This is a genomic window from Sphingomonas sp., from assembly GCF_965227385.1.
In the GTDB taxonomy this organism is placed as follows: Bacteria; Pseudomonadota; Alphaproteobacteria; order Sphingomonadales; family Sphingomonadaceae; genus Sphingomonas.
On the sequence record NZ_OZ245750.1, the window covers coordinates 2,425,642 to 2,873,032 of the forward strand.

At 66.0% G+C, this 447,391-nt stretch carries 460 protein-coding genes, 8 tRNA genes and 2 pseudogenes (2 of these 470 running past the window's edge); 229 read left to right on the forward strand and 241 right to left on the reverse strand.

What is annotated here, in order from left to right:
- The 3 genes in view from ACO05N_RS11725 to ACO05N_RS11735 are tightly spaced (at most 20 nt apart) and all read right to left on the reverse strand, a layout consistent with a single transcriptional unit that may run on beyond the window.
- Positions 1-360, reverse strand: the 5' portion of a protein-coding gene (locus ACO05N_RS11725; RefSeq protein ID WP_422057265.1) for a nitroreductase family protein. 237 nt of this gene lie to the left of the window's left edge; only the first 360 of its 597 coding nucleotides appear in the window; its start codon is at positions 358-360; its stop codon lies off the left edge, out of view.
- A 20-nt stretch (positions 361-380) separates the two neighbouring features.
- Positions 381-1,193 carry a TauD/TfdA dioxygenase family protein gene (locus ACO05N_RS11730; RefSeq protein WP_422057266.1) on the reverse strand — a complete coding sequence of 271 codons (813 nt, stop codon included), beginning with the start codon at positions 1,191-1,193 and terminating at the stop codon, positions 381-383.
- Positions 1,190-2,032: an oxidoreductase gene (locus tag ACO05N_RS11735; protein WP_422057267.1), complete on the reverse strand. Its 843-nt coding sequence runs from the start codon at positions 2,030-2,032 to the stop codon at positions 1,190-1,192. The genes ACO05N_RS11730 and ACO05N_RS11735 overlap by 4 nt, the downstream gene beginning before the upstream one ends.
- 72 nt (positions 2,033-2,104) lie before the next feature.
- On the opposite strand from ACO05N_RS11735, the gene ACO05N_RS11740 reads away from it, so the two are divergent.
- From ACO05N_RS11740 to ACO05N_RS11770, 7 genes are all read left to right on the forward strand, one after another.
- Positions 2,105-3,076, forward strand: coding sequence for a ribokinase (locus ACO05N_RS11740; protein WP_422057268.1), 972 nt, complete (start codon positions 2,105-2,107; stop codon positions 3,074-3,076).
- Between the two features lie 90 nt (positions 3,077-3,166).
- The gene (locus ACO05N_RS11745; RefSeq protein ID WP_422057269.1) at positions 3,167-4,297 is read left to right on the forward strand and encodes an LLM class flavin-dependent oxidoreductase; all 1,131 of its coding nucleotides are present in this window, start codon (positions 3,167-3,169) and stop codon (positions 4,295-4,297) included.
- Positions 4,290-4,940 carry a cysteine hydrolase family protein gene (locus ACO05N_RS11750; RefSeq protein WP_422057270.1) on the forward strand — a complete coding sequence of 217 codons (651 nt, stop codon included), beginning with the start codon at positions 4,290-4,292 and terminating at the stop codon, positions 4,938-4,940. The genes ACO05N_RS11745 and ACO05N_RS11750 overlap by 8 nt, the downstream gene beginning before the upstream one ends.
- The gene (locus ACO05N_RS11755) at positions 4,937-6,328 is read left to right on the forward strand and encodes an amidohydrolase family protein (RefSeq protein WP_422057271.1); all 1,392 of its coding nucleotides are present in this window, start codon (positions 4,937-4,939) and stop codon (positions 6,326-6,328) included. The genes ACO05N_RS11750 and ACO05N_RS11755 overlap by 4 nt, the downstream gene beginning before the upstream one ends.
- Positions 6,313-7,566, forward strand: a complete 1,254-nt coding sequence (locus ACO05N_RS11760; protein ID WP_422057272.1) for an MFS transporter — start codon at positions 6,313-6,315, stop codon at positions 7,564-7,566. Before ACO05N_RS11755 ends, ACO05N_RS11760 begins: the two co-directional genes overlap by 16 nt.
- Complete coding sequence (locus ACO05N_RS11765; RefSeq protein WP_422057273.1) at positions 7,563-8,957, forward strand: peptidase M20; 1,395 nt, start codon at positions 7,563-7,565, stop codon at positions 8,955-8,957. The genes ACO05N_RS11760 and ACO05N_RS11765 overlap by 4 nt, the downstream gene beginning before the upstream one ends.
- 110 nt (positions 8,958-9,067) lie before the next feature.
- A complete protein-coding gene (locus ACO05N_RS11770) occupies positions 9,068-11,380 on the forward strand; it encodes an acetamidase/formamidase family protein (protein WP_422057274.1) in 2,313 nt (770 codons plus the stop codon).
- A gap of 20 nt (positions 11,381-11,400) precedes the next feature.
- Here ACO05N_RS11770 and ACO05N_RS11775 read toward each other — a convergent pair whose 3' ends face one another.
- The 9 genes from ACO05N_RS11775 to ACO05N_RS11815 form a co-directional block, all read right to left on the reverse strand.
- Positions 11,401-12,213: a TauD/TfdA dioxygenase family protein gene (locus tag ACO05N_RS11775; RefSeq protein ID WP_300501359.1), complete on the reverse strand. Its 813-nt coding sequence runs from the start codon at positions 12,211-12,213 to the stop codon at positions 11,401-11,403.
- Positions 12,194-13,195, reverse strand: a complete 1,002-nt coding sequence (locus ACO05N_RS11780; protein WP_422057275.1) for a bile acid:sodium symporter family protein — start codon at positions 13,193-13,195, stop codon at positions 12,194-12,196. Before ACO05N_RS11780 ends, ACO05N_RS11775 begins: the two co-directional genes overlap by 20 nt.
- A 30-nt stretch (positions 13,196-13,225) precedes the next feature.
- Positions 13,226-14,317 (reverse strand): acetamidase/formamidase family protein, encoded by a 1,092-nt coding sequence (locus tag ACO05N_RS11785; protein WP_422057276.1) that lies wholly within the window; start codon positions 14,315-14,317, stop codon positions 13,226-13,228.
- 35 nt (positions 14,318-14,352) lie between these two features.
- On the reverse strand, positions 14,353-15,138 hold the full coding sequence (gene ygiD / locus ACO05N_RS11790) for a 4,5-DOPA dioxygenase extradiol (protein ID WP_422057277.1): 786 nt from the start codon (positions 15,136-15,138) through the stop codon (positions 14,353-14,355).
- 144 nt (positions 15,139-15,282) lie between these two features.
- Positions 15,283-15,768: a VOC family protein gene (locus ACO05N_RS11795; protein ID WP_422057278.1), complete on the reverse strand. Its 486-nt coding sequence runs from the start codon at positions 15,766-15,768 to the stop codon at positions 15,283-15,285.
- 107 nt (positions 15,769-15,875) lie between these two features.
- Positions 15,876-17,078, reverse strand: a complete 1,203-nt coding sequence (locus ACO05N_RS11800; RefSeq protein ID WP_422057279.1) for an aromatic ring-hydroxylating oxygenase subunit alpha — start codon at positions 17,076-17,078, stop codon at positions 15,876-15,878.
- Between the two features lie 32 nt (positions 17,079-17,110).
- Positions 17,111-18,382, reverse strand: a complete 1,272-nt coding sequence (locus ACO05N_RS11805; RefSeq protein ID WP_422057280.1) for a CynX/NimT family MFS transporter — start codon at positions 18,380-18,382, stop codon at positions 17,111-17,113.
- Positions 18,383-18,599: 217 nt separating this feature from the next.
- Positions 18,600-21,050, reverse strand: a complete 2,451-nt coding sequence (locus ACO05N_RS11810) for a TonB-dependent receptor (protein ID WP_422057281.1) — start codon at positions 21,048-21,050, stop codon at positions 18,600-18,602.
- Between the two features lie 236 nt (positions 21,051-21,286).
- The gene (locus tag ACO05N_RS11815) at positions 21,287-21,865 is read right to left on the reverse strand and encodes an NADPH-dependent FMN reductase (protein ID WP_422057282.1); all 579 of its coding nucleotides are present in this window, start codon (positions 21,863-21,865) and stop codon (positions 21,287-21,289) included.
- Positions 21,866-22,163: 298 nt separating this feature from the next.
- Between ACO05N_RS11815 and ACO05N_RS11820 the strand changes: the two genes are divergently transcribed.
- The 13 genes from ACO05N_RS11820 to ACO05N_RS11880 all read left to right on the forward strand — a co-directional run bounded on the left by ACO05N_RS11820 (position 22,164) and on the right by ACO05N_RS11880 (position 30,090).
- Positions 22,164-23,771: a PRTRC system ParB family protein gene (locus tag ACO05N_RS11820; protein WP_422057283.1), complete on the forward strand. Its 1,608-nt coding sequence runs from the start codon at positions 22,164-22,166 to the stop codon at positions 23,769-23,771.
- Positions 23,772-23,833: 62 nt separating this feature from the next.
- Positions 23,834-24,250: a PRTRC system protein E gene (locus tag ACO05N_RS11825; RefSeq protein ID WP_422057284.1), complete on the forward strand. Its 417-nt coding sequence runs from the start codon at positions 23,834-23,836 to the stop codon at positions 24,248-24,250.
- A 40-nt stretch (positions 24,251-24,290) separates the two neighbouring features.
- The gene (locus ACO05N_RS11830; protein WP_422057285.1) at positions 24,291-24,497 is read left to right on the forward strand and encodes a PRTRC system protein C; all 207 of its coding nucleotides are present in this window, start codon (positions 24,291-24,293) and stop codon (positions 24,495-24,497) included.
- A gap of 72 nt (positions 24,498-24,569) precedes the next feature.
- Positions 24,570-25,673, forward strand: coding sequence for a hypothetical protein (locus ACO05N_RS11835; RefSeq protein ID WP_422057286.1), 1,104 nt, complete (start codon positions 24,570-24,572; stop codon positions 25,671-25,673).
- A complete protein-coding gene (locus tag ACO05N_RS11840) occupies positions 25,670-26,479 on the forward strand; it encodes a PRTRC system protein B (protein WP_422057287.1) in 810 nt (269 codons plus the stop codon). Before ACO05N_RS11835 ends, ACO05N_RS11840 begins: the two co-directional genes overlap by 4 nt.
- The gene (locus tag ACO05N_RS11845) at positions 26,476-27,135 is read left to right on the forward strand and encodes a PRTRC system protein A (protein WP_422057288.1); all 660 of its coding nucleotides are present in this window, start codon (positions 26,476-26,478) and stop codon (positions 27,133-27,135) included. The genes ACO05N_RS11840 and ACO05N_RS11845 overlap by 4 nt, the downstream gene beginning before the upstream one ends.
- The gene (locus ACO05N_RS11850) at positions 27,125-27,892 is read left to right on the forward strand and encodes a PRTRC system ThiF family protein (protein ID WP_422057289.1); all 768 of its coding nucleotides are present in this window, start codon (positions 27,125-27,127) and stop codon (positions 27,890-27,892) included. The genes ACO05N_RS11845 and ACO05N_RS11850 overlap by 11 nt, the downstream gene beginning before the upstream one ends.
- A complete protein-coding gene (locus ACO05N_RS11855) occupies positions 27,889-28,065 on the forward strand; it encodes a hypothetical protein (RefSeq protein WP_422057290.1) in 177 nt (58 codons plus the stop codon). Before ACO05N_RS11850 ends, ACO05N_RS11855 begins: the two co-directional genes overlap by 4 nt.
- Positions 28,062-28,727 carry a hypothetical protein gene (locus tag ACO05N_RS11860; RefSeq protein ID WP_422057291.1) on the forward strand — a complete coding sequence of 222 codons (666 nt, stop codon included), beginning with the start codon at positions 28,062-28,064 and terminating at the stop codon, positions 28,725-28,727. Before ACO05N_RS11855 ends, ACO05N_RS11860 begins: the two co-directional genes overlap by 4 nt.
- Positions 28,720-28,953, forward strand: a complete 234-nt coding sequence (locus ACO05N_RS11865; protein WP_422057292.1) for a hypothetical protein — start codon at positions 28,720-28,722, stop codon at positions 28,951-28,953. Before ACO05N_RS11860 ends, ACO05N_RS11865 begins: the two co-directional genes overlap by 8 nt.
- Positions 28,950-29,594, forward strand: coding sequence for a hypothetical protein (locus ACO05N_RS11870; protein WP_422057293.1), 645 nt, complete (start codon positions 28,950-28,952; stop codon positions 29,592-29,594). The genes ACO05N_RS11865 and ACO05N_RS11870 overlap by 4 nt, the downstream gene beginning before the upstream one ends.
- Positions 29,595-29,632: 38 nt before the next feature.
- Positions 29,633-29,842 carry a hypothetical protein gene (locus tag ACO05N_RS11875; protein ID WP_422057294.1) on the forward strand — a complete coding sequence of 70 codons (210 nt, stop codon included), beginning with the start codon at positions 29,633-29,635 and terminating at the stop codon, positions 29,840-29,842.
- An 89-nt stretch (positions 29,843-29,931) separates the two neighbouring features.
- Entirely contained in the window at positions 29,932-30,090 is a 159-nt protein-coding gene (locus ACO05N_RS11880; protein WP_422057295.1) for a hypothetical protein, read from the forward strand.
- A gap of 112 nt (positions 30,091-30,202) precedes the next feature.
- Here the strand turns inward: ACO05N_RS11880 and ACO05N_RS11885 are convergent, their stop codons facing one another.
- The 10 genes from ACO05N_RS11885 to ACO05N_RS11930 all read right to left on the reverse strand — a co-directional run bounded on the left by ACO05N_RS11885 (position 30,203) and on the right by ACO05N_RS11930 (position 39,531).
- On the reverse strand, positions 30,203-30,622 hold the full coding sequence (locus tag ACO05N_RS11885) for a hypothetical protein (protein WP_422057296.1): 420 nt from the start codon (positions 30,620-30,622) through the stop codon (positions 30,203-30,205).
- The gene (locus tag ACO05N_RS11890) at positions 30,619-31,263 is read right to left on the reverse strand and encodes a glycoside hydrolase family 108 protein (protein ID WP_422057297.1); all 645 of its coding nucleotides are present in this window, start codon (positions 31,261-31,263) and stop codon (positions 30,619-30,621) included. Before ACO05N_RS11890 ends, ACO05N_RS11885 begins: the two co-directional genes overlap by 4 nt.
- A complete protein-coding gene (locus ACO05N_RS11895) occupies positions 31,260-31,523 on the reverse strand; it encodes a hypothetical protein (protein WP_422057298.1) in 264 nt (87 codons plus the stop codon). Before ACO05N_RS11895 ends, ACO05N_RS11890 begins: the two co-directional genes overlap by 4 nt.
- A gap of 41 nt (positions 31,524-31,564) precedes the next feature.
- Positions 31,565-31,921: a hypothetical protein gene (locus ACO05N_RS11900; RefSeq protein ID WP_422057299.1), complete on the reverse strand. Its 357-nt coding sequence runs from the start codon at positions 31,919-31,921 to the stop codon at positions 31,565-31,567.
- Positions 31,922-32,009: 88 nt separating this feature from the next.
- The gene (locus tag ACO05N_RS11905) at positions 32,010-32,303 is read right to left on the reverse strand and encodes a hypothetical protein (RefSeq protein WP_422057300.1); all 294 of its coding nucleotides are present in this window, start codon (positions 32,301-32,303) and stop codon (positions 32,010-32,012) included.
- Between the two features lie 44 nt (positions 32,304-32,347).
- Positions 32,348-35,002, reverse strand: coding sequence for a hypothetical protein (locus tag ACO05N_RS11910; RefSeq protein ID WP_422057301.1), 2,655 nt, complete (start codon positions 35,000-35,002; stop codon positions 32,348-32,350).
- Between the two features lie 29 nt (positions 35,003-35,031).
- Entirely contained in the window at positions 35,032-37,623 is a 2,592-nt protein-coding gene (locus ACO05N_RS11915) for a phage tail protein (RefSeq protein ID WP_422057302.1), read from the reverse strand.
- Between the two features lie 14 nt (positions 37,624-37,637).
- Positions 37,638-38,057, reverse strand: a complete 420-nt coding sequence (locus ACO05N_RS11920) for a hypothetical protein (RefSeq protein ID WP_422057303.1) — start codon at positions 38,055-38,057, stop codon at positions 37,638-37,640.
- Complete coding sequence (locus tag ACO05N_RS11925) at positions 38,054-38,926, reverse strand: DUF2163 domain-containing protein (RefSeq protein WP_422057304.1); 873 nt, start codon at positions 38,924-38,926, stop codon at positions 38,054-38,056. The genes ACO05N_RS11920 and ACO05N_RS11925 overlap by 4 nt, the downstream gene beginning before the upstream one ends.
- A gap of 2 nt (positions 38,927-38,928) precedes the next feature.
- The gene (locus ACO05N_RS11930; protein WP_422057305.1) at positions 38,929-39,531 is read right to left on the reverse strand and encodes a DUF2460 domain-containing protein; all 603 of its coding nucleotides are present in this window, start codon (positions 39,529-39,531) and stop codon (positions 38,929-38,931) included.
- Between the two features lie 136 nt (positions 39,532-39,667).
- On the opposite strand from ACO05N_RS11930, the gene ACO05N_RS11935 reads away from it, so the two are divergent.
- Positions 39,668-40,063, forward strand: coding sequence for a hypothetical protein (locus tag ACO05N_RS11935; protein ID WP_422057306.1), 396 nt, complete (start codon positions 39,668-39,670; stop codon positions 40,061-40,063).
- 261 nt (positions 40,064-40,324) lie between these two features.
- Here ACO05N_RS11935 and ACO05N_RS11940 read toward each other — a convergent pair whose 3' ends face one another.
- From ACO05N_RS11940 to ACO05N_RS11950, 3 genes are read right to left on the reverse strand one after another with little or no spacing between them, the layout of a single operon-like run.
- The gene (locus ACO05N_RS11940) at positions 40,325-40,828 is read right to left on the reverse strand and encodes a hypothetical protein (RefSeq protein WP_422057307.1); all 504 of its coding nucleotides are present in this window, start codon (positions 40,826-40,828) and stop codon (positions 40,325-40,327) included.
- Complete coding sequence (locus tag ACO05N_RS11945; RefSeq protein ID WP_422057308.1) at positions 40,825-41,580, reverse strand: hypothetical protein; 756 nt, start codon at positions 41,578-41,580, stop codon at positions 40,825-40,827. Before ACO05N_RS11945 ends, ACO05N_RS11940 begins: the two co-directional genes overlap by 4 nt.
- Complete coding sequence (locus ACO05N_RS11950) at positions 41,577-41,957, reverse strand: hypothetical protein (protein ID WP_422057309.1); 381 nt, start codon at positions 41,955-41,957, stop codon at positions 41,577-41,579. The genes ACO05N_RS11945 and ACO05N_RS11950 overlap by 4 nt, the downstream gene beginning before the upstream one ends.
- 125 nt (positions 41,958-42,082) lie before the next feature.
- On the opposite strand from ACO05N_RS11950, the gene ACO05N_RS11955 reads away from it, so the two are divergent.
- Positions 42,083-42,292 (forward strand): hypothetical protein, encoded by a 210-nt coding sequence (locus ACO05N_RS11955; RefSeq protein WP_422057310.1) that lies wholly within the window; start codon positions 42,083-42,085, stop codon positions 42,290-42,292.
- Positions 42,293-42,301: 9 nt separating this feature from the next.
- Here ACO05N_RS11955 and ACO05N_RS11960 read toward each other — a convergent pair whose 3' ends face one another.
- The 14 genes from ACO05N_RS11960 to ACO05N_RS12025 form a co-directional block, all read right to left on the reverse strand.
- Positions 42,302-43,093 carry a PDZ domain-containing protein gene (locus tag ACO05N_RS11960; protein ID WP_422057311.1) on the reverse strand — a complete coding sequence of 264 codons (792 nt, stop codon included), beginning with the start codon at positions 43,091-43,093 and terminating at the stop codon, positions 42,302-42,304.
- A gap of 50 nt (positions 43,094-43,143) precedes the next feature.
- Positions 43,144-46,425, reverse strand: coding sequence for a hypothetical protein (locus ACO05N_RS11965; RefSeq protein ID WP_422057312.1), 3,282 nt, complete (start codon positions 46,423-46,425; stop codon positions 43,144-43,146).
- A 339-nt stretch (positions 46,426-46,764) separates the two neighbouring features.
- Positions 46,765-47,229: a hypothetical protein gene (locus ACO05N_RS11970; protein ID WP_422057313.1), complete on the reverse strand. Its 465-nt coding sequence runs from the start codon at positions 47,227-47,229 to the stop codon at positions 46,765-46,767.
- Between the two features lie 4 nt (positions 47,230-47,233).
- Complete coding sequence (locus ACO05N_RS11975) at positions 47,234-47,992, reverse strand: hypothetical protein (protein ID WP_422057314.1); 759 nt, start codon at positions 47,990-47,992, stop codon at positions 47,234-47,236.
- A 38-nt stretch (positions 47,993-48,030) separates the two neighbouring features.
- Positions 48,031-48,468 (reverse strand): hypothetical protein, encoded by a 438-nt coding sequence (locus ACO05N_RS11980; protein WP_422057315.1) that lies wholly within the window; start codon positions 48,466-48,468, stop codon positions 48,031-48,033.
- Entirely contained in the window at positions 48,465-48,947 is a 483-nt protein-coding gene (locus tag ACO05N_RS11985; protein ID WP_422057316.1) for a hypothetical protein, read from the reverse strand. Before ACO05N_RS11985 ends, ACO05N_RS11980 begins: the two co-directional genes overlap by 4 nt.
- Entirely contained in the window at positions 48,944-49,498 is a 555-nt protein-coding gene (locus ACO05N_RS11990) for a phage head-tail connector protein (protein ID WP_422057317.1), read from the reverse strand. Before ACO05N_RS11990 ends, ACO05N_RS11985 begins: the two co-directional genes overlap by 4 nt.
- Before the next feature lie 3 nt (positions 49,499-49,501).
- Positions 49,502-49,684, reverse strand: coding sequence for a hypothetical protein (locus ACO05N_RS11995; RefSeq protein WP_422057318.1), 183 nt, complete (start codon positions 49,682-49,684; stop codon positions 49,502-49,504).
- Between the two features lie 4 nt (positions 49,685-49,688).
- Positions 49,689-50,192: a hypothetical protein gene (locus ACO05N_RS12000; RefSeq protein WP_422057319.1), complete on the reverse strand. Its 504-nt coding sequence runs from the start codon at positions 50,190-50,192 to the stop codon at positions 49,689-49,691.
- Between the two features lie 85 nt (positions 50,193-50,277).
- Positions 50,278-51,903: a hypothetical protein gene (locus tag ACO05N_RS12005; protein ID WP_422057320.1), complete on the reverse strand. Its 1,626-nt coding sequence runs from the start codon at positions 51,901-51,903 to the stop codon at positions 50,278-50,280.
- 113 nt (positions 51,904-52,016) lie between these two features.
- Positions 52,017-53,588 carry a hypothetical protein gene (locus tag ACO05N_RS12010; protein WP_422057321.1) on the reverse strand — a complete coding sequence of 524 codons (1,572 nt, stop codon included), beginning with the start codon at positions 53,586-53,588 and terminating at the stop codon, positions 52,017-52,019.
- Positions 53,589-53,599: 11 nt separating this feature from the next.
- Positions 53,600-55,822, reverse strand: a complete 2,223-nt coding sequence (locus ACO05N_RS12015) for a phage portal protein (RefSeq protein ID WP_422057322.1) — start codon at positions 55,820-55,822, stop codon at positions 53,600-53,602.
- 23 nt (positions 55,823-55,845) lie between these two features.
- Entirely contained in the window at positions 55,846-57,252 is a 1,407-nt protein-coding gene (terL, locus tag ACO05N_RS12020) for a phage terminase large subunit (protein WP_422057323.1), read from the reverse strand.
- Between the two features lie 32 nt (positions 57,253-57,284).
- A complete protein-coding gene (locus ACO05N_RS12025; protein WP_422057324.1) occupies positions 57,285-57,785 on the reverse strand; it encodes a hypothetical protein in 501 nt (166 codons plus the stop codon).
- Between the two features lie 39 nt (positions 57,786-57,824).
- Between ACO05N_RS12025 and ACO05N_RS12030 the strand changes: the two genes are divergently transcribed.
- A complete protein-coding gene (locus ACO05N_RS12030) occupies positions 57,825-58,268 on the forward strand; it encodes a hypothetical protein (RefSeq protein WP_422057325.1) in 444 nt (147 codons plus the stop codon).
- Here ACO05N_RS12030 and ACO05N_RS12035 read toward each other — a convergent pair.
- Together ACO05N_RS12035 and ACO05N_RS12040 are read right to left on the reverse strand one after the other, a co-directional pair.
- On the reverse strand, positions 58,229-59,635 hold the full coding sequence (locus ACO05N_RS12035) for a ParB N-terminal domain-containing protein (RefSeq protein WP_422057326.1): 1,407 nt from the start codon (positions 59,633-59,635) through the stop codon (positions 58,229-58,231). The genes ACO05N_RS12030 and ACO05N_RS12035 overlap by 40 nt on opposite strands.
- A complete protein-coding gene (locus ACO05N_RS12040) occupies positions 59,580-60,206 on the reverse strand; it encodes a ParB/Srx family N-terminal domain-containing protein (protein WP_422057327.1) in 627 nt (208 codons plus the stop codon). Before ACO05N_RS12040 ends, ACO05N_RS12035 begins: the two co-directional genes overlap by 56 nt.
- A 218-nt stretch (positions 60,207-60,424) precedes the next feature.
- Here ACO05N_RS12040 and ACO05N_RS12045 point away from each other — a divergent pair, with 218 nt between their 5' ends.
- From ACO05N_RS12045 to ACO05N_RS12075, 7 genes are all read left to right on the forward strand, one after another.
- Positions 60,425-60,700 (forward strand): type II toxin-antitoxin system RelE/ParE family toxin, encoded by a 276-nt coding sequence (locus ACO05N_RS12045; protein WP_422057328.1) that lies wholly within the window; start codon positions 60,425-60,427, stop codon positions 60,698-60,700.
- A gap of 26 nt (positions 60,701-60,726) precedes the next feature.
- Positions 60,727-61,029, forward strand: a complete 303-nt coding sequence (locus ACO05N_RS12050) for a HigA family addiction module antitoxin (protein ID WP_422057329.1) — start codon at positions 60,727-60,729, stop codon at positions 61,027-61,029.
- Positions 61,030-61,165: 136 nt separating this feature from the next.
- Entirely contained in the window at positions 61,166-62,707 is a 1,542-nt protein-coding gene (locus tag ACO05N_RS12055) for a DUF4942 domain-containing protein (RefSeq protein ID WP_422057330.1), read from the forward strand.
- A gap of 36 nt (positions 62,708-62,743) precedes the next feature.
- Positions 62,744-62,929, forward strand: coding sequence for a hypothetical protein (locus ACO05N_RS12060; protein ID WP_422057331.1), 186 nt, complete (start codon positions 62,744-62,746; stop codon positions 62,927-62,929).
- Between the two features lie 76 nt (positions 62,930-63,005).
- Entirely contained in the window at positions 63,006-63,173 is a 168-nt protein-coding gene (locus ACO05N_RS12065) for a hypothetical protein (protein ID WP_422057332.1), read from the forward strand.
- A complete protein-coding gene (locus ACO05N_RS12070) occupies positions 63,173-64,051 on the forward strand; it encodes a ParB/RepB/Spo0J family partition protein (RefSeq protein WP_422057333.1) in 879 nt (292 codons plus the stop codon). The genes ACO05N_RS12065 and ACO05N_RS12070 overlap by 1 nt, the downstream gene beginning before the upstream one ends.
- Positions 64,048-64,242 carry a hypothetical protein gene (locus tag ACO05N_RS12075; protein ID WP_422058786.1) on the forward strand — a complete coding sequence of 65 codons (195 nt, stop codon included), beginning with the start codon at positions 64,048-64,050 and terminating at the stop codon, positions 64,240-64,242. Before ACO05N_RS12070 ends, ACO05N_RS12075 begins: the two co-directional genes overlap by 4 nt.
- Here ACO05N_RS12075 and ACO05N_RS12080 read toward each other — a convergent pair.
- The 19 genes from ACO05N_RS12080 to ACO05N_RS12170 form a co-directional block, all read right to left on the reverse strand.
- A complete protein-coding gene (locus ACO05N_RS12080) occupies positions 64,168-64,602 on the reverse strand; it encodes a YkgJ family cysteine cluster protein (RefSeq protein ID WP_422057334.1) in 435 nt (144 codons plus the stop codon). The genes ACO05N_RS12075 and ACO05N_RS12080 overlap by 75 nt on opposite strands.
- Positions 64,599-64,829: a hypothetical protein gene (locus ACO05N_RS12085; RefSeq protein ID WP_422057335.1), complete on the reverse strand. Its 231-nt coding sequence runs from the start codon at positions 64,827-64,829 to the stop codon at positions 64,599-64,601. Before ACO05N_RS12085 ends, ACO05N_RS12080 begins: the two co-directional genes overlap by 4 nt.
- Positions 64,826-65,083 (reverse strand): hypothetical protein, encoded by a 258-nt coding sequence (locus tag ACO05N_RS12090; protein ID WP_422057336.1) that lies wholly within the window; start codon positions 65,081-65,083, stop codon positions 64,826-64,828. Before ACO05N_RS12090 ends, ACO05N_RS12085 begins: the two co-directional genes overlap by 4 nt.
- On the reverse strand, positions 65,080-65,853 hold the full coding sequence (locus ACO05N_RS12095) for a hypothetical protein (protein ID WP_422057337.1): 774 nt from the start codon (positions 65,851-65,853) through the stop codon (positions 65,080-65,082). Before ACO05N_RS12095 ends, ACO05N_RS12090 begins: the two co-directional genes overlap by 4 nt.
- A 53-nt stretch (positions 65,854-65,906) precedes the next feature.
- The gene (locus ACO05N_RS12100) at positions 65,907-66,152 is read right to left on the reverse strand and encodes a hypothetical protein (RefSeq protein WP_422057338.1); all 246 of its coding nucleotides are present in this window, start codon (positions 66,150-66,152) and stop codon (positions 65,907-65,909) included.
- 67 nt (positions 66,153-66,219) lie between these two features.
- A complete protein-coding gene (locus tag ACO05N_RS12105) occupies positions 66,220-66,876 on the reverse strand; it encodes a hypothetical protein (RefSeq protein WP_422057339.1) in 657 nt (218 codons plus the stop codon).
- Entirely contained in the window at positions 66,873-67,088 is a 216-nt protein-coding gene (locus ACO05N_RS12110) for a hypothetical protein (protein WP_422057340.1), read from the reverse strand. The genes ACO05N_RS12105 and ACO05N_RS12110 overlap by 4 nt, the downstream gene beginning before the upstream one ends.
- A complete protein-coding gene (locus tag ACO05N_RS12115) occupies positions 67,088-68,125 on the reverse strand; it encodes a hypothetical protein (protein WP_422057341.1) in 1,038 nt (345 codons plus the stop codon). The genes ACO05N_RS12110 and ACO05N_RS12115 overlap by 1 nt, the downstream gene beginning before the upstream one ends.
- Before the next feature lie 55 nt (positions 68,126-68,180).
- Positions 68,181-68,384 carry a hypothetical protein gene (locus ACO05N_RS12120; RefSeq protein WP_422057342.1) on the reverse strand — a complete coding sequence of 68 codons (204 nt, stop codon included), beginning with the start codon at positions 68,382-68,384 and terminating at the stop codon, positions 68,181-68,183.
- Positions 68,381-69,835 carry a replicative DNA helicase gene (locus ACO05N_RS12125; RefSeq protein WP_422057343.1) on the reverse strand — a complete coding sequence of 485 codons (1,455 nt, stop codon included), beginning with the start codon at positions 69,833-69,835 and terminating at the stop codon, positions 68,381-68,383. The genes ACO05N_RS12120 and ACO05N_RS12125 overlap by 4 nt, the downstream gene beginning before the upstream one ends.
- The gene (locus ACO05N_RS12130; protein ID WP_422057344.1) at positions 69,826-70,020 is read right to left on the reverse strand and encodes a hypothetical protein; all 195 of its coding nucleotides are present in this window, start codon (positions 70,018-70,020) and stop codon (positions 69,826-69,828) included. The genes ACO05N_RS12125 and ACO05N_RS12130 overlap by 10 nt, the downstream gene beginning before the upstream one ends.
- Entirely contained in the window at positions 70,017-70,808 is a 792-nt protein-coding gene (locus ACO05N_RS12135) for a hypothetical protein (RefSeq protein WP_422057345.1), read from the reverse strand. Before ACO05N_RS12135 ends, ACO05N_RS12130 begins: the two co-directional genes overlap by 4 nt.
- A complete protein-coding gene (locus tag ACO05N_RS12140) occupies positions 70,805-71,344 on the reverse strand; it encodes a hypothetical protein (RefSeq protein WP_422057346.1) in 540 nt (179 codons plus the stop codon). Before ACO05N_RS12140 ends, ACO05N_RS12135 begins: the two co-directional genes overlap by 4 nt.
- The gene (locus ACO05N_RS12145) at positions 71,344-71,583 is read right to left on the reverse strand and encodes a DUF7681 family protein (RefSeq protein WP_422057347.1); all 240 of its coding nucleotides are present in this window, start codon (positions 71,581-71,583) and stop codon (positions 71,344-71,346) included. Before ACO05N_RS12145 ends, ACO05N_RS12140 begins: the two co-directional genes overlap by 1 nt.
- The gene (locus tag ACO05N_RS12150; RefSeq protein ID WP_422057348.1) at positions 71,583-71,912 is read right to left on the reverse strand and encodes a hypothetical protein; all 330 of its coding nucleotides are present in this window, start codon (positions 71,910-71,912) and stop codon (positions 71,583-71,585) included. Before ACO05N_RS12150 ends, ACO05N_RS12145 begins: the two co-directional genes overlap by 1 nt.
- Before the next feature lie 151 nt (positions 71,913-72,063).
- On the reverse strand, positions 72,064-72,492 hold the full coding sequence (locus ACO05N_RS12155; protein ID WP_422057349.1) for a hypothetical protein: 429 nt from the start codon (positions 72,490-72,492) through the stop codon (positions 72,064-72,066).
- Positions 72,489-73,199, reverse strand: a complete 711-nt coding sequence (locus tag ACO05N_RS12160) for a hypothetical protein (RefSeq protein ID WP_422057350.1) — start codon at positions 73,197-73,199, stop codon at positions 72,489-72,491. The genes ACO05N_RS12155 and ACO05N_RS12160 overlap by 4 nt, the downstream gene beginning before the upstream one ends.
- A 29-nt stretch (positions 73,200-73,228) precedes the next feature.
- On the reverse strand, positions 73,229-73,711 hold the full coding sequence (locus ACO05N_RS12165; protein ID WP_422057351.1) for a hypothetical protein: 483 nt from the start codon (positions 73,709-73,711) through the stop codon (positions 73,229-73,231).
- Between the two features lie 250 nt (positions 73,712-73,961).
- Positions 73,962-74,204, reverse strand: a complete 243-nt coding sequence (locus ACO05N_RS12170) for a hypothetical protein (protein WP_422057352.1) — start codon at positions 74,202-74,204, stop codon at positions 73,962-73,964.
- Positions 74,205-74,297: 93 nt separating this feature from the next.
- Between ACO05N_RS12170 and ACO05N_RS12175 the strand changes: the two genes are divergently transcribed.
- The 20 genes from ACO05N_RS12175 to ACO05N_RS12270 all read left to right on the forward strand — a co-directional run bounded on the left by ACO05N_RS12175 (position 74,298) and on the right by ACO05N_RS12270 (position 86,351).
- Positions 74,298-74,960: a S24 family peptidase gene (locus ACO05N_RS12175; protein ID WP_422057353.1), complete on the forward strand. Its 663-nt coding sequence runs from the start codon at positions 74,298-74,300 to the stop codon at positions 74,958-74,960.
- A 30-nt stretch (positions 74,961-74,990) separates the two neighbouring features.
- Positions 74,991-75,359 (forward strand): HIRAN domain-containing protein, encoded by a 369-nt coding sequence (locus ACO05N_RS12180; protein ID WP_422058743.1) that lies wholly within the window; start codon positions 74,991-74,993, stop codon positions 75,357-75,359.
- A 107-nt stretch (positions 75,360-75,466) separates the two neighbouring features.
- The gene (locus ACO05N_RS12185) at positions 75,467-75,850 is read left to right on the forward strand and encodes a hypothetical protein (RefSeq protein ID WP_422057354.1); all 384 of its coding nucleotides are present in this window, start codon (positions 75,467-75,469) and stop codon (positions 75,848-75,850) included.
- A complete protein-coding gene (locus ACO05N_RS12190; protein WP_422057355.1) occupies positions 75,847-76,101 on the forward strand; it encodes a hypothetical protein in 255 nt (84 codons plus the stop codon). The genes ACO05N_RS12185 and ACO05N_RS12190 overlap by 4 nt, the downstream gene beginning before the upstream one ends.
- Positions 76,098-76,502 (forward strand): hypothetical protein, encoded by a 405-nt coding sequence (locus ACO05N_RS12195; RefSeq protein ID WP_422057356.1) that lies wholly within the window; start codon positions 76,098-76,100, stop codon positions 76,500-76,502. The genes ACO05N_RS12190 and ACO05N_RS12195 overlap by 4 nt, the downstream gene beginning before the upstream one ends.
- 11 nt (positions 76,503-76,513) lie before the next feature.
- Positions 76,514-77,326 carry a hypothetical protein gene (locus ACO05N_RS12200; RefSeq protein WP_422057357.1) on the forward strand — a complete coding sequence of 271 codons (813 nt, stop codon included), beginning with the start codon at positions 76,514-76,516 and terminating at the stop codon, positions 77,324-77,326.
- Complete coding sequence (locus tag ACO05N_RS12205) at positions 77,326-77,670, forward strand: hypothetical protein (RefSeq protein WP_422057358.1); 345 nt, start codon at positions 77,326-77,328, stop codon at positions 77,668-77,670. The genes ACO05N_RS12200 and ACO05N_RS12205 overlap by 1 nt, the downstream gene beginning before the upstream one ends.
- On the forward strand, positions 77,670-78,065 hold the full coding sequence (locus ACO05N_RS12210) for a hypothetical protein (RefSeq protein WP_422057359.1): 396 nt from the start codon (positions 77,670-77,672) through the stop codon (positions 78,063-78,065). The genes ACO05N_RS12205 and ACO05N_RS12210 overlap by 1 nt, the downstream gene beginning before the upstream one ends.
- Positions 78,066-78,075: 10 nt before the next feature.
- The gene (locus ACO05N_RS12215) at positions 78,076-78,336 is read left to right on the forward strand and encodes a hypothetical protein (protein WP_422057360.1); all 261 of its coding nucleotides are present in this window, start codon (positions 78,076-78,078) and stop codon (positions 78,334-78,336) included.
- 3 nt (positions 78,337-78,339) lie between these two features.
- Entirely contained in the window at positions 78,340-79,548 is a 1,209-nt protein-coding gene (locus ACO05N_RS12220) for a recombinase RecT (protein WP_422057361.1), read from the forward strand.
- Between the two features lie 35 nt (positions 79,549-79,583).
- A complete protein-coding gene (locus ACO05N_RS12225; RefSeq protein ID WP_422057362.1) occupies positions 79,584-79,799 on the forward strand; it encodes a hypothetical protein in 216 nt (71 codons plus the stop codon).
- 76 nt (positions 79,800-79,875) lie between these two features.
- Complete coding sequence (locus tag ACO05N_RS12230; protein ID WP_422057363.1) at positions 79,876-80,061, forward strand: hypothetical protein; 186 nt, start codon at positions 79,876-79,878, stop codon at positions 80,059-80,061.
- Positions 80,061-80,228 (forward strand): hypothetical protein, encoded by a 168-nt coding sequence (locus ACO05N_RS12235; RefSeq protein ID WP_422057364.1) that lies wholly within the window; start codon positions 80,061-80,063, stop codon positions 80,226-80,228. The genes ACO05N_RS12230 and ACO05N_RS12235 overlap by 1 nt, the downstream gene beginning before the upstream one ends.
- Positions 80,225-81,943, forward strand: coding sequence for a helicase HerA domain-containing protein (locus tag ACO05N_RS12240; protein WP_422057365.1), 1,719 nt, complete (start codon positions 80,225-80,227; stop codon positions 81,941-81,943). The genes ACO05N_RS12235 and ACO05N_RS12240 overlap by 4 nt, the downstream gene beginning before the upstream one ends.
- Entirely contained in the window at positions 81,940-82,458 is a 519-nt protein-coding gene (locus ACO05N_RS12245; RefSeq protein WP_422057366.1) for a hypothetical protein, read from the forward strand. The genes ACO05N_RS12240 and ACO05N_RS12245 overlap by 4 nt, the downstream gene beginning before the upstream one ends.
- The gene (locus ACO05N_RS12250; protein WP_422057367.1) at positions 82,451-83,596 is read left to right on the forward strand and encodes a phage Gp37/Gp68 family protein; all 1,146 of its coding nucleotides are present in this window, start codon (positions 82,451-82,453) and stop codon (positions 83,594-83,596) included. The genes ACO05N_RS12245 and ACO05N_RS12250 overlap by 8 nt, the downstream gene beginning before the upstream one ends.
- Before the next feature lie 149 nt (positions 83,597-83,745).
- Positions 83,746-84,291, forward strand: coding sequence for a hypothetical protein (locus ACO05N_RS12255; RefSeq protein WP_422057368.1), 546 nt, complete (start codon positions 83,746-83,748; stop codon positions 84,289-84,291).
- Positions 84,288-84,500, forward strand: a complete 213-nt coding sequence (locus ACO05N_RS12260; RefSeq protein WP_422057369.1) for a hypothetical protein — start codon at positions 84,288-84,290, stop codon at positions 84,498-84,500. The genes ACO05N_RS12255 and ACO05N_RS12260 overlap by 4 nt, the downstream gene beginning before the upstream one ends.
- Positions 84,501-84,990: 490 nt before the next feature.
- Positions 84,991-85,179 (forward strand): hypothetical protein, encoded by a 189-nt coding sequence (locus ACO05N_RS12265; RefSeq protein ID WP_422057370.1) that lies wholly within the window; start codon positions 84,991-84,993, stop codon positions 85,177-85,179.
- Positions 85,176-86,351: a tyrosine-type recombinase/integrase gene (locus ACO05N_RS12270; RefSeq protein WP_422057371.1), complete on the forward strand. Its 1,176-nt coding sequence runs from the start codon at positions 85,176-85,178 to the stop codon at positions 86,349-86,351. Before ACO05N_RS12265 ends, ACO05N_RS12270 begins: the two co-directional genes overlap by 4 nt.
- 11 nt (positions 86,352-86,362) lie before the next feature.
- Here the strand turns inward: ACO05N_RS12270 and ACO05N_RS12275 are convergent.
- A tRNA-Cys gene (locus ACO05N_RS12275) sits at positions 86,363-86,436 on the reverse strand.
- A gap of 164 nt (positions 86,437-86,600) precedes the next feature.
- Here ACO05N_RS12275 and ACO05N_RS12280 point away from each other — a divergent pair.
- The 7 genes from ACO05N_RS12280 to ACO05N_RS12310 all read left to right on the forward strand — a co-directional run bounded on the left by ACO05N_RS12280 (position 86,601) and on the right by ACO05N_RS12310 (position 96,013).
- Entirely contained in the window at positions 86,601-87,263 is a 663-nt protein-coding gene (locus tag ACO05N_RS12280) for a protein-L-isoaspartate O-methyltransferase family protein (RefSeq protein WP_422057372.1), read from the forward strand.
- 13 nt (positions 87,264-87,276) lie between these two features.
- Complete coding sequence (locus ACO05N_RS12285) at positions 87,277-88,779, forward strand: TolC family outer membrane protein (RefSeq protein ID WP_422057373.1); 1,503 nt, start codon at positions 87,277-87,279, stop codon at positions 88,777-88,779.
- 81 nt (positions 88,780-88,860) lie between these two features.
- Positions 88,861-89,397: a DUF2497 domain-containing protein gene (locus tag ACO05N_RS12290; protein WP_422057374.1), complete on the forward strand. Its 537-nt coding sequence runs from the start codon at positions 88,861-88,863 to the stop codon at positions 89,395-89,397.
- Between the two features lie 38 nt (positions 89,398-89,435).
- A complete protein-coding gene (locus ACO05N_RS12295; RefSeq protein ID WP_422057375.1) occupies positions 89,436-92,117 on the forward strand; it encodes a valine--tRNA ligase in 2,682 nt (893 codons plus the stop codon).
- A 72-nt stretch (positions 92,118-92,189) separates the two neighbouring features.
- The gene (gene hemB, locus ACO05N_RS12300; RefSeq protein WP_422057376.1) at positions 92,190-93,179 is read left to right on the forward strand and encodes a porphobilinogen synthase; all 990 of its coding nucleotides are present in this window, start codon (positions 92,190-92,192) and stop codon (positions 93,177-93,179) included.
- 12 nt (positions 93,180-93,191) lie between these two features.
- A complete protein-coding gene (locus ACO05N_RS12305) occupies positions 93,192-93,761 on the forward strand; it encodes a GNAT family N-acetyltransferase (protein ID WP_422057377.1) in 570 nt (189 codons plus the stop codon).
- Between the two features lie 53 nt (positions 93,762-93,814).
- A complete protein-coding gene (locus tag ACO05N_RS12310) occupies positions 93,815-96,013 on the forward strand; it encodes a spermidine synthase (RefSeq protein WP_422058744.1) in 2,199 nt (732 codons plus the stop codon).
- A 44-nt stretch (positions 96,014-96,057) separates the two neighbouring features.
- Here the strand turns inward: ACO05N_RS12310 and ACO05N_RS12315 are convergent, their stop codons facing one another.
- Positions 96,058-96,549, reverse strand: a complete 492-nt coding sequence (locus ACO05N_RS12315; RefSeq protein WP_422057378.1) for a hypothetical protein — start codon at positions 96,547-96,549, stop codon at positions 96,058-96,060.
- A gap of 83 nt (positions 96,550-96,632) precedes the next feature.
- Between ACO05N_RS12315 and ACO05N_RS12320 the strand changes: the two genes are divergently transcribed.
- Positions 96,633-96,709, forward strand: a tRNA-Arg gene (locus ACO05N_RS12320).
- A 253-nt stretch (positions 96,710-96,962) separates the two neighbouring features.
- Here the strand turns inward: ACO05N_RS12320 and ACO05N_RS12325 are convergent.
- On the reverse strand, positions 96,963-98,354 hold the full coding sequence (locus ACO05N_RS12325; RefSeq protein ID WP_422057379.1) for a helix-turn-helix domain-containing protein: 1,392 nt from the start codon (positions 98,352-98,354) through the stop codon (positions 96,963-96,965).
- A 98-nt stretch (positions 98,355-98,452) separates the two neighbouring features.
- Between ACO05N_RS12325 and ACO05N_RS12330 the strand changes: the two genes are divergently transcribed.
- The 10 genes from ACO05N_RS12330 to ACO05N_RS12375 all read left to right on the forward strand — a co-directional run bounded on the left by ACO05N_RS12330 (position 98,453) and on the right by ACO05N_RS12375 (position 108,497).
- A complete protein-coding gene (locus ACO05N_RS12330) occupies positions 98,453-99,979 on the forward strand; it encodes an acyl-CoA carboxylase subunit beta (protein WP_422057380.1) in 1,527 nt (508 codons plus the stop codon).
- A gap of 114 nt (positions 99,980-100,093) precedes the next feature.
- Entirely contained in the window at positions 100,094-100,876 is a 783-nt protein-coding gene (locus ACO05N_RS12335) for a hypothetical protein (RefSeq protein WP_422057381.1), read from the forward strand.
- A gap of 16 nt (positions 100,877-100,892) precedes the next feature.
- The gene (mce, locus tag ACO05N_RS12340; RefSeq protein WP_422057382.1) at positions 100,893-101,312 is read left to right on the forward strand and encodes a methylmalonyl-CoA epimerase; all 420 of its coding nucleotides are present in this window, start codon (positions 100,893-100,895) and stop codon (positions 101,310-101,312) included.
- 122 nt (positions 101,313-101,434) lie between these two features.
- Positions 101,435-102,214, forward strand: a complete 780-nt coding sequence (locus ACO05N_RS12345; protein ID WP_422057383.1) for an enoyl-CoA hydratase-related protein — start codon at positions 101,435-101,437, stop codon at positions 102,212-102,214.
- Complete coding sequence (gene scpA / locus ACO05N_RS12350; protein WP_422057384.1) at positions 102,214-104,352, forward strand: methylmalonyl-CoA mutase; 2,139 nt, start codon at positions 102,214-102,216, stop codon at positions 104,350-104,352. Before ACO05N_RS12345 ends, scpA begins: the two co-directional genes overlap by 1 nt.
- Positions 104,349-104,765, forward strand: coding sequence for a hypothetical protein (locus tag ACO05N_RS12355; RefSeq protein ID WP_422057385.1), 417 nt, complete (start codon positions 104,349-104,351; stop codon positions 104,763-104,765). Before scpA ends, ACO05N_RS12355 begins: the two co-directional genes overlap by 4 nt.
- Before the next feature lie 45 nt (positions 104,766-104,810).
- Positions 104,811-105,164, forward strand: a complete 354-nt coding sequence (locus ACO05N_RS12360) for a hypothetical protein (RefSeq protein ID WP_422057386.1) — start codon at positions 104,811-104,813, stop codon at positions 105,162-105,164.
- Complete coding sequence (gene bioB, locus ACO05N_RS12365; RefSeq protein ID WP_422057387.1) at positions 105,161-106,156, forward strand: biotin synthase BioB; 996 nt, start codon at positions 105,161-105,163, stop codon at positions 106,154-106,156. The genes ACO05N_RS12360 and bioB overlap by 4 nt, the downstream gene beginning before the upstream one ends.
- A gap of 29 nt (positions 106,157-106,185) precedes the next feature.
- Positions 106,186-106,467: a hypothetical protein gene (locus tag ACO05N_RS12370; protein WP_422057388.1), complete on the forward strand. Its 282-nt coding sequence runs from the start codon at positions 106,186-106,188 to the stop codon at positions 106,465-106,467.
- The gene (locus ACO05N_RS12375) at positions 106,467-108,497 is read left to right on the forward strand and encodes a biotin carboxylase N-terminal domain-containing protein (protein ID WP_422057389.1); all 2,031 of its coding nucleotides are present in this window, start codon (positions 106,467-106,469) and stop codon (positions 108,495-108,497) included. Before ACO05N_RS12370 ends, ACO05N_RS12375 begins: the two co-directional genes overlap by 1 nt.
- A gap of 234 nt (positions 108,498-108,731) precedes the next feature.
- On the opposite strand, the gene ACO05N_RS12380 is transcribed toward ACO05N_RS12375, so the two are convergent.
- The 10 genes from ACO05N_RS12380 to ACO05N_RS12425 all read right to left on the reverse strand — a co-directional run bounded on the left by ACO05N_RS12380 (position 108,732) and on the right by ACO05N_RS12425 (position 118,712).
- A complete protein-coding gene (locus tag ACO05N_RS12380; protein WP_422057390.1) occupies positions 108,732-110,039 on the reverse strand; it encodes a sensor histidine kinase in 1,308 nt (435 codons plus the stop codon).
- A gap of 51 nt (positions 110,040-110,090) precedes the next feature.
- On the reverse strand, positions 110,091-110,306 hold the full coding sequence (locus ACO05N_RS12385; protein ID WP_422057391.1) for a hypothetical protein: 216 nt from the start codon (positions 110,304-110,306) through the stop codon (positions 110,091-110,093).
- A gap of 75 nt (positions 110,307-110,381) precedes the next feature.
- Positions 110,382-111,641 carry an N-succinylarginine dihydrolase gene (locus tag ACO05N_RS12390; RefSeq protein WP_422057392.1) on the reverse strand — a complete coding sequence of 420 codons (1,260 nt, stop codon included), beginning with the start codon at positions 111,639-111,641 and terminating at the stop codon, positions 110,382-110,384.
- The gene (locus ACO05N_RS12395; RefSeq protein ID WP_422057393.1) at positions 111,628-112,638 is read right to left on the reverse strand and encodes an arginine N-succinyltransferase; all 1,011 of its coding nucleotides are present in this window, start codon (positions 112,636-112,638) and stop codon (positions 111,628-111,630) included. The genes ACO05N_RS12390 and ACO05N_RS12395 overlap by 14 nt, the downstream gene beginning before the upstream one ends.
- Complete coding sequence (locus ACO05N_RS12400) at positions 112,635-113,840, reverse strand: hydrolase (RefSeq protein WP_422057394.1); 1,206 nt, start codon at positions 113,838-113,840, stop codon at positions 112,635-112,637. The genes ACO05N_RS12395 and ACO05N_RS12400 overlap by 4 nt, the downstream gene beginning before the upstream one ends.
- 71 nt (positions 113,841-113,911) lie before the next feature.
- A complete protein-coding gene (locus ACO05N_RS12405; RefSeq protein WP_422057395.1) occupies positions 113,912-114,925 on the reverse strand; it encodes an inorganic phosphate transporter in 1,014 nt (337 codons plus the stop codon).
- Positions 114,926-114,934: 9 nt separating this feature from the next.
- Positions 114,935-116,056 (reverse strand): DUF47 family protein, encoded by a 1,122-nt coding sequence (locus ACO05N_RS12410; RefSeq protein ID WP_422058745.1) that lies wholly within the window; start codon positions 116,054-116,056, stop codon positions 114,935-114,937.
- Between the two features lie 198 nt (positions 116,057-116,254).
- A complete protein-coding gene (locus ACO05N_RS12415) occupies positions 116,255-117,190 on the reverse strand; it encodes a DUF481 domain-containing protein (protein ID WP_422057396.1) in 936 nt (311 codons plus the stop codon).
- Between the two features lie 50 nt (positions 117,191-117,240).
- Positions 117,241-117,741, reverse strand: coding sequence for an RNA pyrophosphohydrolase (locus ACO05N_RS12420; protein ID WP_422057397.1), 501 nt, complete (start codon positions 117,739-117,741; stop codon positions 117,241-117,243).
- On the reverse strand, positions 117,738-118,712 hold the full coding sequence (locus ACO05N_RS12425) for an alpha/beta hydrolase (protein WP_422057398.1): 975 nt from the start codon (positions 118,710-118,712) through the stop codon (positions 117,738-117,740). The genes ACO05N_RS12420 and ACO05N_RS12425 overlap by 4 nt, the downstream gene beginning before the upstream one ends.
- Positions 118,713-119,037: 325 nt before the next feature.
- On the opposite strand from ACO05N_RS12425, the gene ACO05N_RS12430 reads away from it, so the two are divergent.
- Positions 119,038-120,063 (forward strand): aspartate-semialdehyde dehydrogenase, encoded by a 1,026-nt coding sequence (locus tag ACO05N_RS12430; protein ID WP_422057399.1) that lies wholly within the window; start codon positions 119,038-119,040, stop codon positions 120,061-120,063.
- Positions 120,064-120,073: 10 nt separating this feature from the next.
- Entirely contained in the window at positions 120,074-120,697 is a 624-nt protein-coding gene (locus ACO05N_RS12435; RefSeq protein ID WP_422057400.1) for a DUF2238 domain-containing protein, read from the forward strand.
- Between the two features lie 17 nt (positions 120,698-120,714).
- Here the strand turns inward: ACO05N_RS12435 and ACO05N_RS12440 are convergent, their stop codons facing one another.
- The 4 genes from ACO05N_RS12440 to ACO05N_RS12455 all read right to left on the reverse strand — a co-directional run bounded on the left by ACO05N_RS12440 (position 120,715) and on the right by ACO05N_RS12455 (position 125,768).
- Positions 120,715-122,562: a methyl-accepting chemotaxis protein gene (locus ACO05N_RS12440; RefSeq protein WP_422057401.1), complete on the reverse strand. Its 1,848-nt coding sequence runs from the start codon at positions 122,560-122,562 to the stop codon at positions 120,715-120,717.
- A 119-nt stretch (positions 122,563-122,681) separates the two neighbouring features.
- On the reverse strand, positions 122,682-124,265 hold the full coding sequence (locus ACO05N_RS12445; RefSeq protein ID WP_422057402.1) for a DHA2 family efflux MFS transporter permease subunit: 1,584 nt from the start codon (positions 124,263-124,265) through the stop codon (positions 122,682-122,684).
- Positions 124,266-124,273: 8 nt separating this feature from the next.
- Entirely contained in the window at positions 124,274-125,332 is a 1,059-nt protein-coding gene (locus ACO05N_RS12450) for an HlyD family secretion protein (RefSeq protein WP_422057403.1), read from the reverse strand.
- A complete protein-coding gene (locus ACO05N_RS12455) occupies positions 125,325-125,768 on the reverse strand; it encodes a MarR family winged helix-turn-helix transcriptional regulator (RefSeq protein WP_422057404.1) in 444 nt (147 codons plus the stop codon). Before ACO05N_RS12455 ends, ACO05N_RS12450 begins: the two co-directional genes overlap by 8 nt.
- A gap of 128 nt (positions 125,769-125,896) precedes the next feature.
- On the opposite strand from ACO05N_RS12455, the gene ACO05N_RS12460 reads away from it, so the two are divergent.
- Positions 125,897-126,655: an alpha/beta fold hydrolase gene (locus ACO05N_RS12460; protein WP_422057405.1), complete on the forward strand. Its 759-nt coding sequence runs from the start codon at positions 125,897-125,899 to the stop codon at positions 126,653-126,655.
- A 65-nt stretch (positions 126,656-126,720) separates the two neighbouring features.
- Positions 126,721-128,553, forward strand: a complete 1,833-nt coding sequence (locus ACO05N_RS12465) for a M2 family metallopeptidase (RefSeq protein ID WP_422057406.1) — start codon at positions 126,721-126,723, stop codon at positions 128,551-128,553.
- Positions 128,554-128,611: 58 nt separating this feature from the next.
- On the opposite strand, the gene ACO05N_RS12470 is transcribed toward ACO05N_RS12465, so the two are convergent.
- From ACO05N_RS12470 to ACO05N_RS12485, 4 genes are all read right to left on the reverse strand, one after another.
- Positions 128,612-129,340 (reverse strand): hypothetical protein, encoded by a 729-nt coding sequence (locus ACO05N_RS12470; protein ID WP_422057407.1) that lies wholly within the window; start codon positions 129,338-129,340, stop codon positions 128,612-128,614.
- 87 nt (positions 129,341-129,427) lie between these two features.
- Positions 129,428-130,864: an AMP nucleosidase gene (locus ACO05N_RS12475; protein ID WP_422057408.1), complete on the reverse strand. Its 1,437-nt coding sequence runs from the start codon at positions 130,862-130,864 to the stop codon at positions 129,428-129,430.
- A gap of 94 nt (positions 130,865-130,958) precedes the next feature.
- Positions 130,959-131,210 (reverse strand): hypothetical protein, encoded by a 252-nt coding sequence (locus ACO05N_RS12480; protein ID WP_422057409.1) that lies wholly within the window; start codon positions 131,208-131,210, stop codon positions 130,959-130,961.
- A gap of 91 nt (positions 131,211-131,301) precedes the next feature.
- Positions 131,302-131,781, reverse strand: a complete 480-nt coding sequence (locus ACO05N_RS12485) for a peroxiredoxin (RefSeq protein ID WP_422057410.1) — start codon at positions 131,779-131,781, stop codon at positions 131,302-131,304.
- A 108-nt stretch (positions 131,782-131,889) separates the two neighbouring features.
- On the opposite strand from ACO05N_RS12485, the gene ACO05N_RS12490 reads away from it, so the two are divergent.
- From ACO05N_RS12490 to ACO05N_RS12540, 11 genes are all read left to right on the forward strand, one after another.
- Positions 131,890-132,450: a YqgE/AlgH family protein gene (locus ACO05N_RS12490; RefSeq protein WP_422057411.1), complete on the forward strand. Its 561-nt coding sequence runs from the start codon at positions 131,890-131,892 to the stop codon at positions 132,448-132,450.
- 119 nt (positions 132,451-132,569) lie between these two features.
- Positions 132,570-133,982 carry an adenosylhomocysteinase gene (gene ahcY, locus ACO05N_RS12495; RefSeq protein ID WP_422057412.1) on the forward strand — a complete coding sequence of 471 codons (1,413 nt, stop codon included), beginning with the start codon at positions 132,570-132,572 and terminating at the stop codon, positions 133,980-133,982.
- A 184-nt stretch (positions 133,983-134,166) separates the two neighbouring features.
- A complete protein-coding gene (locus tag ACO05N_RS12500) occupies positions 134,167-136,512 on the forward strand; it encodes a PAS-domain containing protein (protein WP_422057413.1) in 2,346 nt (781 codons plus the stop codon).
- On the forward strand, positions 136,509-136,952 hold the full coding sequence (tsaE, locus tag ACO05N_RS12505; RefSeq protein ID WP_422057414.1) for a tRNA (adenosine(37)-N6)-threonylcarbamoyltransferase complex ATPase subunit type 1 TsaE: 444 nt from the start codon (positions 136,509-136,511) through the stop codon (positions 136,950-136,952). Before ACO05N_RS12500 ends, tsaE begins: the two co-directional genes overlap by 4 nt.
- A 26-nt stretch (positions 136,953-136,978) precedes the next feature.
- Positions 136,979-137,950 (forward strand): aminoglycoside phosphotransferase family protein, encoded by a 972-nt coding sequence (locus tag ACO05N_RS12510; protein WP_422058746.1) that lies wholly within the window; start codon positions 136,979-136,981, stop codon positions 137,948-137,950.
- A gap of 59 nt (positions 137,951-138,009) precedes the next feature.
- Positions 138,010-138,708 (forward strand): nucleotidyltransferase family protein, encoded by a 699-nt coding sequence (locus tag ACO05N_RS12515; RefSeq protein ID WP_422058747.1) that lies wholly within the window; start codon positions 138,010-138,012, stop codon positions 138,706-138,708.
- 69 nt (positions 138,709-138,777) lie between these two features.
- Entirely contained in the window at positions 138,778-140,190 is a 1,413-nt protein-coding gene (locus ACO05N_RS12520) for a tetratricopeptide repeat protein (RefSeq protein ID WP_422057415.1), read from the forward strand.
- A 42-nt stretch (positions 140,191-140,232) separates the two neighbouring features.
- Positions 140,233-143,175 (forward strand): double-strand break repair protein AddB, encoded by a 2,943-nt coding sequence (gene addB / locus ACO05N_RS12525; protein ID WP_422057416.1) that lies wholly within the window; start codon positions 140,233-140,235, stop codon positions 143,173-143,175.
- A complete protein-coding gene (addA, locus tag ACO05N_RS12530; protein WP_422057417.1) occupies positions 143,156-146,566 on the forward strand; it encodes a double-strand break repair helicase AddA in 3,411 nt (1,136 codons plus the stop codon). The genes addB and addA overlap by 20 nt, the downstream gene beginning before the upstream one ends.
- A gap of 51 nt (positions 146,567-146,617) precedes the next feature.
- Positions 146,618-146,944 (forward strand): thioredoxin, encoded by a 327-nt coding sequence (gene trxA, locus ACO05N_RS12535; protein WP_408080446.1) that lies wholly within the window; start codon positions 146,618-146,620, stop codon positions 146,942-146,944.
- A gap of 1 nt (position 146,945) precedes the next feature.
- On the forward strand, positions 146,946-147,350 hold the full coding sequence (locus ACO05N_RS12540) for a hypothetical protein (protein WP_422057418.1): 405 nt from the start codon (positions 146,946-146,948) through the stop codon (positions 147,348-147,350).
- Positions 147,351-147,529: 179 nt separating this feature from the next.
- Here the strand turns inward: ACO05N_RS12540 and ACO05N_RS12545 are convergent, their stop codons facing one another.
- The 3 genes from ACO05N_RS12545 to leuA form a co-directional block, all read right to left on the reverse strand.
- The gene (locus ACO05N_RS12545; RefSeq protein ID WP_422057419.1) at positions 147,530-147,697 is read right to left on the reverse strand and encodes an SEC-C metal-binding domain-containing protein; all 168 of its coding nucleotides are present in this window, start codon (positions 147,695-147,697) and stop codon (positions 147,530-147,532) included.
- Between the two features lie 144 nt (positions 147,698-147,841).
- The gene (gene argJ, locus ACO05N_RS12550) at positions 147,842-149,065 is read right to left on the reverse strand and encodes a bifunctional glutamate N-acetyltransferase/amino-acid acetyltransferase ArgJ (protein WP_422057420.1); all 1,224 of its coding nucleotides are present in this window, start codon (positions 149,063-149,065) and stop codon (positions 147,842-147,844) included.
- A gap of 103 nt (positions 149,066-149,168) precedes the next feature.
- Positions 149,169-150,833, reverse strand: a complete 1,665-nt coding sequence (leuA, locus tag ACO05N_RS12555; RefSeq protein ID WP_422057421.1) for a 2-isopropylmalate synthase — start codon at positions 150,831-150,833, stop codon at positions 149,169-149,171.
- A gap of 273 nt (positions 150,834-151,106) precedes the next feature.
- Here leuA and ACO05N_RS12560 point away from each other — a divergent pair, with 273 nt between their 5' ends.
- The gene (locus ACO05N_RS12560) at positions 151,107-151,502 is read left to right on the forward strand and encodes a BLUF domain-containing protein (protein ID WP_422057422.1); all 396 of its coding nucleotides are present in this window, start codon (positions 151,107-151,109) and stop codon (positions 151,500-151,502) included.
- Between the two features lie 4 nt (positions 151,503-151,506).
- Here ACO05N_RS12560 and ACO05N_RS12565 read toward each other — a convergent pair whose 3' ends face one another.
- Positions 151,507-152,139 carry a YceI family protein gene (locus ACO05N_RS12565; protein ID WP_422057423.1) on the reverse strand — a complete coding sequence of 211 codons (633 nt, stop codon included), beginning with the start codon at positions 152,137-152,139 and terminating at the stop codon, positions 151,507-151,509.
- 101 nt (positions 152,140-152,240) lie between these two features.
- Entirely contained in the window at positions 152,241-153,368 is a 1,128-nt protein-coding gene (locus tag ACO05N_RS12570) for a zinc-binding dehydrogenase (protein ID WP_422057424.1), read from the reverse strand.
- A 130-nt stretch (positions 153,369-153,498) separates the two neighbouring features.
- Here ACO05N_RS12570 and ACO05N_RS12575 point away from each other — a divergent pair, with 130 nt between their 5' ends.
- On the forward strand, positions 153,499-153,909 hold the full coding sequence (locus ACO05N_RS12575; RefSeq protein WP_422057425.1) for an acyl-CoA thioesterase: 411 nt from the start codon (positions 153,499-153,501) through the stop codon (positions 153,907-153,909).
- Positions 153,910-153,919: 10 nt separating this feature from the next.
- Here ACO05N_RS12575 and ACO05N_RS12580 read toward each other — a convergent pair whose 3' ends face one another.
- Genes ACO05N_RS12580 through ACO05N_RS12610 form a run of 7 tightly spaced genes read right to left on the reverse strand, consistent with a single transcriptional unit; the run spans position 153,920 to position 160,426 of the window.
- Positions 153,920-154,399: a methyltransferase family protein gene (locus ACO05N_RS12580; protein WP_422057426.1), complete on the reverse strand. Its 480-nt coding sequence runs from the start codon at positions 154,397-154,399 to the stop codon at positions 153,920-153,922.
- Between the two features lie 9 nt (positions 154,400-154,408).
- Positions 154,409-155,278 (reverse strand): RDD family protein, encoded by an 870-nt coding sequence (locus ACO05N_RS12585; protein WP_422057427.1) that lies wholly within the window; start codon positions 155,276-155,278, stop codon positions 154,409-154,411.
- Positions 155,271-156,266 carry a stage II sporulation protein M gene (locus ACO05N_RS12590; RefSeq protein WP_422057428.1) on the reverse strand — a complete coding sequence of 332 codons (996 nt, stop codon included), beginning with the start codon at positions 156,264-156,266 and terminating at the stop codon, positions 155,271-155,273. The genes ACO05N_RS12585 and ACO05N_RS12590 overlap by 8 nt, the downstream gene beginning before the upstream one ends.
- Complete coding sequence (locus ACO05N_RS12595) at positions 156,263-157,603, reverse strand: DUF58 domain-containing protein (RefSeq protein WP_422057429.1); 1,341 nt, start codon at positions 157,601-157,603, stop codon at positions 156,263-156,265. The genes ACO05N_RS12590 and ACO05N_RS12595 overlap by 4 nt, the downstream gene beginning before the upstream one ends.
- Complete coding sequence (locus ACO05N_RS12600; protein WP_422057430.1) at positions 157,600-158,556, reverse strand: AAA family ATPase; 957 nt, start codon at positions 158,554-158,556, stop codon at positions 157,600-157,602. The genes ACO05N_RS12595 and ACO05N_RS12600 overlap by 4 nt, the downstream gene beginning before the upstream one ends.
- Entirely contained in the window at positions 158,553-159,749 is a 1,197-nt protein-coding gene (locus tag ACO05N_RS12605; protein ID WP_422057431.1) for a DUF4350 domain-containing protein, read from the reverse strand. The genes ACO05N_RS12600 and ACO05N_RS12605 overlap by 4 nt, the downstream gene beginning before the upstream one ends.
- A complete protein-coding gene (locus ACO05N_RS12610) occupies positions 159,746-160,426 on the reverse strand; it encodes a hypothetical protein (protein WP_422057432.1) in 681 nt (226 codons plus the stop codon). Before ACO05N_RS12610 ends, ACO05N_RS12605 begins: the two co-directional genes overlap by 4 nt.
- Before the next feature lie 133 nt (positions 160,427-160,559).
- Between ACO05N_RS12610 and ACO05N_RS12615 the strand changes: the two genes are divergently transcribed.
- The 4 genes from ACO05N_RS12615 (at position 160,560) to ACO05N_RS12630 (ending at position 164,305) form a co-directional block, all read left to right on the forward strand.
- Complete coding sequence (locus ACO05N_RS12615; RefSeq protein WP_422057433.1) at positions 160,560-161,984, forward strand: amidohydrolase; 1,425 nt, start codon at positions 160,560-160,562, stop codon at positions 161,982-161,984.
- Positions 161,981-163,282 carry an amidohydrolase family protein gene (locus tag ACO05N_RS12620; protein ID WP_422057434.1) on the forward strand — a complete coding sequence of 434 codons (1,302 nt, stop codon included), beginning with the start codon at positions 161,981-161,983 and terminating at the stop codon, positions 163,280-163,282. Before ACO05N_RS12615 ends, ACO05N_RS12620 begins: the two co-directional genes overlap by 4 nt.
- A gap of 80 nt (positions 163,283-163,362) precedes the next feature.
- Positions 163,363-163,938, forward strand: coding sequence for a TetR/AcrR family transcriptional regulator (locus ACO05N_RS12625; RefSeq protein WP_422058748.1), 576 nt, complete (start codon positions 163,363-163,365; stop codon positions 163,936-163,938).
- A 46-nt stretch (positions 163,939-163,984) separates the two neighbouring features.
- On the forward strand, positions 163,985-164,305 hold the full coding sequence (locus tag ACO05N_RS12630) for a hypothetical protein (RefSeq protein WP_422057435.1): 321 nt from the start codon (positions 163,985-163,987) through the stop codon (positions 164,303-164,305).
- Between the two features lie 72 nt (positions 164,306-164,377).
- Here the strand turns inward: ACO05N_RS12630 and ACO05N_RS12635 are convergent, their stop codons facing one another.
- Positions 164,378-166,864, reverse strand: a complete 2,487-nt coding sequence (locus ACO05N_RS12635) for an alkaline phosphatase PhoX (RefSeq protein ID WP_422057436.1) — start codon at positions 166,862-166,864, stop codon at positions 164,378-164,380.
- Positions 166,865-167,026: 162 nt separating this feature from the next.
- On the opposite strand from ACO05N_RS12635, the gene ACO05N_RS12640 reads away from it, so the two are divergent.
- Genes ACO05N_RS12640 through ACO05N_RS12650 form a run of 3 tightly spaced genes read left to right on the forward strand, consistent with a single transcriptional unit; the run spans position 167,027 to position 168,419 of the window.
- The gene (locus ACO05N_RS12640) at positions 167,027-167,539 is read left to right on the forward strand and encodes a hypothetical protein (RefSeq protein ID WP_422057437.1); all 513 of its coding nucleotides are present in this window, start codon (positions 167,027-167,029) and stop codon (positions 167,537-167,539) included.
- A complete protein-coding gene (locus ACO05N_RS12645) occupies positions 167,536-168,003 on the forward strand; it encodes a hypothetical protein (protein WP_422057438.1) in 468 nt (155 codons plus the stop codon). The genes ACO05N_RS12640 and ACO05N_RS12645 overlap by 4 nt, the downstream gene beginning before the upstream one ends.
- A 17-nt stretch (positions 168,004-168,020) precedes the next feature.
- Positions 168,021-168,419, forward strand: coding sequence for a hypothetical protein (locus tag ACO05N_RS12650; RefSeq protein ID WP_422057439.1), 399 nt, complete (start codon positions 168,021-168,023; stop codon positions 168,417-168,419).
- On the opposite strand, the gene ACO05N_RS12655 is transcribed toward ACO05N_RS12650, so the two are convergent.
- From ACO05N_RS12655 to gspG, 6 genes are all read right to left on the reverse strand, one after another.
- The gene (locus ACO05N_RS12655; protein WP_422057440.1) at positions 168,420-169,583 is read right to left on the reverse strand and encodes a hypothetical protein; all 1,164 of its coding nucleotides are present in this window, start codon (positions 169,581-169,583) and stop codon (positions 168,420-168,422) included.
- Positions 169,584-169,689: 106 nt separating this feature from the next.
- On the reverse strand, positions 169,690-171,744 hold the full coding sequence (gene gspD, locus ACO05N_RS12660; RefSeq protein ID WP_422057441.1) for a type II secretion system secretin GspD: 2,055 nt from the start codon (positions 171,742-171,744) through the stop codon (positions 169,690-169,692).
- Between the two features lie 10 nt (positions 171,745-171,754).
- Entirely contained in the window at positions 171,755-172,525 is a 771-nt protein-coding gene (locus ACO05N_RS12665) for a type II secretion system protein N (RefSeq protein ID WP_422057442.1), read from the reverse strand.
- Entirely contained in the window at positions 172,522-172,878 is a 357-nt protein-coding gene (gspI, locus tag ACO05N_RS12670) for a type II secretion system minor pseudopilin GspI (RefSeq protein WP_422057443.1), read from the reverse strand. Before gspI ends, ACO05N_RS12665 begins: the two co-directional genes overlap by 4 nt.
- The gene (locus ACO05N_RS12675; protein ID WP_422057444.1) at positions 172,875-173,342 is read right to left on the reverse strand and encodes a prepilin-type N-terminal cleavage/methylation domain-containing protein; all 468 of its coding nucleotides are present in this window, start codon (positions 173,340-173,342) and stop codon (positions 172,875-172,877) included. Before ACO05N_RS12675 ends, gspI begins: the two co-directional genes overlap by 4 nt.
- Positions 173,343-173,347: 5 nt before the next feature.
- On the reverse strand, positions 173,348-173,860 hold the full coding sequence (gene gspG / locus ACO05N_RS12680) for a type II secretion system major pseudopilin GspG (protein ID WP_422057445.1): 513 nt from the start codon (positions 173,858-173,860) through the stop codon (positions 173,348-173,350).
- 57 nt (positions 173,861-173,917) lie between these two features.
- Between gspG and gspL the strand changes: the two genes are divergently transcribed.
- The 4 genes from gspL to ACO05N_RS12700 are packed head-to-tail and all read left to right on the forward strand — an operon-like array spanning position 173,918 to position 178,198.
- Positions 173,918-175,009, forward strand: a complete 1,092-nt coding sequence (gspL, locus tag ACO05N_RS12685; RefSeq protein WP_422057446.1) for a type II secretion system protein GspL — start codon at positions 173,918-173,920, stop codon at positions 175,007-175,009.
- A complete protein-coding gene (gspM, locus tag ACO05N_RS12690) occupies positions 175,006-175,503 on the forward strand; it encodes a type II secretion system protein GspM (protein WP_422057447.1) in 498 nt (165 codons plus the stop codon). The genes gspL and gspM overlap by 4 nt, the downstream gene beginning before the upstream one ends.
- Before the next feature lie 11 nt (positions 175,504-175,514).
- Positions 175,515-176,975 carry a type II secretion system ATPase GspE gene (gene gspE, locus ACO05N_RS12695; protein ID WP_422057448.1) on the forward strand — a complete coding sequence of 487 codons (1,461 nt, stop codon included), beginning with the start codon at positions 175,515-175,517 and terminating at the stop codon, positions 176,973-176,975.
- Positions 176,975-178,198, forward strand: coding sequence for a type II secretion system F family protein (locus ACO05N_RS12700; RefSeq protein WP_422057449.1), 1,224 nt, complete (start codon positions 176,975-176,977; stop codon positions 178,196-178,198). The genes gspE and ACO05N_RS12700 overlap by 1 nt, the downstream gene beginning before the upstream one ends.
- Before the next feature lie 136 nt (positions 178,199-178,334).
- Here the strand turns inward: ACO05N_RS12700 and gspN are convergent, their stop codons facing one another.
- A complete protein-coding gene (gene gspN / locus ACO05N_RS12705; protein ID WP_422057450.1) occupies positions 178,335-178,964 on the reverse strand; it encodes a type II secretion system protein N in 630 nt (209 codons plus the stop codon).
- A gap of 77 nt (positions 178,965-179,041) precedes the next feature.
- Between gspN and ACO05N_RS12710 the strand changes: the two genes are divergently transcribed.
- The 4 genes from ACO05N_RS12710 (at position 179,042) to ACO05N_RS12725 (ending at position 181,966) form a co-directional block, all read left to right on the forward strand.
- Positions 179,042-180,094 (forward strand): penicillin-binding protein activator, encoded by a 1,053-nt coding sequence (locus ACO05N_RS12710; RefSeq protein WP_422057451.1) that lies wholly within the window; start codon positions 179,042-179,044, stop codon positions 180,092-180,094.
- Positions 180,091-180,633 carry a type II secretion system protein GspJ gene (locus ACO05N_RS12715; RefSeq protein WP_422057452.1) on the forward strand — a complete coding sequence of 181 codons (543 nt, stop codon included), beginning with the start codon at positions 180,091-180,093 and terminating at the stop codon, positions 180,631-180,633. The genes ACO05N_RS12710 and ACO05N_RS12715 overlap by 4 nt, the downstream gene beginning before the upstream one ends.
- Complete coding sequence (locus ACO05N_RS12720) at positions 180,630-181,505, forward strand: general secretion pathway protein GspK (protein ID WP_422057453.1); 876 nt, start codon at positions 180,630-180,632, stop codon at positions 181,503-181,505. Before ACO05N_RS12715 ends, ACO05N_RS12720 begins: the two co-directional genes overlap by 4 nt.
- An 89-nt stretch (positions 181,506-181,594) precedes the next feature.
- Positions 181,595-181,966, forward strand: a complete 372-nt coding sequence (locus ACO05N_RS12725; RefSeq protein WP_422057454.1) for a MerC domain-containing protein — start codon at positions 181,595-181,597, stop codon at positions 181,964-181,966.
- A gap of 64 nt (positions 181,967-182,030) precedes the next feature.
- Here ACO05N_RS12725 and hutU read toward each other — a convergent pair whose 3' ends face one another.
- From hutU to hutI, 4 genes are read right to left on the reverse strand one after another with little or no spacing between them, the layout of a single operon-like run.
- Complete coding sequence (gene hutU, locus ACO05N_RS12730; protein ID WP_422057455.1) at positions 182,031-183,689, reverse strand: urocanate hydratase; 1,659 nt, start codon at positions 183,687-183,689, stop codon at positions 182,031-182,033.
- Entirely contained in the window at positions 183,686-184,486 is an 801-nt protein-coding gene (gene hutG, locus ACO05N_RS12735) for an N-formylglutamate deformylase (RefSeq protein WP_422057456.1), read from the reverse strand. The genes hutU and hutG overlap by 4 nt, the downstream gene beginning before the upstream one ends.
- Positions 184,483-185,976, reverse strand: coding sequence for a histidine ammonia-lyase (hutH, locus tag ACO05N_RS12740; RefSeq protein ID WP_422057457.1), 1,494 nt, complete (start codon positions 185,974-185,976; stop codon positions 184,483-184,485). The genes hutG and hutH overlap by 4 nt, the downstream gene beginning before the upstream one ends.
- On the reverse strand, positions 185,973-187,154 hold the full coding sequence (gene hutI / locus ACO05N_RS12745; protein WP_422058749.1) for an imidazolonepropionase: 1,182 nt from the start codon (positions 187,152-187,154) through the stop codon (positions 185,973-185,975). Before hutI ends, hutH begins: the two co-directional genes overlap by 4 nt.
- A gap of 52 nt (positions 187,155-187,206) precedes the next feature.
- Between hutI and ACO05N_RS12750 the strand changes: the two genes are divergently transcribed.
- From ACO05N_RS12750 to ACO05N_RS12765, 4 genes are read left to right on the forward strand one after another with little or no spacing between them, the layout of a single operon-like run.
- Positions 187,207-188,550 (forward strand): formimidoylglutamate deiminase, encoded by a 1,344-nt coding sequence (locus ACO05N_RS12750; RefSeq protein ID WP_422057458.1) that lies wholly within the window; start codon positions 187,207-187,209, stop codon positions 188,548-188,550.
- Positions 188,547-189,242 carry a UTRA domain-containing protein gene (locus ACO05N_RS12755; RefSeq protein WP_422057459.1) on the forward strand — a complete coding sequence of 232 codons (696 nt, stop codon included), beginning with the start codon at positions 188,547-188,549 and terminating at the stop codon, positions 189,240-189,242. Before ACO05N_RS12750 ends, ACO05N_RS12755 begins: the two co-directional genes overlap by 4 nt.
- An 8-nt stretch (positions 189,243-189,250) precedes the next feature.
- Positions 189,251-189,529: a DUF6356 family protein gene (locus ACO05N_RS12760; protein ID WP_422057460.1), complete on the forward strand. Its 279-nt coding sequence runs from the start codon at positions 189,251-189,253 to the stop codon at positions 189,527-189,529.
- 1 nt (position 189,530) lies between these two features.
- The gene (locus tag ACO05N_RS12765; protein WP_422057461.1) at positions 189,531-190,886 is read left to right on the forward strand and encodes an FAD/NAD(P)-binding protein; all 1,356 of its coding nucleotides are present in this window, start codon (positions 189,531-189,533) and stop codon (positions 190,884-190,886) included.
- Positions 190,887-190,889: 3 nt separating this feature from the next.
- Here the strand turns inward: ACO05N_RS12765 and ACO05N_RS12770 are convergent, their stop codons facing one another.
- The 18 genes from ACO05N_RS12770 to purM all read right to left on the reverse strand — a co-directional run bounded on the left by ACO05N_RS12770 (position 190,890) and on the right by purM (position 208,251).
- On the reverse strand, positions 190,890-191,471 hold the full coding sequence (locus ACO05N_RS12770) for an alpha/beta hydrolase (RefSeq protein WP_422057462.1): 582 nt from the start codon (positions 191,469-191,471) through the stop codon (positions 190,890-190,892).
- A gap of 126 nt (positions 191,472-191,597) precedes the next feature.
- Positions 191,598-191,674, reverse strand: a tRNA-Pro gene (locus tag ACO05N_RS12775).
- Positions 191,675-191,786: 112 nt separating this feature from the next.
- Positions 191,787-193,085: an FAD-dependent oxidoreductase gene (locus ACO05N_RS12780; protein ID WP_422057463.1), complete on the reverse strand. Its 1,299-nt coding sequence runs from the start codon at positions 193,083-193,085 to the stop codon at positions 191,787-191,789.
- 85 nt (positions 193,086-193,170) lie between these two features.
- Positions 193,171-193,965: a formyltransferase family protein gene (locus tag ACO05N_RS12785; RefSeq protein ID WP_422057464.1), complete on the reverse strand. Its 795-nt coding sequence runs from the start codon at positions 193,963-193,965 to the stop codon at positions 193,171-193,173.
- Positions 193,966-193,973: 8 nt separating this feature from the next.
- The gene (locus ACO05N_RS12790; protein WP_422057465.1) at positions 193,974-194,840 is read right to left on the reverse strand and encodes a polysaccharide deacetylase family protein; all 867 of its coding nucleotides are present in this window, start codon (positions 194,838-194,840) and stop codon (positions 193,974-193,976) included.
- Between the two features lie 11 nt (positions 194,841-194,851).
- Entirely contained in the window at positions 194,852-196,879 is a 2,028-nt protein-coding gene (gene rpoD / locus ACO05N_RS12795; RefSeq protein WP_422057466.1) for an RNA polymerase sigma factor RpoD, read from the reverse strand.
- Between the two features lie 53 nt (positions 196,880-196,932).
- Positions 196,933-198,783, reverse strand: coding sequence for a DNA primase (gene dnaG, locus ACO05N_RS12800; RefSeq protein WP_422057467.1), 1,851 nt, complete (start codon positions 198,781-198,783; stop codon positions 196,933-196,935).
- Between the two features lie 55 nt (positions 198,784-198,838).
- A complete protein-coding gene (locus tag ACO05N_RS12805) occupies positions 198,839-199,477 on the reverse strand; it encodes a phosphoribosylanthranilate isomerase (protein WP_422057468.1) in 639 nt (212 codons plus the stop codon).
- A 107-nt stretch (positions 199,478-199,584) separates the two neighbouring features.
- On the reverse strand, positions 199,585-201,144 hold the full coding sequence (locus ACO05N_RS12810) for a leucyl aminopeptidase family protein (protein WP_422057469.1): 1,560 nt from the start codon (positions 201,142-201,144) through the stop codon (positions 199,585-199,587).
- A 56-nt stretch (positions 201,145-201,200) separates the two neighbouring features.
- Positions 201,201-201,719, reverse strand: a complete 519-nt coding sequence (locus ACO05N_RS12815) for a GNAT family N-acetyltransferase (protein ID WP_422057470.1) — start codon at positions 201,717-201,719, stop codon at positions 201,201-201,203.
- A gap of 41 nt (positions 201,720-201,760) precedes the next feature.
- Positions 201,761-202,432, reverse strand: a complete 672-nt coding sequence (gene pyrF, locus ACO05N_RS12820; protein WP_422057471.1) for an orotidine-5'-phosphate decarboxylase — start codon at positions 202,430-202,432, stop codon at positions 201,761-201,763.
- 10 nt (positions 202,433-202,442) lie between these two features.
- Positions 202,443-202,790, reverse strand: a complete 348-nt coding sequence (locus ACO05N_RS12825) for a hypothetical protein (RefSeq protein WP_422057472.1) — start codon at positions 202,788-202,790, stop codon at positions 202,443-202,445.
- A 63-nt stretch (positions 202,791-202,853) separates the two neighbouring features.
- On the reverse strand, positions 202,854-205,148 hold the full coding sequence (locus ACO05N_RS12830; RefSeq protein ID WP_422057474.1) for a patatin-like protein: 2,295 nt from the start codon (positions 205,146-205,148) through the stop codon (positions 202,854-202,856).
- Positions 205,149-205,150: 2 nt separating this feature from the next.
- Complete coding sequence (locus ACO05N_RS12835) at positions 205,151-205,846, reverse strand: endonuclease/exonuclease/phosphatase family protein (protein WP_422057475.1); 696 nt, start codon at positions 205,844-205,846, stop codon at positions 205,151-205,153.
- Between the two features lie 43 nt (positions 205,847-205,889).
- Positions 205,890-206,090 (reverse strand): hypothetical protein, encoded by a 201-nt coding sequence (locus ACO05N_RS12840; RefSeq protein WP_422057476.1) that lies wholly within the window; start codon positions 206,088-206,090, stop codon positions 205,890-205,892.
- 95 nt (positions 206,091-206,185) lie between these two features.
- Entirely contained in the window at positions 206,186-206,563 is a 378-nt protein-coding gene (locus tag ACO05N_RS12845; RefSeq protein WP_422057477.1) for an MmcQ/YjbR family DNA-binding protein, read from the reverse strand.
- Entirely contained in the window at positions 206,560-207,081 is a 522-nt protein-coding gene (gene purN, locus ACO05N_RS12850; protein ID WP_422058750.1) for a phosphoribosylglycinamide formyltransferase, read from the reverse strand. Before purN ends, ACO05N_RS12845 begins: the two co-directional genes overlap by 4 nt.
- A gap of 75 nt (positions 207,082-207,156) precedes the next feature.
- Positions 207,157-208,251, reverse strand: coding sequence for a phosphoribosylformylglycinamidine cyclo-ligase (purM, locus tag ACO05N_RS12855; RefSeq protein ID WP_422057478.1), 1,095 nt, complete (start codon positions 208,249-208,251; stop codon positions 207,157-207,159).
- A gap of 210 nt (positions 208,252-208,461) precedes the next feature.
- On the opposite strand from purM, the gene ACO05N_RS12860 reads away from it, so the two are divergent.
- Genes ACO05N_RS12860 through ACO05N_RS12875 form a run of 4 tightly spaced genes read left to right on the forward strand, consistent with a single transcriptional unit; the run spans position 208,462 to position 214,068 of the window.
- Positions 208,462-209,739: a heavy-metal-associated domain-containing protein gene (locus ACO05N_RS12860; RefSeq protein WP_422057479.1), complete on the forward strand. Its 1,278-nt coding sequence runs from the start codon at positions 208,462-208,464 to the stop codon at positions 209,737-209,739.
- The gene (locus ACO05N_RS12865; protein ID WP_422057480.1) at positions 209,736-210,359 is read left to right on the forward strand and encodes a chromosomal replication initiator DnaA; all 624 of its coding nucleotides are present in this window, start codon (positions 209,736-209,738) and stop codon (positions 210,357-210,359) included. The genes ACO05N_RS12860 and ACO05N_RS12865 overlap by 4 nt, the downstream gene beginning before the upstream one ends.
- An 11-nt stretch (positions 210,360-210,370) precedes the next feature.
- Positions 210,371-212,560 (forward strand): RNA degradosome polyphosphate kinase, encoded by a 2,190-nt coding sequence (locus tag ACO05N_RS12870; RefSeq protein WP_422057481.1) that lies wholly within the window; start codon positions 210,371-210,373, stop codon positions 212,558-212,560.
- Complete coding sequence (locus ACO05N_RS12875) at positions 212,557-214,068, forward strand: Ppx/GppA family phosphatase (protein ID WP_422057482.1); 1,512 nt, start codon at positions 212,557-212,559, stop codon at positions 214,066-214,068. The genes ACO05N_RS12870 and ACO05N_RS12875 overlap by 4 nt, the downstream gene beginning before the upstream one ends.
- A gap of 47 nt (positions 214,069-214,115) precedes the next feature.
- On the opposite strand, the gene ACO05N_RS12880 is transcribed toward ACO05N_RS12875, so the two are convergent.
- A complete protein-coding gene (locus ACO05N_RS12880) occupies positions 214,116-214,400 on the reverse strand; it encodes an I78 family peptidase inhibitor (RefSeq protein WP_422057483.1) in 285 nt (94 codons plus the stop codon).
- A complete protein-coding gene (gene rnd, locus ACO05N_RS12885; RefSeq protein ID WP_422057484.1) occupies positions 214,397-215,575 on the reverse strand; it encodes a ribonuclease D in 1,179 nt (392 codons plus the stop codon). Before rnd ends, ACO05N_RS12880 begins: the two co-directional genes overlap by 4 nt.
- A 100-nt stretch (positions 215,576-215,675) precedes the next feature.
- On the opposite strand from rnd, the gene aspS reads away from it, so the two are divergent.
- The 4 genes from aspS to ACO05N_RS12905 all read left to right on the forward strand — a co-directional run bounded on the left by aspS (position 215,676) and on the right by ACO05N_RS12905 (position 220,576).
- The gene (gene aspS, locus ACO05N_RS12890; protein WP_422057485.1) at positions 215,676-217,475 is read left to right on the forward strand and encodes an aspartate--tRNA ligase; all 1,800 of its coding nucleotides are present in this window, start codon (positions 215,676-215,678) and stop codon (positions 217,473-217,475) included.
- A 3-nt stretch (positions 217,476-217,478) separates the two neighbouring features.
- On the forward strand, positions 217,479-218,258 hold the full coding sequence (locus ACO05N_RS12895; protein ID WP_422057486.1) for a polyphosphate kinase 2 family protein: 780 nt from the start codon (positions 217,479-217,481) through the stop codon (positions 218,256-218,258).
- Positions 218,259-218,324: 66 nt separating this feature from the next.
- On the forward strand, positions 218,325-219,716 hold the full coding sequence (locus ACO05N_RS12900) for an L-serine ammonia-lyase (protein WP_422057487.1): 1,392 nt from the start codon (positions 218,325-218,327) through the stop codon (positions 219,714-219,716).
- Positions 219,717-219,796: 80 nt separating this feature from the next.
- Positions 219,797-220,576: a DUF1206 domain-containing protein gene (locus ACO05N_RS12905; RefSeq protein ID WP_422057488.1), complete on the forward strand. Its 780-nt coding sequence runs from the start codon at positions 219,797-219,799 to the stop codon at positions 220,574-220,576.
- Here the strand turns inward: ACO05N_RS12905 and greB are convergent.
- Genes greB through ACO05N_RS12920 form a run of 3 tightly spaced genes read right to left on the reverse strand, consistent with a single transcriptional unit; the run spans position 220,573 to position 223,483 of the window.
- Positions 220,573-221,061 (reverse strand): transcription elongation factor GreB, encoded by a 489-nt coding sequence (greB, locus tag ACO05N_RS12910; protein ID WP_422057489.1) that lies wholly within the window; start codon positions 221,059-221,061, stop codon positions 220,573-220,575. The two genes, ACO05N_RS12905 and greB, sit on opposite strands and share 4 nt — an antisense overlap.
- The gene (locus ACO05N_RS12915; RefSeq protein ID WP_422057490.1) at positions 221,058-221,471 is read right to left on the reverse strand and encodes a GNAT family acetyltransferase; all 414 of its coding nucleotides are present in this window, start codon (positions 221,469-221,471) and stop codon (positions 221,058-221,060) included. The genes greB and ACO05N_RS12915 overlap by 4 nt, the downstream gene beginning before the upstream one ends.
- Positions 221,468-223,483 (reverse strand): lytic transglycosylase domain-containing protein, encoded by a 2,016-nt coding sequence (locus tag ACO05N_RS12920; protein WP_422057491.1) that lies wholly within the window; start codon positions 223,481-223,483, stop codon positions 221,468-221,470. Before ACO05N_RS12920 ends, ACO05N_RS12915 begins: the two co-directional genes overlap by 4 nt.
- A 71-nt stretch (positions 223,484-223,554) precedes the next feature.
- On the opposite strand from ACO05N_RS12920, the gene dapA reads away from it, so the two are divergent.
- The 7 genes from dapA to ACO05N_RS12955 all read left to right on the forward strand — a co-directional run bounded on the left by dapA (position 223,555) and on the right by ACO05N_RS12955 (position 231,002).
- On the forward strand, positions 223,555-224,436 hold the full coding sequence (gene dapA, locus ACO05N_RS12925) for a 4-hydroxy-tetrahydrodipicolinate synthase (RefSeq protein WP_422057492.1): 882 nt from the start codon (positions 223,555-223,557) through the stop codon (positions 224,434-224,436).
- A 7-nt stretch (positions 224,437-224,443) separates the two neighbouring features.
- Positions 224,444-224,959: a hypothetical protein gene (locus ACO05N_RS12930; RefSeq protein WP_422058751.1), complete on the forward strand. Its 516-nt coding sequence runs from the start codon at positions 224,444-224,446 to the stop codon at positions 224,957-224,959.
- A 63-nt stretch (positions 224,960-225,022) separates the two neighbouring features.
- The gene (smpB, locus tag ACO05N_RS12935; protein ID WP_422057493.1) at positions 225,023-225,505 is read left to right on the forward strand and encodes an SsrA-binding protein SmpB; all 483 of its coding nucleotides are present in this window, start codon (positions 225,023-225,025) and stop codon (positions 225,503-225,505) included.
- 1 nt (position 225,506) lies between these two features.
- A complete protein-coding gene (locus ACO05N_RS12940; protein ID WP_422057494.1) occupies positions 225,507-226,079 on the forward strand; it encodes a DUF2062 domain-containing protein in 573 nt (190 codons plus the stop codon).
- Positions 226,080-226,136: 57 nt separating this feature from the next.
- On the forward strand, positions 226,137-228,185 hold the full coding sequence (locus ACO05N_RS12945) for a M13 family metallopeptidase (RefSeq protein ID WP_422057495.1): 2,049 nt from the start codon (positions 226,137-226,139) through the stop codon (positions 228,183-228,185).
- 38 nt (positions 228,186-228,223) lie between these two features.
- Positions 228,224-230,611: a response regulator gene (locus tag ACO05N_RS12950; protein WP_422057496.1), complete on the forward strand. Its 2,388-nt coding sequence runs from the start codon at positions 228,224-228,226 to the stop codon at positions 230,609-230,611.
- 40 nt (positions 230,612-230,651) lie between these two features.
- The gene (locus ACO05N_RS12955; RefSeq protein ID WP_422057497.1) at positions 230,652-231,002 is read left to right on the forward strand and encodes a response regulator; all 351 of its coding nucleotides are present in this window, start codon (positions 230,652-230,654) and stop codon (positions 231,000-231,002) included.
- Between the two features lie 36 nt (positions 231,003-231,038).
- Here ACO05N_RS12955 and ACO05N_RS12960 read toward each other — a convergent pair whose 3' ends face one another.
- Together ACO05N_RS12960 and ACO05N_RS12965 are read right to left on the reverse strand one after the other, a co-directional pair.
- Positions 231,039-231,557, reverse strand: coding sequence for a phosphoribosyltransferase (locus ACO05N_RS12960; RefSeq protein WP_422058752.1), 519 nt, complete (start codon positions 231,555-231,557; stop codon positions 231,039-231,041).
- Entirely contained in the window at positions 231,557-232,570 is a 1,014-nt protein-coding gene (locus ACO05N_RS12965; RefSeq protein ID WP_422057498.1) for an adenosine deaminase, read from the reverse strand. Before ACO05N_RS12965 ends, ACO05N_RS12960 begins: the two co-directional genes overlap by 1 nt.
- Before the next feature lie 171 nt (positions 232,571-232,741).
- Between ACO05N_RS12965 and recA the strand changes: the two genes are divergently transcribed.
- From recA to ACO05N_RS13000, 7 genes are all read left to right on the forward strand, one after another.
- Complete coding sequence (gene recA, locus ACO05N_RS12970) at positions 232,742-233,812, forward strand: recombinase RecA (protein WP_422057499.1); 1,071 nt, start codon at positions 232,742-232,744, stop codon at positions 233,810-233,812.
- Positions 233,813-234,105: 293 nt separating this feature from the next.
- Entirely contained in the window at positions 234,106-234,747 is a 642-nt protein-coding gene (locus ACO05N_RS12975; RefSeq protein ID WP_422057500.1) for a glutathione S-transferase family protein, read from the forward strand.
- A 25-nt stretch (positions 234,748-234,772) separates the two neighbouring features.
- Positions 234,773-236,083 (forward strand): dicarboxylate/amino acid:cation symporter, encoded by a 1,311-nt coding sequence (locus ACO05N_RS12980; RefSeq protein WP_422057501.1) that lies wholly within the window; start codon positions 234,773-234,775, stop codon positions 236,081-236,083.
- Positions 236,080-237,330 carry a M24 family metallopeptidase gene (locus ACO05N_RS12985; protein WP_422057502.1) on the forward strand — a complete coding sequence of 417 codons (1,251 nt, stop codon included), beginning with the start codon at positions 236,080-236,082 and terminating at the stop codon, positions 237,328-237,330. Before ACO05N_RS12980 ends, ACO05N_RS12985 begins: the two co-directional genes overlap by 4 nt.
- A gap of 206 nt (positions 237,331-237,536) precedes the next feature.
- Entirely contained in the window at positions 237,537-240,194 is a 2,658-nt protein-coding gene (gene alaS, locus ACO05N_RS12990) for an alanine--tRNA ligase (protein ID WP_422057503.1), read from the forward strand.
- Positions 240,169-240,546 carry a hypothetical protein gene (locus ACO05N_RS12995; RefSeq protein ID WP_422057504.1) on the forward strand — a complete coding sequence of 126 codons (378 nt, stop codon included), beginning with the start codon at positions 240,169-240,171 and terminating at the stop codon, positions 240,544-240,546. The genes alaS and ACO05N_RS12995 overlap by 26 nt, the downstream gene beginning before the upstream one ends.
- Positions 240,547-240,571: 25 nt before the next feature.
- A complete protein-coding gene (locus ACO05N_RS13000) occupies positions 240,572-242,395 on the forward strand; it encodes a DUF885 domain-containing protein (RefSeq protein ID WP_422058753.1) in 1,824 nt (607 codons plus the stop codon).
- A gap of 5 nt (positions 242,396-242,400) precedes the next feature.
- Here ACO05N_RS13000 and ACO05N_RS13005 read toward each other — a convergent pair whose 3' ends face one another.
- Positions 242,401-244,179 (reverse strand): cation:proton antiporter, encoded by a 1,779-nt coding sequence (locus ACO05N_RS13005; RefSeq protein ID WP_422057505.1) that lies wholly within the window; start codon positions 244,177-244,179, stop codon positions 242,401-242,403.
- A 138-nt stretch (positions 244,180-244,317) separates the two neighbouring features.
- A complete protein-coding gene (locus ACO05N_RS13010) occupies positions 244,318-245,541 on the reverse strand; it encodes an NADP-dependent isocitrate dehydrogenase (protein ID WP_066660199.1) in 1,224 nt (407 codons plus the stop codon).
- A gap of 146 nt (positions 245,542-245,687) precedes the next feature.
- Between ACO05N_RS13010 and ACO05N_RS13015 the strand changes: the two genes are divergently transcribed.
- Both ACO05N_RS13015 and pssA read left to right on the forward strand, forming a co-directional pair.
- A complete protein-coding gene (locus ACO05N_RS13015) occupies positions 245,688-246,419 on the forward strand; it encodes a phosphatidylserine decarboxylase (RefSeq protein ID WP_422057506.1) in 732 nt (243 codons plus the stop codon).
- Positions 246,416-247,207 carry a CDP-diacylglycerol--serine O-phosphatidyltransferase gene (pssA, locus tag ACO05N_RS13020; RefSeq protein ID WP_422057507.1) on the forward strand — a complete coding sequence of 264 codons (792 nt, stop codon included), beginning with the start codon at positions 246,416-246,418 and terminating at the stop codon, positions 247,205-247,207. The genes ACO05N_RS13015 and pssA overlap by 4 nt, the downstream gene beginning before the upstream one ends.
- Here pssA and ACO05N_RS13025 read toward each other — a convergent pair.
- Positions 247,152-247,367, reverse strand: coding sequence for a hypothetical protein (locus tag ACO05N_RS13025; RefSeq protein WP_422057508.1), 216 nt, complete (start codon positions 247,365-247,367; stop codon positions 247,152-247,154). The genes pssA and ACO05N_RS13025 overlap by 56 nt on opposite strands.
- Positions 247,368-247,646: 279 nt before the next feature.
- Between ACO05N_RS13025 and rpsB the strand changes: the two genes are divergently transcribed.
- The 21 genes from rpsB to ACO05N_RS13130 all read left to right on the forward strand — a co-directional run bounded on the left by rpsB (position 247,647) and on the right by ACO05N_RS13130 (position 265,156).
- A complete protein-coding gene (rpsB, locus tag ACO05N_RS13030) occupies positions 247,647-248,480 on the forward strand; it encodes a 30S ribosomal protein S2 (protein WP_422057509.1) in 834 nt (277 codons plus the stop codon).
- 103 nt (positions 248,481-248,583) lie between these two features.
- Positions 248,584-249,519 carry a translation elongation factor Ts gene (gene tsf, locus ACO05N_RS13035; protein ID WP_422057510.1) on the forward strand — a complete coding sequence of 312 codons (936 nt, stop codon included), beginning with the start codon at positions 248,584-248,586 and terminating at the stop codon, positions 249,517-249,519.
- A 142-nt stretch (positions 249,520-249,661) separates the two neighbouring features.
- Entirely contained in the window at positions 249,662-250,366 is a 705-nt protein-coding gene (locus ACO05N_RS13040; RefSeq protein WP_422057511.1) for a TonB-dependent receptor, read from the forward strand.
- A 102-nt stretch (positions 250,367-250,468) separates the two neighbouring features.
- A complete protein-coding gene (gene pyrH, locus ACO05N_RS13045) occupies positions 250,469-251,200 on the forward strand; it encodes a UMP kinase (RefSeq protein ID WP_422057512.1) in 732 nt (243 codons plus the stop codon).
- Positions 251,201-251,229: 29 nt separating this feature from the next.
- Positions 251,230-251,787 carry a ribosome recycling factor gene (frr, locus tag ACO05N_RS13050; RefSeq protein WP_422057513.1) on the forward strand — a complete coding sequence of 186 codons (558 nt, stop codon included), beginning with the start codon at positions 251,230-251,232 and terminating at the stop codon, positions 251,785-251,787.
- Positions 251,784-252,524 (forward strand): isoprenyl transferase, encoded by a 741-nt coding sequence (locus ACO05N_RS13055; protein ID WP_422057514.1) that lies wholly within the window; start codon positions 251,784-251,786, stop codon positions 252,522-252,524. Before frr ends, ACO05N_RS13055 begins: the two co-directional genes overlap by 4 nt.
- Positions 252,521-253,303: a phosphatidate cytidylyltransferase gene (locus tag ACO05N_RS13060; RefSeq protein ID WP_422057515.1), complete on the forward strand. Its 783-nt coding sequence runs from the start codon at positions 252,521-252,523 to the stop codon at positions 253,301-253,303. The genes ACO05N_RS13055 and ACO05N_RS13060 overlap by 4 nt, the downstream gene beginning before the upstream one ends.
- Positions 253,303-254,460: a 1-deoxy-D-xylulose-5-phosphate reductoisomerase gene (locus ACO05N_RS13065; RefSeq protein WP_422057516.1), complete on the forward strand. Its 1,158-nt coding sequence runs from the start codon at positions 253,303-253,305 to the stop codon at positions 254,458-254,460. The genes ACO05N_RS13060 and ACO05N_RS13065 overlap by 1 nt, the downstream gene beginning before the upstream one ends.
- On the forward strand, positions 254,457-255,593 hold the full coding sequence (locus tag ACO05N_RS13070; RefSeq protein ID WP_422057517.1) for a M50 family metallopeptidase: 1,137 nt from the start codon (positions 254,457-254,459) through the stop codon (positions 255,591-255,593). Before ACO05N_RS13065 ends, ACO05N_RS13070 begins: the two co-directional genes overlap by 4 nt.
- A 71-nt stretch (positions 255,594-255,664) precedes the next feature.
- On the forward strand, positions 255,665-258,427 hold the full coding sequence (bamA, locus tag ACO05N_RS13075) for an outer membrane protein assembly factor BamA (protein ID WP_422057518.1): 2,763 nt from the start codon (positions 255,665-255,667) through the stop codon (positions 258,425-258,427).
- A complete protein-coding gene (locus ACO05N_RS13080) occupies positions 258,427-259,047 on the forward strand; it encodes an OmpH family outer membrane protein (RefSeq protein ID WP_422057519.1) in 621 nt (206 codons plus the stop codon). The genes bamA and ACO05N_RS13080 overlap by 1 nt, the downstream gene beginning before the upstream one ends.
- Positions 259,044-259,523: a 3-hydroxyacyl-ACP dehydratase FabZ gene (fabZ, locus tag ACO05N_RS13085; protein WP_422057520.1), complete on the forward strand. Its 480-nt coding sequence runs from the start codon at positions 259,044-259,046 to the stop codon at positions 259,521-259,523. The genes ACO05N_RS13080 and fabZ overlap by 4 nt, the downstream gene beginning before the upstream one ends.
- Before the next feature lie 119 nt (positions 259,524-259,642).
- Positions 259,643-259,873 (forward strand): 50S ribosomal protein L31, encoded by a 231-nt coding sequence (gene rpmE / locus ACO05N_RS13090; protein ID WP_066660932.1) that lies wholly within the window; start codon positions 259,643-259,645, stop codon positions 259,871-259,873.
- Positions 259,874-259,997: 124 nt separating this feature from the next.
- On the forward strand, positions 259,998-260,324 hold the full coding sequence (locus ACO05N_RS13095) for a PilZ domain-containing protein (protein ID WP_422057521.1): 327 nt from the start codon (positions 259,998-260,000) through the stop codon (positions 260,322-260,324).
- 68 nt (positions 260,325-260,392) lie between these two features.
- On the forward strand, positions 260,393-261,109 hold the full coding sequence (gene ccmC, locus ACO05N_RS13100; RefSeq protein WP_422057522.1) for a heme ABC transporter permease CcmC: 717 nt from the start codon (positions 260,393-260,395) through the stop codon (positions 261,107-261,109).
- On the forward strand, positions 261,106-261,237 hold the full coding sequence (ccmD, locus tag ACO05N_RS13105) for a heme exporter protein CcmD (protein ID WP_422057523.1): 132 nt from the start codon (positions 261,106-261,108) through the stop codon (positions 261,235-261,237). The genes ccmC and ccmD overlap by 4 nt, the downstream gene beginning before the upstream one ends.
- Positions 261,234-261,668, forward strand: a complete 435-nt coding sequence (gene ccmE, locus ACO05N_RS13110) for a cytochrome c maturation protein CcmE (protein WP_422057524.1) — start codon at positions 261,234-261,236, stop codon at positions 261,666-261,668. Before ccmD ends, ccmE begins: the two co-directional genes overlap by 4 nt.
- A complete protein-coding gene (locus ACO05N_RS13115) occupies positions 261,665-263,602 on the forward strand; it encodes a heme lyase CcmF/NrfE family subunit (protein ID WP_422057525.1) in 1,938 nt (645 codons plus the stop codon). The genes ccmE and ACO05N_RS13115 overlap by 4 nt, the downstream gene beginning before the upstream one ends.
- Complete coding sequence (locus ACO05N_RS13120) at positions 263,599-264,126, forward strand: DsbE family thiol:disulfide interchange protein (protein WP_422057526.1); 528 nt, start codon at positions 263,599-263,601, stop codon at positions 264,124-264,126. The genes ACO05N_RS13115 and ACO05N_RS13120 overlap by 4 nt, the downstream gene beginning before the upstream one ends.
- A complete protein-coding gene (locus ACO05N_RS13125; RefSeq protein ID WP_422057527.1) occupies positions 264,123-264,503 on the forward strand; it encodes a cytochrome c-type biogenesis protein in 381 nt (126 codons plus the stop codon). Before ACO05N_RS13120 ends, ACO05N_RS13125 begins: the two co-directional genes overlap by 4 nt.
- Positions 264,500-265,156, forward strand: a complete 657-nt coding sequence (locus ACO05N_RS13130; protein WP_422057528.1) for a tetratricopeptide repeat protein — start codon at positions 264,500-264,502, stop codon at positions 265,154-265,156. The genes ACO05N_RS13125 and ACO05N_RS13130 overlap by 4 nt, the downstream gene beginning before the upstream one ends.
- A gap of 1 nt (position 265,157) precedes the next feature.
- Here ACO05N_RS13130 and cmk read toward each other — a convergent pair whose 3' ends face one another.
- Both cmk and aroA read right to left on the reverse strand, forming a co-directional pair.
- Positions 265,158-265,796 (reverse strand): (d)CMP kinase, encoded by a 639-nt coding sequence (gene cmk / locus ACO05N_RS13135; protein WP_422057529.1) that lies wholly within the window; start codon positions 265,794-265,796, stop codon positions 265,158-265,160.
- Positions 265,793-267,127: a 3-phosphoshikimate 1-carboxyvinyltransferase gene (aroA, locus tag ACO05N_RS13140; RefSeq protein ID WP_422057530.1), complete on the reverse strand. Its 1,335-nt coding sequence runs from the start codon at positions 267,125-267,127 to the stop codon at positions 265,793-265,795. Before aroA ends, cmk begins: the two co-directional genes overlap by 4 nt.
- A gap of 111 nt (positions 267,128-267,238) precedes the next feature.
- Here aroA and ACO05N_RS13145 point away from each other — a divergent pair, with 111 nt between their 5' ends.
- The 3 genes from ACO05N_RS13145 to ACO05N_RS13155 all read left to right on the forward strand — a co-directional run bounded on the left by ACO05N_RS13145 (position 267,239) and on the right by ACO05N_RS13155 (position 268,025).
- On the forward strand, positions 267,239-267,559 hold the full coding sequence (locus ACO05N_RS13145; RefSeq protein ID WP_422057531.1) for a TIGR02300 family protein: 321 nt from the start codon (positions 267,239-267,241) through the stop codon (positions 267,557-267,559).
- A 67-nt stretch (positions 267,560-267,626) separates the two neighbouring features.
- Positions 267,627-267,702: transfer RNA gene (locus tag ACO05N_RS13150), tRNA-Ala, on the forward strand.
- 155 nt (positions 267,703-267,857) lie between these two features.
- On the forward strand, positions 267,858-268,025 hold the full coding sequence (locus tag ACO05N_RS13155; RefSeq protein WP_197424221.1) for a hypothetical protein: 168 nt from the start codon (positions 267,858-267,860) through the stop codon (positions 268,023-268,025).
- A gap of 15 nt (positions 268,026-268,040) precedes the next feature.
- On the opposite strand, the gene ACO05N_RS13160 is transcribed toward ACO05N_RS13155, so the two are convergent.
- On the reverse strand, positions 268,041-269,330 hold the full coding sequence (locus tag ACO05N_RS13160) for an MFS transporter (RefSeq protein ID WP_422057532.1): 1,290 nt from the start codon (positions 269,328-269,330) through the stop codon (positions 268,041-268,043).
- A 126-nt stretch (positions 269,331-269,456) separates the two neighbouring features.
- On the opposite strand from ACO05N_RS13160, the gene pgsA reads away from it, so the two are divergent.
- The 3 genes from pgsA to ACO05N_RS13175 are packed head-to-tail and all read left to right on the forward strand — an operon-like array spanning position 269,457 to position 270,699.
- Positions 269,457-270,011 carry a CDP-diacylglycerol--glycerol-3-phosphate 3-phosphatidyltransferase gene (gene pgsA / locus ACO05N_RS13165; protein ID WP_422057533.1) on the forward strand — a complete coding sequence of 185 codons (555 nt, stop codon included), beginning with the start codon at positions 269,457-269,459 and terminating at the stop codon, positions 270,009-270,011.
- Positions 270,011-270,262, forward strand: coding sequence for a molybdopterin converting factor subunit 1 (gene moaD / locus ACO05N_RS13170; RefSeq protein ID WP_422057534.1), 252 nt, complete (start codon positions 270,011-270,013; stop codon positions 270,260-270,262). Before pgsA ends, moaD begins: the two co-directional genes overlap by 1 nt.
- Complete coding sequence (locus ACO05N_RS13175) at positions 270,259-270,699, forward strand: molybdenum cofactor biosynthesis protein MoaE (protein WP_422057535.1); 441 nt, start codon at positions 270,259-270,261, stop codon at positions 270,697-270,699. Before moaD ends, ACO05N_RS13175 begins: the two co-directional genes overlap by 4 nt.
- On the opposite strand, the gene ACO05N_RS13180 is transcribed toward ACO05N_RS13175, so the two are convergent.
- The 4 genes from ACO05N_RS13180 to ACO05N_RS13195 all read right to left on the reverse strand — a co-directional run bounded on the left by ACO05N_RS13180 (position 270,696) and on the right by ACO05N_RS13195 (position 274,854).
- On the reverse strand, positions 270,696-271,610 hold the full coding sequence (locus ACO05N_RS13180; protein ID WP_422057536.1) for a hydrogen peroxide-inducible genes activator: 915 nt from the start codon (positions 271,608-271,610) through the stop codon (positions 270,696-270,698). The genes ACO05N_RS13175 and ACO05N_RS13180 overlap by 4 nt on opposite strands.
- Positions 271,611-271,697: 87 nt before the next feature.
- Positions 271,698-273,278: an alkyl hydroperoxide reductase subunit F gene (ahpF, locus tag ACO05N_RS13185; RefSeq protein WP_422057537.1), complete on the reverse strand. Its 1,581-nt coding sequence runs from the start codon at positions 273,276-273,278 to the stop codon at positions 271,698-271,700.
- Between the two features lie 114 nt (positions 273,279-273,392).
- Positions 273,393-273,956 (reverse strand): alkyl hydroperoxide reductase subunit C, encoded by a 564-nt coding sequence (gene ahpC / locus ACO05N_RS13190; protein ID WP_066662779.1) that lies wholly within the window; start codon positions 273,954-273,956, stop codon positions 273,393-273,395.
- 133 nt (positions 273,957-274,089) lie between these two features.
- A complete protein-coding gene (locus ACO05N_RS13195) occupies positions 274,090-274,854 on the reverse strand; it encodes a sulfite exporter TauE/SafE family protein (protein WP_422057538.1) in 765 nt (254 codons plus the stop codon).
- A gap of 156 nt (positions 274,855-275,010) precedes the next feature.
- Between ACO05N_RS13195 and epsC the strand changes: the two are divergent.
- Together epsC and ACO05N_RS13205 are read left to right on the forward strand one after the other, a co-directional pair.
- A pseudogene (gene epsC, locus ACO05N_RS13200) lies at positions 275,011-275,499 on the forward strand (serine O-acetyltransferase EpsC); the annotation flags it as partial.
- Between the two features lie 191 nt (positions 275,500-275,690).
- Positions 275,691-276,035 carry a DUF2794 domain-containing protein gene (locus ACO05N_RS13205; protein ID WP_422057539.1) on the forward strand — a complete coding sequence of 115 codons (345 nt, stop codon included), beginning with the start codon at positions 275,691-275,693 and terminating at the stop codon, positions 276,033-276,035.
- Positions 276,036-276,041: 6 nt separating this feature from the next.
- Here the strand turns inward: ACO05N_RS13205 and ACO05N_RS13210 are convergent, their stop codons facing one another.
- Positions 276,042-276,317: an acylphosphatase gene (locus tag ACO05N_RS13210; protein WP_422057540.1), complete on the reverse strand. Its 276-nt coding sequence runs from the start codon at positions 276,315-276,317 to the stop codon at positions 276,042-276,044.
- 269 nt (positions 276,318-276,586) lie between these two features.
- On the opposite strand from ACO05N_RS13210, the gene ACO05N_RS13215 reads away from it, so the two are divergent.
- Together ACO05N_RS13215 and ACO05N_RS13220 are read left to right on the forward strand one after the other, a co-directional pair.
- A complete protein-coding gene (locus tag ACO05N_RS13215; RefSeq protein ID WP_422057541.1) occupies positions 276,587-276,928 on the forward strand; it encodes a hypothetical protein in 342 nt (113 codons plus the stop codon).
- Positions 276,837-277,865 (forward strand): sensor histidine kinase, encoded by a 1,029-nt coding sequence (locus ACO05N_RS13220; protein ID WP_422057542.1) that lies wholly within the window; start codon positions 276,837-276,839, stop codon positions 277,863-277,865. Before ACO05N_RS13215 ends, ACO05N_RS13220 begins: the two co-directional genes overlap by 92 nt.
- Here ACO05N_RS13220 and ACO05N_RS13225 read toward each other — a convergent pair.
- From ACO05N_RS13225 to ACO05N_RS13235, 3 genes are read right to left on the reverse strand one after another with little or no spacing between them, the layout of a single operon-like run.
- On the reverse strand, positions 277,852-278,487 hold the full coding sequence (locus ACO05N_RS13225; protein ID WP_422057543.1) for a carbonic anhydrase: 636 nt from the start codon (positions 278,485-278,487) through the stop codon (positions 277,852-277,854). The two genes, ACO05N_RS13220 and ACO05N_RS13225, sit on opposite strands and share 14 nt — an antisense overlap.
- A complete protein-coding gene (locus ACO05N_RS13230) occupies positions 278,484-278,798 on the reverse strand; it encodes a P-II family nitrogen regulator (protein ID WP_422057544.1) in 315 nt (104 codons plus the stop codon). The genes ACO05N_RS13225 and ACO05N_RS13230 overlap by 4 nt, the downstream gene beginning before the upstream one ends.
- Positions 278,795-279,760, reverse strand: coding sequence for a sodium-dependent bicarbonate transport family permease (locus tag ACO05N_RS13235; RefSeq protein ID WP_422057545.1), 966 nt, complete (start codon positions 279,758-279,760; stop codon positions 278,795-278,797). The genes ACO05N_RS13230 and ACO05N_RS13235 overlap by 4 nt, the downstream gene beginning before the upstream one ends.
- A gap of 90 nt (positions 279,761-279,850) precedes the next feature.
- Here ACO05N_RS13235 and lipA point away from each other — a divergent pair, with 90 nt between their 5' ends.
- The gene (gene lipA, locus ACO05N_RS13240) at positions 279,851-280,783 is read left to right on the forward strand and encodes a lipoyl synthase (RefSeq protein ID WP_422057546.1); all 933 of its coding nucleotides are present in this window, start codon (positions 279,851-279,853) and stop codon (positions 280,781-280,783) included.
- Positions 280,783-281,256 (forward strand): type II toxin-antitoxin system RatA family toxin, encoded by a 474-nt coding sequence (locus ACO05N_RS13245; RefSeq protein ID WP_422057547.1) that lies wholly within the window; start codon positions 280,783-280,785, stop codon positions 281,254-281,256. Before lipA ends, ACO05N_RS13245 begins: the two co-directional genes overlap by 1 nt.
- Here ACO05N_RS13245 and ACO05N_RS13250 read toward each other — a convergent pair.
- From ACO05N_RS13250 to ACO05N_RS13260, 3 genes are all read right to left on the reverse strand, one after another.
- Positions 281,205-281,720 (reverse strand): CinA family protein, encoded by a 516-nt coding sequence (locus ACO05N_RS13250; protein WP_422057548.1) that lies wholly within the window; start codon positions 281,718-281,720, stop codon positions 281,205-281,207. The two genes, ACO05N_RS13245 and ACO05N_RS13250, sit on opposite strands and share 52 nt — an antisense overlap.
- A complete protein-coding gene (locus ACO05N_RS13255; RefSeq protein ID WP_422057549.1) occupies positions 281,717-282,241 on the reverse strand; it encodes a hypothetical protein in 525 nt (174 codons plus the stop codon). The genes ACO05N_RS13250 and ACO05N_RS13255 overlap by 4 nt, the downstream gene beginning before the upstream one ends.
- Before the next feature lie 86 nt (positions 282,242-282,327).
- Positions 282,328-283,479 carry a bifunctional 2-C-methyl-D-erythritol 4-phosphate cytidylyltransferase/2-C-methyl-D-erythritol 2,4-cyclodiphosphate synthase gene (locus ACO05N_RS13260; RefSeq protein WP_422057550.1) on the reverse strand — a complete coding sequence of 384 codons (1,152 nt, stop codon included), beginning with the start codon at positions 283,477-283,479 and terminating at the stop codon, positions 282,328-282,330.
- 307 nt (positions 283,480-283,786) lie between these two features.
- Here ACO05N_RS13260 and ACO05N_RS13265 point away from each other — a divergent pair, with 307 nt between their 5' ends.
- The 10 genes and pseudogenes from ACO05N_RS13265 to ACO05N_RS13310 all read left to right on the forward strand — a co-directional run bounded on the left by ACO05N_RS13265 (position 283,787) and on the right by ACO05N_RS13310 (position 294,536).
- Entirely contained in the window at positions 283,787-284,104 is a 318-nt protein-coding gene (locus ACO05N_RS13265) for an HPF/RaiA family ribosome-associated protein (RefSeq protein ID WP_422057551.1), read from the forward strand.
- 154 nt (positions 284,105-284,258) lie between these two features.
- Positions 284,259-285,284 (forward strand): tRNA dihydrouridine synthase DusB, encoded by a 1,026-nt coding sequence (gene dusB / locus ACO05N_RS13270; RefSeq protein WP_422057552.1) that lies wholly within the window; start codon positions 284,259-284,261, stop codon positions 285,282-285,284.
- Positions 285,260-286,363 (forward strand): two-component system sensor histidine kinase NtrB, encoded by a 1,104-nt coding sequence (locus ACO05N_RS13275; protein WP_422057553.1) that lies wholly within the window; start codon positions 285,260-285,262, stop codon positions 286,361-286,363. The genes dusB and ACO05N_RS13275 overlap by 25 nt, the downstream gene beginning before the upstream one ends.
- Positions 286,360-287,799, forward strand: a complete 1,440-nt coding sequence (gene ntrC, locus ACO05N_RS13280; protein ID WP_422057554.1) for a nitrogen regulation protein NR(I) — start codon at positions 286,360-286,362, stop codon at positions 287,797-287,799. Before ACO05N_RS13275 ends, ntrC begins: the two co-directional genes overlap by 4 nt.
- 59 nt (positions 287,800-287,858) lie before the next feature.
- Positions 287,859-290,114 (forward strand): sensor histidine kinase, encoded by a 2,256-nt coding sequence (locus tag ACO05N_RS13285; protein ID WP_422057555.1) that lies wholly within the window; start codon positions 287,859-287,861, stop codon positions 290,112-290,114.
- Complete coding sequence (locus ACO05N_RS13290; RefSeq protein ID WP_422057556.1) at positions 290,111-291,481, forward strand: sigma-54-dependent transcriptional regulator; 1,371 nt, start codon at positions 290,111-290,113, stop codon at positions 291,479-291,481. Before ACO05N_RS13285 ends, ACO05N_RS13290 begins: the two co-directional genes overlap by 4 nt.
- A gap of 68 nt (positions 291,482-291,549) precedes the next feature.
- A pseudogene (gene hfq, locus ACO05N_RS13295) lies at positions 291,550-292,146 on the forward strand (RNA chaperone Hfq); the annotation flags it as partial.
- A 19-nt stretch (positions 292,147-292,165) separates the two neighbouring features.
- Positions 292,166-293,458 carry a GTPase HflX gene (gene hflX / locus ACO05N_RS13300; RefSeq protein WP_422057557.1) on the forward strand — a complete coding sequence of 431 codons (1,293 nt, stop codon included), beginning with the start codon at positions 292,166-292,168 and terminating at the stop codon, positions 293,456-293,458.
- 17 nt (positions 293,459-293,475) lie between these two features.
- Complete coding sequence (locus tag ACO05N_RS13305) at positions 293,476-294,111, forward strand: peptidylprolyl isomerase (protein ID WP_422057558.1); 636 nt, start codon at positions 293,476-293,478, stop codon at positions 294,109-294,111.
- Positions 294,112-294,188: 77 nt separating this feature from the next.
- The gene (locus ACO05N_RS13310; protein WP_422057559.1) at positions 294,189-294,536 is read left to right on the forward strand and encodes a hypothetical protein; all 348 of its coding nucleotides are present in this window, start codon (positions 294,189-294,191) and stop codon (positions 294,534-294,536) included.
- A gap of 3 nt (positions 294,537-294,539) precedes the next feature.
- On the opposite strand, the gene mazG is transcribed toward ACO05N_RS13310, so the two are convergent.
- The 10 genes from mazG to ACO05N_RS13360 are packed head-to-tail and all read right to left on the reverse strand — an operon-like array spanning position 294,540 to position 303,750.
- On the reverse strand, positions 294,540-295,334 hold the full coding sequence (mazG, locus tag ACO05N_RS13315; RefSeq protein WP_422057560.1) for a nucleoside triphosphate pyrophosphohydrolase: 795 nt from the start codon (positions 295,332-295,334) through the stop codon (positions 294,540-294,542).
- A gap of 22 nt (positions 295,335-295,356) precedes the next feature.
- On the reverse strand, positions 295,357-295,968 hold the full coding sequence (locus tag ACO05N_RS13320) for a retropepsin-like aspartic protease family protein (RefSeq protein WP_422058754.1): 612 nt from the start codon (positions 295,966-295,968) through the stop codon (positions 295,357-295,359).
- Positions 295,969-295,973: 5 nt separating this feature from the next.
- Positions 295,974-296,738: an MBL fold metallo-hydrolase gene (locus tag ACO05N_RS13325; protein WP_422057561.1), complete on the reverse strand. Its 765-nt coding sequence runs from the start codon at positions 296,736-296,738 to the stop codon at positions 295,974-295,976.
- Entirely contained in the window at positions 296,735-297,520 is a 786-nt protein-coding gene (locus ACO05N_RS13330; protein ID WP_422057562.1) for a TatD family hydrolase, read from the reverse strand. The genes ACO05N_RS13325 and ACO05N_RS13330 overlap by 4 nt, the downstream gene beginning before the upstream one ends.
- Positions 297,517-299,073 carry a methionine--tRNA ligase gene (gene metG / locus ACO05N_RS13335; protein ID WP_422057563.1) on the reverse strand — a complete coding sequence of 519 codons (1,557 nt, stop codon included), beginning with the start codon at positions 299,071-299,073 and terminating at the stop codon, positions 297,517-297,519. Before metG ends, ACO05N_RS13330 begins: the two co-directional genes overlap by 4 nt.
- Before the next feature lie 39 nt (positions 299,074-299,112).
- Positions 299,113-300,096: a DNA polymerase III subunit delta' gene (locus ACO05N_RS13340; protein WP_422057564.1), complete on the reverse strand. Its 984-nt coding sequence runs from the start codon at positions 300,094-300,096 to the stop codon at positions 299,113-299,115.
- On the reverse strand, positions 300,093-300,716 hold the full coding sequence (tmk, locus tag ACO05N_RS13345; protein ID WP_422057565.1) for a dTMP kinase: 624 nt from the start codon (positions 300,714-300,716) through the stop codon (positions 300,093-300,095). Before tmk ends, ACO05N_RS13340 begins: the two co-directional genes overlap by 4 nt.
- Positions 300,713-301,879 (reverse strand): D-alanyl-D-alanine carboxypeptidase family protein, encoded by a 1,167-nt coding sequence (locus ACO05N_RS13350; RefSeq protein WP_422057566.1) that lies wholly within the window; start codon positions 301,877-301,879, stop codon positions 300,713-300,715. Before ACO05N_RS13350 ends, tmk begins: the two co-directional genes overlap by 4 nt.
- 28 nt (positions 301,880-301,907) lie before the next feature.
- The gene (locus ACO05N_RS13355) at positions 301,908-302,750 is read right to left on the reverse strand and encodes an SPOR domain-containing protein (RefSeq protein WP_422057567.1); all 843 of its coding nucleotides are present in this window, start codon (positions 302,748-302,750) and stop codon (positions 301,908-301,910) included.
- Positions 302,734-303,750 carry a lytic murein transglycosylase gene (locus ACO05N_RS13360; RefSeq protein ID WP_422057568.1) on the reverse strand — a complete coding sequence of 339 codons (1,017 nt, stop codon included), beginning with the start codon at positions 303,748-303,750 and terminating at the stop codon, positions 302,734-302,736. The genes ACO05N_RS13355 and ACO05N_RS13360 overlap by 17 nt, the downstream gene beginning before the upstream one ends.
- A gap of 138 nt (positions 303,751-303,888) precedes the next feature.
- Here ACO05N_RS13360 and ACO05N_RS13365 point away from each other — a divergent pair.
- Positions 303,889-303,978 (forward strand) — tRNA-Ser (locus ACO05N_RS13365).
- 51 nt (positions 303,979-304,029) lie between these two features.
- On the opposite strand, the gene ACO05N_RS13370 is transcribed toward ACO05N_RS13365, so the two are convergent.
- Positions 304,030-304,818, reverse strand: a complete 789-nt coding sequence (locus tag ACO05N_RS13370) for an SDR family oxidoreductase (protein WP_422057569.1) — start codon at positions 304,816-304,818, stop codon at positions 304,030-304,032.
- Positions 304,815-305,144 carry a nuclear transport factor 2 family protein gene (locus ACO05N_RS13375; protein WP_422057570.1) on the reverse strand — a complete coding sequence of 110 codons (330 nt, stop codon included), beginning with the start codon at positions 305,142-305,144 and terminating at the stop codon, positions 304,815-304,817. Before ACO05N_RS13375 ends, ACO05N_RS13370 begins: the two co-directional genes overlap by 4 nt.
- 96 nt (positions 305,145-305,240) lie before the next feature.
- On the opposite strand from ACO05N_RS13375, the gene ACO05N_RS13380 reads away from it, so the two are divergent.
- Positions 305,241-306,248, forward strand: coding sequence for a LysR family transcriptional regulator (locus ACO05N_RS13380; protein ID WP_422057571.1), 1,008 nt, complete (start codon positions 305,241-305,243; stop codon positions 306,246-306,248).
- Here the strand turns inward: ACO05N_RS13380 and ACO05N_RS13385 are convergent.
- The 6 genes from ACO05N_RS13385 to ACO05N_RS13410 form a co-directional block, all read right to left on the reverse strand.
- Positions 306,245-306,835, reverse strand: coding sequence for a phage tail protein (locus ACO05N_RS13385; protein WP_422057572.1), 591 nt, complete (start codon positions 306,833-306,835; stop codon positions 306,245-306,247). The two genes, ACO05N_RS13380 and ACO05N_RS13385, sit on opposite strands and share 4 nt — an antisense overlap.
- Before the next feature lie 20 nt (positions 306,836-306,855).
- The gene (locus tag ACO05N_RS13390; protein WP_422057573.1) at positions 306,856-307,395 is read right to left on the reverse strand and encodes a phage tail protein; all 540 of its coding nucleotides are present in this window, start codon (positions 307,393-307,395) and stop codon (positions 306,856-306,858) included.
- A 29-nt stretch (positions 307,396-307,424) separates the two neighbouring features.
- Positions 307,425-307,985, reverse strand: coding sequence for a phage tail protein (locus ACO05N_RS13395; protein ID WP_422057574.1), 561 nt, complete (start codon positions 307,983-307,985; stop codon positions 307,425-307,427).
- Positions 307,986-308,386: 401 nt separating this feature from the next.
- Complete coding sequence (locus tag ACO05N_RS13400; protein WP_422057575.1) at positions 308,387-309,439, reverse strand: Leu/Phe/Val dehydrogenase; 1,053 nt, start codon at positions 309,437-309,439, stop codon at positions 308,387-308,389.
- A gap of 91 nt (positions 309,440-309,530) precedes the next feature.
- A tRNA-His gene (locus ACO05N_RS13405) sits at positions 309,531-309,607 on the reverse strand.
- Positions 309,608-309,658: 51 nt separating this feature from the next.
- Positions 309,659-310,687 carry a hypothetical protein gene (locus tag ACO05N_RS13410; protein ID WP_422057576.1) on the reverse strand — a complete coding sequence of 343 codons (1,029 nt, stop codon included), beginning with the start codon at positions 310,685-310,687 and terminating at the stop codon, positions 309,659-309,661.
- A gap of 107 nt (positions 310,688-310,794) precedes the next feature.
- Between ACO05N_RS13410 and ACO05N_RS13415 the strand changes: the two genes are divergently transcribed.
- Positions 310,795-311,448, forward strand: coding sequence for a prolyl hydroxylase family protein (locus ACO05N_RS13415; RefSeq protein WP_422057577.1), 654 nt, complete (start codon positions 310,795-310,797; stop codon positions 311,446-311,448).
- Positions 311,449-311,502: 54 nt separating this feature from the next.
- Here ACO05N_RS13415 and ACO05N_RS13420 read toward each other — a convergent pair whose 3' ends face one another.
- From ACO05N_RS13420 to lon, 5 genes are all read right to left on the reverse strand, one after another.
- On the reverse strand, positions 311,503-314,178 hold the full coding sequence (locus ACO05N_RS13420) for a TonB-dependent receptor domain-containing protein (RefSeq protein WP_422057578.1): 2,676 nt from the start codon (positions 314,176-314,178) through the stop codon (positions 311,503-311,505).
- Positions 314,179-314,305: 127 nt separating this feature from the next.
- Positions 314,306-315,892, reverse strand: a complete 1,587-nt coding sequence (locus ACO05N_RS13425) for a hypothetical protein (RefSeq protein ID WP_422057579.1) — start codon at positions 315,890-315,892, stop codon at positions 314,306-314,308.
- Positions 315,893-316,256: 364 nt separating this feature from the next.
- Positions 316,257-316,331 (reverse strand) — tRNA-Val (locus ACO05N_RS13430).
- Positions 316,332-316,453: 122 nt separating this feature from the next.
- A complete protein-coding gene (locus ACO05N_RS13435) occupies positions 316,454-316,726 on the reverse strand; it encodes an HU family DNA-binding protein (protein ID WP_066656000.1) in 273 nt (90 codons plus the stop codon).
- A gap of 162 nt (positions 316,727-316,888) precedes the next feature.
- Entirely contained in the window at positions 316,889-319,276 is a 2,388-nt protein-coding gene (lon, locus tag ACO05N_RS13440) for an endopeptidase La (protein ID WP_422057580.1), read from the reverse strand.
- An 82-nt stretch (positions 319,277-319,358) separates the two neighbouring features.
- Here lon and ACO05N_RS13445 point away from each other — a divergent pair, with 82 nt between their 5' ends.
- Positions 319,359-321,023: a M1 family metallopeptidase gene (locus ACO05N_RS13445; RefSeq protein ID WP_422057581.1), complete on the forward strand. Its 1,665-nt coding sequence runs from the start codon at positions 319,359-319,361 to the stop codon at positions 321,021-321,023.
- Between the two features lie 4 nt (positions 321,024-321,027).
- Here ACO05N_RS13445 and ACO05N_RS13450 read toward each other — a convergent pair whose 3' ends face one another.
- The 3 genes from ACO05N_RS13450 to ACO05N_RS13460 all read right to left on the reverse strand — a co-directional run bounded on the left by ACO05N_RS13450 (position 321,028) and on the right by ACO05N_RS13460 (position 324,106).
- Positions 321,028-321,825 (reverse strand): GGDEF domain-containing protein, encoded by a 798-nt coding sequence (locus ACO05N_RS13450; RefSeq protein ID WP_422057582.1) that lies wholly within the window; start codon positions 321,823-321,825, stop codon positions 321,028-321,030.
- Between the two features lie 233 nt (positions 321,826-322,058).
- Complete coding sequence (gene clpX / locus ACO05N_RS13455) at positions 322,059-323,327, reverse strand: ATP-dependent Clp protease ATP-binding subunit ClpX (RefSeq protein ID WP_422057583.1); 1,269 nt, start codon at positions 323,325-323,327, stop codon at positions 322,059-322,061.
- A gap of 107 nt (positions 323,328-323,434) precedes the next feature.
- The gene (locus ACO05N_RS13460) at positions 323,435-324,106 is read right to left on the reverse strand and encodes an ATP-dependent Clp protease proteolytic subunit (RefSeq protein ID WP_422057584.1); all 672 of its coding nucleotides are present in this window, start codon (positions 324,104-324,106) and stop codon (positions 323,435-323,437) included.
- 191 nt (positions 324,107-324,297) lie between these two features.
- On the opposite strand from ACO05N_RS13460, the gene ACO05N_RS13465 reads away from it, so the two are divergent.
- Positions 324,298-324,846, forward strand: coding sequence for a hypothetical protein (locus ACO05N_RS13465; RefSeq protein ID WP_422057585.1), 549 nt, complete (start codon positions 324,298-324,300; stop codon positions 324,844-324,846).
- A gap of 18 nt (positions 324,847-324,864) precedes the next feature.
- Here the strand turns inward: ACO05N_RS13465 and ACO05N_RS13470 are convergent, their stop codons facing one another.
- The 6 genes from ACO05N_RS13470 to ACO05N_RS13495 all read right to left on the reverse strand — a co-directional run bounded on the left by ACO05N_RS13470 (position 324,865) and on the right by ACO05N_RS13495 (position 330,364).
- Positions 324,865-325,794: a glycosyltransferase family 2 protein gene (locus ACO05N_RS13470; protein ID WP_422057586.1), complete on the reverse strand. Its 930-nt coding sequence runs from the start codon at positions 325,792-325,794 to the stop codon at positions 324,865-324,867.
- 137 nt (positions 325,795-325,931) lie between these two features.
- Positions 325,932-327,545, reverse strand: coding sequence for a trigger factor (gene tig, locus ACO05N_RS13475; protein ID WP_422057587.1), 1,614 nt, complete (start codon positions 327,543-327,545; stop codon positions 325,932-325,934).
- 66 nt (positions 327,546-327,611) lie between these two features.
- A tRNA-Leu gene (locus tag ACO05N_RS13480) sits at positions 327,612-327,696 on the reverse strand.
- A gap of 111 nt (positions 327,697-327,807) precedes the next feature.
- Positions 327,808-328,200, reverse strand: a complete 393-nt coding sequence (locus ACO05N_RS13485; protein ID WP_422057588.1) for a hypothetical protein — start codon at positions 328,198-328,200, stop codon at positions 327,808-327,810.
- A gap of 50 nt (positions 328,201-328,250) precedes the next feature.
- Positions 328,251-328,871, reverse strand: coding sequence for a response regulator FixJ (gene fixJ / locus ACO05N_RS13490; RefSeq protein ID WP_422057589.1), 621 nt, complete (start codon positions 328,869-328,871; stop codon positions 328,251-328,253).
- The gene (locus ACO05N_RS13495) at positions 328,868-330,364 is read right to left on the reverse strand and encodes a PAS domain-containing sensor histidine kinase (RefSeq protein ID WP_422057590.1); all 1,497 of its coding nucleotides are present in this window, start codon (positions 330,362-330,364) and stop codon (positions 328,868-328,870) included. The genes fixJ and ACO05N_RS13495 overlap by 4 nt, the downstream gene beginning before the upstream one ends.
- A 130-nt stretch (positions 330,365-330,494) precedes the next feature.
- Here ACO05N_RS13495 and ACO05N_RS13500 point away from each other — a divergent pair, with 130 nt between their 5' ends.
- Positions 330,495-331,148, forward strand: a complete 654-nt coding sequence (locus ACO05N_RS13500; protein WP_422057591.1) for an OmpW/AlkL family protein — start codon at positions 330,495-330,497, stop codon at positions 331,146-331,148.
- Positions 331,149-331,206: 58 nt separating this feature from the next.
- Here ACO05N_RS13500 and ACO05N_RS13505 read toward each other — a convergent pair whose 3' ends face one another.
- From ACO05N_RS13505 to ACO05N_RS13530, 6 genes are all read right to left on the reverse strand, one after another.
- A complete protein-coding gene (locus ACO05N_RS13505; RefSeq protein ID WP_422057592.1) occupies positions 331,207-331,872 on the reverse strand; it encodes an NAD(P)H-dependent oxidoreductase in 666 nt (221 codons plus the stop codon).
- 13 nt (positions 331,873-331,885) lie between these two features.
- Positions 331,886-332,689 (reverse strand): universal stress protein, encoded by an 804-nt coding sequence (locus tag ACO05N_RS13510; RefSeq protein ID WP_422057593.1) that lies wholly within the window; start codon positions 332,687-332,689, stop codon positions 331,886-331,888.
- Between the two features lie 76 nt (positions 332,690-332,765).
- On the reverse strand, positions 332,766-334,112 hold the full coding sequence (gene hemN / locus ACO05N_RS13515) for an oxygen-independent coproporphyrinogen III oxidase (protein ID WP_422057594.1): 1,347 nt from the start codon (positions 334,110-334,112) through the stop codon (positions 332,766-332,768).
- Between the two features lie 6 nt (positions 334,113-334,118).
- Positions 334,119-334,235 carry a cytochrome bd-I oxidase subunit CydX gene (gene cydX, locus ACO05N_RS13520; protein WP_422057595.1) on the reverse strand — a complete coding sequence of 39 codons (117 nt, stop codon included), beginning with the start codon at positions 334,233-334,235 and terminating at the stop codon, positions 334,119-334,121.
- 16 nt (positions 334,236-334,251) lie between these two features.
- The gene (gene cydB / locus ACO05N_RS13525) at positions 334,252-335,400 is read right to left on the reverse strand and encodes a cytochrome d ubiquinol oxidase subunit II (RefSeq protein WP_422057596.1); all 1,149 of its coding nucleotides are present in this window, start codon (positions 335,398-335,400) and stop codon (positions 334,252-334,254) included.
- A gap of 25 nt (positions 335,401-335,425) precedes the next feature.
- The gene (locus ACO05N_RS13530) at positions 335,426-337,006 is read right to left on the reverse strand and encodes a cytochrome ubiquinol oxidase subunit I (protein WP_422058755.1); all 1,581 of its coding nucleotides are present in this window, start codon (positions 337,004-337,006) and stop codon (positions 335,426-335,428) included.
- Between the two features lie 120 nt (positions 337,007-337,126).
- Between ACO05N_RS13530 and ACO05N_RS13535 the strand changes: the two genes are divergently transcribed.
- Both ACO05N_RS13535 and ACO05N_RS13540 read left to right on the forward strand, forming a co-directional pair.
- Positions 337,127-338,656, forward strand: coding sequence for an ATP-binding cassette domain-containing protein (locus ACO05N_RS13535; protein ID WP_422057597.1), 1,530 nt, complete (start codon positions 337,127-337,129; stop codon positions 338,654-338,656).
- The gene (locus ACO05N_RS13540; protein ID WP_422057598.1) at positions 338,653-340,233 is read left to right on the forward strand and encodes an ATP-binding cassette domain-containing protein; all 1,581 of its coding nucleotides are present in this window, start codon (positions 338,653-338,655) and stop codon (positions 340,231-340,233) included. The genes ACO05N_RS13535 and ACO05N_RS13540 overlap by 4 nt, the downstream gene beginning before the upstream one ends.
- A 50-nt stretch (positions 340,234-340,283) precedes the next feature.
- Here ACO05N_RS13540 and ACO05N_RS13545 read toward each other — a convergent pair whose 3' ends face one another.
- The 4 genes from ACO05N_RS13545 to ACO05N_RS13560 all read right to left on the reverse strand — a co-directional run bounded on the left by ACO05N_RS13545 (position 340,284) and on the right by ACO05N_RS13560 (position 342,971).
- On the reverse strand, positions 340,284-340,673 hold the full coding sequence (locus ACO05N_RS13545) for a hypothetical protein (RefSeq protein WP_422057599.1): 390 nt from the start codon (positions 340,671-340,673) through the stop codon (positions 340,284-340,286).
- Positions 340,674-340,779: 106 nt separating this feature from the next.
- A complete protein-coding gene (locus ACO05N_RS13550; RefSeq protein ID WP_422058756.1) occupies positions 340,780-342,132 on the reverse strand; it encodes a DNA recombination protein RmuC in 1,353 nt (450 codons plus the stop codon).
- Between the two features lie 92 nt (positions 342,133-342,224).
- Positions 342,225-342,689 carry a DUF1465 family protein gene (locus ACO05N_RS13555; protein ID WP_422057600.1) on the reverse strand — a complete coding sequence of 155 codons (465 nt, stop codon included), beginning with the start codon at positions 342,687-342,689 and terminating at the stop codon, positions 342,225-342,227.
- A gap of 84 nt (positions 342,690-342,773) precedes the next feature.
- On the reverse strand, positions 342,774-342,971 hold the full coding sequence (locus ACO05N_RS13560) for a YdcH family protein (protein ID WP_422058757.1): 198 nt from the start codon (positions 342,969-342,971) through the stop codon (positions 342,774-342,776).
- Between the two features lie 89 nt (positions 342,972-343,060).
- Here ACO05N_RS13560 and ACO05N_RS13565 point away from each other — a divergent pair, with 89 nt between their 5' ends.
- Positions 343,061-343,261 (forward strand): YdcH family protein, encoded by a 201-nt coding sequence (locus ACO05N_RS13565; protein ID WP_422057601.1) that lies wholly within the window; start codon positions 343,061-343,063, stop codon positions 343,259-343,261.
- An 86-nt stretch (positions 343,262-343,347) separates the two neighbouring features.
- Here the strand turns inward: ACO05N_RS13565 and ACO05N_RS13570 are convergent, their stop codons facing one another.
- From ACO05N_RS13570 to ACO05N_RS13585, 4 genes are all read right to left on the reverse strand, one after another.
- The gene (locus ACO05N_RS13570) at positions 343,348-343,719 is read right to left on the reverse strand and encodes a PilZ domain-containing protein (RefSeq protein ID WP_422057602.1); all 372 of its coding nucleotides are present in this window, start codon (positions 343,717-343,719) and stop codon (positions 343,348-343,350) included.
- Positions 343,720-343,805: 86 nt separating this feature from the next.
- Complete coding sequence (gene dksA / locus ACO05N_RS13575; RefSeq protein WP_294016626.1) at positions 343,806-344,267, reverse strand: RNA polymerase-binding protein DksA; 462 nt, start codon at positions 344,265-344,267, stop codon at positions 343,806-343,808.
- Between the two features lie 684 nt (positions 344,268-344,951).
- Positions 344,952-345,851 (reverse strand): hypothetical protein, encoded by a 900-nt coding sequence (locus tag ACO05N_RS13580; RefSeq protein ID WP_422057603.1) that lies wholly within the window; start codon positions 345,849-345,851, stop codon positions 344,952-344,954.
- 64 nt (positions 345,852-345,915) lie between these two features.
- Positions 345,916-346,359, reverse strand: a complete 444-nt coding sequence (locus ACO05N_RS13585) for a host attachment family protein (RefSeq protein ID WP_422057604.1) — start codon at positions 346,357-346,359, stop codon at positions 345,916-345,918.
- A gap of 89 nt (positions 346,360-346,448) precedes the next feature.
- Here ACO05N_RS13585 and serS point away from each other — a divergent pair, with 89 nt between their 5' ends.
- Genes serS through ACO05N_RS13605 form a run of 4 tightly spaced genes read left to right on the forward strand, consistent with a single transcriptional unit; the run spans position 346,449 to position 350,592 of the window.
- A complete protein-coding gene (gene serS / locus ACO05N_RS13590) occupies positions 346,449-347,726 on the forward strand; it encodes a serine--tRNA ligase (RefSeq protein ID WP_422057605.1) in 1,278 nt (425 codons plus the stop codon).
- Positions 347,723-348,487 (forward strand): 5'/3'-nucleotidase SurE, encoded by a 765-nt coding sequence (gene surE / locus ACO05N_RS13595; RefSeq protein WP_422057606.1) that lies wholly within the window; start codon positions 347,723-347,725, stop codon positions 348,485-348,487. The genes serS and surE overlap by 4 nt, the downstream gene beginning before the upstream one ends.
- Before the next feature lie 54 nt (positions 348,488-348,541).
- Positions 348,542-349,564, forward strand: a complete 1,023-nt coding sequence (locus ACO05N_RS13600; RefSeq protein ID WP_422057607.1) for a peptidoglycan DD-metalloendopeptidase family protein — start codon at positions 348,542-348,544, stop codon at positions 349,562-349,564.
- Complete coding sequence (locus tag ACO05N_RS13605) at positions 349,561-350,592, forward strand: potassium channel family protein (protein WP_422057608.1); 1,032 nt, start codon at positions 349,561-349,563, stop codon at positions 350,590-350,592. The genes ACO05N_RS13600 and ACO05N_RS13605 overlap by 4 nt, the downstream gene beginning before the upstream one ends.
- A 1-nt stretch (position 350,593) precedes the next feature.
- On the opposite strand, the gene ACO05N_RS13610 is transcribed toward ACO05N_RS13605, so the two are convergent.
- Both ACO05N_RS13610 and ACO05N_RS13615 read right to left on the reverse strand, forming a co-directional pair.
- Positions 350,594-352,006, reverse strand: coding sequence for a tetratricopeptide repeat protein (locus ACO05N_RS13610; protein WP_422057609.1), 1,413 nt, complete (start codon positions 352,004-352,006; stop codon positions 350,594-350,596).
- A 271-nt stretch (positions 352,007-352,277) separates the two neighbouring features.
- On the reverse strand, positions 352,278-353,978 hold the full coding sequence (locus ACO05N_RS13615) for an ATP-binding protein (RefSeq protein WP_422057610.1): 1,701 nt from the start codon (positions 353,976-353,978) through the stop codon (positions 352,278-352,280).
- 191 nt (positions 353,979-354,169) lie between these two features.
- On the opposite strand from ACO05N_RS13615, the gene rimO reads away from it, so the two are divergent.
- From rimO to ACO05N_RS13635, 4 genes are read left to right on the forward strand one after another with little or no spacing between them, the layout of a single operon-like run.
- Complete coding sequence (rimO, locus tag ACO05N_RS13620) at positions 354,170-355,498, forward strand: 30S ribosomal protein S12 methylthiotransferase RimO (RefSeq protein ID WP_422057611.1); 1,329 nt, start codon at positions 354,170-354,172, stop codon at positions 355,496-355,498.
- Positions 355,499-356,413, forward strand: a complete 915-nt coding sequence (locus tag ACO05N_RS13625; RefSeq protein WP_422057612.1) for a hypothetical protein — start codon at positions 355,499-355,501, stop codon at positions 356,411-356,413.
- 36 nt (positions 356,414-356,449) lie between these two features.
- Positions 356,450-357,844: a leucyl aminopeptidase family protein gene (locus ACO05N_RS13630; RefSeq protein ID WP_422057613.1), complete on the forward strand. Its 1,395-nt coding sequence runs from the start codon at positions 356,450-356,452 to the stop codon at positions 357,842-357,844.
- A 49-nt stretch (positions 357,845-357,893) separates the two neighbouring features.
- On the forward strand, positions 357,894-359,546 hold the full coding sequence (locus tag ACO05N_RS13635; RefSeq protein ID WP_422057614.1) for a thiamine pyrophosphate-binding protein: 1,653 nt from the start codon (positions 357,894-357,896) through the stop codon (positions 359,544-359,546).
- Here the strand turns inward: ACO05N_RS13635 and ACO05N_RS13640 are convergent.
- Together ACO05N_RS13640 and ACO05N_RS13645 are read right to left on the reverse strand one after the other, a co-directional pair.
- The gene (locus ACO05N_RS13640; RefSeq protein WP_422057615.1) at positions 359,543-359,857 is read right to left on the reverse strand and encodes a helix-turn-helix domain-containing protein; all 315 of its coding nucleotides are present in this window, start codon (positions 359,855-359,857) and stop codon (positions 359,543-359,545) included. The two genes, ACO05N_RS13635 and ACO05N_RS13640, sit on opposite strands and share 4 nt — an antisense overlap.
- A gap of 172 nt (positions 359,858-360,029) precedes the next feature.
- Positions 360,030-360,200, reverse strand: coding sequence for a CsbD family protein (locus ACO05N_RS13645; protein WP_224920012.1), 171 nt, complete (start codon positions 360,198-360,200; stop codon positions 360,030-360,032).
- 98 nt (positions 360,201-360,298) lie between these two features.
- On the opposite strand from ACO05N_RS13645, the gene ACO05N_RS13650 reads away from it, so the two are divergent.
- Both ACO05N_RS13650 and ACO05N_RS13655 read left to right on the forward strand, forming a co-directional pair.
- A complete protein-coding gene (locus ACO05N_RS13650; RefSeq protein ID WP_422057616.1) occupies positions 360,299-360,895 on the forward strand; it encodes a class I SAM-dependent DNA methyltransferase in 597 nt (198 codons plus the stop codon).
- Entirely contained in the window at positions 360,895-361,515 is a 621-nt protein-coding gene (locus ACO05N_RS13655; protein WP_422057617.1) for a hypothetical protein, read from the forward strand. Before ACO05N_RS13650 ends, ACO05N_RS13655 begins: the two co-directional genes overlap by 1 nt.
- Here the strand turns inward: ACO05N_RS13655 and thiS are convergent.
- Positions 361,512-362,516 (reverse strand): sulfur carrier protein ThiS, encoded by a 1,005-nt coding sequence (gene thiS, locus ACO05N_RS13660; protein ID WP_422057618.1) that lies wholly within the window; start codon positions 362,514-362,516, stop codon positions 361,512-361,514. The genes ACO05N_RS13655 and thiS overlap by 4 nt on opposite strands.
- A gap of 81 nt (positions 362,517-362,597) precedes the next feature.
- Here thiS and aroQ point away from each other — a divergent pair, with 81 nt between their 5' ends.
- The 4 genes from aroQ to arsC all read left to right on the forward strand — a co-directional run bounded on the left by aroQ (position 362,598) and on the right by arsC (position 365,275).
- Positions 362,598-363,032, forward strand: coding sequence for a type II 3-dehydroquinate dehydratase (gene aroQ / locus ACO05N_RS13665; protein ID WP_422057619.1), 435 nt, complete (start codon positions 362,598-362,600; stop codon positions 363,030-363,032).
- A 63-nt stretch (positions 363,033-363,095) separates the two neighbouring features.
- Positions 363,096-363,575: an acetyl-CoA carboxylase biotin carboxyl carrier protein gene (gene accB, locus ACO05N_RS13670; protein WP_422057620.1), complete on the forward strand. Its 480-nt coding sequence runs from the start codon at positions 363,096-363,098 to the stop codon at positions 363,573-363,575.
- Between the two features lie 6 nt (positions 363,576-363,581).
- Positions 363,582-364,943, forward strand: coding sequence for an acetyl-CoA carboxylase biotin carboxylase subunit (gene accC, locus ACO05N_RS13675; protein ID WP_422057621.1), 1,362 nt, complete (start codon positions 363,582-363,584; stop codon positions 364,941-364,943).
- Positions 364,940-365,275, forward strand: coding sequence for an arsenate reductase (glutaredoxin) (gene arsC, locus ACO05N_RS13680; protein WP_422057622.1), 336 nt, complete (start codon positions 364,940-364,942; stop codon positions 365,273-365,275). The genes accC and arsC overlap by 4 nt, the downstream gene beginning before the upstream one ends.
- Positions 365,276-365,330: 55 nt before the next feature.
- On the opposite strand, the gene ACO05N_RS13685 is transcribed toward arsC, so the two are convergent.
- Positions 365,331-365,705, reverse strand: coding sequence for a PAS domain-containing protein (locus ACO05N_RS13685; RefSeq protein WP_422057623.1), 375 nt, complete (start codon positions 365,703-365,705; stop codon positions 365,331-365,333).
- Positions 365,706-365,783: 78 nt separating this feature from the next.
- On the opposite strand from ACO05N_RS13685, the gene ACO05N_RS13690 reads away from it, so the two are divergent.
- Positions 365,784-367,232: a phospholipase D-like domain-containing protein gene (locus tag ACO05N_RS13690; RefSeq protein WP_422057624.1), complete on the forward strand. Its 1,449-nt coding sequence runs from the start codon at positions 365,784-365,786 to the stop codon at positions 367,230-367,232.
- Positions 367,233-367,239: 7 nt separating this feature from the next.
- Here ACO05N_RS13690 and ACO05N_RS13695 read toward each other — a convergent pair whose 3' ends face one another.
- The gene (locus ACO05N_RS13695; RefSeq protein WP_422057625.1) at positions 367,240-367,989 is read right to left on the reverse strand and encodes an energy transducer TonB; all 750 of its coding nucleotides are present in this window, start codon (positions 367,987-367,989) and stop codon (positions 367,240-367,242) included.
- Positions 367,990-368,072: 83 nt separating this feature from the next.
- Between ACO05N_RS13695 and purL the strand changes: the two genes are divergently transcribed.
- From purL to bfr, 5 genes are all read left to right on the forward strand, one after another.
- Entirely contained in the window at positions 368,073-370,289 is a 2,217-nt protein-coding gene (gene purL, locus ACO05N_RS13700; RefSeq protein ID WP_422057626.1) for a phosphoribosylformylglycinamidine synthase subunit PurL, read from the forward strand.
- Positions 370,290-370,421: 132 nt separating this feature from the next.
- Entirely contained in the window at positions 370,422-370,838 is a 417-nt protein-coding gene (locus ACO05N_RS13705) for a hypothetical protein (protein ID WP_422057627.1), read from the forward strand.
- A 58-nt stretch (positions 370,839-370,896) separates the two neighbouring features.
- Complete coding sequence (locus tag ACO05N_RS13710; protein WP_422057628.1) at positions 370,897-372,138, forward strand: DUF418 domain-containing protein; 1,242 nt, start codon at positions 370,897-370,899, stop codon at positions 372,136-372,138.
- 76 nt (positions 372,139-372,214) lie between these two features.
- Positions 372,215-372,385, forward strand: a complete 171-nt coding sequence (locus tag ACO05N_RS13715) for a (2Fe-2S)-binding protein (protein ID WP_300495269.1) — start codon at positions 372,215-372,217, stop codon at positions 372,383-372,385.
- Positions 372,386-372,489: 104 nt separating this feature from the next.
- Positions 372,490-372,969 (forward strand): bacterioferritin, encoded by a 480-nt coding sequence (gene bfr, locus ACO05N_RS13720; RefSeq protein ID WP_422057629.1) that lies wholly within the window; start codon positions 372,490-372,492, stop codon positions 372,967-372,969.
- 1 nt (position 372,970) lies between these two features.
- Here bfr and ACO05N_RS13725 read toward each other — a convergent pair whose 3' ends face one another.
- The 5 genes from ACO05N_RS13725 to panB all read right to left on the reverse strand — a co-directional run bounded on the left by ACO05N_RS13725 (position 372,971) and on the right by panB (position 377,854).
- On the reverse strand, positions 372,971-373,384 hold the full coding sequence (locus ACO05N_RS13725) for an Hpt domain-containing protein (protein WP_422057630.1): 414 nt from the start codon (positions 373,382-373,384) through the stop codon (positions 372,971-372,973).
- A 122-nt stretch (positions 373,385-373,506) separates the two neighbouring features.
- Complete coding sequence (der, locus tag ACO05N_RS13730; RefSeq protein ID WP_422057631.1) at positions 373,507-374,871, reverse strand: ribosome biogenesis GTPase Der; 1,365 nt, start codon at positions 374,869-374,871, stop codon at positions 373,507-373,509.
- A 26-nt stretch (positions 374,872-374,897) separates the two neighbouring features.
- Complete coding sequence (locus ACO05N_RS13735; RefSeq protein ID WP_422057632.1) at positions 374,898-376,220, reverse strand: PQQ-binding-like beta-propeller repeat protein; 1,323 nt, start codon at positions 376,218-376,220, stop codon at positions 374,898-374,900.
- Positions 376,217-376,888, reverse strand: coding sequence for a tetratricopeptide repeat protein (locus ACO05N_RS13740; RefSeq protein ID WP_422057633.1), 672 nt, complete (start codon positions 376,886-376,888; stop codon positions 376,217-376,219). Before ACO05N_RS13740 ends, ACO05N_RS13735 begins: the two co-directional genes overlap by 4 nt.
- A gap of 105 nt (positions 376,889-376,993) precedes the next feature.
- Positions 376,994-377,854, reverse strand: coding sequence for a 3-methyl-2-oxobutanoate hydroxymethyltransferase (panB, locus tag ACO05N_RS13745; RefSeq protein ID WP_422057634.1), 861 nt, complete (start codon positions 377,852-377,854; stop codon positions 376,994-376,996).
- Positions 377,855-377,979: 125 nt separating this feature from the next.
- Between panB and ACO05N_RS13750 the strand changes: the two genes are divergently transcribed.
- The 3 genes from ACO05N_RS13750 to ACO05N_RS13760 are packed head-to-tail and all read left to right on the forward strand — an operon-like array spanning position 377,980 to position 379,038.
- Complete coding sequence (locus ACO05N_RS13750; RefSeq protein WP_422057635.1) at positions 377,980-378,396, forward strand: hypothetical protein; 417 nt, start codon at positions 377,980-377,982, stop codon at positions 378,394-378,396.
- Between the two features lie 2 nt (positions 378,397-378,398).
- On the forward strand, positions 378,399-378,830 hold the full coding sequence (locus ACO05N_RS13755; protein WP_422057636.1) for a hypothetical protein: 432 nt from the start codon (positions 378,399-378,401) through the stop codon (positions 378,828-378,830).
- The gene (locus ACO05N_RS13760) at positions 378,823-379,038 is read left to right on the forward strand and encodes a helix-turn-helix transcriptional regulator (protein ID WP_422057637.1); all 216 of its coding nucleotides are present in this window, start codon (positions 378,823-378,825) and stop codon (positions 379,036-379,038) included. The genes ACO05N_RS13755 and ACO05N_RS13760 overlap by 8 nt, the downstream gene beginning before the upstream one ends.
- Before the next feature lie 19 nt (positions 379,039-379,057).
- On the opposite strand, the gene ACO05N_RS13765 is transcribed toward ACO05N_RS13760, so the two are convergent.
- The 4 genes from ACO05N_RS13765 to guaA form a co-directional block, all read right to left on the reverse strand.
- A complete protein-coding gene (locus ACO05N_RS13765) occupies positions 379,058-379,492 on the reverse strand; it encodes a sugar transporter (RefSeq protein ID WP_422057638.1) in 435 nt (144 codons plus the stop codon).
- Between the two features lie 66 nt (positions 379,493-379,558).
- Positions 379,559-379,903 carry an ArsC family reductase gene (locus tag ACO05N_RS13770; protein ID WP_422057639.1) on the reverse strand — a complete coding sequence of 115 codons (345 nt, stop codon included), beginning with the start codon at positions 379,901-379,903 and terminating at the stop codon, positions 379,559-379,561.
- On the reverse strand, positions 379,900-380,520 hold the full coding sequence (locus ACO05N_RS13775; protein WP_422057640.1) for a hypothetical protein: 621 nt from the start codon (positions 380,518-380,520) through the stop codon (positions 379,900-379,902). Before ACO05N_RS13775 ends, ACO05N_RS13770 begins: the two co-directional genes overlap by 4 nt.
- Positions 380,517-382,073 (reverse strand): glutamine-hydrolyzing GMP synthase, encoded by a 1,557-nt coding sequence (gene guaA / locus ACO05N_RS13780; RefSeq protein ID WP_422057641.1) that lies wholly within the window; start codon positions 382,071-382,073, stop codon positions 380,517-380,519. Before guaA ends, ACO05N_RS13775 begins: the two co-directional genes overlap by 4 nt.
- A 157-nt stretch (positions 382,074-382,230) precedes the next feature.
- Here guaA and ACO05N_RS13785 point away from each other — a divergent pair, with 157 nt between their 5' ends.
- From ACO05N_RS13785 to ACO05N_RS13800, 4 genes are all read left to right on the forward strand, one after another.
- Positions 382,231-382,809: a CHAP domain-containing protein gene (locus tag ACO05N_RS13785; protein WP_422057642.1), complete on the forward strand. Its 579-nt coding sequence runs from the start codon at positions 382,231-382,233 to the stop codon at positions 382,807-382,809.
- A gap of 131 nt (positions 382,810-382,940) precedes the next feature.
- Positions 382,941-384,119, forward strand: coding sequence for a vWA domain-containing protein (locus ACO05N_RS13790; protein ID WP_422057643.1), 1,179 nt, complete (start codon positions 382,941-382,943; stop codon positions 384,117-384,119).
- A gap of 92 nt (positions 384,120-384,211) precedes the next feature.
- Positions 384,212-385,087: an SMP-30/gluconolactonase/LRE family protein gene (locus ACO05N_RS13795; RefSeq protein WP_422057644.1), complete on the forward strand. Its 876-nt coding sequence runs from the start codon at positions 384,212-384,214 to the stop codon at positions 385,085-385,087.
- Positions 385,088-385,129: 42 nt separating this feature from the next.
- Positions 385,130-386,194: a glycoside hydrolase family 43 protein gene (locus ACO05N_RS13800; protein ID WP_422057645.1), complete on the forward strand. Its 1,065-nt coding sequence runs from the start codon at positions 385,130-385,132 to the stop codon at positions 386,192-386,194.
- Here ACO05N_RS13800 and ACO05N_RS13805 read toward each other — a convergent pair.
- Complete coding sequence (locus ACO05N_RS13805; protein ID WP_422057646.1) at positions 386,191-387,582, reverse strand: family 43 glycosylhydrolase; 1,392 nt, start codon at positions 387,580-387,582, stop codon at positions 386,191-386,193. The two genes, ACO05N_RS13800 and ACO05N_RS13805, sit on opposite strands and share 4 nt — an antisense overlap.
- 181 nt (positions 387,583-387,763) lie before the next feature.
- Between ACO05N_RS13805 and ACO05N_RS13810 the strand changes: the two genes are divergently transcribed.
- The 4 genes from ACO05N_RS13810 to ACO05N_RS13825 are packed head-to-tail and all read left to right on the forward strand — an operon-like array spanning position 387,764 to position 391,935.
- Complete coding sequence (locus ACO05N_RS13810) at positions 387,764-388,861, forward strand: ABC transporter ATP-binding protein (protein WP_422057647.1); 1,098 nt, start codon at positions 387,764-387,766, stop codon at positions 388,859-388,861.
- Complete coding sequence (locus tag ACO05N_RS13815) at positions 388,858-389,736, forward strand: carbohydrate ABC transporter permease (protein ID WP_422057648.1); 879 nt, start codon at positions 388,858-388,860, stop codon at positions 389,734-389,736. Before ACO05N_RS13810 ends, ACO05N_RS13815 begins: the two co-directional genes overlap by 4 nt.
- Positions 389,726-390,580 (forward strand): carbohydrate ABC transporter permease, encoded by an 855-nt coding sequence (locus ACO05N_RS13820; RefSeq protein WP_422057649.1) that lies wholly within the window; start codon positions 389,726-389,728, stop codon positions 390,578-390,580. Before ACO05N_RS13815 ends, ACO05N_RS13820 begins: the two co-directional genes overlap by 11 nt.
- Positions 390,577-391,935, forward strand: coding sequence for an ABC transporter substrate-binding protein (locus ACO05N_RS13825; RefSeq protein ID WP_422057650.1), 1,359 nt, complete (start codon positions 390,577-390,579; stop codon positions 391,933-391,935). Before ACO05N_RS13820 ends, ACO05N_RS13825 begins: the two co-directional genes overlap by 4 nt.
- Here ACO05N_RS13825 and ACO05N_RS13830 read toward each other — a convergent pair.
- From ACO05N_RS13830 to ACO05N_RS13845, 4 genes are all read right to left on the reverse strand, one after another.
- On the reverse strand, positions 391,889-392,617 hold the full coding sequence (locus tag ACO05N_RS13830) for a FadR/GntR family transcriptional regulator (RefSeq protein ID WP_422057651.1): 729 nt from the start codon (positions 392,615-392,617) through the stop codon (positions 391,889-391,891). The genes ACO05N_RS13825 and ACO05N_RS13830 overlap by 47 nt on opposite strands.
- An 85-nt stretch (positions 392,618-392,702) precedes the next feature.
- The gene (locus ACO05N_RS13835) at positions 392,703-393,620 is read right to left on the reverse strand and encodes a Gfo/Idh/MocA family protein (RefSeq protein WP_422057652.1); all 918 of its coding nucleotides are present in this window, start codon (positions 393,618-393,620) and stop codon (positions 392,703-392,705) included.
- A 1-nt stretch (position 393,621) separates the two neighbouring features.
- Complete coding sequence (locus ACO05N_RS13840) at positions 393,622-394,257, reverse strand: 2-dehydro-3-deoxy-6-phosphogalactonate aldolase (RefSeq protein ID WP_422057653.1); 636 nt, start codon at positions 394,255-394,257, stop codon at positions 393,622-393,624.
- The gene (locus ACO05N_RS13845) at positions 394,254-395,174 is read right to left on the reverse strand and encodes a 2-dehydro-3-deoxygalactonokinase (RefSeq protein WP_422057654.1); all 921 of its coding nucleotides are present in this window, start codon (positions 395,172-395,174) and stop codon (positions 394,254-394,256) included. The genes ACO05N_RS13840 and ACO05N_RS13845 overlap by 4 nt, the downstream gene beginning before the upstream one ends.
- Before the next feature lie 78 nt (positions 395,175-395,252).
- Here ACO05N_RS13845 and dgoD point away from each other — a divergent pair, with 78 nt between their 5' ends.
- The 4 genes from dgoD (at position 395,253) to ACO05N_RS13865 (ending at position 402,250) form a co-directional block, all read left to right on the forward strand.
- Complete coding sequence (gene dgoD / locus ACO05N_RS13850) at positions 395,253-396,389, forward strand: galactonate dehydratase (protein WP_422057655.1); 1,137 nt, start codon at positions 395,253-395,255, stop codon at positions 396,387-396,389.
- 138 nt (positions 396,390-396,527) lie between these two features.
- Complete coding sequence (locus ACO05N_RS13855) at positions 396,528-399,278, forward strand: TonB-dependent receptor (RefSeq protein ID WP_422057656.1); 2,751 nt, start codon at positions 396,528-396,530, stop codon at positions 399,276-399,278.
- A gap of 72 nt (positions 399,279-399,350) precedes the next feature.
- The gene (locus tag ACO05N_RS13860) at positions 399,351-400,868 is read left to right on the forward strand and encodes a tryptophan halogenase family protein (RefSeq protein WP_422057657.1); all 1,518 of its coding nucleotides are present in this window, start codon (positions 399,351-399,353) and stop codon (positions 400,866-400,868) included.
- Positions 400,865-402,250, forward strand: a complete 1,386-nt coding sequence (locus tag ACO05N_RS13865) for a tryptophan 7-halogenase (protein WP_422057658.1) — start codon at positions 400,865-400,867, stop codon at positions 402,248-402,250. The genes ACO05N_RS13860 and ACO05N_RS13865 overlap by 4 nt, the downstream gene beginning before the upstream one ends.
- A gap of 6 nt (positions 402,251-402,256) precedes the next feature.
- Here the strand turns inward: ACO05N_RS13865 and ACO05N_RS13870 are convergent, their stop codons facing one another.
- Positions 402,257-403,288, reverse strand: coding sequence for a glycoside hydrolase family 43 protein (locus tag ACO05N_RS13870; protein WP_422057659.1), 1,032 nt, complete (start codon positions 403,286-403,288; stop codon positions 402,257-402,259).
- 124 nt (positions 403,289-403,412) lie between these two features.
- Here ACO05N_RS13870 and ACO05N_RS13875 point away from each other — a divergent pair, with 124 nt between their 5' ends.
- On the forward strand, positions 403,413-404,486 hold the full coding sequence (locus ACO05N_RS13875) for an aldose epimerase family protein (RefSeq protein WP_422057660.1): 1,074 nt from the start codon (positions 403,413-403,415) through the stop codon (positions 404,484-404,486).
- Between the two features lie 35 nt (positions 404,487-404,521).
- Positions 404,522-407,173: a TIM-barrel domain-containing protein gene (locus ACO05N_RS13880; protein WP_422057661.1), complete on the forward strand. Its 2,652-nt coding sequence runs from the start codon at positions 404,522-404,524 to the stop codon at positions 407,171-407,173.
- 97 nt (positions 407,174-407,270) lie between these two features.
- On the opposite strand, the gene ACO05N_RS13885 is transcribed toward ACO05N_RS13880, so the two are convergent.
- From ACO05N_RS13885 to ACO05N_RS13895, 3 genes are all read right to left on the reverse strand, one after another.
- The gene (locus ACO05N_RS13885) at positions 407,271-408,455 is read right to left on the reverse strand and encodes a carbohydrate porin (RefSeq protein WP_422057662.1); all 1,185 of its coding nucleotides are present in this window, start codon (positions 408,453-408,455) and stop codon (positions 407,271-407,273) included.
- Between the two features lie 38 nt (positions 408,456-408,493).
- The gene (locus ACO05N_RS13890; RefSeq protein ID WP_422057663.1) at positions 408,494-409,570 is read right to left on the reverse strand and encodes a PepSY-associated TM helix domain-containing protein; all 1,077 of its coding nucleotides are present in this window, start codon (positions 409,568-409,570) and stop codon (positions 408,494-408,496) included.
- A gap of 283 nt (positions 409,571-409,853) precedes the next feature.
- Positions 409,854-410,498: an FMN-binding negative transcriptional regulator gene (locus ACO05N_RS13895; protein WP_422057664.1), complete on the reverse strand. Its 645-nt coding sequence runs from the start codon at positions 410,496-410,498 to the stop codon at positions 409,854-409,856.
- Between the two features lie 151 nt (positions 410,499-410,649).
- Here ACO05N_RS13895 and ACO05N_RS13900 point away from each other — a divergent pair, with 151 nt between their 5' ends.
- A complete protein-coding gene (locus tag ACO05N_RS13900; protein ID WP_422057665.1) occupies positions 410,650-412,113 on the forward strand; it encodes a PLP-dependent aminotransferase family protein in 1,464 nt (487 codons plus the stop codon).
- An 84-nt stretch (positions 412,114-412,197) separates the two neighbouring features.
- Positions 412,198-413,865 carry an amidohydrolase gene (locus ACO05N_RS13905; RefSeq protein WP_422057666.1) on the forward strand — a complete coding sequence of 556 codons (1,668 nt, stop codon included), beginning with the start codon at positions 412,198-412,200 and terminating at the stop codon, positions 413,863-413,865.
- 42 nt (positions 413,866-413,907) lie between these two features.
- Here the strand turns inward: ACO05N_RS13905 and ACO05N_RS13910 are convergent, their stop codons facing one another.
- The 8 genes from ACO05N_RS13910 to ACO05N_RS13945 form a co-directional block, all read right to left on the reverse strand.
- Positions 413,908-414,537, reverse strand: a complete 630-nt coding sequence (locus ACO05N_RS13910; protein WP_422057667.1) for a DUF4198 domain-containing protein — start codon at positions 414,535-414,537, stop codon at positions 413,908-413,910.
- Positions 414,534-414,830 carry a DUF3325 domain-containing protein gene (locus tag ACO05N_RS13915; protein ID WP_422057668.1) on the reverse strand — a complete coding sequence of 99 codons (297 nt, stop codon included), beginning with the start codon at positions 414,828-414,830 and terminating at the stop codon, positions 414,534-414,536. Before ACO05N_RS13915 ends, ACO05N_RS13910 begins: the two co-directional genes overlap by 4 nt.
- Entirely contained in the window at positions 414,827-416,416 is a 1,590-nt protein-coding gene (locus tag ACO05N_RS13920) for a PepSY-associated TM helix domain-containing protein (protein ID WP_422057669.1), read from the reverse strand. The genes ACO05N_RS13915 and ACO05N_RS13920 overlap by 4 nt, the downstream gene beginning before the upstream one ends.
- Positions 416,413-416,670, reverse strand: coding sequence for a hypothetical protein (locus tag ACO05N_RS13925; protein WP_422057670.1), 258 nt, complete (start codon positions 416,668-416,670; stop codon positions 416,413-416,415). The genes ACO05N_RS13920 and ACO05N_RS13925 overlap by 4 nt, the downstream gene beginning before the upstream one ends.
- Before the next feature lie 50 nt (positions 416,671-416,720).
- A complete protein-coding gene (locus tag ACO05N_RS13930) occupies positions 416,721-418,922 on the reverse strand; it encodes a TonB-dependent siderophore receptor (RefSeq protein WP_422057671.1) in 2,202 nt (733 codons plus the stop codon).
- Positions 418,923-419,034: 112 nt separating this feature from the next.
- Entirely contained in the window at positions 419,035-420,330 is a 1,296-nt protein-coding gene (locus ACO05N_RS13935; protein WP_422057672.1) for a cytosine permease, read from the reverse strand.
- Positions 420,327-421,457, reverse strand: a complete 1,131-nt coding sequence (locus ACO05N_RS13940) for a DUF917 domain-containing protein (protein ID WP_422057673.1) — start codon at positions 421,455-421,457, stop codon at positions 420,327-420,329. The genes ACO05N_RS13935 and ACO05N_RS13940 overlap by 4 nt, the downstream gene beginning before the upstream one ends.
- Positions 421,420-423,039, reverse strand: coding sequence for a hydantoinase/oxoprolinase N-terminal domain-containing protein (locus ACO05N_RS13945; protein WP_422057674.1), 1,620 nt, complete (start codon positions 423,037-423,039; stop codon positions 421,420-421,422). The genes ACO05N_RS13940 and ACO05N_RS13945 overlap by 38 nt, the downstream gene beginning before the upstream one ends.
- 219 nt (positions 423,040-423,258) lie before the next feature.
- Between ACO05N_RS13945 and ACO05N_RS13950 the strand changes: the two genes are divergently transcribed.
- The 3 genes from ACO05N_RS13950 to ACO05N_RS13960 all read left to right on the forward strand — a co-directional run bounded on the left by ACO05N_RS13950 (position 423,259) and on the right by ACO05N_RS13960 (position 430,055).
- Complete coding sequence (locus ACO05N_RS13950) at positions 423,259-425,949, forward strand: LuxR C-terminal-related transcriptional regulator (RefSeq protein ID WP_422058758.1); 2,691 nt, start codon at positions 423,259-423,261, stop codon at positions 425,947-425,949.
- A 187-nt stretch (positions 425,950-426,136) separates the two neighbouring features.
- Positions 426,137-428,248: a TonB-dependent siderophore receptor gene (locus ACO05N_RS13955; RefSeq protein ID WP_422057675.1), complete on the forward strand. Its 2,112-nt coding sequence runs from the start codon at positions 426,137-426,139 to the stop codon at positions 428,246-428,248.
- A 67-nt stretch (positions 428,249-428,315) separates the two neighbouring features.
- A complete protein-coding gene (locus tag ACO05N_RS13960; protein ID WP_422057676.1) occupies positions 428,316-430,055 on the forward strand; it encodes an amidohydrolase in 1,740 nt (579 codons plus the stop codon).
- Positions 430,056-430,146: 91 nt separating this feature from the next.
- Here ACO05N_RS13960 and ACO05N_RS13965 read toward each other — a convergent pair whose 3' ends face one another.
- The 6 genes from ACO05N_RS13965 to ACO05N_RS13990 all read right to left on the reverse strand — a co-directional run bounded on the left by ACO05N_RS13965 (position 430,147) and on the right by ACO05N_RS13990 (position 437,081).
- Positions 430,147-431,019 carry an alpha/beta hydrolase gene (locus ACO05N_RS13965; protein ID WP_422057677.1) on the reverse strand — a complete coding sequence of 291 codons (873 nt, stop codon included), beginning with the start codon at positions 431,017-431,019 and terminating at the stop codon, positions 430,147-430,149.
- A 102-nt stretch (positions 431,020-431,121) separates the two neighbouring features.
- Positions 431,122-432,510 carry an amidase family protein gene (locus ACO05N_RS13970; RefSeq protein WP_422057678.1) on the reverse strand — a complete coding sequence of 463 codons (1,389 nt, stop codon included), beginning with the start codon at positions 432,508-432,510 and terminating at the stop codon, positions 431,122-431,124.
- 104 nt (positions 432,511-432,614) lie between these two features.
- Positions 432,615-433,928, reverse strand: coding sequence for an MFS transporter (locus ACO05N_RS13975; RefSeq protein WP_422057679.1), 1,314 nt, complete (start codon positions 433,926-433,928; stop codon positions 432,615-432,617).
- A 94-nt stretch (positions 433,929-434,022) separates the two neighbouring features.
- On the reverse strand, positions 434,023-434,751 hold the full coding sequence (locus ACO05N_RS13980; protein WP_422057680.1) for an IclR family transcriptional regulator: 729 nt from the start codon (positions 434,749-434,751) through the stop codon (positions 434,023-434,025).
- 30 nt (positions 434,752-434,781) lie between these two features.
- Positions 434,782-435,546: an SDR family NAD(P)-dependent oxidoreductase gene (locus ACO05N_RS13985; protein ID WP_422057681.1), complete on the reverse strand. Its 765-nt coding sequence runs from the start codon at positions 435,544-435,546 to the stop codon at positions 434,782-434,784.
- A gap of 56 nt (positions 435,547-435,602) precedes the next feature.
- On the reverse strand, positions 435,603-437,081 hold the full coding sequence (locus tag ACO05N_RS13990; RefSeq protein ID WP_422057682.1) for an aldehyde dehydrogenase: 1,479 nt from the start codon (positions 437,079-437,081) through the stop codon (positions 435,603-435,605).
- A 76-nt stretch (positions 437,082-437,157) separates the two neighbouring features.
- Between ACO05N_RS13990 and ACO05N_RS13995 the strand changes: the two genes are divergently transcribed.
- Positions 437,158-438,348 (forward strand): CaiB/BaiF CoA transferase family protein, encoded by a 1,191-nt coding sequence (locus ACO05N_RS13995; RefSeq protein WP_422057683.1) that lies wholly within the window; start codon positions 437,158-437,160, stop codon positions 438,346-438,348.
- Between the two features lie 88 nt (positions 438,349-438,436).
- Here the strand turns inward: ACO05N_RS13995 and ACO05N_RS14000 are convergent, their stop codons facing one another.
- Complete coding sequence (locus ACO05N_RS14000) at positions 438,437-438,844, reverse strand: hypothetical protein (RefSeq protein ID WP_422057684.1); 408 nt, start codon at positions 438,842-438,844, stop codon at positions 438,437-438,439.
- 589 nt (positions 438,845-439,433) lie between these two features.
- Between ACO05N_RS14000 and ACO05N_RS14005 the strand changes: the two genes are divergently transcribed.
- The 6 genes from ACO05N_RS14005 (at position 439,434) to ACO05N_RS14030 (ending at position 443,362) form a co-directional block, all read left to right on the forward strand.
- The gene (locus ACO05N_RS14005; protein WP_422057685.1) at positions 439,434-441,467 is read left to right on the forward strand and encodes a DNA cytosine methyltransferase; all 2,034 of its coding nucleotides are present in this window, start codon (positions 439,434-439,436) and stop codon (positions 441,465-441,467) included.
- Between the two features lie 178 nt (positions 441,468-441,645).
- On the forward strand, positions 441,646-442,005 hold the full coding sequence (locus ACO05N_RS14010; protein WP_422057686.1) for a hypothetical protein: 360 nt from the start codon (positions 441,646-441,648) through the stop codon (positions 442,003-442,005).
- The gene (locus ACO05N_RS14015) at positions 441,998-442,240 is read left to right on the forward strand and encodes a hypothetical protein (protein ID WP_422057687.1); all 243 of its coding nucleotides are present in this window, start codon (positions 441,998-442,000) and stop codon (positions 442,238-442,240) included. Before ACO05N_RS14010 ends, ACO05N_RS14015 begins: the two co-directional genes overlap by 8 nt.
- Positions 442,237-442,803, forward strand: coding sequence for a hypothetical protein (locus ACO05N_RS14020; RefSeq protein ID WP_422057688.1), 567 nt, complete (start codon positions 442,237-442,239; stop codon positions 442,801-442,803). The genes ACO05N_RS14015 and ACO05N_RS14020 overlap by 4 nt, the downstream gene beginning before the upstream one ends.
- A 55-nt stretch (positions 442,804-442,858) precedes the next feature.
- Entirely contained in the window at positions 442,859-443,050 is a 192-nt protein-coding gene (locus ACO05N_RS14025; RefSeq protein ID WP_422057689.1) for a hypothetical protein, read from the forward strand.
- A 3-nt stretch (positions 443,051-443,053) separates the two neighbouring features.
- Complete coding sequence (locus ACO05N_RS14030) at positions 443,054-443,362, forward strand: hypothetical protein (protein ID WP_422057690.1); 309 nt, start codon at positions 443,054-443,056, stop codon at positions 443,360-443,362.
- Here the strand turns inward: ACO05N_RS14030 and ACO05N_RS14035 are convergent.
- From ACO05N_RS14035 to ACO05N_RS14070, 8 genes are all read right to left on the reverse strand, one after another.
- Positions 443,359-443,562, reverse strand: coding sequence for a hypothetical protein (locus tag ACO05N_RS14035; protein WP_422057691.1), 204 nt, complete (start codon positions 443,560-443,562; stop codon positions 443,359-443,361). The two genes, ACO05N_RS14030 and ACO05N_RS14035, sit on opposite strands and share 4 nt — an antisense overlap.
- Complete coding sequence (locus ACO05N_RS14040; protein ID WP_422057692.1) at positions 443,522-443,908, reverse strand: hypothetical protein; 387 nt, start codon at positions 443,906-443,908, stop codon at positions 443,522-443,524. Before ACO05N_RS14040 ends, ACO05N_RS14035 begins: the two co-directional genes overlap by 41 nt.
- Positions 443,905-444,225, reverse strand: a complete 321-nt coding sequence (locus ACO05N_RS14045) for a hypothetical protein (RefSeq protein ID WP_422057693.1) — start codon at positions 444,223-444,225, stop codon at positions 443,905-443,907. Before ACO05N_RS14045 ends, ACO05N_RS14040 begins: the two co-directional genes overlap by 4 nt.
- The gene (locus ACO05N_RS14050) at positions 444,222-444,761 is read right to left on the reverse strand and encodes a glycoside hydrolase family 108 protein (RefSeq protein WP_422057694.1); all 540 of its coding nucleotides are present in this window, start codon (positions 444,759-444,761) and stop codon (positions 444,222-444,224) included. The genes ACO05N_RS14045 and ACO05N_RS14050 overlap by 4 nt, the downstream gene beginning before the upstream one ends.
- Entirely contained in the window at positions 444,758-445,087 is a 330-nt protein-coding gene (locus tag ACO05N_RS14055) for a hypothetical protein (protein WP_422057695.1), read from the reverse strand. The genes ACO05N_RS14050 and ACO05N_RS14055 overlap by 4 nt, the downstream gene beginning before the upstream one ends.
- Positions 445,084-445,515 (reverse strand): hypothetical protein, encoded by a 432-nt coding sequence (locus ACO05N_RS14060; RefSeq protein ID WP_422057696.1) that lies wholly within the window; start codon positions 445,513-445,515, stop codon positions 445,084-445,086. Before ACO05N_RS14060 ends, ACO05N_RS14055 begins: the two co-directional genes overlap by 4 nt.
- Before the next feature lie 133 nt (positions 445,516-445,648).
- Positions 445,649-447,082 carry a hypothetical protein gene (locus tag ACO05N_RS14065; RefSeq protein ID WP_422057697.1) on the reverse strand — a complete coding sequence of 478 codons (1,434 nt, stop codon included), beginning with the start codon at positions 447,080-447,082 and terminating at the stop codon, positions 445,649-445,651.
- Positions 447,079-447,391, reverse strand: the 3' portion of a protein-coding gene (locus ACO05N_RS14070; RefSeq protein WP_422057698.1) for a hypothetical protein. 35 nt of this gene lie beyond the right edge of the window; 313 of the gene's 348 nt are visible here — the last part of the coding sequence; the start codon falls outside the window, past its right edge; the stop codon is at positions 447,079-447,081. Before ACO05N_RS14070 ends, ACO05N_RS14065 begins: the two co-directional genes overlap by 4 nt.

Genomic DNA, 447,391 nt, shown 5'->3' on the forward strand with positions numbered 1-447,391 from the left:
CGCCCAGGCGGCACCCGCGTCGAAGGAATGGCTGTAGGACTCCCCCTTCACCGCGCCGTCGGCGTCGCGCACGACCCGGTCGGACAGGATATAGACGAGCGCCGCCGCACCCGCCGCCCAGCCCCGATTGAACGGGATCAGCGTGGCGAGCAGCGCGTCCCATTGCGCCGTATCGCGCAACGCATAGACGAACCGCCAAGGCTGGATGTTATAGGCGGAGGGTGCCCAGCGCGCGGCTTCCAGCAGCGTCATCAGCGTTTCCGGTGCGATCGCACCGCCGTCGAATGCGCGCGGCGACCAGCGATCGGTGAACAGCGGGTCGATCGGGTAAGCGGGCGTGCGCGGATCGGCTGCGCTCATGCGAAATCTCCGTAACGGGTTCAGAACGGGCGGTCGCCGCTCACCGTGACGCGGTAGCCCGACCGGGTTTGCGGGAAATAGTCCCAGATCGCCGAATGCTGCACCGCGCGATTGTCCCAAAAGGCGATGGAGTGCGGGCGCCAGCGAAAGCGGCACTGGAATTCGGGGCGCTGGACATGGGCAGTGAGGAAGGACAGCAACGCCGCGCTTTCGTCCTTGGGGATGCCGTCGATCCGCGCCGTGAACTGCTTGTTGACGAAGACCGCCTTGCGCCCGCTGACCGGATGGGTGCGGATCACGGGGTGCGAGGACTGGTTGAACACGGTCCCCGGCGGCGCAATCGCGGCAAACACCCGCGCAGCATCATGCGTCGCAGTCAGCCCGTCGAGATAAGCCTTCATCCGTTCCGACAGCGCGTCATAGGCGAGGAACATGTTCGAAAACGCCGTGTCGCCCCCGGTTTCGGGCACGGTCACAAGATGCAGGATCGACCCCAAAGGCGGCTCTGGGTCGCAGGTCATGTCCGAATGCCAATCTTCCCCCGCGACATATTTCGAGTCGGCATCGGCATGGATGCGCGTCACCTCGGGATGCCCTTCCACCGCCCATGCGGCGGAGGCGGGCGCGACATGGATTTCGCCGAACACGCGCGCCAGCGCTTTGTGCGCGGCAAAGTCGATGGGCTGGTCGCGAAAGAACAGCACGAGATGGTCGGTCAGCGCCTGACGCAGCGCGGCGCCCACCTCCGGCTCTATCGGGCGGGTCAAGTCGATGCCGTGCAGCTCCGCGCCCATATGCGGGGTGAGCCGGTCGATGGTGAACGGCGCGCTCATGCCACTGGCTCCGCAACAAAGCCGGTGGTGAGCGACAGCGGCTCCCATCGGCGCATCTCGTTCTCCAGCATTTCGAAATGCTCGCGCGCGTGGCGCAGCGCGTCTTCGCCGAGGAACAGGTGGCGCGGCGGCTCCGGCGCATCGAGCGCGACCAGCATCGCCACCGCCGCCCGCGCCGGATCACCGGCCTCCTGGCCCCGGCCCGCCATCAGGCTGTGTTTCGACTGGCGCGCCGTCTTCTCATAATCGTCGATCACCGCCGCCGCCTCGATCAGCCCGCGCGCGGCAAACCCCGTGCGAAATCCGCCCGGCGCGACATTGGTGACGCGGATGCCGAGCGGCTCGACCTCCTGCGCCAGCGTCTGGCCGATGCACTCCAGCGCATATTTGCTCGCGCCATAGATGCCGGTCCCCCACCATGGGGCAAAGCCGCTGAGCGAGGTGATGGTGACGATGTGGCCAGCGCGGCGTGCACGCATCTCGGGCAGCACCGCCTGGATCATCGCCATCGCCCCGAACAGGTTGACGTCGAACAGCGCTCTCGCCTCGGCAATCGAGCTTTCCTCGATCGCGCCGACCATGCCGAAACCGGCATTGTTGACCAGCCGATCGATCGGTCCCAACCACGCCTCCGCCGTCGCGACCGCTTCGGGGATCGCATCATGATCGGCCAGGTCGAGCAACACGCCCAGCGCGCGGCCGGGGGCCAGCGCCTCGAACGCCTGCTTGTCCGCGACACGCCGGACCGTGCCGACCACCGCGTCACCGCGCGCCAGCGCCGCTTGCGCCAGTGCGTGTCCCAGCCCGCCGCTCACCCCCGTAATCAGCCAGTTGGTCATGCCGTTCCCCTGTTCATCGACCGAGGATAGGCGGGGCGCACCAGCCCGGCTTGGCGTCAGCACCCGGAATAGTTGGCGGCACGCGCATGGCGGTTGCGCGCGCTTGCGGCGACGCTGGCCATCGTCTTCAAGCGCGGGCACTGGTGGGAGAACGACGCTATGGACGTGCATATTCTGGGTTCGATCAACGTCGATACGATCCTGTCGGTCGACGCGCTGCCCACTGCCGGGGAAACGGTGCTGGCGGCACAGGTGACGCGGCTACCCGGCGGCAAGGGCGCGAACCAGGCCGTCGCCGCCGCCCGGATGGGCGCGCGCGTAACGATGACCGGAGCGGTTGGCGCGGACGCCGATGGTGACTGGATGCGCGCGGTGCTGAAAGGCGAAGAGGTCGATGTCCGGGGCATTGCCACGCTGGCTGGTGTGCCGACCGGCGCGGCGATGATCGCGGTCGATGCGGCAGGTGAAAACCAGATCATCGTCGCCCCGGGCGCTAATGCGTTGCTCGCGCCGGAGACCGCGCCAAAACCCGGCTTGATCTTGGCGCAGCTCGAAATCCCGCTCGACACGATCGCGTCGGCCTTTGCCGCATCGGCGGGGCCACGCCTGCTCAACGCCGCACCGTTCATCCCCGCCGCATGCGCGTTGTTCGCGCACACCGACCTCCTGATCGTCAACCAGCATGAGCTGGCCGGCTATGCTGACGTGCCTGCAATCTCCGGCCCGGCGGAGGCAATCGCGGCTGCGCGCGCGCTGCGTGCGCATCCACAGCAGCAGATCGTGGTGACGCTGGGCGGGCAGGGGGCGGTGGCGGTGTTCGGCGACGCCGCGATCCATGCCCCCGCGCTGTCGGTCACTCCGCGCGACACGGTGGGGGCGGGCGACTGTTTCTGTGGCGCGATGGCGGCGCTGATTGCCGAAGAGATGGACCTCGCCGCAGTGCTGCCCCTCGCCAATGCCGCCGCCGCGCTTTGCACCCAGACGGTCGGCGCGATCCCCGCAATGCCCGCGCGCGCGGCGGTGATGGCGGCGTTGGCAGGCTGAATCCGGCGCGGCCAACAGAATATGCGCTGCCGATCAAGAATGCCGCCCGGCCCCGGCTAGACTGGCCCCTCAATCGGAGGAGCCAGCTGAATGTCGGACCTGCCAACGCCCTATGCTTTCGACCTGCCTTCCGACACCGGGGGCAAGGATCTGGGCGTGTTCATGCCGATGGCCAATGGCGGCTGGATCCTGTCGAAAAACGCCCCGCCGCTCGACGGCTCCTACGCCTATAACCGTCAGGTCGCGGTGGCGGCCGGGGCGGCCGGGCTGGACTTCATCATGGCGATGGCGAAGTTCAAGGGTTATGGCGGCGAGATAAAGCACTGGGAAAGCACGCTGGACTCCGTGTTGCTGATGGCGGCGCTGGCCGAAGTCACCAGCAAGGTGAAGGTGTGGGCGACGATCCACACCATCCTGCAAAATCCCGGCGTTGCGGCAAAGATGATCGCGACGCTCGACCACATCAGCGGCGGTCGCGCGGGCCTGAACCTCGTCACCGGGTCCTATCGCGGCGAATTCGCGCAGTTCGGGGCATGGCCGGAAGGGGTCGATCACGACGGGCGTTACGACCTTGCCTATGAATGGATCGGTGCGATCAAGCGGTTGTGGACCGAAGAGTCGGTGACCATGGACGGTCGCTATTTCCGGCTCGAAGAGGCGACATCCTGGCCCAAACCGCTGCGCCGGCCCTTTACCGTCTGCGCCGGCACGTCGGGCAAGGGCATGCAGTTCACGGCGGACGAGATGGACGCGATCTTCCTGTCGGGCGGCGATCCGGTCGGGCTGGGCAACAGCAGCCGCGCGGCCAAGGAAACCGCCGCGAAACAGGGCCGCTACATGCGGACCTATTCGATGATGACCGTGGTGCTGGACGACAGCGATGCGGCGGCGCAGGCGACCGCCGATCATTTCCGCGCGGGCCTCGACGAAGCGGCGCTGCAGGGCATGCTGCGCGCCTATGGCTTTTTCGACACCGAACAGGGCGGCAAGGAAAATGCCTTTGTCGAAAAGGCGCGCTCGACCTTCATGGCACCCTATGTGCTCGGCTCGCCCGAGACGGTGACCGACAAGCTCACCGAACTGTTCGAGGTATCGGGCACCGACGGGTTGATGCTGATCTTCCCCGATTACCTCACCGGCATCCCGCGCTTTGCGCAGGAGGTGCTGCCGGTCTTGCGTGAGCGGTTCCCGACGCGGGTGATGGAAGCCGCGCATGGTTGAGACTGAAGCGCTGCCGCACGTCGCGGCGACCGATCTGTCGCCGATGCTGGAGCCCGATCGCACCGCGCTGGTCGTCGTCGATGTCCAGGTCGATTTCGCCGCTCCGCATGGTCTGCTGGGACGGGTGGGGGCCGACCTGTCGAGCGTTCCGCCCGCGATGGAACGGATCGCGGATCTGATCGCGGCGGCGCGCGCGCGCGGCGTCACCATCGCCTTCATGCGCGTCGTCACGCGGCCCGAAACGGACTCGGTCGCGCTAAAGACGCTGATGGCGCGCAAGGGGATGCCGGGGGGTGAGGCGATCTGTCGCGCCGATGATGGCGGCGCGGACTATTACGGGGTCCAGCCGGAGCCCGGCGATATCGAGATCGAGAAGCTGTTGTTCGACAGTTTCCACGGCACCGACTTTGACGAGCAGCTGCGCGCGCGCGGCATCGAAACACTGGTGATGACCGGGTTCAGCACCGATTGCTGTGTCGACCAGACGGCGCGTGCCGCCTTTCATCGCGGTTACCATGTGTTCGTCGTGTCCGACGCGACCGGTGCCTATGAAGATGGGCTGCACGCAAGCGCGCTCGATATCCTGTACAAGAATTGTGCGCTGCTTGTCCGCGCCGACGCCGTCGCGGCGGCATGGGCATGATCGCCGCCGATCTGCTGGTCACCCATAGCTGGGTTGTCACGATGGATGCCGACCGGCGCATCTTCCGCGACGGCGCGCTGGCGATCGCGGGCGACCGCATCGTCGCGGTAGGACCGTCTGATCTGGTGGAGCAGAGCGTCGTCGCGCGTGAGGTCATCGATGGCCGTGACCGGTTCGTGGTGACGCCCGGCATGGTGAACTGCCATGTCCACATCACCGGTGAGCCGATTACGCGCGGCAACGTCCCTGACGACGCCGACTGGGCGACCAATGTCTTTGAATGGCTGATCCCGACCTATCTGGCGCAGACGCCGGATCAGGAGCGGATCGCCGCGCAGCTTGCCGCGCTGGAGATGCTGCGCTCCGGCACCACCTGTTTCATTGAGGCGGGGACGATCCTCGATCTCGACACGGTGGTCGATGCGCTGCGTGCGACCGGCATTCGCGGTCGGGTCGGTCAATGGGTGCAGGACCGCGCCTTTGCCCCCGATGACGACCAGTCGGCGCTGACCCGACAGGCGGTCGCCACGATCGAGTCCGAGCTGGCGCGATACCCTGGCACCGACGACCCGCTGATCGCGGCATGGCCGTGCCTGGTGGGGCATAACACTGCTACCGACGATCTGTGGCGGGAGGCGACCGCGCTTGCCAAGGCGCATGGCGCGGGGATCAGCGCGCATATGAGCGCCGATCCGGCCGATCCCGATTTCTATCTGGCGACCACCGGCCGCCGCGCCATCGCGCATCTGTCCGACCTCGGCGTGCTCGGTCCGCATCTGTCGCTGACCCATGCGATCCATCTCGACGATGAAGAGGTGGCGCTGCTCGCGGCGAGCGGGACCAACATCACCCATTGCCCGATGACCGCGATGAAGGGTGCCTATGGCGCGACCGCAGTCGGAAAATTCCCCGAAATGGCCGCCGCTGGCGTCAATCTGCAGCTGGGCACCGACGGCAACAACAACGGCAACGCCGCCGACCTGATGCGCGCGATGTTCGTCACTGCGGGTCTGTTCAAGGATTCGCGCCGCGATGCGAGCCTGTTCTCGGCCTATCAGGTGCTGGAAATGGCGACAGTCAACGGGGCGAAAGGGGCGGGGATGGCCGACCGCATCGGATCGCTTGAGGTGGGCAAGAAGGCTGATTTCGTGTTCCACGATCGTAACCGCCCGGAGTGGCGACCTTTGCTCAATGCCGTCAATCAGCTCGTCTATTCCGCCGACGGGCGCGGAGTGCACAGCGTCTGGGTGGATGGGCGGCGGGTGATTGACAATTACCGGTCGACCCTGATCGATGAGGAGCGGCTGTTCGCGGAGGTCGAAATTGCCGCCGTCGATGTCCTTGCCCGCGCGGGCAGGCCGACGCCAAGCCTGTGGCCGGTGCTGTGAGCGGCGCGTCGCGTGAGCGGACCGGCGTGCTGATCGCCTGCACGCTCGGCAATGCGGTCAGCACGACCCCGGCGGTCCATGCCGTGTTCGGGCTGTTCCTGTTGCCCTTGTCCGCCGAGTTTGGCTGGCCCCGCGCGGCGATCTCGGTCGCGCTCGGTATCATGGCGGTGACCGGGGCAATCGCCTATCCGTTAATCGGGCGGATCGCCGACCGCCATGGCGCGCGGCGCGTCATCCTGCCCGGCCTTGCGCTCTACGGGCTTGCCGTGGCCGCGCTGTCGTTGACCAGTGCGTCGCTGGTTCAGTTTTACGCGGTGTTTCTGGCGGTCAGCCTGTTCGGCGCGATGGCGTCGACCCCGATCTACTCCAAGGTGATCGCCGAATGGTACGACGCCGGGCGCGGCACCGCGCTGGGGATCAGTGCGGGAGCGGGCAATGGCATGGGAGCAGTCCTGTTGCCGATCGTTGCCGCGGCGGTTGTTGCGCAGCAGGGCTGGCGATCGGGTTATCTTGCGTTGGGCGCGATCATCCTGCTGATCGGTCTGCCTGCGGTACTGACCCTGCTCCGCGACGCTCCGGCGCGGGAGGCTTCGGCGGGGCAGGACGGCATCGCGGTGGCCGGCATGACGCTGGGCGAAGCGGCGCGCTTGCCACGCTTCTGGATCATCCTGATCGCGATCGCATCGGGCGCTGGTTGCACCACCGCGATCTTCAGCCATGTCATCCCGATCCTCGCCGATCGCGGTTATGGAGTCGATGTCGGAACGGGGGTACTGAGCTGCTTCGCGCTGATGACCTCAGCGTGGCAGATCGCTTGCGGGCGGCTGCTCGACCGCTTCCCGACGCCGCGCATCGTCATCCCGATGGTGGCGATGGCGATCATCGGGCTGGCGCTGCTGCAGTTCGGCGAAGGCGTGTCGGTGCTGATCGCCGCCGGGCTGTTGCTCGGGATCGGCATGGGCGCGCAATATGGCGCGCTGCCCTATTACGTCGCACGCTATTTCGGGACGCCGGCTTTTGGCGCGATCATCGGCGTCATGTATTCGGCGATCATCGCGGCGCAGGGGATTACGCCGGTGCTGCTCGACCATGGGTTCGATGTAACGGGCAGCTATCGGCTGGCGGTGATTGTCTCGATCATTGCGCTCTCGGCAGGGATGGCGCTGTTGCTGCTGCTGCCCCGCTATGGGGCTGGCGCGCACAGCGCGGCCCCAGCGCTGGCGGCGCACGTCGGATGACCGGCACGCCCGCGCCGTTTGCCGACCCGGCCCACGCACCCTATGCCGTGAGCGCGGCGGAGCGCGACGCGATCGCCGCCGCGATCGACACTGACGAGTTGGTCCAGCTCGCGCTGGCGCTCGGCAATATCCCCGCCCCCTCGCGCAGCGAAGCCGCCGCCGCGCAATTCGTGTTCGACTGGATGCAGCGCGAAGGTTTTCGCCCGCGCAAGGTCGGCGCGACACCCGAGAGGCCGAACATCATCGGCGAGATCGGCGGCCATGGCACCGGTGCCAATTTGTTGCTGACCGCGCATCTCGACACCGAAAGCCCGAGCGGCATCACGCATCAGGACCGCTTCCGCTATCGCGAGGCGACGCTCGCCGATCCCGAATGGACGCAATGCTGGCTGGACGAAGACGGGCGACTGCGCGGCTATCCGATCTCCAACGATCGCGGGCCGATGTCCTGTTTCCTGATCGCGGCCAAGGCGCTGAACAAGGCGGGGATAACGCTGGCGGGCACGGCCTGGCTCACCGCATGTCCGGGCGAGATCGGGCCAGAGCCGATCGAGGAATATGAAGGCGTCGCCTATCTCGGCAAGGATATCGGCGCGCATTACCTGTTCCACCATGGCGGGGTTGCGCCCGACTATGCCATCGCGGCGGAGGGGACCGATTTCGGCATGACCTGGACCGGGTGCGGCTATGCGCTGTTCCGGGTGCGGATCTTTGGGCGTGGGGTGTTTACCCCGATCCTCGAAACGCCCGAGCATGCGGTCAACCACCCCAATCCGATCTATCGCCTCGGCCCGGTGATCGAAGCGCTGCACCGCTGGAGCCAGGCATGGGAAGCGGCATCGGTGCATGACGTTCGCGGCGGTCGGTCGGTCCCGCGCGTCCAGATCGCGTCGGTGCGCGGCGGCGCGCCGATGGATTTCGGCGCGGGGACCGAAGTGTGCGCCCTCTATCTCGATGTCGCGCTCGCCCCCCGGCAAAAGGCGGCAGACGCGATGCATGGCATCGTCGAAGCGATGCGCGCTGTCGACGTCGAGGGGTTCGATGTCGAGCCGGTGGTCGTCCGCCACGGGTTCGAGGCGGAGGACGCCGCCGTCGCCCCGCTCGCCGGCGCGGTCGATGCCGCCACCCGGCTCGCGCGGGGTGCCCCTGTCGAGCGGGCGCATCCGGTCTATTCCAGCATGTGGCGCGACCATAATGTGTTTAACATGCACTGCATCCCGGCGATTACGACCGGGATGCCGCGCTGGCGCCCGACGCCCGCCGACATGGCGTCGAGCGCGCTGATCTATGCGCTGACCATGTTGGCAATTTGTGGCCGCACGCTCGACCGTCCCGCCGCAGCATCCGCTATGTCTGTTTATGGAGAGGGCGCGGCGCCATTCGACACCTGATCCGAGAATGCGATTGACCGCGATCGGCGATCCTGACTAGCTTTGCCGCGAGGCCGACATGAGATTGGCCGGGCAAGGAGCAGGGGCCTGCAACCAGGGACCATTGTTCGTTGCGTTTCACTACCAACGCCTATCCCCGCGAACAGCGCCGCGACGCATGGCGCTTCGCATTGCAACGGCTTTCGATCACGCTCGAGCAGGTGCTCGACGATCCCTATGGCGAGCTCGTCCATTTTCGCAGCGGGCAGGGGATCGATTTCATCCGTTTGACCGGCACGGCCCAAGGCTGGGCGCTGGATTTCAGCGAAGAGCCGGGCGGGCTGTGGCTGACGTTGATGATGGACGGCAGCGCGCGGGTGACGACCGGAACCGGTGAGAGCGAGCTGGTCGACGGCGACCTGCTGGCCGCGCGGAGCGAATCCGTCGCACGGTTCGTCTCTTCCGGCGATAATCGCGTGCTGATCGTCCGCTTGCCCCCTGCGATCATAACCGCCCGACTCAAGGCGCCCTTGCCCGATCACCCCCGCAGGATTGCGGCGGAGGCAGGGGCGGGGCGAGTGTTTGCGGGGATGCTCCGTTCACTCGCCGACACCATCATGGACATGACGACCGATCATGCCAGGCCGGTGGAATTGGCGCTGCCGGAGTTTCTGTTGTCCGCGCTGCTGGACAATGCGCCGCCCAAGGCGATGGGCGGTGCCGCGGGCATGCGCGCGGGGCTGTTGGAGCGGATTTTCCAGACCATCGAGATGCGGTTGAGCGACCCCAATCTCAATTATCAGCAGATCGCCACCGAACACGGCATCTCGCCCCGCTATCTGCAAAAGCTGTTCGAATCGATCGACGACAGCTTCGGCCATTATGTGAAGGTCCGGCGGCTCGAGCGCTGCCGGCTCGACTTGCGCAGCCCGCTGCATGTCCAGAAGTCGATCTCCGACATTCTGTTTCAATGGGGCTTCAACGACAGCGCGTCGTTCAGCCGTGCGTTCCGCGAGCAATATGGCGTGTCGCCGCGCGAGTATCGCAAGGGCGTGGGCGATGCGCCGCCCGAGGATATGCCGCGTCGCGGACGCCCCCCGCGCAAGGACCGGACCTTGGTGCTGGCGGCGGATTCCGACGAAGCGGGTGCAGAGGTGGTCGCGCTGGCCGGGGACGATGCGCCGCCAGTGACCGAGCCCGTGCGGCACCATCACCTGCCAGCCAATCCGCAAACGGTGCATTGGGGCTATTTCAGTCGCGCGCTGAAACCCGTGCTGACGATCCGGTCGGGGGATTTCGTGTCGGTCGAAACCCTGACCCATCACGCCAATGACGATCCCGAGCGGATGGTGCAGGGCGACCCCGCCGCCGAAAGCGTGTTTCACTGGGACCATCATCACAAGGCAATCGACCGGCGCGGTGCCGGACCGATGGACGCGAGCGCGGTCGGGCGCGGGCCGGGCGAGGGGTTCGGCGTCCATATCTGCACCGGCCCAATCGCGATCCAGGGCGCGATGCCCGGCGATGTCGTCGAGGTTCGCATCCTCGACCTGAAGGCGCGGCAGAGCGGCAATCCGCGCTTTGCCGGCAAGGCGTTCGGCAGCAACGCCGCGACCTTCTGGGGCTTTCACTATAGCGACCTGCTGACCGAGCCGAAGCAACGCGAGGTCATCACCATTTACGAGGTCGAACATGGCGGCGCACGTCCGCCGAGCGCACATGCAGTATACAGCTTCCGCTGGACGCCGCAGACCGATCCGTCGGGCCGGGTCCATGTCCGCTACGACTATCCCGGCGTCCCGGTGAACCCCGCGACGATCGAGCGGAATTACGAAATCCTGCGCAATGTCGAAATTCCGATCCGCCCGCATTTCGGCGTGATCGCACTGGCGCCGGCGCATTCGGGGCTGGTCGATTCGGTGCCGCCGAACAGCTTTGGCGGCAACCTCGACAATTGGCGCACCGGGCCGGGATCGAGCGTGTTCCTGCCGGTTCAGGTCGCGGGTGGGCTGTTGTCGCTGGGCGATCCGCACGCCTCACAGGGCGATTCCGAACTGTGCGGCACGGCGATCGAATGTTCGATGAATGCGCTGATCCAGGTGGCGCTCCACCCGGCGAGCGAGCTGCGCGATCACCTGCGCGACCTCGACTATCCGTTGATCGAGACCGAGAGCGAATGGGTCATCATGGGCTTCAGCCACCCCGACTACCTCAAGGAACTGGGCGAGGACGCGCAGAGCGAGGTGTACAAGAAGAGCAGCATTGACGGGGCCATGCGCGATGCGTTTCGCAAGGCGCGCCGCTTTCTGATGACGACCAAGGGGCTGAGCGAGGACGAGGCGATCTCGCTCCTGTCGGTCGGCGTCGATTTCGGAGTGTCGCAGGTGGTGAACGGCAATTGGGGCGTGCATGCGATCATCCGCAAGGCCCTGTTTACCGCCTGATGTTCACCGTCTGATTGCCCTCAATAGGGCCGGTCGCCCTTGATCGTCACCCGGGTGCCTGATCGCGTATCGGGGAAATAGTCCCACACCGCAAAATGCTGGGTGCAGCGATTGTCCCAGAAGGCGACCGAATGCGGTTGCCAGCGGAAACGGACCTGGAAATTCGGGTCCTTCACATGATCCGCCAGGAAGCGCAGCACGGCGCTGCTTTCCGCCTTGGACAGGCCGTTGATCCGCGTCGTCTTGGATTCCGACACGAACAGGCATTTGCGCTTGGTCACCGGATGCGTCCGCACCACCGGGTGGGTGTTGCAGGGATAGGTCTTCTGGACGTCGGGAAACAGCTCGCGATAGATATGGTTCGAGTCATGCACGGCGGTCAGCGGGTCGAGAAACGCCCGCATCGCCGGGGACAGCGCGTCATAGGCGGCATACATGCTCGAAAACAGCGTATCGCCGCCGCTGTCGGGCAAAGTGTGCATGTACAGGATGCTGCCCATCGGCGGCTCATCATATTCGCTGAGGTCCGAATGCCAGTTGTCGCCGGCGATATAGGTGCTGTTGGCGTCGGCATGGATCGCCACGATTTCGGGATGGTCGGGCAGGCCCGCGACGCCACTGTGCAGGGCGAGCTCGCCGAAATAGCGGCCCAGCCGCTTGTGCTCCGCATGCGTGAAGTGCTGGTCGCGGAAGAAGATCACCTGATGCACCATCAGCGCATCGTGGATGGCGGCCACCATCGCCTGATCGAGCGGCTGGCTGAGGTCGACGCCGAAAATCTCCGCGCCGATCTGGCGGGTCATCGGCCGAATCTCAAGCAGTGCGTCGGACATGGTCGGGCTCCTCAATGGGGTCGTTCTGGCGGGCGAGGCGCGCCGCGATGATCGAACAGACGATCAGTTGCAGTTGGTGGAACAGCATCAGCGGCAGGATCACGACGCCGACCTGTGCGGCGGGAAACAGCGCTCCGGCCATCGGCACGCCGCTCGCCAGGCTCTTTTTCGACCCGCAGAACAGCAGCACGATGGCGTCCGGGCGCGGTAGTCCGGCAAGGCGTGCGGCAAGCCGGGTCAGCAGCAGCACTGCCGCCAGCAGCACGACGCAGATCGCCGCGATGGTGGCGAGATCGGCGAGCGACAGCCGCGTCCACAGCCCCCCCACCACGGCGGCACTGAACGCGGTGTAGACGACCAGCAAGATGACCCCGCGATCGACCCGCGTCACCAGCTGGCGATGGCGGTCGATCCACCCGCCGATCCACGGCCTGGCGAGATGGCCGAGGACGAAGGGCAGTAGCAATTGGGTGGCGATCGACGTCACCGCCTGGATGAAGAAGTCTCCGCCCGCCGCGTGTCCGCCGATCAGCCAGGCTGCCAGCAACGGGGTCAGCAGGATGCCGAGGATGTTCGACAGCGACGCGCTGCAGATCGCGGCTGGGACATTGCCCCCGGCGATGGCGGTAAAGGCGATCGATGACTGGACGGTCGAGGGCAGGATGGCGAGGTACAGCACCCCCATCGCCACCAGCGGATCGACCGTCCCGCCCAGCGTCGTGACGATGGCGAGGCCAAGCAGCGGAAACAGCGCGTAGGTTGCGCTCAGCACCAGCAGATGCAGTTTCCACGCGCCAATCCCGGCCAGGATCGCTTCCCGCGACAGTTTCGCTCCGTGCAGACAGAACAGCAGCGCGATCGCCACGTCGGTCACATGGTCGGCGGCGATGGCCGCGCCGCCGCGCACCGGCAACAGCGTCGCCACCGCCAGCACCGCCAGCAGGATCATCAGGAACGGATCGAGGCGCAACCGGGCCAGCATCGTCAGTCGCAATCGCTGGCCGTAGCGGACTTATTCGGGGTCACGCACGGTCCCCTTGCCGCCAAAGATGCGCCGGTCGATGCGGCAGTGAATCCCCTGCGTCCCATCCACCACCTGCGTCACGCCGAAATCGCTTGCCACGCTCATCAGCGAATAGGCGTCGGTGCGTGACAGCCCCTGATGTTCGGTCAGCAAATGGAGCATGTCGACCGATGCGCTCTTCATCGCCTGATCCAGATCCGCGCCGAAGCCATGGACGATCCAGCAATCGCTGGTCTCGAGCAGGGGCGAGGGGAAGCTGAAATCCTTGCGCAGCACGATCTGGAACAGCACGTCGAGCGAGGCTTCGATCGCGGTGCCGCTGATCTCGCCATCGCCCTGGCTGATATGGGGATCGCCGATCGAGAACAAGCCGCCGGCGACCTGGACCGGATAATACATGCGCGCGCCTGCACCGATCCGCCAATTGTCGATATTGCCGCCGTGCAGCCCGGGCGGGATGGTGCTGACCGGCTCGTTCACCGCCGGTGCCACGCCCGCCGTGCCAAGGTGCGGCCGCGCCGGAATGGTAATGCCAGGCAGCGCGGGCTGGCGGTCGCAGACCGGGCAGTTGGTGATCCGCCCCGGCACCACATATTTCTCTTCGACATCATAGGCATAGAGCGCGCTGGCGGTGTTGGAGCCCGGGTCGATGCGGTAAATGGTGACCCGCTCGGTCTCGCCGAATTCCTGATAGAGGTGTCCCCAATTGGCCTGTAGGTTCGATCCATAGTTGAACCGCGGCACCATCTCGAAATAGCGCACCTCAAGCATGTCGCCGGGCTCGGCGCCTTCGACGTAGATCGGGCCGGTCATGATATGGCATCCGGGCGCGCGCGTCGCGGGATCGATCTCGGCAAAGATGCGACGGATGTCGTCGTCGAACATCAGTTCCGGGTCGTCGCCGGCATGGTGGGTCACGGCCTGCGCCTGGATCAGGTCGCCGCTGCGCACGGTCAAGGCCGGCGCGATTTCGGGCGAGAAATAGCCCCAGTGAACCGTTTCCGGCGTGGCACGCAGCCGGTGCAGTGCGGTCGGCTGGATCGCATCGCGGATCGCGCCGTGCGGGATGATGAGGCCCATATCTTTCCCCCTGTGGACTGGAAATCTGGTCGCGGTCAGGCGCTGCCGATCACGATGCTCGTCATGCCGAGCGATTTATGATGAATGAAATCGGGGTCGAGCACGGCGGTCTCCCCCGGATGGCGTGCGCCGAGCACATAGAGCAGCGGCCAGAAATGGTCGGGATGCGGTACCGACAGTGCGGCGTCGGTGCCGAGCGACTGATAGTCGATCACCGCAGCCGGGCGGTCCTCGACCACGGCCTCCAGCATCGCTGCGTTGAACCGCGCCGCCCAGGGATAAGGCGCAGCATGGGGGTTGTCCCAGTCCATCGCGCTCAGATTATGGACGATATTGCCGGTGCCGATCACCAGCACGCCTTCGTCGCGCAGCGGGCGTAGCCGCTCGCCCACCTGCCAATGGTCAAGGGGCGACTTGGCGATGTCCATGCCGAGCTGAACCACCGGCACATCGGCATCTGGGAAACAGTGGCGCAGCACCGACCAGGTGCCGTGGTCGAGCCCCCAGTCGCGATCGATCCCGACCGGCATCGGCGCGAGCAACTGGGCGACGCGCTGGGCCAGCGCAGGATCGCCGCGCGCGGGATATTGGACGTCGAACAGCGCCTGGGGAAAGGAGGCGCCGAAATCGTGGATGGTGCGCGGCGCGACCATGCCGGTTACGGCGGTGCCCTGGGTCAGCCAATGGGCCGAGATGCACAGGATCGCGCGGGGGCGCTCTATCCGGTCGGCAATTGCCCGCCATGCGCGGGTGACGTGGTTGTGCTCCAGCGCGATCATCGGGCTGCCATGGCCGAAGAAGACGACGGGTAACCGGCTCATCGCGCCACCGCGTTTCTGTTCTGATCGATCATGGCTTCCCTCTTCGCCCCGCTGGCTGCGACCCGGCAAAATCTGGCGGGCAATTGTCGGACGGTCTTGTATCGCCGCGCACAAGTCCTTGTTTTTGCGCGGTGGCGCGATGCGCTATTCGCGCGTGAAATCCGCGGGAATCTGCGGATTTTCGCCGGCCTTGCCCCACAGCACGATCTCGTTGCCCCATGGGTCGGCAAAGGCGTGGTTATAGCCGTTGAACTCGGCCCAATAATGATTGCGCCACAGGATCGTCGCGCCGCGGCTTTCGGCAGCGCCCAAAATCCGTTCGGCGCTGTCATCGTCGCCGATCAGGATCCAGATCCGCGCCTTGCGTCCCGCCGCGGCCAGTTCGCGCGGGGCAACGCCCGCCGGATCGGGGTGGGGTCGAGCATTGGCCGCGTCGAAGATGCCGAGGTGAAGATTGCCGATCTGGCTGTCGCTGCCGTCCTTGTGCTTGAAGAAGCCGCCTGGGACCATGCGGTGATAGATGCCGTGCGGGCGCGCGTCATTCTCCCACCCGAACACATCAGCGTAGAATGAAGCTGCGGCAGCGGGGTCGTCGCTGGCGAGATCGACGAAGATCAGGGTGTTGGTCATGCGGGTTTCTCCTCGAAACGGGCGCGGAACGGCAACGCGTCACGCGACGCGCCGTCCACGTTCATGGGGTTGGGCGGTAAGAGCGGGCATGCGCCCTTCGGGACGGATCAGGATGCGCGCTGGATCCGGCTGACGGGCGCTGCAGGTCCGCGCCGCCGGTCCCATTCGGCGCGATAGCGTTCGACCAGCCACAGGTTGAACTGGCGCTGGGCATCCTCCTGCCAGCTATAGCGGCCGCGCGGCGCGAAGCGGGAGTTCAGCCCCTGCTGCACCAGCAGGTCGACATGCAGGTCCTGCGCGACGATATGGCTGGTATACTCGTCATTCAGCCGTCGCTTTTCCTCAAAGTCGGGGGCCTCCATCGCCTCGGGCAGGTACAGGCTGCCAAAGGTCAGGCCGTGGGTGTTCGCCGAGCGGGCGTCCATGATGAGGTAGATGACGACATCGTTGAGCACTACCAGCGACAGCGACGGGGGCAGGTTGACGAACAACAGCCGGTTCTGCTCCTCCTCGCTCAGCGCGGGGAATACCGGGAACAGCGCCTTGCCGGTCGGGTTGAAACTGGCATTGGCGTGGGTCGATCCGTTGAGCCGGTAATAGCCGGCCGTCCCCTCCGGCACCGACGGAAAGCTGGCGAGCGAACTGGGGATGTAATCGTGCAGCCCCTTGTGCAGCCGGTTGGCATGATAGCCGTCATTGTTGTTCTCGAACTGAACCTTCCAGTTCCAGGCGAATTCATGCGCCGCCGGTTCGGGTCCGCGCAGTGATGCGAAGTCGTAATTGGCGACCACCGGCTCGATCCCCGCAAGGCGCGGCGCGAGCGAAGCTGCCTCCAGATCGAAATTGACGAAGATGAAGCCGTGCCAGGTTTCGACCTTGAGGCGCGGCAGGCTGTGCTGGCGCTTGTCGAAATTGCACGTGCGACCCATTGCCGGGGCGCCGATCAGCGTGCCGTCCAGGTCATAGGACCAGTGATGATAGGGACAGGTAAAGCCGCGCGCGTTGCCCTTGCCCTCCGCGACCAGCATCGCGCGGTGCTGGCAGACCGAGGACATGGCCTGGATCGCCCCCGCCCGGTCCATAGCGATGACCAGGGGTTCGTTGGCATGGGTGGTGGTGAAATAGTCGCCCGGCTGCGCCAACCACTCGACGCGCCCGACGCACAGCCATTCGCGGTAGAACAGCGCCTCTTTCTCGAACCGGTAGAATTCCTCGTCGGTGTAGCAGCCGGGGGGCAGGGTCTCTGCCTCGACCGTATCAAGGATCGAGGTGCCGAGGCTGTCGAAAAAGGGATCGGTCAGAATTGTCATGATGTGCGTCCGGTGACTGTGTCCCACATGCGCTATTCGGCGGGGACGAGAAGGGGGTCGTCGTCGCGCGACTGCGCGACATCGGGCTGGGGGAGGGGGCGCGGCGCACGCAGGAACAATGTGGTCGATGCGATGACGAGCGCGAGCAGCCCCGCAAACACCAGGAAGATGGGCGCAAAGCCGCCGGTGCGGTCGGCGACCCAGCCGGCGCTGAGCGGGCCGAGCACGGCCAGCGTCGTCGCCATCGTCGCCATCGCCGTCAGGTCGGCGGCCAGTGCCGCACCGAAATAGCGCAGGATTAGGACATGCGCGCTGAGCCAGGCAAGGCCCCAGCCGATCCCGAACAGCAGCGCGGCGAGGATCGCCAGCACCGGCGTCTGTGCCGTCGCCAGCAGGGTTATCGCACCGAACTGAAGCCCGAGGCCAAGGATCAGCAGCCAGCGCGCGTCATATTTCTCCGCCAACGCACCGGTCGCCCCCTTGGCCAGCGTGCCCGTCAGGGCCAGCAGGCTCATCGCCAGCGCACCCGCTGCAGCCGCACCCGCACCGCCGCCAATTCCGGCGACATGGCTGACGAGCACCGAATGGAGCGTAGTCACAACGGTCTGAACCACCAGCATCGCCGCCGCGATCAGCAGAAAGGCAGGGCTGCGCATGGCCTGGCGCACGGTCCAGGCGGATGCCTTGGACGGGGCGACCTGCCCGCTCGCGGCATGCTTGACCTGATCGGCGCTCTCCACCGTCACTGCGTCGCGCACCGCAACCAGAAACAGCAGGCCAAGCGCGATCGCCGCCATGCCCATCAGCGCCCAGTGCAGACGCCAGCTACCCGCCAGGCCGACAATCGCGCCGACGATCAGCGGACCGACCACGCCACCCAGCGATCCCGCCATGAAATAGACGCCGAGCAGCCGCGCCGAGCGTTCGGGCAGCCAGGTAGCGATCAGGAACACGCCGGGCGACGGTGCGATCAGCGAAAAGCCCGCACCCATCAGCGCGGTCGCGACAAAGAACAGACCGATACCCTGGACGACCGAGGCGAGCAGGAACCCGGCGGCGAGCACCATGGCACCGATGAACAGCGTCAGCCGCGATCCGACCAGCTTGATCAGGAACGGCGGCAAGGGACTGGCAAGGCCACAAGCGAGCCCGAGCAACGCGAAGCTGCTCCCGGCCGCCGCTTGCGACCAGCCGAGGTCCGCGACCATCGTGTAAAGGACATAGCCGAGCGAGGTGAAGGTGGTCGCGGTCACGAAGCCAAAGCCCAGCGACGCGGCGATCATGACCCATAGACTGCGTGGCATCGGCGCACTCCTTCGCTCGTGTCCCGCAGTCGGAATGAACCGGGGGTCGATTGAGGAGGAGACTAAGCAAATGGCGGAGCATGACTTGATCGCCCGCGCCCGAACAATTGATCCCGCCCCGGCGCGCCAAATCCGCACCGCTTTACGCCGCGCGCACAAAAAAGCCGGACGACGTGTCGCCACGCCGCCCGGCAGAAATCCCCATGCGTATCGAGGATCAGAACCGATAGCTGATCGTCCCCAGCACCTGGCGCGGGGCGATATAGGTGTCATAGGTCTGCGCGCTGCCATAAGGGTCGGAGAAGCGCGAGTTGACGCCGACCGTGTCGAACAGATTGGTGACGGTCAGGCTGAGCGCCAGATTGGTGCCCGCCGGTTCATATTGGGCAAAGAGATTGACCTGCGCATAATCGGGCGTGGTGTCGTAGATCGAGTTGTTGAACAGCCGATACTGATACTCGCCGCGGTAGATCAGCGTCGCCTTGGCCGTCAGCTCGCCCCCGGCGATCGTGTTGGAATAGCCAAGCGTGGCGCTGCCCTGAACCTTCGGAATCTTTGGCACATTGTTGCCATTGATGTTGGCGCGCGCCGCGTCGCGGGCGAGGGCGGCGGCGAAGAAATTGGCGAAAAACTCCCCGGTGCCGTAATAGCCGGCGGCATTCTGCGCGAGCACCGCAGCCGCAGGGTCCAGCGCCAGGAAGTCGGCGTTGAACTTGCCGCGCGTCAAGGAAACCGTGCCGTCCAGCGACCAGTGATCGTCCAACTGGAACCCGCCTTCGATCTCGAGCCCGTAGATTTCGGCACTCGGCGCATTGGCGACGCCCTCACCGAACAGGATCGCGTCCTCGTCGAGGAACTGAAGGTTTGAATAATCATAGTAGAAGGCGGACAGGTTGAGCCTGCCCTTGCCCCCGGCGAAGCTGTTCTTCGACCCCAGCTCGAACGAATTGACCGTTTCCGGCTGATAGGTCGGGCGGATGCCGTTGGCGAAGCCCAGCACCTGCGGCGCGGCACCCGCCGCCGATCCGTTCAGCCCGCCCGGCTTGAAGCCGCGCGTATAGCTGAAATAGACCATGTTGTTGGGGGTCAGCTTGTAATCGATCGCCGCCTTTCCGGTCCATTCGCTGGTGGTCAGTCCCGGCGTCGGCCGCGGCTGAAGATAGGCACCGGACGTGACCGCAGGACCGCTGCTGTTGGTGTCGGATACGCCCGAATATTCGTCGCGATTGTAGCGGAGCCCCGCGGTCAGCTTCAGCGCGTCGGTCAGCGCGTAGGACGCCTCGAAATAGCCGGCATAGGCCTCACGCGTGATCTCGGACAGCTCGGCATAGGTCACGAGCGGAACGAGCGGGCTGTTGTAAGGCGTCGTCGCCGGCAAGGCGGCGGCATAGGGATCGCCGGTGCTCGCGCGGTACTCGGCGATGTATTGCGCGTTCTTGGACCAGAGATACACGCCGCCGACGATCCAGCTGAACGGCCCGTCGCCGGCCGAGGCGAGGTTGACCTCCTGCGTCCAGCTCTTGGTATCCTGCTGCCACAAGGGCACGTGGTCGTAGCGTGCGCCCAGGCGCTCCGGGTTGCCGTTCAGGGCGGGTTTGTAGCCACCCAGCACATTGCGCTCGAACAGATTGCCGGTCAGGCCGTCACCGTCCCAGCTCTGACGGCTGCTCAGCTTCTGATAGCTGGTGATCGACTTGGCGACGGCGAAGCCCGCATCGAACCGGACGACCCCATAATAGAGTTCGGTGTCGATGATCGACCGCCCCGGATAATCCTGCGTCAGGACGCGCGGGTCGGGATTGGGATCGAGGATGTTCTTTTGCGCCGGGCCATGGGTGTCGGCCTCATACTGGATCGTCGTCAGCAGGATCGACAGATTGTCGGTTGGCTGCCAGATCCCGGCGAGTTTCCAGCCAATCTCATTCTGGTCGTCCAGGTCATATTCGCTGGTGCCCGGAACCCCGGTAGCAACGGCGTAGCCGTCGCGCTTCTGATACTGCACCGCGCCGCGGATCGCGAACGTACCGATCGGTACGTTGATCGCCGCGCTGCCCTGGGTCAGTCCGTAATTGCCGACCCCGACGCTGAGATCGCCGGTAAAGGCGCTGGTCGAGGGCTGGTTGGTGACGACGTTGATGGTGCCGCCAGTCGACCCCTGACCAAAAGTCGTGCCCTGCGGACCGCGCAGCACCTCTACCTGGGCGATGTCGATAAAGGCCGCGTTGGCGGCGATCGAGTTGAAGATATAGACCCCGTCGACATGGAACGACACACCCGGCTGGGTATTGGCGTTTTCAGGCGTTTCCGACCCCACGCCGCGGATCGAGATCAGGCGCTCTCCACCGCCGCTGCGCGCAACGACCAGCCCCGGGACGGTCCCGTTGAGGCCGGTGATTTCGGTGATGTTCGATTCCTTCAGCGTGTCAGCGGTGACAGCGGTGACCGACAGCGTCGCGTCCTGGAGGCTGGTGTCGCGTTTCGACGCGGTAATGACGATTTCGCCGGTCTGTTGATTATCGACCGGGTCCGTCGCGGTAGGATTTCCGGTAACGCCGGGCGCGGCGTCGCGCGCCGCCGCGATGCCAGGCGTCATTGCCAATGTCGATGCGGTCGCCACCAAAGCGAGCCGCCATGCCGTCACACCGAAGTTGCTAGAAGCGGTTTTCATCGCCATCCCCCAATCGTGTTGATCCTCCCGAGATGGGGCTCCCGTTGGTCCAGGATGCTCCCGACAGTGGCGGGATTGAGCCATCGGGCGGGCGCGGGGTCTTGTGCGCAAGCGAATAACTAGTTGACCCGAAACCGACATAAATCGGCGGCGCGCTACGCCTCAGCTGGTCGCGATCGTGCGTAGCATATTGAAATGTAAGTGAAACGAACGGGCGGGCAGGATTCGGCGGTTACTCAGGCGGCCGTCGCTGCACTGCGGCGCAGACTGGCAAAATCGAACAGTTGCTGCCCCACCAGCGCCAGTTGCGCGGCAATCGCCGGATCGCTGCACCCGCCATCCGCAAACTTACACTGGGTGGAATTGACCGTGACGCCCAGCGGTGCAGGCCAGCCGCGCAACGCGTGGACGATCGCGCGCAGCGTCGCGAGCGTGCTGCCGGTTGCCTGCCACCCATAGGCGGTGACGATCAGGCCGACCGGGAGCCCGTCGAGATAGGGCCGCGCGTCCCGCGCAGTTTCCTCCAGATAATCCAGCGCGTTCTTCACGATTCCCGATACGGACCCGTGATAGCCGGGGCTGGCGATCAGCACCGCATCGGCGCCGCGCACCGCTTCGACCAATGCGCGACCGATCGGATGGTCCGCCGCCGTCGGCGTCAGATAATGCGGCAGAGCGGCAAGTTCGGTTCCGCCGAACAATCGTGTCCGTGCTCCGGCTGCCTTCGCGGCGTTCAGCGCGAGTCTAAGGGCGGATTCGGTCGAAGAGGAACGCTGGGCAGTCCCGCCGATTCCCACGATGTTCAGCGGTCGCATCTCGAAACTCCGCTTCCCGCGGCGCTGGTCGCCGGCACGAAGGGAATTGGCAGCCCGTGTCCGATGGTCAAGCGCGCGGCGTGCCGATGCGTCCCAGCACAGAATTTCGGGCGATCAGCGCCAAGTTCCATCGCTTTGCGTCGCGCGATGGGGCGATGGAGGCCCGAGCCGGGCTTCCAAATCTACCGTTTTCTGCGGGTCTGAAATGTCTAACCGACCGAAAAGGCCCCACGGAAACCCGCGGCGTCCGGGCCTCAACGTCTAACCACTTTGGCGCGTCCGCGCGGGCGGTGGCCGCATGATTGCGCCAGAGCCAATCCGCCCGACCACGCTGCCCCTCGCCCAGCTGCGCGAAGCCGACAACCCGCGTCGGTACTTCGATCCGGCAAAGCACGCCGAGCTGGTCGCTTCGCTGAAGCTGAGGGGATTGCTCCAGCCCGTGCTGGTGCGTCCCATCGTTGACTCGGCCGAGTTTAAGATCGTCGCCGGCGGGCGGCGATATCGCGCGGCGCTGGAAGCTTTCGGGGCTGACGGCGAAATCCCGGTCATCGTGCGCGACCTCACCGATCAGGAGGCATTGGAGGCGGCGATCGACGAAAACGATGTCCGCGATGATGCATCGGAGACCGAACAGGCCGATGCCGCAGTGCGCGTTCTCGCGGCGTGTCAGGGCGACAAGGCGGAGGCCGCCGCGCGCCTCGGCTGGTCAGCCGCCAAGCTCGAACGACGGCTTGCTCTCGCCAACCTGTCGGCGACGGTGAAGACCGCTCTCGACGAGCGCCGGATCAAGGTCGGCCATGCCGAACTGCTGGCAGCAGTCCCTGGGGCCAAGCAGGACAAGGCGCTCGATACGATCCTGTCGGCGAACCTCGATGTCGGGAAGACGCGCGAGCTGCTGATGCGCGTGACGCAAGATCTCGCGAACGCGACCTTCGATAAGGCGGAATGCGCGGCCTGCCCGTTCAACTCCGCCGTCCAGGGCGCGCTGTTCGGTACCCATGTCGATGATGGCCATTGCACCAATGGCGGCTGTTTCCAGCTGAAGCTGGAGGCGGCGGATGCTGCCCGACGCGAGGAAGAGGAGCGCGCCGCCGCGGCGAAGGCGGCGGAAGCGCCGGTACCAGCGGAGGAGGCGGCACCAATCGAGCCGAATTCTGCCCCCGAGGCGGAAACGCTGGCTCCCGCCGATGCGATTGTGCCGGGTGGGCAACCGGCCCCGGCACCCACTCCGGCACCCACTCCGGCACCCGCTGCGCCGACCAAGCCCGCTCCGGCCGCAGCAGCCCCGAAGGTGGCCGTCACAGCGAAGTCTATCGCCGCGCGCTTCGCGGACGCTCGGGAAGCGGCATGGCGTAGCGCGGTCGCTCGGGCCCTTGCGGCCAACCCGGAACACGGACTGGTGACGGTTCTCACTGCCGCGATGTCGGGGACTCTATCGCAGATCAAACCCGAGACGCTGACGGCGCGCGCCGCCCTTCTCGTCGGCGAAGGCTTCGAGAAACGCGACTACAATGCAAAGCTGGCCGAGCTTCGCGAATTGCCGAGCAAGCGGGCTAGCGATGTGCTCGCGGCGATCGGTGCCGCCTATGCGAAGGACGTGCCCAGCTTCGAGATAGTCACGGTTCTCGCGGTCGAGTTCGACGTCGATCTCCGGGCCAGCTGGCAGGTCGACCAAGTGTTCCTGGAGCGCTGCACCAACGACGAGCTGAAATTCGTCGCACAGGAATGCGGCCTGGTCGCCCACATGGGCACGAAGCCCTTTGCGAACCTGCTCAAGGCAAAGCGCGACGCGATCATCGCAGGGATGCTGAATGCCACGGGCTTCGCCTGGGCGGGCCGCGTTCCCAGCGCGATGGCGCTCGACGGCAAGTACGGCCCTCCGCCGACCAGCGAGCCCTCTGCCTAAGCCGGACGCCGCGCCGAGCGCCTGATGCGCACCCAACTCCACCAAGACGAAGGACTGCCACCATGCTGATTGCCAGCCTGTTACCGCTGCTCTCCCGCTATTCCCTCGGGTTCGACCTCGCGGCCGGACCTGACGAGACTGTCACGCTGACCATCATTCCGAGGAAGGCCGAAGGGGCCAAGCACGCCCTTGGGACCGACGAAGCCCGTCCCATCTCGATCACCGCGAGCGCCGCCGAGATTGATGCCGAGCTCGCGCGCGGCGAGGAGGGCGCGCTGGGCCAGCTGATCGCGACCCGCAAGGCTCTCGCGGATCAGCTCGCGGAACAGCGCGCCTCCGCCGAAGCGGCAAAGACGAGCGCGGCCGCGAAGGCGAAGCCCGCACCCTCACCGGCCAAGAGCGCCGCGGCTGCGGCCCCGCCGCCCGCAAGCACTCCGCCCGCCGATGCGAAGCCGGGGGAACCGGCCAGCCTTTGGTGATCCCCAGCCCGCCGACCTTAACCCAATTCAGGAGCTTCCCATGCAGATCAATCAACTGGAGCGCGTGTATCGCTATGACGGGATCGACCTCCCGGTCCCGGCGCACATCGCCAACGATCCCCAGGCGCTGCGCGCTTATCACGCGCAGCTCTACCCCGCGATTCTCAACGCCGAGACGGTCGATGCCGGTGTCAGCAATGGCGTGCTGGTCACCGAATACCGTCGCGCGGTCGGCACCAAGGGCTGACCGTGGCGCGATCGACACGCCCGGCGATCGCGCCACCCCCGCGCAAAACGCTCCTCGAATGGATCGAAAACGATGATGGCGACACAGCAACTGCATCTGACCCCGTCTGCAGCGAGGCCGAGCAAGCCCTCCATGCGAGCGTTTGCCTCGCGCCCCCGCGCGGCGAGCCGCTCCAGCCGCCCCCCGGCCTCAGGCTTGCGCCTCTCGGGTGACCTTGCTGGGCGGGCGGCGAAGATCTCGCCGGATGTCCCGCGCGCCTTCGACGCACCGCTGGCACATCACCACCGGATTATCGGCCAGTGGCTTGCCTCGCGCGAGCCGGAGCGCCTGTTCACGCGCGCGGAGGCACGCAGGCACATCGAAGATGGGTTCCGCGCAGCAGTCATGGAGCTGCTCGCCCCATTGAAGCTGACGAACCTGCGGGTCGCGGTGCTGGTCGGTGACGACGAGATGCCGCCGGCGATCGCGGTGATCTGTGACGACATCGGTCAGCTTGAATTGGGCTGGATCGAAAAGAGCAATGTTCTGTCGGACACGCTGTTCGGATCGGTCGCTCCGGTCGGTTGGCGGGCCGCGGCGTATAAGGCGCTGGAGGACACGCTTGGGAGCGTCCTTTCCCTGTTCAACTATGTCGACCTCTTTGAAGAGTTCTCGATGTACCACTGGGAGGGGGCGGCGACCGACGACGAAGCCCGCGCCCATCTGGTCGATTGCTACGGCGTCGACCCGGAGGAAGTCGAGGAGATGTTGCCGTCGGCGATGAACGGCAAACGGCCGGACTTCATGACCGCTAAGCCAGGCGCTCTGAAGAAGATGCCCGCCCAGCTGCGCGCGAGGCTGGCCCGTTTGAAAAAGGCGTATGAAGCCCACCGGGCAACGAGAGATGCGTGGATCATCGAGTTCGATCGCGTGTGCCATTACCTTCCGCACATCGAGGAGGCGTCACACCTACCACCCCTGACCCTCGTCCCATTCGATCAGTTCGCGCGCGAGCTCGACGAGGTCGGCCGCAGTGGGATGGAAATGGGCTTCATGGACGTCGCGGGACTGGTCGAGCTTTCGGACGCGGACCGGATCGACCAGTGGTTCGCATCCTTCCGCCTCGGTCTCGACGTCCTCCACGCTGCGCAGGAGCTGATCGACTTCGACCCCACCAAGCCGGAGGCGCGGGCATGAAGCACTCGTGCGAATTCGAAGCGACACCGGGCGGGCTGGTGCTTAGCGGCGCCATCTTGCTCTACACGAATGGCATCACGCCAGGCGGCGCACCGCGCGCCGGGGCGACGGCGTTCGCGAGCATCCACAGCGTCGCGGAGGTGGATGGCGCGCCCGTGATCGCAGCTGGTGCCCCGCTGACGCGCGCGCACCTGCAAAAATGGGCAGAGGCGCTGGAGCGCAACGCGGTGCCGGAAATTCTCCCGGAGAACGTGCTGGTCGCGCACCCCGACATGCTGGTGTGGTGGATTCCGGCGCAGGTCCGCACGGCCTACTTCGCACTGTCGAATCCCCCGAAGGATTTGAAGCGTCTCACCGAGCGCACGGCGGTTCCCGTCCCATACCCCGCGCATCTCTTCGTCGCCACGCGATCTGGGCTCGGCGTCTATGCGCTGCCCGCGAGTGAACGGCCGAGGGCCGACACCCCGATCCTATGCTCTCCGGTGCTGAACGTCTTTGTCACGGGGCAACTCTGTTGGGGAAACATCGTGCGCCCGAAGACGCTCGACGTCGGATCCATGCAGGAGTTCGAGGATGCGGTGTTCGACTCCTGGTCGACGCATCCGAACCCCGCTCAGGAGCGGACCATCAAGGGGAAGGGCGGGTTGGTCAGGCTGTGGGACGATCTCGCAGCGCGCGGCGCTCGCCGCTTCCCGGTGTCCCGGCTGAGGCCATTCATTCCATCCAACGATCGCCAGCGCCCAGCTGATAAGAAGGCTGAGCCTCTGACGCTGCGCGACCTGATCGCAAGGAGTGCCAGAGCATGAAAATTCTCGCCGATGATCCAACCGCCGCAGCGATCCTGACTGCGGTGCCCTGCTATCCGGTTCCACAAGTCGGCCGGTCGCCGGCCATTGAGGAATTGCGCAGCGCGCCGGCGGGCGAGGGGGTAATTGTCGGGCGCGACGGGGTCATGCTGGTTGTGCGGCGGCCATGGCTCGAGGTCGATGCGCTGATGGCTCCGGCCTTTCCGGGCTATGTTCCGTATGGCAGCGTCGGGCGACCCAGGGCGATGCTTCGGTGCGGCTTGATCCCCGGCGGCCTGCTCGATCGCATCCTCGCCCACTTCATGACCGCGTTGCCCAACGAGGCCGCTGCATTCGTTCTTTGGAATGCAGTGTCTGGGGAATTCGAGGTCCACTTTCCTGACACGGTCGAGGCGACGCCATCACGGTTGGTCTATCGCCCCCCAGCGGTCGGCCCCGGCTGGTACGTCGTCTGCGACATCCATAGCCACGGTCGAGGGCGCGCGTTCTTCAGCTCCACCGACGATGCTGACGACGCGCATTCCACGAAGATCGCGCTGGTCGTCGGGCGGCTCGATGATCCCGAGGGCGCCGAGATCGCCTCCCGCCTCTGTGCCGGGGGGATGTTCCTTCCGATGCCCCGCAGCCCTTTTGCTGGAGAAGATCATGACGCATGACGCGCGAGCGCGCCACTACCTCCCCCCGATCTTCGAGAACCGGCCGATCAAGGTGTTGCTGGTCGGGTGCGGCGGGAACGGCGCGCAGATGCTGATGGGCCTCGCCAGCCTCGATGCGGCGCTGCGCGAAATCTCTTCACGATCGCTCAGGGTTACGGTGGTCGACGACGATATCGTCACGGTCGCCAATCTTGGTCGCCAGCCCTTCTATCGTTGCGATGTCGGAAACTCTAAAGCGCGCACGCTGGTCGAACGCATCAACATCGCGCACGGTCTCGACTGGAAGGCGGTGCACGGGCGGGCGCCGGACGCAGCCGGCGTCGATGGGGCCGACATCGTGATAACCTGCGTCGACACTGCGGCGGCGCGGCGCGCGCTTGGGGCAGCGATCGCCGAGAGCAACCGGTCTCCCTCCTACTGGCTGGACCTCGGCAATCGCGCGACCGATGGACAGTTTATCATCGGGACGCCGAAGCAGATCGCGCGGGACGCAATTCGCCTGCCCACGGTGCTGGAAGCATTTCCCGAGCTCGCAGACGAGACCATCGCTGAGGATGACGCGCCGTCCTGTTCGGTGGCGGAGGCGCTGGAGCGGCAATCCCTCTTCGTGAACCGCGTCGTTTCCAGCCACGCGCTTGCCCTACTCTACGAGCTGCTCGGGCGAGGATCGATCGGGAGTGCAGGCGGCTTCATCAATCTGGCGAGCGGGCAAGTCGTGCCGATCGCACTGCCAAAGGGCGACGCGCCCGCGGCATGAAACAGCGCATCTACGCCTGGGCCTGCCTCTGCGGGTTCCAGACCGACACCGAGGCGCTGGAGCCGGTGCCGAAGTGCCGGGACTGCAAAGCCGCCATGCACGCCTGGCTAAGCCGGCACAGCGCCCGGAGCGGCGTCACCGCCGCCGATATCGAAGGATTCACATTCAGATGAACGCACCGAACAACAACCGCCGGGTCGCCTATGATCGCGCCGAGGACGAATGGTATTGCGAGCCCGACTGGGCGGCGGACCTGCTCTTCCGGAGCGGGATGCTCCAGGACAGCTTGCCGGTCTGGGATCCGGCGGCGGGGCGGGGGGCGATCGTGCGCGCGGCGCAGCGCGCGGGCCATCATGCCTATGGGACCGACCTGGTGCAGAGGGGAGGGGCGGTAGGGACGCTCGACTTCTTCCGCGACGCGCCACGGCGGCCTGGGCCTGGGCGGCTCATCATCGCCAGCAACCCGCCCTTCAACGTCGCCTTGGAATGGGCGATCCGCGCGCTGCAGCTCGATCTTGGCCCTGTCGCGCTGATCGTGCAGCTGCGCTTCTTGGCAGGGCTGACCCGCGCGCACCTCTACGATGAGTTCCCGCCGGCGTTCGAGGCCGTGTTCTCCGATCGGCCGAGCATGCCGCCGGGCAGTAAGATCGAGGACCTGGGCGATGCCGCGTTCTCGGGTGGGACGATCGACTTCGCGTGCGTGGTCTGGAACAGCGATAGGACCGGGCCGACGATCAGCCGCAAGCTGTATCGGGAGGGAAGCTTCACCGCCGTGCGGGGGCGCTACGCCGCCGCGAAGAAGCGTGTCCGCGAATGGGCCGGGGGCGATGTCTGACGATCGCGCGGCGGCCGAGCTTCGGCACATCGTCATCGAGGCGGCGAAGGCCAGCCACAAGGAGGACGGGGACATGCCCTTCGTCCAACACCTGGAAATGCAGGCCCATGCGCTCTGCGGAGCCGGGTGGTGCTGGGAAACGCGCTGCACCCCGAGCGGGGGGTGGGCGATCGAGCTGGAGCGGGTGCGGGAGCACGCGGACGGCGGACAGAGGAGGCTGCTGTGATCTCGACCGGCGAAGGCTTCGTGATGCGCCACCACAGCGGGCGCTTCTTCGTGCAGCATTTCAACTGGCCGTGCATCGCTGGGACAGCGTGTCACGATCCCGACCGCCAGCCAGAGCTGAGCTATGCGCTCACCGCTAACGCGCTTGATGCCACGCTGATCTACAATCGCGAGTGGTGGCTGACCCGATGGCTGGACAACAATCCCGCCTGGCGCGCGACGATCGATCAGTTTGAGGTCGTACCCGGACCGGGCTGCGGTTGCTGCGGTGCGCGGGGCGGTACGATGTGGGCGGAGGGCGACCAGTTCCGGTGCACCAAGCACAAAGACCGGAATCCCTGCGCGATCGAAGGGTGTCGCTGCACGACTGATCGGGCCGGGCGGGAGATGCGCAGCGACCAGTTCCTCTGCCAGAAGCACTGGCGCCCGCTGACCACCGCCGAGGAGCGCCGCGTCTATTCGAGGATCTGGCGACAGGCGAAGGCGCGCGAACGAAAGTTCGGGGCCGGATATGCGTGGTCGATGCGGGAGGTTCGTCGACTCGAACGGATATGGCGTCGCATCGTGCTGAAGGCGCGCGCGCGGGCCGCTGGTGACCTCGACATGGACGAGATCAACAGGATGTTCGGCTGGGAGGAATGAGGGGCTTCGTGCTACCGACGACCGGAAAGGAGCGCGGGATGGGACGAATCGACTGGTTGCCGATCGAAGAATTGACCGACGAGCTCAAGGACGGCCGCAACCTGCTGATCTGGATCTTGGAGGACTTCTACATCGGCTCGGCCAATGTCGACCCCGACGATAGCTCAATCCGCTGGTGGCTTGATGGAGAGTCGGAGCCGATCTCGGATCAGCCGACGCATTTCGCCGAGTTGAACCGTCCGGATTGATCGAAGGGGAGAGGTCGATGAAGCCTTGGCCCACCTCAGACCAGGCACGCGCCAGACTGCGCGAACGCGCAAGGGAACGGGGCGAAAGCTTGGCCGCGCTGTCGCGGCTGATCGGTAAGCCGCCGCGCTACCTCGACACCTGGGTCCGTGATGGCCGGCCGGAATGGTTGGAGTCGACGGACCGGAAGCGCTTGGAGCGCTATCTCGGGCTGGGCGAAGCCGAGATCGGATGGCCCGACGACTCCTGACCGCTACTTCGGCCAGCTGTCGATCAGCAGCCGGCGCCGGGTCTCGCACTGCGCTATCGCGATGGCGCGTTCCCGCGCGGCGAGTTCCATATCGGCGGAGGTGGCAGAGCCGTCACTTTGCCGGGGGATTGGCGGGATCAGGCACGGCACCTTCGCCGCTTCCGGCGCGGGAGGCAGCTTCAAGGGCGCGGTCGTCTCTCTCGAGCAGCTGAACGCGCTCAGCGGAAAGGCAAGTAGTGCGGCCAGCAGGGGTTTGCGCATATTCCCTCACGGTATCTCGGCTGTGGACAATGACGGGCTCCATCGCGGTCACCCGCCTGGCGTGCCCGTCCAGGGCGGTGGCGTAGCGCTCGGCGTTCCGGGCGCGCTGCTCGGCCGCCTCGCGCTTGGTCTTCTCGATGAGGAGCTGGCGGTTGACCGCGAGCTTCTCCCAGTGGGCGCTGTCCCCCCAAGCGATCACGAGCAGGACGCCCATGATCGCGACGGAGACGCCCCAGCCGACCAGCTTCCAGTTCTTCAGCAGGAAGGTCATCGGACCGCCCTCCCGCATTTGGCTCGATCGACATTGCCGATGCGGTGCGCGATCCAGCCCCGGTGGAAGGCGCGGAGCTTGGGGTTGACCCGGACGAGCCGGTCGTATTCGCCGCGCTGAGCACCATCGAGGTGGGCGAGCATCGCAACGCAAAGCTGTGCGGCGCCACGCCGGTCCTGACAGCTCTTGTAGGCGGCGATCGTCGAAGGGCCGACCTTGCCGTCGGCAACAAGGCGGGTGCCGCACAAGGCGTTGGTGCCCTGCTGGAACCAGCGCGACGGTCGCGCCGGGCCCATGTTGACGGTGGTGTCGAACAGCTCCTCGGTCACCGCGGCATCCAAGCCGATCAGCGGCTCATAGCCGGGGTCGACCAGATAGCGCCGATAGTAGATGTTCTCGGCAACCTCGCGCGGAAGCGTCCGCATCGGCCCCCGGTACCCGTTCTGGACCGCCACCTTCTTGGTGATGCCCATGTTGGTCTCGCCGCCCGGGTCGCTGGGGTGGTTCACATACCCGCCCTCGACGGCGATGACCCCGGCGAGCATGGCGGCAACGATCGCGGCCAGCCCGGTTTTCTTGCCCGGCCGGGATGGCGCAGGCGGCGCAGGGTTCGCATTGAACCCGGTCATCTTGCCGCTCATTTCTTCTCTCCCTGCCTGTAGAGCCGGATGCCGACGATCAGGACCGTGATCAGCGGGCCGAGCGCGGGCGGCACCCAGCGGCGCAGCTCAGGCGGAAGGATGTTGATGACCTGGACCAGCGTCTCCGGGGCAGCGAGCAGGTAGGTGGCAATCAGACCGAACAGCGCGGCGAGGCGGATCGACCACCAGCGCCAGGCGGTATGCCAGTCATCGACGAGGCGCGCGCGGACGCGGCCCCAGAAGGTCTGAGGTTTCTCCATCGGTCAGTTCCTTTGAAGGGTGATGCGGGGGCGGTGCCCGCTTAGGTGCCGCTGAGCTTGGTCAGCATGGCGAGCATATCACCGGGGGTGCTGAGGTCGGGCGGGAATGCCGCTTCTAGGATGCGTTCGGCCCGAGCCAGTTCGGGGTTAGCGGGATCGGTGCGGCGCACCACCCCGGCAACGATCTCGAATGCGAGGCGGAGGGCGATCACCTCCCGCTCTCTCTTATCGTCCTTGGCTTCCAGCTCGGCCACACGGTTCTCAAGCCGAGCGTTCAATTCCTTTTCCTTCCGGTCGGCACGATTGATGATGAAGGCGAAGGCACCGCCGATCGCCCCGAGGACAGCAACGGCACCGCCAACGATGCCGCTGACATCCCATGCGGAAGGACCGCTCATTGCCCGACCCGATCGGACGTCCCGAACATCAGCGGTTCCGTTGCAGGCTGGTCGGTGATCAAGGCGTCATCTGCGTGGAGCATGGGCGTCACTCCTGGGCGCGAGTGAACGCGCGCGGCTGGCGGTTGCCGTCATTGTTCAGCACCATGTAGGCCTCAGACAGCATCGCCATGACGGGATCGCCCCCCGTTTTTTCAACCAAGCTCTCCGCGACCTGGACGAACAGTGCCCCGCCTTCGTGTGTGACAATCCCCGTGGCGAACTTCACATCCTCGTAATTCGGGGTGAGCGGGTCGTCGTCATCGCGCGGGATGAAGCCTTCGTACACCGCGCGAAACTGCTCGTCGCCGCTCTGATCGCGCTTGAGATCGGTCACTTCCATCGTCGTTCTCCATTTTAATCCGATCGCGTTATCAGTTGACTGCCTCAGGTCATCAGTTGGGATTGCAAAAGCACGCCGTCGGCGGTGCTGTAGGCGTGCGGAATCACGTCGTCTCGCACATGGGAAAAAGTCCCTCCCACGCTGGTGATTTGCGCGGTGAGGACCGCGGTGAAGTCCGGGCGCGTATTCAGTACGACGTCGCCGAAACCAACTGTGTCCCCGCGGTGCCCCAGCAGATAGTGAACGCGGCCGGGCGTCGACGCTAGAATGTAGAGCGTCATGTAATCGGCCCTGATCTGGCCCCGCCGCTGCTCGAAGTCGCGGTTGAGGAAATACATATCGGGGAGTGATCCGACCGCCTGTGCAGACCTAACGAAACGAACGTCCGCAGCCGCGCAGAGGGTCGACGTCCAGCCGCCACCGCTGATCCCGGTGATACGGAGACTGGCGCTGGGGTAGAGGTTCAGCATCGTATTGGCCGCGATGCTGTTCGGCCCGACCCATTCCATGAAGTTGTCGCGGTCGGTCTCATGCTCGGCCGGATCGCCGCTCGTGTAGTCGTTTCCGCCCGTGAAACCGGGGAGCGGGAAACAGACGACGATCGTCCCGACGTTCATGCACCGCTGAATGACTTGCGAACCAATGCCGTTCGATCCGATCGGCGCGTCGTGCCCTTCCCAGCTAAAGAGGATCTTCCCGTTCCACGTCGCCGTTGGAATGAATACACGCGGTCGGAGATCGTAACCGGGGATCGTCATCTTCGACACGCTGGCGACGCCGGTGAGCGAAGAGAGCGTTGGGATGGACATGATCGTCGAATCGGTTGCCAATGTGCCGAGCGCAGTCGGAAGCCCGGCACCGCCGGTTAGATCGTATAGCAGCTCGGCGCGGGCCGCAGCGACCTGGGCAGCGGTCGTGATTGGCGGATAGTTGGGAAGGGTGCCATATGCTCCGGCCTCAGTCCAAACCCGTCTAGCATTGCGCTGGTCGGTCGTCAGTATGACGTCGCCGCCAACGATGCGCGAGAAACCAACATCGGCAAATGTGCCCAAGTTTTCGGCGTTATTTGCCTGGCGAGCACCCCAGATCAGCTTTCGCCCCATCGGCCCCAGCACAGTCACTGCGGCGTGCGGAGCGACCTGAGAAGGATCAGAGTTATCGCAGAAAAGCGTCGCCGTCGCGGAGTTGCCCGGCTTGTGATACTCGAAAACGTGCGGGAGCTTGGAGATCGAACCGGTGACGCTGGGCACCGTTGGAGGCGTGCCGAATCGGCAAGCGACCGCCCCTTCCGAATTCAGGCAGATATAGCCGCCGTCGTTCTGGTTAACGTCGCTGGTTGCCGTCGCCTGAAAGGTCAAGACACCGCCTTGGTTCAGATGCGTGAACACCTGCAAATCGAAGAAAATGTTCAGGGTCGCGAGGTTGAGATCAAGGTCCGTCGCGGTCAGCAGGCACGACGTTGCACTCGACCGCTTGAGCTTCAAACCCCCATTAGAGATTTCCAGCGTATAGCCTCGGGCGTTGGATGGGGCGACGAAGTCGGCGGCGGCCCCCAAAGTTCCTTTGTTGGCGACGCGACAAACCGTTTGCCCGACCGTCGTGACAGGAATCGTGCCTGCCGTGTCCTGAAACAACGTGTCGAAGTCGTAGATATCGTAGTGTAGCTGATTGGTCCCCGGATCAAGCGGCGTCAGCGGGCTGAGTGTCCCCATAAGCTGCCAGCGGTCGGTTCCGATGTTCAGGATTGAGCCAGGCGCGTGGTCGGTCGCAAAGCCATACCCCTGCGGCTCGATAATTGCGTCTCCCACGTCATCCGGCGTCGGAATGACAGGTGCCCCGCCAATTTTGTTGATACTGAACTGCGTACCGGCGGCGAACGTTTCGACACTGCTCGAAGGCAATTTGAGCTTTGATACAGCTTGGGGTGCGGGCCCTGGTGCAACAACGTTGAGCAGCAGTTGTCTCCGCGTATCACCGGCCGTCAGAGTGCGTGAACCCATGATCCCTACAGGTGCGAGGACCCCGGATGCGATCGCTTCAGCTTCCTCTGCCCAAGCCTTTGCGCTCTTGGAGCCGGGGCCACCGGGTTCTGTGCCCTCTGCCCACGCAGCGGAATTTTCCGCCCATACCTTCGCGGATTTTGACCCAGGCCCTTCAGGTTCGCCGGCGCCCTCTGCCCAGTCTTGCGCCTTCAAAGCCGCATCCCGCACGCCGAGATCAACCGCATAGATGCGCTCCAGCCCGCTCGGAGTGCCGGTTTTGTAGCGGAACACGCCGGTATTCGGCACCGTAAGGCCCGAAATGGGATCGAGGTGGTTTCCGGTGTCGGTAGTTGGCACCTCGACCAGCTCGCCGTTGGCGAACGACATCGCGGCCGCCGCGGCATAGGTCGGCGCGCCGCGGCGCCCGGACGTGATGGTGCCGACAATCCCGGCCAGATCGACCACCTGAAGCTTTTCGATCCGCGGTGCCGAATAGTCGCCGTTGGCGGAGACGATCTCGACATCGTAGAGACCGTCGTTCGCGGCGAAGCCGAGCGCGCCGACGCTATCCGCGGTGAGCGGGTTGTCGATCGCGGCCCCCGCGGCATCAAACAGCGCAGCAGGTGTCGCCGTGCCAGTGAGGAGCACCGTCGCGCGCGCATAGGGAAGGACCGCCCCGGTGTCGGCCCGGGCGGCGTAGAACTGAACGAACTGCATGGAACCTCCGAGGGAGAAGGACGAAAGGGCTATTCGAACTCGCGCAGGCGCTGGGCCTGGTAGCCGCCACCGCTGGACCCACCGCCCGAAGGGGTCGAGCCGCCGCCAGTGGTGATGGTGAAGGTGATTTCAGACGAAAGGTTCAGGTGGGCCGGATTGGAGGTCCAGCCATCATAGGCCGCGATCCGGCCGTAGTAGGTGCCCGCGGGGAGGCCGAAGATCTGGACCGATGGGATGCCCGCTGAGACCACGCCTCCGGAGGTCGAAGGATCGAAGCCGGTGGTGTCGGAATAGAAGACGACATACCCGGCCACATCCGCATCGACAGAGACATCGCAGCTCCCAACCGCCGTGGTGGCACCGCCTGCGATCGCGGGCGCGGTCACCGCAGCGGGCGCGGCGTTGGTGACGTGCAGCCACTCCGACGGTGCCGCATCCCCGGCCGAGTTGGTGGCGACGCATTCGATCGCATAGGCGCGCTGGACACCATCCTGTGCCGCCAGCGATGCCGTGTAGGTGGCTGTCGGCGACGAACTGTTGATCTCGCGCACCAGCGTGGTCTCATCGGGCAGGAAGAAGCGGAATTTGTACGCGGTGGCCCGCTCGGCGGCATCGCAGACCACATTGAGCGTCGTGCCAGTCCAGGGTTGTGCCAGCCGCACATTGCCCGCCTTGTCCGGTCGCGCCGTCGCCGGTTCCAGCTCCACGGTGAACTCCGGTACATCTGCCAGCGATTCGAGCGCGCGTCCGAAGATGTTGAAGCTGGGCAGCTTGACCTGCACCGTCGCCCCGACGCTGAGCGCGCCATAGTCGAGCTTGAAGATCGCATCGTCGAGACGGACAAAGCGCGCACCGCTGCTGTGCGATGCCGGCACCGTTCCGTAGAGGCCGCGGCGGAGCGGGCTCAAGTCGTACTGGTGCGGACCGGTCAGGGTCGCGTCCTGGTATGAGATCAGCTCGTTGCCGACGAGGCTCAGCGTCGCTCCGGCATTCATCTCGGCGGCTGTGCCGCCGGCGATCGTCCCCAGGCTTTCCGCCAAATCGACCGAGAGCGTGTTGGTGTTGTCGGGATCTGCGGACAGCGCGAGGGCCGCGGTCAGCTCGCCATAGCGTGCCGGGGCTTCGATGACGCCCACCCTGCTGAAGGTGGTGCCATCGACGCTGATCCAGACCTCGCAGCCGCCCCAGTTCGGCGACGTCGAGCTGGCCGCGCACCAGATCTCGCGGCGACCGTTGGTCAGGGAGGACGGAGCGTTGAACAGGACCGGGTCCGATACCGACCCAGGCGCGACGTCCGCATTGGGCTGATAGCCAGCGCCGCTCTGCCCGGTGGATGACAGCGCGGAGGCGGCCCCCATCGGGAGGGCGTTCGCGAGCACCACGAGCTGGCCGTCCTCGTCTTCCTCGATCTCAGCGATGCGGACAGGCAAATGATCGAGCAGGAGGCCATCGCTGACGGTCGTCAGGGTGACGATGTTCGTCGGTTCGAGCAGTACGAAGTCCCAGGGCAGGCGAAACTTGAAGCGCTCGCGCGTGTACAGGGTGCGCTGGAGCAGCAGCTGCGTTGCCTTCTGCGCGACCGCAGCATCCGCAATCGACTGCCAGTTCGTCGGATCCTGCTTGCGGCGGCCGAACTCGACGATGTTCGCGAGATCCTGCGCGGTGGCGATCGCCGCGTTGTACTGGTTCGCGCGATCGCGGAACTCGACCTGGACGATGTTGTAGGCGTCGGTCTGGTTGACGATCTCCAGCACGACCGGAGGCTCGCCGTCGTCGGCAAGGAAGTCATCCTCGGAGAGATGATAGCAGGGCGTCAGGTCGGGGGTCCAGGTGACCCCATTGCCGGTCGCCGGGGCGTCACCCAGCGGCGTGGCCTTGAGCAACCCCTCCGACCAGAACAGCTCCGTGTTCGAGGCCTGCGCGATCTCGAGAAGGAACTCGCTTGCCCGGCGCTGGGACTCTTCCACTGGCGACAGCAGCAGTCCCGTCGCGCGAGCATAATCGGACCAATTGTCGAGGTCCCCGATCAGGCCAGCGGACCAGCCCGGCAAGCCATGCGACGGGCTGGTCAGATAGTCGACCGCGATGTCGCGCGGGTCTGCATCGCAGACGCCACCGCCGAGCTGGATCGCGAAATCGACTTCGAAGCTGTGGTTGGACAGGGTGGCCGAGTCCGACAGGTCGTAGTTCGCCGCATAGACATAGGCGATGCCGGAATAGGCGAGCGCCTCGGACGGAAACTGGCTGACCAGATACCCCCACGGAGCCTGATCGACCTCGCCCGTCGCGAGGCTCAGCCCTGCCTGCGCCAGTGCGCTGGTCGCTCCGTTGGTGAAGACCGACTTGTCCTTGTAGACGGTGCGGACGCCGGCGATCGGACCCTCGCCCAGCATCATGATGACCGACGCCTTGTAGGTGTAGGTGGTGTTCTTGGACCCGCCTAAGCCCTTGCCGCCGGTCTTCGTCGTCTGGGGAATCGCTCGAAATCCGCCGTACCAACCGAGATTGCAGGACATGCGCCCGCGACCCCAGCCCAGCGACAGCGCGCGGCCGAGCGTCGAGGACTGGACGTTGATCGCGTTGAGCTTCGTCGCAGTGGTGGAGGTCTTCTTACCCAGCATGCCCGCCGGCTCCCTCAGAAAAGGGTGAAAAACTTGACCGCGCGGGCGCGCAGCTCTTCGTCTCGATCGATGTCGCCGCGGATCACCGCGCCCGCGAACTGCACCGCGTGCAGCACCGTGGGCGGGTCGAGCAGGATGGCACCGTGGCTGTAGGTCCGACCGTACTTCCAGATCGCGAAGTCGCCGGGGCCGACTTGGCCTCGATCGATCTCGCGGGCGTGGTCGCGGACAACGCCGAGATAGCGCTCCTCGTCCCGGTGCAGCATCCAGTCGGTCGTGTACTTCGGGTCGAGATCAGGGATCAGCCCACAGGCATGGTAGACGGCGAGGGGGAGTTGGGCGCAATCGACGCCGACCCTAAGAACGCGGGCGCGGTGATGATACGGCGTCCCCTCCCAGCGCAATGCCTCGGCAACCACCTGGTCGCGCGTCATATCGCGGTCTCCGGGAGGGGGACGTAGGGCGTCGCCTTGAAGCGCCCGAGGTTGGCGAATTTCGTCTCGCAGGTGCCTTTGGCGAGATCGCAGCCCTGATAGACCGCGAAAGCATCGCCGGGGGCGGGAACCGCAGGAAGCGACTGGATCAACGAGAATCCGCCTGAGCCGTCGTTGTCCTTGACCGTGCGCGAGATCCCGGCGTTGGCCCCGGACGTGAAGACGACACGGCCCTGCGCGAACAGCCCGGCCGCGCCGCTCACCGTCGAGGTGAAGGCCAGCCCGGTCGGCGTCCCCGTCACGGTGCCCGTCTCCTTGAAGTCTTCGGGATCGAGGCCGCAGCCGACGTCATAGACGGTGTGGAGGCAGGGAACCTGATAGAGGTTGGCGGGCATGCTGACGTTGAGCAGGATCGTCCATGCCGAGACGGTGATCTCCGCATGGGTGCCCATGATCTCGCCGACCGATGTCACCTTGCCGGCGAAGCGCAACACTGTGCCGGTCGCGCCGCCGTTCTCGGGGCGCATCGCGGACCAATCCGGGGCGAATGCCCGCTCCAGCTTGACGCTAGCACCATCGAGACCGCGCCGGGCGATGAAGGCGATCAGCGGAATCGAATTGATCCTGTCATCCGGCCCAGCATCGAGGTTCACCAGCAGGGTCGCGACCTCCAGCCCAACCTTTTCGACGATGGACCCGCGATCGATGGCGGGACCAAGGGCGAAGGTGTTGCCGTTGGCCATGATCGGGATATCGGCGCCCGACCAGCGGACCACCGCACCCCCGTTCAGTCGCAGCGTCCAGATGTCGGCCGACACGAACTTCCGCGTCGCCAGCAGCGCGCGCAACTCAGGCGTGGATGCCTTCACGACTATTCCTTCAACGAGATCAATTGGACGCCGGCGCTCGACCACAGCGCGCGCATCATCTGCTCGGCTTCGAGCTGGTCGTTCAGAAACCTCACCCGGAAGGCGAAGCGCCCCGTCCACCGCAGGACCGCACCGGATGGCGGGGCCGTCTCGAACTCGACATGGGCGTCGTCGCCGATCGTCACCGCGGCCTCGACCCCATCGACCGTCACCACCGGAGCGCCGATGACGTGGCGGACCGGCTCGGTGAAGCGGATGCCACCGAACGCCATCGTCCTGGTCAGCTGGAACGTATCGGTGGAGCCGTCGCCCAGGCCGAAGACCTGGTTGTCGACGGAGCAATCGGTCGGATCGAGATAGCCAAACTCCCCGGCGGGTCCGGCGTGCGAGTTGAAGAACGACCATAATTTTCCGAGATCGTCGGCGCCGGGCTGGCGGCGCAGCACCTCATACCCGAGCTGGAACGTCCAGCGGGGGTAGGACCAGCGCTGCTGCCTCCGCTCCCGGCCGGAACTCGCGGTCGCGATCGATGTGCGCCACTGCGGTGCCTTCGAAGTCAGAAAGGTCTGCCCGATCAGCAGCGGGAAGATATCGGGGTCGTCCACAGCATCCGCCGTTGAGATCAGCCATCGCGTGGGGAGAAATGGACCTGTCATCAATTACCCCTGTGCAAATCCTGCTTGGCTCGACTCCTTTGAGCCGACCGCTATTTTCGATGCCGCGACTCAGAGGAGGGCGGATATGGCGGACAAACCGCGGTTTCAGATCTTGTCATTCAGCGATGCCTACCCGTCCAAAGCGCTCGACGCCCTGTTCTTCACCGTCGAGACAACCGCAGGATCAATGGAACTCGCCTGTCCCGCTGTCGATTTGGGCAGCATCATGCAGTTCTTCGCCGGCTGTGCGATCGAACTCGGCGGCGGCATCACCGGTGGCCTCCCGCAAAACGATCTGATCCCGATCCCGGCCGATCGCCTCGGCTTCACAACAGGATCGACGCCCGATACGAAAACGCTCGTGCTTCAGTTCGGCCAGTTCGCTCTAGCCTTCGAAATGGACCATGCCACACTAGGTCACAGCGCATCCGAACTGGCGCAGGTACTTCAAGCGCTTTCAGCTCCCGGTCGTCCAAATTAAGTCCCTTGCCCTCAAGCATCTCAATCTCCTCGACACAAAAACGGCGGCCTCGCTAGAGACCGCCGTTCCGTTTGTTCTTGGTAGGGAAGACCTTCCAGCCTTGGTTAGAGGGTCCGTTCCGATCGTTTCCAATCCAATCCGCTCCCATCCAGTCCTTTCCGGGCTTTCCGCTCCACTCCATTCCTATCCATTCCTATCCGTTCCGGCCTCTCCGCTCCCGTCCGATCCCATCCAATCCGATCCTTTCCTTTCCTGCCTTTGCTATGCTGCGACGTCTGCCACAGCACCCGCGCGCTCCAGTTGGTCGCGCAGTTCCGTCAACACGGTCATATCACCGCCGGCACAGATCACGGCGGCCTCGTACCTTGAGATGAACCACCGCATCGACTGTGCGGCCTGGCGGCAATGTTCCCCCATGTGCTGCGGATCGTTTGGGTCGGTGAGGCGATAGCCACCACCGGCACCGCGACGTTCCATCGGTGAGATCACCATGGGGACATCCCTGGTCACAACCTTTATGTCGCCACGCTCGATCGTCTCGACCTCGAAGCGAACGATCAGCCCACGCGCGAAGTCCCGGGCCTGATCGAGCCGGTGTTCGTGCGCTGCCTTCTCGTCGTTCCATTCGAACCATTCATAAGCCGGATGGACCTTGCCGACCTGCCTGACCTCGGACAGGAATGCTCCTGCATCGAACCAGCCGTCGTGCTGCTCCGCGAATTCGCGAACGATCTTCTGGCGCTGTTCCCGCGTGAACCTGCTCATGCCGCCCTCCGGTCCCGCTCCGTGAAGAAGTGGGCCATCAGGTCCGCGGTATCGGCGTCAGCAAGCTCTGGCTCGGCCAGCGCGGCTTCCTGGGCGGCTCGGCCATGGTTGGCGACCAGATCGTCCCATTCGGGATCGTCCATCTCCGGAGTGATGACCCGGAAAGTGCCATAGGTGCCTTTGCCCTTCTCCGGCCGGTAATCCCCGAAGCCGACCAGCACCCCGGCATTGCAGGCCAGCGCGACGACGCTCTGCACCGGAAGCTGGGGCAGGATGTGCTGGACCTCGATCTCGACCGCCCAGCGCGGCAGATAAGCGCGCGTCCTGATATCCGGGGTGCGGTTCATGTCCGCGCTTCGCACCACGCTCATGCGAAGCTGCGGCGTCCCGTACACCGCTGCCCGCTCTCCCGGCATGAACAGCAGCCGCTGCGCCGCCGCCTTCGTGATCCCCGCCGTCTCCAGCGCGGCGTGACACATCGCGACCTTGAGCCAGATCGTTGGCAACCCCAGCGCCGTCGGGCCATGCTCGATCATCTCCGCGCTGTCCCGGAATTCGGCCAGCGGGTTATGCTTCAACGCCAGCCGCTCCACCGAGGTCTTGCGGCGACCTCCGATGAGGAGCTGCTGCTTCGCCTTCGCCGACATGCGATTCATGAACATCGGCGTCTCGCCGATGAGCCTGAGCCTGGTGACCCCGCGCCGAAGCTGAGGGACCACAATCTCCGTGGCTTCCGCCCGCCGCGCGCTCATGCGTCACCTGCGAGGGCAACGATGAGGTCGCGGACCAGCCGGTCGATCGTTGCCGAACCGTCGTTGACGTCGTCGAGATCGCCGCCGCAGATCGACAGGATCGCCTTCGCCCGCAGCCTTGCGTTGGCCGCAGTATTAGGCAGCGCCGCGACAGCGGCATAGGCCGCGTCCATCCGGTCTTCCCAGGCGTTCCACGCCGCCTGCGGGGCGTCAGCAGCCCTGAGCTGAAGCGCTTCGGTATCCACGGCGCGGATTGCCGCTTCAATCGCGGCACCCGGCATCGGTGCCGCGAGGGCCGCTTCGATCCCAGCCAGGGGGATCATTGCAGTTATGCCGAGCAATCCCCGGCGGATCGTGATATTCGCAGCCATAGCCATGACGCACTCCTGTTGCGTTGGTGGTTAGGTCGGAATGGAGGCTCCACCCTCCGTTTCGACCGCACTTGATCTACAGCATACTTTCTGGCATCACGTCAAGCGTCATTTCCAGCATGGGTTTGAGCATGAGTGATAAAGTTCGAGAGAATAAGATTCGGCGGATGGCGGCAAGACAGCGCGCGATCCTGCAGAAGTCGCGCACGAGAGACGAGAGAGCGGCTGATTTCGGCGGCTACATGTTGATCGATGGGGACACCAACACCGTAATTCTCGGTGGCACCCCATATGCGTTCAGTTCCGACCTGGATGAGATCGAAGCCTGGCTGTTGCGGTGAGCAGGCAGGTTAGTCGCGAGTGAGTTTTTTTTCTCCGACACCCACTACGCCCACAAGCACCTCCCGGCTTTTAACGGACTGAATTAGCCGGATCATGTCAGCGGACTGAAGGCCCGCTAGCGAAACGCCATTTATGCTTTCGATCACTGCTCCAGGCTTCAGACCAGCTTTCTCAGCTGGCGACCCCGGGGCCACGGCTAGAACCATCGCCCCGAACTGTGTCGGCTGGAAAGCGATGCCGACACCCCCATTGCTGTGACTTTTCCTCGCGGATTCTTGAGCCGCGGCCTGAAGCATTTCAGGGGGGGGCGTGTAGCTAGGCGGTGCTGTCCAAGGCGACGGTGCGTTCGCCGTTGCATTAGCGGACGTCGGCACCGAGGCTGGAGCCGGTTCGAGCAACCCTTTCTTTATCATGCTCGCGCAGGTGACTGTAGCCGTGTCAATTCCATCGAAAGAGCCGACAGCGACTTCCGTGACGACGCCGTCTCTTATCATGATGAGGAAGGGTACTCGGCCCGTGTATCCTCCCATCCTGTTCTTAGCGTTCACCCATCCGCATGTGTAGTAACCGAAGCGCCTTTTCCCGAGCAGAGCCTTAATTGATCCCCCAGTAAAATTGTAGGGCCACTCGATCTGGGCGGACTGCGGGTCGATTAATTGGTTCCGCAGCGCCTTCTCACCAATGGTCACGGCCTGCTCCCACGTTGGAGCGGCCCCGAGATCCTCGGCTTTCGGTTGGCTCTGTGCCAGTGAAAGCGCGATAGCGAATACGACCATAATCCTCTCCTCGCAGGCCGCCATGGTATTTTGGCCAGTTCGAGGAGTCCAGCTTAGCTAGTCGACGACGATACTCACGACGCCCCTTTGGGACCAAATCCGTTTCGCATGGCTTTGTTTGCCGCAGCGGCGACATGCGAATGGTTTTGCATCAGGAACTTCGCCCCCGATTGGGTGTCGATCGCTCTCAGATCGCCCATGATTACCGGCCCGTAGAAGTGCTGTCCGCCGCTGCTGCGGTCGTTGTCAGCAGGCGGAGCGTTGCTGTTGGCGGTAGCGAACCCAGCCGCCAGCGGTGCTTGGAGCATCGCGGGAAGGTTGAGGCGCGGCATTCCGGCAAACAGTTCCATTACGCGCCGCCACCCACCGGCCTCGGCCGCCGGGATGACCATTTCTCCGCTGTGGACAACCGCTAGCTGGTCCTTGGACAGGTTCTTGGCGCCGACCGCAAAGCCCGGGACGGCCAACATAGCCTGATACCCCATTGCGATCCCGGCCATCGCCGCACCAAAGGCCGGAGCGCCGAGGTTCAGCGGAAACGGCGCTGCGGCCATAGATGCCGTACCGCCCGCGCCCGCCTTCGCAGCCTCGGAGGTAATGGTCGCGACGCCAGATGCCTTCTCGGCTGCACCACCGATGATTAGCGCGGCGAGCTTCTTTGCCAGCCACTGTGCAATGATACTCGCCAAAGCATCGGCAACGATGCCAACCATTCCAACATATAAATTCCTGATCGTTTCTCCAAAGCTTTGTTGTAGTGTCAACAGTCTTGAGATGTTCTGACCCCACAATTGGGCAGTCGAGTTGATCGCGTTACGTTGAATTATTGTGCGTTGTAGAGTCGCAGCGCGCTCAATCTGATTTAGTTTAGACTGATGGGTCCGTGTCAGTTCTTCAATCTGACGATAATACTCACGCGCCCGCTCAAGATCATTGCTCTTGGTTGCCAATGCGGCTTGGTCCCGAAGTGCCCGGACCCGAACGGCGTGGCTTTGCTGCTCCGCCGCGCGTTCGATTTGCAATAGCTCAGCCTGAGTGCTGATGCCCATCTCCACGCGCCAGCGCGCAATTTCCCGTTCCTCGTCGATCTCGGCGAGCCGCATCGCCTCTTTGGCCTGGATCAGCTCTGCCTCAATCCGCTTCCGCTCCTCAGCTGCCTCGCGGGCGGCGCGGACGACATCCTCCTGCGCGCGCTGATACTCCCGCGATTCCTCCCCAAACTTGCTTTTGATGTAGGCAGCGGTCGCCAGGACGATCCGCTCGCGCTCGGCCGCGCTATCGCGGGCCTCATCGAGCTGGCGGCTGAAGCCGGCGATGACCTGGTCGTATTCGTCACGTCGGACATCTCGACGCAGGCCGTAATAGCGCTTCTCGATCTGGAGCCGTTCCTGCTGCGACAGATCGGTTCGTTCCAGGAGGGCACCCCAATACTCCGCTTCCGAGCTTTTGCTCATCTCCCGGAAGGTGCCCTCGGCGTCGGCCAACGCCGCGATCGCGGACTTGGCGCGTTCCAACTCCTGCTCCCACTTCGACAGCCTGGTGTCGTTGGCGCCATCGGAGCCTTTGGAGGAGCCGCCGGGGATGGCACCGGTTCCGCCAAAGCTGACCTGGGGGGTAGCGGCACCGTCGATTGCGGTCTGAATCTTCTTCAGGCTCGCTTCCAATGCGGCAACCGCATCCTGTGCGGCTTTCTCATTGGCCCGCGCCTGCGCGACCTTGGTATCGCCGGTACCCTGAATGAAGGTGGCCGTTCCGGGGACGCCACCTCCGATCGACGCGCGATTCTGCGCGGCCTGAAAGGACCGCGCGCGGGCGAGTTCCGCCTGAGCCAAGACGACGCTCGCCTCTGCTGAGGCCAGCTTTTGCTTGATGTTCTCCTGCTCGGCCTTGGCCAGCGCGAGGGCTTCGACGCGCGCTTTGCCATGGGCCATCGCGAGCTTATCCGCGACCGTGGCAGCCTTCTCGGTGACCTGACGCGCTTCCTCTTGGGTCTTCGCGTAAGCACCGGTTGCGCGGTTGAGGTCGTCGGACCCCTCCGTCAGCGCATAGATTCCAACAGCCAACGCCGCGATTACAATGCCGACAGGGCCACCGAACGCAGCCAGCAATGCTCTTCCGGTTGTCACACCCACCAGCGCCAAAGCCTGCATCGCCGTAGCAGCGCCTAGCGCCTCGGCCCGCACGGCAAAAATCGCGGTTCGAACAATACCCATACTGGCGACGGCGCTCAGAGCCGAACGGGCCATGTTGAGCGACATCGCGATTGCCAATATCTCGACGGCTGCAACGACCGCGCCGAAGTTGTTCGCGAGCGTCTCGAGAACCGGGGCCATAGACGTGACGATGGCGATGACGGTTTCGCCAGCCGCGGTGAGCGCGTCGAAGACCTGCTTCACCGCCCCGCCGGCATTGTACGAGGCGACCATGCGCTCGATCAGAGCATTGGTGCCTTGGACAATGGCTGTGAGTGACGGTGCAAGGGCGGAGGTCAAAGTCTGCTCCAGCCCGCGCATCGCTAAGCCGTTCGCGTCCCACGCATCGGCAAGCAGATTCCCCTTCGCAACAGCATCGTCATTCACGACCCCATAGCGGGCGAGCTGAGCGGTGAACTCGCGCTGCTGTTCCGCCGTCATCGAAAGGATCGGGATCAGCTCGGCACCGCTGCGACCGAACAGGGTCATCGCCAAGGCGACCTTGGCCGGGCCGTCCGCCATCGTCCCGAACGCCGCCATCGTGGCCTTGAGCAATTCGATTTGTGAATAACTGCCCTGGACGTCGATGCCGATCTGCTTGAACGCGGCGGCCTGTGCCGAGCCACCTTCCTTCGCCGAGGCGAAGGTCCGGTCGAGCTTGGCGATCGCCCCAGCGAAGGTGTCAACGTTGCTCTGGCTCGCTTCGGCTAACGCGCCCAGCATCTGCACATCGCCGGTCGTCATACCGAGACGCTGGCTCAGCAGCGCGGTCTTCTCCGCCGCCTCGCCCATGCGCTGCGAGAAGTCGACGACCTGCTGGACGGACAGGACGGCCGCAACACCGGCGATCGCCCCGGAGATACGTCCGTGCCAATTGTCGGTGGCCGCTGCCGCCTGCCCGATTCGGGCATTCATCTCGGCCAGCGCACGGCTTTCCCGATCGGTATGCGCGACGAGCTGACGCATCTCATTTGAGAGCTTTTCGGCGCTCGCTGCCCCCTGCGACATCGACTGGCGCATGAGGGCGGCAAGTTCCGCGAAACCCGCGTTGAGCTTCGCCAGAACCGGGGCTAGTTCCCCGACTTCGTTCTTCGCCTTCTCCGTCCCCGAACGCACACCAGTGGCGTCGGCGATGATCGAGATCTTCGCCACGTTGTCGTTCATGTGGTGCGCCTCCGGCGACGGTTCAGGATTGATGCAGTCTGGCAAGGACCGCTTGCGAAGCGGCGAGGGTGTCGCCGCCTGGGACCACCGAAATGCCCTCCGACAGCTCCGCGATGGTGCGGGAACCTTTGGGCGGCTCCAGGTAGGTAAGTTCCTCCGGCTCGGGGTCGCCGGTCAGCTTGACCCCCCATGCCGAAGCGAAGACAGCGACGGCGATGTGGGTCGGGGGGCCGCATTCACGCCAATGGCGGCGCAAGTCGGTGACATCGAAGAGGCTCCAGTCCTCCTCGATCGACCGTTTGGAGCCGCCCTCGATCCCCGCAGCGACGAGTTCGAAGACTATGCCGCGGAGTGTTTCCCGGAGGCCCCGGGCGCGTCCGCCAACGGCGCCGGGGCCATCGCTTCCCCCGACTGTAGGCCGCTCTGCCCAAGCACCAAGTTCATCGCCTCGATGATGGCAGCCATCGAGGCGGCGTCATTGTCGATGTCGTCGAGCAGCTGATCCACGGTCACCGACGGGTCGATCTTCGCGATACCGATATGGAGAACCGAAACGGCATCCCGAATCGTCTGCATCATTTCGACCAGCGAGGTGCCGGCCGCGATCTGGAGCGCCTTCACGCGCAGATCGTCGGCCGTATCCCCACTCTCGACATGGGCGCCGAGGCGCTCGACGATCGCCTCGTTGCGGGCCTTGACGGCATCAACGAACTCGGCGGCCTTGATCATGCTGCCCAATTTATAGGGCGCGATCTCCCAATCGCGCCCCAGCAGCGTGATGGCTGCGTTTTTCCTCTCCGCCATCGCCTTAATCCGCCGTCGACCACATGCCGACCCGGCCGAGCGGGTCTGCAAATGCCGAGAAGTCCATCTCGGGGATCATGAAGTCGTCGAGCTTCGACCCCAGCTGGAGCTTCGAGGAAACGCAGTTGAAGAACGAGAGCGACATCCCCTTGCCGGCGTGACCGTTGCTGAGGTCGAGCCGGATCGTCGGAACGGCTCCCATCGGGAGGTTCATGATCGTGCTTTTCTGCGCCACGGTCGAGGTCGCCGAATAGTTGAACGAGATGAAGACCGTCTTGCCAGCATCGGCGGTGGCGAAGGTATAGACACCAGCGGAGACGCTGTACTGGCCGGTCGTGGGCGAGCTGGCCACGCGCGTGAACAGGTTGCCGTTGGCGTCCATGACACCGAGATCCTGCTGCCAGGTACCCGATGACGGAACGGTCGGGGTGACCGTGAACGGCGTGATCGCGGGGATCGCGGTTCCGACCACGTCATAGTGGTTGAGCACTGCCCCGGCCGACATCGTTTGGCCGAAGAACAGGTTGTTGAGGGTGGCTCCGTTGAGCTTGCCGAGCTTCGCTTTGAGGTCGACTTTGCCTTTCCCGCGCGCGATCGCGACGGGGAACTGCTGCTGACCGTACAGCTGCTTGGTGTCGAACGAGATATCGACGCTGACGTCCTGAAGGACACCGCACATGACCGGGGTCGGGTTGGCGATCGCCGCGCCGTTGGCATCGGTGAGGGGGGTGCCCCAGACGACGCCGGAACCGAAAGCGTGCATTGTTTCGTACTCCTGTGATCCGGCTTTGCCGGGGTTGGTTAGGCGGTGAGCATTCGGACGGGGATGATGGCGACCTCGTCTTCGCCGAGCGTCCCCTCCGAGGTTTCGATGGTGCCTTCGATGCGGGCCCACTGGACGAGGCCGCCCAGCATCTGCGGGAAGCCGCGGCCATTGGCCTCCAGCTTCGTGCTGATCGCGTCGAGGATCGGGTTGATGACTGCGCCCGGGGTCAGGTGATCGCCCCGCGTGACGTAAACATAGATCGTTGTTTCGAGCATCCAGACCGTTGGAAAGCCGTTGGCTGCGGTCTTCACGACCGTCTCGCGGCCTTGCGCCAGAAACAGCGCCGGGCGCTCTTCCTTCGGCACATCGGCCCAGTGGCGCAGGATTCGCGCGGTCTCCACCGGGTTCTTGTAGAGCGCGCCGTCCCATACGAGATCGAACAGCGCGGCGTAGATCGGCTCGCGCTCAATCATGCGATGGCCCTTTTCAGCGCCGCGTCGATTTCCTCGCGCGGGACGCCGGCGGCTTCCATCTCGCGCAAGGCGGAGCGCAGGAAGGAGCGCTCCGGGAGCTTGACGTCGCGGGTGTGCGCGTTGACCTGGACCGCCCGCGCGGTGATCGGCCGCCCGAAGGCCTGCTTGATCTCCCGCAGGTGGGCCTTGATGTTCACCGTCCCCTGAAATCCGTATTCGTGCGGGGGCGCGTAAACGACCGGCGTCGAAACGATGCCGGCGACGATGTTTGTGTTGACCTCGACGATGTCGCCTATCGAGTTACGGAGGCGGTTGGTCCGGACGTTCAACACCTGGCCGCTCAGCTTGCCCTTCCGAACGTTGGAGTTGAGCTTGGCGGCAAGCCTAGCAATCCCGACGCGCAGTTCCTCGCGCACCCGCACCGGCATCGCGTCAAGCCGGGCGGTGACGGCCGAACCGTCGAACTCGGTCTTAATCACAGGGGCGCGATCCGCTTGAACGGCTGCAATGCGGTCTTCACCGACGAGGGCATGTCGCGGTGGTTGAAGCTGATCGACTCGTTGGCGAGCGATTTGGACGCGATGTCGAGCTTGTCCCGCATCTTGTATTTCAGCGTCACCAGCTCGGCGCAGGCCAACGAGATGGCCTCAGGCACATCCTCGTAGCCAGCGGCAAAGGCGATCCGCACGTTCGACACGCCCTCGGTGAAAGAGTAGCCGCGCAGGACGATCTGCTCCTCGTCGAAGCTGTAACCGGGTGCCGACCAGTCCGGGGCGGCCGGGATCGCTCGACCGTCGACCTCAACCAGCGAAACGCTAATGATGGGATATTCGGGCAGCTGCATGGCGAACGTACCGCGCCCGCTCCGCCGGATGTCAAATGCGGCGGCCGTCAGCGTGCGGTTCACCTGTCCGCGGATGAATGACGACGCCCCGGTGATGAGAAGTTCCAGCACTGCATCCTTCGCCGCCCCGGTCTCGCCCATGAAGGTCTTCACCTGGTCAAGCGTGGCGAGATCGGGGAGCGGCATCGGTCAATCCTTCGGCTGTGCCGGCTTCGCTCGCGCGGCCTTGGGCGGCTTGAAGCCGTTGGCGATCAGACCAGCGCGGTCGCCGTCTGTGAGCGAAGCGGGGAGGGTGACGTGTCCGTTCTCGACCGGGAATGTACCGGTCGAGATGGTGACGGACGCTGTGTGGGCAGGGGCCATCCAGCGCATCGGATCAGCCTTCGGGCTGGCCGACGACCTGGAAGCCGTGGCTCTGGAGCAGAGCGATGTCATCGACAGGGACGAGGTAGTGGCCCGTCTTCTCGTCGATGTCGTAGCTGTCGGTGGTCCCGCCGTCGGGATGCTCCATCAGCAGATGCGTGATGAAGGCGGGGTCAGTCGCGGCCTGGGCGTCGAGCTCGTTGGCGATCGCCAGTGCTTCGGCCCGGATCGGATCCTCGGCTTCCGCCGCAGGCTCGGTGGCCGGCTCGGCGGGCGGGGCGGTCTCCGGCTCGACGACCGGATCAGCACCAGCCTCGGCAACCGGTTCGGCGGCGGCGGCATCGCTTGCTGCCACGTCTGCGGCGACCTCGGCGATCGGTTCAGCGACCGGATCGGTCTGGGTCGGCTCTTCCTCCGGCGCGCCAGCCTCGGTCGATGCCTCGGGGGCGGACGCCACCTCGGCTTCCGCCGCAGGCTCGGTGGCCGGCTCGGCGGGCTTCTGGGTCTTTCGGGTCACGAATTTCACTCCGCTATGGAACGGAAAGACCCCGCCGGCGCGAACCGGCGGGGCAGGGGCACCCCCAGGAGAGGAGGCAGGGGCGTTAGGTGGTGGGCGCGATGTTCTGGATCACACCGAGGCAGAACGGCGCGTACACCGCAGGCGCGGTCTGGCAGTAGGTGCCGTAGAACTGACGGCGCGAGGTGCGCGGCCACTTCTCGACATAATAGTCCTGGCGAACGAGCAGCTCGGTGACGCTCGGGCACTCGTTGGACATATACGTCGCGGGAAGAACCTCGGCGTAGCCGAAGATCATGCCCTTCGGCATGTTGGGGTGGATAACGATTGGGATGAACCGGCCGCCATCGGCGGTGTAGGGGTTGAAGTACCAGCCCACGACCGAACCCGCGGTCACCTTGACCGGGGCGGGTTCGCCGGCGGTCGTGTCGGTGTTGACGCGCAGCAGCGGAGCGTTGCCCGCGGTCAGCACCAGCTTGGTGAGCGAGGTCAGCTCCTGCGCCGAGACGTAGATCTTGGTGACGCCGACGCGCCACGTATCCCACATCGTCCGGAGCATGTCGCGGATTTCGGCGACCTCGCCATTGCCGACCGGGGTCAGCTGGGTGCCGACGCCGGCAGTGCCGGTCGCGAGGGTCTTGATGTACGACACCGAGCTGTTCTTGAAGGCATGGGTCAGCAGGCCGTCATAGCCCTTCGATTCGCTCGAGCAGTCCCCGGTGATCGCCGTGGCAGCCTGGCGACCGCCAGCGAGCGGAGCGGTGAAGCCGACGACGTTGCAGGTGGTGATCGCCTGCAGCGTCTCGTTGCCTGCAGTACCGACGAACCACGCATAGCCAGCGGCACCGTTCACCCACGGGGTCGTCGCATAGAGACCCTGCCCCAAGGTCACCGCCTGGGTGGCCGCCGACGACTTGTTCGACGAACCACAGTTGATGGTGAAGTTGCCGTTGCCGTCGTTCGAGGCGACGCTCACCGAGGTTGCGACGCCATTGGCGAGCGAGGAGTGAAGCAGCCCCAGCGGGGTCAGCGCGACGACGATCACCGAATAGGTGGTCGGCGCCCCGGGCAGCGTCGCACCGGAACCAGACGCGCTCAGCGTCGGGGCGGTCGGCGTGCCGAGCGAAAGGCTCGCGTTGGCCAACAGCAGCGAGACCTCTTCGATCTCCATCAGCTTGTAGAGCGAACGCATCTGGACGAGGGCTTCCTCGTCCTCGAAGCCCTCGGCCGCGAGCTTCGCCTCGTCGGTCAGATCGTCTTCGGTGCCCATCGTGGCATAGCCCTGCGAGGCGTTTGCCATCGTGTAGGTGATCGACGCCGCGCGCCGCCCCTCGGGGACGAACGCGCTGAAGTTCGGCGAATTCGTCAGACCGGTGATGGTCTTCCAGTGTGCGGCATCACCCGGATTCGGACGCTTCGTGCGCTTCAGCGTGTTGCGGATCGGCGTGATGACGGGGTTGAACAGCAGCGACGGCGCGCGCAGGTCATAGGCGGTCGCGCCGGTCGACAGGGTGACGCTCTTGGCGAGCTGATCCGGTTCGATCGCCTTCGACATCGCCTCTTTGGTGAAGTCGAGGATGTCCTGTGCCTTTTCGAGCGACAGGCCCGAACGGACGTAACCGCCGTCCGGCATGGTGTTGAGCACGTATTCGCTGCCGCCGTTCGCCAGCGTGGCGAGCGCGACCGCGGCGCCCGAGATGAGCTTGGTCATTGGGTACCTCGTGAAATGAAAAAGCCGCCCCGGGGGTGGGACGGCTTTCGAGCTTCTGCGTTGCCGTTGCCCAGACGGCGGCGAGGGCGGGGCCGGCTGGCGCCGGTGTGGGGTCAGGCCTTGAAGCGCGCGCGCTGTGCGCGCGTCAGGATATCTTCGTCCTGATGGTCGGTGGTGGTGGTGTCGGACTTGGCGAGATCGCTGTCCTCAACCTTGTCGATCGCGCGGATGTGCCCCTTCGCCGGGGCGGGGAGCGCTTCCAGTTCGGCCACGCGCGCATGGACCTTCTGCAGCTCATCGTCACGCGCGGCGAGTTCGGCCCGCTGAGTTTCGACGGTTGCGGCCAGTTCCTCGATCTTCGGGGCGGCCGTCTCGACAGCCTTGGCGAGCCGGTCGCGATCCTGGCTCAGCGCCGCCAATGCGTCCTTGGCGACATCGTCTCCGCACGCGGCACCGAGGCTGAGGGCATGATCGTGGATCGTCTGGATCATCTTGGCATCGGCCTTGGAGTTGCGCGCGCCCGCCTTCTCCATCAGATCCGTGTCTGCTTTCACCAGGTCGATGATCCGGGTGGCCAGTTCCATCGCCTCCCCGTCGCCCTCGCTCACGATCGCATCGATCTCGATGCCGCTCGCTTCGATACCGGTGAGAAGGTCTGCAACGCCCTCTCGCGTCATGGTGATGAGCAGTTCGCCGATGGCTGCGACGATCTTCGCGGCCTGTGCGGGGATCGACATATCGGCTTCGTTGCCCGGGTCGCCATATTTGGCATCCCAGGTGACCTCCGACTGGAGGCTCGCGAAGTCGCGCAGCAGACGGTTGAGCCATTCAGTCGACCAGAGCGATTTCGCCAGCGTCGGCACGGTCAGGCAGCTCAGCGCCGCGGCCACCTTGTTGAAGTCGGCGAACAGGTCGACGCCCTCGGTGGCGGGAGCGGCGAGGACACCGTCGGCCTTGGCCATTGCGGCGTCGAGCGCAGCGACGGGATCAACCGCCGGGGGGTCGTCGGCCGGGGGCGTCTCCGGCTCGCTATGGCCCGCCATCTTGAGCAGGGCTTCGTCCGCGTTCTCCGCGATCAGTTCGGCGCGGGCCTTGACCACGAAATCCTTGCCCTTGCCGGGCTTGCCCGCCGCCTTTGCGAGTTCGTCGGCGCGCTCCAGAGTCGCCTCGTTGCCCGGCTCATAGGCCTTGTCGATCGCAAAGTCTCGCTGCTCTTCGCTGCCATCGGCCTTGACCATCGTGAAGGTCGCGGTCGGATTGCAGGGGACATCGACGATGGACAGCTCGCGGACGTCGGGGGTGTACCGCTTGTAGCGGCCATCCTGCCATCGCTTGGCGTAGCGGCCGCCGGGCGAGAAGCCCGTGTAGACGCCAGCTTCGACCTTCCGCCACTCGTTGTCGTCGACGATGTGGGCGACGAAGCCGATCTTCTTCAGATCGTCGTCGAACGTAAGCTCGACCAGCTTGCCCGCCGCGATGTTGGAATGCTGGCCGCGGATGTTGCCGAGCGACTTGCCGTCGCTGGCCTTCTGCAGTTCAGCCGACCAAGCCTCAAAGGCTGGCTTCGCGGTCGCGTAATCGCAGATCTCGCCGGCGCGATCCGGGGTCTCGTCGAAGGAGCCGAAGACGAGGCGCTCAGTCGCGTCCGCTTTGGCGAGCGGGATGAAGATGTGCAGGGGGTCCATTGTCGTCTCCGTCAGGCGTCGTCAGCAGATTCGCCGCCCGGCATGTCCTCGGGGAGGACCGGGCCAACGGCGCATTCGCAGTTGGGGTGGAGCGGGACGTCGGCCCCGCCGGTGAAGTCTTCGTCGAGGCCTACAATCTCGCCATCGAGCAGCGCGCAGTCCTCGCAGCAGTCAGCGGAGGCCATCCACTCTTTGCCCGCGACGACCCCGGAAGCCCGCCACCCCGCATAAGCGCCCTGGGTGTCGGCGATCGCCGTTTCGGTGCGCGCGATGTTGGTCGCGCGAGCCTTCGAGAAGGCCCCGCTTTCGCGCACCGCGCGGGCGAGGTCCTGGTTGCTGGCACCCTCCTCGACGGCGTTCGTAACCGCCTTGCGGACCATGTCGCGGGTGGTGGCCGAAATCGACCACGACCCGTTATCGACCAGTTCGCCGTCGACCACCTTGCGGCCGATCAGCTCGGCGGCGCGGCGCTCGGCGAACTCGCCGACATTGCGAACCAGTCGGCTCCGGGTTTCAGGGCTGAACAGACCCAATTCCTGAAGGCTCAGCTTCCCGGCACCCGCTGCGAGCTTCGCGAGGAAAGGCTCGATCAGCTTAGGTAGGTCGGACCACGACCAGTCGATTTCTTCGAACACGCCCTCAAGCGCGCGCTCGAAGCCGTCATCGGCGGCCTTCTCCATCGGGAACCGATCTTCGATCAGGCCTGCGATCTCGCGCGCCTTGCCGGCGAAGTACCGGTTCAGCGCTGCGGCGAGGCGACGTTCGGCTGCGCGAGGCGCGGCCTTCGCCAGGTCACCCTTCGTCGCGTCGTCCGTTTCAGTTTCTTCGCCCTTGGCCTTCGGCGGCACATCACCTTGCTCGCCGGGCTGCGTTGCGCCAGGTGCGACACCGGGGGCCAGCTCGGGCGGGACTTCTTCCGGCTCAGCGACGGCATCTTCCAGACGGGTCGGCGAGCCATCGACGGTCGGCACCGCCCCGATGCCACCAGGCAGGGGATCGTCGCCGTTGCGGTCGCGGACCTCATCGCGGGTCAGCGTGCCGTTCTTGACCCGTATATCCTCGATCCGGGCCTTCGCTTCGGGGTCGAACTCGCGGTCTTCCGTCCAGGCGAATTCGAGATCGGGGCGACCGAAATCCTCAGCGAGGATGCGGTTCATGACGCGGCGGATATAGCCCATCATGTTCCCGAGACCGGCCGCCTCAGCAGCCTCATGCTCGGTGGTTGCCGAGCCCTGACCCAGACCCTGCTGCTTCAGGAACGGCGTCGGGGCCGTCGAGAAACAGAAGCAGATGATGCGCGCCAGCCACTCGTCGAACGCTTCCTGGAGGGGCGGTGCCCCAATCGCGTTCCAGACAAATCCGGCAGGGAGAAACTGGTTCTTGCGACGGTTTTCGATGCTGGCGGTGAGCAGGTTGTTCCACATCTTCTCGACCTGACCGATCTGGTCTGCGGTCGTGCCCTCGGGGGCTGTGAAGAAGCCGTCGCTGAGATTGCCGTGGGTGAAGAACGCCTTTTGGCTCTTCAGCCGCGCAATCGCCGTCTCGACGGTATCGACGATCTGTTCGACGCGGCTGTAGCCATAGACGTGATCGACCCGATAGTTCTGCGGGAAGTAGAGCAGCTCGGCGGTGGTGTAATTCACCGCCGGCAACCCCTTTAGCACCTGCTGATACGAGGCGTCGGGCATGACCGGCTGACGACCGCTCTGGTCGAGCAGCGGCTTAATGGTTGCGCCGTCGATGATTTCGAAAGAGTAGGGACGGCCGCCACGATCACGCCGACGGTAGATCGAAAGCGCGTCGAGCACGAAGTTCTGTTCGAGCAGCGCGCGGACCCACTGGCCCCAGTCATGGACGCGGTCAGGATATTCGAGCTGGCGCTGGATTTCGAGCACCGAAGCGTCGGGCCTTTCGTTTCCACGCGCGCCCTCCTTTTTCCGCGGCTTAACGCTCCAATCCAGCGCCTCGATTTTGTCCTTCTGCCCTTCCATGACGATGCGAACGGTATCGTTGCGGGCGAGCGCCTTCAGCTTGTCGAATCCGATCAGCTCGGCCGAGCGAGGCTTGTTCTGGAGGTTGGCAGCGACGGGGAAGTCGAAAGCGCGGCCCGCGACCTCGGGCGGTGCCTGTGGGGGTAGCGCCCTGTTCGGCCCGAACCACTCCTGCGGCACCGAGCCGTTGTAGAGGTAGCGGACAGCAACGATCGCGCGCTGGATGATCGACTGATCCGACATCCGTGCAACGCCTCCTGATTGAGCTATGCCGACTGATCGGCGGATGTGGTCGACTCAGCCGCCCAGGACAGCCAGCCTTCGAGGCCGCTGCCGGGGGCGAGATAGTTGAAAGCTCCCGAGGCGGCGTCGACCTGATCGTCTTTCGCCGCGTTCGGAAAGGTGCAGAGCTCGGTGATGAAACCCTCGTTCCAGGGCGCTTTCACCAAGCGGACATTGCCGGCCTCGCACTGAGCCGAGAACGGCGCCGCGCGTGTCTCCTTCGATCCGCTCTCGACTTCGGCTTTGACGATCCAGCCCGCGAGCATCCGGGTGAACGCTTTGGCTTGGGCCTTGCCTGCCTGCGCCGGATCCTGATTGAGGTGGATCGCGACGTTCTTCCCGTCCAGCGTGGCGGTGTTCTGCACCGCCTGCTCGACCTCGTGCGGCGAGCCCCGGAATCGGATGATATCGCGGACCCAGAAGAACCCGTCCGGGCACTTCGACATCAAGCACCCCACGGTCCAGTCCGGGTCGCCTGTCGCGCCCTCCTCGGTGCCGGCGAGGTCCCACTTGCGGACCCAGGTGCCACCTGCGGGGGCGGCGTCGACCACCTTGAACCAGTGCTTCTTGAACAGCCCGCCCTCCTTCGGGGCTGGCTCCTGTGCGTACTGGCCCGCGAACTCGTAGGGCTTCTTCTCCTCCATGCGGCGGAGCGTCGCGATGTCGTGTTTCGCGGGCCACAGGGCGGTGCCGTCAGGCTGGATCGCGGGAATCTTGAGCAGTTCCCACTCTTCGCCGTTGCCGCCATTGAGCAGCCAGCCCGGCAAATCCCGCTCGTGCAACCGCTGCCCGATGACGATGATCGGCGTGTCGGGCGAGTTCACGCGCGATTCGAGCGTGTTCTTGAACCACTCGATCACGCCCTCGCGGATCACGTCCGACTTCGCCTCGGCCGCCTTGTGGATGTCGTCGATGATGATGGCACCACCGAAGCCGGGGCGCAGCTTGCCTGCACCGAAGCCAGTAATCGTGCCGCCTTCGCCCTGGGCATAGACGACGCCGCCGGCGGTCGTGCGCCACTCGCCCTTCGCGTTGCTGTCCCGGCGCAGCTGCACCTCCGGGAAGATGCCCCGGTATGCCTCGTGCTCGACGATCCGCTTCGCGTTGGCGGCGTTGTTGACGGAGAGCTTGTCGGAATAGCTGGTGTGGATGAACTCGGCGTCGGGGTTGAGCCCGAGCGCCCAGGCGATGAAGTTGACCACCGCCAGCTCGGTCTTCGAATACCGCGGCGGGATGTTGATGATGAGGCGCTTACATTCGCCCCGATAGACCCGCATCAGCGCATCGCAGATGGTTCGGTGGTGCCAGTTGTGCAGCCACCGATAGCCGCGCATCGACTTGAACATGTAGCGCGAGAAGAAATACAGGTCCGCACGCGCTTCGAGCTTCACCGCCAGCGCATAGGCCTCGGCGCTCTCCGACATCAGAAATCTTCGATGGCTCGCGCCCGCGCCTTGAGATAGTCGGCCGTCGATACCTCGGCTCCATCGCCCACGCCCTGATCGGGCGTCGGGAAACCGGGATGGCCGACGTTCTCGGTCGTAGCACCCAGCGCCAGCCGCCCGATGCGTTGTGCAGCCTCCGCTGCAGACGCGATCAACCGCAGCTCGCTCGCCGGGATGTCCTCGCCGACCACGGCAAGACGCCGGGCGCAGCGTGCGCGGATCGCCTTCGCGACGCGGAGATCATCGCGATTGAACTGGAGCAGCTCGGTGATGCGCTCCTTGCTCGCCGCCTCGGCAGCCTCTGCGATCGCGATCTGCTCGAACTTGAGCCGCTCCATGCCCCAGCGATGGCGCTCCGCCTGCTTCTTGACGGTCTCCGGTTTCAGCCCATGCTTTTCCGCAAGCTCGGCAATCGTGATGCGGGTCTGGACATATTCGAGCTTAAGCTTCGCCCAGTCGGCGATCGGTCCGCGCGCCATGTGCTTTACTTCCCTCGACCCGTTACTAGAGTATCGGGCATGACGAAATTTCCTTTGAAGGTCACAGTGTTAGGCCCGGGCGAAACGCTCAGCGGGTTCCGTTACTGGTGGCTGAAATCGGTGCAGGACTTTGACCTGTCGGTCCATTGTGCCCGCTGCCTGCGCGGGCCGTATGACCGGCGGATCGGCCGCGCGATGCTGCTCAACCAGCCGGTCGAGCTGCGGGGCGATCTGGTCTACCTCTGCGGCGTGTCGCCGCGCTGGTCGACCAACTTCCACGCCGCCGCTGAGCGCGTCCCTGGGGAAACGTTCGATGTCCCGACCTACAACGGCCTGACCGTCCGATTCGAGAACGGTCGCCAGATCCCGATCGAGCCGCTGCCCGACGGCTATCGCGGGATGGACAAGACCTTCACCACCTGTCGGAACTGGCAGTTCGCCGTTCAGATGAGCGAGGCCATCACCGCCAGCACGTCCTCGTGACGGCCGATCCGCTTCTCCCCCGGGAGGGGGAGATTGAACTCGCGCTCGATGGCGCCGCGCTGGTCCGGAGCCTGCTTCGCCTTCACTACTGACGCCTGCCAGGCCGATGTGCCCTCGTGGTACTGGTGCTCGCCGTCGTCGCGGAAGTGCTTGCGCACGATCGCCTGGACATCCTCGGGCGAGTGGAATTTCTGGAAGAACCACTCGCCGCCCCGGAACAGGCCCGAGATGTTGTGCTGGTCGAGGAACTCGACCTCGCGGTGCTGGGTAATGCGTCGGCTCATTCGCGCGCTTCCCAGAACCCGCTTCATCGGTCGACCGCTGAAGAACGCTCGGCCGCCGGGTTTCAGGAAGGCGTTGACGCATGCCAGGACATCGTCCTCCGCCTGCTGGGTGTCGACGCTGTTCAGCACGTAGTCGCAGATCACGACATCCCAGAGGCCGTGCATCCGGATCGACAGCAGCATGGTGTCGATCATGCGATTGATCGCGGTCAGGTCCAGCGCGCCGCCGCGGCGACGGAAGAATTCGAGACCGTGGATGTCGTAACCCTGGGCCTTGAGCGTCCGGACGTAATCGCCCTGGCCGCACCCGAAATCGAAGATCCGCGCGGTCTTCGGCACCTCGCGCAGCAGCCAATCGTAGGTTGGGCTGTAGTTGTCCTTTTGCCCGCCGCGCAACCGGTAGAGCTGAGCGAATGTCTGGTTGAAGGTCCGCCGCTCGATCCGGTCGTAGCTGTACCGTCCGTACTGTTCGGCGAAGATCGCGCGCACCCGGTCGACTTGATCATCGGGGACGTAGAAGCAGCGGACCTTCTGGGAGATGACATGCGCGGCGAGAGCATAGCTCGCGCTCGACAGAACCTCTCCCTGCATGGAGGCGACACAGCCGCCCCAATTCCCATAAGCTGTCAGCATCCGGGCGACCTCGGAGCGGGTCGATGCGCCGATCGAGCGATGGTTGCCCGACACCAGGTCGACCATCGCAAAGCCGGGTTCGGTCGCCGGCGGCACCCAGGCGGCTTCTTCGCCGCTGTCGAGATCGGTGCCGTTGTGCAGCTGGTTGAAGCGAATTTCGTCCTGCGGGTTCGGCTTCTTCGACAGGAAGCAGACCGGCGTGTGGGTGAAGCCCGCCATCTTGGCGGCGCGGGTGCGTTGGTGGCCGGCGACGATCAGGCCGTCGCGCAGCGCGACCACGGGTTTAACGATGCCGAGGGTGCGGAGGCTGTCGGCCAGCGCTGCCAACGAGGCGTCGCTGATTGCGCGCGGGTTGTAATCGGCCGGGCGAAGCTGGTCGATCGGGAAGCTGGGGTCAAACACGGAGCGATCGCTCGACGAAGCCGTTGCTGATCCCGAATTCGTCGACATGGGCCTGAAGCCGGGCTTCGAGCCATGCCGCCTCGTCGTCGGTGAGCGGAACCTTCTTGTTCCCGAAGGTCAGCTGCAGCGTCTTGCTGTCGCCGCCATTCGGCTGCTGGAGCGGTTCCAGCTCGTCGGGCATCTCGCCAGCCTGCTCAAGCCCGACCATCTCGTCGACGCCGAAGCCTGTCAGCGCGACCGCGAAGTCGTCGCCCAGGAGCGATTCGAGCTCGACGCGGAGCAGACCCTCATCCCACGAGGCGTTCTCGGCCAGCTTGTTGTCGGCGATGATGTACGCCCGCTTCTTCGCCTCGTCCCAGCCGCGCGCCACCATGACCGGCACCTGGGCGAGATCGAGCAGACGCGCGGCCATGACGCGGCCATGGCCGGCGAGGAGCATCCCGTCCTCGTCGATCAGGACAGGGACGGTCCATCCCCATTCGCGGATCGCGGCGGCGAGCTGGGCGACCTGCGCCTCGCTGTGGATGCGGGCGTTGCGCGCATAGGGCAGCAGGGCGGCGACGTCGCGCAGTTCCACGGCGGCGGCCGGCCAAAGAGCCGTATCCGATTTACTCGACACAGGGATTTCCTCGCGACGCGCGGCACCGGCCCGCGAAAAGGCGGGTCGAATGGGGCAAATTTGGGGGTGAACCGTTCCGCGTTTGGGAACTTTCCGTGATGGCTATATCCATCGAAGTTCGTGGCACTGTCAATCGCGAAAATTGCGATTTCAAATAGTGTTATGTGTTACCCTACATTTTTATTGACTTGTGTAAGGCGCGCGCTTACATTCTTCCCATGATCAAGTCGTTCCGCAGCAAAGCCCTCAAGGTCTTCTTCGAGAAGGGGGACGCCTCGAAGCTCCCCGTCGAGAACCACGATCGCGTCCGTCGCCAGCTCATCACCCTCGATGAAGCGACGACGCCGGAAGCGATGAACGTCCCGGGCTGGCGGTTCCACGGACTCAAGGGCAAACCCAAGCGGTATGCCGTCGATGCCAGCGCGAACTACCGCGTCACATTCGCCTTCGACGGGCAGGATGCTGCGGCGGTCGATCTGGAGGATTACCACTGAACTGCGACCATGGAGGGTCAGGTTTTATGACGATGACTACGGGCCTGAGGCCCATGCACCCCGGAGAGCTTTTGCGGGAGGATGTCCTCCCCGCGCTGGGCGGGAAGAAGGCGGCGATCGCGCGGGCGCTCGGCGTCTCGCGGCACACGCTGTACGAGCTGCTGGCGGAGCGCCAGGACGTGACGCCGCAGATGGCGCTGCGGCTCGGCAAGCTGTGCGGCAACGGTGCCGAGATCTGGGGGCGGCTCCAGCTCAGGTACGACCTCGCCATTCAGAGCGAAACGATGCGGGAGGAGCTGGAGCGAATTCCGACGATGGAGGCCGCTTAGAGATACGACCGGCCGAGGAGCGGTCACTCCCCGGCCGGAAGGTTCCCTACCAAGGAACCTGCGCCTGATGCCCGCGCGCTAAGCACCGCGCAAGACTGCCAGATCACAAATTTCTTTCCCTACCAAGGAGCTACCGATGAACTACGTCACAGGGGGCATCACGCCTCCCGACCCCGATTCAGCGGTCCCGCCCGATCAGGCGCTGGCGACCCTCGCCAACATCAAGGACTTCACCGACGGGCGCGACCGCGCGATCGCGATGTGGCTCGAAGCCTATGACAGCTTTCACGCTACGACTGCGGCGGCTGGGGCGACCTGTATCGCGGGCAACCTCTCGCTCTCGATCCCGCAGGATGATCGCTACTCCGACAACTCCTTCACGCGGGCATTCTTGACCGCAGGGCAGGGGCAGCGATGGGATCAGGGGCAGCGTCGCCAAGTCACCTATGATGCCCGCGACGAATTCGAGAAGGTCTTGACCGCCTCGATCGATCGCCGGTGCTGGTCACACCTGATGGATCATCTCGGGTTCGACACTTTGCTCGACAGCCAGGCGCGGGCCGAGTTCCACGAGAGCATCCGCGACACGCCGCCGGCGTTCACAGTGGAGAACGCGAACGCGACATTCTCCACCGTCTGGGCGAACCGCCGCGAGATGTACCTGCGCGGCATCGCCAACGTGTTCATGCAGATGGACCGGCGCTTCCGTTCCCACGACGCCTTCGCGATCGGCAACCGCCTGATTTTCTCGAACGCGCTGGCCATCGACTATGCGAGTTGGTCGTATCACGACCGAGGCAAGCGCGATGCCCTCGCCGACGTCGAGCGCATCTTTCGCGAGCTGGACGGGAAGGGGCCGCTACCCCGCGCGCAGCAGATCTCGGAGCGCATCGCGATCTCGCCCGGCGCGCGGCCGCATCGCTTCGAGGAGGACTATTTCAAGATCGACGTCTTCAAGAACGGCAACATCCACCTCTGGTTCACGCGCAAGGACCTGCTCGCCAAGGTCAACGAGCTGCTCCTCGAATACTACCGCCCCGTCGAGGGTGATGTCGATGAGAGCGCCCCGGGCTATGATGCCGGACCGCTCTACCATTCGACCCCGGCGAAGCATTACGGGTTCTTCCCGTCCCCGGAGCCGGTGGTGGCGCAGGTCATGGCGCGAGCGGAGCTACAGGGCCGAGCCGATTGTGCGGCGCGCGCGTGGGACGATTGGCGCCCGAGCCGCGTCCTCGAACCAAGCGCGGGAACCGGCGCGCTCGCGGCGGCCGCGCGGGCCAAGGGCCACGATGTCACCTGTGTCGAGATCCAGCCGCACCTGGCCGCGCTGCTGCGGACCAGCGGTTACCGGACGCGCGAGGGCGACTTCCTCGCGATGCAGCCCAACGAACTCGGAGGGCTGTTCGATTTCGTCATCATGAACCCGCCCTTCGATCGTGGCCGCGACTGCGACCATGTCCGCCACGCGCTCAAATTCCTCAAGCCCGGAGGCCGGCTCATCGCGGTGATGTCCGCCAGGGCGGAACACGCAACCGATGCTCGCCACAAGGCGCTGCATGATGAACTCGCTCGGCTGGGCCGCGGCAATGCCCGTTGGATTGACCTGCCCGAGAAGTCGTTCGCCCTCGCAGGCACGAACGTCAACACCGTGATCCTGGACGTCAGGAACTACCGGTGATGCCCGCGACCATTCCCTACCAACGGAGCAACCCTGATGTCCAAGGAACCCCCGCCCACATCTGATTTCCCGCTGCCCAAAGACAAGGTCGATGAGCAGATCGCCGATGTCGGAAGGCTCGCCGATCGCGATTTCGAGCGGTTCGGCTGGAATGAACCGAAGCCGTCATTACCCCCGAAAAGGAAGCGCGCACCGCGCAAGAAAAAGGTGCAGAAGCAGTAACTTAGAGTGGCGATTGTGCTTTACCCCGGTCGCCGGTGTCATAGAGTTCGGGCTCCCTACCAAGGAGTCCGAACCCATGATGATTGACCACGGCATCCACCAGTTCTTTGACCAGGTGGACGATCTTCCCAGCGAATGCTGCGCGCGCGACCGCGATGATAGCCTGAGCGCATGGATCGTTGAGAACTTCGGCCCCGAGATCGCAGATGCGATCGTTGAGCGCGTCGGCGCGGAGGTGCTGTGATGACGAAGCGCATTGCCCTCGACCGCATCTTCGGTAACCCCGATCAGCCCCGCAAGATCTTCGACGAGGAGGAGCTGCGGCACCTCGCGGCGTCGATCCGCGAGAACGGGCTGCTGCAGCCCATCACGGTCCGCAAGGAGAAGGACGGGCGCTACATGATCGTCGCCGGCGAGCGCCGGTTCCGCGCCTGCCAGCTGCTCGCCGAGCAGGGCGGCGCGGCAGATATCGCATGCAACCTCGCGAAGGTGGATGACGCACAGCTCGCGATCGACGCCATCATCGAGAACGACCAGCGAGTCGACGTCACGCTGATGGAGCAGGCGCGGTCCTATCAGCGCATGATCGCGGAGTTCGAGTACACGCCGGAGGCGCTGGCGGTGAAGCTGGGCAAGCCGCTGGTGCGGATCACGGAGCGGCTCCGGTTGCTCAATCTCACCGAGGAATGCCAGCACCTGCTCGAGCGCGGCCAGCTCTATCAGACGCAGGCCTATTACCTCGCCGGGCTGTCCGAGGCGGGGCAGGGGAAGCTGCTGCGCCAGATCAATGCGGGGCGGTGCCGGACCGTCACGGCCCTTCGCGATATCGCCCAGGCGATCGCCGAGGCCGAGGCGCAGACCTCAATGTTCGGGGATGCCGAGACACCGCCGCCGCCAACGGTCGCAGAGATCAGCGCCGCGCGCGGATTCGAGGCACGGCTCGACAACATCGCGGCGTTCCTCCGCGCCGGCATCGATGACAACGTGGTGACCGCGGTGCGGAAGGTCGATCCCGGCCGGGCCGCGACGATCGCCGAAATCCTTGCGGTGATGCAGAAGGACCTGCATCGGATGGAGGCCGCATTCAGGGTCGCGGCGGTGCAAGCGGAGCTGGCGGCGTGAGGGAACCGAAGGCATGGAAGCAGCGGCCGACCCCGCTCCCGTGGACGCCGGAGGAGGACGCCAAGCTCGAAGACATGACCCGGTTGGGCGTGGTCTCCGAGGCTTGGCCCGTCCAGCTACCGAACCGACGGTTCTACGAGATCGTCGAGCGACGGCTCGAGTTGGGGCTGCGCTGCGCCCCGCTGCTCTGAAGTCGATGCTGCGCTATGCGGCTGCTCACCTGAATCGGCATCGCGCGGGACGTGGTGAACGCAGAGCGGGTCAGTGCCGGGGTCGTAGATCTGGCAGACTTGCGGTCTGGTCTCATAGATCGTGCAACGCCCGGTGCGCTGGTCGAGCGCGGTGCAGGTCCAGCGCCACAACCCTTCCTCGTCCCGATAGATCGGGCGAAAGGGCAGGCCGGCACGCATAGCCATGTGCTCGGCGCGCTCGAATGACATCGGCTGGTCGACTCGCTCGCCATGCGGCCCCGTGGGGCCACCGCGCAGCGGGAGGTCGCGGCAACAGTGGCCGGGATCGATGCAGACGTCGCAGAGGCCGCCGCGGTTCATGCCGGTTCGCTTTCAGGCTCGGGCAGCGGCTCCGCGCTGACGATATCGAGCGCAGCGATCTGCAGCAGTGCCTCTTTGACCCGGCCCTGTGCGCTCAGACCGGGAGCAGTCAGGGCGCTTTCGACCCGTCCCATCGCATAGGGGTAGAGGGTCTGCCACGAGTGCAGGTTGGACCGGTGGCGTCGGTACTGGTCGAGCAGCTGCTCGCTGGGGCGGGGCGCGGTCACGCCGGCACCTCTGGGCCATAGTGGACCTCGGCGACCGCGCGCGCCTGAACCGACGCGACCACGATGCCGGCGGACAGAACGTCGAACCAGTCGAGACCGTGGTCGCCATAATTCTCGTGGCGACGCTCGATCCACTCGACCTTGACCTTGCCGCGCCCGGCGATGTGACTGTCCGAACCGACGGCGTGCGCGATCGGATATTCGCCCTCGCGGCCGGGCTCGACGCCGTAGATGGCGGTGATCTGGCGGGTCATCGGGCATCTCCGTTCAGCGAGCGGCTGTCGAGGCAGCGATACCCGGTGCTCGTCGACGCGTCGGACGGTGCCCCAGCGAGCAGGGACTCGGTCAGTTCGTCGAAGGATGATGCGGCGTCTTCCAGTTCTGCGTGCATCCCACCGGGCACATCGTTCAGGGCGTTGACCACGCGCTGCCAGGCGGCCGCGATCGCAGCGATAGAGTGCGGGGGTACCGCTTGCCGAACTATCGCGAGATAATCGCCGATGGCGTCGGCCGCCCGGTAATCGACTTCCTCGACCGGATAGTCGCCGGGGACGCCAAGCCCTGGGTAGAGCGAGCCGCCATAAGCGCGGGCGACGATCGCTGCGATCTTGTCTCGCCATTCGGCGGGTTGGGGAGCAGCGGGGACTTCGGTGGCGAGGGCGGCGGTATCCGTTCGATCTAGCGCCTCTTGCACAAGACGGATCATCGTATCGGCTCGCTCCTCCGCCTTGTCGGCGTGGATCGCGCTCAACATCGTCCGCAGCACCGGCAACGCAGTGCTGACGTAAATCAGCGTGCTGAGTAGGTCATCACGCTCGCGCTCGACCTGCGCCCATCCTTCATCCATGCGGGGGAGGGTCGCGAGCGCATCGAGTTCGGCGCGCGCCGCGCGGCGCTTTTCAGCGGGCATCAGCCCATAGCGCTCGATATACTCAACCGCTTTCCGCAGCGCATCATGGCTCTGCGGCATGGTTTGCGGCGCGAGCAGTCCCGCGATCTCCTGCACCCCGGCGGCGGTGACCATGATCCCATTCGCGTTGGCGCGCGCGGCGATCGCGGCAAAATCGGGTGGCTGCGTCATGCTTCCTCTCCTCTGGTGGTGGATTTTGGCTTCCCCTTCCGGCCCCAAGGGTTGGTGCCGGCGCGGCCGATCATGTGTGCGCCGCGGCGGGAAAGCTGGACCTGCGGGTGTGTCGGGGCGGTGATCGGTTCGCCGGTGATCTCGGCGAGCAGCTCCTGGCAGAGTCGACCGACGCCGGGGCGATCGGGGTGCATCCCCAAGGCGGCGCGCAGGGCGACGCGCAGTAAGGCATCCCGCGTCATGGCCGTGCAGCCCCGAGACGACATTGAGCCGACGCGCTGGCGACGGATCGGGACATCGCAGCGGGCATCACTCCGAACCCTCCTCAGCGAGAGAGGGCGGGGGTGCCTTCGGGCGCGGGGCCAGCAATGTCCCCTCACCGAGCCGCGCATAGGCGTCCTCGACGTCGTCGCGCTTGACGGTGTGCCGGGCCAACAGCTTGAAGCTGGGCCACATCCGCAGGGCCGAGATCAGACGCTTGCGGGCGGTGCGCCAGTGCAGCCCGTGCTCCTTGGCGAGGCGGACATAGGGGGTGTTGGTCAGCACCATGTCGATGATGAGGCGCTTCGGGTTGGGGATGCTGTTGCGCCAGGCGCGATAGGCAACCTCGAGCCTGATACGGCCCAGCGATTCGACGAGCTGGTCACGCGCTGACCCCGAACAATCGACGCGAGCCTCCAGCGACCCGCTGCGGACCGAAACGGACCGCTCGATCATCTCGACGACGCTGGCGATCTCCTCGGCGGCCGCAAGATCCTCGGCGTCGATCTTCCCCAGCTTCGCCATGCGCGAGAGAGGGGACTGGCGCCGATGCTCCGGAACTCGATCGATCCGTTCCAGCGTTTCTGGGGCACCCTGCTTGTGGCTCCACTTCGCTTCGAGCGCGGCGCGAGCCTCGGCTTCGGCTGCGCGCATGGCGGGGCCATATCGCTTCTTCAGCGCGCGGATGTCGTCGCCCCCGGTCATTTCTCGGTCTTCCTTTTGCCGAAACACTTCTCGGCGATGAGCTTGGCTTCCTGCCCGGCGACCCAGCCTAGCTTGCGCTCGACCTCATCGGGATTGAGCAGGGCGAGGCCGTGGAGCTGCCATGCCGCGCGAGCCGCCTCCCATGCGGCCTCGGGATCGGGGTCACGGGCCTGAGCGGCGATGCGGGTCAGCGAGGTGCGGATCGCGGCCATCAGCCCTCTCCCTCTGCGGCGGTATCAGGGGCTTTGGTCGCGGCGAGGTACGCGCGCATCTGGCGCTGGCGTTCGGCCTCCTGCTCCTCGCTCTCGCGGGCCGCGTCGGCCTCCCGCTGCGCCCGCTCGAGCTCGGCCTGGCGTCCGGGAATTTCGCGGAGGCGCTCGATGTCGCCCCGGACCGTGGCGATGTGCTGGGCCAGATCGGGCTCGAAAACCTTCAGCTTGTACGGCGCCCGGTTGGTGCGCTCGCGGAGACGCGGCCCGGCCTGCTCCAAGACCGGGATGATGTCGGTCTCGAAGTCGGCACCGCGAGCGAGCCAGCTGTCGAGGACCGGACGCCAATCGCTGGGCACGGTGATAAACCCCCCGGCCTTCATCAAACGGGCGAGACGAGGATCGGCATCAGGCTGGGGGGTAGGGGGGTTATTACTATTCCCTTCCCTTCCCTTCTCTTGGGACGATTCTCCCCGGGGAGGCGCTGTCCGGTCGGATCGGCTTTCCTGTCCGGTTGGATCGCGGTCGGATCGCGCATTTGATCCGGTCGGATCGGTGCCGCGTCCCGGTGGGATAGAATTTTCATCCGACTGGGATGATCGGCGACGCGCCTTCACCAGAACCTTCGAGTCCGGATTGAGCGCGGCCAGCAGCTCGCCGGCGCGGAAAAGGTCGGCTTCGAGCGGTGCGGGGTCGAACTCGGCCTTCCAGCGCTTGGCATTGCCCGCACCGCTGGCGAGGCGCTGGATCAGCTTCTCGATCCACGCCTCCAATGCGACCTCGCAGACCGTCTCGTGGTAGAAGCGTCCATCCGAGCACAGCACGAACCCGCGCAGCGCGTTGTCGCGGACCGCCGCCCAGGTACGGAGGTCGCGGCCCAGCCCGGCCGCCTTGGTTAAGGCGGCGTCGTCGGCGTCGAGCGATCCGGCCGGGACCGAATGCCATGCCGACATCCAGAGGTTGAGCCCGGCGCGCCAGGCGCTGTCGTCAATGATCGCATCGAACCCGGACTGTCTAAGACGCGGGATATCGATCATCATGCGAGGGAAGTCGCTGAGGTCGCAGTTCGCCGGGGTCAGCGGGGCGGGTAGGTGGTCAGTCATCGTCTTCCCCGTGAACGGTGTCGAGGTGGTGCCGGAGGTTCTCGGGCAGGACAGTCAGCGTGCAGCCCGGTGCAGGGCAGGGGACGCGGCGCGCATTCTCGCGCGCGACCTGAGCCAGCGCGCGCTCCAGCCGCTCCGCTGCGGGACCGCCGAAGTTGAGCCCGGTCGGGAAGGGATTGCCCGCCCGCCCGCTCACAGCCGGGTGTCCTGGAAGAAGGTGTGGTCGCGGACCGCCTGATGGGCGCCGAAGAAGAAGCAGTTGCGGCGACCCAGAGCACCGCCGCGGCGCTTCGCGGTGTAGAGCTCGACGTGATCGCGTGCCGCCTGGAGCGCGAGTTCCCAATCGGCACGGCGCTTGTCGTCTACCTTCGGCTCGGCAGCCTGCAGATAGTATTCGTCGCGGTAGACGAACATGACGATGTCGGCGTCCTGCTCGATATCGCCGGCGTCGCGGAGATCAGACAGCAGCGGGCGCTTGTCCTCGCGCTCCTCGCATTTGCGGCTCAGCTGGGCGAGCACGACGATGCAGACGCCGCAGGCCTTCGCGACCTCCTTGATCGCGCGGCTGATGGCGCCGACGTCGTTGTACCGGCTCCCGGTCTCGCGATCGGGCTTGATGAGGCCGAGATAGTCGATGAACACGACGTCGAGGGTCTGGCCCTTCGCCGCGAAGCTGCGCTGGTACCGCCGGATCAGGGAGGCAAGACGACCGATCTTGAGCGTCGCCGGATCGGTCAGCTGTAGCGGCCAGCTCTCGATCATCTCGCGCGCGGACTGGATGCGCTGGCGGTCATGGGGGGAGAGACGCGCGGAGCGGATCTGGTCGTAGGTCGGGTTCTGCCCGTATTCGAAGACGAGGTCGGCGATCGCGCGCCGCATCAGCTCGTCCTCGGACATCTCCAGGCTGATGTAGAGGCCGCCCTTGCCGGCGCGCCCGGTGGCCAACCACGCCGAAAGCGCGGTGGCGGTCTTGCCCATGCCGGGCCGGCCGCCGAGGATGATGACCTCGCCGTACCGCATGTTGCCGGTGAGGTAGTTCCAGTCCGCGAAGCCATCGAGCTTCACCCCAGGGACGGCGATCCCGGAAGCTTCGTCGTCGATCCTGCCTAAGGTGGCATCCATCGCGGCCGCAATGGACCTGCCTTGGGTGACGCCGTGCTTCGCCATCGCGGCGGTCAGCGCCGAGTCGACGGTTTCCGCCAACGCCTCGACTGCGACATCGAGGTTGTCCGCTTTCTGCATCGACACGATGGTCTCTTGCAGGGCGTCATAGACCCGCCGCCGCTTCGCCATATCTGCGATCTGGGCCGCGAACTGGCGCACACCGATGAGCGCTGCGCCCGAGCCAGTCAGCTGGGCGAGATATGCCGGGCCGCCCAATTGGATCATGGCCGGATCGTCGACGAACATGGGACGAAGCAGCACCGGGTTGGCGCGCTGCTCCGTCGCGGCGGTGTTGAGGATCGCCGCATAGATCCGTCCATGGAGCGGCTCCATGAAGTCCTCCGGTCGGACCTGATCGGCAATTCGATCGATCCAATCGTTCGAGATCATGAGAGCGCCCAGGAGCGCTGCCTCTGCCTCAACATTGTAGAGGCAATCCGGATATGCGTTGCCCGCGGGCATCTGGATGGCGGTCACCGGCATGACGCCCCCACCCACGCGGCGTACGCGCGCTGCCAATCGCTCGCTGCAGCATCGAGCTCAGCGACGAAGGTTGCGTCGTTCTCGAGCTCCGGGGATTCGGCGAGGCGCAGGCACAGCGCGCGGTGCCGTAACCATGCGGCCTCGACAGTCAGCTCGGTCGGGAGGATGGCGATCGCCGCGCTCATTGGGTCTGGTCCGGCTGCGCGTCTGGGTTCCAGCGATCGAAGTCGGCTTCGATCTCTGCCCAGTTGCGGGGGTGCTGCGCTTTGAGGTCCGGGGTTCGCTCGTATCGGACGTACCCGTCGGGGCTTGGTGCGAGGAAACCGTGATAGGGAGCGGTCCATCGCGACGGGCTCAGTTCAAGAGCCTTCATGTCGCGGCGGGTGACGGCCCCACGCCGCTCCAGCAGGATCAGCAGCTTGATCGCTTTGACCTTCCAGGGTGTCAGCGCGACCGGCGCGCTGTCGCCGCCGCAGACGTCGGGCACATATTCGGGCAAAGTCTCGCGCGTCGTCGGGAGCCACGAGAACCAATTGCGATCGCTATACTCGCGGATCTCGGTGGGCAGCTCGGCGGTGCACCGCCAGAATCGACCACGCCGCCGCTCGTATTCTTCATGCTCGGCATCGATCGTGATGACGGTGACGCCGAGATGCGCGGCGAGGCTCGCCATGTGGTGCTGGCAGCTGTCGCCGGGGACCAGCACCGCGCGATAGTCAGGCCCGACCTCCGCCGCCCACCGATACGGTGGCAGTGCCTGCTCCAGAACCTTAGCGTTGAGGCTCAGCTTCGCCTCGATCCCGATCTGCATGCCATGCGCGTCGTGGGCGAGGAGCAAATCCCAGCCCGCGGTCTCCGGGTATACGGTCCAGCCGTCCCCGTTGGGTATCGTGCTGGTCGACCAGCGCCGCTCCTGCAGCCATCCGCGGAACGCGAGGACCAGATCGGTTTCCTTGGCGAAGGCCTTGCTCATGCGCGGCGCCTCACTCGGTCAGGCTCCGGCATGAACAGGTGATTGGAACGCCAGGGCGGCGTCTCCTTCCCGATCTGCGTGACGAGGTGGTCGAGGATGCCGGCGGCCTCAGCGGCGTTGTGGTCGGGAGCCGGCCAGCCCAAGTCGCGGCACCGGTTTTCGGCCATGATCTTGAAATCTTCGGAGCGGCCGGTCGCGGACCCGTACCAGGTCTTCCGCCAGCTCGCGGAATAGATCAGCGTGCAGGGAATCGCGGCGGCTTTGGCGGCCCACTGGGTGAAGCTGACCAGCGCGACCTGCTTGAAGATCGTGGGGCCGTCGAGGTGCGGCGCAATGAACATCGCCTCGATGCCGATGCGCTGCGGCCGATGCGCGCGGAGGAAGTCGCCGAGCCACTTCCGATACAGCTCGAGCATCGAGCCGGCATCGTAATCCCAGCCGACGATAGGTTTCACGCCCAGCTGAGGCTGGGGGGCGTGGCCATCCCACACCCCCCAGCCAGTCTTCGAGCTGATGTCGAAGGCAGCGTAGCGCATCAGGCGGTCAGCCCCTTGACCGCCCACATCACCGCTTCCTCGACCTTGGTCTTCGCGAGCGAATATTCCCGGCTCGCGCCGAGACCGTCGATCGCGGTGAGGAACTCGGCACCGAGATCCTTGATGCGGACCATCTGCGCCTTCTCCTCATCGCTGAGGACGCGGTACTGGTGCCGCACGGCGTTGTTGAACGTGCGGCTATCGCCTTCTGAGGCGACCTGCTGTTCAGGGGCGCTCATTATGCTGCGTCCGGAATTTCGCCGGGCGCGGCTTCGCTGTCGTTGGCGAACAGGTCCGCCTGGACAGGCACACCGAGCGCCTTGTTGCACAGCGTCTGGCTGCGATCGAACTCGGCGCGAACGTCCGGGTCCATCTCGCGACGGCGTTTCGCCGCGCGCCATGCATCCATGTCGATGTTCGACGCCTTGATGCGCTTGCGCTCGGCCGAGATGTCCGCGTTGATCGACGCCCGCTGCTTTTCGAGCGAAATGATCTTGTCGGTGCATTCCCGGATCAAGCTGATCTGTTCCGGATCGTTATGATCCGGGGGAGGGGTTCCTTGTCCCATCACATTCTCCTGGTCAGGTGGTTCCGCCGTCCCGAGACTTGCCGGCATGCGCGTAGGGGACGCGCCATCCCACCGGCGCCAGCAACACGGCAGCGCCAGTCTCGGGGTTTCGTCCGCGGCGACGGACGGGGATCGGATGCGAGGGCGGCGCTCACTGGCGCGCCCTCCAGGTCTGGAATCGGTCCGGCCCGTAGTTGAGCAGGATACAGGCCTCGACCACGGTCAGGCCGTCGCGGCGAGCGACCGCCTCGTAGAGCTTCAGGATCTTGAATTGGAGCAGCTGGCAACCCTGTTCCGCCGCCGAAAGGGCGACGTTCCGCGCCAAGCGCTCCTCGCGATCCTCGCTCGGCGACACGGCCGCGATAGCGGGGGCAGGTGCGGACGCATCGGCCTCAGCCTCATCCGTGGGCTGATACGAGGCGATGAACTGGCGGAGCCGCAGCGCGCGCCCGGCGGTGACCGGGACGCCGCGGCGCATATTCTCGACCTGCTCGGCGTCGTCGACGGCGCGACGACCGAATTCCCGTTCATCCATGCGGGTCCGGGCGAGGAAGTACCCGACCTCGTCGACCAAGCTCATGCCGCTTCCGCCTCCGGTCGCGAGGCCATGAAGCTCTCGAACCCGCGCTCGATGAGGAGGCGGACGAAAGCGTCGAGCGGGATGCCGGCTTCCTGCGCGGCGGTGACCATTGCCGCGCGGATCACGGGCTTGCGTTCGAGGCGCACCTCTGGCGTCGGATCCTGCCCGGCCAGAACCGACCGCACGATCTGCTGGCAGACCGCCGATACCGACGAATCCTCAGCTTCGGCACGGGCCGACAGCTGGGCGTGCTCGGCGGCAGTGATGCGGAACGCAGCTTGGCGGGTGGGTCCAGAAGGCGCGGGCGAAACCGGCGCGGGGGGCGGGACCGTAGCGGTACGCGCTTCCGTCCGGGGTGTCGGCGTCGGACGTTCGACGGGCGGCTTCGCGACCGGCTCAAGCTTTTTCTGTTTGCCGCGCTTCACGATTTCCAGGATGCGCTGGACGCCATCGTCGGTCGAAGTCGTCGGTCGCCGCACCGCCGGGGCCGGCACCACGGTCGTATGGGCGTAGCTCGTGCGGGTGCGACCGAACTTGATCGTGCGTTCCGCCCCGGTGCCTTTGATTACGATTTCGGCTCGATCGGCGAGGTCGGCCAGCAGCGTCCGCGCCGCCTCGGGGCTATCGAACCCGAAGCGCTCCGCGATTTCGCTGTCGGTCGGGGCTGGCTCGTCCCGCTCTTCGAGATCGCGGAGCCAATCCAACATGCGCGAGCGGTTCAAGCTGGTGTGCTGCTTCATCGAGCGCTCTCCTGGGCGATCATCTCGAGCCAGACGGTGGTGAGTGCGTGGACGCGCCGGATCAGAGCCTCGTGTGGAGCCAGCTCGTCGGCGGAGGTGATGCCGTCCTTCTCGATCTCGATGATCGCGGGCAGCAGCGTTGCGAGGGTCAGCGCGCCGGGGTCGCCGGTGCAGACCGAACCGGCATCCGCCCAGCGGCCGCCGACGAGCGCAAGCAGGGGGTCGGCGAAGCGGCCGCGCCAGGTCTCGCAAGCGGCGAGGAAGGTCAGCATGTCCATCGCGGCGATCGCGCGCTCGCTGTCCTTCGGCGGAGCATAAGCGGCGGCGCGATCTTCGGACTTGCCGCCGAGGTAGCGACCCAGATCCTTATAAGTCAGCCCATCGTCGGTCTTGATCCGGCGGAGCGAGTCCGCCTGGGTCTCAACCGCGGATGACGCGGAAAATGTTCGGCGCGGGCCGTGGATGTGCGGTGCGCTCATCGCGCATGGTCTCCATCATGACGAAGCCTCGAGCCGACAGAGCTGACCGTTTGAAGGCCGTGCCCATGGGCGCGGTCGTCGCGGCGGTCACGCGGCGGGAGGGCGACCGGCGAGCAGGGCGAGCCCAACGGGCGAACCACGCGGTCCCTGCGCGCGGCTGGCGCACGGCGCGGCAGCAACCACGCGCTGAAATCGCAGTCGCACTTCGGGGCGTTGCAGCTCGCACACCGATAAGGGACGGCGCGAGCGATCACTGTTCGGCGACCTCGGCCGTGGCCTTGCGGTCAATTGGAACGACCGCCGCCGCCAGCTGGTCGATATGCGCGACCTCGGGCTTGCGCGCCCGCGCGGCCAGAACGATGTGGTCGAGACGGGATTCGGTGATCCCGTTCGACCTCATGCTCCGGACCGTCGAGTAGGCGGTCTTGGTGATGCGAGACACCTCGCTTGTGCCCCCGAGGGCGTCGAATAGCGTGTCGATTGCGGTCGGCATGCGATGTTAAATGCGATAATCGCGATGGAATCGCAAGCGACAAATAGCGATAATCGCGATTGCGATTATCGTCACGTTCGGTCCTATGGACGGATGGCCAACTCCGGACCCCTCGACGAGATATTCCTGCGCTTGGATCGGTTGAAGATCGACCAGAAGGAATTGGCGGTCGGCATCGATCTCAGCGCCGACAAGCTGTCCAAGATCCGCAGGGGCATCAGGCAGTGGCGTGGTGAAGAACGCGCCCTTGCGCTGGCTTGGGTCGAACAAGCGGAGCGGAACCACCGCCGCAGCGACGTGCGGCCGGCTGAGGTGCTCCCCGCGATAGGCGGGTCTGGCGCGGATGATGTGGTCGAGCTGATCCGGCTCGACCTTTCACTCGCGATGGGTGATGGCACCAACATTGACGACTATATCGAGGAGGAGCCGGTCAAGTTCGACCTCGGCTATCTCCGCGCGATCACCAGGACGCCGCCGCATCGTATCCGGTTGGCGCGCGGTATCGGGGACAGCATGTTTCCGACGCTCCAGAGCAGCGACGAGGTCATGATCGACACGACCTCCACCATGCTCAATCTCAATGACCGGGTGTGGGCGATCTCAATGTATGGGGCAGGGGCTATCAAGCGGTTGCGGGCGATCGGTCCCCAGCGCGTGCTCGTGATCTCCGACAATCCAGCGGTGCCCGATCAGGAAATCGATGCGGAGGATCTGCGCATCTTCGGGCGCGTGTTCAGGCTCGCGCGCGAACTCTGACCGATGGCGCGGGGGCCGCTCTCATTGGCGGTGGTCGGTGCCGACTATCCGAACAAGCGGGGACCGACGCGGCATTTCGCCATCGCGCTTTGCAAGCCCGGTGACCCGATCGAGCTGAGGCGAGAACCGAAGAACCCGAAGGACGAGCGCGCGGTCGCCGTGTTCAATCCCGGTGGCATCCAGATGGGCTATATATCCGCCGAGCGCGCCGCCTGGATCGCGCCGATGCTCGACAGGGGGCGGGTCATCAAGGCGATCTTTCAGGAGCGGATGGAATACGGGGCCGCGATTCGCATCGCGTTCGATGGCGATGATCCGGTGCTTCCAGAGCGAGAAAATCGCGAAAATCACACCGACGACCCGGACTTTTATCCGGACCCGATATACCCCGACGACTGACCCGATCGCGGAAAAATTGCGATAATCGCGATTTGGTATTGCGACTATCGCAATTATCGCTATTGTCATCGCCATAGCCCCTTTGGTCAGGGGCTGTGGAGATCACGATGCACAGCACCGCAGTTATCCAGGCGAGTCCAGCAGACGGCGTGTTTATGACGCCCCTGTTCGAAACCGGTCGCTATCAGATCAGCGCCTGCGTCGGCCTCAAGGAGGTCATCACCTACACCGACGATCTCGACGCGGCGGAAGTGGCGTTCGACGTCTGCTTCGTCCAGCCGTTCAAGGACGATCGCGACGCCCACGGCGGCATCTATGACATGAAGGCGCGACGCTATGTCAGGACGTGGCGCGGCGGTCCGAAGGCGGTGCCGCAGCCGCATCCCATGATTGCCCTGTTCGACAAGGCGGTGCGCAACGGTCACCCGGTCCGCATCATCACCGCCGAGGCGATCGTCGAAATCAACATTGCAGCGGGAAAAGGCGCATGATGCTCGATCCCGTCATGGTCGGCGCATCCCGCGCCTTCCGCGCCGCCAGCGGCCACCGGTCCAGCTATGATCCGCTGGCCCTCCCGGGTCCGACCTTGTCCGACATGACCTTGGCAGAGCGCTGTCACGAGCTGGGCGACACGGTCGAGCGGATGGTCGCCGTGCAGATGCACGCCTACCCCTCGTCTTGGACCGAGGAGGAGCGCCGCGAGATGGCGGAGCGCAACCTGTTCGGCGGCGGGCAGCCATGAGCCGCAGCCGCTCCATTGCTAACGCGCTGATCTACGGCGAGAGGCAGGAACCGCTCGCCCATTACGAGGGCATCGACCCCGATACCCCGGTCGCGGGCTTCTACAAAATGAAGCTGCGCAGCGGTGCGATGCACGTCGGCGTCAAGATCTGGTTCGGCCCTCCGCTCGATCCGATCGACGGCACCGAGCTGGACCGGTCGCACCGCTGGCAAGCCGAGGTCAACGGTCGCCCCTTCGACATCCTCCGTGCGTGGCCGAGCTGCGCCAAGGAACCGAGCAAGGAGAGCGAGTACCGCTACCTGACCTCGCTCCAGGCGTGGGGCGAAGAACACGCCCCCGACAGTCCCCAGGCTGATCCCACCCGGCGCGTCGATCTGCTGACCGCCCCAATCACGATTTGAAGGAGCCCGACATGGACAACGTGTTTTCCGACGTGAAGCCCTGGCCGGAGGCGGAACCCGCTCCGGTGGCCGGGGTCGGTGACAACAGCGGCGAGGTGCCGATGGAGGTCAAGGTCGTCGACGCCTTCGTCGAAGGTCTGTCCGCCGATGGTCTGTTGAAGCGGATCAAAGACCTGACCGATGCCGGGAACGGTGTCACCGGCTGTTCGAACCGCGACGCGGTCGGGCGCATCGCCGACTTTGTGATGATGGCAGGGGCAGCGACCAAGGCCGTCGAGGAACATCGGGAAAAGCATAATCGCCCGCTGCTCACCAGCCAGCGCGCGCTCAAGGGCAAGGCCGACACCATCCTCTCCGGCCTTTCCGATGCGGTTGCCAACGCCCGCAAGCACATGGACGCCTTCCTTGCCGAGGAGGCCCGACGGCAGCGCGAGGAGGAGGCGCGGATCGCGCGCGAAGCTCGCGAGGCGGAGGAAGCGGCGGCGCGTGAGCGCGCCCGGCTCCAGGCCGAAGAGGACGCCCGCGCTGCAGCTGAGGGCCGCGCGGCCGAGACGGTCGAGGTAGAACCGGAACCGGTGTTCGCGGCGCCGAAGCTGGAGCGCGGCCCCGTCGCGCGCGGTGACTATGGCAGTTCGGTCTCGCTGACCGAAACGTGGGACGTCGAGGTGCTGAACGTGCGCCAGGTCCCCGATGCCTATCTCAAGCATCCCAGCGTGATCGAAGCGCTGGAGAAGGTCATCCGCTCGCAGGTGCGGGGCAAGAACGGCATCCGCGAACTCAAGGGGTGCCGCATCTTCTCGCGGACCGGAAGCGCGGTGCGCTGATGGTCGAGTTCACCTTCACGCCAATCGCCCAGGCCCATATGGAGCGGCGCGGATATGGTGCCCGCGAAATGCTGGGCACGATCCCGGACATGCTCTGCCCGTCAATCCCGGTCGGTGCGGTCGAACAGATCGACGCCGCCTATCGGGATATCGGGGGCGGCTGGCGCGACACCAACGGTTTTCGGCTCGATATCGAGGCCGGCACCCTGACCTATCCGGGCGATCCGGCCCGCCAGTTGATTGCGCAGGCGAAGCTCCGCGACGAGCGCATCCTGTTCTTCGACGGCGCGTGGATTGCTGTTGTCCAGCCGGACGAATCCTACCGCGTAGCGAGGATCGACTGATGAGTGCGCTGCCCGAGGGCGATTATGCCATCGTCGAAATCCTGGGCCACCGGACAATCATCGGTCGCGTCGAGGAGGTCGAGCGCTTCGGAACCAAGCTGATGAGCATCGAGCCGCTGTTCAACGGTGGGCTGCTCCAGGCTGTGCTGATCGGCGGAAGCTCGATCTACCAGTTCACGCCATGCTCTGCGGACGTGGCGGCGGAACGGTCGCCCAAAGAGGAGTGGCAGCTTCCGGCTTCGGTTCGCGCGGTGCTGCCGCCGATTGCGCTGGCTGGTCCAGAAACTCCGCTCCCCGATTTCGTCCACAGCAGTGCTGCGGCCGTCAACCCATGCCCACACCGTCACGACCCTGCGCACGACATTTGGGAGTGCGTGGAATGCCGACCTTTTTGAGGAGATTTCCATGACGAAGCGACAGTTTGTCGTCGTCCGGTTCCGGCCGGAGGACACCCGCACCTACACCTATCACAACGACGGCGAACCGGTCGCCGCCGGCGACATGCTCAAGGTCGACGACGCCCGCCGCGGCGACGGCTGGAAGCGCGTCGAATGTGTCAGCGTGACCGACGAGGTGCCGCCCTTCCAGACCAAGCCCATCCTCGGCCGGGTCGATGATGAGGCCGTCGCCGATGGCGCGGCCGAGCCCTTCCAACTGGAGAACTGAGAAATGGCGACCCAGATTGCCCATGTCGACGAAGCGCGCCGCGCCGTCGAATCCTTCAACAACCAGCTCGCGACCCGCGCCGACCAGTTCAAGATGGTGCTGCCCCAGCACATCACCCCGGCGCAGTTCCAGCGGACGATCATCACCGCAGTTCAGGGCGACGTCGAGTTGCTCAAGGCCGATCGCCAGAGCCTGCTGCTCGCCTGCATGAAGGCGGCGCAGGACGGTCTTCTGCCCGACAAGCGCGAGGCTGCGCTGGTGATCTTCTCCACCCGCGTAAAGGACGGCGATCGCTGGGTCAGCGTGAAGCAGGTCCAGTACATGCCGATGGTGTACGGGCTGCGGAAGAAGATTCTCCAGTCCGGCGAGATCAGCTCGATCGAGACGAACGTCGTCTATCGGGCTGAAATGGAAGCGGGCCGCTTTATTTACGAAGCGGGAACCGAAGCGGTGCTGCGCCACCGCCCGATGCTCGACCTGACTGACGAGCAGACCGCCGACAGCGAGATCGTCGCCGCCTATTCGGTCGCGGTGATGAAGGACGGCACCCGGTCGTTCGAGGTCATGCGCCGCTCCGAAATCAACAAGGTGCGCCAGCGGAGCCAGACCGGTGCCGAGGGTCGCGTCTATGAATTCGGCGCCAACAAGGGGAAGCCGATCGAGCCGAAGGGGCCGTGGGTCGACTGGTTTAGCGAGATGGCGCGCAAGACCGTCATGCGTCGCCACAGCAAGACGCTCCCGATGTCGGGCGACCTGATTGACGTCGAAGCCCGCGACGAGGAAATCGCTGCCCGGTCGGTCAGCGCGGCGCTCGCCGAGGAACCCGACGCCCCGCGCCTGGTCCCGCCGTCCCGGGAGGAAGTCGGTGCCGGTGATCCGCCGCATGATCCGGCGACCGGCGAGATTTCGGAAGAGGTCCAGCGCACCCTCGATCAGGAGGCGTTCCGCCAGGCAGACGGGAACGGGGCGCTTGCCGAGGAATCGCCCGCTGCCCCGAAGGCATCGAGCGAGGGCGACGGCGGCGGTTCGCTTGCCGAGAGCGTCGCCGCACAGATGATCGAACGGTGCCGCAACGCGCAGATCGTCGGCGACGTCCTTGCGGTCGAGAGCGACCTCAAGACCCATCGCGAAGGGCTGGGCGATGACCTCGCCAAGACCGTCGAAGACGCGATCGCCGAGCACAAGGCCCGGCTCAAGGGAGGAAACAAGTAATGCACCTTTCCCGTAACAGCACCCATGCAGAGCGCATGGCCGCCCATCGCGCGAAGATGAAAAGCAAGGCGGACCGCCGATTGCGAGACCACCGGGAGCTCGGTCCGACCGCTCAGGATCGCCTTGGGACAGCGCCTGCGAAGGTGGAGCGCAAGGGCAAATATCTGGTCGTCACCAACGGTTCGATTGCCACCGGCAATCGCTGGGGCGGCGAGCATCAGGACCGCCGCGAAATCAAGCGCCGGAGCTGAGTCCCCCAGAGGGCGGGTGCCGCGCGCGCCCGCCCCGAGGATGGGCGCAGTTGCCCGGATCAGAGGAGTAATCTCGATGCACCTGACCAGCTGGAAGGCCCGCCGCGCCGGCGGACGGATCACGATCAATGGCAAGGACGAGCAGGGCAAGGATGCGAAGATCGTCGGCGTCGATGTGATCGAGCCGCGCATCTTCAACGGCGTCCCAGGCATCTACGCCACCGACAAGAACGGTGACGTCCATCGGCTGATGGCCGCGTGATGTCCGACCCGACGCTCCTCAACGCCCCGCCGTGCGTCTCCAGCCAGTCCCTCGCGGATCGCAAGACCGTGATGCTGGCCCGGGACGAGGCGCGTCGGGAGCAGTGGCTGCGCACGCGCGGGCAGCGCAGCCATATCCGCCGCCTTCTCGATTGGATCACCCGATGACGACTTCGCTCGGCCAGACCGCAGACGGTGCGTCCGTCGACCTCAACCTCGACGAGCTGATCGGCTCGCACCTCGGCGTTGTCGCCAACAGCGGCGGCGGCAAGAGCGGGCTGCTGCGGCGGCTGCTCGAAACGACGGCTGGTCGGGTCCAGCAGATCATCCTCGACGGTGAGGACGAGTTCTACACCCTGCGCGAGCGCCACGAATTCGTGATCGCGGGCGGGGAGGGCGGCGATATCCCGGCTCCGCTCGCCAGCGCGGAATCTCTCGCGCTCGGCGCGCTGACCCACGGCTTCTCGCTGATCGCCCAACTCAACGACCTCGGCCCGGATGGTGCGCCGGAGTTCGTCGGCCGATTCCTGACGGCGCTGGTCAATGCGCCGCGCGACCTCTGGCATCCCGTGCTGGTGGTGGTGGACGAGGTGCAGCGGTTCGCCCCGCGTGTCGGTACCACCGAAGCCACCGAGGGCATCCGCGCACTGCTGTTCCAGGGGCGCAAGCGGGGCTTCACTGCCGTCATCGCAGGGACCAAGTTCACGGAGATCGACCCCGGCGTCCGGGGCATGGTTAACAACTGGATGCTGGGCCGCGTCGGTCAAGCCGTCGATCGCAACACGATGGCGGAGCAGCTCGGGTTCACCGCGAAGGAGGGCCGCGATCGGCTGCGCGGAATCGAGAAGCGCCACTTCTATGCGATGGGCGAGGCGCTGACACGGGAGCCGACGCTATTCCGGGTCGCCGACGTCGAGACCACCCCGGTCCATGCCGGGCAGGCGAAGGTTCCGACGCCACCCGCCCCGGAGGCGCTGCGCGAGATCCTCGCCGGGCTGGCGGTGCCCGCTCCGCCGCAGCCTTTAATTTCCGACGCCTCACTTGAGGGCGCAAAAGTTAAACCGGACCCCGAGGACAGCCTCAGCGATGCCGAGCGCGCCGAGCTGGTCGACCTCCGGCGCGAGCGCGACGACTGGACGATCGAGCGCGCCGAAGGGCAGCGCCAGATCGACGCTTTGATCGCGGAAGGCCGCGCCCTGCGCGACTGCGCCGCGCGGATCGCCGAAGCCGCCGCAGACATGGCGCGCATCCGCCCCGCGCTCGACGAGACCCTTCCGCAGGTCATCACTCCATCCGAACCGGCCGAGCAATCCCCCCCTGTTGCTGCTCGGCCGCAGCCCGCCGCGCGCGCCCCCTCCCAAGCCACGCGCGGCGGGCACATCTTAGTGGGGCCGGTTTCCGCCCCGATCATGAAGCTGCTGAATGCGGTGGCGTGGTGGAACGCTTTCGGGCTGGAAGCCCCGACCTCCAATCAGGTCGGGTTCATCGCGGGCTATGCGCCGACAGGCGGGACGTTCAAGCGGTACCGGGGCGATGCGCGCACGCGCGGCCTGATCTCGTATCCGGGTGACGGACGCCTGGCGCTCACGGACGAGGGCCGCAAGATAGCCCAGGCGCCAGATGCGCCGCCGACGATCGCCGCGCTCCATGCTGCGGTGCGCGAGAACCTGGACGCGCCGCTGGTGAAGCTGCTTGACCCGATCCTGACCGCCTATCCGCGCGCGATCGCTGCGGACGAGGTCGGACGCTGGGCAGGGTACGAGGCGAGCGGCGGCACCTTCAAGCGCTACCGCGGCACCCTGAAAAACCTCGAAATCATAGAATATCCGAGCGCGGGGATGCTTCGCGCGGCGGAATGGCTGTTCCCGGGAGAGACCGCATGACAGACGAAGCATTGGTCAGCACGCGCGAGCGCGCCGGCATCTATGACGGGCTGGAGTCCGCGAAGCCGGGCGAGCCGCTGTTCACGATCCAGGGCGGTGACCGCTTCGGTCCCGCGACGGTGCTGCATTGGGCTGATCTGGCGCGGACCGCCGGGCGGGACGAGGCGAACCCCGAAGTCGCCGCGAAGCTGCTCAAGAAGGCGAGCGCGGCGGAGGAGGTCGCCTGGGCGATGCGCTCCTATCAGCGCAACGAGCAGCCCGAAGAAGCGCAGCGCGCGACCTATAGCGACCCGGAGCCGGGCACGACGCCGGAGCAGAGCGTCGCCGCGGCGCGCGCGGCGGACAGGCTCTACAACAGCTCAGCCGAGATCTCGGGCGTCATCGAGACGCTCGCCACCCAGCGGATGCACCCCGATGCCGAGGTGATGCTTCGCGGGGCCGCCGAGCTGATCCGCCAGGCAACGTGGCAGATCGAACCGCGGCGGCACCTCCAGCGGGAGCGGGCGCATGGCTGACGGCACCAAGATCGAATGGACCGACGCCACAGTCAACGCGGTGAACGGCTGCTCGGTGATCTCACCGGGCTGCAAGCACTGCTACGCCATGAAGCAGGCGCATCGCTTCCCGGTGCGGCAAGGCCTGACGCAGAAGACCGCCGGCGGCATGGTCTGGACCGGCGAGGTACGCCTCAATGAAAGCGCGCTGCTCCAGCCGCTCGCATGGAAGCGCCCGCGCAAGATCTTCTGGAACGCGCATGGCGACCTGTTCCACGAGAACGTGCCGGACGAGTGGGTCGATATGGTTTTCGCGGTGTGCGCGCTGACCCCGCACCACCAGCACCAAATTCTGACCAAGCGCGCCGATCGGATGCGGCGCTATATGGAGTCGATCGACAACGGAGATGGCGAACGCCTGGAAGGGTTTCGTTCCGCTCTGGTCGAGGGGATGGCGCAGAAGATCTGGCACGATCGCACCGGCGATGGCTCGGTTGACGAATGGCTCGCAGTCCAGCTGCCCCTCCCGAACGTCTGGCTGGGCGTATCAGTCGAGGATCAGCAGCGCGCCGACGAGCGCATCCCCGACCTGCTGGGGACTCCAGCGGCGGTGCGGTTCCTGTCGTGCGAGCCTCTGCTTGGGCCGGTCGATCTGGGAGAATGGCTGATCTGCCCGAACGCGCGGGATGCGCTGTCGATGGATATGTCCACTGGCCAATATGAGTGCTGCAGTTCGTGCGACTGGACCGGCCTCATCGGCGATATCAGCTGGGTCATCGCGGGCGGCGAGAGCGGCCCCGGAGCGCGTCCGATGCACCCGGATTGGGCGCGCGGGCTGCGCGACCAGTGCGCGGCGGCGGGCGTGCCGTTCTTTTTCAAGCAATGGGGGACATGGGCGCCGGCGACTGACGATGAGATTCCGGACAGGTTCGGTCCCGCGTGCGACCCCTTCCTCACGATTTGCTCCAACGGCTTCGTCGGCGAGCTGTCGATCGGCTCCGCGTTCATTCACAAGCCGACGCGATATCCTGCATGTTTTCCAAACGGCCCCGATGGCGATGCGATTTGCAACTCGGCTGTAGTGCGCCGCGTCGGCAAGAAGGCCGCTGGTCGCCTGCTCGATGGCGTGTTGCATGACGGGATGCCGGCCGATGTGTAACGCCTGCGGCTTCTTCTGCTGCGCGCTCGACACGTTCGACAAGTGCGGCTGCGATCACTGCCCTGAGGAGTCTTGCCACGACGACGCCTGCTTCAACTGCGGGCTCGATGGGTGCGACGGCGAGTGCGCTGCTGACGGGGACCTAGACTATGACTGATCGTCCCATCATCTTTTCTGCCCCGATGGTGCGCGCGCTGCTCGCCGGGCGCAAGACCCAGACGCGCCGCCTCGCGACCTCGCCGCTGGCACGCTGCGCGGTTGGCGATCGGCTGTGGGTGAAGGAGACCTTCGCCAAAGCACCGCCACATGGAGTGCGCTATGCAGCGACCGATGCCATAAGCGATCTCCGCAGGCAGCATCCGTCCATTCATATGCCGCGCTGGGCGTCGCGGGTCACGCTCATCGTCGAAGCCGTCCGCACCGAACCCCTGCAGGCGATCAGCGAGGATGATGCTTGGGCCGAGGGCGTCTGCCAGGCCGTCGAGGATGCTGGGCGCACGGCGTTCGGGGAGAGCTGCTCCGACGAAATGCGTCGGATGATCGTCACGTCGATCATCGGGTCGGGCGCGACGGCCTACCGCTGGCTGTGGGAATCGCTGCACGACAAGGAGGGCCAGCGCTGGGAGGACAACCCCGAGGTGCTGGTCCTGACCTTCAGCGTCCGCCACGGCAACATCGATCGGATCGTAGCATGAGCGCGGCGCTGATTGAGCGCGATCGCGCGACCCGTGCGGCCGTCCTCGACCAGATCCGCGCTGGACTTGATGGTGACGAGGCCGACCGCTGGTTCTGGCGCGGCAAGGCAAAGGCGCGGATCGAAGCGCTCGAGGACGACAAGATCGACTTCGGTCTCGTGGCCCACGAAGAAGAGGAGCTGGCAACGCTCCGGGCGTGGCTGTCATGACCCGGCCGCTTGATCGCGCCGACGGCCGCCCGCGCGTCCACCTCTGGCCCCATAGGGACGGGGCGTTCTCGTGGTCGCTCAGCCCGACTGGTCCACGCTTGCATCGGCCAGAGCCGACAGCTGGCGCCGCGCTCGACGCAGCACTTGAGCAACTGCGTTGCACCTCTGGCATCGTCGCTATCGTGGAGCCGGTGCTGTGACGCAAAAAACCGCAGAAAACTGCGCTTTCTGCTTTGACCCGGTCGGCGATGAACTAGAGTTCACGGGTCAAGGAAACGCGACGATCCCTACCAAGGAGCCAAGCCCAATGGTCAATGCCAGCACCCCGATGAGGTTGTCCTTTTCGGTTCCCGCTGGCGCGGGCTGAACAGGGTCGGCCCGGCTTCGTGATCGCCGGGCAGATGTCCAACCTCAGAAGGACGCGGCCTGACCAGCTGCAACGGGGGTGACAGCTCGGAGAGTACGGCAACCCAATTCGAAGGACGCAATGATGACTGCCCCGGCCCGGTTCAAGCAAGAGGATGTCAAGCGCGCTGTCGCCGGCGCCCTGGGTGCTGGGCTGCGTGTAGGGCGGGTTGAAATCACGCCAGATGGGCGGATCGTGGTGCACACCGATTCGGAGGCCGCGCCGTCGGCCGCTGAGCCGGGCAACCCCTGGGACCGCGAGCTGAACCGATGACGAACAAGCGCCAGTTGAAATCGAACCGTTTCCTGCCCGAGTACGTCACGCGCTATCGCGACCGGCACGGAAAGTGGCGGTATCGCTTCCGCCGCGCCGGATTCCCCGGTGGGCATTTCACAGCACCGCTTGGCACCGAGGCCTTCCGCGAGGAGTATGCCCGGTTCAATGATCCCGCCGCACCGTCGAAAGCTGCGCGCGAGGCCGTCCAGGCGCGGATCATCCCCGGAAGCGCCGGCGACCTCCAGCACCGCTATTACTCGGTGCCGGAGCGCCTGGGGCCGACAGAGCAGACGCAGATCAAGGTCAAGTCGGTCTTAGATCGAGGCTTCTTTGACGGTCGCACGACATGGCCCGTCGCTGGCATCACGTTCGAGCACATCGATGCGATGGTCGCCGCACGGAAGGTCAAGTTCAAGAACGAGGAAACGAACCGCTGGGAGGGCGGCATCGAGGCGGCGAAGAAGCTTCGGAAGGAGCTGGTCAGGCTGTTCGACTTCGCGATCAAGATCAAGCTGATGGCCACCAACCCGGCCGCGCAATCCGAGCAGGTCAAGGTGCCGGCGGGCGAGCGTTCAACCGGGTTCTATGCGTGGACCGAGGAAGATATCCAGGCGTACCGCGCGCGCTGGCCGCTGGGCACCAAGCAGCGTCTCGCCATGGAGCTGATGCTCTGGACCGATCAGCGGAAGATCGACGCAATCCACCTCGGCCGCCAGCATGTCCGTGGCGGAAAATTCGTCATCCGACAGACAAAGACCGGCAAGACCCTGACCCTGCCGATCGCCGCGCCATTGGCAAACGCGATCGCCGCGATGCCGCCTTCGGATCACCTGTGCTTCATCATGACCGAGTGGGGGAAGCCCTTCTCGGTGAAGGGGTTCGGGGGCTGGTTCCGGGAGCAATGCGATGCGGCCGGTCTCCCTCAATGCACCGCGCACGGCCTGCGGAAGGCGACGATGCGCCGCATGGCAGAGCTCGAAATGCCCAACAAGAGCATGAAGTCGGTCAGCGGCCACAGCAAGGACGACGAGGTCGCCCGCTACACCGCGACGGCCAACCAGGCGAAGCTCGCGGACGCGGCGATCAAGCGGTTGGTGGAATGGGAAATGTCTAACCCTGTTCCGGGGTTAGACACACAGAAGGAGCAAAGCCTTGGAAATGCGAGCTAAACTCGAACGGTTGGAGGCCCGAGCCGGAATCGAACCGGCGTGCAAGGATTTGCAGTCCTCTGCGTAACCACTCCGCCATCGGGCCTCGACAGCGAGCGGGCGATGTGCGCGGGGCTCGGCCCCATGTCAACTGCCGATGCGAATTTTGCGCCGGACCTTGCTTGGCGTAGGCGGCGGCACGCGATACAAGCGCGCGAGCGAACAAGTGTATTGCATGACTATAACAGTTGTGCGAACAGGGCTGGAGTGATGATGACCGCGACCACCGAACCCATGGGCCATGAGGCCGCTCGCGCCGCGATGGTGGCGAGCCAGCTGCGTACCAGCGGCGTCAACGATGCGCGCGTGGTCGCCGCCATGGCGCAGATCGCGCGCGAGGATTTCCTGCCCGATTCGCAGCGTGCTTTCGCCTATCGCGACCGCGCGCTCCCGCTGGGCAATGGCCGGATGCAGAATCCGCCGCTCGCCACTGGGCTGCTGCTGACCGAGGCGCGGATCGTGGCCGGTGAGAAGGTCCTGGTGATCGGCGCTGCGGGTGGATATGCCGCCGCGATCGCCGCCCGGATCGGGGGCGATGTGACGGCGGTCGAGGAAGATGCGGATCTGGTCGCACTGGCCCGGGCCGCGCTCGACGACGGTGTCGCGCTGGTCGAAGGGCCGCTGACGGGTGGCGCACCCGCCGGCGCACCCTATGACCTGCTGCTGATCGACGGCGCGGTGGAACAGATTCCTGATGCGCTGGCGGATCAGGTGCGTGAAGGCGGGCGGGTCGTCACCGGCCTGCTCGACCGCGGCGTCACACGCATCGCTTCGGGCGTGCGTACCGCATCCGGCGCCGGTCTTGCCAGTATTGTCGACAGTGAATGTGCGGTTTTGCCCGGCTTTGCCAAGCCGCGCGGGTTCCAGTTCTGAGAAAGAGAACGTGATGCGATTGAGCCTGATCCTTGCCGGTGTGAGTGCTGCCGGTCTGACGCTTCCCGCGCTGGCGCAGACCGTGCCACCCGCGGCGCAGGCGCCTGCCGCCCAGCCGACGGAGACGCTGCGCGAGGCGCTGGTCAGGGCTTATCGCACGAACCCCGACATCACCGCCGAGCGCGCCAATCTGCGCGCAACGGACGAGAATGTGCCGATCGCGCGCTCGCGCGGGTTGCCGGGCGTGTCGTCGACGGGCGCGTATAACGAGAGCCTGTCGAACACCGATTCCTCGCCTGCGTCGGTGCCGCGCCAGGGCAGCCTGGGCGTCGACCTGAGCGTCCCCGTGTTCTCCGGCGGCGCGGTGCGCAATTCGGTCCGCGCGGCGGAAACGCGTGTCGAGGCGGGGCGTGCCGGGCTGCGCAGCGTCGAAGCCGCGCTCTTCACCGATGTGGTCGCGGCCTATATGGATGTGATCCGCGACGAAGCGACGGTTCGGCTGAACCAGCAGAATGTCCGCGCTTTGGACGTCAATCTTCAGGCGACGCGCGACCGGTTCGAAGTGGGCGATCTCACCCGCACGGACGTCGCCCAGTCTGAAGCTCGACTCGCGCTGGCGCAGAGCCAGCTGCAGGGTGCCGAGGCGCGGCTGATCTCCAGCCGCGAAAATTACATCCGCGTCGTCGGCACTGCGCCCGGCGTGCTTGCCCCGCCGCCGCCGCTCCCTGGCCTGCCCGCCAATCCCGATCAGGCGGTCGCGACCGCGCTGACCGACAATCCGGCGCTGGAAGGCGCGCGCAAGGCACGTGAGGCGAGCGGCTATGACGTGCGTGTCGCGCGTGCCGGTCGCCTGCCCACGGTCAGCGTCGGCGTCGGCGGCGACTATTATAACCGGTTCGGATCGGTCACCGGGGCGGGGCAACTTGTCGGCGTTCAGAATGACGGGTTTGCCACCTCGGCCGGCGTGAGCCTGAGCATCCCGCTGTTCCAGGGCGGACGCCCGGCGGCGCAGGTGCGTCAGGCGCAGGCCCGTGAATCGGCGGCGATCGAGCAGGTCACGGCCGCCGAGCGCGGCGTGATTGCGCAGGCGCGTTCGGCCTATGCGGTCTATCAATCGGCGTTGCGCGTGATCGAAAGCAGCCGCGTCGCGGTGCAGGCGAACCAGCTGAGTCTTGAAGGCGTCCGTGCCGAAAACAGCGTCGGCACGCGCACCATCCTCGACATCCTCAACGCCGAGCAGGAGCTGCTCAACAGCCAGGTCCAGCTGGTGACAGCGGAGCGCGACGCCTATGTCGCCGGCTTTGCGGTGCTGGCGGCGATGGGCCGGGCGGAGGCTGACGATCTGGGGCTGGACGGCGGGCCGCTCTATGATCCCGTCGCGAATTACGACCGCGTCCGGGGCAGCCTGTCCGACTGGCGCGACGATCCCGCACCGGAGGCGGAGGCGACGCGCACCGTCGATACGCCTGCACAAAATCCGAACGTTTCCGGTCCTGTCGACCCGCAACCGCGTTGAACGAGGATTGCTGAACAGTTGACATTCCTACCGTAAATCTAACAGGTGGCCGCAACTGCGATTCCTGGTTAAGGAATGATGATGGGGGACGTCAGCAACGAGCCATCGATGGAGGATATTCTCTCCTCCATCAAACGCATCATCGCCGAAGAAGGCGATGCAGCGACCGCGAATCGTCCGCGTCGTCCGGCGCGTCCGGCCGCGCCGTCGCCTGTTTCGGCAGAAGAAGACGAGATTCTCGAACTAAACGAACCCGCGCCGAGTGAGCCGATGCAGCCCGCGCCGCGCCGCGCCGCCGCGCCCGTCCCGCGCGATACGCCGCGCGTTGATCTGCGCGACGTGGCGCCCGAGCCTGCGTCGCAGGCGGCGCCCGAACCGATCCTGTCGCCAACCACCGCCGAAGCCACGCGCGGTCCGCTCGAGGCTTTGTCGCGGATGGTGGTGAAGCCCGAAGTCGCGCCGGCCCCCGCAATTCCGGCGGGCGAAACCTCGCTGGAGGGGATGGTGCGGGAGATGATCCGTCCGATGCTGCGCGACTGGCTCGACGCCAACCTGCCGCGGATGGTCGAGGAAATGGTTCAGCGCGAGATTTCGCGGATCGCTGCAGGGCGCGACTGAGTCTTGCCTAACGTGGCCTGCCCGTTAGAGGGCGGGGCATGAGCGAACTTCCAAAAACCTTCGACCCCGCCGAGATCGAGCAGCGCTGGTACGCGCATTGGGAAAGCAACGGGCTGTTCCGGCCCGAGCGTCCGGGCGCGCAGCCCTGGACGATCGTCAACCCGCCGCCCAACGTGACGGGTTCGCTCCACATCGGCCATGCGCTCGACAATACGCTGCAGGACATCCTTGTCCGCCATGCGCGGCTGAAGGGCATGGACGCGCGCTGGGTGGTCGGGATGGACCATGCCGGCATCGCGACGCAGATGGTGGTGGAGCGCCAGCTTAACGCGCGCCAGCAGAAGCGCACCGACTTCACCCGCGAGGAATTCATCGCGAAGGTTTGGGAGTGGAAGGCCGAGAGCGGCGGCGCGATCACCGGCCAGCTGCGGCGCCTCGGCTGTTCGATGGACTGGTCCGACGAACGCTTCACGATGGACGAGGGCTTTTCGAAGGCCGTGCTCAAGGTCTTCGTCGATTTGCACAAGCAGGGGCTGATCTATCGCGACAAGCGGCTCGTGAACTGGGACCCGGGCTTGGGCACCGCGATCAGCGACCTTGAGGTCGAGACGCGCGAGGTGGCCGGCAAGTTCTGGCACCTGCGCTACCCGCTCGCCGATGGCAGCGGTTTCATCCATGTCGCGACGACGCGGCCGGAAACGATGCTGGCCGATATGGCGGTCGCGGTGCATCCGACGGACGAGCGCTATGCCGCGTTGGTGGGCAAGCAGGTGCGGCTGCCGATCACCGGTCGCCTGATCCCGATCGTCGCCGACGAACATGCCGATCCGGAGCTGGGTTCGGGCGCGGTCAAGATCACGCCGGGGCATGATTTCAATGACTTCGAGGTCGGCCGCCGCGCCGGAATCGAGGCACGCGACATGCTCAACATGCTCGATGCAAAGGCGATGATCTGCCAGACCTCGGACGGGTTGATCCCGGCCGAGCTGATCGGCCTCGATCGCTTCGACGCGCGCGACAAGGTGGTGGCGCGGCTGAAGGACGAGGGCTTCCTCATCCCCTGGACCGACAAGGACGGCAACGAGCACGACGCCGAGCCGCGCAAGATCCAGACGCCGTTTGGCGACCGTTCGGGCGTGGTGATCGAACCCTGGCTGACCGACCAATGGTATGTCGACGCCGCGACTTTGGCCAAGCCGGCGATCGAGGCGGTGCGGTCGGGCGCGACCAAGATCGTCCCGAAGAGCTGGGAAAAGACCTATTTCAACTGGATGGAAAACATCCAGCCGTGGTGTGTGAGCCGCCAGCTCTGGTGGGGGCATCGCATTCCGGCGTGGTTTGCCGAGGATGGCAGCGTCTATGTCGCTGAATCCGAAGCGGAAGCGCAGGCGCAGGCGGGTGAGGGCGTGGCCCTGACGCAGGACGAGGATGTTCTCGACACCTGGTTCTCCTCCGCGCTGTGGCCGTTTGCGACGCTGGGGTGGCCGGAGAATGACGATCCTACGCTCGGCGGTCGTTATCCCAATGATGTGCTGATTTCCGGGTTCGACATCCTGTTTTTCTGGGATGCGCGGATGATGATGCAGGGTTTGCACTTCATGAAAGAAGTGCCGTTCAAGACCTTGTATCTCCACGGACTTGTCCGCGCCGCCGATGGCGCGAAGATGTCCAAGTCCAAGGGCAATGTCGTCGATCCGCTGGGTCTGATCGACCAATATGGCGCCGACGCATTGCGCTTCTTCATGGCGGCGATGGAGAGCCAGGGCCGCGACGTGAAGATGGATGAGAAGCGGGTCGAGGGGTATCGCAACTTTGCGACCAAGCTGTGGAACGCGGCGCGGTTCGCACAGTCGAACGGGATCCGCGCAAGCGAACATGTCGAGGCTCCACGCGCCACGCTCGCGGTCAACAAGTGGATTATCGCGGAGACGGTGTCCACGGTGCAGGCAATGGACATCGCCTTTGCCGACCATCGCTTCGACGGCGCGGCCAATACCATCTATCAGTTCACCTGGAGCCGCTTCTGCGACTGGTATCTGGAACTGATCAAGCCGGTGCTGCAGACCGAAGGCGCCGAGGGTGCCGAGGAGACGCGGCAGGTTGCTGGCTGGGTGCTCGACCAGATCCTGGTCATGCTCCACCCGTTCATGCCCTTCATCACCGAAGAGCTGTGGTCGAAGATGGGCGATCGGCCCGACACCCCGATCATCACCGCGCAATGGCCGATGGCGGACGCGCGCGCGCTGGATCCTGAGGCCGCGCAGGAGATCGACTGGCTGATCCGGCTGGTGAGCGAGCTGCGCGCGGCGCGGACCGAGCTGAACGTCCCGCCCGGCGCGCGGCTGGCGCTGCATGTCCGCGATGCGCATGCCGATACGCTGGAGCGGCTGACGCGCCAGAATGCGGCGCTCGCCCGTCTCGCCCGCGTCGACCGCGCCGAAGGTGAGGCCCCGGCGGGCGGTGCGCTGCAGATCGTGGTGGATGAGGCGACCTATGTCCTCCCGCTCGAAGGCGTCATTGACCTCGACGCCGAACGCGCGCGCCTGACCAAGGCCATTGCATCGGCGGAGAAGGAGCGGGATAGCCTGAACGCGCGCCTGTCCAACCCGGCCTTTGCCGAAAAGGCCAAGCCGGAGGCGGTGGAGAAGGCGCGGGCGGACCATGCCGAGAAGTCGGCCGAAGCGGCGCGGCTGAGCGCGGCGCTGGGGCGGCTGGGGTGACAAAATCCTCTCCGTCCCGGGGAGGATTTGATTGCCTTGCGAGCGTGCCGGACTTGGCCCAAAAGCCAAGCCATGTCCCATTATCCCGCGCTTCGCCTTCGTCGCACCCGTAGTTCGGCCTGGAGCCGTCGGCTTCATGCCGAGACATTGCTAACCCCGGCGGACCTGACCTGGCCGCTGTTCGTGACCGAGGGGGAGGAAGTCGAGGAGGCGATCGCCAGCCTGCCCGGCGTGTCGCGCTGGTCGGTCGATGGCATCGTCGCTCGGGCGAAGGACGCTGCAGCGGCGGGCATTCCCTGCCTGGCGCTGTTCCCCAATACTCCGCCCGCGCTGCGCACCGAGGATGGCGGAGAGGCGCTCAACCCCGATAACCTGATGTGCCGGGCGATCCGGGCGATCAAGGATGCGGTGCCGGATATCGGCGTGCTGACCGATGTCGCGCTCGACCCCTATACCGCGCATGGCCATGACGGGCTGGTCGATGCGGCGGGCTATGTGCTCAACGACGAGACGGCGGAAATCCTGGTCGGGCAGGCACTCAATCAGGCGCGCGCGGGCGCGGACGTGATCGCGCCGAGCGACATGATGGACGGTCGCGTCGGCCTGATCCGCGCGGCGCTGGAGGATGAGGGCTTCGTCAACGTCCAGATCATGGCCTATGCCGCCAAATATGCCTCCGCATTCTATGGCCCGTTCCGTGACGCGGTGGGATCGCGCGGGCTGCTGAAGGGCGACAAGAAGACCTATCAGATGGACCCGGCCAATGCCGAGGAGGCGCTACGCGAGGTCGCGCTCGACCTCGACGAGGGGGCGGACAGCGTAATGGTCAAGCCGGGGCTGCCCTATCTCGACATCGTGCGCCGGGTGAAGGAGCGGTTCGAGGTGCCGGTGTTCGCGTACCAGGTGAGCGGCGAATATGCGATGATCGAGGCGGCGGCAGCGGCGGGGGCGGGCGACCGCGACGCGCTGGTGCTGGAAACATTGATGGCGTTCAAGCGGGCCGGGTGCAGCGGCGTGCTGTCCTACCATGCGCTGCATGCCGCGCGGCTGATGGGGGCATGATCGAGCGCGCCGATGATTGAGACCGACCGGCTGGTGCTGCGTCCATGGCGCGAGGCGGACAAGCCGGCGTTCCATGCGCTGGTGAACACGCCGGCGATGATGGCGCATTTCGGGGGACCGGTGGCGCAGGCGAAACACGACGCGCTCCTCGATCGGCAGATGGAGCAGCAGGCGCGCCATGGGCATTGCATGTGGGCCGTGGAGTTGCGCGACAGCGGCATGCTGGCCGGCGTTTGCGGACTGCGCATTGGTGGGCATCCCGGCACCCCGGTTCCGGAGGAACTGGAGATCGGCTGGCGGATCGGCGAGGCATTCTGGGGACAGGGCATCGCGAGGGAGGCGGCAGAGGCGAGCATCGCCTGGGGCTGGACGAACACCAATCGGCCGCGCATCGCCGCGTGGACCGTGATCGGCAATGCCCGGTCATGGGGACTGATGGAGCGGCTTGGCATGCGCCGCCGTGCCGATCTGGACTTTCGGCATCCCGACATCGATCTTTCCGATCCGCTGGGCGCGATGATCGTCTATGCCATCGATCGGCCGATCGAATCACGAGCCATAGCGAACAAGGAGAGGCGATGAGCGCCGAAGCAGTCGCCGAACCACAGCCGGGCGCGCCCGGTTGGCTGAGGGGCATGAGCGGCCCTCTGTTCGTTGCCACGATCCTGCTCGGTAGTTTCCTGCTGTTCCTGGTCCAGCCCATGATCGCGCGCATGGCGCTGCCCCGGCTGGGCGGTGCGCCAGCCGTGTGGAACAGTGCGATGCTGATCTATCAGGCGCTGTTGCTGGGCGGTTACGCCTATGCGCACTGGCTGGGCCGGGTGCCGGTACGGCGGCAGGCGATGATCCATCTCGGCGTGCTCGCGGTCGCCGCCTTGTGGCTGCCGATCGGCCTGATGGCGATGCAGTTGCCGCCGGATGCCGAACCCGCGGTGTGGGTGCCATGGCTGCTCGCGGCGTCGATCGGGCCGTTGTTCTTTGCGATTTCGGCGCAGGCGCCGCTGCTGCAGCGCTGGTTCGCGTCGGCGTCGGGCGGGCGTGATCCCTATGCGCTCTATGCCGCATCCAATGTCGGTAGTTTCGGCGGGCTGATCGCTTATCCGTTGCTGGTCGAGCCGGGCATGGCGCTGCATGCGCAAAGCTGGCTGTGGACCGGCGGCTATGTGCTGGTGGTCGTGGCGGTCGCGGCGTGCGCGCTGTTGCTGCCACGCAGGGTGGCGGATGCGCCGCATGTTCATGCGACGAGCACGCCGCCATCGAAGCGCCGGGTGGCGCACTGGATCGCTCTCGCCTTCGTCCCGTCGGGCCTGATGCTTGCCACGTCGAGCTTCCTCACCACCGATATCGTCGCGGTGCCGATGCTGTGGGTGCTGCCGCTGGGCCTTTACCTGCTGAGTTTCACGATCGCATTCGCGACGCGGCGCACGGTGGCGACCGTGCTGACCCGTTTTGCGCCGATCACCATCCTGTTGTTCGGCGGGCTGATGATCGCGGGGAATCATGCCAACCCGGAACTGAATGCGCTCATGGCGCTCGCGCTGCTGTTCATGGCCGCAGTGGCGCTGCACACGCATATGTACGACCTGCGGCCCGAGCCGGATCGGCTCACCGGCTTTTACCTCGCGATGTCGGTCGGCGGGGCGCTGGGCGGAGTGTTTGCGGCCCTGGTCGCGCCGTTGGTGTTCGACTGGACCTACGAATACCCGATCCTGATCCTGGCCGCCGGCCTGCTGGTGCCGCAGCAATGGCTGTTGCCGGTCGTCCAGCGGCTATGGGGCGAACCGGGGCGGGGGCGGCAGCTGCGTGTCCTCGCCGTCGCACTCGTGGTGGGGGCGGTCGTATGGTTCGGTGTGTCGCGGGGGTCGGACGTATTTGGCGAGAAGCAGGCGGGCATCCTGTACCTGACACTCGCGGTGGTCGGGCTGTTCACCGTCGGCATGCGGGTGCCGTTCATGATCGTGCTGGCAGGCGCGCTGTTCCTGTTCGGCGGGTTCCGGTCGATCGCGATGAGCTGGCAGGGCGACCTGCGCACGCGCAGCTATTTCGGGGTCTATACGATCACCGATCTGGCCGACCAGAAAAGGCTGGCGCACGGCACCACGCTGCATGGCGTGCAGCTGGTGGGAAATCCCGAGCGGCTGAAGCTGCCCACGACCTATTATGTCCCCGGATCCGGGGTGGGGCAGGCGATGCAGGCCCTGCCGGCGCTATATGGTCCGGATGCCCGGGTCGGCGTGGTCGGCCTCGGCACCGGCACGCTGGCCTGTTACGCCCAGCCGGGCCAGTCATGGCGCTTCTACGAAATCGATCCGGCGGTGGTGAGCCTTGCCCGCGGGCCGTTCCGGTTTCTGGAACAGTGTCGACCGGATGCCAGCATCGTGCTGGGCGATGCGCGTGTGCGGCTGAACGACGAACCGGCGCAAAGCCTGGACCTGCTGGTGCTCGACGCCTTTTCGTCCGACGCGGTGCCGATGCATCTGATGACGCTGGAGGCGTTCGCGACCTATGATCGCGTGCTGGCCAAGGACGGGTTGCTGCTGGTCCATATTTCCAACCGCTTCCTGTCGCTGGAGCCGGTGGTCGAGCGCGCGGCGAAGCTGGGCGGCTGGTCGGCGGCCCAGCTGACTTATTTTCCGACGGTGCTCGAGGAAATGAACGAAGCGGCGACGTCGGACTGGATCGCCCTGTCGCGTTCGCCGGAGAGGCTGGCACAGCTGACCGCCCGGGCACAGGGATGGCGCCAGCTGGACGGGCGGCCGGGATTTACGCCGTGGACCGACGATTATGCGACGATCCTGCCGGTGCTGCGCAGCCTGAACAAGGATTTGCCGTAGCGCTATCCGTCATCCTCCCCCTGGCGGGGGCGGATCGTTCCGTGTCAGCTAGTCAGCGCGTCTTCGAGCGCCTGGACCTTCTGCGCCTGTTCGGCGGCGGCGGTGGACAGGGTGGCGATGGCGGCGTCGAGCGCAGGATAGGGCGGCGTGCCGGCCTTGATCCGCTCGGCCGCGGTTTCTTCGAGCGCGGTCACGATTTCCACCGTCTCACCGCGCGCGCGGTTGAGATCGGCGAGCGCGACCTGTGCCGCAAGCCAGCTGTCGGTGCCGGGCGCGACGCCGCGCGCCACCGCCACCCGGGATTCGGTTTCAAGCGCCAGCGCGCGAAACCGGGTGGCGATTTTTTCCGCGGCAGCCACGCGTTCGGAAATGCGCGAATCGAGTGCGGCATCGGGCGTCGCGATCACGTCGGGACGGATCACCTCACCCGCGTCACGCGATTCGATCGGTCGCGGCAGCAGCGAAGGATAGCCATCGCCGGTGGTGCTGCAGGCGCTGAGCGCTAGAGGAAGCGCGAGGAGGGCTGGGTGTCGCATCGCGGCGGTGTATGCCGCGAAGAAACTCTGCGCAACGGGCTTGCGTTTCCCGAAAACCGCTTCTATCAGCGCCCCTCCACTGCGCACCCGTAGCTCAGCTGGATAGAGCATCAGACTACGAATCTGAGGGTCGGACGTTCGAATCGTTCCGGGTGCGCCATTCAAAGCCCTGCCAGGCAACAGCCCGGCGGGGCTTTGTTGCATCTGGGCAGTCCCCACTCCCGAACCGCGTTCGTAATTGAGCCGATTTTCGTGCTACCGGGGGGCATGCAGACATTGCCCGTCCTCACGTGCCTGATTCGTGGCCATCGCTGGACGCATAGCCGAACGCGTGAGGGGTTCCGCACCTGCAAGCGATGCAAGAAGCGCGAACCCGACCCCGCTTACGGGCCGCTTCCGGCGCACGACGACGACTAAAAGCTATACGGAACCGCGGCGCGGGTATCGGGGTCGATCCGGATTTCGCTGGCAGCAGGCGGGAAGGCGCGCTGGTCGCACTGGGCACGCGGACAGATGCGACAGCTGGTGCCGATCGGGGTGGCAATGCCGCCCGGGCGCAGGCTGTCGGCATAGACGAAGTCGGCGGCATGCGATTCCTCGCAGCCCAGCGCGACCGCGTAGCGGCGCGGCGGGCGGTCATAGCTGGCAGATGGTTTGACCAGCCCCTTGGCCATGATGACGTAGCGGGCGCCGTCCGGCGTCTGCGCAAGCTGGGTCAGGATGCGGTCGGGGATCGCCACCGCCTCATGCACCACCCAGAGCGGGCAGGCGCCGCCGAAGCGCGCAAACTCCAGCGGCGTGGCGGAATGGCGCTTGGTGATGTTCCCGGCCATGTCGACGCGGCAGAAGAAGAAGGGGATGCCCTGCGCGCCGGGACGCTGGAGCGTGGAGAGCCGGTGGCAGGCCTGCTCGAAGCTGGTGCCGAAGCGCTGGCGTAGCCGGTCGATATCGTGGCGCAGATCGCGCGCGGCATCGCGGAAGCGGGTATAGGGCATCAGCAGCGCCCCGGCGGCGTAGTTGGCAAGGCCGAGCGCGAGCAGTTCGCGCGCCGCCGGGGAGGCGAGGCCGCTCGCCTCGGCGACCACGCGCATCTCGTTCGCGAACTCCAGGCTGGCGAGCCGTTGGGCGAGCAGGAAGGCGCGGCTTTCGGGGGGGAGCACGCCGCTGATCGTCAGCCGTCGGGAGCCGGCGTCGAAACGGGACAAGCGCGGATCATCGTCGCGCGCTTCGTCGATCGCGATGCCGTGCCAGCCGCGCAGCCGGTCCTCGATCGCGCGGGGATGGTCGAAGCTTTCGGCCAGCGCCTCGGCGGCGCGGTCGAGCGGGTCGATGTAATTGCCCTCGGCCTGATACCAGTCGCGCACTGCCTCCCACGGCAGCGAACCGGCGCGTCCAGCCCCGCTGTCGACTTTGTCGTCGAGCACGTGCAATTGTGCCTGTGCGCGGCGCCAGGCGTCGTGCAGTGCGATCATGCGGCGGGTGAGGGCGGGGTGCTTTTCGACGCCGCGCTGGATGGCGGCTTCGTCCAGCGCCGCTGCAGCGATGCTGGTATCCGTCGCCGCTGCGATTGCGCGGACCAGTTCCGCGGTGTCGTCGTCGCTGCCGACCGCACCCCATTGATCGGGAAATTCGCGGCTGAGCGCGACCAGCACCGGCGGGGTCAGCGGGCGCTCCTCATTCTCGATCTGCGAGAGATAGCTCACCGAAACGCCGAGCCGGGCCGCGAGCGCCGCTTGTGGCATCCCCTGCCGCTTGCGCAGGTCGCGGACCCGGTGACCGGCAAAGAGGCGGCGGCGCTGTTCCATGGCGCGAGCATATCCGCAGAGTCGCGAGATGCAACTTCGCAACATTGCATTTGCGTGTGGGCGCGTGTCCTGTGCAGGGACCGCTGAGGGAGTAAGCCATGTCTTCGACGATCGAGGAACTCGAACGCCGCCGCGCTGCGGCCCGGCTCGGCGGGGGCCAGAAGCGGATCGACGCGCAGCACGCCAAGGGCAAGCTGACAGCGCGCGAGCGGCTGGAAGTACTGCTCGACGAAGGGTCGTTCGAAGAGCTCGACATGTATGTCGAGCATAATTGCGTCGATTTCGGCATGCCGGACCAGATCGTTCCGGGCGACGGCGTCGTTACCGGTAGCGGCACGATCAATGGTCGTCTGGTGTTCGTCTTCTCGCAAGACTTCACCGTGTTCGGCGGCTCGCTGTCGGAGCGGCACGCGCAGAAGATCTGCAAGATCATGGACATGGCGATGAAGGTCGGCGCGCCGGTGATCGGCCTGAACGACAGCGGCGGCGCGCGCATTCAGGAGGGCGTCGCCTCGCTCGCCGGCTATGCCGAGGTGTTCCAGCGCAACGTGCTGGCATCAGGCGTCGTACCGCAAATCTCTCTGATTATGGGGCCGTGCGCTGGTGGCGCGGTCTATTCTCCCGCGATGACCGACTTCATCTTCATGGTGAAGGATTCATCGTACATGTTCGTCACCGGCCCGGATGTAGTGAAGACCGTTACCAACGAGATCGTCACGCAGGAGGAACTGGGCGGAGCTGTGACGCATACCACGAAGTCGGGCGTTGCCGATGTGGCGTTCGAGAATGATATCGAGGCGCTGCTGGCGGCGCGCGACTTCGTGGACTTCCTTCCCGCGAGCAATCGCGAAGCTGTGCCCGAGCGGCCGTGCAGCGACCCGTGGGACCGGATCGAGGACAGCCTCGATACGCTGATCCCGCCGAGCGCGAACCAGCCCTATGACATGCACGAGCTGATCACGAAGACGGTCGACGAGGGCGATTTCTTCGAGGTGCAGCCGACTCATGCCGGCAACATCATCATCGGCTTCGGCCGGATTGAGGGGCGCACCGTCGGCATCGTTGCGAACCAGCCGATGGTGCTGGCGGGCGTGCTCGACATCAATTCGAGCAAGAAGGCGGCGCGGTTCGTGCGCTTCTGCGACGCGTTCGAGATTCCGATCGTGACCTTTGTCGACGTGCCGGGCTTCCTGCCGGGCGTCGGGCAGGAGCATTCGGGAATCATCAAGCATGGCGCGAAACTGCTGTTCGCCTATGCCGAGGCGACGGTGCCGAAGATCACCGTGATTACGCGCAAGGCCTATGGCGGCGCATATGACGTGATGGCGTCGAAGCATTTGCGCGGTGATTTGAACTATGCCTGGCCGACCGCCGAGATCGCGGTGATGGGGGCGAAGGGCGCGGTCGAGATCATCTTTCGCGGGCGCACGCCGGAAGAGATTGCCGAGAAGACCGCGGAATATGAGGCGCGCTTCGCCAACCCGTTCGTCGCGGCGAGCAAGGGGTTCGTGGATGAGGTCATCATGCCGCATTCGACCCGGCGGCGGATCGCGCTGGGGCTGCGGAAGTTGAGGAACAAGAGCCTCGAAAATCCGTGGAAGAAGCATGACAATATTCCGCTCTAAGTCCCCCTCCCGCTTGCGGGAGGGGCTAGGGGAGGGCGTGTGCCTTCAAATCGGATGCACCGTGTGCGGACAGGCCCTCCCCCGGCCCCTCCCGCAAGCGGGAGGGGAGAAGACGTGAAACTCTGCCGCTTCAATCATATCGGGATCCCGTTTCTCGGCGCACTGGCCCTGTTGGCAGGCTGTCAGCAGGCACCCGATAACGGCAACGCGACCGCGGCGACGCCGGTCGCCAGCCCGACCGCGACCGGCGTGCGCGCCCTGCCCGAGGCGGAGCAGCTCAAGCTCGCCTTTCGCACCGCCTATGGCGCGGACGGTGCGGCGCAGGTGCAGGAGGACGACGCCGGTGTCATCAATGTGAAGCCGGGGCAGTTGCTGTGGATCGGCGAGACGGCGGTGCTGCTGAGCCCAGGCGCGAACGAGTCCGACTGCCATGCCTGTTCGGGTGCGTTGGCGATCGCCTATCTCAAGCCGCAGGGCGACGGGTTCGCTGTGACCGGGAAATGGCCGACTTTGGTGCGCGGATCGGGCTGGGGCGCGGAGCCAGAGTGGCGGGTGACGAATGAGTTCACCGACAACCCGGCGGTCTATGTCGAGAGCGGCGACACCGCGCAGGGCTATTCGTGCGGTGGCGCGTCGATCACCGAGTTGAAGCCCGATGGGCCGGTTCAGTCGGAACGGGTTTGGCTGTCGTCGTCCAACGAGGGGGCGGTCGATGAGACGACTGGCAAGACCTTTGGTGGCGAGCCGCTGAGCAATCTCGAGGGCAAGATCGTCGATATCGTGAAGGGCAAGTCGTTCGCGGTGCAGGCGAGCGGCACGGCGAAGTTCGTCGAACGCTATGAATATCGCGGGGGCAAGTTCGTGCCGGTGCAGAAGGAGTCGCGGCTGTCGTGCTGAACCCGGGAGTGAAGCCATGAAACTCGGTCGCCTCAACCATATCGGCGTGGCGACGCCGTCGATCGCGGACTCGATCGCTTTCTATCGCGACGTGATGGGTGCGGAGACGGTGCATACGCCGTTCGATCTGCCTGCGCAGGGGGTGAAGGTGTGTTTCGTCGATACCCCGAACACCCAGATCGAGCTGATCGAGCCGCTGGGCGCGGACTCGCCGATCCACGGGTTTCTGGCGAAGAACCCGGCGGGTGGGCAGCATCATGTGTGTTATGAGGTGCCGGATATCCACGAAGCCAAGGCATGGTTCGAGGGCAAGGGCGCGCGGGTGTTGGGCGAGCCGCGCATCGGCGCGCATGGGACGCTGATCTTCTTCGTCCATCCGCGCGACATGGGTGGGGTGCTGACCGAGATCATGGAGAGCCCGCGTGATCATCACTAATCGTCACCCGGGCCTTGTGCCGGGGTCCACCCGGCGGCAAGCGCGGGTGTCGATGGTGAGCGATGCGCGCGTGGATGCGTGGACCCCGGAACAAGTCCGGGGTGACGAAGGGGGTTTTGCGAATGTCTGATGACAGCGTTCTTTACAGCCTTGAACACGGCGTCGCGACGATCCGGCTGAACCGGTCCGAGCGGCTGAATGCGGTGACGTTCGAGATGCTCGATCTGATCCGCGCATCGTTGCTGCGCGCGGTGAACGAGGGGGCGCGGGCGGTGCTGCTGACCGGCGAAGGGCGGGCCTTCTGCTCCGGCGCGGACCTGGCGGGGCGGATGGATCGCGGGCCGGTCGATCCGGCGGAGAGCCTGGAGTTTCACTACAACCCGCTCGCCGAAACGCTGTCGAAGCTGCCGATCCCGATCGTCACTGCGATCAACGGGCCGGCGGCGGGTGCGGGCGTGGGCATCGCGCTGGGCGGCGATATCGTTGTGATGGCGAAGAGCGCATATCTGCTGCTCGCGTTCAGCAATATCGGGCTGGTGCCGGATTGCGGCGCGACGTGGCTGGTCGCCAAGTCGGCGGGACGGGCCAAGGCGCTGGAAATGGCGCTGCTGGGCGAGAAGATGTTCGCCGAGGATGCGAAGGACGCTGGGTTGGTCGCGCGCGTGGTCGACGACGACGCGCTGATGCCCGAGGCGGGGAAGCTCGCCGCGACGCTGGCCGCCAAGCCGACCATCGCGCTGGGACTGATCCGCGCACAGATCAAGGCCGCGCTCAACAACACGCTGCCGGAGACGCTGAGCGTCGAGGCGGCGCATCAGCGGATTGCGGGCAAGACCGAGGATTTCCGCGAAGGCGTGATGGCGTTCCTCGGCAAGCGGGCGCCGGAGTTCAAGGGTAAGTAATGACCGACAAGCCGACCCCCGATGCGTGGAAAGCGCTGGCCGAGAAGGAAGTGAAGGGCCGCGACCTGACGTGGCGCACGCCGGAGGGGATTGACGTCAAGCCGCTCTATACGGCGGAGGATGTGACCGCCGATCCGGGGCTGCCCGGATTTGCGCCGTTCACTCGCGGGGTGCGCGCGTCGATGTATGCCGGGCGGCCGTGGACGATCCGGCAATATGCGGGCTTTTCGACGGCGGAGGAATCCAACGCATTCTATCGCCGCAACCTGGCGGCGGGGCAGAAGGGGCTGTCGGTCGCGTTCGATCTGGCAACGCATCGCGGATACGACAGCGACCATCCGCGCGTGACGGGTGACGTCGGCAAGGCGGGCGTGGCGATCGACAGCGTCGAGGACATGAAGATCCTGTTCGACGGTATTCCGCTCGACCAGATGTCGGTCAGCATGACGATGAACGGTGCGGTGATCCCGATCCTCGCCTTCTTCATCGTCGCGGGCGAGGAGCAGGGGGTCGACAAGAGCCTGCTCGACGGGACCATTCAGAACGACATCCTGAAGGAGTTCATGGTCCGCAACACGTACATCTATCCGCCCGAACCGTCGATGCGGATCATTTCAGATATTTTTGCATATACGTCGGCCAACATGCCGAAATTCAACAGCATTTCGATCTCGGGCTATCATATGCAGGAGGCCGGGGCGACACAGGTGCAGGAGCTGGCCTTCACCATCGCCGACGGCATGGAATATGTGAAATACGGGGTCGCCAGCGGCCTCGACATCGACAAGTTCGCCGGGCGCCTCTCCTTCTTCTTCGCAATCGGTATGAACTTCTTCATGGAAGTCGCTAAATTGCGGGCGGCGCGGGTGTTGTGGCATCGCGTGATGACCCAGCTGGGCGCGAAGGACGAGCGCAGCAAGATGCTGCGGACGCACTGCCAGACCAGCGGCGTGTCGCTGACCGAGCAGGATCCGTACAACAACGTCATTCGCACCACGATCGAGGCGATGGCGGCGATGCTGGGCGGGACGCAGAGCCTGCATACCAATGCGCTCGACGAAGCGATCGCGCTGCCGACCGATTTCTCCGCGCGCATCGCCCGCAACACGCAGCTGGTGATCCAGGAAGAGACGGGCATGACCAATGTCGTCGATCCGCTGGGCGGCAGTTACTATGTCGAGGCGCTGACGCAGGAGCTGGTCGACAAGGCGTGGGCGATCATCGAGCGGGTCGAGGGTGAGGGCGGGATGGCCAAGGCGGTCGCCGCCGGCTGGCCCAAGGCGATGATCGAGGAAGCCGCCGCCGCCACCGCGGCGCGCATCGACCGGGGCGAGCAGGTGATCGTCGGGGTCAACAAATACCGCAAGGCCGAGGAAGACCCGATCGACATCCTCGACGTCGACAACCATGCGGTGCGCGAGGCGCAGGTGGCGCGCATCGCGCGGGTCAAGGCGACGCGCGACGATGCGGCGTGTCAGGCTGCGCTGGATGCGCTGCGCGGGGGCGCGCGGGGCAATGGCAATCTGCTGGAGCTCGCGGTGGTGGCGGCGCGGCATCGTGCGACGCTGGGCGAGATCAGCCTGGCGATCGAGGATGTGTTCGGGCGGCACGGGACGGTGCCGACGCCGGTCAAGGGCGTCTATGGCGGCGCCTATGATGCGGACCAGAGCTGGGAGCGGCTGAAGGACGGCGTGGCGGCGACCGAGCGGCGGCTGGGCCGCGCGCCGCGCATGCTGGTGGCCAAGATGGGGCAGGACGGGCATGACCGCGGGGCGAACCTGGTGTCGTCGGCGTTCGGTGACCTGGGGTTCAAGGTCGTGCCCGGCCCGTTGTTCCAGACGCCGCAGGAAGCCGCCGAACTGGCGCTGGCCGAGGATGTCGATGTGGTCGGCGTCTCCAGCCTAGCGGCGGGGCACAAGACGCTGATCCCGCAGCTGATCGGCCATCTGCGCGACGCTGGGCGTTCGGACATCAAGGTGATCGCGGGCGGGGTAATCCCGGCGCAGGATTATCAGATCCTGCGCGACGCGGGGGTGCAGGCGATCTTTGGTCCGGGCACGAATCTGGTCAATGCGGCGGAAGAGGTGCTGACCCTGCTCGGGCACAATATGCCGCCGCGTGAGGAGGCTGCGGAGTGATCCGGCTTGCCACGATCGCTGCCTCGGTAGCGCTGATTGGAGCGCCGGATGCGTTGGCGTGCCGCTTCCCAGCGAACGGTAAGCCGACAGCCGAATCGAAGCAGATTCGTGAGTGGGATGCGAAGCTGTCAGCTGCGCGGAAGGTTGCGGGTACGTATACGGTCGAGCGCGAGGTGCAGAATCCGGACCAACGCGATGCGGTTGATCAGTTGGGCACCGTTGTCGGACCAGATGGAAAGGTCCGGGCGAAAACATTTGTCGAAATGGCGAACTTAATTGTCGTTCGGTGTGCTGGACCAATTATCATCAAGCCGAACGCGGGTCAGACCGGGACCTTCTACTTGCAGAGGCGTGAGATCGACAAGCGTTGGCTGATCCTTCATTTCGAGCGGGATGCGCCGAAAGATGATTAGCGGCGGGATCTTGCTCCGGCATGTACGAATGCGGGGGCAAGGCAAATGAGCGACCAAACCGTCAAGCCGGACCCGGAGCCCGGGTTCGACAAGGAGATGCTGCTCTACGATTATTCGAAGCATCTCCTGTCGCTGGCGTTGCTGGGTCTGGGCGGGGTGCTGTCGATTGCGCAGTCGGGGCAGGGGCAGAAAATCCCCGGCGTGGTCATCGCATCGCTGACGGTGTTTCTGGCCCTCTCGGGGCTGTGCGCGCTCAGCTGTACCGCGTCGATTTTGCGTTCGCGCCAGCGTAATGTTCCGGTACCGCGCTCCGCGTGGCTGACCAATCAGGGGGCGATGATGTTCCTTGGTCTGGGCGTCGGCGGCTTTCTTTACTCTTGGATCAGGGCTTTGATGTGACGACCCGTACCGACTGGACCCGCGACGAGATCGCCGCGCTGTTCGACCTGCCGTTCATGGAGCTGGTCTATCAGGCCGCGACCGTCCACCGCGCACACTTTGCGGCTGACGAGGTGCAGCTGTCGACGCTGCTGAGCATCAAGACCGGCGGTTGCCCGGAGGATTGCGGGTACTGCAACCAGTCGACCCATGCCGAGACGGGGCTGAAGGCGACCAAGCTGATGGATGTCCGCGCGGTGCTGCAGGCGGCGGCGCATGCGAAGGATAATGGCTCGTCGCGCTTCTGCATGGGCGCGGCGTGGCGCAACCCCAAGGACCGCGACATGCCCGCCATCGTCGAGATGGTGAAGGGCGTGCGCCAGATGGGCATGGAAACCTGCATGACACTCGGCATGCTGACCGAGGGGCAGGCGGCGCAGCTCGCCGATGCGGGGCTCGATTATTACAACCACAATATCGACACCTCGCCGGAGCGCTATGGCGAGGTGATCACGACACGGACGTTCGAGGATCGGCTGGAAACGCTCGACCATGTGCGTGAGGCGGGGATCAACGTGTGCTGCGGCGGGATCGTCGGGATGGGCGAGACGCGCGCGGATCGCGTCGGCTTCATCCATGCGCTGGCGACTTTGCCCAAGCATCCCGAGAGCGTGCCGGTGAACGCGCTGGTGCCGGTCAAGGGCACGGTGCTGGGCGACATGCTCCACGACACTCCGCTGGCGAAGATCGACCAGATCGAGTTCGTCCGCACGGTCGCGGTGGCGCGGATCACGATGCCGGAATCGATGGTGCGGCTGTCTGCGGGGCGTGAGAGCATGAGCGATGAGACGCAGGCGTTGTGCTTCATGGCGGGGGCGAATTCGATCTTCACCGGCGACAAGCTGCTGACCACCGGCAATGCCGGTGACGACAAGGACGCGGCGCTGTTCGCGCGGTTGGGGATGCGGGCGATGCAGGGTGAGGTGAAGGCGGAATTGGAGGCAGCGGAGTGACCGGAACAGAGTCCACGAATGCGCGATGGGTGATCGTGATCGGCGAGCTGAACCGCGCCGATGCGGCCGCGATCCGCCTGCATCCCATCACGGTCGACGGGGAGCAGCTGTTTCCCGTCTTCGGCAATCCGGAGGCGGCGCGAAAGGCACTGGCGAACAGTCCGGCGCGCGACAAGACGTTGCAGATCAACCTCGATCTGTTGCGGGAATCGCTGCCTGACGACGCGCTTTTGTTGTTCGATCCCGGCGTCGGCAGTCCCAGGCGGATGACGGTAGCGGAGCTGGACCTGCTGCAATCGGGCAAGGACTGATGTTCAAGAAGATCCTGGTCGCCAATCGTGGCGAGATTGCGTGTCGCGTGTTCCGTACCGCCAAGCGGATGGGGATTGCGACGGTCGCGGTCTATTCCGACGCCGATGCGCGCGCGCCGCATGTGTTGATGGCCGACGAGGCGGTGCGGCTGGGACCGGCGCCGGCGGCGGAGAGCTATCTCAATGCCGAGCTGATCCTGGCCGCAGCCAAGGCTACCGGCGCGGATGCGATCCATCCGGGGTACGGGTTCCTGTCGGAGCGCGAGAGCTTTGCCAAGGCGTGTGCCGAGGCGGGGGTCGCCTTTGTCGGGCCGCCAGCGAATGCGATCGCGGCGATGGGCGACAAGATCGAGTCCAAGAAGCTCGCCAAGGCGGCGGGGGTCAATGTCGTCCCCGGCTATCTGGGCGAGATTGCCGACACCGACGAGGCGGTGCGGATCGCATCGGACATCGGCTATCCGGTGATGATGAAGGCGTCGGCCGGCGGCGGCGGCAAGGGGATGCGGCTGGCGTGGAGCGAGCAGGACGTCCGCGAAGGCTTCGAGGCGACCAAGCGCGAGGGGCTGGCGAGCTTCGGCGACGATCGTGTGTTCATCGAGAAGTTCATCGAACAGCCGCGCCATATCGAGATCCAGCTGATCGGCGACCAGCATGGCAACATCGTCTATCTGGGCGAGCGCGAATGCTCGATCCAGCGGCGGCACCAGAAGGTGGTCGAGGAAGCACCGTCGCCTTTCGTCACGCCCGAGATGCGCCGCAAGATGGGCGAGCAGGCGGTCGCGCTGGCGCGGGCGGTGGGCTATTACAGCGCGGGGACGGTCGAGCTGATCGTTTCCGGTGCCGACAAGACCCGTGATGGTTTCTACTTCCTCGAAATGAATACCCGGCTGCAGGTCGAGCATCCGGTGACCGAGGCGATCACCGGCCTCGATCTGGTCGAGCAGATGATCCGGGTCGCGGCGGGCGAACGCCTTGCGTTCACGCAGGATGAGGTCACGCTAACCGGTTGGGCAATCGAGAACCGGGTTTATGCCGAGGATCCGTATCGCGGGTTCCTGCCGAGCACCGGGCGGCTGGTGCGCTATGCGCCACCGGCGGCGCAGGAGACGCCCTATGGCGCTGTCGGTGGTGACGGCTATGTCCGCGTCGACGATGGCGTCGCCGAGGGGGGCGAGGTCAGCATGTTCTATGACCCGATGATCGCCAAGCTGATCACCTGGGCGCCAACGCGCGAGGAGGCTGCGGATCTGCAGGTCGCGGCGCTCGACCGGTTCGAGCTGGAGGGTCTGGGCAACAATATCGATTTCCTGTCGGCGCTGATGCAGCATCCGCGCTTTCGGGCGGGGGCGTTGACCACCGGTTTTATCGCGGAGGAATATCCCGAGGGGTTCGAGGGCGCGCCGGCCGACGCGATGCTGCTGCACACGCTGGCGGCAATGGCGACGGTGCTGGACCTGATCCAGGCTGCGCGGGCGGTCGAGATTTCCGGGCAGCTCGCGACGCCGACCCTGTCGAGCGGGCGCGTCGTGCTGATTGGCACCGAGCGGTTCGACATCAGCGTCGATGGCCATGCCGGAGGGATGCTGGTCAATTTCGCTGATGACGCGGCGCCGCTCGACATTGCCACTGGCTGGCAGCCGGGGCAGCGGCTCGCGCAATTCCGTATCGATGGCGAGGAATTGTTGAGCGTCGGGGTGAAACGCACCCGTGCGGGATGGACGCTGCGGACGCGTGGGGCGGCGCATGACGCCAAGGTCTATGCCCCGCGTGTCGCCGAACTGGCCCGCCACATGATCGAGAAGATCCCGCCGGACATGAGCCGCTTCCTGCTCGCGCCGATGCCGGGGCTGCTGACGCGGATCGAGGTGGGCGAGGGCGAGAAGGTCGAGGCCGGCCAGCCGCTGGCGGTGGTCGAGGCGATGAAGATGGAGAATATCCTGCGCGCCGAGAAGGCGGGTGTCGTCAAGGCGATCAACTTTGCCGCTGGCGACAGCCTGGCGGTGGATGCGGCGATTCTGGAGTTCGAATGAGGCACGGGGCGGCCGTACCGTCTCCGCCAAGGAAGATGAGTAGAAGACCCTCCCAAAACTTTCCCGCAAGCGGGAGGGGCTGAGAAGCCGACATGCAGATACTCCCCCGCCAGGGCGAGGTGGCGCCGAAGGCGACGGACGGGGAGCGCGGCTGTGTCCTTTCGGATCGTCGGACTTCCTTCCCTCCGCCAGCTGCGCTGACACCTCCCCTTGGCGGGGGAGGATTCGCGGGCCTCAGGCCATTGGCGGGGTTGCGGGCAGGACCACGGTGATGCGCAGGCCGCCGATCGGGGAGTTGCTTGCCTCGATCCGCCCGTGATGCCCCTCGACGATCGCGCGTGCGGTGGCGAGGCTGAGGCCCGATCCGCCGGGGGTTTCCTTGGCATTGGCGCGGTAGAAGGGCTCGAACAGCTGCTGGGCGAGGCCGACATCAATGCCCGGTGCATTGTCGTCGACGATCAGGCGCCAGGCATCGCGCTGGCTTTCCAGGCCAAGCACGATGCGCCCGCCGCGCGGGACATAGCGCATCGAATTCTCGATCAGCGCGCCGAACAATTGCTCGATCCGCTCGGCGTCCCACTTCACCAGGACGGTGTAGGGGGGGAGGTTGCTAGTTTCGAGCCGCACGCCCGCCGCCTCGGCGCGCTTGGCATGGACATAAATGGTGTTGTGGATCAGCGCGCGCGGATCGACATCGGCAAAGCGCAGGGGCAGTCGGCCGAGATCGGCGAGCGCCACCGCGTGGAGATCCTCGGCCATGCGGGCGAGGCGGTTCTGATCAGCCTCGATCGCCGCCTTGAACTCCGGTTCGGCCGTCAGCGCCTCCTGCAACTCCGACAGACGGCCGCCCAGCGACGCGATCGGTTCGCGCAGCTCTTCGGCGATCATCACCAGCCAGGTGCGGCGCGCGGTTTCGATCCGCTCGAACCGGTTGGCGATGCGGCGCAAATTGCGCATCGTGCCGACGATCTCGCGAGGGCCGCGCTCGTCGAAATAGATGTCGCCATCGCCATCGGCCACCTCATGGCTGAGCCGAAGCAGTTCGCGCTGGGGCTTCGACCAGCGCCCCGACAGCCAATACGCGACTCCGAGCAGCAGGGCGAGAATGCCCGCCAGAGTCGCGCCGATGCCGATAAAATGGTCGCGCAGCAACGCGCGGTCGCGATCGGTCAGCTGCGGAGGGCGCACCACGCGCGCGCGCGCCACGGTCGTCCCGTTGACGACGATCGGGTGCTCGACCAGCGCCGGACCGGCAGTCGCACCGCCGAGCAGCCGGTCGCCCTCGCCGACAATTGCGACGCGATTGCCCAGGATGATCGGATCGCGCTTGTCCAGTTCGGCCACGATGCGCTCGAACGGCTTGCCGGATGTTGCCGCCTCGCCGGCAAGCGCGGCAAAGGTTTCGAGATGTTCGGCATCGCGATTGCGGAGCAGACGCTCGCTGCTGGTATGAACATTCCACAGCAGCAGGCCGCCAGCGACCGCAACGATCAGCAGCGCCTGCGCCGCCAGTGCCGTGAACATGCCCCGAAACAACCGCACCCTCGTCTCCCCATCCGGCCCGTCCCCCGACAGACCGTCCGCTAAAATGACCTATTCGATCCCGGCATCGAGCGAATCGAGGATCCGCGCGCCCGCCATGAATACCGCGATGGGGCAGACCGCAAACAGCAGCCATCCGCCAACGCCTGGATATTGCTCCAGATAGTGAATGCCACGCTCGACCGCTCCGACACCAAGGCCGTAGATCACGGCAAACGCCTCGAATCTGGTCTTGATGGTGAAGAGGCGCCTGATGCGTGACAGCATGGCAAACGTTACGCAAGAGACAGGCCAAGTGCGGAAATGCGCGGCTTCGCCTTAACGACTATGGTTACCTGTCAATTAACCCGACAGCTGCGCCGGATCGATGCCGAGCAGGTCGAGCAGCGCGGTTCGGGCGGCAGCGATGCGGGCGATCAGCGCCGGATCGCCGATTTCATCCTGCGCGATGGTTTCGGGCCAATGCGCCTCGATCACGCCCGCGATGCGGTCGAGCTTGGCGGGGTCGACGAGGAAGCGGGGGTCGACGGTTGCGGGGTCGGCGACGACGCGCAGGCGCAGGCAGGCGGGGCCGCCGCCATTGGCCATCGACTGGCGGACGTCGACCACCTCCAGGTGCCGGATCGGTCCGTTGCCGGCGACATGGGCCTGGAGCCAATTCCAGACCGACGGCGTCTCGCGCGCCTCGGTCGGGAGGATAAGGCCGGTCTCGCCGCCGGGCAGCGTCACCAGCTGGGCGTTGAACAGATAGGAGCCGATCGCATCGGCGAGGCTGACTTCGGCAGCGGGAACTTCGACGATTTCCACCGACGGCATCGATCGGCGCAGATCGGCGTAGAAGGTATCCTTGTCGGCGAATGCCAGTTCGTGCGCGAACAGGACGTTGGCGTTTGCCACCGCGACGACGTCATTATGGAATGCCCCGGCGGCGATCGCCTCTTCGGACTGCTGCACGAACAACGTGCGAGCAGGGTCAAGGGTGTGGCGGCGGGCGACCGCTGCGCTCGCCTCGCGATGCTGGCGCGCCGGGAAGGGGCCGCCGCTGACGCCATAAACGAAGACCTCGACGCCGGGCGCGTCATGCTCCGGGGCGAGGCGCATATGGTTGGCCGCGCCCTCGTCGCCGAACGGGGCGGGGACGGGGCCGTGGACGCGGAAGGCGTCGTAGGCAAAGGCGAGGCGCAGCTGCGCCAGCGTCTCGGGCCATTCGTGGCTGCGATGCGGCATCGTCACGAGGTTGGCGACGCTGAGGTGGCAGCGGCCATCGGCAGTGTCGGGCGCGGGGGAAACGGTGGCGGCGTTGGCAGCCCACATCGCCGACGCGGACAGCGCCTGTGCCTGAAGATGCGGCGCGGCGTCGGCATAGGTCGTGGCGAGGCCGTCGAGCCAGCGGTGGTCGGGGCGGGCATGGGGCAGCAGGATCCCCTGCGTCAGCCCGAGCGCGAGGTTGGCGCGCATCTTGGCGATCCCCTGCAGTGCCGCCGCGCGGGGCTGGGACACCGCGCCCCGGTTGCGGGTCGCGGCGAGGTTGCCGTGGCTGAGGCCGGCGTAATTATGGCTGGGGCCGATGATCCCGTCGAAATTGATCTCAACGCGGGGCATGGCACACGTCCTGGCCGGGCGCGACGTCGAGCAGCGCAGCGGCGGCGGGGTCGAGCGTTACGCCATCCGGACCGCGCGCGACCCGGCCGTGGCAGGCGCGGAACGCGCCGAGCATGCCGCGCGCGATGATGCTGGCTTCACCCCCGGGGGCGATTTCCGCCACGGGCTGGGCGCGGCAATCGCGGATAGTCATGACATGGTCGGTGCGCGCGGTCATGGTCGGGCCGCCGTCGAAGATGTCGATGTAATTCTCGAATGCGAAGCCTTCATGCTCGAGCATCCGCATCGCGGCGCGGCCCGACGGGTGTGGCACGCCGATCACGCTGCGCGCATGGTCGGTCAGCATCGCGGTATAGACCGGGTGGCGCGGCATCAGGTCGGCGATGAACTGGTTGCCGTGGATCGCGTTGAACTCGTCGGCTTGCTGGAAGCTCATCCCGAAGAACCGGCCCGCGACGCCATCCCAGAAGGGGGATCCGCCGGCTTCGTCGATGACTCCGCGCAGTTCGGCGAGGATGCGATCGGCAAAGCGCGCGCGGTGCATGGCGATGAAAAGATAACGGCTGCGCGCGAGCAGCATGCCCAGGCCCCCGGCACGTTCGCCCGGGTGGAGGAACAGGCCGCCGACCTCGCTCGCCCCCTCAAGATCATTGACGAGGTTGAGGATTTCGGCGCGGAAGGTGCGGTTCAGCGCTTCGCTATGCTTGGTCACCGTGCCGATGCGATAGGAATAGAAAGGCCAGCGCTGACCGACCTGAGTGAAGATCTGGCAGGTGCCGCGCACTTCCTGCGTCACCGTGTTTTCGAGGACGAGGACGAACAGCTCGTCCTTTTTCGCATCGTCGGTGCGCGCAAAGGCCTCGGCACTGCGTTCGAGCTTGGCCTTCAGCGCGGGCTTTTCGGGGGGCAGGTTGGTGAAGCCGCCGCCGGTGAGCTTGGCCATCTCATAAAGATGCTGGAGGTCGTCGGCACGGGCAGGGCGGATGATGAAGGTCATACGCGGCCCTTTTCGATGATGCGCAGGATGGTGAGCGCCGACAGGGCGGCACGTTCGGGCAGGCTGTCGGGGATCAGAAATTCCTCCTGCGAATGAATGGCTCCGCCGCGCGCGCCCATCGTGTCGACGACGGGGACGCCACAGGCGGCGATGTTGTTGCCGTCGCACACCCCGCCGGTGGCTTTCCAGGCAACGGGGATGTCGAGATCGGCGCCGGCCTGCTTGACCAGGCCGAACAGGCGCTCGGCGCCCGGGTCGAGCGGTTTGGGCGGGCGGTTGAAGCCGCCATGGACATGGACCGAGACGTCGTGGGCAGCAGCGATCGCCTCGGCGAGCGCGTGGACGGCGGCTCCGGCGCGCTGGATGGCGTCGGGCGAGGCGGGGCGGAAATTGACGCGCAGGATCGCGAGATCGGGGATCACATTGTTCGGCCCCCCACCCTCGATCCGCGCGGGATTGACCGACAGGTCGTCGCTCATCAGCTGTGACAGGCGCAGCGCGAGATCGGCTGCGGCGACGAGCGCGTTGCGGCCGTCGCGCGGGTTTCGACCGGCATGCGCGCTGCGCCCGCGCACGACGATGGAGAAGTTCCCGGTGCCGCCACGCGCGCCCGCCAGCGTGCCATCGGGCAGCGCGGGTTCGTAGGTGAGCGCGGCAACCTTGTTCTTCGCCGCCTGTGCGATCAGTGCGGCGGAGGCGAAGGAGCCGGTCTCCTCGTCGGAGTTGACCACGACTTCATAGCCGAACCGCGCCGCCGCCGGGGTCGCCTCGACCGCCTGCAGTGCGGCGAGCATCAGCGACAGCCCTCCCTTCATGTCCGCCGCTCCCGGCGCGTTGAGAATGCCATCAGGCAGCCAGGTCGCGGTCTGGAACGGGTGATCGGCGGGGAAGACGGTGTCCATATGGCCGGTGAACAGCATCTGCACCGGGGCGTCGGGACGGACACGCAGGTGGAGGTGGCGGCCATGGGCGAGCGATTGCACAGTGCCGCTGGCATCGACCATCTCGACCGGCGCCGGTTCGACCAGCGCGAGGTCGCCGGGCAGCGTGGAAAATGCGTCGCCCAGCAGGCCCGCCATCGTTGCCAGCCCGTCCAGATTGCGCGTGCCGCTATTGACCGCGACCCAGCGCTCAACCTGCGCCAGCATCGGCGCGGCGCGGGCCGCCTCCACAGCGGCGGCTTCGATTGCATTCAGCCCCATGGGAGGGGTGTATCGGTTCGCATGCGGCGGGTGAACCCCCCGCCGCGCGAAAAAGTAACCGCTGTTACGAGTTAAAAGAGCCTGGTCAGCATGTAGAACAGCGCGCCGACAGCGGCCGATGCGGGGATTGTGATGACCCAGGCCGAAATGACGTTTTGCGCCACGCCCCAGCGGACGGCGCTGGCGCGCCGGGCGGTTCCCGCCCCGATGATGCTGCCGGTGATGGTGTGGGTGGTCGACACGGGAATGCCCAGCAAGGACGCGGTGAACACCATGATCGAGCCGCCGGTCGAGGCGCTGAACCCCTGATGTTGCGAAAGCTTGGTGATGCGCGTGCCCATAGTCTCGATGATCTTCCACCCGCCCGACAGCGTGCCCAGCGCGATCGCGATGTAGCAGGAGATGGCGACCCAGTGCGGGACGTGGAACTCGCCCGACAGATATCCTGTCGAATAGAGCAGCACGGTGATGATCCCCATCGTCTTTTGCGCATCGTTGAGGCCGTGCGCGGTCGAATAGGCGGCGGAGGAAGCGAGGTGGAGCCAGCGAAAGCTCTTCTCGGCCGTTCGGTTGCTGACGCGATGCAGCGCCCAGCTCGAGAGCAGCATCACCAGCATCGCCAGCAACATGCCGAGCAAGGGCGACAGGACGATCGCGATGAGGGTCTTGTTGAGGCCGCTCCACTGGATGCCGGTGAAGCCGGCATGCGCCACGCCCGCGCCGACGATCCCGCCGACCAGCGCGTGGCTGGAGGAAGAGGGAATGCCCTTCCACCAGGTGACGACGTTCCAGAACATCGCCCCGACCAGCGCGCCGAACACGACCGAAGGGGTGACGAGATCCTTGTCGATCAGCCCCTTGCCGATCGTCTCGGCCACCTTGTGCAATTCGGGCCAGGCGAGGGTGAGAAAATAGGCCGCGAAGTTGAAGAAGGCCGCGAAGCCGACCGCCTGCACCGGGCCGAGCAGGCGCGTGGCAACGACCGTGGCGATCGAGTTTGCAGCGTCATGCAGGCCGTTGAGGAAGTCGAACCCCAGCGCGAGGATGATCAGGCCGACGAGCAGCGGAAAGGCGAGTTCGTGCATCGGATGGGATCAGGCGTGGTCGATGACGATGCCGTCAATCTCGTTCGCGACATCCTCGAGCGCGTCGGTGATCCGTTCGAGATGCTTGTAGAGTTCGCGTGCGACCATGAACTTCATGGCGTCATCGCCATAGGCCTTGAACGCGCGGCGGACGCCGACGTCGTGGATGTCATCGGCATGGCCCTCCATCCGCACCAGACGTTCGGTCAGCTCGTGCAGGCGGACACCGTTCTTCGCTACATCGCGCAGCAGCGGCATCGCCTCGGCGGTCAGCCGCGCGGCATCGACGATGATGGCGACAATGTCGCGCATCTCGGGCTCGAACGTGTCCACTTCATACAGGTCGACGGCGGCGGCGGCGGCCTGCATCTCGTCGATCGCATCGTCCATCGCGCCGATCAGGCTGGTGATCGCGCTGCGGTCGAATGGCGTCAGGAAAGTCTTGCGGACGGTCTGGAGCACTTCGCGGATGATCCCGTCGGCATCATGCTCACGCTCCATGATCTCCCGGATATGGTCGCTGGTCGGGCCATTGCCCTGAAACAGGCGCGACAGTGCGTCGGCGGCGGCGGTGATGGTCACCGCATGCGCTTCGAACAGTTCGAAGAAATTTCCGGTCTTGGGAAGAAGGCGCTGAAACCACGCGAACATTCGGTTTGCTTTCGATTTTTGCGCGACGACGGCGAGCATGCTCGTCCGCCGCGCGGCGGCATTGAATTCGGTCGGGCCGAAGCTGCGGATCAGTTCCCGGAGATCGGGTTCGTCCACCGCCTCCGCGGCCTCGGCCAGCGTGAACCAGCGGCGTTCGCGCTGGCCCTGTTCCTTCCAGCGCGCCAGTTCGGCGGTGACGGCCAAGGGAAATACTTCGACATCCGCCATCAGGTGCGCGCCGTTGCCGCGCCGCTTGCGATAGCGATAGGCGCCGATCGGGGTGGGGCAGGCCGCGCCAACGACGCCAGCCTCTTCCTCCGCCTCTTCGGCCGCAGCGAGATGCGGGGGCATGCCGGCTGCGACATTGCCCTTGGGGATCACCCAGCGCCCCGTTCCGCGCGACGTGACGAGCAGCACGCGCACGGGTGCATCGATGGCGGTACCTTCGGTGCGATAGGGCAGGGCGGCGATCTGGCGAATGACTGTGGCTCCGGGTTGCGGCCCGATGCCCGATTTCGCCGAATGTTACAATCGTGTGAAGTTACTGTGACAGCTGCTTGCTGTATTCTGCTTCGCTGAAGCGGCTCCCGCCCGCTCCCCCACCCGGCCACCCATGTCATGCTCGCGCTGGGTGGCCGGGTGGGGGAGCGGGCCGGTGCCGCGAAACAAGAGGTAACCCTAGAAATCCACCAGCAGTGACGCACGCGTCGTCGTGTCGGTCGACTTGCGGCCGTTGGGCGGCGCGCTTTCGTAGTTCACCGCGTAGGACATCTGGGTGGAGAAGGGGCCGAACAGCTTGACGCGCAGCGCGGATTTGCCGGTGATCGTGCTGTTCTGCTGCTCGACAAAGGCCGAGGCGTCCTGGCTGAAGGTCACGCCCTTGCTCAGCTTCCAGTCGAGGTCGACCTTGCCGCGCGCGGCGATCTGGCGTTCATTGGGGGCAGTGACGAACTCGGTATAGCGAAACGCCGGGCCGAGTTCGAGGTCGAGGGTCAGAGCGGGCGACTTGACGGCGGAATAGCCGGCCCCGGCGGAGATCGCATAACGCTCGTCGAAGCCGAGAAAGCGGTCGCTTTCGAACTGCGCCGCGCCATAGACATAGGCGCGGTCGTCGATCTTCCAGTTCGGCTCATAGGCCGCGAGGTAGCGTTCGCGCACCGTCTGGCCGAGGCTTTCCTGGTAATCCGCCTGGATGCGCAGCTTGTGCCGCCAGCGCAGTGCTTCGCGCTTGAGGTCGAGGATGCCGGTCAGGCCGAGCGTCTCGGTGTTGCCGGTGGTAAAATAGCCGCCCAGTTCGGCGCGGCCCTTCACCAGATCGAGGAACTTGGCTTCGCGCAGGCGGCGTTCGGCGGCTTCGCGGCGCTCCCGCTTCCACGCACTCGCGGTAGACTCGAACTGCGCGGCGCGTTCCTTGTCGGCCGCCTTGGCATATTTGACGATCGCGTTGACCGCAGCCTCGTCGCCCGCCTTCATCGCCGCATCCAGCATCGCCTTTACCTCGGACGAGCGCTCGACCGACTGATTGGGCGGCGGGGAGTCCTGCGGCACTCCGGTCGCGTCGGTGTTGGCCAGCAGCAGCGGTGCCGCGAGCAAAAGGAACAGGGAGCTACGCATGTAACCGGTTACTACGCTATTCCCCGCCAGAGATCGAGTAGGGTTGGACATTACCGTACGCCCCCTGGTTCGAGACCGAGCGGTTCGGCGAAAATACGCAGAAGATCGATATAGAGGTCGCGCTTGAACGGCACGATCACATCCGGCAGCTCGCGCGGGTCGAGCCAGCGCCATGCGCGAAATTCGGGTTCGGCGGTGGCGATGTCGATCGCATCGTCCCCGGCGGTCAGGCGGAACAGGAACCAGCGCTGGCGCTGGCCGCGCCATTTGCCCTTCCACACCTTGCCCAGCAGATCGTCGGGGAGATCATATTCCAGCTCGATCTCCGGCGCGGCGAGCAGTTCGACATGCGCGCGCAGGACGCCGGTTTCCTCCCATAGCTCGCGATAGGCGGCGTCGAGCGGGTCTTCGCCCGGATCGATTCCGCCTTGCGGCATCTGCCACGCCTCAAGCGTCGAATCGAGCCGCTGGCCGACGAACACCTGGCCGTCACGGTTGAGCAGGATCACCCCGGCACAGGGGCGGTAGGGGAGAGCGTCGCGGTCGATCATGCGGCGGCCTGCGTCATCACGCGGTTCGCCTCGGCCTCGGTCAGCAATGCGCGGAACGCGACCAGCATGCCCGCGACATCGCCCTGGGCCGAGGGGATCGCGCGGCGCAGGGTGATGAAGCCGTGGATATTGCCCACTGCCTCACGGAACACGACCGGTACGCCCGCCGCTGCCAGCGCCCCGGCATAAGCGCGGCCCTGATCGCGGATCGGGTCGAGGCTGGCGGTGAGGACCAGCGCGGGGGGCAGCCCCTCCAGCGTCGCGTTGCGCATTGGCGACGCGCGCGGGTGATCAACGTCCGGGCCATAGCATTCGTTGAACCATTCCATGCCCTTGGCGGTCAGCAGATAGCCTTCCCCGAAATGGTCGGCGGAGGGGTAGTTGCCGCTGAAATCGGCAGCGGGATAGATGAGCAGCTGGCCGATCACCGGGACCGCAGCGGGGGCGCCGCGCAGGTCGATCGCGGCGACCGCGGCGATCTGTCCCCCTGCACTGTCGCCAGCAAGCGCGATGCTGGTGACCGCGCGGCCAAGTTCGGCAGGGCTGGACGCGACCCAGCGCGCGGCTGCTTCGCAATCGTCCGACGCGGCGGGCCAGGGGTTTTCGGGCGCGAGGCGATAGTCGACCGATACCACGGGAAGGTCGAGCGCGCGGCTGAGCTCGGCGGTGAAGCTGGCATGGCTGTCGATATTGCCGATGACGAAGCCGCCGCCGTGGAAGAACAGCACGACCGGGCCGGGCTCACGCTTGTCGCGCACGTCGAACAGGCGCGCGGGAATGGCGCCGGCCGGGCCGGGAATGGTCAGATCCTTGACCGTCGCGAGATCGCCCTGGGGCAGATCGACCAGATCCTTCATCGCCAGATATTGCGCGCGATACGCGTCGGGCTGGGGTGGCCAGGGCATTTCCGGCATCGCGGCGAGCATGTCGAGAAAGGCGCGGGTGTCGGGACGGACGAAATGGTCGGCCAAATGCGGTCTCCTGTCGTGCGAGGCGGTACATAGGCGAGGCGGCGTCGCCGCGTCCACCGCGCAACCCGCGCTTTGCCGCAATGAAAGAAGAAATTCCCTGTTCCCCGCGCAATAGTGCTGCTAGGGGCGCGGCCATGTTTCGAAAACGGCCCATTATCACCACCCGGACCGCGACCCGCCGCTGACAGGCCGGTTGCGCGGGTCCGGGTATCCGCTGCGAAACATTTCCGAAGGCGCGCCACGCATGGCCGCTGACTTCCCACCGAAGAATGACTATGTGGCTGCCCGTATTCCGGGCGGCTCGACCGCATGAAAGGGTCTATTGATGGGTTACCGTGTCGTAGTCGCAGGCGCCACCGGCAATGTCGGGCGCGAGATGCTCGCCATTCTGGCGGAGCGCGAGTTCCCGATCGACGAACTGGCCGTGCTCGCCAGCGCGCGCTCGACCGGCGACATGGTCGATTTCGGCGAGACCGGGAAACAGTACAAGATCCAGAATATCGAGCATTTCGATCCGACCGGCTGGGACATGGCGCTGTTCGCGATCGGGAGCGAGGCGACCAAGGTCCACGCACCGCGCTTCGCTGCCGCCGGCTGCACGGTGATCGACAATTCGTCGCTCTATCGCATGGACCCGGACGTGCCGCTGATCGTGCCGGAAGTGAACCCGGAGGCCATCGACGGCTACAAGGCCAAGAACATCATCGCCAATCCGAACTGCTCGACCGCGCAGATGGTGGTGGCGCTGAAGCCGCTGCACGATGCCGCGACCGTCAAGCGCGTCGTCGTCGCGACCTATCAGTCGGTGTCGGGCGCGGGCAAGGCGGGGATGGACGAGCTGTTCGAACAGTCGCGCAACATCTTTGTCGGCGACAGCGCGGAAGCCAAGAAGTTCACCAAGCAGATCGCGTTCAACGTGATCCCGCATATCGACAGCTTCCTGGACGACGGATCGACCAAGGAAGAGTGGAAGATGGTGGTCGAGACCAAGAAGATCCTCGACCCCAAGGTCAAGGTCATCGCCACCTGCGTCCGAGTGCCGGTGTTCGTCGGGCACAGCGAGGCGGTCAATGTCGAGCTGGAGAACGAGCTTTCGGCGGAGGATGCACAGAACATCCTGCGCGAGGCGCCGGGCATCATGCTGGTCGATAAGCGCGAGGATGGCGGGTACGTCACCCCGGTCGAGTGCGTCGGCGACTATGCGACCTTTGTCAGCCGCGTGCGCGAGGATTCGACCGTCGAGAACGGCCTCGCCTTCTGGTGCGTCAGCGACAATCTGCGCAAGGGCGCGGCACTGAACGCGGTGCAGATCGCCGAACTGCTGGGTCGTCGTCACCTGAAAAAGGGCTGAGCGCCCGCATATGGGCCTCCCCGCCGCGCAACGCTGGTGGCTGCTCGCATGTCTTGCGGGCGCCCCGCTGAGCGCGGTGGGGGCGGCCTATCCGCCCAACACCTGGCTGCAGGTCGGCCCGGTGGTCGTCAGCGTACCGGTGACATGGTGGGCGCTGCGCCGCTGGCCGTTCAGCACCGCCAGCGTGGCATGGGCGTGCAGCTTCGTGCTGCTGCACCTGTTCGCTGCCCGCTGGACCTATAGCAGCGTGCCGTACGATGCCTGGGGGCAGGCGGCATTTGGCGTGAGCATCGATGCGGTGCTGGGCTTTCAGCGCAACATGTTCGACCGACTGGTGCATTTCGCATCGGGCCTTTGCCTTGCGCTGCCGCTGGTCGAGGCCGGGATGCGCCATGCCGGGCTGACGCGGCGGATGGCGGTGACGTTCATGCTGCTCGCCGTGCTGGCGATCGGCGCGGTCTACGAGATTTTCGAATGGCTGCTGACGCTGGGCCTGAGCGTCGAGGCGGCAGAACAGTATAATGGGCAGCAGGGCGACATGTTCGACGCGCCCAAGGACATGGCGCTGGCGCTGGCGGGTGCGGTGCTCGCGCTGGCGACCGGTGTGACACGGCCGGGTGGCCCGTCCGCCTGAACGGACGGGCCGGAAGGTCAGAACTCATCCCAGTTGTCGAGCGCCACGGCCGCGCTGCCGCCACTCGCCGCGATTGGCAGCGTTGGGCGGACCAGCGGCGCAGGCTTGGAGTATGCCGCAGGCGTGGGCGCCGGTTTCGCTGCAGTCGGTGCGGGGACCGGGCGGGGCTTGGGCGCGCTGACCGATGCGGGCCGTGCCGCCTGGCCGGCGTCGAATTGCGACGCCTGATCCGCGAGCGTGTTGACCTGAGCCAGCAGACCGCGCGCGGCAGCCGAGGTTTGCTCAACCATCGCCGCATTCTGCTGCGTCGACTGATCCATTGTGGCGATCGCGGATGCGATCTGCATCATCGCGGCGGATTGCGAGCTGTTGTCGGTTGACATGGTGCCGACCAGCCCGTTGACCGTGCTGACCGTCTCCACGATGCGGGCGAGCGCCCCGTCGACGCTGCGCACCGCATCGACCGCGACGGCGACTTCCTCCTGCGTCAGGGTGAGCTGCTCGCGCGCGCGCTTCGCCTCTTCTTCGGCGCGCATGGCGAGCGCGGAGACGAGGTCGGCGACCACCGCGAAGCCGCGACCGGCTTCCCCGGCGCGCCCTGCTTCAACCGCGGCGTTCATGGCGAGAACGCGGGTCTGGAACGCGATCTTGTCGAGCCCCTCGATCACGTCGTCGATGCCGCGCGCGCTTTCGCTGACGCGGCTCATGGTCGCGACGGCGTGTTCGGCGGTGGTGCGGCCGGATTCGACCACGCTCCTGGCCTCTTCGGCGCGCGTGACGGCGTCCTGGGCAGCGCGCGACATGATCTCAAGGCGGCTGTTGATCTGCGCGATCGCTGCGGTGGTTTCCTCGATGCTGGCGGCATTGCTTTCCGACCGGCGGGCGAGGTCATCGGCGGCGGTAGAAATCTCGCCGGTCCCCGCTTTGATCGCGATGGTCGAGTCGACCACGGTTCCCACCAGCCCGCGCAGGGCCACGACGGCATCGTTGAAGTCGGTGCGCAGCGCGGCATATTGCGGGTCGAATTCCGTTTCGATGCCCTGCGTCAGCTTGCCCTGTGCGACGCGCTTGAGGCCGTCGCCGAGCGCGCGGACGACCTTGTCCAGCGCGTCCTTGTTGCGCGCAATCTCGGCCTCGGCTGCGGCACGGGCGGCCGATGCCTCCTGCAGGACGGCAAGCGCGCGGGCCATTTCGCCAATTTCGTCGCCGCGCTCTGCCCCGCGAATCTCGCTGCGCGTGTCGCCATCGGCGAGGCGGCGCATGCTGGCGATCATCGTGGTGATCGGTGCGAACAGGCGGCGACAGATCCAGAACTGGACGGCGCACCCGATCAGCAGCGCGGCCAGTCCGATCTCCTCGAGTATCTGGACCAGTCCCGAAGCGCTGCCGCGCACATCCTCGACCGGAATGCCGACATAAAGGATGCCGATGGTCTTGCCCGACGCATCGCGGATCGGGTCGTACGCGGTGTAATAATCCTTGCCGAGAATTTCGGCCTCCCCACGATAGGGCTTGCCGTCGCGCAGCACGGCGTCGAACACGGGCCCTGGGGCAAGCTTGGTCCCGACCGCGCGGTTGCCATCTTCCTTGATCACGTTGGTCGCGATGCGCGTATCGCCGAGGAAGATCGTGGCAGTACCGCCGACCAGCTTCTTCACCCTGTCGACCGGATCGTTGAAGCCATTGAGCGCGCGGCCGTCGAGCAGCAGGCGATCGCCTTCGACGCTGAACTTCGCGCCATATTGGCTCAGCACGTCGCGTGCGACCGCGATGTTGGTTTCCTGTCGCTCGGTAGCGCGGTGCTGGAGATCCTGGTCGAGCGCCCATTGCGTGGTGATGACCAGCGATGCCGCAAGCGCGAGCATCGCGAGACAGGAGAGTACCGTGATTTTAGTGGCGAGCGTGAAGCGGTTGAGCATGTGTGACCCGGCCCGGCTGATTTTGGTTGGATCACATTATAGAAGGCCGCGGGGCAGTCCGGTCGTCAGTGCCCCGCTGCCGCCGGATCATTTGCGATTTGCGCTTTCGGCCGCTTGAGGAACAGCACAAGCGGGATCGAGGCCGCCGTGACGATCATCATCGCGTGGAAATCGTTGAGATAGGCGATCATCGCCGCCTGGCGCGTCACTTCGGCATTGGCCATGGCGAGTAGCGCGTCCGCCTGGCTGCCGAAATTGGCGAGCAGTCCCGGGTCGAGGGTCTGAAGGCGTTCGGCCGTGATGTTGGGCGCAAGGTCGGCGTGGCTGACCTGTGTGCTGCGGGCAAGGATCGTTGTGACCAGCGAGATGCCGATCGACGCGCCGATATTGCGCGACAGGTTGGTCAGGCTCGCCGCCTCGGTCCGCTGATGCGCGGGGAGGGTGGCAAAGGCCATGCCGTTGAGCGGCATGAAGATCAGACCCATGCCAAGCCCCTGGATCAGCCCCGCCACGATGAACGGCGTCGCGCCCATCTCCAGCGACCAGGTGGTCATGTCGTAGAGCGACCATGCCGCGAGCGCAAAGCCGGTGCCGACGAGGAGGCGCGGATCGACTCCGCGCGCGACCAGCCGAGCCGAAAGCCCCATGGTGACCAGCACGCCGACCCCGCGCGGCATCATCAGTAGCCCCGTTTCGATGACCGGATAGCCGTAAAGCGACTGCAGCATCGGCGGAAGCAGCGCCATCGTCGCCATCATCACGACGCCGACCACCTGCATGAAGGCGAGCGCCGTGACGAGGTTGCGGTTCTTCCACAGGCTGCGTTCGAACATCGGGTTCTTGCCGGTCGCCATATGAACGACGAACATCCAGATCGCAGTTCCCGCGACGATCGTCTCGATCCAGATCTCGGGTGACGAGAACCAGTCGGCATGCTGTCCCCGATCGAGCATCAACTGCAGCGCACCGATGCCGACCGCCAGCAGCGAAAAGCCGAAGACGTCGAACGCGCGTTTGCGTACCGGGCGGCTGGGCAGCAGCCACCACAGGATCACGAGGCAGATCACGCCGAGCGGAAGGTTGACGTAGAAGACCCAGCGCCAGTTGAAATTCTCGGTCAGCCAGCCGCCGAGGACAGGGCCGAGGATCGGGCCGATCATGATGCCCATGCCCCATACCGCCATCGCCTTTTGCTGATCCTTGGGCGCGTTGATGTCGAGCATCACCGTCTGGCTGAGCGGGTTCATGAACGCGGCCGCGATCCCCTGAAGAACGCGGAACAGCACCATCTGCTCCAGGCTCTGCGCGGCGCCGCACAGCGCCGAGGCGATGATGAAGCCGACGATCGAGATCAGGAACAGGTTGCGCGATCCGATGCGGTCCGAAACCCAGCCGGTGATCGGGATCGCGATGGCCGAGGCGACGATATAGCTGGTCAGCACCCAGGTGATCGTGTCGCCCGTCGCGCCCAGCGATGTCTGCATGTGCGGCAGCGCGACATTGGCGATGGTGGTGTCGAGGATCTGCATGATCGTCGCCAGCATCACACCGAACGTCAGCAGCCCCTTATTGCGTACGGGCAGCGCCGCCTGACCCGCCGGGGGCGGGGCAGGGGGCGTGTCGGCAGCGGGGGCGGCGGCGCTGGCCATTGCTGGACTTACTTGCTCGTGTCGACGGTGACTTCGGCGGAGAGGCCCGCGATCAGCTGACGCTGGCTCTTCTCGTCGATGGCGATGCGGACCGGCACGCGCTGCGTCACCTTGACCCAATTGCCATTGGCGTTCTGCGCCGGGAGTACCGAGGTTTCAGAGCCGGTCTGCGATCCGATCGAGGCGACATGGCCCTTGAGCTTCAGGCCGGGATAGGCGTCGAAGCGGACTTCGGCGGGCTGCCCGACGCGCATCTCGGCAAGGTCGGTCTCCTTGAAATTCGCCTCGATCCACGACCCGCCCGAGCGCACGAGCGTGACGGCGGGCAGGCCCGACATCATCATCTGCCCGACCTGAAGCCGGTCGGCCTGGCTGACCACCCCGTCCACCGGCGCGCGGCGTGCGGTCCGTTCGAGATCGAGCAGCGCCTTGGCGCGCTGGGCGCGGGCGGCGGCGATGGCGGGGTTGACGCCGGGCACCGCGCTGCCGCTCGACAGCTTGGCGCGGGCTTCATCGGCTTCGGCGAGCGCGCTCTGATAGCTGGCGCGCGCCTGTTCGACCGAGTGCTGCGCCTGTTCGAAGCGGGCGCGGGTCGTGAAGCCGCGGTCCATCAGCGCCTTTTGCCGATCATAATCCTGCTGTGCCGACGCGATGCGGTCGCGCGCGGCCTGAATATCGGCGCCGGTTCCCTGGTAGTTCGCCTGCAACGTCGTCACCTGGACCTGGGCATTGGCGATGGCGGCATCCGCCTGGGCGACCGCGATGCGATAGGGTTCCGGGTCGATGCGGAACAACAGATCGCCAGCCTTGACGCTCTGGTTCTCCTTGACCGCAACCTCGACGATCCGCCCGGCAACGTCGCTGGCGACCGATACCTTGTCCTGCTGGACATAGGCATTGTCGGTCGAGACGGTGCCGCCCGACAACGACCACCACAGCGCGATCGCGCCAATTACGACCAACGGCACGCCGAACATCAGGAAGGGGCGCAGGAGATTGCGCTTCGGCTTCCCCGCCACCGGTTCGGGTGTGGTGGTGGATTCGATACGGGGATCGGCTTCAGCCATTGGCGGCCTCGTTGGACTGGTCGGGGTTGAGATTGTCGCGCAGCTGTTCGAGCAGCGCATGGAGCCTCACCTGATCCTCGGCGCTGATGCCCTCGGCGGCGTCGACGAACAGCGAGTCGGCGATGCCCTTCAGCTGGAGCAGGATCGGCTGGGCCGCATCGGTGAGGTGAATGCGCCATACGCGCCGGTCGCCCGGATCGCGGCGGCGTTCGACCCACCCCGCTTCCTCGAGCCGGTCGATCATGCGGCCCAGCGTGATCGGTTCGACTTCGAGCAGTTCGGCGAGCATGCCCTGATTGCTGCCCTCATGCCGCTTGAGCACGCTGAGCGTTCGCCATTGCTGGCGGGTGACGCCGATCAGGCGCGCGCGCTCGTCGAAGCGCTTGCGAAGCAGGCGGGAGACGTCGCTGATCAGGAATCCGAGAGAGTCGGTCATGAGCGGCGATATAATAAGCATGCTTATAGAATGCCACTGCCATAAATGGCATTTCACGATGCATGCAATTGCGCGCATCGCAAGCGCGCAGGCTTTCGCGGCGCGGCGATCCGGTGCATCAGGCCGGCATGACCGACACATTGAACATGTTCGAGAGCTTCGACGGCCAGCAGCTGGCGTGGCGCGAGATGGGCGAGGGGCGGCCGGTGGTGCTGATCCACGGCTTCTTTTCCGACGCGCAGACCAACTGGATCAAATATGGCACTGCGGAGAAGCTGGCGGCGGCGGGGTTCCGGGTGATCATGCCCGACCTGCGCGCACATGGGCAGAGCGCGCGGCCGCACGATGCAGCCGCCTATCCGCCCGATGCGCTGGCGCGGGACGCGGAGGCGCTGATCGCGCATCTCGGCCTGACCGACTATGACCTTGGCGGCTATTCGCTCGGTGCGCGGACGACGGTGCGGGTGCTGGCGCGCGGGGTTGCGCCCCGACCGCGTCGGGCCGTGCTGTCGGGGCTGGGGGATGAGGGAGTGACCGATACGGGCCGCCGCACCGGGTTCTTCCGCAGCGTGCTCACCGGCTTTGGCAGTTTCGTGCGCGGAGACAGGGAGTTCATGTCGCAGGCATTTCTCAAGACCACGGGGGGCGACCCAATAGCGCTGCTCGGCATCCTCGATACATTCGTCGACACGCCGCGGCAGGCACTGGCGGGGTTCGACCTGCCGGTGCTTGTGGTCGCGGGGGTGGAGGACGACGAGGTGGGGTCGTTCACCGGCCTGGTCGCGATGCTGCCCGATGCGCGCTTCGTCGAGGTGCCCGGCAATCATATGAGCGCGGTGACGCGGCCCGAACTGGGCGATGCGATCGTAACATTTCTGACGGCTTGACCCTGGCGGGGGGCGGGCGCAGGTTGTCGGTCATCCAACACAAATTTGGTTCGAAAGAGGAATTCATGATCCGCACCGGTATTTCGACGATCGCGCTCGCCCTGTTGCTGGCGGCTCCGGCGGGGGCGCAGGCGCAGAAGGCGGCTCCTGCCGCCACCGCCCCGACAGCGGCGGATGCGGACGCCTTCATTGCCCGGGCGACCAAGGAGTTCAACGAGTTCGCGATCGACGATGCGCGGATCCAGTGGGTCTATGCGACCTACATCACCGACGACACGGCCGAACTGGTTGCCAAGAGCGGCGCCAAGGGTACCGAACTCGCCGTGCGCTATGCGCTCGAGGCTGCGAAATATGACAAGGTGAAAGGCCTGTCCCCCGATACGCGGCGGCAGCTCGACATCCTGCGCAGTGCGATCACCTCTCCCGCGCCGACCCGCGATGGCGCGGCATCGGCGCTCGCCAAGCTGCAGACCGACATGCAGACGGTCTATGGCACCGGCAAGGGGACGCTCGACGGCAAGCCGATGAGCGGCAGCGACATCGAGGCGGCGATGGGCACCACCCGCGACCCTGCCAAGCTCAAGGAAATGTGGAGCAGCTGGCACGACAATGTCGGTGCGCCGCAGCGGCAGGATTATCAGCGCTCGGTGGGCCTGCTCAACGAAGGCGCGCGTGAGCTGGGGTTCAAGGATGTCGGGGCGATGTGGCGGTCGAATTACGACATGTCGCCGGAGGAATTCGGCAAGCTGACCGACAAGCTGTGGAACGAGGTCAAGCCGCTGTATGAATCGCTCCACACCTATGTCCGGTGGAAGCTGAACGAGAAATATGGCGATGCTGTGCAGCCCAAGACCGGCCCGATCCGCGCCGACCTGCTCGGCAATATGTGGGCGCAGGAATGGGGCAATATCTACGACATCGTGGCGCCGGCGGGGTCGGGTGACCTGGGCTTTGACGTCGGCGAACTGCTGATCGCCAAGGATTATGACGCGATCAAGATGGTCAAGGCAGGGGAGGGCTTCTACTCCTCGCTCGGGCTCGATCCGATGCCGGAGACCTTCTGGAAGCGCTCGCAATTCGTGAAGCCTGCGGACCGCGAGGTGCAGTGCCATGCGTCGGCGTGGAATCTCGACAATGTCGACGATCTGCGCATCAAGATGTGCATCAAGGTGAATGGCGACGATTTCGTCACGATCCATCATGAACTCGGCCACAATTATTACCAGCGCGCGTATAACCAGAAGCCCTTGCTGTACCGCAACGGCGCGAATGACGGGTTCCACGAGGCGATCGGCGACTTCGTCGCGCTGTCGATCACGCCGGATTACCTCGTCTCGATCGGGTTGCTCGACGAGAGCAAGGTGCCGAGCGCGGACAAGGACACCGGGCTGCTGCTGCGCCAGGCGATGGACAAGGTCGCGTTCCTGCCGTTCGGCCTGCTGATCGACAAATGGCGCTGGGGCGTGTTCTCGGGCGGGATCCCGGCGACCGGCTATCAGGGCGCGTGGGATGCGCTGCGCCTGCAATATCAGGGGATTACGCCCCCGGTGAAGCGCGACGAGACCAAGTTCGATCCGGGTGCAAAGTATCACATCCCGGCGAACGTGCCCTATACCCGCTACTTCCTCGCGCGGCTGCTGCAGTTCCAGTTCTACAAGGCCGCGTGCGACCAGGCCGGGTGGACGGGACCGCTCCACCGCTGCTCCTTCTACGGCAACAAGGAGGTTGGCGCGAAGCTGAACGCGATGCTGGAAATGGGCGCGTCCAAGCCGTGGCCCGATGCGCTCGAAGCCTTTACCGGCAGCCGCGAAATGTCGGGCGCGGCGATGGTCGAGTATTTCGCGCCGCTGAAGGCGTGGCTTGACGAGCAGAACAAGGGCAAGCCCACCGGTTGGTAATGAAAAAGGCCGCCGCGAGAGGATCGCGGCGGCCTTTTCCTGAAACGGTGCTGATGGATCAGCTTGGCAGCTTTTCCGGGATGGTGCCTTCGTCCGCGATTCCCGCCTGGAACGAGGCAGAGCTGTCGGTTCCGTCGGCCTGATGCGCCTTGGCTCCGGTTGCGCTGTCCTGAGGACCGCCTTGGCCCTTTTTGAGGGCGTAGAGCAGACCTGCCGCCGCCGCACCGATCGCGGCGACGCCGCCGATCAGCGTCGCGAAGAAATTGCGGTCGCCCATCTTCTCCCGCGTCTCGGCGACAAACTGTGCGGGGGCGGATTCGCTGACAGTCTGAGCCGCGCTGTGTGCAGCCGAGGACACTTTCGCCGCTGCAGTTTCGACCGCAGCGCGCGGACGGCTGGCAGGCGGCTTACGCGTGGATGCGCGCGGCTTGGCCGTCGCGGCCGCTTTGCGCGTCGCGGCGGTACGTCGGGGGGGCGGTGCCTTGTCGGCGACCGCCGGAGCCTTGGCTGCGGCAGGCTTGCGCGCCGGTGCCTTCGCCGGCGGTGCCGGTGGCTCGGCGGCCACAGGCGCTTCGACGGCAGGCGTGGGTGCGGCCTTTGGCTTTGCCGACGCCTTCGCCCTCGCGGGCGCCTTGGCCTTCGCCGGAGCCTTGGCCTTGGCCGAGGTGGGTCCCTTGGCTTCTTCGGCCTTGGCCGCCGACTTTGCTGCTGCCCGGCGCGGCTTGGCTGGTGCCTTGGCCTCGGTCGGGGTGTCGCCGTCATTCGATGTGGTCGGGGCTTTCGCCATCACGCAACTCCAAAGGTTTCGTGGCTGTAACCAACCTGAGGCAAAACGGTTTCCCGCGTCAATGAAAAGCGCGCGGTCGTTGCGAACTTAGCGGAACGGCGGCTCGTTAAATGCGCGCAGCTTGCGGCTATGCAGCTTTGCGCCCTCACGCCGCAGCTCTTCGCAGGTTTCGATGCCGATCTTGAGGTGCTCGGCGATCGCGCGCTCGTAGAAGCGGTTGGCCTGGCCGGGCAGTTTGAGCTCGCCATGCAGCGGCTTGTCCGACACGCACAGCAGCGTGCCGTAGGGAACGCGGAAGCGATAGCCCTGGGCGGCAAGAGTGGCACTTTCCATGTCGACGCCGACCGCGCGGCTCAACGAGAAGCGCAGCGCCGAGCGGGAGAAGCGCAGTTCCCAGTTGCGGTCGTCGGTGGTGACGATCGTCCCGGTGCGCAGGCGGCGCTTGAGCTCGTCCCCCGACTGGCCCGACACCGTTTCGGCGGCGCGCGCCAGCGCCTGCTGCACTTCGGCGATCGCCGGGATCGGGATTTCCGGCGGCAGCACGTCGTCCAGCACATGATCGTCGCGCAGATAGGCGTGGGCGAGGACATAGTCGCCGATCCGCTGGCTCGGGCGCAGGCCGCCGCAATGGCCGATCATCAGCCACGCCTCGGGACGCAGGACGGCGAGGTGGTCGGTGATCGTCTTGGCGTTGGACGGGCCGACGCCGATGTTCACCAATGTGATCCCGCTGCCATCCTCCGCCATCAGATGCCATGCCGGCATCTGGTGACGCCGCCATGCGCTGTCGGTCAGCAGCATTTCGGGATCGTCGCCAGCCTTGAACACCATGCCGCCCGGCCCGGACACGCCGGTAAAGCGGCTGCCTTCGCCGACCTGCTCCGCCGCCCAGCGGACGAATTCGTCGACATAGCGGTGATAGTTGGTGAACAGGATGTACTGCTGCACATGCTCGGTCGGCGTGCCGGTATAGTGGCGGAGGCGCGCGAGGCTGAAATCGGTGCGCAGACCATCGAACAGAGCGAGCGGGCGGGTGCCGTCCTGGCTGATCCAGCTGCCGTCGGCGATCTCGTCCCCGATATGCGCCAGCTCGGTCGCCGGGAAATGCCGGGCGAGTTCGAGCACCGAAACCTGGTCCATCTTCAGGACGTGGCTAGGGTCGATGACGTAGGGGAAGGGGATTTCCTGACGCCCCACCGCTGCCGTGACCTCGACGTCATAATCCTCGATCAGCAGGGTCAGCTGCTCGACGAGATAATCGGCGAACATGGCGGGGCGCGTCACGCTGATCGCGTAATCGCCGGGCTCGACAAGGCGACCGAAGCTGCGCGCGGGCGTCGGTCGGTCGACTTCGTTGCGATAGCGAACGCGGATTTCAGGATAGGCAAAGCTGCCGTCGGTACGGTGCGCCGGATCCGGGGCGATCCCCTCGGTCAGATAACGGTCGAGGGCCTCACGCAGGCGGGTAACGGAGGCGGTGTGCAGCCGATCCAGTTCGGCGACGATTTGTTCTGCTTGTGTCATCTTCAACGGCTAATTTGCCGCGATGACATTGGCAAGACCGGACGATGTCGCGTCGATGGCACGCCGGTCGCGAGGACCGGCGTGCCAGCACGGGTTACTTATCGTCGTCCTTGTCGAGCAGCTTGCTGACGCCGAACGCGGCGCCCGCCACTGCCGCGGCTGCACCGGCAGCAATGGCAGCCGCCGCGACCGGGTTTTTCTTGGCAGCGTCGACGACGTCTTCGAACGCGTCGCTGATCGCATCGCCCGCGCCGGTCAGCGCTTCCTTGGCCTGGTCAAGCAGTGAGTCTTCGGTCTTGGTATCGGTGGTCGCCGGAGTGGCGGCATTGTTCGTTTCGGTAGTCATATCCGATCTCCCTTCCACGATGAAAACCGCTTCGGCGCGCGCCAGTTCCTCGATCGAGGCAGTTCGGCGCGGCACCGAACCGGTCAGCCGATTACAGATTCTCGAGCAGATGCTCGGCCGAGCTCACCTTGAACTCGCCGGGGGCTTCGACGTGCAGCTGCTCGACCACGCCGTCATTGACCAGCATCGCATAACGCTGGCCGCGCGTGCCCATGCCGAACTTGCTGCCGTCAAACTCAAGGCCGACCGCTTTGGCGAACGCAGCATTGCCATCGGAGAGCATGGTCACGTCGCCGGCATCGGCGCTCTTGGCCCATGCGCCCATGACGAACGCGTCGTTGACGGCGGTGCAGGCGATCTCGTCCACGCCCTTGGCCTTCAGCGCGTCCGCCTTCTCGACATAGCCGGGGAGATGACGCGCCGAGCAGGTCGGGGTGAACGCGCCGGGGACGGAGAAAAGCGCGACCTTGCGGCCCGCGAAATATTCGTCCGAGTTGACCTGCTCGGGGCCATTCTCGGTCGCCTTGACGAAGGTCGTGGTGGGAATGCGGTCGCCGATCTGGATGGTCATCAGTGTCTCCTCTCGCTGCGCGGAACTGCGGCTGGGCGTGGAAGTGGCATGGCGGCCGCAATTTTCAAGCGTGGCGGAGCGGACGCGGTGGCACTATGTTGACGCCCGATGGAAGAGAGTAGCTTTCTCACCGGGCAAATCCTGCTCGCCCTGCCCGGAATCGGTGATCCCCGCTTCGAGCGGGCCGTGATCGCGATGTGCGCCCATGACGAACAGGGCGCGCTGGGCGTCGGGATCGGGCATGAGCTCGAGTCGCTAAGCCTGCACGGGCTGCTCGCCCAGTTCGAGATCGATCCTGGCGTGGCGCCGGATGCGCCGGTGCATTACGGCGGCCCGGTCGAGCCGCGACGCGGGTTCGTGATCCACTCGACCGATTGGGGCGGGCAGGACACGGTCGACGTCGCGGGGCGCTGGGCGCTGACGGGGACGGTCGACGTGCTGCGCGCCATTGCCGACGGGACCGGCCCGTCGCGGTGGATCGTCGCACTTGGCTATGCGGGCTGGAGCGAGGGCATGCTCGACGCGGAAATGACGCGCCATGGCTGGTTCAACGTGCCGGGGGATACGACGCTGCTGTTCGAAACCATGGCCGCGCAGCGCTGGCAGCGCAGTTTTGCCAAGTCAGGCATCGACCCGCGTCTGCTGGCGAATGACGGCGGAACCGCCTGACCCGTCGGAAGGTCATATAAAGATATCTTTATGTTTCATTTGCGCATCGAGGACTGATCGGCTAGGGGCGCGGGCAGAGCCGTGGGCGTGCTGCGGCGTAGCATTTCATTAGCCGGAGAATGATCGTGGCCACCGTGCTCGACCCCAAGGATTACGTCATCAAGGATCTCAGCCTCGCTGCATTTGGCCGCAAGGAAATCGAGATCGCCGAAACCGAAATGCCGGGCCTGATGGCGCTGCGCGAGGAATTCGGTGCGAGCAAGCCGCTCAAGGGCGCGCGCATTACCGGTTCGCTGCACATGACGATCCAGACTGCCGTGCTGATCGAAACGCTGAAGGAACTGGGCGCTGAGCTGCGCTGGGCCACCTGCAACATCTATTCGACCCAGGACCATGCCGCCGCCGCGATCGCCGCCGCCGGCATCCCCGTCTTCGCCGTCAAGGGCGAGACGCTGGAGGAATATTGGGATTACGTGATCCGCATCTTCGACTGGGGTCAGGACCAGACCTGCAACATGATCCTGGACGATGGCGGCGACGCCACCATGTTCGCGCTGTGGGGCGCGCGCGTCGAGGCGGGTGAAGAGCTGTTCACCCCGTCGAACGAGGAAGAGGAAATCTTCGTCGCGACGCTGAAGCGCTTCATGGCCGAGCGTCCGGGCTACCTGACCAAGACCGTCGCCGCGATCAAGGGCGTGTCGGAAGAGACCACCACCGGCGTGCATCGCCTGTATGAGCTGTCGAAGAAGGGGAAGCTCCCGTTCCCGGCGATCAACGTCAACGACAGCGTCACCAAGTCGAAGTTCGACAACCTCTATGGCTGCAAGGAATCGCTGGTCGACGCGATCCGTCGCGCCACCGACGTGATGCTGGCCGGCAAGGTCGCCTGCGTCGCCGGCTTCGGCGATGTCGGCAAGGGTTCGGCGCAGTCGCTCCGCAACGGCGGCGCGCGCGTGCTGGTGACCGAAGTCGATCCGATCTGCGCGCTGCAGGCGGCGATGGAAGGCTTTGAAGTCGTGACGATGGAAGAGGCCGCCCCGCGCGCCGATATCTTCGTTACCGCGACTGGCAACGAAGGCGTGCTGACCGTCGATCACATGCGCGCCATGAAGAACATGGCGATCGTGTCGAACATCGGCCATTTCGACAGCGAGATCGAGATCGCTGGCCTCAACAACATGAAGTGGACCGAGATCAAGCCGCAGGTCGATGAGGTCGAGTTCCCGGACGGCAAGAAGATCATCGTGCTGTCGAAGGGCCGCCTGGTGAACCTCGGCAATGCGACTGGTCACCCGTCGTTCGTCATGTCGACGTCGTTCACCAACCAGGTGCTGGCGCAGATCGAGCTGTGGACCGCGTCGGAGAAGTACAAGAACGAAGTGTACGTCCTGCCGAAGCACCTCGACGAAAAGGTCGCGGCGCTGCACCTCGAGAAGCTGGGCGTGAAGCTGACCAAGCTGAGCCAGAAGCAGGCCGATTACATCGGCGTGCCGGTCGAAGGTCCGTTCAAGCCGGATCACTACCGCTACTAAGCGGCAGGACGGAACGGAAAAGAAGGGGGCGCTTCGGGGATCCGGAGCGCCCTTTTCCGTATCAGGCCCGCAATGCGGAACCACACTGCGGGGCGGGAGGGGCCTTCGCCGCCCGGCAAGACTTGTTGCCGTTGCCGGGGACAGCGCGACTTCGTAAGAGCGGAGGCATGAAGGTTCCGGCGCGTTGATCGAGATTTCCCAAACCGCAGCGACACTCGCCGGTGCGGCGCTTGCGCTGTTGCTGGCGGCGGGCGGCCTCATGCTGTTCGTGGGGTTGCGCGCGCGGTCGCGGGCGGCGCGGTTGAGCGATGCAAATGCGCGCTTGCTCGCGCTGGCGGCGGGATCACCGGCGCTGGCGATGATCGTGCGTGCCGATGGCCGGATCGAACTGTCGATCGCGCTCGCCAATCTGTTCGGCTTCGACACCGTCCCGGCGCATTTTTCCGACCTGATCGACAATGACTCCGTCCTCGCGCCCGAGGATGCGCAGATTCTGGAGCAGGAGGTGAGCGCCGCGCAGCGCGCGGGCAAGCCGTTCCGCATGATCCTGCCGGTGCGCGGGGCGAGCCGGACGCTGCTGGCCAGCGGCATGCGGGCACCGGACGCAGTACGCGCACCGGGCGGTGCGGTGCTGTGGTTCCTCGATGCGACCGAATCGAGCGAGGAAGTCGCGCGGTTCGCGGCGGAGGCCGATCGCTATCGCGTTGCGTTCGACGCGCTCACCGGCCTGATCCAGTCGGCGCCGATGCCGATGTGGTATCGCGATCCCGAACTGCGCATCGCCATGGTCAACAACGCCTATGTCGATGCGGTCGAGGGCACGGATGCCGAGCAGGTCGTGGCGTCCGGGATCGAGCTGGTCGACGCGTCGGCGCCGGGCGGCCCCCTGGCAAGCGCGGCGCATGCGCGGGATGTGGGCGCGCCGCAGATGGTGAAGCTGCCCGCGACAATCGGGGGCAAGCGGCGGACGCTGCACATCCATGACGTGCCATTGCCGACTGGCGGGGTTGCGGGCTTTGCCGTGGATGTCGAGGAGCTGGAGCAGGCGCGCGGCGGGATCAAGCGCGCGGCGGAGGCGCAACGCGCGATGTTCGACCGGCTGTCGGCGGGCGTCGCGCAGTTTGGGCCGGATCGCGCTCTGGTGTTCTGCAACCAGCCCTTCAGGCGCATTTTCGAGCTGAAGAACGAATGGCTGGCCGATCGGCCCGAGTTCGACCGCATCCTGGAGCGCATGCGCGAGGCCAATCGCCTGCCCGTCGTGCGCGATTTTCCGGGGTGGAAGAACGAGCGGCGCGAATGGTTCCTGGCGGCGGAGAGCGCGCGCGAAGAAAACTGGACGTTGCCCGGTGGAACCCATTTGCGCGTCGTCGCTCAGCCGCTGCCCGAAGGTGGGCTGCTGACAATTTTCGAGGATCTGACCGAGCAGGTCCAGCTCGCCAGCGCGCGCGACACGTTGCTGCGGGTACGCACGGCGACGTTCGACAATCTGTTCGAGGGGCTGGGTGTATTCGCCGCCGATGGGCGGCTGCAACTGTGGAACAACCGGTTCAAGAGCGCATGGGGGTTCGAGGACGCGTTCATCACCGCGCATCCGCGGGTCGATGCACTGGCCAAGGAGGCGGCGGGCAAGCTCGCCAAGCCGGGTCGCGCGTCGCTGATCGGCGATCTGGTGCGGGCGGCCACGGTCGAGCGCCAGCAGCGGGGCGGGTCGATCGAGTTTGCCGACGGTCGGCATTTCGAGGTGGCGGCGGTACCGCTGCCCGATGGCAACGCGCTGTTCACGATGCTCGACATTTCCGACCGGAGGCGGATCGAGAATGCGCTGCGCGAGCGCAACGACGCGCTGGAAGCGGCGGACCGGATCAAGACCGCCTTTGTGGCCAATATGAGTTACGAGCTGCGCACCCCGCTGACATCGATCAAGGGGTTCGCGGAGATGCTCTACAATGGCTATGCGGGCGCGTTGCCGCAGACCGCCGTGGACTATTCGGGAGCGATCCTGGAGTCGGTCGGGCGGCTTGGCGATCTGGTCGACGACGTCCTCGACCTGACCCGCGATGGCGGGGCGCTGGCGCGAGAGGCGGTCGATCTGGAGCTGATCGCCGGTGCCGCGATCGAGAATGTCCAGCCGTCGATCAAGTCGCGGAAGATCGAACTGGCGGTCGAGATCCAGGGCAGCGCGGGCAGGGTACAGGGCGACCCGCGCCGCATCCGCCAGATTATCGAACATCTGTTGCGCCATGCAGTAAGCGGGACGGGCGAAGGGGGACGCGTGCTGCTGCACATCGACGGTTCGGACCGGACCGCACGGATCGTCGTTTCCGACAATGGTTCGGGCATGGCGCCGGAAGTCGCGGCCAAGGCGTTCGACCGCTTTGCCCAGGCCGGGATCAGCCGCAATGGCGAGCGCGCGCTGCAGCTTGGCCTGCCGCTCGCCAAGCAATTCGTCGAGGCGCATCGCGGCACGATCCAGCTGGTGTCGGAGCCGGGGCAGGGGACGATGGTGGTCGCGGAGCTGCCGCGCGGATGATCACGCTGGCGGATGCAGCGGCGACCGAGGCATTCGGGCACGCGCTTGCCGCGCGGGTGGGGCCGGGCGACGTCGTCGCGCTGTCGGGAGCCCTGGGCGCGGGCAAGACGAGTATCGCGCGCGGGTTGCTCGCCGCACTGGGCCTGGAGGGCGAGGCCCCGTCGCCGAGCTTTGCGATCGTCCAGCCCTATGCCCCGCCCGAAACCGCGTTTCCGGTGCTGCATGTCGACCTGTACCGCATCGACGATCCGGTCGAGGCCGAAGAGCTGGGGCTGGACGATGCGCGGGCGGATTCGCTGTTGCTGGTCGAATGGCCGGAGCGATTGCCCGACAGTTTCTGGGCGGACGCCTTGTGGCTGACACTGACGATCGAAGCCGACGGGTCGCGCGCCTTGACAGCGCGGGTGCCAGCGGCATGGAAGGACCGATGGCCCCTATGAGCGACGGCGTAATCTCGCCCCCCGACATGAACCCGCCCGAGCGGGCACCCCATTTCCTGGCCGAGATCGGTTGGGGAGATGGGGAGATCTTGCCGTTGGCGGGGGACGCGTCGTTCCGGCGTTACTTCCGGGTGCAGGCGCCGGGGCGCAGCGCGATCCTGATGGACGCGCCGCCGCCGCATGAGGACCCGCGACCGTTTATCTCGATTGCGCGCTGGCTGACCGATCGCGGATTCGCCGCGCCGCAAATCTATGGCGAGGAACTGGAGACGGGCCTGGTGCTGATCGAGGATTTCGGGGACGCGCGGCTGCGCGAGACGGCCGACGCCGCGCCCGAAAGCGAGTTGCGGCTGTACGAGGCGGCGATCGACGTGCTGATCCGGCTGCGCGGGCATGAGGCGGCGGACATCGACCCTTATGATGCGGCGACTTGCCAGCGCGAGGCGGCATTGCTGACCGACTGGTATTGCCCGGCGATCGGCGTCGAGGCCGATGTAGAAGGCTATCGCGCGGCATGGGACGCGGTGCTGGCCCCGGCGCTGGAGGGGCAGCGGGTCACGGTGCTGCGCGACTATCATGCCGAGAATTTGATGCTGATCGAGGGGAGCGAGACGCTCGGCCTGCTCGATTTCCAGGACGCGCTGGCGGGGCATCCAGCCTATGATCTCGTCTCGCTGTTGCAGGATGCGCGGCGCGATGTGCACCCCGACCTGGAAGCGGCGATGCTCGACCGTTATTGCCGCATCACCGGGGCGGATGAGCGTTTTGTCGATGCTTATCATGTGCTTGGCGCGCAGCGGAATGCAAAGATCATCGGCATCTTCACCCGGCTGTGGCAGCGCGACGGCAAGCCGCGTTATCCCGGGCTGTGCCCGCGCGTATGGGGCTATCTGGAGCGTGACCTTCAGCACCCGTCGCTGGCTCCGGTGAAGGCGTGGTTCGACGCGAACATCCCGGCGCATCTGCGTGGCGATCCCATGGTAGTGGTGCAGGCGTGAGCACGAAGAAGACGCTGGCGATCCGGCCCGTTCCGGCGGGTGCCGTGCCGCGCACCGCCATGGTGATGGCGGCAGGGTTGGGCAAGCGCATGCGGCCACTGACCGCGATGCGGCCCAAGCCGCTGGTCGAGGTGGCGGGCAAGCCGCTGATCGACCATGTGTTCGACCGGCTGCGCAGCGCGGGCGTCGAGCGCGCGGTGGTCAATGTCCATTACCTTGCCGATGCGCTGGAGGCGCATGTCACGCACCGCGTGAAGGACATCGAGGTGCTGGTGTCCGACGAGCGCAAGCAGCTGATGGAGACCGGCGGCGGGCTGGTTCAGGCGCGTGACATGCTGGGCGATGGCCCCTTTGTCTGCGTCAACAGCGACAATTTGTGGATCGACGGCCCGATCGACGCGATCCGCCAGCTGGCGGCGGCGTGGGACGATGACCGGATGGACGCGCTGCTGCTGCTCGTCCCGCTCGCCCGCGCGCATTGCCATGGCGGGCAGGGGGACTTTCACCTCGACCCGTTCGGGAAGATCGTCGGGCGACGCAAGCCGGGGCGACTGGCACCGTTCGTCTATACCGGGGTCCAGATCCTCTCCCCGCGCGTGATCCGCGACTGGCCGGAGGGGCCGTTCTCGACCAACCTTTTTTGGGAACGCGCGATTGCGGCGGGCCGGGCATTCGGCGTGGTGCATCAGGGGCTGTGGTTCGATGTCGGCAGCCCGCCCGCGATTGCGGCGACCGAGGCGGTGCTGGCGGACGGGTGAGAGGGCGGAGGACCCGGTCATCCAATTCTGACAGACGACAATCGGACGATTAGCCACTACGGCGAGAAGATGTCGTGGCTAAAGTCTCTATTGCTCGGGTTGGCGATAGTGGGCGCTCCGCCGGCGGTCGCCGCGGAGCAATGGCCGGTGCCGCCAACCGCCCAAGATGCGTCCAAACGCAAAGACCATCGCAAGGCGGCAGCCGAAATCCTGGCTGAGCTGAAGAAGTGCCAGGCCGCCGAGCCTGCACGTTGCACATTGTTGATGATGTGGGCCGGATCGGAACTGTTCCAGTATGATTACAAAGCTTCCGAAGCGATGGCGCGTCGAGCTGTCGCGTCGGCAGGGCCGCCGACGCCGACCGGTTATCCCGACCGGGCGCATGCTCTGGCGGCCCTTGCGTTGACACTGGGCGTTCAGGGTCGTTTCGTCGAAGCTGAGCAGCCCACCCGCGAAGCATTGATTGTCCTTGAGGCAAGCCTGCCCGAAAGTCATTTGCGGGTCGCGGACGCATATAATCAATTGGCCTTCGCGGTCGGGCGTTTGAGCCGCTTTAGCGAAGCCGAGGCGCTCCTCCGACGCCAGCTGTTGCTGCACGAGACCTATCGCCCGGCGGGACATCCACTCATTGCGATGAGTTACGATAACCTGGCCAAAAATCTGAGAGACCAGGCACGTTATGTTGAGGCAGAGCCGCTATATCGAAAAGCCATAGAACTGCGTGAGTCATTATCCGCGTCAAATCCGTCTGCGCTTGCGACGAGTTATGCGGGGTTGGGACAAACACTTATCGCGCTGGAGCGGGGCCAGGAGGCTGAACCCTTGTTGCGCCGGGTGATTGAAATCCGCACCGAGATTTACGGTGGCAACGACTATGTTGTGGCGTGGAGCTATGACGAGCTGGCCATTTTGCTGGAAGCGCGCGGAGACTATACCGAGGCCGAGGCCTACCGTCGGAAGTCGCTGGCCATTGAAGAGGCGACCTGGCCCGCCGGACACCTGACTGTTGCTGCTGGCATCGTTGTGCTTGCCAGTAATCTGGACGCACAGGGAAGGTATAAAGAAGCGGAGCCGTTGCATCGTAAAGCGATGGCGATGTACTCGGCCACAATTGTCGATGACGACCCTACGATGGCGCCGCTCTATGGCAATTTGGCGTTCAACATGCACGGTCAAGGTCGGTACGAGGAAGCAGAGCTGTTTTACCGGCGCTCGGTCCGCGCCCAGAAGCCCTTCCCAGGTTCTCATCCGACGCGAATCCTGGGTTATTGGTCGCTCGCGCAGTTTCTCCAGGATCGATCCCGGGCGACTGCCGAGGTTCGTTCCTTGTACCGAGCTGCGCAGGCGGGCATTTTCGAGCGCCTCGCCAGCCATTCGAGTTTTGACCGCGCAGCCCAGATCGAACTGCGGCGTTACCAGCCGGTGTTCACCGGGCAGGTGCGCGCGGCATGGACGTTGTCGAACAGGCCCGCCCTGCCATAATCGTCTTGGCGCGAACGGCGCAGGGCGGCTACGCATGGGCGAATGACCACGCGCCTCCACCTTTACACGATCCCGCCGCATCGCGCCTTTGCCGATGCGCTCGCACAGGGGTTGATCCGGCGGCATGGCAGCGATCCGTTGCGGCTGGCGCGGGGGGTGGTGCTGGTGCCGACCAATCGTGCCAAGCGGACGATCACCGATGCGTTCGTGCGGGCGAGCGGGGGCGGGTTGTTGCTGCCGCGCATGGTGGCGATCGGCGATCCCGAGCTGGACGAGGCGGCGGGGCCGTTTCTGGACCCCGCCGACGATGACGCGCCGATCCCGCCCGCGGTCGATCCGCTGCAACGGCGGATGATCCTGGCGCGGCTGATCGAAGCGCATGACCGCAGCGTCGATGCGGCGGAGGCGGTGCGGCTGGCGGGCGATCTGGGACGGACGCTCGACCAGATGCTGGTCGAGGAGATTGCGCCGAGCGCGCTGCGCGACGTGGTGCTGCTCGATCACCTGACGGTGCATTGGCAGCGTGCGCTCGATCTGTTCGAGATCATTCTGGAGAAATGGCCGCAAGAGCTGGACAAGCTGGGCCGGATCGATCTGGCCGAGCGGCGTAATCGGCTGCTCGACCGGGTTGCGAAGCGTTGGACGGAGGAGCCGCCCGAGCGCTTTGTCTGCGCCGCGGGGATTGCCACGAGCGCGCCAGCGATTGCGCGGTTGCTGCGCGTCGTCGCAGGATTGTCGCAGGGACAGGTGGTGTTGCCGGGCGTCGATCTGGCGATGGCCGATGAGGAGTGGGCGATGCTGGGGCCGTTCTCGGCCGACCCCGCGAGCGGCCGGCGCAAGCGCAGCCTGGAGACGCATCCGCAATTCCATCTGAAGCTGTTGATCGACCGGATGGGCGTGCAGCGCGGCGAGTTCGAGACGTGGCGCGTCGCGACCGAGCTGGATGCGCCGCCCGCGCGCAGCAAGGCGATTGCGAGCGCGATGATGCCGGCCGAGCGCACGACATTGTGGAGCGATCTGCCCGCGGGAGAGCGGCGGCTGGCGGGGGTGCGGGTGCTGGAAGTCGCGACCCCGGCGGAGGAAGCGCAGGGGATCGCGCTGGCGCTGCGTCAGGCGCTGGAGGAGCCGGGGCGGACGGCGGCGCTGGTGACGCCGGACCGCGCGCTGGCGAAGCGGGTAGCGGCGCATTGCGCGCGCTGGGGCATCGCGATCGACGATTCCGCCGGGTCGCCGCTGGCGATCCTGCCGCCGGGGACGCTGTTACTGGCGCTGGCGGAGGCGGCGGCGCAGAGCTTTGCGCCGATGGCGTTGCTGGCGCTGCTCAAGCATCCGCTGGTGCGCGCGGGTGACGAACGGATCGGGTGGCTGGAACAGGTGCGCAGCCTCGATCTGGCGCTGCGTGGCCCGCGACCACCGGCTGGGCTGGTCGGGGTCACGGCACATCTCGCCGATCCCGAGGGCTATGACGCGCGAACGCGGGCGCGGGCGATCGAGCCCTGGGCAGAGATCGCGGCGCTGCTCGAGCCGATCGAGGCGGCGTTTGCGGCGGAGATGGTGCCGCCCGCGACATTGCTGGCGCAGCTGCGTGAATGTGCCGAACGGTTGTGTGGCGAGCGGATCTGGGCGGGCGTCGATGGGCGTGCGGCGGCGGCGTTGCTCGACGATCTGGAGCGCGAGGCGGTGCATGGCCCCGCGCTGATTGCTCCGGCGAGCCTGCCCGCTTTGCTGCGGACATTGATGGACGAGGTGGCGGTTCGACCGCCCCAAGGTGGGCATCCGCGCCTTGCGATCCTCGGCGTGATCGAGGCGCGGTTGCATGCCGCCGACCTACTGGTGTTGGGCGGGTTGAATGAGGGCGTGTGGCCGGGGCTGCCCGCGCCGGACCCGTGGCTGGCGCCGCGTATCCGCAGCGAACTGGGGTTGCCGGGGCTGGAGCGGCGGATTGGCCTTGCGGCGCATGACCTGGCGCAGGGGCTGGGCGCGCGCGAAGTGCTGCTGACGCGGGCGAAGCGCGATGCGGGGGCGCCGACGATTGCGTCGCGCTTCTGGCTACGGCTGGAGGCGCTGTCGGGCGGGCTGGAGCGGGCGACCGAGCTGGAGGCCTGGGCGCGCGCGATCGATGTGCCGGGGATGCATGAGCCGGTGACGCGGCCCGAGCCGTGCCCGCCGGTGGCCATCCGACCGCGCTCGATTCCCGTCACCGATGTCGACCGGCTGAAGGCCGATCCCTATGCCTTTTACGCCAAGCGCATGCTGCGGCTGCGCCCGCTCGATCCGGTCGATGCCGATCCGAGCGCGGCGTGGCGCGGGACGGCGGTGCATGACGCGCTGGAGCAATGGGCGCGGCACGATGGCTGTGACCCGGACGCGCTGGAGCCGCGCGTGCTGGAGATGCTGCGCGCGGCGCATCCGATGATGCGGGCGCTGTGGCAGCCACGGTTGATCGAGGCGGTGCGCTGGATCGTGCGCGAGACGGCGGCGCATCCGGCGCGGCGCATCCTGGCGGTGGAGCAGGAGGGCGGGATCGATATTGCCGGGGTGCGGCTGACCGGCAAGTTCGACCGGATCGACGCGATGGGCGACGGGACGATCGGGATTGTCGATTACAAGACCGGCCAGCCGCCGAGCACCAAGGCGGTGCGGGCGGGGTATAGCCTGCAGCTCGGCCTGCTCGGTCTGATTGCAGAGCGGGGCGGCTTTGCGGGGATTTCGGGGCGGGCGAGTTGCTTCGAATATTGGTCGTTGGCGCGCAAGAATGGCGAGTTCGGCTATGTCGCGACGCCAGTCGATCCTGCGGAGAAATATGGGCGGATGAAGCCGGAGGAGTTCGTGCCGACGGCGGCGGAGAATTTCGCCGATACGGCGGGGCGCTATCTGACCGGGGGCGAGGCGTTTACGGCCAAGCTGCATCCGGAATATGCACCCTATTCGGATTATGACCAGCTGATGCGCCGGGACGAATGGTATGGCCGTGAGCGGCGCTAAGATCTCCGCACTTCCGCCGCTCGCCGGAAGCCAAGGCGCGGCGTCGCAGCCCGAGGCGAGCGTGTGGCTGTCGGCCAGCGCGGGGACGGGGAAGACGCAGGTGCTGGCGGCGCGGGTGTTTCGCCTGTTGCTGCGCGGGGTCGATCCGGGCGCGATCCTGTGCCTGACCTTTACCAAGGCGGGCGCCGCGGAGATGGCGGCGCGGGTCAGCGGGCGGCTCGCCTGGTGGGTGCGCGCGAAGCGGACCGAATTGTTCGCCGATCTGGAGGCGCTGGGTGAGCCGGCCGATGATGCGCAGATTGCGCTGGCGCGGACGCTGTTCGCCAAGGTGCTGGATGCGCCGGGCGGGGGCCTGCGCATCCAGACGATCCACAGTTTCTGCCAGACATTGCTGTCGGCGTTTCCGGTCGAGGCGGGGCTTACGCCGGGGTTCCGGCCGCTGGAGGCGCGCGAGGAATCGGCGCTCGCGCGCGAGGCGCTGGCGGAGATGCTGGTGACCGCCGAGCGCGAGGGGCGCGGATGGGTGATCGATGCGGTCGGGGCGCTGAGCCTGCGGCTGGGCGAGGGCAAGGCCGAGGCGTTTCTGAGCGCCTGTGCCCGCGCGCCGGAGGCGATGGCGGTGCTGCCGAGCGGGATCCAGCCGTGGCTGCGGCGGGCGTTCGGGCTGCCTTCGGGCGATGTTGCCGAGGCGGCGGCGGAGTGGTGCAGCGACGATGCGTTCGACGTCGATGCGCTGGCGCGGATTGCCGATGCGAACGAAGCGTGGGGGACGGCGACGGGCACGCGCGATGCGGGGGTGGCGCGGGCGTGGATCGCGGCGGCCCCGGCGGCGCGGGTGGCGGGGCTGAGTGATGTTCGCAAGCTGGCGCTGACCGGCAAGGATGAGCCGCGTAAGGTTTCGGCCAAGCTTGCCACGATTGATCCTGCTTATGAAGAGCTGCTGATCGCGCTGGGTGAGGCGTGCATCGCGGTACAGGGGATGGTGGCGCGGGCGGGGTATGTCGACTGCCTGGCGCAGGGGCTGGAGGCCGGGCGGGAGTATGCCGCGACCTACACGGCGGCGAAGCGGCGCGCGGGGGCGGTCGATTTCGACGATCTGATCGGCAAGGCGGTGGCGCTGCTGGAGCAGCCCGGGATGGGCGACTGGATCCGCTACAAGCTGGATCAGGCGACCAGCCACGTCCTGATCGACGAGGCGCAGGATACGAACATCAACCAGTGGCGGATCGTGCGCGCGTTGGCCGACGAGTTCTTTGCCGGCGAGGGCGCGCATGGCGAGGAAGTGCGGACGATCTTTGCGGTCGGCGATTACAAGCAGGCAATCTTTGGCTTTCAGGGCACCGACCCGGTCAATTTCCGCGCGGCGCAGCAGCATTTCGACACGCGCGCGGCGGGGGCGCTGGATACGCTGTCGCTGGTGCACAGCTTCCGTTCGACCGCGCCGGTGCTGGAGTTCGTCGATGCGGCGATCGATGCGCTGCCGCCGCCGGGGATGGGCGAATTTGCCGAGCCTGAGCCGCATGCCAGCCGGGTCGAGGGGCCGGGGACTGTGACGCTGTGGCCGCCGGTGGTGACGGGCGGCGACCCGGAGGACGAGGAAGGCTGGATCGACGACGCGACCCGCGAGCTGGCCAACCGGATCGCGCGGCAGATTCGGGAGTGGATCGGCACGCTGGAGCTGGAGAGCAAGGGGCGGGTGCTGCGGCCCGAGGATGTGATGATCCTGGTGCGGCGGCGCGGCGAACTGGCGGGGCTGATCGTCGCGCGGCTGTATGCCGAGGGGGTGCCGGTGGCGGGGGTCGACCGGCTGCGGCTGAATGCGCCGCTGGCGGTGCAGGATCTGCTCGCGGCAGTGCGGTTCGCGTTGCAGCCGGACGATGATCTGTCGCTGGCGGCTTTGCTGGTATCGCCGCTGATCGGGTGGACGCAGGACGAATTGATGGTCGCCGCGATCCGCGAGCGCGGAAGCCTGTGGCGGCATTTGCGCGCGACGCAGACGCCGGAGCGGCTGGAGCCGCTGTTCGGACTGCTGGCGCGGGCGGATTTCATGACGCCGCACCGGTTTCTGGAGGCGATCTTGACCGGGCCGATGGATGGGCGGCGCAAGCTGCTGCATCGGCTGGGGGCCGAGGCGCTCGATCCGATCGAGGAGTTGCTGACCGCGGCTCTGGGGTTCGAGGGGGTGGCGACGCCGACGCTGCAGCGTTTCCTCGACTGGTTCGACCGGGGCGATGTCGAGATCGTGCGCGATGCGGCGCAGCCACAGGCGGCGGTGCGGGTGATGACCGCGCATGGCGCGAAGGGGCTGCAGGCGCCTTTGGTGATCCTGGCCGATGCGACCGCCGATCCGGTGGCGGGCAATCGTGGGGATTTTGTCGAGTGGCAGCCGGATGAGTTTCCGGAGAAGATTCCCGTGTTCCGCCCGGGCAAGGCCGAGCGCGGCGGGCCGGTCGATGCGGCGGTGAGCGCGGCGGAGGCGCGCGAGCTGGAGGAGCATTGGCGGCTGTTCTACGTCGCGGCGACGCGGGCGGAGGAGCGTTTGGTCATCGCGGGATCGCTCGGGCCGAAGGCGAAGGGCGAACCGCCGGCGTTGAGCTGGTATACGGCGGCGTCGGCCGGGCTGGACGCGCTGGGTGTGGCCGCGGGCGAGGGGGAGCGGAGCTTTACCGGGCTCGCGCCGACCCGTGCGGTGCCGCGCAAGGCGGTCGTTGCCGATGCGGGCGAGGCGGCCGGGGCAGTGCCCGATTGGGCGCGCCGGGCGGCGCCGGTCGAAGCGCGGCCGCCGCGGCCACTGGCGCCGTCTTCGCTGGGTGAGGATCTGGTGGCCGATCCGCCCCCTGCGGCGGCGCTGCGTGCGGCGGCGGAGCGGGGGCGGTTGATCCATGCGTTGCTCGAGCGACTGCCGGTGGTTGCGGCAGAGCGGCGCGCCGAGGTGGCGGAGCGCTGGCTGGCGGGGGCTGGCGGCGTTGCGGATGCGGGCGAGCGCGCCGAGCTGGCGCGTGCGGCGCTGGGGGTGCTGGCCGAGCCGCGCTTTGCCGAGCTTTTCGGGCCGGAGGCGCTGGCGGAGGCTCCGGTCGCTGCTGTAGTCGCGGGCGGGCATGTCGTTTCGGGGACGGCCGACCGGCTGCTGGTGACCGACGATCGCGTGCTGGTGGTCGATTTCAAGACCGGGCGGCGCGCGCCGGGTTCGCTTGGCGACGTGCCGCGCTATCACGTCAAGCAGATGGCGGCCTATGTCGCGGCCCTGGAGGTGATCTTTCCGGGGCGGGAGGTGGTCGCGGGGCTACTCTACACGGCAGGGCCGGTGCTGTTCGAACTACCCGCCGATCTGGTCGCGGCGCACAAGCCGGGCTTCGCGGGCAGCGAACAAAGCTTGCCACTCGATGCTTGAGACACGCGGCTGCCGACCCTAGTTAGACAGCAACACAAGGAGATTTGAGACATGGCGAAGGCCGTTACCGACGAGAGCTTTGCAACCGACGTGCTGCAGTCCGACAAGCCCGTGCTGGTCGATTTCTGGGCCGAATGGTGCGGCCCGTGCAAGATCATCGGCCCGAGCCTGGAGGAGCTGGCCGAGGAGCTGGCCGACAAGGTCACAATCACCAAGCTTAATATCGAGGAAAATCCCGACACGCCGGGCAGCCTCGGCATTCGCGGCATCCCGACTTTGTTCGTCTACAAGGACGGGCAGAAGGTGGCGCAGCAGGTCGGCATTCAGGACATCAACACCAAGTCCAAGCTGAAGGCGTGGATTGAGAGCGTGGTGTGAGATGATCGTTGCGCTGGCATTGCTGAGCCTTGGCATGCCAGCGCAGGCCGGTGCGGCCTGTCCGGCCGAGATTGTCGAGCCGGAGCGACGCTTCAGCGGCATTTATGTCGACGACTTCGAAGGCCAGCGGTTCTTCGAAGGCGCTGCTGGCATCGGCGATCTCGACTTTCGCGCGCGCCCAATCGTCAATTTCGAGCCGGACATCGTTGGCGTAGGTAAGCGCTTCGGCATCACGCAGCGTGCGAACGGTTTGGCCTATCGCGTGAAATTTAAAGGCGTCATGCGCAGTCGCGGGACGGTGGAGCCGCCCGCGCCACCCTGCGGCTACGGCCATCTTGGCGGAGCGGGCAGGCGTATCGATCTTGCGGCAGTCGAGAGCATCGAACTGCTGGGACCGGTGCGCTAGGTTGTGGCGATAGTAATCTTCGCCCGCTTGGGCCTAGGTCGCACCTGCAAGCATTACCGAGCGTGAAGAAAGTGGCGGCACGTCGGGGCCTAGCAATCTACATCAAGTCCAAGCTGACGGTGCGGATTGACAGCGTCGTGCGAGAGTTTGCGGGGGCCGGGATTTCCGGCCCCCGTCTGCTATCTAATCGCGCCAATAGTCATGCCGCTCCGCACCGTCGAAACCGGCCCGAATGCATGCAGCAGCGCTTGAAATCTGTTCCCCGAACCGCACGGGCAGGGATCGTTTCGACCGAGTTTTTCGATCAGCTCGACATCACCATGGACGAAGCGCAGGCCGCGCTTCACATGCGTTTCGGAGGGATAACCCCGCCGCCGCTTTGAGCTACGCTCGAAAGCAGGGGAGGTCGGCGAAGGTGTCGATGCGTGCCATGAGGCCTCCTGTCGCTGACGCGCGAAAAGTCGCGCCAGAGGGCCGATAGCAGGCTGTTCTCAGCTCCGATAGTCCGCGTTGATCGAGATGTAGCCGTGGGTCAGGTCGCAGGTCCACACCGTGGCGCGGCCTTCGCCCAAGCCCAGATCGACGCCGATTTCGATATCCTGGCCCTTGAGATGCGCGGCGACAGGGGTTTCGTCATAACCTTCGACCGCGAGGCCGCCTGACGCCACCTGCACGCCGCCAAAAGTGATCGCGAGCTTGTCGCGGTCGGCGGACTCGCCGGCCTTGCCGACGGCCATGACGATGCGGCCCCAGTTTGCGTCTTCGCCGGCGATGGCGGTCTTAACCAGCGGGGAGTTGGCGATGCTGAGCGCGATGCGGTGCGCGCTGGCGTCGCTTTCGGCGCCTTCGACATCGATGCGGATGAACTTCGACGCGCCCTCGCCGTCGCGGACGACGAGATGGGCGAGTTGGAGGCACAGGTCGGCGAGCGCGGCGCGGAAGGCGTCGGCGCCGTCGCTGTCGTCATCGGTGAGCGGCGCATTGCCCGCCGCGCCGGTGGCGAAGGCGAGGACGGTGTCGCTGGTCGAGGTGTCGCTGTCGACGGTGATGCAGGAGAAGCTCTTGCGGTTGGCGTCGGACAGGGCGCGTTGGAGGAAGGCGGGATCGACGGCGGCGTCGGTGAAGATGTAGCCGAGCATCGTCGCCATGTCGGGGGCGATCATCCCCGACCCCTTGATGATGCCGACGAGATTCACCGTGCGGCCATCGACGATGGCGGAGGTCGCTGCGCCCTTCGCGAAGGTGTCGGTGGTGCCGATGGTGTTCGCTGCATCTTCCCAGCCGCAGGGTTCGGCGGCGAAGGCGGCGTCGAGGCCCGCCTCGGCCTTGTCGATCGGGAGCGGCACGCCGATCACGCCGGTGGACGAGACGAACACGTCCGACGGCTGGCAGTTCAGATGCCCTGCCACCCGCGCCGCAATCGCCTCGACCGCCGCGCGACCGCGATTGCCGGTGAAGGCGTTGCTGTTCCCAGCATTGACCACCAGCCCGCGCGCGCGACCGAGCGGGAGCGCGTCGCGGCACCATTCGACTTCGGGCGAGGGGCATTTGCTGGTGGTGGTGACGCCCGCGACTGCCGTGCCCTCATCCAGCGTGACGAAGGTCAGGTCGCAGCGATCCCATTGCTTGTAGCGCGCGCGGGCGACGCGTAGCGTCACGCCGGAGATTGCGGGAAGCGTGGGGAAGGCGGCGGGGGCGAGGGGGGAGCGGGTCATTGCGGTTCCTTACCGCTCACCCTGAGCTTGTCGAAGGGCTGTTCTTTGCTGACGGCTGAAAAACAGTGCTTCGACAAGCTCAGCATGAGCGGGTTGCGGTGGTTCAGGCCAGCGCACTCGCGGCGCTGAGCACGGCGCGGACGCTGGCGGTGGCGACGTCTTCGTCGATGCCGACGCCCCAGACGGTCTGGCCGTCGGCGGTGCGGCATTCGACATAGGCGGCGGCCTGCGCGGTCGAGCCATGGCCGATCGCATGTTCGGCATAGTCGGCGATGTCGAGATCGACGCCGAAGCCCTCACGGATCGCGGCGACGACGCTGGAGATCAGGCCGTTGCCGCGTCCGCTGACCGATCTGGACACGCCGTCCACTTCAATTGCGCCGGCGAAGATGCGTTCGCCGTTGGATGCGCGGGTTTCGTCATAGGCGCCGAGCGTGAAGCGCTGCGGCGTTGCAAGGCGATAGGCGGTCTGGAACGTCGCCCAGATATCCTGTGCGTTGAGTTCGCGGCTGGTTTCGTCGGCCATACGCTGAACGTGGCGGCTGAAATCGGCCTGCAGCCGCTTGGGCAGTTTCAGCCCCTTGTCCTGTTCCAGCACCCAGGCGACGCCGCCCTTGCCGCTTTGAGAGTTGACGCGGATCACTGCTTCATAGCTGCGGCCGAGATCGGCGGGGTCGATCGGGAGATACGGCACTTCCCACAGCGCGTCGTTGCGCGCTTCCTGCGCGGCAAAGCCCTTCTTGATCGCGTCCTGATGGCTGCCCGAAAAGGCGGTGAACACGAGGTCGCCGGCATAGGGCGTGCGCGGATGGACCGGGATGTTGGTGCAATATTCGACGGTCTTCACGACTTCGTCGATGTCATCGAACTCCAGCTTGGGATCGACGCCCTGGGTGTACATGTTCATCGCCACGGTCACGAGGTCGCAATTGCCGGTACGCTCGCCATTGCCGAGCAGGCAGCCCTCGACGCGGTCGGCACCCGCCATCAGCCCCAGTTCCGCCGCCGCGACGCCGGTGCCGCGGTCGTTATGCGTGTGCAGCGAGATCACCACGCTGTTCCGATTGGGGATGTGGCGACAGAAATATTCGATCTGGTCGGCGTACATGTTGGGCGTCGCCGCCTCGACCGTCGCGGGCAGGTTGAGGATCAGCGGGCGTTCGGGGGTGGGGCGCAGCACCTCCATCACCGCGGCGCATACCTCGACCGAGAAATCGAGTTCGGCGGTCGAGAAGGTTTCGGGCGAATATTGGAAATGCCAGTCGGTGTCGGGCTGGGCGGCCGCGCCGTCGCGCAGCATCCGCGCGGCGTCGGTGGCGATCGCCTTGACCTGATCGCGCTCCATGCCGAACACGATGCGCCGCCATGCCGGGCTGACGGCGTTATAGACATGGACGATCGCCTGCTTCGCGCCGCGCAGACTTTCGAAGCTGGTCTCGATGAGGTCGCGGCGCGCCTGCGTCAGCACCTGAACCGTCACGTCATCCGGGATGCGGCCGTCGCGGACGAGGCCGGAGATGAAGTCGAATTCGGTCGCGCCCGCGCTAGGGAAACCAACCTCGATTTCCTTGATCCCGACGCGGCAGATCAGATCGAAGAAGCGGGTTTTCTTCTCCGCGTCCATTGGGTCGATCAGCGCCTGATTGCCATCGCGCAGGTCGGTCGAGAGCCAGCGCGGGGCGCGGGTAATCGTGCGGCTTGGCCATTGGCGATCGGGCAGATCGACCTGGGGGAAGGGGCGGTATTTGACGCTGGGGTCGCGCAACATGGAACTTCTCGCTTCGAAACGGACGGTCGGGGGAGGGGTGTGCTCTGCCCTTAGGCCGTGTGCGCAGGCCGCGCCCGCGCGAATCCACGCCCTAAGGGCGGGTAAGTCGAAGCAGGAGGAGGCTGCGGTCGTGCAACATTGTGCGTGGCGCTTAGCCCGGGCGCGCAACAAATGTCCAGAGCGTAATCCTGCCATTGGGACTGCCCGAGCGATAATCATTCTATAAAGATTTGAGTGGCATAGGCTGAGCTGGGGGCGGAACAGGACGAAAAAATGCTTCAAATCATGTACATCAGCAGCGCCGCCAATTGTGCCCCGACCCATGTGGCTCAGATTTTAACGGTGTCGCGCCGGAACAATGCGCGGGATGGCGTTACCGGCTTGTTATACGCCGATGGGCGGCGGTTCCTGCAGGTGCTGGAAGGGCCAACCGATGCGGTTGAGCGCGCCTTTGGGCGGATCGGCGGCGACTTTCGCCATCGTGCCGTGGTGACGCTGTCGCGGCGTGAAATCGAGGCGCGCGAATTTGGCGAGTGGGCAATGGCGCACCGCATGCCTGGTGGCGACTCCGATGCGCTGATGGCGCAGATCGCCGAACGGCTCGAGGCCGCGTCGCCGAATGTCCGCGCCACCTTTGAAGGCTTTGCGAAGATCCGGCGCGCGGCCTGAAGACTTACTTTTGGAATGCGGCGGCGATGGTCAGTTCGACCTCGTCGCTGACCAGCGGCACGGCATAGCCCAGGCCGAAGTCGCTGCGCTTGATCGTCGCCTCAGCCTCGAACCCGACATTTTCCTTGCCACCCATCTGGGCCGGCGCCTTGCCCGCACCATAGAAATCGACGTCAAGCGTCACCGGCTTGGTGACGCCGTTGAGGGTGAGGTTGCCATGAACCTTCGCCTCGTCGCCATCGGCGTCGACGACGACATGGGTCGAGACGAACTTCGCATCAGCCGGGGCCGAGCCGAAGAAGTCGGGCTTGCCGCCATCCTTGCCGTCGCGCAGCAGGTGCGCGGTAAAGCCGGGGACGCCGGTCACCATCTTCGACACCGGGATGGTCACGTCGACCTTGGACGCGGCGGGGTTCTTGGGATCGAGCTGCATCGTGCCGGTGACTTGGCCGAAAAGGCCCCAGAGCGGCGAGAAGCCGAAATGGTTGACCTCCCATTTCACCAGCGTGTGGTTGGCGTCGACGGTGTAGCTGCCGCCGGTAATCGCGGCCTTGTCCTTCGACCCCGGCATCTGCTGGGCAACAAGGGGGGTGGCGATGGCGGTCGCGGCGAGCAGGGTGGCGAGGACGATGCGCATGGGGGTTCTCCGGATTGCGTTACGGGGGCGCCACGATAATGCGCGACGCCCCCGACTTGTTCAAATCACGAAATGGGAACGCATGGTTTCCCGATGCGCGATCAAAGTTGCGGCAGGATCAGATATTTCTCACCCGTCGCGCGGCGATTATAGGCAGCGATGCAGCCGGGCTGGACCGCGTCCTCAAGGCTGATGCGGTTGCTGTAGCTGCTGGCGAAGGTGGTGCGAATTTCGGCTGCGACCTTGGCGCGCATCCGCATCACTTCCTCCATTCCGGCCTTGGCAAGATAGGGGGTGAGCAGCCAGCCGCCGACGCCCCAGATCATGCCGAACCCGCGATTGAGCTCGGTCGGCGCGGTGCTGAGGCCGCCATAGATATAGACCTGCTTCATCGTGGAAGAGCCATAGGGGCCGTTCGCCGGGTTGGTGCGGACGGCGGCCGCCTCCATCGCGGTAAGGATCTGGCCGGCGAGCTTGCCGCCGCCGATCGCGTCAAAGGCGAGGAAGGCCTGGGTCTCGGCGATCGCTTCGGTCAGCTGTGCCATGAAGTCGGGCGCGCTGCTGTCGACGACATGGGTCGCACCGAGGCTGCGGAGCAGCTGGGCCTGCGCGTCGCTGCGCACGATATTCACCAGCGGCACGCCTTCGGACAGGGTGAGCTTGACCAGCATCTGGCCGAGGTTCGACGCGGCGGCGGTGTGGACCAGGCCCTGATAGCCTTCGCGCCGCATCGTGCCGACCATGCCGAGCGCGGTCATCGGGTTGACGAAGGACGAGGCGGCTTCCTCGGCGGCGATGCCGTCGGCGAACACCAGGCAGTCGCGCGCGCGGAGCAGACGATATTGCGTGTAGAAGCCGCCGCCGGCCGCTGCCACGGTCTTTCCGATCAGCGCCTGTGCGGCGGGATCGTCACCGGCGGCAACGACCGTACCGGCGCCTTCATTGCCGATCGGCAGCGGCTTGCCCGCGCGCACCGCGACGTGGCGGCGCAGCCCCTCCGGAATCTCCGCACGCGCACCATAGCCGAGCGCGGTGAAGGCGTTGGAATCGGCGACACTCAGCATCACGGCAAGGTCGGACGGGTTGATCGGGGTCGCCTCAACCCGGATCAGCACCTCGTCTCCGGTCGGCTGGGGAACCGGCACGTCGCGCAGGGTGAGTTCGAGCCCGCCGTCGTCAGTGACGGTCGAGAACATCTGCTTGGCCTGGGCCGGGATCTGGTGAGTCATTGCATCCTCCTTTATCGTTTGCATCGGGCATACCGTGAATTCGAAAGCGGGATCAATGGGGCGGCGCAGATTTGCGCGGCCGCGTGATTGCCCCCTCGCTTCTGTCGTGACTTTACGTTAAGGTCAGGTCATGACGCGTGCAGCCATCCCGTTCGAAGTGCCCATCCCCGTCGACCCCGCGGACATCGATTTCATGGGGCACGTCAATAACGCCAGCTACCTCAAATGGGTGCAGGAAGCGGTGCTGACGCATTGGCAGAAGCTGGCACCTGCGGAAGAGGTGGCGAAACATCTGTGGGTCGCGCTCAAGCACGAGATCACCTATCGCAAACCCGCCTTTCTGAATGACGAGGTGGTGGCGACGGTCCTGCTGGAAAAGGTGCAGGGGGTCAGCGCGTTTTACGAAACGATCATCCGCCGGGGCGACGTGGTGCTGGCCGAAGTCAAATCACGCTGGTGCTGCGTCGACGCAACCACGCTGCGCCCGGCACGGATTGCCGAGCATATTGTCGAGCATTTCTTCGGCAAGCGCGAGGGTTAAGGCCCCGGGGCTACAGCCAGCGCGGGACGCTATGCGCGTAGTTGATGTACGGAACGCCGAACTTGTCGGCCATATAGCGTTCCTCGCGCACGATCACGCCATAGTGGATCGTCATGATCAGCGGGACGAACAGCCATAGCACGACCGGCGCGTTCGCCGCGACGGCAAGGCCGAGATAGATCAGCGCCATGCCGAGATACATCGGGTTGCGGGTCCGGCGGTACACGCCCTGCGCCACGAAGGCAGTGGCTGGCTGCCACGGCGGGGCGGGGGTTCCGGCCGCCTTGAACCGTCCGAGCGCTGCGGCGATCAGCGCTGCGCCTGCCAGCACGAACAGCGCGACGACGGTCCAGCGCAGCGATCCCGGCATGTCGAGCCCCTGCGTCCGGATCACGAGATATTCGAGTGCGATTCCCGCGATCAGATAGCCGAGAAAGATCAGCGGCGGCGGGGCGATTACACCGGGAATGTCGGACTTTGGTTCGGTCATGGCGCGTATCTAACCTTCCATATCGAACTTGTCGCGTTTTCGCTTCCCGAACAACAGGCGACGTTCGAGATGGCGGCGCGCGGCGGCGTAATAGGCATCGAGGAAGGCCCGGTCCTCGCCGACATGGGTCCCGGTATCCGGTCGGCCGAGCTTGCGCCGGATTATGCCGGCGACGGTGACGATCGTGTCAGCATCGTCACGGTGGAGAATATCCGCGAGGCGTTGCACCTCCATCTGCCCATAGGTTTCAAGCTCTTCGGGCGTAAAGGCGTAGCGCTCGATCCGCTCGGGCTCGGCATCTGCGAGCAGGTCGGGTGCGATCTTGGGCCGTTCATTCTCGACCACCCAGGTACCGGCAATCAGGTCGCCCGCGCGCAGCCGGTCGCGGTTGAACAGCGGAAACAGCATGAAGATCGCGGTCCAGCCAAAGCCTAACAGGGTTAGCCAGCGGCTGCTGAACCCTTCCGCCTGTGCCGACAGCAGGAACAGCAGGGGCAGGAACACCTCGATCTCGCGCGTGAGGTTGCGGGCGAGCACTGCTCCGCCGGTCAGCCGCCCGCCATCGCGCGCGACGACGCGCAATTTGAGCGCGCGCTTGCCGATCGTCGCCGCGCGCCCGCCGCTTTCGAACAGGGTGAAATAGAAGTTGCGGAGCAGGAAAAAGCCGAGCAGCCACAGGATCGCCGCGACGCTGGCCGATTGCTGGCTGGTCAACAGGCCGAACGCGGCGATCGTGAGTGCGATCAGCGCGGCCAGCATGATCGCGGCGTCGATCGTGAAGGCCGCCGCGCGCGACCCCGCGCTGGCCAGCCGCAGATGCAGCACCGCACCCTCGGGCGTAACCAGTTCGCGGACCAGGCGATCCTTGCGCTCAGACATGGCGGCGGCGTCCGGCCAGCGTGAAATAGACGACCCAGATCGCGAACATGGTCGCGGCGATCGCAAAGCGCGCGGCGTCAGCGGTGATTAACTGGCGCGCAAAGCCTTCGAGCAGGCCGGCGACGAGTAGCATGATGACGACGCCGATCATGACAAGCGCCCCGCGCCGACCTGCTTCACCGGCGGCGGCAAGGCGGCTGCGCTGGCCGGGAAACGCGACCGCGCGGCCGATGTGCAGCCCGGCGGCGCCGGCGAGAATGATCGCGCTCAATTCGGTCGATCCATGGATCATCAGCCAGCCGGTAAAGCCCACGCCCAGCCCCTTGGACACAAAGGCGGCATAAAAGGCACCGAGCAGCACGCCGTTGCTGGCGATCAGGAACAAGGTGGGGATCCCGAAGGCGAAACCGAGCGCGAACGCCATGATCGACACCTGGCTGTTGTGCGTGAACAGCGCGGTGGCGAAGATTTCGAGGCCGCCATGTCGGGGCGTGCCGTAGATCGATTCGCGCAGCGTCTCGACGCTCGCCTGCATGTTGCGGCCGCCGGCCAGTTCCCCGGGTACGATTGCGCCGAACCACCCGGGATCGGCCAGCACAAGGAAATAGCCGGCAAGCGCGCTGCCGAGGAACAAGGCGGCGATGATCAGGATTTCGGGCACCATGCCGCGCACCGCCGCCGGCCAGCCCCGCGCAAAAAACGCGCCGAGCTGCTTCCAGAAGGAGTCGCGGCAGCCATAGAGGATGAAATAGGCGCGGGTCGACAGGCTCTCCAGATAGGCGATCATCGACCCGTCGAGCGAGGTTTCGCGCGCGATCGACAGCGCCGACAGCGTCGAGCGATAGAGGCGCGGCAGTTCGAACAGGTCTTCGCTCGACAGTCGGCGGGGCGACTTTTTCTCGATCAGGTCGAGCATTGCCTCGAGCCGCTGCCAATCGGCTTCGCGCTCGGCACGGAACTGGCTTACGCCGAAAATGCTGCTGCTCATGGGCGTTCGCGGTCCCGGACATAGCGCTCGGCGAGCGCGAGGGCGAGGTCGTCGGGACCGGCTTCGAGCACGTCGATGCCGAGCCGCTTCAACCGTTCGATCACGATCCGCCGCTCGCGCAGCAGGGCGTGGGCGACATTGGCGCGGATGACATCGTCGGCGGTTTCCGGGCGCGCCTCCAGAAATGCCTCGAGCTCGATATCGCGGAACAGGACGAACAACAGGCGGTGGCGCTTGCGCATCCGCGCCGCGGCGGTGAGCATCAATTCGGCGCTGGTCGGGTCGGTGAATTCGCTGAACAGGATGATCAGGCTGCGGCGCTGAAGCCGTTGGTCGAGCGTGACGAGCGAGAGCGTGAAGTTGCTTTCCTGCGCGCCGTAGTCGAGTTCTGCGGCCGTACGGTGCAGCGTCGCGAACCCGCGCGCGCCGGTGATGCTGCCCGAATCCGCGGTCGGACGCCCGGCAAAGCCGAACAGCCGCACAGTATCGCCCGATTTGAGCGCGACAAAGGCGGCGAGCAACGCTGCGGAGACCGCGCGGTCGATGCGCGGGACGCCGGCGACCGGCTCGCTCATCGTGCGACCGCAATCGACCGCGAAGACGACGCTGTTGTCGCGTTCCGTGCGATATTCGCGGGCGAGCAGCGAGAGGTGACGCGCCGTCGCCTTCCAGTCGATCGCGCGGCGCTCCATGCCGGGCTGAAAATCGGTCAGCGCCTGAAATTCGGTACCGTCACCGCTTTCGGGGCGGATGCGCGTGCCGAACTGGCGGCTGCGCAGGAACTGACGCATCCCCTGTTCGCGCACGGGACGCAGGTCGGGGAGGACGCGGATGCTGTCACCGGTCGCCGCGCTGCGCTGGCGATAGGCGAGGCCGAGCGGGCCGGAGGCGCGCGCCCAGATGCGGGAGAGCTTCGCCGTGCCGCGCCGGGTGGCGGTGTAGCGCAATTTGTTCCCCTCCCGCTTGCGGGAGGGGTTAGGGGAGGGGCTGTCTTCTTGGAGTGCGGCCTGATTGGACAGGCCCTTCCCCGGCCCCTCCCGCAAGCGGGAGGGGAGAGATTCCAAGGGCAGCGAAATGTCTGCCGCATAGGCGAGGCCCGGCGTCGCTCCAGCAAGCGCGACCGTTCCGCCGACGTCCACAGCATTCGGCCCCTCGAGCCTGAGATCGGCGGTACGGACGCGCGGGGCCAGCAGTCCGTCGAGCAGCACCAGCAGCGCGACGCCCGCCGCCCAGGCAACGGCAAGCAGCCAGCCGTCGGGACGCACGACGCCGAGCAGCAGCGCCATCGGCGCCGCCACCAGCGTCAGCGCGACCGCCCGCTGGGTCGGAACGATCAACGCGGTGCCTCGACCCGGTCGATCAGCTGGGCGACGATATCGTCGGTGCGGCGGCCGTCGATCTCGGCGGCGGGTGACAGGACCACGCGATGGCGCAGCAGCGGCTGGGCCAGCAGCTTGACGTCATCGGGGATGACATAGTCGCGCCCGTCGAGCGCGGCGGCGGCGCGCGCTGCTGCGGCAAGTGCGGAGGCGGCGCGCGGCGATGCGCCGTGCGACAGGTCGGGATGGTCGCGGGTCGCGCGGATCAGGTCGACGACATAGGTGATGATCTCATCCGCGAGGCGCACGGTCAGCACGGTATCGCTCGCAGCCTTCAGCGCATCGGGGGTCGCGACCTGCTCGACGCCGCTGTCTTCGGGCCGCGGCGATCCGGTGCGGGTGCCATATTGTGCGACGATCGCGCGCTCGGCTGCGGCGTCGGGGTATTCGATCGCCAGCTTGAACAGGAAGCGGTCGAGCTGCGCTTCGGGCAGGGGATAGACGCCCTGCTGCTCGATCGGGTTCTGGGTCGCGACCACGGTGAAGCGGTCGGACAGTTTCTCGGTCGTGCCGTCGATGGTGACCGCACGCTCCTGCATCGCCTCCAGCAGCGCCGCCTGGGTCTTGGGCGGGGTACGGTTGATTTCGTCGGCGAGCAGCAATTCGGTGAACACCGGGCCGCGGCGCAGTTCGAAGCTGGAGCTCTGGAAGTTGAACAGGCTGGCACCGACGATATCGCCGGGCATCAGGTCGGGCGTGAACTGGATGCGGCCGAAGTCGAGGCCAAGCGTGCGCGCGAAGCTTTGCGCGAGCAGGGTCTTGGCGGTGCCGGGAGCGCCTTCGAGCAGGACATGGCCGCCCGAGAGCAACGCGATGGTGAGCAGGCGCGTCGCGGTGCCCTGACCGACCACGGCCTTCGCTACCTGGGCATCGATCGCCGCACCTAGGTTGCGGACGTCGTCGAGTGTCATGCCTTCACTTCCTTTCGCCAGTCATCCAGCGCCTGTGCGGCGTGGAGCAGTTCGGTTTCGGTGGTCGCGCCGCGGACCCGTTCGGCCGCAGCGGTGTAGGAGCTGGTCGTACCGATCGCATCGAGCTGCGCGTCGAGCGCCTCCCCCTGAAGCGTGCGGGGCAGGGCGAGGCGGCGCGCGGCCCAGTCGCGGATCGCGTCGGCATAGGCGTCGCCGCCTTCGCGGGTGCGGCGCGCGCGCCGGGCAAGGCTGACGATATTCTCGATCAGCGCGGCCTTTCCGAACGGTACCGCGCGCTGCTCGCGTCGGACTGGGCCAAAGCGGACCAGGGTCGCGATCCCCGCGAGCAATACAGCGATGAGCAGCGCGATGCTGACCCCGGCAAAGGGTGGTTCGAACGCCAGCTGGAGCAGGTTGCGCCCGCCGCTGCCATAAGGGAGCATCGTGTCGAAGATCACGGTGCCGGGTGCCTGCGGGTCGAGCCCGGCGAGCATCGCCAGCGCAGCGCGGGCGTTGGCGCGATGCGACAGGCCGTGATTGTTGATCAGATCCGGGTCGGCGAGGATGAAGATGTTCTTGCCGGGGATCTCCGCCAGCACGGCGCCGCCATCGGGCGCGGCGATCAGCGGATAGAGCTTGTCCCCGCGCAGCGACTGGAGCGATGCGGGCGGGCGAAAGGCGGGGATGGGCAGGCTGGTGCGGACGATCAGCGGCGCGGGCTTTTCGCGCTCCACGGTCGCTTCGGCCAGCGGGGCGAGCAGGGCGGCGATCCGGTCGGCGGGGAGCAGCGCGACCCGCTGTTCACGCCGGGGGTTATCGCGCTGGGGCGCCGCGATCCATTTGGGCAGGATCACGAGCACCGGCGCGTTCGGCCCCGCCGCCTCGTCCAACGCCCCCTCCATCTCAGCGGGCGTGGTGCTGGCATTGGGGGTGAGGATCAGGATGCCCCGTTCGGGCCGCGCTGCCGGATCGCCCGACATGCTCACCGTCCCGCCGGCGCGTTCGACCAGCTTCGTCAGTCCGTAAAAGCCGGTGGCGAAGCGCGAGGACGGGCTGGGAATATTGCCGCGCTGGCGGTCGATCCGGTCGCCATAGGCGCTGACCAGCAGGAACCCGAGCGCGAGGATGAACCCAGCCGCGACCAGGATCAGCACCGTGCGCGTGCGAAAGGGGTTGGCGCTGCCCTGGGTCATCGGCCGAGTGCAAAGCCCGCATAATCGGCGCGGGCGCGGGTCCAGTCGACCTCTCCCAGCGGATGGCCGGCGAACAGGCTGCGCTCCACATCGGCGACGATGCGGCCGAAGACGGCGCGCGCGGCATCGGGCAGCGCCTCAATCCGGGCGATGTCGCGGCTGGTCCAGGACGGGCGGAGGGGGTCGCCGCGCCAACGCTCGATATCCTCGACGCTGCGGTGGAGCAGCAGGCGCACCGCTTCGTCAAAATTTCCGGCGGCGGCCAGGGCATCGGCCTCGACCAGCAGCGCGCGGGCGACCGATGCCTCGGGTGCCCAGCCCGGCGTCGTGCCCGCCTCGTCACGCCCCGCGAAGCGGTTGGCGAGCCAGGCGCGGAGCGGTGGAAAGATCGCGAAGGCAAGCGCGATCACGACCAGCGCGATCGCGATCCACATCAGGACGGTCCAGCCGCCGCCGACCCATTCGACGAAATTGCCGAGTGCCCGGAAAACGTCCCGGAGCCATTCGGGCATTTGACGCTGTTCGGGAACGAACCACGGAAAGTCGAACTGGATGCTGGCATCGCCCTTGAGCGCGCGGTGCGCGGCGTCTGCGTTGGCCGGATCGCCGAACGGGGGCGCGGCGGTGCCGGCGGCCGCGCCATCGCGTGCGGCGGCGCTCGCGCCCTGTGCCGTCATTGCCGTGAGTCCCCCGGAAGCTGTGATGCCTTTGGAGCAAATCGGCAAATTGCGCGCAACGCTTTTCGTCCCTAACGTCGCTGGAACGGCGCGGCGGACCGACCGCGCAGCATCGGACAGGGAGAAGTACGCGTTGATCCGGATCATCATCGGCACGGCTGCGGCGGCGACGCTGGCGGCCTGTAGCGCGACCGCAGGGGGCAAGGCCCAGAGCGCGTCGTCGGAAGCCCCGGCGCGCAAGGGGCCGGGCAAGAACAAGGGATATGACCACAATCCCTATCCCTCGACCTACCAGCCCTATCCGGGCGTGCCGACGCTGCTGACGAATGTCACGATCCTGGATGGGGAAGGTGGAAAGATCGAGCGTGGCGCGGTGCTGTTCCGCGACGGCAAGATCGTCGAGGTCGGCCAGAACATCGCGGCGCCGGAAGGCGCGAGCGTGATTGACGGGGCGGGGAAATATGTCACTCCCGGCATCATCGATGTGCACAGCCATCTCGGCGACTATCCGACGCCCAGCGTGCAGGCGCATTCAGACGGGAACGAGGCGACCGGGCCGGTCACTGCCGAAGTGTGGGCCGAGCACAGCGTGTGGCCGCAGGATCCCGGCTTTTCCCGCGCGCTGGCCAATGGCGGCGTGACCACGCTGCAGATCCTGCCGGGTTCTGCAAACCTGTTCGGCGGGCGCAGCGTCACGCTCAAGAATGTCTATTCCCGCACGATGCAGGGGATGAAGTTCCCCGGCGCCCCCTATGGCCTGAAGATGGCGTGCGGGGAGAACCCCAAGCGGGTCTATGGCAGCAAGGGGCGGATGCCATCGACCCGCATGGGTAATATCGCGGTCGACCGCGAGACCTGGGCGCGGGCGCGGGACTACAAGAAGCGCTGGGACCGCTATGAGGAAAATGGAGGCGAGGCGCCGTCGCGCGACATGGCGATGGATACGCTGCGCGGCGTGCTGGCGGGCGAGATCATCGTCCACAACCACTGCTATCGCGCGGACGAAATGGCCATCGTGCTCGATATGGCCAAGGAGTTTGGCTACAAGGTCGGCACCTTCCACCACGCGGTGGAGGCGTACAAAATTGCCGATCTGCTCAAGGCAAATGGCACCTGCGCCGCGGTGTGGGCCGACTGGTGGGGCTTCAAGATGGAGTCCTATGACGCCATTTCCGAAAACCTCGCCGTGCTGGAGCGCGAGGGCGCGTGCGGCATGATCCATTCCGACGACGCCAACGGCATCCAGCGGCTCAACCAGGAAATCGCCAAGGTCCGCGCTTCTGCCAAGCGGGCCGGCTTCACGATCCCTGAGGAGATTGCATGGAAATGGGTCGCGATCACGCCCGCCAGGGCACTTGGCGTGGATGAGGTGACCGGCAGCCTGAAGCCGGGCAAGATGGCGGACGTGGTGCTGTGGAACGGCAATCCGTTCAGCGTCTACACCCGCCCCGAAAAGGTCTGGATCGACGGCGCGTTGCTGTTCGACATGCATAACCCCAAATTGCGGCCGGTATCCGACTTCGAACTCGGCCAGCCCGGATCGGGAGACGTGAAGTGAAGAAGCTCCTGATGGCAGCGGTGGCAATCGGTGCCGCAGTTCCGGCCGCCGCACAGACGGTGGCGGTCACCAATGCCCGTCTCGTCATTGGCGACGGTTCGGCTCCGGTCGAAGGGGGCACCGTGGTTGTCCGCGACGGTCGCGTGGTCGCGGCCGGCGCGGGTGTGGCCGTGCCGGCGGGGGTGCCGGTGGTGGATGCCGGCGGGCGCTGGGTCACCCCGGGTCTGTTCGCGGGGTTCAGCCGGGTCGGCATCGTCGAGGTCGATGGTGTGAACGAGACCGATGACAGCGCGGCGGGCAACTCGCCCTTCAACGCCGCGCTCGACATGTCGCACGCGGTCAATCCCAAGACCAGCGCGATCACGCTGAACCGCGCGGAAGGGATCACCCGCGCGGTCGTTGCGCCCGAAGCGCGCGGCTCGATCTTTGCCGGGCAGGGCGCGATCATCGATCTGGGCGCGGACATGGATGCGGTGAGCAAGCCGCGCGCCTTCCAGTTCATGGTCTATGGTGAGGAAGGCGGGCGTCGTGCCGGGGGCAGCCGCCCGGCCGCGATGGCGATGCTCAAGAACATCTTGTTCGACGTGCGGGATTATGCACGCGCGCCGGCGCGCTTCGCCGATCGCGGCAAGGACGCGTTGCTAACCCGCGCCGATGCGCAGGCGCTGGTTCCTGTCGTGACGGGGCAGGTGCCGTTACTGGTCCATGTCGAGCGCGCATCGGACATATTGGTGGTGCTCGACCTCAAGCGTGAGGTTCCGGCGCTGAAGCTGGTGCTGGTGGGTGCCAACGAAGGATGGACCGTCGCTCGGCAGATTGCGGCAGCAAAGGTGCCGGTGCTGGCGTCGGCGCTGTCCGACCTTCCCGCCTCGTTCGAACAGCTGGCGGCGACCCAGTCGAATATCGGGCGCATGCAGGCCGCCGGGGTGACGGTCGGCATCGGAATGATCAACGATGACGAGGCGCGCCAGGCGCGGCTGATCAAGCAATATGCAGGCAATCTGGTCGCGCTGACCAAAATTCCGGGCGCTTCCGGGCTCGAATGGGGGCAGGCCTTTGCCGCGATCAGCTCGAAGCCGGCCGAGGCGATGGGCATGGGCGGCGAGTTTGGATCGTTGCGCCCCGGACGTCGCGGCGACGTGGTGGTATGGGACGGCGACCCGCTTGAGATCGGCACGGCGGCGGTGCGGGTGTTTATCGACGGCGTTGAACAGCCGATCGAGACGCGCCAGGACCAGCTGCGCAAGCGCTATTTCGATCCGAAGGAGGGCGCCTTGCCCAAGGCGTACCAGCGCTGACCAATCCCTTTCATATCGCCTGCGCGGGGGATGAGCCGCGCCGCGCGGGCCGCCCGCGCGATCCCGCCAAATATGCAGCGATCGTCGACGCGGCGCGGCAGGCATTCTTTTCGCGCGGCTTTCACGCTGCCACGATCGAGGAGATCGCGGCAGCGGCGGGCGTGTCGAAGGTCACGGTCTATAGTCGCTTTGGTGACAAGGAGACACTGTTCGAAGAGGTGATCCGGGTCGAGAGCACCCGGATGTCGGAGGTGTTCGACACGAGCGTTTCCGACCAGCGGTCGCTGGAGGACCAGCTCAACGACTATGGCGTGTCGCTGCTGACCTTCATGTTCAGCGAGGATCACGTCGCGATCGACCGGGTTTTGCTGAACGAGATTTCGCAGATCCCGACGCTTGCACGCCGGTTCTTCGAGGCCGGCCCCGGGGTCTGCTTTGGGCGGCTGGCCGAGGTGCTGGCCGAGGCGGCGCGCAGGGGGGAGGTCGAGGTCGACGATCCCAACCTCGCCGCGCAGGATCTGTGCGGGCTATGGAAGGGCGCGGCGGACATCGGGTTGAGACTGGGGCTGGAGCCGCTGCCTTCGCCCCAAGCGATCCGGGCGCGAGTGGAACGCGCGACCCGCCTGTTTCTGAAAATGGTCGGATCGAAGCCGTGACGATTGGCGTTATGCAGTAACGGAGGTGCGAACCATGCGAACCACGATGGCAATTTTGACGGGCGCAGTGTTGCTTGCCGGATGCGGCAGCGCGTCGGACGAGGGACAGAACGCCGCGCCATCGCCGACCCCGGCTGTGTTGAGCGAGACGCAGAAGCGGATCGTCGCGTTACCCAAGCGATTGCAGGACGGCGTGATGCTGCGCGCAATCCGCGACGCCGGATTGACCTGCCAGACCGTGTCCGAGCTGACGCGGGTCGAAACCCGTTCCGACCGCATCCGCTGGCGCGTCGTGTGCGATGGCGCCGAGCCCTATGTGGTCGAGATCACGCCCGACGGGACCGCGCAAATTCGCAGCCGCACCTGATCGGCACGCAACACGGGCACAAATAAGGGGGCGGTCGCGAGACCGCCCCCTTTTTGAGTTGGGGTTCAAAGCTTAAAGGCCGACAACACCACCGTCATTCTTGGTGATGACGACGACCGCCGAGCGCGGGCGGGTGCCGGCCGGAGCGGCGCCGGTTGCCTGGGTCGCGGGCCAGCTGCTGTCCGGGGCGGCGGCGGTACCATCCTCGCCCGGATGTTGGATGCCGACGAACAGGGTGCGACCGTCCGGCGTGGTATCGACGCCGGTGATTTCGCAGCCGATCGGGCCGACCAGGAAACGCTTGAGCGTGGCATCGGTCGCCAGCGCGCCGCGACGGGTCGTCTGGGTGCCGGTGGTACCGCCATTGCCGCGGTTGGTGATCGTGACGTTCGCGCCATCGCCGGTCACGCCGGGCATCGCAACCAGCATCTGGTTGTTGGTGCGATCGGTGAAGGCGCCGTCGTCGGTCTGGATCCACAGCAACGGCTTGACCAGGCCACCCGGGTTGGAGGGACGCGAGAACCACAGGCCGTCGGGGCTGGAGAAGTCGTTCGTCGCGGTCAGGCCCGAGATGTTGACGTCGCTGTTGGCGTCAACCGAATCGGCACCGAACAGGTAGATGTCCCAGGCGAAGGTGAGCGATGCGGGATCGTCGCCATTCTCACGCAGGCGCAGGATGTGGCCGTTGGGGTTGCCGAACTGGTTCGACGCGCCCTTGGGGTCGCTATAGTGGCGCGGGTTGGCGGCGTCGGTGCCGGTGATCTGGCGCAGCGTCGCGTTGTTGTTGGTGAGGGTGAGGTAAATCTCGCCGGTCACCGGGTTGGTCGCGGTCCATTCCGGGCGATCCATGCGCGTCGCGCCGACGGCATCGGCCGCAAGGCGGGCGTGGGTCAGGATGTCCGCCTGATCGGCAAAGACATATTCCGGATCCGCACCAGCGGCGGGACGGTTGGGAACCTGGCCGAACACCAGCGGGAGCCAGTTGCCCGTGCCATCGGCGTTGAAGCGGGCGACGTAGAGCGTCCCGGCGTCGAGATACTTGTCGCCGGTTGCGAGGCGGTCGCTCGCCTGAGCATCGCTGGCGGTCCAGGTCGCGTTCGACACGAATTTGTAGAAATACTCGCCGCGCGAGTCATCGCCGAGATAGACGGCGAGCTTCCTGCCCGGCGTGGCGTTGCCAAACCACGCGCCTTCATGGCCCATGCGGCCGAGCGCGGTGCGCTTCCGCGGCGCCTTGGTCTTGTCATAGGGGTCGATCTCGACCACCCAGCCGAACTGGTTGGGTTCGTTGCGCCAGTCGGTCGTGGCGCTGCCGCCGACGGTGGCGCGCGCGTCCCAGCGACGGAACAGCGTGTTGCCGGAGTCGGCCGGGGTGACCGTCGACCAGCCATAGTTGCCGCTGCTGCTGGTCACGCCATAGCGGCGCAGGGCGACGAGTTCGCGCGCGGTGCGCTGGGCGTCGTCGCCGCTGCGGCGGAAATAGCCCGCCCAGTTTTCCTCGCAGGTGATGTTCGTGCCCCACATGGTGTGGCCGTTCGCGCAGTTGTTGATGGTGCCGCGACCCGCCGTGCCGTCAGTCGAATAGGGGGTGCGGAGCAGCGCGGCGCTGCGGACCGGCCCGTTGAACACCATCGGCGTGCTGGGCGTGATGCGCCGGTTGAATGCCGAGTTCTGGACATAGGTCCAGGCGCGGTTGGCACCTTCGACGACTTCGGTGACCGACACGCCATGCGCTTCGATCTCCTTGATCGCCTCGGCTTCGGGGCGCACGCCGCCGGGCGTGGTCGGACCGGCCGGGTGCAGATACTGGACGTTCAGATTCTCGTGGTTCTGGACGAGCAGGCCGCGGACCGAGCTGTTGTCGTCGCGCGCGCCAGCGGCGGACAGGCCGTACCAATAAAGCGCGTCGCCATGGTCGCCGATGCGGTTTGCGAAATCGGTGTCGGTGCCGTCATTCTTGTAGGCCGACACACCCGACGCGATCGGATCGCCAAGGCGAGTCAGGACCGAAACCGAATAGCCGGTCGGGACGGTGACGACATCGTTGCGATTTTTGGCAATCGAGGTGAAGCCCAGTTCGGCGGCGTTGATCGTCACGTCGACGTTTTCGATCGTCACCTGGCCGGCGGTATCCGTTGCACGATATTCGAAGCGCAGCGTGGTTGCGCCGGCAACCGCCGGGGCAATGAACGACGGAGTGGTCGAGCTGGGATTGATCAGCGTGACCGTCGGGCCCTGAGTTTGCACCCAAGTAGAGGTGACCGCGCCATTGTCGGTCACATTGGCGGTCAGCGTCACGACACGACCCGCCTTGGTCGTGCCCGACGAGCCGACCGAGATAATGTTGGGAAAGGGATCGGAGCCAGATGCGGCGCTGTCGCAGCCCGCGAGCACTGCACCGCCGAACACCGCTGCCGAGGCCGCCATGGCACCCGAGCGCAGCGCGGCGCGGCGCGAATAACGCTGTTCGATCATCGCGTTGAGGCTGGGATTGCTGCTGGTGTTGGTATCGACGTCGCCATCGCTGTAGGCAAAGCCGTGCGCAGTGAGTTCGGTCATGTCTGTGTCCCCTGAACCCGGGTCCCGTTTGGACTGGGTACAGTGTGGCTGTGGCCGTCGCGCTTTACGGCGTCATGCAGGTTTGCGGACGAACATGTTGCGATTTAGCGGCAATTTCATGACCGCTGGGCAGGGGCCGACCGCTTCGCTAGAGCCGAGCAGATGAGCGCGCCGCGTGACAGCCTGACCGATCGTCTTGCCCGACGCGCCGCGCGTGCGGCGCGGACCTGGCCGGAACTGGCCGTACCCGACATGCGACTGGCGCTGGCGCTTGCGGGGCTGGTCGCGCTCGGCCCGTTGCTCACGATCGTAGGTGCACAGATGCTGCGCGCGGGCGTTGAGGCGGACAGCCGGGAACTTGCGCACCAGTTGCGCGCGCGCAACGCGCCACAGGCGGCACGGGCGGCGGCGGCAGCGGTGCTGCGGGATGCGACGCGCCAGCCGCCATTCGCCGCAACACTCGATCGACTGGCGCGTGCGCTACCCGACGACGCCCGGCTGGTTTCGGCCGCGCGCGATCCAGGCGGACGGATGCTGGTCGAGATATCGGCAAGCGATCCCGATGTGCTGCGGGAAGCGTTGCGCCGCGATGCGCTGCTCGCTTCCTTGCGCGAAAGCGGGCAGCGGCGGACGCAAGACGCGCGCGTCGTCGTGACGCTGCGGACGCGCGCATGAATCGCGCCAGCGTGGCGACCGGGCTGATCGGCGGGCTGATCGCGGCAGGCCTGCTGACAGTACCCCTAGGCGATGCGCTGGGGGGATTGTGGGACGCGCGCCAGACCCGCGCCGCGCTTGCGGCAAGCCTCGCCCTCCCGCCCGATCCGGTGCGGCCGCTGGTCGATCCCGGCCTCGCCATCGCCGCGGGTAACCGCGGGTCGGCCGCGCGTGAACTCGCCGCGCACGTCCGGACACGTGCGGCATCGGCCGGGGTGCTGGTCGAGACGCTCGCACCGGGCCCGTCGTCCCCCGGCATCGTCACCCTCCGCGTCCGCCTGTCGGGGCCGGAAAAGGCGGTGATCGCGATGCTGGACGGGATCGAGCGCGGCACGCCGCTGATCCGCTTGCGCAACTGGCGCGTCGGCGCGCTCGCCGATGGCGGGGTGCGAATCGATGCGGAAATGGTGGCGGCATGGCGATAAGCCCGACCGAGCGACGCGTGCTGATCGCGGCAGGGGTCGTTGCTGCGCTTCTGCCGGCGATCGCCCTCTACCCGTATCCCGTCGATCCCCGGCCCGATGCGCGACCGGTCAGGGTGACGATCGTGCCGCCGCCCTTGCCTGCGCCGGCGCGGGTGTTTGAACGGCCGTTGTTCGCCGCCGCGGAGGGCGACGCTGTTCCTGCCGACGCGCCCATGCTGACAGGCATCGCCGGACGGCTAAACCGCGATGCCGTGGCGCTGGTGCGGATCGCCGATGGCAGTGCGCGAACACTGGCGGTCGGGGAAAGCGTGGACGGCTGGCGGCTTGAGAGCCTGGCGATCGACGCTGCCTTTTTCACGCGTGGGCGCGAGCGGGTGCGCGTGGCGATGTCGAGCGAAACGCCGTCCGCGCAGTGACTATTGGTCGCAGGTCTTGAGTGCTTCCGCCCGGGTCGTGCGTCCGCTGGTGATCCAGCTTTCGGGGACGACGCTCAGATTCTGCTGCGTGATCAGATACGATCCGGGGCGCTGGCGGTAGATGACCAACGTGCCGCAATAAGCCGCGATCCCGGGATAGCTTCCGGTCACTTTGACGAAGGCATAACGCCCGGGATGCGACGCGCCCTCCGGATTGTTCACCCAGCCTAGCGTCTGCAGCGTCCAGCGTCCTTTCCCGCCCGCATGCTGTTTGAGCATGTTGGGGACGCTGAGCCATTCGTCCTTCTCGATCTCCAGGATCGGTTCCATCATCGGCATGCCGGCGACATAATCGCTGCGGTCGAGCAGGCCCATATAGCGCTGGGCGAAGGCGGTCAGGTCGGCCTGATCCTGCGCGCTCGGCTTCCAGTCGGCGGGCGCGCGTTCATACGGATCGGTCGCGGGGTCATAGCAGCTGAAGCTCGCGCGGTACTGGGTCAGCGCGGCACGACCCTGCGCATCGGTGCTGGTGAAATATTTATAGCGGCCCATCCGCGCCGACAGGCGACCGCAGCGCTGCTTGGCAAGCGCGCTGATGCGGTCGCTGATCGAGGTCAGCTGTGCCACAGGGAACGTATCGACGACGGCAACGAAGCCCTTGCCCGGCACGGTTTCAATCTTGATGCCTGGCTGGGGCGGGGCAGGCGGCGCAACAGCCACCTGCGCGCTCGTCCTGCCACCACAGGCGCGCACGATCCGGTCGATCGCCGCCTTGAGAGGCACCGCTGCGGATCCGGCATAAAGAAACCGGCCCCGCTCGGGTAGCCCTGGGCCCATGACCACCACATATTGGTCGCCATTGGAGAGCCGGGTCGATTGCACCTGCCCCCATGCGAAGTTCGTCGTATCGGTTCGCGCCGGGTGGGATGTCGTGCCAATCTGATGGGACGGATAGCTCGCCTCGAGACGTGTGCTGCACCCGGATCCCGAGATCGAATAGGTCGCGGTTCGCCCGGCTACCGTCTCGCCGGATGCCGCGTACATCGGGGCGCGAACCCGCTCGAGCAGTGCCTTGATTTCGCTTTGCGCGGTGGCCTGATTATTCTGCGCCCCGCTGGCTGCCGGGAGCAGCGCGGCAATCAAACCCGAAATCAGCAGACGCATACCAATACATTCCAGCTAGCGTCGCCAATGACGCCCCAACGCTTCATCCTATTTCAAGCGCGAATTTCATCAAACGAAAGCTGACAGTTCGCGGTGACCTTGCACGTCAATAAATCCCGTCAATCTCCAGCGTCAGGCGCGGCTGGAGCGGCTTGAGCAGCAGGTTGCTGGGCGAGTTGAGGTCCAGTTCCTCCGCGCGCAGCCGGGCATATTTAGCCTTGGCGATCGCGCTCGCATCCTCGCCATTGCGCAGGATCGTGGGCTTCAGGAAGATGAACAGCGTGCGCTTTTGCCGGGTTTCGCGGCGCGCCTTGAACAATTCGCCCAGGATCGGGATGTCGCCGAGGATCGGCACCTGGCTCTTCACCTGACCATAATCGTCCGATGTCAGGCCGCCGAGCACGATGGTCTGGCCATTGTCGGCGAGCACGGTCGTGGTGATCGCGCGGCGATTGGTGATCAGGTCGGTCGCCTGGCTCAGCTGCGTCGCAGCGATCGACGATGCTTCCTGTACCACCTCAAGCCGGATCGTGTCGCCGGCGTTGATCCGGGGCAGCACCTTGAGCGTGATGCCGACGTCCTTGCGCTCGATCGAGGTATAGGGGCGGACATTGCTGGAATCGGTGAGGATCGATCCAGTGACGAACGGCACCTGCTGGGCGGCGACGAACTCGCCGACCTTGTTGTCGAGCGTCGTGATCTGTGGCGTGGAGAGCAGGTTCGACTTGGTCGAGGTACCGAGCGCCTGTACCAGAATCGAGAAATTGTCGCCGATCGAGACATTGCCGACCAGGCCCTGGCTCGCCCCGAGCAGCGTACCGGCGGGCACGCCAAGAGCGCTGAGGATCGCGCCGAGCGACGGGCCGGCGGTGTTGAACGAGGTTCCCGCACCTTCCACGCTGTTGAGCGCGGCGCCGCTGGTGCCGAGCTGAACGGCGAGGGCCTCGGCCTCTTCACCACTGATTTCGGCGATGGCGGCCTCGATCAGCACTTGGGGGCGGCGGACGTCGAGATCAGTGATGATCGCTTCGATTGCCGCAATCGTGCTGGGCGTGCCGCGCACCACGACCGCGTTGATGTCCGGCGAGGGCTGGACAGTGACGTCCGGCGTCGAGAAGCCCTGTGGTGTCGCTTCCGATTGCTGCCCGAGCTGTGCCGATTGTGCAGTCGCAGCCGCGGCCGCCGCGGCGGCAGTTTCGGCGGTGCTGGTCCCACCCGATGCGATCAGGCCGCCGAGGACGCCGGTCGGGCTGCGTGGGTTGCTTCGCGATCCCGACAGGCTGCGCGCGACCGGGTTGGTGGTGGTCGCTTCCTGACCCAGGATGCCGCGCAGCACCTCGGTCACCGACTCGGCATCGGCATAGTTGAGGCGGAACACGCGCGTCATCGGCGTGGCACCGCCCGGGGCGTCGAGCGAGGCGGCCATACGGCGCGCATCGGCGACGGCGGCGGGCGATCCGCGCACGATGATCGTGTTGCTGCGCGCATCTGCCGCGACGCGGGCACCACCTGATGCGGCATCGCCGAGAACGGTCTGAAGCGCCTGAGCGACTTCCGGCGCGCTACCGTTACGCAGAGTGATGGTGGCGAAGGTAATGCCGCTGCCCGTGCCGTCGAGCGAGCGGAGGATTGCCTCGACCCGGCGGACATTGTCGGCATAATCGGTGACGACCACGGCATTGGGCTGGGCGAGCGGTTCGACGCTACCGAAGCTGGCGACGAGCGGGCGGACGACGCGGGCCGCTTCGGCGCTGGGCACATTGGACAGGCGGATCATCCGCGTCACCAGTTCCTGCCCCGATGCCGAACGCGATGACACGCCGCCGTCGCGTACCGCATTGCCGGCAGGGACGATGCGCCACGCGCGGCCCGAGCGAACGGCCGCGAAGCCGTTGGCGCGCAGGACCGACAAGAACAGCTCCCACACCCCTGCCGAGGTCAGCGGGGTGGCCGAGGTGACGGTGACGCTGCCCTTCACCGCCGGGTCGAGGATCAGGGTGCGGCCGGTGAGGCGTGAGATCTGGTCGGCAACGTCCGCGATCTCGACCCCGCGCATGTTGACGACGATGTCGGCGCTGTCGGCCTGCGCGGCCAGCACCGGCTGGGCGGTCATGGCGGCGAGCGCGAAGGCGAGAGCAGTCTTGCGGATCTTGTGCGGCACGGTGGGTTACCTAGCGGGTCGGGATGGTCAGCGTCACGGGCTTACCATCGCGGGTGATCTGGACTTGGACGGAACCGCGACCCTGCGCGGCGACAAAGGCGGAAGCGGCGCTGGCGGGTCCGGTCAGGGGGGTGCCGCCGATCGAGGTGATGACATCGCCGCTCTGAAGGCCGGGCGGGGCGTTGGCACCCACCTGCATGCCGCCCCCGGGGGCGGGGGTCATGGCCGAAAGGACTGCAGCGGCTGCACCGGCAGGCGCAGCGGCCGGCTGGGCTGGCGCAGCGGGGGCGGGCGGCGCTGCGGCCGCTTGCTGCTGCTCTGTCGTCAGCGTGGGGTCAGGAAAGGCGAGATATTCGATCCGACCCGCGACGCGCAGGATCACGCGGTCGCGCAAGATCCCCTCGATCGCGCCGCCGCCCGGGGTTTCACCGATGCGGAAGGGTTTCGCGGGTTCGCCGCCGACCTCGATATAGGCGACCGAAAGGGCAGCAGGGCTCGCCGCGAACACGCCCTTGAGCTTGAGCGGCAGCGCGGTCGGCTGGCTCGCGTCGGTCGCCGCGCCCTTGCCGAACGGCGCGAAGGCGAGGGCGGGGGTGATGTCGGCGGTGACCGCGACCGGGCGTGCGCCGGACGGGACGGTCACGGCCCCGGTGCTGGCATGCCCGGCGATGCGCCAGGTCAGCCCGGCGAGGGCAACCGCAACCGACACGATCACAGCGCCAGCGACGAGGTCGAGTGTGGTGCGCGCCTGACGCGGCGAGAGGTCGGGGAAGCGGATCATGCCCGTGTGCCCTCCACGAACCCGTCGAGCGATGCAAGCGGCGAACGCTCCCCCGCCGGGATCACCTGAATGCGCACCTTGTCGATCGCGGGGTCTTCGGTGCGGGTGCGGGCGACATCGACCTGCCATTGCTCGCCGAGCAACTCGACCTGCCTCTGTCCGGCGGCTGGGTCAGACAGCTGTAGTTCCGCCAGCCGGTTCTCGGCCACCCACATCGCGGCGGCGCGGCGTTCGAGGCCGCGCGTCGAATCGACATGGCTCTCGACCGCACGGACAAGGCCGACCGTGGCGATGGCGAGAACCGCCAGCGCGACCAGCGCCTCGATCAGCGAGAAGCCGTCGTCGTGCTTCACGATGCCTCGGCCCGGCTGGCGGTGGCGGTCATGCCGTCATAGCGGACGACCCACACCTGCTCGCCATTGCTGATCGTTGCGTTGAGCGGCTTCCCCGCACCATCGACGCCCATCATCACCGGAGGCGTCACATCGAGTTCGACCGCGATCCCGCCGGGCAGGCGGTGAAAGGCGAGACCATCGGACAACGGCGCCATCGATCCGTCGCGGCCGACGGCTGCGAAACCGTAACCGTCCTTTTCGACGGTGAAGGCGATGATGCGGTCGCCGATCATGGCATCGTCGGCGGCTGCCTGAAGCCGCAGGGCAAGGCGGCGGGCTTCGGTTTCGACCGAGGGGGCGCGGGTGGCGGAACCGATGCCGAGAGCGACTCCACCCGCGGCGACGCCGATAATGACGAGCACGATCAGCATTTCGATGAGCGTCATCCCGCGCTCACCGTTACCGGTGCTGGCCCCCCGCATGTTGCTTATCCGCCCTTGGCGGGCGTCTGGGCCGCGTCACCCGAATCGAGGTCGGCGTCGAGGTCGGTTCCCCCCGGCTTGCCGTCGCGCCCCAGCGATTTCAGCTCGAAGCTGCTGCCGGTCGAGACATAGGTGTAGGGGTTGCCCCAGGCGTCGACGGGAGCGGACTTCAAATAGCCGCCATCGGGCCAGGCGGTGGGCAGCGGAGGCGTCGTCGGCTTTTCGACCAGCGCCTTCAGCCCCTGTTCGGTCGTCGGATACTGGCCATTATCGAGACGATAGGTGGTAAGGGCGCTCGAGAGCGTGACGAGGTTGGTCTTGGTCGTCGTCACCCGCGCCTGATCGGGGCGGCCGACGACGTTCATCGTTACCAGTCCGGCGACGATCGCGATGATGACGAGGACGACGATCATCTCCAACAGGGTGAGGCCTGCTTCGCCCTGCGGAACCGCCGGACGCTTGCTCTTCGCGGCATCGACTGCCACGGTGTCATCGAACTGTTTCAAAACTATGCGCATCGCGGCCCCATGCGTTCCCATCGTGAAAGCCATGTTACAGCCGGAGCACCCCACAGCATGACCGGCCAAGCCATTTCGAGCGCTACGGAATCCCGCGTCGCCGGCGTGTGGACGCTGGCGGGCGGTCGGGCGATCATAGCCGAGCCTGAAGGCCCTGCAACCATCCTCGTCCCGAGCGAGGCGGTATTGCTGCTGCGCGTTGCGCTCCCGCTGGCGAGTCGGGCGAAGCGGATCGAGGCGCTGCCCTTTGCGATCGAGGACCGGATCGCCGATCCGATCGAGTCGGTGCATATCGCGCTGGGCGCGGAAGTTGCGCCGCGGACTTATCTGGTTGCGGTAGTGCGCCATGCGCAGATGGCAAGCTGGGTCGAGGCGGCCGAACTGGGAGGGCTGGCCCACGCGGCGATGGTCCCGGACTCGCTCGCATTGCCCGTGCCGGAGGCCGGCGACTGGGTTGCCGAGACGCGCGACGGCCGCGTGCTGGTGCGCAGCGGTGACGGCACCGGATTTGCGCTGCCCGCTGCATTTGTGGGGCGAGCATGGGAGCGGGCAGGGCAGCCGCGCATCTGGACGGTCGGCCCGCAACCGATCGGCGACCTGCCGCAGGCGCCCTGGACCGGCGGTGGCGGCGAGTTGGTCGAACGGCTGGCAAGTCCCGCGATTGATCTGAGGCAGGGCCTTTACGCGCGGCGTGCCGCGGCAGGCAGCAGCTGGAAGAAGCGGCTGGCATGGATCGCGGCGGCCGGAATCGCGGCGCATGTCGTGATCGCGGCGGCGGATGTGGTGATGCTGCGCGTGATTGCCGAGCGGCGGGCGGATGATGTGCGGACGGCGGTGGCGCAGGCGGCACCGGGAGCCAATCTGTCAGGGGATCTCGAGGCATCGGTGGTCGGGATGCTGCCGGTTTCGGGTCCGCCGCCGGGGCGCTTTGTCCCTTTGGTCACGGCTGCGTCTCGTGCGTTGGCGCCACTGTCGAGCGCAGTGACGGCGCGCGCGATGCGGTTTGAAGGCAATACGCTGGTGCTGGAGATCGAGCCGGGTCAGCCCAACCTGCCCGACCGCGTTCGCGCGGCATTCCGAGCGGCGGCGGTTCCCGCGCAGGTCGGGGCGGGAACGGATGGTACCATTCGCGTGACGGTGACGGCATGAAGATCGAACGCTCCCCGACCATCGACGCGGCGGTAGTGAAGGTTCAGCTCTGGTGGAGCGGCCTCAGCCCGCGGGAGCGGGTGCTGGTCGGCACGCTCGGTGTTCTGCTGGCGGGCGTGGTGCTGGTGTTCGGGATCGTGAAGCCGCTGCAGGGCGCGCGCGCTGACGCGATCGCCGATATCCGCAGCCATGAGACGCTGGCGGCGCGGGTGCGTGCGGCGGGAACCTTGGTCGCGCCGGGGACTCAGCCGAAGCTGGCCGATGGTCCCCCGATCGAAGCGGCACAGGCGGCGGCGAGCGCGGCGGGGCTGACGGTGACGCTGACCCCCGGTGGGGCGGGTGCGACGGGACAGGTGGCCGAGGCGAGCTATGAAGCCGTGGTCGGCTGGATCGCGGCGGTCGAGCGCACGACGGTGCTTCGCGCGCGGCGGGTGGAGTTGACCAAGGGTAGTGCGCCCGGCCGGGTCAGTGCGAGCGTGGAGTTCGGCCAGTGAATGCCGTGACGATGGATTTGCCGAGCCTGCCCTACAGCTATGCGCGCAATCATGGCGTGGTACTGCGCGTGGGAGCGGCTGGGGTCGAGTGCCTGCACCGCTCCGACGCGGCGCTTGATGCATTGCTCGAGGTGCAGCGGATCGCGCCGGGTGCCGCGTTCGTCTCGGTGCCGGATGCCGAGTTCGACCAAGCACTGGCCGCGAGCTATTCGGGCAGTGCGGGCGCTGCGGCCGAACTGGATCTGGGCGGCATGGACCTCGCGGCGCTGGCCGACAGCGCGGCCGCGGTCGACGATCTGCTTGATTCACGCGACGATTCGCCGGTGATCCGTCTGATCAACGCGCTGCTGCTCGAAGCGGTGAAGGAAGGCGCGTCGGACGTACATGTCGAGACGCAGGAGAAGCGCGTCGTCGTGCGCTTTCGCGTCGATGGCGTGTTGCGCGATAAGCTCGAGCCGCGCCGCGAACTCGCGCCGCTGCTGGTCAGCCGTATCAAGGTGATGGCGAAGCTCGACATTGCCGAAAAGCGCGTGCCGCAGGACGGGCGCGTGACGCTGCGCATCGGCGGGCATGACGTCGACGCCCGCGTATCGACCATCCCGACCCAGCATGGCGAGCGGGTGGTGATGCGCTTGCTCGAAAAGGGCTCGCTCAAGCTCGACATGGAAGCGCTGGGCATGAGCGCGCGCGACCGTGCGGTGTTCGCGCGGCTGCTCGAACGGCCGCACGGGATGCTGCTGGTTACCGGGCCGACCGGATCGGGCAAGACCACCAGCCTCTATGCGGCGCTCCAGCGGCTGAATGACCGCAAGCGGAACATCATGACGGTGGAAGATCCCATCGAATATGAGCTTCCCGGCGTGGCGCAGACGCAAGTCAATGCGCGCACTGGCATGACGTTCGCGCGCGGGTTGCGCGCGATCCTGCGCCAGGACCCCGATGTCATCATGGTCGGCGAAATCCGCGATCAGGAGACGGCGGAGGTCGCGGTGCGATCGGCGATGACCGGGCATTTCGTGCTGTCGACGTTGCACACCAACAGCGCGGTCGGATCGGTCACACGGCTGATCGACATGGGGGTCGAGCGCTACCTGCTCGCGCCGATGCTGGTCGGCGTGGCGGCGCAGCGGCTCGTGCGGCGGCTGTGCCCGAATTGCCGGACGCAGGATGTGGCGAGCGATGCCGATGCGACGCTGCTTGGTGGCGGGCTTAAGGCCGGGGACGCGGTGTGGCGCGCGGTCGGGTGCGAGGACTGCCATGGCGATGGCTATCGCGGGCGGGCCGGCCTGTATGAGGTCGTCGCGATCGATGACGCGTTCCAGGCGATGATCCATGACGGGGCGTCGGAGGCCGAGATCGAGGCGCATGCGCGGCGCGAGAACCCGTCGTTGCTCGACGATGGCGTGGACAAGGTGCGCGCTGGCGTGACGACGGTCGAGGAAGTCGCGCGGGTGGTGAGGGACGAGGGCTAGTGGCGGCCTTTGCCTATCGCGCAGCTGACCCGTCCGGCGCGCAGAAAAAGGGTGTCGTCGAGGCCTCCAGCGCCGCCGCCGCGCGGGCGATGCTGCGCGATCAGGGGCTGTTGCCGCTGGCGGTCGAGGCGGCGGGGGAGCGGCGATCCGTGGGGAGCATCCAGCTGCCCAGGCTGGGCCGATCGGGCATGAGCGCGCGCGAGCTGGCGACGGCGACGCGGCAGATTTCGACGCTGGTCGGGTCCGACATTCCGGTCGAGGAGGCGCTGCGGCTGGCGGCGAACCAGTCGGAAACGCAGCGTGTGTCGGCGATCCTGATGGAAGTGCGTGGCGCGATCCTCGATGGGCGCAGCTTTGCCAGCGCACTGGCGACCCATCCGAGGACCTTCCCGGAATTCTACCGCGCATCGGTCGCGGCGGGGGAGGCGTCGGGGAAGCTGACCGATGTGCTCGGCCACCTCGCCCATTTCGTCGAGAACCGGCAGGCCAATGCGCAGAAACTGCAGCTGGCACTGCTCTATCCCGGACTGCTGGCGACGGTGTCGCTCGGCGTGATCGTGTTGCTGCTGGTCTATGTCATCCCGGACATCGTAAACGTGTTCGTGTCGCGCGGGACTGACCTGCCGCTGCTGACCCGCATCCTGATCGCGGTGTCGGGGTTCCTGCAGGCCTGGGGACTGTACCTGCTGATCGCGGGGCTGCTGGCCTATCTCGCATTCAACCGCTGGGCCGCGATTCCGGCGAACAAGCTGAAGGTGCATCGCGGCTTTACCGAGCGCTGGCCGTTCAAGCGCTTCTCCCGCCAGCATAATGCCGCGCGCTTTGCGGGTAGCCTCGCCACGCTGGTCGAGAGCGCGGTGCCACTGGTCGATGCGCTGCACGCGGCGGCGGCGGTGACGCCGAACCTGTGGGTGCGGGCGCGGGCGATGCACGTCGCCGCGCGGGTGCGCGAAGGCATCAGCCTGCGCGCGGCAATGGCCGAGGCAGGGGTGTTCCCGCTGATGCTGACCGCGATCGTCGCCTCGGGTGAGGCATCGGGGAAGCTGGGACCGGCTTTGTCGCGCGCCGCCGACGAGTTGGACCGCGAGCTGGACGCGGTGACGAGCGCGCTGGTCGCGCTGGTCGAGCCGATGGTGCTGCTGCTGATGGGCGGGATGGTGCTGATGATGGTGCTGGCGATCCTGCTGCCGATCATCAATTTGAATGATTTGGTGACGTTGTAGCGGCTGCGGGCCCGCCATCCATCTCTCCTCCGGCACCCCGAACTTGTTTCAGGGTCCACCGTTCCCAAGGCGACCCGGTCGCTGGTGGCACGGTGGATGCTGAAACGAGTTCAGCATGACGGAATTAGAAGGGGGCTTAAAGCTCCCCGGCAATGCTCGCCCCGCCCGGCAGCCCGGCGAAGGGCAGGATGCGCGCCCCTTCCGGCGTCATGCGGATCGTCAGCTGGCCGTCCTCGCCGAGCGTCGCAGTCATCAGGATCTGGCGCTGCTGGGCGCGGGGGGTGAGGCGGATCTGGGTGGTGGTGCCGATCTTTTCCGAGATGAGCAGCAGCGGGGGGACGGAAACTGCAGCGCCACCGCCCTTGGGCGTGCAGGTGCCGGCATCGGTGGTCAGGCGCCCGTCGATGGCCTGGCTGGAGCCGCCGACCGCGATCCGGTCGAACTCGAGCTGCATTACCATGTCGCAGGTAAAGGGAAGGTTGGGCTGGAGCGCCTGGAGCAGCGCGGCGTGGCTGCTGCCGCTGACCTTGTCGAGCACGGTGCTGCTGAACCCTGCCCGTGCGCGACCGCCCATGTCGGTGTCGGGGCCGGTCGCGGTCCAGTCCGCCGCGAAGCCGAGGCTGGTGAGCGAGCGCAGCGGCGCCCAGTGCCATTCGAACTTGCTGCCGCCCGCAACGCCGACCTCGCCGTTCCACACGGTTCCGGCGACGCCGGTGCGCCAGGGGTGGTTCTTGACGATCACGCTGGCGGGCATGGTCGCGACCATGGCGAGGGCATAAGCCGCTATGCCCAGCACGACGAAGACGGTAAGACGCCGGCGAGCCGACCAGGATGCCCGTGACAATGCCGCCGATTCGCCGCCGTGCGCTGCTGACCGCTCTGGGATCGGGGCTGGTATTGCCGTCGGCATTGCTCGCAAGTCCCTCTGTCTTTGCGGCCGACAAGGTCAAGCGTGACAAGCGGCCGGTGGCATTGCTGCTGCCCCTGTCGGGGCCGCGCGCCGCGCTGGGCCTTAGCATGCGTCAGGCGGTGTTGCTTGCGGATTCTGGGCCGGAAATCACGGCTTATGATACCGGCGGGACGCCCGAAGGCGCGGCGCTGGCGGCGCGCAATGCGCTGAAGGCCAAGGCTGCGATGATGCTGGGGCCGGTGACCGCCGAAGAGCTGAACGCTGTGACCGCAGAGGTGGCGCGGCGGGTGCCGGTTATTGCCTTTACCAACAACGCGGTCGCGCGCGGGCCGGGCAGTTTCGTGTTCGGCATTACCCCGGCACAGGTGACCAGCGCGGTGCTGCGCTATGCCCGATCGCGCGGGGTGCGCAGCGTGGTGGTGGTCGATGACGGATCGCCGTGGAGCGTCGCGGCGGCACTGGCGGCGGGCAAGATGCAGGGCGAGGTCGGACTGGACGTGCGCTCGCTGAGCGTGGTCGAGGGACAGCCTTTGCCGGTCGCGGGCGATGCGCCCGATGCGGTGCTGTTGCCGGGGAGCGGCGAAGCGGTGCTGGCGGCGGCGCGCAATCTGAAAGGGACCGGCGTGCAGCTGCTCGGTACGGTGCAGGCGCTCGACCACCGGCCTTCGGCGATCGAGGCACTGGATGGTGCGTGGATCGCCAGCCCCGACCCGGCGGCGTTCGGGCGGTTTGCCGGCGAGTACCGATCGCGCCACGGCGACACGCCGGGAGCGCTCGCGGCGCTCGCTTACGACGCGGGCGGGGTGGTCAAGACGTTGCGCGACAAGGGATCGCTGGACGAGGCGGCGCTGCTGGCGGAGACCAATTACACCTGCGTGACCGGCAATGCGCGGTTCCGCAGCGATGGCAGCGTGGCGCGCGAACTAGCGATTCTGGTGGCGGGTGCGCAGGGCTATGAGCCGGTGGCGGTGAGCCTGGGGGCGTGACCGATGGAGCTGGCGAGGAGGGGTTTACCCTGCTCGAACTCATCATTTCGCTGGGGCTGTTCGCGTTGATCGCCGTGGCGGGGCTGACGTTGCTCAACAGCGTGATGACGACGCAGGAGCGGACCGAGGGGCGGCTCGACCGGACGGCGGCGATCCAGCGGACAATGTTCGTGCTGCAGAGCGATCTCGACCAGATCACGCGCGGTGCGGTGAGCGGCGGGGGCAGCAACGTCGCCTTTACCCGCGTCGCCGCAGGGATGGGCGGGCCGCCGGTGTCGTTGCGCTATGCGGAGGCGAGCGGGACGCTGGTGCGGGCTGCGCCACAGCCGCAGCTGTTGCTGACCGGGGTGAGCGGGGTGCGCTGGCGCTTTCTCGACGGACAGCGCTGGGTCGATCGCTGGCCACCCAATGAGGAGCGCAAGGACGACTGGCCGCGCGCGGTGCAGGTCGAGATGCAGCTGGCGGGCGAGCGTGGGCCGCAGGGGACGCTGCGCCGCGTCGTCGCGCTGCCGGTCAGGCCGCAGGACGAACCGCAATGACCCGGCGCGATGACGAGCAGGGGATGATCCTGGTCAATGTGCTGATGTTCGTCGCCATTGCCAGCGGGCTGGTGCTGCTGATGATCGGGCGCGAGGAGCTGGCGCTGGACCGGGCGTTGCGCAGTCGTGAGGCAGCGCGGGCGGCGGCGGTGGTGCGGGGCGGCGAGCTGTCGGCGATCTCGGCGCTTCAGCGCGATGCGCTGGTGGCACCGCAGGTCGATCATGCGGGCGAGGAGTGGGCCTCGATCGGGGCGAATGGCGCGACGATCGATGGCGGCACGTTCGATCTGGCGGTTAGCGATGCCGAGGGGCGGTTCAACGTCAACATGCTACGCAGCGGCGATGCGGTGCCGGTGATCCTGTTCCAGAAGCTGGCGCGGATCGCAGGGCTGGACGAGCAGCAGACGGTCGAGGCGATTGCCTATATTCGCACGCAGGGGCCGGTCAGCGATGTGCGGCCGATCCGGCTGATCCCCGGCGCGGACCCGGCGGCGATTGCGCGGCTGGAACGGATGGTAACCGCGCTGCCCGGCAAGACGACGATCAACCTGAATGCGGCGGACCAGGAGCTGCTGGCGTTCCTGATCGGCGATCCGGTCGCGGCCGAGCGGATCGTCGCGATCCGCAAGCGCAACGGGCAGATCACCTTGCGTGACCTGTCGGACCTGAAGGTCAGCCAGCCGCCGGGTACGGCGTTCAGCTCCAACACCTATTGGGTTCGGGTGCGCGCGAAGATCGGCGACACGGTGCAGCAGGGGGCGACGCTGATCCAGCGGCGGCGGACGGCGCAAGGCGCGGTGACGACGGCGCCGGTGGCGCGCTGGCGCAACGCGGCGCTGCCGCCTGAGGCCCCGGCGCTGGCCGGCGGGTGAAGTTTACGTGGAGCGTTAAACCACCGGCCTTCGGCCCTTGTAATCAATGATATGAAGTATCATCTGCGCCGCTTGTACAGGAGTTGGCGATGCGGGCGCGGTTAGTGAGTTTGTTCGACGGACTGGCAGTGGGGGCTTCGGCGCTGTGCCTGATCCACTGTTTGGCGCTGCCGATCGTGATCGCTGCATTGCCCGCGCTGGCGGCACGGCTCGATCTGGGCGAGGGGTTTCACCTTGGTGTGCTGGCGTTCGCGCTGCCGGTCAGCGCGGTTGCGCTGGGCGAGGGATGGCGGCGGCATCGCGGGCTGACGCCGTTGTTTGTGGGCGCGGCGGGGCTGGTGCTGCTCGCCGCGGGGCTGGCGTTCGAGGAGTGGGTCGCGGTGGAGACGGGCGTGACGGTGGCGGGGAGCTTGTTGCTCGCTGGGGCGCATGTGGCGAACTGGCGGGGGCGGGTGGTTTAGGCGCTACCGACGTCCGGGCCTGACAAGAAGCCCTGCCCCGGGACAACCCCGGGGGGACGATGGGTTAGAGGATCCCCGGCAGGTCCAGCCCCATTTCCCCGGCGCAGGTTTTCGCGATCTCATAGCCCGCATCGGCATGGCGCATGACGCCCGTTGCCGGGTCGTTCCACAGCACGCGCTCCAGCCGCTTGGCGGCTTCGGGCGTGCCATCCGCGACGATGACCATGCCGCTGTGCTGCGAATAGCCCATGCCGACGCCGCCGCCATGGTGGAGCGAGACCCAGGTGGCACCGCTGGCGGTGTTGAGCAGGGCGTTAAGCAGCGGCCAGTCGGACACCGCATCGCTGCCGTCCATCATCGCTTCGGTCTCACGGTTCGGACTGGCGACCGATCCGCTGTCGAGGTGATCGCGGCCGATGACGATGGGGGCTTCGAGTTCGCCCGATGCCACCATCTCGTTGAAGGCGAGGGCGAGGCGGTGGCGGTCGCCCAGCCCGACCCAGCAGATCCGCGCGGGCAGGCCCTGAAACGCGATGCGCTCCTTTGCCATGTCGAGCCAGTGGTGGAGGTGGTGGCTGCCGGGGAGCAACTCCTTCACCTTGGCGTCGGTTTTCCAGATATCCTCCGGGTTCCCCGACAAGGCGGCCCAGCGGAACGGGCCGATGCCGCGGCAGAACAGCGGGCGGATATAGGCGGGGACGAAGCCGGGGAAGGCGAAGGCGTCGGCGACGCCCGCGTCCTTGGCGACCTGGCGGATATTGTTACCATAGTCGAAGGTGGGGACGCCCATCTCCTCGAACGCGAGCATCGCGCGGACATGGGTGGCCATCGAGGTGCGGGCGGCGGCCTCCACCTCGTGCGGGGCGGTTTCGCGCTTGGCGAACCACTGCTCCAGCGTCCAGCCGGCGGGGAGGTAGCCGTTGATCGGATCGTGCGCGCTGGTCTGGTCGGTGACCATGTCGGGGCGGATGCCGCGCTTGACCAGTTCGGGCAGCACTTCGGCGGCGTTGCCGAGCAGGCCGACCGAGACGGGTGTGTCCGATGTGCGAATGATGTCGAGCGCTTCGTCGATGCTGTTGGCAGCGCGATCGAGGTAGCGGGTGCGCAGGCGCATTTCGATCCGGCTTGGCTGACATTCGATCGCAAGGCAGGACGCGCCCGCCATCGTCGCGGCGAGCGGCTGTGCGCCGCCCATGCCGCCGAGCCCGGCGGTAAGGATCCAGCGGCCCGACAGGTCGCCGCCATAATGCTGGCGCCCGGCCTCGACGAACGTCTCGTAAGTGCCCTGAACGATGCCCTGCGTGCCGATATAGATCCACGATCCGGCGGTCATCTGGCCGTACATTACCAGCCCCTTGCGGTCGAGTTCGTGGAAATGCTCCCAGGTCGCCCAATGGGGGACGAGGTTGGAGTTGGCGATCAGCACACGCGGCGCGTTCTCATGCGTGCGGAACACGCCGACCGGCTTGCCCGACTGGACCAGCAGAGTCTGATCGGCGTCGAGGCGGCGGAGTGTCTCGACGATCTTGTCATAGGCTTCCCAGTTGCGCGCGGCGCGGCCGATCCCGCCGTAGACGACCAAGCTCTCGGGCGCTTCGGCGACATCGGGGTCGAGATTGTTCATCAGCATCCGCAGCGCCGCCTCTGCCTGCCAGTTTTTGGCGGAGAGGGTGGTGCCGGTCGGAGCCTTAATGCGGCGGCTATTGTCGGTGCGGGTGGTCATGCTTGAGCTTTCGCGAAGTCGATGGCGGCGGTGAGGATCGGGCGGAGCGTGGCGTGCGCCTGCGCGGCGTGGATGTCGTCCCAGCGCGGCGGCCAGTTGGCGGCGGGCACTTCGGTGACATAGGTGCGCATCGCCAGCTCCATCTGGATGGCGTGGACGCCCAGAGCGGGGTCGCCATAGTGGCGCGTGGTCCAGCCGCCCTTGAAGCGACCGTCGATGACATGGCTGCGCCGTTGCCCGGCGCAGATCGCGGCGATGGCGCGTGCCAGTTCAGGGGCGCAGGACTGACCGCTGTTGGTGCCGATGTTGAATTCGGGCAGGCGGCCGTCGAACAGTTTTGGCACCACGCTGCGGATCGAATGCGCTTCGTAGAGGACGATCGTCGGGTGGAGTGTGCGCAGGCGATCGATCTCGGCGCGCAGGGCAGCGTGATAGGGGTCGAAATAGGCGCTGCGGCGGCGGGCGATTTCGGCTGCGTCGGGCTCTTTACCGGGGTGGTAGAGCGGGTCGCCGTCGAAGGTTTCGGTCGGGCACAGGCCGGTGGTGAACTGGCCGGGGTAGAGCGTCGCGCCGCTGGGGTCGCGGTTGACGTCGATCACGGTGCGGCTGGTCGTGGTGCGCACGATGGTGGCGCCGAGCTGAAACGCGAAGGCGTAGAGCTGGTCGATGTAAAGATCGGCGTCATAGCGCGCGCGGTTGAGCGAAACGAGCGACGGGGCGATGTCGGCGGGAATTTCGAGGCCGGCATGGGGGATGCTGACGATCAGCGGGCAATCGTTGCGAGCGGTGACGATCATGCATCCACCCCCGGCAGTCCGTCGCCCAGCGCGCCGCTCGCAACCAGTGCAGTGGCGAGGGCGATGTCCGGCGCGAAGTGACGATCGTCCGCCAGCGTCGGCACCTGATCGCGCAGCAGGGTGCGGGCGGCTTCGAGCGGGGCGCTGGAGGTGAGCGGGGCGTGGAAGTCGCAGCCTTGGGCCGCGGCGAGATATTCGATGCCGAGGATATGGGCGAGGTTGGCGGTCATGGCGAGCAGGCGGCGGGCGCCATGGCCGGCCATCGACACATGATCCTCCTGATTGGCGCTGGTCGGGATCGAATCGACGCTGGCCGGGTGCGCGCGCTGCTTGTTTTCGCTAACCAGAGCGGCGGCGGTGACCTGCGGGATCATGAAGCCGGAGTTGAGGCCGGGGCGCGGGGTGAGGAAGGCGGGGAGGCCCGACAGCGCAGGATCGACCAGCATCGCGATGCGGCGTTCGGCGAGGCTGCCGATTTCGCAGATGGCGAGGGCGAGCATGTCTGCGGCGAAGGCGACAGGTTCGGCGTGGAAATTGCCGCCGGAGAGCGCTTCGCCCGTGTCGGTGAAGATCAGCGGGTTGTCGGTGACGCCGTTCGCCTCGATCGCCAGTGTTGCTGCGGCCTGGCGGATCAGGTCGAGGCAGGCGCCCATCACCTGGGGCTGGCAGCGCAGGCAATAGGGGTCCTGTATGCGCTCATCGCCGACGCGGTGCGAGGCGCGGATGGCGGAGCCCTGCATCAGCCCGGCAAGAGCCTGTGCGACTTCGATCTGGCCGCGATGGCCGCGCACCTGATGGATGCGTGGGTCGAACGGGGTGTCGGAGCCTTTCGCAGCCTCGGTCGACAGCGCGCCGGTGACAAGCGCGGCGCGGAACAGCTTCTCGGTTTCGAACAGCGCGGCGAGGGCGTAGGCGGTGCTGAACTGGGTGCCGTTGAGCAGGGCCAGTCCTTCCTTGGGGCCGAGCCTCAGGCCGCCGAGCATCGTGCGCGCAGGCATGCGGCGCGGGCCCATCTCGACTTCGCCGACGCCGATCAACGCGGCGGCCAGATGGGCGAGCGGGGCGAGGTCGCCGCTGGCGCCGACCGATCCCTGTGAGGGGATTATGGGGGTGATGCCGCGGTCGAGCATGTCCTGAAGCATCGCGATGGTTTCGGGCTTCACCCCACTATGCCCTTGCGCGAGGCTGGCGAGTTTCAGCGCGATCATCAGGCGGACGACAGGGGCAGGCATGGGGTCGCCGACGCCAGCGGCGTGGCTGAGCACGATGTTGCGCTGGAGCGTTTCGAGGTCGTCGTCGCCGATGCGGACGGTGGCGAGCTTACCGAAGCCGGTGTTGATGCCGTAGACCGGCTCGTGGCGGGCAAGGATCGCCTGCACCGCATCGGCGCTGGCGGCGACCTTGTCATGGCAGGACGGGTCGAGCGGGGCTGGCTCGCCGCGATAGATGGCGTTCCAGGTGGCGAGCGGGGTGTGGCCGGGCGTAATCATGTGCCTGCGAAAACTCGTGCATGGAGGGGGTTGGCGGCGATGCGATAGACCAGCTCGGCGGGGTCGGAGATGTCCCAGATGGCGAGATCGGCGGGTTGTCCGGGTTCCAGCGTGCCGCCGTTGGCGCCAAGCGCGCGGGCTGCGTTGACCGTGACTCCCCGCAGGCATTCGGCGACGGTCAAGCGGAAGAAGGTGGCGCCCATGTTCATCGCCAGCAAGATCGACGCCATCGGTGACGTTCCGGGGTTGCAGTCGGTGGCGAGCGCGATTGGGACTCCCGCGTCGCGCAAGGCCTGAACCGGCGGGCGGCGCTCTTCGCGGGTGAAGTAGAAGGCGCCGGGGAGGAGCGTGGCGACGGTGCCGGACGCGGCCATGGCGGCGATGCCGGCGGCGTCGAGATATTCGAGATGATCGGCGGAGAGTGCGCCGTGGTGGGCGGCGAGCGCAGCGCCGTTGAGGTTGGACAGTTGCTCAGCGTGGAGCTTTACGGGCAGGTCGTGGGCGGTTGCGGCGGTAAAGATGCGGTCGGTCTGATGCGGGGTGAAGCCGATCCCTTCGCAAAAGGCATCGACTGCATCCGCGAGGCCGGCTGCAGCGGGAATGATCGTATCGCAGACGAGATCGACATAGCCGTCGGCATCGCCCTTGTATTCAGGCGGCACCGCATGCGCGGCGAGCAGGGTCGTGCGAACGCGGACATTGCGTACTTCACCTAAGCGGCGCGCGGCGCGGAGCATCTTGAGTTCGTGGTCCAGCGTCAGGCCGTAGCCGGATTTGATCTCGACCGTGGTGACACCTTCGCCGATCAACTGGTCGAGGCGGGGGAGAGCGCTGGCGATCAGCGCGTCCTCGCTGGCCGCGCGGGTGGCGGTGACGGTGGAGAGGATGCCGCCGCCGGCGCGCGCGATTTCCTCATAGGTCGCGCCGTTGAGGCGGGCCTCGAACTCCTTCGCGCGGTTGCCGGCGTGGACCAGGTGGGTGTGGCAATCGATGAGGCCCGGGGTAATCCAGCGGCCGTCGCAGTCGATGATTTCGGCGGCGTCCGGGGCGTTGGCGTCGGGGCCGACATAGCTGATCGAGTCGCCTGTGGCCGCGACCGCGCCGTGTTCGACCACGCCCAGCCCATCGCCGGTCATCGTCGCGAGACGGGCGTTGCGCCATAGTTTGTCCGCGGGAATCGGCATGCGTTTAGTGTTGGACAGCGCGGCCATTATGTCTAGACATATTCGCATGGCGCTCTGGTTCGAAACTGCGTTGCTGGATCATGGCTGGACCGACCGGGTCCGGCTGACGCTGGCGGATGGGCGGATCGAGCGGGTCGAGGTTGGGGTCGATCCCGAGCGTGGCGACGAGCGGCATTTTGCGGCTCTGCCGGGGCTGCCCAACCTGCACAGCCATGCCTTTCAGCGGGCGATGGCGGGGCTGACCGAGGCGCGCGGCGCGACGGACGATGATTTCTGGTCGTGGCGTGAGCTGATGTACCGCTTCGTGGCCAAGATCGGGCCGGAGCAGTGCGAGGCGATTGCCGCGCTCGCCTATGCCGAGATGCTCGAGAGCGGGTTCACGCGGGTTGGCGAGTTTCATTACCTGCACCATGCGCCCGACGGGTCGCGCTACGCCGATCTTGGCGAGATGAGCGGGCGGATCGCGGCGGCGGCGGAGATTTCGGGGATCGGCCTGACGCTGCTGCCGGTGTTCTACGCGCATGGCGGGTTCGGGGGGCAGGCTCCGGGCGCGGCGCAGGCGCGGTTTATCAATGGCGTCGATGGCTTCGCAGATTTGGTCGAGCGCGCCGGAGCGAAATTGCCGCATCATGGTGTGATTGGGATCGCGCCGCACAGCCTGCGCGCGGTGACGCCGGATGAGCTGGGCGCGCTGCTGCCGATTGCCAAGGGCGGGCCGGTGCATATCCATATCGCCGAGCAGGTGAAGGAAGTGGACGACTGCGTCGCGTGGAGTGGGCGGCGGCCGGTGCGCTGGCTGCTGGACGCGGCGCCGGTCGATGCGCGCTGGACGCTGGTGCATGCCACGCATGTCGATCGGCAAGAGGTTGCGGACATGGTTGCGTGCGGGGCGGTGGCGGGGCTGTGCCCGGTTACCGAGGCCAATCTGGGCGACGGGCTGTTTCCCGCGGGTGCATTTCTCGATAGCGGCGGCGCTCTTGGTGTGGGGAGCGATTCGAACGTGCGGATCGATGCGGCGGAGGAGTTGCGGTTGCTCGAATATGGCCAGCGGCTGACGTTGCGCGGGCGCAACCAGCTGGCGAGCGCTGCGCGACCTTCGACGGGTGCGCGGCTGTTCGAGACGGCGATGCGCGGTGGCGGGCAGTCGCTTGGGGTCGAAACCGGCCTCGCCGCTGGCCGCCCGGCCGACATCGTCTCGCTCGACCGCAGCGATCCAGCATTTGAGGGACGCAGCGGCGACGCGCTGATCGACAGCTGGATCTTTGCCAGCCGTCGCCCGATCGACTGCGTGTGGCGCGGCGGGGTCAAGCAGGTCGCGGGCGGGCGGCACCGGCACCGCGAGGCGATCGAGGCGCGCTACCGCACTGTGCTGCGCGAACTGCTGGCATGAGCGTCGAGGCGCGGATCCGGGGGGAGATCGAGGCGCGCATCCGCTCGGGCGAATGGGGTCCGGGTACGCGGGTGCCGACCGAATATGAGCTGATGGAGGCCTATCGCTGCGCGCGCGCGACCGCGAACAAGGCGCTGAGCCGCCTTGCGCGCGAGGGACTGATCGAGCGGAAGCGGCGGGCAGGCAGCTTCGTTGCCCCGCCCGCGATCCGAACGCCAGTGGTGGGCGTGCCGGACATCGCCGCGCTGATCGCCGATCGCGGTGAGACCTATCGCTGGGAATTGCTGACGGTGAATCTGCATCGCCGCGCACCCACCGGCTTTCCGGTGCGCGGATCGGGCAGCGGGTGGCTGGTCCTGACCGGGGTGCATCATGCCGGGCGCGCGCCGTTCGGGTGGGAAGAGCGCTGGCTCGACCTTGCCGCCGCCCCGAATGCAGCGGACGCGGATTTTTCCGCGACCGCGCCGGGCAGCTGGCTGCTCGCGAACATCCCGTGGACGGACGCGCGGCACCGGATTGCGGCGGTGGGGGCGAGTGCCGAGGCGGCGGGGCGGCTGAAGCTGAAAGAAGGCGCACCCTGCCTTCAGGTCGAGCGCTGGACGTGGCGTGGCAAGGCGCCCGTCACCTTTGCGCGCCAGATTTTTCCGGGCGAGCATTACCAGCTGGTCGAGGATTTCACGCCGCGCGGCTAGCGGCCTGCATGGAGACGAAGATGTTCAACCGCCTGTTCTTGGACCACCCGCGCGATGTCGGCGAGAGCTATGGTGAGCATTTCGCCACTGCTGCCGGTTTCGGGGTGCGGATGGTTGGCGGCGGGTTGGCGTGCATCATCCATGCGTTTGTGCCGGTCCTGTTCGTGCGGACGGCGAGCGACACGGTGAAGTCGCTCTACGGCACGATGAAGGCGCGCCAGCCGGCCTTTTCCAAGCAACCACCCGCCTTCGCCGCGCCCGAATGGCAGCTCGACTACGAGATTTAGGGTGCGGATCGAGCATGTCGCGATCGTCGGCGCAGGGTTCTCGGGGACGCTGCAGGCGATCAACCTGTTGCGGCACAAGGGGCCGCGCGCGACGCTGATCGAGCGGGGGGCGACGCCGGGCCTTGGCCTTGCTTATGGCGCGGCGCACCCCAGCCATGTCCTCAACGTCCGCGCGAGCAACATGAGCGCGTTTCCCGACCAGCCGGGGCATTTTGCGGAGTGGCTGGAGACGCGCGGGGTGGCGGACGCCGCCAATGCCTTTGCCGCGCGGGTGACCTATGGCGAGTATCTGCGCGAACTGCTCGACGCGGCGATTGCCGGGAGCGCGGGGCGGCTGACGGTCGCGTGCGGGGCGGTGACCGGGCTGGAGCAGCGACCCGACGGCGTATCGCTGGCGATGGCGGACGGGCCCGCGATCGGCGCGGATGCGGCGGTGCTGGCGGTCGGCAATCTGCCGCCGCACGATCCGCCAGGGCTCGATCCGGCAATGCTGTCCGATGACCAATACAAGGGCGATCCCTGGGCCGGCGATGTCGGTGACGGGTTGAGCGCCGATGACACGGTGCTGGTGATCGGCACCGGGCTGACGATGATCGACGTTGCGCTGATGCTGGAGGCGCGCAACTTTGGAGGGCGGATCGTCGCGCTGTCGCGGCGTGGGCTGCTGCCCCGGCGGCACGCGAGCGGCGCGGCGTGGGAGCGGATCGACGAGCGGCCCGCTACGGTGGCATCGGCGTTGGTGCGCGGGGTGCGTTGCCGTGCCGCCGAGATTGGCTGGCGCAATGCAGTGGACGAGCTGCGGCCCTTTACCCAGCCGATGTGGGCGAATGCCAGCCTTGCTGAGCGGGGACGGTTCCTGCGACATCTGCGGCCGTGGTGGGACGTGCATCGGCATCGCCTGGCCCCGCAGGTGGCGGACCGGCTCGACGCGATGATGGCGCAGGGACGACTCCAGGTGATGGCGGGCAAGACCCTTGGCTTCGAGGCCGCAGCCGATGGCGTAACAGTCCATTGGCGACCGCGCGGGGCGGATGTGGCGCAGACGATGCCGGTGCGCCGCGTGGTCAATTGCACCGGGCCGCTCGGCGATCTGGGGCGGACGACCGATCCGCTGCTGGTGGCGTTGCGCGACGGTGGCGCAATCCGGCCCGATGCGGCGCATCTGGGGATCGACGTGAACGGGGCGGGCGAAGTGATCGGCGCCGACGGCCGCGCCAATCCGCGCATCCTGGCGCTCGGCCCGATGACGCGCGGGGCGTTCTGGGAAATCGTCGCGGTGCCGGATATCCGGCGCCAGACCTGGGACGTCGCGCGGCGCCTGTCCAACGCGCATTGGGTCGGCGGCGAGGGGCTTTAGGGTCTATTCCCCGCGCAGGGCCATGCCGCGGTCGACGTCGCGCGCGACGACGGCGGCGGTCATGCGGGACAGCAGCCGCTGAGCCGCCTGCCACGCACCGGGCGCGCGGTGGCGCTCGGCGATCATCAGGCGGCTGCCCCAGCCATCGACCAGCTGCTGCATCTCTTCGGGCGCGGCGATGCGGTTGCGCGCGGTGACGACCATCGAGGGAAAGGGCAGTGCGATCCCCGGCGAGGCGAGCAGCGCCCCGGCCCCGCCCGTGGGCGCGACCGGATCGAACAGCAGTGCGCCCGCGACTCGATCGGTATAATGGCGCGGTGACAGGCGCGCCCACCATGCCGCAGCCGCGCAGCCGAGCCCTTCGGCAACCAGCAGCACGGCGCGATCGGCATGTAGCACCGCGTCATCGATTCGGCTGGCCCGGATGTTGCGGCGCGCGGCATCGCGGGCGTCGAGCACGATATGGTGGTCGCCTGCGACCGGCCAGCCCAGGCGGTCGCTCCAGATGGGCGTATCGGCGTGACGGTCGGTCACGGTCAGGACCGAAAAGCGGGCGGCGGGATTGGCAAGGGTCAGCGCGGTCATGGTCGGAACATCTCCCGGTCGAACGCAAAGCGCGCGATCATGCGGGATATTCGCACGCACGCGACGTGCGATCATAACAGGGTTTTTGCGCTGGAGAAAACAATTCCTAGCTCTCGGCTAGGAAAGTGGTCGGGGAAAGAGGATTCGAACCTCCGGCCCCTGCCTCCCGAAGGCAGTGCTCTACCAGGCTGAGCTATTCCCCGACTGAGCGGCGAAGTCCTTGGCAAAGGCCCCGGGTGGGCAGACCGCGTCGCTTGGAGGCGCGCCTATAACCGGCACTTTGCGGCTGTGCAAGCGCTGCGTTGCACGCTTTTTTCAGGTGCCGCGCGCGTCCAGCATCCCCGTTACGCTGGTGAACTTCTCCCGCGGGGAATCGCTGCGGGCGGCGGCGACCTCGGCCGCGTCGATCTTTTGCCAGTCGCGGAAGGTGACGACATCGACGTTGCGCGAGGCGAGCAGCGCGTCGAGGCTGGGGCGGCCCGCCTTGCCGGTCGTATTCGGCACGTCCTCGGCAATTTTCTCAGCGATTGCAAAGCCGTCGGGGCGGTTGGTGCCGATCGTGCCAGTCGGACCGCGCCGCGCCCAGCCGACCGCATAGAGCCCCGGCAGCACGCGTCCTTCGTCATTGGCGAAGCGTCCGGCGCGGTCGTCATAGGGGACGCCCTCGATCTTTGGGGTGCGGTAGCCGATGCACGAGATGATCAGGCTCGCGGGAATCGCATAGGTTTCGCCGGTACCGACCGCCGCACCGCGTTCGTCGAGGCGCGTGCGCTCGACGATGATGCGCTCAGCGCGGCCATCGCCCTCGATCCGCAGCGGCATCGCGAAGAAATCGAAGATGATGTGAACCGGCTTGTCGACGCTGGCGGCGGCATATTTGCGCAGATGCGCAACCGTTTTGCGCAGCCCGGGTTCGAGCAGCGCGTCGTCGATGTCGGGCGGAAAGTCGGCGGGATCGACGACTGGCGCGGCACGCGCGAGCTTGGCCAGTTCGCCGAGTTCCTTGGGCGTCATCGCGATCTGGTGCGGGCCACGGCGCCCAAGGATGGTGATAGTTTCGATCGACGAGCCGGTCAGGGCATTGAGCGCAGGCGACACGATGTCCGATCCGGCGAACTCGCCGCGTGTCTTGGCGAGGATGCGCGCGACGTCGAGCGCGACATTACCATTGCCGATTACGACTGCTCCCGGGCCGCCCAGCGGCGGGTTGAGCGCGGCGAAGTCGGGATGGCCATTATACCATCCGACGAACGCCGCCGATCCGGTGACACCTGGCAGGTCCGCCCCGGGAATCTCGAGCGGGCGGTCAAACGGTGCTCCGGTCGCCAGCACGACCGCGTCGTAGAGCTGCATCAGTTCGGAGATGGTCACGTCCTTGCCGACCGTGACGTTGCCAACGAAGCGCACATTGTCAGTGATCGCAACGGCCTCGTAGCGGCGCGAGACAGTCTTGATCGACTGGTGGTCGGGCGCGACGCCGCTGCGGATCAGGCCGAAGGGGACGGGCAGCCGGTCGATGATGTCGACCCTGACATCCTCCCCGAACTGTTTCTGGCATGCCTCTGCGGTGTAATAGCCCGCCGGCCCCGATCCGATCACTGCGATATGCCGCATGCCCGGTCCTTTTCTGTTGTGCAGAGAGGCTAGCGGGGAAATGGCGAAGCGCAAGCAATTGCCGACAACGTGTCGAGTGGCCGATTCAGGCGTTGAGCAGCGGTTCCGTCGTCTGTCCGGCATCCGACTGCGCGCGATACAGCTTGCGGTGGTTGCGAACCATGCGCAAGAATTGCCATATCGTAGGTGTCGTGAACCCGTGAACGGCATTGTTCGGGCGGCGCAGTTCCCAATGCCGATCCCAATCGGCCAACAAGGTGGCAAACCCCTCCGGCACGCGCAGGCGCGCCACCTCCAGGCTGCGCGCGACCGTCTCGCGGAGGGTCGGCGCGAAGACGATCGGATAGCGCTCCTGATAGACGATTTCGCCGCGATCGATCCCCTTGTTCACCCGATGGATGGTGAACCCGGTTTCCATCCGATTGAAATAAATCGGCCAGATAATGCTCTGCGCACCCGCGAAATCCGGCAAGATCTCCCCGTGAAAATTGATAAACCCAAATCGCGGGATGCTGAAAACCTTGCTGCCGATATAGCCGTTGCAGAGCGATATGCCGAGATCGACGCCGTAGGACTCGAGCGTTGTGCGCGTGAGTTCATGGTTGACTTTGGTAACGGGAATGCACGGGATGTTATGTTCTTTTGCGACATCGCGTGCATCCAGCCCCTCGGCCTGAGCGAACCAGGGGCGGATCCGATATCCGTTGAGCGCGCCAAGCAGTCCGATCTTGGCGATCTTCTTGAGCCGCCTCATCTTGCTCGGCTTGAACGCGGATTCGTCCGATACGATGATGCAGGCGATCTCGACTTCGTCCATCTGCGCGATGCGCGCGACCACGTTGCCCGTATTGCCGACCGGACCGCTGGTCAGGATTGCCACTCGCAACGTCATGCTTCGCGAAATCCTTTGATCCACGCGTTGATTTCGTGCGGTGGCCAATGAAATTCGACCTGATGGCGGGGGATGTCGAACCCGTCGGTCTGGCCCGGGATGACGCGTCCACGGACCGCGCTGAACGCACAGTCGAAGCCGGCGTTTCGGATTGCATCGCGCGCGGTCTCATCGATGTCCGCCCCGGTGCCATAGGGCCAGGCGAACGCGCGGCACGGTTTCCCGGTCCGGGCCTCGATGATTGCCTTTGCGCCCGCGATTTCCGTTCCCAGCAGCGACGCATCGTGGGAGATGTCGCTGAGGCGCGCATGCGAGCGGGTGTGGCAACCGATTTCTACATTGCGGGAAGCCGCAGCACGCACGACCTGATCCCATGACATTGTCCGGACGGGACGTCGGTAGGCGGTCATCGTTCGGAAATAATCGGAGATGACTTCGGCGCTGGCCTCGATCAGATCGGTCGCGATGAAGATCGTGTAGGGCGTATCCAGCGCGTCCAGCACAGCGCCGCCTTCCTCGAACACATTGGCAAAGCCGTCATCGAAGGACAGATGAAAATAGCGCCCACGCGGCTCGCGCTCCTGCTTCATCAACTCAAGCAGCGTCGCGGTGTCGACGATATCCCCGATATTCCTCAGCTGACGCACCACCTCCCCGAAGCGCTGTGACGTCTCGCCGAAAACCGCATGGCTATAGAGGCACCGGATGAAATCGGGCCGCTTCTCCGCCTGTTGCGCAGCCCACCACAGGATCGCGCTACGCATTGAGGCACGGACTCGCGAGCGCATCCCGCTAATGCCGGACCACGCATCTTCTGCTGTTTCAGCAAAACCCGATGAGCGGGCCGGCAAGACCGGGGGCATCAACGGCTCCGTTACTGGTCGAGGAACGAGCGCATCTTGCGGCTGCGGCTCGGGTGCTTGAGCTTGCGCAGCGCCTTCGCCTCGATCTGGCGGATGCGTTCGCGGGTCACGCTGAACTGCTGGCCGACCTCTTCGAGCGTGTGATCGGTGTTCATGCCGATGCCAAACCGCATGCGCAGCACGCGCTCCTCACGCGGGGTGAGGCTGGCGAGGACGCGGGTGACCGTTTCCTTGAGGTTCGCCTGGATCGCGGCATCCACCGGGATGATCGCGTTCTTGTCTTCGATGAAGTCGCCCAAGTGGCTGTCTTCTTCGTCGCCGATCGGCGTTTCGAGGGAGATCGGCTCCTTGGCGATCTTCATGACCTTGCGCACCTTCTCCAGCGGCATCGACAGGCGCTCGGCCATCTCTTCCGGAGTCGGTTCGCGGCCCTGTTCGTGCAGGAACTGGCGGCTGGTGCGAACGAGCTTGTTGATCGTCTCGATCATATGGACCGGGATGCGGATCGTGCGCGCCTGATCGGCGATCGAGCGGGTGATCGCCTGACGGATCCACCAGGTCGCATAGGTGCTGAACTTGTAGCCGCGGCGATATTCGAACTTATCCACCGCCTTCATCAGCCCGATATTCCCCTCCTGGATCAGGTCGAGGAACTGCAGGCCGCGATTGGTATATTTCTTCGCGATCGAGATCACGAGGCGGAGATTGGCCTCGACCATCTCCTTCTTGGCGATGCGGGCTTCGCGCTCGCCCTTCTGCACCATGTTAACGATGCGGCGGAATTCGCCGAGCGCCATGCCCGTCTGCTGGCTGATTTCAGACACTTCCACGCGGATGCGGTCAACGGCGGCGGCTTCATTGGTGGCGAATGCCGCCCATTTCTTGTCGAGCTTGCCGACCGCCTCCAACCAGTTCTCGTCCATCTCGTGATCGACATAGCGATCGAGGAAATCCTTGCGGCTGACCTTGTGACGCTCGGCCAGGCGCAGCATCTGGCCGCCCAGCGCGGTCAGGCGCCGGTTGAAGCTGTACAGCTGATCGACCAGATACTCGATCTTCGCCTGGTGGAACTGGACGCTCTCGACCTCTGCGGTCAGCTCTTCGCGCAGCTTGTGGTACTTTTTCTCGTCCGCCGCCGACAGCTCGCCGCCCGCCGCCATCGCGTCCAGGCGCTGCTGCTGGACCTTGCTGAACTTCTTGTAGATCGCGGTGATGTTGGCGAACTTCTCAAGCGCCTGCGGCTTGAGCGTCTCTTCCATCTGGGCGAGGCTGAGGGTGTTGTCCTCTTCCTCGTCATCCGAAATGCGCGGCGCGCGACGTTCGGTCAGGTCATCCTCATCCTCGTCGGCGGAAGCTTCTTCGGGCTCTTCCTCTTCCTTGAAGGATGCGCCTGCGGTCTTTTCGCTGATCTCGCCCGAATCGTCATCTTCCGCACCCTCGACCTGCTCGGCCGACGGACCCTTGGACAGCATCGCGTCGAGATCGAGGATCTCGCGCAGCTGCATCGTCCCTTCATTGAGCGCGTCGGACCAGCCGATGATCGCGTTGAAGGTGATCGGCGATTCGCACAGGCCCAGGATCATCGTATCCCGGCCGGCCTCGATCCGCTTGGCGATGGCAATCTCGCCCTCGCGGCTCAGCAGTTCGACTGCGCCCATTTCGCGCAGATACATGCGCACCGGATCGTCGGTGCGATCCATGGTTTCTTTTTTCTTGGTGGCTTCGAAGGCGGGTTCGTCGTCCTTGCCCTCGGCATCGACTTCGTCCGGAGTGTCGTCCTCGGGCTGATCGTCCTCGCCGACATCTTCATTTTCGACGACGTTGACGCCCATGTCGCTGAGCGCGGACATGACGTCTTCGATCTGTTCGGAGGTGAACTGGTCCTGCGGCAGCATCTCATTGAGCTGGTCCACAGTTATGTAGCCGCGCTTCTTCGCGCGGGCCACCAGCTTCTTGATGGAGCCTTCGTTGAGATCGATCAGCGGCGCGTCACCGGTTTCCGTGGGTTCCGCACCGTCTGCCATATTTGCCTTAGCCATCGACTGCCTTTGAAATCGTATGGCGGCTATTATACGCCGCCCTAATCACCCAATTACGTCTCGTCCGCAAGCATCAGATTGGCGAGCCGCATTTCCAGCTCCGCTTTTCGCTTCACCAGCGCGACCTGGCGCTCGAACGCCTCGTCGCTGAAACGCGCCTGCACCGCCGCCGTTGCCTCTGCCAGCGCTGCCTCGACCTGAGGTCGCGCCGCCAGTACCGCAATCGCCTCACCCAAGTCGAGCGCGGCCCGTCCCGCATCCCATTCCTTCTGGGTGAAGGTGAAGGGAAGCTGGTCGGCGCGCAGCAACTCTGCTGCCTGTGAATCGAAACCGGACGTGGCCAATATGGTACGCAGGCGCGCGCTATCAAGCGCCCGATCCTCCAGCGCGACATCGACCACCGCCTCGAACAGCCGCCCGAGTGCGCCATCAGCATGGGCGAGGCTGGTCAGCGTTTCGACATGGCGCGCGATTTCGGTCGGGTGGCGGATCAACCCCGCGAGCACCGCCTTGGCCAGCACTCGGTCGATCCCGCCCGTGCCCACCGCGTGCGCCGTTGGGCTGGGCGGCGGTTCGGGTGGCTGCCAGCGCTGACCGGGCTTGAACGGGCCGCGGCTCTGGCTGCGGGGCGTGAAGGCGCGGGGAGCTGGGGCGAAATGCTCGTCGACGCGGCGGCGGAACTCGTTCACATATTCGTGGCGGACATTGCCGTCCTGAATCGTCGCGGCGAGATCTGACAGGCGGCGCTTGAGGCCAGCGCGTGCTTCCGGCGTATCGACCGGCTCTGCCACCAGTTCATGTTGCCACAGCCGGTCGGCAAGTGGTTGGGCCGATGCGAGCAGCGCCTCGAACGCCTGCGGTCCCGATGCCCGGACGAGATCGTCGGGATCCTGCCCCGGCGGAAGCGTGACGAAGGCGAGGCTGCGGCCGGGCTGGAGCAGGGGCAAAGCACGGTGCGCGGCGCGGATCGCCGCCTTTTGCCCGGCATTGTCGCCATCGAAGGAGAGATAGGGCACGTCAGCCATGCGCCACAGCCGTTCGAGCTGATGCTCGGTCATCGCCGTGCCGAGCGGGGCGACCGCTTCGTCGAACCCCGCCTGCGCCAGCGCGATCACGTCCATGTAGCCCTCGACCGCGATCACGCGCCCGGCCTTGCGCGACGCGGCGGCGGCGCGGTCGAGATTGTAGAGCGAGCGCCCCTTGTCGAAGAGCGGGGTTTCGGGGGAGTTCAGATATTTCGGCTCGCCATCGCCGATGATGCGCCCGCCAAAGCCGATCACGCGACCGCGCGCATCCTTGATCGGGATCATCAACCGGCCGCGGAACCGATCGTACGGCTCCTTGCCGTCGACCTGGATCAGCAGGCCTGCCTCGACCAGCATCGCGTCGCCGTAGCTTTTGAGCGCTTCACGCAACTTGGTGCGCGAGTCGGGGGCATAGCCCATGCCGAAGGTGCGCGCGGTCTCGGCGCTGACCCGGCGGCGCTCGAGCAGCGCGCGTGCCTCGGCCCCGGCGATGCCGTGGAGTTGGTCGGTGTAGAATTTAGCGGCGTCGGCCATGACCTCGTGCAGCCCCTTGGCGCGCTCGGCCCGCTGCGCGGCGCGCGGGTCCGCTTCGGGCATGTCGAGGCCGGCGGCCTGGGCGAGTTCCTTGACCGCATCGATGAACGGCAGCCCATCATGCTCGGTCATCCACCGGATCGCATCGCCATGCGCGCCGCAGCCGAAGCAATGATAGAAGCCCTTGTCGTCGTTGATCGTGAAGGACGGGGTCTTCTCGTTATGGAAGGGGCAGCACGCCTTGTACTCGCGGCCCGCGCGCGTGATCTTTACGCTGCGGCCGATCAGGGCCGACAGCGTGGTGCGCGCGCGCAACTCGTCGAGAAAGGCGGGTGTGAGGCTCATGATGCGCTGATGGACATGCCCAAGCCGGGGGCGGCTCGCAAGCGTGGGCGTCGGATCAGAGCGATGCGACGGCCTTCAGGAACGCTGCGATCTTGGCCGCGTCCTTTACCCCCGGCGCGCTTTCGATGCCGGACGAGACGTCGACCAGCCGTGCGCCGCTGATCCCGACCGCCTCGGCGACATTGGCCGCGTCGAGGCCGCCCGACAGTGCCCAGGGGAGCGGGTGGTCGAAGCCCCGCAACAGGGTCCAGTCGAAGCGCAGGCCCATGCCGCCTGGGAGCTTGGCGTCCTCCGGCGTCTTGGCATCGTACAGGATGCGCTGCGCCGCGCCGCGATAGGCGTGGGCGGTGTCGAGATCGGCGCGGGTCTTGACCGCTACGGCTGCCCAGACCGGGAGGCGCGTGCGCGCGCCGATCGCGGCGGCGCGTTCCGGGCTGGTGCGGTGAAGCTGGATGGCATCGAGCCGGGCGGAGCGGATCGCCTGATCGAGCAGCGCGTCCTCAGGGTCGACGAAGACGCCGACACGCTGGACCGAATCCGGCACCTGCGTCGCGAGTGCGGCGGACTGGTCGAAGGTGACGTGGCGCGGGGAGGGCGGGAAGAACACGAAGCCGACATGGCTGGCCCCGCCCGCAAGCGCGGCATCGAGGGTTGCGGCGGTGGAGAGGCCGCAGATTTTGGCGGTGACGGGCATCGCGGCTGGCAATCGGCCCCGGCTGTCGGTTTGGCAAGCGGAAGATGGGGCTGATCTTCGCTTAATCCTCCCCCTGGCGGGGGAGGATGATTGGGTTGCGTTTCGGATTACTTCTCGAACGCGCGGACCAGCGCATCGAACAGGCGGACGCCGTATCCGCGTGCGCCCTTCGGGATCGTCGGGAGCGATTCGTCGGTACCATCGACGCCGGCCATGTCGATATGCGCCCAGGGCGTCGGCTGGGGCGTCAGGAAGCCGATGAAATACGCGCCGCGCCCCGCGCCGGGGCCGGATTTGGTCGTGCCGTTGGCGATGTCGGCGATCGGCGATTCCATATCCTTGGCATAGCTGGAGTGGAGCGGGAGGCGCCACACCGGTTCGCCCGCGGTGGTGGCGGCGGACTGGACGTGCGCGGCCAGCGCTTCGTCGCGCGCGAACAGCCCCGCATAATCGTCGCCGAGCGCCGAGATAACCGCGCCCGTGAGCGTTGCGATGTTGACGAGCGCCGCGGGCTTGTAGCGGTCGATCGCATATTGGTTGGCATCGGCGAGGACCATGCGGCCCTCCGCATCGGTGCTGATGATCTCGATCGTTTGGCCGTTCATCGTGCGCACGACGTCGCCGGGACGCGAGGCGTTACCGCCGGGCATATTCTCGGCCAGCGCGGCGATGCCGACGACATTGGCCCGGGCCCCGCGCCTGGCCGCGGCATAGACGCCGCCCATCACGGCGGCGGCGCCGGCCATGTCGCCCTTCATCTCGCCCATGCCTGCACCGGGCTTGAGGCTGATGCCGCCGCTGTCGAAGGTGATGCCCTTGCCCACCAGCGCGAGCGGAGCGGTGTTTCCGGCGCCGGTGTACTCGACGATCAGCATGCGCGCGGGATGGCGCGATCCGGCCGAGACCGAGAGGATCGACCCCATGTTGCGCTTCCGCATCTCGGCTTCGTCGAGCACGGTGATGCGCACGTTCGGCACGCTGGCGAATTGCGCGCGGACCGTCGCGACGAAGCTGTCGGGCGTCTTTGCGTTGGAGGGCAGGGTGATTAGGTCGCGGGCCATCCGCGCACCATCGGCGACCCCGGCGAGCTCGCGCGTGAAGGTCGCGTCGCCGGTCGGGGCGACGATGATCAGCGGCTGGACGGCGGGGGCGGTGACGCCGCTCTTGAGCTTGTCAAAGCGATATTGGCCGAGGCTCGCGCCGAGTGCGACATGCGCGGCGGGGTCGGTGGCGGTGCCCGTGAGCGTGTCGGCAAGGATTGCGACCGGCTGGCGGTTGTCGCGCGTTTCCTGCGCAGCGCGGCCACCGAAGTCGGCGAGCGCGGCTGCGTCGAGCTGGCCTGCGGGCACGCCGATCAGGACGATGCGGTGATAGCCGCCGACGCCGTAGAGCGAGAGCGTCTTGTCCGGTGCGGCATTGAACCCGGCGGTTGCGACCGCGTCGGTGACGGCGGCGCGCAGCGGGGCGGGGACGTGGGTGAGATCGCTGCCGCCCGCCATCGGGATGACGAGGACACCATCGGTGGGCGCGGCGGTGGCGAAGCGGATTGGGCGCTCGGCGCTGTTCGCGCGGTCGCTGGCGCTGACGCCGGTGCCGATGGCAACGCGCTCGGACTGGGCGAGGGCGGGCGTGGCTAGAATCGTGGCGGCAAGCAACAGGACGCGCATCGGCAAAACCTCCGTGGTCGGTGTAATATGGTTACATCCGTAACCGGCGCGACGGGTCAGGGCAATTGCCGTTGATCGAACAAGGGCTTGGCGAGCACGACCATGGTCAGCGGAGGCTCTACCGCGACGGGGAAAGGGCGCGTTTCGCCCGTGCGGGCGTAGCCATGGCGTTCGTACCAGGCGATCAGCTCGACGCGGCGGTCGATCACTGTCATTTCGACGCGGGTGGCGGCGAAGCTGTCGCGCGCGGTGGCTTCGGCGGCGGCGATGAGCTGCTTGCCGATCCCGCGTGCCTGCAGTTGCGGATCTACGCACAGCAGACCGAGATAGGCGAGGCCAGCGCCGCGATCGGCGATGTTGACGCAGCCGAGAATGGTACCGCCGTCCAGCGCGATGAGGATGCGGCTGTCGCCGTCGATCAGCGCGGCGAGGGTTGCGAGGTCGGTGCGCGCGTCGAACAGCATGTCCGCCTCATGCGTCCAGCCCTGCCGCGCGGAATCGCCGCGATAGGCGCGCTCGACTACGGGGTGGAGGCGGGGGAGGTCGGTGGAGGTGGCTGGGCGGATGGTGGTCATATGGAGCGTGATTACGACCGGAGACTTGCTCCTCAAATCGTCTAAAGCGTCGCTTCGATCTCGCGCGCCGCGAGGTCGGGGTCTTCCGCCTGCGTGATGGGGCGGCCGATCACCAGGATCGAGGCACCGGCGTCGAGCGCGGCGCGGGGGGTGACGACGCGCTTCTGGTCGCCAGTGTGGCCGTTCGATGGGCGCACGCCCGGGACGACGAAGAAGCCGTCTTTCCACGCGGCGTGCGCGGCCTTCACTTCCTCACCCGAGCAGACGATGCCGTCGACGCCCGCTGACTTGGCGAGTTCGGCTAGGCGGACGACCTGTTCATGCGGGTCGGGGGACAGGCCGATCGAGGTGAGGTCATTGGCGTCGAGGCTGGTGAGCATCGTCACGGCAACGACCTTGGTGCCCGTGGGGGCGGCAGCCTTGGCATCCTCCAGCATCGCACGCCCGCCCGAGGCGTGGACCGTGATGATCGCGGGTTCGAGCGGGCGCAACGCCTGCACCGCCTTGCCCACCGTATTGGGGATGTCGTGGAATTTGAGGTCGAGGAAGATCGGCAGGCCGATATCGGCCATCTCGTGGACGCCGTGGCGGCCATTGGCCATGAAGAATTCGAGGCCGAGCTTGATCCCGCCGACATGGTGGCGAACGCGGGTCGCGATCGCCTTGGCGCGTTCGATGTCGGGGGTGTCGAGGGCGACGTAGATCGGGCTCATCGATGTAGACTCAGGGCGTGACCAGCGGGGGCGCGGACGGCGTTTCGGGCGGGGTGTCGAGATCGCCGGGATCGGTCACGACGACCGGCGCGGGAACGGCTGCAGGCGCGGGGCGAAGGTCGTCCACGGTCCGCTCCAGCATGGCGATCCGGCTGCGCATCCGCCAGCGCACGGTGTGGTAGATTGCCAGCATCGGCAGCAGCCCGCCAAGATAGACGACGAGCAGCAGGAAGGGCAGGTTCACGTCGGCGATCAGGCCGCTCCACAGGTGAATCTCGACCGGATGCCAGTTGGTCACCGCAAATGCGGCCGCAAGGCCGAGGATCAGGAACCAGAACAAAGCCTTCAGAAACTGCATCCGCTGCGATCACCCTGTTGCGTGTGGCGGCAGCTTAGGCGCGGACCGCCCGCTTGACCAGCCTCAGCCGATTTCTGCGCGAAGCTGGGTAAACAGCCCGGGCACGGCGGTGAGGCGGGATTCCTCTTCGTCGAGAATGGCGAGGAACAACTCGCGCTTGATCGTCGTGACGCGGCCGGGAGCAAGGCGGGCGCCGGGGGGCAGGGTTGAGAGCATGATGTCGACGAGCCGGTCCGCGCCGTGCAGGCGGCCCCAGAGATAGTCATTCTCGCGATAGGCGCGGCTGAAGAAGGCGCCGAAATTGTTGAACTGAATGCCCTTGAGCGTTGCCGCGGCGCCGCCGCTGCGGATCGCGCAGGCGTCGTCGGGTGAGATGCGATCGACGCGGATCGGGTCGAATTCGTTAAGCCCTTCGCCGCGCAGCAGCGGGAGCGTCGCGATGTCGAAGAACGGGAAGCCGAGATAGGCGAGCAGCATCGGACGGCGCAGGTCGCGCGGGAGCTGGCTGAGGCCCTCCGACAGCCGCGCATCGGTTTCGTCGTCGAGCGTGCGCAAGTCCATCCGCGCGGCGAGTTCGTCCATCAGCGCCCCGGCATGGCAATCGGGCGAGCGGATCGATTCGCGCATGCCGAGAAACGGGTCGGCGCGCTGGCATTCGAGATAGCCGGCGAGCGATTCGTAGATGGCGGTGCGGATCGGGGCGAGTTCGGCGCGACTGTTATCCTGATCCAGCTCGGTCGCGCGGCGGGCGAGCAGGCGCAGGCGGCGGATGCGAAAGCCCAGATCATGCGCGCGCAACAGGTCGAGCGTGGCGGGGCTGGCCGAGGCGTTATGGCTGGTGCTGAAATCGTCGGCGCCGCGCCGTTCGATCTCCGCCCCGATCGCCGCGCGCATCCGTCGCCACCGATCTGACCCGTGCAGATCGGCGATCTGGTTGAGATGCGTCGCGATGCGGTCGGCCACACCCTCGACCTTGAGCAGGCCATAGGCTGCGTGAGCATAGCCGGCGCGCGATGCCGCCGCCTGTTGCGCGCGGGCGCGCCAGGCGGCGAGGCGTTTGGGCGTCGGATAGTCGAGGAACAGCGTGTAGCCGAACAGCGATTCGACCTGCCCCTCCACCTCCGCCCGGATGCGTTCGATGATCGTCAGCATCCGTTCGATCTGCGCCGAACGCTGGCCGAGAGATTCGAGATTGTCGCGGATCGGCTGCTGGCGCGGCAGTTCGGACAGTGCGCCGATAATGGTACGGAAAAAGCCGGGGCTTTCCTGCGGACCCGGGCCTGGGCTGGCGATGCGGTAACCCGGGGTGGGATCGATGAACACGAAACGGCGGTCGATCTGACGGCGCGCGGGGCGTTCGCGCAACGCGTCCATCGCCGGGCGGAACGGCGCATTGGCGAGCACCGATCCGTCGATCAGCGGTGCAGTTTCGGCAACCCCGGCGGTGAACTGGCGCGGCAGGGCATGTTCGAGAAAGCTGCTGCGGCCCGGCCAGCTGCTGCCGCGTTCGGCGAGCACGGCATCGACTTCGGCAACGGTGGCCGGCGGGAACGCGCCGGGGAAGCTGGAGGTGGCGCGCGCGGCGAAGGCGAGCTCCGCCGGATCGCCCAGCGGGGTGTCTCCGCTACCATGATCGCTGAACGAAAAAACGAGGCGATGTTCAGTCTCGACCACTTCGGGCGGGGAATTGAGCTTGAGCCGTTCGGGGTGGCCGCGAAAATCGGTGACGGTGACGAACAGGTCGAGCGGCTGGCCATCGGGCAGCAGGCGCGGCCCGGAGGGAGCGTCGCGCATCGTCTCCAGCGCGTCGAGCAGCATGTTCATCAGCTGCTTTCCCCCAAAGGGCGGTTCGAACCAGCGCGAGCGGACGAAGCGTTCCAGCTTGGCGCGCACTTCGGCCTGGGCGGCGGGTTCGACCGTAGTGTTGACCGTCGAGTCGCGCCCGGCCAGCATCCACGCGATCGGCACCGCCCACATCTTGGCAAAACGGTGCGACGGGCGGTGATCGGGATTGAGCAGCGCGTCGACATCGGCGACTTCGAGCCACAGGTCGGTGAGCGGGTCGAGCGACTGGCCGCTGGTCACCGCTTGCGCCAGGAACACGCCGTTGATCCCCCCGGCGCTGGCCCCGGCGACGATATCGACCATCACGCGCAGGTTCAGCCCGGCTTCGTCGCCGATCGAATCGAGCAGCGCGTGATAGACGCGCTCGCTCGCCCCCGTGGCGGGTTCGAAATCGCGATGCGCGCGGCTGGCGCGGGCGAGGTGCCAGATCTCCTTGGTGATGCCGTGCATGTAAATGGCGAGGCTGATCCCGCCATAGCAGACCAGCGCGAGCCGGAGTTCCTTGTCTTGCACGCTCAGCCGCGCCGCACTTCGGCCCAGACGGGCAAATGATCGGACGCGGTGCGGGCGGCGGCGCTGTCGTTGACGCCGCATTCGCCGATGCTGAGATCGGCCGACACCATGATCCGGTCGAGCCGCGCGATCGGGCGGCGCGCATGGAACGAGCGGCCGGTCGGTGCGAAGCTGAATTCCTTGCCGAAATCGCGCAGGCACCCCGATTGCGCACTCCAGTCGTTGAGGTCGCCCATCATCACGGTCGGCATGGCGCGCTCGCTGCTCGCCAGATGGGTCAGGATGGCATGCGCCTGACGCCGTCGCCACAGGCCCGACAGGTCGAGATGCATGCCAACGACGCGCAGCATCTCCCCGCCGATGCGCAGATCGGCCATCACCGCGCCGCGTGGCTCGAGCGCGGGTAGGTGGATGATCTCGCAATCGAGGATCTGTGCGTCCTTGCGCACCAAGATGGCGTTGCCGTGCCAGCCCATCGACCCTGAGCGGACGCCAAACGACACCGCTTTCCACGGACTATGTTCGTCGAGCATGTGCGGGGAGATCACGCCCTGGCGCTGACCGAACCGGCGGTCGCACTCTTGCAGCGCGATCACGTCGGCATCGATCTCGCGCAGCACCTCCAGCGTACGCTCGGGACGGCGGCGACGATCGGTCCCGATCGCCTTGCGCATATTGTAGCTGGCAACTTTCAGCATCGAGCCTGTTTGGGCGGCGTAACGACGTGACGCAAGGGCAGGATCAACGTCCGGGCGCTGGCATCGGCATCGGCGGCTGGGTCCGCGCCTCGGCTGCGGCCTGCTGCAGGCTGAGCGCCGTCGCTTCGGCTGCGTCGGGTGTCATGGCGATGGCAACACCGTCCGGCCCGTCGAGCAGGACCAGACCCGCCTCGGCGCTGGCGACGCCCGACTTCCCATGTGGTTCGCGTCCGTGCCCGTGCATTGCGCTGACTTTCCCTGTTATGTGCGATAACGGGGCAAAACGCGCTACGGGTACAAAATATCCCGCAGTTTTCAGGGCGTTTGTCTTGTTTCGGGTCAGCGTCCGCCCGCTTCGAGCAGGCGGCGCGGCGCGACCAGTTCCCAGCTGATCGCGACACGGTCGCCGACGCGGTCCCAGTCGATGTCGGGCCGGTCGAGATGGATGCCGACCCACCCCGACGGACCGAAATAGGGTGGGCGATAATAGAGGTCAGGCTCCATCTCGATCAGCATCGCCTGTTCCTCCGGCCCGCTGGTCTTGACGATTGCGGCCGTAACCGCGTCGCCATGATGCGCGTGCCAGAAATAGGCGAACATCTTGCCTTTGGTTATGCAAAATGCGGGCATGCCATGGGACAGCTTTTCGTCCGCTTCGGGAAGGGCGAGGGCGATGGCGCGGAGTCGTGCCAACGCCGCGCTCGCCTGAGTGGTCATCGGCTCAGCCATTCCGCGACAATGCGGGGATAGAGCTTGTGTTCCTCGGCGAGCACCCGCTCGGCGAGAGCCGCAGGCGTATCGCCGGGCAGGATCGCCACACGCGCCTGACCCAAAACCTCTCCGCCATCGAGCTCTTCGGTCACGACATGGACCGAGCAGCCACCATGGCTGTCGCCCGCCGCGATCGCGCGGGCGTGGGTGTCGAGGCCCTTGTAGAGCGGGAGCAGCGAGGGGTGGATGTTGACGATCCGCCCGCGCCAACGTGCGACGAAAGCGTCGGAGAGCAGGCGCATGTAACCGGCGAGGGCAATGGCTTCGACGCCTGCGTCGCGCAGGGCGCTGTCGATCGCGGCTTCATATTCCGCCTTGGCCATACCCTTGGGGGATTGGGCGAAGGTGGGGATGCCCTGTTCTGCAGCCCAGGCTAGACCGGGGGCGTCAGGCTTGTCCGAGGCAACGAGGGCGACGGTGTAGGGGCTGTCGGGACCGCGCGCACCCTCGACCAGCGCCTGCATGTTCGACCCGCGACCGGAGATCAGGATGCCGAGCTTGCGTTTCACGCCTTCCCCTCCCGCTTGGAGGAGGGGCGATCATGCATTGTGCGTCGCTTCCCACGCTTCGCGGGCGCTCCACGTCTCTACGCTGCCCGACACGGTGCAGCCGCGCGGACCCGCCACGATGGCGCCGATGCGGTGGACGGTTTCGCCCGCTGCTTCGAGTTCCGCCGCGACCGTATCGGCCTGATCCGCCGCGACCACGGCGACCATGCCGATGCCGCAGTTGAAGGTGCGCGCCATTTCCTGCGGCTCGATATTCCCCTGTGCCTGCAGGAACGCCATCAGGCGGGGCTGCGTCCAGCTGTCGGCATCGACGCGGGCGTGGCAGCCCTCGGGCAGGACGCGCGGGATATTCTCGAGCAACCCGCCGCCGGTGACATGGGCGAGGCCATGGATGCTGCCCTTACGCAGTTGCGGCAGGAGGCTGCGGACATAGATGCGGGTCGGCGCCATCAGCGCGTCGAGCAGGATCACGTCGGGATCGAACAGCGCCGGGCGATTGAGCTTCCACCCCTTGTCCGCGGCGAGGCGACGGACGAGCGAATAGCCGTTGCTGTGCACGCCGGTCGAACCGAGGCCGAGGATGACGTCGCCCGGTGCGATCTTCGTGCCGTCGAGCAACTGGTCGCGCTCGACCGCACCGACGCAGAAGCCGGCGAGGTCATAGTCGCCGTCGGCGTACATGCCCGGCATTTCCGCGGTTTCGCCGCCGATCAGCGCGCATCCGGCCTGTTTGCATCCCTCGGCAATGCCCGCGATCACGCGTTCGGCTACGCCGTTCACCAGCTTGCCGGTGGCGAAATAGTCGAGGAAGAAAAGGGGTTCGGCACCCTGAACTACGAGATCGTTGGCGCACATCGCGACCAGGTCGATGCCGACGCCGTCGTGCGAATCATGATCGATCGCCAGCTTGAGCTTGGTTCCGACGCCGTCATTCGCCGCGACCAGCAGCGGATCGGTGAACCCGGCGGCCTTCAGGTCGAACAGGCCGCCGAATCCGCCGAGATCGGCGTCAGCGCCCGGACGGCGGGTGGAGCGGGCGAGCGGGGCGATGGCACGGACCAGCGCATTGCCGGCGTCGATCGAAACGCCCGCCTGGGCGTAGGTATAGGACTCGGTATCGGTCATGTGGCTGCGCTTAGCGCCGGGGCGTCCAAAGCGAAACCATGGATCGCGCAGAAACGCGCCGAACCTTCTCATCGGCCCCGGGCTGGACCGTGCCGGGCTTCTTCCTTCCATCACGGTCATAAAGCCCTGCCCCGGGTGAAGCCCGAGGCGACGATGAATGGGGCGGATAGCACTTGGATTTCCACGCCCGCTTCGCCAAAAGGGCGCGGAATGTCTGTCCGTCCCTCTCCCGCCATCGCCGCGATCGGCATTGCCGCCCTGCTTGCGTCCGCCGGGTTCGCCGTTGCGCAGTCCGGCAAGGGCGCGGCGAAGGCGGATGCCAGCCAGGATGCGGGCAACAGTTCGGGCAGTTTCGAGGTCAGCGGCGTCGATGTCGATGTGCGCGGCAAGAATGCGGAAGCCGCGCGGTTGGGCGGCTGGCGACTTGCGCAGCGCAAGGGCTGGTCGATGCTGGCGCGCCAGCTGACCGGATCGCCGTCCACCTTGTCCGATTCGGCGCTGGACGGACTGGTCACCGGCATCGTGGTCGAGAATGAGCAGATCGGTCCCAACCGCTATGTCGCGCGGCTGGGCGTGTTGTTCGACCGCAATCGCGCGGCGTCGATCCTGGGGGTCGGCGGAACGCTGATGCGCTCGCCACCGATGCTGCTCGTTCCGGTACAGGTTTCCGGCGGCGCGCATCGTGTGTTCGAGGGCGGCAACGCCTTTGCCGATGGCTGGGCGCGATTCCGCACCGGCAACAGCAGCATCGATTATGTTCGGCCCAACGGCTCGGGCCCCGACCGGCTGCTGATGAACGCCGGACAGGTCGCACGGCGCGGACGCGGCTGGTGGCGTTCGATCCTCGATCAATATGGTGCGACCGATATCCTCGTTCCGACGGTCGAGCTGCGCCGCAGCTATCCCGGCGGGCCGGTCACCGGCATCTTCACCGCCGGGCATGGCCCCGACAATGTCCGGCTCGCGCAATTTGTGTTGCGGGTGAACGACGGCAACGCGCTGCCCGCGCTCATCGACGCCGGGATCGCGCGGATCGACAAGGCGTATCAGGACGCGCTGCGTACCGGCATCCTGAAGCCGGATCGGCTGCTCGTCACCGAGCCTCCCCGTCCGGAAGTTCCGCTGGAGGAACCCGGCTCCGAAGAGCTGATCGACGCGGGCGAGACGCCGGCGGTCGCGACCGGGACCGCCATAACGATCCAGTTCGACACCCCGACCGTCGGCGCGTTGACCGGGGGCGAGGCGGCGCTACGCGTCGTTCCCGGTGTCAGTTCGGCGATCACGACCAGCACCGCGCTGGGCGGCTTATCGCTTATGCGGGTGACCTATGACGGCAGCCAGGCGTCGCTGCGCGCGGCGTTGGAAGCGCGCGGATGGCAGGTGCAGGAAGGGGCAGGCGTGCTGCGCATCCGTCGTGGCGGCGGATCGCCGGCACCGGCGCAGCCCCCCGCGTCCATCCCCGAAACGGGGAACAGCAGCAGCGAATGAGCCAGCTTTCCCTGCCGCTCGCCCGCCCCCCCGGCGCGCGCGAGGACAGGTTCCTGATCGGCGAGTCGAATGCACAGGCGGTGCAATTGCTCGAGCGCTGGGCGACCTGGCCGGTGCTGACCGGGATCATCACCGGGCCGCGCAAATCGGGCCGCAGCCTGCTGGCGCGGACCATGGTCGCGCGCAGCGGGGGCACGATGATCGACGATGCCGATCGCGCCGACGAAGTTGCGCTGTTCCACGCATGGAATGCGGCGCAGACCAGCCAACGCCCGCTGTTTCTGGTTGCCGAACGCGCGCCGCCGGGCTGGGCGGTGCGCCTGCCCGATCTGCGATCCCGGCTGGGTGCCAGTGTCGTCGCGCAGATCGGGCCGCCTGACGATGCGCTGGCGCACGATTTGCTGGCGCAATTGATCGACCGTCACGAACTTGTCGCGCAGCCGGATATAGTGGCGTGGATTCTGCGGCGGATCGAGCGGACGCATCTTGCGATCCTGCGCACCGCAGAAGCGCTGGAGGAAGATGCGAGCCGCCGGGGCAACCGGCGCTTGTCGATTCCTGCGGCGCGCGCCACACTGACGGCAGCGGGGCTGCTCCGCGAGCCCGACGCCCAAACCTGAAACGAGGACCGATGACCCGCGCGCACGCCAACGCCGATCTGCCCCGAGCTGAGGTCGGCGAGAGTCCGACCACTGTCACGTCGTCCGGTGCGCGTTACTTCAATCGTGAGCTGTCGTGGCTGGCGTTCAACCGGCGGGTAATGGAGGAGGCGTGCAACACCGCGCACCCGTTGCTGGAGCGGCTGCGCTTTCTGTCCATTTCAGGATCGAACCTCGACGAGTTCTTCATGGTCCGCGTCGCCGGCCTCAAGGGGCAGCAGATGCAGGAGGTCGAGGCACATTCGACCGACGGCCTCACCCCGGCGCAGCAGCTTGCCGCGATCGTCGCCGATGCCGCCGACCTGGTGGATAGTCAGCAGGCGGTGTGGCACGACATCCGCGCCGAACTCGCCGAGCGCGGGATCGACGTGCTCGACGCCGACGGTATCGCAGGAGATACCGCGGCGTGGTTGGAAGAGCATTTCCGGCTTCAGATTTTCCCGATCCTTACCCCTCAGGCGCTCGATCCGTCGCATCCCTTCCCGTTCATCCCCAACAAGGGGCTGAGCGTCATTTTCGACCTCGTCCGGATCAGCGATGGCGAAGCGGTGCGCGAGCTGGTCCTGCTGCCCGCCGCGACCCCCCGTTTTGTCCGCGTGCCGGGCGAGACGGCGCGCTACATCGCGGTCGAGACGCTGGTGAAACAGTTCGCGCCGGTCCTGTTCCCGGGTTTCGAGATCCGCAAATCGGCAACGTTTCGCGTCTTGCGCGACAGCGACATCGAGCTGGAGGAGGAGGCAGAGGATCTGGTCCTCTACTTCCGCACCGCGATCAAGCGCCGTCGGCGCGGGCGCGTGATCCGTCTCGAGATGGAGGAGGGGATCGATCCCGGTCTCGAAGCGGTGCTGAAGGAGGAACTGGGCGGCAGCGAGGCGTTGCTGACCGAAACTGGCGGGTTCCTCGGCAATGGCGATCTTGCGCCGATCGTGGACGAGGATCGCCCCGACCTGAAATTCCCGCCGCTCGTTGCCCGTTTCCCCGAGCGGATCCGCGAATATGACGGCGATTGCTTCGCTGCAATCAAGGCCAAGGACATCGTCGTCCACCACCCCTATGAATCCTTCGACGTCGTGCTGGCCTTTCTGAAACAGGCCGCGAGCGACCCCGATGTGATCGCGATCAAGCAGACGCTGTATCGCGCGGGCAAGCAGTCGGCGGTGATCCAGGCACTCATTGCGGCTGCCGAAGCGGGCAAGTCGGTGACTGCGGTGGTCGAGATCAAGGCGCGCTTCGATGAAGAGCAAAACCTGCTCTGGGCCAGCGCGCTCGAGCGTGCAGGCGTGCAGGTCATCTATGGTTTTACTAACTGGAAAACCCACGCCAAGGTATCGATGGTTGTGCGGCGCGAGGGCGATGAATTCCGTACCTACTGCCATTTCGGCACGGGCAATTATCATCCGGTCACCGCGCGCATCTACACCGATCTGAGCTTCTTTACCGCCGACCCGCGGGTTGGGCGCGACGCCGCCAAGATCTTCAACTACGTTACCGGCTATGTGGAGCCCGACGGGCTGGAGCTGTTGTCGGTGTCGCCGCGCCATTTGCGCGAGCGGCTGATCGAACTGGCGGATCAGGAAATCGCCAATGCACTGGCGGGCAAGGCGGCGGCGATCTGGGCCAAGATGAACAGTCTGGTCGATCCGGTGATGATCGAAAAGCTGTATGAAGCGAGCAATGCGGGGGTCGAAATCGACCTGATCATTCGCGGCATCTGTTGCCTGCGCCCCGGTATGCCAGGCATGTCGGAAAACATCCGGGTCAAATCTGTGGTCGGGCGCTTTCTGGAGCACAGCCGCATCTGGGCGTTCGGCAATGGCAAGCCGCTGCCCAATGACGGGGCGCAGCTCTATATTTCCTCGGCTGACTGGATGCCGCGCAACTTCGACCGGCGCGTGGAGTTCATGCTTCCGATCATCAATCCTACGGTACATGATCAGGTGCTGGATCAGGTCATGGTCGCGAATTTGATCGATACCGAACAAAGCTGGGAGTTGCAGCCCGATGGCCGCTATGTCCGCGATGAACCCGGCGCCAAGCCGTTTAACCTGCATCGGTATTTCATGACCAACCCATCACTGTCGGGGCGCGGCGCAGCGCTCGAATCGAGCGGCGCCGTACCCAAATTGTCGCTGCGCCGCTGGCGCGCAGAGCGCGGCGCTTGAGCGTTTCCAGCCTGTTGCAGCGCAAGCCGCGCGCAGTGGCGTTGCCAGAGGCGCGCCGCACCGCGATCATCGATATCGGGTCCAACTCGATCCGCCTGGTCGTCTATGACGGCGCGGCGCGGCTGCCCGCGATCCTGTTCAATGAAAAGGTGATGGCGGGGCTCGGTCGCTCGCTCGCCGAGACCGGCGCGATCGCCGACGATTCGCTGGTATTGGCGACGACGGCCCTGGCCCGCTTTTCAAGCCTGGCGCGCGAGATGGAGGTGGAGTCGCTTCGCACCGTGGCGACCGCCGCGGTGCGCGACGCCAGCAATGGCGATCGGTTGCTGGAGATTGCCCGCGCGCTTGGCCTCAAGGTCGAATTGCTGTCGGGCGAGGCCGAGGCGCTCGCCGCCGGCTATGGCGTGCTGTCCGGTATTCCCGATGCGGACGGCATCGTCGGCGATCTGGGCGGCGGGTCGCTTGAACTGGTCCGTGTGGTCGCGGGTACGGTGACCGATCGTGTGTCCTTTCCGCTCGGTGTGCTGCGGCTTGAAGCGATCCGATCGCAGGGCAAGGGGACGCTGGACAAGACGGTCGCCAAGCTGCTTGACACGGCCGGGTGGACCCGGCGCGGGGAGGGGCTGCCCTTCTACCTGGTCGGCGGGTCGTGGCGCGCGCTGGCGCGGCTCGACATGCATCTGACCGGCTATCCGCTGCCCGTGATTCACGAATATGCGATGCCCGCGTCGACCATCACCCGGTTGCAGCGGACGATCGCGCAGATGGGCAAGAGCCGTATCCGGTCGGTCCCGAACCTGTCGTCGGGGCGTGTCGCGACGCTGGAGCATGCGGCCGCATTGCTTGGTTCGCTGATCCGCCATCTGGGGAGCAGCGAGACCGTCGCATCGGCCTTTGGCCTGCGCGAAGGGCTGCTGTATGGCGAACTGACCCCGGAGGAGCGACGCGCCGATCCGCTGATCGTCGCGGCACGCGATGAGGCGCGACGGTCGGGGCGTTTCCCCGAACATGGCGATCTGCTCGACGGGTGGATCGCGCCGCTGTTCCGCGGCGAGGATGAATCGCTGACCCGGCTACGCCATGCCGCGTGCCTGCTCGCCGATGTGGGTTGGCGCGCGAATCCCGAATTTCGCGCCGAGCGCGGAATGGAGATCGCGTTGCACGGCAATTGGGTCGGGATCGATGCGCGCGGTCGCGCCGCGCTGGCCCAGGCGCTGTTCACCTCGCTGGGCGGAGGCCTCGAATCCCCGGCTCCGGTGGGGCAATTGGCACCACCCGAGTTGCTGGAGCGCGCGCGGCTATGGGGACTGGCGATGCGGCTGGGCCAGCGCCTGTCCGGCGGGGTCGCCGGGCCGCTGCGCCGGTCGCGCGTAGCGGTCGAGGGAGAGGTGCTCCAGCTCCATTTGCGCGAAGACGACGCCGCGCTCTATGGCGAGGCGGTGGAAAAGCGGCATCGCGCGCTGGCCGGTGCGATCGCTCTGACCGCAGGGGTCGAAGTGGGGAGCTAAGCAGGCTCAGGGCATATCGTCGGGGCGTATGCCCCGACTGCTTTCGCTTACCCGCAGCGCAGCGCCGTAATCGTGTTCACATCGTCCAGCTCGACGTTCAGCCGATCGGAGCGATAGTCCATCGTGACCGCCATTCCGGGCTTGATCACGCGGACGGTCCGCGCGCCTGAGCGTTGCTTCGCACGCTCGACCACCTGGGGCTTTGCCTCGCGACCGACCAGGGGCTGGACACGGTCGGCGTTGCATTCGCGGATGCCGGTGCCGGGCGCGGGCCGCTCATAGCTGCAGGCGGCGAGGCTGAGCGGGACGGCGATCAGGGCAATTGCTTTCATGGATCGGGCTCCTCGGTACGCGTCATCTTCAGCTTTCCGTTACGCACGGTGAACCCAAGCTGACCCTCGACCAGCGCCAGCGCATCGCGGCCGAATTGTTCGAACCGCCAGCCGCGCAGGATCGACAGCCCCTCGCGCTGCCCCGCGGCGAGCGCCTCCAGCTCGTCGGAACGGGCGAGCAGGCGCGCCGCGACGTTGATATCGCGCGCGCGGATCTTGAGCAGCAGTTTCAGCAGGTCGGCGACCAGCGCGCCTTCCTTGCCCAGCGGAAGCTTACGGTCGTCGCGGGGCGGAAGTTCGTCTGCAGGCATCGGCACAGCGTTTTCAAGCGCGGCCATCAGGCGACCGCCGATATCGTTGCCGCCCCAGGTGGCGGACAGGCCGCGCACCTTTGTCAGGTCGGCCTGCTTGCGCGGCGGGTTGCCGGCGAGATCGGCGATCGTCTCGTCCTTGACGATGCGACCGCGCGGCAGGTCCTTGCCCTGCGCCTCACGCTCGCGCCATGCCGCCAGCGCCTTGAGGCGTCCCAACACTTCGGGCTTGCGGCTGGAAATGCGGATGCGCTGCCACGCCTTGTCTGGATCGCTGCGATAATTTTCGGGATCGCCGATCCGTTCCATCTCCTCGTCCAGCCAGTCGCCGCGGCCGGTCTTTTTGAGCTTCGCCAGCATCTTGGGGAAGATTTCGGAGAGATAGGTCACGTCGCAGATCGCATAGTCGATCTGGCGCTTGTCGAGCGGACGGCGCGACCAGTCGGTGAAGCGCGCGCCCTTGTCGACCGTGATGCCGAGATAGGTTTCGACGAGATTGGAATAGCCGATCTGCTCGCCTTGACCCAGCGCCATCGCCGCGATCTGTGTATCGAACAGCGGGTGGGGGGTCTTGCCGGTCAGGTTATAGACGATCTCGAGGTCCTGCCCGCCGGCATGGAAGACCTTGAGCACATCCTCATTGTTGACCAGCAGGTCGAGCAGGGGCGTCAGGTCGAGCCCGGGTGCCATCGGATCGATCGCCGCTGCCTCATTGGTGTCGGCAATCTGGATCAGGCACAGCTCGGGATAGAAGGTGTTTTCCCGCATGAACTCGGTATCCACCGTGATGAACGGCTGCTGCGCGAGGCGGGTGCAGAGGTTGGCGAGGGTTGCCGAGTCTTGAATCAGGCCGTGAATATGCATCGCAGGCCCATAGCCAAGCCCGCGCGGGTTGACAAAGGGGCGCGTGGGAAGGAAGCGCGCGACCTGATATTTTTCACCTTATACCCGTTGGAAACCGCTCATGCACGCCTATCGCACCCACACTTGCGGCCAGCTGACCGCCGATCAGGTCGGCGAAACTGTCCGCCTGTCCGGCTGGATCCATCGCAAGCGCGACCATGGCGGCGTGTTGTTCGTTGACCTGCGCGACCATTATGGCGTGACGCAGATCGTGTGCGACAGCGATTCGCCGGCGCTGCCGGTACTGGAAGGGCTGCGCGTCGAATCGGTCGTGACGATCGACGGCGTGGTCAAGGCGCGCAGCGAGGCGACGGTCAACGCGAACCTCGCCACCGGCGCGATCGAGGTCTTCGCCAAGGGCGTGACGGTCCAGTCGGCCGCGCAGGAGCTGCCGATGCCGGTGTTCGGCGATGCCGAGTACCCTGAGGAAATCCGCTTGCGGAACCGCTTCCTCGACCTGCGCCGCGAGGGGTTGCACGCCAACATCATGCTGCGCAGCCATGTCATCGCGTCGCTGCGCCGCCGGATGATCGATCAGGGCTTTACCGAGTTCCAGACGCCGATCCTGACCGCGTCGTCGCCGGAGGGCGCGCGCGACTATCTGGTGCCGAGCCGCGTGCATCCGGGGAAGTTCTACGCGCTGCCGCAGGCACCGCAGATGTTCAAACAGCTGCTGATGGTCGCGGGTTTCGACCGCTATTTCCAGATCGCACCGTGCTTCCGCGACGAGGATGCGCGTGCGGACCGTTCGCCGGGTGAATTCTACCAGCTCGATTTCGAAATGAGCTATGTCACGCAGGACGATGTGTTCGCGGCGATCGAGCCGGTGCTGCACGGCGTGTTCGAGGAATTTGCGAACTGGCAGGGCAAGGGCCGCACCGTCAGCCCGCTGCCGTTCAAGCGCATCCCGTACCGAGAATCGATGCTGAAATATGGCAACGACAAGCCCGATCTGCGCAACCCGATCCTCATTTCCGATGTCAGCAGCCATTTCGACGGCTCTGGTTTCGGGCGCTTTGCGTCGATGGTCGCGGCGGGCGACGTGGTTCGCGCGATCCCCGCGCCGAACACGGCCGAGAAGAGCCGGAAGTTCTTCGACGACATGAACGCATGGGCGCAGGCCGAGGGTTTCCCCGGCCTCGGCTATGCGACGCAGAAGGATGGCGTGTTCGGCGGCCCGATCGCGAACAACCATGGCCAGGAGGGCATGAAGGCGATCGCCGACGCGCTTGGCCTTGGCCCGAATGACGGCATCTTCTTTGCCGCTGGCAAGGAGACTCAGGCTGCCAAGCTCGCCGGCCTCGCGCGCACCCGTGTCGGCGAGAGCCTGGAGTTGATCGACAAGAGCCGGTTCGAATTCTGCTGGATCGTCGATTTCCCGATGTTCGAATATGACGAGGACGCGAAGAAGATCGACTTCAGCCACAACCCGTTCAGCATGCCGCAGGGCGAGCTGGAGGCGCTGGAGACCAAGGACCCGCTCGACATCCTCGCCTGGCAGTATGACATCGTGTGCAACGGCATCGAGCTGTCGTCGGGCGCGATCCGGAACCATCGCCCTGAGATCATGTACAAGGCGTTCGAGATTGCCGGGTACAGCCAGCAGGACGTGGACTCGAATTTTGCGGGCATGATCAACGCGTTCAAGTACGGCGCCCCGCCGCACGGCGGATCGGCACCGGGCGTCGACCGCATCGTGATGCTGCTCGCCGACCAGCCGAACATCCGCGAAGTCATCGTCTTCCCCATGAACCAGAAGGCGGAGGATCTGATGATGCAGGCCCCGTCGCCGGTCAGCGAGAAGCAGCTCAAGGAACTGCATATCCGGCTGGCTCCGCAGGCGCTGGACAACAAGGGCTGATCCATGAGCAAGTCGATCGACCTTTCCGACTATGAAGAGGGCGGAAAGGTCGACGACTATGCCGACCGCCTTACCGCGCTGCAGGAGCGGCTGGGGCACATCCAGACCGCCCACATCATCCACAAGCGCCGGGCGATCATCGTGTTCGAAGGTTGGGACGCGGCTGGGAAGGGCGGGATCATCAAGCGGCTGACCGCCGAATGGGACCCGCGCTATTTCGAGGTGTGGCCGATTGCCGCACCGACGCCGGAGGAGCTGTCGCACCATTTCCTGTGGCGCTTCTGGCGGCGGCTGCCGGCACAGCACAATATCGCGGTGTTCGACCGCAGCTGGTATGGCCGCGTGCTGGTCGAGCGCGTCGAGGGCTTTGCGAGCGGGGCCGAGTGGCGGCGCGGCTATGCCGAAATCAATGACTTCGAGGCGCAGCAGGCCGAGACCGGCGCGACGTTGATCAAGATCTTTGTCCATGTGACGCAGGAAACGCAGGACAAGCGTCTGCGCGAGCGGATCGAAAGCCCGTGGAAGCGGTGGAAGACCGGCCTCGACGATTATCGCAATCGCGCGCGGCGGGCCGAATATCTCGACGCGATGCACGACATGTTCGAGCGGACCAGCACCGAGCGCGCGCCGTGGGTCGTCATCGATGGCAACGACAAGAAGGCCGCACGCATCGCGGCACTGACCGCGATTGCCGATGCGCTGGAGGCGCGGGTACCCATGGACCCGCCCGCGCTTGATCCCGCAGTGGAAAAGGCGGCCCGCAAGGCCGGGGTGATCGATTGATCATGGACCGCAACGCCCAGCACGCCTAAGTTGGTTACAAGAGATACTATACCGATTGGGAGAGCGATGCTTAAGTCTCCAGCCGCGTCCGCACGCGACCGCGCTCAGGCAACGATCGGCCTAGCCGACCTGTTCACCATCGGCGTCGGGCCGTCGAGTTCGCATACCGTGGGTCCGATGCGAGCGGGATTTGCCTTTGCGGAGGCGGCGTTGGATCGTGGGGCGCCGGTTTCGGTGTCGTGCGAGCTGTTCGGGTCGCTGGCGTTGACCGGAAAGGGGCATGCGACCGATATCGCCGTGATGCTGGGGCTGGCGGGGCATCAGCCGGAGCGCGTCGACCCGGATGCGGTGCCGACCATCATCGACACGATCCGCGCCGAAGCTCAGCTCAAGCTTGGCGGGCATGTGCCGGTACCGTTCGTGGAGGGAACGCACCTCGTCTTTCGTGGGGACAGGTTCCTGCCCGCGCACCCGAACGGGATGCGCTTCGTCGCGCATTATGCCGACGGGGAGCCCTATGAGACCTTCTGGTATTCGATCGGTGGCGGCGCGGTGGTCGAGGGCGGGTGCGAGCTGCCGCAGACCAATGTGAAGCTGCCCTTTGCGTTCTCCTCGGGCGCTGAATTGCTCGCAGTAGGCGAAGCAGAGGGCAAGACCATTGCCGAGATCGTTCGAGCGAACGAAGCCGCGTGGCGCGACGACGCGGAAACCGATGCGTTTCTCGACAGCCTGCGCGGCGCGATGTCGGCTTGCATCGAACGCGGCATGCGGGGAGAGGGCGAGCTGCCCGGTGGGTTGAAGGTAAAGCGCCGCGCGCGCGACCTTCACGCCCGGCTGGTCGCGCGCGGCCCGCGTTCGGATCCGTCTTTAGTGTTCGACTGGGTCAGCCTGTGGGCGCTGGCGGTAAATGAGGAGAATGCCGCCGGGGGCCGCGTCGTCACCGCGCCGACCAATGGCGCGGCCGGAGTGATCCCGGCGGTGCTGCGCTATTACGAAACCTTCTGCGCCAGCCCGACCCCGGCGGGCTCGCGAACCTTCCTGCTGACCGCCGCTGCAATCGGGTTTCTCTACAAGAAACGCGCATCGATCAGCGCGGCGGAAATGGGATGCCAGGGGGAGGTCGGGGTCGCCTGTTCGATGGCGGCGGCGGGGCTGGCGGCGGCGCTGGGCGCGACCAATGCCCAGATCGAGAATGCCGCCGAGATCGGGATGGAGCATAATCTGGGACTGACCTGCGACCCGATCGGCGGGCTGGTGCAGATCCCGTGCATCGAACGCAACACGATGGGCGCGATCAAGGCGATCAACGCCGCCTATCTGGCGATGCACGGCGATGGCAGCCACATTGTCAGCCTCGACGCGGTGATCGAAACGATGCGCCAGACCGGCGAGGACATGCGGTCGAAATACAAGGAAACAGCGCAGGGTGGTCTGGCGGTGAACGTCGTGGCGTGCTGAGCGCCGACGCCTGACCCATCCAGGTCGTAAAGAGGAACGTCCGCGCACCCGGTCCGTATGCACGCGATCGGGAGAGGTTCATGACTGCCAGCACGCGCCTGACGACACTGACACGGATCGGATTTGCGACGCGTGGCGTGCTGTACGCTGTCATCGCCTATCTGATCATCCGCACCGGACGCTCCGAAGATACGGGTGGGGCGCTGGCGTATCTGAGCGGGGGCTCGGGGAAGTTCCTGCTCGGTGTCATGGCCGCAGGGCTGCTGGCCTACGGAATCTGGAGATTGGCGGATGCGGCGCTCAACATCGAGGGTCACGATACGGACAAAAAGGGCGTAATCGAGCGGGTGGGAGCCGGGCTCAGCGGGCTCGCCCATCTGCTCCTGACCTGGCAGGCGATCCAGCTGATCCAGGGCGTCTCGTCCAACGGTAATGGCGTGCAGGACGGCGCGCGCACTGCATTGACCTTTCCGGGCGGCGGCATCGCGATCCTGCTTGCAGGGGCGGTCGTGCTGCTCGTCGGTATCGTTCAGCTGGTCAGGGCCGCCAAGGCGTCGTTCTTGCGCCACCTTGAGCCCGAGATGGCGAAGCGGACATGGGTAGAGTGGAGCGGGCGCGCAGGTTATGCGGCGCGCGGCGTGGTGTTTCTGATTGTCGGCTATTTTCTTGTCGCGGCGGGTCTTGATGCGACGGCCAGCGGGGTCGGCGGCATGGACGCAGCGCTCACTTGGCTCGAAAGCCCGTTAGATGTGATCGTCGCGCTCGGCCTTCTTGGGTTCGGCATCTTCAGCCTGGTCGAGGCGCGGTGGCGGATCATCCAATCGGTGCCGGTCGACCGGCTGGCCAAGGGCAGACCTTAGGCCGGGGTCGGATAACTGATTTCCATCACCTCATATTCCTTCTCCCCCGCCGGGAGCATCACGCGGCGCAGGTCGCCGACGGCGGCACCGCGTAGCGCGCGGGCGAGGGGGGAGTTCCAGCCGATCCGGCCCGCGCCGGCATCCGCCTCGTCATCGCCCGTCAGGGTCAGGGTGCGGTGGTTGTCGTCTTCGTCGGCGATGGTAACGGTGGCGCCGAACCAGATTTTCGAGCGGTCTTCCTGCTTGGCCGGATCAACGACCTTGGCCGCCTTCATCCGCTTCGCCAGCCAGCCGAGCCGTCGGTCGATCTCACGCAATCGCTTGCGGCCGTAGATGTAATCGCCGTTTTCCGACCGGTCGCCATTGCCCGCCGCCCAGGCGATGGTTTCGACCAGCGCAGGGCGCTCAGTACCGAACAGCTGGTCATATTCGGCCTTCAGCGCCGAATAGCCGGTAGGCGTGATATAGTTCGGACGATCGGTCAAAGCGTGCGGCCCATGCTGATTCGCGGCTCGACCGCATAGCCCATATGCGCCCAGAAGGCGGCGGCATCGTGGTTGGTGTCGCGCACCTGCAGATTGACCTTGGTGCAGCCGAGGTCTGCCAGCGCCCGCTCGGCGGCGCGGATCAGCGCGCGGGCGATGCCGCAGCCGCGCGCCCGGGGATGCACCGCGAGCTTGTAGAGCCAGCCGCGATGCCCGTCATACCCTGCCATGATCGTCCCGAGCACATGCCCGTCTTCCTGCGCGACAAGCAGTAGGTCGCGCTGCACCGCCAGTTTCTGCGGGATCGCGACGGCGGCGTGGTTGTGCGGCGGATCGTCGGGAAAGACGCTACGCCACAACGCGTCCACATCCGCAAACTGCGCCTGTTCATAAGGCTGGATCGCGATCACCCCGGGCGGTTCTTGCCCAGATACCAGCTGATCCGATGCGGCCCGCGCGAACGCGAGCGCTGCGGGTGGAGCATGTCGTAGACGACCGCGTTTTCCAGCACGCGGTGGACGTAATTCTTCGTCTCGAAAATCGGGATGTTCTCGATCCATTCGAGCATGTCGACGCCGGGCGTGCGCGGATCGCCATTGGCGCGGATCCACTTGTTCACATTGCCCGGCCCAGCATTATACGCAGCAACCGCGAGTGGATAGCTGCCACCGTAATAATCGAGCATCCGCTGGATGTAGCTCGACCCGAGCCGGATATTGTAATCGGTGTCCACCGTCAGCGCGGCGCGGTCGTAACTCATGCCGAGCTTCCCCGCGACCTCGCGCGCGGTGCCGGGCATCAGCTGCATCAGGCCGCGCGCACCGGCATGGCTCACCGCCGCCTTGTCGAACTGGCTCTCCTGGCGGGCGATGGCGTGGATGATGGTGAAATTGCTGTCCTGTCCCGGCGGAACGGGGACCGAGGGGTAGCCCGCGACGGTATAGTCGGTCAGGCCGTTGAGCAGCGCGCTGCGCCCGACCATCACGCCGAGGTCGGGGCGGTTGAGCGTGCGCGACAGCTCGGTCGCGAGAACATGATCCTCGGCGCTGGTTGCATCGGCCGCGATCTGGCGCAGGAACAGGCCCTGATCATCGGCGCGGCCGAGCGTGCCGAGCATCTGCGCGGCACGGACCACCTCGCGGTTGTAAAAGGCGGTGCGTGCAGCCGGGCTCACGCTGCGGAAATCGACCGGCGGCGGCGCCTTGAGCTCGCGGCTAAGGCGTTCGGCGGCAAGCTGGCCGTAGAACAGGTCGGAATAGGCGGCGGCACGCTCATAATAGGCGCGGGCGGCGGCGGCTTGCCCCGCGGCCTCGGCGGCGCGGCCCGCCCAGTAGATGCCCTTCGACTGGGTGGTCGGGGTGCGCGATCCGCGCGAATAACGATCGAACATGCCGATCGCATCGGCTGGTCGGCCGAGCTTCTGCATCGCGACCGTTCCCGCGAGCCAGACCAGGCTGGTATAATCGTCGCGGATGCCGAGGCCGAGGTCGGAAATATCGGTGCCCGGCGCGACCGCGTCATCGACCTGCGAGGCAATGGCATAGGCGAGCGCATATTGCCGGTCGGATTCGGCGGCGCGCGCGTTGGTCAGCAACACCTCGTACCATTCCTCGACATTGCCGGGGCGACTGTCGAGCACGCGGGGGCGGGCGAGCAGCGAGCGCGCCGATCCGCTGGCGCCGTTGTTGCGATACCAGCTGGCGCGATCGGCGATGAAGCCGGGATCGCGCGCGCCCAGCGCCTCGACCGCGGCTGCCCGGTCCTGCGCGTCGGGCGCGTCGGAATGCAGCGCAAGTCGTGCCTCGAACAAGGCGCGCTTCTGCGGCGAGGTATAGCCGATCTGGCGGGCGGCGACGGTCCGAGCGTCCTGCCACAACAGCGCGTCCATCCGCGCGTCATGGTCGGCGGGAGACAAGGCCGCGGAAAAGCCGCCCAGCACCGCGGTTTCATCGTTCGGACGGAGGATGCCACTGCGCCAGGCGCGGCGCGCCTGCTCATCCGCTTCGGCCCGGCGGCCGGTGATCGCCAGGGCTTCGGCAAAGCGGATGCGCCCTGCGGCGGTCAGCGGCGGAAACCGCTCGAAAAAGCGGATGACCAGCGAGGGCGCGTCGGTTCCAGCGCCCAGCGAAGCCTCGGCAGCGGCGCGGCGGCTGGTTTCGCCCGGCCACCCGGGATGCGCGAGCATGAAGTTGGCGTAATCGCTGAACGGCCAGCGATCGGATTGCTGCAGCCGCTTCCACTGGTCGATCGTGTACTGGATGCTAGATGCCGACGGCGGAGGGGCCGGGGGCAGCACCTGCGCCGCGATCGCAGCGAACTGCGCGCGATACCATTGGGCCCCATCCTGCACGACCTGCGAAGAGACCGCGACACCCGATACGCCGGCGAGCAAAAGCCCGCTCTTGAACACAGAAGCAAGCATGCTGGACATGATACGTCATCGCCCCCTATTGGCCACCCCAAATTTCCGACGATTGGGGCATTTTGACGCATATGTTCGCTGGTTCCATCCCCGCCCTGATCACGCCGTTCCGTAACGGCAGCTTCGACGAGGTCGCGTTCCGCGAGTTCGTCGAGTGGCAGGTCGCGGAAGGATCGTCGGCTCTGGTCCCTGTCGGAACGACCGGCGAGGCAGCGACGCTGTCCAAGGACGAGCATTTCGAGGTGGTGCGCGTGTGCGCCGATCAGGTGCGCGGGCGCGTGCCGGTGATCGCGGGTGCCGGGTCGAACGATACCCGTGTCGCGATCGGCAACGTTCAGGCGGCGAAGGAAGCCGGCGCCGATGCGGTGCTGATGGTTCCGCCCTATTACAACCGCCCGAGCCAGGAAGGAATTTTCCAGCATTTCGCGGCGGTCGCGGCCGAGTGCGAGCTGCCGATCATTCTCTACAACGTCCCCGGCCGCACCGTGACCGATATCCAGCCCGAGACGGTGATCCGCATCGTTGAGGCATTTCCCGACAAGTTCGTCGCGATCAAGGACGCGACCGGCGACCTCGCCCGCGTGTCGAAGCACCGTGCCGCGCTGCGCGCCGGCTTCGCGCAGCTTTCGGGCAATGACGAGACCGCGCTTGCGTTCAACGCGATGGGCGGGGTGGGGTGCATCTCTGTCGCCGCCAATGTCGCGCCCAAGCTGTGCGCGCAGTTCCAGGCGGCGTGGGCCGAAGGGAATACGGCGATCGCGCTGGCGCTGCACGACCGGCTGTTCGCGCTGCATCTCGCGCTGTTCACCGATGCCTCGCCGGGGCCGGTGAAATATGCGGTCAACAAGCTGCGGCCCGAGATTTCCGCCGAACTGCGCCTGCCTATGGTGCAGCCGAGTGACGCCAGCAAGGCAGCGGTCGATGCGGCGATGGCGGCGGCGGGGTTGATCTGAGGTGACCATGCTTGGCCTTGACGATCCGTTATGGGCCGAACTTACGCATGCTTATGGCGGTGCCTCCGATATTCCGGAGTTGCTGCGTGCGCTGGCCGCCAGAACCGTCCCGACCAAAAGCGTAACCGAGGAACCCTGGTTCACCTTGTGGTCCAGCCTTTGCCATCAGGGTGACGTCTACACTGCCTCTTATGCGGCGATTCCGCACATCGTGGAAATCGCCAGCACGGCGATGTGGCCGATCGATTTCTCATTCCTGGAGTTACCCGCAGCCGTTGAGGTGGCGCGTCGCACCGGGCGGGGGCCTGAGATTCCCGCGGTGCTGACCGTGGCCTATCATCATGCTCTCGAACGGCTGATCGATGTGATCGGCATCCATTTGAAGGAGGTTTGGGACGCGCCCATGCTTCACTCGGTGTTCGCGGCACTGGCGGTGAGCAAGGACGACATCGCGACGGCAGAAGCGATGATCAACCTCGATTCCGACTGGATCGAGCGGATCCGAAATTGCGACTTTGACTGAATTGTGCGCGGGCTGAGGCTATCGCTTCCCTTTCGTCCTCCGCACCCCTACATCGCGCGTCCCATGGCACGCCCTCGTCCCCTCGAATTCGACAAGAAGAAGATCGTCGCGGAGAACCGCAAGGCGCGCTTCGAGTATTTCCTAGAGGAGTTTTTCGAGGCGGGGATTGCCCTGCAGGGGACCGAGGTGAAGTCGCTGCGATTCGGCGAGGGGTCGATCGCGGAGAGCTATGCCGAGGTGCGCGACGGGCAGGCGTGGCTGGTCAATGCCAACATTCCCGAATTTTCGCACGGAAACCGCTTCAATCACGAACCGAAGCGTCCCCGTAAATTGCTCCTTCACGAACGCCAGGTACAGAAGCTGCATGGCGCGGTCGCGCGGGAGGGCATGACGCTGATCCCGATGTCGATCTACTTCAACGGTCGCGGCCGGGCGAAGGTCGAGCTGGCGCTGGCGAAGGGCAAGAAGACTCACGACAAGCGCGAGTCGATCAAGGAACGGGACTGGAAGCGTGAACAGGGGCGGCTCCTCCGCGATCGCGGGTGACATGAAGCAGAGTCGTCTCAGTGCCTGGTGGCAGCGCAACATGCCCACCCGCGAGTCGATCGAGGAAATCCGCTGGCTGCGTCCGGTGGCGCATCGCGTGCTCGCCCCCGAATTGTGGCGCTTTACCCGCCGGTCGGTGCCGCGCGGGGTCGCGCTGGGATTGCTGGTGGGCATCTTCCTGCTGATCCCGGGCCTGCAGATCGCAGGGGCCGCGATGCTGGCGCTGCCGTTCCGCGCCAATGTGCCGATCGCGGCGGCGATGACCTTCCTGAGCAATCCCGCAACGACGCCGTTTATCCTCTATGGCTCGGTGTATCTCGGCAATCTGATGCTGGGGCGCAACGCCGACCTTTCGGGCTTCATGGCGCTGGTCGAGCATCATGCCGGGGTCGGCGAGTGGATGAGCTGGCTGTTTTCGCAGGCCGCGCCCGCGCTGCTCATCGGGCTGTTCGTCATCTCGGTCATCTGCGCCGCCGCGGGCTATGGTCTTTCCATTCTGATCTGGCGCGGCTGGGTCGCGCGCAAATGGCGCAGGCGCGTCCTGCTTCGCAATAAAGTTTCTCCGGAGACTTGATCGGGCGTATCATCGGCGTAAGACACGGGCGTTTTCAAATGTCCCGAAGGGTGCCCGATGCGTCTTCTACTGATCCCCGTCCTCCTCGCCGGAACCGCGCTGGCAAGCGGGTGCTCGCCATCGACCAGCAGCGAGGCGCCGTCGGCTGCGCCCGCGCCGGCCGCCAAGCCGCAGCTCGGCAGCTTTGGATTCGATGTTGGGGGAATGGATCGCTCCACCGCACCGGGGGAAGATTTCTACGCCTTTGCAAATGGCACCTGGGCAAAGAACACGCCGATCCCGGCCGACAAGTCCAACTATGGCATGTTCACCGCGCTCGACGATCTGTCCAAGGAGCGGGTGCGCGGCATTCTGGATGAAGTGAAGGACGACCCCGCCAGCATGGTCGGGCGCGCCTATTCGAGCTATCTCGACACTGCCACGGTCGAGGCGCGCGGGCTGGCGCCGATCCAGCCCTGGCTGGGCAAGATCAGGGCGATCGACAGCAAAGCGGGCTATGCCGCGCTGGTGGTCGAAGGGACCAAGATGGGCGTGCCGGGACCGTTCGGCGGCTATGTCGGTCAGGACGACAAGATCCCCACCCAGTATATCTTCACCCTCTATCAGGGCGGCACCGGGCTGCCCGACCGCGACATGTATCTGCTCGACAATCCGAAAATGGCGGCGATCCGTACCGCCTATGTCGGTTATCTGGCGAAGATGCTGACGCTGGCAGGTGAGGCGAATGCCGAGGCACGGGCCAAGGCGATCCTCGATCTCGAGACCAGCATCGCCAAGGTGCAGTGGACGCGCGAGGATTCGGGCGACGCGGCGAAGACGTACAACAAGTTCGCACTGGCTGAGACCGCGAAGCTGTCGTCCAAAACGCTGGACATGCCGGCGATGCTGAAGGCGCTGAGCCCGAAGATCACCGAGGTGCTGGTCAATCAGCCGAGCGCCGTTTCAGGCATCGCCAAGATCCTGGATGACGCGCCGCTGGCGGTGGTGAAGGACCAGATGCTGGTGCGCAGCCTGGGCGCGATGGCCGACTATCTTCCCGATGCGGTCGCCGACGCGAACTTCGCATTCTACGGCACCACGCTGCAGGGTACGCCGCAGCGCGAGGAGCGCTGGAAGCGCGGCGTGAGCTTTGCCGAAGGGTCGCTGGGCGAAGAGCTCGGCAAGGAATATGCCGCGCGCTATTTCCCGGCCGAGTACAAGGCGGAGATGAACAAGCTCGTCGCCAATGTCCTCGATGCGATGGGCCGGCGGATCGACTCGCTCGACTGGATGCAGCCGCAGACCAAGGCGCGCGCGAAGGCGAAGCTCAAGAACTTCACCGTCAAGGTCGGCTACCCCGACCAGTGGCGCAGCTATGCGGGGCTTGAGGTCAAGGCCGACGACCTGTTCGGCAACGCCGTCCGCTCCAACCGGTTCGACTACGCCTATATGCTCGACAAGCTGGGTGGGCCGGTGCGCAAGTGGGAGTGGGGCATGCTGCCCCAGACGGTGAATGCCTATGCCAATTTCGGCATGATGGAAGTGGTGTTCCCGGCTGCAATCCTGCAGCCGCCCTTCTTCGATCCCAAGGCCGATCCGGCTATCAACTATGGCGGCATCGGCGCGGTGATCGGGCATGAGATCAGCCACCATTTCGACGATCAGGGCGCGAAATATAACGAAAAGGGCGAGCTGGCGGACTGGTGGACACCGGAAGACGTCAAGGCGTTCGAGGCGGCGGGCAAGGCGCTGATCGCGCAGTATGACGCCTATGAGCCGCTGCCGGGCGAGCATGTGAAGGGCGAGTTCACGCTTGGCGAGAATATCGGCGATCTGGCCGGCCTCACCATCGCATACGACGCATACAAGCATGCGCTGGGCGGCAAGGATGCGCCGGTGATCGACGGCTTTACTGGCGACCAGCGCTTCTACCTCGGCTGGGCGCAGGTGTGGCGGCGCAATTATCGCGAGGCGAACCTGCGCGCGCGGCTGCTGACCGATCCGCATAGCCCGTCGATCCAGCGCGCCTGGGTCGTGCGCAACCTCGACCCTTGGTACGGCGCATTCGGTGCAAAGCCGGGCGAGAAGCTGTATCTGGACCCGGCAAAGCGCGTTCGCGTCTGGTGAGCGCTTGACGCTTTCGCAGCGGGGCGGGAAAGGGGGCCATGCCCAGCATTTCCGCCCCGACTGACGAGCCTTCCGGGATCACCGGCCCGCTGATCGTCGCCATTGTGGCCGGAACGGTGGCGGGCGCTGCCGTGCTATGGGCAATTGACTCGCTGCCGGTGGCGGCGGGGTTTTTCGCAGCAGCCATACTGATCGCGCTGGCCACGATCCTGCTGCGGCGGCCGGTGCTTACGGCGGAGGCGGAATCGGCACCTGCCGAAATCGACTGGTCGCTGGCCAATACGCTGGCGTCGATGAGCACCGACGCGATCGCGGTGACCGACCGCGCCGGCCGGCTGGTGTGCGCCAATGAGCGGTTCGGCACGCTGTTCCCCGGCTATCCCGCCCCCCCTGCAGTGGTGATCGGCGACTGGGCATCGTCGCAGCTGGGCAGTGCCGGACGGGCAGCATGGCGCGACGGGCAGGCGTCGAGCGGGTCGTTCGACGCCGCCGGCACCAAGCTGACCGCGCATGTCAGCCGCGTCGGCGACTCGCTGCTGGTGTGGCGCTTCGCCGGCGCCGATGCGGTCGACCTGACCAAGCAGGCACAGGCGCTGGTGGCGGGCAAGTCGGGCGACCGGCTGGGACAGGCCGGCATCATGATGGCGCTGATCGGCGCGGACGGCCGCGTTCGCGCCGCCAATCGCGTGCTGCGGCTGCGCGCTGCGGGCGACGAGTTGGCGATGATCGAGGGGCGGGACATCACCCGGTTCCTGATCACCGATAGCCGTGGGACAGTCCGGTTCGAGCGCGAGGGGTTGTCGGGAACGCCGATCCGCGTGCTGGAGATCCCCTTCCTCGACGGCGACGCGACGCCGATGCTGGTCGCGCTGCTCGATGAGGAATATGCGCCGGCGCAGGAGATGGGCGCAGAATCGGCGGCGCATGTCCGGTCGCTGATCGCGCTGCTGCCAGTCGGCATCGCGCTGGTCGGGGCGGATGGCCGCTTCGCCTTCATGAACGATGCGTTCGTGCGCGCCGCGCACGTCAATACCGATGCTCCCCCGCTCTATCCGGGCGACCTGGTGGTGCGGGAGGACAAGAGCACACTGGCCGACGCCGTGCGCCGGTTCGCCGCGGGGGCGGCGCACGCAATGGATCTGACCGTCCGCTTCGCCCAGGCACCGGACGAGGCTGTGGCGATCTCGATCGCCTCCGCGCGCGGGCTGGGCGATGCTGCGGTGCTGCTGAGCCTGCGCGATGCGGGCGAAGAGGGGCAGCTCAAGCGGCAGGTGGCGCAGGCGACCAAGATGCAGGCGGTCGGTCAGCTGGCCGGTGGTGTCGCGCACGACTTCAACAACATCCTGACCGCGATCATCGGCCATTGCGACCTGATGCTGATGCGCCATGCACCGGGCGACAGCGATTATGACGATATTCAGCAGATCCTGCTCAATTCGAACCGCGCCGCCGCACTGACCCGGCAATTGCTCGCCTTTTCGCGCCAGCAGACGCTGCGGCCGCAGCTGTTGCAGCTGCCCGACATCATCTCGGAGGTGTCGAACCTGCTCAAGCGACTGCTGGGCGAGACGGTCGAGCTGGTGGTCAATCATGGCCGTAACCTCGGCCCGGTACGCGCCGATCCGGGGCAGCTGGAGCAGGTCGTCGTCAACCTGGCGGTCAATGCGCGCGATGCGATGCTGGCCAAGAACCCCAATGGCGGCGGCACGCTCACGATCGAAACACTAAACGTCCCGGCGCATGAAGTCCGTGCGATGGACGAGGATGTGCTTCCGGTCGGCGACTATACGGCGTTGCGCGTGTCCGATACCGGATCCGGCATACCGGCGGACGTGCTGGCGCATATCTGGGAGCCGTTCTTCACCACCAAGGAAGTCGGGAAGGGGACCGGCCTGGGCCTGTCGACCGTCTATGGCATCATCAAGCAATCGGGCGGGTTCATCTTTGCCGAGAGCGAGCCGGGCAAGGGGGCGGTCTTCACCATCTACCTGCCGGTCCACAACGCACCGGAGCCGACCGCGCAGCTGCCGACGGCAAAGGCGGTGCAGGGCGACCTGTGGGGCAGCGGCACGATCCTGCTGGTCGAGGACGAGGCGATGGTGCGCGCCGTTGCCGAGCGGGCGCTCGCGCGGCAGGGCTATACGGTGCTGACTGCGGAGAATGGCGAAGCCGCGCTGGAACTGCTGGAAAAGAGCGACAAGCCCGACCTGCTGATCAGTGACGTGGTGATGCCAACGATGGACGGCCCGACCATGGTCCGTCATGCGCGCAAGAAATATCCGGACCTCAAGATCATCTTCATGTCGGGCTATGCCGAGGAACAGCTGCGCAGGTCGATCGACCTCGACAATGTCGCGTTTCTCCCGAAACCCTTTTCAGTCCAACAGCTTGCGGAGCTTGCTCGGTCGGTAATGACCGCAAAATAGCGCTCGACCGCGCAACGATTGTGAGGCACATGCTGACGCGATGAGCGCACCGCAACGCATCCTCGTGGTCGAGGACGAACCCCTGATTGCCATGATGATCGAGGATTTCCTCGATATGCTGGGCAAGGACCATGCCGGCACCGCCGACAGCGTGGCTTCGGCGATGGAGATTGTCGACGCCGGTGGCGTCGATGCGGCGATCCTGGACGTCAACCTGTCCGGCGGCGAGCAAAGCTGGCCGATTGCCGATGCACTGGCGGCACAGGGAGTGCCCTTCGTCCTCGCCACCGGCGGCAGTGGCGACATGGTCGTGGACGCGCATCGCGATCGCCCGGTCCTGGCCAAGCCGTTCACGATGGACGCGGTCGAGCAGGCGCTCGCGGCGCTCTGACCTGGTTTCAGCCTAGCTGAAACGGTGCCGTTAAACCTACGCGATCCGGTCGGGCAGTTCAGCCGCGTCCGCTTCGATTGCGGTATCGGGCGCGACGGCTTCCCATGGGAAGATGAACCAGTCTTTCGTCACGGACCGGTCGATCGTGCGCGCCGCATAATCGATGCGCTGGTTCGACGTCGTATTGTCGAGCAAGGTCGCAAAGCGGATGTTCGCAGCAACCGCGTCGGCATCGCTCAGCCCCGCGCGCAACCGTCCGATCGTCGCTCCGCTGTCGTTGATGTCGTCGATGAACAGAAGACGGGCGCCTTCCCGCGAGCGATCCGCCAGCCGGGCGAGCGCGGGAGCGGCAAGTTCCTCGTTCCGCGCGCTGTAATCCACCGACAGCATCGGCCCGCCGATCGCATGGCTCAGATAGACTGCGGGGATCAGGCCGCCGCGGCCGATGCCGATCAGATAATCGGGGCGCCAGTCGGGATCGGCGCGCAGTGCGTCGGCCAGCGCGAGCACGTCCGCGACAAATTGTTCATGCGAGATCGGCGTGAAGACCGGCATCATTGCGCCTCCACATAGGCATCGAGCCGTGCGAGATGCGCGGCAATGGTCGCATCGTCGAGGAACGAGCCGGTGAAGCTGTTCCGCGCCAGTTGGACAATCTGATCGCGCGACAGCCCGCGCGCGGCGGCGACGGCGCGGTAATTGTCCGCGACATAGCCGCCGAAATAGGCGGGGTCGTCGGAATTGACCGTCGCCCTCAAACCGCTGGCGAGCATGTGGTCGAGCGGATGATCGATCATGTCGCCGACAACGCAAAGCTTGAGATTGGACAGCGGACAGACGGTCAGCGTCATCCCCGATTGGGCCAGGCGCTGTACAAGCGCGGGATCCTCCAAGCTGCGGTTGCCATGGTCGAGCCGGTCGATGTGCAGCAGATCGAGCGCCTGCCACACATAGTCCGGCGGGCCTTCCTCCCCGGCATGGGCGACGCGCTTGAGGCCCAGCGCGCCGGCCGCATCAAACACGCGCGCAAATTTCTCCGGCGGGTGGCCCAACTCCGACGAGTCGAGCCCGACGCCGGTAATCCGGTCCAACCACGGCTCGGCTGCAGTGAGGGTGGCAAGCGCCGCATCCTCGTCCAGATGACGCAGGAAGCACAGGATAAGCTTCGAACTGACGCCGTGCCGTGTCTCCGCATCACGCATTGCTGCCAGTAGCCCGTCGGCAACCACCTGAAACGGGATGCCGCGATCGGTATGCGTCTGCGGATCGAAGAAGATTTCGGAATGCACCACGCCATCCGCAGCCGCCCGCGCGAAATAGGCGTCGGCGAGGTCGTAGAAATCCTGCTCGACCCGAAGCACGTCTGCGCCGGCATAATAGATGTTTAGGAAATCCTGCAGCTTGGAAAAGCTGTACGCCGCCCGAACCGCCTCGACACTGTCGAACGGGATCGCGACGCGATTGCGCCCGGCCAGCGCGAACATCAATTCGGGCTCGAGACTGCCTTCGATGTGCAGGTGCAGTTCGGCCTTGGGCAGGCCGGCGATGAAATCGGTGGCGTTTGTCATTGCGCAAGGATCGCGCGATTGGCCACGCGGGGCAAGGGGACGATCATGCATTGATCGATGAGAACAAAAAAAGACCGTTCCGCACTTGTTCTTCCGGAACAAACATTGTACGACGCCCTTCAGGCAATGGTTGAACGTGGGCCGCAAAGCCTTTAGCGACGGAGACTTCTCATGGCAGCTTCCCTCAAGGTGATCGAAGGTAAGATGGGCATTTCTCCGGACAAGCAGAAGGCGCTCGACGCAGCGCTGGCACAGATCGATCGCGCATTCGGCAAGGGCAGCGCGATGAAGCTCGGCTCGAAGGAGACGATGCAGGTCGAGGCGATCTCGACCGGCTCGCTCGGGCTGGACATTGCGTTGGGCGTCGGCGGTCTGCCGCGCGGTCGCGTGATCGAAGTCTATGGTCCCGAGAGCTCGGGCAAGACGACGCTGGCGCTGCACGTTATCGCCGAGGCGCAGAAGAGCGGCGGGACCGCCGCGTTCGTCGATGCCGAACATGCGCTTGACCCGGTCTATGCCAAGAAACTGGGCGTCAATATCGACGAGCTGATCGTGTCGCAGCCCGATACGGGCGAGCAGGCGCTCGAAATCGTCGATACGCTGGTGCGCTCGAACGCGATCGACGTGCTGGTGGTGGACTCGGTGGCGGCGCTGGTCCCGCGTGCCGAAATCGAAGGCGAAATGGGCGACAGCCATGTCGGCCTGCAGGCGCGCCTGATGTCGCAGTCGCTGCGCAAGCTGACCGGTTCGATCAGCCGCTCGCGCTGCATGGTGATCTTCATCAACCAGCTGCGCATGAAGATCGGCGTGATGTACGGCAATCCGGAAACCACGACCGGCGGCAACGCGCTCAAATTCTATGCCTCGGTCCGGCTCGACATCCGCCGCACCGGCCAGATCAAGGATCGCGACGATATCATCGGCAACACGACCCGGGTGAAGGTGGTGAAGAACAAGGTCGCCCCACCGTTCAAGCAGGTCGAGTTCGACATCATGTACGGTCAGGGCATCTCCAAGATCGGCGAGATCCTCGATATCGGCGTCAAGGCCGGGCTGGTCGAAAAGGCGGGTGCCTGGTTCAGCTATGACAGCATCCGCATCGGCCAGGGGCGTGAGAACGCCAAAACCTTCCTCAAGGAAAACCCCGAAGTCTGTGCGCGGCTGGAAACAGCGATCCGCAGCCGTACGGAAAAGGTTGCCGAGGAAATGATGACCGGACCCGACGCGGAGGACGACCTCTGATTTTACGATAGCGGCGGCAAAGTCGTCGTTAACCAGTTTCGGGCAGCAATGCCTGTTGCGGGCCGTGCCGGATCGACAGGTCGGTGGCGGTCAAGGGACCAGTCTCCCATTGGAAGGCCCGGCGTGGCGTGCGCCGGGCCTTTCCTGTTTCCAGTTTCGCAAAAGGCCGCGAGTCGAATGGCGGTAGGCGGCGGTCGGCGTCGCGGATCCGGTCCGGGCGCCTCTTTCCATTTTCGTTGCATCCGCGCACAACCGGCCAAACCCGCCCGGGTCCGGCAAGGGAGCGCGCAGCGATGATCACCGTTCACCACCTCGAAAATTCGCGCTCTCAGCGCGTGCTCTGGCTCCTCGAAGAGCTCGCGCTCCCCTATGAGATCAAGCGTTACGAGCGGAACCCCAAGACGATGCTCGCCCCGCCGGAACTCCGCGCAGTGCATCCGCTGGGCAAGTCGCCGGTAATCGTCGACACCGATGCCAGCGGCGCCGTGCCGCGCACAATCGCCGAAACCGGCGCGATCATCGAGTATCTGGTCGAAAAGGCCGATGGTAGGCTTGGCGCGCCGGCGCATCGCGACTCGGCACTGCGCTACCGACAGTTCATGCATTATGCCGAGGGCTCCCTGATGCCCCCACTGCTGGTGAAGCTGGTGCTGATGCGGGTACCGATCTTCGGCAAGGCGGCGCAGAAGAAGATCCAGCCGATGATCGATGTGCATCTCGATTTTGTCGAACGCGAACTGGCCAGCCGCCCGTGGTTCGCCGGTGACGCGATGACGGCGGCGGATGTCATGATGAGCTTTCCGCTGGAGGCGGCCCGGTCGCGCGGCGGTCTGGATGCGTCGCGTCCGGCAACGATCGCCTGGCTGGACAAGGTCCACGCCCGGCCGGCCTATCAGACGGCCCTCGCCAAGGGCGGCCCCTATGCCTATGCGTGACGCTTCAACAGTTTAAGGGGGACGCATGTCGGGAGCAGAGGCGGTGACGGAGCAGCGGCGCGAATCGACGCTGCAATGGCAGATGCTCGGCGGATTCGTGCTTGGCCTTGCGCTCGGCCTATTCGTGCATTTCACCTCCGCCGATGCGGCATGGGTCAAGACGGTGACGACCTACGTCACCGGCCCGATCGGCCAGGTGTTCCTGCGCCTGTTGTTCATGCTGGTGATCCCGCTGCTCTTTTCGGCGCTCGTCGTCGGCATCGCCGAAATGGGCGAAATCGCCGCGTTGAAGCGCGTCGGCCTGCGCACATTGGTCCTCACCATCTGTGTTTCGACGATCGCGGTGATCGTCAGCCTGTTGCTGGTCAACCTGCTTCAGCCCGGCGCCGGGGTGGATCGGGTCGAAGCACAGGCGCTGCTCGCCGCATCGGGCGACAGCGCCGGGGCGATCCTCGACCGCACCGCCACCACGCCGACCGGGCTTGAGGCGGTCCTGAACATCGTCCCCACCAATGTCGTCGCGGCGATGACCGCCAACGACATCCTCGCGATCATGTTCTTCGCACTGTTCTTCGGCATCGGCATCCTCCTGACCGCCGACCGCCCGCAGGTGCAGACGCTCAAGCGCGGGATCGAGGGCATTTTCGAAGTGTCGATGCGGCTGATCGGCCTCGTCATCCGCCTCGCACCGATCGCGGTGTTCTGCTTCATGTTCAACCTGGCCGCGTTGTTCGGCTGGGAATTGCTGGTGCGCCTGCTCGCCTTTGTCGGCGTGGTGCTCGCGGCGCTCGGCACGCAGATGTTCATCGTCTTCCCGATCCTGCTGCTGCTGCTCGCACGCAAGAGTCCGCTCGCCTTCCTCCGCCAGACGCAGGAGGCGGCGGTGATGGCTTTCTCCACCGCATCGTCCAACGCTACGCTGCCGACCGCGCTGCGCGTCGCCGAGACCAAGCTCAAGCTGCCGCCCAAAGTCTCGCGCTTCGTGCTGACCATCGGCGCGACCGCGAACCAAAACGGCACCGCGATGTTCGAAGGCGTGACGGTGATCTTCCTCGCGCAGTTCTTCGGCGTCGACCTGACATTGGGACAGCAGATCACGGTGATGCTGGTGTGCATCCTCGGCGGCATCGGCACGGCGGGCGTTCCGGCGGGGTCGCTGCCGGTGATCGCGCTGATCCTGGGCATGGTCGGGGTTCCGCCGGCGGGGATCGGTCTTGTGCTCGGCGTCGACCGCTTCCTCGACATGTGCCGCACCGTGCTCAACGTCATCGGCGATCTCGTGCTCGCGACCATCGTGTCGGCGGGCGAGAAGGAGACGCCGGAGCCTGCGGCATGAGGTTGACCCGGCGCGGGTTGCTCGCGGCGGGGGCGCTGGCGCCGATCGGGTTTTCCGCGGTCGCTCAGGCGGCGCAGCCCGATCTGACGGCGCTGCAGCCGATCACCGGCGATGCGGTGCCGATCGGACGCGACGAGCGGGTCGCGCGGCTCGCCCGCGCGCAGGCGCTGATGAAGGCGAACGGCATCGGCGCGGTGCTGATCGAGCCGGGGGCGAGCCTGCTCTATTTCACCGGCGTGCGCTGGGGACGGAGCGAGCGGCTGACCGCAGCGGTGATACCGGTCGAGGGCGATCCGATCATCGTCACCCCGTTTTTCGAGGAACCGTCGGTCCGCGAATCGCTCGGCATCCCGGCGGAGATCCGGGTGTGGCAGGAGCATGAGGATCCGTTCGCGGTGGTCGCGGGCTTCCTGCGCGAGAAAAAGCTGCTCGGCCGTCCGCTGGGGATCGAGGAAACCGCGCGCTTCTTCGCCGTCGATGGCATGTGGCGTGCGCTTGCGGGCGTGAAGATCGTGTCGGCGAACTCGGTCGTGCGCGGGTGCCGGATGTTCAAGACGTCGGCCGAGATCGCGCTGATGCAGAAGGCGGCGGACGTGACGCTGGCCGCCTATCGCTGGACCTATCCCCGGATCGAGGCGGGGATGACCCCGGCCGACATCGCCGCGCTGATGACCGCGGCGACGGTGAAGCTGGGCGGGCAGGTGGCGTTCAACCTGATCCTGCTGGACGAGGCGTCGGCCTATCCGCACGGGACGGGCAAGCCGCAGCGGGTGGTTAAGGGTGAAGTCGTGCTGATGGACTGCGGCGCGCGGGTCCATGGCTATGAAAGCGATATCAGCCGCACTTTCGTCCACGGCGAAGCGAGCGCGGAGCAGCGCAAGGTGTGGGAGCATGTCCGCGCCGGGCAGCAGCGCGCCTTCGCCGCGGCGCAACTGGGAGTTCCGGCGGGCCGCGTCGATGACGCGGTGCGCGGCTGGTATGCGACGCTCGGCTATGGCCCCGACTACAAGCTTCCCGGCCTGTCGCACCGCACCGGCCATGGCATCGGCATGGATGGGCACGAGCCGATCAACCTGGTGCGCGGTGAAATGACCAAGCTGGCACCGGGCATGTGCTTCTCGAACGAGCCCGGCCTGTATCTGCCGGGCAAGTTCGGCGTGCGGCTCGAGGATTGCTTCCATATGACTGAGGCTGGGCCGAAATGGTTCAGCGTGCCGCCAAGGTCGATCGAGGAGCCGATTGGGTAACCTCTGGCTCATCCGAAACGTCACCCCGGACTTGTTCCGGGGCCACCTACCCGCTGGGCGCGTGGCCAGAGCCTCTTGCCGCTGCCAGCGGGCCAGTGGACCCCGGAACAAGTCCGGGGTGACGAAGAATACGGAGCTCCCCCGTCAATCACCCTGATCGAACCGTTTCGCTTGAGCGAACGCGCGCGCGCGCTTAAGTCGCGAAAATGACCTCGACCAACGATATCCGCCGCAGCTTCCTCGACTATTTCGAGGGCCAGGGCCATGCCCGCGTTCCGTCCGCGCCGCTGGTGCCGCACAACGATCCGACGCTGATGTTCGTCAATGCGGGCATGGTGCCGTTCAAGAACGTGTTCACCGGCCTGGAGACGCGGCCCTACACCACTGCGGCGTCGAGCCAGAAGTGCGTGCGCGCGGGTGGCAAGCATAATGATCTGGACAATGTCGGCTATACCGCGCGGCATCATACCTTCTTCGAAATGCTCGGGAATTTCTCGTTCGGCGATTATTTCAAGGAGCAGGCGATCCTGCATGCCTGGACGCTGCTGACCAAGGAATGGGGCCTTCCCGCGCACAAGCTGACCGCGACCGTCTATCACACCGACGATCAGGCGTTCGAGCTGTGGAAGAAAATCGCGGGGCTGCCCGAAGAGCGCATCATCCGCATCGCGACCAAGGATAATTTCTGGGCGATGGGGTCGGATGGTCCGTGCGGGCCGTGCTCGGAAATCTTCTACGACCATGGCGACCATATCTGGGGCGGCCCTCCGGGCAGCCCGGAAGAGGATGGCGACCGCTTTGTCGAGATCTGGAACCTCGTCTTCATGCAGCATGTGCAGGAGGCGGACCAGATCGTCGGCGACCTGCCCAAGCCCAGCATCGACACCGGCATGGGACTGGAACGGATCGCCGCCGTGCTGCAGGGCGTGCATGACAATTACGACACCGACACATTCAAGGCGCTGATCGCCGAGAGCGGGGCGCTGACGCAATCGGCGACGACCGGCGACAATCAGGCGAGCCATCGCGTGATCGCGGACCATATCCGCACCTCCGGCTTCCTGGTCGCCGACGGCGTGCTGCCGGCCAATGAAGGGCGCGGCTATGTGCTGCGCCGGATCATGCGCCGCGCGATGCGCCATGCGCATATTCTGGGCGCGAAGGAGCCGTTGATGCACCGCATGGTGCCGGCCCTGGTCGCGGAAATGGGCGGCGCCTATCCCGAACTGGTCCGCGCGCAGCCGCTGATCGAGGCGACGCTGCTGCAGGAGGAAACCCGCTTCCGCCAGACGCTGGCGAACGGCCTCAAGCTGCTCGACGAAGCTACCGGGTCGATGGGAGAGGGCGATACCCTGCCCGGCGAGACCGCGTTCAAGCTCTACGACACCTATGGCTTCCCCTATGACCTGACCGAGGATGCGCTGCGTCCCCAGGGGATGAAGGTCGATCGCGACGGCTTCGACGCGGCGATGAAGCGGCAGAAGGATGCCGCGCGCGCCGCGTGGAAGGGTTCGGGGGCCAAGGCCAGCGATGAAGTGTGGTTCGACATCGCCGAGGAGCTGGGGAGCACCGAATTCACCGGCTATAGCTCGACCGAGGGCGAGGGGCAGGTCGTTGCGCTGGTGAAGGACGGCGTCCGCGTCGATCGCGCCGGGGCAGGTGATGAAGTCACGATCCTCACCAACCAGACGCCTTTCTATGGCGAAAGCGGCGGCCAGATGGGTGACGCGGGCACGATCGGCAACGACGTGGCTGAGGCGATCGTCAGCGATACGTCGAAGCCGCTCGGCCGGCTGCACGCGCATCAGGCGACGCTGGCGCGCGGCGAGATCAAGGTCGGCGATACGGTGAAGCTGGCGATCGACGTGACGCGTCGCGATGCGATTCGCGCCAATCACTCGGCCACGCACTTGCTCCACGCCGCGCTGCGCAACCGGCTTGGCGGACATGTGACGCAGAAGGGGTCGCTGGTCGCGCCCGATCGCCTGCGTTTCGACTTCTCGCACCCCTCGGCGCTGAGCGCGGCGGAGATTGCGGATATCGAGGCCGAGGTGAATGCCGAAATCCGCGCGAACGAAACGGTCGGCACCCGACTGATGACCCCGGACGATGCGGTCGCGGCGGGTGCGCTGGCGCTGTTCGGTGAGAAATATGGCGACGAGGTCCGCGTCCTGTCGATGGGCCGCCTGACCGACAAACATTATTCGGTCGAGCTGTGCGGCGGTACGCACGTCAAGGCGACCGGCGATATCGCCGTGTTCAAGATCGTCAGCGAGAGCGCGGTATCGAGCGGCGTGCGCCGGATCGAGGCGCTGACCGGCGAAGCGGCGCGCACGTGGCTCAACGAGCGCGACGCGAAGTTGCGCGAGGTGGCGGCGACGCTCAAGACGTCGCCCGATGAGGTCGGCGCGCGCGTGACGGCGCTGGTCGAGGAGCGGCGCAAGCTGGAGCGGGAGCTGGCCGAGGCGAAGAAGGCACTCGCCATGGGCGGCGGCGGAGCTGCGGCTCCTGCCGGACCCGAGCAGATCGGCGGCGTGAATTTCGTGGGCCAGATCCTCGACGGGCTCGATCCCAAGGCACTGCGCGGCGCGGTCGATGAGGCGAAAGGCCGGATCGGTTCAGCTGTGGTAGCTTTTGTTGCGGTAAATGAAGGGCGTGCAGCGATCGCGGTGGGTGTCACCGACGACCTGACCGGCACCTTCAGTGCCGTCGAGCTGGTCAAGCGTGGCGTTGCCGCGCTGGGCGGGCAGGGCGGTGGCGGGCGGCCGGACATGGCGCAGGGTGGCGGTCCTGAGGGCGGGAACGCCCAGGCCGCGATCGATGCAGTCAAGACGGCGCTTGCCGAGGAGAAAGCAACTGCGTGATCATGTTCTGAAGGCCGCCGCAATCGCAGCGGTCCTCATCGCCGCCCCCGCCGCCACGGCGCAGGGCAAGACTGTCCCCTACCCCGAGGCGCTGAACTGCGCCGCGCTGACGAGTGCTGCGGCGCGAATCGGCAAGGGTACGCCGCAGGAGTCGGTGCTGTTCGACCACCAGATCTTCTGGAGCATGGCGGCTGCTGATGCTGGGCGTGCCGCTGGCAAGACGGCGCGTTCCGTGGAAGCGGAAGCTAAGGCTGCGTCGGGTGGGGCGGAGCAGCGGCTGCGCGCGCAGGACGGCGCTGCTACGTCCGCGCTGGCCGCCTGCGTGGCCGGCGTTCCCGCCGTTCAGGATTGACGTCAGTCCAGGATCGCCCGTGACCTTGCGCCGCCGTTCGTTCGTCCAGTCCATCGGCGCCGCGGCGCTCGCCACAAGCATCCCTGCCGCCGGCGCGCGTGCGCCGGGCGGTGCGACCACCGGATCCGGCGACGCGGCGCTGCGCGTTTTACTCGACCGGATTTTCAACGACCGCCTGACCGAAAGTCCGGAAGGGGCGACGTCGCTCGGGCTCGACACCGGCAAGAACGCGGCGCTGAAATCCCGGCTGTCGGGGCGGAGCGCTGCGGACGCGGCGCGCGACCTAGCGCGGGCAAAGCGCGAATTGGCGGCGATCAAGGCGATCGACCCGGCTACGCTGGGGGAGAACGCCCGCCTCGACTATGACATCGTCACCTATCAGCTTGAGCGCAGCATCGCGGGGCGCGAGCGCTTCACTTATGGCTCGGCGGGCGGACGCTATGCGCCGTACCGGCTGAGCCAGCTTACCGGCGCTTATCAGGACGTGCCGGACTTTCTGGACAATCAGCACCGCGTGCGCGACGCGGTCGACGCCGACGCCTATCTCGCGCGGCTCGAAGCGTTCGCGACGGTGCTCGATCAGGAAAGCGAGCGCCAGCGCGCCGACGCCGCGCGCGGGGTGTTCGCGCCGGACTATGTGCTCGACACCACGCTGAAGCAGTTTGCCTCGCTCCGCGACAAGGCGCCCGGCGCGTTCGGGCTGGTCACCGGGTATAAGGCGAAACTGGAGGCGGCGAAGCTGCCGCCGGAACGCGGGGCGCAGGCGGAGAAGATCGTCGCGGAAAAGCTGTTCCCCGCGATCGACCGCCAGCGGGCGTTGGTCACGGAGCTACGCGCGCGTGCGGTGCATGATGCGGGTGTGTGGCGGCTTCCCGATGGCGAGGCCTATTACACCGCCGCGGCGGAAGCGGCGACGACCACACGGCTGTCGGGTGACGAGATTCATCGCATCGGCCTGGAGCAGGTTGCCGAGATCAGCGGACGGATCGACGCGATCCTGAAGGCGCAGGGGATGCGCGACGGCACGGTCGGCGCTCGGCTCGTCGCGCTGAACGAGCGGCCCGATCAGCTGTTTCCTAATACCGACCCGGGACGCGAGGCGCTGCTGGAGGCGCTGCGGGCGCAGGTGCGGGCGATGGAAAAGCGCCTTCCCGAGCAATTCGCGGCCCTGCCCAAGGCCCCGGTCGAGGTGCGACGCGTGCCGCCCGCGATCCAGGCGGGGGCGCCAGGTGGCTATTATCAGGCAGCGACGCTGGATGGCTCGCGGCCGGGCATCTACTACATCAATCTGCGCGACACGTTCGACCGGCCGAAGTTCGGCCTGGCGACGCTGAGCTATCATGAGGCGGTGCCTGGGCATCATTTGCAGGTCATGCTCGCGCTCGAATCGCAGGATATTCCGCTGATCCGGCGCCGCGGGGGCTTTAGCGGCTATAGCGAGGGCTGGGCGCTCTATACCGAGCAGTTGGCGGACGAGATGGGCATGTATGACGGCGATCCGCTGGGGCAGGTCGGCTATCTCCAGTCACTGCTGTTCCGCGCGACGCGGCTGGTCGTCGACAGCGGCATGCACGCCAAGCGCTGGAGCCGCGAGCAGGCGACCGATTACTTCATGGCCACGACCGGAATTGCGCGCGGCCGCAGTCAAGGTGAGATCGATCGCTACACCGTCTGGCCCGGGCAGGCGTGCAGCTACAAGATCGGGCATACCGTGTGGGTGGAACTGCGCGACGAAGCCAAGGCGAAGGCCGGCGCGGGCTGGGATCCACGCCAGTTCCACGAGGTGCTGCGCAAGGGTGCGATGCCGCTCGACGTACTGAAGCGCGTGGTGGGGGCGCGAATAGGGTAGGACGCTCAGGCCTCGGCTTCGCCCTTGCGCACTCGGCGGATGCGCGGTTCGCGCTCAAGGCCGGCGGCTTCCTTGATCGCCTTGCGCATCTCGTCGCGCTTTTCGTGGATCGACGCGATCACCGGGCCGACCGCGACGCCGAGATCGACGAGCGCAGCTTCGGACAGTTGCAGCGAGCTTTCCAGCGTCTCCGGCACCGCATCGGTCGCGCCGGCCTTGTACAGTTCGGCGGCGTGGGCGGCGTCGCGGGCGCGGGCGATGATCGGGATATGCGGGACCCAGCTGCGCACCCGTCGGGTCAGGCGCACCGTCAGCACGGGATCGTCCATCGTCAGGATCAGAGCCTTGGCATGGCCAAGTCGGAGACGGTCGACCAATTCGGCGCGCGCGACGTCGCCGAAGACGACGCTATAGCCTTCGCGCCGTGCCGCCGCGACGCCGTCGATATCGGCATCGACCGCGACATAGGGCTTGTCATGCGCGCGCAGCATGTCGGCGACGGTGCGGCCGACGCGGCCAAAGCCGATGATCACGGTGCCGCCGGGAACAACCTCTTCCGCGCTCGCGTCGCTGCGCACGCCGTCGCGCTCCTCGATCTTTCGCGATGCAAAACGCCCCGCCTGCGCGAGCAACGGGGTGATGGTCAGCCCAATCGCCGTAACGGTGGTCCAGAACGCCGCCGTCGAAGGCTGGATCAGGCCAGCGGCGGCGGCGACGCCGAGCACGATCAGCGTCGTTTCCGACGGGCTCGCCATCAGCACCCCGGCCTCAGCCGCCGTGCCGGTGCGCGCGCCCGACAGCTTGAGCAGCGCCATGGTCACACCGACCTTGATCGCCATCACGCCGAGGATGGCGGCCAGCAGCAGCGCCCAATCCTGCATGATCATGCGCAGGTCGAGCCGCATTCCGACCGTGATCAGGAACACGCCGAGCGCCAGCCCCTTGAACGGGGCGGTAATGACCTCGACCTCGCTGTGATAATCGGTTTCGGCGATCAGCAGTCCGGCGAGCAGCGCGCCCACGATGGGCGACAGGCCGACTACAGTAGTGGCAAGGCTGGCGACGATCACGACCAGCAGGCTGGCGGCGAGAAACAGTTCGGGCGACTTGGTCCGTGCGGCCTGAGCGAACAGCCGGGGCAGGAAGAAGCGGCCACCGAGGAACAGCAGCGCGACGACCACGCCGCCGCGCAGCAGCGTCATCATGAAGTCGCCAAGGCCCGCATTGCCGGCCGCCGGTGCCAGCGCGCCGAGCAGGAACACGATCGGCACCAGCGCCAGATCCTCGAATAGCAGCATCGCGAATGCCGACTTGCCGACCGCACTGGTCGTTCCGGCAATCGGCAACACCAAAGCGGTCGACGAAAGCGCGAGCGCCAGTCCGAGCCCGAGCGCGCCCGACCAGGGCTGTCCCATCACATAGAGGCCGATCGCGATCAGCGTCGCTGCGCCGAGCAGTTCGGCCGCCCCGACGCCGAAGACCAGGCCGCGCATCGTCCACAAGCGTTTGAAGGAGAGTTCGAGGCCGATCGAGAAGAGCAGCAGAATGATGCCGAATTCGGCAAAGGGCTCGATCGATTCCGGATCGGAAATGGTGAAGTAGAACAGCCAAGGGAACGCCTCGACCAGTTGGCCCAGCCCCGCCGGACCGACCAGCGCGCCGACCAAGATGAACCCGATCACCGGGCTGATCCGGAAGCGGGTGAAGGCCGGGATGACGATCCCCGCCGCGCCTAGGATCACCAGAGCATCGCTGAAGCCGTTATTGGACAGGTCTAGGGCCATGGGTGCACCCTAGCGGGCGGCGAAACGCTTTGTCACCGCCCTTGTGCGATGCGGTAAGATGAACCCGCGCGCATCGCTGGCAATAAAAAGGCCGCGTCCCGTGGAACGCGGCCCATTTGTCGTCGGTGGCGGCGGGGCTTACGCCCAGCTGGCCATTTCGGTTTCGAGGTTCTGGCGGATCGCCTCGAAGAACTGCTCGGTGGTCATCCACGGCTGATCCGGGCCGATCAGCAGCGCGAGGTCCTTGGTCATCTTGCCGCTTTCGACGGTGGCGATGCACACGCGCTCGAGCGTTTCGGCGAACTTGGTCACTTCCGGCGTGTCGTCGAACTTGCCGCGGAACTTGAGGCCGCCGGTCCAGGCGAAGATCGACGCGATCGGGTTGGTCGACGTCGCCTTGCCCTGCTGATGCTGGCGATAGTGGCGGGTGACGGTGCCGTGCGCCGCCTCGGCCTCGACCGTCTTGCCATCCGGCGAGAGCAGGACCGAGGTCATGAGACCCAGCGAACCGAAGCCCTGTGCGACCTGATCCGACTGGACGTCGCCATCATAATTCTTGCACGCCCACACGAACTCGCCGCTCCACTTGAGCGCGGAGGCGACCATGTCGTCGATCAGGCGATGCTCATAGACGATGCCGGCATCCTTGAACTTCTCGGCAAAGCCTTCGGTCTCGAACACTTCCTGGAACAGGTCCTTGAAGCGGCCGTCATAGGCCTTGAGGATCGTGTTCTTGGTCGACAGGTACACCGGCCAGCCAAGGTTGAGGCCGTAGTTGAACGATGCGCGTGCGAAATCGCGGATCGAATCGTCGAGGTTGTACATCGCCATCGCGACGCCCGAGCCGGGGAAGTTGAACACTTCGCGGTCGATCACCTGACCGTCGGCGCCCTCGAAGACGAGGCGCAGCTTGCCCGCGCCCGGCACCTTGAAGTCGGTCGCGCGATACTGGTCGCCGAACGCGTGGCGGCCGACGACGATCGGCTTCGTCCAGCCCGGGATCAGGCGCGGCACGTTGCTGATCACGATCGGCTCACGGAAGACCACGCCGCCCAGGATGTTGCGGATCGTGCCATTGGGCGACTTCCACATTTCCTTGAGGTTGAATTCCTCGACGCGCTGTTCGTCCGGGGTGATCGTCGCGCACTTCACGCCGACGCCATATTCCTTGATCGCGTTGGCGGCATCGACCGTAATCTGGTCGTTGGTCTCGTCGCGCTTCTCTACGCTGAGGTCGTAATATTTGAGGTCGATGTCGAGATAGGGCTTGATCAGGCGCTCACGGATCCATTCCCAGATGATCCGCGTCATTTCGTCGCCGTCGATTTCGACGACCGGGTTTTTGACCTTGATCTTCGCCATGCTCGTGTTCCTGTTCGTATCGGGAGGAAGGGTTTGGCCGAGCGTCTAGGAGCAAGCGCGCGCGCGATCAAGCGGGGGCAGACACCGGTATCGCCGCGCGCCACACAGGATTGTGTTGCGGGGATGGCACAGCTAGACCCCAGCCCATGTCTTCTCTCGAAACCCCGCCCGCCGTCACCAACACCGTCAAGTGGCGCTTCCCCTCGGTCCATCCCGAGGGGCGCAAATATGTGCTGATCTCTGCCGCGATCACCATTCTCTTCCTGTTCGCCATCTGGGACGAGCTCGGATTTGCGCTGATCGGCCTGACCATCTGGGTCGCCGCATTTTTCCGGGATCCGATCCGCGTAACGCCGCAGGGTCCGGGGATGATCATCTCGCCCGCCGACGGGCTGGTTACGATGATCGAGCGGGTGCCGGTGCCACGGGAGATTGCCGGGCCGGAGGGATTGAACGAAGCGACGCGTGTGCGCGTTTCGATCTTCATGTCCGTGTTCGATGTCCATATCAACCGCACCCCGATGGCGGGGACGATCCGTCAGGTTGTCTATATTGCCGGCAAGTTCCTCAACGCTGATCTGGACAAGGCGAGCGAGGAGAATGAGCGGCAGCATTTCGTTATGGAGACGCACGACGGCACGCGTGTCGGCTTCACCCAGATTGCTGGACTGGTCGCGCGGCGTATTGTGACCTTCGTCAAGCCGGGTGATATTGTCGCAGCGGGCCAACGCTTCGGCCTGATCCGCTTTGGCAGTCGCGTCGACGTGTTCTTGCCCGATGATTATGCGCCGCAGGTTTCGCTGGGCCAGCGCTGCCTGGCCGGTGAGACGCTGGTCGGACTGAAGGGCGGCGTCGCGGCTGAAGGCGTGGCGCAATGAGTCTGCGGCCGCGACCCTTGCGCCGCGGCATCCCGTTGCGTGCCATTGCGCCCAATGCAGTGACCGCTTTGGCGTTGTGCTCAGGCCTGACCGGCGTACGCTATGCAATCAGCGAAAATTGGGAGCGCGCGGTCCTGATGATCATGATCGCCGCCGCGCTGGACGGGATCGATGGTCAGATTGCGCGGATGGTGCGTGGCGAGAGCAAGTTCGGCGCCGAGCTGGACAGCCTGTCGGACGCCATCTCGTTCGGCGTGGCGCCGGCGCTGATCCTCTACCTCTGGGCGCTGATGTATGTTCCCAAGGTCGGCTGGATCGTCGCCTTGCTGTACGCCGTCTTCTGTGCGCTCCGCCTTGCGCGGTTCAATGCGCAGATCGACAACGCGGAGCAACCGCGCAAGCTGGCAGGATTCTTCACCGGGATCCCCGCGCCCGCGGGCGCGGCACTTGCGATGTTGCCGCTCTATGTCTGGCTATGGAGCGAGGAGCCGTTGGCGCGATCGCCGTGGATCGTGACCCCCTGGGTCGCATGCGTCGGCCTGCTGATGGTATCCAGCCTTGCGACCTATTCGTGGAAATCGCTGCGGTTGCGTCGAAACGTGCGGTTCGAGGCACTGGTAGTGGTCGCGATCCTGCTCGCCGCGCTCGTCACAGTCCCCTGGCAAACGCTGACGCTGGTATGCGTTGCCTATCTCGCGACGCTGCCATTCAGCATCCGCGCATATCGTAGGACTATGCAGCCGCCCGCTGCGGTACCGAAATCCGGCGGGGTGCCGCCCGCGGCATAGTGCGGATGCGCTGCGCCTGAATCGGTGCGAGCGCAGGGAGCGCATCGCCCCGCATCAATGTGCGCATATAGCCGATGCGCGGCGCAATCGTGACGAACATTGCCCAGAGCGACGCCACGAATGCGGCGGTGAACAACAGCGTGGCAAGAACAGCGACCATCATGTGCCTCCCGGATTCTTCCTAAGCGACTGGAATCCTGATGATTCGCGACGCTCCGGCGCGGTCAAGGTTCCCTGTCCGCCGTGTGAACCCTTTATGTTCCGTTAACGTTCCGCCTGTCAAGTGTGTCGATCCATTTTTGTTCTCTTGCGCCCGGTCGCATTCTCGACTAAGCGCGCCACCTTCAACCCCGCATGGGAAGCAACATAACCCGGTGCTGCAGGCCGTTCGCCTTCGGTCACTCGCTTCCCAGAGGCTCAACCGGAAGGAATTATCCCTATGGCGGCACCCGTCGTCTCCATGCAGCAGTTGCTCGAATCGGGCGCGCACTTCGGTCACCAGACCCACCGCTGGAACCCGAAGATGAAGCCGTATATCTTCGGCGATCGCAACGGCGTTCACATCATCGACCTCTCGCAGACCGTGCCGCTGTTCGCGCGCGCGCTCGAATTCATCAGCTCGACCGTCGCTGGCGGCGGCAAGGTGCTGTTCGTCGGCACCAAGCGCCAGGCGCAGGATGCGATCGCGGAGGCGGCGCGCAAGTCGAACCAGCATTTCGTCAACCATCGCTGGCTGGGCGGCATGCTCACCAACTGGAAGACCATCAGCAACTCGATCAAGCGCCTCAAGACGCTGGAAGAGCAGCTGTCGGGCGACACGCACGGCCTGACCAAGAAGGAGGTGCTGAACCTGACCCGTGAGAAGGACAAGCTGGAGCTTTCGCTCGGCGGCATCCGCGACATGGGCGGCGTTCCCGACATCATGTTCGTGATCGACGCGAACAAGGAAGAACTGGCGATCAAGGAAGCCAACACGCTCGGCATCCCGGTCGTCGCGATCCTCGATTCGAACGTTTCGCCCGACGGCATCGCGTTCCCGGTTCCCGCGAATGACGACGCGAGCCGCGCGATCCGCCTGTACTGCGAAGCCGTCGCGATCGCGGCGACCCGCGGCAACAACCAGGCGCAGATGAGCAGCGGCGATTTCGGCGCAGCCGAAGTGCCGCCGGTCGAAGCGGCGCTGGCTGAGCCGGTTGCAGCGGAGCCGGAAGCTCCGGCCGCCTCGACCGAGCCGGAAACGGCCGCCGAGGGCGAGCGCCAGATCGACGCGTAAGCGCTCTGGTCATCGAACCGTAATGGGGGCGGGGCAGGGCGTTTCAGCTTTGTCCCGCCCGCACCATATTTGAAGCAAACCGCTTAGACACGAGGAATTAGACATGGCCGAGATCACTGCAGCAGCCGTGAAGGAACTGCGCGAGAAGAGCGGCGCCGGCATGATGGACTGCAAGAAGGCGCTGACCGAAACCAATGGCGACATCGAAGCGGCCAGCGACTGGCTGCGTTCGAAGGGCCTGGCCGCCGCCGCCAAGAAGTCGAGCCGCACCGCAGCAGAAGGCCTGGTCGGCGTCGCCGTCGCAGGCACCAAGGGCGTGGCCGTCGAGGTCAACTCGCAGACCGACTTCGTCGCGAAGAACGAGATCTTCCAGGGTTTCGTCCGCGAAGTGACCGGCGTTGCGCTGGCGAAGGGCATCGATGACGTCGAAGCGCTAAAGGCTGCGTCGATCACCGGCGGCACCATCGACGAAGTGCTGGTCGCCAATATCGCCACGATCGGCGAAAATCAGGTGCTGCGTCGCGCGAAGAAGGTCGAAGTGACCGACGGCGCGGTGATCCCGTATGTCCACAACGCGGCAGCGCCGGGCCTGGGCAAGATCGGCGTGCTGGTCGCGCTGGAGAGCGAAGCCGGCGTCGACGTGCTCGAGCCGCTGGGCAAGCAGATCGCGATGCACATCGCCGCTGCGTTCCCGCTGGCGCTGTCGATCGAAGACCTCGACCCCGAGGTCGTCGAGCGCGAAGCCGCGATCCTGCGCGAGAAGAACGCCGACAAGATCGTCGGCAAGTCGGAAGAGGTCGCCGCGAAGATCCTCAACGGCCCGGTCGAGAAGTTCAAGAAGGAGAACGCGCTGCTGACCCAGGCGTTCGTCATGGACGGCAAGACCCCGGTCGGCGACGTAATCGCGCAGGCCGGCAAGGACGCCGGTGCGTCGATCAAGCTCGTCGACTATGTCCGCTTCCAGCTCGGCGAAGGCATTGAGAAGGAAGAGAGCGACTTCGCAGCAGAAGTCGCGGCGACGGCGGCTGCGGCCGGCTGATCGTCCGACCCGTTCGAACAAGGGGGGCGCGGCCAGCGATGGCCGCGCCCTTTTTGGTTGCGCCCGCGCCGACCAGCTGCCCGATTGACTCGGCGAAGGTCGAGGCAGAAGCTCTTCATTTCAAAGGATCGGGGAGGGGGCCGTGATCAGGACGTTGTTTTCAGTGCTGGCGCTGAGCGTGGCACTGCCCGCTCTCGCGCAGGATCTGGCGTCGCAGGAGGTTGTCGTGACCGGCAGCCGCGTCGAGCAGGACAGTTACGAGCGCGACATGCCGGCGGTCGGACTGCGTCGCACCGCGGACTTTCTGGTTCAGGAGGTCGTGATCCGCGGCGATACCCGGGATCCAAAGCTGCGTGGGGCAGAGATTCGCCAGATGCTGGCGCGCGCGGTGGAGATGGCGAGCAAGCACGGCGTCCAACTGGCGTTCGGCGACTATATCCTAACACCGCTAACCGTGGCCAACCTCGATGAGGTGACGCTATCCAACGACAATCGTCCCGACAGCCAGAAGGTCGGATTTCTGGTCAAGGCCCCGCTTGGCGGCAAGGAGAGCGGCGCGAGCGCCGAAAAGCGCGTCCAAGCCTATGTCGATGCAGTGCCGGAAGTGGGGCGCGCGCAAATGGATATCAGCGGGGATTCGTCGCTCTCGATTGTCGGGCCGGACCAGTATCGGCTTCAGATCGCCGAGAGCGTGATGGCCGACGCGCGGGTGCTGTCCGAACGGATGGGCACCGGCTATGCGGTCACGATCGAGGGGCTGAATATGCCGGTCTTGTGGACGCGGGCCGGGCCGTCGGACGTGATGCTCTACATCCCGTACAAGCTGGTGATCGTACCCCGGCCCTGAACAGGGCGGCATGTTGCGTGGGCCGGTTTCCCCGCTTGGCTTCGCACGCGCCCGCGCCTAAGGTCCGCGCCGCTCCCAACCGCTGACAGACATTAGGGCCAGATGACCGCGCCACGCTTCAAACGCATCCTCCTCAAACTCTCCGGCGAAGTGCTGATGGGGCAGGGGCAGTTCGGGATCGATCCCGCCACCTGCGAGCGCGTCGCGCGCGAGGTGAAGGCGGCGACCGAGGCGGGCTATGAAATCTGCATGGTGGTCGGCGGCGGCAACATCTTCCGTGGCCTGGCCGGTGCGGCGCAGGGATTCGAGCGGGCGAGCGCCGATTATATGGGCATGCTCGCCACCGTGATGAACGCGCTGGCGATGCAGAACACGCTGGAGCGGCTCGGCGTCGATACGCGCGTCCAGTCGGCGATCCCGATGGCATCGGTCAGCGAGCCCTATATCCGGCGCAAGGCGATGCGGCATATGGAGAAGGGCCGTGTCGTGATCTTTGCCGCGGGCACGGGCCTGCCGTTCTTCACCACTGACACCACCGCCGCGCTGCGTGCGGCCGAGATGAATTGCGACGCGCTGTTCAAGGGCACCAGCGTCGATGGCGTGTACAATGCCGACCCCAAGAAGGTGGCGGGCGCGACCCGTTACGAGGAACTGACGTTCGACCGCGTGCTGGTCGATAACCTCAAGGTGATGGACGCGACCGCGGTCGCTCTGTGCCGCGACAATGACATTCCAATCGTGGTGTTCAACATCCGCGACGAGGGCACTTTGGAAGCGGTCTTGCGTGGTGAGGGTACCTCGACCATCGTCCGCAACCAGCCCGTAACCGCTTAAGTTAAGACAGAATAAGAGGAACCTGACCTATGGCCGCATATAACAAGGCCGATCTGGAGCGCCGCATGACCGGCGCGGTCGAATCGCTGAAGCATGACCTGGGCGGGCTGCGCACCGGGCGCGCGAGCACCACGTTGCTCGAGCCGGTGACAGTGGAGGTTTACGGGTCGCACATGCCGCTCAACCAGGTGGCGACGGTGTCGGCGCCCGAGCCGCGCATGCTGTCGGTGCAGGTGTGGGACAAGTCGAATGTCGGCCCGGTCGACAAGGCGATCCGTTCGGCCGGACTGGGCCTCAACCCGATCGTCGACGGGCAGAATCTGCGCCTGCCGATCCCGGACTTGACCGAGGAGCGGCGCAAGGAACTGGCCAAGCTCGCCAGCAAATATGCCGAAGCCGCGCGTGTTGCGGTGCGCAACGTCCGCCGCGACGGCATGGACAGCTTGAAGACCGACGAGAAGAAGGGCGAGTTCGGCGAGGATGACCGCAAGCGCCATGAGGCGGACGTCCAGAAACTGACCGATGCGACGATCGCGGAGATCGACGCGGCCGCGACGGCGAAGGAAAAGGAAATTCTCGGCAAGTGACTGCGGCCTCCGCGCCTCTTCCGGCTGGGCCGGAAGGCGGGGCCGTTCCCCGCCATGTCGCCATCATTATGGACGGCAATGGTCGCTGGGCGAAAGCCCGGCGGCTGCCGCGCATTGCCGGGCACAAGCAGGGCGTCGAAGCGGTGCGCCGCGTGTCGAAGGCCGCGCGCGAGCAGGGCGTCGAGGTCCTGACGCTTTACGCCTTTTCCTCGGAGAATTGGCGGCGCCCCGAGGGGGAAGTGCGCGACCTGATGGGGTTGCTGCGCCATTTCCTGAAGAACGAGCTCAAGGATTTGGTCGCCGAGAATGTGCGGTTGCGCGTGATTGGCGATTATCATGCGCTGTCGGCCGATCTGGTCGCAATGATCGACGACGCGATCGCGCGGACATCGGTCAACACCGGGGCAACATTGGTGATCGCGCTCAACTATGGCGCGCAGGCGGAGATCGTCGCGGCCGTGCGGCGGCTGGCCAGCGCGGCCAAGGCGGGTGAGGTGGCGCCGGAGGCGATCGACGAGGCGATGTTCAGCGATGCGCTGACCACGCATGACCTGCCCCCGCTCGATCTGCTGATCCGCACGTCGGGCGAGCAGCGGCTGTCGAACTTCCTGTTGTGGCAAGCGGCCTATGCCGAGTTGCTGTTCGTCGACACGCTTTGGCCGGATTTCGATGGTGCGGCGCTGGCCGACGCCATCGCGCAATTCGGGCGGCGGCATCGCCGCTTTGGGGGGCTGTGACGCCGGTCCCGCCCCGCCGCAACGCCGATCTGGGCACGCGCGCCGTGGTCGGCGCCGTGCTGATAGCGGTAGCCGCCGCCGCGCTGTGGTTCGGCGGGTTCGCCTTTTGGCTGCTGGTGACGCTCGCCGCGCTGGCGATGATCCATGAATGGGGTGGGCTGCACGGCGCGGATGCCGGCCAGCGCAAGCTGGCGCAATATGCGCTGATGGTGCCGCTGGCGATGCTCTCGCCCTTGGCCGCCGGTCCCGGCTTTCTGGCGCTGGGGCTGATCCTGGCCGCGTTCTTTTTCCTCGCCATCGTGACCCGCAGCCCCGCGCTGGGGGCGGGGGCCATCTATATCGGCTTGCCGGTGCTCGCGCTGTTGTATGTGCGCGAGCATGAGAGCGGGCTGCTGCTCTCGTTTTGGGCAATGGCGCTGGTGTGGGCGTGCGATATCGGGGCTTATTTCGCGGGGCGCGCGATCGGCGGGCCCAAGCTGATGCCCCAGGTGAGCCCGAACAAGACCTGGGCCGGGTTGATCGGCGGGGTCGTTGCCGCGACCGGCTTTGCGCTGCTGCTGACGTACTGGGGGCTGCCGCTGATGCTGGCGCTGGCGACGCCGTTGCTGGCAGTGCTGGCGCAGGCGGGGGATCTGTACGAAAGTCACCTCAAGCGCCGCGCGGGGGTGAAGGATTCGGGGACGTTGCTGCCCGGACACGGCGGTGTGCTCGACCGGCTCGACGGCCTGGTGCCGGTGGCGCCGGTTGCTGCGCTGCTGGTTGTGATTCAGGGAATTTGATGAAACGCGTTACCATTCTTGGCGCGACCGGATCGGTTGGCACCTCCACGCTCGACCTGATCGAGCGCGATTCCACAGCGTTCGAAGTCGTCGCGCTGACCGCCAATTGCGACGTCGCCAAGCTGGCGGCGGCGGCGAAGCGGCTGTCGGCAAAGCTGGCGGTGGTCGCCGATCCGACTTGCCATCAGGCGCTGGCCGAGGCGCTGGCGGGGACGGGCATCGCAGTCGCTTCCGGCCCGGACGCGGTGTGCGACGCCGCGCGCATGGGCGCGGACTGGACGATGGCGGCGATCGTCGGGACGGCGGGCCTGAAGCCGGTACTGGCGGCGCTGGAAAGCGGGCAGGCCGTTGCGCTGGCCAATAAGGAGTCGCTGGTCTCCGCCGGCGACCTGATGATGCAGGCTGCCGCTGCGACCGGCGCGACGCTGCTTCCGGTTGATTCGGAACATAACGCCGTGTTCCAGTGCCTTGAAACGCAGAACGCAGACCGCATCGCGCGCATCATCCTGACCGCCAGCGGCGGGCCGTTCCGGGAGCGAACGCTGGACGAAATGCGCGCGATCACCCCGAAACAGGCGGTGGCACACCCCAACTGGTCAATGGGGGCGAAGATCAGCGTCGATTCGGCGACGATGATGAACAAGGGTCTGGAGCTGATCGAGGCGTTCCACCTGTTCCCGGTGAGCGTCGAACAGCTCGACGTGATCGTGCATCGCCAGTCGGTGATCCATTCGATGGTCGAATATGTCGACGGGTCGGTGTTGGCGCAGCTCGGCTCGCCCGACATGCGCGTGCCGATCGCGCACGCGCTGGCGTGGCCGCGACGGATGGAGACACCGTGCCAGCGCCTTGATCTTGCCACCATCGGACGCCTGGATTTCGAGGCGCCGGATTATGAGCGCTTCCCGTGCCTGAAGCTGGCGCGCGAGGCATTGGCGGCGGGCGGAGCGCGTCCGGCGATCCTGAACGCGGCGAACGAGGTGGCGGTCGCGGCATTCCTGAAGGGGCAGATCGGCTTTCTTGAAATTGCCGCAATCGTTGCGGATACCCTCAATCGCTACGACCCGGCCGCGCCGGACACGCTCGATCAGGTTTTGGCGATCGACGCGGAAGCGCGGAGTTTGGCGGGTGAGCGTGTGAAGGACTGCGTCGCTTGACCGAAAATCCCGGTTTCTTCCTTTACCTGATCGCATTCATCCTGATCATCGGGCCGCTCGTCTTCGTGCACGAGCTGGGTCATTACGCTGCCGGCCGCTGGTTCGGGATCAAGGCCGAGGCGTTCTCGATCGGGTTCGGGCGCGAGGTCGCGGGTTTTACCGACAAGCGTGGTACGCGGTGGAAGTTTGGATGGCTGCCGCTTGGCGGTTACGTCAAGTTTGCGGGCGACATGAACCCGGCGGGTCAGCCGAGCCCCGAATGGCTGGCACTGCCAGCCGCGGAGCGCGCGCAGACCTTCCAGGCCAAGCCCTTGTGGCAGCGCGCGATCGTCGTCGCCGCGGGGCCAATCACCAATTTTATTGTCGCCATCGCGATTCTCGGCGCGTTCGCCTTTGCCTATGGCGAGGCGAAGCTGCCCGCCGTGGCCGGGCCGATCCAGCCGGGCACCCCGGCGGCTGCCGCGGGCCTCAAGCCGGGTGATCGCTTCGTCGCAATCGGCGGGCGGCAGGTCGAAACCTTCGAGGACATGATGCGCTTCACCTCGCTGCGCGCGGGAATGAAGGTGCAGATCGACTATGTGCGCGACGGGCAGCCGGCGAGCACCGAGGCGGTGATCGGTCACCGGGTGGAGAAGGATCGGTTCGGTAACGAGACGAGCCGCGGAATCCTCGGCATTGCACCGAGCGACGAGATTGTCCGTACGCCGGTTTCGCTCTGGCAGGCGCCGGTCGTCGGGTTTAACCGCACCGTGTCGCTGGTCGAAACGATGATCGATGGGTTGGGCCAGCTGATCATGGGCCGCGTGCCGGTGAGCGAACTGGGTGGGCCGCTGCGAATCGCCAAGGTTTCCGGGGAGATGCTCTCGCTCGGCTTCGAGCAGTTCATCATCATGGCCGCGCTCATCTCGATTAATCTCGGATTCATCAACCTGTTGCCAGTCCCGGTGCTGGATGGCGGCCATCTTCTGTTCTATGCCGTCGAAGCGGTGCGCCGGAAGCCCGTCGAGCCTGAGGTGATGGAATGGGCGTTTCGCGGCGGAATGATGGCGATACTGGCGTTGATGCTGCTGGTGACATTCAACGATCTGGGCGCATTTGGCGTGTGGAAAAGCCTGGCCGGGTTGATCGGCTGAACCGGTTGGGGCAGGGCGTGCGAACGAGCGCAAGCTTCCGACCAAATTCTCTTGGATCCGACTGGGGTGGGATGGTGACGGCTATCAAGGTTACGAAATTCGGCGTGCGCGCCTCGGCGGTTCTGCTGGCTGGCACGACCTGGTTCGCGCTCGCCACCGCCGCTCAGGCCCAGGAGGCCCCGGCGCCCGCGCCTGCCGCTCAGCAGCCCGCTCCGGCGGTCGCGGCGGAGACGCGCACGATCCGTTCGCTCCGGGTGGAGGGTACGCAGCGGCTCGAGCCCGAGACGGTGCTGTCCTACACGCGCCTGCGGGTTGGCCAGAACTACACGACCGAAAGCCTTGACCAGGCGATCCGCGACGTGCTGGCCAGCGAGCTGCTTGCCGACGTGACGATCGAGGGTGTCGAGACGGGCGATATCGTGCTGCGCGTGCGGGAGAACCCGGTGATCAACCGCGTCATCCTGGAGGGCAACAAGCGCCTGAAGGACGACAAGATCGTCAAGGAAATCAAGCTCGCCCCGCGCCAGATGTTCACCCGCACGGCAGTGCGGGCGGACGTCGCGCGCATCGTGGAGCTGTACCGGCGCCAGGGCCGCTTTGCCGCCACGGTCGAGCCGAAGATGGTCAGCCTCGACCAGAACCGCGTCGATATCGTGTTCGAAGTGCGCGAGGGGCCCAAGTCCAAGGTCCGCCAGATCAATATCATCGGCAACGAGCAGTTCAGCGACGGCAAGCTGCGCGGCGAGATGGCGACGAAGCAGGCGCGCATCACCAGCATCATGAGCTCCAACACGAGCTATGATCAGGACCGCCTCGCCTATGACCAGCAGAAGCTGCGCCAATTCTACCTGACGCAAGGCTATGCCGATTTCCGCGTCGTTTCGGCCGTGGCGGAACTGACCCCCGACAAGCGCGACTTCATCATCACCTATGTGATCGAGGAAGGGCCCCGCTACAAATTCGGCAAGGTCACGGTCGACAGTAACATCCGCGATTTCGATGACGAGGCGCTCGCCAAGGGTCTCGCGATGAAGGAGGGGGACTGGTACAACGCCAAGCTGGTCGAGGACACGATCGACCAGCTGTCGGAAACGGCGGGTGCGTTCGGTTACGCCTTTGCCAATGTCAGTCCCGACTTCAATCGCGACCGTGAGAAGTTGACGATGACGATCAACTTCAACATTGCCGAGGCGCGTCGCACCTATGTCGAGCGGATCGACATTACCGGCAACACCCAGACACAGGACAAGGTGATCCGCCGCGAAATGCGTCTGGCCGAAGGCGACGCGTTCAACACCTTCCTGGTCAAGCGGTCGCAGGATCGCATCAACTCGCTGGGCTATTTCAACGAAAAGTTCGAGATCGAGCAGAAGGAAGGCTCGGCGCCGGATCGCGTGATCCTGACGGCCAATGTCGAGGAAAAGTCGACCGGTGAGCTGACGCTCTCGGCCGGTTTCTCGAGCCTTGAGCGGTTCATCTTCCAGGGATCGGTGCGCCAGCGCAACTTCCGTGGCAAGGGCCAGGACCTGCGCCTTTCAGCCGATTATTCGAGCTATTCGAAGTCGGTCGAGCTGGGCTTCACCGAGCCCTATCTGTTCGACCAGAATGTCGCGCTGGGTGGCACGATCTTCCGTCGCGACTATAACTCGTTCAACTATCTCGGCACCGATCGCCGCACCACGTACCAGCAGGTGTCGACCGGCGGCCAGATCGTGCTGGGCGTACCGCTCACCGAATTCTGGACGCTGTCCGGCCGCTATTCGTTGACGCATGATTCGGTGACGCTCGACGAAAGCACCTTCTTCACCGACGGCGCGTGCGATCCGCTCAAGGCCGGGCGCTATCTGTGCGAGGCGCTGGGCAAGCGCTGGACGTCGAGCGTGGGCCTGTCGCTGATCTATGACAGCCTGAACAGCCGCCTCCGCCCGACGCGCGGCCAGCGGCTGGTGGTCGGTACCGATTTTGCGGGTCTTGGCGGCGATGTGAAGTATTTGCGCGGTCGTTTCGACAGCGACAAATATTGGGACATCGGCAGCGGGTTCATTTTCTCCGCCGGGCTTGAGGGTGGCTATATCCACAGCCTCGAGGATTCGGCGGCTGGCGTCGATCCGGTCCGCATCACCGACCGCTACTTCCTGGGTGAGCCGCAGTTCCGCGGCTTCGACATCCGTGGCGTCGGCCCGCGCATTCAGCGCGTCGGCTATACGGGCAGCGTGGCTGGCGGGAACCAGAAGCTGATCACCGACGAAGACCAGATTTTCGACGACGCGATCGGCGGCCGGGCCTATTATCTCGGCAAGCTGGAGCTGGAGATCCCGTTGGGTGCGGGTGCGCGTGAAATGGGCATCCGCCCGTCGATCTTCTTCATGGCCGGTGCCAACTGGGGCGTGCGCGAGCCGAACAAGACCGCAACGTTCACACAGGCCACGGACTCGTCCGGCAATCCGCTGTTCAACGCCGACGGCTCGCCGTCGCTGCTACCGATCCAGACGCCACAGTCGGTCGTCGTCAACGGGCAGAGCTTGCCGCTCTACGCCGTGTCGCTGGGCGACTCGGTCGCGCCCGGTGCGTTGACGACCTGTACCGTCGGCTATTCGGCGACGCTTGGCGGCGCGTGCTCGGGCACATCGATCAACACGCGGTACAACATCCAGACCGATCCGTTTCAGGAGTTCTTCCTGGGCAACTCGCCCAAGCCGCGCCTGTCGGTCGGTATCGGCGTCAACTGGAACTCGCCGTTCGGACCGCTGCGGCTCGACCTCGCCCATGCCTTCCTCACCCAGAAGGGTGACGACACCAAGCTCTTCACATTCAACGTAGGGACTGCATTCTGATGCGTAACACCAAAACCATTCTCGCCGCGGTTGCGGTCGCGGGCGCCACCCTGGGCGCCGGCGCGGCTGCAGCGCAGGCGCTCGTCGACACCAAGGTCGCGATCGTCGATGTCGATCGGATCATGAGCACCTGCACCGCGTGCACCGCTGCGTCGCAGCAGCTTCAGGCGCAGCGCACCCAGTTGCAGCAGTTCGCGCAGCAGCAGGCCACCCCGCTGCAGACCGAGGAAACCGCCCTGCAGGCTGCGCTCAAGGCGGCCAATGGCAAGCCCGATGCGGCGCTGACCGCGCGGATCCAGGCGTTCCAGCAGCGTCAGCAGACCGCCCAGCAGCAGTTCAACGAGCGCCAGGCGACGTTCCAGCGCAACGTTCAGTATGTGAACCAGCAGGTCGCACAGCGGATGATCCCGGTGATCGAGCAGATTTCGCAGCAGCGCGGTGCGCATGTCGCGATGGCCAAGGATTCGACGCTGTATTCGGCGACCAATATCGACATTACCGACGCGGTGCTGGCTGCGCTGAACCAGCAGCTGCCGAGCGTTCAGACGGTTGCCCCGCCGCCGCAGCAGCCTGCGCCGCAGCAGCCCGCGCCGACCCAGCCGGCACCCACCGGCCGGTGAGCGACGCCGCCGAAGGAAAGGCCGCCATCGGCCCGCTCGACGTGACGCGGGTGATGGCGGCGTTGCCGCATCGCTACCCGATGCTGCTCGTCGACCGGGTCGAGCAGCTGATCCCCGACGAGCGCATCGTCGCGATCAAGGCGGTGTCAATCAACGAAGAGTTCTTCCAGGGGCATTTCCCGGGAAGGCCGATCATGCCGGGCGTCCTCCAGGTGGAGGCGCTGGCACAGGCCGCGGGTGTGCTCGCGGTCGAGAGCCTTGGCCTCGCAGGCACCGGCAAGCTGGTCTATTTCATGTCGATCGACGGCGTGAAGTTCCGCAAGCCGGTCGAGCCGGGCGTGCTGCTGCGGCTGGAGGTCGCGTTCGTCCAGAAGCGCGCGCGGATCTGCAAGTTCGCGGGCAGGGCGTATCTGGGCGACGACCTTGCAACCGAGTGCGAGTTCACCGCGATGATCGCGGACCCGCCCAGCGCTTAGTTCGGCGCAGCGTCAGCGGGACGCTCCCGAAGTCCATTGCAAGACTGGCGCGGCTCTGTTAGGGGCCGCGCCTTCTTGTTGCCGGTCGGAAACCGGCGCTCAATTCAAGGAACAGATACGTGAAGCCCGATACGCACCCCGATTATCACATGATCAAGGTCCAGATGACCGATGGCACCGTCTATGAGACGCGTTCGACCTGGGGCAAGGAAGGCGATCTGATGCAGCTGGAAATTGACCCGCTGGCGCACCCGGCATGGACCGGCGGCCGCGGCCAGATGCTCGATAGCGGCGGTCAGGTTGCGCGCTTCAACAAGCGCTTCGGTGGTCTGTCGCTCTCCAAGAAGTGAGCGGTGCGGGCGTGATGCCCGGCCGAAACCGATAGCACGGCCCGTCCCGGCGTTCCGGGGCGGGCCGTTTGCCGTTGGGGAAGCCGTTAACGCGGCGTTAGCCATCGCGACCTAGGCTGCGTCCATGGCTTTCACCGGCAAGCGCAGTTTCACAGCAGAATTCGAACCGGCAGTGCTGGGCCGCCGACGCGCGCCACGCGCGCCCGTATCGCTCGACGCGAAGGTCGGTCGCGGCGGATTGGATCGCGCTTTGTGCAAAGTCGTCGACCTGTCCACCCATGGCGCGAAGATCGAGACCTATTCGGAGCTTCGCCGTGATTCGGTGATCTGGCTGACGCTGCCACATGTTGGCCATTGGGCGGCGCGGGTGGTGTGGTCGAATGATTTCGAAGCCGGCCTGGAATTCCAGATCCCGCTGAGCGAGGACGAGTTCGAGGCGCTGATCGGTTGATCACGCGGCGCGCGCTGCATATCGCGTTTGGACTTGTCGGCGAATCCGCTTAAGAGCGGCGAAACGCCGTGATCCACGCACTCGCCAACCCCACGCGCTTCCTGAAGATCGCGCGCCCGCTGACGCCCATCCTGTTCTGGAGTGGGCTGCTGCTGACGCTTGTCGGTGCCTGGGGCGGCCTTACGCAGACCCCGCCGGACTATCTGCAGAAGGAAAGCGTCCGCATCCTGTATATCCATGTGCCGAGTGCCTGGCTGGGCATGGGCGGGTGGAGCGCGTTAGCGATCGCATGCTTTGCCTATCTGGTCTGGCGGCACCCGCTCGCGATGGTCGCGGCGCGCGCGACGGCACCGATAGGGGCTGTGTTTGCCGCACTATGCCTGATCACCGGATCGATCTGGGGCCGGCCGACCTGGGGCACCTGGTGGCAATGGGACGGGCGGCTGACGTCGATGCTGTTGCTGTTCTTCATCTATATCGCGTGGATCGCACTGGAGCGGGCAGATCGCGAGCGGGGCGGGGACGGGCGCATTCCGGCGCTGTTCGGGATCGCGGGGACCGTGCTGCTGCCGATCATCCGCTATTCGGTAGTGTGGTGGAACACGTTGCACCAAGGGCAAAGCCTGACGCTGACCAAATCGACCATCGACGATTCGATGCTGTGGCCGCTGCTGCTTACGCTGCCCGGCTTTTCGCTGCTGTTCGGCGGGATCGTGCTCATTCGGATGCGCGCGATTTTGGCGGAGCAGCGCGTGGAGGCGCGGATGCGGAGGCTCGCGACATGAACCACTGGCCATTCATCGTCGCCGCTTATGCCGCCGTTATCGCAGGGATCGGGGGGCTGACGCTGCTCAGCTTGCGGGCAATGCGGCGAGCCGAGGCGGCCGCAGACGCACTGAGGGACCGGCGATGAAGGCGAAGCACCAGCGGCTGATGCTCGGCCTGCTCGCGCTTGCCGCGATCGGCGGGGCGAGCGGCTTGGCGCTGTCGGCATTGCGCGACGAAGCGGCATTCTTCTACACGCCCAGCGATCTTGCGACGAAGACGCCCGAGCCGGGCAGGGCAGTACGGCTGGGCGGGATGGTGCAGGCGGGCAGCATCAAGAAGCTGGCCGACGGCGTGACCATCACTTTCATCGTCGCGGATAATGGCGGGACCGTGCCGGTGCGCTTTACCGGCGTGGCGCCGGACCTGTTCAAGGAAAATTCCGGCGTGGTCGCCGAAGGCAAGTTCGAGCCGGACGGCAGCTTCACCGCCGACAATCTGCTCGCCAAGCATGACGAGCGCTACATGCCGCCCGAGATTGCCGACAAGATGCCGCCACCGGAGACTATGACGCGATGATTGCCGAGGCCGGCCTTGCTGCACTGTGGTTCGCAGCGGCATTGGCGTTGCTCCAGTTGCTTGCGGCGGGGCTGGGGCTGCGAATGCAGGGGCGCGCATCGGGCGGCGACCTGATCGCGGCAGTGCGCCCGGTCGCGATCGTGCAGGGGCTGCTCGCGGCCCTCTCGTTCGTCCTGCTGATCACCTTGTTCGTTCAGTCGGACATGTCGGTGCTGCTGGTCGCGCAGAACAGCCATTCGGCCAAGCCGATGCTCTACAAGATCGCGGGCGCATGGGGGAACCATGAAGGCTCGATGCTGCTGTGGGTCACGGTGCTCGCACTGTCGGGCGGGGCAATTGCGCTACTGGAGCGCCAGCTCGACCGTGCGACGCTGACCGCGACGCTGGCGGCGCAGGCGGCGATCGCGCTGGGCTTCTATGCCTTTCTTCTGATCGCATCGAACCCGTTTGCGCGGCTCGATCCGGCGGCGATGGATGGGCTGGGGCTCAACCCGTTGCTGCAGGATCCCGGTCTCGCCTTCCACCCGCCCACGCTCTATTTCGGTTATGTCGGGCTGTCGGTCGCCTTTTCCTTTGCGGTCGGCGCGATGGTGACTGGCATGGTCGGCCCGGCCTTTGCGCGCGCGATGCGGCCCTGGGTGCTGGCAGCGTGGGTGTTTCTCACGATCGGGATCACGGCGGGGAGCTATTGGGCTTATTACGAGCTGGGCTGGGGTGGTTGGTGGTTCTGGGACCCGGTTGAAAATGCCTCGCTGATGCCGTGGCTCGCGGCGACGGCTTTGCTCCATTCGGTCAATGTGCTGGCCGCGCGCGATGGCCTGCGAGCCTGGACGCTGATGCTGGCGGTGGTCGCCTTCTCGATGTCGATGCTGGGCACGTTCCTGGTGCGGTCGGGCATCCTGACCAGCGTGCATGCGTTCGCGGTCGATCCGACGCGCGGGTCGTTCATCCTCGTCCTGCTGGCGCTCTACATCGGTGGTTCACTGCTGCTGTTCGCGCTGCGGGCGGGGACGGTGCGGGCGGGACAGGGCTTCGATCCGCTGAGCCGTGAGGGTGGATTGGTGCTGAATAACCTGCTGCTCACCGTGATCCTGGGGATTGTGCTGATCGGAACGCTGTATCCGATCGCGGCGCAGGCGATGGGCGAGCAGCTATCGGTCGGGCCGCCCTTCTTCAACAAGACCAGCGGGCCGATTGCGTTGATCCTGATCGCGGCGATGGCGGCGGGGCCGCTGCTCAAATGGCGGCGCGACGACGCCAATGCGGTGCTGGGGAAGCTGACGGTGCCGATCGCAGCGACGATGCTGGCGATGGGCGCGGCGTTCGTGCTGGCGCCGGAGACCGGCTGGATGGAACTGGTCGCGCTGGGCCTTGCCGCCGGGTTGTCGGTGGCGAGCTTCGCGCCGCTGTGGAAGCGCAACCTTCTGCGCACGCCGCTGTTCACCTGGGGCATGGTGGTCGCGCATTTCGGGGTGGCGGTGAGCCTCGCCGGGATGGCGGCGGACAGTGCGTTCACCAAGGAGCGGCTGGTCGCGGCGGTCTATGGCCAGACATATCAGGTTGGTCCGTGGCGCGTGGTGCTGGACGGCGTTGGCCCGGCCATCGGCGATAACTGGTCGGCGGTCGAGGGACGGCTGACCGCGCAGCGTGGCGACGGTCCGACGACACTGCTGCGCCCGCAACGCCGCTTCTATTCCTCGCCCCCGACGGACACGGCGGAGGCGGCGATCAAGACGCGCTGGAACGGGCAGCTTTATGCCGTGTTGGGCGAGCAGGATGCGCAGGGTCGCTGGCAGCTGCGGCTGTGGTGGAAGCCGTTCGTGACGCTGATCTGGTTTGGGGGCGGGCTGATCGCGCTCGGTGGCGCGCTGTCGCTGTTCGGACGGCTGTTCCGCGAGCGCCGCAATACGCGGCGGCGGGAGGAGGCAGAATGAGCCGCTGGAAATTGTGGCTGCCGCTGGTCGGCTTTGCCGCGCTGATTGCGGTCGCGGTGTATGGCCTGCGCGGGACCGGTGAAGCGGTGGTCAAGTCCGCATTGGTGGGCAAGCCGCTGCCCGAATTCGCGTTGCCGGCGATGGTGCAGGGCAAGCCGGGACTGCGCCGTGCGGACCTGGCAACCGGCAGGCCGCGGCTGCTCAACGTCTTTGCCAGCTGGTGCGTGCCGTGCATCGCGGAAGCGCCGCAGCTGATGCAGCTCAAGGCGGCCGGGGTAGAGATCGACGCGGTGGCCATCGCGGATACGCCGGAAGCAGTGGCAGCGTTTCTGGCGCGCCATGGCGATCCCTATGCGCGGATCGGCGACGATCGTCAGCGCGCGGTGCAGATCGGGATCGGATCGTCGGGTGTCCCCGAAACCTTCGTGATCGACGGGCAGGGCCGGATCGCGATGCAGCATATCGGTGACATTCGCGAGGACGACGTGCCCAAGCTGCTCGCCGCGCTGGAGGCTGCACGATGAGCGTGATGCTGGCCATCGCGCTCGCAACGGCGGCAGCGCCCGTCGATCTTGGCTATAGCCAGCTGCCCGACGCCCAACAGGAAGAGGCGGCGACCGAGCTCATGTTCGAGCTGCGCTGCTTGGTGTGCCAGGGCCAGTCGATCGCCGACAGCGATGTGTCGATGGCGGCGGACATGCGCCGCATCGTCCGCCAGAAGATTGCGGCGGGCGAAAAGCCGGACGCGGTGCGCGACTGGCTGATCGAACGCTATGGCAGCTATGTGACCTACGATCCGCCGCTGAGCTGGGCGACCGCGCCACTGTGGCTGGCGCCGTTGTTGCTGCTGGCGCTCGGGGGGTGGATCGCGCGTGGCAGTTTTCGCTGGAGGCGCGGATGATGGGGTGGATCATGCTCGGGCTGGTCGGCGCCATTGCGTTCGGCTTGCTGGCGCTGTTCGGCGTGCCACGGACCTTGTGGAGCTTTGGCGCGGCGGCGCTGATGCTGGGCGCGACCGGATATGCATTGCAGGCGCGGCCCGGCCTTGCCGGCGCGCCGATCGCAAGCAAGGGCATTGCGGTGGATGACGAAGGCATCGCACGGATGCGCGAGCTGCGCGGGGCGATGTTCGGGCGGTTCACCGCGCTCGACACGGCGTTCTTTCCCGCTGATGCGCTGATCCGCTCGGGCAATCCCGACAGCGCTGCACGGATCATGCTTGGCGCCGTGCGTCAGCAGCCGCAGAATGCAGCGCTGTGGACGTGGCTAGGCATGACCTTGATCGAAGCGGATCAGGGCACGATGTCCCCAGCAGCCGCGCTGGCGTTTCGCCGGGCTACGGCGCTGGCGCCCAAGCATCCCGGCCCATATTTCTTCTTCGGCATGGCACAGGCCCGTGCCGGGAAGGCGCAGGCGGCGATCCCACTGCTGCGCCGCGCCTATGCGTTGACACCGGAGCGTGCAAGCTACCGCGCCGACATCGCCCGGGCGCTGATCCAGATCGAGATGCTGGCGGAGATGAGCGCGCGCGCGACACAGGCTCCCGCGCAATAGATCAGCGCGCTTGCGCCTTCTGCGCCAGCTGCGCATCGACCAGCTCAATCGCCTTTTGCACTGCCGCCTCGATCGACAGGAAGCTGGTGTCCAGCACCGCCGCGTCGGGCGCGGCGATCAGCGGTGCTTCGGTCCGCTTGCTGTCGCGATCGTCGCGGGTTCGGATATCGGCGAGCACGCGATCGAGGCTGACCGACGATCCGCCCTTGCGCAATTCGGCATGGCGGCGGCGCGCGCGGATCATCGGGGTTGCCTTGACGAACAGCTTGGCGTCGGCGTCGGGCGCGATCACCGTGCCGATGTCGCGCCCGTCGAGGATCGCGCCGGCGGGCTGGGCGGCGAAGCGCTTCTGCCGCTGAAGCAATGCCGATCGCACGAGCGGATGCGCCGACACGACCGACGCGGCCTGTCCGACCGCATCCGTGCGCAGCCACTCGTCGGCGAGCAGAAGATCGTCGAAGCTGGTCGCGGCCACGGCATCCGCCTCCTGCGCCGGGTCCAGCTCTTCGCGCAGCACGGTGGCCGCGACGGCGCGATAGAGCAGGCCCGTGTCGAGATGCGGGAGCGCGTAATGGCGGGCAAGGGCACGGGCGATGGTGCCCTTGCCGGATGCAGCGGGGCCGTCGACGGCAATGATCATGGCTGGTGGTCGGTCAGTCGGTCGAGGGTGGGGAAGAAGCCCGGGTAGCTGGTGGCCACCGGACTGGCGTCGTCGATCGTCACCGCTTCGCGTGCGCAGAGTCCAGCCACCGCCATGCTCATCGCGATACGATGATCGAGATTCGAGGCGATCTGTGCACCGCCGGGTAGCGGGTCGCCGCCATTGCCGTGGATGGCGAGGCCGTCCTCGAACTCTTCGAGCTGCACGCCGTTGGGGGCAAGCGCCGCGACCATCGCTGCGATTCGATCCGATTCCTTGACGCGCAGTTCTTCGGCCCCGCGCGCAACGGTGCGACCGCTGGCAAAGGCGGCGGCGACAAACAATACGGGATATTCGTCGATCATGCTTGGAGCGAGGTCCGGCGGCACCTCGATCGCGGTCAGCGGCGCGTGGCGGACCTGGAGGTCGGCGACGGGTTCTCCACCCACATCGCGCGCGTTGTGTTCGGTGATGTCGGCACCCATCATCCTGAGCGCGGTGATGATGCCGGTGCGGGTCGGGTTCATGCCGACATTGGCGATAACGATGTCGGAGTCCGGCACGATCGATGCGGCCACCATCCAGAAGGCTGCCGACGAGGGGTCGCCGGGGACCACGATCTGTTGCGGTTTCAATTCCGCTTCGCCGCGAATCGCGATGACCCGGCCCTGCGGGCTTTCCTCGACCGTCAATTCGGCCCCGAACCCGCGCAACATCCGTTCGCTATGGTCGCGGGTCGACACCGGCTCGATCACGCGGGTGATGCCGGGGGTGTTGAGGCCAGCGAGCAGCACCGCCGACTTGACCTGCGCCGACGCCACCGGGAGCGTATAGTCGATCGGTATGGCGGGGCAGAGGCCGCGCATGGTGAGCGGGAGGCGCCCGCCCGGGCTGGAGGTGAATTCCGCCCCCATCGCCGACAGCGGATCGATCACGCGGCCCATTGGGCGCTTCGACAACGACGCGTCGCCGGTGAAGGTCGCGGTGATCGGGTGACTGGCGACCAGGCCCATCAGCAACCGGGTCGACGTACCGGAATTGCCCATCTCCAGCGCGGTCTGCGGCTGGAGGAGCCCGCCGACCCCGACTCCGGCGACGTGCCAGATGCCGTCCGCATCCCGCGCGATCGTGGCCCCCATCGCGCGCATCGCGGCGGCGGTGGCGAGAACGTCCTCACCCTCCAGCAGCCCCTCGATCCGGCTTTCGCCAATTGCGAGCCCGGCAAACATCAGCGAGCGGTGGCTGATCGACTTGTCGCCCGGAACGGTGACGGTGCCGCGCAACGGGCCGCGGGCGGAAATGGCGAGGGGGAGGGGAGAATGTGCGCTCATTGGTCGCGGCTTTGACAGGGGGCTTGCGCTATGGCAAGGCGCGCGCCACTTCAACGCGGACTAGTTTCCCGTCATCCCTGTAAATTCGAACGAAAAGGCATAGAGCGGCACATGGTGAAGCCGGAATGGGGCACGAAGCGGACCTGCCCGAAATGCGCGACGCGCTTTTATGATCTGACCAAGGAAGAGCCGGTCACCTGCATCAGCTGCGGCTATGCATGGGAGCCTGAGCCGATTCTGAAGTCGAAGCAGCCGCTGCCGTTCGAAGCGGCCAAGGCCGATATCGAGAAGGTCAAGAAGGACGATACGGATCTGGGTGACGAAGATCTGGACATCGACGAGGATGCGGAGGGTTCGCCCGACGACGACGTCGATCTGGGCGGCGATGACGATCTGGGCGTCGCCACTGCGGACGACGAAGAAGAAAGCTGAAATCTGCGAAAAAGCGGTTGCACACCGCGCGGTGGCTGCTAAAGGCCATCGCCTTCCCGGAACGGATGGGGCCGTAGCTCAGCTGGGAGAGCGTCGCAATGGCATTGCGAAGGTCAGGGGTTCGATCCCCCTCGGCTCCACCATTCGTCCTAAGAAACAGGCCGGAGCGCATTGCGTTGCCGGCCTTTTCTTTGCCCATTGAAGATTGGCGCGGTCCTCCGCGCGTCCCGCATCGGCACAGGCGTTAACGATGCTTTAGGGATAGCCGAAAGTGTAAACGGCGCGTTAACTTCTGGCCATGCGACGCGAACTCATCCTGACCGGCGCCAGCCGAAGCCACCCCTTTCGGGCCAATCTTCCGCACGTACGCGCGCAGGTGCGCCGCAGGGAGGATGATGGCGACCTCAAGCTCTTCGCCATGAGCTTCACGGCGTTCTTCGTCTGTATCTATACGTTCATTTTCTGAACGCTCCGCCCCGCGTCAATCACAGGCGCGGTGCAGCCTCTGGGCGATCCAGGCAGAGATGATCGCCATGCCGGCGACGAAGAGAAGCTGGTCCGCCGGCTCGACGCGCAGTCTGTTAATCGCGATGACGAGCAGTGCGCCCAGCACCATGCCGAACGCGTTGACGATGTTGTTCGCTGCCACGGTGCGGGCGGTCTGGTCCTTGGTCACGGTGGTCGTGAGAAAGGCGTAGAGCGGCACCACGAACATCCCGCCGGCGATGGCGATAGCCATCAGGGTGACCAGCACCAGCCAGGCTTGGGGCATCACCATGAACTCGGCCATATCGTAGAACTGACCCGGCGCGGCAGGAATCCAGAAGCGCGATTCGAACGAGAAGCCGACGATGAACACCGCCATCGCGATGACCGATGCGGGTGAGCATTTCGCCGAAATCTCGCCCTTCAGCATCGCGTTGATGATCACCGAACCGATCGCGACGCCGACCGAAAAGATCGCGATCATCAGGCTGGCGACTTCCTTGGTGGAGGTCAGCACGTTCTTGGCGAGCGGCGTGAAGATCACGATCAGCACCGCCCCCATCGTCCAGAAGAAGCTGATCGCGCAGATCGACCAGAACAGGCGGGGGATGTGCATCGTGTTGGCGATCAGTCGCCAGGAGGCGGTAAAGGGGTTGAAATTGAGCTTGAGCTTCGCCCCCTGCCGCGGTGCTGCTGGAACCATGCGGCCGGTGAACCAACCGATCACCGCGACGATCAGCGTCAGCCAGCCGGCGGTTTCGATCGAGACCCAGCCGGCCACCACGGTGCCAAGCAGGATCGAGAGATAGGTCGCGGCCTCGACCATGCCGGTGCCGCCGAGGACTTCGTCTTCCTTCAGATGCTGCGGCAGGATCGCATACTTGATCGGGCCGAAGAAGGTGGAGTGCGTGCCCAGCATCAGCACTGCACCCAGCATCATGCCGACCCCGACCATCGGATAGCCAAAATGGGCAACGATGATGCCGCATCCGCCAAAGAGCATGATCCCGATTTCGGCGGTCTTCACCCACCGGATGATCTGCGCCTTGTCATAGGTGTCGGCAAGCTGGCCGGACAATGCCGAGAGCAGCACGAACGGCAACAGCGCAGCGCCGGTGGCGAGCGCGTTGAAGACGAACTCCGTCTCCGGGTTGTTCAGCACCTGATAGGTGGCGAACAGGACCATCGCGGTCTTGAACAGATTGTCGTTGAACGCCCCCAGGAACTGCGTGACGAAAAGAGGGAGAAACCGGCGCTCTTTGAGCAGTCCGAGCGCGTTGTTCATATGCGTGGCGGGCCTTCGTCCGTCAAAACTGGCGCACGCATAGCCGGGCGGTACGGGGTGCGGCAACCGGATATCGTTTTGCCAACAGGGGATGATCACGGCGGCGTGCGGTGCTAGAGGCAAGGGATGCTGACGCTGCCTAACGTCCTGACGCTGTCGCGAATCGTCACCGTGCCGCTGCTGGTCTTCTTCCTGTGGTGGCCGCGTTGGGAGGCGGGATATGCGCTCGGCTTCGCGACCTACTGCCTCATGGGCATCACCGACTATTTCGACGGCTATCTCGCGCGGTCGCGCGGGACGGTATCTAAACTCGGCGTGTTTCTCGATCCGATCGCGGACAAGATCATGGTTGCCGCGGTGATCCTGATCCTCTGCGCCAAGGAACTGATTCCCGGGGTGCACATGATCGCCGCGCTGGTGATCCTGTTGCGCGAGATTGCGGTGTCGGGTCTGCGCGAGTTTCTGGGCGGGATCCAGGTGTCGGTGCCAGTGTCGGCGCTGGCCAAGTGGAAGACGGCACTGCAGTTGACCTCGCTCGGCGGACTAATTCTCGCCGGAGCGCTGCCGGGATGGGGCTGGGTCCATGACGTCAGCCTGGCGATGCTATGGGCGGCGGCGGCGCTGACGCTGATCACCGGATGGGACTATCTGCGCGTCGGCTTGCGGCACATGGACAGCTGATGCGGCTGCTGTACTTCGCCTGGGTACGCGAGACGATCGGGACGGGCGAGGAAGAGGTGCGGCCGCCCGAGGCGGTGCGAACCGTTGCCGACCTGATCGACTGGCTGCGCGGGTGTAGCGACGCACATGCGCGGGCATTTGCCGACATCACACGGCTGCGCGCTGCGGTGGATCAGCGATTCGTGGCGCTCGACAGCGAACTCGGCGCCGCGCGCGAGGTCGCGGTCTTCCCCCCCGTGACCGGCGGATGATCCGCGTCTCGGTCGACACCGCGCCGATCGACGTCGGAATCGAACTGGCGGGAATCGAGGAAACCGGCGCAGGCGGCATCGCGAGCTTTATCGGGGTCGTGCGGGGCGACGACGGCGTCACTTGCCTCGAGCTCGAACATTATCCGGGGATGACCGAGGCAGTGCTGTGCGATCTGGCCGAGCAGGCGATGGCACGCTGGGACCTTGTTTCGGCGGTGATCGTGCATCGTGTGGGGCCGATGGAGCCGGGCGAGCGGATCGTGCTCGTCGCGACTGCAGCTGCGCATCGCGGCGCGGCGCTGGAGGGGTGCGCGTTCCTGATCGACCGGCTCAAGACCGACGCGCCATTCTGGAAGCGGGAGCATCGCGGAGCGGCTGTCGGCTGGGTCGATGCGCGGGAGAGCGACTCGGAGGCGTCGGCGCGCTGGACCGTTTAGGCGCTACCCGTCCCCGCCTGCGCCAGCACCTCCGCCAGCAGCCTGAAGTCCCGTTCCCGCGGGCTGGCCTTGCGCCAGACCAGAGCGATGCGGCGCGACGGATTTTCGGCCTGGAGGGGGCGTGCGGTGATGTGAGTGTGGTCGAGGATGCCGGCGTCGATCGCCATTTCCGGCAGCATCGTCACGCCCAGGCCGTTGTCGACCATCTGTACCATCGTATGCAGCGATGTGCCCAGCATCGTCGCTTCAGCACGCAGTTCCGGACGGTTGCACGCGGCAAGCGCGTGGTCCTTCAGGCAATGCCCGTCTTCGAGCAACAGCAGGCGCGTCTCGTCGATCTCGCTGGCGCTCACGCTGGCATGATCGGGTTCATATTCACCCTCGGGGAAGGCAACGAACAGGCGGTCGTCGAACAGCGGCGCGGTTTCGACATCGCCACAGGCATAGGGGAGGGCGAGCAGGACGCAATCGGTGCGACCGGTGTGCAGGCTCTCGCACGCAGCGCCGCTGGGCTCTTCGCGCAGGAACAGCTTGAGATCGGGATAGTCGCGGCGGAGCCGCGGCAGGATGCGCGGCAGCAGGAACGGGGCGATGGTCGGGATCACGCTCATCCGCATCTCGCCCGACAGGGGGCGCCCGGCCGCGCGGGCGAGGTCGGCTAGCTCATCCGCCTCCCGCAGCACGCGGCGTGCCTTGTCGACGATTCGCTCGCCCAATGGCGTGAAGCGGACGACGCGCCGGGTGCGCTCGACCAGCACGACTCCGATCAGCGTTTCGAGTTCGCGCAGGCCTGCCGACAGGGTCGATTGGGTGACGAAGCATGCCTCGGCGGCGCGTCCGAAATGGCCGTTATCCTTGAGCGCGACCAGATATTGCAACTGCTTGAGCGTCGGGAGGTAGGTCTGCGCCATGATCGATCCAATCGATTGATAGCGCGGATATAAGTGACATTCGCGATAACGCCACCCCCGCATTCTGCAGGGGCGGCGTCATCCGGGTCAGGCAGCCGCGGCCTCGATCTCTTCGGCGGGGAGCCGGATGAGATAGTCGAAGGCCGACAAGGCGGCGGTCGAGCCTGCACCCATCGCGATCACGATCTGCTTGTACGGTACGGTAGTGGCGTCGCCGGCGGCGAAGATGCCCGGCTGGCTGGTTTCGCCGCGCGCATCGATCTCGATCTCGCCACGCGGTGTGAGCGCGACGCTGTCCTTGAGCCATTCGGTGTTGGGGACGAGGCCGATCTGAACGAAGATGCCCTCTAGCGCGATGTCGTGCTCGACGCCTGTGTTGCGGTCCTTGTACGTCAGGCCGGTCACTTTTTCCGCGCCGTTCACTCGCGTCGTCATCGCCGAAGTGATGACCTGGACGTTCGACAGGCTGCCGAGCTTGCGCTGAAGCACCGCGTCGGCGCGCAGCTGGCTGTCATATTCGATCAGCGTGACGTGGCCGACGATGCCGGCCAGATCGATCGCTGCCTCAACGCCCGAATTGCCGCCTCCGATCACCGCGACGCGCTTGCCCTTGAACAGCGGGCCGTCGCAGTGCGGGCAGTACGCCACGCCCTTGTTGCGATATTCGTCTTCGCCGGGCACGCCCATCTGGCGCCAGCGCGCGCCGGTCGACAGGATGACCGTCTTCGCCTTCAGGCTTGCGCCATTCGCCAGCACGACCTCGTGCAACCCACCCTCACGCGCAGCCGGGATCAGCTTTTCGGCGCGCTGCAGGTTCATGATGTCGACGCCGTTTTCCTTGACGTGACCTTCGAGCTGGGCGGCTAGCTTGGGGCCTTCGGTGTAGGGGACCGAAATGAAATTCTCGATTCCCATCGTGTCGAGCACATGGCCGCCAAAGCGCTCCGCCGCGATGCCGACGCGCAGGCCCTTGCGCGCGGTATAGATCGCCGACGCCGCACCCGCGGGGCCGCCGCCGACGATGAGGACGTCGAACGGCTCCTTCGCCGCGAGCTTCTCGGCCGCCTTGGCTTCGGCACCGCTGTCGAGCTTGGCGACGATCTGCTCCAGCTCCATCCGGCCCGATCCGAACAGCTCGCCATTCAGATAGACGGTGGGGACAGCAAGAACCTGGCGTGCATCGACCTCTTCCTTGAACAGCGCTCCGTCGATCGCGACGTGGCTGATCCTGGGGTTGAGCACCGCCATCAGGTTGAGCGCCTGCACCACGTCGGGGCAGTTCTGGCAGCTGAGCGAGAAATAGGTTTCGAAGTGGAGATCGCCGTCGAGGCCCTTGACCGCTTCGATCACGTCCTGCGCCGCCTTGGACGGGTGGCCGCCGACCTGGAGCAGGGCGAGCACAAGGCTGGTGAATTCATGCCCCATCGGGATGCCGGCGAAGCGCACGCCGATGTCGGTGCCCGCGCGGCGGATCATGAAGCTGGGGGTGCGCTTGTCGTCATCCTTGCGGATCAGCGTGATCTTGCCCGACAGGCCCGCGATTTCGGTGAGGAGACCTTCGAGCTCGCGCGACTTCGCATCGTCGCCAAGGCTCGCGACGAGTTCGATCGCCTCACGGATATGGACGAGATAGCCTTCGAGCTGCTGCTTGAGGTGCGCGTCGAGCATCGGGAAACTCCTTGAACTGAAATCAAAACGGCCCGGGGCATCGGGAAGGACTGCCCCGGGCCGCGTTCGCACCCGCCATACTGGGGGAGGGGCGGGTGCGAGAATGCGTCCGGCTTAGATCTTGCCGACGAGGTCGAGCGACGGGGCGAGGGTGGTTTCGCCCTCTTCCCACTTGGCCGGGCAGACTTCGCCCGGATGCGCCGCGATATACTGCGCAGCCTTGATCTTGCGGAGCAGTTCGGCGGCGTTGCGGCCGACGCCTTCGCTCGTGATTTCGACCAGCTGGATCACGCCTTCCGGATCGATCACGAACGTACCACGATCCGCGAGGCCCTGACCCTCACGCAACACGTCGAAATTCTTCGAAAGCGTGTGGTTCTGATCGCCCAGCATGTAATAGTTGATCTTCCCGATCGCGGGCGAGGTATCGTGCCATGCCTTGTGGCTGAAATGCGTGTCGGTCGACACCGAATAGACCTCGACGCCCATCTTCTGCAGGGTCGGGTAGATGTCGGCCAGGTCCTCCAGCTCGGTCGGGCAGACGAAGGTGAAGTCGGCCGGATAGAAGAAGAACACCGCCCACTTGCCGCGCACGTCGGCGTCGGTAACCTCGACGAACTTGCCTTCCTTGAACGCGGTTGCCGTGAACGGCTTCAGCTCGCTTCCGATGAGCGCCATTTTTGTTCTCCTTTGGATGGTGCAGTGCAGCTTGTGCAATGCCGCATATAGGGTGCGGCGCGGCACATCCAAATTGGAAGAGTCGCTGTTGCTGATCGATCAAATCACTCAATCGAGTGCGATTGATCGATTGTCAGGTGACCGCGCGATAGACGCTGTAGCTGCTGGTCAGCGTCAGGACGATGCCGACGAGGATCAGCAACGTCTTGGTCGGGACGCGCTTGGCAAGGATCGCACCGAACGGAGCGGCGATCACACCACCGATCAGCAAGCCCACCACCGCCTCGGTAAATGCCGAGAATCCAAGGTGGAAGATGAACGTGATCGATACCGACAGGGTCAGGAAAAACTCGACGCTGTTGACCGTGCCGATGGTGTAGCGGGGCTGGGTCCCCTGTATCAGCAGGTTGCTGGTGACCACCGGCCCCCAGCCGCCGCCACCGGCCGCATCGAGGAAGCCCCCGGCAAGGCCGAGTGGCTCGACGATCTTCGGCTCGCGATGATGGCGCGTCGGAAAGCTGATGCCGCGCCACAGCAAATAGACGCCGATCGCTGCCAGATATGCCATGACATAAGGCCGGGTGACCGACGCATCGAGCGTGCTGAGCAGATAGGCACCGGTCACGCCGCCAATCACGCCTGGAACAAGCAGGCGGAAGAACAGCTTCCACTTCACATTCTTGTGCAGCGCATGGCTGATGCCGGACACGCCCGTAGTAAAGCATTCGGCAAGATGGACGCCAGCCGATGCGGTCGCCGGGGGCACGCCGAGCACGCTGACCAGCAGGGTGCTTGAGATGACTCCGAACGCCATGCCCAGTGCGCCGTCGACGATTTGTGCCGCAAAGCCGACCGCGATGAACGGAAGCAGCGCCTGGACGTCGAAACCTTCAAACATACGCACACCTGCTGTCGATCGGATGCCCGGTTTGCCGGGCCGTTTCAATTCCCACAAGATACATCGTGTTTAGGCGGCGCAAGGCAAATCCTTGTCACGCTGGAATTGCGCGATGCACTTTCCTAAATAGGAGGCCGTACGAAAAGGGGCCTGATCATGTTCGGCGGCGTCGCAGCCTATCTCGATTCCATCCGCGCGCGCGACCCGGCACCGCGCAGTCGCGCCGAAATTCTGCTTTATCCGGGCGTGTGGGCACTGTTCTGGCATCGCGTCGCCCATCGCCTGTTCCGGACGCGTTTGTTTTTCCTGGCGCGCGCGGTGAACCATCTGTCGCGCTGGCTGACCGCGATCGACATCCACCCCGGTGCGACGATCGGGCGCAATTTCTTCATCGATCACGGCTTTGTCGTGATCGGCGAGACGGCGGAGATCGGCGACAACGTCACCATCTATCAGTGCGTTACCCTCGGCGGGACCAGCCCCGACAATGGCGTGGCGGGCAAACGGCACCCAACTCTGTCCGATGGCGTGATCATCGGGTCGGGGGCGCAGGTGCTCGGCCCGATCACGGTCGGCCCGCGCGCGCGGGTCGGCGCGAATGCGGTCGTGACCAAGGACGTGCCCGAGGGCGCGGTGATGGTCGGGATCCCTGCCAAGCCGACATTGGTGGAGGCCGAGGCGTGGAAGAAGGAGTTTGTCCCGTACGGCACGCCGTGCAGCGAATTGTACGACCCGGCGACGCAGAAGCTGGAAATCATGCGCTGCGAACTGGAAACGCTGCGCAGGCGGCTGGATGAACTGCTGGCCGAGCGCCATCCGGAGCAGCGCGACCGGGCGTGAGCGCGACTGTCACCCCATTTCCGTCGCGCGGTACGCCGAGCCAGGTCGGATTCGACCGGGCGGAACTGATGCGGATCCTCGATCTTTACGGGCGGATGGTCGCGGCCGGTCACTGGAAGGATTATGCCATCGACCTGGGTCGCGACGCGGCGGTGTTCGCCGCGTTCCGCCGTACCGCCGAACGGCCCGAGTTTCGGGTCGAAAAGCGCCCCGCGCTGCGTAACCGGCAGGGCATGTGGGCACTGGTCAACGAATCGGGGGCGGTGCTGAAACGCGGCCACGAGCTTGGCCCCGTCCTTGCCCCGGTCGAACGGCGGCTGATGAAGCTGGTCGAGGACTGAGCCCGCTCAGGCGGTAAACCGCTTGGTGAAGCCCTTTACATTGCCGAGTTCGGCCGGGTGCGCGTCGACGCGATCGACCTGCGCCATGTTCGGACCTTCGCGGCAACGATCGACAAAGGTATCGAGCGCGACGTCTTCACCGTCCGCCAGAATCTCGACTCGTCCATCCTGCAGATTGCGAACCCACCCCGTCACGCCCAACTGGCGCGCGGTGCGCACCGCCCAGTCACGATAGCCGACGCGCTGTACGCGCCCTTCGATCAGCAAACGCTGAGCCGTCATTTGATACTCCCCGCATACCCGTGCGCCATACGCCGCGCACACCAATTCCATAGTCCCTCGCGGGGCGGCGCGCACAGTCCTGCCCGGCGCAGCCATAGGGCGGTTCGGCGCGCTTCAGCACAAAGGCTGGTCGAGAATGGCTCAGTTTGCGGGGCGTTGATCTTGGTCTGGGGGATTCTAAGGATAATTGCGGATCGACCGGGTCGAAATGATCGGCCTTTGGTCCCGTTGACCCGCGCTGATGTCGACGGACCGATGGAGAGGACGGTTTGGAGCAGAATAACGGCCGATTGCTGGAGTCGCTCGCCGAATGCGCCGCCAAGATGCTGGCCGCGTCGGACCCGCGCCGAATGATCGACTATCTGTTCGAGCGGGTGCGGAAGGAACTTCGGATCGATGTCTATTTCCACTATCTGGTCGACGGGGAAGCAGCGCTGCGGCTCGAAGGAAGCGGCGGACTGACGCCGGCGCAAATTCAACTGGGACAGCGGCTGGAGGTAAGGGCAGGCCGTGTGCGGCATGGTGGCGCGGGACCAGGTTCCTTGTCTGGCCGAAAATGTGCTGACCAGCACCGATCCGATGACCGCCTTCATCCGGGCCGTTGGTCTTGACAGCTATGCCTGCACGCCGCTGATCCATGGGGAGACGCTGATCGGTACCTTGGGATTTGGCCGGCGCGCGTCCGAACCGTTCTCCGATGCCGAGCTTCAGTTCTTGCGCACGATCTGTAGCTATGTCGCGGTCGCGCGCAACCGCCTCGATGTACAGGCCGAGATGATGGCGACGATCCAGGCGCACGAGACGCTGGCCGCCGAGCAGGCGCGTCTGATCGAGCGATTGTCGGCCCAGCCGGCGAACACCGACCTTACGATGATCGCCCACGAGATCGCTCAGCCGCTATCGGCAGCATCCAACTATATTGTTGTCGTTCAGCGCGCGCTCGAGGGGTTGGGCGGGGCTACCGGCCTGGCCGAACTGTCGCATGCGCGGGCGGAGATCGATCGCTGTTCGCAGATTGTCGCCCGCATGCGACGGCTCCTGCAAAGTGGCGAGATCAATGCCGAGTTCAACAGTGTGCAGTGGTTGTTTGAGGATGCGCTGCGGCTGGTGCTTTCCGGACGTCCGAATGCGGAGTCGATCGTAACGGTCGACGTCGGTGCAGGCGTCAGCGATATCCTGGGCGACCGGGTCCAACTGGCTCAGGTGGTCGCGAACCTGGTCCGTAACGCGATCCAGGCTGTTGCGACGCACTGTGCGCCTCAGGTCACGCTGCGCGCGCGTGCTGCGGGTGACTGGGCCGAGATTTCGGTGGAGGACAATGGCCCGGGCTTTGCCGCGGGCACTTTTCCCGAACCCGGTGTATCGACCACCAGTGGCAGCGGGGTCGGGCTGTCGGTCGTCAAGCGGATCCTTGCTGCACACGACAGCGACGTGTGGCTGGGCAAGGCGGTCAGCGGAGGCGCTTGTGTCACCTTTCGCCTGTTGCGGCGCGATGCGGCGGTCGGAGTAGCCGGCGCAGCGGAACGCGCGCTGGTCAGGCCGGATTGAACGCGCCGTCCTCGTCCATCAGGTGCAGTACACCATCGCTGATCGCGAAGTAGGCGCCATGGATCGTCAGCGTGCCCGCTGCCTCCCGACTGGGAATGAAAGGGAAGGTCCGCAGGTTGGCGATCGAGGTGCGGACGGTTTCCAGCTCCATTTCCCGCGACGCCCGTGGACCGTCACCGAACTTTGCCCGCACCCGTTCGCGCGCTTCGTCGAGCAGGCTGACCCAGGCGTGGACAAAGCCGCCATCGCCCGGTGGGCTGTCGTGAAACATTTCGGTCAGCGCGGCATGGGCACCGCCGCACATGCCGTGGCCCATCACCACGATCTCCTCGACCTCTAGCTTGGTGACGGCGAACTCGACCGCAGCAGAGACGCCATGGCGACCGCCATCATTTTCGAACGGCGGCACCAGATTGGCGACATTGCGCACGACGAAGATTTCGCCCGGAGACGTATCGAAAATCTGCGCCGGTTCGACGCGGCTGTCCGAACAGGCGATTACCATGACGCGCGGGCTTTGCCCTTCGGACAGCTCGGCCCAGCGGTCGCGCTGTTGGCGCCAGCCGGTCGTGCGAAAGCGGTGATAACCGGCGACAAGTTCGTTAAGCGGGGAATCGTTCACGTAAATTTCGCGCCTCTTACAACTTCGACACGGCTGATCGCCAGCAACAGCCCATGGCTGTCGAGGAGGTCGGCGAGCGCGTCGGTTAGCTGCTCGGCGCGCGTTCGGGAAGTGATGGTGAGAAAAAGAATTTTTGCCTGTGCGCCGCTCAACTGATCATCGCGCCACGGGCCGGATGCACCATGTCCGCCCAGCAACGGGAGCAGCGTATAGCCGGTAATCCCCGCCTCTGCCGCCAGCTGCTCCACCCGCCGCAGCAGGGGTTGATCAACCAGGATCTCGACCCGTACGCGCTCAACCGTTTCGATCATGCTGCCATCATCCGAGCGAGGGCGGCGATCGCGGGAATGCCGATCACCACATTGAAGGGAAATGTGATGCCGAGCGACATGGCAAGGTACAATCCGGGATCGGCGGCGGGCAGCGCCAGCCGCATCGCCGCGGGGACCGCGATATAGGAGGCGCTGGCCGCCAGCACGCCGAGCGCCGCCGCCGATCCCACATCCAGTCCGATGGCGCTGCCAATGACGACCCCGACGATCCCGTTGACCACCGGCAACATGATGGCGATCGCAGCCAAGCGCAGCGTCAGCGCCCGCGCGTCGCGCAGCCGCCGTACCGCGATCAGGCCCATGTCGAGGAGGAACAGGCACAGAATGCCGCGAAAGCCACCCTCGAACACGGGTGCGACTGGAGCGAAGCGATCCGGTCCGGCGATCATGCCGATTACGAAGCTGCCGATCAGCAACACAACCGCTCCGTTGAGCAATACTTCGTGCCACAGCCCGTCGCGGCCACGTTGCGCCGCTGGACCGCCCATGCCGCGCTGGGCGAGTAACAGGCCCGTGACGATTGCCGGGGTCTCCATCAGCGCCAGTGCCGCGACCATATAGCCGGCCGGGGGCGTGCCGGCGATCCGCAGCATTTCGCTGGCGGTGACGTAGGTGACGACGCTAACCGAACCATAATGGGCAGCGACTGCCCCTGCATTCACGGCATCGAGCCGGCCGACCCTGCGCAACAGGGCAAATGCGGGAAATGGCAGGAAGAAGCTAAGCGCCAATGCCGCCAGAGCCGCCCAGATCAGTCCAGCCTCAAAGCCGTGGGCGGATACGCTGACCCCGCCCTTCAACCCGATCGCTGCCATCAGGTACAGCGACATCGCCTTGGCGATCGATTCCGGGATAGCGAGATCGGATCGTGCCAGCGCGGCGAGAGCACCGAGCAGGAAGAACAGGATCACCGGGCTCAGAAAGGGTTCGACGAAGCTCATCGAGCGTTCGCGTTAGCCGCAGGATCGTGTGTGGGCAAGTCGGGAACACAGCCGGTTGGAAAATCGCCTCGGGACCGCTATCTGCGCGTCATGAACGACCTGTCCCAGAGTCCCCGCCCGGAGCGCCAGCGCAAGCCTGACTGGATCCGCGTCAAGGCGCCCACTTCTGCCGGCTTTGCCGCGACGCGCGCGCTGATGCGTTCGAAGAGCCTGACGACGGTGTGCGAGGAAGCGGCGTGCCCGAACATCGGCGAGTGCTGGAGCAAGAAGCACGCGACGGTGATGATCCTGGGCGACACCTGCACCCGCGCCTGCGCCTTTTGCAACGTCAAGACCGGGATGCCGCGCGCGGTCGATCCGATGGAGCCGAACAACGTCGCCGACGCGGCCGTGCAGATGGGGCTGGAGCATATCGTGATCACCTCGGTCGATCGCGACGACCTGCCCGATGGCGGGGCGAAGCAGTTCGTCAAGGTGATCGAGGCGATCCGCAAGGCGTCGCCGACCACCACGATCGAGATCCTGACCCCGGATTTCCGCAACAAGCATGAAGCTGCCGTCGAGATGATCGTCGCGGCGCGACCGGACGTGTACAACCACAATCTGGAGACAGTCCCGCGGCTCTATCCGACGATCCGCCCGGGTGCGCGCTATTACGCGTCGATCCGGTTGCTGGAGCAGGTCAAGAAGCTCGATCCGTCGATCTTCACGAAGTCGGGCATCATGCTGGGGCTCGGCGAGGAGCGGCTTGAGGTCCATCAGGTGATGGACGACATGCGCAGCGCCGACATCGATTTTCTGACGATGGGCCAGTATCTCCAGCCGACTCCGCGCCACGCCAAGGTGCAGGATTTCGTGACGCCGGCCGCGTTCGATGCCTATGCGGCGATCGCGCGGGCCAAGGGTTTCCTGCTCGTTGCGTCCTCGCCGCTGACGCGGTCGAGCTATCATGCTGGCGATGACTTCGCGAAGATGAAGGCGGCACGTGACGCCAAGCTCGCAAAGGCGGTGGTTCCCGCCTGATGCCCCGTCACGCCGAGACCCGCCGACTGCCCTACACGCCGGAACAGATGTTCGACCTGGTCGCCGATGTCGGGCGTTATGGCGAATTTCTGCCCTGGGTCACCGCGGTTCGGGTCCGATCGAACAGCGAGAGCGAGATGATCGCGGACCTGATGGTCGGGTTCAAGGGGCTACGGGAGACCTTTACCAGCCGGGTCCAGAAAGAACGACCGGGGCATATCCGGGTCGAGTATCTTGAAGGGCCGCTGAAGCACCTGCATAACGACTGGAAGTTCCGGCCGGATGGCGAGGGCGGGGTGCTGGTCGATTTCGAGGTCGATTTCGCGTTCAAGAATCGCGTGTTCGAGATGCTGGCGGGGCAGGTGTTCGACCGTGCGCTGCGGATGATGATCGGCGCGTTCGAGCAGCGCGCGGCGGCGCTTTACTCGGGATCGGCGGGCAGCAGCAGTTCGAGCGCGCACAACGCCGCCTGAAGGCGGACGCCGCCGCGGCCGAGATCGCCGAAATCGCGGGTGTCAGCGACGACGACATCCGGGTCTGCATGCTTTTCGGCGCGAGCAAAGACCACATGGCCGACCGGCTTCTTGTCGCTGCCACCACCGGGCCCTGCGACTCCGGTGATTGCGACCGCGACATCGGCGCCGCTTTGCTCAAGCGCGCCCTGCGCCATGCTCCACGCGGTGGCGACCGAGACGGCGCCGAAGGTTTCGAGCACGTCGCGGCTGACCTTCAACTGCTTGGTCTTGGCAGCGTTGGAATAGGTGACGAAGCCGGCGATCAGGATATCCGAAGAACCCGGGATTTCGGTGATCGCGGCGCAAACCAGGCCGCCGGTGCAGCTTTCGGCGACCGCCACCGTACGACCGGCGGCGCGGTTGGTTTCGACGACGCGGCGCGCGGCGTCGACCAGTTCGGCGGGAAGAATCGTATTCATCATTTGGGGCGGGCCATAGGACATAGCGGAAGCTTTGGCCCGCTTTTTCGACGGTCGGCGTCGAGCTGCGCCATGCCGACGAACACGCCGGCCAGATTCTTGGGCGGCAAGGGCGCGAGGTTGGCGACGATCTTGTCGAGCTTGGGGCAATCGGCCGGCTCGATCATCTGCCCGGCGAGCGGAACGACGATCACCTTGATTGCCGGGAGCACGAACATCGACCCGGCAATCGCCTGCATGTCCGGGCCGAGCAGCTTGGCGATCCCGCTGCGTGCCGAGGGCAGGGCCGGGGCGACGCCGGATTGCAGCCGGGCGGTGAAGGCTGGATTGGGGCGGCGGAGGAACGCCGAGGCGGGGAGGGCGGTGCACACCCGGCCCATCTCCGCCACCATGTCGGGCAGCAGCACCTGGAACAGCGCCTCCGCCTCACCATCGGTCAGGCAGGGGCGCGGCTGGGCCTGAACGCTGGACGCGGCGAGGCCGGTACAGAGCAAGGCGGTGGCGGCAAGGTGGCGGATACGCATCGACTTACTCCGTCAGCAGCTGCAGCAGGCAGCCGGTGCGGGTGTTGTAGATATGCTGGCCATAGCTGCGCCTGAACCGGGACACTTTATTCGATCCTTTCGGGAATACGGATCGTCGCGATCGCCTGTGCCGCGATGCCTTCGCCGCGGCCGGTGAAGCCGAGGCGTTCGGTGGTGGTGGCCTTGAGGCTGACCTTGCCGAGCGGAAGCTGAAGGATTTCGGCGATGCGCGCGCGGATCGCGTCGCGGTGCGGCCCGATCTTGGGCGCTTCACAGATCAGGGTGAGGTCGATGAAGTCGATGATCCCGCCCTCGGCCCGGACTAAAGACGCGGCGTGGTCGAGGAAGCGGTCGGACGCGGCACCGCGCCATTGCGGGTCGCTGGGCGGGAAATGCATGCCGATATCCCCGGCGCAGATCGTGCCGAGCAGCGCGTCGGTGATCGCGTGGAGCGCGACATCGGCGTCGCTGTGACCCGCCAGCCCCTTGTCGTGCGGGATCAGCACGCCGCCAAGCCACAGTTCCTCGCCAGCGGCGAGGCGGTGGACGTCATAGCCCATCGCGCTGCGGGAGATCAGGTTGGGGCCATGTCGCGCCTCGGCAGCGGCGAAATCGGCGGGGTGGGTGATCTTCTCGAGCATTGCGTCTCCGGGAACGAGGCTGACGTCATGGCCCGCGCGGCGGAGCATCTGGGCGTCGTCGGTGGCTTCTTCGCCGTCGGGCCAGGCGCGGTGGGCGGCGAGGATGGCGTCGAAGTGGAAGGCTTGCGGCGTCTGGACGCGGTTGAGGCCGGCGCGCGGGACGTTGTCGCCGAGCGTTTCGCTGCCCTTCGCCAACGTATCGGCAACGGGCAGCGCCGGGACGGCACCGGCGGCGTGGTCGAGCGCGGTGAGCAGGGCGTCGATCACTGCGGTCGGGATGAAGGGGCGGGCGGCGTCGTGGATCAGGACACGGGTCACGCCTCTGCCTTCGAGCGCCTCCAGCCCGGCGCGGACCGAGTCGCGGCGTTCGGCTCCGCCTTCGACGAAGCTGACGTTTTCGAGCTGTAGTGCGCGGGCGTGATCCTGCTGGCCTGCGCCGATCATGACGATCGTCTCTGTTATCGTCGGATGGGAGGTTAGCGCGGTAACACTATGTACAAGAACAGGTTTTCCGCAGAGCGGGGCGAACTGTTTGGGGGTGCTTCCGCCCGCGCGGATGCCCTTTCCGGCGGCGACGATGATGGCCGCAGTGGTCATGACCCGGCAGCTACGCGACGGCGAAGCGACATCGACACGACGGGTTTGAACGGATTGGCGACGCTCGTCCAACACCGGCGCACCCGATGCGCGACCGGATCGCGTCGCGATATGGCGGCGGCGCCACCGCCGCGCGACGCGGTCTCGCCAGTCGTGCTGACTTGTTCATTGGATCGTGCAGGCTGCATTCGGCCTGCCTAGCGACTGCCGGGCATGTAGGAAAGCGGGAGGGCGGCGACCGCGCGGCCCGGAACGATCTCCAGTGCTGATGCGTCCTCCATGCAACCCACCAACCAGAGAGATATGCATGGATTTTCAGTTCAACAGCGACAACCGGATCGAAGGCAGCGACGTCATGGCGGTGCAGGCGGAAGCGCGGGTGCGCGAGCGACTCACCCGGTTCGAAGGTCGGCTGACGCGCGTTGAGGTCCATGTGCGCGACATCGACGGCACGACCAACGGAGCCGAAGGCGTCGAGGCAGCGATCGAGGCGCGCCCGGCAGGCGCGCAGCCGGTGGCCGTGACGGACCGTGGCGCAAAGCCGGAAGCGGCAATCAATGGCGCGCTGAAGAAGCTGGTGACGCGGCTGGATAGCGACTTCGGGAAGGCTGATCGGGTCCGGTGAGCCGGAGGCGGCCTTGGACCACAACGCGGAAGACGAAGACCCTCCCTAATTCCTCCCGCGAGCGGGAGTGGCTGAAGAAGCGGAGGTGAGGGCTGTCACGCTTGCATCCCCGCGCTTGCCCCTGTATCGGCCCGTGCCTAAATTTCAGGCACACATGACGATGTTGAACCCCATCCAGGTCGGACCGGTGACGGTCGAGACGCCGGTGATTTTGGCGCCGATGACGGGCGTCACCGACCTCCCGTTCCGGCGGCTCGTGCGGCGTTATGGCTCGGGGCTGAATGTCACCGAGATGATCGCGAGCCAGGCGGCGATCCGCGAGACGCGGCAATCGGTGCAGAAGGCGGCATGGGATCCGATCGAGGAACCGGTGTCGATGCAGCTGGTCGGCTGCACCCCCTATGAGATGGCCGAGGCGGCGAAGCTGAACGAGGATCGCGGGGCCGCGATCATCGACATCAACATGGGCTGCCCGGTGCGCAAGGTGACCAATGGCGATGCCGGGTCGGCGCTGATGCGGGTACCGGACCTTGCCGCGAAGCTGATCGAGGCGTGCGTCAAGGCCGTCAGCGTGCCGGTGACGGTCAAGATGCGCATGGGCTGGTGCCATGACAGCCTGAACGCGCCGGAGCTGGCGCGCGTCGCCGAGGAGCTGGGCGCGAAGATGGTGACGGTGCATGGCCGCACCCGCAACCAGATGTACAAGGGCAGCGCCGACTGGGCGTTCGTGCGCAAGGTCAAGGACGCGGTGTCGATCCCCGTGATCGTCAATGGCGATATCTGCACGGTCGAGGATGCGCGCACGGCGCTGGCGCAATCCGGCGCCGACGGCGTGATGATCGGGCGTGGCGCGTACGGCAAGCCGTGGGTGCTGCGGCAGGTGATGGACGCGCTTTCGGGTGCGGGCGAGCGGGCGGACCCGGATATCGATGAACAATATGCCCTGATCGCAGAGCATTACGCGATGATGCTCGATCATTATGGCGAGATGACGGGCGTCAATCTGATGCGCAAGCATATCGGCTGGTACACCAAGGGGCTGCCCGGATCGGCCGAGTTCCGCAACAAGGTGAACCAGGAGCCGAAGGCGGCGACCGTGCTGGGCATGCTCGACGAATTCTACGCGCCGTTCCGCGGCATGCCGGCACTAGGGTCATGGCCGTCACGCGAAGCGGCCTGAGGCCGCCGCCGCAGCCGGGTGAGCCGGACCTGTCGGAGATTTTCGGCGGGTTGCCGGTTGCCGCGCTGGTGCTCGACCCGCAGGACCGCGTGGTGCGCGCCAACATGGCGTGCGAGCATCTGCTTAACCACAGCGAAAAGGCGATGCTCGGCCAGCTGCTCGACCGCATCTTTGCGCCGCCCGAAGGCTATGCCGGACGCCGTGACGGGCATGGCTTTGCCGCGTTCGATGTCGAGATTGAGCCGACCCGCTCGCCGCGCACCCGGGTCGATTTCATCGAACAGCCGATTGCGGAGCATCCCGGCTGGCGCATCGTAACGTTGCATCAGGCGCCGACCTCGCGCCGCCTGTCGGTGGGGGCGGATCGCAGCGCGGGCGCGCGGGCGGCGGTGGGCGCGGCGGCGATGCTGGCGCATGAGATCAAGAACCCGCTGTCGGGCATCCGCGGCGCGGCGCAGTTGCTGAGCGGAGACGATGATGCCGAGGCGCGCGCGGAGCTGACCCAGCTGATCACCACCGAAGTCGACCGCATCGCCGCGCTGATCGACCGAATGCAGGATTTCACCGACACGCGCCCGCCCAAGCTGGCGCCGCACAATATCTATCCGCTGCTCGACCATGCCCGCCGCGTGGCGCTGGCCGGATTTGCGCGCGGCATGGTGATTGAGGAGCGGTTCGATCCGTCGCTGCCCCCGGTAATGATGGACAAGGACGCGTTCCTGCAGATCGCCATGAATTTGCTCAAGAACGCGGCCGAGGCGCTGCGCGATGTGCCCGAGCCGCGCATCATCCTGTCCACGCAATACCGCCATGGCGTCGCGATGCGGCCGGGGCCGGACCAGCCGCGCCGCTGGCTGCCGATCGAGTTTTCGGTGACCGATAACGGTCCGGGCGCGCCGGCGGATATCGCCAGCCATTTGTTCGAGCCGTTCGTCTCCGGCAAACCCGAGGGCAAGGGGCTGGGCCTGCCGCTGGTCGAAAAGCTGGTGCGCGACATGGGGGGCGTGGTCGAATATGCGCGGGCGGGGGATCCGGAAATGACGGTGTTCCGGGTGAATTTGCCGAGGGCGGACGGATGAGCGCCGCATCCATCCTGATCTGTGACGACGATGCCGCGATCCGCACCGTGGTGACGCAGGCGCTGCGCCGCGCGGGGCATCGGGTGACGGCGGCGGCGTCGCTGGGCGAGTTGCGGCGCGAGCTGGCGGCGGCGCGGCCCGATGTGCTGGTGACCGATGTCGTGCTGCCCGACGGCAACGGGCTGGATTTCGTCGCGACCTTCACCGGGGAGACGCCCGATGTGCCCGTGATCGTGCTGTCGGCGCAGAATACGCTGTCGACTGCGGTGCGCGCGACCGAGGCGGGGGCGTTCGACTATCTGCCCAAGCCGTTCGACCTGGATGCGCTGACCGCGACGGTTGCGAGCGCGCTGGCGCGGGGGCGGCGGCTGGTCGACGATCTGCCCGCGGCGGAGGAGCAGGCGGTCGCGCTGATCGGGCGCTCTCCGGCGATGCAGGACGTGTATCGCGTGATCGCGCGGGTGGTGTCGAACGAGCTGACCGTGCTGATCACCGGCGAAAGCGGGACCGGCAAGGAGCTGGTGGCGCAGGCAATCCATGATCTGGGACCTCGGCGGCGCGCGCCGTTCGTCGCGATCAACATGGCGGCGATCCCGCGCGAGCTGATCGAGGCCGAGCTGTTCGGGCATGAAAAGGGCGCGTTCACGGGCGCCGCGGCGCGGGTGGCGGGCAAGTTCGAGCAGGCGAGCGGGGGGACGCTGTTCCTCGACGAGATCGGTGACATGCCGATGGAGGCGCAGACGCGGCTGTTGCGCGTGTTGCAGTCGGGCGAGTTCACGACGGTCGGCGGGGCGCGGGCGATCCGCGCGGACGTCCGCATCGTCGCGGCGACCAACAAGGATCTGATGAATCAGGTCGTGTCGGGGCAGTTCCGCGAGGACCTGTTCTACCGCCTCAACGTCGTACCGATCGCGCTGCCGGCGTTGCGTGAGCGGCGGCAGGATATCCGGTTGCTGGCGCGGCATTTCCTGGATCGCGCGGTCGAGGACGGGCTGCCGCGCAAGCATGTCGGCGATGATGCGATTGCGGTGCTGGAGGCGCATGACTGGCCGGGCAATGTCCGCGAGCTGGAGAACCTCATGCGGCGCATGGCCGCGCTGCATCGCGACGAGTGGATCGACGGCGATGCGGTGCGCGCGATGCTGGGCGAGGGGAGTGGCCTTGCCGCGCCGACGCGCGATGCGGGGATCGAGGCGGCAGTGATCGCGCGGCTCACCCGGCTGGCGGCGGAGGAGCCAGCGGTGCTGGAGGACGGCACGCTGTATGATCGCATCATCGGTGAGGTCGAACGCCCGCTGATCGAGGCGATGCTGGCGCGGCACGGGCACAACCAGCTGCGCGCGGCGCGGGCGCTGGGGATCAACCGCAATACGTTGCGCAAGCGGCTGGATACGCTGGGGATCGACGTCGGCGGGCGGCTGGACGATCCCGCTTAGCGACAGGTTGAGCGACAAGTGTGTTTTCATGGCAACAATGATGTTGTAGCCATGTCACGATGGATGTTGCCGCAAAGTCACTGATCGACGCGGGCGCCCCCCGCTGGCGGCTGAGCATCACCCCCTTTGTCGAACTGCTTGTCCTGGCGCTCGCGCTGGCGGTGCTGGTTGCGAGCTATTTCGTGGTGAGCGGGAATACGGGGTCGCAGCGGTTGCTGACCCCGCCGTTGGTCGCGCTGCTGCTGGTGGGCAACCTCATCCCGCTGGTGGCGCTGATCGTGCTGGTCGGGCGGCGCGTGGCGATGCGGCGCGGGGCGCGGTCGCCGCTGGGCGGGCGGGCGCGGTTGCATGTGCGGCTGGTGGCCGTGTTCTCGATCCTGGCGAGCGTGCCGACGATCTTCGTGTCGATCGTGGCCTCGCTGCTGTTTCAATATGGTGTCGAGTTTTGGTATTCCGACCGGGCGCGCGGGATGTTGGAGAATGCGCAGGCGCTTGCGCAGCAGTCGCAGCGGCGGATCATCGGGTTCGTTGATGAAAACATCAAGCCGATGTCGGGCGACGTGTCGTCCGCACTGAAGCAGGCGCAGATGGATAGCCCCGAATTTCAGTATTTCTTCGGACAGCAGGTTTTTATCCGAAGCCTCAATCAGGCTGCGATCTTTTCGGTGTCCAGCGCCAAGGAAAAGTCGATCCTCGCTATTGCGAACCCCGGTGAGGGCGATCTCGAGAAGGATATTGATCCAGCGGCGGCGCTGAAGGTCTCCGCTCAGCAACCGATTGTCTCTGGCATCGAAGGCGATCGCGTGTGGTCGATCACGCGAATCCCTGACACCAACCTCTACATCTACGCGGCGCGCTTTTTCGATCTGGGCGACATTTCCCAGCAGATGAAGCGGGCGGACAGTCTGGTGAACGATTATCGAGCGCTGACGGATCGCTCTCGCGCGATCCAACTCCAGTTCAACGTTGCGCTGCTGCTGCTGTCCCTCCTGATCGTGGGCCTCGCCGTTTGGGCCGCGCTGGAGATTGCCGACCGCCTCGTCCGCCCGGTGGGCGATCTGGTGAAGGCGGCGCGGGAGGTGGCTGATGGCGACCTGGGCACCCGTGTGCCGACGCCGCGGGCGGATGACGAGATCGGGACGCTCGCTACCGCGTTCAACCGCATGACCGACCGGTTGCAGGAGCAGACCAATGCACTGGTCGACGCCAACGCCGAATCCGAAAGCCGCCGCGCGCTGATCGAGGCGGTGATGTCGGGAGTGACCGCGGGCGTGCTGTCGATCGATGCCGAGCGGCGCATTCGCCTGATCAACAGCTCCGCCGTTGCGCTGTTGCAGCCCGGCGATGCGCCGCTGGGCAAGCTGCTCGCCGAAGTCGCGCCGGAGCTGGACGCGGTGCTGGGCGGGGAGACGCGCGAGGATATCGTCCAGCTGACCAGCGGGGGCGAGGCGCGGACGCTGGCGGTGAAGATTACCCGCGACGAGGCGGGGCAGGTGCTAACGTTCGATGACATTACCCAGCAATTGCTCGACCAGCGGCGCGCGGCCTGGTCCGACGTCGCGCGGCGCATCGCGCATGAGATCAAGAACCCGCTCACCCCGATCCAGCTCGCCGCCGAGCGGCTGCAGCGCCGCTATGGCAAGAAGATCGAGAGCGACGATGGCACCTTTGCCAAGCTGACCGACACGATCGTGCGGCAGGTCGGCGATCTGCGGCGGATGGTGGACGAATTCTCGTCCTTTGCGCGGATGCCCAAGCCGATCTTCCGCGCCGAATCGATCATCGATGTCACGCGGCAGACGCTGTTCCTGCATGAGGTCGCCAAGCCCGAGATCAGCTTCAGCTTCGACGCGCCCGATGGCTTGCCGCCACTGGTGTGCGACCGCCGCCAGCTGGGGCAGGCGCTGACCAACCTCGTCAAAAATGCGGTCGAGGCGATCGAAGCGCGCACAGACGCCGATGCGCCGGGCGCGATCAGCATGGCGGTGCGTGAGGCCGACGATGCGCAGCTGATCATCGAAATCACTGACAATGGCATCGGCCTGCCCGCCGAGCGCGAGCGGATCGTCGAGCCGTACATGACGACGCGCGCGCGCGGCACCGGCCTCGGCCTCGCGATCGTCAAGAAGATCGTCGAGGAGCATTTCGGCACGATGGCCTTTGCCGACCGGGACGGCGGGGGGACGGTGGTGACGCTGTGTTTCGACACGGCGACGCTGGAGCGGTTGGCGGGAACCGGGGGAACGGACGATACGGAACAGGGGGGAGCCGGGCTGACCGCGCTGACCCCGACCAAGAACGGAAATGCACAATGAAACTCGATATCCTGGTCGTCGATGACGAAGCCGATATCCGCGAGCTGGTCGCGGGCGTGCTGGAGGATGAGGGCTACGAGACGCGCAGCGCCGCAGACAGCGATGCCGCGCTGGAGGCGATCGCCGAGCGGCGGCCGAGCCTGGTTCTGCTGGACGTGTGGCTGCAGGGGTCGCGGCTCGACGGGCTGGACCTGCTGGACGAGATCAAGCGGCGCGACCCGTCGATCCCGGTGCTGGTGTTTTCGGGCCATGGCAATCTCGACACCGCGGTCGCGGCGATCCGGCGCGGAGCATCGGACTTTATCGAAAAGCCGTTCGAGGCCGAGCGACTGATGCTGCTGGTCGAGCGCGCGACCGAGACCGAGCGGCTGCGGCGCGAAGTCGCGTCGCTGCGCGCGAGCGTGGGGCGGGGGACCGACCTGCACGGCACTTCGGGCGCAATCAACACGGTGCGCGCGACGCTGAAGCGCGTGGCGGCGACGGGCAGCCGGGTGATGATCACCGGCGGGCCGGGGACGGGCAAGGAAGTCGCCGCACGCCTGCTGCACGAGTGGAGCAACCGCGCGAACGGCCCGTTCGTGATCGTCAGCGCGGCGCGGATGACGCCCGAGCGGGTCGAGGAAGAGCTGTTCGGGGTCGAGGATGGCGACCTGGTCCATCCCGGCCTGCTCGAACAGGCGCATGGCGGGACATTGTTCCTGGACGAGATCGCCGACATGCCGCTGACCACGCAGGGGCGGATCCTGCGCGTGCTGACCGAACAGAAGTTCAACCGCGTCGGCGGGCAGCGGCAGGTGAAGGTCGATGTCCGGGTGGTGTCGGCCACCGGGCGCGACCTGACCTCCGAGATTGCCGAGGGCCGGTTCCGCGAGGATCTGTTCTACCGCCTGAACGTGGTGCCGGTGGCGATCCCGCCGCTGACCGAGCGGCGCGAGGATATTCCGGCGCTGGTCGAGCATTTCGTGGCGCATTATGCCACCGAACGCCGCGTGCCCACGCCCGAAGTGGCGGGCGAGGCGATGGTTGCGCTGCAAAGCTATGAATGGCCAGGCAATGTGCGCCAGCTGCGCAACGTGGTCGAGGCAACGGTGATTCTGGCGCCGGGCGATCGGATCGGGCGGATCGACATCGACATGCTGCCGACCGAGGTGCTGGGCCGCCGCGACGATGGCGGAATGGGCGCGGCGACGATCATGGGTGCACCGCTGAAGGAAGCGCGCGAAAGCTTCGAGCGCGAATATCTGAGGGTTCAGATCAAGCGCTTTTCGGGCAATATCTCCCGCACTGCGCATTTCATCGGGATGGAGCGGTCGGCGCTGCACCGCAAGCTGAAGCTGCTGGGTATTCATGAGGGGCGTGACGAATAGGCCGTTTTCGGCCTCTTGCCGTCACCCCGCAGGATCGGCGGCGCGCAACCGACAAGTGCGACTATGGACGTTCCCCGGGCCAATACCTATCTTACCCGGGTCGTGCCGCTTCGTGGCGCGTATCCGACGCCGGGAAACGGCGCGATTGCGGGCAATTCCCGCCAAGAACAAGCGAGCTGACTATGGCCGACAAACAGACATCCCTTCAGGACCTGTTCCTCAACGCGCTGCGCAAATCCAAGACCCCGGTGACCATGTTCCTGGTCAAGGGCGTGAAGCTGCAGGGGATCGTGACCTGGTTCGACAATTTCTCGGTTCTGCTCCGCCGCGATGGTCAGTCGCAGCTGATCTACAAGCACGCGATTTCGACCATCATGCCGTCGGGATCGGTCGACGTGGCATCGATCGTCGATGCGATCCCGGATACCCCGTCCAAGAACCCGGTTCTGCAGGAGATCTTCCTGGGCGCTGTGAAGCGTCAGCAGGAGAATGTGACGATGTTTCTGGTCAACGGCGTGATGCTGCAGGGCGGGATCGCGGCATTTGACCTGTTCTGCATGCTGCTGCAGCGCGACGGCGTCTATCAGCTCGTCTACAAGCATGCGGTGTCGACGATCCAGCCGGCGCATCCGCTGGACCTGACCGATCAGGGCGAGGAAGCCTGATCGCCTTGAAAGCAGGGTTATGAGTACCGGATTCGATCGCGACCCCGATGAATTCACGCGGGGCGCGCGCGCAGTTGTCGTATATCCCGACCTTGGTGGATCGAGCCGCGATGCAGAGGCGCGGCTGGAGGAAACGGCCGGGCTTGCAGTCGCGATCGGCGTCGAGGTGGTCGAGCGGGTCGCGCTGCGCATCCGCGCGGCGAAACCCGGGACGCTGATCGGGTCGGGGCAGGTCGAGGCACTGGCCGAGACGGTGCGCGACCGAGAACTGGGGCTGGCGGTGTTCGACGCCGCGCTGACCCCGGTGCAGCAGCGGAACCTTGAGACCAGCCTCGGCTGCAAGGTGATCGACCGCACGGGCCTGATTCTCGAGATTTTCGGCGAACGCGCGCGCACTGCCGAGGGGCGGTTGCAGGTCGAGCTGGCACATCTCGACTATCAGGCGGGGCGGCTGGTGCGCAGCTGGACCCACCTAGAGCGGCAGCGCGGCGGCTTCGGCTTTTTGGGCGGTCCGGGCGAAACGCAGATCGAGGCCGACCGCCGCCTGATCCGCGACCGAATGGCGCGGTTGCGGCGTGAACTGGACTCGGTGAGCCGGACGCGCGGGCTGCATCGGGAGCGGCGGCAGCGTGCGCCGTGGCCGGTGATCGCGCTGGTCGGCTATACCAATGCCGGAAAGTCGACGTTGTTCAATCGCTTGACCGGCGCGGACGTCATGGCGGAGAATTTGCTGTTCGCGACGCTGGACCCGACCTTGCGGCAGATTTCGCTGCCCGGGATCGACAAGGCGATCCTGTCGGACACGGTGGGGTTCGTTTCCGAACTGCCGACCCAGCTGGTCGCCGCGTTCAAGGCGACTCTGGAGGAAGTGGTGTCGGCCGATCTGCTGATCCATGTGCGCGATATCGCCCATCCTGACAGCGAAGCGCAGCGGGATGACGTCGAGAGCGTGCTCAAGGATATCGGCGTCGCACCGGAAACGCCGCGGTTCGAGGCGTGGAACAAGCTCGACCTGCTCGATGGCGAACGCCGCGACGACGTGCTGGCCGAGGCGGCGAAGCGCGACGATGTGCTGGCGGTGTCGGCGCTGAGCGGGGAGGGGGTCGATACGCTGATCGACCGCGTCGCCGCGCGACTGACGCACGGGCATCGCCGTTATCAGGTGACGCTGGCCGCTGGTGACGGGGCCGGGGCGGCATGGTTGCACCAGCATGGTGAGGTGATCGACCACTGGATCGACGGCGAGCGCGCAATCTATGACGTGCGCATGGCGCCCAAGGATCATGAACGGTTCGCGGTGCGCAACGCATGACGCCACGGCGTGGGGTAATGCTGGGTTTCGGCGCGCTGCTGCTGGTCGCGGCGGGGCCCGCCGCGCAAGAGCCGGCGACGGTGCGCGTGCGGCTGGTGACCAGCGCGGGGAGCATCACGCTGGCGCTGGACGCGCGGCGGGCGCCGCTGACGGTCGCGAACTTCCTGCGCTATGTCGATGATGGCCGGCTGGAGGGAACGCATTTCTATCGCGCGGCGCGGCGGAAGGGCGATCCGAGCAAGGGCTTCATCCAGGGCGGGATCGGCACCGATGCGCGCCGCATCCTGCCATCGGTGCCGCTGGAGCCGACCAGCAAGACCGGGATCAGGCATCTAAGCGGCACGATCTCGATGGCGCGGTCGATCGATCCGAATTCGGCGCATGGCAATTTCTCGATCATGGTCGGCGACAATCCGACGCTCGACGCGCGGCCGGGCAAGCTTGGCTATGCCGCCTTCGGGCGGGTGATCGGTGGGATGGACGTCGTCGGCCGCATCCTCGCCATGCCGACTGGCGGCGGGCGCGAAGAGATGCGCGGGCAGATGATCCTGAAGCGGGTCAGGATCCTGCGCGCCGAGCGGCTCGACGGGACGGCCAAGCCGACCGGGCGCCCCAGGCCGTGGCTGATCGACCTGCCGTGGCGGCGCGATTAGGGGCGAAGCGTCCGTAATTTCACCTAAATCGCGCACGGCGGCTTGCTGCGATGCAGCATCGTTGCCATATTATCGCGATGAATACCGAGAAGGGGGCGGAGTCTCCGCCAAACCCGACGCCGATCGTGCTGGAGGGGATCGTCAGGCAGAAATGCATGAACGCGATCTATAACCGCACGCGCATGGTGTTGGCGCCGCACATTCTCTACACGCGTGGCGGGTCGCTGTATGTCGACGCGCAGGTGGTTTCACGCGACTTCGTGATTCCGCGCGAGGAGAAGTTCGGGACGTTCAAGGTCGATGGGCTGCGCAATCTGGCGCTGACCGAGCGCGATTTCGCGATCAGCAGGCTGTTTCTGCCCGAGTCCGAGAAATATGACGGGACGACACTGATGGCGGTGGAGCCGCAGGGCGCGTCGGCCTGAACCTTATTCGGCCGATTTGACCGCGACCCACAGGTCTTCCTGTTGCTCCAGCGACAGGCCCGCGAATGCGTCGCCGGCCTGGGCCTCCATTGCGCGAAAGCGGCGTTCGAACTTGGCGTTGGCGGCGCGCAGGGCCGCTTCGGGATCGATGCCGAGCTTGCGCGACCAGTTGACCGTGGCAAACAGCAGATCGCCGATTTCCTCCGCACGGTGGTCGTCGCTGGTCGCGCTCTCGACCTCGGCCAGTTCCTCGTCGATCTTGGCGCGGGCATCCGCCGGGTCGGTCCAGTCGAACCCGGTGCGCGCGGCGCGCTTCTGCAGCTTTTCGGCGCGGGTGAGGGCGGGGAAGCCGATTGCGACCCCGTCGAGCGCTCCGCTCGTCCCCTTGCTCCCCCGCTCTTCGGCCTTGATTTGTTCCCACAGGTGATGGCCGCCATGTTCGGCGCCACGGAAAATATGCGGGTGGCGGCGTTCCATCTTGTCGCAGATGCCGGTGATGACGTCGGACAGGTCGAACGCGCCGAGCTCCTGTGCCATGCGGCTGTGGAAGATCACCTGAAGCAGCAGATCGCCGAGTTCGTCCTTAAGATCGGTCAGGTCGTTGCGCGCGATGGCATCGGCGACCTCATAGGCTTCCTCGATCGTGTAGGGTGCAATCGTGGCGAAGGTCTGGACGGTATCCCATTCACAGCCCGTCACCGGATCGCGCAACCGCGCCATGATCGCCATCAGGCGCTCGATACCCGGGGGCACGATTTCGGCACCATCGGGTCCGGGAGAGACCGCCTGCTCGCTCATGGCTTAAGTCCGATAATATACATTATGTTAAATCAGCATTGCTATGCGGCTCGAGGATCAGCACGTTCCCCTCCACCCGCCAGGATTTGAGGCGCGTCAGGAAATTCATGCCCAGCACGTCGAGATCGCCGAAGCTCGGCGCGACGAACACGGTGAGGTCGTTTGTCGCCAGCGATCCCACCGCGACCCGCTCGGCTTGCGCGCGCCGCGCATCGACCGTGCCGTTCGCGGTCGATACCTGCACCGGTAGACCGCGTGCATATTCGATGCCCGCAGCTTGTGCGGTCCCTTCGCTGATCGCGCTGACGGTCGCGCCGCTGTCGATCAGCATGCGGCGTTCGACACCGTTGATCGTTGCGCGCGCCCAGAAATGGCCGTCGGGCGACAGCCGAATGCGCACGGTTTCGCCCGCAGTGACCTGGGCCGGTTCGGACAGGCCGACGCTTGTGGTGATCGCCTCCAGCTGGTCGCCGATCCGATCCTTGTTGATCACGACGACATAGATCAGCGCAGCGATTGCAGCCCAGCCGATCACCGTCTTGACGATAAAGCCGAACTGCATGTTGCGCACGCTCAGCGACCCCAGCACCAGTGCCAGGAAACCGACCAGTGAGACCAGCTGGATGATCTGCATTTCGGTCAAACGTGCAACTCCATGCCGTCATGGCCCGGCTCGACCCCCGCGGGCAGCTCGGCTTTGAGGGTCATATAGTCCATTGAGTGATCCATATGAACGAGAACCGTGCGGCGCGCACGACATTGCTGCGCCCAGGCGAGCGTTTGCGCGAGATGCGGGTGGGTCGGGTGCGGCTCACGGCGCAGCGCATCGGCGACCCACAGGTCGAGATCGCTGTAGAGTGACGCCATTTCGTCGGTGAATATATTGAAATCAGTGGCATAGCCGACTGACTTCCCAGCATGTTCAAAGCGTAGCCCCGCGCTGGTGATCCCGCCATGTGGCTGATCGACCGTATGCACCACGATGTCGCCGATCATCATGCCGTCGCGCAACGGCTCGATCGTCGCGGTGGGGCGATATGGCCCTCCCCCTTCGAACACATAGCGGAATCGCTCGCGCACCCGTTCCTGCGTCTTCCAGTCGGCGAGTCCGCGCACCGGGGCGCCGCGCAGGTGCATCAACTGGCGCAGATCGTCGATGCCGTGGCAGTGATCGGCATGGTCGTGGGTCCAGATCACGGCGTCGATGTCCGAGATGTCTGCGGCGATCAGCTGCTCGCGCAGGTCCGGGCTGGTGTCGACCAGAATACGGGTGGCGCCGGCCTCGACCAGGATCGAGGCGCGCGTGCGGCGGTTGCGCGGGTCGGTCGGATCGCAGCTGCCCCAGTCGTTGCCGATGCGGGGGACGCCTGAAGACGTGCCTGAGCCGAGGATGCGGACCTTCACGGGGCCGTCAGTGTCTTTGCGAACAGCCGGTGGAAGTTTTCGCGGGTCGCCTCGGCCAATTCCTCGGCGTCCATCCCGCGCAGCTGAGCGAGGAAACGGCAGGTGTCGGCGACGAAGGCCGGTTCGCCGGTCTTGCCGCGATGGGGAACGGGGGCGAGGAACGGGGCATCGGTCTCGATCAGCAGCCGGTCGAGCGGGAGGCGCGCGGCGGTTTCCTGAAGGTCACGGGCGTTCTTGAACGTCACGATCCCCGATATGGAGATATAAAAGCCCAATTCCAGTGCCTTGTCGGCGAATTCTCCACTCGCTGTGAAGCAGTGGATGACGCCGGGATAGGCCCCCTTCCCCATTTCCTCGGCGAGGATCGCGGCTGTGTCCGCCTCGGCATCGCGAGTGTGAACGATCAGTGGCAGGCCGGTTTCGCGGCTCGCGGCGATGTGCGCACGGAAGCTGGTCTGCTGCTGGGCGCGGTCGCTATGGTCGTAATAATAGTCGAGCCCGGTCTCACCGATGCCGACGACGCGCGGGTGCGTGGCGCGGGCGAGCAGCTTGGCGGTATCGATATGCGGGTGCTCGTCCGCCTCATGCGGGTGGATGCCGACCGTGGCCCAGACGTCGCTTTCGCGCTCGGCGGTGGCCAGCACCTCGTCCCATTCGCGCTCGCGCGTCGCGATGTTGAGCATTGCGACGACGCCGCTCTCGCGGGCACGGGCCAGCACCTCGGGCTGCTGCTCGCCCAGACCCTTGTAATTGAGATGGCAATGGCTGTCGGCGAGCCTCATGCGGTGGGCTCCTCCGCCAGCACGAGGCGCGGGAACACACCGGTCGGCGGGTCGAGGCGGAAGCCTGACGCCACGGCGGCATCATACCAGCCCTTGTTGTCGAGCGCCGCATGGTCGCGACCATCCTGCCCGAGCTGGTCGAGGATCTTGCCAGCACTTTCGGGGATTACCGGCAGGACCAGGATCGCCAGATCGCGGATCGCGCGGACCAGCGTGCCGAGCACAGCGTGCATCCGTTCCGGATCGGTCTTGCGCAGCGCCCAAGGGGCCTGGACGTCGATATACTGGTTGCAGGCGAACACCGCGCGCATCCACGCCTCCAGCCCCTGATTGAGCGCGAGCGTGTCGAACGCGGTGCGGAATTCGCGGCCGGCCTCGTCGATCGTCGTGAGCAACTCCGCATCGGCCGGGTCGCTGCGGCCAGCCTCAGGCAGCGCGCCTTCGAGGTTCTTGGCAATGAACGACAGCGTCCGCTGCGCCAGATTGCCGAAGCTGTTCGCCAGATCGGCATTGGCGCGGGTGACGATCGCCTCATCGCTGAAGCTGCCGTCATTGCCGAACGCGACCTCACGCAGCAGGAAATAGCGCAGCGCATCGACGCCATAGAGCCGCGTCAGCTCCATCGGATCGGCGACGTTGCCGGTCGATTTCGACATCTTCTCGCCGCGATTGAGGATGAAGCCGTGCGCGAACACCTGTTTCGGCAGCGGCAGATCGGCCGACATCAGGAAGGCGGGCCAGTAGACCGCGTGGAAGCGCGTAATGTCCTTGCCGATCAGGTGCAGGTTCGCCGGCCAGTAGCGCGCCAGATCGCTCCCCGCATCGGGATAGCCGGTGCCGGTGAGATAGTTGGTCAGCGCATCGACCCAGACATACATGACATGGCCGGGCGAGTTCGGCACCGGCACGCCCCAGTCGAAGCTGGTGCGCGACACCGACAGGTCGACCAGTCCGCCCTCGACGAACTTGACGACCTCGTTGCGCGAGCGTTCCGGCCGGATGAAGTCCGGGTTTGCAGCGTAGAGGTCGAGCAAGGGCTGCTGATATTTGGACAGGCGGAAGAACCACGTTTCCTCGGCAGTCCATTCGACGGGGGTGCCCTGCGGCGACAGCTTGACGCCGCCCTCCCCCTCGGTGAGCTCCTTTTCCTCGTAGAATGCTTCGTCGCGGACCGAATACCAGCCTTCATATCGGTCGCGATACAGGTCGCCCTTGGCCTCCATAGCGGCCCAGATTGCCTGGCTGGCGGCATAATGATCGGGGTCGACCGTGCGGATGAAGCGATCATATGAAATATTCAGATCGCGCGCCATGTCACTGAAATAGGCTGACATTTCATCAGCAAGCTGACGCGGGGTGAGGTCGCGGGCGCGCGCGGTCTGGGCGATCTTGAGGCCATGCTCATCGGTTCCGGTCTGAAAGCGCACGTCGCGCCCCGCCTGACGCTGGAACCGCGCAATCGCGTCGGCGGCGATCATCTCATAAGCGTGGCCGATATGCGGCTTGCCGTTGGGGTAATGGATCGCGGTGGTGATGTAGTAAGGTTCGGACATGGGGGCGCTCTAGCGGCTTCTGCGCGGCGGCGAAAGCAGTCAGCGCTTCGCCAGCCGCGCGATAATCCCGCCCATTTCGAACACCGTCGCCTGCGCGTCGAGCGACTGGGCGAGCGCGACCGGGCCGAGCTGCGACGCGGCCTCATAGACCGCAATCGCCTCCGCTAGGGCTGCGCCATGGCGTCCGCGTGCTTCGGCAAGCGCGAAGGCGGGAACGCGGGCGAGGAACGCCTCGTAGCGCGGTTGTGCCGCCTTGCTTCCCAGCGTGCGGGCGAGGCGCGCGCGGATCGCGTTGTCGGGGTCGCCGCGCGCGGCAATCGCCGCCATTTCGCTGTCGATCGAGGCGAGGTCCAGGCCGGCGAAGCTGAGTGCGCGACCAGGCGAGCCCTGCCCGGCGCGGACCAGCGCCTCGACCTCCGCCGCGCTTGCCTCCGGCATCGCCGCGCGCACGACCGCCGCGACCTCGCTATCCGGCAGCGGGTCGAAGCGCAGCACGCGGCAGCGCGAGCGGATGGTCGGAAGCAACCGCCCCGGCGAATGGCTGACCAGCAGGAAGATCGTCCCCGCCGGCGGTTCCTCAAGGTTCTTGAGCAGCGCGTTGGCGGCACCCGGGCGTTCGACATCGTCGATCGCGTCGATCACGATGACGCGGCGGCTCGACATGCTCGGCTTGGTCGCGAACATCGGGTTGAGCGCACGGATCTGGGCGATGTTGATCGACCGCGCGATATTCTCGCCCGGCTTGTCGGGATCCTTGGGCAGGCGGACCAGCGCGCGGTAATCGGGATGTGCGCCAGACTCGATCAGCTTGCGGGTCGGGTTGTCCTCGGGAAGGTCGAAGTCGTCCGAGGGCGATACCTGCCCGGCCCCTTCGGCGAGCAGGCGCGCGGCGGCGGCGCGGGCGAAGCTTGCCTTGCCCAACCCTTCGGCGCCAGCGATCAGCCAGGCGTGGTGCAGCTGTCCGCTCGACATGGCGGCGCGAAACGCGGCCTTTGCCGCGGCATTGGGGCCGGTTGACGTCATGGCAGCAGATCGGTCAGCGCGTCCATCAGTGACGCCGTGACGTCATCCACGCTGCCCGAGGCATCGACCAGCCGCACGCGATCGGGCTCGGCCGCGGCGATGCGGCGGAACTGCGCGGCTACGGCGGCGTGGAAGTCCGGCCCGCGCGCGCCGAAGCGATCGGCGGCCCCGCCGTCGCGCTCCAGCGATCGGGCATGGCCCGCACCATCGGGCAGGTCGAGCACGAGCGTGCGGTCAGGCAACAGCCCGCGCGACCCGAAGCCGTGCAGCGCCAGGATCGCGGCGTCGTCGATATCCTGTGCCCCCTGATAGGCGCGGGTGGAGTCGACATAGCGGTCGCACAACACCCAGCTTCCGGCCTCCACCGCCGGGCGGATCAGCTTTTCGACATGATCGGCGCGCGCGGCGGCGAAGAGCAAAGTTTCGGTGTGCGCGCTCCAGCGGGTGACCGCGCCCTGCATCAACAGGCCGCGGATCGCCTCCGCCCCCTCGGTCCCGCCGGGTTCGCGCGTCAGCACGACATGGATGCCCCGCGCCTCGAGCGCGGCGGCGAGCCGCTTGGCCTGGGTCGACTTGCCCGCGCCCTCCCCGCCTTCGAGGCTGAGGAAGACGCCCCTCACGCGCCGAACAGCGACAGCAGGCCGGCCCAGATGCGGCCGAAAAAGCCTGCTTCACCGACATCGGCGGCGGCGACCAGCGGGAGGCGCTGTTCGGGCAGGCCGGGCGAGGTGACGACGAGGTCGGCGATATGCTGGCCCGCCTTGATCGGTGCCTTGATCGGCCCCTGATAGACCACGGTCGCGCGCAGATTGGGGTTGGCGCCGGAGGGGATGGCGATGGCGAGATCGCGCGGGGCGACGAGGCCGACCTGCGATGCATCGCCCAGCTGGACATCGGCCTGCTCGACCGTGCGACCCTTGGTCACCAGCTTCCGCGACGACCAGGCGCGGAAGCCCCAGTCCATGAACCTGACCGATTCCTCGATCCGGGCATTGAAGCTGTTGAGGCCCGCAACGACCATCACCAGTCGGCGCCCATTCTGCTCGGCCGATCCAGTGAAACCATAGCCGGCTTCATCGGTATGCCCGGTCTTGAGGCCATCCGCCCCGCGCACGCGGCCCAGCAGCGGGTCGCGGTTCGCCTGGGTGATCGGCGCGCCGCCCATGGTGGTGCCGTAAGTGAAGCTCTCCTTGGAGTAGAAGCGCTTGTAGAGATCGGGATGGTTGGTGATCGTTGCCTTGGCGAGCGTCGCAAGGTCGCGCGCGGTCACGACGGTGCGCCCTTCGTCCGGCCAGCCGTTGGAGGTGCCGAAACGGCTCGCCTTGAGACCGATCTCCCTGGCCTTCTGGTTCATCAGATTGACAAAGGCTTCCTCGGTCCCGGCGATATGTTCGGCCAGCACGACGCACGCGTCATTGCCGGACACGACCATGATGCCGTTGAGCAGATTTTCCACGCTGACCTTCGATCCCGGTGACAGGAACATGGTCGAACCCGCTGACGGACCATGCCATTTCCGCCAGGTCTCGGGGCGGACATCGGCCATGTCGGACAGCTTCAGCTTGCCCTGCTTGATCAGGTCGAACGCGACATAGGCGGTCATCATCTTCGCCATCGACGCGGGCGGCATCGGGCGGTCGGCGTCCTTGGCATACAGCACCGCGCCCGACGACAGATCCTCAAGATAGGCGACCGGGGCCGCCGTTTCGAACGGAGGCGTCTGCGCCGTGGCAGGCGCAAGCGCGAGCGAGACGGCAGTGGCGGCGAGGATCAGCTTCTTCATGGGGATCATGGGGTCCGGGGTTTGAGGGTCAGGGAATCGAAACGATGCGCGCATCGCCATAGCCGCGGCGCGCGACATCCGCACGTGCGCGTTCGGCGGCGCCGGTGTTGGGATAGGGCCCGAGCTGGACGCGGTACACCCCGCCGCCCGGGCGGACGATGCCGCCCAGTTCATCGGCGAGCGCGCGGGCGCGGGCGGCGCTGGAGAGCGCGGCGACCTGCACGAACAGGCCGCGGGTGGCGGGAGCTGTCTGGGTCGCGCGCGGCGTGGGTCGGGTGGCAGGGCGCGGTGGCGGCGGCGTCGATGCGATCTCGCGCGGGGTGTCACCCAAGCGGCGGCGCAGACCGGCGAGTAACGCTGGCGGCGCATCGGCACGCATTGGGGCGGGCTGGCTCGTGGCGAGCGCAGTCGCATCCTGTCCGGTCACGCTGACGCGGCGAACGCGGACGGGCGGGTTGCCGGTGACGCCCAGCTGGCGTGCGGCGGCACCGGACAGCTCGATCAACCCAGTCCCCTGTCCTCGGATCAGGACGAGGATGGTCTTGCCACTGTCGAGTGCGGTGACCTCGGCATGCGTGCCCTGTGGCAGCACGCCGCTGAGCGCGAACACGCCCTCACCTGCCCCCGCATAGCCGGCATAGCCGACGCGGTCATAGCGTTCTTCCCCCGGGCGCAGGCGCGAGCTGCCCTGCGGACCCTCACCGGTTGCGGGGCCGCCCTCGGGCGCGCCATAGCCCGCGCCGGGGGCAGCCGGAGCCTCGGCCTGCGGCGCGGCGGGTGCCGGCGGCAGTTCCTCCAGATCGTCGCCCCCGCCAAAGCCGCACGCGCTCAGCAGCGCGGCGGCGGCGACGACACTAATGTTCGACTTCATCGGCCAGCAGCCCCACCGAAAGCGCATAGAAATTCGAGCAATTGTAATCGAGGATCACGCGGTAATTGCCGGTGAGCAGATAGGCGGTCTTGCCCGGCCCGTCCGGTTCCAGCAGCGTCGCCTGAATATGGTCGGCGGGCCAGCTGCCCGATTGCGGCACGATGCCCAGCGCGCGCCATTCGGCCATCGTCCGCCACTGCGAATGGCGTTCGAACACGCGCGTGCAGCGGGTCGGCACAGTACGATTGGAGAGCGCGGCGCGGTCGAGACTGGACGGGACGGTGACTGCCACGCCCCAGGGCTGGCCCGGGCGCCAGCCGGCGGCGACAAAGTAATTGGCGATCGAGGCCAGCGTATCTGCCTCGTTCGACCAGATGTTCGCAACCCCGTCGCCATCGCCGTCGCGCGCCAGGCGCAGATAGACCGAAGGCAGGAATTGCGGATAGCCGAACGCCCCGGCCCAACTGCCCTTGAGCGAATCGCGTGGTACGCCGCGATCGACCATCTTCATCGTCGCGATGAACTCGCCCGCGAACAGCGTGCGACGGCGCCCTTCATAGGCGAGCGTGGCGAGGCTGCGCGGCAGGTCGAAACCGCCGGTATAGGCGCCGTAATTGGTCTCATGCCCGAAGATCGCGACCATGATCGATTCTGGCACGCCGGTCTCGCGCTCCACGCGCTCCAGCTTGGATCGCAGGCGGCGATAGGTTTCGCGCCCGCGATTGATCCGCGCGGCATCGACGTGGCGCGCCTTGTAAGGCGCGAAATTGGGGATCGGGCCGGTCGAGCTGCCGCCGGGCTGGTCGCGGTCCAGCTCGACCACGCGCGGGTTATAGGTGAGCGAGGGCAGCACTGCATCGAGCGTTCGCGCGCTCACCCCCTCGCGCAGCGCCTGTTCGCGCAGCGGCCCGTTGACATAGGCCTGAAACCCCACCTCGTCCTGCGCCACTGCAGACCCGCCGCAGACGCCAAGCGTCACGACCGCCGTTCCGATTAACATGAAGCGCCGCACATGGCCCAAAACATCCCGCATACCCATTCTCTGCCACAGGGCGCGGCGGGCATGAACCCCCTTAGGCGGTGAAATCACGCCGCACTTGCGGAAAACGAGCCGAACAGCCTAAGGCGCACGCTGCGCGGAGAGGTGGCCGAGTGGTTTAAGGCAGCGGTCTTGAAAACCGCCGTGGGTGCAAGCCCACCGTGGGTTCGAATCCCACCCTCTCCGCCAGCTGATGCGTCGAACCCTTGCGACCCGGGCGCGCGTGGGCCGTGCGAGCGCTCAAACCGTGCTAATGGTCCCGCCGTCGATGACGAACTCCGCACCATGGATCGCGGCCGCGCGGTCGGCGGCGAGATAGGCGATCAGGTCGGCCACCTCTTCGGGTTCGGCCCCACGCCCGATCGAAATCCCGCCCAGCGCATCCAGCACCGACTGACGCGCGTCCTCGATCGTGCCGCCATGGGCCGCCTGAAGCATGCCGAGGAAATCGCCCGCGGCCTGGGTCATGATCCAGCCCGGCGATACGGCGTTGACGCGCACCCCCTTTGGACCGAGCTCCTTCGAGATCGATTTGCTGTAGGTTCGCAGCGCTGCCTTGGCAGCGGCATAGCCGGTCGTGGATTCGGGCAGCGGCAGGACAGACTGGATCGAGGTGACATGCACCACGACGCCCTTCCCGCGCGCAATCATCTGCGGGATCAGCAGGCGATCGAGGCGGACGGTCGCGAGAAGGTTGAGGTTCAGCTCTGCCAGCCAGTGCGCGTCCGTCAGCGCCGCGAAGCCACCCGCCGGCGAGCTCGAACCGCCGATGACATGGGCCAGAATGTCGACGCCACCCAGCCGGTCGATCGCCGCGCTGGCCAATGCTTCGCCACCTTCGGGCGTGGTCAGGTCGGCCTCAACATAGTCGACACCGGCGATGGGGTCCCGGATCGCCCGGGCAGCAGTAATCACCCGTGCGCCGCCAGCGCGGAAACGCTGGACCGTAGCGCGGCCCAGCCCCTTGGTGCCACCGCTAACAAGCACGCGCTTGCCCGCGAACTCGGTGGGATCTGCCGCGATGCTCATATCGTGGTCTCCAGCGTCCGGATGGCGCCGTTCACCAGGGTGAAGCGATAGGTGAACCGCAGCGGGCTCCCCGGAAAGTCGCCATGCGCCGGCCCTTCGACGATGATGTCGGCGCCGTCCGCACGAACCGTGTCGGGCGTGAAGATCGCCTTCACCGGGATCACTTCTTCCTCGAACAGCTGGCGGATCGCCACCTGCCCCTCGAAGTGTTTGCCGTTGTCGATGAAGCGCGCGTCGGGCAGGAAAGGCTGCAACATGCCGTCGATGTCGAGCCGGGCGTTCGCCTCGACATAGTCGGCAATCGGCTTGGGTAGATTCAGTGACATGGTCAGCTCCTCGATGGTGATGAAGCTGACTTAGCGATGGACTTTGGCGCTGATAATCGCGACAAAACGGCATAGCATGTCACGGTAATCGGGATAATGAGCCGCCATTCACTGATCGAGCTGGAAGCGGTGCTCGCCATCGTTCGGTGCGGATCGTTCCGCGCGGCGGCACTCGATCTCGGCATGTCGACTACGGCGATCAGCAATGCGGTGGGCAAGCTGGAACGTGAGCTTGCCGTGCGCCTGTTCAACCGCACGACACGCAGCGTGTCGCTTACCCATGCCGGGCGCATTTTCGTCGCGCAGATCAAACCGGCGCTCGAAGACATTCAGAAGGCGATGAACACCGCGCGCGCGCAGCAGGAGACGCCGTCCGGCACCTTACGCATCAATGCCTTTGCGACGGCTGCGCGCGAGATCATGGCGCCGCTCGTGCTCAGCTATCTTCAGCGCTATCCGCAGGTCCATATCGACCTCGTCACCGAAGGGCGGCTGGTCGATGTCGTGGCGGCCGGCTTCGATCTTGGGGTGCGCAGCGCGGATCTGGTGCCGAACGATGCGATCGCCATTCCGCTTGGCCCGATGCGACGCATGGCGGTGGCGGCGGCTCCAGCCTTTTTCGAAGGTCGGGCGATCCCGCGCATACCCCAGGATCTGCTCGCTTATCCTTGCCTCCGCGTGCGGCTTCCCAATGGCGCGTTGTTCCGCTGGCGGTTCGAGAAGGGCGGCGAAGAGCTGCAGCTCGAGGTCGACGGGCCGATCACGCTAGACGAAGCGTCGCTTGCCCGCATCGCGGCGATGAATGGCACGGGCATTGGCTATTTCATGGAGGCCGATGTCCGCGAGGACATTGCCGCCGGTCGGCTGATCCGCATTCTGGAAGACTGGACGCCTCCGCTCGCGCCGCTGTGCCTTTATTATTCCAACCGGCGCAATCCATCGGCGGCGTTCAAGGCATTTGTCGCGCTCGCTCGCGAAAATGCGGCGGGACGGCTGCCGGATCACCGAAGCGCTGCAGCGACCGGGGCCGGAATGTCGGCTGGCGGTGTCAGCGCGACCCCGCCAGCCCCCATGCTTCGTGCTGCCCGGAAGCCGTCATCCTAGTCCGGATTGACCGGATATTCCCCGTCGTTGCAGATGTAATAGCCCAGCACCAGATAGGGTTGGAGATTGGGGTGCGGCTGGGGAGCCTGGCCCAATGTGCCGTAGGCGGCAGACACCTTCATCCCCAACGTCGTCTTGTCGCCGGCGGCCAGCGGGGGTGCGTCATAGGCGGCGGTTATCTTTGCCGCATTGGTCAGCGCCCGGCTCATCAGCGACGTGCCGACATTGTTGGTAGCGCCAGCAACGCCCGTCATGCCCGCCGTCGACGCACCGGAAAGCTTGGTGCTGAAACTATGGCTGTGGGACGGGGCTTGTGCGTGCGTCAGGGTCACCGTCTCCTGCCCGACCTTTGCGGCAAAGGTAAACTGCTGTCCCGACGGGGAGGAAGCGCCCGCGTCGACCGGGATACGCCCGTTTAGATTGGGCAGATTGAAATTGCTCTTTCCATCCCCGCCGAACCGGATGCCCAGCAGGGAATATAGTGCCGGATCCTGACTTATCTGCAGTTGCCGACCGTCGCATGCGTACCAGCCAACTGGCGCATAGCCGAACGGGAACATGCGAATTTCACCAATAAAAGCGTCCATGGCAGCCTCCCAAGATACCGTTAGTTGTTGAAGTCCGGATAAAGGCCCTGGAACGCGATCGCGTAGGCCAGAACCAGGCTGGGCTGAATATTGGGGTGCGGCTGGTTGTCGCCGCCGTCGATCGAGACCGTCTCCACGTTGGTCTGAAACACGGTTCCGGGTTGCGACTCTGTACAATAGTAGAAATTTGCGCCGACATCGCCGGGTGCCACGGTCGCGCCGGGGGTCAGGCTGGATGCGGACCCCTTTGTCGCACAGACGGTGTGGAAATGGGCCGGAACCGTAGCCGATGTGAGCTGCACCTGTTCGACCCCCGCCTTGGTACCGAGCGCATAGGTCGAACCGCCCGTCAGTTGTCCGAGGTGAACGGGGCTGCGACCCCGCAGATCCGGGAGGTTGAAGGTGGTGACGCCATCGCCACCATAGGTGGTGCCGATCAGCGTAAACAGGACCTGATAGTCGGAAACGCGCAACGAACGCCCGTCGCAGGGCAGGAAATTGGCGGGCGCATATCGGTTGAATGCGAACAGGCGAATTTCGCCGACGTAATATTCTGCCATGGGTTCCTCCTCGGATTAAGGGAACGACGTCAGTTGCGCGACGGCCAGATGCCGGCGGTCGCGATACAGATTTGCAGCGCAAGGACCGGCTGGCGATTTTCATGCGCTCCGCCGCCGCCCGACAGCCCGATCGTCGAGCTGTGCAGGGGCACCCAATTGGGGTCGGCCGGAGACGAAGGGGACGGCGCGTACAGCGCGTACGGTGGCGCTACCGGCGTTGCGGTTGCGACGCCGATATAGTTTCCCCCCGGGGCTGCCGTCGTCGTAGTGGTCGATGTCGAGGCGACGATCGCATGAATATGCGGCGGCGTCTGTTCCGGCGTGAGCGTGACGGTTTCCGCCCCCCCCTTCTGACCACGCTGGAATAAGGTGCCGCCCTCGGCCGCCTGCCCAGTGCCCACCGCGACACGCCCGCGCAGATCCGGAAGTGCGAAGGTGGTCTTGCCATCCCCGCCAAAGGTATAGCCAAGCAGCGCGAACAGCGCCTGATATTGCTGAAGCGCCAGCAACTGGCCATTGCAGGGAAGCCAGTTCCGCGGAACACGCCCGAACGCGAAAACCCTAAGCTCTCCTATGAAGTTATCCGTCATCGCACTCTCCTCCGACCGATAGGGCTAGACGCGATCCGCCTGTGTGCGGCTTGTTCGTGTCTGGGCAGGTGAGCGCTGGGTGTATGGTCCCGGGTTGCGTCGGCGAAGCTGAGTTGAGATCAGATTGGAGCAGAACGATCAGCGGCGCGCGCGCCAGCGCGACGTTGCGGATGCAGGGAGGATTCGAACGCGTTTGAGCCAGGTACACCTGCTGGTGCCCGGCGCAATCGAGCGAATGGATCAATTCGCCCCCAGGATGCTTGTGCGGCGCGTTGATCCAGCGCAGCGCAGCGCACCGTCAACGCCCAGCCCTGACGGCGGCGATCATCGATAGCTTCGATTCGGACGTGAAAGCGCGTCGACGGCGCGCAGCCTGGTCTGGAGGCAGCCGATCGTCGGGTTCAGCCCCGACCGATCAACCGCATCGCGATCCGGTCCGCAACCACGCTCGCCGGATCGCCGGTGCGGGCGCTCTCGTCCCAGATTTCGTCCAGGCGATCGGGGATCCGCGCAATGCGGGCTTCCACCTCGGCGCGGTCGCCCTGGCCCAGATATTCAAGACCGACATTGATGATGCCGCCGGCGTTGATCACGTAATCGGGGGCGTAGAGGATGCCGCGGGCATGGATGCGCGCGCCGTCGCCCTGCTTGGCGAGCTGGTTGTTCGCGCCGCCCGCAACCACTTTGCACTGAAGCGCGGCGATGCTGGACTCGGTGAGGATCGCGCCCAGGGCGTTGGGGCTGAAGATCTCGGCCTCGACCGTCGCGATCGCGTCTGCGGCGACGACGTCCGCGCCCAGCTCGGCCGCCAGCGCCCGTGCCTTGTCGGCGTCGACATCGGCGAGCGTAAGCTTGGCGCCATCCGCCGCGAGACGCCGGGCGAGACCGCCGCCGACGCTGCCCACGCCCTGCACCGCGACATGTACGCCCGCCATCGAATCGGCACCAAGTGCGCGCTTGGCAGCTGCCTTGACGCCGAGATAAATGCCCAGTGCGGTGAAGGGCCCGGGATCGCCGCCGGCATTGCCGCCCGCAACAGGCAGGCCGGAGACGTGGCGCGTGCGGGTCGCGATGACCTTCATCCGTGCTTCGGACATGCCGACATCCTCGGCCGTGACATAGCGCCCGCCGAGCGATTCGACCGCGTCGCCGAACGCGATCAGCTGAGCCTCGCTGATCGTCGCGCCCGGTTCGGGGGCCAGCACCACGCCCTTGCCGCCGCCCAGAGGCAGGCTGGCCATGGCGTTCTTGAAGCTCATCCCCCGCGAAAGCCGCAATGCGTCGGTGATCGCCGCATTGCCGTCGGCATAATGCCAGAAGCGCACGCCGCCGGCGGCCGGGCCAAGCGTGGTCGAATGAACCGCGATCACCGCGCGCAGGCCGCTGGCGGGATCGGTAATGAGGTGAACCCCCTCATGCGCGTCGAAATCGGGCAGGTCCCACAGGGCGGTCATGGCGCTTCCAGCTGGCTAAGAATATTTCGAGGGCGCGTAATATTCTTCTGCGCCGCGCAGCGCCAGCCCAAAAACGTCAGCGGTGGGAAAATGGGGCGATCGACGGGACTTGAACCCGCAACCCCCGGCATCACAAGCCGGTGCTCTAACCAATTGAACTACGATCGCCGTGGAGTGGCGCGCTTAGCCGCGTGTCCGAGCAGCGTCAAGCACCTGTGCTTACGCCGTCAGCAGATGCGGATGCGCGGTCGCTGTGAGCGAACCTGCCCCGGCTGCGCGGGCGATGCCGATCGCCGCATCGACGGTGATCCGGCCTTCCCGTGCCAAGGTCCGCGCGGAAGCCGCCAATGTGGGTGCGCGGACAAAGGCATGCCGTGCAAGGATGGCGACATCGCCCCCTTCCGCGAGCAGCCGCCGCAAGCCCGGGTCGATGACCACGGCCTCGAACAGCATCACCGATCCGGAAAAGCCGCTATGGTCGCACGCGGCGCATCCGACAGGGCGATAGATCACCGTTCCCGGATCGACCCCGAGCAACGCCGACTCCGACCCCTTCGCCTGCGCCGGACGGCGGCATGAGGGGCACAGGCGCGGCTCGGTGCGTGCCGCGATCGCCACCCGCAGGGCAAAGGCAAGCAAATGCCGCTCCACCCGCACCGCACGTAGCCGGGCGATGGCGGCCATCGTATCCGGGGCCTCGACGCCGAGGATGATGCGGATGCCGCGCTGGGCATGATCGAACGCGCTGGCCAGCAGCGCCCGGTCATCGCCCGCGCGCAGCAGGATCGCGTCGCAATCCATACGGGCGGCGGAGTCGAGCTCGGCCCGGTCCGCTGCGATTTCAAGGACGTGCCGTTCTCCGGGCGCGTGCGCCGCCGCCGCCATTGCCCGTGTCATCGTCCCAACATCGTCCGATGCGACCAGAACGACGCCGCCGGGTGCCAGCATCTCACGTTCGATCGCGGCGCGCATCGATCCGGGCATGCCGAGTTCCGCAAAGCCGCCGCCATCCCGTTCGCGATGGGTCAGGTCGATCACCACCCGCTCGCCGCGTCGCGTCGCGTTGGGCAGCGCGGCCGCGGCTTCGATCCAGTCGGGCGTTGCGACAAGGCTGCGCACCGGGGCAAGGCCGGATACCGTTCGGACGAGAATACGAACCACGCCCCCGTCCCGCACCAGATGCACGGCGGGTATGCCGGCAACCACAGCGGCCTGAACGAGTTCATCGAGACTGTCGGCGTCGCCCATGTTGCCGCGCTATTGCGTAATTGTGACGTTTTGGCTGCCGTTGGTGGAATTTTTTAAGTCGGTTACCGCCTCTGGATGCGCGCAATTGCTTCTGGCAGATACGCCGGATGATTGCGCCCTCCCCCGCCGCCGGGTTTCCGATCGAGCCCGTGATCGAACGTCTGAGCAGTCGTGCCGGGATCCAGAAAGTTCCCACGCCAAAGCTCACCCTGTTCATGCGCAAGGGATTTCTGGACGCCGAATTCTGTGCCGAACTGATGGCAATCATCGACCGCGATCGCCGCCCGTCGACCGTGTCCGACTATAATGGCGACGCGGTGTTTCGGACCAGCGAGACCTGTGACCTGCCGGCAGACAGCGCGGCGACGCAGCGGCTGGACACCATGATCTGCGACTTTATCGGCCTTGACCCCGCGCATGGAGAGCCGCTGCAGGGGCAGCGTTACGCCGTGGGGCAGGAATTCAAGGCGCACACCGATTATTTCGAACCGACGGGCGTGGATTTCGAGAAATATTGCGCGGTGTCGGGACAGCGCACCTGGACGGTAATGATCTACCTCAACGCCGTCGACGCCGGGGGCGCGACGCGGTTCAAGGCGATCGACAAGCTGGTCCCGCCCGAACAGGGGAAGCTGCTCGCATGGAGCAATCTTCGCCCCAACGGAACGCCCAACCCGAGCACGCTCCACCACGCGATGAAGGTCCGCGCCGGGACCAAATATGTCATCACAAAATGGTTTCGCGAACGTCCATGGGTGTAACGCGAAAAGGGCCGCCCCGACGGGACGGCCCTCTCGTGTTTCGACCGAATGGACTCAGAACTTCGCGCTGAGGCCGATCGAGAATTTCCGGCCGACGTCATAGGTGTTGGTGTCCACCCGAACATCGTTCGCGAAGGTCTGATATTCCTGATACCGGGTCTTGGTCAGGTTGCGGGCCTCGAACTTCAGCTCGAACTCCGCACCCGCCAGCTCGAAGCCCTGGCGGGCGACCAGATCGACGGTCAGGCCCGGCTTTTCGACGATGTCGGGCAGCCGCACGCCCTCGACCACCGGACCGCGGTTGGTGACGCGCTCGCTCGCATAGTTGAGCAGCACGGTCAGCTGCGACAGCGATGCGGTATCCTCGAACCCGATCTGGAAGTTGACCAGGTGATCCGACTGGCCGACCAGCGGGCCGCCGTTGTTGAACAGCAGCGACGCCTGGACCGGTGCCGCACCCAGGATCGGGCTGGGGACCAGTTCGTTGCCGGCCTCGATCTCCGACTTGGTGTAGGTGTAGTTGGCGATCAGAACGAGCCGCTTGGTGTCGAAGAAGCCACCGCCGAGCGTATCGAGCGCGATATGCTTCTGCGCCTCGATTTCACCGCCCCACAGCTTGGCGCTGGGCGCGTTCGAAAAGCCCGTTTGCAGCGAGGTCGAGCCGCCCGCGACAAACGCGATCGCCTCGATCGGATTGTCGATCTTCTTGAAGAAGCCGGCGGCCGTGATGCGCTGGTCACGGGCGAAGAACCACTCGACCCGCGCTTCGGCGTTGTACAGTTGCGAGTCGATCAGCAGCGGGTTGCCGAGGAACTGGCGGCTGCTTTCGAAATCCTGGTACAGCTGCGGCGCCAACTCGCGGAACTGCGGGCGGGCGATCGTCTTCGACCCGTGGACGCGCAGCTGCATGTCCGGAGCGAAGTTCCACGTCACCGTGGCTGCAGGAAGCCAATAGTCGTTGTCCAGGTTGGTCCCGGTAACCGCACCGGTCGGCAGGACCTTCTGCTTGGCGGTCTCGTAGCGGACGCCGCCCGACACGCGCAGGCCGTCGAACAGCTCGGCCTCGCCCTGAACATAGCCGGCATGCACCTGCAGCGATGCGTCATATGCCGCGGCGCCAGTGCCGGTCGATTCGTTGCGCAGGGTGATGCCGTAGGTCTGGATGTTATAGTCCGACAGCAGATAGTCCGGACGCTGCTGCGCCACGGTCTGGTTCACACCGCCATTGTTCGGGCCGATGAAGCGGAAGAAATAGCGGTACGACTGCCGCTCCGTATCGGTGTAGGCATAGCCGGTCGAAAGGGTGATCGGGCGCGCCGTGTTGAGTTCGTAGGCAACATCGACCGCCCCGGTCCACAGATCCTCATTGAGGTCGCTGAACGCGATGGTCGCGCCGCTCGGGGAGTTGAGCGTGTTGATGTAATCATCGAACGCGTCGCTGTAGATATAGCGGAACGCGCGTTCATAGGGTGCCTTGCGCTTGGTATTGGCATAGGCGCCGCGCAGATCGACGTCGAGCGCGCCGAAATCGAGCTCAGCGACAATCTGGCTGGTGAACAGCTGGCGTTCGAACCAGTTGGTGTTCTGGGTGGCAAAGGTCGGCACGCCGAACGAACCCGGAATACCGAAATTCTCCTCGTCGAACTGGCCGATGATGGCCTGCTTCAGCGTGTCGTGGATATAGACGTTAGTGAAGCGGATCAGGTGCTCGCCGAACTCAAGCCCGACGCCGAGCAGGCCATTGGCGATGATCCGGTTGTCGGTCGTCACCTGATTGCCGTCGCTGGCCAGGCCGCCATTGGCATCGACCGCCAGCTGCTGCTTCTGGGCGCGGGTGCTCCAGCTGTTCGACAGGCCGCCGGCACCGATCACGCCGATGCGCAGGCCACCTGTATCGAAAGTCTTGGCGAAGCTGGTGCTCGCCGACCAGTTGGCCGGGATATGATTGTTTTCGAACACCACAGTGGTCGGGGCATTCGACAGCTGGATGAGCTGTGCGGCGTTCGTGACCGAGGTGCCGTTGAGACCCGCGTCGAGGATGAAGTTCGGGACGCTGCGCTCGCCGTCGTCATAGCCGAAGACGTCGCGGCTGCCGCCGTCATAGGTGTAGCCGAGTTCGCTGGTGGTCGCGGTGTCGAAACCGATCGAGCCGCCGATCTCGAAGAACCCGTCGCGCGGCGCGGCGCGGGTGGTGATGTTGATCGCACCGCCGCCGAATTCACCGGGGTAATTTGGCGAATAGCTCTTCTGCACCAGCGCAGACCCGACGATGTTGGTCGGGAACAGGTCGAGCGGCACGACGCGGCGCAGCGGCTCGGGGCTGGGCAGCGGCAGGCCGTTGAGCAGGGACGAGGAATAGCGGTCGCCAAGGCCGCGCACGTACACGAAGCCGTTGCCGACGACGCTGATGCCGGTGACGCGGGTCAGCGCGCCAGCGATGTCGCCTTCGCCCGAGCGCGCGATATCGGCGCTCGACAGAACGGAAACGACCTGGGGAGTCGCCTTGATGACATTCGGGATGTTGCGGCCGATGACGACGATTTCTTCGCTGCTATCGCCGGCGCCCGGAGCGGAGATTTCGACCTCTTCCTCTCCGGCCTGCGGAGCAGCCGCGGCTTCCTGCGGCGCAGCTTCGGCGGTCGCATCCTGCGCAGCCTGGGCCAGCGCGTGCGGCGCGACGAGTTGCGAGGTCAGAAGCAGCAGACTTCCGAATGCGGTGCTCTTTTTCATCTGGTGACGTCCGTTTTCAGAGGCTGGCGTTTGCAGAGGCTGGCGCCTTCAAATGCCTGGTCCCGCCAAGGAAAACCGGAACCGGCGGCCCCTTTTCCGCCGGTTCCGGGTGTCGATCACGCTTCGATCAGGTGACCGGAACGGTGGTGCAGGCGCTGCCGGCCGCGCCAAAGTTCGCGCGGTTCGAGTTGCAGGTCCAACCCTGGTACCACGTGTCGGTCGGGCCGCTGACCGCGCCGATATAGCTGGTGCTGACCAGGAACGACGAACCCGACGGGTTGAGCAGCGCTGCGTTGTAGGCAGTCACCGCCGCCGCGCCGGTGCCGGGCAGATAGCCCGAGGTCAGTGCGTTCGCGGCAGTGCCGTTCTTGACGTTGTTGGTGCCCGCGTCGACCACGGCTTCCTGCTCGGCGTTGGTCACGGTGAAGCCGTTGACCGCCGTTTCGGCGCTCAGCGTGCCGGTGCAGGCGAAGTAGTTCGAACGGAACACCGGCGGACCCTGCTCGTCCAGCGCCGCATCGGCTGCGCGGATCGTCGACTTGTCAGCCGTGCCAGCGACGATGTTGAGGCACGGACGGCCCGAGACGATGATGCCGTTAACGAAGCTGAAGTCGGCGCCGCCGCGCAGGCGCAGACCGGCGTTGGTGCCGGTGCTGGTGTGCACGAAGGTGAAGTTCGCGATGCGGCCGTTCTGGCGCGGGGTCGCGTCTTCGCTGTTGTTGGAGTCGATCTCCATTACATAGTTATCGCTGGTGGTGTTCGACGGCTTCTGGATCGCGATCGCGAACTGGATGAAGCCCTTCCAACCCACATCACTGTCGATGCTGTCGTCATCGGCGCCGGTGATGACCCAGTAACGGCCATTGTGCGTGCCACCGAAGATTTCGATGCCGTCGTCCGAGCTGTTGTGGATCTGGATATATTCGATGCGGGTGCCGCTGCCGACGCCGCCGGTGGTGATGCCCTGAAGCTCGTTGTTCGGGCTGATCACGGTGCCCGAGTAACGAACCTGGACGTAGCGCATCACGCCCGAGTTATCGCCCGGGGTCGCGCCGCCGTAGAGCGCGTTGCCGGTGCCCTCGACCACGTTTTCGCAGTTGGCCGCGCCGCCGGTGACGCCAGCAAGGTTGCAGTTCGAGATCGGCGCGCGGCCGGCGATGATGATACCGCCCCACAGGCCCTGCGATTCGTCGGTCACGCCGCCGGTGAGGTTCTGCTGCGCCGTGAAGATGATCGGCTGGGTCGCGGTGCCGTCAGCGTTGATGGTCGAGCCGCGGTTGACGACCAGGAAGTCGTTATCCGAGTTGGTCGTGTTGGCATAAACGATCACGCCCGGCTGAATCGTCAGGTTGCTGGACTCGTTCAACGTTCCCGCACCACCGCGATCCCGACCCACATCGACGCGGCCGTTCATTTCGTAGGCGACGCCCGGCAGCTTCGCGAGCGTGAGGCTGCCGACGATCAGCGAGGGAATGCGGCAGCCGCGGAAGCTGCCGACCACACCGGCATCGGTGAAGCCCGACGGGCAGCTGGCGGCCGGCGTACCTGGCGTTGGCGTCGACGGGGTCGGCGTGGGGGTTCCTGTCCCCGGCCCGGGCACAACGATCACGCCCTCGCCGGGCGAGGCAACGCTGGACGCGCCATCGCAAGCGGCGAGCGTGGCGCCCGCGACGCTGGTCATCAGGATGAGGCTGATACGCTTGAAGTCGGCCATGAATATCTCCGTTCCGGTCGATCCCGGTTTGCAGGATGATGGGCGAGCGCCCTGGATCGACTCGGAACATTCCCCCTGCCGATCACTCGGGTCGCGCTAGGCGGGATGCATGACGGTGGGATGGGATTTGGGAGAATCTTCGGTGACTTAGGGGTTACCGTTTTGTGACTTGCGTGACAGATTGATGACGGCAAAGCGCTGACGGTCGGCCTAGATACCTGGTATCCCATGATTCAGCGCTGGACATTGGCGGCAGATGCTGCGGGCCGCAGCGCGCTGCGTAGACCCCGGGAACACGATCTCTGACTCCGCGATCTGCCCAGATGCAAAAAGCCCGCCGGCATCGCCGACGGGCTTTTGAAGATGGTGGGCGCGGCTGGGATTGAACCAGCGACCCCTGCGGTGTGAACACAGTGCTCTACCACTGAGCTACGCGCCCGATGCCGGGACCTTCACGGAAGGCTTGCGGCGGCTCCGACAATTCGGAACCCCCCGGAGTGGCCCGGGAAGCGGAGCCTCTAAAAGGACGGAACAGGCTTGTCCAGCCCCGTCCCGCGTCTTTTAGTTGACCGCGTCCTTGAGGCCCTTTCCGGCCTTGAACTTGGGCTGCGACGATGCCTTGATCGTCATCGGTTCGCCCGTACGGGGGTTGCGGCCGGTCGATGCCTTGCGCTTCGAGACCGAAAAGGTGCCAAAGCCGACCAGGCGCACTTCGTCGCCCTTTTTCAGCGCGGCGGTGACGGCGTCGAACACCGCCTCCACAGCCTTGCTGGCATCGCCCTTACCGAGGCCCGCGGTGTCTGCGACCGTGGCGATCAGTTCCTGTTTGTTCATACCCGTTGAACCCCTGCATTTTTTGAAAAGCATTATTTGAAATGCGCTCGGCATCGTGACGCCGGTGGGACAGGAAAACGCGTCCGCGCGCCGCTGTAAAGCGGAAAGCGGTACAAATACGGGGAAATGGGCGGAAAAAATGCCCTTACCCGCGCTTAACCCTCAATGGCGGAGCGGATCGGATGCCGCCGCGGGTGGCAGTACCGCCAAATCCTCCGCCTCGCTCCATTCGATCGCGGTAAGCGGTTCGGTCAGCGCGAGCTTGAGCACCTCATCGACATGCGCCACGGGAATGATCGTCAGGCCCTCACGGATATTCGCCGGGATCTCCGCAAGGTCCTTTTCATTCTCCTGCGGGATCAGCACTGTAGCAATGCCGCCGCGCAGCGCTGCGAGCAGCTTTTCCTTGAGCCCGCCGATCGGCAGCACGCGACCGCGCAGCGTCACTTCGCCGGTCATTGCCACATCTTTGCGCACCGGCACGCCGGTCAGGGTCGAGACGATCGAGGTGACCAGGCCGATGCCCGCGGACGGCCCGTCCTTGGGCACGGCACCTTCGGGCAGATGGACGTGGATGTCCTTGCGCGGGAAGATGCTCGGCTTGATGCCGTAGCTCGGGCTGCGCGCGCGGATGAAGCTGAACGCCGCCTCGACGCTCTCCTTCATCACGTCGCCGATCTTGCCGGTCGTCTTGATCGCCCCCTTGCCCGGGACGGTCACGCTTTCGATCGTCAGCAGTTCCCCGCCGACCTCGGTCCAGGCAAGCCCGGTAACCGCACCGATCTGATGCTCCTCCTCGCCGATGCCGAAGCGATATTTGCGCACGCCGGCGAATTCGTGGAGATTCTCGGGCGTGACGACGACGCTCTCGACCTTGCCTTCCAGAATGCGGCGCAGCGCCTTGCGCGCGAGCTTGGCGATCTCGCGCTCGAGCGTCCGCACGCCCGCCTCACGGGTATAATAGCGGATCAGGTCGCGCAGCCCGGCTTCGGTCAGTTCGAACTCGCCGTCCTTCAGGCCATGTGCGTCGATCTGCTTGGCGATCAGATGGCCCTTGGCGATCTCGACCTTCTCGTCCTCGGTATAACCCTCGAGCCGGATGATCTCCATGCGGTCGAGCAGCGGCTGGGGAAGGTTGAGCGAGTTGGCGGTCGTCACGAACATGATGTCCGATAGATCGACGTCGATCTCCAGATAATGGTCGTTGAACTTGCTGTTCTGCTCGGGGTCGAGCACCTCGAGCAGCGCCGACGCCGGATCGCCGCGGAAATCCTGACCCAGCTTGTCGATCTCGTCGAGCAGGAACAGCGGATTGCTGGTCCCGGCCTTTTTAAGGTTGGTGACGATCTTGCCCGGCAGCGAGCCGATATAAGTACGGCGGTGGCCGCGGATTTCGGCCTCGTCACGCACGCCGCCGAGCGACTGGCGGATGAATTCGCGCCCGGTCGCCTTGGCGATCGACTTGCCGAGGCTGGTCTTGCCGACGCCCGGCGGGCCGACGAGGCACAGGATCGGCCCCTTTAGCTTGTTGGTCCGCGCCTGAACCGCGAGATATTCGATGATGCGGTCCTTGACCTTTTCCAGGCCGTAGTGATCCGCGTCGAGCACCGCTTCGGCCTCGACCAGATCCTTTTTCAGCTTGGACTTCTTGCCCCAGGGCAGGCCCAGCAACACGTCGAGATAGTTGCGCACGACCGTCGCCTCGGCGCTCATCGGTGCCATGGTCTTGAGCTTCTTGAGTTCCGCCTGCGCCTTGCCGCGTGCTTCCTTGCTGAGCTTGAGCGTAGCGATCTTCTGGGTCAGCTCGGCGATCTCGTCGCCCTCGCCTTCCTCGCCCTCATTGCCCAGCTCGCGCTGGATCGCCTTCAGCTGTTCGTTCAGATAATATTCGCGCTGGGTCTTCTCCATCTGGCGCTTCACGCGCGAGCGGATCTTCTTCTCGACCTGCAGCACGCCGAGCTCACCCTCCATGAAGGCGAACACCATCTCGAGGCGCTTTTGCGGATCGGCTTCGACCAGCAGGCTCTGCTTGTCGGCGACCTTCACCGCGATGTTGCCCGCGACTGCATCGGCCAGGCGCGAGGCTTCCTCGATTTCGCCGAGCTGGACCGCGGTTTCGGCGGGCAGCTTGCGGTTGAGCTTGGCGTAATTCTCGAACTGCTCGACGACCGAACGCATCAGTGCCTGCACCTCGGTGCCGGTCGCCTCCTTCTGCGCGACGGGCGACACCGTGGCGGTCAGATAGCCGCCGGCATTCTGCATCGTTTCGAGCTTGCCGCGCTCCTTGCCCGCGACCAGCACGCGCACGGTCCCATCGGGCAGCTTGAGCAGCTGCATCACTTCGGCCGACACGCCGGTGTCGTACAGGTCGTCGCGACCGGGATCGTCATTGGCGGGATCGAGCTGAGCGACGAGGAAAATCTCCTTGTCGGCGGCCATCGCCGCTTCCAGGGCGGCGACCGACTTGTCGCGCCCGACGAACAGCGGCACGATCATATGCGGGAACACGACGATGTCGCGCAGCGGCAGGACTGGATAGGTGGACTTCATGGATACTCCGGTGCCCACAGGGGGCAGATTCGTCAAACTATATGGGGATCGGGCGCGCCGCATCAATGCAGTGTTTGCCGCGATGCTCACGCTGACCGCGTTCGTCCCCGCTGCATTGGCCCAGAAGGGCGAGCCCCCGATCACCGAACTGACCGAACGCTCCGGGGGACCGATCGAACCAGAGCGGGCAGCGTTGCGGCTGGAGCATGTCGATCTCGATCTGGAGGTGGATGCGGCGCGCAAGTATCTGAGCGGGGTCGCAACGCTGACGCTGGGCACCCGCGCGCGGCAGACGCGGCTGTTGATCGATCTCGACAAGAATTTTCATGTCTCCGCGGTGACCATTGATGGCAGGGCGCTCGCAGCCGGCACGTGGCTCAATCCCGAAGGGCGCCTGACGATCGACCTGCCAAGGCCGGTCGAAGCCGGAGGCAAGGTCATCGCGCGCATCAGCTATGCCGGGCGGCCGCATGAGGCGGTCAATGCGCCATGGGATGACGGGATCGTCTGGTCGAGCTGGCAGGACAAGCCCTGGGTCGCGACGACCGCGCAGGGCTATGGCTGCGACCTTTTCTGGCCGTGTCTCGACTTTCCCGCCGGTGAGGTGAAGTCGATCCGCATGGTGATCTCCACCAGCGGCGCGGCAGCGATCGCGAATGGACGGCTGGTGTCGGTCGATAAGCTGCCCGGCGGCCGCGCGCGCTGGACGTGGGAAGCGCGGGACATCAACCCCTATCTCGTCGCGATCAACATCGGGCCATATCGCGAGATCAAGGGCAGCTATGCCAGCAAGTTCGGCAATCAGGTGCCGCTGCACCTGTGGCACCTGATCGGCAAGGATGCCCAGGCGGCGGGCCTGTTCGCCGAATTCGCGCCGACGCTCGACTTTTACGAAGCCATGATCGGCCCCTTCCCCTTCGCGCACGAGAAGCTGGGCGTGGTCGAGACTCCGCATCTGGGCATGGAGCATCAGACGGTCAACGCCTACGGCAACGACTATCGCAAGGACGAAACGGGGTTCGACTGGCTGTTCCACCATGAACTGGCGCATGAGTGGTTCGGCAACCAGATGACCGCCGCCGATTGGGACCATTTCTGGCTGCACGAGGGCTATGGCCAATATATGCAGCCGCTCTACGGCCAGTGGCGCGAGGGCGAGGCGCTCTATGCCGCGATGATGGCGGAGCAGCGCAAGAACATCCTCAATCGCCAGCCCCTTGTATCCGGCCGCTCGCGCACCTCGGACGAGGTGTATCAGCTCGAAAAGGGCGGGCCGGGGCAGGATATCTATTACAAGGGCGCATGGGTGCTGCACACGCTGCGCTACCTGATCGGTGACGCCGCGTTCTTCGATGCGACGCGGCGGCTGGTTTATGGCCGCCCCGACCCGAAGCCGGGCAATTTCAAGCCGCGCTTCGCCACCACGCCCGAGTTCGAGACGTTGATGAGCCAAGCCGCCGGGCGCGACCTAAGCTGGTTCTACGACGTCTATCTCCGTTCCGCCGCGCTGCCCGAACTGGTCGAGACGCGCGCGGGCGATCAGCTGTCACTGGAATGGAAGACGCCGCGAAACGCCCCCTTCCCGCTCCCCGTCGAGGTGCAGGTCGATGGCGTCGTGCAGCGCTTGGCGATGGAAGGCGGCCGGGCGACGATCGCGGTGCCCGCGGGCGCGCATGTCGTGATCGACCCGATGGCGCGGGTGCTGCGCCGCTCCCCAGCGATCGAGGCGATGCAGGCGCGGCGCTAGCCGTTCAGTCCGCGAGCATGTGGTCGTCGCCCACGCGCAGCTGGTTTCGGCCCGAGCGCTTAGCCGCATAGAGCGCGGCATCGGCGCGGGCCATGGCGAGCTGGAGCGGTTCGCCGTCGAGGGCGACAATGCCGCCGGAGCAGGTCATGGGGGTGCCGTCGGGCCGTTCGATCAGCCCGTTGCCAAGGCGTCGGCACAGGCGCTGGAGGATGCCGGCGGCCTCGCCCTCTTCGGTGGCGGGAAAGAACACGGCGAACTCCTCGCCGCCCCAGCGTCCGACACAGTCCGCCTTGCGCACGCCGCGCGCCAGGAACGCGGCGAAATCCTGCAAGATCGCGTCGCCCGCGTCGTGACCGAAGTTGTCATTGACCGATTTGAACTTGTCGAGGTCGATGAGCGCGATGGTTCCGTCGCCAGCGCTTTCGACGCGGGCAAGAAAGCCGCGACGGTTAAGCAGCCCGGTGAGCGGATCGCGGTGCGCGGCCATATCGAGCGCGGCGACGCGGACCTTGGTCGCCTCGCTCGCGCGGGTTACCCCGGCGAGCAGCTCGGTGAGCATGTCGCCATCGCTGACCGCCTCCAGCGCCTCGGCCTGTTCGCGTTCGAGCGACTGGACCGCCTGGGTCGCCGCGCGGACCGGGGCAAGCAGACCGTCGATGCCGAATAGCGTGAACACCGTGCCGACCAGCGTCGCCGCCAGCACGATCCCCAGATCGGGCCAGTCGGTGTTGCCGGTCAAGAACAGCCACGCGGCAAATGCGAGCAACGGGATATGCGTTCCGACGAAGCAGATGGTGAACATTCGCAGCCGCAGGCTGGACGGAAATATAAACCGTGTTGCCTTATAAAACCGCAAGTTAGCCTCCGTAACATCCCCACCCGCGACGGCAACAAAGCGTTAGGAGGCGTTAAGCAGAGACGAACGAAGATGGTTAAATCTGTGGACAATCGCGCCGGCGCGGCGGTCCGAAGTGCCCGAAACAAAACGGGCGCCGGTTGCCCGACGCCCGCTTGATCGATGGGTCGCGACGCCGCTCAGGCGGCGTCGCCGGCCTTCTTCTTCTCGGCCGAATAGACGCGGACCGGCTCCTTCGATCCGGCGACGACATCCTTGTCGATCATCACTTCGTCCACCCCGTCCATGCCGGGCAGGTCGAACATCGTGTCGAGCAGAATGCCTTCGAGGATCGAGCGGAGGCCGCGCGCGCCGGTCTTGCGCTCGATCGCCTTCTTGGCGACCGACACCAACGCGTCGTCGGTGAAGCTGAGCTTCACATTCTCCATATCGAACAGCTTCTGATACTGTTTCACCAGTGCGTTCTTTGGCTCGGTCAGGATCTTGACCAATGCCGGAATGTCCAGATCCTCGAGCGTCGCGACGACCGGCAGGCGGCCGACGAATTCGGGGATCAGGCCGAACTTGAGCAGATCTTCCGGCTCGGTCTGGCGCAGCGTTTCACCGGTGCGGCGTTCCTCCGGCGCGGCGACATAGGCGCCAAAGCCGATCGACTTGCCCTGAAGACGGTCGCCGATGATCTTTTCAAGGCCGCTGAACGCGCCTCCGCAGATGAACAGGATGTTGGTCGTGTCGACCTGCAGAAACTCCTGCTGCGGATGCTTGCGCCCGCCCTGCGGCGGAACGCTCGCGGTGGTGCCTTCCATCAGCTTGAGCAGCGCCTGCTGCACGCCCTCGCCCGACACGTCGCGCGTGATCGACGGGTTTTCCGCCTTGCGGCTGATCTTGTCGATTTCGTCGATGTACACGATGCCGCGCTGCGCGCGTTCAACATTATAGTCGGAGGCCTGGAGCAGCTTGAGGATGATGTTCTCGACATCCTCACCAACATAGCCCGCTTCGGTCAGCGTCGTCGCGTCGGCCATGGTGAACGGCACGTCAAGGATGCGGGCGAGCGTCTGCGCCAGCAGCGTCTTGCCGCAGCCGGTCGGCCCGACGAGCAGGATGTTGGATTTCGCCAGCTCGACATCCGCGCCCTTCGCGCCGTGGTTCAGTCGCTTGTAATGGTTGTGAACCGCCACCGACAGGACGCGCTTCGCCTGCTTCTGGCCGATCACATAATCGTCCAGCACGTCGCAGATTTCCTGGGGCGTCGGGACGCCACCGTCCTTCTTGCTGACCAGCGCCGATTTCGTCTCTTCGCGAATGATGTCATTGCAGAGTTCGACGCACTCGTCGCAGATAAACACGGTCGGTCCGGCGATCAGCTTGCGCACCTCATGCTGCGACTTGCCGCAGAACGAGCAGTAGAGCGTGCTTTTGGAATCGCCGCCGCTTAGCTTCGTCATTCAGTCTTCCTTTGCGTGCCGGGCCGCATCGCAGCCCGGCATCCTACAGCCGGGACAACGCCCGGCAACTCAAATTCGCCCCATAGCAGGGGAAGGTGAGCGTCAGATTAAGACGCCGCCCCTTCGCTGTCAGCAGGCTGGGGACGCTTTTCGTACACTTCGTCGACCAGACCGAACGCCTTGGCCTCATCAGCCTCGAGGAAGGTGTCGCGGTCCATCGCGCGCTCGATCTCCTCGAGCGGCTTGCCGGTGTACTTGACGTACAGGTCGTTCATCCGGCGCTTGATGCGCAGGATTTCCTTGGCCTGGATCTCGATGTCCGACGCCATGCCCTGCGCGCCACCCGACGGCTGGTGGATCATGATGCGCGCGTTGGTCAGTGCAACGCGCAGGCCCGGCTCACCCGCCGCGAGCAGGAAGCTGCCCATCGACGCGGCCTGGCCGATGCACACCGTGCCGACACGCGGACGGATATATTGCATGGTATCGTGGATCGCCATGCCGGCGGTCACCACGCCACCTGGCGAGTTGATGTACATCCAGATGTCCTTCTTCGGATTTTCCGATTCTAGGAAGAGCAGCTGGGCGGTAATCAGCGAGGCCATGTGATCCTCGACCGGGCCGACCACGAAGATGATCCGCTCGCGCAGCAGACGCGAATAGATGTCGAAGCTGCGCTCACCGCGGCTCGACTGTTCGATGACGATGGGAACCAGCGCGTTGGTGATCGGATCGCGCGTAAAGCCTTCGGGGGTCAGGAGACCGGCAAGGGGATGCATGTGGGATGTTCTCGTCAAATCTGTTTTTGCCCACCGCTACATCGGCGCTCGCATCGCGCGGCGCAAGGGGGGAAGAAGGTGAACGGCGTTCCTCGCCCCGCCAGACCAGCCCGTCTTTTCCGGTGCTCGGCAACCATTTCTGAACCCTTGTCTGCGATACCGGTCCTCTCCGCGAGCTGAAAGGGGCGCCAATGCGCCAGGACAAACGGACCATCATCGTCTTCGCGCTGCTCTACGCCGGCCTTGCCGGCGTCGCATTGGGGCCGTTGTTCGGCGCGGGCGGGTTCAACGATGCCACCTTCGGCATCGGGATGGTCATCGCCATCGCACTGATCCCTGTCACCGCCATCGTGCTCACGATGTTCGCGCACCTGTTTCTCCGCACGCCGACTTCCGCCGCGTCCCGTCCCCAGCAGGCGCGCCGCCCGGCCGAACCCGGACCGGTGCGCGACCATTTCGACTTCGCCTTTGCCGCGTGGAACGGGATCGAATCGGCGGAGGCCGTGGCGCGCCTGTCGCGCCGGCTCCACGCCCTCGATATCGCCCATCGGTTCGTGGACGGCGTGATCAGCGTTGTCGAAGAGGATGTGCGCTGGAACGTGGCGCCGGTCGTCGGGGCGTTGCGGATCGCAGGCTGGGTCGAGGCGCCGGAGCAGGAGACGCGCACGCTGATCGCGGCGGCGGTCGAAGAGTTCCTGATCGACGAGCTGGGCATCCATCTTGAGAAGATTGCCGCCTGACGGCGACCCGCTGGGCGATCAGAGGTGGGCGGGCGCCGGCTGCGCCAGATAGGCCAGCCGCTTCATCTCCCGCCGACCGCGCACCACGGTGTCGAGGATCAGTCCCGCAAAGCAGCTGAGCGCCGCCAGGATGACGAGCCCGGTGGCGAGAATGGCGGTCGGGAAGCGCGGGACCAGCCCGGTTTCCATATAGGTCGCGACCAGCGGGACGGCGAGAATCACCGCCAGCGCCGCCAGCGCCAGCGCGACGATCCCGAAGAACAGGATCGGCTTTTCGATCCGGTAGAGCGTCAGGATGGTCCGCGCGATCCGGGCGCCGTCGCGATAGGTCGAGAGCTTCGAAGCCGATCCTTCGGGCCGGGCAAGATAGCGCGTTTCCACCTCCCCCACCGGCATTTTGAGCTCCAGCGCATGGACGCTGATCTCGGTCTCGATCTCGAACCCGGACGACAGCGCGGGGAAGCTCTTCACGAACCGCCGCGAGAACACCCGATAGCCGGAGAAAATGTCGGTGAAGCTGCGCCCGAACAGCTGCGCGAGCAGCCCGGTCATCGCACGATTGCCGAGCACATGGCCTCGGCGATAGGCATCGGCGGCCTCATGCACCCGGGTGCCGACCACCATGTCGAGCCCCTCTTCGCGCATCTTCGCGATCATCGCGGGCGCGGCGACCGCGTCATAGGTCGCATCGCCATCGGCCATGACGTAGATGTCGGCATCGACATCGGCGAACATGCGCCGGACGACATTGCCCTTGCCCTGCGTCCGCTCGGTCCGCACGATCGCACCGGCCTCGCGCGCTACCGAGACAGTGCGGTCGGCACTGTTGTTGTCGTAGACATAGACCGTCGCATGGGGGAGCGCGGCCCGGAACCCCGCGACCGTCTGCGCGATCGCGGCTTCCTCGTTATAGCAGGGCAGGATCACTGCGATGCGCGGTTCGGTCACGCCATCCCCCACTACGTCACCCCGGACTTGTTCCGGGGTCCACCGGAGGCTGAGCGCATCGCAATAGCCTCAAGCACTCACTGTGCGGCACCGTGGACCCCGGCACAAGGCCGGGGTGACGATGGATATTGAAGGTCTCAGTCCGCCTTTTTCTTGGCCGGAGCCTTCTTCTTCGGTGCGTCGGCCTCGGCTTCGGCGTCGTCGGCCTTGGCGGCCTTCTTCGCGGGAGCCTTCTTGGCCGGAGCTTCCTCGGCCGAAGCCTCTTCCGCCTTGGCCTTCGCCTTCTTGGCCGGCTTCACCTCTTCGGCAGCGGCTTCCGCAACGGGCTCTTCGGCCTTCTTCGCCTTGGCCTTCTTGGCGGGCTTGTGGTCGTGATCATGGTCGTGGTTGCAGTCCGGGCCATGGACGTGCGGCACCGCGCCTTCCTCGCTCTCGATGGCGGCTTCCAGCTCTTCGCGGGTCACTTCGCGCTCGCTGACCTCAGCCTTGCCGAACAGGAAGTCGACGACCTTGTCCTCATAAAGCGGGGCGCGCAGCTGAGCGGCGGCCATCGGCTCCTGCTGGATATACTGGAAGAAACGCTGCTGGTCTTCCGGGCGGTACTGCTGCGCAGCCTGGGCGATCAGGCGGTTCATTTCCGCCTGGGTCACTTCGACGCCATTCGCCTGGCCGATTTCCGACAGCAGCAGGCCAAGGCGCACGCGACGCTCGGCGATCGCGCGGTAATCGTCCTTTTCCTTCTCCAGCTCGGCCTTTGCGGCTTCGGGATCTTCCTCATGGCCGGCTTCGTGCTGAAGCTGCGCCCAGATCTGCTGGAACTCGGCCTCGACCATCGACGGCGGGACCGGGAAGTCGTGCCCGGCGGCGAGCTGGTCGAGCAGCTTGCGCTTCATGTACGTGCGCGTCAGCCCGCCCGTCTCATTCTCCATCTGGCCGCGCAGGATGCCGCGCAGCTGATCGAGGCTCTCGAGGCCCAGATTCTTGGCGAGGTCTTCATCGACCTTCACTTCGCCAGCGGTCTTCACCGCAGTGATCTTGAGATCAAAGGTCGCGGGCTTGCCGGCCAGCGTGTCGACGCCATAATCCTCGGGGAAGGTCACTTCGATCTGCTTTTCGTCGCCAGCCTTCACGCCGACGATCTGGTCCTCGAAGCCCGGGATCAGGCGGCCCGAGCCGATCTCGATCGCCATACCCTCACCGGTGCCGCCGTCGAATGCGACGCCGTCGACCTTGCCGACGAAGTCCATCGTGACCTGGTCGCCCTGCTTCGCCTTGTAGCTGGGCTTGGCGTCTTCCCACGCCTTTTGCTGGCCGGCGATCTGCATGATCTGCGCGTCGACCGCTTCGTCGCTGACGGGGACGATCAGGCGCTCGAGCTTCAGACCCTCGATCGACGGGGTCGGGACGTCGGGCAGGACTTCCAGCTCGACCTTCACCTCGGCGTCGCTGCCGGGGGCGAACTCGCCCTCCAGGCTCACCGAAGGCTGCATCGCGGGACGGAGCTTGTGGTCGGCGATCAGCTTCTGCACGCCTTCCTGGATGGTCGTGTTGAGCGCGTCCTGGGTCAGCGCCTCACCGTGCATCTTACGGACCAGATTGGTCGGCACCTTGCCGGGGCGGAAGCCGGGCATGCGGATCTGGGGGGCCACGCGCTTCACTTCGGCATCGACGCGGCTGTCGATATCCTTGGCGGTGATCTTGAGGGTGTAGGCGCGCTTGAGGCCTTCGTTCAACGTCTCGACGGTCTGCATTCTAACGGGCTTCCTGCTCTGGAAGTGGAATCGGAGTCGCGGCGTCCCCTCACGCCGGGCGGAAACTGGTGCGGGCGAAGGGACTCGAACCCCCACATCTTGCGATACTGGTACCTAAAACCAGCGCGTCTACCAGTTCCGCCACGCCCGCATTCAGGACACCGCAGGTCGGGCGCGTCTATAGCAAGGCGGGTGCCCGGGGCAAGGGTGATGCCGATAATGGTGCAGAATCGCGAAAACCGGCGCTGTTGGGCGGTCCTTTTCAGGCCGTCAGACCGATCCGCCAGGCATGCGGCGCTACGGGATGCGCGAAAATCAGGTCGCTCGCGCGGATCATCGCGCCGTCGCGCACAGGCAGCGCGCCGGGTTCGGCGATCACGGCCAACCGACCGCACCAGCCGCGCGCACGCAGCCGCTCGACCGCTTCCAGACTGCATCCATCGGTGCGAACCGATAGGACCAGCCAGTCAGCCTCAACCGCCTTGGCATCCTCGGCAAGAGCACGCGTGCTGTCATAGGACCGGACGCGATGCCGTTGGCCCGACAGCACCATATGCAAGGCACGCCGCGACCCGTCGTCGGGATCGACCAGCGCGATTGCCAGCGCCGGTTCGTCCGCGTCGGTCGCAGGGGGAATGGTGGTACGCTGATCCATCGCGCGCCATCGTGCCGAAAAGCGGCGGTCCCCGCGTTACGGAAATGTCCTTAGTCGGGCGCGTCGAGACCCGCCGCAAAGGCGATGCGCAGCGCTTCGGACAGGCTGCGCACCTCCAGCTTGGTCATCACGTTGGCGCGGTGCACCTCCACCGTGCGCGGCGAGATTCCGAGGTCATAGGCGATGGTCTTGTTGGGATGGCCCGCGACCAGCCCGCGCAGCACGTCGCGCTCGCGCGGCGTCAGCGCGGCGATGCGCACCGCAGCCTCCTGCCCCTCGACCTCGGCGGTTTCCGCCCTGCCCAACCGTTCGAAGCCGCGGTCGAGCGCCGCGAGCAGCAGCGCCTTCTCAAAGGGCTTTTCCAGGAAATCGAGCGCGCCCTGCTTCATCGCGGTGACGGCGGTGACGACGTCGCCATGGCCGGTCAGCACGATGACTGGCAGCGCAACACCGCGCGCGTTCAGTTCGCGCTGCACTTCCAGACCGTCCATCTCCGGCATGCGGATGTCGAGCAGGATGCACCCCGGATCGGGATGCCGTGCTTCCTTCAGGAAGGCGACGCCCGATGCATAGGCGCGCACGTCATAGCCGGAGGTCTTGAGCAGGAAGCTCGCCGACCGGCGCACCGAATCCTCGTCATCGATCAAGTGGATCAGCGGCTTTTCGCTCATTCTTGGGTCTCCGCACTGGGAATGGTGAACCACAGGGTTGTGCCGCCACTAGGCCGGGACTCGGCATCGATTCGCCCGCCATGCGCTTCGATGATCGTGCGACAGATCGACAGGCCGAGGCCGAGGCCGTCGGGCTTGCTGGTGTTGAACGCGTCGAACAGGCGTGGGCGGATAGCCGGGTCGATGCCGGGGCCGGTGTCGCTCACTTCGACCCGGATCATGCCGTCGCCCTGCACGCGCGTGGCGATGGTGACGTCGCGTACCGGCATGTCCGCCAGCGCCTCGACCGCGTTCCGGATCAAATTGACCAGAACCTGTTGGATTTGGACCCGGTCGACCAGCGCGAGGCGGGCATCGGGATCGAGATCCTTGAGGCCGCGCACGCCGCGCTCCCGCGCCCCGGTCATCGCGAGCCGCGTCGCCTCCTCCACCATCTGCGGGAGCGATTCGACGCGCTTTTCGACCTCGCCGCGCGCGACAAACTCGCGCAGCCGCCGCACGATATTCCCAGCACGCAACGCCTCGGTCCCCGACTCGGTGACGGCTTCATGAAGCATGTCCAGGTCCGGCGCGCCCGCCGCGATCAGGTCGCGCGCCGCCTCCATATAATTGGCGATCGCGGTCAGCGGCTGGTTGAGTTCATGCGCCAGCGTCGATGCCATAGTGCCCATCGCCGACACGCGCGAGACGTGCACGAGCTCGGACTGAAGCTCCTTCATACGCAGCTCGGCGCGCTGGCGTTCGGAAAGATCGCGGATGAACCCGGTAAAGATGCGGTGCCCGGCACTGCGCGCCTCGCCGACCGCCAGCTCCATCGGAAACTCGCTCCCGTCGCGCCGCTTGCCCACGACGATGCGCCCGATGCCAATGATCCGACGCTCCCCCGTGCGACAATAATGCTCGACATAATCGTCGTGTCGCAGCCGGTCCCCGTCGGGCATCATCATCGCGATATTCTTGCCCACGACTTCGGATTCCGAATAGCCGAAGAGGCGCTCCGCCGCCGCGCTGAACGAAAGGATCTGGCCGCGATCGTCGATCACGATCATCGCATCGGGGACGGTCGCAAGGATCGAGCGCAGGTGCAGCTCGCTGCGCGCCACCGCGCCCGCCGCCGCCTTGCGATCGGTAATGTCCTCGATCGTCCCGCCAAAGCCGAGCAGCGTCCCGCCCTCGTCGCGCAGCGCGATGATGCGGGCGTCGGCGGCAAATTCGGTCGAATCCTGGCGCCGCCGCCATCCTTCCTCGGCATAGCGGCCATAGGTCACGGCGCGGTCAAGATCGTCGCGCGGCTTGCCCGCCGCGGCATCGGCCGCGGAATAGAGCATCGCCATCGGCTGCCCGACCGCCGCCGCAGCCTCATAGCCGAGCAGGATCTGCGCGCCGGGGTTCCAGCTGCGGATCGTGCCGTCGGGATCGATCAGGAACTGCGCGCGATCGAGGTCGCTGGCAATGAACCGCGCGGCAAGTTTTTCGACGATATCGCCGCTCATATCCATGTCCCGCCTATGCCCGCAGCATCCGGGCAAAACCCATTGGGAAAACTACCAATGCAGCCGCGCGCCGCAATGTCCGATGCCCCCGCCGCGCATCCTTCGCGCAGAACGTAGCGGGGAACTACCCATGAAGACCACCCATCTTGTCATCGGCGCGCTGGCCTGTGCGGTCGGCGTCCAGCCTGCCATCGCCAAGGAAGGCGATTTCCTGGTCCGCGGCCGCGCCATCCTGGTCGCCCCGACCGAAAGCTCCGGCCCGGTCACGCCCGGCTTTCCGGGCAGCGAGGTCGGCGTCAGCAACAGCGTCATGCCGGAAGTCGATTTCACCTATATGCTCACCGACAATATCGGGACCGAACTGATCCTGGCCACGACCAAGCACGACGCGCAGGGGCGCGGCACGCTGTCGGGCTTCGACGAGCTCGCCAGCACCTGGGTGCTGCCGCCCACGCTGACGTTGCAATATCATTTCGCGCCGGAGGCAAAGGTCCGCCCCTATGTCGGCGCGGGCGTCAACTACACGATCTTCTACTCGACCAAGGCAAGCGACGCGCTCGTCGCCGCGATCGGCGCCACCAGCGTCGAGATGGACGACAGCTTCGGCTATGCGCTGCAGGCCGGCGTGGACATCGACCTGAATGAAAAGGTCTTCCTGAACCTCGACGTCAAGTACATCGACATGGACACGACGGCGCGGCTGCGCACCGGCGCTGCCACGAACACCGCGCGGGTCAGCATCGATCCGATCGTCGCGGGCGTGGGCATCGGCTTCCGCTTCTGAACGAAAAGGGCGGCGATCCGGTCGGGTCGCCGCCTTTTTTCGTGCCTGACCGTCGATTTCAGACGTTGGGTTCGAGCAGGAGTTTCGGCGGCAGATCGCCATAGCGCAGCACCGTCGCACGCTCGCGCGCGGTCTGGCGGACGATCTCGAGATGCTCGGCGACAAAACGCGCATCGAGCCCCGGCACGATCGCGTCGAAATGGACATGGTGGCAATCCGACAGACCAAAGGCGCGGGTCAGGTAGATGTCGAACGCCTGTTTGAGCGCCAGCCACTGCCCGCGCTCCTCCAGCCAGGGCCGCGTCGCCGCAGAGGTCGAGAAGATGATCAGCTGTTTGCCCCGCAGCGCCGGGCTGGGCAGCTGCGCCTTCAGTTCCTCGGGCGAGAAATCCGCGCCGAGCACGCGATCGACATAGCCCTTGATCATCGCCGGCGGCATGCCGAACCAGATCGGATAGACCAGCACGATCGCGCTTGCTTCCTCGATCTGGGCGAGTGAGGTCGCGACATCGGGGCGCGGCTTGAACCCCGGCCCGGGCAGTTCGTCGCGCCGCAGCAGCGGGTCGAAGTTGCGCGCATAAAGATCGTCGACCTCGACGATCTGGTGCAGCCGCTCGACCTCTTCGCGATAGGCGCGGACGATCGCGTGGTTGAAGCTGTCGAGGCCGGGATGCCCCAGCACCACCAGATGGCGCAGGGACGCAGGGTCACGCGGCTGTATCATCGATTTCGCTCCGTCATTGCGCGAGGAAAACGGGATAGGGGCTATGATGCAGCAGGTCGCGCGTCACCCCGCCGAACAGCGTTTCGATCAGGCGCGAATGGCCAAAGCCGCCCATCACGATCATGGCCGGTTCGATCTTGAGCGCCTGTGCCAGGATCTGTTGTCCGACGCGGCCGGGTTCGGCCGGCACGACCATGATCTCGGGACGGATGCCGTGACGCGACAGATAGCTCGCGGCGAGCTCCGGCGGATGCTTGAGCGATCCGGCGTCGATGCTGAGGATCCGCACTTCGCGCGCAAGACCGAGCAGCGGCACGGCTGCGCGCAGTGCGGCGTCGGACTCGTCGGACCCGTCCCATGCAACCAGCGCGGTCCCGCTGAGCGTAAGGCCGCGCGTGGCGCAGGGCACCGCGAGCACCGGGCGGTTGAGCCGCAGCATCGACGCGACGACTCCGTCCATCTCGCCGCCGGGAAATCCGTCGAACACGGTGTTGATGACGACGAGATCGGTCAGCGCGGTGTGCGAAGCGAGGCACGATGCGACGTCGCCCATGCACTCGGCCAGCGTCCAGGGCGCATCCTCCATGGTCAGCCGCGCCGTGATGCGCGCGCGGTTTTCCTCCTGAACGTCCAGTTCTTCCGCGATATGCGCGGCAAGGTTGCCCGGACCGATCATCGGATCTTCGGCCATCGGCGGCATCGCGGTCACATCGATCGCGATCAAATGCCCATGGAGCCCGCGCACCAGATCGAGCGCAGCCTGGAACCGCGCTTCCTGTCCCGCATCAGCGTGGATCAATACGGCGACATTCTTCACTGCCTGTCTCCCAAATTATGAGATCAGGGTAAGGCCCGCCGGGCAGCGCCTATATGAGGAGTGATACGTAGTTCGTTCAGACGGCCGCGCTGAATTGCCCGCGACTGACCGTGCGATAGCGGTCGAACGCCGCCGCCGCGAGCCGGGCATAGGGCGCGCCGAGCGGGGTCACCGCGATCGACCAGCCGTCGCGTGCAACCACCCCCTGCCCTGCGAGCGCGTCCAGCAACGCCGGATCATGGCACAGCTGGTCCGCCGTCATGCCGTGCGTCGCGGCGGTCGCGGCGACGTCGACATGGCCGTCGCACAATAGCCGCTCGATCACGGCTCCGGCTGCAACATCATGCGCGTCACGCCGGACGCCGCGGACGCCGGCAAGCTCGCCGCCGAGCACCGCCATGCGATAGCGACCGACATGCTTTTCATTCTGGACGATCACGCCATCGAACTGGCTGATCGCCGATGCGCCGAGGCCGATCAGCGTCGAAGCGCGGTCGTCCGTAAAACCCTGGAAGTTCCGGCGGAGCTCGCCCGCCCGCGCGGCTACCGCCAGACTGTCATCGGGACGCGCGAAATGGTCGAAGCCGATCGCCTCGAACCCTGCCTCGACCCACAGGTCATGGGCAAGCGCACGCTGCCAGAACCGCGCCTCTGCCCCGGGCAGCTTCGACGCATCGATCCGCCGCTGGCGCGGAAGCATTGCGGGCAGATGCGCATAGCCGAACATCGCGACCCGATCGGGCGCGAGCCTCCGCGCAGCGGCAATCGTTGCGGCGATGTCGTCGAGCGTCTGGCCGGGAAGTCCATACATCAGGTCTAGATTGATCTGCTCGACCCCGGCGCTACGCGCCTCGGCAATGGCCGACGCGACCTTGGCGAAGGGCTGGATGCGCCCGATCGCCGCCTGCACCAGCGGCGCAAAACTCTGCGCGCCGACGCTGATCCGCCCGATCCCGGCGCGCGCAAAGGCATAGGCATGCGCGCGGCCGAAGAAGCGCGGGTCGATCTCTGCCGCCCAGTCCGCATCCGGCGCGATGTCGAAGCGCTGACGCAGCGTTCCGCAGATTTCGGCAAAAGCTGTTGGGCTCAGCGCATTGGGGCTGCCCCCGCCGAAATGCACCGCCGTCACCCGGCCCCGCATCCGCGCCGAAACCGTGGCGATCTCCGCCTCGATCGCAGCCCGATAGACATCGAGCCGCTGCGGCCGCCCCACCGCCCCCGTGTTGCACCCGCAATACCAGCAGATCTGCTCGCAATAGGGGATGTGAAGGTAGAGCGAGACCGGCGCGCCCGGGGCGATGGCGTCGAGTGCGGCAGCCTGATCCCCCGCCCCCACCGCCGGTCCGAACTCGGCGGCGGTCGGGTAGCTGGTGTAGCGAGGGACCGCACGGGCGGCGAGTGCCGGGAGGTAGCGGTGGGTCACCGACCGTCAGCCCTCAACCGTTTGGTCTTGCGACGGCGGCGAATGAAACTCGTGCCAGATGCCGTTGAGCACGGCGACGGCGACGGCCAGCGTCACGCCGAGGATCCAGGCAAAATACCACATGGCGGCTTCCTTTCGATCAGTAGAAATCGGGGTTGGTGCGGACCTGTTCGGCCGTCACCCGACCGAACAGCACGCGATAGACCCATGCGGTGTAGGCGAGCACGATCGGCAGGAAGACGAGCGTCACGCCCAGCATGATGAACAACGTCGTGTGGCTCGACGACGCGTTCCACACCGTCAGGCTGGATGCCGGGTCGATCGCGCTCGGCAGGATGAACGGGAACATCGACAGGCCGACCGTCCCGATGATGCCGATATTGGCGAGCGAGGACCCTGCGAACACCAGCACGTCGCGCCGCGCGCGGATCCCGGCCAGCGCCACCAGCGGACCGACCAGACCGATTAGCGGTGCGGCGATCATCCACGGATAGGCCGCATAATTGTCGAGCCACGCACCGGGGGCCGCGACCGCGCTGGCGAGTCGGGGGTTGGACGGGCCAGCGGTATCGATCAGACCCTCGACCCGGAAGCCAAGCCCGCCCCAGGCGACATAGGCGCCACCAGCAGCGAACAGCACGACTGCCGCAACCGCCGCGACCTGACCGATCGTCCGCGCCCGATCGAGCACCGGCCCCTGCTCCGCCTTCAGCGACAGCCAGCCCGCGCCGTGCAGCACCAGCATTGCGACCGAGAGCAGCCCGGCAAGCAGGCTGAACGGGGTGAACAGGCCAAGCAACGTGCCGTCATAGAAGGAGCGCAGGTCGCTATCGAGGCGGAAGGGCAGCCCGAGCAGGACATTGCCGACCGCGACGCCGAACACCAGAGCGGGCACGAACCCGCCGACGAACAGCGCCCAGTCCCAGCGCGAACGCCATTTCGGGTCCGGCCGCTTCGAGCGATATTTGAACCCGACCGGCCGCAGGATCAGCGCGGCGAGGACCAGGAACATCGCGAGGTAGAAGCCCGAGAAGCTGACCGCATAGACGAACGGCCATGCGGCAAAGATCGCGCCGCCGCCGAGGATGAACCACACCTGGTTCCCCTCCCACGTCGCGCCGACGGTGTTGATTACCATGCGGCGTTCCTCATCGGTCTTGGCGACCCAGGGCAGCAGCGACGCGACGCCAAGGTCGAAGCCGTCGGTCAGGGCAAATCCGATCAGCAGCACGCCCATCAGCAGCCACCAGATGACGCGGAGCGTCTCGTAATCGAGCGGTAGGGTCATGATTGGTCTCCTTGTCCCGCGCGGCTCATTCGGCCGCGACGGTCTGGAAGGGGTTGGGCGCGCCGGCGGGAGCCATCGGCTCGGCTTCGGGCGTGCCATGTTCGGGGCCATGCTTGATCGCGGCGAGCATCAGCCGCACCTCGATCACCGCCAGCACGCCATAGATCAGGGTGAACCCGACGATCGTGGCCCACACCTGACCGAGCGTCAGGCTGGACGCGCCGAGGAAGGTCGGCAGCACGCCCTCGACCGCCCAGGGCTGTCGGCCGATCTCCGCGATCAGCCAGCCGGCCTGGATCGCGATCCATGGCAGCGGGATCACCCACAATGCCGTGCGCAGGAACCATTTGCGGTCGAACTTGCGCGTATTGGCGTAGTAGAGCGCGACCCCGAAGAACGCGATGAAGAAGAAGCCGAGGCCCGCCATCCCGCGGAACAGCCAGAACAGCACCGGCACGTTCGGAACGGTCGACCACGCCGCCTTGTCGATCGTCGCGGCATCGGCCTGACGCGGATCGGCGACATAGCGCTTGAGCAGCATCGCATAGCCGAGATCGGCCTTGTTCCGCTCGAACTGCTCGCGCGCGGCGAGGTTGGTGCGGTCGACCTTGAGCTTTTCCACTGCATCATAGGCATCGATGCCGCGGATGATGCGGACGCGGGCCTGTTCGACCAGCGGCGTGATGCCGGCGACCTCGCCGGTCAGGCTACGGGTGGAAATGAGGCCGAGGACATAGGGGATCTTGACCTCAAACTTGGTCTCGCGCCCTTCGTTCGACGGGATGCCGAAGATCGACAGGCCCGCCGGCGCGGGTTCGGTGTGCCAGGCGCCCTCGATCGCAGCGAGCTTCATCTTCTGGTTGTCGGTCAGCGCATAGCCGCTCTCGTCACCCAGCACGACTACGGAGAGCGAGGCGGCCAGGCCGAAGGCGGCGGCCACCGCGAAGCTGCGCTTGGCAAACTCAAGATGCCGCCCTTTGAGCAGATACCAGGATGAAACGCCCAGCACGAACACTGACGCGAGGACATAGCCTGCGCTGACGGTATGGACGAACTTCGCCTGCGCGACGGGGTTAAACACCACCGCCATGAAGTCGACGACCTCCATCCGCATCGTTTCGGGATTGAAGCGCGAACCGGTCGGATTCTGCATCCAGCCATTGGCCACCAGGATCCACACCGCCGACAGGTTGGTGCCGAGCGCGACGAGGAAGGTGGTCAGCAGATGCTGGCGCTTGGACAATTTGTCCCAGCCGAACACCATCAGGCCAACGAACGTCGCCTCGAGGAAGAAGGCCATCAGCCCTTCGATCGCGAGCGGCGCGCCGAACACGTCGCCGACATAGTGCGAATAATAGGCCCAGTTGGTGCCGAATTCGAACTCCATCGTGATGCCGGTGGCGACACCGAGCACGAAGTTGATTCCGAACACCTTGCCCCAGAACCGCGTGATGTCGCGCCAGATCGGCCGGTCGGTGATCACATACACCGTCTCCATGATCACGAGCATGAAGGCGAGGCCGAGCGTCAGCGGCACGAACAGGAAGTGATACATTGCCGTGAGCGCGAACTGGAGCCGCGACAATTCGACAACTGCCATGTCTATCGTCATTGTTTCCCCCATTTCCGGGACTTGTGCCGCGCCGCAGTAAGAAGTGCGCTGGCGTGCCGACATCGGGAATAGTACGGACTCGACCCGGCCCACAATTGGACAGAAGGTCCACTCATGCGGAAGAACAGTCGCGCCGGAGCGTTCTGGCTCCTCGACATCGGCGGCGCGGCGATCTTCGCCTGGGGATTGGCGACGGCGGTTGCGGCGCTGATCGCTGGCGCGTCGCCGCTTGCCGGGGTTCTGGCGATGCTGGTCGGCGGGATGGTCCGCGGGTTTTGCGGGTTTACCGCTCAATCGCTCGCGATCCGGGACGCGCAGCGCGGCGTCGCGCCGTTGCGCGCGCGACTGCATCGCCGCCTGCTCGGCGAAGCACTGCCTCGCGCAATCCCGGTCGGAGAGAGCGCGGCGATCGCGATCGACCATGTCGACCGGATCGAGGCGCATGCCGCGCGCTTTCTGCCCGTCCGCACCGCCGCTGCGCTGGGGCCATTGCTGGTCGCCGGCTGTGTCGCGCTGGCCAGCTCGGTTGCCGCCGCGATCCTGATCGGTACGCTGATCCCGTTTGTGCTGGGCATGATCCTGGCCGGCACGATGGCGCGCCGCGCCGCCGATGCGCAGTTGCGCGCGCTGGAGCAACTCTCCGACCTGTTTGTCGAGCGGCTGCGCAGCCTGGCGATGATCCGCCATTTCGGCGCGGGCGAGCGGATCACGCGCCAGATCGGCGCCGCCACCAGCGGCGTGGCGACGCGCACGCTCGCAGTACTGCGGATCGCCTTTCTCTCCAGCGCGGTGCTGGAGTTCTTCGCCGCGCTGTCAGTTGCGCTCGTCGCGGTCTATTGCGGGTTCAGCCTGCTCGGCATCCTGCCGTTTCGCGTCCCCGAAGTGCTGACCTTCCGCGAGGCGCTGTTCGCGCTGGCGATGGCGCCCGAATTCTATCTTCCGATGCGCAGGCTCGCCGCCGCCTATCACGAGAAGCAGCTTGGCGAGGCGGCACGCGCGGTGGTCGATCCGCTCGACCAACCCCTGCCCCCACCCCGTATTCCCGAGCCGTTCGACGGTCTTGAAGCGCAGGACTTGGCGATCACATGGCCGGGCGCGCGGATCGGGCCGATTTCATTTCGGCTTGCCCGAAGGGGAATGATCGCGCTGACCGGACCAACGGGCAGCGGCAAGACCAGCGTACTTGCCGTGTGCGCCGGGCAGGTCGCCCCATCCGATGGCACCGTCACCGCGCTCCGGCCCGAGGATATCGCCTGGGCGGCTCAGCGACCGTTGGTGGTGCCGGGGACACTGCGTGACAATCTCGCGCTCGCCCGGCCAGATGCGGGAGATGACGCAATCCGCGCCGTGTGCAGCCGCGTTGGCCTCGATCCCTTGCTCGCCGCACGCGGTGGGCTCGACCTTTCGCTCGATCATCGCGCGGCGGGATTGTCGGGCGGGGAGTTGCGGCGGCTCGGCCTCGCGCGGGCGCTGCTGTCGGGACGCCCACTCCTGCTGTGCGACGAGCCCACCGCCGATCTGGACGCGGCGAGCGCAGAACGGATCGGCGCGTTGTTGGCCGAGCTGGCGACCACCCACGCGATCATCGTCGCAACGCACGATATGGCGCTCGCCGCGCGCGCGCAGGCGGAGGTGCGGCTATGAGCAAGCTGGATCAGGTTGCGGCGCAACTGGGGGTTGGACGCCGCGTGGGGCTTGGCTGGGCGCTCCTCCTATCGGGCATCGCAGCGGCAGCGTCGGTCGGCTTGGTCGGCATTTCGGGCTGGTTCCTGACCGGCGCGGCGATTGCAGGGGCCGGCGGCATGGCGGCAGTCACCGCGTTCAACTATCTGCTGACCAGCGCCGCGATCCGTGCACTCGCAATTGCCCGCACCGCCGCGCGCTATGGCGAGCGGCTGACCAGCCATGGCGCGGCGCTGACGGCGATGGCGGGACTGCGCACGCGCCTGTTCGGCACGCTCGCCGCCGCCGATCCGCGTCGAGTACCCGATCTGGCCAGCGGAGAAGCCAGCGCACGGCTGATCGACGATATCGAGGCGATCGAAGATCTGGTGGTGCGCCGCTCCGCCCTGCCCGGTGCGCTGGTCGGCGGCGTGATCGCGACCGGTTGCATCGCGCTGTCTGGATGGCGCGCGGCGGCGGCATTCGTGCTGCTCGCAGTCGTCGGTTTGATCGTCGGGGCAGCGCTGGCGCGGCGTCTGAGCGTGGGGCCGGCCCGCGCGGCCGCACAGGCGCGCGGCCGGGTGCGCGAGCGCTATGTCGAACTGGCCGCCGCGCGGCCGGAGATCATCGCTTATGGCCTGGCCGACCGGATCGAGGCGGCACTGGCGGCGGAACTGGCGGCGCTCGACCGGGCGCGGCGCGGGCTGGCGCGGGGCGAGGCGGCGCTGAGCGGCGGGGTCGCATTGTGGAGCACGGTGCTGGCGGTGGTCGTCCTGCTACTCGCGGAGCACGGACCGGCGCTCGCCGCGCTGGCGACGCTCGCGGCATTCTCGGGGAGTGAGGCGCTGGCAGTGCGGGTGCGCAGCGCGTTGCGTGAGGCGGTCGTGGCCGAGGGGCTGGAGCGCGTCTCCACCTTGGCCGATATTGCGTCTGAGCCGGCCCCGCAATCCGGTGCGGTCGCCCTGTCGCTACGCATCGGAGCGGTCGAGGTCGCACCCGGCGCGCGGCTAGTCATCACGGGACCGTCTGGGAGCGGCAAGACCACACTGATCGAGACGCTCGCCGGGCTGCGTTCCGACCCCCTCCCGCTCGCGGTGGGCGGGACCCCCGTAGCGGAGGTCGCCGCCGCGGACCTGGCGTCCCAGTTCGCGCTCGCCCCGCAATCGCCGCAGCTGATCGCCGGGACCATCGGCGACAATCTCCGGCTCGCCCGCCCGGGAATAGACGATGCCGCGATGTGGGGTGCGCTCGAAACGGTGTGCCTTGCTGATCGCGTGCGCGCGATGCCGGACGGTTTAAGCACCCCGGTCGGCGAAGCGGGCGGAACCCTGTCCGGCGGGGAGCAGAAGCGCTTGTCGCTGGCGCGCGCGCTGCTGGCGGAGCGACCCTGGCTGGTGGCGGACGAACCCAGCGAAGGTCTCGACCCGACGACCGAGGCTGAACTCGTCGCGCGCCTCGATGCGTGGCTGGCGGCGACCGGCACCGGTCTGATCCTGGTGTCCCACCGCCCCACCCCACGTGCCTTGTGCGCGCAGGCGCTTGCATTGCCGCTCAGCTAGGCCGTCGTTGCATCAAGCGAACGACCCCCAGACGCCCCCCTTGCTGTCGATCAGCGACGTACTTGCTGATAGCTTATCTTAACGCCCGACACCGCCTGGTCCTGTTCGAAGATGCGCGATTTGGACGCATAGCGAATGAGCAGGTGGTCAGGCGCTAGCCATTTCATTTCCGCCCACGGCCCACCCCAATCGCCGGCGGTTGCGGCCCCATGATCGTCATCGGCCCGAAAGGTGTTTCCGCCGCCCGAGAGCTGCTCCCCATTCTCAATAACAGAGATTTGCGTCGAGAATCCTGTAGTGGCACCGCAACCGCGGTTGAACATCACCGCGCTACGACTCCCTGTTGGATCGTCGGCACGGGTAATCACGATGTTTGTGCACTTGTCCGAACAAGCGCCCAGACCGCATATTCCGATGATAGGGGCGATCAGCCTTCGCACACAGTCTGATGTAGCTCACAGGGTGATACGGTCAATGACCACTTCCCACCCCTAGCCGGACATTCCGGCACTTTGCGAACAGTGGCCGTCGATGGCTTATGGCTCATCATCCCGCCGCCCTGAGCGCGTCCTCGTCCTCCGATTCAACTCTAGTCGCATGGCTGGCCAGCAGCTCGACCGGGGGCACGCTCTCGATCTCGCGGGCGCCGGTTTCGATGTTCAGTTCCTTGAGCTTGCGCGCCGACACCAAGGCGCGGGTCTCGAGCGAGCTGGCAAAGGCGTTGAAATTCTTGACCGCCGTATTGAGGCCGCTGCCGACCGTGCGCAGGTCGCCCAGCGCCTTGGCCAGCCGGTCATAGAGCTCCTTGCCCAGCGCGCCGATCTGCCGCGCTTCCTTGGCCAGCATCTCCTGCCGCCACACCGCCGCCACCGTGCGCGCGATCGCGATCAAGTTGGTCGGTGTCGCCAGCAGCACGCGCTTCTCGAACGCAAAGTCCCACAGCGTTGGATCATGCTCCAGCGCCGCCGACAGGAAATGCTCGCCCGGCACGAACATGATGACATAATCGGGCGCGTCGTCGAACTGCGTCCAATAGGCTTTGTTGCCCAGCGCGTTGACATGCGCCTTCATCGCCGCGGCATGCTGGCCGAGGCCGATCTGGCGCTCCTGCTCATCCACCGCGCCGAATGCGTCCTGATAGGCGTTGAGCGACACCTTGGCGTCGATCACCAGCGCCTTGCCGCCGGGGACCCGCACGATCGCATCGGGGCGCAGTCGCCCGCCTTCCTCCTGCGCGACGCTCACCTCGGTCATGAAGTCGGTGTGTTCGGACAGGCCGCAGGTTTCGAGAACGTTGCGCAGCTGCTGCTCGCCCCAGCGGCCGCGCGACTTGGGGGCGTTGCGCAGCGAATTGACCAGCTTGGCGGCCTCCTGGCTCACCCGCTCCTGCCCGATCCGCATCTGTTCGATCTGGCCCTTGAGCTCGCCGAACGCGTCGCGCCGCTCGGCCTCGACCTTGGCGACGCCTTCCTCATAGCGCTGCAGCCGCTCGGTCACCGGCTGCAGCAGTGCCTTCAGATTCTGACCCGCCGCGCTCTCGGACTCCTTGAAGCGGTCTTCGGCACGCTTGAGGAACGCGGCCTGGGTTTCGGCGAGCATCGTGCCCGCGACCTCGCGGAACTGGCCGGTCAGGCGCTCCTCAAGTCCCTCGGCCTTGACGCGAAGCTCCGCCAGCTCGATCCGCGCGGCATCGCGCTGGTCGCGGATCGCGGACAGTTGTTCGCGCAGTTCGGGGAGCTCGCGCGCGCGCTCTTCTGCTGCGGCAAGATCCGTGATCGCTGCCTTGAAGTCCGCTTCCCGCCGATCGCGATCCGCCCGCAGCGCGGCATTCGCTCGGCTTCCCGCAAACCAGCCGAGCAACGCTCCGACCGCCAGCGTCACCAGCAAAGCCACTGTCATTTCGATCGACACGCCACTTCCCTTCTGCTCCGTCGGCGACGGAACATAGACCGAACGTGCGCCGGGTTACAGGGTTAATCGCAGGCCGAAGATCAGAAGGCGTGGGCGAGCCGGTCGAGCATCGTCCGCGCCGGGCTGACCGGGACATCGATATCCGCGTCCAGCGCGGCGTCGAGCCGGGCGATGCGGCGATGCAGGTCGATACTCGCGGCGATCAGATGCTGGGCACCCAGCGGCATTGCATCCAGCGCGGCGCGATCGGTCACCGGCGCCTCTCCCAGCCGGCGCGAGGGATGTTGCGCATCCCCCGGGCCAATCTCCCCCGCCGCGACCGCGCGCTGGGTCAGCAGCCAGGCGATGCTGTGCATCAGGCGGGTCGTGACTTTCAGCGACTCGCACGAGAAGATCACGCGATCCATCGCGCCGAGCATGTCGCGCTGTTCGCGACCCACCACGTCGAAATAGGCGCGCGCCTCATCAGCGAGCAGCATCGACTCGGTATAGAGCGAGTCGATCAGCGCGCGCTGAACGCGCATGGTTTCCACTTCCCCGGTCATGGGACGGAAAGCTGACAGAAAGACTTCATTAACGAAATAGACATCTGCATACCCCGCTTGTCCCAAAGCGGCGCGGTGGTGACATCAAGCGATGATATCGGGGATCAGCTGATCCTCGAGCATCGCGATCTCGTCACGCAACAGCAGCTTCCGCTTCTTGAGTCGGGCGATCTGCAGCTGGTCCGGCATCGCCGTGTTGGCGAGCGCTTCGATCGCGGCGTCGAGATCGCGATGATCGACGCGAAGCAGCTCCAGCCGCCGCAGAATCTCGCCTTCGTCCATCACTCGCCCATCCCCGCGCTCAACCCGTCGCATGTCGCCGTTGCCCTGTCGATGGGTAGTTATGCAAGGGGCGACATACCGCGCGAATCATGTTCTATTCGCTGTCCCCCAACCAGAGCAGGAGGATTGCATCCATGCAAAACGCGCATCTCTCGGCACTTGAGGCCAAGCATGCATCACTCGATCGGCGGATCGTGGCCGAATCGCAGCGGCCCGCTCCTGATCAGATGATCCTCGCCGACCTGAAGCGGCGCAAGCTCAAGCTCAAGGAAGAAATCGCGTTTAGCTGACACGGCTCACCGGGTTGCCCCGCGGTTGCGGGGCGGCCCCTCGCCGCCACCCGTCGCGTTGCGCAGCCGTGGCGAGCGCCCCCGGTTCAACCCCGGAAAATATGCGGTTTGACGAAATGCGGCGTGTTGGTCCCGCCACCGACCGGCTTACGCGCCAACAGCGGATCGATCGGGCGATCGAACGCGATGCCGATCCGGCCTTCGGCACTCCATGCGACATGGCCCCGGATCCAGCCGACGCCGCGAACATTGATTTCGACCGGCATCCCCGAATCGACCGGCTCGCCATATTCGGCCATCAGCCCGCCGGCCGAGATATTCCGGACGCGGACCGACACATCGACCTTTTCGATACGCAGCGTTGCAGCCAGGAACAGGCTGTCGCGCACGGCATTGCGCTGGCTGGCGGGATCGTCGTTGAAACGTCCACTGAAAGGGTCGGAAGAGAACTGGTCCATCTGCCGCTCGTGCTCACGTGTTACGCGCGGAGTTTAAAGCAGCAATGGCTATCGAAACCGTTAACTCGGAGCCGTGAAGCCGGCGCTCACTCCTCGCGGGAGACTTTCTCGTTGCGCTCGTGGCGCTCCTGCGCCTCGACCGTCATCGTCGCGATCGGACGTGCCTCGAGCCGGGCAAGGCTGATCGGCTCGCCGGTTACCTCGCAATAGCCATACTCGCCCTCCTCGATCCGACGCAGCGCTGCGTCGATCTTGGAAATCAGCTTGCGCTGGCGGTCGCGCGTGCGCAGCTCGATCGACCAGTCCGTTTCGCTCGAGGCCCGGTCGGTCAGATCCGCTTCACGCAGCGAATCGATCTGAAGCTGGTTCAGCGTTCCCGCCGCTTCGCGATGGATCGCGTCCTTCCAGGCGAGCAGCTTCTCCCGAAAATATTGCTGCTGGCGCGCGTTCATGAACGGCTCGTCGGCAGTCGGACGATAGCCATCGGGCAAATCGTTCGCGGCGACAGGTTTCTCAGGATCGTCGCGGTGATCGAAAACGGTCGCCATCCCACACTCCACAACGGGATCGGATGGCTGGGCCGATCACAATCCCCTTATCCCCGGCGCGCCCTATATCGGGGCAAATTGGGTATCACAAGCTACCGAATCCACAGATTCGTGCGCCAAGCCGTTCTTGGCATGCGGGAAATTACAGCGACCTGAACCAACATGCAGTTTTATCACACTAAACCGGCCTGCACGCTTAAGCATAATTTAAACCTAGCCGGAGATTCCGTCCCCTTAAGGCACATTAACCATAGGCGATCCAAAGCATCGGCAAATAATAGCTCCGATCAGCGCGAAACTATGGTTAACGACATTGAACTTAATACTTTCTTCTGCACTTCTACGGCAATAACCCGCCAAACGGGTGCAATGCGCACCGCGCGGCGGCCGGGGACAAGAGAGAAGCAGAATGTCGGTTCGGATGGCCTTGGCAAAACTGTGCGCCTGCGCATGCGGCGGAGCCGTTGTCGGCGGCGGCGCAGTGCATGTCGCCGAAACCCGTGCCGAGCGCGGCTATCAGCAGCAGCGCCAGTCGGTGAAGCAGGGCGTAGTCCAGCGCCGCGTGGTTAAGCGCCCGCTGCGCAAGCGCGTCGTCCGCCGCACGGTGACGACGAGCGCACAGTGCCAGCCCCAGGTTCTGACTGTCACGACACAGGGTACCGCGATCCCCCTGCCCCCGCCGACCTATGGGTCAAGCGGCGAGATGCCGGTCGTCGGCGGCGGCGGTGGCGGCGGCGGTGGTGCGGCAGCGGCAGTGACCGGAGGCAGCAGCGGTGGCTTTGTCGGTGGCTTCTTCGCCGGCGGCTTTTTCGGCGGATCGAGCGGCGGCAGCGGCGCATCGGGCAGCGGCGGCATCGTCATTTCCTCGACCAGCAGCACCAGCGGCGGTTCGACCTCCACCTCGGGCGGCTCGACTTCAACTTCAGCGGGCGGGTCCTCGGGCGACGTGTCGTCGTCCAGCGGCAGCGTCAGCTCGACATCGTCGACGGGCGGTTCGTCATCGTCCACGGGCGGCCTGTCGAGCACCAGCACCTCGTCTACCGGTGGATCTTCGACCAGTTCGGCGTCGGGCGGATCCTCGGGCAACGTCTCATCGGCCTCTGGCGGCTCGTCGGGCGACGTATCCTCTTCGTCAGCGTCGGGCGGTTCGTCCGGCAATGTGTCGTCGTCGTCGAGCGGCGACGTATCGTCTGCCTCGGGTGGTTCGTCGGGTAACGTGTCATCCGCTTCGAGCGGTGACGTATCTTCGTCTGCTTCGTCGTCGGGCGACGTGTCGTCATCGACATCGGCTTCGTCCTCCGGCGACGTCTCGACCTCGACTTCCGCCAGCTCTTCGGGCGACGTTTCGACCTCATCGTCCAACTCGTCTGCCTCGTCGACGTCAGCCTCGTCCTCGGGCGACGTATCCTCCTCGACTTCGAGCGGGTGGAGCACATCGAGCGGGTGGAGCACGTCCACCAGCAGCTCGACCTCGTCGGGCACGTCGAGTGGGACCAGCAGTTCGTCGGGTGGCCCCGATCCGGTTCCCGCGCCGCCGATGGTGCTGCTGTTCGGCGCCGCCGCGGCCGCACTGGTGGTGCGCAAGCGGTTCCAGAACCGCAAGGCAAAGGACGCCGCGGCGGCCGGATAAGCGCCGCGGCGACCTGGCTTAGTCGGCGTCGATCAATGCCTGTTCGATGTCCGGGATCGGATGGCCGGTCAGCGTCTTGTCGATCTCGCCGGTCAGCCGCTCGCTCACTTCCTTGTGATAATGTTTGCGCAGCTCGCCGAGCGTGCGGGGCGGCGCGACGATGATCAGCGATTCGAAGTCGTTGTTGAGCGCGCGCTTCTTCAGCAACTCCGCCGTCTCCGCCGCAAACCGATCTTCCTCCAGCTGGTGGAAGTCCGTCTCCTCATAGGCACTACGGCCCGGTCCGACGCTTGAGAAGCTACGGCCCGGCGTGTCGGTCCCCTGTTCGCGATCGGGCGGATTGTCCTGCACCCGCTTGCGCTCGACCTGAAGGTTGAGGTGCACTGCGTCGCCCTCGTTCCTGAGGAACAGCATCTTGCGGCCATCGGCGACCACTACCATCGCATTGTGCGGAACCTGCATCGCTCTCTCCTTTTCCGGTTGCACAGGGTGAACGCACACCGCGCGCGCCGGGTTGCCTAGTCCCGCGCGGCTCGCCATAGCCTGCCGCCATGCACGATATCCGCGCCATCCGTGAGAATCCCGAGGCGTTCGACGCCGCCCTTGCCCGCCGTGGCGCCGAGCCGCAGGCCGAAATGCTGGTCGCGCTCGACGAAGCGCGCCGCGCGCTGACCACCCAGCAACAAGAGGCGCAGACGCGCCGCAACGACCTGTCGAAGCAGGTCGGGCAGGCCAAAGCCGCGAAGGACGAGGAGCGCGCGCAGGCGCTGATGGCGGAGGTCGCGGGGCTCAAGCAGACGCTGGAGGACCTCAATCTCGCTCAGGGTGCGGCGGACGAAGCGCTGCGGACCGCGCTCGCCGCGATCCCAAACCTGCCCGCCGCCGATGTTCCGGAAGGTGCGACCGAGGACGATAATCAACTCGTCCACACGATTGGTACGCAGCCGGCCTTTACCTTCGGCCCGCGCGAACATCACGAGTTCGGCCCTGCGCTCGGCCTCGATTTTGACACGGGCGCGATGCTCGGCGGATCTCGCTTCACCCTGCTGCGTGGCCCGGCGGCAAAGCTGCACCGCGCGCTTGGGCAGTTCATGCTGGACACGCTGACCGGCGATCACGGCTATGACGAGTGCGTGCCGCCGGTGCTGGTGCGCGACGAGATCATGTTCGGCACCGGCCAGCTGCCCAAGTTCGCCGAAGATTCCTTCCGCACCACCGATGGGCGCTGGCTGATCCCGACGTCGGAAGTCAGCCTGACCAACAGCGTGCGCGAACAGATTCTGAGCGGCGAGGAACTCCCGCTGCGCCTCACCGCGCTGACACCCTGCTTCCGTTCCGAGGCCGGTGCAGCGGGACGCGACACGCGCGGCTTCATCCGCCAGCACCAGTTCGAAAAGGTCGAGATGGTGTCGATCACGACGCCCGAGCAGTCCGAGGCGGAGCATGAGCGGATGACCGTCTGCGCCGAGGATATCCTGACCAAGCTTGGCCTCTCCTTCCGCCGCATGCTGCTGTGCGCGGGCGACATGGGCTTCAGCGCGACGCGGACCTATGACCTTGAAGTATGGCTGCCCGGGCAGGCACGCTATCGCGAGATTTCGTCCTGCTCGACCTGTGGCGACTTCCAAGCACGCCGGATGAACGCGCGCTTCCGCACCGCAGAGGGCAAGCCGGCGTTCGTCCACACGCTCAACGGATCGGGCCTTGCGGTCGGCCGTACGCTGGTCGCTGTGCTGGAGAATTACCAGCAGGAGGATGGCGCGGTGGCAGTGCCTGAGGTGCTCCAGCCCTATCTGCGCGGGGCCAACCGGCTCGAGCCGCGCGGGTGAGGATCCTCCTCACCAACGACGACGGCGTCCATGCCCGCGGTCTGGAGGTGCTGGAGCGCCTCGCCCGCACCCTCTCGGACGACATCACCATCGTCGCGCCGCTGGAGGAACAGTCGGGCAAGGGCCGTTCACTCAGCCTGACCGAGCCGGTTCGTCTGCGCCGCTTCGGCGAGCGGCGCTTTGCGGTCACCGGCACGCCGACCGACGCGGTGATGATGGCGCTGGCGGAGATCATGAAGGACGGCCCGCCCGACCTGATCCTGTCCGGGGTCAATCGCGGTGCGAATCTGGGTGAGGATGTCAGCTATTCCGGGACCGTTTCGGCGGCGATGGAGGGCGCGCTGGCCGGTATCCGCTCGATCGCGCTCAGCCAGCGTTATGCGCTTAGCGCGCCGGGCGAGAAGGTCAGCTTCGAGGCGGCGGAGCAATGGGGCGAGCGTGTGCTGCGCCCGTTGATCGCCGCCGATTGGGCACCGCGCACGCTGATGAATGTCAATTTCCCACCGATCCCGGCCAGCGCGGTCAATGGGATCAAGGCCGTCGGCCAGGGGCTGCGCGACTATGGCCGGCTGCGGCTCGACAAGCGCACCGATCCGCGCGGGTTCGACTATTACTGGTTTGGCCTGGGGCGCGTTCCGCACACGCCGGTCGCCGATACCGACCTTGAGGCGATCGAGCAGGGCTGGATTACCGTGACGCCGCTGCATCTTGACCTGACGCATCGTGAATCGCTTGTTATGCTCAACCAGACATTTGGTTAGGTCGGGTGGGTCATGCGGGGGAACCGGAACAGGGCGGGATGGATCGCGGCGTTGATGCTGGGGCCGCTGGTCGGCGGTTGCATCCCGCCCGGCACGGGGCCTGCCGCCCGCCCGGGCCCCGCCCAACGCGAAGCCGATCCCACCGCCGCGCCGCGCCGCGAGGACGTGCCCGCCCTGCCCGCTCCGGTTTCGGCATGGGAAGCACGGCGCGTCACCGCTGACGCGCGGACCGTCGCGGCATCCGAATATGTCGTCGCGCCGGGCGATACCTTGCGCCGGATTGCTGATCGCACCGGCGCTGGCTCCGAGGCGATTGCGCGCGCTAACAACATCCCCCCGCCTTATACCATTCGGGTCGGACAGCGGCTGTCGATTCCGGGTGGCCGCTATCACCTCGTCCGGGCGGGCGAGACGGGCATCGCGATTGCCCGCGCCTATGGCGTCGACTGGAGCCGGGTGGTGACCGAGAACGACCTGTCCGAGCCCTATATCCTGCGGACCGGCATGCGCCTGCTGATCCCGGGCGATCCGCGCACGATGACGCTGGAAGAGCGCGCCGCTGCCTTCCGGCTCGACATCGACGACATCGTGACCGGGGGGCAGCCCGCCATTGCGGAACGCGCGCGCCCGACCCCGCCGACGGCGTCATCGGCCCGCATCTTGCCGCCCGATGCGGCGGTCGCAGCGCCGACCACGCTGCGCGGGGGCTTCACCTGGCCAGCGCGCGGCGCGGTCGTGCGCCGCTTTGGTCCTATTGCCAGCGGCGAGCGTAGCGACGGGATCAAGATCGCCGTGCCGCTCGACACCCCCGTCCTCGCCGCCGCCGATGGCACCGTCGCTTATGTGGGCAGCGAAATTCCCTCGCTGGGCGGCCTGGTGATCCTGCAGCACGGCAGCGGCTGGACCAGCGTCTATGGCCATGCCGGACAATTGCTCGTCCAGCGCGGTCAGAGCGTGAAGCGCGGGCAGATGATCGCCTTGTCGGGCGACAGCGGAACGAACCGCGCGCAGCTGCATTTCGAACTTCGCCAGGGTCGCACGCCCGTCGATCCGCTGCCGAGATTGCCCGCCCGTTGAGCCGCCCGCGTATCCCGCACCACGCCGCGTTGCGTCGCAAGTCGCGCGTATCGCCCTGGATTTCGATCGCCTGGCGCGTCGGAGCGGTACTGGGCCTCTATGCCTTTGCCGTCGCCTTCCACTGGTTCGACCGCGAAGGGCTGCGCGACAATTTCGACAATCACATCAGCTTTCTCGACATCATCTACTTCACGATGATCTCGATCACCACGACCGGTTATGGCGACATCGTGCCGATTTCGCCCGGGGCGCGGATGTTCGACGCGCTGGTGGTGACCCCGATCCGGATCTTCGTGATCCTGATCTTCATCGGCACGACCTATCAATTCATCCTCAAACGCACATGGGACAGGTGGCGCATGGCCCAAATCCAGAAGATGCTCACCGACCACATCGTCGTCGCGGGCTTCGGCAAGACCGGGGCGGATGCGGTCAACGAACTGATCGCGCGCGGCACCGATCCCGGCTGTATCGTGGTCATCGACGGCGATGAGCATGCGCTGTCACGGGCGGAGGAAGCGGGTTGCAACGTGCTGGTCGGCGACGCCACCCGCGACCAGACGCTGAAGGACGTCCGGGTAGAGCGTGCCCGAACCCTGATCGTCGCGACCGGGCGCGACGACACATCGATCCTCGTCACGCTGACCGCGCGGCATCTGGCACCCGATTTGCCGATCTCGATCATCATCAAGGCGGACGACAACGAACTTCCGGCCCGGGCAGCCGGGGCGAATACCGTCATCAATCCGGTCAGCTTTGCCGGCCTGCTGCTCGCCGGATCGGTCGAGGGGACGCACGTTGCCGACTATATGCTCGACCTCGCCTCGGTCGACGGACGGGTGCATCTGTCGGAACGCCGCGTGGCGCCAGCCGAGATCGGCAAGCCGCTTTCCGCGATCGCCACCGGCCTTGGCGTACGCATCTATCGCGATGGCATGCCGCACGGATTTTTCGAGCCGGAGGCGAAGGCGCTGCGCGAGGGCGATGTGGTGGTTGAGATCATCCCGGGGACTGGTGGCTCCGCCTGAATCACTGCTGCTTCGCCAACCACCACGCGTTGGTGACCTGAAATTTGAAGATCGGCGCATATTGGCGCGTTTCCTTCTGCGCCGCCGCATCGAAATCGCGATAGCTCGCCAGTCGGGACATCAACAGGTCCCCCGCATCGGTCAGAAACGGATATGCGCGCCGTGGCTGCCCGGTCAGCAAAAGACTCATCCCCGCATACATCTGGAAATCGATCAGCAGCCTGTCGCTGCCAGCGCCCGATTGTTTTGCGAGCCCGACGAGGCGTTCGATCACCGGAACGACGAGATCGAGCCGGTCCGGAGACGTTTTCATCGTCAGAACCACCTGCCCCGTCAGCATCTTGATGCGCACGGACGGCGGGTTGCCGGGGTTGCTTGCCGCTGCCTCCAATCGTCGAACATACGGCGCCGCCTCGGCAAACTTCTCGGCGTCGATCAGCGCTACGGCGACCATCGCGGCCGCCAGGTCGGTGACCGCCGACGCCGCACCAAATCGCTTTTCGGTACTGGCGAGCTCCGCGCGCGCCGCTGCGACCGCATCCGTCGGTTCGGCACTCGACCACCACGCGATTCGACCGCGAGCAGGCGAGCCGGGCTTTGCCAGCCGATCGACCCGTGCGGCCAGCACGCGGGCCTCGTCCCCCCGTCCCAACCTGCGCAATGTGTTGGCGAGGCTTGCCATCGAATCGAGCGCCAGCGGCCCGCTCTCCCCCTCCGACCGTTCAAAGAGCGCCAGCGCCTTGCGAAACGCCGGTTCCGCATCACGGTCACGATCGATCGAATAATAGGCTGAACCCAGACACTCATGGACCCGGCCTGACAGGGCAGCCTGTTCCGGCGTCGTCTCAGGCAGTTGCCGGGCGATAGGCAGCAGCCGATCCACTGCCGCCTGCCCCTGGCCCAAAATCCATTGCACGGTACAAAAGCCGACAGCCGCAATCACTGTCAGGCGTCCTGTGTCACCATTGAGCTTGCGCGACACTGCCAGTCGCCGCTCTGCGACAGGCAAATACTTGTCGAAGCTCTGCAAGCGCTCATAATAGCTTGCCAAAGCGCTCAGGACCATCAGCGCGTCCTGGCTTTCGGGACCGACCTGCGTATCGACATAATCGAGCGCGCGCAGGATTGTGCCCTCGACCTTGTCGTTGCCCGCCGTCGCGACCAGCACGGCAACACCGGCTGCGAGCGTGGCGCAGGTATCGCCCCGCGGATGTGCCGCACGGCAATTCTCGAACGCCGGAATGATGATCTCTGCGGCCTTGCCATATTCGCGCTCGTCGAACGCGGCTTCTCCCTCGGTCGGGATCGGGATGCGCGGCACGGTTTGCGCCGCTGCCGCTTCCGCTGCGCCCAGCTTTGCGAGCACCAGCATCGCAGCCGCGCCGGTCACCGCATATCGCCGCAGATCGATCATCGCCTCTCCCCAATCGAACGAAAGTGCGCTGTGTCGTGGTCTTCCTGGTTTGACCGTCCGGTGGGTGCTCGACAACTGACAAGTTCGCCTCGTGCTGCGGAAGCGCGACGGTTCCACACCCTATCTTCTTTCCAGGATCGCGTGCGCGCGGGCCTATCAGCGCAACGCGGCTCCCCGCAGTTCCAACCGTGCCACGGTGTCGCTTCTGCGTAAGGCCCGGAAGCTGGTCGAAGCGAGGACGGGGCAACTGCGCGTGATCCGCGTAATTGGCCTATAGTTCGGCGGGGACACCGACGTCGCGTTTGACGGTAAATGCCGCGCTGGCGCCGCTCGCGCGGTTCCAGACACGCAAGCTGCCGCCATGGACTTCGATGATCCGCCGGCAGATCGACAGGCCGATGCCCAGGCCATGCTCCGCCTTTGTCGAGATGAAGGGGAGATTGAAGTGCTCGCGCACGCTGTCCGGAAATCCCGGGCCGTTGTCATCGACGCGGATTTCCAGCATCGCGTCTGAAACCTGGGCACAGGCGATCCGGATTTCGCTCCGATCGGCGGGCAGATATGCCATGGCCTCTTCGGCGTTGCGGATCAGGTTGACGAGCACTTGCTGGATCTGGATGCGATCGATCAGCACGCGCGTCTGAGCCTCCTCGGCGAAATAGACGATCCGTCCCCGCCGCGCGGCATTGCCGCCCCGCGCCAGCTCGATCGCGTCGTCGATCACCGGGCCCAGCGCTTCGCTGCGCAACTCGGCACTGCCCTTTGACAGATAGTCGCGAATCCGGCGGATGATGTCGCCAGCGCGCGCAATCTGTCCGCGCACCTGCTGGAGCTGCGTCGCGACCGCGTCGCGGCTGCCCTCGCCACGGTTCATCAGCTCGCCGACCGCAAGATAATTGGACGCCGCCGTCAGCGGCTGATTGAGTTCATGGGCGAGCCCGGCCGCCATTTCCGACAGCGACGCGACGCGCGCCGAGTGCGCGAATTCGTCGCGGAGTTGGTCGAACCGGCGCTGTGCCTGGGCGGCGTTGGCAAGATGGCGGAAGTAGAGCGCGAGCAGCGCCCCCACCACCAGGGTAAGCGCGGCGGCAAGGCTGACGAACCAGCCCGCGCGGCGCATCGCCGGGCCCAGAATGTCCTGTTCCCCCACGCCTGACGTGACGAAGATTCCATAGTCGGGCAGCCGATAGTGGCTGAACAACCGTCGTTTGCCGTCCATGATGCTCGCGTTCCAGTAATCGCCGTCGGGCCTGGTTCGCTGGCGTTGCATGATCAGCGTTCCCGACACGTCCTGGCCCGAACTGATCACCCCGGCCTCGCGCCGTGCGAGCGATATCCCGCGCAGCGAGACCATCGAGATCAGGTCAGCCGGTCGGCCGTCGAGCCCGATGTCAAAATCCACGAACCGGCGGACGGGGACTTCCACAATGACTGCGCCAGCGAACGCGCCCTGTGCATCCCGCATCGCCCGCCCGATGATCAGCACCGCGTCGGTGGAGCCAGGCCGACGCACCGGGTTAGAAATCGCGCGCATCATCGCGTCGGTCGTGCGCAACTCCTGGGCCACCGACCGGATGGAGGGCTCCACCGCGCGCGCTCCACCGGTTGTCGCCCGGACCGTCCCGCCGGGATCGACGATATGGGCGCCGACGACGACCGAATCGCATTCGCCGGGCAGCAAAATCGCGCGTGGGGCGCCCGCCATGCCGTTCCCCGCCCCGCCCCCGTAACGCGCGTCGAGATAGATGGCGGCCAGATCCGCGGCCTCGAACGTGTTGCGCACATATTGGCCGAACGCGACGACACGCTGCCGATTCTCGCGCAAGGCGACATTCGCTGCGGTCGATTGATCCTCGACGATCTGCCAGACGACTGTGAACCAGGCGATGACCACGAACACGATGCCGGAAACTGCGACGAGCCGGGCTGCAGGCTGACGCAGAACGGTCCACGCGATACTCGCCTTGCCCAACCCGGTACGCCCCCTCCTGTTGCGGACAACGCCGTCATGACGTCGATCAGCCGCATGTTGAGACCATACTGCGCAGGCAGCATTGTCAATCACGACGTTCGCGCAGTCCGGCCAGCGGGGAGAGCGCTGCCGACCGCCCGGTGCCCCGCCCCTATCTTTTTTCGCAAAATCGCCTATGTCGCGCGACAATCATGGCAACGCGACTCCCCGAAGCCCCCAAGGTGGGCATGGTGTCGCTCGGCTGTCCCAAGAATCTGGTCGACAGCGAGCGTATTCTGACCAAGCTCCGGTCCGACGGCTATGCCATGTCGGCCGACTATGCCGGCGCGGACGTGGTGCTGGTCAACACCTGCGGCTTTCTCGACAGCGCCAAGGAAGAGTCGCTCGAAGCGATCGGCGAGGCGATTGCGGAGAATGGCCGCGTCATCGTCACGGGATGCATGGGCAAGGAAGCCGACGTAATCCGCGCGCGCTTTCCCAATGTGTTGGCGGTCACCGGTGCGCATCAATATGAGGAAGTGGTCGGCGCAGTCCACGACGCGGCGCCGATGCCGCCCAACGCCTTCCTCAACCTCGTCCCCGAAAGCGGGTTGAAGCTCACGCCGCGCCACTACAGCTATCTGAAGATCAGCGAGGGGTGCAACCACCGCTGCTCCTTCTGCATCATTCCGGCGCTGCGCGGCGATCTGGTCAGCCGTCGCCCCGACGCGATCCTGCGCGAGGCAGAGAAGCTGGTCGAGGCGGGGACCAAGGAACTGCTGGTCATCAGCCAGGACACGTCCGCCTATGGCGTCGACATCCGCAAGGAGCCGCGGATGTGGAAGGGTGCGGAGGTCGTTCCCCACATGACCGACCTTGCCCGCGAACTGGGCAAGATCGCACCCTGGGTGCGGCTGCATTACGTCTACCCCTACCCCCATGTCGATCAGGTCATCCCGCTGATGGCCGAGGGGCTGATCCTCCCCTATCTCGACATCCCCTTCCAGCACGCAGCGCCCAGCGTGTTGCGCACGATGCGCCGTCCGGCGAACGAGGCCAAGGTGCTGGAGCGCATCCACAGATGGCGTGAGATCGCCCCGGACATCACGATCCGCTCGACCTTCGTCGTCGGCTTCCCCGGCGAGACCGAGGAGGATTTCCAGTATCTGCTCGACTGGCTGGACGAGGCGCAGTTGGACCGTGTCGGCGCATTCCGCTTCGAGCCGGTCGAGGGCGCTGCCGCCAACGACCTGCCCGGCGCGGTGCCCGAAGCGGTCAAGGAAGAGCGCTATGCCCGGATCATGGAAAAGACGGCCGCGATCAGCGCCGCCAAGCTGCAGGCCAAGATCGGCCGCACGCTCGAAGTGATCATCGACGAGGTCGAGGGCGACGGCGCCAATGCCCGGTCACAGGCTGACGCGCCGGAGATCGACGGTACGGTGTTCCTGCGCGACGCGGGCCATCTGAAGCAGGGCGACATCGTCCAGGTCGAGATCGAGGACGCGGACGAACACGACCTCTATGGCGCACCGCTGGCCTGAATGAAGCGCCTGCTCCTCGCCCTTCCGGTCTGGCTTGCCCTCACCGGGATCGTGCCGGAGCCGGGGGTTCGCGGCGAGGCAGTCGATCCACTAACCATCGCCGACGACGATTTCGCGCGCCACCGCGATCCGGCTACGTGGCGCGGGCTGTCGGTCAGCAAGATCGAATTTCGTGAAGAAAGAGGGTCTTGGCGGCTGTTCCGCGTTGCGAATGTCAAGAATCCACGCGGGCCATTATGGTTCGTCCCGCACGACAATGAAAATGCCGGGTTCGAGGCGGGGCTAGCCGGGGTGCGCACCTATGGCGGTGTGATGATCGTGGTCGATTCCGGAATTGCCGAGGATGGCCGGCGCCGCAACGCTGCGGTTGATCGCGGCGGGCCGATCGACCCCAATCGCAACTTCCGTGACGGCACCCCGCTCTACGCCACCACGATCCTGGCCGATGCACGGCGCGGGGCTCTGCCGATCATCGCGCTGCACACCAATTCGCCCGGTTTTGATACGCGGAACTCACGCTGCAACCAGTCCGACCCGCCGGGACGGGGCGAGGTGTCGATCCGCTTTTGCGATGACGTCATGCAGCCATCGCCGTCGCAGGGCCGTGCATGGCCGTTCGATGACGACGACAGCCTCGCCTATGTCGCCTATCGTGCGGGTGCCTCCCCCTATTCCGCATGGTGCGGCAAGGCGCTGGCGATGGCCGATTTCAACGTCGTGTTCGAACGTGTGGGCGTCAGCGACGGGTCACTGTCCAACTATGCGCTGCTGCGCGGCTTGCCCTATGTGAATTTCGAGACGCAGGAGCGCGGGCTGGACCCCGCCCCACTTGCGGAAAGTCGCAACCGCCTGGTCGCGATGATCGATCGCGCGATGGCGCTCTGCACCGCGCCGACGACCAAGCTCGCACGCTAGTTGCCGTTGCCGGGCGCGCAGCTTAGATCATCCGCAATGACGGACCTTTCCCTGCTGCTTCAGCCCGATCGTGGCCAGCCCGCGCGCACCATCCACGTCGTCCACCCCGACCAGTGGCAGGACTGGCTGAAGACGCAGCCGCCGCGCATCCGCACCGCGATCAGCGCGCACAAGCTGACTGGCAAGGCGGGCAACCGCGCCGTGCTGCCCGGCGAGGGGCCGGAGGATTGGGCGATGCTGCTGGTGTGCGACGAGGCCGAGACCTCTCCGTTTCGCATCGCCTCGCTCGGCGAGCAGTTGCCCGAGGGAAGCTATCGCCTTGCGACCGGCGAGCCCGGCGCTGCAATGCTCGGATGGGTGCTCGCGCAATATCGCTTCGACCGCTACCGCAAGGACGAGAGCGCACAAGGCCCGCGGGTCCTGCTGACCGGTGAACCGGGACGGATCGAGGAGACGCTGTGCCTCGCCAGCGCGACCTTCAAGGTCCGCGATCTGGTCAACACCCCTGCATCCGACATGGGGCCGGCGGATCTGGAGGCCGAGGTCGAGGCTCTCGCCAAAGTGCACGGCGCAACGTCGATCGTCACGCGCGGCGATGCGCTCGAGCAGGGCTATCCCATGATCCACGCGGTCGGCATGGCGGCGGCCCGCGGGCGTGAGCCGCGGCTGATCGAGCTGGAATGGGGCAATCCCGACCATCCCCGGCTGGCGCTGGTCGGCAAGGGCGTATGCTTCGACACCGGCGGGCTCGACATCAAGCCGAGCGCGGGCATGCGGCTGATGAAGAAGGATATGGGCGGCGCGGCGCACGCGATCGCGCTGGCCGGGCTGGTGATGGCGCAACGCCTGCCGGTCCGCCTCCACCTGCTGGTCGCGGCGGTCGAGAATTCGGTCGCCGGCAATGCCTTCCGGCCCGGTGATGTCCTGAACACCCGCAAGGGACTGACGGTCGAGAATACCAACACCGATGCCGAGGGGCGCCTGATCCTGGGGGACGCACTGACCAAGGCGGTCGAAGGCAAGCCCGGGCTGATGCTCGACTTCGCCACGCTGACCGGCGCAGCGCGTGTTGCGCTTGGCCCCGATCTCCCTGCCCTGTTCGCCAATGACGACACGCTGGCCGGCGCGATGCTCGATGCCGGGGACGGTGTGAAAGATCCGCTGTGGCGTTTACCCCTGTGGGACGGCTATGACGAGATGCTGAAGTCGGACATCGCCGACATGGTCAACGCCCCCGACGGCCCCTTCGCCGGCCCGATCACCGCCGCGCTGTTCCTCCGCCGTTTCGTGCCGAAGCACATTGCCTGGGCGCATCTCGACCTGTTTGCCTGGCGTCCCGCCGCCAAGCCCGGTCGCCCCAAGGGCGGCGACGCGACGGGCCTGCGCGCAAGCTGGGCAATGCTGAAGGCGCGCTACGCCGACAAGTCGTAACCGCCGCTACCGGCTCGACTTCGCGGCATTGCGGCGGCAAGGTGTCGCGATGACGAATACGCGCAACGGCGGCCGCATCCTGGTCGACAATCTCGTGGCCCAGGGCTGCGACCGCATCTTCCACGTGCCGGGGGAGAGCTTCCTGGCGGTGCTCGACGCGCTGCACGACGTGACGCAGGTCGATCTGGTCACCTGTCGGCAAGAGGGCGGCGCCGCATTCATGGCGTGCGCCGATGGGGCGATGACCGGCAAGCCCGGCATCTGCTTCGTGACGCGCGGCCCCGGCGCGACCAATGCCAGCATCGGCGTACATGTAGCGATGCAGGATTCGATCCCCTTGATCCTGTTCATCGGTGACGTCGACCGGTCGATGCGCGATCGCGAAGGGTTTCAAGAAGTCGATTTCCCCGCATTCTTCGGCCCACTCGCCAAATGGGCAACGCGGATTGAGGACGCCGCACGCATCCCCGAATATGTCGCGCGCGCGTGGAACGTCGCGATCAGCGGGCGTCCTGGGCCGGTCGTCGTCGCGCTGCCCGAAGACATGTTGCTCGATGTCGTGGAGACGCTCGACCGTCCGCGCCTGACCCGCCACAGCGCGGGTTTGGACCCGGAGGATTTCACCGACGTCCTCGACCTCCTGCGCACGGCCGAGCGTCCGGTGGCGATTGTCGGCGGCGCGGGATGGGATATCGCAACCGGTGCGGCGTTCGACAGCTTCGCGCGCAGTTGGGGTATCCCCGTCGCTGGCGCATTCCGGCGGCAGGACGCGATCCCCAACAGCTCGCCGGTCTGGGCAGGCAATCTCGGGTACGGTCCCAACCCCAGGCTGGTCGCGCGGATCAAGGCGGCCGACCTGCTGCTGGTTGTCGGCGCCCGGCTGGGGGAGGCTACCACTGATGGCTATACGCTGGTGACGCCGGACCATCCGGGACAGACGCTGATCCATGTCCACCCGGACGCAGGCGAGCTCAACCGTGTCTATCGCGCCGATCTGGGCATCGCCGCGCCGGTGTTCGAATTTGCCGCGATGCTGGCCGCAGCCGATGCCCCCGAAACGCCCCGCCCCGCCTGCGCCGAGGCGCATACCGAATGGCAGGACTGGTCGACGCCGAATCCGCGCGAGGGCGTTCCGCTCGATCTCGGCCAATGCGTCGCTGCGATGCGCGAGCGGATCGACGCGGACCATGCGATCGTCTGCAATGGCGCGGGCAATTTCTCGGGCTGGTGGCACCGCTATTGGCGCTATGGTGCGCAGCCGTCACAGCTGGCCCCGACCGCCGGCGCGATGGGTTACGGCACGCCTGCTGCCGTCGCCGCCGCGCTGCGCCGCAAGGACAAGCTGGCGATCGCGCTCGCCGGAGACGGCGATTTCCTGATGAACGGACAGGAGCTGGCGACTGCGGTCCAGCATGGCGCGGACATGCTGGTGCTGGTGATCGACAACGGCGCGTACGGGACGATCCGGATGCATCAGGAGCGTGAGTTTCCCGCGCGCCTGTCGGGGACGACGTTGCACAATCCCGATTTTGCCGCGCTCGCGCGCGCCTATGGCTGCTGGGCGGAGACTGTAGAGCGCACCGCGCAGTTCGCTCCGGCACTCGACCGCGCCCTTGCGGAACGTGGCGTCCGCCTGCTGCATCTGAAAACCGATGTCGAATTCATCACCCCCGCGACGACGATCGCGGCGATCCGGGGTTAAGCCCGCGCGGTGGCGAGGCGGCGCGCGTCCATCAGCGCAGCCTCGACTGCCTCGACCGCCCAGCGTTCGCACAAGCCAACCGCGCGCGCGAACGCCTTGACGAAGCCCTTGAGGTAGATCAGCCCGGGAAATACGTCGAACCGCTCGGCCTCGATCGCGGTCAGGTAGCGGACCGGCACGCGCGTCTGCGCGGCGATATCCTCGATCGACAGGGCGCGGCGGCGGCGCGCGTCCGCCAGCGCGCTTCCCACGCTTCCCCGTGGCTCGAGCCGCCAGTCACCTCTGGCGAAGGGCAAAACAGGCTGTTCCATTGCGGCGTTCATCGTCGTCAAGCCCCCCGGCTGGCTGACTATCCGGGTCGTCCCGGTACGAAACGCAGTAATGACTTGAAACGATCGGCGAGTCGATTCGGTTCGCCCACGGAAAAGGGCCGTTTCCCGCAGAAAACGGCCCCAAATCGATGATCAGAAGTGTTTCGGGCGATCAGATGTCGTCGCCCAGCGCGCCCTTGATCTTGCCGCCGAGCTGCTGGGCCTTGCCCTTGCCTTCCTGCGCGGCGCCTTCGGCACGCGTTTCTGGGTCGTTGCTCTGCTGCTTGGCCTTGCCAATTGCTTCGTTGACGTTGCCTTTGATCTTGTCGACGAGTTCGCCCATGATGGTCTCCATTGGCCCGGGGGTCGGGGTTTCCCTATCAACTGCCGGTCCCGGTATGAGTTCCGAAATATCCGCCCCCTGTTTCGGAGGTTCGGACGATGCCCCACCGGATTATCGACCTGTATCAGCGCCATGCCGCCGCCTTTGACGCTGCGCGCCGCAACAGCTTCCCCGAGCGGACCTGGATCGAACGGTTCGCGCGGATGTTGTCGCCGCACGCCGAAGTGCTCGACCTCGGCTGTGGTGGGGGCGAGCCAATTGCGCGCTTTCTGGTCGATAACGGATATCATGTGACCGGCGTCGACAGCTCGACGACGCTGATCAACCTCGCCCGCACGCGTTTCGCGCGCCACACCTGGATCGAGGCCGATATGATGCGCTTCGGCGGCGACAGCGGCGCGTATGACGGCATTGTTGCGTGGTGCAGCCTGTTCCATCTGGAAGTGGAGCGGCAGGAAAAGCTGATCCGCCGCATGGGCGTGTGGTTGCGCAACGGCGGGGTCGCGCTGTTCAACACCGGCCCCGCCAGCGGAACCGCGATCGGCAGCTTTGAAGGCGAGGAGCTATACCATGCCAGCCTGTCCCAAATCGAGTATCGCACGGTGCTTGCCGAAAGCGGGCTGACCGTGGTCAATCATGTCAGCGAGGATGCAAGCAGCGGCGGTTTCACCGTCTGGCTGGTGGGGAAGATATGATGCGGTTCGTCGGCTGGCTGTTCGCTGCGGCACTGATGATCCTTCTCGGCTGGATCGGAGGCCCGGTCGCAATGACGAGCTATCGGGAGGCCATGGCGGCCAACCCAGATCTGGTGAAGATCCAGGCTGCCGAGGATTTGGTCAAAACCTATCGAAGACATGCCGCGGGGGGCTATCGCCTGAACCTGTCAATCGTTGACACGCCACCTGACTACAACCCGGTGCGTGCCTGCGGCTATGACCCGGAAGCCATATTGAAGAATGAGAATGTGCCGTTTCTGCAATCTGCGGATTGGGGGTTCGAGGTTTTGCAGAGACGCGCGTCCGGCGACTATGCACGCGTTGTCGATGACAATCGTGCCAGTTATCTCGCCGAACATCACAGCGTCGCCACGATGGCTGCATTAAGCCAATGCCTGGCCAGCCCATTTGCTTCGCTATGCCGTGGTCGGGTCGATCGCCTTGCCGCGCTTGCGGATGCCGCGGGAGCAAAAGAGTTAGCCGATCTCCGGGATTTTGCACGCAAACAGAATCAGGCGATCCTCTGCACGTTTCTGGACGGTGCAGCGGCCCGGCGCGGCATCACCAAAACCGCTGCCGTGGCCAAGGCTGCCCCCTAGATCAGGCCCGCCAGCGGGCTCGACGGGTCGGCATAGCGCCGCTGACCCATACGTCCGCTGAGATAGGCCAGCCGCCCGCTCTCGACCGCCAGCTTCATCGCGCGCGCCATCATGATCGGGTCCTTTGCCTCGGCGATCGCGGTGTTCATCAGCACGCCGTCGCAGCCCAGCTCCATCGCCACCGCCGCGTCGCTCGCCGTACCGACGCCGGCATCGACCAGCACCGGCACCTTCGCGCCCTCGACAATCAGGCGGATCGTCACGCGGTTCTGGATGCCCAGGCCCGAGCCGATCGGTGCACCCAGCGGCATGATCGCGACCGCCCCCACATCCTCCAGCCGCTTCGCTGCGATCGGATCGTCGACGCAATAGACCATCGGCAGGAAGCCTTCCTTGGCCAGCACCTCGGTCGCGCGCAGCGTTTCGTGCATGTCGGGATAGAGCGTCTTGGCCTCCCCCAGCACCTCCAGCTTGACCAGATCCCATCCGCCAGCTTCCCGCGCCAGCCGCAGCGTGCGGATCGCGCTTTCGGCGTCGAAGCAACCGGCGGTGTTGGGCAGATAGGTGATCTTCTTCGGGTCGATGAAGTCGGTCAGCATCGGCGCCTTGGGGTCGCTGACGTTGACGCGGCGCACGGCCACCGTGACAATCTCCGCGCCGCTGGCCTCGACCGCCGCCGCATTCTGCGCGAAATCCTTGTATTTGCCGGTCCCGACGATCAGCCGCGAGCGGAAGGTCCGCCCCGCCACGGTCCAGCTGTCGTCCGCCGTCGCGACATGATCGCCACCGCCGACGAAATGCACGATCTCGATCTCGTCGCCATCCTCGACCGTCACCTGCGCCAGCGTTGAACGCGGCACGACCTCCAGATTGCGTTCGACCGCCACTTTCTCGGGCACCAGCCCCAGCTCGTTCGCCAGATCGGCGAGGCTGATCCCGCCCGCAACGCGGCGATGCTCGCCATTGACCGTGATCGTGATCGTCCCGTCGGTGTGAGTCATGCTGGTCCTTTCGCTGCGCCGCGATATAGGGAGTTCGGCGCAAGGCTCAAATGCGGGCCGCAAATTCCTGGGGGAATCGAATTGGCCGACACCATCTTTGTCCTCAACGGTCCGAACCTGAACCTGCTCGGCACGCGCGAGCCGGACATCTATGGCTCGGACACGCTCGACGACATTGCCGGGATGCTGGAGGATCGCGCGCGCGAGCTCGACCTGACCGTCGATCTGCGCCAGTCGAATCACGAGGGGCATCTGGTTGACTGGATGCATGAGGCGCAGGCCCGCGGGGCCAAGGCGGTGCTGCTCAACGCCGGCGCCTTCACCCACACCAGCATCGCGCTGTACGATTGCATCAAATCGATCCGCACCCCGGTGATCGAGGTGCATCTGTCAAACCCGCATGGCCGTGAGGAATTCCGGCATATCAGCTATGTCGGTCGCGCCGCCAAAGGAACCATCGCGGGCTTTGGCGCGCTTTCCTACCTGCTCGCGCTTGAAGCTGCTGCCCGACTCTGACTATTAGGCGCGTTTTCCGGCGCGCCCTTAGGGAAAGGACGCGCACAAATTATTCGAGGTCGCATGAGCGAAGATCATAAAAAGGGGATGCACGTGGATATCGAGCTGGTGCGCCAGCTTGCCGCCGTGCTCGACGAGACCAACCTGACCGAGATCGAGGTCGAGGACGCAGATCGCAAGGTGCGCGTCGCGCGGAAGGCTATCGCCGCGCCGGTCGCGTATGCACCTGCCCCGGTTGCTGCACCCGCGCCGCTGGCTGCCGCGCCGGTCGCGATGCCCTCGGACCCCGCTTCGATCACCCCGGCGCATGAAAACGCCGTCAAGTCGCCGATGGTCGGCACCGCCTATCTCTCCGCAGAGCCGGGCGCCAAGCCGTTCGTCGCGGTCGGGCAGCAGGTCAAGGCCGGCGACACGCTGTTGATCGTTGAGGCGATGAAGGTCATGAACCCGATCGCCGCGCCGCATGGCGGCACCGTCAAGGCGATCCTGGTCGATAATGGCCAGCCGGTCGAATTCGACCAGCCGCTCGTCGTGGTCGAGTAACGCGCCTTGCCCGAGATCAAGAAGCTCCTGATCGCCAATCGCGGCGAGATCGCGTTGCGCATCCATCGCGCATGCCACGAGATGGGCATCAAGACAGTCGCGGTGCACTCGACCGCCGATGCCGATGCGATGCATGTTCGCCTGGCGGATGAGGCGATCTGCATCGGCCCGCCGGCCGCCGCCGACAGCTACCTCAATATCCCGAACATCATCTCGGCCGCCGAGATCAGCGGCGCCGACGCGATCCACCCCGGCTATGGCTTCCTCAGCGAAAACGCCAAGTTCGCCGAGATCGTCGAGCTGCATAACCTGATCTTCGTCGGCCCCAAGCCCGAGCATATCCGCACCATGGGCGACAAGGTCGAGGCAAAGCGCACCGCTGGCGCGCTGGGCCTGCCGCTTGTCCCCGGATCGGACGGCGCGATCAGCGACGTGACCGAAGCCAAGAAGCTGGCGGAAGAGATCGGTTATCCGGTCATCATCAAGGCCGCATCGGGCGGCGGCGGTCGCGGCATGAAGGTTTGCACCGACCCCGACCAGTTCGAAACGCTGATGCAGCAGGCGGGCAGCGAGGCAAAGGCCGCGTTCGGTGACGCGACCGTCTATCTCGAGAAATATCTCGGCAATCCGCGCCACATCGAGATCCAGGTGTTCGGCGACGGCAATGGCAACGCGATCCATCTGGGCGAGCGCGACTGCTCGCTCCAGCGCCGCCACCAGAAGGTGCTGGAAGAAGCCCCCTCCCCGGTCCTGTCGACCGAAGAACGCAACCGGATCGGCGCGATCTGTGCCAAGGCGATGGCGGACATGGGCTATCGCGGCGCGGGGACGATCGAGTTCCTGTGGGAAAATGGCGAGTTCTACTTCATCGAGATGAACACGCGCCTGCAGGTCGAGCATCCGGTGACCGAAGCGATCACGGGCCTCGACCTCGTCCGCGAACAGATCCGCATCGCCGAAGGCCATGCGCTGACGCTGCGTCAGGAAGATGTGCAGTTCCGTGGTCACGCGATTGAATGCCGCATCAATGCCGAGGATCCGCGTACCTTCGCGCCCTCGCCAGGCAAGGTCACCCAATATCACGCGCCGGGCGGCATGAACGTGCGCGTCGATAGCGGCCTCTATTCGGGCTACAAAATCCCGCCTTATTACGACAGCATGATCGCCAAGCTGATCGTGTACGGCACGACCCGCCAGGGCGCCCTGCGCCGCCTGCGCCGCGCGCTCGAGGAGTTCGTGATCGAGGGTCAGGGGATGAAGACCACGATCCCCCTGCATCAGGCGCTGCTTGATGTGCCGGAGTTCCAGCAGGGCGATTATACGATCAAGTGGCTGGAAGAGTGGCTGGCGAAGCAGGACGCAGTGTGAACGCCACGATCTACCACAACCCGCGTTGTTCCAAATCGCGTGAAGCGCTGGCGATCCTGCAGGACGCCGGCGCCAGCGTGACCGTGATCGAATATCTGAAGACTCCGCCGTCGCGCACCGAACTGGCGCGGCTCTATGCCAAGGCGGGCATGTCGCCGCGCGACGGATTGCGCACGGCGGAAACCGGGGCCAAGGCGCTGAAGAATGCGTCGGACGACGCGATTCTCGACGCGATGGCCGCCGATCCGATCCTGATCGAACGTCCCCTGGTCGAAACCGACAAGGGAGTAAGACTAGGCCGTCCGCCGGAGCGGGTGCGCCAAATCCTCTAGACCGGAAGCGCCACGGCGCGCGTCTGATCCCACCGCGGGGGAGCCGCGACCGGCTTCATGCATATTGCCGCGACATCGCCAGAATCTCGTCGGTCACGTCGATTTTCGTCCCGTAGAGATACCGGGCGACGCCTTTTTCCGCTTCGACATCGGCGGTCACCCGGATCCAGCGCAGTTGGCCGTCCGGACGGCGGATCTTGGCCTCAAAGGTAAAGCTGCCGCATTCGGCGATCGCGGTTGCGCGCAGCCGCCGGAGCTCCTCGCGCGATTCGGCCGAGTACATGGCGACGATCGCTCCGCGCGTTACGGTCGTGCCGCGCTCGATCCCGAACAGGTCGTACACCCCGTCGCTCCAGCTGAGCGAATCGTCACCGAGATCGCACTCCCAGCGCGCCTGGATCGGGAGCAGTCGTTGCGGCGTCGCGTCCATACCGTCTGGTTATCAAGCGATTTGCTAAAGTCCAGTGAACGCGTGACCTTTTTGCCCGCTAACGGTATTGCCACGACCATGTCCGCCGGTTCTGACGACTCGCTGCTCCTGGAGCCCGGCCGCAATTGCTGGCGCACCGCCGACGCCACCCGGCTGTCGGTCATCGTCGATGCGGAAGATTATTTTCGGATCGCGCGCCATGCGATGCTGCGTGCGAAGAAGCAGATCCTGTTGATCGGTTGGGATTTTGATGCGCGCATCCTGCTGACCCACGACGATCCCCCTACCCATCCCGAGGCTCCGCGCGAGGTCGGCGCGTTCATCAGCTGGATCACGCAGCGCAACCCCGAGCTGGAAGTGCATATCCTGCGCTGGGACATCGGCGCGATGGCCGCGCTGCTTCGCGGGCGGACGCTGCAGACATTGGTCGAATGGAAGCTGTCGAAGCGCATCCATCTCAAGCTCGATTCGACCCACCCGCCCGGCGCGTCGCATCATCAGAAGATCGTGGTGATCGACGATTGCCTGGCCTTTTGCGGCGGCATCGACATGACGCTGGGCCGATGGGATACGCGCGGCCATGCGGATGGCGATCCGGGTCGGATCAATCCGGGTGGCGAGCCCTATATGCCGTGGCACGACGCGACCACGGCAATTCAGGGGCCCGCAGCCACAATGCTGGGCGATCTGTGCCGGGAGCGATGGCATCGCGCCGGTGGCCATCGCCTTGAGCGGCCCGATGTCGATCAGGAATGCTGGCCCGACGGGCTGGCACCCGATTTCACCGATATCCGCGTGGCCGTTGCACGCACCCAGCCCGAACTGAACGGCGAACCGCCGGTGCAGGAGATCGAAAGGCTCTATCTCGACCTGATCGCAACCGCGCGCCGCTTCGTCTATGCCGAGAGTCAGTATTTCGCGTCCCGCGCGATCGCAGAGGCGATCGCCAAGCGACTGGCCGAACCGGACGGGCCGGAGTTCGTGATCGTCAACCCGCGTAGCGCCGATGGCTGGCTGGAGCAAACCGCGATGGACACCGCGCGCGCGCGCCTCTTCCAGGCGCTCAAGCAGCGCGACCCGCATGACCGGCTGCGCCTCTACCACCCCTACACGGCGGGGGGCGACCCGATCTATGTCCATGCCAAGGTACTGGCGATCGACGATCGCTTCCTGCGGGTCGGGTCGTCCAACTTCAACAACCGTTCGCTTGGCCTCGACACCGAATGCGATGTCGCGCTGGCCGCGCGCACGGCGGACGAGGCGCGCCGCATTGCCACGATCCGCAATGGCCTGCTCGCCGAGCATCTCGGCACCGATTCGCTTACGGTGGCGCAGCGGATCGATGCTGGGGGATCGCTCATTGCCGCGGTCGAGGCACTGCGCGTCACCGGGCGGACGCTGCGCCCCTATGCGGTGCCCGACCTGAACAGCATCGAAGAGTGGCTGGCCGAAAACCAGGTCCTCGACGCGGGAGACGAATCACCGTTCGAGGCGATGACCAAGGGCGGGCTGCTGCGCCGTCTTTGAGCCTGGTTTACGGCTCCGGCGGCAGCCGCTCAAAGACCCATTCATGGCTCTCGCGGATCAGCGCCGGGACTGGTTTGCCCGCGCCGCTGCGTGACGGGCGGAAACGGAACCGCTCGCGGATCAGGCGACAGGTCAGTGCGTCCAGCCGCGGTACGCCACTGGACCCGACCACCTCGCAATCGCCGACCCGGCCGTTGGTCTCGACCAGATACAGCACAGTCACGCGCCCGCCGATCCCGGCATCGGCTAGGTCTTCGGGATAGTCCGAATCGCGGATGCGGCCGCGCACCCAACGGGGCGGCGTGGCATCGGGATCGCCGGCCCCGCGCCCGTCGCCGCGCCCGCCCGCGCCGAACCCGTCACCTTGTCCACCCGCGCCGCTGCCGGGTCCCGGAACATCCGCCGCGCCACTGGTCGCCTCATTGCTGTCAGCGGCTTTCTCCGCAACCGGCAGCGGCGGCGGTGGCAGGGGAAGCGGCACCACCGGCTCAGGCGCGACGACCTCCGTTGCACGAGACGTGAGATTTGGCGGGGCCGCCTCTCCCTCGGGCCGGGTTTCACGTTGCGGGGCGCGTATCGCTTCAGGCGGCGGTGGATCGGGCGCAACGCGGAACAATGCGATGCCGTCCGCCCGCTTGCCAACCTGCGCGCGCACCGCAAGGCCGGCAACGAGCAGCGCGCCCAGCGCCAGCGTCAACGCCGCCGCGACCGCCGCGCCGCCCGCACGCTCCCGTTGATGGATCAGGATCGCTGCCATGCACCCTGAACGCACAAGCCGCCTGAACGATCGCTGGCCGCGGGGGGATGACGAACCGCGCACGTCCCGCTATGCGCGCGACCATGACCCAGACCGCTCCCGCCATCACGCCCGAAATCGTCGCCGAACACGGCCTGTCGCCCGAGGAATATGATCACGTCCTGCACGCGATGGGGCGTGAGCCGAACCTGACCGAACTCGGCATCTTTTCGGTGATGTGGTCGGAGCATTGCAGCTACAAGTCGAGCCGCATCCATCTGAAGAAGCTGCCGACGACCGCCCCCTGGGTGATCTGCGGCCCCGGCGAGAATGCCGGCGTGATCGACATCGGCGACGGCCAGGCGGCGATCTTCAAGATGGAGAGCCACAACCACCCGTCCTACATCGAACCCTATCAGGGCGCGGCGACGGGTGTCGGCGGCATTCTGCGCGACGTGTTCACCATGGGCGCGCGGCCGATCGCCAACATGAACGCGCTGCGCTTCGGTCGCCCCGATCATCCGAAGATGAAGCACCTGATTTCGGGCGTGGTGCATGGCATCGGCGGCTATGGCAATTGCGTCGGCGTCCCGACGGTCGGGGGCGAGGTCAATTTCCACAAGGCTTATGACGGCAACATCCTGGTCAACGCGATGACCGTGGGCGTCGCCGCGACCGACAAGATTTTCTACAGCGCCGCAGCCGGCATCGGCAATCCGGTGGTGTATGTCGGATCGAAGACCGGCCGCGACGGCATCCATGGTGCGACCATGGCGAGCGCAGATTTCGACGAGCATAGCGACGAGAAGCGCCCGACCGTGCAGGTCGGCGACCCGTTCACCGAAAAGCTGCTGATCGAGGCATGCCTTGAGCTGATGGCGTCGGACGCGATCGTCGCGATCCAGGATATGGGCGCGGCGGGCCTCACCTCGTCCAGCGTCGAGATGGCGTCGAAGGGCGGCGTCGGCATCGAGCTGATCATGGACAATGTGCCCCAGCGCGAAACCGGCATGACGCCGTACGAAATGATGCTGTCGGAGAGCCAGGAGCGCATGCTCATGGTGCTCAAGCCCGGCCGCGAAGCCTTTGCCGAGGCGATCTTCCGCAAATGGGAGCTGGACTTCGCGGTCATCGGCACCGTCACCGATACCGGCCGCATGGTGCTGAAGTGGAAGGGCGATGTTGTTGCCGACATCCCGCTCGCCCCGCTCGCGGACGAAGCGCCGCTCTACGACCGCCCGCATGTCGCGACGCCCAAGCCCGCCGAGCTGGCGGATGAGCCGGAATCGACCGACATCGCCGCCGACCTGATCAAGCTGATGGGCTCGCCCGACATCGCGTCGCGCCGCTGGATCTGGGAGCAATATGACCACATGGTCGGCGCCGACACCGTGCAGCGGCCTGGCGGCGATGCCGCGGTGGTCCGCGTCCATGGCACCGACAAGGCGCTGGCGATCACGACCGACTGCACCCCGCGCTATTGTTTCGCCGACCCGGTCGAGGGCGGGAAGCAGGCGATTGCCGAGGCGTGGCGCAACCTCACCAGCGTCGGCGCGACCCCGCTGGCGGTGACCAACTGCCTCAACTTCGCCAACCCGCAGCGGCCGGAGATCATGGGCCAGATCGTGGGCTGTCTCGAAGGCATGGGCGACGCCTGCCGCGCGCTCGACTTCCCGATCGTGTCGGGCAACGTGTCGCTCTACAATGAGAGCAAGGCGACCGGCGGCGGTTCTGCGATCCTGCCCACCCCCGCCATCGGCGGCGTCGGCATCCTCGCCGACTGGTCCAAGTCGATGACGATCGGGTTCAAGGCAACCGGCGACGCGATCATCGCTGTCGGCGAGCGCATGGGCCATCTCGGCCAGTCGATCTGGCTGCGCGAAATCCATGGCCGCGAGGAAGGCCCGCCCCCACCGGTCGATCTGAAAGCCGAAAAGCGCACCGGCGATTTCGTCCGCGACATGATCACGCGCGGCCTGGTCAATGCCGTCCATGACGTGTCGGACGGCGGCGTTGCGGTGACGCTCGCCGAAATGGCGCTCGCCAGCGGTATTGGTGCGACGATCGATCAGGCCCAGCCCTTCGGCATTGCCGGCAGCTTCTTCGGCGAGGATCAGGGTCTCTACATCGTCACCGTGCCGGACGAGGCGCTGACCGAATTCCTCAGCGCGGCCGCCGCCGCCGACGTTCCCGCTGACCCGATGGGCCGGACGATCAGGGACCGGCTGATCTTCGAACTCGACGAAGGCGACTGGTGCGTGACGATCGACGATCTGCGCACCGCGCATGAAGGCTTCTTCCCCGCACTGATGGGCAGCTGAACCCAACACGCGCACAACTGAACCGTCGCCCCGGGTCGGACCCGGGGCCGGGCTTCTTCCGGCGGCCCAAATCTGTCACCCTCCTGGCCGACTCGCCCGACCCGGCGAGGCTTCGACCTGCAGGAGGGAACGATGACCGCCGGCTATTCGACCACAGCGCTTGCCGAGAAGCTCGGCTTCAAGCCCGGCATGCGGCTGTTCATCGCCGATATGCCCGACGGCGTACGGGCGGAGGCGCAGGTCGATGACCTCGGACTCGAGCTGCTCGCCGCGCCCTGCGCCGGCATCGACGCCGCGCATATCTTCGTGACCGAGCGCACCGCGCTGGCCCGTGAGGTCGCCGCGCTGCGCCAGCTGATCGCGCCGAGCGGCTTCATCTGGGTGTCCTGGCCGAAAAAGTCTGCGAAGATGGACACCGACATCATCGAGGACACGATCCGCGAGGTCGCCCTGCCGTTAGGCTTGGTCGATGTGAAAGTGTGCGCCGTCGATGCCGTCTGGTCGGGGCTAAAGCTGATGATCCGCAAGGAATTGCGCAGCGGCGGTTGACGCTGGCGCGGCCAGCGCTGGCGGTGTATTCCCCGTATAAGACAGGGGGAGACCATCCATGACCACGACCATGGCGGGCGACCGCCATTTGACGCTCGATACCGTTCGCGGGGTCGCGGTGCTCGGCATCTTGTTGCTCAACATCATCGCCTTTTCGATGCCGATGACGGCCTATTTTAACCCGGGGGCCTATGGCGGGTCCGACGGCATCGACCTGGCCGTATGGTTCGGCAATTTCGTGCTGTTCGACGGCAAGATGCGCGGCCTGTTCTCATTCCTGTTCGGCGCTTCGACCCTGCTCGTGATCGAGCGGGCGACGGCCAAGGGAGAGAGTGCGGCCAAGGTCCATTATGCCCGGATGATCTGGCTGCTCGTTTTCGGCCTCGTCCACCTGTGGGCGATCTGGTTCGGTGATATCCTCAACCATTACGCGTTGATCGGAATGATCGCCTTTTTCTTCCGCAATGCGCGAGTGAAGACGCTGCTGATCGTGGGCTGCATCCTTCTGGTGGTCCAGTTCATTTTCGCCGCGTTCATTCCGCTCATCGCCCTGATCGCGCAAGCAAAGCCCGACGAACCGCAGGTGCGCGACGCAGTTCTCGGTCTGACGCGCGGCTTCGGCCGTCCCCCGGCCGACTGGCTGACCGAACAGGTCGATCTGTATCGTGGCGGTTGGTGGGAAATCGCCGTCGAGCGGTTCAAGGAGGCCGCCTGGCTGCCGCTGGTCGCGATCATGCAATATGGCTCCGAAACACTGGCCTATATGCTGTTCGGCATGGCTGCGTTTCGCAGCGGCATGCTGACGGGACGGTGGGACCGGCGCCGTTACTGGCGTTGGGTCGCGGTCGGCTTCGGCGTCGGAATCCCCGTCTATACGGCGCTGGCCCTATGGGTGATCCGTTCGGATTTCGGTCTGGTGCAGGTCAGCAGCGCGGCGATGGTGTTCACCGTGCCGGTGCGTCCGCTGATGATCATGGGCTGGGCCAGCCTGATCGTCCTGCTGATGCGCCCCGGTGGACTGCTGACCGAGCGGCTGGCGGCGGCAGGCCGGATGGCGTTCACCAATTATCTCATGACCAGCATCATCTGCACCACCATCTTCTATGGCTATGGCCTGGCGTGGTTCGGAGCCTTGTCGCGGGCGGAGGTCTATCTGGTCGTGTTGGCGGTCTGGGCGCTCATTGTGTTGTGGTCGAAGCCGTGGCTGGAGCGATTCGCTTATGGCCCGCTCGAATGGCTGTGGCGCAGCCTTGCGCGCGGACAGCTTCAGTCGATGGCGGGCGGCGCCCTGTCCCGCTGATTGCGAATGTCACGCAATAACTGTTGCGAATCACTCTCACTCGCCTTAGCTTGGCTCCGTCGAGTGAGAGGGTCCGATGGTCGTCTGCGTTTGTAACGCCATTCGTGAAAAAGATGTCCGCGCTGCGGCGCGTGATGGCGCGATCAGCGCGTGCCAGGCCTATCGGGCGTTGGGACGCCAGGCCAAATGCGGTCAGTGCGTTCCGTTCGCGCGAGCCATTATCGACGCCGAGCGCGCTGCTGCGTAGCGTTCGCAGCTTCGCTAACCCGCAGAAAACCGCCATTTTTGGCTGTCTGACGCGCGCCGCGCGCGCTATAGTCGCCAGCGCAAAACGAACGCGAAAGGTGCGACATGAAGGGCGATCCCAAGGTCATCGATTATTTGAACGAGGTGCTCAAGGGCGAGCTGACCGCGATCAACCAATATTGGCTTCACTACCGTCTGTTCGACCATTGGGGCGTCAAGAAGCTCGCCGAGTTCGAGCGGCACGAGTCGATCGACGAGATGAAGCATGCCGACATGCTCGCGGAGCGCATCCTGTTCCTCGATGGCCTGCCCAATTTCCAGCTACTCGGACGGTTACGCATCGGCGAGAGCGTCGAAGAGGCGCTGAAGGCCGATCTTGAGCTTGAATATGAAGCCGTCGCGCTGCTGAGGGACGCGATCGAGCATTGCGAGAAGGTCCGCGACTATGGCAGCCGTGACCTGTTCCAGCGCATTCTCGACAGCGAGGAAGAGCATGTCGACACGCTCGAAACCCAGTTCGAGATGATCGAGCGGATGGGGATTCAGAACTATATCCAGCTCAACGCCAAGGCCGAAGAAGCCTGAATCAGGCGGCCGGGCGGCGTCCGAACACCGGGCGCCGCTCGACCAGCGGGTTTGCCTCCCGCTCCAGCAGCGCCAGCGTCGCCTGAAACAACGGGCGCAGCTCGACCACCAGCTTGAGCGCTTCGCTCGGTTCATCGCGGCTTTCGACGCATTGGCGGGCAATTTCCTCGATCGCGGCCGCACATTCCGCAAGCGGCTCCGCACCGAACTGGCGGGACTCCCCCTTCAGCGTGTGCGCGGGAAGGACCATTGCGGCGGCATTGTTCGACCGCATCGCATCCTCGATCCGCGCCACCGACTTGACGCCATCCTCCTGGAAATAGCCGAGAATGCGTACGAAATTGGCGCCAAGCTGCGCCCGGGCGTGCGCAAATGTCGCCCAGTCAACCAGCCGGTTTTCATCGAGGGTCGACACTTAAACCTCCAGCCCACTCTACCTACCAGGATCAATATGGGTAGGCCGGTAAACGTCAGGTTGACGCACAATCGATTTCCGGCGGCATCAGGGCTGTCGTTGTGGCCTTGCCAATATTGGCTTCAGTCGCGGTCGAACGGGTTTTTCGAGGGCCTCATAGTCAGCCGCACCGGCACCGCGCCAAAGCCGAACTCCTTGCGCATGCTGTTGACCAGATAACGCTCATAGCTTTGCGGTAGAAGGTCGACGCGCGTGCCGAACAGGATGAAGCTGGGCGGTCGCGTCTTGGCCTGGGTAACGTAGCGCGGCTTGATCCGCTTCCCGCCCGGGGCGGGCAGCGGATTGGCCTCAATCGCACGCTCAAACCAGCGGTTGAGCTGGCCGGTCGTGATGCGCCGCGACCACGCCTCACGGGTCTCGAACGCGACCTTGATCAGCGTATCAAGCCCCTTGCCGGTCGCCCCCGACACCGTGAGCAGCGGCACACCCTTCACCTGTGCCAGACCCTCGTCGAGCGCGCCCTTCACCCCGTTGAACAGGCTCGACTGATTCTCGGCAACGTCCCATTTGTTGAGCGCGATGACGAGCGCGCGGCCCTCCTGCAGCACCTTGTCGGCGATCTTCAGGTCCTGAACCTCAAGCCCCTTGGTGGCGTCGAGCAGCAGCACGACGACTTCGGCGAAATCGACCGCGCGCAACGCGTCGGACACCGACAGCTTCTCCAGCTTCTCCTGCACCTTGGCGCGCTTGCGCATGCCGGCGGTGTCGATCAGCCGCACCGGGCGCTGATTCCCCTCTTCATCCGTCCACAGCCATTCGATCGCGATCGAATCGCGGGTAATCCCGGCCTCGGGCCCGGTAATCAACCGGTCCTGCCCCAGGATCTTGTTGATCAGTGTCGACTTGCCCGCATTCGGACGGCCGACGACCGCCAGCTTGAGCGGGGCGTCGGGCGACTCATCGTCCTCCTCCGCGGCCTCATCCGCTTCGCGGTCGATAAAGGGCTGCAGCGCTTCGAACAGATCTGCGATGCCCTCCCCATGTTCGGCGGAGAACGGCACCGGATCGCCCAGGCCCAGCGCCATCGCCTCGTGAATGCCCGGTTCAGCGGCGCGCCCCTCGGCTTTATTCGCCAGCAGCACGATCGGCGTGCCGGAGCTGCGCAGCCAGCGTGCGACCTCTTCGTCGAGCGGGGTGATGCCCGCGCGCGCGTCGATCATGAACAGTGCGACATCTGCCTCACGCACTGCGGCTTCGGTCTGCGCGCGCATGCGGCCGGGCAGGCTGGCGGGATCTTCATCCTCGAACCCCGCAGTGTCGATGATCCGGAACGGGCAACCCAGCAGGTCGCCGTCGCCCTCGCGCCGGTCGCGCGTGACGCCGGGCTGGTCGTCGACCAGCGCCAGGCGCTTGCCGACGAGCCGGTTGAACAGGGTTGATTTGCCGACGTTAGGACGGCCGATGATCGCTACGGTAGGAAGACGCATCCGCGCCCCCTACCGCAACTGGCGCCTCAGCGATAGGCGGTGATCTCACCCTTGTCGCTGAGGACATACAGCATGTTATTCGCCACGATTGGAGCCAGGCTGATCTTCTTGCCAGCTTCGATCGTCGCGCCGACACTGCCATCGGTCGGCGATGCAGAGACCAGCTCGCCGCGCGAATTGGCCAGCCACAGCCGATCGCCGGCCAGCACCGGGCCGATCCAGGTGATCGGACCCTTCTTGTCGTCCTCGTCGCGCCAGGCACGCAACTGGCTGATCCAGCGGACCTTGCCGCTGCCGCGCGCGATGCAGACCAGACGCGCGTCGTCGGTCATCACGAAAATCCACTCGCCCGCGATCCACGGGGTGGAGATGCCGGCGAAATTCTGTTCCCAAACCCGACTGCCCGAAGCCAGCTCGAACGACGCCATGCGCTCGCCCTGCCCGACCGCGTACACACGGCCCTGATCGATCACCGGCTCCGCATCGATATCGACCAGGCTCGACACCGAGGTCGAGATGGTCGAGCGGGACAGCGTATCGGTCCACAAGGCGCGGCCATTTTCGTAGCGATAGGCGTTGAGTTCACCCGACGAGAAGCCGGCGACGATCGTGCCCTGCGCCGCGGCAGGTGCGGCGACGCCGAACACGCCCTGGGTTTCCGGGGTACCCGATTGGGTCCAGACGACCGCACCATCGGCCTGCGCCAGCGCGAACAGCTGATTGTCCTGCGACACGACATAGACGTTGTTGAGGAACAGGGTCGGCGCACCACGCAGCGGACCGCCCGGCTTCTTGCGCCACACTTCGGTGCCCGCCGCCGCGTCGATCGCGACGACGTCGCCAAGACCGTTGGTCGCGAACACGCGCCCACCCTCGACGCTGACGCCCCCGCCAAACGCAGCGTTGCGATTCTCCTTGTCCGTCGATGTCGCCAGCGACCACAGCTTGTTGCCGCTGTTGGCGTCAAAAGCATGGACGACCGCATCGGTACCGACGACGAACAGCTTGCCATCGGCCACGACCGGCGCCGCGGCCAGGCGCACGCGGCCCGTGGTCCCGGCAATCTTTGCAGACCAGACGCGCGTCGGCGTCTGGCCGAGCGCCAGATGACCCATCATCTTCGACGCATTGCCGCCCGGCTGGGTCCAGCCGGCATTGACCACTGCCATCGGCAGCACGACCTGAACTTCGGCGATCGACTTGTCGGCGGTGATGCCGGACTCGCCAGCAAGGATCGGCACGCGCTGGCCAAGCACCGGAGTCTTGTTGCCACCGCCCTTGAAGATGCCGCACGCGCTCAATGCCACCAGCGCCGCAAGCGCGACGGGGATACGAACCGACTTGATCATTGTGCTTTCTTGTCCTCACCCTCGTCGACGATCGCGTCGACACCCAGTACGCCGGCCATCTGAACCGCGCGTTGACGGACCGAGCGCGGAACGCCCTCGTCCTTTGCGATCTCGCCATACAGCTTGCCGGCCTCGGCGCGCTTGCCCTGCCGCAGATAGGCGCCGGCGACCAGCTCGCCCGCAGTGCCGTACCAGGGGCTGTCCTTGACCGCGAGACCGTTCAGCCGCGCGACGACGGCGTCGGGCTTCAGCGTGTCATATTCGATCATGGTCTGGCGAATCAGCGCGAGGTCGCGAAACTCCTGTGGCACCTTGGTGTCAGCGGCGATCGCACCCATCAGCGCGGCTGCGCCCTTGAGGTCGTTTTTCTGCAGCAGCAGGGCCGCCTGGGTGAAGCGCGCGCCGACACTGAACCCGGTGGTGCCGGATTCGGCCAGTTCCTTCAGCGACGCGTCCGCCAGCTGCGGCTTGTTCTCGCCCAGCGCCTTGAACGCTGCGGCATATTTGTCGCCCTCGGCTGCACGCTGCCCGTCGCTATGGCTCTGCCAGTAGAGGAACCCGCCGAACGCCACCAACGCGGCGATCACCGCCACGATGATCCAGCGACCGTAGTTCTGCCAGATATGCAACGCCTGGTCCTTGCGGAGCTCTTCATCAACCTCACGCATAAAGACATCGTTGCTTTGCGGGCTCAGCGCCAAGGGGAACTCCATCGGGAAAATTAGGGGGTTGCGGGCGCGGACCTTAGCCCCGCCGGACGGGAAACGAAAGCGTCAGTCCTTCGGCTTATAGACTTGTTCGTCGCCCGGGAAACTCCGATCGCGCACGGCCGATGCGTAGCTCTCGACCGCGGCGGAAATGCGGCCAGCCATGTCGTCGAACTTCTTGACGAAGCGCGGGGTCCGCTCGAACAGGCCCAGCATGTCCTCGGTGACCAGCACCTGGCCGTCGCACTGCGCCGACGCGCCGATCCCGATCACGGGGCAGGGCACCGCTGAGACGATTTCGTTCGCGAGCGTCTCCACCACGCCCTCGGCAACAATGGCAAAGGCCCCCGCCTCCGCCACGGCCTTTGCATCGCCGATGATCTTGGCAAATTCGGCATTGCCACGCCCGCGCGCACCATAGCCGCCCAGCGCGTTCACCGCCTGTGGTGTCAAGCCGATATGGCCCATTACGGGAATGCCGCGTCGGGTGAGGAACGCGATCGTTTCGGCCATCGCCTCCCCACCTTCAAGCTTCACGCCGGCCGCGCCGGTCTCGGCCATGATCCGCGCCGCCGATTCGAACGCCTGTTGCGGGCTCGCTTCGTAGCTGCCGAACGGCATGTCGATGACCACCACCGAATGGTAACTGCCCCGCACCACGGCCGCGCCATGCGCGCACATCATGTCGAGCGTCACCGCCAGAGTTGATGGCAGGCCATAGATCACCTGCCCCAGGCTGTCGCCGACCAGCAGGACGTCGCAATGCGGATCGAGCAGCTGCGCCATGCGCGCCGTATAGGCGGTCAGCATCACAATCGGATCCTTACCCTTGCGCGCCTGGATCGCGGGGATGGTCAGCCGTTTCATCGGCGCCGGAGTCGGCGTCGCGCGGCTGGTCGATGTGTCGATCGTGAAGGTCGTGGACATGGCTGGCGCTCTAGCGGGGCGATGCCGAGCGCGCCAGCGACCATGCAGCTCATGTCAATGAAGATTGACTCAATGTTAGTTATATATAACATGGAGTCGTATATGGTTCACACCGGGAGCGGCGCATGGCATTTCGTGAAAAAATCGCGTGGGTGGCATTTCTCAGCACGGTGCTGATCTGGGGAGCGTTTTTCATCATTCTGGTCACGGTACCGCACGGCGACCGCGGACTGGCGATGCTCGGCCCGTTCATCGTCGCGACGATCGCCCAGGCGGCAGTGATGGTTGCGGCGGCGACGATCTGGGCCATCGGCGCACCCAAGGAGGCGAGCGCCCCCGCGGACGAGCGTGATCGCGCGATTGGCCGTCGTGCGACCGGCATCGCATATTTCACCCTGATCCTCGGTATTGCGGCCGTGATCGTCTGGCTACACTTGGGCCTGCATGGCACCGACACGATCTTCGCGCTGGCCGGTGCCTTCATCCTTGCAGAAGCGGTGCGGTTCGGCACCACGGCGCTCGGCTACCGCAAGGAGGTATGACCATGGCCTATCGCGAACGGCTCGCCTGGCTCGAGCTGATTGGAATGGTCATCGCCTATGGCGGCTATTTCGTGGGGGTCGGACTGGTCGATCCGGCTCCGGGTCGGCTTGAGACGCTGACCTATGCCGCGTTGTTTGGCGCGGCGACCGTGGTTCGGTTGCTCATCCTCGGCACCGGCTGGCTCATCCTCAAAGCGCAGATGGGACGCGAAGCGCGGGCCGAGCCCGATGAGCGCGACCGTTCGATCGCGCGGCGCGGCGCGGCAATCGGCTATTATGTTCTGCTTGGCCTGATGCTCTGGGTCGGCGTCGTGCTGCCACTGACCGATACCGGCTGGACCGTGGCCAATTCGGCGCTGGCCGCCATCATCATCGCCGAGATCGTGCGGGATGCGGTCATCGTCGTCAGCTATCGGCGAGGCTGGCATGGCTAATCCCCCGATCAGCAATCAGATCCGCACCCTGCGCTTTATGGCGGGTGAAATGACGCAGGCGGAGCTGGGCGACCGGGTCGGCGTCACCCGCCAGACGATCGCGGCGATCGAACAGGGAAAATACTCCCCCACGCTCGAAACCGCGTTCCGCATTGCGCACGCATTCGGCAAGCCGTTTGACGAAGTGTTCCAGTGGGCGGGGGAGTAAGCCCCGCCCGAACCGGGGATCAGCGCAGCAGCCCCCTGCCCTTCGCCATGGTCACCAACCACAGCTGGAACAGCTGCACCGCGAGGATGAACGCCGGGAAATAGGTCGTCCACACGCCCTTCATCTCGATGGTGTCGGTCGCGAGGAACATCCAGCCAAACTGGATCAGCACTGCCACCACCGAAATGGCGGACGGCACGACCGCTGCTGATCGGCGCATGAGCAACAGAATGGCACCGGCCAGTCCGCTAAGCACTGCGACGATGTAAACCACCCCATACCATGTCGGAAGCGATGCATAGAGCTGGCGGTCAAAGTCGGTCGCGCCAGGACCATCGCCTGGCCCCACAGCGAAATGCATGTACAGCGACGCGCAGCCCATCAGGGCCCACAGGATCAACAATGTGGCTCCGACGGTGAGCCACACGGATGAGTTAGACGTGCCTTCGGTCATCTTGCCCTCCCCCCTTGCTTCGATCGGAAGAGACTATTCTAAGACGCGCGCTTGACAATCATTTCGTTACAGCAACGCTGCCGCCCATTGCTCGGGCTTGAACCCGACCAGCAGCCCGCCGCGATATTCGACCACCGGTCGCTTGATCAGCGAGGGATGCGCCGCCATCAGAGCGAGCGCCTTGGCCGCATCGATATCGGCCCGGTCGGCCTCGTCGAGCTTGCGAAACGTCGTGCCGGCGCGGTTGAGCAACGGCTCCCATCCGACCGCATCGGCCCATTTGGCGAGCCGCGCCGGGTCCGCGCCTTCCTTCTTATAGTCATGGAAGGTGTAGGCCATGCCGTTGGCGTCGAGCCAGACCCGTGCCTTCTTCACCGTGTCGCAGTTCGGGATGCCGTAGAGCGCGATCATCGGAAGATGCACGCCTGACCGGACCAGAGCGCGGTTACCTTGGCCCCATCACCCGCACCATCGAGCAGGCCGGAAAAATCGCCCTTATCGGTCGCAAATTCGCGTCCCAGCGAGCTGTCGGGAACATCGCTGATCGCCAGCGCATCCGCCACTTGGCTGCGCGTCGACCCGATCCCCGCGCCGGTCGCGGTGGTCAGCTTCGGCTTAGCGCCCTCAAGGAACCAGCCGACGAACTTGTCCTGCTGGAACCACAGGGTCAGTCCGCCGAACTCCACGAACTCCATCGCCCCTTCGCCGCACTCGCCATTGCGGCCGGTATCGCTTGGCTTGCCCAGTGCCGCCGTGGCGCCGGTCAACGTGATTTCGCGCGCCGTCCCGAACGCCAGTTGACGGGTACGGCCGCTCCGCGGATCGACCAGGCTCAGCGCCTCGGGCGCGATGTTGAGCAACGGTTCGGCGGATTCCATGGGGGCCGCCATATTGTCCGCCACGGCTTCGCTGTCGTCCTCGACGGCTTCTGCTGCCACCGTTCCGTTTGCGGTCGCAGCGTTGGGCAGAGGCGCCTCGCTACAGGCAGCGAGGAGCATCGGAACCGTCAGGCTGGCGATACGGATCATTCCCATTCGATCGTCCCCGGTGGCTTGGAGGTATAGTCGTACACGACGCGATTGACGCCCTTCACCTCGTTGACGATCCGAGTCGCTACGCGCGTCAGGAAGCTGGCGTCGAACGGATAGACGTCCGCGGTCATGCCATCGGTGCTGGTCACCGCGCGCAGGCCGCAAACGCTGTCGTAGGTGCGCCCATCGCCCATCACGCCGACGGTCTTGACCGGCAGCAGCACGGCGAACGCCTGCCAGATCGCGTCGTATAGGCCCGCGTTACGGATTTCCTCGAGATACACCGCGTCCGCCTTGCGCAGGATGTCGCAGCGTTCCTTGGTCACCTCACCCGGGATGCGGATCGCGAGGCCGGGTCCGGGGAACGGGTGACGACCGACGAACACATCGGGCAGCCCCAGCTCGCGGCCGAGCGCGCGGACCTCGTCCTTGAACAGCTCGCGCAGCGGCTCGACCAGCTTCATGTTCATGCGCTCGGGCAGGCCGCCGACATTGTGGTGGCTCTTGATCGTCACCGAAGGGCCGCCGGTGAAGCTCACGCTCTCGATCACGTCCGGGTAGAGCGTGCCCTGCGCCAGGAACTCGGCGCCGCCGATCTTGCGCGCCTCTTCCTCGAACACGTCGATGAACGTCTTGCCGATGAACTTGCGCTTCGCCTCGGGGTCGGTGACACCGGCGAGGCCGTTGAGGAACAGCGTCTCCGCGTTCACATGGACCAGCGGGATGTTGTAATGACCCCGGAACAGGCTGACGACCTGATCCGCCTCCCCGCTCCGCATCAGGCCATGGTCGACGAACACGCAGGTCAGCTGATCGCCGATCGCCTCGTGAATCAGCACCGCAGCGACCGCGCTGTCGACGCCGCCCGAAAGGCCGCAGATGACCTTTCCGCTGCCGACCTGCTTGCGGATTTCGGCGATCTTGGTCTGGCGGAACTCCGCCATCGTCCAGTCTCCCTTGAGCCCGCAGACATGGCGCACGAAATTGGCCAGCAGCTTGCCGCCATCGGGCGTGTGGACGACCTCGGGGTGGAACTGCATCGCATAGTAACGGCGGCTGTCGTCGGCGATCACCGCGAAGGGCGCGCCAGGGCTGGCCGCGACCGGGCGGAAGCCGGGGGCGAGGTCGGTGACCTTGTCGCCATGGCTCATCCACACCTGATGCGTTTCGCCTTCGCTCCACAGCCCATTGAACAGCGCGCAGCCATCGGCGATGTCGATAAACGCGCGGCCGAACTCGCCGCTGTCGCCCAGCTGCACCCGCCCGCCGAGCTGGTGCATCATCACCTGCTGACCGTAACAGATGCCCAGCACCGGAATGCCACTCTCGAAGATCGCGTCGGGCACGCGCGGCGACCCTTCTTCCAGCACCGATGCGGGGGATCCGGACAGGATGACGCCGCCGGGCTTCATCCGCTCGAACGCCTCTGCGGCGGCATTGAAGGGGGCGATTTCGCTGTAGACGCCCGCTTCGCGCACGCGGCGCGCGATCAGCTGGGTCACCTGGCTGCCGAAATCGACGATGAGGATGGATTCGCCGGGCTGTGTCATGGCGAGCCGATAGGAAGGTGCGGCGCGGGTGTAAAGCCGTCGCGCCTCCGGTCCGGAACCATTTCGCGCATGGGGGATTCCTTGCGCCAGCATGGTCACCGCGCCCTTAACCCCACCCGCGAACCATTCGGAAGCGCGGCGCTGCTATCCTGCCCCCATGCAGTCGAACCGGACCCCCCGCCGGATCACGCTGTCGATCCTTGGCGCCGCGGCACTGGTCGCGGCGCCCGCTTCGGCATCGATCCTCAACTATGTCGGCGAATGCGTGCCGTTTGCGCGCGCCGCGTCGGGCATCCAGATCTGGGGCGATGCCTGGACCTGGTGGAGCCAGGCCGCGAGCAAATATCAGCGCGGCCAGACGCCCGAGGTCGGTGCGGTCGTCGCCTTCGCCAAATCGGAATCGCTGCAACTCGGCCATGTCGCTGTCGTCAGCCGGGTGATCGAGCCGCGCACGATCATGGTCACCCACGCCAACTGGTCGCGCATCGGCGGCAAGCGCGGCCAGGTGGAGCAGGACGTCACCTTGTTCGACGTTTCCCGCGACGGCGACTGGACCCAGGTGAAGGTCTGGTATCGCGACAATACCGGCCTCGGCGGTCGCAGCTACCCGGTCCATGGCTTCATCTATGGCCGCCCGGTCAGCGGTGCGAAGGTCGCAAAGGCTCGCCCCGCCCCCGAACTCACCGGCGAACGCCCCGACTATGTCGGGTCGCTGATCGACGCCTACGCGCGCTGACCTATCGTCGTCCCGGGCTTGACCCGGGACAGGGCTTCTTCGTGACCGGGTGAAAGGCAGCCCGGCCCCGGATCAAGTCCGGGGCGACGAAGTATCTGGACCGGCGCGGCGACTCTCGCCACACTCGTCCTATGTTCTTCTCCTTCGTCGACGAGCTCCGCGCCGCAGGCATTCCCGCCAGCATGAAGGAGCATCTCGTGCTCCTCGAAGCGCTCGACCGCGACGTGATCGATCGCACGCCCGAAGCCTTTTACTATCTCGCCCGCGCGACCTTCGTGAAGGACGAAGGGCTGCTCGACCGCTTCGACCAGGTCTTCGCCAAGGTGTTCAAGGGCATCGCCTCGACCTATGGCGTCCAGACCGCAGAGATACCGGAGGACTGGCTCAAGGCGATCGCCGAGAAATATCTGACCCCCGAGGAGATGGAGGCGATCAAGTCGCTCGGCTCGTGGGAAGAGATTATGGAGACGCTCAAGAAACGGCTCGAGGAACAGCATGAACGCCATCAGGGCGGTAACAAATGGGTCGGGACCGGCGGCACCTCCCCCTATGGCAATTCGGGATATAATCCCGAAGGCGTGCGCATCGGCGGCGAGAGCGTCCACAAGCGCGCGCTGAAGGTCTGGGAAGGCCGCGAGTTCAAGAACCTCGACTCGACGCGCGAACTGGGCACCCGCAACATCAAGGTTGCGATGCGCCGCCTGCGCCGCTTTGCCCGCGAAGGCGCGGCGGACGAGCTGGATATCGAGGGGACGATCGACGGCACCGCGCGGCAGGGCTGGCTCGACATCCGCATGCGGCCCGAGCGGCACAATGCGGTCAAATTGCTGCTGTTCCTCGACGTCGGCGGATCGATGGACCCGTGGGTGAAGCTGTGCGAGGAACTGTTCAGCGCCGCGACCGCCGAGTTCAAGAATCTCGAATTCTTCTACTTCCATAACTGCCTGTACGAAGGCGTTTGGAAGGATAATCGCCGCCGCTTTCAGGAGCGCACCCCGACCTGGGACGTGCTGCACAAATTCGGGCACGATTATAAGGTGATCTTCGTCGGCGACGCATCGATGTCGCCTTATGAAATCAGCCATCCGGGCGGATCGGTCGAGCATTTCAACGAGGAAGCCGGCGCCGCGTGGATGCAGCGCGTCACGAATACCTATCCCGCGACAGTGTGGCTCAACCCGATCCCCGAAGAGCAATGGGGCTATTCGCAGTCGGTTCGCATCATTCGGGAGTTGATGAACGACCGCATGTACCCACTGACGCTGGCGGGGCTGGACGATGCGATGCGGGAGTTGAGCCGAAAGACGTGACTGCGGGACCGACATGTCGATTGATCGTGCGGACTTCCGCCGCTCCCAACCCCTGCGTATAGGCACAGCGTTCGCGCAGCACAGGGCCAGCCATGACCGTCAATGCATACCATATCATAGAACGCGGCCGCCGCGACCAGCTGGGCGAAGGACCGCTCGCGGCGCAGGACGGTTCGGTCTATTGGGTCGATATCATCGAGCAGCGGATCAATCGCCTTTCGCTCGCCGACGGTGCGGTGGCGAGCTGGGCGATGCCCGAGATGGTCGGCTGGGTGATCGAACGGCGCGACGCACCGGGTCTGGTCACCGGGTTCCGCAGCGGTGTGAAGGCGGTGGTCCTCGACCCCGCATCGCCGGTGCCGGTGTCGATCGAAGCGCTGGTGGATCTTCCCGCCGACGAACCCGCGATCAACCGGATGAACGATGCCAAGGCGGATCGTGATGGGCGGATCTGGGCCGGGACGATGCCGGTGACGTGCGATGTCCCGACCGGGTCCTTCTACCGCATCGAAGCCGATCGATCGATCACGCGGGTGGATGCAGGCTATCACGTCGCGAACGGCCCTGCGATCAGCCCCGACGGTCGGTGGCTGTTCCACACCAATACCGTGCTGGGCCAGATCTACCGCTTCCCGCTCGATGGCGCGACGCTCGGCCCGCGCGAACTTTGGCTACAGTTCGAGCCCGACTGGGGCCATCCCGACGGCATGACCTTCGATGCAGAAGGCGGGCTGTGGATCGCGCATTGGGGCGGGTCGCGGGTCAGCCGGTTCGATCCGCAGGGCAAGGTCGAGCGCGCAATCCACGTGCCCGCCAGCCAGATCACCAGCATGACTTTTGCCGGGGACTCGTTCGAGCGGATGTTCATCACCTCCGCCGCCGATGGCATCGACGAGCCGCATGGCGGTTGCCTGTTCGAGGTCGACCCCGGCGTCAAAGGCCTGTCCCCTCAACGCTTTGCGGGCTAGCCGGCGCTGTCATCGCGGGAGCCGGTGCGCTACACTGGTGCGATGCGAACCCGATCCCTGCTCGCCGCGCTGCTCGTCCTGTCGGGCTGCGCCACCGCCCCGCGCGAAACGGCGGCGACCTATGCCAACCCGGTATTCGACCGCGAGTTCGCCGATCCGGCCGCACTGCTCGCCCCCGACGGCTATTACTATGTCTACGCGACGCAGGGCGGCGAACCCGGGCGGATGCACAATATCCAGGTCGCCTGCTCGCGCGATCTGGTGCGCTGGGAGCATCTCGGCGACGCGCTTCCGCAAAAGCCCGGCTGGGCGAGCGCGACACAGGATTTCTGGGCGCCGCACGTCGCGCAACATGATGGCCGCTATTATCTCTATTACTCCGCCAAGCCGGACGCCGCACTGAAGGACACCACGCGCGGCCTGTGCCTGGCGGTGGCCGTAGCGGACCGCCCCGAGGGGCCGTTCTCCGACAGCGGCCGCCCGCTCGAATGTGGTGAGGGCTTCGTCAATATCGACCCGATGGCATTCGACGATCCGGCAACCGGCAAGAAGCTGCTCTATTGGGGCTCAGGGTTCGGCCCGATCAAGGTGCGCGAACTCGCCCCGGACCGCATCTCCTTCGCGCCGGGAAGCGCCGCGATGCCGCTGGTGGAGGTCGACAAGACCGACGATCCCGGAAACTACCAGCGCCTGATAGAGGGCGCCTGGGTGCTGCGGCGCGAGGGTTGGTACTACCTCTTCTATTCGGGCGACAATTGCTGCGGCCCCAAGGCGCATTATGCGGTCATGGTCGCACGGTCGCGCAGCGCAACCGGGCCGTTCGAAACGCTGCGCGATGCGACCGGGGCACCCGCCAGCGTCATCCTCGCCCAGCGTGACCACTGGGTTGCGCCGGGGCATAAGGCGGTGATCGCCGACGCGCGCGGCAATCACTGGATGCTGTACCACGCGGTCGACGCGAAGCGCCCGCGCGCCAAGCCGGGCGACGACATCAACACGCGCCGCATCATGCTGCTTGACCGTATCGAATGGCAGGATGGGTGGCCGCGCATCGCGGGCGACGGTCCGTCAACCGGTGCGCAACCAGCGCCCTCAGTCCGCCCCTAGCCGGTCGTCACCCCATCCGGCCCGAAGCGGAGCCGCGTGGTCAGCAGCGCGCGGAACTCATTGTAACCGCCGGTGCCGGGGAAGAAGGCGTGGAAGAACAGCTGCGGCTCTCCGTCCAGCCCCGGCGCGACCGATGCATGGCCTGGCGCCCACCAGGTCGTTGTCGACTTGAGCAGCGGATCGCCCTGTTTGACGTAGGGGCCGAAAATATGGTCGGCGACCGCGACACCGATGCCATAGGCCGGCGTGCCGAAGTCATTGCCGGCATAGAACATCCAATACCGGCCCTGCTGCTTGGTGACCCACGGCCCCTCGATCAGATGCCCTTCCCAGTCGAGGTCATTGGTCAGCACCAGATGCTCTTCGCCCACCCGCTCGCCGGTTTCGGTCAGCCGCTGTGCGTAGATCGGCGTGCTCATCGCCTCTAGGATTGCCTCGGCCTCCGGGATGTCCGCCAGCGCGGCCTTCACCTGCTGCCAATTGTCCAGCACTGCCTCGATCAGCGGCTGCATCAGGAAAAAGCGTTCCATTGGCCGCTGTGAGTTCGCCCATGGCTGAAGCGCGGCGGCGAGCGAGGCGGTGCGGCGATCGGCCTCGGTCGAGAAGACCTGATCGATGAGGTCGGGCCGCTGGCGGAACAGGCCGGCGAGCGGGCGTGGCCACACGCCGTTGGTGTCACGCTTCCACAACAGATAGCGCTCGCCATCGTCGTCGATGAAGATGTGCGAATCGATCACCCCGCCGCTCATCACTGGCTGGGCGGGATCGGCAGCGATACCGGTCGTGTTGACCGCATGCGCGGTGACCAGCGGGTGACCCAGATCGCTCCAAGGCCCAAACGGGCTGTCGCTCTTGGCCAGCCCGATAGCGAGCGCATTCGATTTCTGGCGCGCGGTATAGACGAGCCAATATTCGTCGCCGACCCGCGCCATTTCCGGGGCCCAGAAGTCGCCGACATGCCGGCCATGCGCGGTCCATTCCGGCGCCTCGCCCTCTTGGAAGACGAAGCCCTTGTGCGTCCAGGTCTGAAGATCGTTCGACTGCAGGATCGGAAACGCGTCGGGCGCATCGTTGGAGGTCGCGACAAGAACGTAACCCTGATCGGTTTTTAGCACTGCGGGATCGCCATAACCGCACGTGATTCGCGGGTCGGCGTTCTCGGTCAGCAGCGGCTGCCAATTCGGTGCGGGCAGGTCGCTGGGCGCGGGGCCGCTTAGCACATGGGGTCGCCGCGAGCCGAAATCGTCCGCGACCCGGTTGAAGAAATCGACGTAGGCGGGGTGCTCACCCGAGGCGAGTTGGTAGGTGCGTTCGGCATCGCCGCGGCGGACGGTGATCTGGCTGTGCGGCGCTTGGACTGCGGCGATGGCTTCGAACTGGATGGTCATGGTCGGTTTCGGATCCCAAAAGCGGTTCGAACGCGCTAAACCACATTTATAAGATAAATGCGAGAGTGGTTTCAGGAAGCCCGATGGGGCATGTTGCAACCTTCCTACGCATCCGCATGGATTGACGCCCGGCCCGCTTTCGTTAAAAAGTGCGATAAATAAGATAATATGGGATGCCGCAGTGAGCCTTGAGCTTCGTAACGTCCGGAAAGCCTATGGGGAAACGCCGGTGCTCGACGACGTATCGTTGAGCATGAACGAGCGCGAATTCATCGCGTTTCTCGGGCCATCGGGCAGCGGCAAGTCCACCCTGCTCCGCATCATCGCCGGTCTCGAAACCGCTGACGCGGGTGAGGTGGTTCTCGAGGGGAAGCGCATCGATCAGCTGCATCCTGGCGCGCGTGACGTGGCAATGGTGTTCCAGGCCTATGCGCTTTACCCGCACATGACGGTGCGGGAGAATATGGCGTTCGGCCTGCGCAACGCGCGGGTTCCGCAGGCCGAGATCGACGCCCGCATCGCGCAGGCGGCAGCGGTGCTGGAGATCGAGAGCCAGCTCGACAAGAAGCCGGCGCAAATGTCGGGCGGCCAGCGCCAGCGCGTCGCGATCGGCCGCGCGATCGTCAAGCATCCCAAGCTGTTCCTGTTCGACGAACCGCTCTCGAACCTCGACGCCGCACTGCGCACGCGCACCCGGGTCGAGCTTGCCCAGCTGCGGCGCCGCGTCGACGCGGCGATCATCATGGTGACGCACGACCAGGCCGAGGCGATGACGCTGGCCGACCGGATCGTCGTGATGAACGACCGCCGGATCCAGCAGATCGGTGCGCCGATGGACATCTATACCCGTCCGGCCAACAGCTTCGTCGCGCGCTTCGTCGGCTCGCCCGCAATGACCTTGCTTCCCGCCTCGCTGGTGCCGACTGACGGCTATGCGCGGGTGCGTCTCGGCGACGGGACCGAGGTAACGACCCGGATCGATCGCGCCGCCCTGCCCTCCGGTCCGGTCGAACTCGGCCTGCGCCCCGAACATGTCCGCGTCGCAGCGGCGGGCGAAGGCGCGTGCGATGCCGAAGTGCTGCTGGTGGAGCGGCTTGGCGATCGCACGCTCGTTTATGCCAAGCTGAGCGACGGGCAGGAGATTACCGCCGAAGATGTGGGGCTCAGTGCCGTCAAGCTGGGCGACCGGGTGCGACTCCACATCGATAGCACGGCGGCACATCTGTTCGATTGCAACGGCAACGGCCACCACGCGCAGGTTGCGGACTCCGCGGCATGAGGCGCGGTGATCGTCTCGCCAGCTTCGGCTTCGTCGCGCCGTTCCTGCTCATCTACCTGCTCATCCTGATCTACCCCTTATTCGCGGGAATCGGGCTGAGCATGAAGCGCGTCGATCTGTTCGGCGGGGGCAGTTTCGTCGGCTTCGACAACTATGTGAGGCTCGCGGGCGATCCGATCTTCCACGCCGCGATTGTTCAAACGCTGCTGCTCGCGGCGATGATCGTCCCGATCCTGACCGTGCTCGCATTGATGCTCGCGCTCGCGCTGAACCGTCCGACGCGTGACGCAGCGGTGTTTCGCGGCATCTTCTTTTCCTCGTCGGTGCTGTCGGTGACGATCGTGACCCTGATCTGGCGCTTCGTACTTGCTCCGGACGCCGGCTTGCTCGGTGAAGTGGCGCAGGCCCTGGGCACGCCGCCACTGCCCTTTTTGAGCGATCCGACGCTGGCGCTGTGGGCGCTCGCGATCACTACGATCTGGTGGTCGCTCGGGCTGCCGATGATGTTGTTCCTCGCAGGGCTGCAGCAGATCCCGGGCGACATCTATGAGGCCGCCGCACTGGACCGCGCGAGCCGCTGGACGATCCTGTGGCGCATCACCCTGCCCTCACTTCGCCGCACGCTGGTGCTGGTGGTGATGCTGCAAACAGCCGCACAGCTGCAATTGTTCGGACAGACGCAGCTGCTCACCGCGGGCGGCCCCAACGGTGCGACGCGGACCATGGTACTGTTCATGTTCGAAACCGCCTTCTGGCGCTGGGAGCTGGGCTATGCCGCGGCGGCCGCAGAGGTCCTGTTCCTGCTGATCGTCGCACTGACGCTTGCCCAATATTGGTTCACGATGCGGACTGCGGAGACAAGCAATGGCCGCTGATCGTTCAACTCTTGCATTCCGTCCGGGTGAAGGTCGCGTTCGACCCGCGACACTGATCGCGCTGCTGCTCGCGGCGGCGGTGATGCTGGCCCCGTTGATCTGGACGGTCCTGCTCTCGCTCAAGTCCAATCAGGCGCTGGTCGGCAATAGCGGCGCGGCGCTGCAGTTCCCCTACACGCTAGAAAACTACTGGGCGATCCTGTCGGGGGATCAGGTGTTTCGCTGGCTGCTCAACAGCCTGATCGTGTCAGTCGGCACCACGATCGGCGTGCTCGCGCTATGCAGCCTCGCCGGGTACGGCTTTGCGCGGCTGGAGTTTCCCTTTCGCCGCACGCTGTTCGTCTTCGTCCTGCTTGGGCTGGCGATCCCGGAACAGGCGGTGATCCTGCCTCAGCACCAGCTGTTTGCCGCGCTCCATCTTCACAACAGCTATCCCGGGCTGATCCTGCCCGGATTGGCCGGACCCTTTGGCGTGTTCTTCATGACCCAGTATTTTCGTGCGATCCCGCGGGATCTGGATGAGGCGGCGATGCTCGACGGCGCGTCGCGGCTGCGCATCTTCTGGAGCGTGCTCCTGCCGCTCACCCTGCCCGCCCAGGCGACGCTCGGCGTGTTCACCTTCCTGGCCAGCTGGAACAGCTATTGGTGGCCGCTGATCTCGGCGACGCGCAGCGACATGTACACGCTCACCGTCGGCCTCGCCTCGGCCCAGATGAACTATGCCCAGACCAGCGGCCTCGGCTTCCTGATGGCGCAGGCGGTGTTCGCGTCAGTGCCGATCTTCATCGTCTATGTCCTGTTCCAGAAGCACATCGTCCAGTCGATGGCGGGGACGGCGCGATGAGGATCGCCCTGGCACTCGGCCTCGCCCTCCTCGCCACCGGCTGCGGCAGCAGCAGCGGTGCGGACGAAGGCAAAATCTATCTGCAGCGTTTCTTCGGCGAATGCGGCGCGGCCTATGGCACCGCGACCGACGTCGCCGCGGCAAAGGGCGAATGCGGTATCATCACGTCGATGATCAACAAGTTCAACGCCGAGAACGCGGGCGCGCCGGTCAGCAGCAACGTCGTCGCCTGGCCCGGCTACCCGCAGCTGAGCGCGCAGTTCGCCGCCGGCGACCCGCCCGACATCGTCAGCATGCATGGCGGGGTGATCTCCGACTATGCCGCGCGCGGACTGCTCGAACCGGTCGAACCCTATCTGGAGGCGGCCGGGCTGAAGCCCGACCAGTTCACCGACGCCAGCCGCATGGCCGCGACGGTCGACAACCGGCTCTACGGCCTGCCCTGGGACACGCATGGCGGCCTATACCACATCAACACCAAGCTGTTCGCGCAGGCGGGGCTGATGCGCGACGGCAAGCCGATCCTCCCGCAATCGGCCGAGGAACTGCTCGCCCATGCCCGCCAGTTCAAGGCGCGCACCGGTAAGCCCTATCTGCTGCAAAGCCTTGTCGCCGACACGGCGGCCCAGACGCGGACGCTGTACACCTATCTGATGGCGCAGGACGCGGTGATCTTTCCCGATCCGCTGCACATCAGGCTGCAGACGCCCGAAGCGCGTCGCGTCGTCAATTATTTCAAGGCGCTGACCCAAGAGGGGCTGGGCACGCTCGATCAGGACACTCCGGCGGCAATCGCCGCGTTCCTGAGCGGCGAGGGAGGCATTTACCCGACCGGCACTTGGATGATCGACCAGTTCCATCAGGACTCGATGACGCACGGCCGTCCGCTCTACGGAAACTATGCGGTCTACCCCTATCCCCGTCTGTGGGGAAAACATGCCGAGTTCGTAAGCGGCCATGTCTGGGTGGTGCCCAAGCGCGAGCGGACTCCGGCACAACGCGCGATGATCGCCCGGTTCTTTGCCTTCATGACCGCGCATAACCTGGACTGGGCGCGCACCGGGCATCTTCCGGCCGTGCGCAATGTCATCGAATCGGCGGCGTTCAAGGCGATGCCGCATCGCACTGAGATCGCACCGCTGGCGACCATCGGCCATCCGCTGCCGGGCTATGTCCAGCGTCAGTCGGCGATCGAACGGCTGGTCGGCGAAGAGGTCGGCGCCGCGATCACGGGGCAGAAGACCGTGGATCAGGCGCTGGCCGACGGCGAGCGTCGTGTGAACGAGTTGCTGGCCGAGCTTCCCGTGGTCAGCCCGTCTTCCCCGCCTCGTCGATCAGCGTCATCACGTCCGTAATCAGCGCGATCATTCCTGCGCGTGCCGCTTCGGGATCGCGCGCCTCGATCGCGCTCAGCACTTCGCGGTGCTGCGGCAGGCTGGCGGTGCGCCCCTTGAAGCGGTTGGTAAAGCGGATCGACGTGCGCAGCGCCGTTTCGACAACGTCGCGGAACTGGGCGTAAAAGGGGTTCGCGGACGCTGCGAGGATCGCCACATGGAAGGTGATATCGGCCTCTAACGGATCGTCCTCGCCAACCTCGGCCGCCTCCATCCGGCGATACCCCGCCTGGATCAGCGCAATGCCTGCGGCATCCGCGGCGCGGGCAGCAAGCTCCGCCGCAGCAGGCTCGATCGCGATGCGTAGCTCGGTGAACTGGCGCAGCAACTCGAGCGAGAAGGTGCGCTCGAGCAGCCAGCGCAGCACATCGGCATCGAACAGGTTCCAGTGCGCCGGACGCTGCACCGTCGTGCCCTTGCGCGGGCGCGCGGTAAGCAGCCCCTTGGCGGTCAGCATCTTGACGGCTTCGCGCGTCACCGATCGGCTGACGCCATGCTGCTTGGCCAGATCCGCCTCGGTCGGGAACACGCGCGCATCATAATGCCCGGTGACGATAGCGCGGCCAAGCGAATCGAGCAGTCCATAGGTCAGATTGCGCCCGCCGGTCGCGGCGGTGCTCAGCATCGGCGAGTCAGCCTCCATGCGGTCAGGCTCCGTTTCGGGCGCGGCGCGGGCGCGCCGATCGAACAATGGCAGTCATGAGCATCATTGGCGTTAGTAACGCGGGTCAGTCGAATGCTGCAACGCTTTCGCGGCGTGCAACCATGAAAGCGTCGGCAGCGATGCGCAGCGGCTCGCGGTCGACGGCGCATGCCCGCGCGCCGATCAGCGTCGCGAACCGGTCGTAAATCTGCGGATACTCGCCGTGATCCCCCACCGGCTGGTCCACACCATCGAGCGTCAGGCGCGCACCGCCGTCGCGCAAGGCGATCCGGCGGCCGTCACGCGTGGCGATCTGGATGGTCCACTCTTCGCCCGCATCGAACCGCCAGTCGAACGCGGCGCGCCAGTCCCCGCCAATGAAGTCGATCGTCGCCGCAATCGGCGCCTGCCGATTTTCCGGCACGGACAGGGTTGCGGCGCGCACCAGCAGCGGCATGGGCGCGATCTGCGACAGGATCGACAGCGCATTGATCCCGGTATCGAACACCCCGAACCCGCCGGCATTCCAGATCCATTGCTGACCCGGATGCCATTTTCGCACATCCTCGCGCCACGAAATATGCAGCGTGTCGATCGCCGCATCCGCCAGCAGCGCCGCCGCCCGGGCAACGGCTGGCGCGAATTGCGAATGCCACGCTGTGTAGAGTACCCCGCCCCGTTCCCGCGCCAGCGCTTCGAGTGCGTCGAGCTCGCCCAGCGTCGTTGTGGGTGGCTTTTCGAGCAACACATCGAACCCGGCCAGCAGCGCGTCGCGGGCAAGATCATGGCGAGCGCTGGGCGGCGTGCAGATCGCGATTGCGTCCGCCGCCCCGTCCATTGCTGCCAGCAGCTCGGCAGCGTCGCTGTACCAAGGCACGCCGCCGCCCGGATCGCCGGCTGGCGTGGCAACCGCGACAAGCTCGAAGCGCGGATCGGCTGCGATCGCGGGCAAATGCTGGTCCGCAGCGATCTTGCCGAACCCGATGATGGCGACGCGGATCATCTCATCGCGCTCGGATCGCGGCGACGAATGCGCGCGCCTGAACGCCGACCTCCGCGCTGGTTTGCCCGGCACGATACAGCGCGCCGCCAAGACCGAAGCCGGCGGCACCAGCCGCGACATAGGGGGCCATCGTGTCGGGCGTGATCCCACCGACCACGACCAGCGGAACGTCGCGCGGAAGCACCGCACGCTGCGCCTTCACCACCGTGGGCGATGCCGCTTCGGCAGGAAACAGCTTGAGCACATGCGCGCCTGCCTCAAGCGCTGCAAACGCTTCGGTCGGGGTGAAATAGCCCGGCGCCGAGACCAATCCTGCCGCAGCGGTTGCCGCAATGACATGCGGATTGACGCAGGGGGATACGATGATCCGTCCACCCGCATTCGCGACCTGCGTCACCTGATCGACACGCAGCACGGTGCCTGCGCCGATCAGCGCCGCGTCGCCCAGACGACGGGCGAGCCGCTCGATGCTTACCAGCGGGTCGGGTGAGTTCAGCGGAACCTCGATAATGCGGATGCCAGCCTCGACCAGCGCATCTCCGACTGCGTCGACTTCATCCGGCGTGATTCCGCGCATGATCGCGATCAGCGGACAGCCGGCGAAGTGGGTGGTGAAGGCATCAAGCGAACCCGTCATAGAAACTCCGTGATACGACGAATGCCGGCCAGAAATGCCGCCTCGCCATCGATGACATGGCCGACCGTCCCCATCTGACCGAGGGCGGCGGAATAGAGCGCGCAGAGCGCAGGCGCGCCGACCAGTGCGACGGTCCCGCCCGCTGCCCGCCCCGGCAAGGCGGTCCGCACGTCGTTGCCGATCAGCAAACCGCTGGCATAGCGCGCGTCGTTCCGCCCGCCCCCCAGCAAGTGCCGCGCCCGGATGCCGAACAGCGATGCGAGCAGATCCGCGCCGCCAAGCGCATCGGCAACGCCCGCCGCAAAGGAGTCGTCGGCGCTGACTTTCCCGCCGATTTGCGCCGCCAGGATCGAATGGTCGCGCAACATCGCAAACACCTCGCCCGTCATCATCGTGCGGAACGCGTCGATCCGCCCGTCGCGCATCGCGATCCATTTGGCGTGCGTGCCCGGGTGGCAGATCAGCCCGTCCTCCGGGACCAGCCCGGCTGCAACCGCGCCCAGCGCCTGCACCTCCTCGCCCCGCATGACATCGGCGCTCGCACCGCGCTGACACACGCCCGGCACGATGCCGACCCGGCCGGCTTCGACCCAGCAGATCGCCTGCGAGAGCGCCTGGGCATCGGCCGGGCAATCGACATAGGGGGCCTCGCGCCAGCCACGGTTCGATCCCGCCATCCCCGCGATCAGCATCGCGCGATCGCCCAGCGCTTCCCGGATCTCGGCGGCGGCGCGTTCAAATCCGCCCGCCCCGACCGTAAGAACCCCTTTGGCATCCTCGATCTTCGCGACCAGCTGGCCATCGGCGTCGACCGAGTAGGCCCGGCGATTGGTCGATCCCCAATCGACCGCAATATACCCCTCACGCCAGCTCATTGCCGGCTCGCTTTGCGTCTCGGTTCCATCGCTTCCGATCATACAGGCACGGCCCGGCCTTGCTAGATACAATTTATCGGATAAATAGGTTTAATGCCCGGGTGGGGTTTTGAGGTGACCATGAAGATTGCGCGTATCGAAACGTTTCACGTTCCGCCCCGTTGGCTGTTCGTCCGCGTGGAGGCGGAAGATGGCTGTTTCGGCTGGGGCGAAGCAAGCCTGGAGGGGCATAGCGAAGCGGTCGATGGCGCATTCGAATCGCTGCGGGATCGCTTCATCGGCAGCGACCCCCGGCGGATCGAGGATGTCTGGCAGGTCGCCTATCGCGGCGGCTTCTATCGCGGCGGGGCGGTCCTGATGTCCGCCCTGGCCGGTCTCGATCAGGCGCTATGGGATCTCAAAGGGCGCCATTACGGCCTTCCCGCGTGGGAAATGATGGGTGGGCAGGTCCGCGATAAGGTGCGGGCCTATGCCTGGATCGGCGGCGACCGCCCTGACGATGTCGGTGAAGCGGCTGCGGCGCGCAAGGCGCAGGGCTTCTCGGCGGTCAAGATGAACGCGACCTCCGAACTCGACTATCTCACCGCGCCCCGGTTCGACGACGTGGTTGAACGCGTCCTTGCCGCGCAAGCGGCGGGTATGGACGTCGGCCTCGACTTTCACGGACGCGCGCACCGCGCGATGGCCAAGCAACTTGCGAAGCAACTCGAACCGCTCGGTCTGCTCTTCATCGAAGAACCGATCCTGTCAGAAAATCCCGAGGTTCTCGCCCAGATCTCGAGCCAGGTCAGCATCCCGATTGCGCTTGGCGAGCGGCTCTATTCGCGGTGGGACTTCAAGCCGTTTCTGGCCAGCGGCGCGGTTGATATCATCCAGCCCGACCTCAGCCATGCCGGCGGGTTGAGCGAATGCCGCCGGATCGCCGCGATGGCCGAGGCTTATGACGTCGCGGTTGCCCCGCATTGTCCGCTCGGCCCGCTGGCGCTCGCGGCGTGTCTGCAGCTCGCCGGATGCACGCCCAACGTCGTGCTGCAGGAGATGTCGCTCGGCATCCACTATAATGCCGGCCACGACCTGCTGCATTTCTGCGCCAATCCTGACGTGCTCTCGCCCGTAGACGGTTTCCTGCCCATACCGACCGGCCCCGGCCTCGGCGTTGAAATCGACGAGGCCGCGGTGCGCAAGGCGCATGCCGAGAAATTCCGCTGGCGCAACCCGATCTGGCGACAGGAAGACGGCAGCTTCGCCGAGTGGTGAATTCTGACCATGACAGCAGTATCTGATAAATCTTATAATTAGCTTGTCAGCGGCGGGAGCGCACTTCTATAGCGACCATAAGAAGAGTCGCTCACGAAGCGTCCGGCATGCTGTGAATCATCGAAGGGGAGGATATCGATGCGTTTAAGAACTTTGATCCGCTGTTCCGGCTCTGCGGCAGCGATCGCTCTGGTTGCCGCGCCCGCATGGGCTCAGGATGGCGGAACGCCGACGGCCGAAGCACAGCAGACACCAGCCGCAGAAGGCGACGAGATCGTCATTAGCGGCTACCGCCAGTCGCTCGAGTCGCAGCAGAATATCCGCCGCAACTCGACCCAGATCGTCGACGCGATCGTCGCCGAGGATATCGGCAAGCTCCCCGACATCGCGGTGTCCGACACCGCCGCCCGCATCCCGGGCGTGCAGGTCGAGCGCAGCGGCGGTGAAGCCGGACGCGTCCTCGTGCGCGGTCTCCCCGATTTCGTCACCACCTATAACGGCCGCGAAATCTTCACCGCCGAAACCCGCTCGGTCGCGCTGCAGGACTTTCCCTCGGGCGCCATCGGCGCGATCGAGGTGTTCAAGACCTCGACCGCCAATCTGGTCGAACCGGGCCTTGCCGGCCTGATCAACGTGCGCTCGCGCCGTCCGTTCGACTTTGCCGACTTCCATGTCGCTGGCTCGGCCTGGCTGACCTACACCTATCAGGCGCGCGATTATAACCCGAACGGCAACATCATGGTCTCCGACCGCTGGGATGTCGGCGGGGGCGAAATCGGCGCGCTGCTCGGCCTGTCCTATACCAGCATGCATTATCGGGATTCGACCCGCTCGAACACTGACTTCGTTGCCGGCGGAGGTCCGAACGGCACGCAGTTTCCGGACATCCAGCGCGTGACATATGACGAGGGGGATCGCGAACGTCCCTCGGTCAACGGCGCGATCCAGTGGCGTCCCTCGCCGGGCCTCGAATTCTACGCCGAGGGTCTCTACCAGGGCTTCCGCAACAAGTTGTCGTCGCGTGAGATGGAAGCGGCGCTGTGGGGTGGCTCGGGCTTCTCGAACGCGGTGACCGTTCCCGATCGGCCCGACCTTCTCAAGAGCGCAACGGTCACCAACCCGCGCCGCGTGCAGGGTTATCAGGGCGGCACCTACAACACGACCGACACCTACCAGTTTGCGGTCGGTGGCAGCTTCGAGACGGGCAGCCTGAAGATCACCGCGGACGTCGCACGGACCGACTCGACCTTCACCGGATCGACCGCGAGCGTCGACTATGCCTTTGCCGCTCCGCAGACGATCGTGTTCGATACCAACGCCGACGGAGGCGATGGCGGCGCGGTCTTCTCGATCCCCGGCTTCGACGCGAGCAATCCGGCAAATTATATCTATCGCGGCTTCTACGAGGAAGCGCAGCAGGCCAAAGGCAAGGACTGGCAGGCCCGCGTCGATATCGTCTACGAAACCCAAATGCCGTGGGTGAAGGCGTTCGAAGCCGGCGTCCGCTATACCGACCGCGACGCCCGTCGCGAATACGGCAATCGCTATTTCGATCGCGAGGGTGACCGCCGTCCATTCTCGGCCGTACCGCTGACCTATGAGCTGTTCGATCCCGGCTTCCGCGGCGCCGATCCCCAACCGGGGATCGTGACTTGGCTCTCGCCGACCTATGACAGCATTCGAGAGAATCTGGCGCAGTTGCGGGACTTCAATCAGCCGGGGCTGACCGGCGCGCCTGCGGCCGATCCGCAGCAGACCTGGGACGCGAACGAGAAGCATTTCGCCGCTTATGGCCAAGTGCGCTACGAAATCCCGCTGGGCGGCGAAGCCAGCATCGATGGCACCATCGGCCTGCGATACACGCGGAGCGATCTGGACCTGTCCGGCACGCGCTTCGTGCTCCCGGCGGGCGGCGGCCCGGGCGTGCAGACCCCGACCGTGGTCGAGCGCCGGTTCGAAGCCTGGTTGCCCAACTTCAACGCGCGCATTCGCTTCACACCGCAGATCCAGGCGCGGTTCGCCGTCACCGAGACCCAGACGCGGCCGAACTTCATCGACCTTCGCGCCTCTGGAACGCTTGATCGGCCGAACACCAACGGTTGCTTGGAACTGACCCCGATCCCGGCGGGATGCTACCGCACCGGCAATGGCGGCAACCCGTTCCTGAACCCGCTGACCTCGCGCAACTATGACGCCGCGCTCGAATATTACTTCTCGCGCAACGGCTTTGTGTCGGTCAGCGTCTTCCACCGCGATATGAAGGGCTTCATCGAGGGGAATACCTTTACCGGCACGCTGCCGGACGGCACCCCGCTGCGCCTGAACTCTCCGGTCAATGCAGGAAACGGCCGCATCCGCGGTTTCGAAATCCAGGGTTCGACCTTCCTCGATTTCGTCGGCCTGCCGCAGTTCGGCCTGCAGGGGAACGTCACGAACCTCGATGCCCGGTCGGACTTCAACTATGACGACGGCCTGAACCCGGATGGATCGCCGTTGATCCGCACGGTCAACCGCGAACTCCTGTTCGTGTCGGACTGGTCGGCCAACGCAGCTGTCTTCTACGAAGCCAACGGCCTCTATGCGCGGCTGGCGTACAACTGGCGCAGCGCGTTCCCGCTCACCTATCAGCGCCGCGGCGACCACCTCTACACCGAAGAAGCCGATCCGGTTCAGCGGCTTGATCTGTCGGTCAGCTATGATCTGATGCCCGCGGTGACGCTGTTCGGCGACTGGACCAACATCCTGGGTGATCCGTTCAGCTCGACGCTGACGCGGACCAACACGGTCGGCAATGCCCTGCCCGTGGCGGGCGCGTTCACGGCTACCTATCCGCGCGTCGTCCGCTACGAAGAATCCACCCTCACCGTGGGCATTCGCTTCCGCTTCTGATCGGGGCAATCGGGATGAACATGGGAGCCGGAGAGCCTTGCTCTTCGGCTCCTGTCGTTTGAGGATCATGGGATGAGCAGCGAAGCCCCCCGCGACGAACTGCCGCGCACCCGCGTCGTGATCGTCGGCGGCGGCACCGCCGGGTGGATGGCGGCGGCGGGGCTGATCCGCCGTCTGCCCCATGCCTGCAGCGTGCGCCTGATCGAGTCGGAGGATATCGGCATCGTCGGGGTGGGCGAGGCTACCCTGCCCCATCTGCGCGCGTTCGTCTCGATGCTCGGGATCGACGAGGCAGAGTTCATGGCCGTGACGCAGGCGACCTATAAGCTCGGCATCGAATTCCGCGACTTCGGCCGGATCGGGGACGCCTATCTCCACCCGTTCGGCAATTTCGGCCGACCGCTGAACGGCGTGCCGTTCCATCACTATTGGCTGCGGATGCGCGCGCGGGGTCGCGAGGGTTCGCTGTTCGACTATTCGGTCTGCAACGAAATGGCTGCCCAGGGCCGGTTCGCCCCGCCGACCAACGACGCGGCGTCGCTGCGCTCCAGCTATGGCTATGCCTATCAGTTCGACGCGACTTTGTTCGCCCCCTATCTGCGCGACTATGCCGTCGCGCGCGGGGTCGAACGGACCGAAGGCCGCGTCGTCGATGTGTCGCTCGACCCGCTTTCGGGCGACGTATCCGCGCTGACCCTTGCCAGCGGCGAGCGGGTCGAGGGCGACCTGTTCGTCGATTGCTCGGGTTTTCGCGCGCTGCTGATCGGCGGAGCGATCGGTTCGGCGTGGGAGGATTGGTCGCGCTGGCTCCCCTGCGACCGCGCGGTCGCCGCCCCCTGCCCCTCCCCGGAAGGGCCGATCGAGCCGTACACCCGCGCCACCGCCATGTCGGCGGGCTGGCGCTGGCGCATTCCGTTGCGGCACCGGATCGGCAATGGCTACGTCTTCTCTTCCGCGCATCTTGATGAGGATGCGGCCAGCGCCGCCCTCGTTTCCGCGCTCGAAAATCCGCCGCTCGCCGACCCGCGCATCCTGCGTTTCCGCGCCGGGCGCCGCGCACGCAGCTGGGATCGCAACGTCGTGTCGGTCGGCCTCGCCTCGGGGTTTCTCGAGCCGCTCGAATCCACCAGCATCTATCTGGCGCAGGGCGCGGTCGAGCAGCTGATCGCACTGTTCCCGATCGACGGGCGCATTGCCGATGCCGATCGCGACGAATTCAATCGCATGGTGGACCTTGAATACGACCGGATCCGCGACTTCCTGATCCTCCACTATCACGCGACGACGCGCGATGATTCGCCGTTCTGGAACGACATGCGGACGATGCGTATCCCCGACAGCCTGGCGGAGAAGATGGAGCTGTTCCGCGAAACCGGCCGCGTCGCGCACTATACGCAGGGGCTGTTCTTCGAGCCCAGCTGGCTCGCCGTCTATCTCGGTCAGGGAATCATTCCGCGGCATTGGGACCAGCGCGTCGATGCGATCGACCCGGCACAGCTCGGCGCTGCGCTGGATCAGCTGCACACACAGGTCGCCGCGACGGTGCGCGCCATGCCGAGCCACGACGCAGCGTTGGGGCGGATCGCATGAGCTTGCGCGCGATCCGTTCAGTCTGCGTGGTCGGTAACGGGATCGTCGGCCTTTCGGCTGCGGCCGCGTTCGCCCGCGCCCTGCCCCACGTCGCGGTGACGATCGTGCCCGCCGACCCCGGCCCCGCAGCAGTGGCGGAAATCCAGTGCGCGACCTGGCCGAGCATCCACCGCTTCCACGCCGCGATCGGGCTCGACGAGCGGAAGCTGATCCGTGCGGGCATCGCGACGCACCTGCTCGGCGCGCGCTTCACCAACTGGCCGCAAGAGCGGCAGCATTGGGTGCATGGGTTCGGCGAGCACGGGCTCAAGGCCGGGGACATCCCGTTCCACACGCTATGGCATCGCGCGTTTCAGGCGGAAGAGGCTGAACCCTATTGGCGTTACGGCGCGGCCGCGTTGCTCGGCGCGGCGGGGAAGTTCGTCCACCCCAGCCCCGACCCTGCCTCCCCGCTGGGCGGCTTCCTCTACGCGCTGCGCATCGATCCGCCTCGCTATCGCGCGCACCTCGATGCACTGACCGCCCCGCTGCCACGCCACGCGCCTTTCGCGTCGGTCGAGCGCGGCGAGGATGGCTCGATCACTGCCGTACAGACCGCCGATGATAGCCGCGTCATCGTTGACCTTTACCTCGACTGCTCGGGACCGCAGGCGGTGCTGCGTTCCCCTGGCGGCAATGCGTTCGAATCGTGGGAGCAGTGGCTTCCCGGGCGCACGATGGCAGTGCGCGACGTGCCGGACGACGTCGTCCGCCCGCTCGATCATGCCGAACGGTCCGACAGCGGCTGGCGTTGGCAGTCGCCGCACGCAGGCCGAACGCGGGTAATCGAACTTGGGGACGACACCGGCGGCGTCCCGGTGCGCTTTGGCCGCACGACGCCATGGACCGGCAACGTCCTCGCAATCGGCGATGCGGCGACGGCGATCGATCCCCTGTTCGGCACCGCGCTTCACCTTGCACAAGGCGCGATCCTGCTGGCGCTGGACCTGTTGCCGGGACGCGGCTTAGGACAGGTCGAGATCGCCGAGTATAACCGCCGCAGCGGGGCGGTTTCGACCCGGATGCGCGACTTTCACGCGCTCCACCATCTGGATGTCGGGCATATGACCGCCCCGTTTCCCGAAAGCCTGGCCCGCACGCTTGAGCAGTTCAAACGCCGCGGCCGCCTCCCCCCGTTCGAGGGCGAAGCATTTGAGGTCGATGCATGGCTCGCGTCGCTGATCGGCCTCGGCCTGACGCCGGCTGCAATCGACCCGCTCAGCGCCTCGGTCGACCCGGCGCGCGCAGCACACGCGATGGACGCGCTCGCCGTCCGTCTCGCGCAGGCGACGGAGCGCGTGCCGCCCTACCCGCAACTGCTTGCGCGGTTGCGGGCGGGCTGAGCGCAATCACTTCTTTGCAGTCGGCCGGATGCTGACGCCGACCGCAGGCTCGCCGTCCTTCCACAACAACGGCGCGACATAGAGGTAGCGCTTGTTGTCCAACTTGCGACACCCGGGCGTCGCGGCCCAGGCGTGGAAGGTCACGAACTGCCGTGCGCCGACGGTGACGATGCTCTGATGACCCGGCCCGCTCAGGCATCCCGCTTCGCGGTTGTTGTAGCTGTAGAGGATCGGGTTCTTGGGCGAATCGGTGCACGGTCCCATCGGCCCGTCGCACTTCGCCCAGCCCATCGCATAGGGCGAGAGGCGCTGATGCGTCTCCCAGCCATAATGGTTCGATGAATAGAACATCGCGTAGCCGGTCGGGGTCTTCACCATCGTCGGCGCTTCGATGACATGCGCCTCCCACGGCTTGTCGTTGCGCAGCAGCGCCACGGCGGGGCCTTCCAGCTTCAACCCGTCGGCGCTCATCCGCTGTGCGTAGATGTCGGTCGGCTTGCCGAACTTCGGATTGTTGCCGTCATTCTTGTAATAAAGGTACAGCTTGCCATCGGTGTCGCGGAACGGCGCGGCGTCGATCGTGCCGCCCAGATCGCGCTGGCACACCATCGGCTCGGTTTCCTTCGACACGAACGGCCCGCGCGGATCGCTGGCAAAGGCTGCGCCAACGCATTGCAGCCCACTCTCCTTCTCGCGCGCGGTGATATAGATCACAAAGCCATTGGGTACGCGCAGCACCTCTGGGGCCCAGGTAAAGCCTTCACGCGCCCACACCGGCAGCGTGGGCATGGCATCGTGAATCTTGCCACCTGTCTTGACCAGCGCCCAGTCGGCCAGATTGGTCGAGGTCGCCATCTGCACATTCGCGACATTGCCCGGAGGATTGGTCGCATAGGCATAGAATGTGCCGTCGTGCAGCATCACGAACGGGTCCGCGAAATCCTCCTCCAGCACCGGTGCGAAGGGCGCGTCATCCTTGACCGGTGCAAACGCCGTGCAGGTCAGCGCCAACAGTGCGAGAAACCCGTATTTTGCCATGCCTAACTCCCTTGGCTCCATCATCCCGGCCGGTCGGGTCAAATCGCCCACTCGACCTTTCCAGCCTTTTATCATATAAATCAGTCCAACAGGAAAGACCGTTTATCGCGGTCGGGAGCCGAGCATGAATTTCACTGTGGACCGCGCCGATTTCGGCATGCTGAACGGCGAGCGAGTCGAGCTGATCCGATTGAGCAACGGCGCGATCGAGGCGACGATCCTGACCTATGGCGCGTCGATCCACGCGGTTAAGGTCCCCGACCGCGACGGACGCCTCGACGACGTGGCGATCGGCCATGCGACACTCGCCGAATATGTCGATCAGCCGCAGTTCATGGGATCGACCGTGGGTCGCCTTGCCAACCGGGTCGCGGGTGGGCGCTTTATCCTTGAGGGCTCCGAATATCGCGTGCCGACCAACAACGGCCCCAACTCGCTGCACGGTGGCGATCAGGGGTTCGACAAGGCGAACTGGAGCGTGCTCGCGCTGGACACCGACGGCGCCGCGTCGGTGACGCTGGGCCATGTCAGCCCGGACGGCGATCAGGGCTATCCCGGCATGCTGAACGTCACCGCCCGCTACGCGATCGACGCCGCCAATACGCTGCATGTCGATTATCGCGCGGTGAGCGATGCGGTCACGGTCGTTGCGCTATCGAACCACGCCTATTGGAACCTCGCCGGCGAAGGCAGCGGCAGGAGCGCGCTCGACCACATCCTTACCATTCCCGCCGACCATTACCTGCCCACCGACGCCACCGCGATCCCGACCGGCGAGCTGCGCCCTGTGGCAGGCACCCCCTTCGACTTCCGCGCGCCGATGCCGATCGCTGCACGCGTCCGTGATGCGGGCGAGGCGCAGCTGCGCATCGGGCGCGGCTATGATCACAACTGGGTCGTCGCGCATGACGTTGCCGATGCGCTGCGGCTGATGGCACACGTCCTCGACCCAGTCTCGGGCCGGGCGATGGAGATCCATTCAACCCAGCCCGGCGTGCAATTCTATTCGGGCAATTTCCTCGACGGGAGCTCGGTCAACAAAAGCGGGCACATGCTGCGAATGGGTGACGCCATCGCGCTCGAGCCCCAGCAATTCCCCGACACCGTCAATCGCCCGGAGTTCGGATCGGTGCGGCTGGAGCCGGGCCATGTCTATCGCAACCAGATCGCATGGCGCTTCGGCATCCAGCCCGCCTGAAACCAATATCACGACAGGATCGAAGGAGAGGCCGTTTGAGCACAGGAAAAGCGTGGATCGCGTTCGGCTTGAGCGCGGTGGCACTGGCGCTGGCGACGCCCGTTGTGGCCAGGTCGCCCGAGATGGAGGGCCGCGCCGCCGCTGCCGCCACCGTTACCCGCGGGCAGGCGCGATTCACGGTGCTGACACCGCGGCTGATCCGGATGGAATGGTCGCCCGCCGCCCGTTTCGTCGACGCGCCGTCGCAGGTGTTCATCGACCGCGACCAGCCCGTCCCGCGCTTCACCACGACGGCCGAGAACGGCAGGCTGGTGATCCGTACCGAAGCGCTCGAACTGTCCTACACGCTCGACAGCGGTCGCTTCACCGCCGCCAATCTCGCTGTCCGGTCGCGCGCGTTGAAGCCTGCATTCGACTGGCGCCCCGGTGCGCCGACGACTGGCAATCTGCACGGCACCGCGCGCACGCTCGACCGCTATTCGGGCGACCGACAGATCGACAATGGCTCCCGGCTCGACCTGGGTCAGGGGCTGATCTCGCGCGACGGATGGCATGTCGTAGACGACAGCAATACGTTCGTGTTCGACGGTGACCGGCAAATGCCATGGGTGCAAAAGCGCGCGTGCGGCGATTGCCAGGACCTGTATTTCTTCGGCTACGGCCATGATTACACCGCCGCGCTCGGCGATTATGCCAAGGTTGCCGGACGCCAGCCGATGCCGCCACGTTTTGCGTTCGGCTACTGGTGGTCACGCTACTGGAATTATTCCGACCGCGAGCTGCGCGAACTTGTGGGCGACCTCGATCGCGCCGGCTTCCCGCTCGATGTGCTGGTGATCGACATGGACTGGCATCGCACCGACGATCTCAGCTGGGACCCCCGCTATGTCGTCAAGGACGAGGTGGGCGAAGGCGTCGGCTGGACCGGTTATAGCTGGAACCGCAGCCTGTTCCCCGATCCCAAGCGCTTCCTTGGCTGGCTGGAAGACCGCAAGATCAAGGCGACGCTGAACCTGCACCCCGCATCGGGCATCCCCCCGCGCGAGGAGACCTATGCCGCCTTCGCCAAGGCGATGGGGGTGACCGATGGCAAGGCCGTTCCGTTCGAGGGCGCCGACCGCCGCTTCGTCGACAACTGGTTCAAGCTGACGCTCGACCCGCTGACTGCGCAGGGGGTCGATTTCTGGTGGCTCGACTGGCAGCAATGGCCGGACTCGAAACTGATGCCGGGGCTGTCAAACACCTGGTGGCTCAACCACCTGTTCTACACCCGCATGCAGCAGGCGAACACCAATCGCGCTCTGATCTACCACCGCTGGGGCGGGCTCGGAAACCATCGCTACCAGATCGGTTTTTCGGGCGACGCGGTGATCACATGGGACTCGCTCGCCTATCAGCCCTATTTCACCGCGACCGCATCGAACGTTCTATACGGCTATTGGAGCCACGACATCGGCGGCCATATGTTCGCGGACGGCCTGGCCCCCGACCAGCGCAAGATCGATCCGGAACTCTATGTCCGCTGGATGCAGTTCGGCGCGTTCAGCCCGATCCTGCGCACCCATTCGGCCAAGGACGGCAATCTGCGCAAGGAGCCTTGGCGGTTTTCGCCTGAAGTGCTTTCAACGCTGCGCGACACCGTGGCGCTTCGCTATCAGCTGGCCCCCTATATCTACACCGCATCGCGCCAGGCTTACGACACCGGTGTCTCGATCCTGCGTCCGCTTTACTATGGCTGGCCCGAGCAGGAGGAGGCCTATGCCGCGCGGGGGCAGTATATGTTCGGCGACGACATGCTGCTGGCCCCGGTGACCAAGGCAGGAACGGACGGCGTTGTTCAGGCGTCGATCTGGCTGCCGCCGGGCCAATGGTATGACACCAACCGCGGCGAATTGGTGGCGGGCGGCCGCACCATCGTGCGCGATTATCTGCTGAACGAGATTCCGCTGTTCGTGCGGGCCGGGGCGGTGATCCCGATGAACCCGCCGTCGCTGCAGAATCTGCAACAGATCGATGGCAGCAAGCTGGTCCTGCGCGTTTTTCCGGGCGGTTCCACGCGCACGCGCCTGTATGAAGATGCGGGCGATAGCGAAGGCTATCGCGGCAAGGCCTATAGCTTCACCCCGATCACGAGCGCGCGCGATGCCCGCACCGCGCTGCTCACCGTCCACCCGCGAACGGGGAGCTATCCGGGGATGGCCACGGCGCGACAGATCACCGTCGAGTTTCCGGCAGCGGCACTGCCGACGAAGGTCATGGTGAACGGCAAGGCCTATGCGCGATCCGACGATGAGCGCGCCGGCCACTGGCATTATGACGGCGCCAGCCTGACCGCGCGGATCGTCGTTCCAGATACCGCCACCCAAACGTCGCTTGCGGTGCAGGTGGCGTTCGCTCCGGATACCCGGATCGACGGGCTGGCGTATCGGATGAAGCGGACCGCCGCAGCGGTCGCGTGGCTCAAGGAGCACTGGCCTGCGCCCGAACCACTGCCCGACGATGTATCGCTGGCCGGGCAGTTAAGCCAACTGATCGACTACGCTCCCGATCGGCTGAGCGTGCTCGCCTCCGAGTTCGACCAGCGATCCGGCCGACTTGCAGCGCTTGTGCGCGCCTCGCGCGCCGCACCTGAGGTGCAGGCCGAGTTCGAGCGGCGAATGGCGATAATCGACGAGCGGCGAAAATAGGCGGGTCAGCACGCGCAAGGAAACCACACCCGATCCCGCGCCATACGCCGTCCGGTCATGACATGAAGTCGGATCCCGCTGCTCACGGACCGATCGTCTAGTCGATGAGCGCGTGCAGGCTCCATTCAGTGCGCACGCCCAGCACGATCGCATCGGCCACGGCGGGATCGGCCGACGGGCGGCGGACATAATGGGCGTTGGGCTGGATCGCGAGCCACGGCGTGACCTGCGCGCGATAGGTCAGCTCGACGGCGACTTCCGACGCCGCCGCTCCGGTCGCGGCACGATAGGGATCGGCGGTGAACGCCGCGGCGATCGCGATGCCGAACGCGTCGGCGTCGCGCCCCTTGATCCAGCCGGTGAAGTTGAGCCCGCCGCTCAGGAACCGGTCGAACATGTTGAACCGGCTGCTCGCGACACCGGCGCGGATGAAGGCGTCGAGCGTGCCGTCGTCGCGGCGCGCGAGCGGAAGCTGGGCGCGGACATAGCTGCCCGAATTGCCGGTTTCCGCGCCCGCGCCATCGGTGCGATCGAACGTCGCCGTATAGCGCCAATGGCCGAGTAACAGCCTGCCCCCGGCAAGCGGTGCCTCGACCTCGCCGACCAGCAGCGCGCCATCGCCATTGCCCAGCTTGACGGCAGTCCGCGCCGGGCGCGCCGGATCGCCGGGAACGCCGTCCAGCACCGCCGCGCGCACCGCCCAGCCTTCCGCCGGGGCGAATGCCACGCGGGCGGCGAGCGCGGTGGACGGGAAGATCGACGGGCCGTTTTGCCCGCTTTGCGCAAAGTCCGTCCCGATCCCGTGCGGACTGCTGACGAACAGCCCCGAGGCGTCGAGCGCGTCGAATTCGGAATTGAGGTCGTAAAGCCCGACGCGCACCGAGGCCGCGTCACCGAACTTCTGGTCGACCCATGCCTCGTACAGCCGGATCGCGCGCGTACCCGTTTCGATATTGCTCACCGCCTGCGCATCGCCGACCAGATCGCTGATCGAATTGCCGTTGTTGTAAAGGCCGTAAAGCCACAGTTGTGCGCCGGTCCACCCGACCATCCGCTCAAGATCGGCGTCGAACACGATGTCGAGATTGTCCAGGTAGCGCGTCCCCCGCTCCACCCCGCCCGCCGCAATTCCCATCACTTCGGCGGTGTAGACGACCTCGAAATTCCACGGCTTGTCCTCGCCGCCTTCCTGCGCCGAAAGCGTGCGATGGGTGTGCGTCTGCGCTTCGCTTTCGTCGCGCGGCGCTTCGAGCGCGGTCAAGGCAAGGAAGGGAAGCAGCATCGGGTTTCACCATGAAAGGAGGTCAGGACAGCAGGTGCTCACACTGCCCGGCGCGGCTTACGTCGCTTGAGCCAGAGCAGCACGCCGGCGATGATCATCGTGATCAGCCACAGGCCGATCGCGACCGACAGTATCCGGCCGATCAGTCCGCCCGCTTCGCCGGTATGGATCGGGAACAGCGCAGCCATGAACCGGTTCGCGGCGCTCGCCTCAGCGATCGGAAAGATGCCGCGGACCTGCCCGTTATTGGCATCGACGAGCACATAGCTGCTCCCATAGGCTCGGCTGAGCTCATCGGGCGCCCGCAGTCGTACCCGCCAGGTGGCATCATCCGTCCGGGGCCAGGCGACCTGGGTCAGGCTGCTGCCAGGAAGTGCCTCCAGCCCGGCACGCGCCGCGGTGGCGAAGCCGATCTGCGCACCGGTCGGCGCGACCGCGGGCATCGTGACCGGCTCCGCCCCGACCAGTTCGCCAACACCGTCCTCGAATTTCAACAGCGTCCCGGTTGCCGCGATGACAAGCGCGGGGATGCCGACCCACAGGCCGAGCGCCCGGTGCCAGCTGTAGAGCCGGGGCGCGGCCGGGCCGCGCAGCGCCGGGCGCAAGGCGCGACCCCAGGTCCCTCGCCGTGGCCAGGCGGCGACGATGCCGAGGATCAGGTTGGTGCAGAGCAGGACGCCGCTAATCGAAATCAGCCAGCTGCCCCATGCGCCAAGAAGTTCGTGATGAAAGCCGACCAGGAAGCCCATCAGGCTCTGCGTATCGGGCTTCGGTTGGTCAAGGACGGTGCCGTCCCCCGCGATCCGCGCCGAGGCGCTGGTCCCCTGAGCATCCTCGAAATAGACATTGTAGCGGTCAGGAGCTCCGGCGGCGGTCCAGACCGACGCGACCTTGCCCCCGCGCGGCACCAGCGCGTCGATCCGCCGTTCGATCGCGGCCAGATCGGTCGGGCGGTGAAGCAACGAGATGCCTGCGTCGGTGATCTCCCAATGAAACACGATCAGCACGCCGGTGACGGCCTGCAGCAGCCAGAACAACGCTGCTCCCAGGCTGAGCCAGCGGTGTAGCTTCAGGATCGACCGACGGAGCGTCGGCGCACGGGTCGATGCGGTCATGTTGTCTTGTCTGACGCACTGCGATGGACCGCCAAACCTCCACTTTCCGGAACCGCGGGGGACCAATCCGAAAACGCGTCGCCTATGCCGCTGGCCGCGCCAGTCAGCGCGTATGCACTGCTGCGCACCGTGCGCGCGGTTCGGGGCCGGCGGGCGATCCGAGTGGCGAATGGAGTGCGCGACGTGCCGCCATCGCGTGGCAGCAGGATCGGATTTCAGGGGCGATCGTCAGCGGTCTGCCAGTCCGTGGACTTTCGTTTCCGGGCCCGCCGCCGCATCCCCCCTAACGTCCGGGGTTGAAGCGGCGCATCCATGCCGTCATCTCGCCATCGGGCAGCGCATCGAGAATCGCGCCGAGCGTCGCATCATCCTCATCCTGTCCCAGTTTGAACTTGCCCGAAACGCTGGTCACACGCGCGCGAAAGCCGATGATCTGCTCGAGCATGGCGTGATAGCGCGGGCCAAGTTCTTCCACGCCCCATGGCGCGGCGCGGCGCGCCTCCATCGCGTCGATCAACACCTTGAGCGCATGCTCGGTCAGAGCGCTGTCGAACGCGATCTCAGCACCGATCGTCACCTGCGCATAATTCCAGGTCGGCGCCCAGTTGCGGCGCCCGGCATGTTCCGGGCTGACATAGGCTTGCGGCCCGGAAAACAGGATCGTCGCACGCGGATCGTCGCGCAGCGCCCCATGTAGGGGGTTGGAGCGCATGAGGTGCCCGATCAGCTCGACCAGCCGCCCGGCGTCGTCGAACACGCCGACCAGCGGCAACAGGCTCGACTCCAGTGCTGCCGCCGGGCCGCCACAAACCCAGGCAAGCGGATACCCCTCAACCAGCGCGCGGACATCGGTGACGTCGAATCGCTCGAACAGCGGAACTTGTATTCCCGTCATGCCGGTCGCGTCGCTCATCATACCCTTACCCATAATGAATGGCCCCCTTTGTTTCCGAAGGCTGGAGCAGGGACAAGCGCCAATTCATAAAAGACCGATGGTCCACCTCCGGTTGCACGACGGCAACCGTGTGTTTAGCGTTGGTACCGGTTACAGTCCGATTTTCTGCGATGGGGATGGTCCAATGCTGCGACCGTGGCAAGTCAGCCTGGGTGATCGCATCGATCCGTCGCGTGATGTCCCGATCTATATGCAGATCATCCAGGCGCTGATCCGCGACATCGAACGCGGGCGTCTGACCTCGGGCACCTACCTGCCCAGCAGCCGCGAACTGGCCAGCCTCTTGGGGGTCAACCGCAAGACCGTGGTGCTGGCCTATGAGGACCTGATCGCGCAAGGGTGGCTGGATTCGGCAGGGACGCGCGGGACAATGGTATCGTCCTCGCTCCCTGATCCCGTTACCCGGCCGCGCGCCGGGGTTGAGGCGACGATGAGCGACGCGCCGATCGATTATCGCTATGCCCCGCCGCCCGAACGCCCGCTCGCCCTGCCCTCCGGCCCCGGCCTTAAGCTGGACGAGGGCGCGCCCGACGGTCGCCTGTTCCCCGCCGACCTGCTCGCCCGCGCTTATCGCACCGCCGCGCAGCGCGCGGCGCGCGAAAACCTGTTCCAGTACGGCAATCCGCGCGGTTCGCTGACGCTACGTGAGAGCATCGCGACGATGCTCAAGAGCCAGCGCGGCCTCCCGGTCACGGCCGACAACATCTGCATCACGCGCGGCAGCCAGAACGGCATCTTCCTTGCGGCGCATGTCCTGCTCCGACCCGGCGATACGGTGATCGTCGAGGCGCTGGCCTATGAGCCGGCCGTCGCCGCATTCCGGTCGCTCGGCGCAAACACCGTCTCCGTTGGACTGGATGAGGATGGCATCGACGTCGAGGCGGTCGAGCGCGCATGCCGCCGCAACGCGGTACGCGCGGTGTTTCTGACGCCGCACCACCAGTTTCCCACCACCGTATCGCTGCGCCCCGAACGGCGGCTGCGGCTGCTCGAACTCGCCCACCAGTTCGGCTTTGCGATCATCGAGGATGATTACGACCATGAGTTCCATTTCGAATCACAGCCGCTGTTGCCGATGGCGGGATATGGTCCGAGCCATGTCATCTATGTTGGGTCGTTGTCGAAGCTGCTGCTGCCCGCGCTGCGCATCGGCTATGTCGCCGCTCCACCGCCGGTGATCGATGCGATCGCGCACATGATTTCGCTGACCGACGGGATGGGAAACACCCTGACCGAGCATGCCGCCGCCGAGTTGATCGAGAATGGCGAATTGCGCCGCCATGCGCGCAAGGTGCGGCAGGTCTATGCCAGGCGACGGGAGAATTTCGCGCGGGAACTTGATCGTGGCCTGGGCGCGCTGGTCGACTATCGGATTCCCGATGGTGGGCTGGCCTTCTGGCTGCGCTTTCCGGACACCGATCTAGATGCGATGGAGGCGCGCGCCGCGGGCATGGGGCTGCGCTTTGCCGTCTCGCGCTCGTTCATGACCCGAGACGATGCCCCGCGCGGCCTGCGGATCGGCTTTGCCAGCCTGAACGAGCATGAAGCGCGAACCGCCATTGCGGCAATGCGCGAAGCGGCGGGGTGAACCGACTGGTCCCGCAAGTCTCAACAAAATTGGATGTTTGCCGATCCAGCTCCCGGGTGAAAGCTACGCCCAGGGAGACCGGAAATGATCGATCGCCGCACCATCCTCGCCGCCAGCGCCGGAACCGCGGCGACGGCGATAAGCCACGCAGCCTTTGCCGGAAGCGATGACCAGCTCGACACCGCATGGATCAATGCCCGGGTCTGGACCGGCGCCGGCCCCGACACGCGCACCGACGCGATCGGGGTGAAGGGTGACCGCATCGCCGCGATCGGTGCCGATGCGGTGCGCGCGCGAACCGGCAAGCGCACCCGCGTGATCGACCTTCAGGGCGCGTTCGTGACGCCCGGCTTCATCGACCCGCATGTCCATTTCGTGATGGCCTCGACCATGTTGACGCAGGCGTCGTTGCGCGATGCCGCGAACCGGAAAGAGTTCGTCGAGAGGATCGCCATTGCGGCAAAAGCGCTGCCCAAGGGGCAGTGGCTGGAGGGTGGCAATTGGGATCAGGACCGCTGGGGCGGCGAGATGCCGCACCGCAGCTGGATCGACGCGGTCACGCCTGACACGCCGGTCGCAGTGATCCGTTACGACCTCCACATGTTGTTCCTCAACTCGCTCGCGCTCAGGCTGGCGGGGATCGATCGCAACACCGTGTCGCCACCGGGCGGGGTGATCGAAAAGGACGACGATGGCGAACCGACCGGCATCATCAAGGATTCGGCCAAGGACCTGGTGCTGCGCGCGATCGGCGAGCGCACCCCCGCGCAGATCGACGCGGCAGTCGCAAAGGGGATCAAGGTCGCGTTGAGCAAGGGCGTGACCCAGGTCCACCCGACCGAGCTAGAGACGATCAGCTTCGATTCCACCCGACGCTTGCGCGCCAAGGGTGAGACGGGCTTGCGCTTCCGCCACTATCTCCCGCTCAAGGACTGGGAGGATCAGGCCGCGCTGATCGCGCGTGAAGGGCGCGGTGACGACTGGGTCCAGTGGGGTGGATGCAAAGTGGTGTTCGACGGGTCGCTCGGCTCGCGCACCGCGAAATTCTACGAACCCTATGTGGATGATCCTTCGACGAGCGGGATCATCGTCACCGACCCCGTCGATCTGCGCCGCTGGATCGCGGGGGCGGACAAGGCCGGGCTTCAGGTCACCGCGCACGCGATCGGGGACGAGGCGAACGACATCGTCCTCGACACGCTCGCCGCCGTCGCCAAGGCCAACGGCCCGCGCGACCGGCGCTTTCGCGTCGAGCATGTCCAGCACATGAAGCCGCACGCAATCCCGCGGTTCAAGGCGCAGCAGGTGATTGCGTCGGTCCAGCCCTATCACGCCATCGACGATGGCCGCTGGGCGGTGCGCAGGATCGGCGAGAAGCGGCTGGAGACGAGCTTTGCGTTCGGGTCACTGGTGCGAACGGGCGCGCATGTCTGCATGGGATCGGACTGGCCCGTCGCACCGATCGATCCGTTTGCCGGACTGGACGCTGCGGTCAATCGCGAGACGCTGGATGGCAACCATCCGCAGGGGTGGCATCCCGAACAGCGCGTGACGCTCGCCCAGGCGCTGCGCTGCCATACGCGGGAGGGTGCCTATGCCGGTTTCAACGACTCCAGGATGGGGTTGATCGCCCCGGGCCATCTGGCAGACTTTGCGGTGATGGATCAGGACCTGTTCGCGATCGAGGCGCATGCGATCAAGCGCACGTCGGTGCTACGCACCATCGTCGGCGGGGTTCAGCAGTTCGGCTGAGCGGGGGCGCGCAACCCGGATGCGCGCCCCTTCCCGCCTTGCTTACCGCACGACGAAGCTGGTCGTCGTGATCCGGCTCACCATCTGAACCGCGCCCGAGGACAGGGTGAAGTCGCCCGTTTCCTTCAGCTCCGCCTTGACGATGTAGCGGCCCTTTTCGCGCAGGGGCAGTTCGACCTGCCCCGCTGCATCGGTTTCCAGCGCGAGCATCCACCGTTCGGGCGAGACGAGCGTGACCGCCTGTTGCGCCACCGGCTTGCCGTTGAAGATGACTGTGAAGCGGTTGCCGTTCGGCGAGACCGGAACGATCTCGAACGGCAGTTGCGCGGTCGTGTCGCTGCGCCCGCTGCGCGCATAATAGACGCCGCCCGCGGTCTTGCCGTCCTCCTGCCAGGGCGCGAAGATATTGTCGTCCCACACGCGCGCATCGCCCGGCGCGACGTCCACCTCGATATAGCCCGGCCCACGCGTCTGCTGAGCGGTCGAAACAGGCACCAGCTTCGGCGATTTGAGCGAGGGGAAGGCGGGATCGCCGGCGGCCGGGATCGGCTTTTCGGGCTCGCCCAGCCAGATCTGCAGCTTGCCATTGGCGCCGCGTTCGGCCCACAGCTCGTGCGCTTGCGCGCTGGTGGCGGCGGCCAGCGCCAGCGCGGCGATCCACATCTTCTTCATTCGATCTTCCCCTTGCGATGAGGCTCCCCGGCGGGGAGCAGGTTGAGGGCGAGGAACAACAGTCCCGCGCCCAGCATGACGGAGCCGACCCACAGGATCGGGCCGAACACCCATCCCTGCGCCAGGATCGCGGGTGGGAAGGACAGCGGCAGCGCCGCCCATGCCCCTAGCCGCATACGCCTGACCGCCGCGACGGTAGGCGCGCGGCCCAGTCGGCGCTGGTGATGGTCGAACGTCGAAAGCGCGAACAACGCGAAGGCGAGCGCGGAAAGCGCGAGTGTCAGCGCGCTCATTGCGCCGGCTCCAGCGCCATTGCGGGGACCACCGATCTCCGCTTTTTCGGCGTGTCCGACCGGTACCGCCCCACGCGCCGGGCCATCCCGAGAAAGCCGAGCCCGAACACCAGCAGCGCACCGTCGATACCGGCCAGCATCCCGTCACCACGCGCCAGCGCGGCGAAGATGCCCGCATCGGTCCCGATCAGGTTGTAGAGCGGCAAGGCCACCAGCAACGCGCCGGTCAACGTGAACAGGACCACCCACCCGACCCGCGCCCGGCTGGTCAGTGCGAGCAGCGATGCCGCCCCCCACGCGACGAACAGGCAGTGGATTTCCCACTCCGCCCGCCCCGCCATGCCGACGGGCAACAGCCGATTGGCCCAGAACAACGCCGCGATGCCGAGCGGCAGCCCGCCGATCGCGGCGACGTTGAGCCGCTCGACGACCCGGAACCCGAAATGCGGCCGATCGGGGTTGGGCAGCTTTTCGCGCCGCTTGACGGTCCACATGACCATCCCGCTCGCGACCATCACGCACCCCGCCACGCCGCTCAAAAAATAGACGAAGCGCAGCCAGTCGTTCGCAAAGCGTCCGGCATGCACCCCGATCATCGCACCGGCGGTGGTCGACGCGGCATCCTGGGGCGGCGCGGTCCAGACCGGTTTTCCGGTTGCGCCGTCATAGGTCATGCGCGGCGTGCGCGAGGACAGCATCGTCGCGCCCGACCGTAGCACGCGGACCCGGGCCCCGGCATCGCCGGGCTCGTTCACCTCGATATAGCCCGCAGCGCCGCCCAGCCGCGGCCCCGCGTCGCGCAGGATCGTGGTGAGATCGACCAACGGCGCCGCGCGACCGGTCCGCTCCGCCTGAACACCCTCAGGATAGAGGCTGTCGTAATAGGCTTTGCCCTTGTCGGAATAGGCCGCGACGGTCGCCCAGGGCAGCAACGTCACCATCAGCGTAACGAGGCCGGTATAGGTGATCATGAGATGGAACGGCAGGCCCAGAACCGCCGTCGCATTATGCCCATCCAGCCAGGAACGCTGCCCCTTGCCCCGACGCAGGGTAAAGAAATCGCGGAAGATCTTCTTGTGCGTGACCACGCCGGACAGGATCGCGACCAGCATGAACAGCGCGGCGATCCCGACCAGCCACCGCGCCCAGATGACCGGCATGTAGTAAAGGTCGAAATGGAAGCGGTAGAAAAACTCCCCACCGCGTGTCGCGCGCACATCGACGGGGTCGCCATTGGCGTCGATCGTCATCTGTTCGCCGCGCCGGCGACGGGGGCGTTCGCCCTCCTTGAGTTGCGGCACCCACGACACCACCGCGCCATGGCTCGACGCACCGGGCAACGTGATGAACCAGCTTTTGGCGTCGGGTGCCCGTTGCGCCAGATAGCGCTGCGCCCCGGCGAGGACCCGTTCGGGCTGGGTCACCGGCGGAAGCTCGGGCCGCATCCACCGGTTCAGCCCCTCGCGGTAAAAGGCGATGGTGCCGGTCACGAACACCGCAAACAGCAGCCAGCCGAGCAGCAATCCCGACCAGGTGTGCAGAAACGCCTGGGACTGGCGAAAGCCCTTTTCCCCGGACACGCTCATGGCCGCCCTCCGAGGAAGGAGAGCCACAGCGACAGGACAGCCGCCCCCCCGAAGACCGTCGTGATCGCGAGCGCGCGGACTCCGCTACGCGCGGCGAATGCCCACATCGCCACCACGGCACAGATGACGAATGCCACCAGCATCCCCGTGGTGGTGGCAGCGGCCCGCGTCATCGGCAGCGTCCGCGACAGGGCCATCGCCCAAAGCGTCGCGACCCCGTAACCGATCGGCAGTGCCACCGCGATGCGCAGCATCAGGTCGCCCAGCCGCCGGCCCCTACCGGCGCGCCCTGTCGCCATCCCGCTCATGGATAGGCGATCCGCACCGTCGCGAACACGCTGCGCGGGCTGCCGAAATAATTGCCGCGCCCGGTGGACGAGATGCGGGCATAGTAAGTGCGGTCGAACAGGTTGTTGACGTTGACGCTCAGCGAGACCTGATCGGTCAGCTTGTAGCCAGCACGCAGGTCGACCACCGCATAATCGCCCTGCCGCACGATCGAGGAACGCGTGCGCAGGCTGCCATCGGCATTGAACACCGCCGCATTGCCGCCCCAGGTCGCGCTGAACCAGGTGACGCCGCCGCCAATGCTTGCGCCCTTGAACATCCCGTCCGGCGCGACATAGTTGGTGAACAGCTTGACCGAATGTTCGGGGATCACCGGGACGAGCGAAATGCCCTCGAGCAGCGGGTTGCTGTCCTCCAGATACTCGCTCTTGGTGTAGCTGTAGCCGCCATTGACGCGCCAGCCGGGCAGGATCTCGCCCGCTGCCTCGACCTCGATACCGCGCGCGCGCACCTTGCCGATCTGGAACACGACATCGGGCAGGTCCGCGTCGTTAAATAGGCGGTTGGACTGGGTGATCTGATAGGCCGCAAGCGACAGCAGCAACCGGTCGTCGGCGAGCGACAGTTTGGTCCCCACCTCATATTGTGCGCCGACCAACGGTTCGATCTGTCCGCCATCGCTGCGCGGCTTGGCCGAGCTTTGCGGAGAGAAGCTGTCGGCATAACTGGCATAGAGGTTCAGCTGGTCGGTGACGTCCCAGACGATGCCGGCATAGGGGGCGAACTTGCCCTCGATCCCATAGCTGGTCTCGGCCCCGACGGTCGGCAGCACCGTTTGCAGATCGGTATCCCACCAGGTCAGGCGCCCGCCCCCGACCAGCGTCACGCCAGCGATCGGGCTGAGCCGCATCTGGCCGTAAAGCCCATATTGCTCGACGCGCGTGAGCGTGCCGCCGCGCACCTGACTGACCGGGCCGTTGACGCCGTTATAGGCCGGCAGATTGGTGTAGGGATCGAGCGGCGGTTCGGCGGGCGAAACCGGGTTGTACACGTCGATCCGCGCATAGTTGGACAGGCGGGTATAGTAGCTCGCGTAATCGCTCGCCTGATAATCCGCGCCCAGGATCAGCGACTGGTCGCGCCCGAACATCCGGAACGTGCCGATGCCGTTGACGTCGAACGCCGTGGTGTCCTGGAAACTGTCGCCGCGATAGGCGATGTGGCTGGTGACGCCGCTCGCCTGCGTGATCGGCTGGCTGCCGATATAGCTGTACACGTCGATGCGATCGACATTGGCGATCAGGCCGGTGGCGCGCAGCGTCCAGCGATCGTTGAGCTCATGCGCGATTTCTCCGAACCATGACCAGCTTTCGGAGCGGAAGCGATTCCAGTCCGCGCCGAGATAGGTGGAACGATCGATGTCTAGCAGCCGCCCGTCGCTGCCATCGGTACCGCCGATAATGCCGGGCAAGCCCGACTGGATCGCCGGCTTGAACCGGTCGTAATTGCCGCCGAAGGTGATCGTGGTGCGGTCACCGATGCGGACCGATGCGGTGCCATAGGCGGCGACGCGGTTGCGATGGGCGACGTCGAAAAACTGGTCCTGATCCTGCACCATCGCGCCGACGCGAACGCCGATCGCATCGTTGAGCGGCGCGGACAGGTCGATCTCGCCCCGGAAATTGTCGTAGCTGCCATAGCCGGCCATCGCCTGCACCTTGACGCTGTCGAGCGGGCGCTTGCGGACGAGGTTGATGCTGCCCGCCGGATTGCCCGAACCGCTGAACAGGCCCGCCGGCCCGCGCAGGATTTCGATCCGGTCATAGAAGAACAGGTCGGGGACCACCCCGGGGAAGCCGAAGGCGCGGGTTGCGACACCGTCGATCAGATAGTTGTTGATGACAAAGCCGCGCGACAGGAACGACGGGTCCTCGCTGCCCACGCCATTGACGGTAATTCCGGGGGCCGCGGTCGCGACATCCTCCAGCGTGAACAGGCCCTGCGCCTCGATCTGCTCGCGGTCGACGACAGTGACGGTGTTGGGAACGTCCTTGAGCGGCGTCACGGTCTTGCCGACGCCGTTGCCGTAGCTCTTGCCGAGGATCACCACCTCGTCACGCTTGGCATCGTCAGCGGGTGCGGCGTCGCGGGCCAAAGCCCCCGGCGCCCACAATCCCGCCGCCGCAACGCTCACCAGCCACTTTCCCATCGTACGCATAACCGTTCACCCCTTGTTTGAGTCGGGGGTCGGATAGCCAAGATGTTTTTGCGAGTCACTAGCATTAGCGATTTAATTCGCCGGATTGTGGGCGCTTTCCCCATCGCGACGGTCACATCGCCTCACGGTCACGGCGCGATGCCGCCCGGCTGCGCCGCGTGACGATCAGATAGGCGACGGTCGCCAGAATGGTCGCGTCGATCATCGGCACCGTCGTGACCGTCAGCTCAAACCGCTCGGCCAGCAGCGCCAGCGTGATCGAGCCAAGCCACACCAGCGTCGCGGGCCAGCGGATCGCGGGAAGCCCCCGGATCGAGGCGGCTGGGTCGGCCTCCCGAAACGCGGTGAAGGCATCGATGACGTAGATCGCGGCAATCGGCGGGATGATGATCGCGAGGAAGATCAGGAATGGCACGAAGCTGTCGATGATCCCCCACAGCGCAAAGCCGCCGCCGATCGCACCACCGGCGCAGATGAAGATCCACGGTCGCACGCGCGGAAACGTTGCCCCCATCGACAGGCTCGCCGAATAGAGATTGGCCGCGTTGATCGTCCAGATCGACAGGATCAGGATCAGCAATACGGGCAGGCCAAAGCCGGCCATGACCACCAGCTTCATGATATCGGTCTCCCCCGTCGCCAGCGCCGGGAGCACCGATGCGATCATCAGCAGCGGGGTTGCCACGGGGAAGGACAGCACCATCCCCACCGCCGCCCCGCGCGCGGTGCGGATGTAGCGGGCAAGGTCGGGCATCGCCGCGACCGTCAGCATGTTGCCGCCGACCAGTGCCGAAAGCGCGATCCCGAAGGTCATCGGGATGGGCGGGTTCGCGGAACGGTCCAGCTCGACCCCCGATTGGCGCAGGATGATCCATGCGACCGCCCCCAAGATGATCGCCAGCAGCGGCACCGCCACCAGCGCCAGCCGGTCGAGCGCACGGAAACCGAAGATCGTCGAGACCGTCATCAGCACGCTGCCCGCGATCACGAACGTCCCGAAGCTACCGGGGATCGCATAGCCCTGCGACACCAGCGCCATGATCGCGCCGGCGAAGAACGACACATTCACCCCGAACCAGCAATAATGCACGATCGCGACGACGATATTGACCAGCGCGGCGCCCTGTTTCCCGAACGAACGCTGGATCAGCAGATAGGTGGTGAGCCGCGTGCGCACGCTGACCCAGGCGGTGAAGCACGCGCCCGCGCACAGGATGGCGCCAGCGATCAGTGCAACCAGCACCGCCTGCCAGAAGCCGAGCGCCAGGCCGATCTGTGCCCCATTGAGGAACCCCGGCAACGCGATCGAAAAGCTCGCAACGATCAGCGCGACGCGCCAACCCGCGACGGTCAGACGCTCCGGAAGCGGTGCATCGGCATATTCTCCGCCCGGAACGTCTGTGCTCATCCCCTGTCCCATCCATTCAGTGTTTCGATCGGGCAATAGGCGTCGGCGAAGCCGAATGCAGCCGGCCCGACCAGGGCCAGCGCGCGCGCCTCGCGCAGCATCGCCGGCGCGGCGGCGCCGACGACCTTGACGCGTTGTCCGTATTTCAGGCGTTCGGTCGTAATCGAATCCGCCGTCTCGCGGTCCATCACGGTGATCAGGTCGGGCACCATCGCGACGACATCGCCGTCACGGCGGGCGACCAGATTTTCGTTCTGAAACACCAGTTCCATCCGCCCCGCGCCGCCAAAGCCCTCGATCACCACGCGACCGATCGAAAAGCCACCCTGGGTCTCGCGCTCCAGATCGACGATCTTTCCGTCGAACAGCTCGCCTGCAAAGGGATAGAGCGATGTCGCGCGCAAGGCAGCATAGAGCGCTGCGAACGGATCGTCGCCCTGCGCCCGTGCCTCACGGACCGCCGCGCCGATCGCGATCGCGGCGGATACGCTCCCGCCGATCGCATGATCCTTCGCCTCGCGCCCGGTCAGCGGATATTCGACCATGTGCGCAATGCCGCCCAGCGCGACCGACAGCCCGCGCGCGACGCGTTCATGCGTCAGGTTGTCGGGTGTCTCGATCACGGTCAGCGACCCGCACGCGGCGGTCAGCACCGACGGGCAGGCCGAAAGCCCACGAATGTTGAAAATCGCCATCTGCGATTCCGGGAAGGCCCGGCCCATCCCGTCGGCATCGACGACCGGCACACCCAGCCGCGCCGCGCTGACCAGTGGCGCCAGTCCGTTGCCTCCGCCGATTTCGATCGGCAGCACGGCATCGACCCGCCGTCCCATTTCGCGCTCCAGCCGCCGCAGCCCGGTCAGCGCCTCCTGCCCGCTCGGCAGCTTTTCGACCGAGACCGTCGGCGCACCGATCCATCCGCACGGGACGACGAGTGCATCGTCAGCGAGACTGTCGAGCGACACCAGATCGAACGCATCGATCCGGCCAAGCTCGGCCTGCCCGAGCAGCAGGCTGTAATAGGGATCGCCCCCGCCGCCTGAACCCAGAAATGCGGCGCCCTGGGCAAGGTCGGCCAGCGCCGTGCGATCAATGCGCATGCTGAACTTGTCGCGTCGCGGCTTCATCGATCGGCAGGCCGGCAAGATCGCCGACTGCCCGCACGCGCAGCTGCGCGGCACGGCCCGGGAGATAACTCAGGAACACTTCATCCACTTCCACAATCTGGACAGTTTCGGCGATGCCGCCGGCGGCAACCACTTGCTCGGTGACGTCGCGGCGCATGCGTTCGATCGCCTCGGCGCGCGGTTCACGGTCGTAGGCGATAATCTGCTCGATCTGCGCACCGACCTGCGCGATCGCGGCGCCGACCGCGTTGGCGACCGCCGCATGCTGCGGCCGCAGCACCCGCGCCGCGCCCTTCAGGCTGTCGGCGATCAGGAAATTTCCGCCACCGACCGCCAGGATCGTGGCGTCGCCGCGCGTCGTCTTCATCCGGTCGACCGCTTCCTCCAGCATCGCCTGAAACCGCGCCCATGTCGCGGTAAGCATGGCGGCGCTGAAATCGGGCAACGCGGCGCTGTCGCCAAAATCCGCCCGGCCGGTCGCGACCGCGACGTCGCTAGTGGTCAGCGTCGCTCCTCCGAACACCATGGCTTCCTGCGCGATGCGATAGCCGACCGAATCCGGCCCGACCCTGAGCACGCCGGCGGGAATCTCCGCAGCTGCGTAGAGTGCGGGATCGAGATGGACGCGCGTACCGCCGCCCAGCCCGATCGCGAGAATGTCCGGCATCCGGAAATTGGTCCGTACCCCGCCGATATCGACGGCGATCGAGGATTCGCGGGGAAAGCCATTGGCCAGCACACCGATATCGGTGGTGGTCCCGCCGACATCCATGACGATTGCGTCCTGCACCCCGGTGAGGAATGCGGCACCGCGCATCGAATTGGTCGGCCCCGATCCGATGGTCAGCACCGGAAACGCCGCCGCCTGCGCCGCCGAGATCAGCGTCCCGTCATTTTGCGAGATATAGAGCGGCGCAGCGATGCCAAGCTCCGTCAACGCCCGCTCGAACGAGGTCATGACGCTCGCCGCCAGCGCGGCAAGCGCGGCGTTCAAGATCGCCGCATTCTCACGCTCGATAAATCCGATCCGGCCGATCGCGCTCGACACGGTGACGCGCGCCTCAGGATGTTCCTGCGCCACAATCTCGGCGGCGCGCGTCTCCATCGCGGCATTGACCGGTGCGAAGGCGCAGGTGATCGCCACCGCGCGCACCCCGCGCGCCTTCAGTTCCAGCGCCGCGGCACGCACCTTGTCCGCATCGAACGGCGCGATCTCGCGCCCGTCCACCTCATAACCGCCCGGCAGCAGGAAGATATGGTCGCCGATCCGTCGCGACAGATCGTCGGGCCATCCGGTCAGCGGCGGCAACGCCTCACCCGACGGGCTGGCCAGCCGCAGCACACCCACCGCGTCCAGCTTGTTGCGCTCGATCAGGGCGTTGGCGAAGTGCGTCGTGCCGATCATCACCGCGCCGACCGCATCGGGCGCAACGCCGGCCTCTTCGAGCACCGCGCGGATCGCGGCTGCCACGCCGCCGCTGACGTCCGCACTGGTCGGACGCTTGGTCCATGCCCGAATGGCAGACCCATCCATCAAAACGGCGTCGGTGTTCGTACCGCCGACATCGACACCAATCCGCACGCAGCAAACTCCCGCCCCTGAACCTCACGCAAAGGGTGCGGCGGCAAGTCATTGCCCGCAACGCGAAAAACGGGTGCGGCGGACGGGGAACGGGTAAGCGGCCCCGGATTGCGGGTAATCATGGAACCGCCGCTTGAGTGCAACGCGCGTGTAACATAGCGTGCCGGCCAGATCGCAGGGGTTGACGGGCACGATGGAGGTCGCACCAGGGTGAAGCTGATGGACGAGCCGATCCACACCAAGCTCGCCCCGCCGATGTGGCTGGGGAACCAGATCCGGCGCGACATGCTGCTCGCCCGTCTCGATACCGCGCTCGATCGTCGGCTGACGCTGATCCAGGCGCCCGCGGGCTACGGCAAGACCAGTCTGTTGGCACAGTGGCGCGCGCGCTTCGATCCGGCGCTGGTGCGGGTCGCTTGGCTGACGCTGGAACGCGACGACGCCGACCTCAAATACCTCGCCCGCTACATCACCCTGGCGCTCGACGAGACCGCGAACGGCGAGAGCGAGCGCAACGCCGCCTCGCTCCCGGCGCGGGCGGCGGTGTCCGCGGTCGTCAACCGGCTGGCGCGGGAGACCCTGCCCGTTGTCCTCATCCTCGACGATTACCACCATGCGGAGGGGCCGGAGGTGGACGCATTCGTCCGCGCGCTGATCCAGCTCGCCCCGGAGAATTGCCATTTCGTCATCGCATCGCGCGATTACCCCTGGCTCGGACAGTCGGCGCTCGCGGCCGAAGAGCAGCTGGTCGAGCTGACGGCAAGCGACCTGCGCTTTTCGACGCACGAGGCCGAAGCCCTGCTGGCACGCGCGCATGGCGAGGGGCTGGCTGATACGGAGGTCCGCAGCATCGTCGCGCGGACCGAGGGCTGGCCGATCGCCCTGCAACTCGCATCGCTCTCGCTCAAGCGCGGCGCGGCGCATCGCAGTTTGGTCGAACGGTTTCGCGGGCCCAGTTCCGAGCTTGCCCGATACCTGTCCGAACAGGTGCTGATGACGATGCCGGAGGAAACGCGCGAGATCGTCGTGCGCACCGCGTTGCTGGATCGCCTGACCGGCGAAGCGGTCAATCTGTTGTGCGACCGCAACGACGGGTGGCTGGTGCTCGAACGGCTGGAGGAACAGGGAATGTTCCTGACCCCGCTCACGCCCGAGCGGCAGGCCTATCGCTATCACCAGCTGTTCGCCGAGCATCTGCGCGAACGGCTGGAGCGCGGCGACAGCGACCGATTTCGCGCGCTGCATCGGCGCATCGCGACCTGGTTTGCGGAGCGTGGCGAGACGGCGGAAGCGGTCGGCCATGCGATCCAGGGCGATGACGATGCGTTGCTGGCGACGATCGTCGAGGAGGCTGGCGGCTGGCGCCTGATCCCGCAGGGGCAGCAGGCGATGGTCGAGCGCGCGCTCGCCAAGCTGCCCGAAGCGATGGTGTCGGCCCGCCCCCGCCTCGCGCTCGCCCGCGTCTATCTCGAGATCAAGCGCGGCGAGATGAGCCATGCCCGCGCGGATTACGACCGCTGCGCGGCGAGTTTCGACCGCGCCGACCTGTCCGCCGACCAGCGCATCGAAGTCCGCGTCGTCGGGGACGTGCTGGCCGATTACGAGAATGAGCCGGTCGGCCTCGACGACCTGCTCTCACGTGAGGCGTTACTGCGGACGTTGCCGTCCAACGACCATCTGATTCTCGCCAATGTCTGCGAAACATTGGGCGCCAAATATTTCGAGGGCGGCTGGCTGGAGCGCGCGCTGGAGCCGACAGTGGCGGCGCGCGACCATTATCAGGCGATGGGGTCTCTCTACAGCGACCTGTTCACCCGCTTTCTCGAATCGCGCATCCGCCATGCGCAGGGACGGATGAAGGACGCCACCGCGATCCTGGCCACCGCGCGGGCGGAGATCGAAAGCAATTTCGGTCCGCGATCGGACCTGGCCGCCAATTGCGCGGCGTTCGAGGCGGGTCTTCTATACGAACAGGATCAGTCCGCCGCCGCGCTAGCCCTGCTCGACTGGGCGGTGCCGCATATGGAACAGTCCGATGGCTGGGCCGATGTCTATGTCGCCGGCTATCTCAGCGCGGCACGGGCTCACGCGGCCGAGGGGCGGATCGAAGACGCGCGCGCGATGACCGCGCGCGCCCGGCGACTGGCCGGACGGCGCGGCTTGCGACAGCTCGATCTGCTTGCCGCGCTGTGCGAGGTCGATCTGCTGATCGATCAGGATTTCGACGCTGCGCGCGTGGCTGCGGATTCGCTCGGCCTCGACGTGCTGGGTCGCGCCGATGCGGAGAATTCATCGGTACACCGTCCGGTCGTGACCGCGGCGCGGCTGTGTCTGGCCAAGTTCGCGCTGATCGACGGCGACCATGATACCGCGCTCGACATCCTGCGCGCGCTGCGCCGCTGGGCGGCCCAGCACGGCGCCGGGCGGCTGCTGATCGACGTCAACATCCTGATGAGCCACGGCCTGCGCGCCCTGGGCGAGAACGAGGCAGCGCAGGTCTGTTTCGACGATGCCGTCGGCACCGCGATGTTTCAGGGGTTCATCCGTCCGTTCATCGACCTGCGCCGGTTCGGCGAAGCGGGCATCGACGCGACACTGAATGGCGCAGCACAGCTCGACCGCTTCCGGGCGCAGTTCCTGAAGGGCATCGCCCGAACGCTGGCGGCCCGCCCCGTCAGCACATCGGCGCCCGGCGTCCTGAGCGACGCCGAGGCTGCGATCGTCGCGCATCTGAGCTTCGGCTATTCGAACAAGGAAATCGCGCGGCTGATCGGGATGTCCCCCGACACGGTCAAATACCGGCTCAAGTCGGTGTTCCGAAAGATCGGCGTGCAGAAGCGCCGCGACGCCGTGCGCGTGCTGCATGAGCGCGGTTTGATCGTCGGGGAGGCTCCGGCAATTCCGGAGTGACCCGGGCGGCCTATCGCCCCTTCCCCCACCCGTCTTGCCGGCTTACCCGTCTTCCCCGCCACTTACCCTGAAAACCGCATGGTTCCCGGCGTGACATGGGTTTGAATGCAATCGGGAGGATTGGCGCCGCCACCGGACAGAAACGGGGCCGCCGACCATACACAAGCTTGGGGAAGGGGTTCAGATAATGAGGAAGCACCACGAAGTTCAGACCAAGGCCGGCACCCGCGCGATGCGCCGGATCGCCCTGCTGACGGCCTGTTGCGCGATCGCCCTGCCCGGGCTTGCCGCGGCGCAGGACGGTGGCGAGAACGAGGATGACGTGACGGTCATCGGCACGCGCGCGCAGACCGGCACGAAGACCGACGCAGCGCTGACCGAGGTCCCACAGTCGATCAGCATCATCTCTGCGCAGGAGTTCAACGATCGCGCGGCCGTCAACCTTCAGGACATCATCCGCTATAGTGCGGGCGCCAGCAGCGAGCTGAACGGCGTCGACACGCGCGGCGACTTCCTCGCGGTCCGCGGCACCGGCGCCGAGCAGTACCTGGACGGCCTGAACCGCATGCCCGGCTTCATCTATGGCGGCCGCATCGAAATCTTCACCGTCGAGAGCGCCGAACTGCTGCGCGGTCCTTCGTCGACGCTGTACGGCGGCGGCGGCGCGGGCGGCATCCTCAATTCGATCAGCAAGAAGCCGCGGGAAACCTTCGGCGGCGAAATCGGCCTGATGGGCGGCACCGACGATTACAAGCAGCTTCAGCTCGACGTCACCGGCCCGCTGGCCGATGGCGTTTCCGCGCGCCTCGTCGGCCTGGTCCGCGACGCCGACCTGCAGCAAAAGGGGCAGAAGAACGACCGGGTCGTCGTGATGCCGTCGGTCACGCTGCGGCCCGGCGCCAACACCGAAGTGACGTTCATCGGCCTGTATCAGCGCGACAAGCTCGGCAGCCAGACCTATCTGCCGACCAGCAAGACCATCGACGGCAGCGGCGCGACCAAAATCTCCGACGATTTCTATCTCGGCGAGCCGGACTTCAACCACACCTTCGCCAGCCATTATGCGCTGACGATGCTGATCTCGCACCGCTTCAACGACGTTCTTGCGTTCAACAGCCGCACCCGCGCGTTCGAGCAGGATACCGACTATCAGGAAGTGTTCGGCTATACCGGTTTCGGCGGCGCCTATGCCGATGCCGGGCGGACGGTTGCAAACCGCGCCTGGTATCTCAATCGCGCCAAATATTCCGGCCTCAGCAGCGATAACAATGTCGTGCTGAGCTTCAGCACGGGCCCGCTCGAGCACCAGATTCTCGCCGGCTTCGACTATACCGAATTCCGCGAGGACAAGGAGGAAGGCTTCGGCGCGGCGCCCGGCCTCAACCTCTACAACCCGGTCTATGGCGTGCCCTTTGCCACCGGCGTGGGCTGGACCACCGACACCAAGAACACCCAGCTTGGCTTTTACGCGCAGGAGCAGATCCGCGCATGGGACCGCGTCTCGCTGGTCTTTGGCGCACGGCACGACAAGGTGAAGTCGAACGTGAACGGGTTCCAGAACCCGGACAACGAAGCGTGGACGTTCCGCGCCGGGATCATCGGCGATGTGGTGAAGGGCGTGTCGCCCTATTTCAACTATTCGGAATCCTTCCTGCCGGTGTTCGGGTCGAACTTCTTCGGCGTTGCCTATGTCCCGCGCACGGGGCGGCAATATGAGGCGGGCGTCAAGTTCCAGCCCCACTCGCGCATGCTGCTGACGGTCGCGGCGTATGACATCAAGGAAAACAACGTCCTGATCGCCGACCCGAATGAGCTTCAGAACTTCATTCAGGGCGGATCGACGCGGTCGCGCGGGATCGAGGCTGAGGCGCGGATCAAGCTGCCCGGCGCGTTCGACCTGACCGCATCGTACAGCTACACGCGTGCGGAATATCTGGTGGTCGATGGCCGCCAGCGTGGCGACCGGCGCGAGAACCTGCCCGAGCATCAGGCATCTGCTTGGGCGACCAAGGGCTTCGATCTGGGCGGCGATCTGCGCGCAAAGATCGGCGGCGGCGTGCGCTATCAGGGCGACAAGGTCAGCTTCAACCAGCTCTACACCATCGATCCGGTGACGCTGTTCGATGCGATGGCCGAACTCAGCTACGGCAAATGGTCGCTGTCGGTGAACGCCGCGAACCTTGGCAACGAACGGGTCTACACCAATTGCAGCTATGACAGCTCACCGACGGTGCAGGAGGGTTATTGCTATCTCGGCAAGGACCGCACCGTGCTGGCGTCACTGCGCCGCAAGTTCTGACACCCCAGGATCCGGGCCGGGGCCGCGATGCGGTTCCCGGCCCCTGTTTGTTTACGGAAGGACGATGATGCCAACCGCCGCTACTCTTACCGCCCGGCTGACCCTTGGCCTGTTGCTCGCATCCGGCGCGACCGGCGCCGCGTTTGCCGGACAGAAGCGCGTGCCGGCGGACACCATCATCACCAATGCGCGCGTCTACACCGTCGACAAGGCACGGCCCTGGGCCGAGGCAGTGGCGATCCGCGATGGCAAGATCGTCGCGGTCGGGACCAAGGCGACAGTCGAAAAGCTGAAAGGAAGCACCACGCGGGTCGTCGATCTCGGCGGGCGTCTGGTCATGCCGGCGTTCGGCGACGCGCATGCCCATCCCCTGTTCGGCGCATTGTCCTTTACGCGCTGCTCGCTGCACAATGGCAAATCGATCGCGGACTATCAGGCGATCATCCGCAAATGCATCGCCGACAATCCCGGCACCGGCACCATCTATGGCGCGGGCTGGGAGGATTCGCTGTTCCCGCCCAATGGCGTCCCCCACAAGAAATATCTGGACGCCGTCTCGACTGATCGCGCGCTAATCTTCGATTCCGTCGGTGGTCACACCAACTGGGTCAATTCGAAGGCGCTGGAACTGGCGGGCATCACCAAGGATACCCCTGATCCCGTCAATGGCACGATCGACCGCGATCCCGCCACGGGCGAGCCGATCGGCAGTTTGCAGGAATCGGCGCAGGGGTTGGTCCAGAAGCTGATCCCGCCGGTGACCGACAAGAACATTCAGGACTCGGTCAAATACACCGCCAAGCTCTTCAACAGCCTGGGCATCGTCAGCTGGAACGATGCCGGGGTGAATTGGGAAGACGATGGCAGCAGCGCGATGATCGATGCATACAAAGCGGTGCACGACGCGGGGGAGCTGACCAGCTATGTCACCGTTTCGCTCACCTGGAAGAACGATAAGGGCATGGAGCAGTTGCCCGGCCTGCTCAGGGCCGCGGCGCGGGGCAACGCGCTGGGCGTGCCGACCCACACGGTCAAATTCTATGTCGACGGCGTAATCCCGCAAAAGACGGCGTACATGATCTCGCCCTATGAACACAGCCACGAACAGGGCAGCGCGCAGGTATCGCCGGAAACGCTGAAACAGGCGGTGACCGCTGTCGATGCGCGCGGCATGCACGCGTTCCTGCATGCGATCGGCGACAACGGGGTGCGCATCTCGCTCGACGCGATCGAAGCGGCGCGCACCGCCAATGGCAAAAAGCCGACGCACCACATGGTGACCCACCTCAACGTGGTCGATCCGGCGGATCAGCCGCGTTTCGGCAAGCTCGATACCTTCGCGCAGTTCCAGCCGACCTGGTCGTCCTGGTACCCTTATATGGAGCTGACCGAGCAGGCGATCGGCAAGGAGCGGATGAAGCATATCTACCCCGCCGGCAGCATCGTCCGCATGGGCGGAAAGCTTGCTTATGGCGCCGACTGGCCGGTGGCGACGGCCAACCCGCTCGAGGGGCTGGAGGTCGCGATGACCCGCCGCACCGCCGGCGACCCCAATGCCCGCCCGCTGGTGGCCGAGGAGGGCATTACCCTCGAACAGGCGATCGAGAGCCACACGCTCAACGTCGCCTATGTCAACGGCTTCGACAAGGTGACCGGGTCGATCACGCCGGGCAAGAATGCCGACCTGGTCGTGCTCGACCGCGACCTGTTCAAGATCCCGACGCATGAAATCGGAAAGACCAAGGTGCTGGTGACCCTGTTCAAGGGCAAGGCGGTATACGGGGCACTGGAGGCGGCGGGGAAGTAAGGCGCCCTGCCCATTGGCCAGTCCTCTAAAAGCATAGGGCCACCCCGGCACGAAACCGGGGTGGCCCTAATAGTTCGGGGTATCGCCCGGCCTAGGGCCAGGTCAGTGCGAAGCGGAGCGTGTCGGTGACTGCGCGCGCGGGGACGGTCATATGGCCTTCGTCCTTGTACACCATCGACTGGACGCGAAGGCCGTGCGCGGACAACGGCTCCATCCGCTTGGCGAACGCCTCGGCGTCCCAACGCTCGAGAACCGCTTCCTCCCGCTCGCCCGAGACGACAAGCAAGCGCGCGACCTGCCCGCCCTTCCCTGCCTGCAGCCGCGCGACAAAATCGCGCTCCTCACGACGCGTCAGTGCTTCGTGCCAGAACAGCGACGGGCTGGCCGCGATGATCGCGTGAAACGCGTCCGGCCGGGTGAACAGCGTGTGCGCGGCGAACAGCCCGCCGAGCGAATGGCCGAACAGCGACTGGCGCGCGGGGTTGGTCTTGTAGCGCTTGCCGATCTCGGTCCGCAGCTCGCCGGTCAGGAAGTCGAGAAACCGGTCCCAGCCGCCATTCTTCTCCTTGGCGTATTTGGCATAGGCGAGCGAGGTGGTTGGCACCCCGGTGAAGTCGTCGATCCGGCGCACGTCATAGGCCTGGTCCGTCGGATAGCCGACACCGACGACGATCATTTCCTGTCCCTTGGTCCATCCGATCATCCGGCGGGTTTCGGCGAAGCTGGCGAACAGCGCATTGCCATCGGTCACATATAGGACGGGAAAGCCGCCTTCGGGCGCCTCACCCTCGGGATAGGAGACGAAGATGCGATAGGTCGCGCCATGCGCCGCGCGCATGTCCCACGTCGCGGTGAACGGCATGGTATAGCCAGGTGCAGTCGGCACCGTCTGCGCATGGGCGGGAACGGGCGCGAGCGCCCCGGCAGCCAGGCACAGGCCCATCGTCGCAACCCGTCCGATCATCGCTTCATCCTCCTGCCCTGCATGTCGATTGCCACAGGCTAGGGTGAACGCGCATCAATCGGCAAACCCCGGCGCCGGGTAAGCGAGCGGCGTTCCGGGTAATCAGCCCGGAAAGGCGATCGGCGGCCAGCGATCGCCCCACGGGGCCGCAACCTCGAGCGCGCGGCCCAGCGCGAGCAACAGATCGTCGCCGCCGATGTCGGCGGAAAACATCACCCCAATCGGCACGCCATCCGCGTTATGCCCGAGCGGCAGCGAGATGCTGGGCGTCCCGGTCATATTGTGGAGCGGCGTATAGTTGACGAAGCCGAACAGCGCCTCGAACAGCGCGTCGGTCGGCCGCGTCGGCGCGAGTTCGCCCAATGGGGTGGCGATGCTCGCGGTCACCGGCGACAGCACGACGTCATAGCGTTGATGAAATGCCGTCAGCGCGTGGCCGGCCCGGTCGACCTGCGCCAGCGCCTCGGCAAGCCGCTCCGGAGTGACGGTGCCGCGACGCTCGGCCAGGCCGAGCGTCCAGGGCTCCAGCACCTCGCTCGCGCGGGCGCCATAATGGTCGACGATCTCGCCACCCAGATAGTCCCACAAGGTTGTGAACCCCGCGCGCAACGCGGCGCGGTCGATCGGCTGCTGCGCCGGTTCGACATGGTGGCCGAGTGTCGCGCACAGCGCGGCCGCGCGATGGATTGCCTCGGCAACTTCCGGGGATGGCCCGGCGCCGTCCAGGCCGGTGAGATCCAGCGCGATGCGAAGGCCGGGGCGCGGCGCATCGTCCAACGCCTTGTCCACCGGGCGCAACAGGCGGGCGGCCCAGATCGTGTCGCGCATCGACCGACCGTACAAGCCGTCGGAGCACAGAATGTCATCGACCAGATTGTGCGCACGCGCGCGGACGTTCCAGCCGCGACTGGGCTTGAATCCGATGATGCCACAATTGGCGGCGGGGATGCGGATCGACCCGCCCGCGTCGCTGGCCGTGGCAAAGGGCACGAGCCCCGCCGCAACCGCCGCCGCCGCGCCGCTGCTCGACCCGCCCGCGCTGCGGCTCAAATCCCACGGGGTGGCGGTCGCGCCATAAAGCGGGCCTTCGCAGCTCGCATTCAGTCCGAATTCGGGCATCGTCGACATGCCCACTGGGATCAACCCCGCCGCGTCGAGCATGCGGACCAGCGGGAACGCGCGGCGCGCGACCTCCCCCTGTCTTGCACGCGATCCGGCCTCGCACGGGAAGCCGGGATATTCGAGCGACGCCTTGAGCAGATACGGGACGCCCGCCATCGGCGCAGCGCGGTCGATCCGCGCGGCAGCGGCGCGGCCATGGTCGAATGCGCGCGCGGCGATCGCGTTAATCGGACCGTTCACCGCCTCGATCCGGGTGATCGCCGCCTCGACCAGCGCGTCGGGCGCGACCTGCCCCGTTCGTACCAGTTCCGCCTGGCCATGCCCGTCCAGCCGGGCGATCGCGTTCGCTGTCTCAATCTGCATCGTCATGTCCCCCTTCCAGCGTGGCGCGGCGGGCGCGTCCAGCCTCTCACCCGTTTTTGCGCCGCCCTTACCCGCTCGCGCGATCCGATCAGCCCGTGGCCGCGCGACCGTCAGGCTGTTGCACGGCGCTGCGCCCAGGGGAGCAGCAGGACCATCGTCGCCGCGATCAGTCCGCCAAGCCCCATCGTCAGCGATACGACGAGCAGGCTGCTCCCGCCCGCGAACAGCGCGCCGGCCACCACCGGACCGAGCGCCGATCCGCCGCGGCCGACCCCGATGACGAAGCCGGTGCCGCTCGCCCGCAACGCCGCCGGATAGGTCTGCGCCAGGATGGGATAGAGGCCGACGACGCCCGCATTGATGAAGAAAGCGGCGATCGCCGCAGTGAGCGACAGGCGCGTGAGATCGGCTCCGGCCAGACCGAACGCCCCGATCGCGACAAAGCCGACCAGCATCGACCCGGCGACCAGCGGGCGCAGGTCGAACCGCTGGCTGGCAAGGCCGATGACCACCGCGCCGGTGAGGTTGCCGACATTGGCCCAGACCAGCACTCCGCCCGCCTGCGCCGCGTCAAAGCCCAGGTCCACGACGATCTTCGGGATCCATTTCTGAATGTAGTAGAAGAACAGGATCTGCGCGAAATAGGCCACGGTCAGCAGGATCGTGACACCGGCATAGCTGCGCGAGAACAGCGATCCGATCGACGGCTTGACCACCTGAGCGGGCGGCGGCGGCAGGGCATCGACGGGTAGGTGACCCAGGCGGCCCAGCGTCCGATTGACGGTTTCCAGCGCCCCGGCGGGTCGACGCGCGATCAGCGATTCGATCGATTCCGGCAGCATGACAATGGCGAGGGGAATGGCCACGGTGCTGGCGACCGCGCCCAGCATGAACACCGATCGCCAGTCACCGGTCGAGGCGAGCAGCGCGGAGGCGACCAGTCCGCCCAGGATCGCTCCGGTCGAATAGCCGGCGATGTTGAGTGCGACGTTGAGCCCGCGGCGCTTGTCGTTCGAAAATTCCGCGACCATCGCGCTGGTCGAAGACAGCATGCCGCCAATGCCGATGCCGGTCACGAACCGGACGATGGACAGCATCGTCACCCCGCTCGCGAATGCGGCGGCGAACATGCCCAACGCCATGACAACCAGGCAACCCAGGATGGTCGGCCGCCGCCCGATCCGATCGGCGACATTGCCGATCAGCACCGATCCCGCCGCCATGCCGAACAGTTCCATCGACAGCACCACGCCCAGCGTCGCCCGGTCGATCCCCCACTCCGCCGCGATGCCGGGGGCGGCAAAGCTGATCGCCAGCACATCGAAGCCGTCCAGCGCGTTGAGCACGATGCACAGGGCAACGACGACGGACTGGCGCCAGTGCATCGGCGCGGCGGCGATCGCCGCGCGGGGATCGAGGGTCATATCGCTCTCCTGAGGGGCGCGTCCGTGCGCGCCGTGATGTGGTCACCCTTCCCCCGTCCCGCCGGGGAGGTGGCATCGCGCAGCGATGACGAGGTTACTTCAGCAGCTTCAACCGATCGGCGACCACCGCCGCCATGTCCGCTCGCCGATCGAGGCAGCGCGACACCGGCCCCACCACGACCAAGGACAGCAGCCGGCCCTCGCCGGGCAGCGGCATCGCGATGCCAGCCAGATCGGGGGTGTATTCGGTGTTGCTCTGGTGCCAGCCCATCGCCTCGGCCTCGGCGAGGCGTGCCTCGACTGCCTCCGGGCTGGCCGGGGTCGTCGGCGCATAGGCGATGAAGTCGATCTTGCGGTACAATTTTTCCCGCTCCGCGCGCGGCATGCGCGACAGCAGCGCCCGACCGGCCGAGGTGGCGTGGATCGGCACCCGATCGCCGACCCGCGCGAAATAGCGCACCGGCTGGCGCGACTCCGCCACGTCTACGAACGTTGCAAAGATGCCCGCCGGAGCGGAGATCGCAGCCGTTTCGCCGGTTGCCTCCATCAGATCGCGGGTCAGCGTCTGGAATTTCTCGGGCAACGGCTCGGCATTGGTCACCGCCTGCGCCAGCGTCAGCCAGCGCGGGCTGGGATAATAGCCGCCGCGCGCGCGCGGCTCGTAGAGATAGCCCATGCCGGCCAGCGTCCCGATCAGCTTGAACGTGCTCGAACGCGGCCAGCCAAGCTCGTCCGCCATCTCCGCCGGCGTGGCCGGTTTCAGGCGACGTGCGAAATACTCCAGAATCTCGAGCGCGTTGGCGGCTTGGCGGACGGTGGTCATAGCCTGATGTCTCGCTCCCGCCGCGCACTGTCAACGCGCCGTGAAGCCGCCATCGACCGGCAATGCAACGCCGGTGACGAAGCTCGCCTCGTCCGACGCCAGCCACAGCGCCGCGTCGGCGATCTCGCCCGCCTGGACCAGCCGGCCCATCGGCACATTGGCAATCAGCTTCGCCTCGTTCGCCGCAGCCTCGGCCGGGTCACCGCTGCGGCCGGTAAAGCCGGTCTTCATCGGCGTGTCGGCAAGGCCGGGACACACCACGTTGACGCGGATCCCATCGGCGGCAAGCGCGAGCGCAAGGCTCTTGGTCAGGCCGACCACCCCCCATTTCGCGGCGGAATAGATCGGGCTCATCATCGATCCGACCAGGCCGGAAACGGATGCGGTGAAGATGATCGATCCGCCGCCGCGCTTCCGCATATATGGGGCCACCTGCCCCGCGCCCAGCGCGGCGGAGGTGATGTTGAGGTCGATCGCGCGGCGATAGGCGTCGAGGTCGAGGTTCTCGACCGATGCCGGGCCGGGCATCCCGGCATGCGCCCACAGGATATCGGCACCGCCCAGCCATTGCGCGGCGGCATGGATGCTGCCCTTTGCCTGTTCGGGATCGAGGAGGTCGGCGGGGATTCCGGTCACCTTGTCCGCGCCGAATTCCGCAACGACGCCCTCAAGCGCCTCCGCACTGATGTCGATCGCGGCGACTTTCGCGCCCTCACGCACGAAGCGTTCGACGCCGGCGCGGCCCATGCCGGATGCAGCAGCGGTAACGATGGCAAGCTTGCCGTTCAGGCGCATATTGGTTTCCTCGGTTCTGCGGTGCCGACCAGCACCATCCGTCCAGCGAAGCCGGATCAAACAAACGGATCGGGGAATTTCCCGGTGGTGGAGACAATGGTGGTCTTGGTTTCGAGGAAGGGATCGAGCCCCTCGATCCCGTTCTCGCGGCCCCAGCCGCTTTGCTTCACCCCGCCATAGGGGGTGGACCAGCGGATGTAGCGATAGGTGTTGACCCAGACCATGCCGGCCTCGATCCGCGCCGCAACGCGATGGGCGCGGCCGGTATCCGACGACCACAGACCAGCCGCCAATCCATAGGGCGTGGAATTGGCGATGGCGACCGCTTCATCCTCGCCGTCGAAGGGAATGATCGCGGCGACCGGGCCGAAAATCTCCTCCTGCGCGATCCGCATGTCGGCGCGGACATCGGCAAAGACGGTTGGCTCGACGAAATAGCCGCCTGCCAACCCGTCGCGCTCGATGCGGTTGCCGCCCGTGACCAGCTGCGCACCCTCGGCTTGGCCAATGCCGACATAGGACAATGTCTTGTCGAGCTGCTGCGCATGCGCCTGCGGACCCATATGCGTCGCGGGGTCGAGCGGCATGCCGACGCGCACCCGCCCCGCGCGTTCCCGAAACGCCTCGACCACGCGATCATATACGGGGCGCTCGACCAGCACCCGGCTGCCCAGCGCGCAGCTCTGCCCGCACAATGCCCATGCCGAACCGGTCGCGGCATTGAGCGCATTCTCCAAATCCGCATCGGCAAAGATGATGTGCGGCGCCTTGCCGCCCAGCTCGAAGGTGCAGCGGGTCAGCGTGTCGGCGCCCGCCTTCAAGATCGTTTTGGCGGTCGATCCTTCCCCGGTGAAGCTGATCTTGGCGACATCGGGATGCGCGACCAGCCGCGCGCCCGCGACCGGGCCATCGCCGGGAACGACATTGACGACGCCGGGCGGGAACCCCGCCGCCTCGAACAGCTTCGCCAGCGCAAGTGACGAGGCCGGGGTCGACTCCGCAGGCTTGAGCACGACGGTGCAGCCCGCTGCCAGCGCCGGGCCCAGCTTCCACGCCGCCGCCATCATCGGCACATTCCATGGCGTGATCGCGCCGACCACCCCGACCGGATGCCGGGTGGTGAAGGCGTGGACGCTGTCGTCCATTGGGATCGTCCGCCCGCCAAGCTTGTCGGCGAGAGAGGCGAACCAGTGATAATATTGCGCGTGCAGCCCGATATCGCCGCGCGACTCCCGCACTGCGCGGCCATTGTCGCGCGTCTCGATCTGCGCCAGCGCATCGACCTGCGTCGCGTAGAGATCCGCGAATTTGCGAAGCAGCGCCGCGCGCTCCCATGGCGGCATTCGGCGCCACGGGCCGTCAAACGCTGCCTTGGCCGCCGCCACCGCGCGATCGATGTCCGCTGCGCCGCCCCAGGCGACATCGCCCCAGGGTTGCCCGGTCGCCGGATCGATGCTCGGTCGCACCCCGCCGTCGATCGGCGCAACCCATTCCCCGCCGATGAACAGCCTGTCGAAGCCAAACCCGTCGAACATCCCGACTCCATAATTTCCATTTGTGGACTCATTTGTCCCTGTATAGAAATTGAAGTCAAGACAAGGAGACGGGTAAATGCTTCCGCTGCTCAAGGGCATCCGGGTTGTCGAAGTGGGCGCGGTGGTGCTCGGACCCTATGCTGGCCAAATCCTCGCGGATCTGGGTGCGGAGGTGATCAAGGTCGAACCGCTGGAAGGCGATATCGCCCGCTACGCCCATCCCACGGGGCCTGACGGCGGCGCGCTGTTCGTCAACAACAACCGCAACAAGAGGATGCTCGCGCTCGACCTCAAAGCGGCCGACGGACGCGCGGCGCTGGCGCGACTGATCGCGCGTTCCGACGTGGTCTTCCATAATATGCGGATCGACGCGGCGGAGCGATTGGGGCTGGGCTTCGATGCGGTCGCCGCAATCAACCCCCGCATCATTCATTGCGCCGCGATCGGCTTTGGCCAGCGCGGTCGCTATCGCAACCGCCCGGCCTTCGACGACATCATCCAGGCGGCAAGCGGCATTGCCGGGCTCGGCACCGCGACCGGGGGCGACCCGCGCTTTGTCCCGACGATCCTGGCGGACAAGGTGGCGGCGCTGCACGCCGTCTATGGCATCCTCGCGGCCCTGGTGGCGCGGGCCAATGGGCGAACGGGCCCGATCCAGGTCGAGGTGCCGATGTTCGAGGCACTGGCGGCGTTCCTGCTCAACGAACATCTCGCGTCGGCAACCTTCGCTGCCGACGGCGCGGTGGGCTATCCCCGCATCCTCTCCCCCAATCGCCGTCCGTTCCGGACAGCCGATGGCTGGATCGCGGTGCTGCCGTATACCGACCGCCAATGGCGCGCCTTCCTGACCGGGATCGGGCGCGACGACGTCATCGCGCAGGACTGGTTCGCCGACCCGCGCCAGCGCCCCGCCCATATCGACACGCTCTACGCGCTGGTCGCCGACGCCCTGCCCGCGCGCACGACCGATGCGTGGATCGCAGCGCTGGAGGCGCTCGATGTGCCTTGTTCGCGAGTCGCGGAGCTGGGCGATGTGCTGAACGATCCGCATCTGGCCGAAATTGGCTTTTTCGCGGTTCCACCGCATTATCCCGAAGGGATTGCCCGCAGCCTCCCCCAGCCCGTGCTGTTTGAAGGAGTCGCGCAGTTCCCCGACACGCCGCCCCGCGCACGCGGCGCCGACAGCCGCCGGGTGCTACGCGACTGTGGCCTGGACGAGGAGCAGATCGAGCGGCTGATTCTGGCAGGTATAGTGAGCGAAGCGTAGCCTGCCCCTCACCTCGATCGCGCTGCGACCAGCGTGCCCAGAGGACGGCCCCGAAACCGATGCAGCGCCGGCGTGCTATGCAGTTCCCCTATTCGAGATCTGGCGCGCAGAAGGCCACTCGAACCGCGTCGACGGGAATGGCTGGCGTGATCTGCGTCATCCTAGCGCCCTCGTAAAACCGGGTGCTGGTGGACCTGCCCTGACGATCAAACCGCTCCGAATACTCAACTCGCTGCGTTTTCGCGAGGCAGTCGATCCGCCAGAGTTCCTTGACTGGGCCACTCGTGTAGACAGGGTTCTCGCTCGTATCAATTTCTACCCATAAAAGCTGGCGCCGCGCTGTGCCGGCATCGATGTCGCGAACCCTGATTTTCCATTTCGTGAGACCTTGCGTTCGGATCACCATCCATGCGTTCGCCAACTCTCGAGACGCTTCTCTCCCGACTTCGATCACAGGGTCGTTGTCGGGATCATATTCATCCACGCTCGCGGTCACGCTTCCGACTTGGGCCAAGTATATGATCGCAACGACGCCAAGCACCGGACACCTCACCCCTGTTGTGCTGGTTCGATGCAGGCGCACTCGAACAGTTTCAAGCCAAACCTGAAATCGTGCTCTGGCGACCCGGATGCGCCGGGATACGGCTGCGATGCCATACTAGGGCGCTGCGCAGTCCCAGCGGAAAGAGAGAAGTCCTACGTTTTTCCGACCGGTCGCGTCCGGGTGGAGGCGATTCGCCGCGCACTGAGGGCCTTAGCCATCCACCGGCGCGGTTACTTCGCATGTGTGCCGCACTGGGGCTGCTTCACAGCTTCGTGTGGGAGCAGGGCCAGCCCGCTAACGTGCTACAGCGAATGCACCAGAACTTGCTACAGCGGCGTTTTCCAAAACCGCAGAAAACCGACACTTTAAGATGGTGGTCGGGGAGACAGGATTCGAACCTGCGACATCCTGCTCCCAAAGCAGGAACGAACCGCGCATTTCTGCGGGGTCGCGGTGTAAACCGGGCGCGGATTGCTCCATGCGATTCCAATGGGTTGTCGAGCGGGTGTAAACTGGCGGCCGCCGCCCAGGCGGTGCGCTGATGTTCGTCGAAGGCCTCTTCATCGACGGTTTCGCCGGCGGCGGCGGTGCCAGCACCGGCATCGCCCAGGCCATCGGTCGCGACGTTGACATCGCGATCAACCACAGCCCGACCGCCATCGCGATTCACAAGGCGAACCATCCGACCGCCGATCATCACTGCACCGATATTCGGATGCCCTTCCTTCCGCGCCACGCGACGCGCGGTCGCCCCGTCGCGGGCGCATGGTTCAGCCCGGATTGCAAGGAATTCAGCAAGGCAAAGGGCGGGCCGGTCAAGGATCGCTCGATCCGCGCGCTGTGCTGGGAAGTGATCCACTGGCTTGAGCAAACCCGGCCCGTCGTCGGCTTCCTCGAGAATGTAGAGGAATTCGAATACGCCGCCCCGCTCGACAGCAACGGCGTGCCGATTGCCGACCAGAAGGGGCGGGAGTTCAAGCGGTTCGTCACCGCGATCCGCCGCCTCGGCTATCGCGTCGAATGGCGGGTGCTGATCGCCAGCCACTATGGCGCGCCGACCAGCCGCAAGCGCCTCTACATGATCATGCGCCGCGACGGGCTGCCGATCGTGTGGCCAAAGCCGACCCATGGCGCGCCCGACAGCGCGGCGGTCAAGGCGGGCAAGCTCCTGCCCTACCGCACCGCCGCCGAGTGCATCGACTGGTCGATCCCCTGCCCCTCGATCTTCGACCGCAAGCGCGAGCTCGCCGACGCGACCAAGCGCCGCATCGCCCATGGCGTGATGCGCTACGTCGTCAACGCGGCAAAGCCGTTCATCGTCGGCACCGCCTTCACCAACACGCGCGCCTCGCGCGTCTTCGATCCTGCGGATCCGCTGCGCACGGCGACTACGCAGCCGGAATATGGCGTCGTCGATTGCGAGCTCGCTCCGCACATCACCAAGTTCCACAGCACCGGCGTCGGCTCCGACATGGCAAACCCCATGCCGACGGTCACCGCGAACGGCCAACCCGCCCGCCCCGCCGGCGCAACGCCGCTGGGCATGGTCGGGGCGACCCTGATCCGCACCGGCCACGGCGAACAGGACAAGAGCGGGAAGCGGCGCGGGAAAGGTCACCACGATCTGCGCGACCCGGCGCCGACCGTCACCTCATCGCGCGATGAGGCGCTTGGCACGGCAAGCCTCGCCCCGATCATCACCTATGGCCAGCATGGCGGGGCAAGCCGCTCCGTCGATGAACCGCACCACACGGTTGCCGCGTCGAAGAAAGACACCAACGGCCTCGCCGCCGCGACCCTGATCAAGATGGGCAATGGCGAGCGCGACGGCCAGGCACCCCGCGCCCTCGATCCCGCCAAGCCGCTCGGCACCGTCACGGCCAAGGGGTCACAGGCGGCGGCGGTCACCGCCTTCCTGTCCAGCTTCCACACCAGCAACACCAACGGGGGGCGGGCCGATCCCCTGCAACCGCCCAAGACGGCCTGCGCCGGTGGCCAACATCACGCGATCGTCGCCGCCCATATCGAACAGGCGAACGGGGGTCCGCGCAACACGAACAGCGCCGGCCGCGCCGCCGATCGCCCACTCTCGACCGCGACGGCCAGCGGCTCGCAACAGCGCATCGTCGAAACGACGCTGATCGAGGAAGGCACGCTCCCGCCGGACATGATGGCCCGCGCCGTCCGCACCGCCGCCTTCCTGGTGCAATATTATGCGACCGATGGGGAGAACGAGGCTGCGCAAAGCCAGGCTGCCGACGTTCCGCTCCGGACGGTGACGACCAAGGCCCGCTTTGCCGTCGTCACCGTGACGATCGACGCGGTGACCTATGTCATCGTCGATATCGGCCTGCGGATGCTGAAACCCCGCGAGCTGGCCAACGCCCAGGGCTTCCCGCCCGATTACAAGCTCGATCCCATCGTACCCGTTATGCTGCGCGGCAAGCTGGTCGAACGCCCCCTGACCATCGCCGAACAGATCAGCGCGATCGGCAACAGCGTCTGCCCACCCGTCGCCCGCGCCCTGGTCGCGGCGAACTTGCCCAGCCGCGCTGCAGAGGATCTGGCCGCATGACCCGCCCCCGCATCCACACCTGGACCTGCCCCTGCGCCTTCCAGACCGACACGACCACCCCTGCCCCGCCGCGGTGCCGGGACTGCGGCAAATCGATGGAGCCGTGGCTGAGCCGGCACAGCGCCCGGAGCGGGGTGACGGTGGGGGATGTTGAGCGAATTCGAGGAGAACGGTTCCCATGACACAGGTAGATGAGGCGCTGAAGCCTTGCCCGTTTTGTGGCAGCGACGAGCATCTGTTTGTTGGCTGGGTGGGGTCTTTGACTGGGGATATGCCTGATCGGCCTTATCGGGTGAGTTGCAACAATCTCGACCACGACACCGTGACAGGTCCAGTCGCCTACGGTCGGCACGCCGCCATCGCCGCATGGAACACCCGCGCCACCCCCGCCCCTTCACAGACTGACACGCTGCGGTTGGCCCTGCTCCATACGCAGATGATGCTGGAGCAGATTGCGCATCTGAAATCGACGGACTTCGCAGAGGTGCATCGCCGCATCCTCGCCAACCGCAAAGCCCTCGGAGGCTCACATGACTGACACGATGGAGGCGGCTCTCCCGTCCGATATTGGTCGCCTTCACCTTGGCGAAGGCAAGTCGGACGGCGAGCGCCTTTGTTCTCACGGCCACGCGGTTCCCGAGGGCCATCCGCTCTACTGGCCGCAGCTGATGGGCCAGTATGACGACAGCGACCCGTATTGCCTCGAACACGCCATCGAATTGGCGGTGAGCGACAATAGCTGGTGCATTTGCAACGCCGGGGATTTGGCATGACTCACACGATGGAACAGCGGGAGGCGATCCGCGCGATTGTTCGTGGCGCACTGGCCGATGCCGCCGATCCGTGCGGTAACAGCGCATGGCGCATTGAGGAAGCAGCAGCCGAGGAGCTGCTCGCCCTCACCACTTCACCCCGTATCGAACAGGGGGAAGACGAGCGCTTCAAGGCGGCAATCCTGCTGACCTTCCCTGATCGCGACTTCGACGCAGACCCTTTACAGGAAGGCGAGCGCGGATATTGGCGGCCCGTCGCTGCCGCTCTGCTCACCTCCCTCACCGCTTCACCCGCGCGTGATCAGGGCGAGCAAACCGTTGTCGGAATCATCGAGCGCAAGAACGCGACGATCTTGGCGCTGGAAGAGCACTTGGCGGAGGCGGTGAAGGCGTTGAAGCCGTTCGCCGATGCTGGCGAATACCTAGACCTCGAAACCGATGGGTTTATGCCCGGCGACAAACTGCATGTGGCGCATGAAGACCACATCATCTTTGAGGGCTTGAGGTTCGGAGACTTTGAGGTTGCCCGCGCCGCCCTCTCTCGCCTGACGGGAGGGGAGTGATGGGCCCGATAAACGACCCATAGCGCCCAGCCCCCGACCTGCTACACTCCCCGCCATGAACCCGACTCTCGAACGCCTCGCCATGGCCCTCACCGAGAACGGCGCACATGCCGCGATCCGCATCGTCTTCCAGATGTCCACCGATGACGAACTGGTCGCGGCCTGGCAGCGTACCGACGGTCAGGCCGGTGATCCGATTGCTGATATCCTCGCCGTCGAAATGGAGCGCCGGGACATCGCCTTCTAGGCCATGGGCAAGAACCGCCACGGGGAGAGTTTCGTAAAGACCGCGTGTCGCACCATCGGCGGGCTTCTGCGGACCGAACGGACGATCAAGGCCAGCTGCATGGCCTGCAAGCGCGCGCACCCGTTCACGCCGGACCAGCTGCAGGCCATGCTCGATGCCCACGGGCCGGACTATCGTCTCTGCGGCCGCCGATATCGCTGCTCATCATGCCAGGGGTGGATGCGGCTGCACTATCAGGAAGGCGGGATGTGGTGGCCGCTGTGGGATGATGCGGACGTGTTGCGGTGGTCCGATAAGGATCGGCGGAGTTAGGGCTTCGGACAGTCGAGCGCCGCCCCATTCGCCACCGCCCATCGACAGATGCGCGCCACGCTAGCCCAGCCCCGCCGCCCCCACGCCTCATGCTCGGCACGGTAGCGCTCGTCGGCCTTCGCGTCCGTCACGATGTCGTCGCCGGGGACAGGCTCCGGCTCAACTGCCAGATCGGCACGCGGCGGGAAGAGCGGCTTCACTTCGACCCGCTGCGCGCAACCGCTGGCAAGCAGCATTGATCCGCACAGCAGCGTCATTGTCACCTTGGATCGCATCGACCTGTTCCTTCTGCTTGGCATCGATAGCGGCCTTGTCGGTGGCCCGCTCTTCGGATGCCGTCTCTTTTGCCCCAGCGTCGCGCGTGGTAGCCTTTTCGTTCGCCTTCGACGTTGCCAGCGCATGACGCGCTCTTTCGTCTGAAACGCCGTCACAGCGGCCCAGCGTGAATGCCAGGGCGATCAGTGCTGCGCCGATGATGTAGGGAATGGCTGGCGCGACGAGTTCAGCCGCGTGCTTGCCGATGATCGTGGTGAGGATGCCGATCATGGCTTAGCCCCCCGCAACAGCTGCAGCACCCCAGCAACCGCCTGCCCGCCGAACAGCACGCCAACGAGGATGTAGAGCTCGACCGGATAGGCGCGCAGCAAAGCGGCCATGGCAGAAGCCATGCGAATCCCGGCGCCGGGAACGAACGCCTCCACAGCGCCGACAATGACGGTTCCCATGCCCATCGTCACGACGCCCAGCGCCCATAGCAGCGCCGGACGCGCGAGCCGGATCAGCGCGGCTTGCCAACCTGGTGTGTCGGCGGTGTTCCAGGCATCGGACTGGGCGTGGCCCTCTGCGCTTTGGTCGGGGGTCATGCCACGCGCGTCCTGAGCCAGCCGTAGAGAAAGGCTTCGTTCGCAGGCCTGCCCCGCGCCAGTTCGATATATCGCGCGCCCTGCATCGCGTTGAGCGCCTTGAGCATCACCGTGTCCGCCTCTGCCCCGCGTGCCTTGCGGTAGGCTCGGAAGGCGTTGAGCGTGGCGGGGCCGATGTCGCCATCCTCGCCAATGTCGGCATACAGCTTGCCGCCGTCGTTCAGCCCGTTGAGTGCCATCTGGAACCAGCGCGCGGGGACAGCCTGGCCCATGTTGACGCCGGTGTCGAACAGCTCTTCGCCGACCGCCGGGCTGATCTCTGCCACAGCCGCAAAGCCGGGACGGATGGCGTATTCCTGGCGATAGATGGCAACCGCCGTTTCGCGCGGGAGGTCGCGCATGTCGCCCTTGTAACCATTCCGGCGCGCGACGTGTTCGGTGATGCCCCAGCGCGTTGGGCCTCCGCGATCGGCGGGATGGTTGCTGTAGCCGCCTTCCTTGCCGATGGTGGCCTCGATCATTGCCTCGATCGTCATTTCTCACCTCGCTTCAGTTCCTCGAGCGTCGTCAGCCGCTCCTCGATCTTTTCCAGTCGCGCGCCGGTGGTATCCTGCTGTTGCCGCTCATCCATGCGCGCGACCGTGATCTGCAGCGCGTTGAGCGTAGAGACGCCCCAGATGACGCCGCTGGTCACGACAAGGGTCAGCACTGCAGCGCCGATCGATCCCCACAGCTTTAGCGCTGGCGGCATTTCGGCTTTGACCGGGGGCAGCAGATGCTCCTGCGTGAATCGCTTGATCGTCGCCTCCGCGACCTGCTCCGCGACCATGCGGACCTGCGCTGCGTTTCCGGAATCGTTCATGCCGCCACCATCCGATTGAGATTGTCGCGACCCCCGCCGCGCCAGTTGCGCGCCATTCCGGCCGCGCGCTTCCAGTCCGCGCCGCACGCCAGGACCGCGAGCTGCGCTATGACCATCCACCAGACGGCCCACCATGCGTCATAGTGCGACATCACGCCCGCGAGCCGCAGCGCGTCGACCAGCAGCATCGGTGCAAACAGCGCCAGCACCACCGCGCAGAAATGGCTGCGCATCAAGGGGAAGTGCAGCGCGCAGGACAGCGCCGCGCTGTGCCAGAGCAGGTTCACGTCAGCTTCGGACAACCCCGCCTTCCGCGCCAGCAACCCGAGCGCGTAGCAGCCCGCATACACCGCAGCGAACCGGTGGAACGGGCCGACTAGCGCGGCGGTGGCGATCATCGCCAGTTGCAGCGTGAAAAGCGGGGTCATCGGTCAATTGTTCGGCACTTCCGGATCTTCGGGATCCCGCGGAGGCGGCGGGGGAGGCGGCGGAGGTGGGGGAGGAGGCGCCGGAGGCGGAGGGTCGGTCTGTGGCATTGTCAGTCTCCTTGGGATGAACGGGTTAGAACGCGACCATGATACGCCAGTTGGTGCCGTCGCTGATGATGGCCCCCTTGTTCGATCCGCCACCAGCTGCGGTGCTTCCCGCCGTGGTCGAGTTGAGGTCGGTGACGTAATGGATCGTGCCAGCGCCAGCCGTGGACGCCGAACCCGCGCCGGAAACGGTCGCGCTGGGCAACTTGGGCGGCTTGTCGAACGCAATCGTGGTGCCGTTCCATGTGAGGTTGGCGTAACCCGCGCTGGTGCCAAGCCGCAGCGATGCGTTGCCGGTGCCGATCGTTTCGATGGTCCCGCGCGCCGCGCCGCTTGCATGGTTGTTGCGGACGACGAACCCGTCGAACCGGGTGGATGCCGACACCTCGGCCTCGAAGCCGGTGGCCGACCCGGTGATGGAGTTGGTGTTGATGTATACCATCCGCGTGCCATCGGTGAAGCCCGACACACCCGCGAGCGCCAGCAGCGACCGAATGTCCAGCCCGTTCAGCCCCGGCGATGCAATGGCACCGTAAATCGGCTGAGCGATCTGCAGGTGGTTTCTATCGTCGATCCAGGGCAACGACAGAAACGCGCTCGATGCGGCGTTGTATTGGCGCAGCCACGGGACGTTGTTACCGGCGTGCGTGATCCGGAACGTCTGCGACAGGCTCATCACCTTAGTCTGCGCGGAATCGCCCCGGAAATTGCACTGCACGATGGCATCGCCGTTGCCGTCGAGCATATTGAAGTAAGCACCCCGGAACTCAACGCCGCTGTCATAGGGCATGTGCGCCGCCGTCCACGGGGCGAACGCGGTGATCGGGCGATATCCGGCATGGTCGCTACCGGTCATCTGCCAGTGAAATTCGCACCCCTTGGCCGTGCCACCACCGGGGATCAGTGACGGCACATGGAATCCATGCTCAATGATCATCCCCGCACCGGCCTCGGACGAGACTTCCTTGCCGTAGCTGGTCGTATATCCGACCGTCAGCGCAGTGGTCTTGTTGGTGTAAGCGGGATGCGTGAAGCCCTGCTCATTCGCCGTGTACGGGTTATGGCTGGCAGACCAGCGGACGATTGCGGGATTTGGCTGGGTCGCCGGGTTCGTCGGGGTCGTGAACTCTACCAGCGCCTGCGTTGCACCGTTCGATGGCGTGGCGGGCTGCACCGTCTCCACGGTGAACTTCTGCGCCGTCGCGGTGTAATCATCGATCCGCTTCCAGCCCGCTGGCGAGGTTGACCATGCGAAGCGACCCGAGTTGGAAACGGTCCCGCCGACAACCGGGTCAGTATGCGTGCCGCTGTCACCGACAACAATCGCGGTTTCGTTCGCCGTCGTGCCGGTCAAGGCGTTCAGCGCGGACCATGTCGCGAGCGTGCGGTAACCCGGCTCTCCCTGCGCCCCCTGCGACGTAAGTCCGCGCGCGTTATTCACCACGATGCGCTCGACCGTCATGCCGTTACCTCCGGATAAATGATAAGCTGCCCCCGCACCGGAACCTCGATGGTGCCGTCCGGATACGTGACCTTGAGATCGTGAGCGACGCGGACGGGCTGAGTGACAATCCCGAACCCGTCGAAGTCCGGGCCATGCCACCGGGCGCTAAACAGGCCCTCGTTGCCATCGATCAGGGACGTCGTCGCCGATGCCAGGACCGAGCCGGCGCCGGCCGTCGCCCGCGCGCTCCACTCTATGGTGCAGCCGGTCAAATTAGCGGGGTTGCCCTCCGCGTCAGTCAGCTGAATCTCCTTCAGCCAGTCGCCT

Coding starts and splice junctions, on each gene's coding strand:
- ACO05N_RS11730 (WP_422057266.1), bottom strand. CDS start 1,193: ATGAGCGCGCCGTTCACCATCGACCGGCTCACCCCGCATATGGGCGCG.
- ACO05N_RS11735 (WP_422057267.1), bottom strand. CDS start 2,032: ATGACCAACTGGCTGATTACGGGGGTGAGCGGCGGGCTGGGACACGCA.
- ACO05N_RS11745 (WP_422057269.1), top strand. CDS start 3,167: ATGTCGGACCTGCCAACGCCCTATGCTTTCGACCTGCCTTCCGACACC.
- ACO05N_RS11750 (WP_422057270.1), top strand. CDS start 4,290: ATGGTTGAGACTGAAGCGCTGCCGCACGTCGCGGCGACCGATCTGTCG.
- ACO05N_RS11755 (WP_422057271.1), top strand. CDS start 4,937: ATGATCGCCGCCGATCTGCTGGTCACCCATAGCTGGGTTGTCACGATG.
- ACO05N_RS11765 (WP_422057273.1), top strand. CDS start 7,563: ATGACCGGCACGCCCGCGCCGTTTGCCGACCCGGCCCACGCACCCTAT.
- ACO05N_RS11775 (WP_300501359.1), bottom strand. CDS start 12,213: ATGTCCGACGCACTGCTTGAGATTCGGCCGATGACCCGCCAGATCGGC.
- ACO05N_RS11780 (WP_422057275.1), bottom strand. CDS start 13,195: ATGCTGGCCCGGTTGCGCCTCGATCCGTTCCTGATGATCCTGCTGGCG.
- ACO05N_RS11785 (WP_422057276.1), bottom strand. CDS start 14,317: ATGGGCCTCATCATCCCGCACGGCGCGATCCGCGATGCGATCCAGCCG.
- ygiD (WP_422057277.1), bottom strand. CDS start 15,138: ATGAGCCGGTTACCCGTCGTCTTCTTCGGCCATGGCAGCCCGATGATC.
- ACO05N_RS11795 (WP_422057278.1), bottom strand. CDS start 15,768: ATGACCAACACCCTGATCTTCGTCGATCTCGCCAGCGACGACCCCGCT.
- ACO05N_RS11800 (WP_422057279.1), bottom strand. CDS start 17,078: ATGACAATTCTGACCGATCCCTTTTTCGACAGCCTCGGCACCTCGATC.
- ACO05N_RS11805 (WP_422057280.1), bottom strand. CDS start 18,382: ATGCCACGCAGTCTATGGGTCATGATCGCCGCGTCGCTGGGCTTTGGC.
- ACO05N_RS11810 (WP_422057281.1), bottom strand. CDS start 21,050: ATGAAAACCGCTTCTAGCAACTTCGGTGTGACGGCATGGCGGCTCGCT.
- ACO05N_RS11815 (WP_422057282.1), bottom strand. CDS start 21,865: ATGCGACCGCTGAACATCGTGGGAATCGGCGGGACTGCCCAGCGTTCC.
- ACO05N_RS11820 (WP_422057283.1), top strand. CDS start 22,164: ATGATTGCGCCAGAGCCAATCCGCCCGACCACGCTGCCCCTCGCCCAG.
- ACO05N_RS11825 (WP_422057284.1), top strand. CDS start 23,834: ATGCTGATTGCCAGCCTGTTACCGCTGCTCTCCCGCTATTCCCTCGGG.
- ACO05N_RS11830 (WP_422057285.1), top strand. CDS start 24,291: ATGCAGATCAATCAACTGGAGCGCGTGTATCGCTATGACGGGATCGAC.
- ACO05N_RS11835 (WP_422057286.1), top strand. CDS start 24,570: ATGATGGCGACACAGCAACTGCATCTGACCCCGTCTGCAGCGAGGCCG.
- ACO05N_RS11840 (WP_422057287.1), top strand. CDS start 25,670: ATGAAGCACTCGTGCGAATTCGAAGCGACACCGGGCGGGCTGGTGCTT.
- ACO05N_RS11845 (WP_422057288.1), top strand. CDS start 26,476: ATGAAAATTCTCGCCGATGATCCAACCGCCGCAGCGATCCTGACTGCG.
- ACO05N_RS11850 (WP_422057289.1), top strand. CDS start 27,125: ATGACGCATGACGCGCGAGCGCGCCACTACCTCCCCCCGATCTTCGAG.
- ACO05N_RS11855 (WP_422057290.1), top strand. CDS start 27,889: ATGAAACAGCGCATCTACGCCTGGGCCTGCCTCTGCGGGTTCCAGACC.
- ACO05N_RS11860 (WP_422057291.1), top strand. CDS start 28,062: ATGAACGCACCGAACAACAACCGCCGGGTCGCCTATGATCGCGCCGAG.
- ACO05N_RS11865 (WP_422057292.1), top strand. CDS start 28,720: ATGTCTGACGATCGCGCGGCGGCCGAGCTTCGGCACATCGTCATCGAG.
- ACO05N_RS11875 (WP_422057294.1), top strand. CDS start 29,633: ATGGGACGAATCGACTGGTTGCCGATCGAAGAATTGACCGACGAGCTC.
- ACO05N_RS11885 (WP_422057296.1), bottom strand. CDS start 30,622: ATGACCTTCCTGCTGAAGAACTGGAAGCTGGTCGGCTGGGGCGTCTCC.
- ACO05N_RS11890 (WP_422057297.1), bottom strand. CDS start 31,263: ATGAGCGGCAAGATGACCGGGTTCAATGCGAACCCTGCGCCGCCTGCG.
- ACO05N_RS11895 (WP_422057298.1), bottom strand. CDS start 31,523: ATGGAGAAACCTCAGACCTTCTGGGGCCGCGTCCGCGCGCGCCTCGTC.
- ACO05N_RS11900 (WP_422057299.1), bottom strand. CDS start 31,921: ATGAGCGGTCCTTCCGCATGGGATGTCAGCGGCATCGTTGGCGGTGCC.
- ACO05N_RS11905 (WP_422057300.1), bottom strand. CDS start 32,303: ATGGAAGTGACCGATCTCAAGCGCGATCAGAGCGGCGACGAGCAGTTT.
- ACO05N_RS11910 (WP_422057301.1), bottom strand. CDS start 35,002: ATGCAGTTCGTTCAGTTCTACGCCGCCCGGGCCGACACCGGGGCGGTC.
- ACO05N_RS11915 (WP_422057302.1), bottom strand. CDS start 37,623: ATGCTGGGTAAGAAGACCTCCACCACTGCGACGAAGCTCAACGCGATC.
- ACO05N_RS11920 (WP_422057303.1), bottom strand. CDS start 38,057: ATGACGCGCGACCAGGTGGTTGCCGAGGCATTGCGCTGGGAGGGGACG.
- ACO05N_RS11935 (WP_422057306.1), top strand. CDS start 39,668: ATGGCGGACAAACCGCGGTTTCAGATCTTGTCATTCAGCGATGCCTAC.
- ACO05N_RS11940 (WP_422057307.1), bottom strand. CDS start 40,828: ATGAGCAGGTTCACGCGGGAACAGCGCCAGAAGATCGTTCGCGAATTC.
- ACO05N_RS11945 (WP_422057308.1), bottom strand. CDS start 41,580: ATGAGCGCGCGGCGGGCGGAAGCCACGGAGATTGTGGTCCCTCAGCTT.
- ACO05N_RS11950 (WP_422057309.1), bottom strand. CDS start 41,957: ATGGCTATGGCTGCGAATATCACGATCCGCCGGGGATTGCTCGGCATA.
- ACO05N_RS11955 (WP_422057310.1), top strand. CDS start 42,083: ATGAGTGATAAAGTTCGAGAGAATAAGATTCGGCGGATGGCGGCAAGA.
- ACO05N_RS11960 (WP_422057311.1), bottom strand. CDS start 43,093: ATGGCGGCCTGCGAGGAGAGGATTATGGTCGTATTCGCTATCGCGCTT.
- ACO05N_RS11965 (WP_422057312.1), bottom strand. CDS start 46,425: ATGAACGACAACGTGGCGAAGATCTCGATCATCGCCGACGCCACTGGT.
- ACO05N_RS11970 (WP_422057313.1), bottom strand. CDS start 47,229: ATGGCGGAGAGGAAAAACGCAGCCATCACGCTGCTGGGGCGCGATTGG.
- ACO05N_RS11975 (WP_422057314.1), bottom strand. CDS start 47,992: ATGCACGCTTTCGGTTCCGGCGTCGTCTGGGGCACCCCCCTCACCGAT.
- ACO05N_RS11980 (WP_422057315.1), bottom strand. CDS start 48,468: ATGATTGAGCGCGAGCCGATCTACGCCGCGCTGTTCGATCTCGTATGG.
- ACO05N_RS11990 (WP_422057317.1), bottom strand. CDS start 49,498: ATGCCGCTCCCCGATCTCGCCACGCTTGACCAGGTGAAGACCTTCATG.
- ACO05N_RS11995 (WP_422057318.1), bottom strand. CDS start 49,684: ATGCGCTGGATGGCCCCTGCCCACACAGCGTCCGTCACCATCTCGACC.
- ACO05N_RS12005 (WP_422057320.1), bottom strand. CDS start 51,903: ATGACCAAGCTCATCTCGGGCGCCGCGGTCGCGCTCGCCACGCTGGCG.
- ACO05N_RS12010 (WP_422057321.1), bottom strand. CDS start 53,588: ATGGACCCCCTGCACATCTTCATCCCGCTCGCCAAAGCGGACGCGACT.
- ACO05N_RS12015 (WP_422057322.1), bottom strand. CDS start 55,822: ATGTCGGATCAGTCGATCATCCAGCGCGCGATCGTTGCTGTCCGCTAC.
- ACO05N_RS12025 (WP_422057324.1), bottom strand. CDS start 57,785: ATGGCGCGCGGACCGATCGCCGACTGGGCGAAGCTTAAGCTCGAATAT.
- ACO05N_RS12030 (WP_422057325.1), top strand. CDS start 57,825: ATGACGAAATTTCCTTTGAAGGTCACAGTGTTAGGCCCGGGCGAAACG.
- ACO05N_RS12035 (WP_422057326.1), bottom strand. CDS start 59,635: ATGTCGACGAATTCGGGATCAGCAACGGCTTCGTCGAGCGATCGCTCC.
- ACO05N_RS12045 (WP_422057328.1), top strand. CDS start 60,425: ATGATCAAGTCGTTCCGCAGCAAAGCCCTCAAGGTCTTCTTCGAGAAG.
- ACO05N_RS12050 (WP_422057329.1), top strand. CDS start 60,727: ATGACGATGACTACGGGCCTGAGGCCCATGCACCCCGGAGAGCTTTTG.
- ACO05N_RS12055 (WP_422057330.1), top strand. CDS start 61,166: ATGAACTACGTCACAGGGGGCATCACGCCTCCCGACCCCGATTCAGCG.
- ACO05N_RS12060 (WP_422057331.1), top strand. CDS start 62,744: ATGTCCAAGGAACCCCCGCCCACATCTGATTTCCCGCTGCCCAAAGAC.
- ACO05N_RS12065 (WP_422057332.1), top strand. CDS start 63,006: ATGATGATTGACCACGGCATCCACCAGTTCTTTGACCAGGTGGACGAT.
- ACO05N_RS12070 (WP_422057333.1), top strand. CDS start 63,173: ATGACGAAGCGCATTGCCCTCGACCGCATCTTCGGTAACCCCGATCAG.
- ACO05N_RS12080 (WP_422057334.1), bottom strand. CDS start 64,602: ATGAACCGCGGCGGCCTCTGCGACGTCTGCATCGATCCCGGCCACTGT.
- ACO05N_RS12090 (WP_422057336.1), bottom strand. CDS start 65,083: ATGACCCGCCAGATCACCGCCATCTACGGCGTCGAGCCCGGCCGCGAG.
- ACO05N_RS12095 (WP_422057337.1), bottom strand. CDS start 65,853: ATGGTCACCGCCGCCGGGGTGCAGGAGATCGCGGGACTGCTCGCGCCG.
- ACO05N_RS12100 (WP_422057338.1), bottom strand. CDS start 66,152: ATGACGCGGGATGCCTTACTGCGCGTCGCCCTGCGCGCCGCCTTGGGG.
- ACO05N_RS12105 (WP_422057339.1), bottom strand. CDS start 66,876: ATGACCGGGGGCGACGACATCCGCGCGCTGAAGAAGCGATATGGCCCC.
- ACO05N_RS12110 (WP_422057340.1), bottom strand. CDS start 67,088: ATGGCCGCGATCCGCACCTCGCTGACCCGCATCGCCGCTCAGGCCCGT.
- ACO05N_RS12115 (WP_422057341.1), bottom strand. CDS start 68,125: ATGATGATCGATATCCCGCGTCTTAGACAGTCCGGGTTCGATGCGATC.
- ACO05N_RS12125 (WP_422057343.1), bottom strand. CDS start 69,835: ATGCCGGTGACCGCCATCCAGATGCCCGCGGGCAACGCATATCCGGAT.
- ACO05N_RS12130 (WP_422057344.1), bottom strand. CDS start 70,020: ATGAGCGCGGCGATCGCCATCCTCCCGACCGAGCTGACTGTCGAGGCC.
- ACO05N_RS12135 (WP_422057345.1), bottom strand. CDS start 70,808: ATGAGCAAGGCCTTCGCCAAGGAAACCGATCTGGTCCTCGCGTTCCGC.
- ACO05N_RS12140 (WP_422057346.1), bottom strand. CDS start 71,344: ATGCGCTACGCTGCCTTCGACATCAGCTCGAAGACTGGCTGGGGGGTG.
- ACO05N_RS12145 (WP_422057347.1), bottom strand. CDS start 71,583: ATGAGCGCCCCTGAACAGCAGGTCGCCTCAGAAGGCGATAGCCGCACG.
- ACO05N_RS12150 (WP_422057348.1), bottom strand. CDS start 71,912: ATGGGACAAGGAACCCCTCCCCCGGATCATAACGATCCGGAACAGATC.
- ACO05N_RS12155 (WP_422057349.1), bottom strand. CDS start 72,492: ATGAGCTTGGTCGACGAGGTCGGGTACTTCCTCGCCCGGACCCGCATG.
- ACO05N_RS12160 (WP_422057350.1), bottom strand. CDS start 73,199: ATGTTGGATTGGCTCCGCGATCTCGAAGAGCGGGACGAGCCAGCCCCG.
- ACO05N_RS12165 (WP_422057351.1), bottom strand. CDS start 73,711: ATGAGCGCACCGCACATCCACGGCCCGCGCCGAACATTTTCCGCGTCA.
- ACO05N_RS12170 (WP_422057352.1), bottom strand. CDS start 74,204: ATGCCGACCGCAATCGACACGCTATTCGACGCCCTCGGGGGCACAAGC.
- ACO05N_RS12175 (WP_422057353.1), top strand. CDS start 74,298: ATGGCCAACTCCGGACCCCTCGACGAGATATTCCTGCGCTTGGATCGG.
- ACO05N_RS12185 (WP_422057354.1), top strand. CDS start 75,467: ATGCACAGCACCGCAGTTATCCAGGCGAGTCCAGCAGACGGCGTGTTT.
- ACO05N_RS12190 (WP_422057355.1), top strand. CDS start 75,847: ATGATGCTCGATCCCGTCATGGTCGGCGCATCCCGCGCCTTCCGCGCC.
- ACO05N_RS12195 (WP_422057356.1), top strand. CDS start 76,098: ATGAGCCGCAGCCGCTCCATTGCTAACGCGCTGATCTACGGCGAGAGG.
- ACO05N_RS12200 (WP_422057357.1), top strand. CDS start 76,514: ATGGACAACGTGTTTTCCGACGTGAAGCCCTGGCCGGAGGCGGAACCC.
- ACO05N_RS12205 (WP_422057358.1), top strand. CDS start 77,326: ATGGTCGAGTTCACCTTCACGCCAATCGCCCAGGCCCATATGGAGCGG.
- ACO05N_RS12210 (WP_422057359.1), top strand. CDS start 77,670: ATGAGTGCGCTGCCCGAGGGCGATTATGCCATCGTCGAAATCCTGGGC.
- ACO05N_RS12215 (WP_422057360.1), top strand. CDS start 78,076: ATGACGAAGCGACAGTTTGTCGTCGTCCGGTTCCGGCCGGAGGACACC.
- ACO05N_RS12220 (WP_422057361.1), top strand. CDS start 78,340: ATGGCGACCCAGATTGCCCATGTCGACGAAGCGCGCCGCGCCGTCGAA.
- ACO05N_RS12225 (WP_422057362.1), top strand. CDS start 79,584: ATGGCCGCCCATCGCGCGAAGATGAAAAGCAAGGCGGACCGCCGATTG.
- ACO05N_RS12230 (WP_422057363.1), top strand. CDS start 79,876: ATGCACCTGACCAGCTGGAAGGCCCGCCGCGCCGGCGGACGGATCACG.
- ACO05N_RS12235 (WP_422057364.1), top strand. CDS start 80,061: ATGTCCGACCCGACGCTCCTCAACGCCCCGCCGTGCGTCTCCAGCCAG.
- ACO05N_RS12240 (WP_422057365.1), top strand. CDS start 80,225: ATGACGACTTCGCTCGGCCAGACCGCAGACGGTGCGTCCGTCGACCTC.
- ACO05N_RS12245 (WP_422057366.1), top strand. CDS start 81,940: ATGACAGACGAAGCATTGGTCAGCACGCGCGAGCGCGCCGGCATCTAT.
- ACO05N_RS12250 (WP_422057367.1), top strand. CDS start 82,451: ATGGCTGACGGCACCAAGATCGAATGGACCGACGCCACAGTCAACGCG.
- ACO05N_RS12255 (WP_422057368.1), top strand. CDS start 83,746: ATGACTGATCGTCCCATCATCTTTTCTGCCCCGATGGTGCGCGCGCTG.
- ACO05N_RS12260 (WP_422057369.1), top strand. CDS start 84,288: ATGAGCGCGGCGCTGATTGAGCGCGATCGCGCGACCCGTGCGGCCGTC.
- ACO05N_RS12265 (WP_422057370.1), top strand. CDS start 84,991: ATGACTGCCCCGGCCCGGTTCAAGCAAGAGGATGTCAAGCGCGCTGTC.
- ACO05N_RS12270 (WP_422057371.1), top strand. CDS start 85,176: ATGACGAACAAGCGCCAGTTGAAATCGAACCGTTTCCTGCCCGAGTAC.
- ACO05N_RS12280 (WP_422057372.1), top strand. CDS start 86,601: ATGATGACCGCGACCACCGAACCCATGGGCCATGAGGCCGCTCGCGCC.
- ACO05N_RS12285 (WP_422057373.1), top strand. CDS start 87,277: ATGCGATTGAGCCTGATCCTTGCCGGTGTGAGTGCTGCCGGTCTGACG.
- ACO05N_RS12290 (WP_422057374.1), top strand. CDS start 88,861: ATGGGGGACGTCAGCAACGAGCCATCGATGGAGGATATTCTCTCCTCC.
- ACO05N_RS12295 (WP_422057375.1), top strand. CDS start 89,436: ATGAGCGAACTTCCAAAAACCTTCGACCCCGCCGAGATCGAGCAGCGC.
- hemB (WP_422057376.1), top strand. CDS start 92,190: ATGTCCCATTATCCCGCGCTTCGCCTTCGTCGCACCCGTAGTTCGGCC.
- ACO05N_RS12305 (WP_422057377.1), top strand. CDS start 93,192: ATGATTGAGACCGACCGGCTGGTGCTGCGTCCATGGCGCGAGGCGGAC.
- ACO05N_RS12310 (WP_422058744.1), top strand. CDS start 93,815: ATGAGCGGCCCTCTGTTCGTTGCCACGATCCTGCTCGGTAGTTTCCTG.
- ACO05N_RS12315 (WP_422057378.1), bottom strand. CDS start 96,549: ATGCGACACCCAGCCCTCCTCGCGCTTCCTCTAGCGCTCAGCGCCTGC.
- ACO05N_RS12325 (WP_422057379.1), bottom strand. CDS start 98,354: ATGGAACAGCGCCGCCGCCTCTTTGCCGGTCACCGGGTCCGCGACCTG.
- ACO05N_RS12330 (WP_422057380.1), top strand. CDS start 98,453: ATGTCTTCGACGATCGAGGAACTCGAACGCCGCCGCGCTGCGGCCCGG.
- mce (WP_422057382.1), top strand. CDS start 100,893: ATGAAACTCGGTCGCCTCAACCATATCGGCGTGGCGACGCCGTCGATC.
- ACO05N_RS12345 (WP_422057383.1), top strand. CDS start 101,435: ATGTCTGATGACAGCGTTCTTTACAGCCTTGAACACGGCGTCGCGACG.
- scpA (WP_422057384.1), top strand. CDS start 102,214: ATGACCGACAAGCCGACCCCCGATGCGTGGAAAGCGCTGGCCGAGAAG.
- ACO05N_RS12360 (WP_422057386.1), top strand. CDS start 104,811: ATGAGCGACCAAACCGTCAAGCCGGACCCGGAGCCCGGGTTCGACAAG.
- ACO05N_RS12375 (WP_422057389.1), top strand. CDS start 106,467: ATGTTCAAGAAGATCCTGGTCGCCAATCGTGGCGAGATTGCGTGTCGC.
- ACO05N_RS12385 (WP_422057391.1), bottom strand. CDS start 110,306: ATGCTGTCACGCATCAGGCGCCTCTTCACCATCAAGACCAGATTCGAG.
- ACO05N_RS12390 (WP_422057392.1), bottom strand. CDS start 111,641: ATGCCCCGCGTTGAGATCAATTTCGACGGGATCATCGGCCCCAGCCAT.
- ACO05N_RS12395 (WP_422057393.1), bottom strand. CDS start 112,638: ATGACCTTCATCATCCGCCCTGCCCGTGCCGACGACCTCCAGCATCTT.
- ACO05N_RS12400 (WP_422057394.1), bottom strand. CDS start 113,840: ATGGGGCTGAATGCAATCGAAGCCGCCGCTGTGGAGGCGGCCCGCGCC.
- ACO05N_RS12405 (WP_422057395.1), bottom strand. CDS start 114,925: ATGCACGAACTCGCCTTTCCGCTGCTCGTCGGCCTGATCATCCTCGCG.
- ACO05N_RS12415 (WP_422057396.1), bottom strand. CDS start 117,190: ATGCGTAGCTCCCTGTTCCTTTTGCTCGCGGCACCGCTGCTGCTGGCC.
- ACO05N_RS12420 (WP_422057397.1), bottom strand. CDS start 117,741: ATGATCGACCGCGACGCTCTCCCCTACCGCCCCTGTGCCGGGGTGATC.
- ACO05N_RS12430 (WP_422057399.1), top strand. CDS start 119,038: ATGGGTTACCGTGTCGTAGTCGCAGGCGCCACCGGCAATGTCGGGCGC.
- ACO05N_RS12435 (WP_422057400.1), top strand. CDS start 120,074: ATGGGCCTCCCCGCCGCGCAACGCTGGTGGCTGCTCGCATGTCTTGCG.
- ACO05N_RS12440 (WP_422057401.1), bottom strand. CDS start 122,562: ATGCTCGCGCTTGCGGCATCGCTGGTCATCACCACGCAATGGGCGCTC.
- ACO05N_RS12445 (WP_422057402.1), bottom strand. CDS start 124,265: ATGGCCAGCGCCGCCGCCCCCGCTGCCGACACGCCCCCTGCCCCGCCC.
- ACO05N_RS12450 (WP_422057403.1), bottom strand. CDS start 125,332: ATGGCTGAAGCCGATCCCCGTATCGAATCCACCACCACACCCGAACCG.
- ACO05N_RS12455 (WP_422057404.1), bottom strand. CDS start 125,768: ATGACCGACTCTCTCGGATTCCTGATCAGCGACGTCTCCCGCCTGCTT.
- ACO05N_RS12460 (WP_422057405.1), top strand. CDS start 125,897: ATGACCGACACATTGAACATGTTCGAGAGCTTCGACGGCCAGCAGCTG.
- ACO05N_RS12465 (WP_422057406.1), top strand. CDS start 126,721: ATGATCCGCACCGGTATTTCGACGATCGCGCTCGCCCTGTTGCTGGCG.
- ACO05N_RS12470 (WP_422057407.1), bottom strand. CDS start 129,340: ATGGCGAAAGCCCCGACCACATCGAATGACGGCGACACCCCGACCGAG.
- ACO05N_RS12475 (WP_422057408.1), bottom strand. CDS start 130,864: ATGACACAAGCAGAACAAATCGTCGCCGAACTGGATCGGCTGCACACC.
- ACO05N_RS12480 (WP_422057409.1), bottom strand. CDS start 131,210: ATGACTACCGAAACGAACAATGCCGCCACTCCGGCGACCACCGATACC.
- ACO05N_RS12485 (WP_422057410.1), bottom strand. CDS start 131,781: ATGACCATCCAGATCGGCGACCGCATTCCCACCACGACCTTCGTCAAG.
- ACO05N_RS12490 (WP_422057411.1), top strand. CDS start 131,890: ATGGAAGAGAGTAGCTTTCTCACCGGGCAAATCCTGCTCGCCCTGCCC.
- ahcY (WP_422057412.1), top strand. CDS start 132,570: ATGATCGTGGCCACCGTGCTCGACCCCAAGGATTACGTCATCAAGGAT.
- tsaE (WP_422057414.1), top strand. CDS start 136,509: ATGATCACGCTGGCGGATGCAGCGGCGACCGAGGCATTCGGGCACGCG.
- ACO05N_RS12510 (WP_422058746.1), top strand. CDS start 136,979: ATGAACCCGCCCGAGCGGGCACCCCATTTCCTGGCCGAGATCGGTTGG.
- ACO05N_RS12515 (WP_422058747.1), top strand. CDS start 138,010: ATGGTGATGGCGGCAGGGTTGGGCAAGCGCATGCGGCCACTGACCGCG.
- ACO05N_RS12520 (WP_422057415.1), top strand. CDS start 138,778: ATGTCGTGGCTAAAGTCTCTATTGCTCGGGTTGGCGATAGTGGGCGCT.
- addB (WP_422057416.1), top strand. CDS start 140,233: ATGACCACGCGCCTCCACCTTTACACGATCCCGCCGCATCGCGCCTTT.
- addA (WP_422057417.1), top strand. CDS start 143,156: ATGGCCGTGAGCGGCGCTAAGATCTCCGCACTTCCGCCGCTCGCCGGA.
- trxA (WP_408080446.1), top strand. CDS start 146,618: ATGGCGAAGGCCGTTACCGACGAGAGCTTTGCAACCGACGTGCTGCAG.
- ACO05N_RS12540 (WP_422057418.1), top strand. CDS start 146,946: ATGATCGTTGCGCTGGCATTGCTGAGCCTTGGCATGCCAGCGCAGGCC.
- argJ (WP_422057420.1), bottom strand. CDS start 149,065: ATGACCCGCTCCCCCCTCGCCCCCGCCGCCTTCCCCACGCTTCCCGCA.
- leuA (WP_422057421.1), bottom strand. CDS start 150,833: ATGTTGCGCGACCCCAGCGTCAAATACCGCCCCTTCCCCCAGGTCGAT.
- ACO05N_RS12560 (WP_422057422.1), top strand. CDS start 151,107: ATGCTTCAAATCATGTACATCAGCAGCGCCGCCAATTGTGCCCCGACC.
- ACO05N_RS12565 (WP_422057423.1), bottom strand. CDS start 152,139: ATGCGCATCGTCCTCGCCACCCTGCTCGCCGCGACCGCCATCGCCACC.
- ACO05N_RS12570 (WP_422057424.1), bottom strand. CDS start 153,368: ATGACTCACCAGATCCCGGCCCAGGCCAAGCAGATGTTCTCGACCGTC.
- ACO05N_RS12575 (WP_422057425.1), top strand. CDS start 153,499: ATGACGCGTGCAGCCATCCCGTTCGAAGTGCCCATCCCCGTCGACCCC.
- ACO05N_RS12580 (WP_422057426.1), bottom strand. CDS start 154,399: ATGACCGAACCAAAGTCCGACATTCCCGGTGTAATCGCCCCGCCGCCG.
- ACO05N_RS12585 (WP_422057427.1), bottom strand. CDS start 155,278: ATGTCTGAGCGCAAGGATCGCCTGGTCCGCGAACTGGTTACGCCCGAG.
- ACO05N_RS12590 (WP_422057428.1), bottom strand. CDS start 156,266: ATGAGCAGCAGCATTTTCGGCGTAAGCCAGTTCCGTGCCGAGCGCGAA.
- ACO05N_RS12600 (WP_422057430.1), bottom strand. CDS start 158,556: ATGACACTCGACGACGTCCGCAACCTAGGTGCGGCGATCGATGCCCAG.
- ACO05N_RS12605 (WP_422057431.1), bottom strand. CDS start 159,749: ATGACCCAGGGCAGCGCCAACCCCTTTCGCACGCGCACGGTGCTGATC.
- ACO05N_RS12610 (WP_422057432.1), bottom strand. CDS start 160,426: ATGACGGCACAGGGCGCGAGCGCCGCCGCACGCGATGGCGCGGCCGCC.
- ACO05N_RS12630 (WP_422057435.1), top strand. CDS start 163,985: ATGGCAATTTTGACGGGCGCAGTGTTGCTTGCCGGATGCGGCAGCGCG.
- ACO05N_RS12635 (WP_422057436.1), bottom strand. CDS start 166,864: ATGACCGAACTCACTGCGCACGGCTTTGCCTACAGCGATGGCGACGTC.
- ACO05N_RS12640 (WP_422057437.1), top strand. CDS start 167,027: ATGAGCGCGCCGCGTGACAGCCTGACCGATCGTCTTGCCCGACGCGCC.
- ACO05N_RS12645 (WP_422057438.1), top strand. CDS start 167,536: ATGAATCGCGCCAGCGTGGCGACCGGGCTGATCGGCGGGCTGATCGCG.
- ACO05N_RS12655 (WP_422057440.1), bottom strand. CDS start 169,583: ATGCGTCTGCTGATTTCGGGTTTGATTGCCGCGCTGCTCCCGGCAGCC.
- ACO05N_RS12665 (WP_422057442.1), bottom strand. CDS start 172,525: ATGATCCGCTTCCCCGACCTCTCGCCGCGTCAGGCGCGCACCACACTC.
- ACO05N_RS12675 (WP_422057444.1), bottom strand. CDS start 173,342: ATGCGGGGGGCCAGCACCGGTAACGGTGAGCGCGGGATGACGCTCATC.
- gspG (WP_422057445.1), bottom strand. CDS start 173,860: ATGCGCATAGTTTTGAAACAGTTCGATGACACCGTGGCAGTCGATGCC.
- gspL (WP_422057446.1), top strand. CDS start 173,918: ATGACCGGCCAAGCCATTTCGAGCGCTACGGAATCCCGCGTCGCCGGC.
- gspM (WP_422057447.1), top strand. CDS start 175,006: ATGAAGATCGAACGCTCCCCGACCATCGACGCGGCGGTAGTGAAGGTT.
- gspE (WP_422057448.1), top strand. CDS start 175,515: ATGGATTTGCCGAGCCTGCCCTACAGCTATGCGCGCAATCATGGCGTG.
- gspN (WP_422057450.1), bottom strand. CDS start 178,964: ATGGTCGCGACCATGCCCGCCAGCGTGATCGTCAAGAACCACCCCTGG.
- ACO05N_RS12710 (WP_422057451.1), top strand. CDS start 179,042: ATGCCGCCGATTCGCCGCCGTGCGCTGCTGACCGCTCTGGGATCGGGG.
- ACO05N_RS12720 (WP_422057453.1), top strand. CDS start 180,630: ATGACCCGGCGCGATGACGAGCAGGGGATGATCCTGGTCAATGTGCTG.
- ACO05N_RS12725 (WP_422057454.1), top strand. CDS start 181,595: ATGCGGGCGCGGTTAGTGAGTTTGTTCGACGGACTGGCAGTGGGGGCT.
- hutU (WP_422057455.1), bottom strand. CDS start 183,689: ATGACCACCCGCACCGACAATAGCCGCCGCATTAAGGCTCCGACCGGC.
- hutG (WP_422057456.1), bottom strand. CDS start 184,486: ATGATCGTCACCGCTCGCAACGATTGCCCGCTGATCGTCAGCATCCCC.
- hutH (WP_422057457.1), bottom strand. CDS start 185,976: ATGATTACGCCCGGCCACACCCCGCTCGCCACCTGGAACGCCATCTAT.
- ACO05N_RS12750 (WP_422057458.1), top strand. CDS start 187,207: ATGGCGCTCTGGTTCGAAACTGCGTTGCTGGATCATGGCTGGACCGAC.
- ACO05N_RS12755 (WP_422057459.1), top strand. CDS start 188,547: ATGAGCGTCGAGGCGCGGATCCGGGGGGAGATCGAGGCGCGCATCCGC.
- ACO05N_RS12760 (WP_422057460.1), top strand. CDS start 189,251: ATGGAGACGAAGATGTTCAACCGCCTGTTCTTGGACCACCCGCGCGAT.
- ACO05N_RS12770 (WP_422057462.1), bottom strand. CDS start 191,471: ATGACCGCGCTGACCCTTGCCAATCCCGCCGCCCGCTTTTCGGTCCTG.
- ACO05N_RS12780 (WP_422057463.1), bottom strand. CDS start 193,085: ATGCGGCATATCGCAGTGATCGGATCGGGGCCGGCGGGCTATTACACC.
- ACO05N_RS12790 (WP_422057465.1), bottom strand. CDS start 194,840: ATGCCCCCGGTCTTGCCGGCCCGCTCATCGGGTTTTGCTGAAACAGCA.
- rpoD (WP_422057466.1), bottom strand. CDS start 196,879: ATGGCTAAGGCAAATATGGCAGACGGTGCGGAACCCACGGAAACCGGT.
- dnaG (WP_422057467.1), bottom strand. CDS start 198,783: ATGAGCCTCACACCCGCCTTTCTCGACGAGTTGCGCGCGCGCACCACG.
- ACO05N_RS12805 (WP_422057468.1), bottom strand. CDS start 199,477: ATGCCCGTCACCGCCAAAATCTGCGGCCTCTCCACCGCCGCAACCCTC.
- ACO05N_RS12810 (WP_422057469.1), bottom strand. CDS start 201,144: ATGCGCGTCCTGTTGCTTGCCGCCACGATTCTAGCCACGCCCGCCCTC.
- ACO05N_RS12815 (WP_422057470.1), bottom strand. CDS start 201,719: ATGACCACCATCCGCCCAGCCACCTCCACCGACCTCCCCCGCCTCCAC.
- pyrF (WP_422057471.1), bottom strand. CDS start 202,432: ATGAGCCCGATCTACGTCGCCCTCGACACCCCCGACATCGAACGCGCC.
- ACO05N_RS12825 (WP_422057472.1), bottom strand. CDS start 202,790: ATGCAGTTTCTGAAGGCTTTGTTCTGGTTCCTGATCCTCGGCCTTGCG.
- ACO05N_RS12835 (WP_422057475.1), bottom strand. CDS start 205,846: ATGCTGAAAGTTGCCAGCTACAATATGCGCAAGGCGATCGGGACCGAT.
- ACO05N_RS12840 (WP_422057476.1), bottom strand. CDS start 206,090: ATGCACGGGCACGGACGCGAACCACATGGGAAGTCGGGCGTCGCCAGC.
- ACO05N_RS12845 (WP_422057477.1), bottom strand. CDS start 206,563: ATGACCACTCAGGCGAGCGCGGCGTTGGCACGACTCCGCGCCATCGCC.
- purN (WP_422058750.1), bottom strand. CDS start 207,081: ATGCAGGCGCTGGTCGAGGGTGCGCGCGGTCCCGACAGCCCCTACACC.
- purM (WP_422057478.1), bottom strand. CDS start 208,251: ATGACCGATACCGAGTCCTATACCTACGCCCAGGCGGGCGTTTCGATC.
- ACO05N_RS12860 (WP_422057479.1), top strand. CDS start 208,462: ATGTCTGTCCGTCCCTCTCCCGCCATCGCCGCGATCGGCATTGCCGCC.
- ACO05N_RS12865 (WP_422057480.1), top strand. CDS start 209,736: ATGAGCCAGCTTTCCCTGCCGCTCGCCCGCCCCCCCGGCGCGCGCGAG.
- ACO05N_RS12870 (WP_422057481.1), top strand. CDS start 210,371: ATGACCCGCGCGCACGCCAACGCCGATCTGCCCCGAGCTGAGGTCGGC.
- ACO05N_RS12880 (WP_422057483.1), bottom strand. CDS start 214,400: ATGAAAGCAATTGCCCTGATCGCCGTCCCGCTCAGCCTCGCCGCCTGC.
- rnd (WP_422057484.1), bottom strand. CDS start 215,575: ATGCATATTCACGGCCTGATTCAAGACTCGGCAACCCTCGCCAACCTC.
- aspS (WP_422057485.1), top strand. CDS start 215,676: ATGCACGCCTATCGCACCCACACTTGCGGCCAGCTGACCGCCGATCAG.
- ACO05N_RS12895 (WP_422057486.1), top strand. CDS start 217,479: ATGAGCAAGTCGATCGACCTTTCCGACTATGAAGAGGGCGGAAAGGTC.
- ACO05N_RS12900 (WP_422057487.1), top strand. CDS start 218,325: ATGCTTAAGTCTCCAGCCGCGTCCGCACGCGACCGCGCTCAGGCAACG.
- ACO05N_RS12905 (WP_422057488.1), top strand. CDS start 219,797: ATGACTGCCAGCACGCGCCTGACGACACTGACACGGATCGGATTTGCG.
- ACO05N_RS12920 (WP_422057491.1), bottom strand. CDS start 223,483: ATGCTTGCTTCTGTGTTCAAGAGCGGGCTTTTGCTCGCCGGCGTATCG.
- dapA (WP_422057492.1), top strand. CDS start 223,555: ATGTTCGCTGGTTCCATCCCCGCCCTGATCACGCCGTTCCGTAACGGC.
- ACO05N_RS12930 (WP_422058751.1), top strand. CDS start 224,444: ATGCTTGGCCTTGACGATCCGTTATGGGCCGAACTTACGCATGCTTAT.
- smpB (WP_422057493.1), top strand. CDS start 225,023: ATGGCACGCCCTCGTCCCCTCGAATTCGACAAGAAGAAGATCGTCGCG.
- ACO05N_RS12940 (WP_422057494.1), top strand. CDS start 225,507: ATGAAGCAGAGTCGTCTCAGTGCCTGGTGGCAGCGCAACATGCCCACC.
- ACO05N_RS12945 (WP_422057495.1), top strand. CDS start 226,137: ATGCGTCTTCTACTGATCCCCGTCCTCCTCGCCGGAACCGCGCTGGCA.
- ACO05N_RS12950 (WP_422057496.1), top strand. CDS start 228,224: ATGCCCAGCATTTCCGCCCCGACTGACGAGCCTTCCGGGATCACCGGC.
- ACO05N_RS12955 (WP_422057497.1), top strand. CDS start 230,652: ATGAGCGCACCGCAACGCATCCTCGTGGTCGAGGACGAACCCCTGATT.
- ACO05N_RS12960 (WP_422058752.1), bottom strand. CDS start 231,557: ATGCCGGTCTTCACGCCGATCTCGCATGAACAATTTGTCGCGGACGTG.
- ACO05N_RS12965 (WP_422057498.1), bottom strand. CDS start 232,570: ATGACAAACGCCACCGATTTCATCGCCGGCCTGCCCAAGGCCGAACTG.
- recA (WP_422057499.1), top strand. CDS start 232,742: ATGGCAGCTTCCCTCAAGGTGATCGAAGGTAAGATGGGCATTTCTCCG.
- ACO05N_RS12975 (WP_422057500.1), top strand. CDS start 234,106: ATGATCACCGTTCACCACCTCGAAAATTCGCGCTCTCAGCGCGTGCTC.
- ACO05N_RS12980 (WP_422057501.1), top strand. CDS start 234,773: ATGTCGGGAGCAGAGGCGGTGACGGAGCAGCGGCGCGAATCGACGCTG.
- ACO05N_RS12985 (WP_422057502.1), top strand. CDS start 236,080: ATGAGGTTGACCCGGCGCGGGTTGCTCGCGGCGGGGGCGCTGGCGCCG.
- alaS (WP_422057503.1), top strand. CDS start 237,537: ATGACCTCGACCAACGATATCCGCCGCAGCTTCCTCGACTATTTCGAG.
- ACO05N_RS13005 (WP_422057505.1), bottom strand. CDS start 244,179: ATGGCCCTAGACCTGTCCAATAACGGCTTCAGCGATGCTCTGGTGATC.
- ACO05N_RS13010 (WP_066660199.1), bottom strand. CDS start 245,541: ATGGCGAAGATCAAGGTCAAAAACCCGGTCGTCGAAATCGACGGCGAC.
- ACO05N_RS13015 (WP_422057506.1), top strand. CDS start 245,688: ATGTCTTCTCTCGAAACCCCGCCCGCCGTCACCAACACCGTCAAGTGG.
- pssA (WP_422057507.1), top strand. CDS start 246,416: ATGAGTCTGCGGCCGCGACCCTTGCGCCGCGGCATCCCGTTGCGTGCC.
- ACO05N_RS13025 (WP_422057508.1), bottom strand. CDS start 247,367: ATGGTCGCTGTTCTTGCCACGCTGTTGTTCACCGCCGCATTCGTGGCG.
- rpsB (WP_422057509.1), top strand. CDS start 247,647: ATGGCGGCACCCGTCGTCTCCATGCAGCAGTTGCTCGAATCGGGCGCG.
- tsf (WP_422057510.1), top strand. CDS start 248,584: ATGGCCGAGATCACTGCAGCAGCCGTGAAGGAACTGCGCGAGAAGAGC.
- pyrH (WP_422057512.1), top strand. CDS start 250,469: ATGACCGCGCCACGCTTCAAACGCATCCTCCTCAAACTCTCCGGCGAA.
- frr (WP_422057513.1), top strand. CDS start 251,230: ATGGCCGCATATAACAAGGCCGATCTGGAGCGCCGCATGACCGGCGCG.
- ACO05N_RS13065 (WP_422057516.1), top strand. CDS start 253,303: ATGAAACGCGTTACCATTCTTGGCGCGACCGGATCGGTTGGCACCTCC.
- bamA (WP_422057518.1), top strand. CDS start 255,665: ATGGTGACGGCTATCAAGGTTACGAAATTCGGCGTGCGCGCCTCGGCG.
- ACO05N_RS13080 (WP_422057519.1), top strand. CDS start 258,427: ATGCGTAACACCAAAACCATTCTCGCCGCGGTTGCGGTCGCGGGCGCC.
- ACO05N_RS13095 (WP_422057521.1), top strand. CDS start 259,998: ATGGCTTTCACCGGCAAGCGCAGTTTCACAGCAGAATTCGAACCGGCA.
- ccmD (WP_422057523.1), top strand. CDS start 261,106: ATGAACCACTGGCCATTCATCGTCGCCGCTTATGCCGCCGTTATCGCA.
- ccmE (WP_422057524.1), top strand. CDS start 261,234: ATGAAGGCGAAGCACCAGCGGCTGATGCTCGGCCTGCTCGCGCTTGCC.
- ACO05N_RS13115 (WP_422057525.1), top strand. CDS start 261,665: ATGATTGCCGAGGCCGGCCTTGCTGCACTGTGGTTCGCAGCGGCATTG.
- ACO05N_RS13120 (WP_422057526.1), top strand. CDS start 263,599: ATGAGCCGCTGGAAATTGTGGCTGCCGCTGGTCGGCTTTGCCGCGCTG.
- ACO05N_RS13125 (WP_422057527.1), top strand. CDS start 264,123: ATGAGCGTGATGCTGGCCATCGCGCTCGCAACGGCGGCAGCGCCCGTC.
- ACO05N_RS13130 (WP_422057528.1), top strand. CDS start 264,500: ATGATGGGGTGGATCATGCTCGGGCTGGTCGGCGCCATTGCGTTCGGC.
- cmk (WP_422057529.1), bottom strand. CDS start 265,796: ATGATCATTGCCGTCGACGGCCCCGCTGCATCCGGCAAGGGCACCATC.
- aroA (WP_422057530.1), bottom strand. CDS start 267,127: ATGAGCGCACATTCTCCCCTCCCCCTCGCCATTTCCGCCCGCGGCCCG.
- ACO05N_RS13145 (WP_422057531.1), top strand. CDS start 267,239: ATGGTGAAGCCGGAATGGGGCACGAAGCGGACCTGCCCGAAATGCGCG.
- ACO05N_RS13155 (WP_197424221.1), top strand. CDS start 267,858: ATGCGACGCGAACTCATCCTGACCGGCGCCAGCCGAAGCCACCCCTTT.
- ACO05N_RS13160 (WP_422057532.1), bottom strand. CDS start 269,330: ATGAACAACGCGCTCGGACTGCTCAAAGAGCGCCGGTTTCTCCCTCTT.
- pgsA (WP_422057533.1), top strand. CDS start 269,457: ATGCTGACGCTGCCTAACGTCCTGACGCTGTCGCGAATCGTCACCGTG.
- moaD (WP_422057534.1), top strand. CDS start 270,011: ATGCGGCTGCTGTACTTCGCCTGGGTACGCGAGACGATCGGGACGGGC.
- ACO05N_RS13175 (WP_422057535.1), top strand. CDS start 270,259: ATGATCCGCGTCTCGGTCGACACCGCGCCGATCGACGTCGGAATCGAA.
- ACO05N_RS13180 (WP_422057536.1), bottom strand. CDS start 271,610: ATGGCGCAGACCTACCTCCCGACGCTCAAGCAGTTGCAATATCTGGTC.
- ahpF (WP_422057537.1), bottom strand. CDS start 273,278: ATGCTCGACGCGCACCTCAAGCAGCAGCTCGAAGGCTATCTCGTCCAT.
- ahpC (WP_066662779.1), bottom strand. CDS start 273,956: ATGGCGCTCATCGGAAGCGAGCTGAAGCCGTTCACGGCAACCGCGTTC.
- ACO05N_RS13195 (WP_422057538.1), bottom strand. CDS start 274,854: ATGTTTGAAGGTTTCGACGTCCAGGCGCTGCTTCCGTTCATCGCGGTC.
- ACO05N_RS13210 (WP_422057540.1), bottom strand. CDS start 276,317: ATGACGGCTCAGCGTTTGCTGATCGAAGGGCGCGTACAGCGCGTCGGC.
- ACO05N_RS13220 (WP_422057542.1), top strand. CDS start 276,837: ATGGTGGCGCGGGACCAGGTTCCTTGTCTGGCCGAAAATGTGCTGACC.
- ACO05N_RS13230 (WP_422057544.1), bottom strand. CDS start 278,798: ATGATCGAAACGGTTGAGCGCGTACGGGTCGAGATCCTGGTTGATCAA.
- ACO05N_RS13235 (WP_422057545.1), bottom strand. CDS start 279,760: ATGAGCTTCGTCGAACCCTTTCTGAGCCCGGTGATCCTGTTCTTCCTG.
- lipA (WP_422057546.1), top strand. CDS start 279,851: ATGAACGACCTGTCCCAGAGTCCCCGCCCGGAGCGCCAGCGCAAGCCT.
- ACO05N_RS13245 (WP_422057547.1), top strand. CDS start 280,783: ATGCCCCGTCACGCCGAGACCCGCCGACTGCCCTACACGCCGGAACAG.
- ACO05N_RS13250 (WP_422057548.1), bottom strand. CDS start 281,720: ATGATGAATACGATTCTTCCCGCCGAACTGGTCGACGCCGCGCGCCGC.
- ACO05N_RS13255 (WP_422057549.1), bottom strand. CDS start 282,241: ATGCGTATCCGCCACCTTGCCGCCACCGCCTTGCTCTGTACCGGCCTC.
- ACO05N_RS13260 (WP_422057550.1), bottom strand. CDS start 283,479: ATGACCACTGCGGCCATCATCGTCGCCGCCGGAAAGGGCATCCGCGCG.
- ACO05N_RS13265 (WP_422057551.1), top strand. CDS start 283,787: ATGGATTTTCAGTTCAACAGCGACAACCGGATCGAAGGCAGCGACGTC.
- dusB (WP_422057552.1), top strand. CDS start 284,259: ATGACGATGTTGAACCCCATCCAGGTCGGACCGGTGACGGTCGAGACG.
- ACO05N_RS13275 (WP_422057553.1), top strand. CDS start 285,260: ATGGCCGTCACGCGAAGCGGCCTGAGGCCGCCGCCGCAGCCGGGTGAG.
- ntrC (WP_422057554.1), top strand. CDS start 286,360: ATGAGCGCCGCATCCATCCTGATCTGTGACGACGATGCCGCGATCCGC.
- ACO05N_RS13285 (WP_422057555.1), top strand. CDS start 287,859: ATGGATGTTGCCGCAAAGTCACTGATCGACGCGGGCGCCCCCCGCTGG.
- ACO05N_RS13290 (WP_422057556.1), top strand. CDS start 290,111: ATGAAACTCGATATCCTGGTCGTCGATGACGAAGCCGATATCCGCGAG.
- hflX (WP_422057557.1), top strand. CDS start 292,166: ATGAGTACCGGATTCGATCGCGACCCCGATGAATTCACGCGGGGCGCG.
- ACO05N_RS13305 (WP_422057558.1), top strand. CDS start 293,476: ATGCTGGGTTTCGGCGCGCTGCTGCTGGTCGCGGCGGGGCCCGCCGCG.
- ACO05N_RS13310 (WP_422057559.1), top strand. CDS start 294,189: ATGAATACCGAGAAGGGGGCGGAGTCTCCGCCAAACCCGACGCCGATC.
- mazG (WP_422057560.1), bottom strand. CDS start 295,334: ATGAGCGAGCAGGCGGTCTCTCCCGGACCCGATGGTGCCGAAATCGTG.
- ACO05N_RS13320 (WP_422058754.1), bottom strand. CDS start 295,968: ATGCAGATCATCCAGCTGGTCTCACTGGTCGGTTTCCTGGCACTGGTG.
- ACO05N_RS13330 (WP_422057562.1), bottom strand. CDS start 297,520: ATGAGGCTCGCCGACAGCCATTGCCATCTCAATTACAAGGGTCTGGGC.
- metG (WP_422057563.1), bottom strand. CDS start 299,073: ATGTCCGAACCTTACTACATCACCACCGCGATCCATTACCCCAACGGC.
- ACO05N_RS13340 (WP_422057564.1), bottom strand. CDS start 300,096: ATGACGTCAACCGGCCCCAATGCCGCGGCAAAGGCCGCGTTTCGCGCC.
- ACO05N_RS13350 (WP_422057566.1), bottom strand. CDS start 301,879: ATGAAGAAGCTGATCCTCGCCGCCACTGCCGTCTCGCTCGCGCTTGCG.
- ACO05N_RS13355 (WP_422057567.1), bottom strand. CDS start 302,750: ATGAAGTCGAACATTAGTGTCGTCGCCGCCGCCGCGCTGCTGAGCGCG.
- ACO05N_RS13360 (WP_422057568.1), bottom strand. CDS start 303,750: ATGTTAATCGGAACGGCGGTCGTGACGCTTGGCGTCTGCGGCGGGTCT.
- ACO05N_RS13370 (WP_422057569.1), bottom strand. CDS start 304,818: ATGAGCATCGCGGCAGATCCCACCGAGTTCGCGGGCAAGCGCGTGCTT.
- ACO05N_RS13375 (WP_422057570.1), bottom strand. CDS start 305,144: ATGTCACTGAATCTACCCAAGCCGATTGCCGACTATGTCGAGGCGAAC.
- ACO05N_RS13380 (WP_422057571.1), top strand. CDS start 305,241: ATGAGCCGCCATTCACTGATCGAGCTGGAAGCGGTGCTCGCCATCGTT.
- ACO05N_RS13385 (WP_422057572.1), bottom strand. CDS start 306,835: ATGGACGCTTTTATTGGTGAAATTCGCATGTTCCCGTTCGGCTATGCG.
- ACO05N_RS13390 (WP_422057573.1), bottom strand. CDS start 307,395: ATGGCAGAATATTACGTCGGCGAAATTCGCCTGTTCGCATTCAACCGA.
- ACO05N_RS13395 (WP_422057574.1), bottom strand. CDS start 307,985: ATGACGGATAACTTCATAGGAGAGCTTAGGGTTTTCGCGTTCGGGCGT.
- ACO05N_RS13400 (WP_422057575.1), bottom strand. CDS start 309,439: ATGACCGCCCTGTGGGACCTGCCCGATTTCGACGCGCATGAGGGGGTT.
- ACO05N_RS13410 (WP_422057576.1), bottom strand. CDS start 310,687: ATGGGCGACGCCGACAGTCTCGATGAACTCGTTCAGGCCGCTGTGGTT.
- ACO05N_RS13415 (WP_422057577.1), top strand. CDS start 310,795: ATGATTGCGCCCTCCCCCGCCGCCGGGTTTCCGATCGAGCCCGTGATC.
- ACO05N_RS13420 (WP_422057578.1), bottom strand. CDS start 314,178: ATGAAAAAGAGCACCGCATTCGGAAGTCTGCTGCTTCTGACCTCGCAA.
- ACO05N_RS13425 (WP_422057579.1), bottom strand. CDS start 315,892: ATGGCCGACTTCAAGCGTATCAGCCTCATCCTGATGACCAGCGTCGCG.
- ACO05N_RS13435 (WP_066656000.1), bottom strand. CDS start 316,726: ATGAACAAACAGGAACTGATCGCCACGGTCGCAGACACCGCGGGCCTC.
- lon (WP_422057580.1), bottom strand. CDS start 319,276: ATGAAGTCCACCTATCCAGTCCTGCCGCTGCGCGACATCGTCGTGTTC.
- ACO05N_RS13445 (WP_422057581.1), top strand. CDS start 319,359: ATGCTCACGCTGACCGCGTTCGTCCCCGCTGCATTGGCCCAGAAGGGC.
- ACO05N_RS13450 (WP_422057582.1), bottom strand. CDS start 321,825: ATGTTCACCATCTGCTTCGTCGGAACGCATATCCCGTTGCTCGCATTT.
- clpX (WP_422057583.1), bottom strand. CDS start 323,327: ATGACGAAGCTAAGCGGCGGCGATTCCAAAAGCACGCTCTACTGCTCG.
- ACO05N_RS13460 (WP_422057584.1), bottom strand. CDS start 324,106: ATGCATCCCCTTGCCGGTCTCCTGACCCCCGAAGGCTTTACGCGCGAT.
- ACO05N_RS13465 (WP_422057585.1), top strand. CDS start 324,298: ATGCGCCAGGACAAACGGACCATCATCGTCTTCGCGCTGCTCTACGCC.
- tig (WP_422057587.1), bottom strand. CDS start 327,545: ATGCAGACCGTCGAGACGTTGAACGAAGGCCTCAAGCGCGCCTACACC.
- ACO05N_RS13485 (WP_422057588.1), bottom strand. CDS start 328,200: ATGGATCAGCGTACCACCATTCCCCCTGCGACCGACGCGGACGAACCG.
- fixJ (WP_422057589.1), bottom strand. CDS start 328,871: ATGAGCGAAAAGCCGCTGATCCACTTGATCGATGACGAGGATTCGGTG.
- ACO05N_RS13495 (WP_422057590.1), bottom strand. CDS start 330,364: ATGAGCGGCGATATCGTCGAAAAACTTGCCGCGCGGTTCATTGCCAGC.
- ACO05N_RS13500 (WP_422057591.1), top strand. CDS start 330,495: ATGAAGACCACCCATCTTGTCATCGGCGCGCTGGCCTGTGCGGTCGGC.
- ACO05N_RS13505 (WP_422057592.1), bottom strand. CDS start 331,872: ATGATACAGCCGCGTGACCCTGCGTCCCTGCGCCATCTGGTGGTGCTG.
- cydX (WP_422057595.1), bottom strand. CDS start 334,235: ATGTGGTATTTTGCCTGGATCCTCGGCGTGACGCTGGCCGTCGCCGTC.
- cydB (WP_422057596.1), bottom strand. CDS start 335,400: ATGACCCTACCGCTCGATTACGAGACGCTCCGCGTCATCTGGTGGCTG.
- ACO05N_RS13535 (WP_422057597.1), top strand. CDS start 337,127: ATGCGGAAGAACAGTCGCGCCGGAGCGTTCTGGCTCCTCGACATCGGC.
- ACO05N_RS13540 (WP_422057598.1), top strand. CDS start 338,653: ATGAGCAAGCTGGATCAGGTTGCGGCGCAACTGGGGGTTGGACGCCGC.
- ACO05N_RS13550 (WP_422058756.1), bottom strand. CDS start 342,132: ATGACAGTGGCTTTGCTGGTGACGCTGGCGGTCGGAGCGTTGCTCGGC.
- ACO05N_RS13555 (WP_422057600.1), bottom strand. CDS start 342,689: ATGACCGGGGAAGTGGAAACCATGCGCGTTCAGCGCGCGCTGATCGAC.
- ACO05N_RS13560 (WP_422058757.1), bottom strand. CDS start 342,971: ATGGACGAAGGCGAGATTCTGCGGCGGCTGGAGCTGCTTCGCGTCGAT.
- ACO05N_RS13565 (WP_422057601.1), top strand. CDS start 343,061: ATGTTCTATTCGCTGTCCCCCAACCAGAGCAGGAGGATTGCATCCATG.
- ACO05N_RS13570 (WP_422057602.1), bottom strand. CDS start 343,719: ATGGACCAGTTCTCTTCCGACCCTTTCAGTGGACGTTTCAACGACGAT.
- dksA (WP_294016626.1), bottom strand. CDS start 344,267: ATGGCGACCGTTTTCGATCACCGCGACGATCCTGAGAAACCTGTCGCC.
- ACO05N_RS13585 (WP_422057604.1), bottom strand. CDS start 346,359: ATGCAGGTTCCGCACAATGCGATGGTAGTGGTCGCCGATGGCCGCAAG.
- serS (WP_422057605.1), top strand. CDS start 346,449: ATGCACGATATCCGCGCCATCCGTGAGAATCCCGAGGCGTTCGACGCC.
- ACO05N_RS13600 (WP_422057607.1), top strand. CDS start 348,542: ATGCTGGGGCCGCTGGTCGGCGGTTGCATCCCGCCCGGCACGGGGCCT.
- ACO05N_RS13610 (WP_422057609.1), bottom strand. CDS start 352,006: ATGATCGATCTGCGGCGATATGCGGTGACCGGCGCGGCTGCGATGCTG.
- rimO (WP_422057611.1), top strand. CDS start 354,170: ATGGCAACGCGACTCCCCGAAGCCCCCAAGGTGGGCATGGTGTCGCTC.
- ACO05N_RS13625 (WP_422057612.1), top strand. CDS start 355,499: ATGAAGCGCCTGCTCCTCGCCCTTCCGGTCTGGCTTGCCCTCACCGGG.
- ACO05N_RS13630 (WP_422057613.1), top strand. CDS start 356,450: ATGACGGACCTTTCCCTGCTGCTTCAGCCCGATCGTGGCCAGCCCGCG.
- ACO05N_RS13635 (WP_422057614.1), top strand. CDS start 357,894: ATGACGAATACGCGCAACGGCGGCCGCATCCTGGTCGACAATCTCGTG.
- ACO05N_RS13640 (WP_422057615.1), bottom strand. CDS start 359,857: ATGGAACAGCCTGTTTTGCCCTTCGCCAGAGGTGACTGGCGGCTCGAG.
- ACO05N_RS13645 (WP_224920012.1), bottom strand. CDS start 360,200: ATGGGCGAACTCGTCGACAAGATCAAAGGCAACGTCAACGAAGCAATT.
- ACO05N_RS13650 (WP_422057616.1), top strand. CDS start 360,299: ATGCCCCACCGGATTATCGACCTGTATCAGCGCCATGCCGCCGCCTTT.
- ACO05N_RS13655 (WP_422057617.1), top strand. CDS start 360,895: ATGCGGTTCGTCGGCTGGCTGTTCGCTGCGGCACTGATGATCCTTCTC.
- thiS (WP_422057618.1), bottom strand. CDS start 362,516: ATGACTCACACCGACGGGACGATCACGATCACGGTCAATGGCGAGCAT.
- accB (WP_422057620.1), top strand. CDS start 363,096: ATGAGCGAAGATCATAAAAAGGGGATGCACGTGGATATCGAGCTGGTG.
- ACO05N_RS13685 (WP_422057623.1), bottom strand. CDS start 365,705: ATGGACGCGACGCCGCAACGACTGCTCCCGATCCAGGCGCGCTGGGAG.
- ACO05N_RS13690 (WP_422057624.1), top strand. CDS start 365,784: ATGTCCGCCGGTTCTGACGACTCGCTGCTCCTGGAGCCCGGCCGCAAT.
- ACO05N_RS13695 (WP_422057625.1), bottom strand. CDS start 367,989: ATGGCAGCGATCCTGATCCATCAACGGGAGCGTGCGGGCGGCGCGGCG.
- purL (WP_422057626.1), top strand. CDS start 368,073: ATGACCCAGACCGCTCCCGCCATCACGCCCGAAATCGTCGCCGAACAC.
- ACO05N_RS13705 (WP_422057627.1), top strand. CDS start 370,422: ATGACCGCCGGCTATTCGACCACAGCGCTTGCCGAGAAGCTCGGCTTC.
- ACO05N_RS13710 (WP_422057628.1), top strand. CDS start 370,897: ATGACCACGACCATGGCGGGCGACCGCCATTTGACGCTCGATACCGTT.
- ACO05N_RS13715 (WP_300495269.1), top strand. CDS start 372,215: ATGGTCGTCTGCGTTTGTAACGCCATTCGTGAAAAAGATGTCCGCGCT.
- bfr (WP_422057629.1), top strand. CDS start 372,490: ATGAAGGGCGATCCCAAGGTCATCGATTATTTGAACGAGGTGCTCAAG.
- der (WP_422057631.1), bottom strand. CDS start 374,871: ATGCGTCTTCCTACCGTAGCGATCATCGGCCGTCCTAACGTCGGCAAA.
- ACO05N_RS13735 (WP_422057632.1), bottom strand. CDS start 376,220: ATGATCAAGTCGGTTCGTATCCCCGTCGCGCTTGCGGCGCTGGTGGCA.
- ACO05N_RS13740 (WP_422057633.1), bottom strand. CDS start 376,888: ATGCGTGAGGTTGATGAAGAGCTCCGCAAGGACCAGGCGTTGCATATC.
- panB (WP_422057634.1), bottom strand. CDS start 377,854: ATGTCCACGACCTTCACGATCGACACATCGACCAGCCGCGCGACGCCG.
- ACO05N_RS13750 (WP_422057635.1), top strand. CDS start 377,980: ATGGCATTTCGTGAAAAAATCGCGTGGGTGGCATTTCTCAGCACGGTG.
- ACO05N_RS13755 (WP_422057636.1), top strand. CDS start 378,399: ATGGCCTATCGCGAACGGCTCGCCTGGCTCGAGCTGATTGGAATGGTC.
- ACO05N_RS13760 (WP_422057637.1), top strand. CDS start 378,823: ATGGCTAATCCCCCGATCAGCAATCAGATCCGCACCCTGCGCTTTATG.
- ACO05N_RS13765 (WP_422057638.1), bottom strand. CDS start 379,492: ATGACCGAAGGCACGTCTAACTCATCCGTGTGGCTCACCGTCGGAGCC.
- ACO05N_RS13770 (WP_422057639.1), bottom strand. CDS start 379,903: ATGATCGCGCTCTACGGCATCCCGAACTGCGACACGGTGAAGAAGGCA.
- ACO05N_RS13775 (WP_422057640.1), bottom strand. CDS start 380,520: ATGATCCGTATCGCCAGCCTGACGGTTCCGATGCTCCTCGCTGCCTGT.
- guaA (WP_422057641.1), bottom strand. CDS start 382,073: ATGACACAGCCCGGCGAATCCATCCTCATCGTCGATTTCGGCAGCCAG.
- ACO05N_RS13785 (WP_422057642.1), top strand. CDS start 382,231: ATGCAGTCGAACCGGACCCCCCGCCGGATCACGCTGTCGATCCTTGGC.
- ACO05N_RS13790 (WP_422057643.1), top strand. CDS start 382,941: ATGTTCTTCTCCTTCGTCGACGAGCTCCGCGCCGCAGGCATTCCCGCC.
- ACO05N_RS13795 (WP_422057644.1), top strand. CDS start 384,212: ATGACCGTCAATGCATACCATATCATAGAACGCGGCCGCCGCGACCAG.
- ACO05N_RS13800 (WP_422057645.1), top strand. CDS start 385,130: ATGCGAACCCGATCCCTGCTCGCCGCGCTGCTCGTCCTGTCGGGCTGC.
- ACO05N_RS13805 (WP_422057646.1), bottom strand. CDS start 387,582: ATGACCATCCAGTTCGAAGCCATCGCCGCAGTCCAAGCGCCGCACAGC.
- ACO05N_RS13815 (WP_422057648.1), top strand. CDS start 388,858: ATGAGGCGCGGTGATCGTCTCGCCAGCTTCGGCTTCGTCGCGCCGTTC.
- ACO05N_RS13820 (WP_422057649.1), top strand. CDS start 389,726: ATGGCCGCTGATCGTTCAACTCTTGCATTCCGTCCGGGTGAAGGTCGC.
- ACO05N_RS13825 (WP_422057650.1), top strand. CDS start 390,577: ATGAGGATCGCCCTGGCACTCGGCCTCGCCCTCCTCGCCACCGGCTGC.
- ACO05N_RS13830 (WP_422057651.1), bottom strand. CDS start 392,617: ATGGAGGCTGACTCGCCGATGCTGAGCACCGCCGCGACCGGCGGGCGC.
- ACO05N_RS13835 (WP_422057652.1), bottom strand. CDS start 393,620: ATGATCCGCGTCGCCATCATCGGGTTCGGCAAGATCGCTGCGGACCAG.
- ACO05N_RS13840 (WP_422057653.1), bottom strand. CDS start 394,257: ATGACGGGTTCGCTTGATGCCTTCACCACCCACTTCGCCGGCTGTCCG.
- ACO05N_RS13845 (WP_422057654.1), bottom strand. CDS start 395,174: ATGATCGGAAGCGATGGAACCGAGACGCAAAGCGAGCCGGCAATGAGC.
- dgoD (WP_422057655.1), top strand. CDS start 395,253: ATGAAGATTGCGCGTATCGAAACGTTTCACGTTCCGCCCCGTTGGCTG.
- ACO05N_RS13855 (WP_422057656.1), top strand. CDS start 396,528: ATGCGTTTAAGAACTTTGATCCGCTGTTCCGGCTCTGCGGCAGCGATC.
- ACO05N_RS13860 (WP_422057657.1), top strand. CDS start 399,351: ATGAGCAGCGAAGCCCCCCGCGACGAACTGCCGCGCACCCGCGTCGTG.
- ACO05N_RS13865 (WP_422057658.1), top strand. CDS start 400,865: ATGAGCTTGCGCGCGATCCGTTCAGTCTGCGTGGTCGGTAACGGGATC.
- ACO05N_RS13870 (WP_422057659.1), bottom strand. CDS start 403,288: ATGGCAAAATACGGGTTTCTCGCACTGTTGGCGCTGACCTGCACGGCG.
- ACO05N_RS13875 (WP_422057660.1), top strand. CDS start 403,413: ATGAATTTCACTGTGGACCGCGCCGATTTCGGCATGCTGAACGGCGAG.
- ACO05N_RS13885 (WP_422057662.1), bottom strand. CDS start 408,455: ATGCTGCTTCCCTTCCTTGCCTTGACCGCGCTCGAAGCGCCGCGCGAC.
- ACO05N_RS13890 (WP_422057663.1), bottom strand. CDS start 409,570: ATGACCGCATCGACCCGTGCGCCGACGCTCCGTCGGTCGATCCTGAAG.
- ACO05N_RS13895 (WP_422057664.1), bottom strand. CDS start 410,498: ATGGGTAAGGGTATGATGAGCGACGCGACCGGCATGACGGGAATACAA.
- ACO05N_RS13900 (WP_422057665.1), top strand. CDS start 410,650: ATGCTGCGACCGTGGCAAGTCAGCCTGGGTGATCGCATCGATCCGTCG.
- ACO05N_RS13905 (WP_422057666.1), top strand. CDS start 412,198: ATGATCGATCGCCGCACCATCCTCGCCGCCAGCGCCGGAACCGCGGCG.
- ACO05N_RS13910 (WP_422057667.1), bottom strand. CDS start 414,537: ATGAAGAAGATGTGGATCGCCGCGCTGGCGCTGGCCGCCGCCACCAGC.
- ACO05N_RS13915 (WP_422057668.1), bottom strand. CDS start 414,830: ATGAGCGCGCTGACACTCGCGCTTTCCGCGCTCGCCTTCGCGTTGTTC.
- ACO05N_RS13920 (WP_422057669.1), bottom strand. CDS start 416,416: ATGAGCGTGTCCGGGGAAAAGGGCTTTCGCCAGTCCCAGGCGTTTCTG.
- ACO05N_RS13925 (WP_422057670.1), bottom strand. CDS start 416,670: ATGCTGCGCATCGCGGTGGCACTGCCGATCGGTTACGGGGTCGCGACG.
- ACO05N_RS13930 (WP_422057671.1), bottom strand. CDS start 418,922: ATGCGTACGATGGGAAAGTGGCTGGTGAGCGTTGCGGCGGCGGGATTG.
- ACO05N_RS13935 (WP_422057672.1), bottom strand. CDS start 420,330: ATGAGCACAGACGTTCCGGGCGGAGAATATGCCGATGCACCGCTTCCG.
- ACO05N_RS13940 (WP_422057673.1), bottom strand. CDS start 421,457: ATGAAGCCGCGACGCGACAAGTTCAGCATGCGCATTGATCGCACGGCG.
- ACO05N_RS13950 (WP_422058758.1), top strand. CDS start 423,259: ATGGACGAGCCGATCCACACCAAGCTCGCCCCGCCGATGTGGCTGGGG.
- ACO05N_RS13955 (WP_422057675.1), top strand. CDS start 426,137: ATGAGGAAGCACCACGAAGTTCAGACCAAGGCCGGCACCCGCGCGATG.
- ACO05N_RS13960 (WP_422057676.1), top strand. CDS start 428,316: ATGCCAACCGCCGCTACTCTTACCGCCCGGCTGACCCTTGGCCTGTTG.
- ACO05N_RS13965 (WP_422057677.1), bottom strand. CDS start 431,019: ATGATCGGACGGGTTGCGACGATGGGCCTGTGCCTGGCTGCCGGGGCG.
- ACO05N_RS13970 (WP_422057678.1), bottom strand. CDS start 432,510: ATGACGATGCAGATTGAGACAGCGAACGCGATCGCCCGGCTGGACGGG.
- ACO05N_RS13975 (WP_422057679.1), bottom strand. CDS start 433,928: ATGACCCTCGATCCCCGCGCGGCGATCGCCGCCGCGCCGATGCACTGG.
- ACO05N_RS13980 (WP_422057680.1), bottom strand. CDS start 434,751: ATGACCACCGTCCGCCAAGCCGCCAACGCGCTCGAGATTCTGGAGTAT.
- ACO05N_RS13985 (WP_422057681.1), bottom strand. CDS start 435,546: ATGCGCCTGAACGGCAAGCTTGCCATCGTTACCGCTGCTGCATCCGGC.
- ACO05N_RS13990 (WP_422057682.1), bottom strand. CDS start 437,081: ATGTTCGACGGGTTTGGCTTCGACAGGCTGTTCATCGGCGGGGAATGG.
- ACO05N_RS13995 (WP_422057683.1), top strand. CDS start 437,158: ATGCTTCCGCTGCTCAAGGGCATCCGGGTTGTCGAAGTGGGCGCGGTG.
- ACO05N_RS14005 (WP_422057685.1), top strand. CDS start 439,434: ATGTTCGTCGAAGGCCTCTTCATCGACGGTTTCGCCGGCGGCGGCGGT.
- ACO05N_RS14010 (WP_422057686.1), top strand. CDS start 441,646: ATGACACAGGTAGATGAGGCGCTGAAGCCTTGCCCGTTTTGTGGCAGC.
- ACO05N_RS14015 (WP_422057687.1), top strand. CDS start 441,998: ATGACTGACACGATGGAGGCGGCTCTCCCGTCCGATATTGGTCGCCTT.
- ACO05N_RS14020 (WP_422057688.1), top strand. CDS start 442,237: ATGACTCACACGATGGAACAGCGGGAGGCGATCCGCGCGATTGTTCGT.
- ACO05N_RS14025 (WP_422057689.1), top strand. CDS start 442,859: ATGAACCCGACTCTCGAACGCCTCGCCATGGCCCTCACCGAGAACGGC.
- ACO05N_RS14030 (WP_422057690.1), top strand. CDS start 443,054: ATGGGCAAGAACCGCCACGGGGAGAGTTTCGTAAAGACCGCGTGTCGC.
- ACO05N_RS14040 (WP_422057692.1), bottom strand. CDS start 443,908: ATGATCGGCATCCTCACCACGATCATCGGCAAGCACGCGGCTGAACTC.
- ACO05N_RS14045 (WP_422057693.1), bottom strand. CDS start 444,225: ATGACCCCCGACCAAAGCGCAGAGGGCCACGCCCAGTCCGATGCCTGG.
- ACO05N_RS14050 (WP_422057694.1), bottom strand. CDS start 444,761: ATGACGATCGAGGCAATGATCGAGGCCACCATCGGCAAGGAAGGCGGC.
- ACO05N_RS14055 (WP_422057695.1), bottom strand. CDS start 445,087: ATGAACGATTCCGGAAACGCAGCGCAGGTCCGCATGGTCGCGGAGCAG.
- ACO05N_RS14060 (WP_422057696.1), bottom strand. CDS start 445,515: ATGACCCCGCTTTTCACGCTGCAACTGGCGATGATCGCCACCGCCGCG.
- ACO05N_RS14065 (WP_422057697.1), bottom strand. CDS start 447,082: ATGACGGTCGAGCGCATCGTGGTGAATAACGCGCGCGGACTTACGTCG.